Origin of the sequence: Thermosynechococcus sp. QKsg1, assembly GCF_031586415.1 — a bacterium.
Taxonomy (GTDB): Bacteria; Cyanobacteriota; Cyanobacteriia; order Thermosynechococcales; family Thermosynechococcaceae; genus Thermosynechococcus.
On sequence record NZ_CP134200.1, the window covers coordinates 882,501 to 1,340,023 of the forward strand.

Below are 457,523 nucleotides of genomic sequence, written 5' to 3' on the forward strand. Positions count from 1 at the left end.
AAGCGTTCCTGCGCCGAAAATGAACGGGACTAAGTGATGTACCGAAGCTGTGGACTTACTACGTAAGTGGTAGGGGAGCGTTCTGCATTAGTTTGAAGCACTAGCGTAAGCAGGTGTGGACGAGGCAGAAGTGAGAATGTCGGCTTGAGTAGCGAAAACATTGGTGAGAATCCAATGCCCCGAAACCCCAAGGGTTCCTTCGGAAGGCTCGTCCGCGAAGGGTTAGTCGGGACCTAAGGCGAGGCCGAAAGGCGTAGTCGATGGACAACTGGTCAATATTCCAGTACTCATCTTGGTTTGTGCAGAGGGACGGAGAAGGCTAGATCAGCCGGATGTTGGTTACCGGTTCAACTGTCCGAGGTGTTGAGGAGCGGTGAAAACGCTCTGAGCTGAGGCAGGAGTACGACCCACTACGGTGGGGAAGTGATTGATGTCATGCTTCCAAGAAAAGCTCTAAGCACGTTAAGCCAAGATACCCGTACCCGAAACCGACACAGGTGGGGGGGTAGAGTATACCAAGGGGCGCGAGATAACTCTCTCTAAGGAACTCGGCAAAATGGCCCCGTAACTTCGGGAGAAGGGGTGCCACCGAGAGGTGGTCGCAGTGAAGAGGCCCAGGCGACTGTTTACCAAAAACACAGGTCTCCGCTAAGTCGTAAGACGATGTATGGGGGCTGACGCCTGCCCAGTGCCGGAAGGTTAAGGAAGCTGGTCAGCGCAAGCGAAGCTGGCGACCGAAGCCCCGGTGAACGGCGGCCGTAACTATAACGGTCCTAAGGTAGCGAAATTCCTTGTCGGGTAAGTTCCGACCCGCACGAAAGGCGTAACGATCTGGGCGCTGTCTCGGAGAGAGGCTCGGCGAAATAGAAGTGTCTGTGAAGATGCGGACTACCTGCACCCGGACAGAAAGACCCTATGAAGCTTTACTGTAGCCTGGAATTGGGTTCGGGCTTTGCTTGCGCAGGATAGGTGGGAGACGTTGAAGTATCCCTTGTGGGGGATATGGAGTCGCCGGTGAGATACCACTCTGGCAAGGCTAGAATTCTAACCTTCTGCTGTTAGCCAGCGAAGGAACAGTTTCAGGTGGGCAGTTTGACTGGGGCGGTCGCCTCCTAAATGGTAACGGAGGCGCGCAAAGGTTCCCTCAGGCTGGTCGGAAATCAGCCGTAGAGTGCAAAGGCATAAGGGAGCTTGACTGCAAGACCTACAAGTCGAGCAGAGACGAAAGTCGGCCTTAGTGATCCGACGGTTCCGCGTGGAAGGGCCGTCGCTCAACGGATAAAAGTTACTCTAGGGATAACAGGCTGATCTCCCCCAAGAGTTCACATCGACGGGGAGGTTTGGCACCTCGATGTCGGCTCATCGCAACCTGGGGCGGTAGTACGTCCCAAGGGTTGGGCTGTTCGCCCATTAAAGCGGTACGTGAGCTGGGTTCAGAACGTAAATCATTGCGTCACTTCACAGTAATGTGGAGCAGCAAACCGACTAAAATCGGTAGAATCTTAATCAGTGACGAACGGCTGATTAAGACAATACCGAGGGTAAGCAAGAGTCTCGTGACAGATGATTTAACGCTGAGTTACATTGCTGGTTTTTTAGATGGTGATGGTTGCATTAATCTACAACTGGTGCGACGTAAGGATTACGTCCTTGGTTATCAAATTCGCGCTAGCATCACTTTCTTTCAGTCTTCTTCGCATCGTTCCTTCTTGGAGTGGTTAAAGTCTACTTTCCAAGCAGGGTTTGTGAGAGACCGAAAAGATGGCTTAAGCGAGTATGCAATTGTTGATGCGCCATCTGTCTTAGAAGTGCTGCTAACTCTTCGCAGCTACCTTAAACTCAAGAAGCCACAATGTGATTTAGCAATTACTGTTCTACAGGAAGTTGTTCAATCAAGGCGATTAACGCCAGAACAATTCCTAAAACTTGCTCAGCAGGTGGATCAATTTGGTGAACTGAATGCTTCCAAAAAGCGTTCGATTCGCTCTGATCAAGTGGAGCAGTTTCTGAGATCACGACAACTCTTGATCCCGTAGAGACTGAAGCCTAGGCTTGAGTTAGCCATCAAGCGTAAGCTGAGATGTTCTGAGGTTGTCAGAGACATCAAATGTCGGCTCCTGATTCGTTAGTGGCGAGAGTCAGGATGAAGATATAGTCCATGCTCGTAGTGATACGAGAACAACATGCGTGAGACAGTTCGGTCCATATCCGGTGCAGGCGTAGGAGCATTGAGAGGAGTCCTCCTTAGTACGAGAGGACCAGGAGGAACGCACCTCTGGTGTACCTGTTATCGTGCCAACGGTAAACGCAGGGTAGCCATGTGCGGAGTGGATAACCGCTGAAAGCATCTAAGTGGGAAGCCCACCTCAAGATGAGTGCTCCCATGGCATAAGCCAGTAAGGTCACGGGTAGAACACCCGTTAATAGGCTCTCGATGGAAGTCCAGTAATGGATGAAGTCTAGGAGTACTAATAGACCGAGGGCTTGACCTCATCAATCAACAGGTGTCTGATTCAATTAACTATACTGACAATCGCTATTTAGTTGAAAGGTTATTGATCCTGAATTTATCTAGCAATTCTTTAGTCTAGGTTTTCAATTCAAAATCAAGGCTTTGCCTAGTGCCTATGGCGCGACGGAACCACGCTGATCCATCCCGAACTCAGAGGTGAAACGTCGCAGCGGTGAAGATAGTTGGAGGGTCGCCTCCTGCAAAAATAGCTCGGTGCTAGGCAAAATATTCAAACCACCCCATCTAGGTTTTCTAGGTGGGGTCTTGATTTTTAAGAAATGCTTAAGGGATGATCGGTTTTGGATAGAGGAGTGACATTGATGGGTAGTTCGGTCTATATTGCATCAAATATCGCTCTCCTCAAAAGGTTTTTAGGGTCATGCCTCAATTCATGCGTTTGATGGGTCTTCGGCACTGGATGCGGGTGGGTTCCTCGGTGGTGGCAGCGGTGCTGGCGGCGGCGTTACCAGGCTATGGACGAATGCAGGATAGCCCCAAGATGTTGGTGGATGAGGTGTGGCAAATTGTGCAGCAGGAATATGTGGATGAGTCGTTTAATCAGGTGGATTGGCTGGCGGTACGGCGGCAACTTTTGGCGCAGCGCTACACGTCGCGGCAGCAGGCCTATGCAGCTATTCGGGGAATGTTGCAGCAGTTGAATGACCCCTATACGCGCTTCATGACTCCAGAGGAGTTTACGGCTTTGCGCACGCAAACGTCGGGGGAAGTTTCGGGGATTGGTATTCGCTTGACGGTGGATGAAAAGACACAACAGTTGACGATTTTGGAGCCGCTGGAAAATTCACCTGCAACTAAGGCGGGAATTCGGGCGGGCGATCGCCTGCTGGCCATTGATGGTCACTCTACTCGGCGGATGTCGATTGAGGAGGCATCGCGGCGGATTCGGGGGCGGGTGGGGACTCCCATTGAACTTCAGTTGTTTCGCCCTAATCGCGGTACCTTTCGCCTGACGCTGACACGGGCATTGATTGAACTCCCTGCGGTGCGATCGCTGGTGAAGGAGGAAGGCGGTGCCCGCATTGGCTATATCTATCTGAGTGAATTTACTGCCCATGCAGCGGATCAGTTGCGCGCGGCGATTCGCAAGCTAGAGGCGGAGAAGGTGGAGGGGTTTGTTTTGGATTTGCGAGGGAATCCAGGAGGACTATTGCAGGCAGGAATTGATATTGCCCGCATGTGGTTGAATCAAGGTTTGATTGTGCGTACGGTCGATCGCAGTGGCCACAGTGAGCAGGCACGGGCGAATCAATCGGCATTGACGAATTTGCCCCTCGTGGTTTTGGTGGATCACCGCTCTGCTAGCAGTAGTGAAATTCTCACAGGGGCATTGCAGGATAACGGTCGTGCGATTGTGGTGGGCACGCCAACCTACGGTAAGGCCTTGGTACAATCCATTCATCAATTGAGTGATGGTTCAGGATTGTCGGTGACGGTTGCTCATTACTACACGCCCAATGGCACGGATATTAACCGCACAGGGATTACGCCGAATGTAATGGTGACGCTGCCGCAGGAGGTGAGTACCAATCCCCGTTTGTGGACGACAGCAGCCGATCGCCTGTACCAAGCAGGAGTGGCTCAATTGCGCCAAGCCATTTATCGCAGTCAAGCGCCTAAGCCCATGAATACGGCTCAAACAGGGGAGCAGGAGCAGTTTCGCCAACCCCTTGGTGTCCCTTGTCCGGTGCAGTGATGGTTGTTTCAGAGATTGATCAGGAATACCCCGCTGAGATTCAATTGGCCTTCCATGCCCTTGGGGAGCCGTTGCGGTTGAAGGTGATTGAGATTCTGCATCGGGAGGAGCTGTGTGTCTGTGATCTGTGCGATCGCCTGCACCTGACCCCCTCAAAACTCTCGTTTCATCTGCAGGCACTGCGGCGAGCCAATCTCGTGCTGTCGCGTCAAGAAGGGCGGTGGGTCTATTACCGCCTCAATCGTCCCCAATTTGAAGTCCTAATGGCCTATTTGCAGCAGTTTACGGTGGGGGAAACGGTGCTGGCTCGCATCTGTTCTTAAAAATCAACGCCGCGCTTGAGATCAACGCCTTTTTCAGCATAGTGCTTGTGGCAGATCATCTCCGAGTGGACGCTGGCCAGTTCAAAGTAGGCGGGGGGATATTTGCAGCGACCGGTAATAATGATTTCAGTGGTGCGGGGCTTGCGCAGGAGCGTTTGCACAATCGGTTCGATGGGGAGAAGCTCGAGGTCAACGGTGGGGTTGAGTTCATCGAGAATAATCGTTTTGTAAAGACCAGAGGCAATGGCAGCTCGAGCAATTTCCCAGCCGCGTTCGGCTTCAATGTAGTCAATTTCCTGCTGCTGACCGCGCCAAACAATGGCATCCCGACCACAGCGGTGGTGATCGACTAAATGGGGATAGCTTTCCTTGAGGGCAGCGATCGCCGCATCTTCGGTATAGCCCTGCCCCCCCTTGAGCCACTGCAGAATCAGGACACGGTGGGATTGATCGCGGCTAATTCCTTTGCCGATTGCCTGAAGGGCTTTACCGAGGGCACTGGTGGACTTGCCTTTGCCGTCACCCGTATAGATTTCAATGCCTTCAATGCCCTGTTCTTGAGCCGTAGGATGCACAAGGGGACGCATCTCGGAGTGGAGGTCAGCAATTTGCAGGAGTTGGGCAGGAGCACCCCGGCCAGTAGCAATAATTTCTAGGTGTTCGGGCTTGCGGCGGAGGGTGTTGACAACTTCATCAACGGGCAAAAGGCCTAAATCTAGGACGGGGTTGAGTTCATCTAAAACAATGACGGAATAGAGACCAGAGGCGATCGCCCCCTTGGCAATATCCCAGCCCCGCTGTGCCTCTTGGCGATCGAACTTGGTAATTTGCTCGGCAGTAAAGTATTCAGCGCGGCCAGTGCGCACTTGGTCAATGAGGTGGGGAAACCCGCGCTGCAGCGCTTCAATGGCGGCATCTTCGGCATAGGCACGGCCAGGTCCTTTGAGAAAGCGCAACAGGAGTACCCGAGTGGGCCAAGCAGAGGCAATACCCAGACCAATGGAGCGCAGAACAACCCCGAGGGCAGCTTGGGATTTGCCCTTACCAGCACCGTCATAGACGTGGAGTTGACCGCTCACCCGTCCGGGGCGAATCTGAGCGGTTTGAATGCCAATACCTGCACGGGTCATAGGGGTGTGAATCAAAGAACCTAGAGGGATTGTATCAAGGGCGGGGTGGGGTTTTGAGAACAACGGCTTCAACCGTTAGATCTGTGGTAGTGGTGGCGGTAATCGCCCAACGCAGGGGCTGACCATGGGCTTGCAGCGCCTGTTCGATAGCCTCATGGAAAGGCGAGGAAAGGCTGTGTCGGGGTAGGGTCAGACGGATAAATTCCGTTTGCATAGGTTTTGCTTGATGGGTTAAACACCAATGACAACGACGGTGACATTGTCGCGGCCGCCGTGGGTTTTAGCTGCATTGACAAGGGCGGTTGCTGCTTTTTCGACATTGGGTTCACTGAGGTAGATACTGATCACCTCGTCGGTGAGTTCTTCAGTTAAGCCGTCACTGCACAGCAGCAGGCGATCGCCCGGCTCTAGATCAATGGGTTGAATATCAATTTGGGTGAGGTCTTCACGGCCTAGGCACTGGGAGAGGACATGGCGCCATGGATGCTGCCGCGCCTGCTCAATGGTCAAGCTTCCCAGTTGTACGGCTTGGGCAATCCAAGTGTGATCGCTGGTAATTTGCTGGAGTTGGTCTTTGCGCCAGCGGTAGATGCGGGAGTCGCCCACATGGGCACACCAAGCGCGATCGCCCTTTTCATCAACGAGAACCACCACAGCCGTTGTCCCCATATCAGCACGGGCAGTATTTTGGCGTTGCTGCTCAACAATGGCATGATTGGCAGCGAGAAAGGCTTGGCGGAGTAGGGTCACAGGGTCATGCTGAAGGTCCTCAAGGTGGGTTTCCAAGAATGCCTGAATATGTTCGACAGCTAAACGACTGGCTTCCTCGCCCCCAGCGTGCCCACCCATGCCATCGGCCACAATAAAAAAACGCTGATGCTTTTCGTCAATATAAAAAGCATCCTGATTGCTTTTGCGAATCAGACCACAATCAGTTAAGCCGGCAACGTCCATGACCCCCCTATGTTGGGTTGCTTGTTAAAACATTTTTTCATACTTATCGAGTTTAAGCATGAGTCGCCAATAGAGGATACCAAACCATACCGCTAATGCGGCTGCCACACCCGCCAAGAGGAGATACTGGTTCACGAGTAAAATTGTCGCCACTAAGGAAAAACTGCCAATAAGGACGACATAATTTAGTCCTAAGTTAATGTTACTCAGGCGCCGCAGAATGCGATCGCTCTCACTGGAACGGACACGCAAGCGCAGATCACCATTTTCCAGTTTATCGAGCACCTCTTCAAGGCGACGGGGCAAGCCAATGGCACTGCTGCCCACTTGAGCCGCTTGACGACTCAGTTCAGAGAAAAGACTGCCATTACTGGGATCGGGGAAGTTTCCGTTGGTCATAAGTTCAGTCGCAAATGGTTGGGCAACTTGCATGAAGTTAAAGTCTTTGTCGAGTCCCTTACCTACCCCCTCTAGGGTGGAAAATGCCCGCATCACAAAGGTAAATGTGGCGGGAAAGCGGAAGGGTTGGTCATAGGCAATTTCGTAGAGGTCATCGCTAATTTGAGCCACCGATTGGGCTTCAAAGGACTGGTTCATGAAATTGTCGAGGAGATACTGAATCGAGCGACGTACCGGCCCTAGATCGCCTGTGGGAACCAACGCTCCTAGCTCTACAAGGCACTGTACCACCTGTTCGGCATCCCGTTGGGCAATGCTTAAAAATGTTTTCAGCAATTTATCGCGGGTCACAGGTTGAATGCGCCCCATCATGCCAAAATCGTAGAAAATCAGTTGGCCGTTGGGGCTGACGGCAATGTTGCCTGGATGGGGGTCAGCGTGGAAGAAGCCATCGTTGAGGACTTGATAGAGGTAGGCTTTCGCCCCCAGTTCCGCAAGGCGTTTGCGGTCTAGACCCGCCGCTTCAAGAGCTTCGTAGTGGCTAATTTTAATCCCCGGTAGGTACTCAAGGGTGAGCACACGCCGTGAGGTATACCGCCAATAGACGCGAGGAACACAGGCCCAGTCGCGATCGCGAAAGTTGCGGCGGAAGGTGTCGGCATTGCGTCCCTCATTGAGGTAGTCAATTTCTTCGTAGAGAATGCGACAACACTCATCGTAGATACCCATCCAGTCGCGCCCTTGCCCCCATTTGGGGTGGTTTTGAAAGTATTGGGCAATGCCTTTGAGAATCGCCAGATCAATGTCAAACAACTGCCGCAGGCCGGGGCGTTGAACCTTGACCACCACTTCTTCGCCTGAGAGGAGTTGTGCTTTGTGGACTTGACCCAGACTGGCGGCGGCCATGGGGATCGGGTCAAAACTGCGAAACAGTTCAGGGATATGGCGGCCAAAGTCTTCGTAGATGATTTTTTCGACTAGCTCGTAACTAAAGGCGGGGACGCGGTCTTGAAGTTTACTCAGTTCTTCGACGTATTCGCTGGGGAAGAGATCGGCACGGGTAGAAAAGAGTTGCCCCAGTTTAATGAAGGTGGGGCCCAGCTCAAGGAAGGTTTCACGAATCCAGATCGCTTGGGCACGGCGTCGCGCCGCACGCTTAGCATCGGTCATACCGCCCCAGTAGCTCCAAGATTTGGTGAGGAGCCAACGGCCAAAGAGAAATCGCCAGACAAAAAACCAAATATCAAAGAAGCGCCGCGTTTTTGAGTAGCGCTCGCGATTCCAACGATAGGATTTGCCGGTGGGCGTCAAACTGGCCGAAACTGGTGTGGACACACGCTCTTCCCTAGTGGGTGATCTCAACAAATTGTAACGAATCCCTAACGATACCAAAGAATAATAGGCTACAGGGCATAGCGATCGCGCCCCATGCCGAGGGCAAAACGCAGGGAATCGGGCAGGCTTTTGCTACTAGCGGTTAAAAAGAAGGTTAGCCCCAAGAGGCTAAAGACCGCCGCCATGCGAAAGATCAGGCGATAACCCAAAGGATCAATCAGCCCCCCCAGCAGTGGCCCTGACAAGGCCATCCCCAGATCAAATCCCCCTAAACTGAGGCTGAGAACCCGTCCCCGCTCATCGGTGGTGGAGCGATCGGCCATCAGGGCAGCGACCATGGGAATCAGGACACCGCCGGCAAGACCTTCAAGAATCGCCGCCCAGAGGATATCCAAGGGGGTTTGGGCTTGGGCGAGGAGCACCATTGAGACCCCATAGCAGGCAAGGCTGGCGGAGATGAAAATGCCCCTTCCCCAGCGATCGGAGGCAGAACCCGTGGCCACACGACCGATAAAGCTGGCGATCGCCGCCACGGAGTAAAACAGCCCTGCCGAAATGTTGAGCCGCTCAGCCGCAATAAACAGGGGAATAAAGGTGGCGATCGTGCCAAAGGTCAGCCCTACACTCAGCATCACCAAGCTGGGAATCCGCAGCCGTTCTGAAAGCAAGAGCCGCCAAAAGAGGGCTTTCTCTGGGCGAGACCCTCCAGAGTCCTGTGGGATATTCACCGCCCGCACGCCTGCGGCAGCCATGAACCCAAGGGCAGCTAAGCTACTGGCAACCATGAAGACCGAGCTATGACTGTAGTTCATTTGCAGCCAACTACCGAGACTCGGTCCGAGGGCAACCCCAATGGGATGGACAAGGCTGGTGTAGCCAATGATTTCACCGCGATGCTCAGGTGGGGCAATATCTGTCACCAGTGCCATGTAGCCGGTGGTGAAGCCAGCGATGCTCACGCCATGGAGAAGGCGCACCGCAACAAGGAGGGGTAGGTCGTGGCTGACGATATAAAACAGGGGAGCGATCGCGGCCACCGCAAGGCCAATCAGCAGTGTAATTTTGCGTCCCCGGCGATCGGCCAGAGGCCCTAACCACGAGCGGGAACCAATCAGCCCCACAGCAAAGGCACCCATCACCCACCCCACCTGATGGGGCGTGCCCCCCTTCTCAGCAATGTAGAGGGGCAAGGTGGGCAACATTGCGGCAATGCTCGACCAAAACAACAGACCAGCCAGTACGAGCCTGAGTAGCGTTTGGCGCACGGATGGGGGTAACTTCAACAGGACAACCACAAATCCCCCTTCTTAACAAAACGTTACATTCCTTATCTATAATAGCTTTTTGCTGGCCGCTGGCTATGCACCCAAATTCTGTCCACTGCTGCTGGCTCAAGAATGCCTGCGATCCTGCTCCGACAGATTCCCCAAAGTCTCCCTAAGGTTGATTCTCTCGCAGAATCCCTCGGAGTCGCTCTGGGAGAGGATTTGAGTATTTTCGATGACCTTGTAGAAAATAATTTGCCCCCCTTCAAAAGGGATCCCTCGGAACAGGGGGTTGCAATCCGCTCCGGGAGAGGCTATACTGAAGATGCTCTTGCTTCTCTTCGGGGAAGTAGAATGAATGGAAACCAGCAGTCGAGACAACCTCAATATCCCTCATGTTTTCTGCTTGCTTCTCTTCGGGGAAGTAGAATGAATGGAAACAAGTATTTTAGAGCAACCTTTACCAGAAGTTCGTTTAGCTTGCTTCTCTTCGGGGAAGTAGAATGAATGGAAAAAATGAATGGAAAATAAATTAAAGTGGCAATTCTCCCTGATCAACTTCGGGAGTTTTGGTTTTCGGGGTACTATTCATTTGACTTTTACGTAGCCCCACGGCAATTTTGCTGTGCTTTTCAATTTGGCGCATCACTTCACGGGCTCGCTGAATCACTACAGGAGGAAGGCCCGCAAGGCGTCCCGCTTCAATGCCGTAGGAGCGATCGGCACCACCGGGCTTGACTTGGTGGAGAAAAATAATCTCGTCGGGGAGTTCTTTGACCACCACTTGGTAGTTGGCCACATTGGGCAGCAGCGTTGCCAGTTGATTGAGTTCGTGGTAATGGGTGGCAAAAATGGTGCGGGATTTGAGGGTGGTGGCAAGATATTCTGCCACTGACCAAGCGATCGCCAGCCCATCAAAGGTGGCCGTGCCGCGCCCAATTTCATCAAGGAGGACAAGGGAGCGATCGCCCGCATGGTTGAGGATATTGGCCGTTTCATTCATCTCCACCATAAAGGTAGATTGACCCGTGGCGAGATCGTCAACGGCACCCACCCGCGTAAAAATGCGATCGCACACTCCCAAGGTGGCACTGGTGGCGGGCACATAACTGCCCATTTGCGCCAGCAGTTGAATCAAACCCACCTGCCGTAGATAACAACTTTTGCCACTGGCATTGGGGCCTGTCAGCACCATCAGATCAGCGCTTGTACCGAGTTCCGTATCGTTGGGAACGAAAAACCCCGCTGGTAGCATCTGCTCGACCACCGGATGGCGCCCGCCGCGAATCTGAAGCTGGCGATCGCGGGTCATGTGCGGTCGGCAATAGTCCTGATACAGCGCCACCTCTGCTAACCCCAAAAGCACATCTACCGCTGCCACCGCTGCCGCAATCTCACGAATCGTTGAGGCCTGAGCGGCCACCTGCTCCCGCAACTGCACAAAATACTGGTACTCCAGTTCAAAAAGATGGCTTTGAGCCGCCAATAGCCGTGCTTCCCGTTCCTTGAGTTCCGCCGTGATAAAGCGTTCCTCATTTGTTAGGGTTTGTTTGCGGATGTAGTCATCGGGGACTTGGTTCAGCTTGGCGCGGGAGACACTCAGATAGTAGCCAAAGACTTTTGTATAGCCCACTTTGAGGGTGGTAATGCCCGTGCGCTCCCGTTCTTGGGCTTCTAAATTAAGAATCCACTGCTGATCTTGCTCAATTTGCTGGCGTTGCTGATCTAGTTCGGGGTAGGCACCCGACCGCAGGAGACCCCCTTCGGTGAGACTAATGGGGGGCTGATCCACAAGGGCTGCGCTGAGGGTATCCGCCAACTGCTCAATCACCGGTGGCAGGTGGGCAAGGGCTTGGAGATAGGGGGATTGGGTTGCCGTCACAACCGCCGCAAGGGAAACTAACGTCCGAAAGGAGTCCCGCAGTGCCGCTAAATCACGGGCATTGGCCGTCCCAGAACCCGCCCGACCCGCTAGGCGTTCGAGGTCATAAATTTCCTGAAGGTGGCGGTGCAGACTCTGACGTAGGCTACTATTGGCCATTAATTCAGCAATGGCCTCTTGGCGCGCCGTGATCTGCTCAATATCAAGGAGGGGTTGCAGGAGCCAGCGGCGCAATAGACGCCCCCCCATTGCCGTCGTTGTGCGATCGATCGCCCACAGTAACGAACCTTGGAAGCTACCATCGCGGACGGTTTGCGTCAGTTCCAGATTGCGGCGGGTTTGCGGGTCGAGAAAGAGATACTGGGCGAGGGAGTAGGTGCTGAGGTTTTGCAGGGGCACTGGTTGTTGGCGATGGGTTTCATCCAAATAGGCCAAGAGGCCACCGGCCGCCCGCATGGCAAGGGGCAGATGTTCACAGCCAAAGCCTTCGAGGGATTTGACCTGAAAGCGTTGACACAGGCGTTGGCGAGCTTCCGCTGCCTGAAAATCTTGGGGCGATCGCAGGGTGTAGCACCACTGGGGAGGCAATTCAGGGGGCAATTGATCCTTGGCTTCACCCGGGCGCAAAACGCGATTAATGTCCGGAGCCTGACTAGGCAGGAGAATCTCTGCGGGTTGCAAGCGGTTGAGTTCAGCAATTAACTCGGCGCGATCGCTCCCTTGGGTGGTACAAAACTCGCCCGTCGAAACATCGGCGTAGGCCAATCCCCAATGGTTTCCAGAAAGGAGAACAGCAGCAAGGAAATTGTTGCGGCGTGGTTGGAGCAGCTCTGTATCCAACACCGTTCCTGGCGTAAACACTCGGGTGACTTCCCGCTTCACCAGTCCTTGAGCTTGGGCGGGGTCTTCCACTTGATCGCAGATGGCAATGGCGTAGCCCTTTTCAATAAGGGTGCGGCAGTAGCGTTCAAGGGCGTGGTGGGGAATGCCAGCCATGGCCACTCGTCCCACTTCTTTGCCCCCCTCTTTGCCGGTGAGCACCAGTTCCAGCTCGCGAGCAACTATACAGGCATCCTGAAAAAAGGTTTCGTAGAAGTCCCCCACCCGATAGAGGAGGAGGGCCTGGGGGTAGGCATCCTTAATTTCAGCATAGTGCTGCAGCATCGGCGTCAACAGCGATCGCTCCACCTCATCGTGGCGCACCTGTAGGCCAGGGTTGCGTCCTAAGCGCAGGGCAGGGGACTCAGTCTCAGAATGGGGCAGCGGGCGATCGTCGGACATGGCAACGTCACAGCTTCCTGTGGTGTGCTCCAAGGGGACCTTATATTATAGTTTTCTCTATTGTGGAGTAGAGCACCTAATACTCATCCCCCGTGGTCTCCATAAAGAGCCACTCCGCCAGTCCCGGACTATGTTCCCCAAGGATGGAAATGGCCTCTTGAAAGCGGCTGCGTTGAACATTGGCCTTGCTGATGCGCTCTGGATACGTGGTCATCAGGAGGTAGGGTTGGCTTTCCCTTGATTGCACAAAGGTTTCCACACCAGTAACAAGGGGATGCATCTCAAAAAAATGATGGAGTGCCATGGCTTGCTCAAGGGTTTTGGCTTCAACAAAGCCGAGATGACGGGTTAGGATGTCCCAAATGGCATCATCATCGCATCGGAAACTCACCTCAACGAAATAGCGCATCCCCACCTCACAGGCACCTGCGGCTATCTTAACCGCTTTTATTGATTTCATTGTCATGCCGTTGGGAGGGTTCCCTCGAATGGGAGAGGAGGCAGCAACTTTCAATCCTTGTGCGTTATGGCAAGGGTTTTGCTGGTGCCTTTGTTAGCTCGATGGGGTCAAACAAGGGTCAAGCAGGATTGCCTACTGGTCAATGACCTGCAGAATCACTAGCGTCATATCATCGCTGCGCCGGCCACTGGCATTGGTAAAGGCATCAACGGCATCAAAAATATAATCCAATAGTGCCTGAGCACCCAAACCCTTGGCACAGCCCTCTTTGAAGACTGCTGCGAGGCGCTCTTCCTCAAAGCGTTTACCTTTCGGATTATCGGCTTCTGTGATGCCATCCGTGTAGTAAACCACCGTGTCGCCGGGTTGCAGTCGCACTTCTGCCTCTTGATATTGGCTGCGGGTATCCAGACCAATGAGCATACCGTAGGTGTCCAGCCGATGGATAATCCCGGTTTCAGCTCGCCATAATAGGGGAGGAAGATGAGCCGCATTACTGTAGGCCAAGAGCCGCGTTTGCGGGTTGTACTCAGAGTAAAAGAGGGTGACAAAGCGGTGGGAGCTTTCTAAATCCGGCTGCATCGCCCGGTTGAGGTGCTGCAAAATGCGGCTAGGACGGTGACCATTGAGTGCTTCTGCCCGCAGCATGCCTCGGGTCATGGTCATGATCAATCCGGCCGGTACCCCCTTACCCATCACATCGCCAATGGCAATGCCCCAACGACCCTGTTCAATGTCTTGTTGATCGCCGAGGCCATAGGTAATGGGAATAAAGTCATAGTAGTCCCCCCCCACCCAACTGGCGGTGCGACACTCGGCGGCTAGCTCGAGGCCGTGGATTTTGGGACAGTGGTGGGGCAAGAGTCGCCGTTGAATTTCTGCCCCAATTTCCAGTTCCCGATCCAAACGCTGGCGATCGCGCAACTTTAAGGCCAATTCATCATTGGCAATGGCCACTGCCGTTTGATCCGCAATTACCTGCAACAGTTGCTGCCGCGTTTCATTCCACTCGTACTCAGGTTGCTGACTAAAAACGTAGAGCCGCCCCCGCTCCGTGAGTCCCGAATCCTTGACGAGAATCGCCGTGCCGTAGAACTGAATGCTTTGGGGGAGGCGTTCTCGCAGTTGCTGATCCAGAAGTTGCTCAAGCCGAGGACGGCTGATCTCGCGATTATTCTCCGCATCGATTGCCACCATACCAACGCTATTGGCAAGGGTGCGGGTGGCCGTTTCTAGGGCGGCGCGAATATTGGGACACTGATCGCTGGCGTGACAATGGAGTTGTTCAAGACGAGCCTGACCATCGGCGCGAAATAAGACTAGAGCTGCTGCCTCTGCCTCTGTGACCCGACAGGTAATGAGGGGGATCAGTTCAAAAAATTGATTCAGGTTGTTGAAACTCCGCAGCGCAAAGCTTAGGGAGGCCAATAGCTCCTGAATTTTACTGTTTTCCCGCTGTAACCGCGACACCATTTCCTTAAGGGCGATCACAGGGCTAGAGGAGGTCATAGAGGAGGAGGGGAAGGCAGGTGACATGGTAAGTTACGCCAGCAAAAGCGTCAATTGACTCTACAGCGTAGCGCAAAAAACGTCAAGATGAAAGGATTTAAGATTTTTTATGGAACTTTTAGAGCAGGCCGCCGGTCACCATGCCGTTGCGATGGCTGAGGGTCATCAGCGTCCCACCAAGGGCGATCGCCCCCGCCAAACCGATGAGTACCGGCTGTAGCCCCCACCAAGTCTCCGCTAAACCAACCACCGCCAAGGGCACACTGAGGGCAATATTCACGAGATTATTTTGTAGCCCAAAAATCGTCCCCCGCTGTTCGGCTGGGGTCATTAGTTGAATTAAGGTTTGCATCGGAATCGCCACAAAGGCGGCAAAGAAGCCCAAACCAATGATGTAGCCCATGCTCCAAGCCAAAGAATCCAAACTCAGGGACAGACCAAGAAACATGCCCCCCATGCCCCAACAGCCCACTAAACCCGACCAGCCGTAGGCAAAGTGCTTGCCCACCGTATTCAAGAGCAGTGCCCCTAGCCCGAGTCCGCCGGCCGCAGCCGCCAAAAGAAACCCAAATTGATCCGTATCGAGGCTGGGTAAGACCTCCGCAAGGCGCACTACCAAAACCGACATCGCCGCGACAATGGCAAACAGCAGGATGAGTTGCAGCAGGGCAAAACGCAGGGCTGTATATTCCTGCAAAAGCTGAAGGCCTTGGCGGAGTTCTTGCCACACTTGACGATAGCGGGTTGGCGGCAGATGACACTGATCCGGTGGCCGCAGCAGCATGAGTAGGAGTGCTGCCCCCCCATAGCAGGCACTGACAAAGACAGCCCCACCCCACTGGGAGTGCCAGTGGCTCGCAAGATTCAAAAGCGGTTCACCCGCAGCGAACCCCACCACGAGAGCAGCCATCATCGTCAGGGTATAGAGGGAGTTGGCGGACATCAGATGGGACTTATCCACCAGCAGCGGAATGGCCGCCTGTTCTGCGGGGGCAAAAAACTGGGTTAAACAGGAAATCGTAAACGTGATCAGCAACAGCGCCATAAACCCAAACCATTGCCCGGCGCCAAGGAGAATCGTGATCGGAATCCCTAAGACAAGGAGGGCACGGTAGAGATTGGTGACAATGAGCACCTGTTTTTTTGACCAGCGATCCACCAGCACCCCCGCCACCGATCCGAGGAGAATGGCCGGAATCGTAAAGGCCACCATGATGGCCGACACCCAGCCACTAATACTCTGGTGTGCCGCTTGGAAAAACTCTGTAGTGAGGGCAATTACAAATACAAGGTAAATTTTGTCAGCCAACTGTGAGCAGACCTGCGCCAACCAAAGAGCAATAAAATTGCGGTTTTGCCAGAGGGGAGGCACCGGTGGTAGGGGGAGATCCAAGCGAATGTCTTGCTGCTCAATGGTCATGGCTGGGACACCGCAACAGGTGAAAAACAACTATCAAGGAGGGGGGGCACCCGCAACGTTTGCTCCAGATGAAATTGCAGGTACTGGCGCAACACCCGCTCAAGGGACAGCCAAACACTAAGGGGATAGGTCTCGGCTTGGGCAAGGAATTCATCCCGTGCCAAGGATGGGGTGGTGGGCAGTGCTAGCCATTGCCCGAGGTGCACTTCACTTGCTGTCAGTTGGCGATCGCCCTCTGAAGACACCGCCGCAAGAGAGTTGTTGGGACGCGCCTCAGTAAGGGTAAAAACGCCTCCCCTAGCAAAACTAAAGCCCACCCGCCAGTCGGTATCCGCCGCAGGAACAGCAATCTGGCAGCCACTTTCATGGCACTGGTACCATTCCGGGGCAATGCCCCCCAATCGCAAGATGCCCCACAGGCCGCGCACCAATAGCGCTAGGGCAGCGCGACTCGAAACCCCCTGAAGCTGGTCTAAGGTGGTACAGAGCCAATCAAAGAGATCCGGTTGAGGCTGCTGCGGATGGACTTGGTAGAGCACCACCTCACCGAGATATTGGGCAGCGGTCAGAGTGGTCAAGTGGCTGTTGAGGCCTTGGTAGGTGGCGACTGTTTCTGCTTGGAGAATGCGATCTAAATTGCGGCCAGGACTAATAAAGAGGTCATTGACGACAAACAAATCCACCCGTCCGCCCAGTTTCGAGCGGGAGCCACGGCTATGGGGGGCGACTAACTTCAACAGCCCGCGATCGCGACTAAAGACACTGAGCAGGCGATCGCTTTCCCCCAGGGGCATGGCCTTGAGATTAATGCCAATTGTGCGGTAGGTGCGACCCATCCGAAATATCCAGACAATAGCAGCACATTTTTAGCCTATCTTTTAGGCTATCGCGGCCAGTCCCCTATCCACTAATCAACTTGTCGCGGGCAAACCATTCCACCCCATGCTGGTTAATCTCTTCCCGCAGAGTTGCATTCTCAATGCTGTGATAGACGAGGAGATCCACCCGTTGGGCAATGGGCAGTTCAGCGATCGCCTCGGCAAGGGCAGCTTGATCACTAAGGGTGAGGTTCTCGCCAAAGAGGACAATATCAATATCCGAAGTTGTTCTGAAGGTACCGATCGCCCGTGAGCCAAAGAGGACGATTCGTTCTACCTTGGGATTGGCCGTTAGAGTGTCAACGATGGCTTTGCGTTTTTCTGGGGTGAGTCCGTCCGTCATTGTTGATATTTTTCCTGCAAGCAGTTGTACAGTTTCCGAAAAACAGGAGTCAACCTGTGTTTGATCAGTCGTTCCGCCTCTTTTGTCGTTTGCTCTTCGTAGGTATGGCTCAAGAGATTTCGCTTTGCCAAGGCATCTAGCAGTGTCTCCGTGTCTTCCTCCGTGAGATAGCCCGTCTCAAAGGCCTTGCGAATAGCTTCTCTGGGAGTTTTCACATCCAGCCCCTCATAAAAAAGAAGGTCTTTCAATGTTTTCCACGCTAGTTCAAGGGTGAACTCAAACATTTGCACCAGACCGGCTCGCTCTAGTTCCGAATACTCCTCCTGAGCACAGGCGGTTTCTAGGCGGATTAGGGCGCGACCAAAGTTCTGCAACCGCTGTTGCCAACGCATCGCATCTCTATTCGTCATGTTTTATGAACCGTTGTTTCTCCGATTATCGCCAACGAAAGGCGGGGTCTAGCTCATAGCCGAACCGCGTCGCATCTACGGCTGTTAAGTCAATATCCCCAAGGCCATATTCCTGCCAGCGTTCTGTGACTCGCCGTGCCACCTCAGGATCCGATGTGAGGGGATCGCCCCAAGGATGGTCTGTTTCTGGGGGAATTTTCGTGGTGGCATCAATGCCCATGCGTCCCCCAAGGCCGATTTTTTCGCTGGCAAAGTCAAGGGAGTCAAAGGGGGTATCTCCCAAAATAAAGACATCGCGGCTGGGATCCACCTTGGAGCTGATCGCCCACACCACCTGACGCGGATCACGAATATTGATCTCTTTGTCCACAACAATCACAAACTTGGTGTAGGTAAATTGGGGTAGGGCACTCCAAAAGGCGAGGGCAGCGCGGCGTGCTTGGCCAGGATAGGCTTTGTCAATGGAAATAATCGCCGCCTTATAACTGAGGGCTTCCATGGGCAAAAAGAAGTCCACAATCTCCGGTACCTGCTGCCGCAAAATGGGTGTGTAAATGCGGTTGAGGGCAAGGGCAATCATGGCCTCTTCCTTGGGGGGGCGACCGCTAAATGTTGTCAGGTAAATGGGATTGCGGCGATGGGTCAGGCAGTGGAAATGAATGACGGGGGAGTCTTCAACGCCACCGTAGTAGCCCATGTGATCGCCACAGGGGCCATCGGGCAAAACTTCACCGGGGGTAATGGTGCCCTCAAGGACAAATTCCGCGTGGGCAGGCACCTCGAGATCAAGGGTTTTGCACTTGGCCAAATGAATGCCGCCCCCACCATAGAGACCCGCAAAGAGCCATTCGGATAAATCCACGGGAATTGGCGTTGCCGCCGCCATGATGATTAGAGGATGCACCCCCAATGCCACAGCCACTTCTAGCTTCTTGCCACGGGCGGCAGCTTTGCGGAGATGGCGTGCTCCTCCCCGCACTGAAAGCCAATGCACGGTCATGGTGGTTGGGGATTGCAGTTGCAAGCGGTAAACCCCGACATTGGGAATGCCCGTCTCACAGTCTTTGGTAATGACGAGGCCAAGGGTGATAATTTTGCCTGCATCCTTGGGGTAGGGGCGAATCAGGGGCAGTTGCCGTAGATCCAAATCGGGGTCTTTGATCACCACCTGCTGACAGAGGGGTAACAAATCGCGACTCGGCTTGGCACGGACGACATCAAAGAGAATTTTGCCGAAATCAAGGGCTTGACTCAGGGTTTTGGGCGGCTTCGGCTGTTGTAGCTTAGCCAACTTTTCCCCGAGGGTCTCTAGCTCTAAGGGGTGGTTCATGTTCATGGCCCAGCACACGCGCTCGACGGTGCCCAAGAGGTTAATTGCCACGGGATAGGGAGAGCCAATGACCTTTTCAAACAGTAACGCTGGCCCGCCGGCAGCCAACAGGCGGTTACAGATTTCCGCCATCTCCAGATCGGGATCAACGGGTACGGTGATGCGTCGCAGTTGTTGCCGCTGTTCTAAAAGCTGGAGATATTGCCGCAGGTCGTTCGTCATCGGGGATCAAAATCGCTTAATCTCTTTTATGTTAAGAATCTTTAGCCAATCGTGCAGGAATGTCATGGCGGTTCATCCCACGGCAGTGATTGAGGCGGGTGCCCACATTGGGGAAGAGGTGGAGATTGGTCCTTTTTGCTATGTGGCGGCCACGGTGGAGATTGGACGCGGTACGCAGTTGGCTCCCCATGTCACCCTGTTGGGATATACCCGTCTTGGCGAGAACTGTAGAGTTCACAGTGGGGCAGTCATTGGCGATCTCCCCCAAGATGTGGCTTATCAGGGGGGGATTAGCTATGTCCACATTGGCGATCGCTGTACGTTGCGCGAGGGCGTGACCATTCATCGGGGAACCCAACCAGAAACCGTCACCCATGTCGGGCATGATTGTCTGCTGATGGCCCACAGTCATCTAGGTCACAATGTCTATGTGGGAAACCATGTGACGATCGCCAATAATACTTTGATTGCCGGGTATGCCCATGTGGGCGATCGCGCCTTTATCAGCGGGAACTGCCTTGTGCATCAATTTACCCGTATTGGTCGCTTGGCCATGCTCTCCGGCGGCACTGCCATTCAAAAAGATGTGCCCCCCTTTTGTATGACCCGTAGTCTGAGTACCAATACGATCATGGGCTTAAATGTGGTGGGTTTGCGACGTGCTGGCTTTTCAGCGCAAGAGCGCCAACTGCTTAAAAAAGCGCTGGATATCCTCTACCGCTCCCAATTCACCACCTCCCAAGCGGTACAGCACCTGCGGGAACAGTTTATCCATCCCCTCATTCAAGAGTTTTGCGATTTTATTAGTGCCTCAGAACGAGGGATTTGCCACTTTGTCCGCCGGGGGGAAGGGGGTGATCTCTCCTGAGGAGGATCAACTTTTCGAGTACGATCGCCCAACAGACGCTTGCTCCTATTCCCCATGCCTGAAGTGCTGTTATTATCCCTGATGAGCGGTAGCCTCGGTGTCTCAGCACTGCTTTACCATCAGTGGTGGAGCTGGCAGCAGCAAGTCAATCAAGAACGCGATGAAGAAGAGGAACAGTTGACCACCTACCCCTCCAAAGAAGAACAGCGTCAAGTATCCCCCAAGCTGGGCGGCTGGGAATTCAAAATCCTGCGATCGCGCCGCAATCAATTTCATGATCCCGATGTCCTGCGCAAAGTCTGTCAAGAGGAAGCCCAAGGGGGTTGGATTTTATTTGAGAAGCTCGACGATCGCCGATTGCGCTTTAAGCGACCCATGGCCCTGCGGGAAAAAATCAAGCCTAGTGCCAACTACGATCCCTACCGCAGCTACTATGGGTCTCGGTTTGAATGGGAATCTTTGTTGTCCGTGATACTCTTGATGATGATGGCAACCTTACCTGCATATTTGGGCTATCGCTTGGTTATTCTCAGTCAACGCTTAGCCCCACTGCCAACCACTACTCCATCTGCTCCATTGCGTCCCTAAGGTGCCTATGTCCTCCCTGAGTTTGCTGAGTGTGGGCACAACCCTCCAAGGGGGAAAATATCGCCTCGATGCCCTTTTGAGTCAGGGGGGCTTTGGTGTCACCTATCGCGCAACCCACACCCTGCTCCATCAGCCAGTGGTGCTCAAAACATTGAACCTGCAGCAGGAACCCCCGAAGCGGATTCATGATCTGGGGGAGCGGTTTATCCAAGAAGCGCAGCGCCTTGCCCAGTTTAATCATCCCCACATTGTGCGCGTCAGTGATTGCTTTATTGAGGGGGGGCGTCCCTTCATTGTCATGGACTATATCCCCGGACGAACATTGGCCCAAGTGATTCAGGAGGAAGGCCCCCTACCGGAAAAAACGGCTCTCCACTATATTCGCCAGGTGGCTAGCGCCCTTGAATTAGTGCATGAGCATGGGCTGCTGCACCGCGATGTCAAGCCCGATAACATCATGCTGCGGGACGGCACAGATCAAGTGGTGCTGATTGACTTTGGCATTGCCCGTGAATACACTGCTGGGGTGACGGAAACAAATACGGGATTGCTCTCAGCAGGTTATGCGCCGGTGGAGCAGTATTTACCCCGCCACCAATGGACGCCGGCAACGGATGTCTATGCCCTAGCAGCAACGCTCTATGCCCTTTTGGCAGGACGCCCTCCTGTGGCCTCGGTCTTGCGCGATCGCGTGCCTCTCGAGGATTTACGCCAGTTTCAGCCCAATCTTAGTCAGCGCACCATTGATGCCATTGAAGCAGGAATGGCTTTGGATGTCCGCGAACGTCCCCAAACGGTGCGGGCATGGCTGCAACTGCTCATGGGACAGCCCGTGGCGCGTCAAACCACAGCAACGGTAGCGGTGATGCCGCAGTACCGATCCACTATCTTGGCAAATACTCAACCGGAGGGGACAGCCGTCGTTGCTCCCCTCAAACAACGCAATTTTTCGCCGTGGCTATGGCTGTTGGGAACGGCAATCTTTGGCAGCTTAGCAGGCATTGGCCTAGGGCTATTTTTGCGCAACCAACCCGTGGACACAGTCACCCCTCGCCCCCCGCGTCCTCAGGAACAGGAATTTCCACCCACCCTGCCGACCATTGTGCCACCTGTAGAGGTGACGCCCACTCCCACCCCGACACCGACGCCAGAGCCGGAACCCACCCCTACGGAACCGACGCCCACCCCAGAGCCAACGGAAACGCCTACCCCTAGCCCGAGTCCTGAGGAAGCATCCCCAGAACCAACGCCGACTCCTCCTCCATCCCTCTCTCCAAAACCCCCAAAGTCCCCAAAGCCCCCAAAGAACGCAGAGCCTCCCGTCGCCCCCCCCACCACCGTTGAACCATCTCCACCAACACCTACGCCCTCACCGCCACCGACAGACACAATGCCCGAGGTGTCACCCCCGCCAACCAGTAACACTGAACCGGCCACCCCTTAGAGATTGGCTAGTTCTGAAGTGCTCGCAAAAAGGCACCCAAGCGACTAAAGATTCCCTGACCACGGGGTTTGCCTTGGGGCGTCAGGGCACGCTCAACGTCTTCACTACTGGGGCGTTGCTCAAATTCTGCTAGGCAGGTGGGGGCGGTTTTGCCGTATTGCCAAATTTGCCACGGTTGCGGATAACAGCGCCAGAGAATGATGGTTTCTGCGAGGGGACGAAGGTAGTAGCAGGGTTCAAGGGTGTTGAGAAATCGCTCCCGCAGCCGCCGACCGGCGTAGCCAATACCAACGACGGCCACATCCTGAAGCCTTGGGTTCAAAAGGATAAAGGGGCGATCGCCAGCCGTTTCACACATCTGCTCAATGGCATTGACTTCTACAGGGGTTGGGGCAACGATGACAATGGCGCGATCGCTCGCTGCAATGGGTGTCAGTAGTTCATTCACGCCCCGCACACTATAGGCGGTTTCTCCCCATTCGCGACGGGCTAGGGCGGCAGATCCGGCATCGGCAAAAAAGACCTTGAGATCACGACCTAGTTCCTCAAACAAAGGGAGGTAGCCAGCGGCAAAGGCCATCGCATTGAGATCGGGCAACAGGATCTCGATTTGCAGCCGATTTTTCCCCTCTTGAAGCGCAGCTTGGGTGGCCTGTTGGGCTTGGCTAAGGGCAGTCTCCAGACTATCGGGGGGCAGGATCGACATGAGTCTTAAGCGGAGACCTCACTAGCAACGGTGGCAAACAGGCGCTGTAGCTCTTCCACTAGGGCTTTGGCTTGGGCGAGCGTTTGCGGGGTTGTGGATTGTTCCAGTTGGGCGGCGATGGTTTGCATGGCAGTAATGCCGACATTACCACTGGCGCCCTTGAGATGGTGGGCATCCCGCTTAATTTGTTCAATGTTGCCTTGGTTGACAGCGTTAGCCAATGTTTGGAGGCGCTCTTGGGCATCCTCGACAAAGGTTTGCAGCAATTCCATTTCAAACTCGCGATCGCCCCCCGAAAGGGCAGCCAAGTAGTCCCAATCAATTGGCGATGTCATCAACTCATTATTCCCGACAGGTTCTTCGTCGCTATTGTAGCCTGTCCCCCGTAGGGCTGTTCAAGGATCAGAGAGGAAAAGCAAGGCTAGATTTGTAATAATTCTTAACTTCTTCAGCGTGGTCTGCCCCCTTGGCGAAACAGGGGATTGGATGGCACTATCGCAGTGGTGAGGCCAACAGTAGCGGCAGGATTGAGGAACGATGGGCGATCGCGTGACGGTGGGGATTGTGGGGGCCTCTGGCTATGGGGGCGTCCAACTGGTGCGTTTACTCCTTGACCATCCCCAAGTGGAGATTGCATACCTTGGCGGTGAGGGGAGTGCGGGTCGCCCCTACACGGAGCTATATCCCCATTTGCAGGGTCGGGTGAATCTCACGGTGGAACCCGTATCTGTGGAGGTGATTCGCGATCGCGCCCAAGTGGTGTTTCTCTCGCTGCCCAATGGCATTGCCTGTAAGCTTGCCCCGCAACTCCTTGAGCAGGGCTGCAAAGTGCTGGATTTGTCGGCAGACTATCGCTTTCAGGATTTGAAAACCTACACCCAGTGGTACGGTGAACCAAGGGAAGATGAGGCTACGGTCCGACAGGCGGTCTATGGGTTGCCAGAACTCTATCGCGATCGCATTCGCCAAAGTGCCCTCATTGGTTGTCCGGGGTGTTATCCCACCGCTAGCTTGCTGGCTCTAGCACCCCTGATGAAGCAGGGTCTGATTGAACCGAATACGGCAATTATTGATGCTAAGTCCGGTACCTCCGGCGGTGGTCGTCAGGGCAAAATCAATCTCCTGCTTGCGGAAGCTGACAACTCCCTTGCTCCCTACAGTGTTGCTCGACATCGCCACACCCCAGAAATTGAAGCTATTTGTAGCGAATTAGCCGGCCAAAGCGTCCTTGTGCAGTTTACGCCCCACCTCGTGCCCATGCCACGGGGGATTTTGGCCACTGTCTATGCCACGCTGCGGGATCCCGGTCTAGTGCGTGAAGATTTAATCACCATCTACCAAGCTTTTTATCGCCATTCCCCTTGGGTGAATATCCTGCCCCCCGGCCTCTATCCCCAGACGAAATGGGCATGGGGCACCAATGCCTGTTTTATTGGCATTGAGGTGGATGAGCGCACCGGCCGGGTGATTGTCATGTCCGCCATTGATAACCTAATGAAGGGACAGGCTTCCCAAGCGGTGCAATGCTTGAATCTAATGATGGGCTGGCCAGAAACGCTGGGCTTACCGCAGGTCGCCTTTTATCCCTAGGACTCAAGTTTCATCCTGTTCGACCAAGGGCAGGCGATCGCCCCGTAATAGCTCAGTGCTGCTTGCACTCAAGGACAATCCCATCTGCCATAATCCCTGCCCTAGGCACAAAGCCGCTAGAAAGGGAGCGGTACTCAAGCTTAACAGTAGTGTTGTCGGTGCTAAGCGAGCCATCAGAACGCATCAAGAACTAATCAACATCTGAACTATCCGTATCCTCCTCAGGAGGAACATTGGCAAAGAGCAAGTCTCGTGATTTCTTCAGTTGCTTCCAAAGTGCCTTAATTTGACTGTAGGCCTCCTCGGTGCTAATTTTGCCGCCGGTTTCCAGACCACAAATATAGCTCACCCGTTGAGCAAATTCCTGCAAATTGGCATTAAAGGCCAAGTTTTGCGGCGTAAATACACCATGGTAGCGGCTGGTGGGGAAGAGGAACTTTTCTTTGTCAAATTCCGGTTTGGGCGATTCAGACACAGGCGTAGCCCTTTGCCAGTGAGGTTACCCCCTATTCTATCGAAAATTTTCAGGTTCCTATGGGCAACAGGCGGCAATTTTTCACAGCAGCCCCAGCATGTGTAATGGCCCTTGACCACTAATCAACTCAATGATCAAGGCTAAAAATCCCAACATTGCTAAGCGACCATTCCAGCGTTCAGCAGCGGAGGTCATCCCCCATTCCCAGCGCTCCTGAGGATAGAGCTTGACGCGCTTGCGAGACTTATTCACTTCGGCAAAGGTGCGGGGTGGAGCAGCAAGGGCGTCCTTCACTAGCTGGGCAAGAGCAGCAATAAACCCCTTGTGATCGTTGAGGGCAGGCACCCGCCGAAAGACTTCAATACCCGCTTCTTCAGCAATCTCGCGGTACTCAATGTCAATTTCTTGAAGCGTTTCAATATGTTCTGAAATAAAGCTAATGGGAACAACAACAAGGGTTTTCACCCCTTGAGCGGCCAACTCAGGAATCACATCTTCGGTGTAGGGTTGCAGCCACTCCACAGGCCCCACCCGACTTTGATAAGCCAACACATGGACATTGGGGCGATTCAGGGCAGCCATGATGAGCTTTACACAGGCTTCGATTTCCTCTTGGTAGGGATCCCCTGCTTCGGTGACATAGCTTTTGGGAACGCCGTGGGCACTAAAGAAAATCACGGCTTCGTCGGGGTTGGGGCATTGGTCGAGTTCTTGGCGAATCAAGTCCGCCATAGCCGCCACATAGCCGGGGTGGTTGTACCAAGAAGGGATCAGCGTATAGCGAATCTTTTGCAATTCAGGGTCTTGGTTCCACAGGCTCTCTAGGAGGCGAAAACTAGAGCCACTGGTGCTAATGGAAAACTGCGGGTAAAGAGGTAAAATCACTAGATCGCGAATTTGATCTGCTTTGATTTGGGCGATCGCCTCCTCGGTAAAGGGGTGCCAGTAGCGCATACCAATGTACAAATTGGCCTCAATGCCAATGCCTCCTAGGGCATCCTTGAGGGCACGGGCTTGCTGTTCAGTCATCCGCCGCAGGGGAGAGCCGCCACCAATTTGGGCATAGTTGGCCTGAGAGCGCCGGGCACGACTGGCGGAGATAAACCAAGCAAGCGGCTTTTGCAGCCAACGGAAGGGTAGGCGAATAATTTCGGGATCAGAGAACAGGTTGTACAAAAAGGGGCGCACATCCTCGGGGCGATCGGGCCCCCCTAAATTGAGAAGTAGTACACCTGTTTGGCTCGCCATTCCCAAAATCACCTAAATCTTTTCGCGATCGCTTTCTTATTGTGACATACTCTCAGGATCTCAAGGGGAAAAAATCTCGGTAAGGTAGGGATGAGAGAATGCGGTTGATGTGTGCAAACGGTGACCTACGCAATTGATTTTGGAACCAGTAATACGTTGGTGGCGCGGTGGAATTATGCCACCCAAGCGGCGGAAGCGGTAACGCTCTCTGGACTCTCGGTGGGGTTTGGTGAGGTACCGGCGCTCATTCCTAGCTTGGCCTATGTGGAGGATGCCAGTGTCCCCCTTGTGGTGGTGGGGCAGCAGGTGCGCGATCGCGGGTTTGATGTCGTGGGCGATCGTCGCTTTTTCTCGCGGTTTAAGCGGGGGATTGGCGCCACCGTACAGGGCTATTTACCCGAGCTGGATGGCTGTTCTTTGAGCTTTGAAACCATTGGCACGTGGTTTTTGCAAGCCCTGTTGAAGGAACTGAAACACACTAGCGGCGGCGATGTCGAACAGGGGTTGATCTTCACCGTGCCGGTGGATAGCTTTGAAACCTATCGCAGTTGGCTGTTGCAGGTGTGTGAGGGGTTTGCCATTGAGCAAATTCGCCTCTTGGATGAACCCACGGCCGCGGCCTTAGGTTATGGCGTGGCCGATCGCCCGCTGATTTTAGTGATTGATTTTGGTGGGGGCACCCTCGATCTCTCCCTTGTGGAACTCAAGACCGATCAACGCCAAAGCCGTCCTTTGGGATTTATTCTCAAGTGGGGCGATCGCCAGTGGGCCTCAAGCGACAACCAACGGCCTCGCACAGCGCGGGTGATTGCCAAAGCGGGCTTAAATTTAGGGGGCACCGATATTGACCACTGGATTGTGGATGAGTGGGTGAAGCGGGGAATGACCGCCAATAGCCTACTCCTGCGCCTTGCCGAGCGCTTAAAAATTCAACTCTCACAGCAGCCCTATGCCCAAGAGGTGTACTTTGACAGCGAAACCTTTACCACCCTTGAACTGCGCCTCGAACGGTCTGAACTGGAGGAGATGCTTCGCCAACAGCAATTTTTCCAACGCCTCGATGATGCCCTCACTCAAGTACTCCAACAGGCTCGCCGCCAAGGGATCACCCCCGACACGATTGATGCGGTGCTCCTAGTGGGGGGGACAACGCAAATTCCAGCGGTGCAAAAATGGGTTGCTGAGTATTTTGAGGCCACAAAGATCAACGCCCAACAGCCTTTTACAGCGGTGGCCATGGGTGCTCTAGCAGTGACCCAAGGGCTGGATCTCAAGGATTTTCTCTACCACAGCTACGGCATTCGCTTCTGGGATGCTAAGCTCAACCGTCATGGCTGGCACCCCATTATCCAGCGGGGACAACCCTACCCCATGGGCGAACCCGTGGAATTGATTTTAGGGGCCTCGACGGAGGGACAGCCCAGTATTGAACTGGTGATTGGTGAATTGGGGGACGAGCAAGGGGGTGTGGAGATCTTTTTTGATGGCGATCGCCTGATTACCCGTAGTGCCGGTGAACGCACGGTGCAGCCCCTCAATGACACCCCCCAAGGCAAAACCCTCGCCAAGCTGGATCCCCCTGGCTATCCGGGGAGCGATCGCATTCGGGTTCTCTTTCAAGTGGATGGCGATCGCCAACTGCGAGTTACCGTTGATGACTTGCTCACCCAAGAGCGTCTCATCAATAATCAAATCGTCACCCAATTGCGTTGACCGAATTGCATTGTGGCTCCCCATTCCCTACCCCAAACTACTGCCTATGTCCGCATCATTGCCCACAGTTGGCAAGAGGGTCACATTCGTGGCCATGTCTGCGCCAGCGAGTACCAGTGGGAATTTTGCTGGCAATTTAAGGCGAAAAAACTGCAAATCTCCCCAGCCCTTGGGCGTGCTCTGATCAAAGAACCCTTGGGGCGGTTTCTGGAAGCCCAAGACTATCAATTGGAGCCGGGGGGCGATTATGAATTTGTTGTCCGTGCCAAGTTTTAGGTGCGTTCCGCTGTGCCTAAGCTACAATCAGTGAGGAAACCTGTGCTGATATTGCCAGATAGCCTATGTTCTTGAGCGAATTAGCGCCCCTTGTCAAAGAGTTGAGCCAAAAACCCGTTGCCTTTATGGGCGGCTTTGTCTCTGGATTGTTGGGGTTGAGCCTTGATCAAAAGCCAGTCAGCGATTGGCTCAAGCAGTACGGCGACTATCAGCCCCCCAGCCCGCCGCCACCCCCCCCCAGTGACTTCAAGAGCATTCGAATTGAGTAAGGACACGAGCCACTGCCTGCCGTTGATCCCGTAGGGTCAGCCAGCGGTGGTAGGTTTGGGTATGAATCGCCACACTGTGTCCCATCATCCGTGCGGCAACGGTATCGGGTAAGCCATAGTGAATTGTGCGCACCGCCCACGCATGGCGCAAGTCATAGGGACGAAAGGGCAAGCCGTAGCGACGGAACTGTTGATTTACCCGCTGGCCAATGCGTTGGAGGGTTGTTTGGGTCAAATCCGTATTGATCCTCGGCAACTGGGGCGATCGCAAGCCAAACACCTCGACCCACTGGGGAGGAAAGGGCCACACCTGATGGCAGCCAGTTTTTGTCGTTTCCTGCACCTCGATCATCCCTTCCGCGTCACCTGTGACAAGGCCACTTAAATCGCAGAAGAACACTTCATGATTGCGCAGGCCATAGGCCGCCATTAAGCCATAGACATAGCGCCACTGGGGATTGGGAATCTGCTGGTAGGCGGCTAGAATCTCCTCATCACTGGGTAACTCCCGTGGTTGGAGCGATCGCCGCGAATAGGTGCCCCAAAACCGAGCTAGGGGAATCGGTAACTCCACCCCTAGGAACCGACAAAACCCTTGAAAGGCGGTACAGGCCACCTGCCGTTGTCGCTTATCAGCGGGGATTTGCTGCAACAGGCCATAGATCAGTTCTGGTAATGAATGGTCGGGATGGGTAGCGGCGGCTTTGAGCAACTGCCGCAAATAGGGGGCATAGGCCGTTTCCCAAGTGGTGCGGCTGAGATCCCCTTGAGCCAACAGGGCAGTTTCAAAAGCAGTAATTTGTTCCCCCAAGGATAACTCCCCAAGGCGCCCTAAGCCCTTGACCCGTTCATAGTCCTGCCAGCGAAAGGTGTTTTCCAGTAATTTGGCGGCAATAATTTTGGCTTCCTTTTCCGCTGCCTTAAGACCGCTGGGGGTGGCGGGTAACCCTAGACTTAAACGCTGTTGGTGGGGGCGGAGCCGATGACTGCCCGGTCGTGGCGGCAGGGTACCCCGCAGGCTGAGACGTTGGCCGCGTTGTTCAATTTGCAGACCCAACTGCGCCAGTTTGAGGCGTTGATTGACCTGCTGAAGTTGTTGGTCAAGTTTCTGAGGGGACGTGGCCATTGCTGAGGGACTCAGAACTCAACTCGCTGCCGAAATGACCAAAACTGCGGCGCGGACGTTTTTTCCAAGGAATATCGAGAACCCCCGCTTGGGAGCGGCTACGACTGGACTTGTGCTCAACTTTGACGGGGCGATAGTTCGTGAGGAGGCGCAGGCTATTCAGTTCGGCCAAGAGGGTTGCTCCATTGCTAATCAAGACGGCAATCACGGGGTGCAAGCTCAAAAAGACCCCCGCTAAAACCACACTGACATTGGGAATGACCACAAGGGCGATATTTTGATTGATAATGTTCATCACTTCTTGGCTGAGGGCGATCGCCTGCACCAGTCCCTCAAGGCGATTATTCATCAAGAGAAGATCTGCGGTTTGCCGCGCCGCATCACTGCCTTCAGAAAGGGTAATGGAAATATCAGCGTAGGCCATTGCTGCTGTATCATTGAAGCCTTCCCCCACATAGGCCACGACTTTTTCGCCACCATTTTTAAACTTCTCTAGAAGTTCAACTTTGTCCTCTGGCATTTTATTGGTATAGATTTGACCGAGACGAAAGCCAGTGGCATAGCCCACTGCATTGGCGACTTCGTGGTGATCTCCCGTCACCATATAGCACTCAATACCCCGCTGTTGCAGAGCGGCAATCACACTAGCGGCTTCAGAACGCACGGGGTTGCTATAGAACACCAGTGCCACCAGTTCACCATTACAGGCAACACAGACAAGGGAGCGGTTCCAAAGCACGCCTTCATGGGTGCGCAGTTCATCAAGATCAATGGGCACTTGGCGATCGCGCATCAGTTGGGGGGTGCCCACCAAAATCTCTTGCCCCTCGACGGTTGCTGCCACCCCCTTACCCGGCTCATAGACCCAGTTGCTATAGGTTCCCCCCTCAATCCCGCGTTCAGCCGCATACTCAAGGATGGCAAGGGCAAAGGGGTGATTGATTGACTGTTCCACAGTTGCCAGCCAATAGAGTAGCGTTTGCTCACTCAGGCCGGGCTTGAGGAGATTGACCCCCACAATGGTTCCCTTCACTTCCGTCAGTGTGCCGGTTTTGTCAAAAACAATGACATTAACCCGTGAGAGCAGTTCAAGGGCGCGGCCATTGCGAAAATACACCCCGACATGGGGCGCATAGGTGAGGGCTGCCAAAATCGCAGTGGGAATGGTAATGCCAATCCCTGAGCCAAAATCCAATTGCAGAGGGGCGATCGCCCGATGGGCATCCAAGGTAACCCCATAAACAATGGCAGCCACGCCCATTGCCGGCAAAATGGCTTGGTTCGAGATTTCCTCAGCGTAGTTTTCAATGCGGGTATCCAGTTGCGGCGCTTGGCGAGCCAGTTGCAGTGTTTTGCCCACCTGCGTCTCTTCACCAACGGCTTCAGCAACAACGCAAATTTGTCCCCGCACCACAAGGGAAGAGGCCAGCACCGTTTGCTCAGGTTCACAGGGCAGTAGATCCGACTCTCCCGTGAGAAACTGCCGCTGAATCACGGCGGATCCCCAGAGCACGGTACCATCCACGGGCACCGCAGATCCGGCGGCCACAATCACGCGATCGCCCACCTGTAGCTCGCGCACAGAGACATTTTGGCGAGTGCCGCCCCGCTCTACCCAATAGGTGCGCTGTTGATCGAGGGGGTCAAAGACTTGGTTTTCCCCCACTTGAGCGGTCATATCCCGCAGTGACCCCCCCACTTGACCCATAAAGGCAGCTAACACCGGCGCCATGTATTCCCCTTGCAGCGTATGCAAAATCGTCCAGAGGGATTCCAGTTGGGTGACGTTAAGATGGCGGCGTTCGAGGCTCTCTAGGGCTTCTTGGAAGGTGGGCAGTGCCACAATCACAATCACAGTGGCGACAATGGCAGGGTAGAAGGGGGTTTGTACTGGTAGTAGCGCCACGATCGCCAGCGCCAAGGTGGGTAGCGCCATTTTCTCGATAAAGTAAGCGGTGTTCCAAGGGGAGTACACCAACTTATCAATGGGCAGCATCCCCGGTAAGGGTAAACGCTCATCTGCTGCGGCCTGAATCAATTGGCCAAAGCGGTGAAGGGGATTGTCAGCTTCAGGACTGTATTGAACAATCAGGCTAGCGGCGGGCAAGTTAAGGCGAATTTGTTGCACACTGTCTTCTTGAACAAAGAGAGCTTGCAGTTGCCGCCCATAGCGATCGTCATATTGCAGGCGGGGAATCCGCAACCGCACTCGCCCCGGTAGGTGATGCACCACTTCGTAATGAACCCTTGCTGGCGGCGGGGAAACCACAGTTGCAGTCATAGTTAATTACCCCTAGGAATCAGTTAAGAAAAGGGCTGGGGGGAGCGATGGCGATGGGTCGGCGCACTAATGAGGTCATTGATATTCTGCTGCATTGTTAGGCAAATTGCATCCAAGGGCAGATCATTGAGGTCACGGCCAAAGGGATTTTCGATTTCGATGCCAATTTCTTCAACGCCAAAGAGGGTAAAAGCAATGAGTCCCACCATTGGGCCTGTCCACCACACGAGGTTATCCACCAGTTGAAAGGGTAGCAGCAAGCAATAGAGAAATAATAGCTGCTTGAGATGAATGGCATAGGCAAGGGGCATCGGTGTTTTCAAAATTCGCTCACAGGCACCCATGGCATCCACCAATTGCACCAACAGTTCATCTATGTAGGTGAGTTGATATAGGGACAGGTGCCCTCGGCGGTGTTGTTGGTGCAGATAGTCCTCAATCCACAGGGCAATGCGCAAGGGGACATTTTGCACCGTTTGTAGCTCTTTGTATTGATGGGGCTTGAGCAGGGGTTCCAGTTCGGCAAAGGATTCTCCTCGCAGGTGTTGCTTGGTGGCGATCGCAAACACCCCCACTAAATGAACGGCATCAATTTTGGCTTGGTGATCCTCCGGACTATTTTCGTCAATGGCAGTCCACATCAAGCGGGTTAGGCTGCGGGAATTATTCACAATGTTGCCCCACTGGCGGCGGCCTTCCCAAAAGCGCTCATAGGCAGTGTTGGTGCGAAAGACGAGGAGCAACCCCAGCACAATCGAGGGAATGAGACTGCCTAGCACTGGCCAGTGGACATTGATCACATAAAGGTCGATCACCGTCACCAAGACGCCAAAGCCACCGCAAAAGAGGACTTCCGAAAGAATGGCCGGAATGACTGAGCCACGCAAACGCAGGGCAAGACGTAACCATTGCGGCGGTTGCAACAAAAACTTCGCCACGCCCGACCGATCTCGGGGTAATTGGCGTCTGAAGGGGTGAAAACCGAGGAAAGAGAAGCGGCTCATGAATACCAGTGGGCGATTCTCACCCCAATCTTTAGCACACTGGCGTGCTGAAACCGTGTTTTTACCGCAAAGAACAACCGAAGAGACTGCAAATCTTAAGAAAATCCGTTAGCCCTTGCCATTCCCCCACAGAAGTGTTAAGTTATATTAAGAACATAAAACACTTTGTAACAAACGGAGGACAAAAATGAGAAGCGGCAGCATTATTGATGATCAAGGCAAAATGAACAACTTTGCCATTGAACCCAAAATGTACGTGATGAGTGAACCGCAAGCCGGCTTTACTCCCTATGCAGAACTGTTCAATGGTCGCTTGGCCATGATTGGCTTTATCTCCCTGCTGGCCTTGGAAGTGATTACGGGTCACGGTCTGATTGGCTTTTTGAATAGCCTCTAGGTCGTCGCTGCGCTCTTAGGCATATCCGTTCTTCAGCAGCCCTTGTGCGGTTAGAAAGAACAAATAACTCATGGAATGGGTCAGCCTGCCTCTCGGGGTGGGCTTTTTGCTTTTAGTCTTTAGATGAAACAGAGGTCAGTTTAGATCACTCCCAGCGAGAATCCCTAGAGCAAATTCTTGATCTATGTCGCAATTTCTACAGTAGAGCGCATTCACAGCTTCCTAGGAATTTCCAAAAGAGAGATGCCTAATTCCTTATTGCAGACAAAATGTACAGCGCAGGCTTAGCTGTGGCGGTATTGGTGCCATCGCCAAGCGTGATGAATGATTTGCTCGATGTCAGGGTACTGCGGCTGCCAACCTAAAATCTGACGGGCGCGATCGCTATTGGCAACGAGGATTGCGGCGTCTCCTGCTCGGCGATCGCCCTCAACGACTGGAATCGAACAACCTGTGACCCTCTGAGCGGCTTCAATAATTTGCCGCACCGAAAAGCCTTGGCCATTCCCCAAGTTAAAAATTTGCGACTCTCCGCCACTCAGGAGGTACTTTAATCCCAGCACATGGGCTTGGGCTAGGTCCACGACATGGATATAGTCGCGAATGCAGGTGCCATCGGGAGTAGGGTAATCTGTGCCATAAATGCAGATGTGGGGGCGTCGTCCCATCGCCGCCTGCAACACTAGGGGAATCAAGTGGGTTTCTGGATGGTGATCTTCCCCTAAGCGGGAGTCGGGATCGGCGCCTGCGGCATTGAAATAGCGGAAAATCACCGACTTGAGGCCGTAGGCTCTGCCCATATCGGCAGCAATTTGCTCCACCATCCACTTGGAGCGCCCGTAGGGGTTAATGGGAGCACAGGGACAGGTTTCGCGAATCGGCACCTCTGAGGGCAAGCCATAGACGGCGGCTGTGGAGGAAAAAACAAAGTAAGGCACCTCGGCGGCGACCATGGCCTGTAAGAGGGTCAGGGCACCATAAACATTATTTTGATAAAAGCGATCGGGGGAGCGGACAGACTCGCCCACTTCAATATAGGCAGCAAAGTGCATTACTGCCGTCACGGGATAGGTTTGAAAAATCCAATCTAAGAGGGAGCGATCGCCAATATGACCCACAATGAGTTCTGTTTTAAGAACAGACTCGACCAAATCGCGGTGCCCTCGCTCAAGGCTATCTAAAATCAGAACCTGAAAGCCGGCTTGCTGCAGTGCCAAAACGGTATGGCTGCCAATATAGCCCGCGCCCCCGGTGACCAGAATCAGCGGCGAATTATTACCATTATTAATTGTCATTAAAGTCCATCTGTTACACTAGAAAAGCTGCTACAAATTCTGCCATGACCAGTGACTTACACCATGAAATCACCCAAGAGGTGAAACGACGTCGTAATTTCGCCATTATCTCTCACCCGGATGCCGGGAAAACGACGCTGACGGAAAAGTTACTGCTCTACGGTGGGGCTATTCACGAGGCGGGAGCCGTCAAAGCACGACGGGCACAGCGGCAAGCCACCTCTGACTGGATGGAAATGGAGCAACAACGGGGGATTTCGATTACCTCGACGGTCTTGCAGTTTGAGTACCAAGGCTATCAGATTAACCTCTTGGATACCCCCGGCCACCAAGACTTCAGTGAAGATACCTATCGCACCCTTGCGGCGGCTGATAATGCCGTGATGCTGGTGGATGCGGCCAAGGGTCTAGAACCCCAAACCCGCAAGCTCTTTGAGGTATGCCAACTGCGGGGTCTGCCGATTTTTACATTCATCAACAAGCTGGATCGGCCGGGGCGGGAACCCCTTGAACTGATTGATGAAATTGAACAGGAGCTGGGGCTGATTCCCTATCCTGTGAACTGGCCGCTAGGAATGGGCGATCGCTTTCGCGGCGTCTATGATCGCCTGCGGCAGAATTTTCACTTCTTTGAGCGCACCACCCACGGTAGCCGTGCTGCGGCTGAAACGGTCATTGCCCTTGGGGATCCTGCCATTGATCCCTACATTGAGTCCTATCGCTTGGAATACAACCAACTCAAGGATGAACTAGAACTGCTCGATGGCGTGGGGGCGGAGCTAGATCTTGATCTGGTGCATCAGGGGAAAATGACTCCTGTCTTCTTTGGCAGTGCCATGACCAACTTTGGCGTGCGCCTGTTTCTAGAGCACTTTTTGACCTATGCGTTGCCACCCATGGCCTACAAGAGCGATCGCGGGGCGATTGATCCGACGCAAGAGCATTTCACTGGCTTTGTGTTTAAGCTGCAGGCCAATATGGATCCAAAACATCGCGATCGCGTCGCCTTTGTGCGGGTCTGTAGCGGCAAATTTGAAAAGGACATGACCGTCAACCATGCTCGCACCGGCAAAACCATCCGCCTTTCTCGCCCCCAAAAACTCTTTGCCCAAGGTCGCGAATCCCTTGAAACGGCCTATGCGGGCGATGTGATTGGCCTGAATAATCCAGGCATGTTTGCCATTGGCGACACCCTCTATGTCGGCCCCAAATTGGAATATGAAGGCATTCCCTGTTTTTCCCCAGAACTCTTTGCCTATCTGCGCAACCCCAACCCCTCCAAGTTCAAATCCTTCCAAAAAGGGGTGAATGAGCTACGGGAAGAGGGTGCCGTGCAAATCATGTACTCTACCGATGAATCGAAACGAGAACCGATTCTGGCGGCAGTTGGCCAATTGCAATTTGAAGTGGTGCAGTTTCGCCTATTAAACGAATACGGTGTGGAAACTCGTCTTGACCCTCTCCCCTATACCGTTGCGCGCTGGGTACTGGATGGTTGGGAAGTCCTTGCAGCCATTGGCCGCATCTTTAATGCTGTCACCGTCAAAGACAGTTGGGGACGGCCGGTGCTGCTCTTTAAGAATGAGTGGAATCTGCAACAGACAATGGCAGATCATCCCAAACTGCGCCTGAGCGCGATCGCCCCCCTTGCCGCTGCTGTGCCTGCCTAGCTGCCCCATGAGTAGTGTCTATACCCGTCCCCTTGCTCGTCTCATTGAGCAGTTGCAACGCCTGCCGGGCATTGGCCCAAAAACCGCCCAACGTCTTGCCCTCCATCTGATCAAACGTCCCGAAGCCGATATCCAAGCCTTGGCTCAAGCCCTCCTTGACGCCAAACAGCAGGTGGGACTCTGCTCCGTTTGTTTCCACCTCTCTGCGGAACCCGTGTGCGACATCTGCGCCTCCCCCCAGCGGGACGATCACACCATTTGTGTTGTGGCGGACTCCCGCGATGTCATTGCCATTGAAAAAACCCGTGAGTACCACGGCAAGTACCATGTCTTGGGGGGACTCATTTCTCCGCTAGAGGGCATTACGCCCGAACAACTGCACATTCAACCTCTGATTCAGCGGGTAAGCCAAGCACAGGTCAAAGAAGTGATTTTGGCTATCAATCCCAGTATTGAAGGGGAAACGACCACTCTCTATGTGGGGCAGCTGCTGCGGCCTTTTGTGAAGGTGACTCGCATTGCCTTTGGCCTACCGGTGGGCGGTGATCTTGACTATGCCGATGAAATGACCCTTGCCCGTGCCCTTGCCGGTCGCCGGGAAATTGAGTGGCAGTAGCTTAGTGCCCCCCTTGCAATCGCCGCAATGCCGTCACAATTTGGTGGATGGCTCGCTTCAATTGCTCGACTTCGTGGTGTAACCGCTGGTCTTCCGCTTCCAAAGCGGCGAGGCGATTGTCATCCCCACCACTAGCTGTTGCCGCTAGTTGCTGTTGCAGTTGAGTAACCGTTGCTTGGAGTTGAGCAAAGTCATTTGCTTTGACAGATTGTGCCTGCAAAGCTTGAATCGCACCTTCAAGGGCGGCCAGTTTGTCATAGATGGGGGTGAGATCCACAGCAACGGGAGCCGTTACTTCCGCAGGTGCTGCTGCTTTGACGGGTCTGGGCTTACGAGCTTTGCGAAAGGCCTCTTGAATCGCTGCTTCGAGTTGTTCTTTTTCAAAGGGTTTCTCAATGAACTCAAACCACTCAAAGGGTTCTTGGAGCTTTTCGGTGACCTCTTCCTTGCGCCCTGACATAATCACGAGGGGGATGGCGCCAAGGAGATCATTTTTCTCCAATTCTTGATAGACTTCCCAGCCGCTCACCTTCGGCAGCAGAAAATCCAGCATGATCAACGTCGGCTCAGACTGCTCAATGAGTTGCAACCCCTCACGGCCATCCTTGGCCTCAAGGATTTCGTAGTCGCCCTCTGGCAACATTTCACGGACCCGCATCCGGATTACTTTACTGTCATCAATGACAAGGACTTTGCGGCTAGTCACGGAAATACTCCATTCCTATACAAGATTCCTATAAAAGGGATTGTAAATAGAGCGCGACCCTGGGATGGACATACCCCCTTCGTAATTCCAACCCTAGCATAGCCCTGTCTCTTGCAGTTGGCCACTGGCATCCCCTTCCGGCCAGCTAAAAAATTGGCTGCCAAGCTCCCCCTCGAGGTGGCAGAATATCACATATGTGAGGTCTTACCCCAATTAAGGATTTGTTAGATAGGTCATCCCCCATGTCAGAATCGGCTGCTGCCCCCATCCATCTCCCCAAAACCAGTGAGTCGGAGCGGCTGAAGCGGATTCGCCACACCAGTGCCCACATTCTGGCCATGGCAGTCCAGAAGCTGTTCCCCAAGGCGCAGGTTACAATTGGTCCTTGGATTGAGAATGGGTTTTATTACGATTTTGACCACCCCGAACCCTTCAGCGAAAAAGACCTGAAGCTCATTGAGAAGGAGATGGTCAAGATCATTAAGCGCAAGTTGCCGGTGATCCACGAGGAAGTGACCCGTGAGGAGGCCGAGCGCCGCATCCGGGAGCTGGGGGAACCCTACAAGCTGGAAATTCTCCAAGACCTCGAGGAGCCAATTACGATTTACCACTTGGGGGATGAGTGGTGGGATCTCTGTGCGGGACCCCACGTTGAAAATACGGGCGAGATTAACCCCAAGGCGATCGCCCTTGAAAGTGTTGCCGGTGCCTACTGGCGCGGCGATGAAACCAAAGCCCAACTGCAGCGCATCTACGGTACTGCTTGGGAAACCCCAGAACAACTGGCGGAATATAAACGCCGCAAAGAAGAAGCCCTGCGCCGTGACCACCGCAAACTGGGCAAAGAGCTGGGTCTCTTTATTTTCGCTGATCCTGTAGGACCAGGGCTACCCCTGTGGACTCCTAAGGGAACGATTCTGCGCTCAACCCTCGAGGAGTTTCTCAAAAAAGAGCAAATGAAGCGGGGATATCTACCGGTGGTGAGTCCGCACATTGCCCGTGTGGATCTATTTAAGACCTCTGGCCACTGGCAAAAGTACAAAGAGGATATGTTTCCCCTGATGGCCGAAGATGCTGAGGCGGCAGCCAACGAGCAGGGCTTTGTCCTCAAGCCAATGAACTGCCCCTTCCACATTCAAATCTATAAAAGTGAGCTGCGCTCCTACCGTGACTTGCCCCTACGGTTGGCGGAGTTTGGTACGGTTTATCGCTATGAGCAGTCCGGGGAATTGGGGGGCTTGACACGGGTGCGAGGCTTTACCGTTGATGACTCCCACCTCTTTGTCACCCCAGAGCAGTTGGATGTCGAGTTTTTGAATGTGGTTGACCTCATTCTCTCGGTCTTCCGCTGTCTGCGTTTAAATAAATTCAAGGCACGGTTGAGCTTCCGCGATCCCAAATCCGACAAGTACATTGGCTCCGATGAGGCTTGGTCAAAGGCGGAGTCAGCAATTCAGCGAGCGGTAGAACAGTTGGGCATGGAGCATTTCTTGGGGATTGGGGAGGCCGCCTTCTATGGGCCGAAACTAGACTTTATCTTTGAGGATGCCCTCGGTCGCGAGTGGCAGCTGGGAACGGTTCAGGTGGACTACAATTTGCCTGAGCGCTTTGATTTGGAATACGTTGCTGAGGACAATACCCGCCGCCGACCGGTGATGATTCACCGTGCCCCCTTTGGCTCGCTGGAGCGGCTCATTGGCATTCTCATTGAGGAGTATGCAGGGGATTTCCCCTTCTGGCTGGCACCCGAGCAAGTGCGCCTGTTGCCCGTGGGAGATGAGCAACGCCCCTATGCCGAACGTGTGGCCGCTCAACTGCGAGAGCAGGGCATCCGCGTGAGTGTGGATCGCACGGGCGATCGCCTAGGTAAACAAATCCGCAATGCTGAAACCCAGAAAATTCCCGTGATGGGCATTGTGGGTGCCAAGGAAGTCGAAAGCGAGACTGTGAGTATTCGCACCCGTGCTGCAGGCGATGTCGGCGCCTTGCCGGTTAAACAACTGATCGAGAAACTGACATCGGCAATGAATGCAATGGATGCCGAGATTCAGTGGCAGTAGCTAGGGGTTTTCTCACTTTAAACTCATTATGACCTATCCTTTTATATCAATCATTACGGCAACTCTCAATGTCGAAGATACGATTACTCGAACCATTAAAAGCCTTCAAGATCAAACGGATAAAAACTTTGAATGGATTATTGGAGATGGTGCTTCAACTGATAGTACCATTAGTATTATTCAGTCTACAAAGGGCTTAAATATCAAAATTGTCTCAGAACCAGATTTTAGTTTATATCATGCGATCAATAAATCACTTAAAATTGCAAGTGGAGATTATTATCTTGTTTTAGGTGCTGGAGATGTACTAGAACAGAATGCAATAGAGTTGTTTAGAAAAGCTGCTTGCTCTACGAAAGCAGATATACTATCAGCACATGTGTGGTTAGGTAAACGATTAAGGCGCCCTAATAGAGGAAGACCGTATTTGTTTTCAGCCGGAGCCTACATATCTTCCCATGCTGTTGGTACTCTAATTAAAACCGATCTTCATAGGCAACTAGGATACTATTCCTATAGATTTCCAGTTGGCGCAGACTACTTCTTTATCAAAACTGCTATTCAAAATGGCTGTAAGTTTCACGGATGCGATTTTATTGCCGGAGAATTTATGCTTGGCGGTATTTCATCAACTGATAAATTATCAGTTTTATGTGATTTCTTCCGTTTACAGGTAGAAACTGGAGAAAACTTGCTTTTACAAATATTAATTCTTATTTGTGCTTTATTTATTCGAGTTGTTATTCCTAAGTACATACCTTCTCTAATATGGGGTACAAGCAGAAGTGTTAAATCCTTAAACGAAGCTTAATGTCCCCGTTGCGGGGATTGCTGCGTCATCCTACAACTAAGGGATTATCCTCCTTCGTAAAGGTGTTCTCTAGCAACCAGTCCAGCTTTTGCTGCTGTAGTCCCATCAGCTGAGGCTTTAAGTGTGACACGAAGTCTCGGCCAAGTGATACGCTAGGGCTTTCATCGTTCGAAAAATGTTGTAAAAGCCATTGGCTCGCGAGGGGGTTAAGCTGACATTTAGTCCGGTTTGCTGAATAAAGTCAGGTTTTAACTGCAGGATTTCTGCAGGTGTCAACCCACTCAACCCTTCAACCAATAGCCCCACCAATCCCTTCGTTACCTGAGCGTCAGAATCCCCCTGAAAAATCACCTTGCCCTGCTCTAAAGAAGCCGTCACGTACACTTGGGAGACACAGCCGGGCACGCGGTTGGCGGCGACCTTCTGCTCCTCAGGAAATGGCGGCAGGCGCTTTGCAAAGCTCAGCAAGTATTCATAGCGCCGCTTTGGATCTGAGATCTGTTGGAACCGCTGAACAATGCGATCGAGGGAAGCCGGTAAAGGCTGGCAGGCAGAGGGCATATTGACTTAGAAGAACGCTGCTGAGAAAAATGATAACCATTTCTGATTTTACCCTCAGCAGTTGCACAATAACGGCAGCAGTCAACCTAGGGGCAGCTTTTCATGCCAATAGACCGCCGTGCTCTTACCCTTAACTCGTAACTTGTGTTAGCCTTTAATGTACTTACTCGGTTCTGGTGGGGATCAGCCATCAGACGCAAGGGGGAAAGTGCAGTGCAAATCTGCCGCTGTCCCGCAGCTGTGATGAGAGGCACTACTCTCTCAGTCAGAATGCCCGCCGAGTTGTGAATGTCGTTATGCCAACATCTGCGAGGTACAGATGATGTTCTTCATGCTTCAATTTTCATTAATTTGCCTAGGTAAAGACCCCCCCTACCGCCCTTTTCTGGCAAGGTTCCTGCCGTTACTGTAGCACAAGTGATTTTGGAGATTTTCAAGTACCTACAAGCACCTAGAGAAGGGCTCCTCTTGCAGTGACCCACGCTAGGTTCTGCTGATGATGCTGGAAGTGCACTGCTTGTTGGACTGAAAACAGCCAGCTTTCATTGTCTATTGAGAGAACTGTCAACACTCAGGGTACCATAACAATGACCATTCAGACTGCAACGCTAGGCTACCCCCGTATTGGTAAAAATCGCGAGCTGAAAAAGGCATTGGAAGCCTTTTGGAATGGTAAATCCAATCAAGAAAATTTACTACAAACGGTTCAAGATATTGAATTGGCAAATTGGCAAACGCAACTGCAGGCTGGCATTGATCGCATTGGCGTTGGCGATACCAGTTTTTACGATCCCGTTCTCGACTGGAGTATCCGCCTCGGCCTCATCCCACAGCGGTATCAAGCCTTTACAGGGTTGGAGCAATACTTTGCAATGGCTCGCGGTCGAGAGGGAATTCCAGCCCTTGAGATGACCAAATGGTTTGACACCAACTATCACTACTTGGTTCCCGAAATGAGTCAGCCTCTTCAGGCAGCAGACTTTAGTGATTTTCTGGGGATCATCGGTCGCGCCCAAAAGGTCTTGGGCGATCGCGCCGTTCCCATGGTGCTAGGGCCTTTAACCCTGCTACGGCTGAGTCGGCTGCAGATGAATCTAGAGGAAGCGTTGTCTTGCCTAGTGGAGCGCTATCTTATCCTGTTGGCTGAATTGAAGAACCTAGGGGTGGTTGAGGTACAAATCCACGAACCTGCCTTGGTTTTTGGGGACACCAACAACTTCAGGGAATTGTATGAATCAACATTTGATGCGCTCTGTCAAGTTGGCTTGCCGATTTACCTAGTGACCTACTTTGATGATCTCGGCGCTGCCTATCCTTGGGTGGTGACGTTGCCCGTAGCCGGCATTAGTCTAGATTTTACCCGTGGGCAGAACTTGGCATTATTGCAGCAGTTTAGTTTCCCAAGGGATAAACAGCTGGGGGTGGGTATTGTGGATGCCCGAAACATTTGGAAAATTTGCCCAGAACTTGTTGTGTCAACCTTAGCAGCGATTCAGGGTATCACAACCAATATCCGGTTGCACCCCTCAGCCTCTTTACAATTCGTCCCCTACGATGCAGCACGAGAAGTGAAGTTACCAGAGCCATTGCGGCGGGTGTTGAGTTTTGCCGAACAAAAGTTGGATGAGGTGGTGCTATTGGCCCAGACGCTGCAGGAGAGTCCCAAAGCCCTTGCCCAGCACCCCCAATTAGCAGAGATTGAAGCCCAGTGGCAGGCCTTTAAGGAATTTAGGCCTGTGAATCCAGTGGTACAACAGCGGTTGCGCAATTTAACCGTCAACGATCTGAAACGGGCTATGCCCTATGAACAACGCCGCCAACTGCAGCCCACCTTACCGCTCTTTCCGACAACTACCATTGGTTCTTTTCCGCAAACCCCAGAAGTGCGGCAATTGCGGGTGAAGCTCAAGCGCGGAGAAATTACCCTTGCGGAGTACCAAGCAGCAATTGATGCTGAAATTGCCAAATGCATTCGATTGCAGGAAGAAATTGGCTTGGATGTATTGGTGCATGGCGAATTTGAACGCACCGACATGGTGGAATTCTTTGGCCAGAAGCTTACTGGTTTTGCCTTTACCGAACACGGCTGGGTGCAAAGCTATGGCAGTCGCTGTGTGCGTCCACCCATTATTTATGGGGATGTAGCGCGAACCGAGCCAATGACGGTGCGAGAGTTTAAGGTGGCGCAATCGTTGACACAAAAAATCGTCAAGGGTATGCTGACGGGGCCGGTAACAATGATTAACTGGTCTTTCACCCGCACTGATATTCCGCGTAGCGAACAGGCGATGCAGATTGCCCTGGCTCTACGGGATGAAGTGGCCGATTTAGAAGCTGCTGGGGCAAAGATTATCCAGATTGATGAACCCGCTTTACGGGAAGGATTACCCCTCAAGCCGGAACGTTGGCAGGAGTACTTGGCTTGGGCCGTCGATGCGTTTCGGTTGGCGGCTGGTGTGGCTAAGCCAGAAACCCAAATTCATACCCACATGTGCTATTCGGAGTTTGGGGACATTATTCAACATATCGAGCGCCTAGATGCAGATGTGTTGTCCATTGAAAATAGCCGCAGTAACAATGAAACGCTGTTTGAAATTACTGATGCCGGCTATCAACAGCAGGTGGGCAATGGTGTTTATGATGTTCATAGTCCGGCAGTTCCCACTGTTGAGCAGATGGTTCAGCAGCTGGAGACTGCGATCGCCCATCTACCCAGTGACCAGATTTGGGTTAACCCAGACTGCGGTCTGAAAACCCGTCGCTGGGAGGAGGTGATTCCCTCTCTGAAAAACATGGTGGCAGCCGCCCAGCAATTGCGAGGGGCTCGTCTTACCAACTGAGGATCTGTTGTTGCTGCCAGCGCACCGTTGCCCCCTTAAAATCGCAGGATTTTTCCACCACTCAAAACTGCGTTTCCATTCCTGCGATTAGCGGGGCAATGCTTGTAAGAAGGCTGCCCCATGCCTAAAGACCTGCTCCATGATTGGTAGGGGCACCTGACCTCGGCTGATGGGACATCCGCATGAGTGTGAATCGTACGGGCGATCGCTAGGTCAACAAATCCGCAATGCTGAAACCCAGAAAATTCCTGTGATGGGCATTATCGGTGCCAAGGAAGTCGAAAGCGAGACCGTAAGTATCCGCACCCGTGCAGCAGGAGATGTCAGCGCTTTCCCTGTTAAGGAACTGGTTGAAAAACTCACCTCTGCCATGACTGCGATGGATGCCGATATTCAGTGGCAATAGTGGGCAATTGATCTACAGGGCAGTTGACCTCACCTTTAATAGTTTGTCAAAATGAGCGGCGAGTGGTTCTCGCGATCGCGTAGCGTACCCTTTGGGTAATCGCTCTAATCAATTCTCTAGGGAACAGAATGACTGAAACACCGATTTCACCAACAACGGTTTTGCAACAACTGCAATGGCGCTACGCCACGAAGAAATTTGACCCCAATCGCAAAATTCCTGTGGATCTGTGGCAAACACTTCTACAAAGTCTGGTACTGGCTCCTTCTTCCTTTGGCCTGCAACCGTGGAAGTTTTACGTCATTGAGACGCCTGCGCTACGCCAAGCCCTGCTCCCCCACACTTGGAATCAACGGCAGGTGGTGGATGCCTCCCACTTAGTGGTATTTGCCATTAAAACCAATCTCAATGCTACGGACGTCGATCGCTACCTTGCACGGCAAGCGGAAGTCCACCAAACCGCAGTGGAAAATCTGCAAAAGTATGGGGACTTGGTCAAGGGCTTTTTGCAGTCACCCCCCTACCCCCTCAATGTTGATGAATGGTCAACCCGCCAAGTCTATATTGCTTTGGGTCAGTTTATGGTGACGGCGGCGCTGCTGGGCATTGACACCTGCCCGATGGAGGGTTTCTTGCCCCAAGAATATGATCGCCTTCTCGGTCTACCTACCCAAGGTTATCATGCCGTCGTTCTATGTGCAGCGGGCTATCGAGCGGCCGATGACAACTATGCGACTTTGCCCAAGGTACGCTATCCCCTAGAGGCAGTCGTGGAAGTGCGCTAAGGTTCACGAATTGACCCCGCTGGACATAGGCTAAGCTAGAAATAGCTCGGTACTCGCCTTTGTATGTCTTTGCACACCGATGATCCCATTGACCACAATTTAGTTGATTTAGAAATCGTTCCCGCCAAAGAAGAAGAGCGCTCTGAACCCACTAACATCATTATTCGCGAGATGGGCATTGATGACATTGCCCCCGTGTTTCACCTTGGCGAGGAACTCTTCACCAGTGATCTGTATCCCTCGCTCTATCGCATCTGGGATGAGTGGGAGGTCATTGGTTTCTATAACACCGATCCCGAATACTGTCTGGTGGCCGAGGCGGATTCTCAGGTGGTCGGGTTCATCTTGGGCACCATTATTAGCAAAGCCCCATGGGTGTATGGCTACATTAACTGGCTGGGGGTGCATCCCCACTATCAGCGGCGGGGCATTGCCGATAAGCTGGTGGATAAGCTCATCGAGCGGATGATTGAGGAGGGGGCGCGATTTATGCTGGTGGATACCGATCCGGCCAACACGCCCGCAGTAAAGTTTTTTACCCGTAAGGGTTTTGGCAATCCGCGGCGGCATGTCTTTTTTTCGTTAAACTTAACCAAGCACGAAATCTATGGCCGGCTGATTGCCTACGAGCGCGATCGCTCCGAGCGGTTGACCTATCGCCGTCCCCGCCGCCGCTAGAAAGCTGAAATCTAGATAGTCGTTCCTTGGAGGTGTCTGCCTTGGTGACTCTTTCTTCTGCCCCCTCAGATGAGATTCCTGTTCCTGCCCACATCCATTACGAGCTAGTGCTGCAAATTTTGGAACAGGTCTCGTTGCCCGCCCTCCCTCCCCACTCCAGTGGTTACCAGCAACTCCATAGCGCTGCTATTCATCTACGCAAAGCCCTGCGGCTACAAAAGCAGTTTGAGGAGGAATGGCAATTGAGGGGTGGCAGTGTGGAGTACCAATGGTCGCTGAATCGCGATCGCCCCCCAGCTCAGAGCAAGTAACCCAATCCCAAGAGCAAGCTACTCCAAAAGTGCAGTTGCACCGCAATAAATTTCGAGTTCTTGATCTGCTCAGGGACACTGTGAAATTGCGCCATCCGCTGACACAAATAAATCGCCCAAGGCAGTGAACTCAAAGCCAGCAGTGTTGGCCACGGCAGCATTCCCCAGAGGACAGCGGCCACTAAGAGAGCATAAAAGACGCCACAGGCGCCATAGACCAGTTGAGCACTGCGAGCCGTCCCTAGGCGCACGACCGGCGAACGTTTGCCAGCGGCTAGATCATCGGCCACTTGGTGAAAGTGGGAGCAAAAGAGAATCAGCGTTGTCGTCAGACCATTGAGGATAGCCACTGGCCAAATACTAGGGCTAAAGGTTTGCACTTGGCTATAGTAGGCAGCAGCGATCGCCAGCGGCCCAAAGCAGATAAAACAAATTGGCTCTCCCAAACCCAAATAGCCCAAACGAAAGGGTGGACCTTGGTAACTATAGCCTAGGGCGCAGCAGAGTAATACCAACCCTAAAACCGTTGCATCCTGTTGCAGCCAACTAATGGCCACAATCCCCAGTAGCCCCAAAAGTAAGCAGAGGTTGCTCAGCCAGAAGATGAGTTGCTTTTTGCCCGTGAGATTGACGACCGAATGGTACTTGTGGCGATCGATCCCCGTTTCGGCATCAAAGACATCATTACTGAGATTCAGCCAGACCAAAATGAGTACGGCTGCTGTTAGAAACAAACCAAACGGCCACCAATGCACCCTTCCCGTTTCGGCGATCGCCACCGCTGTGCCCAGCCAAATCGGCATCACAGCCACACTGTACATGGGAAGCTTAATCGCCGCCCACCACAAACGGGAGCGATCCATCGATTCTGACGGACTAGCCATCTCACCTACACTTGAGTCACCTTCGTCAGCATATCATTGCCGCTTGTGCCCATCGATCGCTTGTTTCGCTGCCCAAATGGCTTGCCGCAACGCTGGATTATTCAGCTTATAGCTATAGATGCCCAAGTCCCGCGCTAAGGCCACCAGTTGTGGGCGAGTCAGTCGCTCTAGCTCCGCGATCGTCAGCGTTTCGATAGTGGGTTGAGGCGGGCACAGTTGGCGTTCAAGGGCGGCCACTTGCTGTTCTAGGGTACTCAGGCGCTGCAAAACCGTGGGACAGGCCATCTCCGTCGGCTGAAGAGATTGTTGCAAAATTTTACGAATTGCCTCACTAAGGGAACCGCATCCCTGCTGCACTTGCCAGCGTTGGAGTTGGCCATAGAGTTCAGCATCTAAACGAAGCGTGATCTTTTTGTGGGGCATGACTGAAATTCCAAAAAAAAACCGACAAACTTACTTACAGTCTGTCGGCTCGTTGTGTGTTCCCTGTTGATGACTCGGATAGTACTGAGTCACTATTTAGTATGACTCATCCCCCGATAGAATGACTGTGACGATGATCACAATTTAGCCGCCTTTTATTGAGTTTCACCAAATTCTCTCATTAGACTTTCCAAATTCCCTATGACCTCTCCCCTAGACGGTACGATTATTTTGCCCGACAACCCCCTGAGCGTCCCCCTACGGCGGCGTTTACTCCATGTGAATGGGATAGGGAGCGATCGCGCCAAGCAACGGCGGGATTTGAACCGCCTTGCCGAACTCACAGCGACTTATCCTTTAGAAGTTCGCGGCATTCACAATCAGACCCATGGTTTCCAAGCAGATCTTTTGGAAAGTTTCCTCGGTAAGGCAGAACTCTATCGTTTTTGGCCCCAGACCCCAGCCCCAGACCCCAGCAAGGATCGCCGCTATGAGTATGCTAAACTTCTTGGCCAACTGGTGACTCAAGATCTGACCGATGATGCGGATATTCTGGCGATCGCCCAACCGAGCCAACTGCAACAGCGCCCCCTCGATATCAACAGCACCGCTGACTTAACGAAACTCCTTGACCTATCGTTCCTACAAAAATTAGGTTGGGGGGATTTTGCCCAGTATCTCTACGGTGCCTTTCCAGCCGGTGCGCCGCGTCCCACCCTGCGGTTGGCCTATGAAATCGTCAAGGGGTTACAGGCGGGAGCCGAATTGTACCTTGTCGCCCATAGTCAAGGGTTAATTATTACTGCCCTTGCCTGTCACATTGTGCGGCAATTGCTGCTGCCGCAAACGAAATGGATGGAGATGGTGCATCTCATTGGCTATGGCCCGGCCATTTTCTTTGCGGATTTGCCGCCAGAGCTACAGCCGCGAACCATCCTAATTCAACACCGTCAAGATGTGGTGGCCGAAACCCTGAGCAACCTCCGCAATGTGGATTTATGGACTAACTTGCAAACCCAGATGGAAAAAGCCATTCACTACGCCGATGATCTGCTGAAAGTGCTCGGTCAAGATAGCCACCACTCTGCCAGTTTCTATTTGGGGTTACAGGACAGCCCCAGCAGCCGGCGATCGGCAGAACTGATACAAATTTTATTAACCCAAAGCTGGACAGCCACCCCCAGTCTTGCCGTCCTTGGGGGCACACGGCTAATCCTTGAACTTTAGCGGATGAGTGGCAGAAGCGGCTATCCTAGTAGAGAGAAAGGAATAGGAAGAAGGACAAAATAGAACGCCAATGAAGGGTCTAGAAAAGATTATCCCCCTAGATGGACGGGATATTAAGGTAGTATTGCAAAAATTTGCCCCCCAAGCGGCCGGTTCCATTCTCATTAGTTCGGGGGAAACAGCTGTCCTAGTGACGGCAAATCGTGCCGCTGCTCGCGAAGGCATTGATTTTTTACCCCTTGTGGTGGATTACGAAGAGCGCCTCTATGCCGCTGGGCGGATTCCCGGCGGTTTTTTACGGCGTGAGGGTCGTCCCCCCGAAAAAGCGATTCTTATTGGTCGCCTGATTGACCGGCCGCTGCGCCCCCTCTTTCCCCAATGGTTGCGCGATGATCTGCAAGTAGTAGCCACGACGGTTTCCTTGGATGAAAATGTTCCCCCCGATGTATTGGCGGTAACGGGAGCCTCGATCGCTGTCCTCTTAGCGCAAATTCCCTTTAATGGTCCAATGGCAGCAGTGCGGGTGGGCCTTGTGGGGGATGAGTTTATTATCAACCCCACCTACAAAGAAATTGAGCGCGGTGGCTTAGATCTGGTCGTGGCCGGGTCTCCCGATGGCGTGGTGATGGTGGAAGCCGGTGCCAATGAGCTGCCCGAAGCCGACATGATTGAAGCCATTGACTTTGGCTATGAGGTCATCCAAGACCTGATTCAAGCGCAGCGGCATCTCCTCAAGGAACTGGGTCTTGATATCGTCAAAGTGGAACCGCCGGCGATCGACCCCACCTTGGAAAACTTCATCTACGATCGCGCCGTTGAACCGGTCAAAGCCATTCTCAAACGCTTTGAAAAGGACAAAAATGTTCGCGATGCTGCCCTCGATGAGGTGCAAGGGGCGATCGCCCAAGACATTGCGGCTCTGCCCGAAGATCACCCAGTGGCTGTGGCGGCAGCGGAAAACCCCAAAGCCCTGCCTACCCTCTTTAAGGCCGTGACGAAAAAACTCATGCGGCAGCAGATTATTGAAGAAGGGGTGCGAGTGGATGGCCGCCGTCTCGATGAAGTGCGCCCCATTTGGTGTGAGGTGGGGGTTCTGCCAGAGCGGGTTCATGGTAGTGCCCTCTTTAATCGCGGCTTGACGCAGGTGATGTCTGTAACCACCCTCGGTTCTCCTGCTGATGCCCAAGCCCTTGATGATCTGCATCCCGAGGACAGCAAACGTTATCTGCACCACTACAACTTTCCCCCCTACTCTGTGGGTGAAGTCAAACCCCTGCGATCGCCCGGGCGGCGGGAAATTGGCCATGGTGCCCTCGCCGAGCGTGCCCTCGAACCGGTCATTCCTCCCAAAGAGGAGTTTCCCTATGTGATTCGCGTCGTGTCGGAGGTGCTCTCTTCCGATGGTTCTACCTCCATGGGATCCGTTTGTGGTTCCACCCTCTCCTTGATGGATGCCGGGGTACCGATCCGTAAACCCGTCAGTGGGGCGGCCATGGGGCTGATCAAGGAGGGCAATGAGGTGCGCATCCTCACCGACATTCAGGGGATTGAAGACTTCCTTGGCGACATGGATTTCAAGGTGGCCGGCACCGATAGCGGCATTACCGCCCTGCAAATGGACATGAAAATTACTGGCTTGCCGATGTCGGTGATCAAACAGGCAATCGAACAGGCACGTCCGGCACGGCTCCATATCCTTGAGAAAATGCTGGCGGTGCTGGACAAACCCCGTCCCCAACTGCCCCCCAGTGCGCCACGACTGCTGACGTTGCAAATTCCCCCCGATATGATTGGCCTTGTCATTGGTCCCGGGGGTAAAACCGTGCGCGGTATCTCTGAGCAATACAACGTCAAGGTGGACATTAGTGAAGAAGGGCTGGTCACCATTACTGCCCCCAATGAAACCAACGCCAAGCAAGCCCGGGCGGCCATTGAGGGTCTGACGCGAAAGCTCAACGCCGGTGACGTTTATCTCGGCAGGGTAACGCGGATTATTCCCATCGGTGCTTTTGTCGAGTTTCTCCCCGGCAAGGAGGGGATGATCCACATTTCCCAGTTGGCGGAATATCGCGTCGGCAAAGTTGAGGACGAAGTGAAAATTGGCGATGAAATTGTGGTCAAAATTCGTGAGGTGGACAGCAAAGGCCGCATTAACCTGACCCGCCTTGGTATTCATCCCGACGAGGCCGAAGCCGCCCGCAGTAGCTCCGTTGTCTAGCCCATGGTCACCATGCCCAAGTCATCACCGCATACGTTCCTCTTGGAGGTGGGAACCGAGGATCTCCCCGCCCGCTTTGTCAGTAGTGCCCTGCGCCAGTGGCACACCCTGATTCCCCAAACCCTCAAGGAACAGGGACTGGAGGGGGAAGTCAAAGTCTGGGCAACCCCGCGCCGCTTAGCCGTACTGATTGAGGGGTTACCGCCCCAGCAACCCGATCAAGCAATTGAAATCAAAGGGCCAGCGGCCAGCGTGGCCTTTCGGGAGGGGGAACCTACCCCTGCCCTATTGGGGTTCCTGCGATCGCGCCAAGGTCGTCTTGAGGAAATTGAAATCCGTCCCACGGAAAAAGGGGAGGTGGTCTATCTCAAGCAAGTTCGCCCCGGCCAACCGACGCCCCAACGATTGACCGAGTTGGCACCACAGTGGATTGCCGCCCTTGAGGGTGCCCGCTTCATGCGCTGGGGGGATGGGGATTTGCGGTTTTCGCGTCCCATTCGCTGGCTAGTGCTGCTGTGGGAGGATCAGGTGCTGCCCTTGGTCTTGGAGAGCCATTCCGTGCGCATTGCCAGCGATCGCACCACCTATGGCCATCGTGTCCTTTCTCAAGGGGCTATTGTCCTCAAGCATGCCCAAGACTATGAAGCTGCCCTTGAAACGGCGGGAGTCTTGGTGGATCCAGAGGTTCGCCAGCAACGGATTCGCGAGCAAATTGCTGCCCTTGCTGCGGAAGCGGGGGGATGGGTGGATTTAGAGGTGCCCCTTTTGGAGGAAGTCACCCATCTGGTGGAATTGCCCACGGCGGTTCTCGGCAGTTTTGAAGCGCGGTTTCTGGCTCTGCCCCTTGAGGTGATTACCACCGTATTGGTGTCCCATCAGCGGTATTTTCCCGTGTACACCGATGCCACTCGCCAAGCGCTGCTCCCTGTATTCATCACGATTAGCAATGGCGACCCTGCGGCCACCCCCTTGATTCGTGCTGGGAATGAGCGGGTGATTCGTGCTCGCCTAGCGGATGCCGAGTTCTTCTACAAGGTGGATACGGCACAGCCCCTAGAGCACTATCGTGACAAACTAGCCACGGTTACCTTCCAAGATGAATTGGGATCCATGGCCGACAAAGTGGAACGGCTAACCGCACTAGCTCGCCAAATTGCCACCGCCTTAAATTGTGCGGCTGCGGACGTTGCTGCCATTGAACGCACGGCCTGCCTGTGTAAAGCGGATCTAGTAACGCAGATGGTGGGGGAATTTCCGGAACTGCAGGGCTACATGGGGCAAGTGTATGCCACGGTCTCCGGGGAAGCGCCAGCGGTGGCCACGGGGATTTTTGAACATTATCTGCCGCGTTTTGCGGGCGATCGCCCGCCCCAAAGTCTCACGGGTCAGGTGGTGGGACTCGCCGATCGCTTGGATACTCTAGTCTGCCTCTTTGGCATCGGCCTGTGTCCCACGGGGTCATCAGATCCCTTTGCCCTACGGCGGGCTGCCAATGCCGTGATCACCATTCTCTGGCAGGGGGAACATCACTTGGATCTCCTCGCTCTGCTACAGGAGTCTGCCCAAGCCTTTTGTCGCCAATTTGCCGCCAAGCTCAGTGCCGCTGACTTAGAGCAGGAACTGCGGCAGTTTTTTAGCCAACGGCTGCGAACCTTACTGCAAGAAGAACTCGGCATTGAGTATGACTTGGTGAATGCCGTCATTCCAGAGGATCAGGCGGAGTTGCAGACTCGTGCCCTTAGGGATGTGGTTGATGCCCGCGATCGCGCCCAATTTCTCCAAAAACTGCGCCAATCCGGTGAACTCATGGCCATTTACCCCACCGTCAATCGTGCCGCGCGTTTGGCACGTCAGGGCACCCTAGGAACAGACTGCCTGAATATCCGCGCTGTCAAGGCCAAGCACCTCGCAGCCCCCATTGAAAAGGAATTCTATGCCGCTCTCAAGGACCTCTTGCCAAGGGTGCAACAGGCGCAGGGGCAGCGTGCCTATGGGGAAATTGTGGCTGCTTTAGTCTCCCTTGCCCCCATTGTCAGTCGCTTCTTCGATGGCGAGGAAAGTGTCCTAGTGATGGCAGAGGATGCAGCCGTGCGTGCCAATCGCTTAGCGCTCCTTGGTCTGTTGCGCAATTGTGCAGCCATTATTGGCGATTTTGGGGCGATCGTCCAAATCGAGAGCGTTGCATCCAGCTCATAGTTCTCACAACTTTTGGCAGGAACAAAAGTGTTGCTTAGCTCACAGCGGCAACGCATAATTGAGAGTACCCCAATTGAGAATTGCCGTGGCCTGTTCATCTGAACAGGCGCTCAATTGGTGTTTAGACTGTTTGCGAGAATTACCATGACTGCTGAACCCCCGGCCAAGCGCCCCCGCGCCAAGAAGACCCCAGCGACTCCGCCAACGCCTTCCCCTGAGTTAGAAACCAAATCTCGCCCAGAAATTCTCGGTGTTGCGGCAGCGGGTAGCTCACCGCCCAAGTTCAACGCGGCTCTTGAAGAACCCATTCCTGAGCCAGAAGATCTTCCTTCCCGTCCCCAGCCGATCCCACCCCCCAGTGAACGGATGCAATATCGGGCGATCGGAGTTGTACGCGGTCGCTATGTACCCGCTTCGGAGGCGGAGTTCAACCGCGGGGTGATGATAACCGAGGATGGCGTGGAAATTGAAACCGTCCTCTTGGGGCAGGTGATAAACCTGATTAAAAAATATCTCGACCTGAATGAACCCCACCTCTGGGTGGTCTATCCCCGCACCCGCGACGTTGACAAAGAAGCGGTGAAACTGCACCTGCAAATTGTGGGCGTATGGGAACCGGAGCGCCTGCAACAGGCCAATGCCACAGCAGCGGATCCCGGCGTCAATGACGGCTACTTTTCTGTACGCGGAGAAGTGATCTTCAACTCCCAAGAAAAGAACTTTGTCGTCGTTAAAATTCAACAGTTGCCGCGTCGGCGAGGGGAAAAACCCAAAGCCTTCAAATTGAAACTAGTGGGAACGGTACCCATGAAGTCGCCGGGCTACTTTTGGGACTTTCAAGTGCAGCGACAGGGAACCAGTCTAGTAGTTCAGGAGGCAACCACCGTCGGTATCCTGCCCCCCCGCAAAATCAAGAAGCCCAAGAAAGCCAAGGCACGGCCAGCCCGTCCCCAGCGCCCTCAGCGTCCTAGTTCGCCGCGTCCGACCTCCTTTCGCCCGGTTCGGCGATCGCCCAACCCACCATTGAACTAGCGCCAAGGCATGGCTTGTCGAGGTGTTGTAAATTTTTGTAAATTTGTTGCACTGCCAACAACAACTTAGACACCGTACTTGATCATTTAGCCCACCTACTGCGAGGAACACCATGACGATTCAACTAGGGGGACATCGCACCGCCCGTCGCGCCTACGGTATTGATGAAATTGCCCTTGTCCCCGGCAACCGCACCCTTGATCCCCAACTGGCCGATACCCGCTGGCGCATTGGTACCATTGAACGGGAAATTCCGATTATTGCCAGTGCCATGGATGGGGTCGTGGATGTCACGATGGCCGTCAAACTCAGCCAAATGGGGGCACTGGGTGTCCTCAACCTTGAGGGAATTCAAACCCGCTACGAAGATCCAGCACCGATTCTCGAACGCATTGCCAGCGTCAGTGTTGATGAATTTGTGCCCCTGATGCAGCAGTTGTATGCCCAGCCGATTCAGCCCCACCTCATTGAAAAACGCATTCAAGAAATCAAATCCCAAGGGGGGATTGCTGCCGTCAGTTTAACCCCAGCGGGAGCCAGTCGTTTTGGCGATGTTGTGGCAGCGGCAGGGGCCGATTTGCTCTTTGTCCAAGCCACGGTTGTCTCACCGGCTCACCTTGCCCCTGAGGGGACAGACCCCTTAGACCTTGCTGCTTTTTGTGAGCGGATGCCAATGCCCGTCATTTTGGGGAATTGCGTCACCTATGAGGTGGCCCTCAGTCTTATGCACTGTGGTGCGGCAGCAATTCTAGTGGGGATTGGGCCGGGGGCAGCCTGTACTTCTCGGGGTGTGCTTGGGGTGGGGGTGCCTCAAGTCACGGCGATCGCCGACTGTGCCGCCGCGCGGGAAGCCTACTTTGAAGAAACGCAGCGCTATGTGCCTGTGATTGCCGATGGCGGCTTAGTTACCGGTGGCGATGTCTGCAAGTGTATTGCCTGTGGGGCTGATGCGGTGATGATGGGATCCCCCTTTGCCCGTGCCAAAGAAGCCCCCGGTCGCGGTTATCACTGGGGTATGGCCACGCCTAGTCCGGTGCTGCCTCGGGGGACGCGCATTCATGTCGGCACCACTGGCACCCTTGAGCAGATTCTGCGGGGACCCGCTCAGTTGGACGATGGTACCCATAACTTCCTTGGGGCATTGCAAACCAGCATGGGCACCCTTGGCGCCAAGGATCTGCGGGAAATGCAACAGGTGGAGATCGTCATTGCTCCTTCCCTCCTCACGGAAGGCAAGGTCTATCAAAAAGCGCAAAAACTGGGGATGGGTCGCTAGCCGAGGGGCAGATAGCTATAGTCAATGCGGCCACCGCCGCGAAACTGCTGCCGATAGGCGATGCTGACGGGATCCTCACTGGCGTAGAGGGTATCAATGCCAATACCATTGCGGCCATATTCTTTGCCAGAGCTATGGATATACTCTCCCTGCCCCAGATAGAGACCCACATGGGTCGCCTTTTCACGGGTACCAAAAAAGACGAGATCACCCCGCTGAAGCTGGGGTAAGGTTTCCTCAATGGAGTTGCTTCCTAGGGGCGTGGCAAAAGCCTCCTGCTGATAGGCATCCCGCGGCAGCCAAATGCCTTGATGGGCAAAACTAGCCTGTATCAAGCCAGAGCAATCGTAGTTGGGGGCAACGGTTCCGCCCCAGAGGTATGCATGGGGAACCCGCTGTGCCGCTAAGCAAAAGGCAATCACCTCCTCAAGGACAGCCTCAATATAGGCGCGATCGCGGGTAATGGGTTGATAGGGCTGAGTGGCGGGTGTGAGATGGCGGTAATCCTGTGGATCCAGCCAGCCCCAGTATTCATCCTCAGCAAGTTGCACGTAGGTACGTTCAGCCCCCAAAGCAGGTGCCCAGAGCAAGCGTCCTGCTGCCCCTTGGGTCGCCAAGCGATCGCCCGTGGGGGCGTCGTAGAGGTTCACCATGGCCGTGAGTTGATAAAGCTGCATTACCGTCTGATGGTTTAGAGAATAATGACTTTGCATTTGAGTTGCCCCTCTTTTTGCTTATAGCGGGTCAGTAGCATGGTTTGAAGGCTTCAAAACTCTACGTATGTAATTTCTTTTTCTTAAGGTGACCGAAGAGGGGTATCAGTGAAGTTGGGCTGTACTGCTACATGACATCGACTGAGTAGGCACGGATTGCTGTATCCACTGTCGCAATGGTCAAACCGTTTTGTAATGCTTGACAGATGAGCATTCTGTCAAACGGATCGCGATGCAAGGGTGGCAGTTTAGCTTAGCCAGTTGAATTACACTATTTTCATCAAGACCAAGGCTGTCAATACTCAGATAAACCTCATTGTCTGGATCACGAAATTATATCCCGAAGATCCGTTGATAACTGGATATCACCACTAATGAACCATAAGAAAATATGCGTATCTAACAAAATTCTCATTTACAGCTCTTTTCAAAAGAATTGAACTTACCTAGGAAAGTTAAAGCTCCTCTATGACAGGGTTACAGCCTCTCGATGACCCCCATATTTTAGAAAAGGGCTGTACCCTCGAATGCGTTGAGCAGCTCTTCCGGCAAAGGAGCGTCGAAATCATCTGGAACGGTAAACTCGCCCGCACATAAACCAAATGGTCGCAATTGCTTACTCTTGCCAATAGGTTTAAGAGGTTTAAGTTCAGCAATCAGCTGGTTAGATCTAAAAATAATAAGGGTCTCACCTGCCTCTACTTGATCCAGATACTTGAGAGGATCACGCTGAATCTCATCAACCGTTACATTCAACATCGGCTTGCCTCAACACAACTTGATATATGCATCAAAATCCAAAGCAGTGAAACATTTCAAGGCTTCTCTTCCCCTCTTTAGTGATTCCAAGTACAGGTCGCAATGCTCATCAACGAACTAAAGGCTGGGTAGAGCGGCTCTTGGGGTATTCATAGCTTTCTCAATACTCTGCTACTTTATTTTAATTTCTTTCTCTTGAGGCGACTAAAAAGAGGTCAGCTACAGTTCAATAGGGGGCAGCTACAACGGGAGCAAACTGTGCCGCCACATCCCCCACCAACTCAGGATGGTTCGGATCTAGCATCATCACCGGTGCCTCAGGGTGTAACTCAAACTTCTCTAAGGGAAACCAGAGGATGTTGGGCGCTGTGGTTAGCTCAAAAACGTAATAGCGGTGGGTTAAATCCATAACGGTGCGGTATTCAGTGTTGTAGAGACTTCCCGGCACTTTATTGGGGGCACCAAAGGGCACAGAGACATTGCGGGCGATCGCTAACACACTGGCGATCGCTTCCCGTTGATTGCGGGGTTCGGGCAGCACCTGCAAGAAATAATCAGCCCGCACAAAGCGATGGCTGGGATCCACATTCCCCGGCAGCGGTGTTTGGCGTGTGGCATTGGTGAAATCAAACTGGGCACGGTAGGCCAACTGCTCATCATAGGGGGGATCGTTGGTCATGATTTGATACTGGCGTCCATGGTGGATAACCAGTTCACCGTTGAGATATTCCAAAATGGCCGAGTCGCCACTGGCATCCGCGATCGCTACATGAACCGTGCTGGCAAAGCCCTGTACCGTGATCATCACTGGTTGAATCTGAGCCATGAGGTCAAGGGCTTCCTGCACTGTTGCCGCATTATCCAGCAGGTATTGCCCCCAGAGTCCGGCGTGTACCCCCTGCTTTTGTGGATGCCGTGTGCCAAAGTCCGTTGCTGTCAAATAGAGCAGATGCACTGCCAAGCCCTGTTCATTGAAGCCATCGACGGTTCCCAAGCCGTACATACTGACAACGGCACTGCCATAGCGGGACTGCCAACGGGCGGGGTTTGCCATTTCAAGAGCAGCGGTGCCCAGATGATTGCCCTGACGCTGAAGCCCACGCGGAAAAATGATTAGCTTTGGTTCAGTGGTGGTGGGCCAGTCCATGGTTCGCGCCACAAAGACCCCTAGGGCATTGGTATGCCAGAGAATGCGAGTACACATGGAACCCTCAACAGCAAACGGCGGCATTCAAGAGGGACTTAAATAACTGCAAGCCGTCTAAAGTATGGTCACTGGGGGAGTGGCTCAAGGCGGGGTCAGCGGCGCGCTCAGGGTGGGGCATCATGCCTAACACATTGCCAGCAGCATTGCAAATACCGGCGATATTGTTGAGCGAACCATTGGGATTACTCTCAGGGGTGACATTCCCTTGGGCATCGGCATAGCGAAAGAGGACTTGGCGGTTGGCTTCCAGTTCAGCGAGGGTGGCGGCATCGGCGTAGTAGCAGCCCTCACCGTGGGCAATGGGCAAGCGAATCACCGTTTTATCGCCATAGGCCTGTAGCCACGGGCGTTCCTTGGCTTCTAGGCGCAAATACACGCGATCGCAAATAAAATGCAAGTCCCGATTGCGCACTAGAGCACCGGGGAGCAGTTTGGCCTCGGTCAGGATTTGAAACCCATTACAAATGCCCAGCACCCATTTGCCAGCGGCGGCATGGTCTTTGACGGCGGCCATAATTGGTGAGAAGCGGGCGATCGCCCCACAGCGCAAATAATCACCAAAACTGAAGCCCCCTGGTAGCACAATCAAATCATAGTCACTCAGATGGGTCTCTTCGTGCCACAGCAGTTGCGTTCGCCATTGGAGAATTTCACTCGTGACGTAGGCCACATCGCGATCGCAATTGGATCCGGGAAAAACAACAATCCCCACGTTTAGGGCATGACTCACAGCAATCCATCCATCACGTCAGTAATCGGCTTTAACTTGGCAGGGGCATGGAGTAGCTCAATATCCCGTAGCCAGACCACACCGTGTCCCATGAATTCCACCCCAATTTTAATCAAGCCGGGGGTCTGGGGTTCTGGTTTGAGGTGAAAAGGCACTTCGCACAGGTGCCAGTCGCGATCGCCCACGAGGGAAACCGTGCGCGAAAATGTCCAACCAAAGGGTTGACTGCGGCTGAGGAAGAGTTGTCCCCCCTCAGGCAGCATCCCGGTTTTCACTAAGGCACGGCACAGGAGCAATTGATCGCCCCCTTGGGCAGAGGGCACTTCCAACCAGAGGTGGGCTTCCGGGAGTTCAAAGAGGGGAATCGTCTGCGGCCAGTGGGACTCCAGATACGAAGCGGCACCTTCGACCCTGAGACCAGAGCCAGCAATAGGCTGATCCACACCCGCCCGAAAAAGGGCAACCCGTTGGAAGGGGGCTGCGGGTTCCGGTACCTGCAGCAAGGGGGCAAGGGTCTCCGCCAAGGACTGTAATCCCGATTCAATCCCAGCCTTGATGCCCGCCTCGATACTGGCTAATAGATCATCCCACCAGTTGAACATCGTGCCTATCCTGCGGCAGTCGCCAGCTCCTGCAATTCAATGCGAAAGGTTTCAATCACGGGGTTGGCCAACAGTTGATCGGCAATGTGGGTGAGTTGTGCCTCGGCAGTGGCGCGATCGCTGGCCTCTAGAGTGAGTTCCACCAGTTTGCCAATGCGCACCGCTTGCACATTGGTATAGCCCAGATGATGAATCCCCGCCTGTACCGCGACGCCTGCGGGATCTAACACCGATGGTCGCAGCGTAACAAAAACCTGTGCCTGAAATTGTGCCATGGACTATACCTCGCGGGGGGACTGCTCGATCAGGGACTTCACACCCTCAATCGTTGCCGGGATACTGCTGGGATCCATAAATAGTACTTTACTGCTATCACTATGGCCAATGGTGCGTCCCATATCTAAATAGCCCTGAGCAAGGAGAAACTGGAGCGCTTCCTTGGCCTTGGGATCTTCGCGCAGTGCTGCGGCAATAATTTTCATTGCTTCTGCAGTTCCTTGGGCACGCAAAATCTGATCTTGGCGCTCAGCTTGGGCACGCAACACCACCACTTTTTGTTCTGCTTCCGCTGCCAGAATAGTGGCTTTTTGTTCGGCCTCGGCGGCTAACACTTGAGCTTCCGCTTTACCTCGAGCCGAGTTGATCGCTGCTTCCCGCTCCCCTTCAGAGGTGAGAATCGCAGCCCGTTTTTTGCGCTCCGCAGACATTTGCAGTTCCATTGAGTCTTGAACCGCCTTCGAGGGGGCAATATCCCGCAGTTCCACACGGGTCACCTTCACCCCCCACGGATCTGTAGCAATATCGAGATCCCGCAGGAGATTCTCATTCACCTGAGTACGAGCGGTAAAGGTTTCATCCAGCTCTAGCTTCCCCATTTCTGCTCGAATCTGCGTTTGCACCAGATTCACCATTGCCATCTTCAGGTTTTCCACCTTGTAGTAGGCGCGCTCCATATCAATAATCCGCCAGTAAACAACGGCATCCACCGTAATCGTCACATTGTCACGGGTGATACACTGCTGCGGCGGAATATCTAAGACCTTTTCCCGAGTCGTTTGCTCAAAGACCACGCGATCAAGGAGCGGCACTGTAAAATTTAGCCCCGGTTCCAAGCGACGGCTATAGCTGCCTAACCGCTCCACCAAGGCCATATTGCCCTGATTGACAATGCGCACAGAGCTACCAATAGCCCAGCCCCCAAACCCCAGTAGAAACAGCAGGCCAAAGAGTTCACCCATAGTTTCCGTTCCCGAATCAGTTCACTACTACTCTAGGAGCTGGCGGTCTAGGTTGGGCTACAGCAGCGGCTAATTCATAATTTGTTACTCGCCTTTAGCTGACCTAGGAGTGCTGATTCTGGCACCATGGAGCAAGGATTTTGGTTAATACCCAGAAGTGTTGAATCCTGCAACAAAACTTAACATTTTAAGTGACCAGTAGCTCTGGCTGCCAATCAAAGCTCCAATGCACTATTGAGCAGCGACGACTGAGTTCCAGTTGCAAATATCGCAATTTGTCTAATAGCTTCTTCCCAAAGTATTCAGGTATCTCCACCAGCTCTAAAATTAAATAGGCAATTAAAACCATATAAATCTGATTTATCACCCCGTTCAAACTCTTCGTAATCAACTTGTCTAATGATAAATGCATCTTCAGAAATTTCCATAGGTTCTCAATCGCCCACCGATGCCGATATAACTCACTCACTTCCTCATCACTCAGCTCCTTTAGATTTGTCGCTATACGAAACTCCGTTTGATTCTCGTCAAAAAATTGAACCACGCGATATCTCTCATGATTGAGCTTCATTCTCATGTTATTCTTGATACGTACAACAAATGAGCACTTCCTCTCACTCAGTCGCTCTAAAAATTGCCAGCTCGCAAACCCTCTATCCATGATTACAACAGCATTCTCAGAGATCATTTCTAGAATCTCCTCTTGAAAGCTCAAGTCATGTCTCTCCCCAAAAGAAATCACCGCTTTACCTATGATGTTCTCTGTTAAATCAAATCCCGTAAGTAACTTCACTTGATGATATTTATAGAACCAAAAGAGTTTACTGGTCAGGGTAATGATGGTTGAATCGATAGGAAACAGCGTCATGCTTGAAGTACGATGTCTCTTTTGAGCTTGAGACATCAGTTGAGTGTAAATCCCCTCAAATAAGCTGGTTGTCCGAGTTTTGTTGGCTTTGGAAAACGTGGACATATCCACTGTAATCCCTGCATGATTCAAGCGATAAAATAAGGCTCTCATACTGGTTAACCCTTGGTCGAGAACGTAGGTCAACCAGATTTTGAAGAACAATTGAGAGTTCAGCACGGGGTAGTCACAGGGGCTGAGCCGATTGAGAATGGACTTGACAAGAGTTGCAAAAGATGCCATAGTAAAGCCAATTGATTGTTTTTTCTTCTTTTAAGGGAAGAATATGACATTTCTTCCCTTTTTTCTAGCCTCTCAAACTATCTTTCAACACTTCTGAACCAAATGCTATTATTCTTTTTCTGCTTCGCTTGACGACAGGGGAAGGTGTGCCGTTTCTCTTCATTACACGATTAGTGCCTTTTGCGATACTTCTCGGTATTGTCCTCTACGATGTCGATACGATAAATTGATGCCACTGCCAGCACCGCCTAGCGCTCATATTCAAGTTAAACCTTGGCATAACAGGCTTCCGTGCGAGGATTTCTACCGAGAAGTTGCCAGTACCGCAGGTGGGTTCCAAGAAAGGCGAGTTAATGCGTTCGGTTTCTGGCTGGACTAAATCTAGCATAGCCTGCACGATGTGCTGGGGGGTGAGTACTTCACCATGGTCAGCAACGCGGCGTTTGGATTTGACAGTTTTTTCCACGGGGACTTGCTGTCAAGGACTAAATGAGGAGGACTTCCTGCTCTCTATTATTTGGGCGCCGCTGCTGTCAGTACTTCGTGCCCCTCGGTGGTGACTAAGACATCGTCTTCGATGCGCACGCCAATGCCGCGCCAGCGATCGCCAATCTCAGGTTGACCCTCGGCAGGAGTCGCTTCGGGGTGAATATAGATTCCCGGCTCCACTGTCAGCACTTGACCCGGTTGCAGGGTAACCCATGTCTCTTTGTTGTGCTTGTAAAGGCCGACATCATGGACATCGAGACCCAGCCAGTGACCGGTGCCATGCATAAAGAAGGTGCGATATTTCTGGGTATTGTTCTCTTTGCCTTCGTTGATCAGATCGTCAATTGCTCCCCGCAGCAGGCCAAGGTCAACCAGACCCTCAACGATCACCCGCACCGCCGCATCGTGGATTTGGTTGTAGGTATTCCCCGGTTGCACCTGCTCAATGGCGGCCTTTTGGGCAGCAAGCACAATCTCATAAATGGCTCTTTGCTCGCCACTGAACTGGCCACTCACAGGAAAGGTGCGGGTAATATCAGCGTTGTAGTAGCGATAGGCACAGCCAGCATCAATTAAAAGTAAGTCTCCTGCTGCCATTTGCCGTTGGTTCTCAGTGTAGTGGAGCACACAGCTATTGGGCCCTGAAGCCACAATGGAAGGGTAGGCAGGACCATCGCCCCCCCGTCGGCGAAAGAGATGCTCCATCTCCGCCTGAATTTCATATTCCCAGCGTCCGGGGGCAGCCACTTCGCGGGCACGCTGATGGGCTTCGACAGTGATGGCGATCGCTTGGCGCATCAAGGCCAATTCTGCTGCTGATTTAATTTGCCGCATCGGTGCCAAGAGAATACTGGGATCGGCGATCGCCCGCGGCCCTGTGCCCCGCTTGGGTAGGGTTGCTAAAAGCTGTTGATAGTGCTTGAGAATCAGTTGATTAAAGCGCTCATGGTGACCAAAGTGGTAGTAGAGGGGGTCGCCGGTTTCCAGATAGCGCGGCAGGTGCTGCTCTAGCTCACCAATGGGATACACCGCATCGGCGCCTAATTGCTCCTTGGCTGCTTCTACCCCAAGGCGTGCCCCTGTCCAGATCTCTTGGCTGAGATCCTTGGGCTGCACAAAGAGAACATAGCGATGCTCACTGTGGTTGGGCGCAAAAACAGCAACGGCCTCTGGCTCATTAAAGCCCGTGAGGTAATAAAAGTTACTTTCTTGGCGAAAGTTGTAGTCCACATCATTGTGCATGATGGCGCGCGGGGCACTACAGAAAACAGCGACACCCGTGCCCAATTTCTCTAAAAACTGCTGCTGTCGTTGCTGGTACTCTGTTTTCATCGCGCCTTGAAAAGTGGGTCAACCCTTGGGAATGATGACCCTGAAGTGGTTTGGTGGGGGCGGAGGGACTTGAACCCTCACGACTTGTTTAAGGTCAACGGATTTTCATCCTCCTGCCGCTTTCGCGACCACCCCTTGGGTGTTGAGGATTGGACTCTCCCTTTACCCGCGTAGAGGATCTACGGTAGGGTAGCTCCCGTCGAGTCTCTGCACCTTCCGTTTCTGGAGGAATGATCCATGGGAAACGGCTTGGCTCAGGATTGCCCTATTTGCCCTATGGACAAACGTAGGTTTCCCTGAATTTGAGAGCATTCACTTAATAGATTTCTCTACTAAGGCTCAATTGCTTAAGTCCGCAGCGTCTACCATTCCGCCACGCCCCCTTCAGTACCGCTACTATACCACCTTGGCTTTGGGGGATGCAATTCCTACCGGCGTTGGTAATAAGCCCGCAAACCCTCGAGGAGCCGCTGATTTTCGCTGTCACGGCGCACCGCCACTCGGAAGTAGGAAGCGCCCAATTCGGGAAAGCTGCAACAATCGCGAATCAAAATGTGATGCTGCTGGAGGAGGTAGGTTTGCAGGGGCAAAATGGTGTCCGTTGCTTGCAGGAGTAGAAAGTTTGCCTTGCTCTCGGTCACCACCTTCAGTTCGGGCATATTATTTAAGGCCGCCGCAAAGGCATGACGCGCTGGCGGTAACCATGCCCAAGTCTGTTCCTGAAAGGGGCGATCGCCCAAAGCTGTGACACCGGCAATGATTGCCAAGCAATTCACACTCCAGGGATCGCGCCACGATCGCCAGCGTTGCCAACGTTCTGGAGAGGACACCCCATAGCCGAGACGCAGACCCGCCAGACCATAGAACTTCGTCAGCGATCGCAGGACCATCAAGTTCGAGTACTCAGAAACAACCTCCACAAGGGACTCGCTGGCTGCAGGGGGCAAAAAGTCCATAAAGGCCTCATCTACCACCACCAGGGCACCCGTCTCTAGCAAGGGCTGGAGCTGATTCCGCGACCAAAGATGCCCACTGGGGTTATGGGGATTGTTAATGAGGATGGCATCTTCAGGGGTTAGGGCAGGCGCGATCGCCCCAAAGCCGCTTTGCACCTGGGCTAGGGGAATCGGCACAATTGGGCAAGCAAAAGCCGCCAGTGCCCGCCGGTAGTCAGCAAAAGCAGGAGTAATAAGATAAATCTGCTGGCGATCGCCACACTCGCGACCTACCCAAGTCAATAACTCCGCCGCGCCGTTGCCCACCAAAAAATAATCCTTCGGTAGTTGATGCAGGGCGGCAAGGGCATCCACCAAGGGACGGCAATCGGGATCGGGATAGTCACGAATCGTGGGCAGCGCCGCCTGAAGGGCGGCTATCACTGAGTCAGGAGGTCCCCAGGGGTTGAGACTGGCGGAGAAATCCAAAATTGCATCGGGAGCACAGCCAGCGATCGCTGCCGCCCAAGCTAAATTGCCACCGTGGCGGGGGGGCATTCAGACTATTTTTTCTTGCCCTTGGCCGCCGGTTCAGGAGCCGCCGGCGGTGCAACTTTTTCTTTGAAAAGTTTCCCTGCTGAAAAGGCGGGAACGGTAGTTGCTGGGATTTGCATTTTTTCTTTGGTTTTCGGGTTGCGTCCTTCACGGGCTTTGCGCTCCCGCGGTTCAAAGGCACCAAAGCCCACTAGTGTCACTTTTTCTCCCTTGGCCACGGCCTCCATGATTTCCTCAACGGTGGCTGAGATAATGGCCTCAACTTGCTTTTTGGTGACGTTGTTGGTGCTATGGGCACGACTAAACACAGCATCCACGAGTTCAGCTTTATTCATGGGGATCACTCCACAGAAACATTAAAGGTTGTTAATTGAGGAACAAATGGGTGAAAGGCACGAAACCCTTGCCTCTGCTTGCTTTCAAGCCTCATTCTAGAATAGCCAGACCCCAACTGGAACCCTGAAACCTTTAAGATATGTGGTTTTCAGCCACTTTTATCCATTAGAAATTTCTCAAACCCTTGATTCATCAGTCTTTTAGCCTATTCCATCCTCTTTGCAGGGATAGTTTGGGGCAGTGACAGTTGTTAGAAAAATTAACAAATCACGGTGTCCCAAGGTCTGAATATCGCCCCAGAGAACAAAAAAGCCCCATGGCTGAGACGATGGGGCATTCACAAATTTCATGAATTTAATGCTTGGATTCGGAGGATTTGATCACAGCGTATTGGCGATGATCTATCCCCTAGGCATCATCCAAGGCGGCAATACCAGGAAGTTCTTTGCCTTCGAGGAGTTCAAGGCTGGCGCCACCACCGGTGGAGATGTGGCTCATGCGATCGGCAACGCCCACTTTTTCCACAGCAGCTACGGAATCGCCACCGCCAATAATCGTGGAGACGCCCTCACTGGTGAGGTCAGCCAAACAGCGGGCGATCGCCTCCGTGCCCTTGGCAAATTGATCAAACTCAAACACCCCCATTGGGCCATTCCAGATCACTGTTTTGCAATCCTTGAGCGCCTCTTGGAAGCGTTTGACCGAAGCAGGCCCAATATCCAGACCCATCCAGCCATCGGGAATCGCTTCGATACTGACCACTTGACTATTGGCATCGGCGGCAAAGTTATCCGCCACCACGACATCTGTGGGCAAGAGCAACTCCACCCCTTTTTCTTGGGCTTTGGCTGCGAGGTGTTTGGCTAGCTCCAACTTGTCTTCTTCCACCAAGGATTTGCCCACATTGAGACCCCGTGCTTTGTAGAAGGTGAAGATCATGCCGCCGCCGATCAGCAATTTATCCACTTTTTCTAAAAGGGCTTCAATCACACCAATCTTAGAAGAGACTTTCGATCCCCCCACAATCGCAGCCAAGGGACGGCGGGGATGCTCAATGGCGTTTTGGAGATATTCCAGTTCTTTCTCAATCAAAAAGCCCGCCACGCAGGGACTGAGGTATTGCGTCACCCCAGCAGTTGAGGCATGGGCGCGGTGCGCAGTGCCAAAGGCATCGTTGACATAGACTTCTGCACAGGCCGCCAGTTGCTTGGCAAATTCAGGATCATTTTTTTCTTCCCCCGGATGGAAGCGCACATTCTCGAGGAGACAGACATCCCCATTGGCCATTGCTTGGGTATGGGCCACCACGGCATCACCAATGCAGTCATCGAGCTTGGCCACGGGTTTGTGGAGCAGTTCCGAGAGCCGCTGAGCCACAGGAGTGAGGCGCAGTTTATCATCCACACCCTTGGGACGGCCAAAGTGGCTGACAAGAATCACCTTGGCACCTTTGCTGATCAGGTCTTGAATGGTGGGCAGTGCGGCGCGGATGCGAGTATCGTCAGTGATGACGCCATTCTCATCGACGGGAACGTTAAAATCCACCCGCACGAGGACACGCTTTCCTTCTAAGTCGGCAGCCGATAACTGCGCTACAGATTTTTTAGACACGCTAGAGCCTCCTAAATGCGTTAAAACATGGATGATAGTACTAGGGGCATAACAATCCCAGCCAGCGATGGAGTGACCCGTTACAGAACCCTCACCTGACCCTCATTCTACCCAAGGGCGTGCCCTTCCACTTGACTCCAATGAGGTGAACTCTATGTTCAAAACCATTCTTTTTCCCATTGACCGTAGCCGTGACACCCAAGAAGCCATACCTACCGTGGTGGAGATGGTGAAGTTGTTTCAGAGTCAGTTGTTTTTGCTATCAGTGGAGGAAAGCGCTGAACCGGATGCGGAATTAGAGGCAGCGATTACAGAATTTTTGAATCGTGCTAAGGAGGCCTTTGCCCAACACGCGATTGCGGCGGAAACTTTGCTACGGCGCGGCAAACCGGCCTTTGTGATCTGTGATGTGGCCGATGAGATCAATGCCAGTTTGATTATTATGGGTTGCCGAGGAACGGGCCTGACCCCAGAGGGGTTTCAAGAAAGTGTCAGCAACCGCGTGATTAATTTGGCGCCCTGTCCGGTCTTGGTGGTGCCCTAGGCGCTGCGTAACTGAATCTTGCGGAGGTTAAAGTTTCCTCACAGGCGGCCTAGCCCTTGGGGCGATCGCCGATGATCTAAGGAAAGTGAATGTGTTGTCTCGTGGTTGATCTGCATGCTGAATCCAACAGATGTGACGCCGACCGTGTTTTCCCCTGCTGCTGATCAACTGCAAGCCCTTGGGGTGTACGTAACCATCCATGGCCATTTCTATCAGCCCCCCCGCGAAAATCCCTACCTCAATGCCATTGAACACCAACCCAGTGCCCAGCCGTTCCACGATTGGAATGAGCGTATTTACTACGAGTGCTATCGCCCCAATGCCTTTGCGCGGATTCTCAACGATCGCGGTGAGGTCATTGATATTGTCAATAACTTTGAATACCTCAGCTTTAATATTGGCCCGACGCTCTTTAGTTGGCTCGAACGCTACGATCTTGAGGTCTATCAGCGCATTATTGAGGCTGATCGCCACAGTTGTCAGCGCTTCAATGGCCCCGGCAACGCGATCGCCCAAGTCTATAACCACATGATTTTGCCCTTGGCCAACTACCGCGACAAACTCACGCAAATTCGGTGGGGCAAGGCGGACTTTCGGCGGCGGTTTGGCCGCGAGCCGGAGGGGATGTGGCTGGCGGAAACGGCCATTGACTATGACACCGTAGCCGCCCTGATTCAGGAGGGGATTCGCTTTACGATTTTGGCACCTTCCCAAGCCCAACGCTGTCGTCCCATTCTTGCCGACGGTGAAAGCGAGTGGATTGAAGTCAGTGGCAGCCAAATTGATCCGACCCGTCCCTATCGCTGCTATTTGCCGGAGGGCGATCGCCAGCGGGATTACCTCGACATTTTCTTCTACGATGGCCCCATTTCACGGGACATGGGCTTTAGTGACCTGCTCAGTAGCTCGCAGTTTCTAGTAGGACGCCTAGGGCAGGCCGTACGCGGCGATCATCGCCCCAGTCAAATCATTGCCGTTGCCACTGATGGGGAAACCTTTGGCCATCACAAGTATGGCGGTGAAAAAGCCCTCGCCTATGCCTTTAAGGTAGAAATTCCCCGTCGAGGCTGGCAGATCACTAACTTTGCCTACTACCTCAGCCTGTTCCCGCCCACATGGGAGGTGGAACTCAAACCCGTCACGGCGTGGAGTTGTGCCCATGGCGTGGATCGCTGGCAGGACAATTGTGGTTGCGGTGGCGGAGGCGAGTGGCAGCAACTGTGGCGACGCCCCTTGCGGGAGGCGCTGAACTGGCTGCGGGATGAGCTAATTGACATTTATGAAACGCTTGGGGGCGAGCTATTTCAGGATGTTTGGGCTGCCCGCGATGCCTATATTCAGGTGCTGGGCGATCGCGCCCCGGAGACCCTGCATCGTTTTTTGGCACATCACCAACGCCGCCCCCTGAGTCAAAGCGAGCAAATTGATGCCCTGCGTCTGCTGGAGATGCAGCACCATGCCCTGCTGATGTTTACCAGTTGTGGCTGGTTCTTTGATGAACTCTCGCGGCCTGAGGGGGTACAAATTCTCCGCTATGCGGCACGGGCGATCGAACTGGCGGGAGATGTGGCAGGGGTGCAGTTGGAACCGGAGTTTATTGAGCGTCTGGCCGCTGCCCCCAGCAATGTGCCCCAGTTTGGCAATGGGGCAGCAGTCTATCACCAGTTGGTGAAAACGGCTCAAATTAGCTTGCAGCAGGTGGCCGCCCACTATGCTATGAGTTCCCTCTTTAACAGCTACCCCCGCCAACACCAGCTCTACTGCTATGAGATCGAGCAGGGGGATTATCATCTCCAACGCATGGGCAGCCTGACCTTGGCGATCGGCCAGATTCAACTCACCTCGACGATGACAACCGAGTCCCAACTGCTGATCTTTGCTGTCTTGCACTTGGGGGGCTGGGATTTCCACTGTGGGATTCAACCCTTCCAAGGGCGGCGGGAATATAGCCAGATCAAGACCCATCTCCTGCAAGCCTTCCAACAGGGGAGTGCAGCACGGGTGGTGGTGGCAATTACGGAACGCTTTGGGGGGGTAGCCTACAGCTTGGATGATCTCTTTGCTGAGGAACGACACCGTCTCATGGGGGTGCTGGCGCGGGAAACCCTTACGCGCTTGGATCAGCTTTATACCCAAGTCTATCGCGATAACTACGGTATCCTGATGGGGTTTCAGCGGGATGGCCTGAGTGTGCCCCAAGAATTGCAAGTCGCGGCAGCGGTGGCGTTGACCCATCGTGCCATTAGCCATTTGCGGGGTTTAGAGCAAGACCTGAGCGATCTCAGTGATTTGCCCTTGGCGGATCTACAAAACCATTTAGCAGAATTGGCGGCGATCGCCCGTGAAGCACGGTTGTTGGGTTGTCACCTTAGCCTTCAAGAGCAACAGCGACTCCTTGAGCAGCAAATTAGCACTGGATTGCGTTATCTTGCCCACCACCTCGACAGTGACACCCTTGGCCAGTTGAGTCCCCTGCTGCAGGACTTGATCACCATTGGCGATGCCTTAGGTTTGAACCTGAATCTGGATCGGGCACAGGAACAGCTTTATACCCTGATGGGTGAACTGCGGCAGAAGGGCAGGCACCTCAGCGAGGGCGATCGGCGGCACCTACAAACCTTAGCTATCCGCCTCAAGGTTGATCCCCAACTATTGGTTGCCCTCTCTTCCTAGGGAAGAATCTCCGTTAAATCCAGCACGAATCCAGGGAGCAGGTCTTCCCCAGAGAGGTGCCGAGGGGCGATCGCGACTTCAGGGGGTATTTGAGAACGGTAGATTTCTACCCGTTGATTTTGCGGGTCAATCAGCCAGCCTAGGTGCAAACCATTGTCCAGATATTCGCGCATTTTGGCTGCGAGTGGCCGCAGATCATCACTGCGCAGCTCAATCACAAAATCGGGACAAAGCGGTACAAATCCTTGCCGTTGTTCGGCGGTCAAGGCGTGCCAGCGATCGCTTGGAATCCAAGCAACATCGGGACTGCGAATGGCGCCATTGGGCAGCTTAAATCCCGTCGAGGAGTCAAAGGCAACGCCCAATCGGGATTGCTGATTCCAGAGGTACAGTTGAACAGCTATTTGAAGATTGCGCCTGCCGGTTTCTCCACCTGTGGGGGGCATAATGATTAATTCTCCACGGGGCGATCGCTCCAGCCGCAGATCAGGGTTTTGGCGGCAAATTGCGGCAAACTGCTCATCGGTTAGTTCCAGCACCGGTTGTAGGGCGATCGTCAGCATGGCTGAGCAGCCTCTCATCGCGTTTCCACTACCCCAGTTCTAGCAAATTAGGAAAGTTGCCTCTGGCCAGACCAAACCTACGTCCAGTTTCGTTAAAATCAGCGAACTAGCCCCATAGGCTGGCCTAGGTATCACCCAAAAAGTGTGTGAGGAGTACGTATGTCGTTAACGTCGCCAGAAATGGCTGAGGCGTTTGGTGCCGCTTCTGAACGCGGACTAATTCCCCGAGTCTTGCAACCGGCGTTGCACTGGTGGTTATCTGCGCAGTTGGAGCAGGCAACAGGCTTGGAAATTCAAATTCAGGGGGGCGATCGCCAGATTTTGCGGGGATACTTACCCCACGTGCGCGTTGCCGCAGCAAGAGCCAGTTATCGCGGTATTCAATTGCGCCAAGCAGCCGTCCAAGCGGAACAGATTCAGATTAATCTAGGACAAGTGTTGCGAGGCAAACCCCTAAAACTCTTGGCACCAGTGCCGGTACGCGGGGAACTAATTCTCAACCAAGCCGATCTCGACGCCTCTTTGGGGGCGCCGCTCCTGCAATCCAGCCTACGGGAACTGCTGAAATTGCTCGATCAGCGCGGCTTGGGCAAAGCAGGGGTCAATCTGCAAGAGTGGCAATTGCGGCGTACGCAGGCAGAATTGGGTGCTGGGTGCCTCAAACTGGTGTTCTCGATGGTGAATGCCCAAGGGGAGCAGGCGGATTGGCATTTGATGACCCAGGTGCGCTTGCAGGATGAGCGAACCCTCTGCTTAGAAAAGGTGCATTGGCAAGGGGAAGGTGACCCTCATCCCACGGTGGCCATTGATTTGGGTGAGGGGGTGGCCATTCAGGAGTTGCGGCTAGAAACGGGTGCCCTCAGGGTGCAGGGAATGATTTGCATTTATCCCTAGGTTGCTCAGCAACGCTGCTACGCGTCCTAAATCCTTGATTCCCGGTTGGCTTTCCACACCACTGGCTAGGTCAATCCCTTGGGGTTGGGTTTGGGCGATCGCCTGCCGACAATTTTCGGGCGTAATACCCCCCGCCAGCCACCAAGGGCAAGGAACGTGTAACGCTTTGAGGAGCGTCCAGTCAAAGGGCTGTCCCGTGCCTCCCAACTGCTGCGGATGGTAAGCATCCAAAAGAATACGATCCACAATCGGGGCGTAGGCGGGAATCTCAGCGAGGCTGGCTGCCGATCGCACCCGCAGGGCTTTGATCAACACAATATTAGGGAAAGTATGGCGCACCTGTTGGCAAAACTCGGGCGATTCGCTGCCATGAAGCTGTAGTGCCTGTACCCCTGTGGTTGTGACTAAGTGGGCTAATACTGCTAAATCGAGATTGGCAACCACGGCAACAGTCAGCACTGAGGGGGGCAACTGCCGACAAATCTCGGCAATGGTTGCTGCGGGGACATAGCGGGGGGAATGGGGCACGGTAATAAACCCCAGGGCACTGACGCCCATTTGGGCGATCGCGATCGCCTGTTCGGGTAGAGTCAAGCCACAAATTTTGACAGTAATTTTGGCAGGGACAGTTGAGTTAAGCATTTGTAACGAGATGCACCATTTTGTAAAGAACTAGCGGTGGGCGATCAGGCCGTTCCGTATAATTCATGGGCAATTGTACCCATTTAGGAGGAACCATGGTGTTAGCCACGCTCCCCGATACCACTTGGACGCCGTCTGTGGGTTTGGTGGTGATCCTCTGCAACCTGTTTGCGATCGCCATTGGCCGCTATGCCATTCAATCACGGGGAAAAGGCCCCGGTTTACCCGTTTCCTTGCCCGCCCTCTTTGAAGGCTTTGGTCTGCCGGAATTGCTGGCTACTACCAGCTTTGGCCACATTTTGGCAGCAGGTGTCGTCAGCGGCCTACAGTACTCCGGTGCCCTCTAGGGTCGGAATACCCTTAGCAATCTGACGGGAAAGGAAGGGCAGTACCTCCGTATTCTTGCTGGCGGTGCAATTTTCCGTAAAAACCACCAAGGTATAGGGGCAATGATTGGGGAGTTCAATATAGGCCGCATCGTGGCGCACCCAACTGGTGAGTCCCGCCTTTGACCACAACTTTGCCCCCGGCGGTAGCCCTTCCCCCAAAAAGCCCTGTACTTGGTTTTCTGGATCCTCGGCCAAAAGCTCTGGATCGAGGGAACGCTCCATCAGTTCCATCATTGCTTGACTGGCACTGGCAGAGACGGCTACGCCCCCCACAATGCTATGGATCAGCTTGGCGGTTGCATTGGTTGTCAGACGATTGGCATTCTGGCGATCGCGCCCGACAAATTCCTGCTCTCGTCCATAGGGGCCATCACACCACGTTTTTTGATTCACGTTGATATTAGTTAGCTCTGGCCACCCTAAGGATTGAAAATAGCGATTGACGATATTGCGCTGGTATTGCCATGTGCGAAAAGGTTCCGGTGGCAGCACTGGGCCACTGGTCGTCCCTGTGAGCATATCCACCACCAACCCTGTGGCATCATTGCTAGAATCCACAATCATATCCCGCAGGGCGCGTTCCAATTCCGCATCCGGCTGGAGCATGCCACTATGGAGCCATTCATGACAGGCCACCAGATAAAACAGCTTCACCACACTGGCCGGGTACATCAGCACATCACCCCGATAGTGGGCGCCGGGAATCGAATACTGCCAAAATTCTGCGGCGGTCAGCGCTCCGCCCGTATTCACGGGAATGGGGGGTGGATACACCAATAAGGTCAGGGCAATGTCCTCTTGTCCCAGCCAAGGAAAGTGTTGCCATGTCGCTTGGAGTGTCCGCGTCACCAAATCCGTGAGATAGGTGTTGGCCTGAAAAAAAATCATTATTTCACTCCTACTCTGGCGATCGCTCGACCCCATTGCGGGCACCGGAATAGACCAAGCCCCGTTCCACATCCATAGTGAGAATCGTGCCCTCGCGGATCAGGCGGGTGGCATTTTTGACCCCAACAATCACTGGAATCCCCAAGCGCAACCCCAAGACCGCCGCGTGGCTCGTCAGGCTATCCTCTTCGGTAATAATGCCTGCCGCTTTGCGAATGGCTTCCACCAATTCAGCACTGGTGCGCTCGGCTACCAAAATTTCGCCACTATTAAACGTGCGAACTGGCATTCCTGCGTGTACCACCCGCGCCGGGCCACTCACCGACCCATGACCAATGCCACAGCCGCGTCCCATCACCGAGGTGACGAGTTCCACCTTGATCATATCCGTGGAGCCAGAGACCCCTTGCAGCGTGCCAGCGGTCATCACCACTAGATCCCCTTCCTCTAGGAAGCCCCGCTCCTGTGCCGCATTAATGGCTGCCTGAAACGATTGGCGCATCGAGGGATGATCCAGAGTCAGCAGTGGTTCTACCCCCCAGACTAACTGCAAGCGCCGTGCCACCTCGATATGGGGCGTTGCCGCCAAAATCGGAATTTGGGGACGAAACTTGGAGACATTGCGGGCTGTAGCGCCGCTCTTGGTTTGGGTAATGATGGCTTTGGCATGAAGTTGTGCTGCCACCTGTCCCACCGCTTGACTAATGGCATTGGGAATGGAACGCACCGCTATGGACTCAGCCACGGGCGGTTGCCGCAGTTGGGGTTGGTTGTCGATGCGGGCGGCAATCGTGGCCATCATCTTCACTGCCTCGACGGGGTATTCCCCCATGGCCGTTTCATTGGAGAGCATCACGGCATCGGTGCCATCGAGAATAGCATTGGCGACATCGGAAATCTCGGCACGGGTAGGGCGGGGGCTTTTCACCATGCTGTCCAGCATTTGGGTGGCGGTAATCACGGGAATGCCCAAGCGGTTGGCGGCAGCAATCAGCCGTTTTTGCAGAATCGGCACCTCTTCAGCAGGCAATTCCACCCCCAAATCACCCCGTGCCACCATCACCCCATCACAGAGGGAAAGGATGGCATCCATTTGCTCAATGGCCTCGTGCTTTTCGATTTTGGCAATCACCGGCACCTGCTTCCCAGCGTTGGCAATCAGTTCTTTGATCTCCAGTACATCTTGGGGATTGCGAACAAAGCTGAGGGCCACCCAATCCACCCCTTGATTGAGGCCAAACATCAGATCTTCACGATCTTTTTCTGTCAGGGCTTTAATCGAGAGGTAAACCCCCGGAAAGTTCACACCCTTGGCATTGGAGAGCGTGCCGCCAACAACCACTCGGCAATGGAGTTCACCCGCGTCTTTATCCACTTCTTCCACGAACATTTCCACGCGGCCATCGTCGAGCAAAATTGTGGCGCCGGCGGGAACCTCCTGAGCCAAGGGGGGATAGGTAATGGAGCTAATGTGCTGATTGCCCATGATAGAGCGACTCGTGAGGGTAAAGCGATCGCCCCGTTTGAGGGAAATGGAGCCCTGTTCAAACCGCCCGAGGCGAATTTTGGGGCCTTGCAAGTCCTGCAAAATGCCCACAGGTTGCCCCAACTCATAGGAAATTTGGCGAATCAGGCGAATGCTGCGCTGGTGATCGTCGTGGGTACCATGGGAAAAATTCAGGCGCAGGGTAGTCGCTCCCGCTTGGATAATGGCGCGCAGTTTATCGGGATGGCTAACCGCTGGACCAATGGTGGCGACAATTTTAGTGCGGCGTTGCAACGGCTGGTTCGACATATTTAACTTAATCGTTAGGCCTCAACAGGTTACCCTATTTTGCTTGACATGGGGAGATACGCAGGAGCGTTTTGGACATTGTCCTACCCACGGTAACGGCTGTTGGTGGCAATTGAGTCCTGTTTCTAGCCTACAGCGATCGCTCCCCCCTTGAGGGAGGTGCAGCGGCTATAATTTGAGAATAATTCTCGCCCGTAACAGCCTGCCTATGACGACTTCTTCCCTGCCTACAACCGCCAAAATGGAGGCAATGAAGCACGGCCTACCGGTAACTATCATTACCGGGTTTCTCGGTAGTGGTAAAACCACACTCCTCAATCATATTCTGACTAATCAACAGGGACTGAAGACCGCCGTCCTTGTCAATGAATTTGGGGAGATTGGTATTGATAATGAGCTATTGGTGACCCAAGATGAGGGCATGGTGGAGCTCACCAATGGCTGTATCTGCTGCACGATTAACAATGACTTGGTGAATGCGGTTTATCGAGTGCTTGAGCGCCCCGACAAGGTGGACTACTTGGTGGTGGAGACAACGGGCTTGGCGGATCCGCTGCCGGTGGCTCTGACCTTTTTAGGAACAGATCTGCGGGATCTCACCCGTTTGGATTCAATTATTACGGTGGTGGATGCGGAGAACTTTAGTCTTGATCTTTTCAATAGCAGCGCTGCCCAAAGCCAAATTGCCTACGGTGACATTATTCTCCTCAACAAAGCAGATCTCGTCACTGAGGAACGCTTGCAGGAGTTAGAACGGCGAATTCACGAGATGCGGGAGGGGGCGCGGATCATTCGCACGGTGAAGGCGCAAGTGCCTCTGCCCTTGATTTTGAGTGTGGGGCTGTTTGAGAGCGATCGCTACTTCCAGCCTGAGGCAGCGCCCCAGCATTCAGAACACGACCATGAGCACCACCATCACGACCACGGTCACCACCATCATCATGAGTGTGACGAACACTGTGATCATGACCATCATCACCCTCATCATCACTCCAATCACCTTGAGGAGGATGGCTTTACTTCCGTGTCTTTCCAGAGCGATCGCCCCTTTGAACTGCGCAAATTCCAGTATTTTCTGGATCACCAGCTACCGGAATCCGTCTTTCGTGCCAAGGGCATCCTTTGGTTTAAGGAAAGTCCCCGCCGCCACGTCTTTCACCTCAGTGGTAAGCGCTTTAGCCTCGATGATGAGGAATGGAAAGGCGATCGCAAAAATCAACTGGTGCTCATTGGCCAAAATTTGGATCATCCAACCCTGCTGACCCAGTTGGCTGCCTGTGTCACTGACGCATAACCCCCAATCATGGCCAAGCAACGGCGCAAGGGAGACCTTCCTAGCAAAATTTGTCTGGTCTGTGGGCGGCCTTTCCAATGGCGCAAAAAATGGGCAAATTGCTGGCCGGAGGTCAAGTACTGTTCTGAGCGCTGTCGGCGGCGGCGCTCCCAAGCCCAAAGTTAATGTGCTTTTGCTGAATCAAAAGGAATGGTTCTATGAAAGTTGCCTATATTTTTGCCACTGACATGGCCAGCACCTTTAAGTTGGCAACCATGGTTTTACCGCAGCTGGAGCGGGGCGATCATGGCGCTGAAGTGGTGGGTATGATGTTTTTTGATGATAATCTCTTTTGTTTGCGTTTAGGGGATCCCGTTGGTGAGCGCTTAGCCCGCATTGCCAAGGAACAGGGGATTTTACTCATGGCCTGTGATCAGTGTGCGGTGCGCCGTGGTTTGGCCGAAGGAACATTTGACGAATGTGGCACCGGTTCTGTCAAAGCCAAGGGGATGGTTGAAGGGGTAGTGTGTGGCTGCTTTCCGCAGTTTTATGCTAGCCTTGCAGGAAGCGGACTCGATCAAGTCATTACCCTTTGAGTCTCTGCTGAGGAAGATGAGTCAACCGTCAGTTGTGTTTTCCAGCACCTTGGTCTGTCCCCATTGTCACACGAAGCAAGCGGAATGGATGCCCAGCGATGCCTGTGTCGTGCTCTGGGAGTGTCCCCAATGTCATGCCCACCTCAAACCCAAGGCGGGGGACTGTTGTGTCTTCTGTAGCTATGGCACGGTTCCTTGTCCATCGCGGCAGCTGGAACACACTGGCGATCGCTAGAATTGGGGGTTGCTATCCCCTGAGGAAACCGCTATCGTGGGGGCGCTTTTGCCTCCCGTCAGTAACCGTATGCAGGCAATCTACGACTGTATTGTGGTGGGTGGGGGTGCTGCCGGCGGGTCAGCCGCCTATCATCTCGCTTGCCGCGGACGTCAGGTTTTGGTTCTAGAAAAATTGGCCTTGTCCCGCTCAAAGCCCTGCACTGGAGGGGTTTCACCCGCCATTGCCCAGTGGTTTGATTTTGATTTTCAGCCCGCCATTGCCGATACCACCCGCACTGTGCGCTACAGTTGGCAGCTCAGGGATGCCATTGAAGCCGAGTTAAGCATTCCCGAACCCATCTGGATTGTTGATCGCACGGTGTTTGATCAGTACCTGTTGCAGCAGGCACAACAACAGGGTGCGGTTGTTACAGATCAGACCGAGGTTACCGGAATTACGTTCCAAGAAGATCGCTGGCAGATCCACACGGCAACCACGACCTATGGTGGGCGGTATCTCATTGCTGCCGATGGTGCCAATAGTCAAATGGCTCAGTGGCTGGGGTTTAAGCCCAAAGTGGTGCGCACGGCGGCGGTGATGACCGTCCCCAACCCCACAGGCGATCGCGCGGCGCATTTTGAATTTGGCCTCGTGAAAAATGGCTACCTCTGGAGTTTTCCCAAGGGAGATCAGCGAACGGTGGGGGTTGCTGTTGTACGGGGGAGCGATCGCCCCAATTGGGAACCGATTTTGCAACAGTATTGCGCTGCCCATGGGCTGCAGTTGGCCGATTATGCCATTCAATACCATCCCCTGCGGGTATGGGAGGGTCAGCAACCACTCCATACCCACCATGCCCTCCTTGCGGGTGAAGCCGCTGGTCTTGTGGATCCCTTTTCCGCCGAAGGCATTCGTCCGGCTCTCTACAGTGGCATGCGGGCTGCTGAAGCCATTGATGCGGCTCTTGCTGGTGAAGCGGAGGCCTTGGCCACCTACAGCAAAACCTTGCAGGAGGAATGGGGAGCGGATTTAGTGTGGGCGCAACGCCTCGCAGCACTCTTCCATCGCATGCCGAAGGTCGGCTACCACCTTGCCATGAAACGCCCCTCCGCTACCCAGCGGCTCGGTCAAGTCCTCTGTGGTGAGTTGCGCTATCGCGATATTGCCGGCCGTGCCATCCAACGGCTCAGTAGTTCCCTGATTCCCGGACGTTAGATCTCCACTTCAATGGCGGTGGGCTGATTGGGGGCGATCGCCAGTCCCTTGCGTAGGCCAAGAATCCGAAAGACCTGAATTTTGCGCTCTTTGCCCTTGAGTTCCAAAGGTCCCCATGCCTCGACCTCGTAGCGATCGCCGAGATACTCTAGGGTTTCCTGTGCCACTAAAATCCGACAGGGGCTAGGCTGGCGGTGCTTGTCCACACTCTCAAGGCGCGAGGCGGTATTCACACTGTCGCCAATCACACCGTACTCGAGGCGATTTTTACTACCGAGACTGCCGACCACAATCGGACCTGTGTAGATCCCCGCCCGCATCATCACCTGCGGTAGCCCTTGAGCCGCCCATTCACGATTCAGTTCCTCTAGCAGTTGTCCCAAGGCCAAGGCACAATCCACAGCATTGCGGGCATCAATGGCAATTCCTTCGCGGCTGGTTCGTTTAATGGGCACGCCAAACACGGCCATAATGCCATCGCCGGTGAACTTATTAATCACGCCGTGGTAGCTTTGTACCACATCCGCCACTTTTTCTAGATAGGCATTGAGCCAGTTAAAGAGTTCCTCCGGTTCCATACCTTCAGAAATGGTGCTAAACCCCTTCAAATCAGTAAAAAGCAGTGTGGCAATCAGGCGTTGGCCGGGCAACTTACCATCCTTGAGGAGTTCATCGCGCCGTTCCCACATGGCGGCGGCAATTTCTGGGGAGATACTTTGACCCAAGAGGCGCATCACCATTTGCCGTTGCTGTTGGGCTTGCTGTGCGGTATAGCTGACTACCCCGCCACTGCCAAGGAGGAGGGTCAATGCTGGCGGTACAAGGGGCACCCAGCCCAACTTGAGAAATAGGCCGTAACAGGTGAGCAAAAGAAGTAGTAGAGCCGTTGCCACTGCCGTTGCTAAGGCTAGAGGATGGCGCACTCGCCAAGCAAGGATGGCACCAATCAATGCCCAAAGAACAATCCAAACATTCTCGACACTGTTGGGCCAAAACCAAATGACGGCGCGATCGCCCAAACCCGCATCAATGAATTGCCCCACCATTTGGGCGTGGATAAACACCCCTGCCATGCGCTGATTGTCCCGCAGGCCGGAACTAAAGGGGGTATAGAAAAAGTCTTTGCCACTTTCGGCAATGTTGCCAATGAGAACCACGCGATCGCGAATCAATGCAGGAGCAACCCGCCCATTAAGCACATCCTCCAAAGGTACCCACGTCACTGCCCGCTGATCACCGCGATAGTTGAGCATAACCTGATAGCCCGCTGTATCTGCCCCCACATAGCCACCATCATTGGGTTGCAGGGGTGTGAAAATGCTTTGTCCTAACTGCATTACATTGGGATCGGCATCACTGCTGCGAGGCTCAATTCCCTCATCCGCCAGATACCGCAGCGCTAGCCGCAATGAGAAGGAGTACAGTGTATTCCCCTGATCGTCCGGCAAAAAGAGTAAACTGCGACGGACAATGCCACCGGCATCAACCGTGACATCATTAAATCCCACCTGATCGGCACTGAGGGCAGCCGGCGGACGAATGGTTGGGTGAGTAGCATCCCCTAGTTTCGTGACCGCAAAGAGGCGATCAGAATTCAGCCAAAGGCGGTTTAGCGCTTCATGCCCCGGCGGTACGGGAAAATCGCGGTAAATATCCAAGCCAATGGCACGGGGTTCATGTTTGAGGAGTTGTTTTAGAGCTTGGGCGTAGATCTGATCCGGCAGCGATAGGGAGCGGTAACGTTGAATATCGGCTTCGGTAACTGCCACCACCAATAGTCGCGGATCGGGGCCGGGCATGGGGCGCAATTGCATCAGGCGGTCGTAGGCACCCAATTCCAGTGGTTGTAGCCAACCCATTTGACGAATCCCAATCACCACCGTGCTGGCGATGGCACTGGCCGCCAGAATCAGGCCGAGATCGGCAAAGGTGCGGCGAAAATGGGACAATAGGGGCAACATAGGTTCGCTAACAAGCGAGAGATTTCTTTTATCCTAATTCCTATGAAAAATTACTTGGTTGCCACCTTGGGCGATCGCCTCCAGGCCGAGGCCGTTTATACCCAGCTGGAAAAGGACGGCTTCCCGATGGAAAAAGTAGCTCTGCTGGGTCGAGGTTACAAACAGTGGTCAGAGTTGGGACTCACCGATCCCTTTCAAGTGGCACGGCAGCAAATGCAACGGATGTTGATCTGGCTTGTTCCTTTTGGCTTCTTTGCCGGTTTTACCTTTAACCAAGCGACTCAAATTGACATTTTGCCGATGCTGGATCGCCTCAACAATAGTCTTTTGGGGGGCATCTTTGGGGCGATCGCTGGCGCTCTCGGTAGTCTCACCGTAGGTGGTGGTCTCCAAGTGGTGATTACGGGTAAGTCGGGCATCCCCTTTGAAAAGCGATTGCAGCGGGGCAAATACCTGATCCTAATTCAAGGTAGCGACAGCGAGATTCGCCGCGCCGAACGTCTCCTCAAAGTGCAACCCCTAGAAAACCTGCAAAGCTACACCCTCGACGAGTAGGGAATTGTTTTCTCAAAACGGGAAGCTCAAGTCTCCCCCCTGATGTGGTATATTAAAAAATCGCGATGAAAGGGTCGGTGCCCGAGTGGTTAATGGGGGCGGACTGTAAATCCGTTGGCTACGCCTACGCTGGTTCGAATCCAGCCCGGCCCATACAGATAAAAAAGCCTGAAGCCAAAGAATATCAGGGGTTTCAGGTTTGCTATGTTTTTCGTAAGTGAACTATTTGTTGCTGTTGCTTGCTTAATAAAGGGGCAGAACTGGTCATATTTTGGTCCAAAGTTTTCAAAGGCGGGCGATGGTCGCTTAGGACGTTCAGGAAAGGAATTGATGCAAAGGGGCAATCATGAGTGAACCTGTAACGCGATCGGAATTGAGTCAAGTGTTGGATGCCATCCAAGGGATGCAGGCTAGTCTTCAGGCCATAGAGAAAAAGCTAGATATTCACATTGCCACCAGTGGCGAGAGGTTCCAACGACTTGAGAACAAAATTGATGCCGTCGAGGCGAAGCTAGAGCAGCGTATCAATGCTGTTGAGGCGAAGCTAGAGCAGCGTATCAATGCTGTTGAGGCCAAGCTGGAACAGCGCATCAGTGCCGTCGAGGCGCAATTGTCGCAGCGTATTAGTGCCGTAGAGACACAATTGGGGCAGCGCATTGACACAGTAGAGACCACATTGCAGCAAATTGTCAAACGGCAGGATGGAACCGATGCTCGTTTGTGGGGATTCTTGGTGACGCTGCTAGTGCTGGCTGCTGGCTTAATCACTAAGCTGCTGTTTTTTGACACGCCACGCCTTTGATGCAGTTTTGCGAATCCAGCCCAGCCCATCAAAGTAAATAGGCAATTCCCCAAGCGAGAGCGAGAATGCCTAGCCAAGGGTGCCACATCTGTCGTAGGGGCGATCGCGCAATCTTTTGACTGAGGAGCAAACTGGCAAGGGTACTGACGACAAGTGTGGTCGTTTGCAGGAACCCGATCACCGCTGGATGGGCTTGCCAACTGGGCAAACTCGTGCCATCGAGGCCAAAGGTTGCAAAGGTTACGGGCAACAACTGCCCTGCCTCCCCTAGACCAAGGGGCAAATAATAGGCCAAATTGGCACCCAGCACCAAAGGTAGATACCCATAGGCCAAGCGCACAAAGGGAACCAAGCCTTGTCGGTGTATCTGATGCCAACCCCATGCCAAGAGTCCCGGCAGAGCTAGCGCCACCACTGCAATCATCCCCTGTAACCAAAAATGAGCTTCCGTCAGTCCTAGCCGTTTCAAAAGCAGCGGTAAACGGTGCAATACCACCGCCCCCAAGAGCAAAAACAGCAGGCAAACTTCAGCCGCCGTGGCCTCATGACTAGTCCAGAGATCAATAGCCGGCGGACGCAGATTCACTTCCACCGAGCGATGCGGGCAAGCCTTGAGACAGGTCATACACAAAACGCAATTGCGGTTATCCGTCAATTGAGCGGGATGGGAATAGACGGGACAGCCCCCCGTTTCTTGACCTTCCCCAAGGGCGGGACCGCCTTTGTAGCATTGGTAGGTCTGGCAACTGGCAGCGCACACCCCCTGCTGTGCCCGCAATTCAAGAATGGAGAGTTTGCCAAAGAGGCCATTCATGCCACCAATGGGGCAGAGATAGCGACACCAAAAGCGACGTTCATAGAGCTGAGAAAAAATCACGGCTCCCGCTGTAATCAAGATCAGTAGCCAACTGGAGAGATAGGCCGTATTGGGTAAATCCCACAATTCTTCCCACAGGAGAATCACGGCAAAGAGGCCAAAGAGCACCCAGCCCCCCCAGCGTTCCGCCAGTTGACGCGGCCAAGGGCGCAGCTTGCGCGGCCAAATCTTGAGGGATAGCCTTTGCAGGACTTCGCCGTAGATCATAAAGGGGCAGACCGCACACCAAATGCGCCCCAAAAAGGGAAAGATCAGCAATGAGACCGGCCACCACCACGCCCAGAAGAGGTTCAGGGTAAAGTTGTGTGGGCGATCTTGGGGTCCCCAGAGGCCAATGGCGACAATCAGCGGAAAAAGCCAAAGGGTCAGGCCATAGTTGAGGCGATCGGGCCACCACGGACTGCGTAGAAAAGCACGCAATTGGGGATAGGCATTGAGTAGGTTCCAACGAAATCGCCGTTGGCGCGATCGCTCCGGCCAAAAGACTTCTTCAGTGAGTAACTCCGCCCCGTCTGCTTGCACAAGGGCACGCTCCACCAGACTCGCTAACTCCCGCAAATTGCCGGGAAAATCATAACTTTGCAGCCGGCGTAGGGCTTCGGGGGTAATCTGAGGCTTAGGAATGCCCCGTTGCCGGCAGTAGAGGGCAATATAGTAATTCACCAAGGCTTCAATATCTGCTTTTGTCACCCGCAGTGGGGGTACCTTAATTTGGTGGTGCACCAGATTTTGGCAATCGCAGCCTTTCTTTTCGGCAATCAAGATCAATCGCCCCGGAAAGCGGCGGGAGGATATGGGGGGGTCGGCGACGGGTTCATAGGTCTGTTCGGCCACAAGGCGGCGCAGTTGCGGATAGAGGTGGGCAGGCCATTCATGGACATTGTTGAGGATCAGGGTGCCCTCTGCGACCCAGTCAAGGAGACCCGGTTTCGTGGCTTTGCCAAAGAGTTCTGCCCCATTGGCGGATAGGGTGCCACAGTTAAAACGAATCAAAGGTTGACGGCGATCGCGCGAGCCATAATGAATTAGCGCAGCAATATTGTCCTTTTCCAGACCCGGTTCACCAAAAATCAATACCGGCTGGCGATCGCTCGCGGCCTCTTTAATCCCTTGGCGTAAGCGCACGGCATAGCGGCTACTCCCTACAATTCCCTGTTTTACGCGCGGCACAAGATAGGGGCGCAAGACTGCCTGCCGCTCCTGCTCGTGGGCAAGATCACTGAGGGTACTTTGCAGCTGCTGCGACACCTGTTGGCGGAGTTCGGGAAATTGATCAGCCAATGTGGCAAACACCTCGCGGGGCAATGTCCACAATTCACAGTCCGTGAGGGTAATCACTGTTTGCGGTGCCTGTTGCTCCAGTACTAATTCTGGCCAGTGTAAAACCGTTCCCGGTGGCAGGGTCGTTATAGTGGCGGGGCGATCGCGGGTGGTGTGGTAGGCTTCCAGTTCTCCCGATTTCAGGATCATCAGATGAGTAACGGCTGTGTCTTCAAGGACAAGGCGACGATTGGCTGCAATGGATTCTGTGCGCAGGGCGGCAGCGATCGCCTCTAATGCTGCCAAAGAAAGCGATCCTAGGGGAGTATAGGTTTGCAGCCAACTCAGGCGATCGGTCATCGAGGGCACCCCCCAACAAAATTAGTGATGAGGAAACACCTCACTACCTATGGCTCAGTTCCTTTACCAAACTACGCTAGGATTGTAAAGGTTTCTTACGCTCCTCAACGCTCTATTACAAAACCCGCAGGAAGTCGCTATGAGTCTGCCGATTCGTAATGTTGCCATTATCGCCCACGTTGACCACGGCAAAACCACTCTGGTGGATGCCCTACTGCGTCAGTCGGGTACCTTTCGTGAAGGGGAAGACATTCCTGAGTGCGTCATGGACTCCCATGATCTGGAGCGCGAGCGTGGCATTACGATTCTGGCCAAGAATACAGCGGTTCGCTACAAAGACTTGACGATTAACATTGTGGATACCCCCGGCCACGCCGATTTTGGCGGTGAAGTGGAGCGCGTCCTTGGCATGGTGGAGGGTTGTCTGCTGATTGTCGATGCCAACGAAGGGCCAATGCCCCAAACCCGCTTTGTCCTGAAAAAAGCCCTGGAAAAAGGTCTGCGCCCCATTGTGGTTGTGAATAAAATTGACCGGCCGCAGGCAGAACCCTACAAAGCCATTGATAAGGTGTTGGACTTATTTATTGAGCTGGGGGCGGATGATGATCAGTGCGAGTTTCCCTATCTCTTTGCTTCGGGCTTGGCGGGCTACGCAAAAACAGATCTAGACGAAGAGGGCAAGGATATGCAGCCCCTCTTTGAGGCCATTGTCCGCCATATTCCACCGCCCGTGGGCAATCCCGATGCGCCGCTGCAACTGCAGGTGACCACCTTGGATTACTCGGAGTACCTAGGGCGAATTGTCATTGGCAAAATTCACAACGGCACCGTGCAGCTGGGACAGCAGGCGGCCTTGGTCAAGGATAACGGCCAAATTGTCAAGGCAAAGATTACCAAACTCTTGGGCTTTGAGGGACTGAAGCGGATTGAATTGGACATGGCCAGTGCCGGCAATATTGTGGCGATCGCGGGCTTTAGTGATGCCAACATTGGCGAAACCATCACCGACCCCAACAACCCCCAAGCCCTACCCCTGATCAAGGTGGATGAACCGACCCTGCAAATGACCTTTGCGGTCAATGACTCCCCCTTTGCCGGTCAGGAGGGAACCTTTGTGACCTCGCGGCAATTGCGCGATCGCCTGTTTCGGGAACTGGAAACCAACGTGGCACTGCGGGTCGAAGAAACTGACTCCCCCGATCGCTTTGCCGTTTCTGGTCGGGGTGAATTGCACCTTGGCATTCTCATTGAAACGATGCGCCGCGAAGGCTATGAATTCCAAGTGTCCCAGCCACAGGTGATCTATCGTGAAGTCAATGGTCAGCCCTGCGAACCCTACGAATGCTTAGTGCTCGACGTTCCCGATGAAGCCGTTGGCGGCTGTATTGAGCGCCTCGGCCAGCGACGCGGTGAAATGCAGGATATGCAGGTGGGGGGCAATGGTCGGACGCAACTGGAGTTTGTGATTCCGGCGCGGGGTCTCATTGGTTTCCGGGGCGAATTTATGCGCCTAACGCGCGGCGAAGGGATTATGAACCACAGCTTTTTGGACTATCGTCCCTTGGCAGGCGAGATCAGCACCCGTCGCAATGGCGTCTTAATTGCCTTTGAGGAGGGCACGGCCACCTTCTATGCCCTGAAAAACGCCGAAGATCGTGGTGTCTTTTTCATTACCCCCGGCACCAAAGTCTATAAGGGTATGATTGTCGGTGAGCATAACCGTCCCCAAGACCTCGAAATCAACGTCTGCAAAGCCAAACAACTCACCAACTTCCGCTCCTCAACGGGGGATGAACTAGTGCAACTGCAAGCACCTGTGGAAATGAGCCTAGAGCGGGCACTGGAGTACATTGGCCCCGATGAACTGGTGGAGGTAACGCCCCAATCCATCCGACTGCGCAAAATGAGCAAGAAGCTGGCACGCCGCTAATGCTGACGAATGCCTTTTTTGCCCTCTCGCTGTTTCCCTATTTGGGGTTCTTGTACTTCATGACCCGCAACCCCAACACCCCCCGTTTAGCCCTCATTGGCTTCTATGGGACACTGGTGTTTGTTGCTGTCACCATTCCAGCGGGACTCTATGCCCAGCAGGTCTATGGCACAACCTTGGCCAATGTGGATGGGTTGCACGGGGGGGCAGAATTTTTTCTAACCTTGGCCAATATCCTGATTGCCTTGGGCTTTCGCCGCGCCCTCAGGGAATCCTCCTAACCGCCTATTGCCAGCGGCATAACCAAAGAAAGCGCAGCCAACTACGCAGGAGTGCCAAACCCGCTAGTGCTGCTACTGTAAAAAGAGCGATCGCCCCCCCCAAAGCTTTGGCTGACCACAACATCGCCCCCGCCAAAAGGGTAAAACCAGCCAATCCCAAATAGACTAAACAAATTAACAAACTCTCAATCCGCCGCAGTTGCCGCTCCATGGTGGGATTGCGCACCGACAGTTGCAGTTCGCCACAAGCCAAGCGATCCTCTAACTGTTGCAGCCGCACTTCAAGGCGACTGGGCTGCTGTAATCGCTGGTTGAGTAGGGTTTGGGTTTGGTGAATCAGTTCTCGCCAGCCCCCCCGCGAGCGACGCATTAATTCCTTGACAAAGGGTTGGGCAGCGGCAGTCAGGTTGTACTCAGGGTCTAAACTGCGGGCAATCCCATCGAGGGTTGTGAGGGACTTGAGAATATAGGTCATCTTTGCGGGTAGGCGAAAGGGTTGCTGCTCAAAAAGGGCATACACATCCTGTTGCAACTCCCGAAAGGCGGTTAAATCCACAGGCCGTTCGGTAAATCGATCTAAAATCAATTGCATAATCCGTTGTAGGGGGACTCTATCGGTAACAGGCATCAATAGCCCCAGTTCAATTAAGGCAGCAATCACGCGATCGCTATCCTTTTGCAGCACAGCAAAAAATGTTTGCACCATCTGCTGCTGATTCAGGGCTGGCACTTCTGTCATCATGCCGTAGTCATAGAAGATGAGATTGCCTTCCTTGGTCACGGCCAAGTTCCCCGGATGCGGATCAGCGTGGAAGAAGCCATCAATCAATAATTGCTTGAGATAGCAACAAATTCCCCGCTGGTTAATCATCTGGGGATTCAAGCCAAAGGCTTCGATGGCGGCGCGATTGTCAATGCGAATGCCGGGGAGATACTCCATCGTCAGGACATAGCGGCAAGTATGCGTCCAATAGACCTTGGGGACGCGAATATGGGGGTCTTGGGCAAAGTTGGCCCGAAAGCGATCGGCATTTTGCCCCTCTTGAACGTAATCAATTTCCCGCAGCAGAATACTAAAAAACTCTTCATAGATTTCGTGGAGGGCATAGGGACGCAGAAAGGGCAGCCAGCGATCGCCCCAGCGAATGAGTTCACCAATGGCCAGATAGTCCAGATACAATTTCGCCTCTAGATGGGGGCGTTGCACCTTGACAACAACCTGTTCACCACTGTGGAGTGTGGCGCGATGGACTTGACCGAGACTGGCGGCTGCAAGGGGTTTGGGATCAAAGGTGGCGTAGAGATCGGCAAGGGGTTGCCCCAAGTGCTGCTCAATCAGGGCGATCGCCTGTCGCGAGTCAAAGGCAGGCACCTGGTCCTGTAGCTTTCTTAGCGCTTCAATGTATGCCGGGGGCAAAAGATCAAAACGAGTGGAGAGAAACTGACCCATTTTAATAAAGGTCGGTCCCAAGACCAATAATTGCTGTACGAGCCAACGCGCACGTTGGGATTGGGCGCGATCGCTCCGCCGCCGCCAAGCATAATCCCACAGCAGTTGACTCCCAAAGCGCCCCAACACCCCCACAATTTGGCTGATACGGCGCAACAGTAGCCAGCGACTGGGACGATAGCTAGAGGCAGTAACCAGCATTCAGCAGCAATCACCAAAAGTGCCCAACCTCAACAATACTCCCTTTTTCACGGGCATTCAGACTTGCTCGCCCCGATTCTCTTCTGCCGTGTCTATGATGAGAACTAGAGTCCTGATCGGAATTTGCTATGGCGACCACACGTCAATTTAGTAGCTTCAGCGATCTCCTAGCCACCACAGATAGACCCCTCCTAGTTGACTTTTATGCCGACTGGTGTGGTCCTTGCCGCATGATGGCGCCGATTTTAGAGCAGGTCAAGAAACATTTGAAATCCAGCGTTGAGGTGGTCAAAATTGACTCCGAGCGCTATCCCCAACTGTCAAGTCAATACCACGTTCAAGCCCTGCCAACCTTGATTCTTTTCCACCGAGGCCGTGAGGTTCAGCGCTGGGAAGGGGTTCAACCGCCAGAAGTTCTGATTGATGCGATTCGCCGCCTCTAAAATTCTTCGAAAGAAGGGTGTTTGAGGAATTAATCAGGATTGGCCAATATCAGCTATTGGACATTGCTTGTACCACCGTTGGCGGGGGGCGTCATCGGCTACTTTACAAATGATTTAGCCATTACCATGCTCTTTCGCCCCTACAGACCCATTTATGTAGGTGGCAAGCCACTCCCCTTTACCCCCGGTCTGATTCCCCGCAATCAGGAGCGGCTGGCTCGTCGCATTGCTGATGCCATTCTGGGTTCTCTCCTGACGCCAGAGGAGCTGCAAAACTTAGCGCGGCGGCTGTTGCAAGTGGAGCGGGTGAAGGCGGTTATCCATTGGCTCCTACAGACAAGTCTGAGCCAAATTCAGGCTCAAAGTGAACAGCGATCGGCTCAAGTCCTAGGCAATATTTTGCGGGACTTTTTTAGCGGTGCCTTGCCCCGTTTAATCAAGGTGTGGTCACGGCGGGAAGACTTTCTAGCGCCACAACTGAGTCAACTCTTTGACCAAGTCTTGGTGGAACTGCAACTGAGCGATGAACAGGCAGAGAAATTGGCAGATTGGCTCCTGTCGGTGATCCTGCCCCCCGATCGCCTGCGACTGGCCATCATTGACTTCCTGACCGATCGCACGATTGATGTTCTTGATCAAGAACTGCGGCAGAACACCAGTGGCACCTACTGGCTGGTGGCCAATCTTGTGGGTGTGCGCAACCCACTGATTCGTCTGCGAGAGTATTGCCTGAACGAAAAGGAAGCTTGCAACCGCCGTTTGGGGGAGTTAATTACCGCATTGGCACTGCGACAGCGCTTGGTGGAGGCCCTGCAGCATCTGAGCCTGCAAAGTTTACCCTTGAGCACCGTGCGCGAGTTACGGCAACTGTTTCAGCAGACAGTGCGCGGCTATATCCAGGAGCAGGGCTTTAGTGTGATTGAAGCCCTCAGTTCAACGGTGGCGTGGGAAACTCTTTCCCTGAGTATTCTGCGGCGACTGCGGGATTCCACCAGTCTGGGTGCCTCTTTGGAAGTGGTCAGCGATGAATTGGCTCTAGTGCTCGATCGCTATCTGGAACGGGATATGGAGGTGATGATTGAGCGGGCGATTCCGATTTTGGATTTGGATCGGGTAATTGTGGATCGGGTCAAGGCCACCTCGCCAGAAAATCTGGAACTAGCCATTCAGGGCATTGTTCGCAGTGAGTTGCAAGCCATTGTCCGCTTGGGGGGAATCCTTGGCTTTTTGATTGGGGTGGTGCAGGCCGGCTTTTTGTACTGGCAAAGTCTGCAAGCCCCCTAAACAGGAACTTTGATCTCAGATTCACCCGCTAACTGGCGCAGGTTTTGGCAGCGAATGAGTTCTGTTACATTGAGAACAGGACGCCGCTCTAGCTCTGCCACCTGAGAAATCCCCGCAAGGAGAGCCTTGGCAGCCTCCTGCTCACTGTAGCCACGCCGTTGAGCCAGTTTCAGTGCTTCGCGATCGGCCGCCACTTCCACGGGAATTCCCCGCGTATTTTGCCACACTTGCAGGCCAGCAAAGGTGGTTAGCGCCCCTGCCACCAAAATACCGACGGCGTCTGCTTGCATCAATTCCAAGGCTGTGCCCACCAACCCTGCCGCCGTTAGCCCCTGGCAGAGACCGGGCTTCAGCAGGCCAGTGGTGTCAAACCAAGCCACGGCTCGCAGCAGTAAAAGGTCACGTTCAGGGGTATCCAGATGTTGCCACAAGCGAAAGTTAATTTCAATTCGGCGATCGCCCCAAGGGAGAGCGGGCTGATAGCGCAGGACTTGACTTTGTTGGGGTCGAGAAACCAACTTACAATACATCCGTGCCGACGCTGGCATTAGATCAAGCAAGCGCGGAATCTCAGCCTCTGGGGTCATAGGGAAAGTCATACACTCATTGCTCTGCCTTTAGTCTGCCATTACCATCCCTTTTCTGCAATCTTTTGGATTCCTTAGAATAAAGGGGCATGTGTTTTTTGTGCCCAAATCAAAATGGTGATGACATCGGCCTTTGCCCCCTCAGAACAATCGCTGGTTGCTTCTGGCCAAGAATTGCCCGCCGTGGATGTGGCGATTGTCGGTGCGGGGATTGTGGGTCTGAGTTTGGCCTGTGCCCTACGCCATAGTGGCCTAGCGATCGCCCTCATTGAGGCAACCCCCTACGCGCGGGAAAACACCAAAGGCCAAGCCTATGCTCTGCACCAAGTGTCCCGCTACTTCTTTGAGGGGATAGGGGTGTGGGATCAGCTGATGCCCCATGTGCAGCCCTTTGAGGTGGTGCAACTCTCCGATGGCCATTGCCCCATAAGGGTTTACTTTGATTCTGGGGATTTGGACACCGCAGCCGTTGGCTATGTTGCTGAACATACAGTGCTCGCCGAGACCCTACAGAGGATTTTAGCATCGGCAAATAATGTCACATTTTACTGTCCGTGGCGGGTGGTTACCAATGAAGTGAAGGGCGATCGCGCCCACCTCACCCTCATCTCTGACCACTCCTCAGAACCCCAAGTGGCGCATTTGGCGGCGCGTTTAGTGGTGGCAGCAGATGGTGGCAAGTCTCCTTTGCGGCAGCAGATGGGCATTGAACCCAAGGGATGGCAGTATGGTCACTCCTGTGTGGTTGCTACCCTCGATGTTGCCCATCCCCAACCCGTGATCGCCTATGAACGTTTTTGGCCAACAGGCCCCATGGGAGTGCTGCCCCTGCCGGGGAATCGCTATCGAGTGGTTTGGACACTGCCCCACCTAGAGGCACAAGCCGTTGCTGCCCTCGACGATCGCGCCTTTCTAGCGAAACTTCAGCCCTATCTTGACCCGCAGATGGCGGAGATTACCGCTGTGAGCGATCGCTTTGTCTTTCCAACCCAATTAATGCAAGTGAATTCCTATGTGGCCGATCGCTTTGTGGTTATTGGCGATGCCGCCCATCGCTGTCATCCAGTGGGAGGGCAAGGGCTAAATTTAGGCCTGCGGGATGTGTGGGCACTAGCACAACAAATTCTTGCTACACCTTGTGAGAGACTGGGCGATCGCCCGTCCTTGATCCAATTTCACCGTCAACGCTGGTGGCAAAATGCCCTAACCCTTGGATTTACCGACCTACTCAATCGGCTTTTTTCCAATGCGTGGTGGCCTTTGGTGGGGGTGCGCCGCTGGGGCTTGTGGCTGTTGCGAACTGTTGCCCCCTTCAAACGTCTGGTGCTGCGGTTTATGGCTGGTCTCCTGCTACCCCTACCGAGCGATCGTCAATTCCCCAGAAGGCGTTAAAACTTTCTACGCAATTATCGCTAGCGCCGTCATTCTGTAGGATTAATTTGACAGAGAAACGAACCACTTGGGAGAAATCGATGGCTGCTACGGATGATCTAGAGAAAATTCGCCGCCAGTTTGACTATGGCCCCTATCCCCGTGTTGCCATTGACAAAACTCCCAAAGATGACCCGAACGTTCTCTTTGTCCACGATTTAGTGACCCCCTTTTATGTGCGGGATCATCGGGTGCCAGAGACCAAGGGCAAGCGGATTCTCGATGCCGGTTGTGGCACTGGCTATAAGTCCTTAGTGCTGGCGATCGCCAACCCCGGCGCGGAAATTGTCGGTATTGATCTATCCCCTGAGTCTGTGAAGTTAGCGGCAGAGCGGCTTAAGTTTCATCAGTTTGACAACGTTTACTTTGAGGCGCGCTCCATTTTGGATTTGCCCAGTTGGGGCGAGCAGTTTGACTACATCAATTGCGATGAGGTGTTGTATCTGCTGCCTGACCCCGTCGCAGGCCTCAATGCCCTCAAAAGTGTCCTTAAGCCCGATGGTATCTTGCGCGCCAATCTCCACAGTGCGCTGCAACGCTTCCCCTACTTTCGTGCCCAAAACCTCTTTAAGCTGATGGGCTTGATGGACGACAATCCCGAAGAAATGGAAATGGACATTGTCCGCGAGATCATGAAAGAACTCAAGGATGGTGTCGATCTGAAGGTTCGCGCTTGGAACCCGCACTATGAGAAGGAGGAGAGTAATGAGACCCTCTTGGCGAATCATTTACTGGTGGGCGATAAGGGCAGCACGATTCCCCAACTCTTTCAATACCTAGAAGCAGCAGGTCTGGAATTCATTTCCATGGTTAACTGGCGCCACTGGAATCTGGTGGATCTCTTCAAAGACCCAGAGAACCTGCCCACCTTTTTAGCGCTGAGCTTGCCCGATGTGCCCCAGGCAGTGCAGTTGGAGATCTATGAGCTACTGCATCCCGTGCATCGCCTCTTGGATTTTTGGTGTAGTCCGCAACCCCGTGCCGCGGTACCCGACTTAGGGGAATGGTCTGAGGAGCAGTGGGATCAAAGTACGATTTATCTGCATCCGCAACTGCGCACTGAGGCAATCAAGGAAAAATGGCTGGGGTATCTCAATGACCGCATGATTGTAGACTTGGGCACATTTATGTCCTTTTCTAGTCCCACGTCGGTCTATGTGGATCCGCTGGGATTGGCAACACTACTGCCCTTGTTTGATCAGCCCTTGGCCTTTCCAGAGCTGTGCGATCGCTATCAACGCTTGGCTCCCCTCGACCCCCTCACCCTAGAGCCCATTGAACCAAGGGTGGCACGGCAACAACTGCAAGCCCTTTTGACCCGCTTGGAATTGAGTTTATTTGTTCTGGTTAGTTTACCCTAAACCCATCCAGCCAAGAACTTGGGCAAGCGCCAGTCCCAAATAGTTGGCGATCGCATAGCCAAGCAGTCCCAAGGTAATCCCGACCCCCATTAACTGGGGTTGATGCCGACCCGTGGCTTGGGCAACGGCTGTGGTTGGTCCGCCAACAGCTGCCTGGGAGGCAAGGGCAAGCAGTTCCACATCCAACTTCAGGAGTGCCCCAAGGCCGAAGGTGACAAGACCATGGGTAAACACAATCATGGTGGTAAAGAGAATCATTTCCAGTCCCACCGGAATGAGCGAGGGCACATGGGTACCGGCACCAATCACCGTAAAAAAAAGATTCAGGCCAAACATTCCCAAAGCGCCCGTGCCCCGCAGGTAGCGCATCCATTTGAATTGCGCCAGCGCCAAGCTGAGGGTGGTGAGCCAGACAACAGTGGGAATTAGCGGCCAAAACTGATGCAGCGCCGTTGACAGGACCAAGATAGCCACAGCCAAGCTGAGGAGAATGGCTAGATCTAGGGGGGCGATCGCTGAGGTGGTGGGCAGGGGAGTCACCGTAGCCGCTTCCCCCTGATCCCGTGGTGGATAAAAATGTGCCAACAGCGAAGGCAGACTCAGCGTGGTGGCCAGCCAAATGGCCGTGAGCAGGTTATCCGCCGTCGTTGCCGCACTAAAGAGCAAATCCGAAAGGTTGAGGGCACGCCCAACCCCCACAAAGTTAATGCTGCCGCCAATATAACTGGCCGCCAAACTGCCCGCCAAGCGGGGGGTATCCCCGAGAAACCGACTGTGGAACAGCACACTGGCAAGGAGCGCACCCACCAAGGTTCCAAAACTAGCAAGGCCAAAGGCTAACAGGGCCGATCGCCCCAAGCGCCGCACATCCTGTAAATTCACCAGCAGTAGTAGCCAGACGATCGCCAACGAGGTGATGGTGCCGTAGATCGTGTCATAGACCGGCGATTGTTGGGGAATAAGACCCAAATTTGCACAGATGGCCGCCAAGATCAAAATGATCAGCGAAGACCCCAAGCGTGCCGCCCAGCGAAAGCGATGCTCTAGCCATAGCCCCAGAGCCGTCAGGGTTAATAGGATGCCCCAAAGGATCAAGTCATCCATGGGGGGGCAACTCCGCTAGCCGCTGTCCCAACCGTGTCGGCTGCTCATAGACCCGCCGCAGGGTATTCACATCCCGCTGTGAAATGGGGGGCGGATCCGCCACTTGGGCAAAATAGAGGGCATCAGTGGGTAGGGGACTATGTCCCCAAATGCCGAGGGCATGACCCAGTTCATGGCGCAGCGCTGCAAGGACAAACTTGGCAGCTTGAGTCGGACGCACCACGACACGGCAGCGATGGCGCAGCACCCCTTGGCTATCCACAAAGAGTTCGTAGCTGGTTTCAGCAAAGCGGGCGCGGCGGTTATTTTGATCCGTGGGTCGCTGCGAGAGCAAGCGAATATTGGCCGCTAGGCTGGCATCCACAATTTTTAGGGGCAAATAGGCGGACCACTCCTTTACGGCCTGTTCTGCCGCTGCTTGCCACACATGGTTCGGATCCCACGGCGGCGGTTCAATGGCAACGGTGACCGGGAACTCTGTCCACAGTAGATAGCCTACTTCCACCGCTTGGACTTCATCAAAATAGTCCTCACCTTTCCTAGGAATCTCAGCTAGGGAGGGGGGCAACGGATAATGCACTGCCGCTGGCAGTTGGATATTCTGGCGCGTCAGGTTTGCGGTGCCTGCCAAAGACTCCCAATTCCCTTGGGTACCGCCCAGCATCAATCCTAGGGCAACCATGCACACCAAGAACCACCAGCGACGCTTCATCTTTGCTCCTCAACAGGTCTGTACAAAGGGCCAGCCCGGAAATCGCCAGAGAATGATGGGAATTGCCACTGTCCAGAAAAAGGCATTGAGCAAGGCAATTTGACCCGCCAGATTCATCGGCAGATGCAACCATCCCTGCAGCACCCAGCGATCCAAGGGCAAGACCAAGAGCCACATAAAACAAATGACGGCCATTCCGCCCCAAAAGATTGGCCAGCGGGCGTTGCTATTGAAGCCCTCAAAAAAGGTTTGACCCACCAGTTCTTCGAGAATGGCGACGGGGGCAGAGCGGTATTGCCCACCCGTAACTTGGGTAGCGGCGGCGAGTTGCGGAGCATGATCACCGACAACAATGGCGTTGATTTTGACTCGTTGTTGGCGGGCATTGGCCACCACGCCTGCATCCACTGGGGCTTCCCCATCGGTAATGAGGAGCAGTTGGCGGCAGCGATTCGAGATCTGTTGCAGTTGTTGGGTGGCCATGGCGATCGCCCCCGAAAGATTGGTGGCACTGGGATCCACTTGGGCAAGCAAGTCACTGCGATTGAGGGCTTGATCCAGTTGGGTGAGGAGCAGATCACTATTGGTTTCAAACCGCGGCGTCAGAAACACCACATTGCGACCAAAGCCGTGGATCATGACTTCGTTGGGGTTGGTGAGTTCCCGTTGGTTACGTTGTAAGTAGAGCTTGGCAGCGAGCACCTGCTGCGCCATTACAGTTTGCGGTTGATTAAATTGCAACGGATTATTGCCAAACGTACTGCTGCTGAGATCAAGGGAGAGAACAACGGCGACACTAGGGCGTCCCCAATTCAACAGTGAGAAGAGCAACGCCAGCAGGACACAGCCTATGAAAAGAATGAGGGGAATCTGAAAAAGAGGGTAATACCACAGTTGTCGCCGACGAGTCATAACTCACCTAAGGCAAGGTACCGCTAAAGACTGCGAGGGCAGGCCCGGTCATATACAAATGTTGGCTAGGCAAATCCCAGCGAATATGGAGATCTCCCCCCGGCAGTTCAACCGTGGCTTGGGCTTGATCGCCCACAGGACTGAGGCGATGGGTCAAGACGGCAGCGACGAGGGTGGCACAGGCTCCCGTTCCACAGGCAAGGGTGATACCAGCTCCCCGTTCCCAGACGCGCATCCGCAAGCGATCGCTCCCTAGGACTTGCACAAACTCAGTATTGGTACGCTGGGGAAAAACGGGGTGATGTTCAAACTGTGGGCCAAGGGTTGCCAGATCAACCGCAGCGACATCCTCGACAAACGTGACACAGTGGGGATTGCCCATACTCACACACGTCACCAACCACGGGCGATCGCCCACCATTAGGGGCACATCAATCACCTTTTGATCTGCGGCTGCCAAGGTGGTGGGAATCTGCTGCGCCAAGAGTTGGGGTTTACCCATATCCACCGTTACCTGACCATCCGCTTGTACCTCTGGCACAATGAGACCGGCAAGGGTGTCAATGCGGTAGCGCACGATTTCGCCGGCGGAGCGACCCTCAAGGGCAAAAATAAACTTGGCCAAACAGCGAATGCCATTGCCGCACATTTCGGCCACTGAGCCATCGGCATTGTACATCCGCATGCGGTAGTCGGTATCCCCCGTGCCTGTCAGCAAAAAAATCACGCCATCGGCGCCGACCCCAAAGTGGCGATCGCACCAGTGTTGCGCTTGTTCTGGGGTTAAGAGCAGCTCTTCCTGATGGCGGTTGTCAATGAGTAGGAAATCGTTACCTAACCCTTGGTACTTCTGAAAAGATAGGCTCATAAAATTGAAAAGGTACGAGAGGGAAATCCATGACCGACGAATTCAATACGGCACTGCCCAGCATTCGCCAGTTGCAGACCTTCATTAAAGATAGCACCGAGGTTGAAGTCAAGCTCAGCACCAGTGATCTCGTGGTTGGTAAGGTGCGCTGGCAGGATATGAATTGCCTCTGCGTTGTCGATCACTATGATCAACCCACCATTATTTGGAAGCAGGCCATTGTCTTTATTAAACCCAAGCTAGCCTAAGGACCACAGTTGCAGCGCCACTGCCAAGGCCTCTTGATAGACCACCTGCCAAGGCTGCTGATGCTGACGGGCAAGGGCGGCACAGTCTTCGTATTCCGGCTGGACATTGAGCCGCTGTCCTTGGTGTTCGGCTACTTTCACCCGTACTTCACCAAAGACCGTTGCAATGGTTTTAATTTGGCGTTCAAGGATATAGCGCTCCTGTACCTGCCGCCGCAGCCCCAGCGTCGTTGTTTCCCGAAAGAGGGTCTGGACACAGGCGGCCTCAACACTGGGGGGACACAGCACCGTGAGCAACACCCCCAAGCGTGACTTTTTCATCGTAATGGGTTGGTAAAAGACCTCAATCGCACCAGCAGCATAAAGTTGTTCAAGAGTATAGCTGAGGGCTTGGGGTGTCATGTCATCCAGTTGGGTTTGCAGTTCGACAATGGTTTTTGCCGTAGTTGTTTCTGCTGAGTTCGGCAGCGTTCCCAACCAGAGACGCAAGAGATTCGGTAGGGGCAACTCTTGACTCCCAGCGCCTAAGCCCACCCGTTTCAATGTCATCGCTGGCGGCGCACCAAAGCCCTCACTGAGGGCACAGACAAGGGCAGCGCCTGTGGGTGTCACCAATTCTTTTTCAATACCGTTGCTGTAGAGGGGCACTTGGTAGGTTTGGCACAGTTGTAAGACCGCAGGCACGGGCACCGGCAATTGACCATGGGCAGCTTTGACCATTCCGCCGCCCGTTGGTAAAGCAGAGCAGTAAATGCGGCTCACATCAAGGTAATCCAGCCCTAAGCAGGTGCCGACAATATCCACAAGCGCATCCACCGCTCCCACTTCATGGAAATGTACTTTTTCTGGCTCAATGCCATGCACGGCGCCCTCAGCAATGGCCAAGGCTTCAAAAACCTTGAGACTCCAGTCACGGGCGCGATCGCTAAGGTGGGCGGCACGGATTTGCTCTGCAATGTCTGGCCAATGGCGATGGTGATGGGAGTGGCGATCGCGCAGATGCACCTGTGCTTTTAATCCCCGCTGTCCCTTGCGCTGCACTGTTTCAATGGTTAGCTCAAACTCATTGGCAATTCCCAGCTTTGCCAATTGGCTTTGGAGGTAGTCGAGGGGAACCCCCAGATCAAGGAGGGCACCCAGACACATATCCCCCGCCACCCCAGCAGGGCAGTCAAAATAGGCAACCGTCATAGCAAACTCACAGGTGCAGCGGCACTAAGGACTATGATACCGGGTTTATAGTGAGCGAAACTGCGAGGAGACTTACCCTACCGCTGAGGTTTCTGTGGCGATCAACAGCTCATCAACTATAACCGACGGTTGCCACTGGTAGCGCCTCAAGTTAATGCGATCGCCCGCCTCAAAAATAATCCCCTCTGCTTCTAGGCGCCAGCGCTGTAACTCATCCGTCCCTTGGCGTTGGGGCGCGTAGGAGATTTTGCCTTGGGCATTAACCACCCGATGCCATGGAATGTCAGAATTCGGTGCCACTTGATAAAGGGCATAGCCCACATAGCGTGCATGCCGTGGCCAACCACACAGGGCAGCAATTTGGCCATAGGTGGCCACACGTCCTACGGGGATTTGCTTCACTAACCAATAAATTTTTTGTTGAAACGTCAGTGCCTGTGTATCTGTCTTCATAAGATTTCATATTTTAAGGCACATTCAACCCCTCTAAATCCGTATTCCTACGGAGGAAAGCATCAAAATGAACCCCCTAGATTAAACATTAAGGGTGGTAACAGGATTACTAAATTCAATTAAGAACACCTGCCCCCGAAAAGATAGATCGGTCATGATTTAAGCAGCAGCAATGCTGAGGCAGGGGAGGGTGGAATTCTTTGCTTTGTGTTGAACCATGATGTGTTTCTCATCTAATTGTTTTTTGCTGAATGATTGCTTCTATGCTTTTTTGACTTGAGCTCCCAATTGTCTTTGTCGATATTCTTGACGCTATTTGATGGAGTCGCCCTATGACCATGACCAGTTCCCGACCCCAAGCCGCCGCTGGCGATCGCTACGGTGTTAACCATCTCCTGCGCAAAAAATACCCGAAACGCCACCATCACTATGCTTTTTGGGACTTCTTTCAATTCGATAGCGATCGCGGTACCTATACCGATTGGAACAATGCCCGTAACCTCCTAGTGACTGAAGACTTCATCATTGGCCTCATTGAAGGCCTTGAAGAGGAAGTTGGCCCTGCCTCCAGCGTCGTCATGTACAAAATTGGTGAAGAATGGGGACGCCGCGATGCCCGCTTCTTCCAAGAGTGGTTTCCCACGGAATATGGCTATGAGCAGGGGATCAAGCAAATGCGGCTTCCCTATGTCCTCGAAGCTTGGTGGTGGCCCTGCACAACCCAAGGCTGGGGCAACTGGGAAGTGGATCTCAGCGAGCAAAAACATGGCTTTATGTTCATCAATATCTTTGATTCCGTTGTGGCGCGTACCTTGGGGGATGTTGGCCGACCCGTGTGCCACCTCTACGCAGGCCTCTTTGCCGGTTTCTTTAGCGGCCTGATTCAAAAAGAACTCAGTTGTATTGAAATCCAGTGCTACGCTATGGGAGAAACCTACTGCAAGTTCCTGCTCGGCAAGCAGGATCGCATTGATGCCGCTGCCTTCTGGCAAAACGAAGGAGCCTCCGCCAAAGATATTGAAAAACGGCTCCGCAGTGGAGAACTGGTCTATGAAAAACCTAAACGGTAATTGGCAACAGCAAGCCGTTGCTGAATTCTTTGAGGAACTGAACTGGCTGGGCTTGGTGCGGCAGCAACCGGTGGCGGAAGCTGTGGTACTCAATTGGCAATCCCTGAAAGTTGGCGAATTTTGGCAGCGGGTCAATTGGCTGGGGCTTGAGGTCAAAGGGGCGATCGCTCCCACGAGTCCCACAGAATGGCCCAGCTATCGCGTCAAGGACTTCTTTGGTCACATCAACTGGGAAGGGATTAGGGTCATCTTGCCTGCGATCTCACCCCCCCTAGAGGAGGAAATGGCGGCTCCCCCCGTTGCTGCCCCTGCCACCCCTTGGGCTGCTTGGTCGGTAGAAACCTTCTTCCGCCAACTCAATTGGGAAGGCCGTCCGGATCAGGCCATTTCCCTCGAGCCGAGTCTGTGCCTCTGGCGCCTATCGGTCAAAGACTTCTGTGCCAGCCTGCCTTGGGCAGGCCAACCCGTAATTGCCCAAGTGAGGAAAGTGGAACCCCCGCCCCCTGCCCCCGTGGAACCCGAAGTCACCCTCTCAGACTTATCAAACCTGTTTTAGGAGATCCCTATGCACACCGAGTTAATGAATCTCTACTACAAAGCCGAAGAAAACTACCTCAGCAATGTGGACATCAAAGTCTTCCGCCACCACATCGAATCGCTCCAGCAGCGGTTGAACACCTATGAATTTCTGCGGGATCATGAAATTGATATCTTTCAGCCTGTGGCCGACACTCTGCAAAAGAAATACCCCACCGAAAATCCCCAAACCCTTGAGCAAGTGTTGCGTCAGGCGATCGCCCTACTGCGCTATGCCGCCATGGCCATGCTCCTGAATAACCCCGAGTTTTTGCAGCATCGGCTCCTCGAGTGGCTCACGGAAGTGGTCAACGCCCACCAAACCCAAACCCTATGGAGCAGTTGCCACGAGCTTCTCAGTGCCCGCCTCAAGGAAATGCTCACCGAGGCTGAACAGGACTTGATTTTGCCGCTGTTGGATCACGCCCAAGCGACCCTTGTGGGTCTGCCAGCGGTGGTCTCTGTCCACGCCTAGGTTAGGGTTGGAAGTCTGCTGAAAGTGCTTGTTATGCCTACGAATGAGGATGTCCTATGATCTCTGTTGCTGATTTGGTCAAAGACCCCATCATCCCCGGCAACTACTACGCTGCCGATGCCTATGTACAGGGGGATTTTGAAACAGGTCTGATTGAAAACCGCAAAGGTGCCCGTCTCATTGCCCTACCGGATATTTTGCTCCAAGCCATCTATGCCGGCCTCGATCAGGAAGTGGGACAGGCCAGTGGGGTGGTTCTCTTTAACTGTGGTCGCTGGTGGGGCAAGAACTTTTATCGCCGCTTTGTCGAGGAGGTCAGCGAGTACTATCGCCGTCCCCTTGCGGAAATGGAAATGGTGGAGTTTCTCCAGTGTCTCAAGGAATGCTGGAAGACCCACGGTTGGGGCACGATTGATCTCGATGTGAGCTTCTACCAGCAGGGCTTTTTGGTGGTGAAAACGTGGGACTCCCCCTTTGCGGCGGCGGCTCCCAAAAATACGGGTCAGCCCCAATGCGCTGCCGAGGCGGGGATTTTAGAGTCCTTCTTTAGCCAATTGACTGGTCGCGATCTCCACTGTGTGCAAACCGCCTGTGAAACCCTAGGGGCAACCAATAACCTCTTTGTCTTGGGCTTGCGGGAGCGGGTCGAACCGGCTAAGGCTTGGCTGCAAGAGGGACAGGATCACGACACGATTATGGAGCGGCTGTGTCGCCCTCAAGCGGCTTGAGTATGATCCTAAAGTAACTCTCGATGCGTCATTAATAAGGAGAAAAGAGCAGTGGCCAAAGTTGTCAAACTTGAACCCATCTCGCGGGAAACCACGATTAATACCAATGACAATTTGCTGTCTGCTCTATTGGACTCTGAACTCCATGTGCTCAAGGAGTGTGGCGGGCGTGGAATGTGTGCCACCTGCCATGTCTATATCAAAGAGGGGATGGAGAGCCTCTCCCCAATCAATAAGCGTGAGCAACGCACCCTTGAGGTGATTACAACGGCAAATGCCACCTCTCGCTTGGCCTGTCAGGCACGGGTACTGGGGCCGGGGGTAGTGGTGGAGCTACCCTCAGGGATGTATGTCAACGCGGTTGAAGATATTGAGTCTTTGATTGGGCGGCGGGCTGAGCAGGATATTTTGCACCCCCTCGATGGCCGCGTCTTGGTGGAAGCGGGCAAGCTCATTACCCGCACGATGATTACCCAGTTGAAAGATACCCAAGTGCAGGTGGGGCAATATCTCGCCAATACGTCGGATGCCTAACCAACCACTTCATTTTCATCCTCAGGGAGGCACCATTTATGGAAGACCGTAGTTTAAATTCCCATGACACGCCATCGCGCAGGGGGCTAGCACCTCTAGAATGGGGCGCAACAGGGCTAACGGTTGTGTTGTCGGTGGCGGCGGCTGCGACCCAACAGGCCATTTTGACAGCGATCGCCCCTTTGCCCCTTTCGCTGGCGGTGGGCTTAAACTTAGTGAGCCGTAAAAAACTGGATGACCAGTTCCAAGCCTTTGTGCAGCAACAGGAGGCGAAAATTGCTGAATTGGTGGCGTCCCAAGGGCAGCAGCAGTCAGAGGTCGGCGGCCTCACCCTTGCCCTTAGTCAGGTGCGCGATCGCCTTGAGGATGTGCAACAACAGCTGGCACAGCTGGGTCAAGGGACGCAGCATCTCCACGACTATACCCGCATTCTCGACACGGAGCAAAAACAAATTGAACAGGTTCTCGAGTGCCTGCGGGAAATTGAGAAAAATACCCAAGTGATTCAAACCAACCCCAGCCATGCCAAGGCCTACTACAATCGCGGTCTCACCCATCAGCGGCTAGGGGATGCCGAAGCGGCGATTCTCGACTACTCCGAAGCCATTCGCATTAATGAGAACTATGCCAAGGCCTACCACAATCGCGGCGTTGCTCGCTCGACCCTTGGCGATCGCAAGGGAGCAGTAGAGGATTTGCGCACAGCGGCAAAGCTGTTCTTTGAACAAGGGGACATTAGCAGTTATCAGCGGGCACGGGATCTGGCCAAGCGCATCCATGAGGTGGGGAGTATTGAACAGGAAGACAAGGAAGTCCCCTTAGAAATTCTTTTCTCCTAAGAACCGATTGGCTGTGCGGCTCAATCTGCATGGACAGGGGCGAGATTGCGAATCATTCTGAGAAATGTTTTTCGTTGATGGTTGAGGCTCGTTGTTGGCCACGGCTCGTACTGCCCAAACCTCCCGTTACCGACTGGTGGATCTAGCCGGTCAAGGCCAGTACGGAAAAGTTTATCTGGCGGTCAATCGTGAGTCCGGTGACCTCGTGGCGATTAAGGTGCTCAGCGAGCAGCAGTTGCTGACCCGTGGCTTTTTGCGGGAGTTGAACTTTTTGCTGACGCTACAGCATCCCCATGTGGTGGGTTGTCAGGCGATTGACTATATTCGCGTGCGCCATAGCCCCCAAGTAAGCCGCAGTTTGGTAATGGACTATTGTGCCGGCGGGACATTGCGATCGCTCCTAGAGCAAGAACAGGCCTTACCCCTGACCACCGCTTTGCGCCTCACGTTGGATATTCTCGCAGCTTTGGCCTATGCCCATCATCGCGGCATTCTCCACTGCGATCTCAAACCGGAAAATATCCTGCTGGAGGTGACTGCTACGGGCTGGCAGGCAAAGGTGTCCGATTTTGGTGTCGCACGCCTCATTGAGGATGTCAAGGGCAGCGGTCAAACGGGATCTCCTGCCTATATGGCGCCGGAGCGTTTCTATGGTCAGACGCTGCCCGCTTCCGATCTCTATGCAGTGGGGATTCTCATGTACGAGATGATCGTTGGCGATCGCCCCTTCCACGGCACACCTGCTGAACTCATGACTGCCCACCTTAGCCGTCCCTATACCCTTCCTGAAGGCTTGCCCTTTCTGGTGCGGAGCATTATTACTAAAGCGTTGGATAAATTACCGCAGCGCCGCTATAAAAGTGCAGCGGAAATGACGATGGCGGTGCAATTAGCCCTAGAGGTGATCGAGGCAGAGCGTCATGAGCAGCCGTTGTTGTTCTCTAGGTCACCGGCGGCGGTTTGGCTGGGGGAACCCCAAGGCTATTCTTTAGCGATACCGCCCCAACAGGTTGCTAGTACGGCCACAAGGTTCTATGGGGTGGTGGGCGATCGCCTCTGGGCTTGGCAAGCTAGGGAGACTGTGCCCGAAGAGATGGGTCAATGGCCGCTCCCACCGCTGCCCATTCAACTCTATGGCGGTGAAGTGAGTGCTTGGCTGCGAATCAATGTGCTGCCCCCCCAGTTTTTCTGCATCCATGACCAGCTTATCCCCCTAGACTGTCGTCTTCACTCTAGCCTCAACCAATTAGCCATTGACGCCACTGGTTACTGGTGTGCAGAAACCGAGATTGATAGCGCAGCAGCGGAATTACAGCTTCATGTCCAACTGATCAATGGTCAAGGGCAGCGGACTCTCCGTTGTCAATGGTATGGACGAACGTTTGTGGATACCCTGCTCCTCAATTGTCGCTATGGCGTGGTGATTAGTCGATCGCACCATCCTGAGACGGAGCATGCCACCACCCATTTTCAACTCTTTGACCGCCGCGGACACTGGCGGCTATACACCCAACTGCCTGCCCACCTGAGATTGTTTACCCCTGCCCACCACCAGCCATGGCAACTAGCAGCGTTTGAAGATCATCCGCAACAACCTCTATTGATGCTCCTGCACTTGCGGCCTTGGCGGATTCAACGCTTGGGGCTGCGGTTTCGTCCCCAATTTCTCTGTGCTACGCCTTGGGGCTATGTGGTGGCGGGTCGCCATCGTTTGAATTTAGTGACCCACAGCGGCGAAATTGTCGGCACGGCTGAAAGTGAACAGGAGATTTGTGGCCTCGGCTTTACGGGCGATCGCCACCTTTGGTTGATTCGTCACTACCAGGACAAGTATGTCTTGCAAACGTGGGACATTACCACGTGGGAGATTGACCTCATCCTCTAAGCCAGCAGCCTATGATAGAAAGAATAGCCGTGGGATATGCCCCATGAAACAGCCCCAGATTCTCAAAATTACCCGCAAAGCGGCCAGTCTGAAACAAAAGCAAAAGCAGCAGTCATCTCCCACCACCCTTGATGTTACAGCGACAACGGTAGCCTCTGAACCCGTCGTTGAGGTAGCAGCGGGCGATCGCCACAATGCCGAGGGTCACCAACACTGGTGGAGTGAACGCTGGATTGGTGTGCTAGAGTCCTTTGGCTGGCGCCGACGGCTAGAGCGGGCACGCAATTATGTCCGTGAAGGACGGGTGCTCACCTTGGAATTCCAGGGCAACCAAGTCCATGCTCAAGTTCAAGGCACGGCTCCCGAACCCTATCACGTCAAACTGCATCTCGATGCCTTTAGTGAAGAGCAGTGGCAATATGCCATTGACGGCATGGCTCAAAAGGCTTTCTATGCGGCCAAGCTCCTCGCCGGGGAGATGCCCCCCAGTATTGAGGAGGTTTTCACCCAAGCCGGACTCAGTTTATTTCCCTTTACCAAATTTGACATCCACAGCCGCTGCAATTGCCCTGACCCGGTGAATCCCTGTAAGCACATTGGCGCGGTCTATTACTTACTGGGGCAGTACTTTAATGACGATCCCTTTTTGCTCTTTCAGTTGCGGGGCAAAACCAAAGAGGAGATTCTCCAACGCCTGCGCCACTATCGGGCAACGGCGACTACCCCCTCTATGGTGCCCACCCCCCCACCCCTCTATGAGCCACTGAAAACCGATGCTCCCTTTTGCCAATATCGCCAGCCCCTACCCCCAGAGTTAGTGGTGCTTGTCCCCAGTGGTCAACCCCATGCGGTGCTTTCAGTGTTACCCCCCTTTCCCCATGAGGTTCCCAGTGAAGTGGCGCAGTTAATGGCCACCCTAGAGCAGATGTACAGCAGTGCCAGTCTTGGGGCCTGTCAGTTGGCGATGAGTGAACCGCTGAGAGGAGATGAGGGAACCGAAAGTGAGCCATGAAACCCAACCAGTATGACGGTCAGGGCGAAAATCTCAAACGTGGTCTCAAAGCAGAGGACGCCTTCTTAGAGCTTGCCCGCAAGCAGGGATTCCAAGTTCACCACGCGAGCGAAGCTGCTGATATTCATGAGCACTGGGATTGTTTGTTGATTAAGGGGCATGAGTCCCTGAAAGTGGACATCAAGGCAGTCAAGAAAATTCAACGCCAAGACCCGCAGCCCCAAGATCAATACACTTGGATAGAATTGCAGGGGGTACGTGATCGAGGCTGGTTGTTTGGCGGTCACTCAGACTATATTGCCTTTCAAACGTTGAACTCATTTATTTTGGTGCAGCGCACAGCACTGATAGCGTTTGTGCAAAAGAATGTCGATCTCGCCGTTCTAGTGACCCAACCTACAGAGGCCCTAAAAAAACATCAAGGCAAATATCCTGTGTACCGTCGCTCAGGGCGGAGCGATCGCCTCATCTTAGTCGAAACCGATATTCTAAGACAGCTTCCGGGCAGTATCGAGTGGCTGAATCCCCAGTAACTTCCCCCTTTTCCCCAAGAAAGTCGCGATCACATCCCTTTAGACCAGCGATCGCCCAACCTGTCAATAATATCCACCATGTCTGAATTGCCCCAACCCGCCAGCAGATGGGCAGCAATGGCACACCCCCCTGCACCAACCCCTTCTTTGACAAACCCCTGTTCATAGGTACGCAGGGCAGGATGACGGGATGCGCTGAAATCAAGCTGCGTGTAAATGAGTGGACACTGAACACGCTCTGCCAAGCGGTGAATCTGAGCCGTTTGATCTTCAATCAGCCAGCGGGTTGTGCCCACCACGATTTGTTCGGGACACCAAGGCAGCTGACGCCACTGGGCGATCGCCCGTGCAAAGGCATAGACCGCGATCATTTGCGACCCCCCCGCCAGCAACACACCACAGGTTTGACTTGCCCGCAGGACCATAGCCGCCACAACCACCTGCATTGGATCGCCAATCGCCGCTACACAAGTGAAAGGATCCGCATTAGCAGGTAGATGGGCAAGTCCCTGTTGCACGAGTTGCCACTTTTGGGCATGGTTACTCTGGCGGTGGCTGCTGCCCACACAATCGCGAGCGGCAATGCCCAAACTTTCACAGAGGGCAAGGGCAGTAGTGGTGCCGGCAACCACACATTCAGCGATAATCAGCCACGGGTGATGCTGACTCAGCTTGGCGCCCCAAGACCACCCCTGTTGCCAAAGATGCGCCACCATTTGTGGTGCCATCGCTTCACCCGTCGTTAGGCAGCGCGCCGGGGCGCCCCCCAAGTCAATCATCTCGGGCAGACGCGGCAAAGGTAAACCCGCATCAAAGACGTAGAGGGGCAACGCCAAAGCCTCAAGAAGGGCACGACTAATTAGAGCAGGGGAAGCACCCGCCGTCAGCGGCGGCAGGGGATAGTGGTAGTGGGGTTGAATGCCTCGCAGCAGGAACTCGCCATCCGCTAGGGCTGTGGTTTGGCGATCGCTGGGGGTTTGACCCGCCGCCGAGATTCCGGGAATCAATGCCGTTTCCGTAAAGCCAAGAACACAGACTAGGGCAGGAAAGTCGGGGTGCTGGCAGTGGCGATCGCCCCAAGCGCGGGCAATGGATTCTCCCGTGGCAACGCCAATCATACTAATCGACTAATAATTCCCGACCACTGCACCTGCTTGAGGTGTTCACGGCGATAGGAGAAAAAGCACTCAGCATCGCGAAACGTACAGTGGGGAGACAGGGCAATTTGCTCGTCCCTTAGCCCCAATTGCAGCAATTGCAAACGATTCACCCGTGCCACATCCACCCGAAGTCGCTCAGGGTCTGGATCAAGAAAGATCATCTCTGGGTCTAAGGCAGCGAGACGCTGGTAAAGATCATCGCGGTCAGTGGTTTCCGTCACCCCCTCAAGAATGGTCTGCGCCAAGGCACGGGCCACATTCAGCCCCACTTGATAGACCTCACCGCGAATCGCAGGCCCCATGGCAATCCGTAAATTGGCAAGATCACTGCCGAATGCTTGCATCTGCTGGAGCGTGGCCTTAGAGATTTGGATCGCTGTCCCCCGCCATCCCGCATGAATCGCCGCAACCCGTCCACTCGCCACATCGGCAATTAGTAAGGGGACACAGTCAGCACTACACACCCAGAGGGCTTGATCAGACCCTGTGGCCACAAGGGCATCGGCCTCTAAACGCTCATCACTGGCTAAAACTTCTGCCGCCAAAGCCACGCGATCGCCATGCACCTGTTGGGTTCGTAGCGGTGTTGCTGTCGTGCCTAGGGCTGCAGTGAGGGTGCTGAGGTCTTGTCCTTGCCAATCGCGAGTAAAGAAGCCATGGGAAAACCCCTGCAAAAGATCGCAGGTAAGAAAGCGCCCGAGGTCAGTGGTTTGCCAGTGCCACATTGTCAGATCCAATGACAGCTAAACTATGGCGTTCTCGTAGCTCCCTAGAAGGCACGAATCGCCTCCTTTAATACCTCCTCCCTAAGCCTTGAACGTAAAGATTGAGGTGTGCCCAAATCAACAGAACAGTTTAAGATTTCCTCCAGATATTCTTTTAACTCAATGAAGGTAAATAATCCAACAGGCCTTTCAAACGCTACTAACAAATCAACATCACTTTCAGCGTGAGCTTCATCCCGTGCCACTGAACCAAACAGCTGCAGGGTCTTTACTGCAAATTTTTTAAGGGATTCTCGATGGTTTTCTAAGGTATTGATCACTAACTGAGGAGTCACCATTCCAATGTTTCCTTATTCTTTTAATCTGACTGATCCACTGGCTGATGCGGTTCATCGGGGAGAGAGTCCTTAAGGGGTTCTAGGCAGCAGGGGGCAAGTCAAAGAGAACGGTGGTCATATAGCGTTCTGCCCAAGCAGCACCAAAGGCTTTTTCCAGCACACGGCGGGTTTTATCGTTCTGCTGTTGCTGGTGGCAGTAGTGCCGTTGGCCGGCAATCACGGCTTCGGGCTGATCCGTGGGCACAGCTTGCTGGCTAAGTTGACAGTGGAGCGTGAGGTACTCACCAAGGCGATCAAGAAATTGCTGTTCCTCAGTGTCTCCCTGTGGCCGAATAAAAATGCAAAAGGGGGAGAAGATCTGTCCCCAAGGGGGCAACTCACGGGGTTGACTAAAGGTGAGTTTTGGCAAAACACTTAAGGCCGATGTATAGGCAACGGGCAACTCACCCGTTACCGGGGAGAGATCTACAATTGCCGCACTAATTTGCCCTCGGCCCCCCACGAGGTCACAGCCAAACATTGGCAGATCGTAGCGCGGCTCTGGAAACATGACACAGTGCAAAATGTCGAGACTCTCCCCCACCCGTGCCAGTTCAAGGTGAAGTTTGCGAAAGGGCGGTGCTTGGTAGCAGTGGTTCTCAATCGTTAGCCGCTCCCCTTCCAGTTTGCCCTCGACATAACCGAGATCCTCAGGCAGGGTATAGGGGGCTAAGGGCAAAGTGCTCTGCCAAATCTGCTCAATGCGATCGGCGAGCCGCTGAATTAGGGGATGCTGGTGTTGACGGAGAGACATAGCCTTGATCCTAACCCAAGTCTGTGCCGCTTGCGAGGGAGCGATCGCCCCCGCTAAACTAACCAAGAGTCTAACAGCCGAGGAATCATGCAAACTCAAATTGCCGCTGCCATTGACCCAAAGCAACTCCAACAGGCGATTCGCGCCAGCCAAGACTTTCTCTTTTCACAGCAATATGCCGAGGGCTACTGGTGGGCGGAATTAGAGTCCAATGTGACCATGACCGCAGAGGTGATCCTGCTCCACAAAATCTGGGGCACCGAACAGCGGCTACCCTTGGCCAAAGCGGAACAGTATTTGCGCAACCATCAGCGGGATCACGGCGGTTGGGAGCTATTTTATGGCGATGGCGGCGATCTCAGCACCAGTGTGGAAGCCTATATGGGACTGCGGCTCTTGGGCGTCCCCGCAACGGATCCCGCCCTAGTGAAGGCACGGCAATTTATCCTTGCCCGCGGCGGCATTAGCAAAACTCGCATCTTTACCAAACTGCACCTTGCCCTCATTGGCTGCTACGACTGGCGTGGGATTCCCTCCCTCCCCCCTTGGATCATGCTCCTGCCGGAGGGTAGCCCCTTCACTATTTATGAGATGTCTAGTTGGGCACGTAGCAGCACCGTGCCGCTGTTGATTGTCATGGATCGCAAGCCCGTTTATGCCATGGATCCGCCCATTACCCTCGATGAACTCTATGCCGAAGGGCGGGCAAATGTGATCTGGGAACTGCCCCGCCAAGGCGACTGGAGTGATGTCTTTATTGGTCTCGATCGCGTTTTCAAGCTCTTTGAAATCCTAAACATTAATCCCCTTAGAGAACAGGGGCTAAAGGCCGCCGAAGAATGGGTGCTCGAGCGTCAAGAAGCCAGTGGCGACTGGGGCGGCATTATTCCGGCGATGCTCAACTCCCTATTGGCATTGCGTGCCCTTGACTATGCTGTGGATGACCCCATTGTGCAGCGGGGGATGGCAGCAGTGGATCGCTTTGCGATTGAAACCGAGACCGAGTATCGCGTCCAGCCCTGTGTCTCGCCAGTTTGGGATACTGCCTTGGTCATGCGCGCCATGGTGGATTCAGGCGTCGCCCCCGATCATCCCGCTCTGGTCAAAGCTGGCGAATGGCTGCTGTCCAAGCAAATCCTTGACTATGGGGACTGGCACGTAAAAAACAAAAAAGGTCAGCCGGGGGGATGGGCCTTTGAATTTGAGAATCGCTTCTACCCCGATGTGGATGATACAGCGGTGGTGGTGATGGCGCTTCATGCTGTGACCTTGCCTGACGAAAACCTCAAACGGCGAGCCATTGAGCGGGCAGTCGCTTGGATTGCCTCAATGCAGTGTCGGCCGGGGGGCTGGGCAGCCTTTGATGTGGACAATGACCAAGATTGGCTCAATGCCATTCCCTACGGCGATCTCAAGGCAATGATTGACCCGAATACTGCTGATGTCACGGCACGGGTGCTGGAGATGGTGGGGCGGTGTCAGTTGGCCTTTGACAGTGGTGCCCTCGATCGCGCCCTTGCTTACTTGCGCAATGAGCAAGAACCGGAAGGCTGTTGGTTTGGCCGCTGGGGGGTGAACTACCTCTATGGCACGAGTGGGGTGTTGGCAGCCCTCTCCCTTGTTGCCCCTCGCTACGATCGCTGGCGCATTCGCCGTGCCGCTGAGTGGTTGGTGCAGTGTCAAAATGCCGATGGTGGTTGGGGTGAAACCTGCTGGAGCTACAACGACCCTTCCCTCAAGGGCAAAGGGGATAGCACCGCTTCCCAAACTGCTTGGGCCATTATTGGCCTTTTGGCCGCTGGCGATGCCACAGGAGACTACGCCACAAAAGCTATTGAAAAGGGGATGGCCTACCTGCTGCAGACCCAGCGCGCCGATGGCACATGGCACGAGGATTACTTCACTGGCACGGGCTTTCCCTGCCACTTTTACCTGAAGTACCACTACTACCAGCAGCACTTTCCGCTGACGGCCTTGGGGCGCTATGCCCGCTGGCGGGGTCTTTTGGCTAATGAGAAAAAATCAGGCTAGAAGGAGCGCAGCTGTTGCTGATAGGCCAAGGGATCGGTGCCACACAGGGGTTGGGGGGCAACCACACAGTCATTGCTCAAACCAGAGCGAATTAAATTTTCAGCAAGCAACTGGCGATCGCGCGGCGCAGGGTGGGTACTCAAAATCGTTGGCGGTGCCCCTCCCTCCCGTTGCAATTTCTGGAGAAATGTCACCATCGCCCGTGGATCATAGTTGCTGCGAGCCAATAGCCCCAGTCCATAGCGATCGGCCTCTAGTTCCTGCTCACGACTGCGGGGACGCCGAAAGGCAAGTTCCATGGCTATTTGTAGCCCGCGATCGCGATCCAAGCCGGCAGCCGTCATTAAGCCTTGGGCGATCGCCATTTGTTGCAGTTGACGAATCACATGGCGCTGATCAATGTGGCCAATTTCGTGGGCAATGACGCTGGCTAGTTCCGCCTCGTTTTCCGCCCGCAGCATTAGCCCTGTAGTGACATAGACAAAGCCCCCCATTGTGGCATAGGCATTGACTTGGCGGTCTTGGATGATGTGAAACTGGTAGGGCACACCTCGACGTTCGCCGACATTAACCAAGCGGTCACCAATGCTATTCACATAGTTTTGCGCAGCGGGATTGCGAACAAGGCGCATCCCTTGCCGCAGCATCTGCTCATGGATCTGTTGCCCCAAGGCCACCTCTTGGCGGGGCGAGATATTCGATAGTTGGATGACCTGAATCCCCTGCAACAGTAACCGCTGCCAGAGATTTTGGGCCTGTGCAGCCACAGGATGGAGAGCGATCGCCACCCCACAGACCAAGCTCGCAAAGAGGAGAAACCAACGTTGTTTTTTCACGGCTAATATTTCGCGTAAAATCCACACCCACGCCTAGCGGCTACTTGCCCCCTTCTGACCCCTCTATTTTAGACATTGTTCCCAAGGCTTAACGTTTTTTAATCTCTGGCACCCGTAGCCCTTTACTGGCCAGCCACTCTGAATTAAAGAGCCGCGATTGATAGCGGGAACCCCCATCGCACAACACAGTAACAATTGTGTGACCGGGTCCGAGTTCCTTGGCGAGGCGTACCGCTGCCCCCACATTAATCCCGACGGAGCCACCCATAAAGAGGCCATCGTAGTGCAGCAGTTGATAAATGATCTCAAGGCACTCTTGATCCTCAATTTGAATCGCATCATCAATGGGAGCGCCTGCTAAGTTGGCGGTAATGCGGCTATTGCCAATGCCTTCGGTAATGGAACTGCCACTGCTACTGAGGGTGCCCGTTTTCGCATAGCTATAGATGGCACTGCCCATGGGATCAGCAATCACAGTGCGAATGGTGGGATTTTTTTCCTTGAGGTACATCGCCACACCTGCATAGGTGCCTCCCGTGCCAGTGGCTGCTACCCACGCATCAATGTGGCCATCGGTCTGCTGCCAAATTTCCGGTCCTGTGGTTTCGTAGTGGGCTTGGCGATTGGCAAGGTTATCGAACTGGTTCGCCCAGATGGCATTCTCCATCTCAGCAGCAATACGGCCAGAGAGCTTTACATAGTTATTGGGGTCTTTGTAGGGCACAGCGGGAACGGGGCGCACCTCGGCACCCAGGGTACGCAACAGATCAATTTTTTCTTGGGATTGGGTATTGGGAATCACAATCAGACACTTGTAGCCCTTGGCATTACAGATGTGGGCTAGGCCAATGCCCGTATTGCCTGCTGTGCCTTCGACCACCGTACCACCGGGTTTGAGAAGGCCCTTTTTTTCAGCATCTTCAATAATGTAGAGGGCAGCCCGATCCTTAACAGAGCCACCGGGGTTGAGGAACTCTGCCTTACCGAGAATTTCACAGCCCGTGAGGTCGCTAAAGTAGTTGAGGCGAATCAGCGGCGTCTGCCCGACGGTGCCGACAAAACCCTGTTTAATATCCATGCCGTCGTTGTTTTAAGTTAACTGAATACTTTTATCGTAAAGGGGTTTGCCGCCAGAATTGCCTTGAGGGGGAGCGTGACGGAGTCAATCGCGAAGTATGCCTTTGGCATTCACCTTTGCTATGATTGGAGATCCTTGGAGAGGTGGCAGAGTGGTTGAATGCGCTTGACTCGAAATCAAGTTTAGGGTAACACCTAACGGGGGTTCGAATCCCCCCCTCTCCGTTGATGTCGGCGATGGCTTAGAAAAATGGATACCTCGCTTTAGCTAGCGATAGATGTAGTGGCACGACTGATCTAGAAGCTTGGCTAATAGAACCTATCAAGCTCGAAAAGTCCTATAAATTGATTACATCAAAAAGTGTAATCTCATTCAGGAGTCTCTCCTTTGCCAGTTCTGCATATCGAGGATCAATTTCAACGCCGACGCCTTTTCGTTTGTTGGCAAAAGCTTCCACCAGTGTTGTGCCGCTGCCACAAAAGGGATCGAAGACGATATCGCCCGGAAAACTAAAGAGCTTGATACATCGTCTCGGCAGTTCCCTTGGAAACGGTGCAGGGTGACCAATCTTTTTTTTGCTTTCGCCGCTGAATGTCCATAGCCCGTTTGTCCATTCCATAAATTCTTCCCGAGTAATATCGGCCTTTTCATCGGACTTGCGCCGCCACTCCTCTTTGTACAACACCACAATTAACTCCACAGGCGCAATCACATAGGGTGCTGAGGGCGACATCCACGATCCCCAAGCCGTCCGCCGCGAAATATTACCCTCATTCCAGACAATGGTGGACTGATATTTCCAGCCAACCTCTTGAGCCAAAACCGTCAAATCCGCGCCAACACTGCGCTGTCCCCCTTTGTTTTTATCGAGGGGAATGTTAAGGCAAAACCGCCCGCCCGTTTTTGTCCAGTGAAAACAGTTGGACAGCCAAGCGCGACTAAATTCTAGATAATCGCTGTAGGGGGCATCATCTTTGACTGAGCGATATTCAAGACCCACATTGTAGGGCGGGGAAGTCACAATCAGGTCAATAAAAGGCTCAGTAAATAAATCAGCATCAAGGCTATTGGCATTGAATAGCCATGTATCTTTCATTTGAAAGAAGGCTTCTTTTTTTGAGATGAATGGCATTGAGTTTTCCCAAGATTAAGAGGGTTTCCATAGCTCTACCCCATCCCGCTGATCAATCCCCTGCAAGAGTACCTTGACCACTTCATCGCGAGCCGTGGGCAGTACTTTACCCGTAAAGTCGGGGTGAATCGGCAATTCGCGGTGCCCGCGATCGATGAGTACCAATAACCAAATGGCACTGGGGCGACCGTAATCATGAACGGCATTGAGGGCAGAGCGAATCGTGCGGCCACTAAAAATCACATCATCCACCAAGACCACAATCCGCCCAGAGAGATCCACGGGAATCAGGGTCTGACGCGGTGTGCGCGGGCCAATGCGATCCAAGTCATCGCGATAAAACGTGATATCCAACTCACCAATGGGGAGGCTCACTCCTTCCAGTTGTTCAACTTGTTGCCCCAACAGCTTGGCAAGGGGAACCCCACGGGTATGAATCCCCAACAACACTAATTTGTCGAGGGCATCGCGAGCCTTCTCCACCACTTGGGAAGCTAAGCGCGTGACAGTGCGCCGTAGATCATCGGCACTGAGAATTTCAACGACTTCACCAGCCATAGCCGTCACGGTAGGGAATTCACAGATTTTAGCGAAATTCCCGCAAAAAGAGACCCTACGCCAAGCGGGTAGGGCCAAAGACGCAGTTAGGAGGTATCTTGCTTCCCTACGATACTGCCGATATTTTGGGGGAGCGAAAGCTTTTACCAATTCTTTAGATTTGGCGCAATTAACTGTTACAATACACGAGAAACTGTTATTTAGAATACCAAATCTTAGGGCTGCTTTCTCAAATGGGCGAGGACGTGGTTTTGACCGTTTCAAGCGCCTTCAATCCTTCTGAACAAGATTTTGGGTGGCTCGCTCCTCTGTTGCTCGACTACCCTAAAAGCTAGGTAAGAATTCGTTAGAAATTGGGCAATGACCAGCACTCCCTTTCGTATTTACGCTCCCTTTGAACCGACGGGAGATCAACCCCAAGCCATTCAAAAGCTCGTCGCCGGCGTACGGGCGGGATATCGCTTCCAAACATTGCTGGGGGCAACGGGCACTGGCAAAACCCACACGATCGCCCGCGTGATCGAGGCTCTTGGTCGCCCAACCCTTGTGCTGGCTCACAACAAAACCCTTGCGGCGCAACTGTGCAATGAACTGCGCTCCTTCTTTCCAGAAAATGCCGTCGAGTACTTTATCTCCTACTACGACTACTATCAGCCTGAGGCCTACATTCCCGTTACCGATACCTACATCGAAAAAAGTGCCTCGATTAATGAGGAAATTGATATGCTGCGGCACTCCGCTACCCGCTCCCTCTTTGAACGGCGGGATGTGATTGTGGTTGCCTCGATTAGTTGCATCTACGGCTTGGGTATTCCAGCAGAGTACCTCAAAGCCGCGATTCCCCTCGAAGTGGGCAGTGAAATGGATCTGCGGCAACTACTGCGGCAATTGGCGACAATTCAATACACGCGCAACGATGTGGAACTGGGGCGGGGGCGCTTCCGTGTCAAGGGAGATGTTTTAGAAATTGGCCCAGCCTATGAGGATCGCATCATTCGCGTGGAGTTTTTTGGTGACGAAATCGAAGCCATCCGCTATCTCGATCCCCTGACGGGGGAAACATTGCAGAGTGTCGAACGCCTGAATATCTATCCCGCGAAGCACTTTGTCACCCCTGCCGAACGCCTTGAAGCGGCTTGTGCTGCCATTGAAGCGGAACTGCAAGCCCAAGTGGCTTACTTGGAAGCCCAAAATAAACTCCTTGAAGCACAGCGCCTGAGTCAACGTACCCGCTATGACTTGGAAATGCTGCGACAGGTGGGCTACTGCAACGGTGTCGAAAACTACTCACGCCATCTCGCAGGCCGCGCAGCGGGGGAACCGCCGGAGTGTTTGATTGATTATTTTCCTGAGGATTGGCTGTTGGTGGTGGATGAGTCCCATGTAACGGTGCCGCAAATTCGCGGGATGTTTAATGGCGACCAAGCGCGGAAAAAAGTGCTGATTGATCACGGCTTTCGGTTGCCCAGTGCGGCGGATAATCGCCCCCTGAAGGCGGAGGAATTTTGGCAAAAGGTGAAGCAATGTATCTTTGTCTCGGCAACCCCCGGCGATTGGGAATTGGCGGTGTCTGAAGGGCAAGTTGTCGAGCAAATTATTCGGCCGACGGGGGTCGTGGATCCAGAAATTTTTGTCCGTCCCACCCAAGGACAGGTGGATGATCTCTATGGGGAGATTCGCCTGCGGTGCGATCGCCAAGAGCGGGTACTGGTGACCACTCTCACGAAACGAATGGCCGAGGATCTCACGGAATACTTCCAAGAACGGGGGGTGCGAGTGCGCTATCTGCACTCAGAAATCAATGCCATTGAGCGCATTGAAATTCTTGAAGCCCTGCGCCAAGGGGACTTTGATGTGTTGATTGGTGTCAACCTGTTGCGGGAGGGACTGGATTTACCCGAAGTGTCCTTGGTGGCCATCCTTGATGCAGATAAAGAGGGCTTCCTGCGGGCGGAGCGATCGCTGATTCAAACCATTGGCCGTGCTGCCCGGCACGTCCGTGGACAGGCGATTCTCTATGCCGACACCCTCACCGACAGTATGCAAAAAGCCATCCAAGAAACGGAGCGCCGCCGCGCCATTCAACTGGCCTACAACCAAGCCCACGGCATTACTCCCCAGCCCATTGTCAAGAAAACCAGCAATGCCATCTTGGCCTTTTTGGATGTGTCTCGCCGCCTCAATGCCGAGTCGGTGCCTGTCTTATCTTCCCAAACCTTACAGGAACTGAGCCTAGAGGACATCCCCCAACTGATCCAAGACCTTGAGGCGAAAATGAAGGCGGCTGCCCAAGAATTGGCCTTTGAGGAGGCTGCCCGCTACCGCGATCAAATTAAGCGTTTGCGCGATCGCCTCGTGGGGCACCCCTAGAATTATGAACTTTTGTAATAGTTCGCAACAGTCCGTAAACAGGAGCGAAGGGGGAGAAACCCTACCGTGATAAGCTAAGTACGATTTTAGATCCGCGCAATTTCGGCTGGCGTTCGGGTTGACGCTAGTTTTACCAGTTCTAGGAGTAAGAAAAACCTATGCGTGATGCCGTCACCACACTGATTAAAAACTATGACTCCACCGGTCGCTACCTCGATCGCGATGCTGTTGACAGTTTGCGCTCCTACTTTAATTCCGGTGCGGTACGGGTTAAAGCGGCAGCAGTGATCAATGCCGATGCCGCAGCCATTGTGAAGGAAGCGGGTTCTGCCCTCTTCACAGAGCAGCCGGAACTGATTCAACCCGGCGGCAATGCCTACACCACACGCCGCTACGCCACCTGCCTGCGGGATATGGACTACTACCTACGCTATGCCACCTACGCCATTGTGGCCGGGGATGTGGATGTCCTCAACGAGCGCGTCCTCGAAGGTCTGCGGGAAACCTACAACTCCCTTGGGGTGCCCATTGGACCAACGGTGCGCGGTATTCAAATCATGAAGGAGATTGTGCGCGATCGCGTGGCAGCGGCGGGCATCGAGGACACGAGTATTGTCGAACAACCCTTTGACTACATGTGTCGGCAACTGAGTGAAGTGAATATCTAGGTTGGCCAAGGTAGAAGACTCTGCAACAATAGAGGGCGGTGGCATTGGCGATCGCCCCTTCGTTGTCCTGTGCAGCAAGTATGAAAATTCGCATTGGTAATGGCTACGACATCCATCAATTGGTGCCCGAGCGGCCTCTGATTTTAGGCGGTATCAAACTAGAACACACCTTGGGACTCTTGGGGCACAGTGATGCCGATGTCCTCACCCACGCCATTATGGACGCCCTTTTGGGGGCCCTCAGCCTTGGCGATATTGGCCATTACTTTCCCCCCAGTGATCCGCAGTGGGCAGGGGCAGATAGCCAAGTCTTGCTGGCGAAAGTAGCGGCACTGATTGCAGAACGGGGTTGGCAAGTGGGCAACATTGATGCCGTAGTGGTGGCAGAGCGTCCGAAGCTGAAACCCTACCTCGACCAGATGCGCGATCGCCTTGCAACCACCCTAGGGATCGATCGCGACCAGATTAGTATCAAAGCCACCACCAATGAAAAACTGGGGCCAGTGGGGCGTGAAGAGGGCATTGCTGCCTATGCCGTGGCGCTGCTCCAGTCAGAAGCTTAAGATGAACTACTAGCTAACATACAGGCTGTAGTGAAAATCCGTTTGCTCGCACTGGCTTTGCTGGAGATTGGCATGGCGAAAATTGGCCCAGCGACAGATGGCATGACTGAGGTTGGCGCGCACAAAAAGGGCATGGGAGAAATAGCCCCGCGTCAGTCCTGCATAGGCTAAATTGGCCGCATAGAAGTTGCAGCGGTAAGCCTGAACCCCCTCAAGACAAGCCTGCACCAGTTGCGCAAACCGCAGCGTAGCTTCATTGAGACTGGCTGCTATCAACAGCGCAAAGGAAAAATCACTGGCAGCGGCGCGGGCATGGCTGAGATCTGCTTGACACCAATTGCTGTGGCGACAATCCGCCTGCTCAAGGGTGACCCAAGAGAAATCGGCATAGGTCAACCGAGCGTACTGCAAGTTGGCCAGTTGAAAATTTGCCCGCTGGGCAGTGGCGCGATCGCCCACCACTTTTAAGAACAACGCCCCTCGGCAATCGGCATCATCGAGGTTCGCCGCTGTCAGATCCGCCTCATAGAGGTTAGCAAAGCGCAAATCCCCGTGGGCAAGGTTCACCTCTCGCAGACAGGCACGGCTGAGATTGCAGCCCCGCAGGTCATAGCCCCGCAGATCCATGCCCGTAAGATTCATTTCACTCAAATCTACAGTAAGCTGAGGATAAGCTCGCCGCCATTCGTTCCAGAGGTGTTTTCCCCCCCGCAGGCGATCGCTCATTACCTGATTTAAGTGCCCTTTGATCATCATTCTTGCCTTGAGATTCTTCACATTTCGTTATCATGGCGCGAAATTTGATAGAATTTCGTCTATGTAGCCCTATCGCTGACGAAAGGAGAATGGGTTTGAAACAAGCAACCCTACATCAGCTTAAGGTTTTTGAGGTCACTGCTCGCCACGGAAGTTTTACCCGCGCTGCCGAGGAACTCTTTCTGACGCAGCCCACCGTTTCGATTCAAATGAAGCAGTTGACCCGTGCCGTTGGTATGCCCCTCTTTGAGCAAGTGGGCAAGCGGCTCTATCTCACAGAAGCCGGCAAGGAACTACTGGCCACCTGCCAAGACATCTTTGAGCGCCTTGAGCGGTTTGAAATGGCCGTTGCCAATCTCAAGGGTCTCAAGCAGGGACACTTGCGGCTGTGTGTCATTACCACGGCCAAATATGTGATTCCGCGGCTGCTGGGGCCATTTTGCCAGCGCTATCCGGGGATTGATGTCGCCCTGACGGTCACCAACCATGAACAGGTGGTAGAGCGCATTCGAGGCAATATGGACGATCTCTATATTCCCAGTTGCCCACCGGAGAATGTGGATGTGGAGTGCCACCGCTTTTTGGATAATCCCTTAGTGGTGGTTGCCCCCAGTCACCATCGCCTCAGTGGCCGCAGTAAAATCCCGATCCAAGAACTGGCGGGAGAACCCTTTATTATGCGGGAGCAGGGATCGGGCACCCGCCAAGCGGTGGAGAAGCTCTTTGCAGAGCACGGTGTGCCGATCAATATCCGCCTTGAGCTGGGAAGTAACGAGTCCATTAAGCAGGCGATCGCCGGCGGCCTAGGGATTTCTGTCCTGTCTCACCACTGCTTAGCCCTTGATCGCGAGTCCAGCCAGTTGACGATTCTCGATGTCGAACATTTCCCGATTCAGCGGCACTGGCATTTGGTCTATCCTGCGGGCAAACAACTGTCGGTCGTGGCTCAGGCCTTCTTTGACTATGTGTCCACTGAGGGTCGGGAGATGATTGAATCGAGCCTCACCTATCCCAGTGTGGCGGCGCCGACCAAGGAACTCAATCCTGTCTAGCATGACAACCCTCCAATTTCTCACCTTTCCCGATCCGCCGATCGCGGCCGATCACAGCCTTCTATTGCTCCACGGCTGGGGTGCCAATGCCGCAGATCTGATTTCCCTTGGATCGTTGCTGGCTCCCCAAGCCCAAACCTATGCAGCGGAAGCTCCCTTTCCCCATCCTTACGTCCCCCAAGGGCGGATGTGGTACGACCTGAATCAGCACGATGCCCGCAGTGGCTCATTACTGCTCGATGAGCGGGCAACGGATCTAGCCACCAGTGAAGCGGCACTGCGGGAGTGGATTGCCAGCTTGCCCATTGATCTCAGCCGCACAATTTTAGGGGGATTTTCCCAAGGGGGAGCATTGACATTGGTTGTGGGGTTAACGTTGCCTTTAGCGGGATTATTGGTCTTTAGTGGCTATTTAGTGCGCCCGCCAGTGGTGACAGCCACCTCGCCACCCGTGTTGATGATCCATGGCACAGCGGATCCTGTGGTGCCCTTTGCCAGTGCCCAAGCCAGTTGGCAAGCCTTGCAAGCCGCAGGAGTGAAGGGAGCGTTTCATGCCCTACCCATGGCCCATGAAATTAATGGAGACGCGATCGCGATCGCCCGCCAGTTTATTGAGAAGACCCTGCCTAACATCAACTCAAATTGAGTAACCCATAGGCAAGCAAAGCGCTACCGATCGGAACTGTGAGATTATCAACCCCTCGCCAAGCAATCAGTTCCAAAAGGGTCGCACCCAGACCTACTAAGGGGGCAATCCAGAGCAACTCTAAGGCCGCAATGGGGGTGAGGGATAGAGCCGCCACCACGGTACTCACACAGAACATGGTCAGGGTTCCTTCCCAGCTTTTACTGGTTCGCGGCAGGGGATGGCGTCCCCAGTTAATCCCCACAAGGGCAGCCAAGCCATCTCCCCAAGCCATCACTAAAATTCCCAGAACCGCCAGTTCCGGCAGCGTGTTCCAAAAGAGCGCCATTAATGTGCCAATACTCACCGCATAAAAAAAGGTGCCCCAGCTTTGGCGCCCCACGCCACTAATACTGGGAAAAATCGGTATGCGGTAAGAAAGCAGTGTGACGACGCCAGCGATCGCTGCGGCCACAATTCCCCAACTCGTGGGTACCCCCAAGGCATAGGCAATGAGAATCACTTGACCCGCACCAATGTGAACCACTTTCCGTGACCATTCCTTGGCATTGGGAAACCAAGCGTGAATCAGTTCTGCGGTTAACAGCACCAAGCCCAGCCAACTTGTGACCAAAATTCCTGCCCAGAACATTGTCATTGCTATCCTCAGATGGCCGTGGCTCCTTACTGTGTCTGCTGGGCAAAAAACTGGGTCACAATCTCAAGGATGCGATCGCTCGCATGACCATCGCCAAAGGGATTAATCGCCGTCGCCATGCGGTTGTAGGCCACTGGATCCGTGAGCAGTTCAATGGCTGCCGCTGCAATCGTATCTGCAAACGTGCCCACCAGTTTAGCAGTGCCAGCGGTGACCGCTTCCGGCCGCTCAGTGGTTTCCCGTAACACCAGTACCGGTTTACCAAGGCTAGGGGCTTCCTCTTGGAGACCACCGGAATCCGTCAGCAGGAGTGTTGATCCCTTAATCGCTGCCACAAGAGCAGGATAGTCCAGTGGCTCCGTCAGAAAAACGCGAGGATGATGCCCCAAATAGGCTTTGAGGGGTTCACGCACGGTGGGATTGCGGTGCAAGGGCAAGAGCAAAGCGGTATCGGGAATCGTGTTTAAGATTTTCAGGAAACCATTGGCAATGTCTTCTAGGGGGGCACCCCAGTTTTCCCGTCGGTGAACGGTGGCGAGGATCACGCGATACTGTTGCCAGTCAAGGCCGGGGACATGGCACACTGGCTGGCGATCGGCCACTTGCAGCAGCGCATCAATCACGGTATTGCCCGTCAAGTGAATACTACCCGTGACCCCGGCCGCCTGAAGATTCTTGACGGCTTGTTCCGTAGGGGCAAAATGCAACTGCGCTAATTGGGAAATAAGGCGGCGGTTGGCTTCTTCTGGATAGGGGTTGTAGAGATCGTCGGTGCGCAAGCCCGCTTCCACATGGCCGACAGGAATCTGCTGATAAAAGGCGGCAAGGGTAGCGGCAAAGGCGGTTGTTGTATCCCCCTGAACCAAAACAAGACGGGGCAGGAGTTCTTGATAGAGTTGCTCAAGGCCTTGGAGAGCACGACAGGTGATTTCGGTCAGGGTTTGCTTGGGCTGCATAATGGCCAAGTCCCGATCTGCCCGCAGGTCAAACAGTGCCATCACTTGATCCACCATTTCGCGGTGCTGTCCCGTGAGGACAACGTAGGGTTCAAACAGGGGCGATCGCTGGAAGGCTTGAATGACCGGTGCCAATTTGATTGCCTCCGGGCGCGTACCCAACGTAATGCAGATCGGGATCGAGGAAGCAATCATAGCCGTCTAAATACCAAAAATAATAACTTTAGTGTACCGAGAAGCGAGCGTCAAAAAAGTGTCTAGTTGCCACTGCCCATGATTCCGTCGTTCGCCAGTCTTTTTCTAAAGCATGGAGTCTTAAGGAATGCCTGCGCGTCGCCCCTCCGTTACTTCTCCCATAGGGAGTCTTACAGTGGTAGGGGTGTGCCATCTTGGTGGGAAGGACTGTATGTTAATAATAGAAGGGAATGCACCGCCATTGCGCTCGCTGAGGTGGCCATGATTGAAATGACCGTTGCTGGGATTGCCCTCGATGCCACTAACCGTCGCACTCCAATTGTCTTACTCAAAGACGGTGCTGGACGGCGAGCACTGCCCATCTGGATTGGTGATAATGAGGCGCGGGCAATTTTAATGGCCTTGGAAAATCAACGAGCACCGCGACCGATGACCCATGATCTGATGGTCAACATTCTCAACGAATGGAATATGACCCTAGAACGGGTGGTCATCCATTCCTTGGAAGACAACACCTACTATGCAGTGCTCACCCTGCGCCAAGGAGACATTCGTAAAGAGATTGATGCTCGTCCGAGCGATGCCATTGCCCTTGCCCTGCGCTGTGATTGCCCGATTTGGGTGATGGAAGCGGTTGTTGCCGATGCCTCGATTCCCGTCGATCGCGATGCTGACGAGGAAGAACGCCAAGCCTTTCGCCGCTTTTTAGATTCGATTCGCCCTGAAGATTTTATTCAGCAGGGCCGGGGAATGGAAGAGGATTCCTCCGCAGGCTAGAATGCGCTACCGCCGCTTTGGTCGCACGGGGCTGAACCTCTCGGTTTTTTCCCTTGGAACGATGCGCGCCTTGGGCAGTCCAGAGGTGATGCAGGCGGTCATTGAGGGGGCGATCGCCCACGGCATTAACCACATTGAAACCGCCGCCGCCTACGGTGCCAGTGAGGCCTATATTGGTCGTGCCCTCAAGGCACTGGGTCAGCCCACCGTTTTTATCACCACTAAACTCTTGCCCCAAGGGGATGCGGATCACGTCCAGCGGCAAATTGCTCAATCCCTTGAGCGTCTTCAAGTCTCACGGTTAGATGGTGTCGCCCTCCATGGCCTCAACACCCCTGAGCATCTCGCATGGCTGAGCACTGAGGGGATGGCAATGCTGCGGCAGTTGCAAGCAAAGGGGGTAATTGGTGCTTTAGGCTTTTCCAGTCATGGATCGTTGTCTGTGATTTCGCGGGCGATCGCCAGCAATCAATTTGATTTTGTCAATCTGCATTACACCTACTTTCAGCAACGCAATGCCCCAGCGATCGCCGCTGCCGCTGAGCGGGATATGGGGATTTTTATCATTTCGCCAGCCGATAAAGGGGGACAACTCTACCGGCCTTCCCAACGGCTCCAAGATCTCTGTGCGCCCTTTCACCCTCTCCATTGGAGCTATCGCTGGTTGCTGAGTCAGCCTGCCATCACCACCTTGAGTATTGGACCTGCCACCGTTGCCGAGTTGGCCTTTCCCTTGGCCGTGGCTGATCAGGTGGCACCCCTGAGCGCTGAAGAGCAAGCGGTGGGCGATCGCCTGCAAGCAGTGATGCAGGAAACCTTGGGCACCGATTTGTGTCAACAATGTTATGCTTGTTTGCCCTGCCCTGAGGAAATTCACATCCCCGAAGTGCTGCGGCTTCACAACTTAGCCGTCGCCTACGACATGACAGAATTTAGCAAGTATCGCTATGGGATGTTTGGTCGTGCCGGGCATTGGTTTCCCGGTCAACCCGCCAACCGCTGTACTGAATGTGGCGATTGTTTGCCCCGCTGTCCCAGTGGCTTGGAGATTCCTCGGCTATTGCGCGAAACCCATGAGCAGTTGCAGGGCACCTCGCGATCGCGCCTTTGGCAGGGGATTTGATGAATAAGGGAAAATCAAAAACAATGTCGATCAACCAGATTTTGAAGAACAATTGAGAGTTGAGGACGAGGTAGTCACAAGGGCTGAGCCGATTGAGAATGGACTTGACAAGAGTTGCAAAAATGCCGTAACTTATTTTTTCTTGTTTTGAGGGAAGAATACGACATTTCTTCCCTTTTTCCTAGCCTCTTAAACTATCTTTCAACACTTCTGGTTTTCAGGATATTGGGGTACGTTAGGGTTTGTGAGTTGGCTGAGTCAGTACTGTTTGCCCGCGTTAGAGAAACGTTCGTTGTTGATGATGGATAATGCACCGATTCATCCGAAAGGGGCGATTCAGGCAGTGGTGAAAGCGGCGGGTCACGAGGTGTTATTTTTACCGAAATACTCTCCTGATTTGAATGTGATTGAGCACGACTTTAGTGCGCTGAAACGAGCGCGGATGTATGCAGGGTCAAACAGTTCGATTGATGAGGTGATTCGCAAGTATTGTGCTGGATAATGTCTCATTCTTTATTAGAATAGCTATAAAATTGATCTAGAAGATTGCGATCGTCCTTCGGGGCGATCGAGGATTGAAACGACACTGACAGCATCAAAGCGATCGTCCCCGGGACGATATGACAGGATTTCTAAACCAATTGGCTCCCCAGTCACCCCATCCTTGAACAAAATCACCCCATCTCCAAGTTCTGTCGCAACCTGGTTTCTTCGTGGAACTTGCCAGAATACACTTAACAGCTCTGTTTCTGGCTCATAAAATACTCTTATTTGAGCCACACTGTCTCCCCTTCTTTAATGGCGTCAGTTTGATAAGCAGTGATTAAAAAACCATCTCCATTTAAGCATCGTGCCACTGCAACAACCCAACGTTTTTCTCGCTGTACCCGATAAAACAATAATACTCCTGAATCTCGGCTACTGCGACGAACCTCATCTGGTGTAGAAAGAGCTAACCGCACACAATCTTCCAACTCTTCAATATCAGGGTGCTTGATGAGCAGCCGTTGCCAATACTCCTCAATTGAAAAGGGGGCAAAAATATGGAGAGTAGGGAACTCGAATCCCTGACCTTCGCGGTGCGATCGCGACGCTCTACCAACTGAGCTAACTCCCCAGTTCTTTCTTTAATATACGGTAAACGAGGACACGATGGTCTTAAATTGGTCTTCTACCTTTGGCCAGCGCTCCTCGGGAGCTGACACACTCAAGGTATAGACCTTTCCTCGGCTCACAGCAATACTCGATAAATTGTGTCGCTGCTGAGCATTGTCCCCATCCCCCGGCAGAGTGACGGCATACTCCAGAATGTAGTAGGTCTTATCATCTGCCTTTTGGGAGCTAGCGGAAATCAGGGCAGAACTGCGCCCGCTTTCAGTTGGGGCAATGATATTGCGCAGCAGGCGATCGCCCACCTCCTCTGGTGACCCCAATTCCTCAAGAGACTTTGTGCTGGAAACCGTATTCACGACCACACTGACGTTTTCTGTCGTCTCGATAATGTCGTGAAAGACCACATCCACGGGGTCATCCACCTGTACTTGTACCCAACCGCGGGGGTAGAGAAACTCATAGCCATCGTAGCTATCCACATAGGCCTGTAGCCCACTGGTGGCCGAACACCCTCCCAGCAGCACCACAAGAATCGCCAACGCTGTGGCAAAAAACCGTTGAATCATACCGTCCTTTTGCGCTGTTCTTCCCTATTGTGACACCGAAGCTGGCGTAGCGGGGCGGCGCAATTCCTCTGGATGTGAGGGGGGAATGCCCTCAATCGTAATCAGTGACTCCGTTACCGCTCGCACAATGGGAATCGCCACCGTTGAGCCATAGGCATCATCCCCCTTGGGTTCATCCACTACCGCCAAAATCACATACTGCGGCTGATCAAGGGGAAAAATAGCCGCAAAGCTCGTGATGCGCAGATTGCTGTAGGTACCGCCAATTGCTTTTTGTGCTGTGCCGGTTTTACCCCCCAAGCGGTAGCCGGGAATATGGGCGGGTTTCCCTGTACCGAAGCGCACAACTTCTCCCAGCATTTTGACCACTGCTTGACTGGTGCGCTGCGAGAAGACCCGTCGAGGGGGGCGTTGCTCAAGGCGTTTTTGCAGTTGGCCATTTTCATCGTAGAGGCCATCAATGACATGGGGAGTGACCATCTCTCCCCCGTTGGCGATCGCCCCCAATAGTTGAGCCAAATGCAGCGGGGTCAGGGAAAAGCCTTGGCCAAAGGCCGTTGTTGCCGGTTCAATGGGGTAGTTAATAAATTGCTCCGGGGGCTTTAATTGAGCGGCGGTTTCAAAGGGGAGATCACTGCCCACCTTCTCGGTCAGCCCCAAGCGATGCAGATAGCGATAGTAGTGGCGGGCGGGAATGCGGTTCATCATGTGCACCATGGCCACATTGCTGGAGTAGGCAAGAATTTGGGCAATATTGAGGGCACCGCGGCCGCCCCGCTGACTAAAATCACTGTTTTGAATTGGCCAGCCCCCCACCGTAATCCGCCCCTCATCGGGTAGCACTGTATCGGGAGTAATGGCATTGAGTTCAAGGGCGATCGCGGTGTTGATCGGCTTAAAGGTTGATCCTGGCTCGTAGAGATCCGATACCGCCCAGTTGCGAAACAGTGCCGGATCAGCACGGTAGTAATGATTGGGATCGTAGGAAGGTTCTGAGACCAGTGCCCGCAGTGCACCAGTTTTCACTTCTAGGACAATGACCGTGCCCCGCTTAGCGTTGAATTTGCGTAACTGCTGTTGCAGGGCTTGGCGTGCTGTTTGTTGCAAACGAGTATCAATCGTGAGGCGCACATGGTACCCCTGACTCAAAGCACGCAGATCCGCAGGGGCAAGGGCAGGTAACCATTGACCCAAAGCATTGGTTGACAGGAGCTGGCGGTTATGGGGAACCAGTAAAAACTGGTTTTGGCTAAACTCAATCCCCGCTTGACCTTGGTGTTCTCGATCCACATAGCCGACAACGCCCGCCATGAGTTCCTGCTGCGGATAAATGCGCTGCCACGCTTGGTTCAGTTCCAAGCCATCGTGGTTGAGAGCACGAATTTTAGCAGCAGTTTCCTCGTCAATGTCGTAGGCAATGGGTACCCCCGTTGGGTAGGTACTGAACTTGGCCAACAGTTGCTCTGGAGATTGCTTGAGTAAAGGAGCCAGATCGCGGGCGATCGCCCGCCGCTCAACTTTGAACTGAATTGGATGGGCAAAGAGGGTAAACACAGGCCGATCTAGGGCAACAACCGTCTCTCGGCGATCGGTAATTGGGTAGCGTGCCAAGGTTGGCGGAGTATAGCGCCGTTGTTGTTGCTGTGCCCGTGCCGCTAAGGTTTCCCCCTGAACCACTTGCAAATAAACTAGGCGAGCAACCACACCCCCCATCACCATCAGCAAAAAGCCAAAGATCAAGCCAACTCGCAAGGGTGGCAGGGATTGGTTTTGGGGGCGGGCCGTTGTCATGGAGAGCGATCAGTAATTGACAGTGCGCTGCGGCGGTGGTGTCACGGGGGGGCGTTCAAAATGAGTTTTGGCAGCAATCTTGCCCTCATTGGGCACAAAAAGAACGTGTTGCGGCGTTTGGGGAACAAGCCCTTGAGGAGCGCGTTGCACTTGCTGCGTCACCCGATAGCGGAGGGTTTCATTGCTCACCAATAGCTCCCGCTCCTGCCGTTTGAGGGTTTCTAAGCGGTCATAGGCTTGACTCCACTGCCGCTCAGAGAGGGCTGACCAACCATAGAGAGGCAGTACAGCCACGAGGGCACTGGTGGCCGCCACCCCAGAAACCCATTGAATCCCCAGCAAAGTTTTTTGCCACAGGGGCATTTGCGGCTTGGGGAGGGGCCGAATTTCCGTTAGGGTTGGCGACGATTGGGGAATAAATCGGGATTTGAATTTAGGGGCAGCAACCATAGACGCCAGCACTCCTCAGCAATTTATTACCCTAAAAGATTATGACGCACTGTAAAGATACCCATAAATAAACCATCATTCGGGCAATTCATGCAAAAGTACGCGCTGCAATTCGTAGCTTTGCCGATCGCGATCGCGGGTTGAGAGCAACTTCCGCTGCATCCGCCACAATCGGTTTACGAGTCACAACTGCCAAGAGGGGATTGCCACGCCACGCCTGCTTCACCCGCCGATCTTCCAAGCTATGGAAGCTAATGACGGCAATGCGCCCTGCGGGCCTTAACCACTGGGGCGATCGCGCCAAAAATTGGTCGAGCACCGCTAGCTCTTGGTTCACATAGATACGCAAGGCCTGAAAAACCCGTGTGGCTGGATGAATGCGTTGCCGCGGAGAAGCCTTGAGGCAGTGGGCAACCAACTGCGCCAGTTCTTGGGTGGTGGCAAGGGGACGACGGGCAACAATGTGGCGGGCAATGCGGCGGGCAAAGCGTTCTTCGCCATACTCATAGAAAATATCCGCCAGTTCTCGCTCGCTGTAGTGATTAATCACCGTTGCGGCGGTCAAGGGGTTATTGGGGTTCATGCGCATATCGAGGGGGGCATCAAAGCGAAAACTAAAGCCCCGCTCTGGACGATCCAACTGGGCGGAACTCACGCCTAAATCTGCGAGAATGCCATCAAACATCGGCTCAGCCACAGGCAGATCAGCAAAGTTGCCGTGCCAAAACTGGACGCGATCGCCAAAGGGGGCGAGGAATTCCTGAGCCGCCGCTAAGGCCATGGGGTCTTGATCGATCGCCAGCACCCGACAAGTGGGTTCACTCCGTAAGAGCAGCGCCGTGTGGCCGCCACCCCCCACCGTTGCATCCAAGTATAGTCCCCCGGCCTTGGGCTGGAGTGCCGCAAGCACCGCAGTTGCCAGCACCGGTTGATGGTAGGTGGAAAATTCCAAATCTTGCATGAGCGGATCAGAACCAGCGTAAAATTTGCCACAGCACAGTCCCTTGGAGAGCAGCCGCCGTGAACGATACTTCCCTCAACTTAGCCGATGAACTGCTGATACGGGATCAACTCGTGCAGCAACTCTCAGAGGAACTCTATCAACTCATGGTGCAGCATCCTGAGTTATTTGTGCGCTTTTACCAAGCCCGCAAGACCGAGGCCGCCAATGCCGCAGCCCTGAAGTTGCTGCAAGCCCAAGTGCAACAGGTGGAAGCACAAATTGCTGCCTATCAAGAACAGATCCTTGCCTACCAGCAGCAGAGCCAAAGTCGTGAAGCGCAAATGAATGAATTGAAAGCTCAAGTCATTGAATTGAGCGATCGCAATGAGATGCTAGAGCGCGTCATCCAAGAAATGCCCGAAGTCTATCGGCAAAAATTTAGTGAGCGGCTCAGTCAAGTCAAACTGAAGATTGAAAGCCTCGAAAAAGAAAATGCCCAACTGCGTGCCGAACTGCGGAATCTGCAAACCCTCTTGGCCGCTCAAGCCCGCCAGCAACAACAGCAGGGATTCCCCTCATTGCAACCTGCGCGCGTTGGCTTGATTCCCAGCTTTAATACTTAGGTGGACAGGAATCAAAGCGTGACCCCTGCCAACGAAGATCTGCGGGAACTCAAAAAAATACTAGAAGACTTTTTTACAGGGCTTCCCGTCAAGGTCTATCTATTCGGCTCGGCTGCCCGTGGTGCTCTGCGCCAAAGCTCTGACTTAGATGTCGGGATTTTGCCCCTTGCACCACTGCCCGTGGGGCTGTTGAGTGAGTTGCGGGAGCGCCTAGAGATGTCCAATTTGATCTATCCAGTCGATGTCGTGGATTTATCAGAAGTGTCCGCCGACTTTCGATCGCGAGTGATTGCAGAGGGAATTGAGTGGATCGGCTCAGGGAACGATTAGTGGTTGCCCAAAGAGCACTAGCTACTTTGCAAGAATTGCCCTTGGGCAAGCGCACAGATACGATTATTCGTGATGCTGCAATTCAGCGATTTGAATACACCCTAGAAGCCGTCTGGAAAGCAGCACAGCTATATCTACGGGAACGCGAAGGATTAGACATCGCCTCACCGAAGGGCGTGATCCGTGCTTGCTTGGCTGTTGGCCTACTTACTCCAGAGGAAGGCCGTTTAGCGCTAAAAATGGTGGATGATCGCAACTTAACCGTCCACACCTACAATGAGACCTTGGCAGATGCAATTTTCTCGCGGTTAGCACAGCACGCCATGCTCATGGATCGCTGGTTAGCTGCCCTCGCAGCAGGAGGATTAGAGGATTGAAAATACGGATTTGGTGTGCGGCACAGCCAAGGGAAGCCGAACTGTCTGCGGATCAAGTCGTGACCCAAGTGGTACCCCTGCTGCAACAGTGTCAGGACAGTGCCGAGATTGCCATTTGTCCCCTCGATGCCCCGATCGCGATCGCTCCCCAACCGCAGGTGCTAGACTATAGCCTCACCCATTGGGCAGCATCCGAGCTTTGGCAGCAGTGTCAAGCTTTGCCTGCCTTGGTTACCCAGTGGGGGATACGAACCAGCACAGGGGGTCTCTATCAGTTGCCACTAGCGCAAACGGCAAAGGGAACCCTCTTTGGCGAAATCATTGGCTGCCTTGAAGGGACATGGCAGTTACCCATCCATGCCAGCGATCGCCAGCGACAAACCCTCTATGACCTCGGACGGCGACTCCTAGATCACTTACAGGCACCGGTGGGCTGCTATTTTCTGCAATTTGGCTGGCAGGGGGAAGTGATCTTTGAGCAGCTGTGGCCTTTTCCAACCGTGGCGGCTCTAGCCAGTATTGGTGTGCAAACCCCCGACTGGTTGACGGCTCACTACCAGTGTCTCAGGGGGATACCATTGCGGGATGTGCGGATTCCTGCTCGCGACACAGTGCGACGATTAGAATAGAGAGCGCAGCGTTTGGCAAGGTGAAGCGTGAAGATTGTCCGCCGGCGGCTAGTGGGTTGGCAAGCGGTCTATGACATTGGTTTAGCTGGGGATCACAATTTTCTCTTGGCCAATGGAGCGATCGCCGCCAATTGCTTCAACAAGTCCCACTCCACGGCCTACGGCTATGTGACCTATCAAACCGCCTTTCTCAAGGCCAACTTTCCCGTCGAGTACATGGCCGCCTTGCTCACGGCGAATAGTGGCGACCAAGACAAGGTACAGCGCTATATTGCCACTTGCCTGAGCATGGGGATTGAGGTTCTTCCCCCCGATGTGAATCGCTCGGATATTGACTTTACGCCCGTGGGGGACAAAATTCTTTTTGGTCTGTCGGCAGTGCGCAATGTCGGTCAGGGGGTGATTGAGGCCATTTTACAGGCACGGGCAGAGGGGGGCGCCTTTCAAAGTTTGGCGGATTTTTGCGAACGGGTTCCGCGTGCGGGGGGCGATAGCCGCATTCTCAACCGTCGTGCCCTTGAATCCCTCATTGCCTGTGGTGCCATGGATAGTCTCCATCCCCAGCGCAACCGTAACCAACTGATGCAGGATCTCCCCCTTGTGCTGGAGTGGGCACAGGCGCGCGCCAAGGATCGGGCGGTGGGGCAAGTCAACCTCTTTGATATGTTGCCTAGTGGCTCCGGCAATGAATTCGGCGGTAGCTATGACCCAGCCCCCAGTGCGCCCCCAGTGGATGATTTGCCGGATGCCGAAAAGCTCCGCCAAGAAAAAGACCTCCTGGGATTTTATGTGTCGAACCATCCCCTCAAAGATATTCACCGACCAGCGGCCATGATTGCCCCTATTAGCTTGGCGGATCTCGAGCAGCACACAGGTCAAGGGATGGTGAGTGTCATTGCCCTGCTGACGGGCCTCAAGCCCATTACCACCAAGCGCGGCGAGCGAATGGCCATTGTCCAGTTGGAAGACCTCACGGGCCAGGCAGAGGCCGTGGTTTTTCCCAAAGCCTACGAGCGGATTCATGGCCAATTGCAGCTTGATCATCGGCTACTGCTGTGGGGCACCCTAGAGATGCGCGACGATCGCCCCCAACTCCTTATTGAAGATGCCGAACCCCTTGAAGAAGTGAAACTGGTGCTTGTGGATTTGCCTGTTGAGCAAGCGGGGGACATTCAAGCCCAAAGTCGCCTCTCGGAAGTGCTCAAACAACAGGTGGGTGACATGCCCAAGGTGCCGGTGGTGGTCAAAGTGACCGATGGCTACCATGCCCAGTACGTGCGCCTAGGACCGCAGTTTCGCGTTGAAGATGCCGATCGCGCCCGCCATGCCCTCACCAGTGCCGGTTTTCACGCCCAAGCCAGTGAACTGCTGAGCCTCAAGCTCTAGGCAAAGACATCACTAAAGAAGGCAATGGCTTCTCCAAGGGCAGCAATAAACTGATCAATTTCAGCACGGGTGTTGTAGAAATAGAGGCTGGCTCGTGCCGTGGACTGAACCCCTAAATAGCGGTGCAAGGGCTGTGTGCAGTGGTGTCCTGCGCGGATGGCAATCCCCGACTGATCAAGGATGGTCGAGAGATCGTGGGGATGCACCTCACCAACGGTAAAGCTGGCCAAGGCAGCGCGATCGCCCGATTTGGGGCCATACACTGTGACACCGGGAAGCTCTTGGAGGCGTTCAAAGAGATAAGCCGTCAGTTCCTGTTCGTAGGCATGGATGCGCTCCATTCCCCACTGACTCAGGTAATCTACCGCTGCACCAAGGGCGATCGCCTCCGCAATCGCTGGCGTTCCCGCTTCAAACTTGTGGGGAATATCCGCATAGGTGGCATGTTCAAAAAAGACATCGGCAATCATTTCGCCACCGCCCAAGAAGGGGGGCATTTGCCGCAGGAGTTCCGCGCGTCCCCAGAGGAAACCAATGCCCGTGGGTGCACACATTTTATGACCGGAGGCCACCAGCCAATCGCAGCCCAACTGCTGCACATCAATGGGGAGGTGAGGCACACTTTGGCAGGCATCCACCAGTACCCGCGCCCCCTTGGCATGGGCAAGACGCACAATCTCGGGAATCGGGTTGAGGCACCCCAGCGTGTTGGATACATGGGCGACGGCCACTAACCGCGTGCGATCGCTCAAAAGACTTGCGTAGTGGTCAAGATCAAACGTTTGCTCTGGCGTCAGTTCGACAAACTTGAGGCGAGCACCGGTTTTCTGAGCCACAAACTGCCACGGAATCAAATTACTGTGGTGCTCCATCACCGTCAGGATTATTTCATCCCCTTCCTGCAGCGTATTCATGCCCCAGCTATAGGCCACGAGGTTAATCGCCTCACTGGCATTGCGGGTATAGATAATCTCCTCGGCATGGGGGGCATTGACAAAACGCGCCACTTTTTCCCGTGCCCCTTCGTAGGCCGTGGTCGCCTCAGCACTCAGCGTGTGTACGCCCCGATGGACATTCGAGTTGTAGCGACGATAGTAGTCCTCAAGGGTATTGAGAACTGCCAAGGGCTTTTGGGAGGTGGCCGCATTGTCAAAGTAAATCAGGGGGCGATCGTGCACCTGTCGCGCCAAAATCGGAAAGTCAGCACGGCAAAGGTCAGCGAGGGAGCGGCTCGGGGCGATCGTCATAGTGGTTGTGGTGTGGTTGTGGTGACATCAGTAACATTCAGGAATTTCCTGGCAAGTCCCCACGGCATTTGCAGGGATACATTTCTCACTATACTCCCTTCCCCCTCGCAGAAGGTGGTTTGAGGCTGAACAGGAATAGCAAACCGCTATCTTGATCCCCGTGCAGAATAAATGTTATGAAATCTTGACATTTGATCCCTGCAAAAGACTAAACTGCGTATAAATTCCTAGAAGTATGCCCGAATTCCCTTGACGCCCCAAGACTTTTTTGCCAAAGATCAAGGGCAAAGGATAGCTCTGTCTATCAACCCACGATAAGGAGGCACCCATGCCGAAAGATCGCCCCCCTCTAGAAGAAATGACCTTGCGGCAGTTGCGGCGCGTCGCCAGTGAACTGCAAGTGTCCCGTTATAGCCGTATGCGCAAAGATCAACTCCTCGCTGCCATCCGTGAAAAGCAGGCGCAAGCCAACGGATCCACCACTACCATTTCTGTCCAACCTGTCCCCTCTAATCTGGAGTCGCAAGAAAAAGTGGAAGCAGCAAAATTTGACCTCGGTCCTGCTCAAGAGGATGTTCTCTTGGCCTCTGTAGATGAAGGCCTTGGGGATTTGCCGGGGGGCTATGGTGAAAGCCGCATTGTCCTCATGCCCCGGGATCCGCAGTGGGCCTACGCCTATTGGGATGTGCCCAACGAGCACCGCGAAGAATTGCGGCGGCAAGGGGGTCAGCAACTGGCTCTACGGCTCTACGATGCCACGAATATCAACCTCGATAGCCAAATTCCCCACAGTGTTCAGGAGTACCCCTGCGATGAGTTGGCGCGGGAGTGGTATCTGCCCATCCCCGTGAGCGATCGCGACTATGTGGTGGAAATTGGTTACCGCTGTGCCGATGGCCGCTGGTTGGTTCTAGCCCGTTCTGCCCCTGTGCATATTCCCCCCACCTACCCCTCAGATTGGGTCTGGGATCAATTCATTACGGTGGATTGGGATATGGATCTGCGGGGCAAAACCCTCTTTGATCTGGGGGCACCCTTGGCGGGCACTGCCGAACCCCATCCCATTTACGAAGGCATCTTTGCCATGGCCGAAGGAGCCGAAGCGCAGCGGGTGGCAGGTTCTCTCTTTGGTTCCATGCACCAAGTCCCCGGCTCCATCTCCCAGTTGCCCGAAATGGCCATCAGTTCCTACGTCTTCCCCTCGGGGGTTGGCCTATGGGCTGTGCCGACGGTCTCGGGTCTGACGATGTCGGGCGTTGGCTTCTCAGCTTCGGCGGCTCCCATTCGTCCCCGCAAATTCTGGTTGGTGGCGGATGCTGAACTCATTGTCTATGGGGCTACGGAGCCAGATGCCACCGTCACCATTGGTGGGCGCCCGATCAAACTCAATCCCGATGGCACCTTCCGCTTCCAGATGTCCTTCCAAGATGGCCTCATCGACTTCCCGATCTTGGCAGTGGCGGCAGATGGGGAACAAAACCGCGCCATTCACATGAAGTTCACCCGCGAAACCCCCGAACGTCGCACCAATACCAAGGAAGAAGCGGTGCTGGAGTGGCTAGCCTAAGCTAAGATGGTTAGCTCAATCCATGCCTTTCCCTCTGCCGATGGGTGGGGGGATTTTTTTAGGCACGCAAAAAGGCAAGCAGTTCACGATTGACTAGCCCCGGCACTTCCTGTTGTGCCCAGTGGCCACAGTCGGGCAGATATTTCAGCCGCCACGGTGCATGGATCCACGCTTCGATGCCATTGGCAAGGCTGGGTTGGGCGAGGGGATCATCGGCGCCCCAGAGAATCAGGGTGGGGCTGGTAATGGCTTCCGTGTGCTGTTGCAGTAGGTGCCACCACTGTTGGGGTGAAAAAAGATGGCGATAACTTTTGAGCACCGCAGCGATCGCCCCCGCTTTTTCAAGGGCGGCTTGATAGAGTTGCACAGTTTCTGCCGAGAAGGCAGCCTTGCGGATGGAGTAGCGTTGAAAGAGATCCTGTAAAAAACTCTGCAGATTATGCCCTAGCCAGTATTCCGCTAAGCCGGGGATGTGGCAGGCCAACAGTGGCCAGTTGCGCCAAAAATGCTCTACCTGTTGCCAGAGTTCCAGTCCCACACGGTAGGGGTGGGGGGTATTCAAGACGGCTAAATGCTGCACCCTCTGCGGAAAACGTGCCGCCACATGCCAAGCAATCAGGCCACCGCAATCATGACCGACAATGTGGGCGCGTTCATAGCCCAGTTCTTGGATCAGCGCCGTGACATCTTGGCTGAGGGTATCGAGATCATAGCCGTGGGCAGGCTTCTCGGAGTCATTGTAGCCCCGTAGATCTGGCACTACAACCTTGAAATGACGAGCCAGCACGGGAATTTGAAATCGCCAAGAGTACCAAAACTCTGGAAAGCCATGCAACAGAATCACAAGATCACCGCTGCCTTGGGTGACATAGTGCAGGCGTACTTGGTTAACGCTGAGGTACTGGTGTTGCCAACTAAGGGACGCTTCAGTCATTGAGGGTGGGGATCAAAGTAGAAGGAAAGTCCAGCTACTTTTAAGCTAGCACCGACAAAAGAACGAAGGATAGCCCCGACAGGGTTAAACCGCAGTGGGGATACGGACTTCCTTGAGGAGATTGGCCAGTTCTTGCAGTTGATTGATGGCCTCTGCCCCTTCGAGTTTCATGAGTTCGCGGTCATCGCGCATTTCAGTCCAAGTGATCCCATAGTCAGAGACCAAAAAGCGAATCAGGTGGTTGTCGGCCAAACTGACCATGAAGGAGGCACTGTTGAGTTCACCGCCACAGGTGTAGCAGGAGGCCATGTAGCCTCGATTTTCTAGGGCGATTGCCAGAGCTTGCAGGTTCAGCACTAAATCGCGAATAAACTGGCGGTGTTGTTCGGCTAAGCGGTAAAACATAGGACGATTCACTCCAAGCAATGAACAAAGTTATAGCACAGCTGCTAGGGAAATATTAAGACAATCTTAAGAAAGGGCAATGCTGTACCAACGTTGTTAAAACCCTGCAGCCATTTGTAAAATTTGATAGAAAAATCAGAAAAGCTAAAATTTGTTATCGAGACAATCTTATGAAAGAGGAGACTTGACAGCTGCCCGTTGGGGAGAGTCCTCTAGAGCGCGACTTTTACCTCTGGCTACCCCTTGCTTAACGTTTTAGCGGCTGTTGATTTGTTTTTGCTGCTGTACTCTTCATTTTACCTTTAATCTGCTTTAGGATTGGCTTTACGTTTCTAGGGTAGAGTAGCCCTAACGACACATTTTGCAAGACAATGCCAGCAAGCCCAATTGTTCCCGTTGCCCTTGCGGTTCTTTACCAAGGCGATCGCGTTCTCATGCAACTGCGAGATGATTATCCCCATATCTTGTATGCCGGCCACTGGGGACTTTTTGGCGGTCATCTTGAACCCGAAGAAGCACCGCTCGCGGGTGTCCAGCGGGAAGTCTATGAGGAGATTGGCTACTGCCCACCTCACCTCACCTTTTTTGGAGAGTACGGCGATCCCCAAGTGCATCGCTATATTTTCACAGGCCCTTTGACGTGTGCACTGGAAAACTTGGTACTCAACGAAGGACAGGGCATGGACTTGGTACCCTACGATTCTGTGGTGGCTGGGGTTCACTATGCCCAAACCCTCGGCGAAGATCGCCCCTTAGGCGCCATCCACCAGCGCATTCTGCTGGATTTCTTTGCTAGGAGAGAATCCCCCGTTTAAGCAGCAAACTGTTGCAGCACCCGTTCGGGGGTTCCCAGTCCTTGGACAGAGCGATCGAGATACAGCACCTGATCACAGGTTGCCCTTACCCGCTCCAAGTGATGGGAAATTTGTAAAATCGCCCAGCCCTCACTCACCTTGAGGGTCTCTAGGAGGTCATAAAATTGTTGCTCACCTCGGAGATCTAAGCCAGCGGGAGCTTCATCCAAAATCAGGAGACGACGGGGTTGCACCAAGCAATAGGCCAAGAGGGCGCGTTTTGTTTCGCCCCCGGAAAGGGAACTCATGGGTTGTGTCGCAAGATGCTCGAGGTGCAGGCGTTGGAGACTTTCCAAGATGGCGCGATCGCGCTGCTGTCGGTGCTGCCAAGGCCACTGCCACGTAGGTTGCCCCCAGCCCAAACCCACAAATTCAGCCACGGTGATCGGAATGCGTGGATCGCACTGAAAATTTTGCGGCAAGTAGGCTACCTGTTGGCGGACATAGGGGAGTGTGCGGCGATAGCCCATACCATAGCCCAAGAGGGTCACCCGCCCCTGCTGGTAGGGAATAATGCCCAAAATGGCTTGAATCAGGCTACTTTTGCCCGCCCCATTGGGACCAATAATGGCCATATTCGTATTGGCGGCGAGGGTAAAGGAGACATTTTCCACCACCCAGCGATCGCCCCGCCGCACCGAGAGGTTTGCCACCTCTAGCAGGTATTCGTTCACAGTGCTGCCCCTAACGGTCTATTCACCTGCATCCACCATGTCCCTACCACCGCGATCGCATCGGGACGACGATAGGCTTGCTGTTGCGCCCCAAAAGCCTCAGCCAGATTGCGAATGTTTTGCTCCATTCTTTGCAGGAAGTAGGTCGGCGTGAGATCAGCGGCAGTGGGAGCACGCTCTAGGGGATCAAACACACTCACTTTTACGCCCAAATCCTGCGCTAAACTGTCAAAGACCTGTTCTTGCCCCGGTTCCGTCAGGAGCGTTTTCAGATCACTTTGTTGCACCGCCTGCATCACCCGCTGCACATCCGCAGGTGAGGGATTAACCGACGGAATGCCCACGAGATAGATTGCTTTCAGGTTATAACTCTCGGCAAAATAGGGCGCCACATCGTGATAAACCACAAATGTTTTGCCCGCAAAGGGAGCGAGTTTTTCCCGGGCGAGGGCATCTAGGGCGTCTAACTCCTGAATAAAGGCGGCACTATTTTGCTTGTAGATGGCAGCCCCTTCGGGATCCACAGCAATCAGACCATCGCGAATGTTTTTCACCTGCTGCATGGCGCGCTGGGGATCTAGCCAAATGTGGGGATTGAATTCACCGTGGCTGTGACCGTGGTCATCATGAACGTGGTCGTGGTGGTGATCGTGATCATCCTTTTCGCTGGCAAGGGTGGCCACCCCCGCGCTGGTATCAATGATCTTGAGATTGGGATTGGCGGCATTTTCAATCAGTTTGTCTAAAAAGGTTTCCATCTCAAGGCCATTTTTGACCAAAACCCTTGCTGTGGCCAGCAGCCGCACATCCTCAGGCCGCGCTTGAAAGTCATGGGGGTCAATATTGGCCGGCAAGAGTTGCTCAACAGTGGCGCGATCGCCTGCGACCGCTTTTGTAAAGGCAGTGATGGGTAAGAAAGTCGTCACAATTGTGAATTGGGCTTCTGCCTGTGAGGTCTCCTGCTCCTGTGGCGACTGGGCTTGGGGGGCACAACTGCCCAAAAATACCCCCAGAGTTACCAGCAGCCCCCAGCGTTTAAGGTGAGCTTGGATAGCCATAGAGAAATAGATGAATGATAACCATTCTCATATTTGCACACTTAAGCAGGGAGAGCAAGCAAAAATAAAGGGGCAAGCCTCAACCTACCCCTGCGCAAAAACCAATTAGCGATCGCGAGTTTTTAGCCTTCGAGATTCAAGAACGGCAAGAGTGCCATGATCCGTGCCCGCTTAATGGCCACTGCCAGTTGTCGCTGTTGCTTGGCCGTGAGACCAGTCACCCGCCGCGGCAAGATTTTCCCCCGTTCAGTGATAAAACGCCGTAGTAAATCAACATCCTTGTAATCAATGGGCTGTCCAGGGGGAATGGGAGAAATGCGTCGCCGATAAAATGCCATAGCTGTCCTCTAATTACTTGATTTCTTTGTGAATGGTGTGCTTGTTGCAGTGGGGGCAAAATTTCTTCAGTTCTAACCGCCCTGTGGTGGTGCGACGATTTTTGGTGGTGGTGTAGCGAGATACCCCAGGCGATCGCTTGGCCGGATTAGTGCGACACTCTGTGCATTCTAGGGTGATAATGATTCTGGCGCCTTTTGCTTTAGCCATGGTCTTGCCTATCTATCCAGTGAGCCGATCTCTAATTATGGCAGATCTTTGCGGATTTTGCTCACCAATTCAATGAGCTTGCGATCAAGGGCAAAGCCCCGCTGGCAGCGATACACCTTTGTGCCGCCAAGGCGATCGTGGAGCGTGCGGTGCTCTTCATCAATCCACGCCAAGCTACAGTCAACGGCCAAGGGTAGTGCCAAAATAATCAGCGCCATACTCGGGCCATAGGACTCCCAGCCTGCCAATGTCAACAGTGCCCCGACACCAATCACCAGTTCTCGCTTGCTGAGGGAAAGGAGATCCGGTGTCCGCTGCCGCTGATCCAACAGGCGCACATTCATCAGCCAATGGCCGGGGCTTTGACCCTTATTGCGGTTAACCATCGCCACCCGCAGCAACCACCAAACGATGGCAAAAACAAACAGTTGCCCCCACTGAATGGCGGCTCCCGGCGTGATACCGACAACACTCGTCAACCAGATGAGGATAAAGTCAATGCTGGTGGCGATCGCCCGTCGCCAAGGCTGAGCCAGTGGTAAGGGGGGTGGATATTGACGGGAAAGTGCCATAGCAAACACGCGGTGGCAAAAGGCCAGAGAGTGGCTACACTAGTATAGCTTGGGGCCGATTCCCTCAAAAAATTCTGCGGAGTTTGGACGGTGCAACCCGTTGATTTGACGACCCTGCGTGCTGTTTGTGCCGATCTCCAACATTGGCTACCGGCACGGCTCGAAACGGTTTACCAGCGCGATCGCCACACGATTGCCTTGGCGCTGCGCACGCTGAAAAAACAGGATTGGCTGACCCTCAGTTGGCATCCCCAAGCGGCACGCATTGCCTTTGAACCACCGCCCCCCCGCCAACCAGACACCTTTACCTTTAGTCAGCAACTCCATGCCCAACTCAATCGCCTTGCCCTTGTGCGGGTGGGGTTAGTCAACCCTTGGGAGCGCGTCGTGGTCTTGGAATTTGCCCCTCGTCCGCAGGAAGCAACGCAGTGGCGTCTCTATGCCGAGATCATGGGCAAGTACAGCAACGTGATTCTGGTTAACGCTGCCGGGGAAATTGTTACTGCTGCCCACCAAGTCAATGCCCAACAGTCCCGCTTGCGCCCAATTCTGACCGGTCAACCCTATGTGCCCCCACCCCCCCTAACGGCCGCGTTGCCCAGTTGTGAGATTCCCTTTGAGCAGTGGCAACAACAGGTAAGCGTGATTCCCGGACTGCTGCGGCAGCAACTTCTGAAGGCCTATCGGGGACTGAGTCCAGCCTTGGTACAGCAACTACTGGCGGATGCCGCATTGCCCCTAGAAATCCGCACCACAGAGCTAAGTGCTGAAGAGTGGCGGCGGCTGTTTGACCATTGGCAGCACTGGCTGGCGTGTTTAGAGAGCGGGCATTTTGTCCCCCAATTTACATCAACGGGCTATCGCGTCATTCCCTCCCTTGGGACGCAGACCCCCTCAACCCTCAGCATTCACGAAATTCTCGCCACCTATTACCAAAACCAACTACAGCAACAGCAAACGCAGCAACTTCAGCAACAGTTGCGCCAGAGCCTACAGGCACAACGGCAAAAACTGATCGCTAAAATTGAGGGCTTTCGAGAACGATTGGCCGCCGCTGCTGGGGGCGATCGCCAACGCTACCTAGCCGATTTACTCATGGCCCATGCCCACCTGTGGCAACCCGGCATGACTGAACTGATCGTGACGGACTTTGCCACCCAAGAACCCCTCGCCATTCCCCTCTCCCCAGAGAAAAGCGCCATCCAAACGGCGCAGGAGTTGTACAAGCAACAGCAAAAACTTAAACGCGCCCAGCAGCACATTATCCCACTCCTCACCGCTGCTGAAGGGGAACTGGCCTATCTGGATCAGGTGGCGGCCACCCTCACTACGGCCACATCCTTAGATGTCCTTGAGGAAATTCGCGCTGAATTGATTCAACAGGGATACCTGACGGCGCCCGATTACTATCGTCCCCCTACCACGCCCAGTCCCTACCTACGCTATACGACACCGAGTGGCTTCACGGTTCTCGTGGGGCGCAACAACCGTCAGAATGACGATCTCACCTTTCGCGTTGCCAGTCCCTACGATTGGTGGTTTCACACCCAAGAGATTCCCGGTAGCCATGTGATTCTCCGCCTCGCAGCGGGGGAGGTGCCCAGTGAGAAAGATATTCAATACGTGGCGAATTTGGCGGCCTACCATAGTCAAGCCCGTGCCAGTGCCCAAGTACCCGTGGTCTATACGCGCCGCAAGTATGTGCAAAAACCGAAGGGCGCCAATCCGGGGATGGTGATCTACGATCAGGCGACAGTGGTGTGGGGGTGCCCTCTGAGTGTCAGTGATGGCTCTTCCGATCTGACCCAAGGGGGTGCTGGCGGCGATCGCCACGGGATCATGGCAGAATAGAACCGTGTTTTTTACGACACCATTGACTGCTGAGGTTCTATGCTGCGCCTAAATCGAAAATCCCTAATTTCAATCCTATTAAGCGTTGTTGCCATTATTTTAGTCGGCTGTGGCGGCCCCAGTGCCACGACCACCCCTCCGCCCACCTATAGTGAGTTGCAAATTACTCGCATTCAAGACTACCTGAGTGACATTGAGAAAAATGCTGAACGCTTTGCCGACCTAGAGGTCAGTGTGGCCAAAGGGGATTGGCAGGAAGCCCGCAACATTATGCGCGGCCCTCTCGGTGAAATGCTGATGGATATGCGTGCCCTCAACCGCAATCTCTTGGCAAAGGATCAACCCACCCCCACAGCTTTGACCCGTGCCCTGACGGATGACTTCCTGAAAATTGATCAGGGGGCGGATCTCAATAGTGTCACCGTGGCTCAAGAGGGCTTCCGTGATGCTGAAGCGGACTTCAAGGCCTATCTCAATAGCTTGCCTGAGTTGTCCTAGTCCCCTGCGTTTCTCCTAGGTTGATAACCGTTGCCCATGTCCTTCGTCGGTCTGCATATTCACAGTGATTACAGTCTTCTGGATGGTGCAAGTCAGCTTCCCGACCTAGTGGCACGGGCAATGGAATTGGGGATGCCCGCGATCGCCCTCACGGATCACGGGGTGATGTACGGCGCCGTTGAGCTGTTAAAGTTGTGTCGCGGCAAACCCCTGAAGCCAATCATTGGCAATGAGATGTACGTCATCAATGGCGACATCACCAAGCAGGAGCGCAAACCCCGCTTTCACCAAGTGGTGCTGGCCAAAAATAAACAGGGCTACCACAACCTCTGCAAACTCACCACCATCTCCCACCTGCAGGGCTGCCAAGGCAAGGGAATTTTTGCTCGCCCCTGCATCAATAAAGAACTCCTAGCTCAGTATCGCGAAGGGCTGATTGTCACCAGTGCCTGTTTGGCAGGTGAAATTCCCCAAGCGATTTTGCAGGGCAAGCTGGACTTGGCACGCCGTGTTGCTGCTTGGTACCAAGAGACCTTTGGTGAGGATTTTTACCTTGAGATCCAAGATCACGGCAGTCAAGAGGATCGGGTAGTCAACGTTGAACTGGTGCGCATTGGCCGCGAGTTGGGGATCAAAATTATTGCCACCAATGACTCCCACTTTGTCTCCTGTAATGACGTCGAAGCCCACGACGCTCTGCTTTGTATCCAGACCAACAAGCTGCTCACTGATGAGAAGCGGATGCGCTATAGCGGTACGGAATACCTAAAATCCGCCGCTGAAATGGCTCGACTGTTTCGGGATCACTTGCCTGCGGAGGTCATTCAAGAGGCCTTGGCCAATACCCTCGAAGTGGCCGACAAGATTGAACCCTATAACATCTTTCGTGAACCCCAAAGTCCAGAGTTTCCCGTGCCTGCTGGCCATACAGCCGATACCTACCTAGAGCAAGTGGCGTGGCAAGGACTGTTGGAGCGATTTCAGGTGAGCGATCGCCAGCAGTTGGATCCCACCTACCGGCAGCGCTTGGAATACGAACTCAAAATACTCCAGCAGATGGGGTTCTCGAACTATTTCCTCGTGGTTTGGGACTACATCAAATATGCCCGCGACCACAATATTCCCGTCGGGCCAGGGCGGGGATCGGCGGCGGGTTCCCTTGTGGCCTATGCCCTGCGCATTACCAACATTGATCCCGTACACCACGGCTTGCTCTTTGAGCGGTTTTTGAACCCGGAGCGCAAGTCCATGCCCGATATTGATACGGACTTCTGCATTGACCGCCGCGAGGAGGTGATCCAGTACGTCACCGAAAAATACGGCAGCGATCGCGTCGCCCAGATCATCACCTTCAACCGCATGACCTCAAAGGCGGTGCTCAAGGATGTGGCACGGGTGCTGGATATTCCCTATAGCCAAGCGGATCAAATGGCAAAGCTGATTCCCGTGGTGCGGGGCAAACCGGTCAAATTGGCGGTGATGATCTCCGATGACACCCCCTCGCCAGAATTCAAGGAAAAGTACGACAGTGATCCGCTGGTGCGCCGCTGGATTGATATGGCGATGCGCATTGAAGGTACCAACAAAACCTATGGCGTCCATGCGGCCGGCGTCGTCATTGCCTCAGAACCCTTGGATCAACTGGTGCCGCTGCAACGCAATAACGATGGGGCGGTGATTACCCAGTATTTCATGGAGGATCTGGAATCCCTTGGCCTCCTGAAGATGGACTTTTTGGGTCTGAAGAACCTGACAATGATCCAAAAAACGCGGGAGTTGATCCAGAAAAACCACGGTAAAACCCTTGATTTGGATGCCCTCCCCCTCGATGATGCCAAGACTTACCAAATCCTTGCTGAAGGCAAACTGGAGGGGATCTTCCAATTGGAATCTTCGGGGATGCGCCAAATTGTTCGAGAACTGAAGCCCTCAAATTTGGAGGACATTTCCTCGGTGCTGGCACTCTATCGACCGGGACCGTTGGATGCAGGCCTGATCCCCAAATTCATTAACCGCAAGCATGGGCGGGAACCCATTCAATATCAACATGAGCTTTTGAAACCCATTTTGCAGGAAACCTACGGCGTTCTTTGTTATCAGGAGCAGATCATGCGGATGGCGCAGGACTTGGCGGGCTATTCCCTTGGTCAAGCGGATCTGCTCCGCCGCGCGATGGGCAAAAAGAAAAAAGAGGAAATGGAAAAACACGAAGCCCTCTTCATTGAGGGAGCGGCTAAAAATGGGGTGCCCAGCGCAGTCGCCCAAGAACTCTTTAAGCAGATGCTGGATTTTGCTGAATACTGTCTGAGTGGGGAGACGGCGGTGATGACGGTGGAATATGGGGCTGTCCCGATTCGCCGCTTGGTGCAGGAACAGTTGGCCTGTCAGGTCTACAGCCTTGATCCCCAAGGGCATCTTTATACCCAGCCCATTGCCCAATGGCACTTTCAGGGCTTCCGTCCCGTGTATGAGTATGAACTTGAGGATGGCTCAACGATTTGTGCGACACCTGATCACCGCTTTATGACCACCCGTGGCCAGATGCTGCCCATTGAGCAAATTTTTCAGGAAGGACGAGAGCTATTCCAATTCGCGATCGCCCCCAGTACGGCGCTGGCTCAAGGTCTCAAACCAGCGGTGCAGATGAGCCGCTAGACAATCTTGAATAGCTTCACTCACCTGATCAGTGGGTTGATCCGCCGCAATTCGCTGCCAGCGATCGCCCCCTGCCTTAGCCAAGGCCATAAATCCTTGACGAACTCGCTCATGAAAGGCCACCGCATGCTGCTCTAGGCGATCCGCTATGCCCCGCCGTTGGGTGCGGGCAAGGCCAACCTGAACCGGCAGATCCAGCCAGAGAACTAAATCCGGCATCAGTCCAGCGGTGGCAATCTGGTTGATGTGCTCGATGAGGCTCAAGTCCAGTCCTCGCCCATAGCCTTGGTAGGCAATGGTGGAAGCCGTGTAGCGATCGCACAGGACAATGCCCCCCCGTTGCAGTTGGGGGCGGATACTCGTCGCCACGTGCTGGGCGCGATCGGCGGCATAGAGCAGGAGTTCTGCCATGGGATCAATCTCTAAATCACTATGGAGCAGCAGTTGCCGCAGGCCTTGGCCAAGGGGCGTTCCCCCCGGTTCACGGGTCAGCAGCAAGGGCGGATCAATGTCAGCGGATCGTAATTTTGCCAGCCAGCCACTTTCCTCTAGCCATGTGGTGATCGCCCCCATTTGGGTCGTTTTGCCGGCACCCTCTCCCCCCTCTAGGACAATAAACAAACCAGTGTAGGGATGCATGAATTCAGCGATTTTGAAGAAAGGTTTGATATAATCGCGGCATCCTGCCATATAATGCAGGTCACCTTACAATGGGGGTAATGCTCAATTCCCTGTGATTTCCTAGGAACACCAGCAGCGAGAGCGCCCCGTCTGTTCCGTGATTACACTAGAACCATTGTTCGCGAATTATTAGTTTACCACTTGGCGGTTATGGCTCGATATGCTCGTGTTGTTACCATTGCACTCCCTCGGGCACGGCTAAAGGAAGAGCTGGTGCAAACCCTAGAAGCCTGCGATTTGACGGTAACCCATGTGGGGGATGATTACGTCGTGGCACGGGAGAGCGCGCTCGATGCCATTTCAATGTCCCAACTGGTCACGGTTGAAGTCCTGATTGATAAAACCACGCCCCAAAAGGATGTCACCAAGTTTGATCTGGTGCTCAAGAATAAGGAACTGACCCTCAAGAAAAATAATCACTGCTTTGAATGGTTTGACCGTGTCAGTCGCGCCATTGCCGAAAATGAAAATTGGGAATTAGTTAATACAGTTGCCACACTGTGACGGTGCTGCTAGCAAATGCAACAGTGACCATTGTGGGCGCCGGGGTGGTTGGCTCGGCGATCGCCTACGAACTGAGTCGTGTGCTTGATCCAGCGGAAACGCCGATTCTTGTCCTTGAAGCACAACGGGAGGAAGATTGGCAAGCGACCGGTGCGGCTCTTGGTGTTCTCATTGTCCACCTCAGTCGGCGGCGACGTGGACGCAACTTTCAACTACGGCAGGCCAGTTTGGCACGTTATGAAACCCTCATTCCGGAGTTGGAGGCAGAAACGGGGGTTCAGATTCCCTACCAGCGCCGCGGCATTATCGAAATCTGTACCACTAAGGACGAGGCGATCGCCACCCAAGCATGGTTGCAGGAACAGGCTCCCCAAGGGGTGCAGTGGCTCTCGCCAAAAGAAGTCCAAGATCAATATCCCCTTGTGGATATCCACCACATTCACGGCGCACTTTGGGCAACAGGCGATCGCCAAGTCACCCCTAAACCCTTGACTCAAGCCCTGCGCCAAGCGGCTCATCAACGGGGCGTAAAGTTCTTGTATCAAAGCCCTGTCCGACAGCTCCAGCGATCGCTCCAAGGGGGATGGATTTTACAGCTCGATCAAGCAGCCATCGAGACTGAATACCTGATCCTAGCGGCGGGTCTGGGAACAACACCCCTTACGCAAGCCCTGAATCGCTCTGTCACTGTGGAACCGGTTTTAGGACAAGCCCTAGAGTTTGCCTGTGATATTGATGCAAATACACCAGTAATGACCGCTGAAGGAATTCATTTTGTCCCCTTGCCTTGGGGGCGGGTGTGGGTGGGTGCCACCGTGGAGTTCAACACCCTCACCGCGAATCCGCAAACCCTTGATCAACTGCATGGGAGAGCCATCGAACTTTGGCCAGTTTTGAAAACGGCTCCCTTAACTCAACAGTGGCAGGGACTGCGACCCCGCCCGAGCGATCGCCCGGCACCCATCATCGAAAAAATAGACGACCACACTTGGCTGGCCACTGGCCACTACCGCAATGGTATCCTGCTAGCTCCCATCACCGCCCAAAAAATTGCCCAATCCCTGAGGCTGACCTTGGCCAAGGGCGATCGCCCCAAGGGGGACACAGCATTGATAAAATAAAAGCCAGCGTTGTGGGGTACATACCATGGAAGTCAATCCTTTTGGCTTGGTGGCAACAGCCATGTTTGTCTTGGTGCCAACAGTGTTCTTGATTATTTTGTACGTGCAAACGGAAAGTCAGAAGAAGAGCAGCTAAGATAGATCTCTACGGCTAGAGCGAAAATGACTCTATTTTTGCCGCAGATGCTCTAAATAGTCCTTATTTATACGGCCTGTGACTGCTGCTTCGTTTTCACCCCTTTGTATTGCACCTACCCACGTCTATCGTGGTTGGTTCATTCTCTCCCAAGCGGGGGAAGCCATTGCTCAATTGGGGCATCATCCCCTTTTAGTGGTTTCACCGCAGCGGTATCAGCAGCTTGAGCAGGAGTGGCAGGCGATCGCCCGCTCCCATGATCTCACCTTCAGCGTGGGGACATTCCATGGTGAGTGCAGTGAATCCACCCTTGCCCAGCTCCGCCAAGAGGCGCAAGGCAGTGATCTCATCATTGGCATTGGCGGTGGCAAAGCCCTAGATACCGCTAAACTTTTGGGGCATCAATTACACTTGCCCGTAGTGACGATCCCCACGTCCGCAGCCACCTGTGCCGCTTGGACAGCCCTCTCCAATATCTATACAGAGGCCGGTGCCTTTGCCTACGATGTGACACTCCACCGTTGCCCGGATCTGCTGCTCTTGGATTACGCCCTGATTCAAACGGCGCCGAAGCGAACCCTGCTTGCCGGCATTGGCGATGCCCTTGCCAAGTGGTATGAGGCCTCGGTGAGTAGTGGCCACCGCCAAGAAACGCTGATTGTGGCTGCGGTACAGCAAGCCCGAGTATTGCGCGATCTTCTCTTGCAGCAATCCGCTGAGGCTCTGGCCAATGTGGGCAGTACCGCTTGGGAAAATGTCGTCGATGCCAGTGTCCTCATGGCAGGGATGATTGGGGGTTTGGGGGGTGCCCAATGCCGCACGGTGGCAGCCCATGCGGTGCACAACGGTCTGACCCAACTGCCCCAAAGTAGGGGCACCCTCCATGGAGAAAAAGTGGCCTACGGTATTCTGGTGCAACTACGCTTGGAAGAGCTAGTTCAAGGCAGTCAACTAGCTGCTAGCGCTCGCCATCAGCTGTGCCAGTTCTATGAACAGGTGGGTTTGCCCCTGAGTTTAGAGGATTTGGGTTTCCAAGAGGCCAGCTTGGCGCAACTCCAGCACGCTGCAACCGTTGCCTGCGCTCCCCACTCCGATATTCACTATTTACCTTTTGCGGTGACACCTGATTTGCTGCTAGAAGCAATGGTGTCCACCGTGGTCGGCTACAGTGCCACAGTCTTAGATGGGAGTGCCCGCTAGATGGGGTTAGAGTGGATTCAGCCGGCCGATCGCTTGGGGGCATTGCCGCCCTACGTCTTTGCGCGTCTCGATGAACTGAAGCTGAAAGCCCGCCAGCAGGGACTCGACCTCATTGACTTGGGGATGGGTAATCCCGATGGCTCTGCCCCGCGTCCAGTGATTGAAGCAGCGATCGCCGCCTTTGAGGAACCTAGTTACCACGGTTATCCTCCCTTTGAAGGCACAGCGGTTTTCCGTCAAGCCATTACCCGTTGGTATCAGCGCCGCTACAATGTCTCCCTTGATCCCGATGGTGAAGCCTTACCCCTGTTGGGATCAAAAGAGGGACTGACGCACCTTGCCCTTGCCTATGTCAATCCGGGGGATGTCGTTCTTGTGCCTAGCCCGGCCTATCCTGCCCATTTTCGTGGACCCGCGATTGCCGGTGCCAACATCTATCCCCTTATTCTGAAACGGGAAAAGGGCTGGCTCATTGATCTCAGTGAGATTCCCAGTGACATTGCCCGTCAAGCGAAGGTTTTGTACTTCAACTATCCCAGCAATCCTACGGCGGCGATCGCCCCCCGCTCTTTCTTTGAAGAAGTCGTTGCCTTTGCCCGCGACTATCAAATCCTTCTAGTGCATGACCTTTGCTACGCCGAACTAGCCTTTGATGGCTATCAACCCACCAGCTTACTGGAAATTCCCGGTGCCAAGGAAATCGGCGTTGAGTTCCATACCCTCTCGAAAACCTACAATATGGCCGGTTGGCGGGTGGGGTTTGTGGTGGGCAACCGCCACATTATTCAGGGCTTGCGTACCCTGAAAACGAACTTAGATTATGGGGTTTTTTCCGTCTTACAGAAAGCGGCAGAGGTGGCCTTGAGCCTGCCCGATAGCTACATTGCCTCTGTGTGCGATCGCTATCGCCAACGGCGGGATTTTCTGATTCAAGGCTTGAATGAACTGGGCTGGCAACTCACCCCAACCCAAGCAACCATGTACCTGTGGGTGCCCGTACCCGTGGGCATGAGTTCGACCGATTTTGCCCTCAAACTGCTTCAGGAGACAGGCGTTGTTGTGACCCCCGGCAATGCTTTTGGCGAAGGGGGTGAAGGATACGTGCGCATTAGCCTCATTGCCGATCGCGATCGTTTAGGGGAAGCCCTCAAACGCATGGCTCAAGCCAATATTCGCTTCGATAGCTTAAGTCGGTAACATACTCCATCCGGCCATGACAAAAACGAATGCTGCCCACCAGCCCTCAAGGCTCCTCATTCTGGGTGCCCTCGGTGTCGTCTATGGTGACCTAGGGACCAGTCCCCTCTATGCCTTTGAAGAAACCTTCAATCCCCTTCATCCCCTAACGGTTACTCCGGACAATATCTACGGCATTCTCTCTTTGATCCTCTGGTCGCTTGTCCTCATTCCAACATTCAAGTATGCAATCTTTGCCCTGCGTGCTGACAATGGCGGTGAAGGCGGCATCTTTCCCCTGACGGCACTTGTCCTCTCCCGAATTCGCCTTAGTCCCCACTGGCGGCGCTGGGTGATCATTTTCGGTCTCGTGGGGGCGGCCATGTTCTATGGAGATAGCACCATTACCCCTGCGATTAGTGTTCTCTCTGCCGTTGAGGGGCTAGAGGTGCTCAGTTCCCAGTTTGCAACTTGGACAGTTCCGCTAACGGGGGTCATTTTAGTGGGGTTGTTTTGGTTTCAACATCGCGGTACCACCCAAGTGGGGCAGGTCTTTGGCCCGATCATGTTCCTCTGGTTTATGACCTTGGGCATTCTTGGCGCGATTCACATCTTCGAGCACCCCACAATTCTGAACGCCCTCAATCCTTGGTGGGGAGTAGAACTCTTTCGCACCCATCCCAGCCAAGTTCTTTTTCTATTGGGAGTGGTTATTCTGGCACTGACGGGTGCCGAGGCGATGTATGCCGATATGGGACACTTTGGCGTCCAGCCGATTCGCTTGGCGTGGTATCGTCTAGTCTTTCCTGCCCTTGCCTTGAATTATCTGGGGCAGGGTGCTTTCATTCTCAAGCATCCAACGGCTACCCATAATCTCTTTTTCCAACTTGTGCCTGAGTGGAGCGTTTTGCCCTTAGTCATTCTCAGTACATTGGCCACCGTTATTGCATCTCAAGCGGTAATTTCGGGGGCTTTTTCAATGACTGCTGCGGCTATTAAGTTGGGCTATCTGCCCCGGCTGCGCATTGATGTCACGGATGATCATCACCGTGGCCAGATTTATATTCCTGTAATCAACTGGTTGCTATTGGTTACGGTTCTGCTCTTGGTCATCACCTTTAGAAACTCATCAGAACTCGCGGGTGCCTATGGTTTGGCAGTTAACTTAACCATGGTAGTTACGACTCTCTGCCTGATTTTGGTGGCGCGGCACTTGTGGCGGTGGTCTATTCTGCAAATTAGCCTTGTTTGGGTCAGTATTTTAGTAATTGAAATTGCTTTCCTGATGGGAAATGCCCTCAAGATTCCCCACGGTGGCTGGTATCCCCTTGTTTTCGGCGGGATTATTTATATGCTCTTAGTGACGTGGCGACAAGGTCAGGTTCTGCTGCGCCAGCAACTGCTGCAAGCAAATACTCACTTCTCCCTCAAGGAACTGCTCAGTCAAGGGGTTGCGCGTGTGCCGGGGATTGCTGTTTTCTTCTCACCACTTCCCCACACCATTCCACCGACCTTTATTCAAAACCTTCAGCACAATCATGTGTTGCATGAGCAGATGATCTTTATCCATTTAGCAACTGCGAATTTACCCCATGTGCCCTTGTCAGAACAATTGGCCTATACAGTCACGGATGTCGGTATTTATGAAATCATCCTTACCTCGGGGTTTCGCGATCGCCCCGATGTCCTACTCGCCCTTGAAACTTGCCAACGTGTCCTCAATCTCCCCCTCAACGAACCGATGAGTTTCTTCCTAGGCCGTCGCACAATCATCCCCACCCACGCCCCCGGTATGACCTACTGGCAAAAGGTTGTCTTTGCTTGGCTATATCGCAATGCTGAGGATGCCATGATCTACTTTCGTCTGCCCCCTGAACAAGTAGTGGAGCTTGGCATACAGGTAGAGATTTGATACGTGGGAGCATTTATCCCAAACGGCTATTCCATGCGGTTTCTGCATCCTTGAGTGCCTGATCAATTGTCTTTTGTCCCAAGAGAACTGCCTGTAAATTCTCGTAGAGGAGTCGTTGTAGCTCCTTAATATCCCGCAGAGGGGGAATGAGAACCTCTGCTTGGTTCATTTGACGAGCGCTGACCGATCGGGCAATGTCCACGGGGGTGGCATTTTCGCCAATGGTACAGAAGTAGGGATCCGCTAGAGCCGCTTGTGTAGAAGGCAGGACATTGGCTTCCTTGGCAAAGGCGAGTTGGTTTGCATTATTGGTGACAAAGAGGGCAAATTCTACGGCTAGGTCAGGATGGCGGCTCTGGCGGGGCACAAGTAAATTCATCACAGCAACATTTTTCTTGCCAGTGTCTCCGGTCAACTGGGGGGCGGGGGCTGAAACGGCTGCAATACTGGGGGCATTGGTGGCGATCGCGTTCAAAAATTCCGGACTGGTCATCAATAGAGCCGTTTGTCCCGCTTGATAGAGTTCGATACCTTGGCGGTGGCCTTCAGTCAGCACCTGTGGCGGCAAGAGTCCCTGACGATAGAGATCCAGCCAATACTGGAAAACGGCTTTGCCCACTGGGGAATTAAAGGCAGCACGGCCTTGATCATCGACAAGCTTCACCCCCATCTGTACCATGGCCTGCATCAGTTCGGCAGAGTCCTCGGGCACCATCGTGATAAAGAAGGCGTATTTGCCCGTTTTCTCCTTCACGACTTTAGCAACACTGGCAAGTTCAGCAAAGGTTTGCGGGGGGCGATCGATCCCAGCGGCGGCAAGAATCGCCTTGTTATAAATCGTTACCCGCGAGGTGAGGTACCAAGGCACGGCAAAACTCTTGCCCTCTAACGTCGTTGCCTGCCAGATATTCGGTAGATAACGCTCGCGCACGGCTGGCGGCACATAGTCATTGAGATTGAGCCACGCATTGCGTCCTGCCAACAACGCCGCAAAGTCGGGGTTCAGGTTCACCACATCGGGAGCAGTGCCCGCTAATACTGCCATGAGAATTTTGGTCTGCATTGCCGTCCAAGGAATATCCACCCAGCGCACATGGACATCGGGATGTTGGGCTTCAAATTCCGCAATCAGGCGATGGAAGTAGTCAGTAAATTTCGGTTGCAGTTGCATGGTCCAGAATTCAATCTGGGTGCCTTGGGTAGGCGGCGTTGTTCCACAACTGGTGAGGATGGCCAGCCATAGCCCCACCAACAGCCCACCGATCCAGCGTTGCCACGATCGCATTGCTGAGGACTCCTACAGGGGGGGGAGTTTAGAGGTGCAGGCACGACAGCGAGTTGCTTTGAGGGGCACTGATTCCAAGCAGTAGGGACACTCCCGTTGTTCTGACGCAGGGGGTTTCTTCGGTAGCAAGGGTAAAAGCAGCTTCAGGAGAATAAACAAGCTCAGGGCAATCACCCCAAAGTCGAGCAAACTGCCCAAAAACTTGCCAATTCTAATCCCCGACCCGACCGTAAGCTCGCGCCAGTCGCCCCCTGGAATCAGGGGATTGATCAAAGGCATCATCAGGTCTTCCACCACGGAGGTGACAATGCGGCTAAAGGCACCCCCCACCACGACAGCGATCGCCAGATCAATCACATTCCCCTTTAAGGCAAATTGGCGAAACTCCTGCCAAAATTGCTTGACCTGTCGGCGGTTCAATCGCCCCATGCCCACTCCTCAGTAGTACACAAAAATTAACACTTATCTTCATCAATGACCAAAATTTTAGCGATGCCGCTAGCCAACGGGCAAACTCTAGGCTAACATTGTAGATCCAGTCAGAAAGTGTTCGAGCGATCGCTGGTATGATTGCGTATGGCACCCACTTCTGCCCGCTTGATAACTCACTATACACCCCCATTTTCGTTAAAGGAGCTAGGAAAACACTCGCATGGTCAATCAGGAAAAAACGTTAGACGTGGGCTTTACGCATGCTGATTTTGCAGCCTTACTCGACCGGTACGATTACCACTTCAACCCCGGCGACATTGTTGCTGGCACCGTCTTTAGCATCGAACCGAAGGGTGCCCTGATTGACATCGGTGCGAAAACCGCTGCCTACATCCCTATCCAAGAAATGTCTATCAACCGGATTGACAGTCCGGAAGAAGTCCTGCAACCGAACGAAACCCGTGAGTTCTTTATCTTGGCGGATGAAAATGAGGAAGGGCAGCTGACGCTGTCGATTCGCCGTATTGAGTACATGCGGGCTTGGGAGCGCGTTCGCCAACTGCAAGCGGAAGATGCCACCGTTCGTTCTCAGGTCTTTGCCACCAACCGTGGGGGTGCCCTTGTGCGCATTGAAGGGCTGCGCGGCTTTATCCCCGGTTCCCACATCAGCACCCGTGTCAACAAAGAAGAATTGGTGGGTGAAGAGCTACCCCTGAAGTTTTTAGAAGTGGATGAAGAGCGCAACCGCCTCGTCCTCAGCCACCGCCGTGCCCTTGTCGAACGCAAGATGAACAAACTGGAAGTGGGCGAAGTAGTGGTTGGAACCGTGCGTGGGATTAAGCCCTACGGTGCCTTCATTGACATTGGTGGGGTTAGCGGTCTGCTGCACATTTCCGAGATTTCCCACGATCACATTGATACGCCCCACAGTGTTTTCAATGTCAATGACCAAGTCAAGGTGATGATTATTGACCTTGATGCTGAGCGGGGTCGGATTTCCCTGTCCACCAAGCAACTGGAGCCAGAACCCGGTGACATGGTGAAAAATCCGCAGTTGGTCTATGAAAAGGCTGAAGAGATGGCAGAGCGCTATCGTCAGCAACTCCTGCAACAACAGCAGCAGGCCACCGCAGAGACCACTGAGGAAGTCATTGAAGACATTCCCGAAGCCACTGAAGACGATACGGCTGAGCCGATTCTTCAAGAAGCCTAGGATGTCCCTTGCCCTCACCCTTGGGGATCCAGCGGGCATTGGCCCAGAAATTCTCCTGAAAGCCCTAGCTCACCTGCCCTCAGAAATGTTAGGGCAGTTTTTTATTGCTGGTACAGGCCAAGTATTAGAGGAAACGTACGCTCGCCTCTGCCAGCAGGGACAGGTGGCCATTGATCCTGCCCAGCTTCGGATTTGGGAGCATCCCCTCGATGCGGTGATTGTGCCGGGGCAACCGAGTGTGGTGAGTGGGGCGGCGAGCTTTGCCTACTTAGAAACAGCCATTCAGCGGGCGATCGCTGGCGAGGTGGCAGGCATTGTGACGGCACCGATTTCTAAGGCCAGTTGGCAGGCGGCAGGCTATGCTTTTCCCGGTCAAACAGAAGTGCTGGCTCACTTTACAGGAACCGCCAACGTGGGCATGGTGTTCTTGGGGCGATCGCCCGTAACCAACTGGGTGCTGACCACTTTACTCGCGACGACCCACATCCCCTTGCAAGAGGTGCCCAAAGCACTGACCCCCGAACGCCTCAATGAAAAACTCGCGCTCCTTGTGCAGTTTCTGAGGGAGCGGCGGCATCTGGAGCGGCCTCGCATTGCCATTGCTGGCTTGAATCCCCACAGTGGTGAGCAGGGACACTTAGGCCAAGAGGAAGTGACTTGGCTGATTCCATGGCTCGCAGCAGCCCAGCAGCAGTATCCCCAAGTTGAACTGATTGGTCCTGTGCCCCCTGATACCCTCTGGATTGGAGCTGCCGATGCGTGGTGGGGACGCCCTGCCCCGGCAACTGCCTACGATGCCTACCTCGCGCTTTACCATGATCAGGGGTTGATTCCCGTGAAGATGCTCGCTTTTCGGGAAGCGGTGAATACGACGATTGGCTTGCCCTTTATTCGCACGTCCCCGGATCACGGTACGGCTTTTGATATTGCGGGTACAGGGATGGCAGACCCACAGAGTTTTCTGGCGGCGATCGCTTGGGCGCAAACCCTGAGTGAAGGATCGGTTTTCCCTCTTCCCCCCGCCTAAAGTGCCTTTGATAGAATGCAACTAGATAACAAACCAAACGGTCAAGCGTTGGCATTTGGGTTGTTGCTGTATCGGGCAGAGTCATATGGGATTCTTTGATTCAGAAATTGTTCAACAGGAAGCACAACGCCTGTTTCAGGACTACCAGCAGTTGATGCAGCTTGGCTCCGAGTACGGCAAGTTTGACCGCGAAGGCAAGAAAATTTATATCGAAAAAATGGAAGAACTCATGGAGCGCTACCGTATTTTTATGAAGCGGTTTGAGTTGTCCGATGACTTCATGGCGCAGATGACCATCAAACAATTGGAGACCCAACTCAGCCAGTTTGGTATGTCTGCCCAAGCCATGTTTGATCAAATGCATCAAACCCTTGAGCGCATGAAAGCCGAAGTGGAACGCCAACCCTAGGGGAGAGGGCGAGTGTTGCTCTGCAATTTGGATGGGGTGATTACGCCAGAGGCCTCGATTTCTGTTCTTGATCGCGGGTTTCTCTACGGCGATAGCGTTTATGAAGTGATGCGTACCTACCGCGGGATTCCCTTTGCCTTACCAGAGCACCTCGCACGGTTGCGTGCTTCAGCGGCCTATCTCTACATGAGCGTGCCGTGGTCTGATGAGTACATTACCCAAGAAGTGCAACGCACCTTAGCGGCTGCCCCAGCGGGAGAATATTACATTCGGATTGTCGTGACCCGTGGTAGGGATCGCCGCATTGGGCTATTGCCAGAACCAACGACCCAGCCCAGATTATTGATTGTGTTGATGGCGATCGCCCCCGAACCAACATTGAGCGAACAGGGAATTTGCCTGACCATTGCCAAGCGGCAACGCACGAGCACTGCTGCCCTTGATCCAGCCGCCAAAACGGGCAATTACCTCAACAATATCTTGGCGCTATTGGAAGCGCAGCAAGCTGGGTTTGACGACGCCCTGCTTCTCAATGCCCAAGGGCAGATGACCGAGGCCACGACCAGTAACCTCTGGATTGTCCGTGAGGGTGTGGTCGAGACACCCCCCACTGCTGTTGGGATGCTCCACGGAATTACGCGAGCGACGCTGTTGCAGATCGTTGCAAACTTGGGCATGCCCCATCGGGAAGTGATTCTCACCCCACAGGAGCTAGCGAGAGCCAGTGAGGGCTTTCTGAGTTCATCGGTGCGCCTGCTAATGCCGATTCGCCAAGTGGATGAGGTGATCTTTCCCGCCTGTCCAGGGCCTGTGACCCAAAAGTTATGGCAGGAATTATTAACAGTGATGGAAAAGGCGACTCTGGCCTAGATACAGTCCTTTTAGCGAAGTCCTTGAGTTGGGAACATGACGGGAATATTGGGATTCACCCATACTTGACAGTCGAGTTCGGTACTGGCTGGGAAAAAAGGAATCGGGTTGCCTGCGGCATCGGTGACTTCTGGCAGGTATTCAAGGGGTAGGGCATCAAATTGACAGGTGTAGGCACCATAAATGACCTGCCGGCGATCGCCCGAAGGGCGCGCTGCGCGATCGCGCAGGATCAACTGATAACCAAAGCTGCGACTGGCATTGCCCAACTGATTGATCAGGGCAAAACGCCGTAAATAGGGCAGGCGTCCCCAAGCAGACGGCGACACAAAGGCTTCAACTCTACCCCCCGGCGCTGTGATGGCCGGAAAAGCCTGCCAGCGCTGAATCACCCCATCCCCAAACTGCTGCACTGCCCACCAGAGGCTGGGTACCGTTAAGCCCACTGCCGAGGGTTGCTCACTCACCACGACTTGTTTTTCATTGACCGGCAGCGCGATCGCCCCCGCAACCGCTGGCGGTAAGTCTTCTGCCGAGGTATTGGCGGCTGTTTTGAGGGGCTGCAACCCTAATAGCGCGATCGCCCCCACGGCACTCAACCATCGGCCACAGGACTTGGGAGGGGATAGGGTTCTCATTTGCTTTGAGTCGGGAAGGAGATTACCTCCTATATTACGGATGCAGCCAAGCCTTCAATACATCGAGGAGACTATTCCCCCCCCACGCAAGGGCAACCAGAATGGAGGTGGTCACCGCTAAGCCAATCAGAGAAATAACCACCCCTGCCAGACTAATCAAACCATCGTCATCCAAAAGACCAAAGCCAATCGTAAAAATGCCCATCGCTGGAATGGTGTTGGTGCCGGGAATGGGCAAAATCATCGAGATTGCCATCAGTGACACGGCAACTCCCAAGCCCAAACGTCCGCCTCGGGTCGTGCAAATGGGGCGCAAGCGGGGACGGGAGATCAATTCAATCCGCCGCAGCCAAGGCAAAGCTGTGCGCACAATCTTTTGAATCTGGGATCGCGGCATCGTGCGCTTGAGCAGCTGCGGGGGTAACCAAGGGGTTGAGGCACCCACGAGCAATTGCCAGCCCAACAGTAACAGCACAATGCCAAAGGGGGTGGAGTAACCGGGGGCTGGAATAGGCAGCGCCGAGGGCAATGAAAGTACAGCCAGCAAAAAGCCGAAGGTTCGCTCTCCCGCCAACTGCAGAATATCCCCCAAGGACACCAGTTGCTGCGTTAACACCTCGCCATCGCTGGGGCTAGGCACAGGACTCAAAAAGGCACATTCGAGGTCAGTGGACAGTTTTGCCATAAAAAATTACGGGAGGTGGAAATGTTGCCACTGCTAGGATACGATAGATTGATCGTTAGTTATGCCCAACACAGTTGACAGGCGATCCTAAGGCCGCGATCAACCTGAAGCCATGGCAACCCCATCTGACTTACCGACAGAGTTGCACCTGATCAACCCGCGGCGATCGCTGGGTCATGTTTATCTCGACTGGACACCCCAACCTGGTTGCCATGTGGATCATGAAGGGGAAACCTATACCGTGTTAGAACGCCGTCATCGCTACCGGTTTCGTGGCGGACGTTATCAGCTGGAAAAAATTGCCCTCTATGTGCAGCACAGCGATACTACCAGCGATCGCCATCTCGTCAATGGACAGTGGGTGATTGGAGATCCCACCTGCCGCTGGAATGCGCTTTCACCCTTGTTGCGGTGTGCTGTGAACCCTCAAGGCTCCTGCCAAGACTGTCGAGATTACCAGCCTCGAGAACCTTAACGTTTTGCTGCGAAAAACCCCCTCGCGCAGAGGGGGAGCATCAGGGTGATTTCAGATTGAGCCAGAAACGGCCAGCCTACTGCACAGCGGGCGTCATATAGGAGGTTTCCGGTAGAACAATTTTCACCGGTTCAACGTGCCAGATGTCTTGGCAGTACTCGCGAATGGCGCGATCGCTAGAAAATTTGCCCATCCGTGCCACATTCAGAATCGACATTTTTGCCCATTGGGCTTGATCTTGATAGACCTGAAGCACCTGTTGATGGCAGTCCACGTAGCTTTGGTAGTCTGCCAAAAGGCAATAGCGATCGTTTTGCCAGAGGTGTTCCACAATTGGGCGAAAGAGTTCCGTATCCCCATGGGAAAAGTAACCAGAGCCGATGAGGTCAAGGACTCGCTTCAGTATCGGGTTATTATTGGCAAACTCCCACGGACGGTAGCCGTTACGCCACAATTCCTGCAATTGCTCCACCGTATTGCCAAAGAGGAAGAAGTTTTCTGCTCCTACTTCTTCGCGAATCTCCACATTGGCACCATCGAGGGTGCCAATCGTCAGCGCCCCATTGAGGGCAAATTTCATATTCCCTGTGCCTGAGGCCTCGTAGCCCGCTGTTGAGATTTGTTGGGAGAGATCCGCTGCGGGATAGACCCGCTGTCCCAGAGTCACATTGTAGTCGGGTAAAAAGACCACCTTCAGGCGATCGCGCACCGCTGGATCACGGTTAATCACGTCGGCTACCGAGTTGATGAGCTTGATGATTAGCTTGGCCATGTAGTAGCCCGGCGCCGCCTTACCGCCAAAAATAAACGTTTGGGGTACCATCTCCAGTTGCGGATTGTCCTTCAACATCTGATAGAGGGTGATGATATTGAGGACACACAGGTGCTGCCGCTTATATTCGTGGATGCGCTTCACCAAAATGGAGAAGAGGGAGTGGGGATCCACCGTTACTCCCACGCGATCGCGAATGTATTCCGCAAGGCGTTCCTTGTTTCCATGCTTCACCGATCGCCACTGAGCCGCAAAGTCGCGATCCTCTGCCAAGGGTTCCAATCGCCGCAGTTGATCCAAGTGCTTCACCCAATCTTCGCCAATGCGTTCGGTAATCAGGCGAGTTAATCCGGGATTACTGAGCACCATCCAGCGCCGAGGGGTGACGCCATTGGTTTTATTGGAAAATTTCTGCGGCGTCAGTTCGTAGAAATCCTTGAGCACCGTTTGTTTCAAGAGTTCTGAGTGCAGCGCCGCCACTCCGTTGATGGCATGACTCCCCACCGCTGCCAAGTGTGCCATGCGCACATAACGACAGCCACTTTCATCAATAATCGACAGCCGCCGTAGGCGATCGTTATCCCCCGGATATTGCAGGCGCACCTGATCGAGGAAGCGTTGGTTAATTTCGTAGATAATTTGCAAGTGGCGGGGTAGTAGTGAGCCAAAGAGATCTAGCGGCCATTTTTCCAGTGCCTCGGGCAAGAGGGTGTGGTTGGTGTAGGCAAATGTCTTGCAAGTAATGTCCCACGCCTGCTCCCAAGGCATGAGATGCTCATCCACTAACAGGCGCATCAGTTCTGCCACTGAAATTGCCGGGTGGGTATCATTCAACTGCACGGTGAACTTCTCGTGGAAGCGACTGAGATCCTTATTCCCCGATTGCTTGTAGAGGCGGATCATGTCCTGAAGGGCACAGGAGCAGAAGAAATATTGCTGCATCAGCCGCAGTTCTTTGCCCTGCAATTGCTCATCGTTGGGATAGAGCACCTTGGTGATGTTTTCCGAGGCAATTTTTTGGTTGACGGCACCGTAGTAATCGCCCGTGTTAAAGGCTTGAAAGTCAAAGGACTCCACCGCCTCTGCCCGCCATAGACGCAAAAGATTGGCGGTATTCACCTTGTAGCCCAAGATTGGGGTGTCATAGGCTACCCCTTGAATCACTTGGTGGGGTTCCCAAACGACCCGATAGCGACCCTGATCATCGGTGTAGCTATAGGTATAGCCGCCAAACTTCACCTGCAAAATCAACTCTGGTCGCGGAATTTCCCAAGGGTTGCCGTAGCGTAACCACTTATCCGTAATCTCAACTTGCCAGCCATCGCGAATCTCTTGGTCAAAGATGCCGTACTCATAGCGAATGCCGTAGCCAATGGCGGGGATTTCCAATGTGGCGAGGGAATCCATATAGCAGGCGGCCAAGCGACCCAAGCCACCATTGCCCAAGCCCGGCTCTTCCTCCTGATCCAGCAGTTCCTTGAGGTTCAAACCCGTTTGCCGCATGGCTTCTTCAACGGCCTCATAGAGTCCGAGGTTAATCAGGTTATTGCCGAGGTGTGGCCCTAGCAAAAATTCGGCGGAGAGATAGCAAACAGTGCGGCTTTCTTGATCTCGATAGGTTTTGGCAGAATTCAACCAGCGCAACAGTAGGCGATCGCGCACGGTGTAGGCCAAGGCCAAGTAGTAATCATTTTTCGTCGCCACTTCGGGGAATCGCCCTTGGATAAAGAAGAGATTATCCATAAAGGCGCGGCGCAGCGTTTCAATACTCGTACCGGTGCGATCGTCTTCCGTCAGCACCGTGGGACAACCGGGCGGAATGAGACTGGTCATTGTGGGAATCCTCGCAAAGAATTAACGCGATTAGTAGTCAGCCCTTCCCTTCTGTTCTACCGCGATCGCCAAGGATTCCCCGCTAAGTACAGAATCTCTTTACCAGCAGGCCAGCCCTTCCCTAGCGTTTATTGACTGTGGGGGAGCAGTTGGCAGGTGAGTTCTTCCTCGGTTTCTGAGGGATCTGGTGGGGCAACGGTGGGTGGGGTAGTGCCAAGGGTCATGTCTGGGGCGGGGCTTTGTTGATAGCGTTGATAGAGCGTAGTCAGCAGTTTGATCAGGCGATCGCCGCCACTGGCATAGAGAGGGTCATCGGGCAAGCGCGCCAAAGCAGCGGCCATCTGCGTCTGCAAGATCTCTAAATCCCCATAGCGGCGGGTCAGCCGTTGCAGTAAATCAATGAGGGTAAACCGCTCTAGGCCTTGAGCATGCACCGGTTTAGTGGTCAACAGAGCGGCCACAAGAAGCTTCATCTGCAGGGGGGTACAGTAGCGAGTGACTTCCAAGCGCAAATCGTAGAGATCGGCGGTGCTGAGGGTTGGCGCCTCGATGGTCAGTGTGGCCGTTGGGGATTGGGTGTAGAGGGGCACCAAAATTTGCAGGAGTGCTGCTGAAAGAATCTGGTAGGCTGGTGCTTTGTTGAGACTATTGACAATGGCCGTTAGGCGTTGTCCCAAAAGGGTGGGGGTTTTCAGCTGCTCAAGGATTTGGATCACGGCCTGTTGCACATCGCTGACGGTCCACGGCGGCGCTTGAGTCGGCCATTGATTTTGCTGCAGGGCATACAGTAGCTTAAAAAGACGACTGTGCTGCGGATGCTGGACGATTTGTTGGGCAGCGGTGGCAATTGGAGAAGTTGTTGTCGTCACAGGTTTGCCAAAAGTCCCTCGATCTGTATTCTAGCCAATTTTCCTAGACGATAATTTATTGATTGTCATCAAGGGGAGATTGTCAAGACCTCTGCTAGCATTGGGAGAGTTTAGCAGTAACAGAACGCGTGTGAAAGAGCTTTTTCATCGCCTGCAGCAGCGTCTCAATGAGATTGTTGTCGGTCAAGGGGCGATCGCCCAAGGGTTGGTTGTGGCGCTCCTCGCCGAAGGCCATGTCATCCTTGAGGGGGTGCCAGGAACTGCTAAAACTCTCCTTGTGAAGCTCCTCGCTCGTCTAATTGCAGCGGAATTTCGCCGTATCCAACTCACTCCCGATGTCCTCCCCGCCGATATTCTCGGTACGAGTATCTTTGACTTTAACAGTCGCACATTTCGCCTGCGCAAGGGGCCAATTTTTACCCAAGTGCTGCTGGCGGATGAAATTAACCGCACACCGCCTAAGACCCAAGCGGCTCTCCTCGAAGCCATGGAAGAACGGCAGGTAACCCTTGACGGCACCACTCTGCCCCTCTCGGGTTTATTTTGGACAGTGGCCACCCAAAACCCCTTGGAATTTGAAGGGACGTATCCCTTGCCCGAAGCCCAACTGGATCGCTTCCTATTTAAGCTAGTCGTTCCCTACCCAGAGCCAACCTCAGAACGGCAAATGCTTGAAAATGCCCTTGGGGGCTTTGAGGCGCGGGATCTCGATCAACTCAATTTGGAGCCGTTGATTACCGTTGAGCAAGTTTTGGCAGCACGGCAGCAAGTGCGGCAAGTCCATGTGGCGCCTGCGGTGCTGGATTATCTGTTGGCCTTGGTGCAGGCCAGTCGTCAACATCCTGAACTGCTGTTGGGGGCTTCCCCACGAGCGGCAGTGGGCTGGTTACGCGCCACCCAAGCCCAAGCGTGGTTAGAGGATCGCGCCTATGTTACCCCTGAGGATGTGAAGGCGATCGCCACCCCGCTACTGCAACACCGCTTAATCCTCAAGCCCGAAGCCCAGTTAGACGGCACCACGCTGCCCCAAGTGATCCAAGGTATTCTCGCGAAAGTTGCTGTTCCTCGATGAAAGCACCTGCCAGTTATCAGTTTGGTCGCCATCGCCCCCGCTGGGTGCCCACGGTTCGCTTCTATGGCCTCTTGCTGCTGGGGCTTCTCTTTCCAGTGCTGACCAGCTTTCTGCCAGCAGAGCTATGGCCGATCGCCGAGGCGGTTCCCCAAGGGAAGTTGCGGGAATGGTTGCACCACTGGCCTCTGGGGCTGGGATGGCTCCTGATGGGACTGTACGATCTGTTCATTTTCGGCCTGTCCCTGTGGGACTATATCCGCATCGGTCGCTGGCAACTGACCCTCGATCGCGCCTGTGAGTCACGGCTCTCCATTGGTCGGCAAAACCCGATTCGCCTCAGGCTGCACACCCGTGGTGAGGTTTCCTTGAATGAGCAGATCTGGGTTGAACTCTACGACTATGTGCCTGCTGAGTTTACGGGTGAAATCCCCTACTTTGCCTTGGCGGCCTCAGCCCAGAGGACGTTGGAATTGCTCTACCATGTGTTTCCACCGCGACGGGGTGCCTTTCAATGGTCAGGCTGCGATGTGCGGCTGCGCAGTTCTTGGGGCTTGGCGTGGCGACGCTGGTTTGCACCCGTTGTGACTGAAGTGGAAGTCTATCCCGATTTGATGGGCTTGCGATCGCTCTCGATTCGCCTCAGTTTAGAATCCAGTGGCAGCTTGCAGCGGCGACGCTATGCCTTGGGGGGCACCGAGTTTGCCGAATTGCGGGAGTACCATCTGGGGGATGATCTGCGCCTCATGGACTGGAAAGCGAGTGCCCGCCGCGGACGGCCTCTTGTGCGCGCCATGGAGCCCGAACGGGATCAACCCCTGATTATTCTCTTGGATCGAGGCCGCTTGATGACCGCTACTGTCGCTGGTTTGAAACGCTTTGACTGGGGCTTAAACGCGGCATTGGCACTGGCGCTGACGGGCTTGCGACGGGGGGATAAGGTGGGCTTGGGGATTTTTGATCAGCAACTGCACACGTGGATTGCGCCTCAAAGTGGCGATTCCCATCTGGGGCAGATTCTAAGTCAGGTGTATCGCTGTGAACCCATTCTCGAAGAATCCGACTATGTGGGCACCGTCAGCGCGATCTTGGGACACTATACCCGCCGTGCCCTTGTGGTGGTTCTCACAGAGGTCATTGATGAAGTGGCTTCCCAAGAACTCCTCGCAGCCATGGCTCGCCTCACGCCGCGTTTTCTACCCTTCTGCGTTGCTTTGCGCGATCGCTACATTGAAACCCTTGCCCACCGCCCGTTGATGCCACAGCCCTTAGCTGCCGTGGATCAAGTGAACAGCCTCTATGAACAGGCCGTCGCTCTCGATCTCCTGCACCAGCGCCAGCGCGCCTTTGCCCATCTGGAGCAACAGGGGGTTCTGGTTCTTGACGCGCCTGCGGATCAAATGAGTGAGCAACTGGTGGATCGCTATTTGCTGCTGAAAGCCCGTGGTCGCCTCTAGGGTTGGCTAGCCTCGATCACACTGGTATTCCTTGGCTCCTGTAATGGCCGTAGGGGCGGGCGATCGCCCGTTGATGTCGCTAGGGGAAGGGGTGTCGAGGTCTGCGTCAGCCCACAAGTTGCCCGCAAACGCGCTTGCAGGAGTTGACTCACCACCTGACGTCGAATAAATTCTTGCTCAATTGCTGGGGGGACTGAACGTTGCAGTTCCATAGGTTGCCTCGAATTCACCGTTGTTCACGGCGACACAGGCTTCCGTGCGCTTCCCACACCCACATTCAACCGGTCATAGGCCTCACCTCGATCTTAACGGCGATTGCCCACGATTGTAAAAATGACTACCAAAATGCAGTGGGATTTGTGGGGATTTCCTAACACTATTGCAACGGGGATACATTCGGGGATTGAGGTGATTCCCATTTCTGCTGGCAAAACTCGTGGATCACCTTACCGCCATGAATAATCACATAGAGCGTCACTCCACTGAGGACAAAAGGCATGATCTTCTCGAGCCAAGGAAGATGGCAACCGAGGCGGGTCAGGACAAGGGCAAAGGCATCATCTAAAAGGCTAATCAACAAAGGTAGCAATTGTCTTAGAAGGGTAAGAATCTCTGGTAAATAACCATCACTATCCATAAAAATACTCTCGGCTGAGTTGACGCAGAAAATCACCTAAAGAAACATTGATCAGTTGGGATGATTGGTGAGTGGAAATACTTCATAGGCACTTCATTCTCATCAATACAAATAAAGAATTGAAAAATGAATCACACTTCTTTACAAATTGATGACCTTTAGATAAGCTTACCCTAACTGCGATTGTTGTTTTTGCTAGTGTTCCCAAGAATAGCCGAAAACCCTGTCCGTCAAGCATTAAGGCTGCTATTGCTATTGCTAAGTTCGGTTGAAAATGAGAGATTGTCGTGAGTTGTTAACAACCGTAACACTTCTATTATAGGCAACGCCTAGGGGTTAGGGGATAACTGTAATTTGTCGTTACATTGGAAACACATTCTGACGCTTGGCTGTCTAGGATAAAGAAGCAGCAGCGGCAGGTGCTTTATGAGACAGATGTCGGGTCATCGGTGTTGTTTTGCGCTTCTGTTGGCGATCGCCACAACCACAGGATTTTACCAGCGGGGACTCGCACAAAATGAAGCCCAACAGTTGCGCGATATTATGCAGCGGTTGGATGCCCTACAACAGCGCTATAGTGCCGCTGTCAGTGAACTAGACGTGATTCGCAAAACCTCTTTTGGCGGCGATAGTAATCATGTCATTGCCCTCACAAATCAGATTGAGCAGTTGCAAAAACAGGGGAATTATGGCGCAGCAGTGGCACCCTCGCGGGAATTGGTGGCGATCGCTGAGCGGGTTTTAGGTGCCCATCACCCCACTGTGGCTGCAACTTTGAATAACCTTGCTGTCACCTACAAGGAACTGGGCAACTTTAGTGAGGCGATTCCCCTCTATCAGCGCAGCTTAGCCATCCGTGAACAAGCCCTTGGCGCCAATCATCCCGATGTTGCCACCAGCCTCAATAACCTCGCCAACCTCTACACCGATCAAGGCAACTACGGTGAGGCCCTGCCTCTCTATCAACGCGCCCTTGCCATCCGTGAACAAGCCCTTGGCAAGACCCATCCCGATGTGGGCTTGAGTGTGCACAACTTGGCAGTGATGTACCATTTGCAGGGCAGCCTAACCACAGCCTTGCCCCTCTACCAGCGCAGTCTGGGTCTCCTCGAACCCGCCTTAGGGGCAGAACATCCCTTGGTGGCAACGGTGTTGAATAACCTTGCCGAACTCTATCGTGCTCAGAGCAATTATGGCGCGGCGCTTCCCCTTTACCAACGCAGTTTGGCGATCCGTGAAAAGGTGCTGGGGACAGATCACCCCGATGTTGCCACTAGCCTCAACAACTTGGCTGAACTCTATCGGGTACAGGGGAATTATGGGGCGGCGCTTCCCCTCTATCAACGCAGTATTGCCCTGCGGCAGCGTACCCTCAGTGGCGAGCATCCCTATTTGGCGCTAAGTCTTGCCAATTTAGCCAAAGCCTACTGGGCGCAGGGAATGATCAACGAGGCCTTAACGGCTCTCAACCGTGCCCTTGACATTGAAGAGGCCAACCTCAGCCGCAACCTCGTGGTTGGCTCCGAGGAATACAAGCGCAACTATCTGGCCACGTTTCAAGACTCCACCAACACCGCCATTTCCTTCCATTTACAGGGGAATCCCCAGAATCCAGCAGTAGCCAACCTCGCCTTGACTACCATTTTGCGCCGTAAAGGTCGGTTGTTGGATGTTTTAGCGGCAACAGCCAGTCGCCTGCGCAATCAACTGGATGCCTCGGGGCAGCAGCAACTGGATGAATTAATTCGTGTGCGAACACAGATTGCTAGCCTCAACTTTGTACGCGATCGCCCACCGCCGGCCAGCCAAATTAGCCAACTCGAACAGCGTGCCAACCAACTGGAAGCGCAACTGGTGAGTCAAAATGTCAGCTTCCGTTTAGACGTTACCCCCGTCACCCTCAGTGCGGTGCAGCAAGCGATTCCCGCCAATGCTGTGCTGTTGGAGTTTATCCAGTATGTGCCCTACAACCCGAAAGCCAACCGCTGGGAAGCGCCCCGTTACGCCCTCTATGCCCTGAAAAATAGGGGTGCTCCCCAATGGCGTGACTTGGGTACCGTCGCTGATCTCGATACGGTTATTAAGGCAGCACGCCAGCGGATGGCGGATCCAAGATTGCCCGCTACCGTAACGAAGCCCTCTTTGAAGGCGGCCTATGAGCGCCTCTTGGCTCCTCTGGAACCCTTCCTAGCGGGCAGTACCCATCTGCTGGTGGCTCCCGACGGTCAGCTCAATACTCTCCCCTTTGAGGCCTTGGTGGATCGGCAGGATCGCTATCTGGTGCAGTCCTATACGATCACGCTGCTCACCTCAGGACGCGACTTGCTGCGGCTGCAACAGCGGGTTAAACCCGCCAATCCCCCCTTGGTGGTGGGTAATCCCACGTTTAGTCAAGGGAGTGGTCGTGCTGTGGCAAGTAGTCAGCGGGGAGTGAACCCGCGATCGCTGGATTTGCGCAGCCTGACATTTACGGAGTTACCCGGAACCGCCACGGAGGTGAAAACCGTAAGCACGCTCTTGCCCCAAGCGCAGATCCTCACGGGCAGCAGTGCCACCGAAACTGCCATCAAACAAACGCAGCGGCCGCGGGTACTTCACCTCGCCACCCATGGATTTTTCCTAGAGAGTCCGCCGCTATCTCCCCAAGTCCTGCAACATACCCGTGGTCTCAATGCCAATACTCCCTTTAGGGGGGAAAATCCACTGTTGCGCTCCGGCTTGGCCTTGGCGGGTTTCAATCAACGGCAGAGTGGGGTGGATGATGGCGTGTTAACGGCTTTTGAAGTCACCGGCATTAACCTTGATGGTACCGAGTTAGTGGTGATGTCCGCCTGTGATACGGGGCGCGGCGATATTCTCAATGGCGATGGTGTCTATGGCTTGCGGCGAGCCTTTACCTTGGCGGGGGCGCGTACCCAAGTGAGTTCCCTCTGGAAGGTGGATGACACCACGACCCAACAACTGATGGTTGCCTTTTATCAAAATCTAGCGGCTGGCAAGGGACGCAGTGAGGCTCTACGGCAAGCGCAGTTGCAGTTAATGAATGACCCCAGTAAGCAAATTCCCTATTTTTGGGCTGCCTTTGTTAGCAGTGGTGAGTGGCGCCCGCTGCCCTAAGACAGGGGGTAGCTGACAGGGGTTTGTAATTGGCTGCCGAGGGGGCGATCGCGATCAATCCACAGAATTGCCCCTTGCCGTCGTGAGGGTGGCTCTCCCCAGAGCACAGTGATACTGCCGGGGGGCAAAGGTTCAGGACTAGGCCATTGACTGGTGAGCCAGACAAGGGAATCGATGGGATACTCAGCATCGGTGTCGCTGGGGGCGATCGCTGCTAGGGCCCGCAGTACCGTTGGCTGACCGTGGAGCATCCCCGTGGCGGGACTCCAAAACTGGACAGGAATTTGCTGTTGCAAACTGTAAAGGTAGAGGCTAGCCGCCGCAATCACCGCCTGCTCAAAGTCCTCCCCAATCCAATGGGGACGGGTATCCAAGGCAATGGTCACCGCATTCCCACCGCTAAAGGTGTCAAACTCGCGTACCCGCAGTTCGCCATAGCGAGCACTGGTGCGCCAATGGACTAAACGCAAAGGATCACCCCAGCGGTAGGGACGTAAGGCACGGGTGATGCCCTCTTGGGCAACGTGAAGATGATGCTGGCGATCGCGCCACTCTTGGGAAATCTCTTGCCCCAGTTGATCCAGCAAAGGACACTGTTGTAATTGCAGAACTTGCGGATAAACCACCACCTGCTGCGGTACGGGAAATGAGCGCTGACACCAAAAGAGGCCCAAGGGGGCAGCGGTGCGGAGGATTAGCTGCGACCACTCATAAATGCCCCGACGGGGTGGGATCAGATCGTAGTGCCAAGGAATGGTTTGCTGCGGTGGCAGTTCCGCGATTGCCTGTTGGGGACATTTTCTCTGGGTGGCTGACCATAGATCACGGGGAACGGGGTCAATCACTTGCAAATTGTGGCGAGGCGTTTGGGTGGCATTGGTCAGAAAGACGGTCAGGCGTAGGCGATCGCCCGCATGAACTGGCGCCACCTTGGCTCGCTCCAGCACCAATCCCCGCAAATAGCGCGGCGGTAGAATCGCCGCCACCAAGAGCAGACCAAAAATGATCCCCGTAATCACGTACAGCCAACCCGCCATCGAATTAATGGCTGCCGCAAAAAGAAAGAGATTCATGCCCAATAGCAGCAGTCCCGCGTAGGCGGGGGTCACCCAGCGTTCCTCTAAAAACTGACTGAGGCGACGCAGCTTGGCCATCGCAAATTCTCGCCTTAGGAGCGGTGGGACTCAGCGGGCAAGAGGCTAGGAAAGGAGTAGGCAAGCAGTTGCTGCAAGGCTTGACGAAAGTCCCCCTTGACAAGGGCGGGATCAAACCGCTGCACCAATTCGCCGCGATCGAAAAAAAGAAGGGTTGGCAGACTCGTCAGTTGGAAGTGACGACTGAGGGCAAAGTTTTCATCAGCATTGATCCTGAGAATTTGCAGCCGGTGCGGCAGTGACTGCTCCAGTTGATCCAGCAGGGGATCAATGAGGCGGCACAGGCCACACCAAGGGGCCCAAAAATGCACGATCACAGGCACGGGGGCACTGCGAATTTGCCGCTGGAATCCTTCAATATTAAATTGCTGAATGCCCTTCACGTTGTTATCTCGTTTTGTCTTGGGATCATGGTAGCAGTCAGCGGCGGTTTTGCAGCAGCCATTTGCGGCGATCTGATGCCGTAGGATCAAAAATAGTTTATCCAATCGATTGGCGTGCCCAAATGACCCCCAAGCCCACCCTTTGGCAAAAACTGTTCCCCCTGCTGTTACGGGAAACGATCGCCACACTTCAGGGGATCAGTGAACTGCTGAGCAAGGCCACAGCGCAACTCAAGAAGGTAGCCACACAACGGGCGATCGCCCCAGAGCAGCTGAATCCCGAACGTTCATGGGTCGGTCGAGGGGCAGCCCTATGGTGGCAGGGAATGGGCTGGGTGCAGCAACGGCTGCCGAACCATCTCCAAGAGCGGTATAACCGCGCTACTCTAACTGGGATCGCGATCGCCCTACTCCTCATTTTGCTCTGGTTGAATCCCCTCAGTTGGCTGCAATCTCCTCGCCAGCCAACGGTGAAAGCAACCCAGCGTCCCCAACCCAGTGTCCTTGTGCAACCCCGCCCGGCACCCACACCCATGGCAGCAACACCCGCCCCAATACCTCAGCCGACACCAACACCCACTCCGTCACCAAGGGCGATCGCTCCTTCCACCTTCGTCAGTGACAGCCTCACCGTCCGCCAGCAATTGCTGGCCCTTTGCGATCGCTACAGCAACGCCCTTGATCCCACCCTGACCCTCACCCCCAGCGAACAGCGCTTGGAATTGATGCTGGCCAACAGTTGGTATGATCTCAGTCCTACAAAGCAGGATCAACTAGCCCAGAACCTTTGGCAAACTGCCCATGACTTGGGGTATCAGACCGTCATTGTGGTGGATACCGAAGGTCACCTGCTTGTCCGCGATCCGGTGGTGGGTGATAATGCCATCGTTGTGCGTCGCAAGCTGATCTAACTCACCCCCGCAGCTTAAGCCATCAATTTCGCCAATCCGCTAACCTAGAAAAGTGCCAACTTCTTCAGCTTGCTATGAGTGACACCACCCTTGCCTCCGAAAAACGCAAAGCCCTTGAGCTTGCCGTCTCCCAAATCGAACGCAACTTTGGTAAGGGCAGCATCATGCGCCTTGGGGATGCCACCCGCATGAAGGTGGAAACCATCTCTAGCGGTGCCCTCACCCTTGACCTTGCTTTGGGGGGTGGACTGCCGAAGGGGCGGATCATTGAAATTTATGGCCCTGAAAGTTCGGGGAAAACCACCTTGGCACTTCATGCGGTGGCCGCAGTCCAGAAAGCCGGTGGTGTAGCTGCCTTTGTCGATGCTGAACATGCCCTTGATCCCACCTATGCGGCTGCCCTCGGCGTGGACATTGAAAACCTACTGGTGGCTCAGCCAGACACTGGGGAAACGGGTCTAGAAATTGTTGATCAACTGGTGCGCTCGACAGCCGTAGATATTGTGGTGGTGGACTCCGTTGCGGCCTTGGTGCCCCGCGCTGAACTGGAAGGGGAAATGGGCGACAGCCATGTGGGGCTGCAAGCGCGCCTCATGAGCCAAGGCTTGCGCAAAATTACCGGTAATATTGGTAAAACAGGCTGCACCGTGATTTTCCTGAACCAATTGCGGCAAAAAATTGGTGTCACCTACGGTAACCCAGAAACGACGACGGGGGGAACCGCCCTCAAGTTCTATGCTTCAGTGCGCCTAGATATTCGGCGGGTGCAAACTCTGAAGAAGGGAACGGAGGAATTTGGGATTCGCGCCAAAGTCAAGGTGGCCAAAAACAAAGTGGCGCCACCCTTTCGCATTGCTGAGTTTGACATCATTTTTGGTAAGGGCATTTCCAATCTCGGCTGCATTCTTGATATGGCCGAGGAAACCGGTGTGATTAGCCGCAAAGGAGCTTGGTATTCCTACAACGGCGAAAATCTTGCCCAAGGCCGCGACAACACAATTAAATATATGGAGGAGAACCCTGCCTTTGCCCAAGAGGTCGAACAGCAGGTGCGGCAAAAGCTAGACCAAGGGGTAGCCGTCTCTGCCAATACGGTGACTCATACCCACGAGGAAATGGCTGACGAGGAATAGGGGCGATCGCCCGCGAGGGACTTCCGTAGGAGCAATTTCCGCTCTCCCCAAAAGGTGAAGCCTTCCTCAACGACTGCAAAGCCACAGCGGGCGTATAACTGCTGCGCCGCTTGATTGTGAGCAAGGACGTGCAGATAGAGATCGCAATAGGCGGAGCAAAGGCTGCCCTCAACAGTGTGTAATAGCCGCCGACCAATGCCACGCCGCCGGTAGTCCGGATGCACCGCCAAATTGGAGAGATAAGGTTTGGATTCACCCTTGATCTCACGGAGCTGCATTTCCACACTCCCCACACATAGAGCAGATTGACCTGTGGATAGGAGGGCTAGCCAACAGTGGTAGTGGGGACGCTCGCGCTGCCAGCGATCGCGCAAATCCTGCTCCATCCCCAACTGCACAAAACGGCGCCAAAGGGCTTGCCACCCTCCCCCTGGGTGAAAACTCAGTGCCACGAGTTGAGCCACACTGGGCAGGTCGGTGATCTCTGCCGCACGAATCTCAATCATTCTAGGGCTGAGGAAGGACAGATTGCTCAGGTTGGAGTTGGCTCAGCAGTGCCCGCAGAGGGGGCTTGGCCAATAGGGTTTGCGTATCGGCCACTAGGCGATCGCCCCAGAGGTTTTCCCGTTGAAACTCCACCGTGCCATAGCGGCTATCGAGGCGCAGGGCTTCTTCCGCCAGTTGTAGTGCTCTTGCTTCATTTCCCAGTTGCAACAGGGCTGTGGCCAAAGCAAGTTTCGGCTCACTGGCTTTGGGGTCAATGTCTGCTGCCTGTTCCCAGTTCTTGGCTGCTTGGCGGATATTGCCTTGTTCATAGAGCACGAGACCAATGTTGGTATAGGCTGGCCAAAACTGACGATCCAAGCGCAATGAGCGGCGGTATTGCTCGATTGCCCGATCCTTTTGTCCCAATTTGAGATAGGCATTGCCAAGGTTGAACCATTCCTCTGTGGCATCGGGTTTCAGTGCCAATCCCTGCTCGATCGCCCGCACTGAGGCTCCATAGTGCCCTAGGCGAAAATGGGCAGAGCCTAAGTTGAAATAAGCCCCCGGATTTTTATCATTGAGTTTCAAAGACTGCTCTAGGGCTGGCACTGCATCCTTGGGTTGATTGACCGTGAGGTAGAGTCCCCCCAGTAATGCCCAAATTTCGTGGGCTTGGGGTGCCAACTGCACTGCTAGCTTGGCTCGCACCAACGCCTCTTGAAATTGCCGAAACTGTGCCAGTTGTAGGGCTTCTTGGGCCACAATAAAGCCATTTTGCTCCATCTCCTTGGCATTGAGTTCAAGGGTGCGCGGTAACACCACCTGTGCCGTTGCCAGACTGCCACTCAGGAGAACAAGACCCAGACTCAGGGTTAAACGGGCAAGCATTTTAGGCACGATCAATTTCCGTGTTGCAAGCTAAGTGAATTCCTCTTTAGTTTGCCATACCCTACCGACGTTTGCGGTGACTGAGGGCGACTCTTGACAAAAGTGGAAGGGAGATGATTGCCTTTAGAGAAAAAATAGGCTAGCCTGTGCTTATTCAAAGATCGCTAATCAATTGCTGTCAATTTTTTAAACCCTATTCAAACCTGATTTTTAAGGAAATTTAACAATGAACCCTTCAAATGAAAACATTCCTAACTACATGGTTCCAGCGATTCTGTCCACGATTTGCTGCTGTTTGCCTTTCGGTATTGTCGCTATTATTTTTGCTGCCCAAGTCAATTCAAGGTTAGCAGTCGGCGATCGCGCCGGGGCGTTGGAGGCCTCAAACAAGGCCAAGCTATTTACTTGGATTTCGGTGATTGCGGGATTGCTCGGTGGTGCCCTTTATGCGGTACTCATGGTGCTCTCAATCATGGCTGAGCAAGGGGGGATGTAGCTCGCTGGGCAGTCGTTCATAGTGGTGGGGCGATCGCCAGCGCAGAAGATGGGTCACCGGCTGCTGTAGGAGTTCTGTCGTCAAACCGATGGCGCGGCGAGGATTCACCGTTGCTAGGGTCAACGCTGCTTCAAAATCGCAAACTCCCCAATCCACTAGGCGTCCCACCATTGCCAACAGCGGCACAGTGGTGCCACAGAGGGTGCCATCAGCCAGTCGTGCCGTACCATTTTTCACTGCAATCTGCCGCTGATCCCAAGGATAGACCCCATCGCCTAACCCCAGCGGAGCAAGGGCATCACTCACCAAAAACAGGCGATCGCCCGCGCACTGCCACAACACCTTCAGCATTTGCGGATGAACATGCACCCCATCGCCAATCACGCCACACCAAACGCGCTGATCTGTCAAGGCTGCTGCTAACAGTCCCGGCTCGCGATGATGCAGAGGGGGCATGGCATTAAAGGCATGGGTGATCATTGTGGCACCGGCATCAAAAGCCGCCTGCGCTTCCTCCACTGTGGCTAAAGAGTGACCTAAACTCACGGTAATTCCCAAGCCACGTAAGTAGGCCAGAACCTGATTAGTGGCATCCAGTTCCGGTGCTAGGGTAAGAATACAGACCGAGCGGCTAAACTCTGCTAGAACCTGTTTAACCGCTTCAAAAGTCAAGGGTTGCAGATACTGCTGGGGGTGTGCACCCCGCTTCTGGGGATTGAGGAAAGGCCCCTCTAAATGCACACCTAAGATTTTGGCTTCAGACTCTTGCGCATTGGGCGCGTATTCGTGGAGCACCCTCAAGGCAGTGTGAATTTCCGCGAGGGGAGCAGTCACAATCGTCGGGGCGTAGGCATCAATCCCCTCTTGCCAAAGATAGCGGCCAATTTTTGGCAGTGGTTCGGTGGTCTTTAACCAAGGAAAGGGAATGCCCAAGGCACCGTTAATTTGCAGATCGACGCCCCCAAGGGAGAGATAATCGCCGCCGAAGTCCAGCACCTCAGAGCAATCGGGGGGAATCAGGTCAGTGCCGATCGCCGTCACTTTGCCATTCGTGAGTTGTACCTGTTGCAGGCGATCGCTCCCCAAAAGCCGCACGCGATCGAGCCAATAAACACTCATGGGGTGGTGGGGGTTAATTGCAGATCAGGGCGTTCTTCAGGCACAATTGCCCCCTCCACAGGACACACTTGCAAACAAATGCCACAGTCAATACAGGTGGCAAAATCAATCCAGAACCAATCGGTGCCCTTGGCATTTTTCCCCGGTCCCGGATGAATACAGGCCACCGGACACGCCTCAACGCAATCGGCAACCCCTTCGCAGGTATTGGTGACAATGGTGTGCGCCACAGTGTTCTCCTCACTGAGAGTTGATTCAGGATCAATTCTAAAGCTCTAGGCTAGATCCCCAGATCTGACTTCGCCGCTTGAGCCGCCTCCAATAACATGGGTGTAGGGAGTTCCTCCCAATCGCGATCGCCGATCTCGGCATAGAAGGTTTCGTCATAGCTGCGGGTTTGGATCACCACAGGCATCGGCACCGCATGACCCAGCACAAGCGCCTGTTGTTTAGAATCCAGCTTGGCCAACACCGATCGCAACTGCTGCGAACCCGCCACCCCCGTGAAAATGGCCTCAATGTCCTTTTCATCGTTAAGGAGTGCGGTGATGCGGGTGCCAATTTGCGACATGATCTCGCTATCAATGCCCGAAGGCCGTTGATCAACAACGAGGAGCGTGACAAAGTACTTGCGCATTTCGCGGGCGATCGTCCCAAAAATCGTTTGCTTCACCGTGGCCGGATCCAAGAAGCGGTGAGCCTCCTCAATCGTGATTACCAGTTGACGCGGGCGATCGCTGGGATTTTTGGTTTGCAAAAAAATCTCCGACTGCTGCACATAGGCTTGGTGGATGCGGCGGGCAATAATATTCGTCGCCAGCATATAGGAGAGCATATTGGCTTGGGAGCCAAACTCAATCACCACATGTTGACCCGCCGCAAGAGTGTCCAAAATCTGACCAATGTAGTTCTTGGTACAGGTGTTGCGCAGGTACTTCAGTTGCTCTAGCCGTGTCAGTTTGCGTTGCAGCGCCATGATCGAGGCTTTGCTGCCCATTTTCGTTTCGCAAAACTCCTGAATCTCCTGATTGGTCATCACCAAGAGGCGACTAATCCAACCCTTGCCAAACTCATTGCGCAGAATAATTGCATTTTCAAGGCTGGCCTCCGAGAGGTTCAGTTCCGCTTGCACCAAGGCCAAGTCCTCCACCTCAATTTGATCAAAGCCAATGTAGAGTTCTTGGGCATCGCGCACCCCTCGCCGTTGGGTGGATTCAGGGTCAAGGGTATAGATCTTGACTTGGCGGGGAAACAGTTGCCGCAATCCCTTAACGGTACTCAGTTGCTTGCCTTCACGGGTGGCTTCCCAACCATACTCCGAGTGCATATCAAAAATCAAGTTCACCGCCGCCTGTTTGCGGATAATTCCCGACAGCAACAGCCGCGTTAAAAAGGACTTGCCAGTACCCGACTTGCCAAATACGCCATTGCTGCGCTCGACAAAGCGATCCAAGTCCAAACAGATGGGGACTGCCATATCCAAGGGAGTGCCAATGGCAAAGTTACGCCGCTGCGGATCGTCCTCCCAGCCAAACACGGCGCGAAAGTCCCGCTCACTGGCTTCATAGACGGGACTAAAATGGGCAGGGATGGTTTTTACGGGCAGTAAATCCTGCTCATCGTTGAGGATCATCAACATCGGTGCCACACTCAGCGTCGCAAAGGTGCCGCTGCCGGCTAAGACCTCCTGCAAAAAGGTATCCTCAAGGGCGGGGGGGTTGAGCAGAATGCGGGGATTGGCCGTACCAAGCACGACATCCGTCAGCAGACAAAAGAAGCGCGATCGCTGGCCTTGGATCACTAAAAATTGGCCGACCCGCAGTTCTTCTACAGAGACGTTGCCACACAGTCGTACCTCTAAGCCCTGACTGAGGGAGCCTTGGACAACAATTCCCAGTTGTTGTGCTGTCATCGTTTATTGCGCCTTCAGGAGCTGAATGCGTTGGGGGTCGCCAAACCGCGGAGCAGGGGCTTGGCTGTGGAATTCAGCACCCGGTCTTGGCGTCGCTTGTAGCGTTTGACTCAAGTGCTGCACATAGCGATCCTGTGCCCGCCGAAACCCTTCTAGGTTGTCTCCGCCATTGAGAAGCGCAAAGCAGACGGTGCCGTATTTTGCTGTGGGTAAGACGCCAACCAACGCACTCACATTCCAAAGAGACCCCGTTTTTACTAGGGTTGCCGCCGGTAGTTGACGATACTCTAACGTACCGCGATCGCGCCCCGCCATGGGTAGCACATCCGCCAAACTGTGGTTTTTCTGAGCGAGCATCTCCTGAAGCGCCAAAAGCATCCCACACGCCGCCCGGGGAGAAATGCGATTCTTCTCCCCCAGACCTGAGCCGTTGATCAGTTGAATTTCACTGGGGGGTACATTGGCTTTACGGGCGGCCACTTGAGCTACGGTTGCAGCACCCCCTGCCATTTCTGCTAGCGTTTCCGCAATCTCATTATTACTGTAGATATTCATTTGCCGCACAATTTCCCCCAAGGGGAGTGAGCGATGCTCGAGGCGCAGGGTAACACTCGCAGGGATCGTGCCTTGGAAGCGTGTTTCACCCGTCATACTTACTTGGGGGCGGGGTTGCCCCTTGAGGTGCTGTTCATAGGCGGCTTGAATTTCGGGTGTCCAGCGGCGGTGATCTAGGGCGAGTTTGAATAGCGCTGCGGCGGTCTGGGGTTCAGGGTAAAAGTTCATCATAAAAGGGGGAACGATGACTAGATTCCCCTGCACTTGACGAATTCCAAGGCGGTTAAGGGCATTACCGATGGCGATCGCCTCCTCCCAGATAAAGAGGGGATCATTGCCGCCAATCAAGACCAAGTCCCCCCTGAGAACACCATTTTGCAGCGTGCCTGTGGTGCCGATGCGAGTCAGAAACTGATAGTCAAAGGGGTATTTATCTAGAGCCGCCAGACTGGTTGCCACTTTGGTAACAGAGGCAGCGGCAAGGGGGCGATCGCCCTGGTGGTTGACCAATAACTGGTGGGCACTTTGAACCCAGATGCCCTGTTGATTGGGAGAAAAACCCTCCTGTGCCAATGTTTGCAGGTAGCGATCGCGATACTGATGCAGCGCAGCCTCATAGGGAAATATCACTGCTTTTAACGCCTCAAAGCGCGGTTGTCCCCAGTACCATGCCAATGCTGCCAACAGATCCAACATGCCAGTTCTAATTCACTGTCAATTCCCACCATCCCAAACTGGGGCCAATAAAGCGAACCGTGAGCCAAATGACTACCAGCAGGCCAATCCCTACCCAGGTACCCCGCGTTACCCACTTCTGGATTAGCAGCAGTTGCTCCTTCCGGAGCCAGCCCCCCTTTTCTTGACCGTAGCCCTCACCAAGGGTTTCCTTGCGCCGTTTTGCCTCACCCATAGTTGCCGCTCAAATGGTTACAGTCCTTATCCTAGACGCTTTTAGGAAGCGATCGACCCCCTTAGACTCGATCCTAGACACACTACGCCAAACTCCGCTAGCTTCTGCAAAATCCTATGGGAAAAATGGGGCGTCCTCAGCAGACCAAGTGGACCACAGCAAAGTGCTAGTGTTTAAGGAGTTAGGACAAAGTTCACCAACTTGCCCGGCACGACAATGACTTTTTTAATGGTTTTACCGGCAAGGTAGCGTTGGCCAATCTCCGACTGCTTGGCGGCTTCCTCCAGTTCCACTTGACTAGCCGTGGCAGGGACTTGAATCGCACCACGGGTTTTGCCCATCACCTGAATGACAAGGGTGATTTCATCGGCAACAAGGGCAGTGGGGTCTGCTTTCGGCCAAGGCTGGCGGTGGATGGAGTCGGTGCCACCCAGTTGGTGCCAGAGTTCTTCGCTGATGTGGGGGGCAAAGGGAGCAAGCAGGGTTAGCAATGTTTGGATGCCCTCGCTATACACGCCAGAGGTATAGTAATCGGCGCTACTGAGGACATTGGTGAGTTTCATCAGTTCGGCAACCGCGGTATTGAATTGATAGTCGCCCTCAATGTCCTCGCTAATTTCTTTAATTGCGGTATGAATGGCACGGCGCAGCTCTTTTTCAGTTTTAGTGAGGCTTGCAGGCAGGGGTTGACCCAGCTGACCCCCCTTGACTTTGAAGGTTTGCACCAAGCGCCAGACGCGGTTGAGGAAGCGAAACTGACCTTCGACATCGGCATCGTCCCACTCGAGGTCTTTTTCGGGGGGCGCCTTGAAAAGGATGAACATGCGGGCAGTATCCGCCCCGTACTTCTGAATCACATCGCCGGGGGCAACGCCGTTGTACTTGGATTTGGACATTTTTTCATAGACGACCTCTAGGGCTTCCCCTGTGTCGGGGTCAGTGGGTTGGTTGAGATCGGCGATGCGGCTAGGAATGATGTACTTGCCCGTGCGCGGATTTTTGTAGGTGCGTCCTTGAACCATGCCTTGGGTGAGCAGACGTTGGAAGGGTTCACTGACATGGACAAGCTGGCGATCGCGCAAAACTTTGGTGAAAAAGCGCGAGTAGAGCAAATGGAGAATGGCGTGCTCAATCCCCCCCACGTACTGATCCACCGGCAACCAGTCCTTAATGGCTGCTGGGTCAAAGGGGGCTTCACTGTTGCGAGCATCGGCGTAGCGGAAGTAGTACCAAGAGGAGTCAATAAAGGTATCCATTGTGTCCGTTTCCCGCTGGGCAGGGGTACCACATTTCGGGCAGGGAACATCCCGCCATGCAGTAAGTTTCGCCAAGGGAGAAGGGCCACGACCGGTAAACTCCACTTCCTCGGGGAGCAGCACGGGTAATTCTGAGCGCGGCACAGGCACCGCTCCACACTGCGGACAGTGAATGATGGGAATGGGGACACCCCAATAGCGTTGGCGGGAAATGAGCCAATCCCGCAGCCGATACTGCACTTGCTCCCGTCCCCAGCCTTGGGTGGTTGCGTATTCGGTAATGGCTGCTTTAGCTGCGGTGGAGTCCATGCCATCAAATGGACCACTGTTGATCAATCTCCCCGGCTCCGTATAGGCAGCCTTGAGGCGGGCACTGGCTTTGCCGTCTGGGGGAATGATCACTTGGCGAATGGGGAGCTTGTGGGCCTTGGCAAACTGAAAATCGCGCTCATCGTGGGCAGGCACGCCCATTACAGCACCGGTACCGTATTCGTAGAGGACATAATCGGCAATCCAGATCGGGATTTCTTCACCGGTAAAGGGGTTCAGAGCTTTGCCACCGGTGGCCACACCCCGCTTGGGGCGATCGCCCGCTGTGCGTTCGAGTTCACTTTGCTGTTGGACACTGGCAATAAAGGCTTCGACGGTTTTGCGGCGGCGGCTAGTGGTCACTTTCGGTGTCAGGGGATGTTCGGGCGCCAGCACCACGTAGGTCACCCCATAGACCGTATCGGGACGGGTGGTAAAAACAGCAATTTTCTCATCGCTGCCAACAATTGGAAATTCCAGATAGGCACCCGTGGACTTGCCGATCCAGTTGGCCTGCATCAATTTCACCCGCTCTGGCCAGCCGGTCAGTTGTTCCAAGTCATTCAGCAGTTCCTCGGCATAGGCAGTAATTTTCAGAAACCATTGCTTAAGCAGTCGCCGTTCCACTAAGGCGCCCGATCGCCACGATCGCCCTTCGCTATCCACCTGTTCATTGGCCAACACCGTTTGATCCACGGGATCCCAGTTCACCGCCGCTTCCTTCTGATAGGCCAAGCCCGCCTCAAAGAATTCCAAGAAGAGCCATTGCGTCCAGCGGTAGTAGTCGGGGTGACAGGTGGCCACTTCCCGTTCCCAGTCGTAGGACAGACCCAAGCGCTGGAGTTCTTGGCGCATTTGGGCAATGTTTTGCTGTGTCCAGACGCGAGGATGAATCCCCCGTTCAATGGCGGCATTTTCTGCCGGCAGGCCAAAGGCATCCCACCCCATGGGGTGAAGCACGCGATAGCCCTGCATCCGCCGACAGCGGGCAATGACATCAGTAATGGTGTAGTTGCGAACGTGCCCCATGTGCAGATTCCCAGAGGGGTAGGGAAACATTGAGAGGGCATAGAATTTCGGCTTTTGCGGATCGGTATCGGTGCGATCGATCTGGCGGGCAGCCCATTCCTGTTGCCACTTGGCCTCAATCACTTGGGGGTCGTAGCGATCGTCCACAACAGTTTTCCCGAAAGAACAGCTTATCTATTGTATCTAGCACGTTCCTTTCCAAGATACGGCAACAGTGGTCTTAGCTTGCCGGTGCCGCAACGGGGCGTAGCCGATAGCCTTGACCATAGACCGTTTGAATTAGAGAGGGTTCGTCGGCATGCTCAATTTTGCGGCGTAGCAGCCGAATCTGGGCAGCCAATAGGTTGCGATTGACGCAGGGCTGATCCGGCCACAGTTGACTGGCAATCAATTCATGGCTGAGGAGTTCCGTCGGGTGCTTGAGGAAGAGCGCCAAAAGTGCCGTTTCCTTTTCCGAGAGACAGATGCACTGTTGCCCCCGGTAGAGCAGACGACCTTCGACATCTAAACGCAAATCTTGCCAGCAAAGAATCGGGGCTGCACACCCCATGGTATGTCGCCGCCGCAGCAGTGCTCGTACCCGTGCCAGCAATTCCCGCAGTTCAAAAGGTTTAACCAAGTAATCATCAGCACCGGCATCCAGACCCCGCACCCTGTCATCCACCGTGTCTCGAGCAGTGAGAAAGAGAACGGGAGTCTCATCACCAGCTTGACGCAATCGTTGACAAAGTTCTAGCCCCGTAGGCGGTGGCACCATCCAATCCAAAATTAAGAGGTGGTAGGGGCGCTGCGTTTGCCAGTAGGCTTGAGCCGTTTCACCATCGTAGGCCACGTCAACGTGGTAGCCCTCTTGGCGCAGGATGTGACCCAAGGGATCGGCTAGCTCCGTTTCATCCTCTAGCAGCAGAATGTGCTCCACAACATCAATTGATGGCCGATGGACACCAAAATTTTAGCGAAATCCTCTTGAGTTAGGCGGCTGCTTGTAGCAACTGAGGCGGCACCGGAATTCCCGCTGCGATCGCCTCCGCTGGCAGTGTGGGTACAAGGCGATAACAGTAGAGAAGAAATTGCTCTAACCATGTTTGTAGCAGGTCTTGCTGCTCCTCGTTGAGGTAGCGATCGAGAGCAGGTACTTGCTCAGTGTAAAAGGTCTCAACCCGAATCGTGCGCAGCCAAGGATGAGTCGGGCGGGTAATCAACCAGTAGTTACGCACAAGGGCACGACCGAGGTGATTCTGGACGATCTGGCTTGCCTTCCTAAACCATGGCAGATAGTTTTGCAGCGTCTGTACCACTGGTGGCGTAAACAAGGGGCGTACTGCGGATGTCACGCCAAGCAGGTTCAGGATTTCACCCTCTAGTGCCAAGAGGTAGGCCAAATTGATAGGGAGAGACGCCTTAGCCCGACAGTAGGACATCAGCAATGTTTCTAGGGTGGCACGGGTTGCTTCTGGGAGTCCTTCAAGCAACAGGAGAAGCTGATTTTCAGTTCGCAGGGGACTGGCAGAGAGGGCTGAGCCTTGGCGCTGATAAATTTCCCTCAGAGTATCGAGGAGAAGAGGCGGTAGCAGCATTGCTCAAGGAGTTAGTCTAAAAAGACCTAGGTAATCTTAATACTTTCTTTATATGTGTTTGTCGGGATGATGGAAGTAAGGGTTGCTACAGTTGACCCAGAAAAAACTTAGGATATTGATAGGATTTTATAAATCTTCTAGCGATCGCTTGCCAATCCTCTAGGGAATACGCTATCTTGGATAAGCTAGAGCAACGCGGGGTAGAGCAGTCTGGTAGCTCGTCGGGCTCATAACCCGAAGGTCCATGGTTCAAATCCATGCCCCGCCATTGATAATGAAAAAACAATTCTGGAAGCTATTGACAGGTTTCTTGATGCCAATGCGCTTGCCCCAAGACCAGTGGGCAGCAGTGCGAATTCTACAAATTGTGTTGGGCATTGCCGCTAATCCCCCCACCACCCAAATGGAGCGACCCACGGGGCTTTGCCGTTAGAGCCTTTGGTTAAGAGCAGCAAAAAGCCGCTGGCGATCGCCCTCTAGGGCTTGATCTAGTTCTGGCAAAAAGGTGTTGTCTGGCCACAGCGATGCAAACAACGTTACCATCGGCAAATTGTCAATGGCAATGAAAAAGTCGGTGGGTTGAGGGCCATCAATGTGGCGACTATTCACCCCAAAACCGCTACGGCTATAGGTAATAGCAACAGCAGGCACCGCAGAACGCAACCACTCAAGGGGTGTTGGCTGACCAGCTATGGAGCGCACCATCTGTTCCAGTTGCTCCGGGCTACCCGACCAAATGGAGGCCAAGAGGTCACGGCGGTTGTTAGGGTCATCCCATGCCTTGAGAAAGGTTTGCAGCGTTGCAGGAGCCTTCAATGTTGCCTCTTGGGGGTTGGCCAAGGGTTGTAGCCATGCAGCTAGGGGGTCGGTGTCCCGAGGGAGTTCCCCTTGCCACCAGCGGAGGAGGGTTGACACTTGACGCACATAGGCGCCTGAGGGGCGATCGCTGGCAATGTCCTGCTCAAGCTGACGATAACGCTCCGTGACCGCCGTCAGAACTGGTTGATAAAAGGGTGCGAGGGGAGCAACCCGCCAAGCCGGACTGGTGATGAAGATGGGATGGCGCAGCACCTCAAGGATCAGGGCTTGGGTGGCGAGTTGCGGTTGATTCTTACGAATGAGGGCTAAGCCGAGACCCAGAAAATTGCCCCGTTTAGCCGGTACAAGTTGAGCCGCTTTGGCAAATGTCTGTGCTGCTGCGCCAAAATTAGCATCTCGCCAGTAGAGCCACGCCAAGTTGCTGTAGCCAAACTCTAGGTAGGGAGACAGCTCAATTCCCTTCTCAAAGTTAACCATTGCTGTGCGCAAGAGGTTGGTTCGTGCTTCAGGATTGTCTGCCATCATGCCCCGCTGGCCATAGTTCCACCCCAGTTGCAGCGGATAGTAGGGTTCCCAAGGGGCGAGTTCCTGAGCATGGAAGAGCTTCTCAGTAAAGCGATTCCAGTCGGGAGGGGTTTCCAAGAGGGCTAGAAAACCTTCGCTGCTACTTGCCCAAGCACGGTGAATCGGTGTCAGCCAACCCACCATCACTAGGATGATTCCTAAACCCACGCCCACCAGCGAGAGTGCCCAGCGTACCTGCAACCGTTGAGGAGGAGCTTGCCCTTGGCCTGTGCGAATCAGGGTTGTTAAGAGGGTGAGTTCAATTAGGAAGAGGCCACCAATGCCGACATTGTCCAGTTGAAAATCCGTAAGACTGAGCACGCCGTAGCCCCAAAGCGCAAGGTAGAGGGCGATCGCCAGCCGTTGTTCCCGCTGTGCTAAGTTCGGCCACCAGCGCCGGTAGCGCATTGCCCAATAGACCAGTAGCCCCACCCCCAAGAGCAATACGGCAATGCCCCAAAGCCCAAGTTCGGCCCAGAGTTGTACGGGGGTACTGTGGAGTTGATAGATCCACTCCGCTTCACGGCCAGCCCAGCCCGGACGATAGTGCTGATACCACAGGGGCACACTACCTAAGCCATTGCCCCTCAGAGGATGTGCGGCCCCCATCCGCCAGCCAACAATACTGGTAATCCAGCGGTAGGCCAGTTCGCTCCCTTGTCCTCCCTGCCAGAGAGCCACTAAGCTGCGGCGCAGGCGATCGTTGGCCAAAGCGACCACCGCTAAGCCCACCAAAGCCAAAAATCCCCACCAAGAGCGACGCTGGCGGCGATAGTGCCAAACCCAACCCACGCCAAGGGGAATGACCATTGCCAGTAAGCCGAGGCCGCCCCCCCGTGAAAATGTTGTATAGAGGGTAACTAGACCCAAAAGCAGCACCGCCATCCAAAACCGGCGCGATCCACTGGTTTCTGCTTCTATGGCCAACAGTCCTACCAAGGGTAATGCCAGCAGCAGGTAGCCCGCCACGTAGTTTTGGTGACCAAAGGGTGCCCAGTTGCGTAGTTCTAGGGTATCTGGATTCAAATGGGGGGTGAATCCTTGAGGGCTATTCAAAATTGCGGGGGCGATCGTCGTGCCCAGCCAAAGGCCTAAACTGACAAGAATCACGAGGGCAGTGAGATAGCCTTGAAAGCGCACAATTTGCCAGCGGCGTTCTGGGGTGCGCAACCAAGCCCCGAGGGGATAAAGGACAGCGATGCTTCCCAAGAGTGCCCAGCCATACCAGCGAGCCTGATGGGGAAAAGCACTCCACGTCCCTGAAATCGCCAATGCCAACAGGAGTAATAGCACTACGCCATCAAAGCCATTTCCCAAGGGCTGCACCCGCCGTTGATAGGCCAACACCTGCAAAAACCAAAGCAGAGGCACCCCCAGCGTGGCTTGCCAGAGTAAGACCCAAGGCCACGCCACCATCAGACTGTGACTATCGGGTAAGAGGGTAAAAAAGGCATAGCCAGCTGCCGTTAGCAGCCCCAGCAGAATGCCCTCCTGTTTAGCCGCCTGTTCGCCCCAATGTTTTGCCGTCATCGGTGATGCTAAAAGGGTTTAAAGCCGCTCCAACCGCTTTGATGAGCCTTGTCCTGATTCTAGGTGAATTCTTAGGCAAAGGCTGCCACCACCCGATCCATGGCTTCAACCACATTTTCCCGACTATTAAAGGCCGAAAGGCGCAGATAGCCCTCACCCGCTGCCCCAAAACCAGCACCGGGGGTACCCACTACATAGCAAGTGTGCAGCAATTTATCGAAAAAGTCCCAACTGCCAATCCCTTGGGGCGTCTTCAGCCAGACATAGGGAGCATTGACCCCACCATAGACTGCAAAGCCCGCTTGGGTGAGTTTTTCGCGAATGAGACGGGCATTGTCCATATAGAAGGCCACCAGTTCCCGTACTTGGGCTTGACCGGCTTCAGAGTAAACCGCCTCGGCGCCCCGCTGCACAATGTAGGACACACCATTAAACTTCGTGGATTGCCGCCGTTGCCACAGCGCCCAGAGTTCGACGGCCTCGCCACTGGGGGTTTGCCCCTTAAGACCCTTGGGCACCACCGTAAAGGCGCAGCGGGTTCCCGTAAAACCGGCATTTTTCGAGAAGGAGCGGAATTCAATGGCGCACTCGCGGGCACCGGGAATTTCATAGATCGAGTGGGGAATAGCGGGATCGGTAATAAAGGCTTCGTAGGCGGCATCAAAGAAAATAATTGCTTTATGGGCACGGGCATAGTCCACCCACGCCTGTAAATGCTCCCGTGTGGCCACCGCACCGGTGGGATTGTTGGGGAAGCAGAGGTAGATTAAGTCCACAGGTTCACTGGGCAGCGTGGCGGTGAAGTAGTTTTCAGCGGTAATCGGCAAATAGACCAGTCCAGCGTACTCCCCGCGTTCATTGGCTTCCCCCGTGTGCCCTGCCATGACATTGGTATCCACATAGACGGGATAAACGGGGTCGGTAACGGCAATGCGGTTGCCGTCGCCAAAAATATCGAGGATATTCCCTGTGTCGCACTTGGAGCCGTCGGAAATAAAAATTTCACTGGCATCGATGTCGCAGCCGCGGGCTTGGAAGTCGTGGGCGGCAATTTTTTCCCGTAGCCAAGGATACCCCTGCTCAGGCCCATAGCCTTTGAAGGTGGCGCGATCGCCCATTTCTTCCACCGCTTGAATCATCGCTTGACGACAGGCCGCTGGCAGCGGTTCGGTGACATCCCCAATGCCGAGACGAATCAGGGGGGCATCGGGATGGGCTTGCAAGAATTGATTGACACGGCGGGCAATTTCCGGAAAGAGATACCCTGCCTTGAGTTTGAGGTAGTTTGCGTTAACAAAGGCCATAGTGCTGCTGAGTGAGAAACAGAAGCTCAATATATCAGGATTCGAGAATCCCTTTGAGGCGAGAGTGCGCCAATTGCAGCGCCTCGGATAACTTTTCAGGTTCAGATCCCCCCGCTTGGGCAAAGTTGGGACGCCCACCACCGCGGCCACCACAGACTTGGGCAAGTTCCGCCACCAGTTGACCGGCATGAACCCCCCGCTCTACAACGTCCGGACTGGCGGCGACTAAAAGGTTCACTTTGTCGGCAGCCGGTTGAGTGGCCAACACCACAGCTCCACTGCCCAGTTTATTCAGGAGCCATTCAGCGGCGGTTTTTAGCCCTTGGGGATCCACCCCTGCTAAGGAGGCAATGAGAATGTGGGTATTGCCGACGGCTTCAGTCTGCTCCAAGAGGGCTTGAGTTTTAGCGAGGGCTAGTTCAGCTTTGAGGTGTTCCAGTTCCTTTTGCTGGGCTTTGAGATCCGCTTGGAGTTGGCTAATGCGATCTAGAATCTCTTCCGGTTTGGCTTTGAAGCGATCGCACAACTCGCGGACAATGCTATCGCGCTGTTGCAAATAGTCACGCACCGCTGGTCCTGCAATGGCTTCAATGCGACGAATCCCGGCAGCCACGCCACTTTCACTAATGATCTTAAAGAGGCCAATTTCAGCAGTGTTGTGGACATGGGTGCCACCACAGAGTTCCATAGAAACGCCCGGAATATCGAGAACCCGCACCTGCTCGCCGTATTTTTCACCAAACATGGCGATCGCCCCCTTGGCCTTGGCTTCATTGAGCGCCATGATACTGGTGTGGGTGGCATGGCTTTCACTAATCCAAGTATTGATTTGATCTTCAATCTGTTGCAGTTCTTCGCGAGTGAGGGCACGGGGGCAGTTAAAGTCAAACCGCAACCGATCAAAGGCCACCAGTGACCCCGCCTGGGAAATGTTCTCGTCAATCCGCTTTTTCAAGGCCGCCTGCAAGAGGTGCGTTGCGGTGTGGTGCGCCTGTACCCGCCGCCGACAACTGAGATCAATTTGGGCGCTCACGCGATCGCCAACGCTGAGGCTGCCCCGCTCCACTTTGCCGTAGTGAACAAACACTTCCTTTTGCTTTTGCACATCGTGGATTTGCACTAGGGCATCACTGCTGGCGAGATACCCGCGATCGCCAATTTGGCCACCGGATTCAGCATAGAAAGGAGTTTCCTCAAGGATCACCTGCACTTCAGTCCCTGCTGTTGCCATTGTTACCGGATGACCCGCTACCAAAATCGCTGTTACGGTCGTGGTCAAACTAAACTCGTCATAACCACGAAACTGCGTCGGATGCAGTTGACCCGCTAGGGAGTCAATCCCCTCTTGAACGGTAATATCAATGGTTTCGTGAGCGGCTTGGGAACGTTGCCGCTGCTCGGCCATACAGGCTTCAAACTCAGCCACATCCACACCAATGCCTTGCTCGGCGGCAATCTCTTGGGTCAACTCCAAGGGGAAGCCATAGGTATCAAAGAGAACGAAGGCATCGCGCCCTGCCAATTGTGGTTTACTGCGTTTTTTGCCCTTAGTTGTCTTCAATGGAGCGAGCATCTCCGCTAAGAGCTTCTCACCCCGATCCAAGGTCTTAAGAAACTGTTCCTCCTCCCGCTGGAGTTCGCTGAGAATCACTGCCTGCCGCTCACGCACATTGGGATAGACATTGGCAGCCAGATCAATCGCCACTTGAGCCAAGGCAGGGGTCACCAGTTCATTGATCCCCAACAGCCGACTATGGCGGACAATGCGCCGAATCAATCGCCGCAGGACATAGCCACGCCCCACATTACTGGCGGTAACGCCATCGGCAATGAGATGAACCACGGCACGGGTGTGATCGCCAATCACCTTGAGGGACGTTTTGGTGCTGGCATTGGCTTTGCGGTACTGAATCCCGGCTCGCTGCGCTGCCGCCTCAATAATCGGGAAAATTAAGTCTGTCTCGTAGTTGTTGGGCACCCCTTGCAGAACCTGCGCCATCCGCTCCAAGCCCATACCGGTATCAATGTTTTTCGCCTTGAGGGGGGTGCGGCGCCCTTGATCGTCTTGGTTCAACTCCATGAACACTAGGTTGTAGAGTTCGATGAAGCGGCGATCGTCATCGAGATCAACGTCAGCTAGTCCCTTTTCCGGATAGAAGTCGTAGTAAATCTCAGAACAAGGGCCACAGGGACCCGTTGGCCCCGCCGTCCAGAAGTTGCTCTCCTCTCCCATGCGCTGGATGCGCTCCTTGGGCAAGCCCACTTGGCGATGCCAAATGTCATAGGCCTCATCGTCATTTTCAAAGACGCTCACCAAGAGCCGTTCCGGGGGCAAACCATAAACTGTGGTCATCAATTCCCATGCCCAAGCAATGGCCTCCGCCTTGAAGTAGTCGCCAAAGCTGAAGTTGCCCAACATTTCAAAGAACGTGTGGTGGCGAGCAGTGCGACCCACATTTTCAATGTCATTGGTGCGCAGACATTTCTGGGCAGTGGTGGCGCGAGGCACTTTCGGGGCTTCTTGGCCGAGGAAAATTGGTTTGAAGGGGAGCATGCCGGCGATCGTCAGCAGCACCGTCGGATCCTCTGGAATCAGCGAGGCACTGGGCAAAATCGTGTGTCCCTTAGCGGCATAGAACTCAAGGAATTTTTGGCGAATTTGATCACCTGTGAGGGCAGTTGTCGCCGACGCAGAGGGGGACGAGGTCATTGGAGCAAAGTCTCAACGGAGCGCAACAAACGGCAAGAATACTATTTCATCATACTGGATTGTACTCTGGGAATAAGGCACCCCATTGGCAGGATTTACGAGAATAGCCATGGCTGAGCCAGCCACCCGCTCTGAAATGGGTCAACTCCTTGAGGAAGTGAGAGGAATGCGCGCTAATATGAGAAAGTTGCCGATCTGAGCGATCGCCAGCGGGTGGTGGATGCCCGCCTATGGGGTTTTATTGTCGCCCTTGTCAGGGAATTTCGGCTTATCTTGTCAAGTTGTCTTTACTTTGATAAGAGTTAGCGCACAAACACGCCGGGCAAAAAGGTTTCGAGATAAAGATGAATCAATTGGCGGCCAAAGAGACCACTGACAATAGCCGCTACTGCCAAAAAAGGGCCAAAGGGAATCGGTTGCCGCCGCTGAATCCAACCGAGGGCAATCCCCAGTCCACCCATCAGGCCACCGAGGGCACAGGCCAAGAAAAAGGTAACGAGCAATCCCTGCCAACCTAGCCAAGCCCCGATCATCGCTGCCAGTTTGCTATCCCCTCCCCCCATGACCTCCTGACCAAGGGCGATCGCCCCCCCCCAGCGGATCAGATCAAAGAGCCAAATGCCAATCACTGCGGCAATGATGCTTTCCGTGAGTCCGCCTAGACCCGTCGTTAACCCTCTCACGAGCAGGCCGACAATCAACCCCCATTTTGTCAGGGGATGGGGCAGCGTCATCGTGTCTAGATCAATCAAGGCCAAGGCCAAGAGCCACGCACTCAACAGCCAGAGCACAAGGGTTTGCACTTGCCAGCCACTCACAGCCACAATCAGGACGTACAGCAGTGCCGTCAACAGCTCAATCGCAGGATACCGCCAAGAAATCGGTGCATGGCAGTAACGACATTGCCCCCGCAGGAATAGCCAGCCCAAAATTGGGATATTGTCCCAGGGCTTGAGTGTGGTCAAACAGATCGGGCAGCGAGACGGCGGATAAAGGAGCGATCGCCCGCTCGGCACACGGTAGATCACAACATTGAGAAAGCTCCCCACCGCTGCCCCAAGGCCAAAGACAAGGCAGTAGCTAGCAAAGGTCAAAAAAGTTAGTGCAGTTATAGGCGTGTTACTTCCGGCAGATGATCGTAGGGAATAAAGCATTCTTGGGGCAGCAGCACTGGTTGACTAGTAAACAGCACATAGCCCCGCAGGGTTTGCCGATTAACAGCGACACCCGCAGGCACCGTTTTTGCCCCATGAACCTGCTGGTAGAGATTATAGATGGATTGAGCAGCGGCTAGTAGGGGGGTATCAACGGTTTCCATGGTCTGCAAAACTGGCATGTGCCCCACTCCTCGGCAATCGAACAATTAGAAACGGTTATGTTTGGTTTTGAGCCAATCATCAGTTCTCGCCAAGCGCTCCGCCTATGCAAAAGCAGATCTGAAATCCTCTACCTGACTATCAATCATCTTGTCTTAGCAAAGCGATAGCATAGGGGTAGGACGGCGCTAAGACATCTTCCTCGTGAAATCACCTATTCATTAAAGAATTGATTGTTTCACCATGCCCAGCCCCTTGGCGATCGCTAACGTCGCCCTGTAGCTATTGACTGTGTTCCTTGTTTCCTCACACTCCTTTGACCGAACCATGAACTCACAGCAGTTCTCCCTTGCCAATCATCTGCACCATTTACCTCATCCTGTCTTGGCGGGCGATCGCAAGGGCACCATTCTTTATGCCAACGCTGCGGCGCAACGGTTATTGAACCACGCTAGTACCGATTTAGCGGGCCTCTCCGTCATCGAGCTACTGTCCGCCAACTTTGACCTCTCCCTAGAGCGGTTCCAGCAGGTGCTCAACACCCAAACCCCGGCACAATGGGACTGCTATGATCCGCGCAAACAGCAGTGGTGGCAACTGGATTTAACCGCTGATGCTCACGGCTGGACCCTGACCCTAACGGAAATTACGGAACGCTATCGCCATTGGCTGCTCCAAGAAGCGCGGGTTAATGAACTGGAAAAATGGTGGCAGCGATTTCACACCCTGACGGAGATAGGTCAACAGCTCTTCTGGGAAATCCAAGGGGAGTGGTGTTATTGGTACGGTGACAGTCAGGGGGTGCTGGGGTACCCCCTAGAGCAATTGCCCAAAACCCTGCGAGCGTGGCAGCAACTCATCTACCCAGAGGATCAAGAGCGCTTTTGGCAAGCCATCCCTCAGCAAGGGGGAGCAACACCCTGCGATTTGGAATATCGCCTGCGCCATGCCAATGGTGCGTATGTGTGGGTGCGCGATCGCTGGGAATATCGGCAGGAACCACCAAACACCACAACCGTCATCGGCGTCATGGTCAATATCCATGACCAAAAGATACAGGAAATGCGCCTGCGGGAAAGCGAACAACGCTATCGCAACCTCGTAGATCACCTACCCGCCGTGGTGTATCGCTGTGCCATTGATGCTTCGTGGACGATGGAATACCTAAGTCCCAAGTTCACCGAGCTGACGGGGTATCTCCCGAGCGAACTGGTGCACAATCAGGTTCGTAGCTACGCTAGTATTACGCATCCAGAAGATAGCGATCGCGTTGATTGCACAATCCATGAGGCTCTTGCCAAGGGCTTCCCCTTTAGTGTCGGCTACCGCATTTTCTGTGCTGATGGGTCGGAGCGTTGGGTACATGAGTACGGTCAGGGAGTCTATGACGTAACCGGCAAAGCCTATGCAATTGAGGGCATCATTGTGGATGAAACAGAACGGATTCAGTCAGAACAAGCCCTCAGAGAAAGTGAGTATCGCTGGCGTGCGGTCTTTGAAAATGCCCAAGTCGGGATTATTGTCACTAGCCCTGCTAACCACTACCGCCTTGTGTATTGCAATCCCTTTTTTTGCCAATTTGTCGGCTACACCGCTCCTGAACTGGCAAATCTCACCGCCCATGATCTGACCTTTGCTGAAGATTGGCCTGAGGAGGCGGCTCTCATCCAAGAGTGTCAACTGGGACTGCGCAACACCTATCAAATTGTCAAGCGTTACCGCCACAAAAAGGGGCACACCGTCTGGGGAAATTTAACCCTCTCCTGTGTGCGCAATGCCAATGGTGAGCCTCACCTGCTGATTGCCCTGATTGATGACATTACTAGCCAACGCCAACTGCAACTCGCCCTCGATCGCGAGCGCAACCGCTATGAGCAGTTAGTGAACAATTGTCCCGTCATCATTTTGACTCTCAATCGCGACAAAACTCTCTTAACCAGTAATTGGGTTGGCTTGAAGACACTGGCAGCGGCTCAAGTGGTGCCCGGTATGCCATTTTCGGCACTGCTCCATCCCCAAGAATCAGTGACTCGGGTGGAAGCCCTGATTGACCGCGTTCTGGACGGAGAAACCATTAACGACGAAGAAATTCTGCTGCGTTGCCGCACCGATGCTCCCTGTGATATGCTCAGCCACCTTTTTCCCCTGCTGGATGAGGAGGAAGAAATTGTCGGCTGTGTGGTGGTCTGTACTGATATTAGCGATCGCAAACGTGCCCTTGCTGAACTGGATGAGCGCGAGGCTCAATATCGCAGTGTTTTCGAGTCTGTGGCCGATGGCCTAGTGATCTATGACACCGAAAACCTACAGATCGTTGAGGTCAATGATGCCATCTGCGACATCTATGGTTTCAGTCGTAGTGAATGCCTTGAACTCCAACCTGAGGATTTTCTGCACCCCGACTACCGCGATCAGTTTCAGGAATTCCTAGAGACGATTCGGCATCAGCCCACTTGGCACGGTGTCAGCAAGCATCGCTGTAGCGATGGCCAGGTTATTGATGTGGATATCTTTGCCACAAGGTTGCGCTACAAAGGCAAAAATCAAGTCCTCTGCGTCATCCGCGATATTACACAAATCAAGCGTTTTGAAGAAACTCAAGTGGCGATCGCCAAAGAACTCAGCCGACGGGAAGCACTCTTTCGCAATCTCATTAACGATTTAGATGTGGGAGTGATGCTGCTGTCTGCCGATCTCTACGCAAAAGTGATTAATCCTCGGGGCTGTGAGCTGCTGGGGGTCAAGGAAGCGGACATCATTGGTCAAAAACCAACAGAAATGGCTTGGGATGCCCTCAACGATGCCGGAGAACCAATGCCGCCAGCGGCTTTTCCGCTGATGATTGCCATTGCTCAAAAGCAACGGGTACAAGGGGTGATGGGCATTCTCAATCAACAAACCCAACAGCGGCTCTGGCTGCAAGTGACCGCTGATCCAGAAGTCACGGCAACAGGGAGTATTGAGCAGGTGATTCTCACCTTTAGCGATATTAGCGATCGCAAGCACTACGAGGCCTACCTTCAAGATCAAGCCGTTCGCCAGCGGGAACTCAACCAGCTCATTCAGGAGATTCGCGAAGCCCCTGATCTCAATCAGGCCTTTGCCAAGGCGGTACAGGAGGTGTGTCATATCCTGCGGGTCGATCGCGCCATTGTCGTCAAGTACGAGCCAGAACAGCACCACTGGATTCCCCTAGTGGAGTTTCTCAACAAACCGTATATAACCCCTAGCGTGGGGCTGACGATTCCAGACGAGCATAATCCCATTGCCGCAATCCTCCACCAAGGAAAAATTGCCGAGCTGCCTGCCCTAGAGAATCTGGATCCCACCGATGCAGTGAACCGTGCAATTGCTCAAGTGCTCGGTGGTGGCTGGCTCATTGCCCCAATTCGGATCAATCAGCAGATTTGGGGGGCTTTTTCCTTTCAGCGTTTTAATCATTCCAGCGGCTGGACAGATGAGGAACGCCAACTCATTCTCTCCCTCACCGATCAACTGGCAATTACCATTCAGCAAACAAACTTGTATGACTCACTGCAATTGGCCAATGCCGAACTTTCTCGCCTTGCGACCATTGATGGTCTCACCCAGATTGCCAATCGGCGCTATTTTGACCAGTATTTGCAGCAGCAGTGGCAGTTAGCCCAGCGAGAACAGACGAACATTTCCCTGATTCTTTGTGATGTCGATTGCTTCAAGAACTTCAACGACCACTACGGCCACCAAGCAGGGGATGACTGCCTGATCGCGATCGCGAAAATATTAACCCAAGCGGTGCGCCGTCCCACCGATTTAGCCGCACGCTACGGTGGTGAGGAATTTGCCTTGATTTTGCCCAATACCGATCTCACTGGCAGTCTGCGCGTCGCCGAACGCATCCAACAACTTCTCTATGCCTTGGAGATTCCCCATATGGCCTCCTCAGTGAGCGATCGCGTCACCCTGAGTATGGGCATTGTCAGCTTGCTGCCCCAAGTTGGCCAACCGGTGAATGAATTCATCACCCTTGCTGATCAGCAGCTCTATCTCGCCAAGCGGGGCGGGCGCGATCGCTATTGCTATGCTTAGGTTCTTGCTTAGTGAGAACTCTTTCGTAGGCCTTCAGCAGATAGTGGGGCTTGAGGGCAGGAACAGTATATGCTTTGGATCATGGCGAACCATCCGCCGCAACCGCTGGCCAAAAATTTTCAACTTGCCCCGCCAGCCCTGATGATCTTGCACCCGTGGCCTTTGGGAGGGCTTTCCTAACAAGCGCTGCTGCCAGTAGTCATCGTGGCCAATGAGCAAAAATCGCCAGTAGAAGTGCCAGAGGCCATTGGGGGGAGCATGACTCGCACGGGCTTGGGGTTGACGCCAAATACACTCCCGAATCGCAGTTTCCCCAGCCAGCACTTGAATCTGTTCATTGGCTGTAAAGCTCATCACCATCCTTTGCAACCAACTGCGCTCATAGCAACAGTCCGAATCACAATACACAATCACCTCACCCGTTGCTTTCTCCGCTGCCCACATTTTCACCTCGTAGTAGCCAAGCGCCTTGGGCACGGCACAAAACGTCAGCCAAGGGTAGGCCTCGGCCAGTTGCGCAAGATACGCTTGGGGAGCATCCCCTGTTTCCAAGAGCAGGACTTCATTGGCGGCAGTGGGGGGTAAATCTTGGCTAGCAAGGGACTGGAGGGCACAGTGGAGTCCAGCCATATCCGCATTTGCCAAGTTCTCAGTTTCCAAGATGATGGAGAAGGTGGGCAGAAGTGGCGTGGAGGACATAGACATCTTGCAGAGGTAGCCGTTCTGTGGGTACAACTCCAGTGTTATTCTCCCAAGCGCCATAAATGAGCCGCCCAAACCGTAAAGAATTGCAACATGCGCCTTTGTCGGGTTAAGGGGCAGAAGAATTGCCTATAATACTGTGAGCACGCCAATGCTTGAGGGAGTTGACGTTGACCACGACCGTTTTTCAAACCACAAAATCCCAAGAAATTTTTGCCGCTGCCCAAAAACTCATGCCCGGTGGCGTCAGTTCACCCGTGCGTGCCTTCAAGTCCGTCGGCGGCCAGCCCATTGTCTTTGATCACGTCAAGGGTGCCCACATTTGGGATGTGGACGGCAACCAATACATTGACTATGTGGGGTCTTGGGGGCCCGCGATCGTCGGCCATGCCCATCCCGAAGTCATTGATGCTCTCCATGCCGCCCTTGAAAAGGGAACCAGCTTTGGCGCCCCCTGCGTGCTTGAGAATATCTTGGCGGAAATGGTGATTGCCGCTGTCCCTAGTGTCGAGATGGTGCGCTTTGTGAATTCTGGCACCGAAGCCTGTATGGCAGTGCTGCGGCTCATGCGTGCCTATACCCAGCGGGAAAAGGTGATCAAGTTTGAAGGCTGCTACCACGGTCATGCCGATATGTTCTTGGTCAAAGCAGGGTCAGGAGTCGCTACATTGGGCTTACCCGATTCTCCCGGCGTGCCGAAAGCAACCACCGCCGCCACATTAACCGCACCCTACAACGATCTCGAAGCGGTTAGTCGCCTCTTTGAACAGTATCCCAATGACATTGCGGGGGTGATCCTTGAACCTGTGGTCGGCAATGCTGGCTTTATTCCGCCAGATGCTGGCTTTCTCGAAGGGCTGCGGGAGCTGACGAAACAGTACGGTGCCCTCTTGGTCTTTGATGAAGTGATGACTGGCTTTCGCATTGCCTATGGCGGTGCTCAGGAAAAATTTGGTGTGACACCAGACCTCACCACCCTCGGAAAAGTGATTGGCGGTGGCCTACCAGTGGGTGCCTATGGCGGTCGCGCTGACATTATGAAGATGGTGGCGCCGGCAGGACCGGTGTATCAAGCGGGTACCCTCTCTGGCAATCCCTTGGCAATGACAGCGGGCATTAAAACCTTGGAAATTCTCAGCCGCCCCGGTAGCTATGAGCAACTGGATCGGATCACAGGCAAGCTGATCCAAGGACTGTTAGAGGCCGCACGGGAATTTGGCCATGAGGTGTGTGGTGGGTACATCAGTGGCATGTTTGGTCTCTTTTTCACCGCTGGTCCGGTGACGAACTATGAGCAAGCCAAGCAGTCCGATTTGAAAAAGTTTGCGGCCTTCCACCGGGGTATGTTGGAGCAGGGGATTTACCTTGCGCCATCCCAGTTTGAAGCGGGCTTTACTTCCCTTGCCCATACAGAGGCGGATATTGAGCGCACCATTGCGGCAGCGCGGACAGTGCTGAGTCAGCTTTGAGCTTTCACCGTCGCGGCAAGGAGCACCACATCCATTAAGTCCGCAAGGTTGAGGCAAGGAAAGACCATGACATCCCCCAATTGATGAATGGCTCGGCTGCTATCTTCGGCCAAGGTAATCATGGGGAGTTTTCGCAGTTTGGGATGATTCTCCAGATGGGCGACCGCGTCAGCGGGCAAATCCCAAATCAGAACATCGGGTTGCCAAATCTCCACCAAGAGATCGGCCTGTTCAAGGTCTTCTGCTTCGAGGAGCCGCAGGTGGGGCAGGCTAATGTCATGGAGGAGGCCGAGGCGGAGTACCGTTTGATTGAGGAGGGGACGCTCAAAAGTCGATTCTTCCACTGGAGCAACCAATCGCGGGAAACACCAGCGATCGAGGACATCAATCAGCAGGCTGGGATGACTACTCAAGGGCAGCCGTTGTACAAAACCGGTCAAGCCCAAGGGAGTGGCTTCATCGGAGAGGATGATCAACGGAACAGTGGCCGTGAAGGAGCTGGTGGCCAGACTTTCAACCACATCAGCCAGAATGAGACTACTGGCGGGGCGGACGACAATGGCCGTGGGTTGCAGTTGCTCCAGCTTATCCAGCGCTTCAAGGGGATGGCGAGCGACCACATAGCCGTAGTGATTGCGCCGCAATGCGGAAGTCGTGTCCATGATCCACGTGGCATCATTACTCACCAAAAGGATCAATTGAGCCGTAGTGGGTAACTCAGGGGGAAGTTCCTCAGCAAAGGGCAGTAGCACTGTCCACTCACTGGAGTCGTCAGCTTGGGCAATAAAGGAAAGCTCACCATTGTGGAGACGACAGAGTTGGCGGGCGAGCATCAGCCCCATGGTGACTTCGGCATAGTCCTCGAGGCATTCGTGCAGCAGGCGATCGTGATCCTTGAGGGGAATGCCATGTCCCTCTTCCCACAGTTGCAGCGCCAGCCAATTTTGCCAGCGACTCAAGCGCAGTCCATAGCGATCGCTGGGAAAGAGCATCAGCCACCCCAAGAGATGGGCAAGAATCTGCCGTAGCCGCAGAGCATCGCCGTAGAGGTACACATGGCTCAAGGGCTGATCAATGTGCCACTGCCACTGCCAACCTAGCGGGGTTAGATTGTAGAGATGCTCCGCCAACTCCTGCGATCGCAACCACAAACCCGCCAATTCTACGGTTTCCCATTGCAATTCCAACTCTCGCCAAAGGGCACGGGTGTAGTCCTGCCACGCCTGAATGAGGCGATTCATTTGCCAACCGCTACGCTGGATCAGGGCAAGGTAGTCCTGTTGCTCTGGTAGAGGGTGCTGCCACAAAAGTTGGGTGAGGCTGAGAATCGCCGTTAGGGGATTTTTGAGTTCATGCCCCAAGCTCAGGAGGAGGCGCTTTTGCTGATGGAGGCGCAGTTGGTGCAAGCGGGTGGGGGTCGTCGGATCTGACTCCTGCCGCCGTTGGGCAAAAAATAACCAATAGCGATCGCTCGCCACCGCGACACCGCTTTCTGCCTTCTCCCAGTCCAACGACGTTAAATTCAAGGGAAACGAACACACCTGCCAGAGCGATCGCCCGAAGGGCCCGCTACGCGATCGCGCCTCTAGTGCCTGACAATTCATGCCTTCAAATTTAGGCTGCACCAGTGGCAAGAAATCAGTTAAGTGTTCTGACCAAGCGCGATTTTGCCAAACGACTCTCCCTTGGGCGTTTTGAATTTGTACCGGCAAAGGCAATTCTTCAATCACCTCCAGCCAAGGCAAAGGGGGCTGGCACGCCCAGCGATAGAGCAAGCGTTGCTGATCCAGCAGTCCCAAAAAACAACCCTGTGCATCCACAACCGCAATATAGGCTGGCATCTGGACTTGGCTGCGCAACCACCCCTGAAACTGCAATAGTGTCCACGTTGCGGGTACCACCATCACGGGCGATCGCCAAGAAGCCGTCACACTCCCCACCGCCAAGTCGGCTAACGTCCCTTCCCGCTCCAAACTCAACGCCAACCGCCAGCCCTGCACCACTCCCAAGGGTTTTTGCCCCTCATCCACAATGACGATCGTCTCTGGGAGGGTTTCTTGCCAACGCTGGCACACCTCGCTGAGAGACAAACCTGCCCCCACCGTCATTGCAGGTTCAGTAAAGCTGGCTAGGGAGAGGGAATTCATGGATACAGCCCTTTTTTGCAATGGGGGATACATCAAATAATGAAGTAGGATGCCGCTTTACACAGGCTTTGCCATTCTTGAGTGTGTTCTGTCCTTGTGAGCAGGGCTGTTGGTCCTAAGCTTGTAATGAAATGGCAACACTCCTCCAGAAAACACTGCCACCACCAGCGAGAAAGTGATAGGATGCTATCAGATGCAAACTCAAGTTCTGAAAGCACGTGGCGCAGTCAACCGCACTAACAATCTGTGGCTTAGTTTACTCGCCCGCTATTGGCCAAGAATTAGTCCGTTTGCACAACTCCGACATCGATGAACTGGTTTACTTTTCCAACGAGAGAGAGTTTTGCAGCTATTTAGAGCAGCGGCGCAATAATGTCGCTTGTTTAATTTTAGAATGGGGAGAGGGTACGCCGCAAATCATTACCTATCTTCACCACAGCGCCACACTCCTGCCCGCGATCATTGTCTTTCCTGCCGGCACCTCACCCGTTCCGCCGGGGCCGCACTACCACATTGCTGAAATCATTCTTACCGCTGACAACCTCCACCAGCTCAACCACCAAATTGAGGAAGCCATTACGGGATTTGTCAAACTCTGTCCGGGCTGTGCGGTGCCGCCCCATGTCATGTTTCGCATGCCAGCTCTGAAAGAAAGTAGTAATGTCGATCCGCAGCATCGTCTTTCCCAAAAATTGAAGGAGCGGCTCGGCTACCTAGGGGTCTATTACAAGCGAGACACGGAATTTTTCTTCCGCCGTATGTCCACTGCTGATAAACGCAAGCTGCTGGACGAATTGCGCTCAATTTATCGTACCATTATCCTTGAATACTTTAACACCGATGCCAAAGTTAATGAGCATATTGACGAGTTTGTTAGTAAAGCGTTCTTCGCGGATATTTCTGTTTCCCAAGTGCTAGAGATTCACGTCGAACTCATGGATAACTTTTCCAAGCAACTCAAACTCGAAGGTCGTAGTGAGGACATTTTGCTCGATTATCGCCTGACCCTCATTGATGTCATTGCCCATCTGTGCGAAATGTACCGTCGCTCAATTCCGCGTGAGGTGTAGTTTCTATGGCCCCACTGCGGAAAACCTACGTTCTCAAGCTCTATGTGGCTGGCAACACCGCCAACTCCGTGCGTGCCCTCAAGACCCTCAATAATATTCTTGAAAAGGAATTTAAGGGGGTTTATGCCCTCAAAGTCATTGATGTCCTAAAAAATCCGCAACTAGCGGAGGAGGATAAAATTCTAGCAACTCCAACCCTTGCCAAAGTTTTGCCCCCACCGGTGCGCCGCATCATTGGTGATCTGTCCAACCGAGAGAAGGTGCTCATTGGCTTGGACTTGCTGTATGAAGAAATTGGCGAGCCAGCGGATGATGATCTCAGCTTGGAATAGGCGCAGTGGTTAGAGTATCTCAGTTTAGAATAACCTTTTGGAATTTTTGGCAGCATACTGATCTAAAAAATCTTCTATGACGAACCTACCTGAAAGTCAGTTCAGTACAACTGGGCAATCCCCTGCGGAAGTCAAGAAAATCCCAACAATGATTGAGGGATTTGACGACATCAGCCATGGGGGACTTCCCCAGGGACGCACCACCTTAGTCAGTGGCACCTCTGGCACAGGGAAGACCCTTTTTGCAGTTCAGTTTCTCTACAATGGCATTACGATTTTTAATGAGCCGGGTATATTTGTTACATTTGAAGAGTCTCCCCAAGACATTATTAAAAATGCCCTGAGCTTTGGCTGGAATCTGCAAAGCCTCATTGATCAAGGTAAGCTCTTTATCCTCGATGCTTCCCCAGATCCCGATGGTCAGGAGGTGGCTGGGGATTTTGACTTATCTGCTCTGATTGAGCGCATTCAATACGCAATTCGCAAATACAAAGCGACACGCGTCTCAATTGATTCCGTAACAGCCGTTTTTCAGCAGTACGATGCCGCCTCGGTGGTACGGCGAGAAATTTTTCGCTTGGCGTTTCGTCTGAAGCAACTGGGCGTGACCACCATTATGACCACGGAGCGGGTAGATGAATATGGACCAGTGGCGCGTTTTGGGGTGGAGGAATTTGTCTCCGACAACGTGGTGATTTTACGTAATGTGCTGGAGGGGGAACGGCGGCGGCGCACTGTAGAAATTCTCAAGCTGCGGGGCACCACCCACATGAAGGGGGAATATCCCTTTACGATCAACAACGGCATCAATATCTTCCCCTTGGGAGCCATGCGTCTTACCCAGCGCTCCTCCAATGTGCGGGTGTCTTCGGGGGTCAAGACCCTCGACGAGATGTGTGGCGGCGGCTTCTTCAAGGATTCCATTATTTTGGCCACGGGGGCAACGGGTACGGGCAAGACCCTGTTGGTGAGCAAGTTCTTGGAGACAGGCTGCCAGCAGGGGGAACGAGCCTTGCTGTTTGCCTATGAAGAGTCAAGAGCGCAGTTGTCTCGCAATGCCTCCTCTTGGGGAATTGATTTTGAGGAGCTAGAACGGCGAGATCTGTTGCGGATTATTTGTGCCTACCCTGAGTCTGCGGGACTAGAGGATCACCTACAGATTATTAAATCCGAGATTGCTGACTTTAAGCCCTCACGGGTGGCCATTGACTCCCTTTCTGCTTTGGCGCGGGGGGTAAGCAACAATGCCTTCCGTCAGTTTGTGATTGGGGTTACTGGATTTGCTAAGCAGGAGGAGATCACCGGCTTTTTCACCAATACGACCGATCAGTTTATGGGCTCTAACTCCATTACCGAGTCCCATATTTCCACGATCACAGATACGATTTTGCTGCTGCAGTATGTGGAAATTCGCGGTGAAATGTCCCGGGCAATTAACGTCTTTAAGATGCGGGGTTCGTGGCACGACAAGGGCATTCGCGAGTATGTCATCACAGAAAAGGGCGCCGAGATCCGCGATTCGTTCCGTAACTTTGAGGGGATTATCAGCGGTACCCCAACCCGTATTGCGGTGGATGAAAAAACAGAGTTGGCACGGATTGCCAAGGGAATGCAGGATCTAGAGAACCAGTAGCCCCATGCAGCTCAACCAAGTCATTGTGGTGCACAAGGCCGGCGATCGCCAGAGCAAGGAATGGGCGGATCGCGCCTCCCGTCAATTGCAACAGCGTGGCGCCAATGTGCTTGTGGGGCCGAGTGGACCTAAGGACAACCCCTACCCCGTCTTTATGGCCTCGGTAACAGAGCCCATAGATCTGGCCATTGTTCTGGGGGGAGATGGCACTTCCTTGGCGGCGGCACGGCATCTGGCTGCGGCGGAGGTTCCGATTCTGGCGGTCAATGTGGGGGGGCATTTGGGGTTTTTGACGGAACCATTAGAGCTGTTTCGCGATATGGAGGCGGTTTGGGATCGCCTTGAGCGGGATGAGTACGCCATGCAACAGCGAATGATGCTGCAAGCCCAAGTGTTTGAGGGATCAAAATTGCATCCTGAAGTGGTGGGCGATCGCTACTATGCTCTGAATGAAATGTGCATTAAGCCGGCATCTGCCGATCGCATGATCACCGCCATCCTCGAAATGGAAATTGATGGCGATGTGGTGGATCAGTACCAAGGGGATGGGTTGCTGGTGGCCACCCCCACCGGCTCCACCTGCTATACGGTCGCCGCCAATGGCCCCATTTTGCATCCGGGGATGGAAGCGCTTGTGGTGACGCCGATTTGCCCCTTGAGTCTTTCGAGTCGCCCCATTGTCTTGCCTGCACGCTCGTCAGTGAGCATTTGGCCGTTGGATGATCACAGCCTCAATACTAAACTGTGGATGGATGGCGTACTGGCCACCTCCATCTGGCCGGGACAGCGGGTACAGGTGACGATGGCCGATTGTCAGGCACGCTTTATCATCCTGCGGGATCACTACTCTTTCTATCAAACGCTACGGGAGAAGTTGGCTTGGGCAGGGGCACGCATTCCTTACCACAACAACCACCGCAATTAGATCACAACCCCATGCTTGCAACGCATCTATAATGGGCGCATTCCTCACGGGTCTTTTGCGATGATTGTCAGTCCCCTTGAACGAGCGGTGCTTGGATCGAGTGCCGAAACGCTGGTCGATCAGCTTCTGGAAATTGGCATTGCCCTTTCCGCGAGCCAATCCCTAGAGGAACTACTGCATCTCATTCTCACGAAAAGTCGCCAAATTACTGCTAGCGATGCCGGCACAATTTTTCTAGTTCAGGGCGAACGGGCAGTTCTGGAATTTAAGGCGGCTCAAAATGATAGTGTTGCTCTCCCTGAGCAGGTACAGGACACTACAGTGCCCCTCACCCCTGATAGCTTGGTGGGCTATACCGCCCTCACGGGGGAATCCCTGAATATTCCCGATGTGTATGCCCTAGCGGGAAACGAGCTGTACCAATTCAATCGTTCTTTTGATGAAGCCCTGTGCTATCGAACCTGCTCGGTGCTGGTGGTACCAATGCAAAATGTCAGTGGTGAGGTGATTGGGGTGCTGCAGCTGATTAATCGCAAGCGATCGCCCGACACCCTGCTGACGCCAGAAACCACTGTGGCTCTCACCCAACCCTATAGCCCTTGGGAAGAACACATTGTGCGATCGCTGGCCAGTCAGGCCGCCGTGATTATTGAGCGCAACCATCTGCTGGAAAGTATTGAACAGCTCTTTGAGGGCTTTGTCACCGCCTCAGTACAAGCAATTGAGGTGCGGGATCCCACCACGGCGGGACATTCGGAACGGGTGGCAGCACTGACAGTACGCTTAGCGGAGATCACCCATGCAACCTCAAGGGGGGTCTTTCGGGAAGTCTCCTTTAGCGATCGCCAACTGCAAGAGATTCGCTATGCAGCGCTGCTCCATGATTTTGGCAAGGTGGGTGTGCCGGAGGCTATTCTCAACAAGCAAAAGAAACTCTACCCTGAACAATTGGAGGTGATTCGCCAACGGTTTGCCCTCGTGCGCCGCACCCTAGAAATGGAAACGGCTCAAGCCAAGGTGAACTATCTCCTGTGTCATCCCCACACGGTTCATAGCCCAGAACAGGCCTGTCACCACTGCGCCTTTTTGCGTCACTTCGATGAGGAACTCCGCCAACAACTGGTCACCCTCGAAGCCTATTGGCAGTTGCTCGAGCAGGCCAATGAGCCGCAAATTCTCGATCAAGAACCCCTTGCCCGCCTTCAGGAATTAACCCAGTTTTATTATCGCGGGACTGATGGCGAACTCCATCCCCTGATTACGGCCAGCGAACTGGAACAACTCTTGGTGCGGCGAGGGAATCTTACCCAACAGGAGCGGCGGCTCATTGAGGCCCACGTCACCCATACCTACCAGTTTCTCTGCCGCATTCCTTGGACACCCCACCTAAAAAATGTGCCGATCATTGCCTATGGTCACCATGAGCGATTGAATGGCAGTGGCTACCCGCGAGGTATTGGGGCGGCGGAGATTCCTTTGCAAACCCAGATGCTGGCGATCGCCGATATTTACGATGCCCTGACGGCCAAGGATCGCCCCTACAAAAAGAGCCTACCCGTGGATGCGGCCCTAGAGATTCTGTGGCAGGAGGCCAAGGAATTTAAGATTAATCCCGATCTCGTTGAACTCTTTGAGCAACAGGAGGTCTTTCGGGTGCTGGGGCACCAGCGCTAGGGTTGATGGGGAGACGATCGCAAAAAGGAGACTTTCCAAAGCGTAGCCGCCAGCCAATTAGTACAGGTATGGGCGACGATCGCTAGGAGTAAATTATTCATTGCGACGGCACTATAGGCAAACAGCCCGCCCACAATGGTTGCCCACAGGGCATAGGGCCACTGCTGCCGCGATCCAGCGTGCAAAATACCAAAGCACACCGAGCTACCGATGATCCCTGCCCAGTTGAGACCCAAGCTTGGTAGGAGCACCCCGCGAAAGAGCAGCTCTTCACTGAGGCCGGGCAGAATGCCAATCCAAAATAAATCAGGCCACAGCAGCGGTGAAAGTACCAGTTTCAGGTAGGTATCCGACGCATGGCGGTAGGCGGGCCAGAGGCGATACAAAATAGCCCCCATCCCCGTAATTCCTAAGCAGAGGACAATCCCTAAAACCACTGCCCAACCATCCCAGCGCAGCGGCAGAAGTCCCCCGGAAAAGGGGGTCAATAACCACACCCGCGCCAAAATCAGCCACAGAATGGCTGTCAACGCCATGGCCACTAAGACCTGCGTACGACTCAGAGGCTCATCGGGCAGGGGGGACTCCTCCATAGGCCTACGCTTTCTGGAATTGACCAAATTGGAAGTTATAGACCTCTTCCTCTTTTTCAGAGATGAGTTTGAGATCTGAACAGGGGCGAGCCACACAGAGGAGCACATAACCTTTTTCCCGCAGTTCGGGACTCAGCCCCATGGCATCGCCGTGATCAACGGTGCCCTCTTGAATTTGGGCGGCACAGGTAGTGCACACCCCGGCATTACAGGAACTGGGGAGATCAATGCCGGCAGCGGTGGCCGATCGCAGGATGGGTTTATCGGCACTGGCTTCAAACGTGTAGGTTTGTCCTTGGTGCAGGATTTCAACACGAAAGGTTTGGGTCATTCTTGCAGTGAGCTATGACGCAACATCTTTCCTATTATCCCCCTAATCCTCGCGATCGCTGGTTTCCTCTGGTGCGGACTTTAGCCAGCGGCTCAAAGGTTCAGGGATGGCGACCCGTTGGCGTTCTTGCAGGCAAATGTGTTGCGTCTGGGCAATGGCCACCCGATCGCCCCCCGCATTGTAGAGGGTATAGGTGAGTTGAAAACGGCTGTGATCCAGTCTTTGGGGGTCAATGGTCACCCGCAGGCGATCGCCACAGTAGAGGGGCTTCAAAAAGCGCACCTGCGCCTCCGTAATCGGCACAATCAAGCCATTGTTGCTAAAAAATTGCCGCAGATCCACCCCCAACTGGGCAAGGACATCCTCATAGGCCTCATGGCAAAACCGCAGTAGATTAGCAAAGTAAACTACCCCAGCGGCATCCGTGTCAGCAAAATGAACCGTGCGCTCATAGTCGCGAAGGGGTGTTGTATTCATTGATGACCATCCCATAGGGTTGCCCAACACAAGTCATACGCAAAAACGTGCCACAGCCTTTATTGTTAATGTAGGGTACAGCCCTTTCGCAAGCTATTGGGGTACGGGACGGATGAGTAACAAAGGCAGTTCTGATCTTCGGCTTCTTTTGAGCACACTTGTCATCAGCGGCTTGGTCGCAGGACTAGCCTATTGGCAACTCAGTCAACGCTGGACGCCCTCCCCCGATCAGAATGGTGGCTCCCCCACAGAAACCACCTCCAAGTGGCAAAAAATTGCCCTCGCTACGACGCTGCGCGGCCATCAAGATGAAGTGAACGCGATCGCCCTCAGTCCCGATGGCAATTTACTCGTCAGTGGTGGCGACGATCGCAAGCTGTATTTTTGGAATTTGGCTACGGGAACTGCCCTCGGACAAGCCACCGGTCACACCGATTGGATCTACGCCCTTGTGATCACTCCCGATGGTCAAACCGTGATTAGCGGCAGCAAAGACAAAACCATCAAACTCTGGGGTGTGAGCGATCGCCAGCTCCAAGCCACCCTCAGTGGCCACCAAGATTTTGTGAATGGCTTAGCTCTTAGTCCCGATGGCCGCACCCTTGCCAGTGCCAGCTATGATCACACCGTCAAACTGTGGGATCTCCCTAGCCGTCAGGAAATCACTACCCTAAAGGGCAATGAGGGCATCATGCTCAGCGTTGCCATTAGTCGCGATGGGCGTTTTTTAGCCACTGGCGGAGTGGATAAGCTGATCCGCATTTGGGATTTGCCCTCCCGCCGCCTCCTGCGCACCCTCGAAGGACACACCAGCGATGTCAATAGCCTCGCCTTCACCCCCGACAACAGCCAACTAGTGAGCGGCAGTGACAAAGACGGTATCAAAGTCTGGAACCTGACCACAGGGGAACTCCAGCATCAGTTTGGCAGCGAAGGTGGGCAAGTCTTTAGCGTGGCGGTGAGTCCCGATGGCAGCACCATTGCCAGTGGCCACGGCGATCAAACCGTCAAACTTTGGTCTCTCTCCGGCCAGTCATTGCGCACCCTCAAAGGCCACTCTGGTGCCGTGTACAGTGTCATTTTTGGTCAAGATCAACTGATTTCCGCCAGTGAAGACCGAACCATTAAGGTGTGGCGCCTCTTTCCCGGAAGCTCATAGAGAACTTATATGTCTCAACTGCGAAGCAAAAAAAACGGCTAAGATGCCCAAGAATCTTAGCCACGGAGAACAACGGCTTGAATCTTCTTTAGCCAACACTCCCCTCGAGCTTCAGGCTCAGCAGGCGATCGGCCTCGACCGCGAATTCCATCGGCAACTGGTTAAAGACATCGCGACAGAAGCCACTAATCATCATTGAGACCGCATCTTCGGCAGAAATGCCCCGCTGAGCAAAGTAGAAGAGTTGATCCTCACCAATTTTTGAGGTTGAGGCCTCATGCTCCACCTGTGCCGTGGGGTTTTGCACCTGAATATAGGGGAAGGTATTGGCGGCTGCCGTATCACCAATGAGCATCGAATCGCATTGGGAATAGTTGCGTGCCCCTGTGGCCTTCGGCCCAATTTTCACCAAGCCGCGATAGCTATTTTGGGAGTGCCCTGCCGAGATCCCCTTGGAGACAATCGTGCTGCGGGTATTCTTACCAATGTGGATCATCTTGGTGCCCGTGTCCGCCTGCTGGTAATGATTGGTGAGGGCAACGGAGTAGAATTCACCCACGGAATTATCCCCCACCAAGACACAACTGGGGTACTTCCAAGTAATGGCTGAACCCGTTTCCACCTGTGTCCAAGAAATTTTGGAGTTGCGGCCAAGGCAGAGTCCACGCTTGGTCACAAAGTTATAGATGCCCCCCTTGCCGTTTTCATCGCCAGCGTACCAGTTTTGCACCGTGGAGTATTTGATTTCGGCATTGTCAAGGGCAACCAGTTCTACGACTGCTGCGTGGAGTTGATTGGTATCGAACATGGGAGCAGTACAGCCTTCAAGGTAGCTCACATAGCTGCCCTCATCAGCAATAATCAGCGTGCGCTCAAACTGCCCCGACTCCCCATTGTTAATGCGGAAATAGGTGGATAGCTCCATCGGACAGCGGGTGTTCTTGGGAATATAGACAAAAGAGCCATCGGAAAAGACGGCGGAGTTCAAAGCAGCATAGAAGTTATCGCCAATGGGGACAACGCTGCCCAAGTATTTCTGCACCAACTCGGGATATTCGTGGAGCGCTTCAGAAATGGAGCAGAAAATGATCCCCTGCTTGGCCAACTCTTCACGGAATGTGGTAGCCACTGACACGCTATCGAAAATGGCATCGACGGCCACATTGCTCAGCCGCTTTTGCTCGGAAAGGGGAATCCCCAGTTTCTCAAAGGTTTCCAGCAGGACGGGATCCACTTCATCCAAGCTCTTCAGCTTTTCCTTTTGTTTTGGAGCTGAATAATAGACAATGTCTTGGTAGTTGATGGGGGGATAGCTCACCCGTGGCCATGTGGGTTCGCTCATCTTCAGCCATTGGCGATAGGCCCGCAGGCGAAACTCCAGCATGAACTCTGGCTCGTTCTTTTTGGCAGAGATGAGGCGGATAATGTCTTCATTGAGACCGCGGGGAATGGTTTCCGTCTCAATTGGGGTGACAAAGCCGTATTTATAGGGCTGATTGACGAGGGATTGTACCGTTGCCGACATCGAGTGTTCTCTTGGGTGAAGGAATGGCCAAAATTTAGAGTATATTAAGCAACAAGATGGTTGCTTTATCCCTAGGACTAATTTAGCAACAAAACGGTTGTTTTAGTCAAGGGGGCGTTGCGTGACGCTCACATCAGATACTAAACAGGACATCTTACACTGCCTTCTCCGCGACGGTCACCTCAGTGCCCAGGAGTTGGCGGCACAACTGGCGATTAGTCCGCAAGCGGTGCGGCGGCACCTCAAAGATCTAGAGGCGGAGCAACTAGTGACCTATGAAGTCCTGTCGGGTACGGTGGGGCGTCCCCAATACCGTTACACGATTAGCGAGGCGGGACGAGAGGAACTACGGCAACTGCAACTGCGGCAACAGTCGAGTCAGACAAAGGGCTTTGCCGTTGAACTCTTGGAATCCGTAGCAGCAACCCTGGGCCCCGAGCAGATGCAGGACGTATTGCAGGCAGCTTGGCAGCGCAAGGCATTGGCCTATCGCGAGCAAATGGGAAGCGGTACTTTGGCGGAACGCTTGGCACGACTGGTGGCCCTGCGGCGACAGGAAGGGTATATGGCAGAGTTTTACCCCGTAAGTGAACCCCAAGGTGCCTATCTCTTTACGGAATACAATTGTGCAATTTCCGCGGTTGCCCAGTCTTTTCCCACCGTCTGTAATCATGAGTTAGAGATGTTTGCGATCGCCCTTGGGGATTGTGCTGTGGAGCGCACCCATTGGCTTGTGGATGGTGAACATCGCTGTGGTTACCTGATTCGTCCTCTGAAGTAGCATGGCCTTTTGTCCGCCCACCTTTGTCCAGCAGAGCTTCAGCACCAGCAGTGGCCGTATGGTCTATTACACCCCCAGCGATCGCTACTGGGGTCAGGTGCAATCTCGCCCTCCCCTTGTCTTTCTCCACAGTTTGGGGGGTGGTTCTAGCCACTACGAGTGGTCGCAGGTGTATCCTGCCTTTGCGGCTCGCTACCGCGTTATTGCTCCGGATCTGATTGGTTGGGGGGAGTCGGATCACCCCGCCCGTGACTACACCAGCAGCGACTACTGGCTGATGATTGCTGAACTGCTGCGCATGCTGGGTTCCCCTGCGCCGGTGGTTGCCTCCTCCCTAACGGCGGGCATTGTGGTGCGCTTGGCGATTCAACAACCCCATCTTTTTGAGCGTTTGTGTCTAGTCTGCCCCAGTGGATTCAATGACTTTGGTGAAGATCAAGGACAGGCGATCGCCAATGCCCTGCTGAGGGTGCCGATTCTTGATCGCCTCATTTACACCGTTGCTGCTGCTAACCCCTTGGCGGTGCGCAACTTCCTCACCCAATTTATTTTTGCCGATCCGCAGCGGCTACGCTCGGAAACTGTTGAAGCCTACTTGGATGCCGCCTGTCGTCCCAATGCCGAATGGGCAGCTCTGGCGACCCTGAAGGGAAATCTCTCCTTTGATCTCAGTCAGTATTTACCCCAGTTAACGATCTCCACCGTGATCCTCTGGGGAGAAAAGGCCAAGCTCACGCCCCTTTCTCTAGGTGAGCGACTCTATGCCACTGCCCGCGATCGCCTGCAACAGTTTCACGTGATCCCCAACGCAGGGGTCTTACCCCATCTGGAGCAACCCGAATGGGTGATCTACAGCCTGCGGCGCGATTTCTTGCTTTAAGTTGTTCCCGATACAGGTATCCTAGAAGTATTGCTTGAAGTGTTGGTGCAATGGCAGAAATTCAATTTATCCGTGGCGTTGATGAAGAAGTGGTTCCCGATGTGCGTTTGACGCGGGCACGGGATGGCAGCAGTGGTCAAGCCATGTTTTACTTTGATAACCCGAAAATCGTCCAAGAGGGCAATTTGGAGATCACGGGGATGTACATGGTGGACGAAGAAGGCGAAATTGTTACCCGTGATGTCAATGCCAAGTTCATTAACGGTCAGCCCGTTGCCATTGAGGCCACCTACACGATGCGCAGCCCCCAAGAGTGGGATCGCTTTATTCGCTTTATGGATCGCTACGCTGCCAGCCATGGCCTTGGCTTCCAGAAGTCCTAACCAGTCTTAAATTGATCGGGTGCCGATTCAAAAAGATTGTGCTAGCTTAAAGTTACGATGCCTTTTTTGTCTTTATTCAGGACACAGGGCATCTGCAAGTTCTATAGCGATACAGTAGGGACATCAATGGATTATCTAGAGAGCCTGCTTGACACCCTCAAATCGTGGTTAAAAAAACTGTTGGAACTTCTGGGTGGCGCCGAGCCCACCCCTGAGCTGGAACCAATTCCGATTCCCGTGCGCGATCGCCGATAGAGCGACAGCATTCAACAAAATTGAGTCAGTTTTGAACGGTTAGGTTAAGCTTGGCCTTTCATATTTTGGTGCTTCATGGCCCCAATCTAAACCTGTTAGGGCAACGGGAGCCGGGGATTTATGGGGTTGTGACACTAGCGAGCATCAACCAATCTTTGGCAGCCTTGGCGCAGGAGTTAGGGGTAACCATTGAGTGCCTCCAATCCAATCATGAAGGGGTCTTGGTAGATGCGATTCAAGAGGCAATGGGGCGTGCCCAAGGCATTTTAATTAACCCCGCCGCCTATACCCACACCAGCGTAGCTCTACGAGATGCGATTGCTGCGGTTGCCCTGCCCACTGTGGAAGTTCACCTGAGTAACATTCATCAACGGGAAACTTTTCGCCATCATTCCTACATTGCGCCGGTGGCGATCGGTCAAATTGCTGGCTTTGGTGCTGATAGTTATTTGTTGGGGTTACGGGCACTGGTCAATTATTTACAAGCAAAAGGCTAATTCTCAGCGGGGCGCGCGATCGCCAGCGGTGTTCCCAACTGTCGTGCCAGCCAAAATTCCAGATTGCGTACCCAAGATTTACCATCAAGGCGCTGGACAAGAACAGGTTGCACCAAGATCGTGAACATCCCCAAGCGATTGCCCACGAGAATATCCGTAAACAGGCGATCGCCCACCATGGCCACCTGATCATAGGGCAAATTCATGGCTTGCACGGCCTGACGAATCTTACGCCGCGAGGGCTTGCCCGCCCCCATCAAAAAGGGTAACTCCACCTGCTGGGCAATACGTTCAATGCGGCGATGGTTCAAGTTATTGCTCACTAGCCAGATCGGCATCTGATGCTTGATCTCCAGTAGCCACGCCAAAATTTTCGGCGGCAGATCTTCATCCCACGTGGGGAGGAGCGTATCATCCACATCCAACACCATGCCCCGCAGATGATATTTTTCCAACAGACTGGGGTGCAACTGTTCAATGGTGCTTTCAAGAATTAAATCCGGTTGCAGCAGTGCTGCTAGAGACCCAGTGGCCATTGAAAACGCAAATAACGAAGAAGAAGCTTCTGCCAGACTATCACGATCCCAGGGGAGAGTGGGAACTGCAAAAATCTTTCCTAGTGTTACTCCAATCACAAAGGATATGCTACCATCTGAGAGAATGCCGCGTGTCAACGGATATGGCGAAGGTTCTGGTACTCAATGCCTCCTATGAACCACTCAATATTACGAGTTGGCAACGGGCAGTTGTCCTTTTAATCAAGGGCAAGGCGGAGCAAGTCGAGCACAACGGCAAGATGGTTTACAACAATTTTCCCTTGCCGACCGTCATTCGTCTGCGGCATTATGTCGTCACTCCCTACAAAGAAATTCCCCTTACTCGCCGCAATATCCTGCATCGAGATGGCCATTCTTGCCAATACTGTGGCTATACCGGGGATGAGCTCACCCTTGATCACGTCATCCCCAAATCGCGCGGTGGCGGTGAAACTTGGGAAAATATTGTGACCGCCTGTGTTCGCTGTAACGTCAAGAAAGGGAATCGCACCCCTAAAGAAGCAAATATGCCCCTACGGCAAACACCGCGTCGTCCCATTAGTAGTTTGTACTTCGAAGTCACGAAACACGTGCGCACCGGCACTCATCAAGAGTGGCGGAAATATGTCATCGGTGTCTAAAGGTTGTTATGTCAAGTATTGAGACCGAAAACTTTAGTCAACTCTTTCCGCTTTTTGGTGCCAGTTCCCAAGAGGCGCTTTCCTCGATGCTCTCAGTGGCTTGGCATAACACCTACCCGGCGGGGCGTGCCATTCTAATTGAAGATGCGTGGGGCAATGCAGTTTACTTTATCCTCGCAGGCTGGGTGAAGGTGCGACGACTGCTCGCCAATGGGGATTTCATGACCCTAGCGATCCTTGGGCCGGGGGATTTTTTTGGTGAAATGGCCATTCTTGACCAATCACCCCGCTCAACAGATGTGGTGGCGCTGTGTCCAGCGGAAGTTTTGTCTGTGCCGGCGCAAAAATTTGTCCATGTCCTGCGCCATGAGCCGGATCTGCACTATCGGATGCTGCAATTGATGGCACAACGGCTACGCTTGACCAATACGCGCATTGAACTGTTGCACAAACCTCCTGCCGTCAAACTAGCCCATGTCTTGGTGAATTTGGCACGGCGCTATGGTCAGCATCCAGGGGGCAATGCCAACACAGCCGTGATTTTCAATGTGCCCATCAAGGATTTAGCGGATGTGGCTAACATTAGCCCTGATGAAGCCCATCAACTGCTGGATAAACTGGTGGCGAAAAACTGGATCAAGATTGATGCGGCCAAGCAACAACTCCAAATTCTCAATTTGCCGCAACTAGAGCAATTGGCACAGCAAGCGGTGAATTAAAGTTCTGTTGGCTTGTTGAGGAGCAGTGACCTCGCCTAGGATAGCAATAGTTGCAAGCTCTTTCTGCTATGGCGATCGCCCCCAACCTCTACGAACACACCTTGGTTCGCTACACGGATCCGCTGCATGCGACAGAACTCCTGCGGCAATATCGCCCATACCTAGAAATGATTCCCAGTATGCGGCGACCTCAAGAGAGTTTAATTCCGATTCCGCTGCCGATCGCCCATATTCAGGTTCCTGCCGCCACAACCTCGAACCAACGTCCCCAGGTGAAGTCGGTGATGGTGCCCTGTGATCTGGTCTTTGTCCTGTGCGATCCCGAGTGGAAAGTCAAAACCGACATTGAACTGCTGGTCTTTATCCATCGGCCGGGGGAAAGCTTTACGGAACTGCTGACCCGCTGGCGCCAATCCCAAGTGCTCCTTAGTCGCAGTTATAGCTGGGATATGCCCTTGCAGCATCGGGATGTCTTTAGTGAGGGCGCCAATCGTCAGTTTCCCCTCTTTGTCCTCTTTCAAGAAACCCTTGCCGTGATCAAGCGCGGTCTCAAGGCTGCCCGGTTGCCCTGCGTGATTGATACCACGATTCTCAAGGAACAGCCGTCTTCAGCCACAAAGCTTATGACGGGTGCCTCAGAAAGCACAGAAGGTTGATCAATATCACAACTTAAGCACCAGCTCCATCACTGCCGTCCCCCTCGCCAAGGGCAGAGAATACCACTATCGAGCTGAATTCTCGATATTGTGAGTTGAGTTGTCCTATGGTGGCTACCCCCATTCAACCCGTGTCCGACCGTCCATTGACAACGGATTTGGTGCGGCAGTATTTGCAGGAAATTGGCCGTGTGCCCTTGCTCACCCCTAGCCAAGAACTGCGCCTTGCCCAACAGGTTCAGCAGTACCAAGCCCTGCTCGCAGTGCGAGATCAGTCCGATGACCCCCAGATCAAGCGCTATGTGGCGGCTGTTACGGAGCGCGATCGCCAGCAGCGGCAGTTGGGGCGTCCCCTTACCCGTACCCAATGGGCTGCGCGACTTAAGATGAGTGTGGCTGAATTGCAAACCTGTGTGCAGGCGGGTCGTCAAGCTTGGGCAAAGGCAGCGAATATGACCCTAAGTGAACTTCAGCACATTGAGCGGCAAGGACAGCGGGCAAAAACCCAATTGCTGCAAGCCAACCTGCGCTTGGTGGTGAATATTGCCAAAAAATATCAACATCGCGGCGTGGAATTTTTAGATCTGATCCAAGAGGGGAGTTTGGGTCTAGAACGTGCCGTTGAAAAATTCGATCCGACCAAGGGATTTCGCTTTAGCACCTATGCCTACTGGTGGATTCGCCAAAGTGTCACCCGTGCTGTTGCTAGTCAAAGCCGCACAATCCGCTTGCCCATTCACATGGTGGAAAAACTCAATAAAATTAAGCGTGCCCAACGGCGTCTTGCGGCTCAACAAGGCGCGATGCCCAGTCTAGCGGACATTGCCCAAGAACTGAATCTGGAGGTGTCACAGGTGCGGGAAGTGCTCATGGCTGTTCCCAAATCCGTGGCCTTGGAACAGCGGGTTGGCTCCGACCAAGAAACGGAATTGCAGGAGCTAATTGAATCCACTGCCCCCACCCCCAATGAAGTGATCATGCGTGAGTCCCTGCGTACTACTTTGAAGCAACTCCTCAGTGATCTATCGCCCCGTGAGCGGCAAGTGATGGAACTGCGCTATGGCCTCGGGGAGCAGCCCGCCCTTGAGATGGCGGAAATTGCGGCACTGCTGGGACTGAGTCGGGAGCGGATTCGCCAAATTGAGCACCGTGCCCTGCAAAAGTTGCGGCAGCCCCAACGGCGCCGAGAAATTCAAGACTATCTTGAGGAGTTTGCCTAGGGCGTCTCCAACTGAATGCCGTGGGGACAGCACTCACAGATCCATAGATCAAGGTCGGGGTCTGGTAGGGCGCGCCGTACCCGTTGCATGATGCTGTAACCTTCATCGGCAGAGGGCGCTAGGGCAAACACTGTTGGCCCGGATCCTGACATCATGCTGGCGATCGCCCCAGCGGCGAGGAATTGCTCCTTTAACTCTGCCACCAAGGGATAGCGGGGCAACACTACCTTCTCTAAATCATTACGGAGGCTGGCGGCCAATTTGGCGATGTCACGCTGCTGAATGGCCTGTAACAGGGTTGCGGATCCCCCCTCTTGGCGGGCTTTTTCCTGCTCGTTGGGGGTTTGGGCATAGGTAGCGGCGAATTCCTGCCGATAGGTTTGATAGGCCCAAGGGGTAGCCACACTAAGGGAGCGATACTTCCCTAGGATCACAGTTAATCCCTGTAAATCCGCTAGGGGCGTCAACTGTTCACCGCGCCCTAGGGCTAAGGCGGTCCCCCCTTGCAGACAGAAGGGCACATCAGCCCCCAATTGCGCTGCAAAGGTTTGCAATTCCGCTTGCGTCAGACCCAACTGCCACAGGAGATCTAAGCCCACCAGTACCGCTGCTCCATTGGTGGAACCCCCGGCCAAGCCTGCCCCCATAGGAATTCGTTTTTCAATGAAAATTTCAACGCCATCGCGATCGGGAAAATGCTGCTGGAGTAAGGCCGCTGCTTTGTAAGCGAGATTTCGTTGATCGCAGGGGACAGCTGGGTTGGTGCAATGGACTTTAATTTGGCGATCGCGCCGCGGGATGAGTTCAATGCGATCCATGAGGGAAACCGCCTGCATGACCATTACCAGCTCGTGGTAGCCACTGCCATCTAAACAATTGCCAACAATTTGTAAAAAGAGATTAATTTTGGCAGGTGCCAGCAGACGATACACGCAGCCCCATCCTCACAACCACCTCGTTCAATAGCATATTATTCTTCTATTCCTCTTTGGCAGGCGCTAAACAGAAGTCCCCATGATTTTGGAACGAATGATTGAGCTGTTGCAGTTGCCCTTTATGCAGCGGGCACTGTGGGCAGGGATCTTTACGGGAGGGATGGCGGGTGCCCTCGGTAGCTTTACAATCCTGCGGCAACTTTCTTTTTTTAGTGATGCTTTGGGACACTCAGCCCTACTGGGAATTAGCCTAGGAATTATTCTAGGATTGCATCCCTCCGTGATGTTGTTGCCCTTTGCCGTGGTGTTTGCCCTCGGGGTGACGTATTTGCTCGAGCATACGCGACTGTGGACGGATGCCCTCTTGAATATCATCTACTCAGCCTCCTTAGCGCTTGCGGTGATTTTGCTGAGTATGAGCGATCGCTATCAGGGGGGGCTAAATAATTTACTGTTTGGCGATATTTTGGCGGTGCGCCCAGCCGATCTCGTCATGAGTGGCACGCTCTGCGCCCTTGTCGGCACTTTCATCCTGCTCACGTTACGGGTGCAATTGTTAATCACAGTGAATGAGGCCTTGGCGGTGGCGCGGGGGGCGGCGGTGGGGATTCAGCGGCTGCTGTTTATCACCCTATTGGCCTTGGTGGTTGCCGTCTCGATTAAGACAGTGGGGGTATTGCTCATTAGTGCCTTTGTGGTGATTCCCGCCTGTGGCGCTCGCCTGTGGAGTCGGCAATTTTCGCAGTACGTGGTTTTGGCGGCCCTAGTAGGGGTAGGCAGTGCCATTGTGGGTATGCTCTTGTCAGCAGGGATGAATTGGCCATCGGGGCCGAGTATTGTGGTCTGTCAACTGGTGTTCTTTTTAGGCTCGATCGCCATTAACTCACTGCGAGGGGCGTGGCTGCATAGAGGGCAGAAATCTCCAGCAAGCTGAGGCGTGAACGGGCTGTCAGCTCCAAGGGGGAGCGATCGCCCCGCTGGAAATGATCCACTGCCGCATAGCCAATCATCGCCGCATTATCGGTACATAGCCGCAGAGGCGGAAAAATCAACTGTAGCCCCAAGGGTTCAGCAGCCGCAGTCAGGTGTTGTCGCAGTCCAGAATTTGCCGCTACGCCTCCCCCAATGGCGAGGGTTTTGAATCCATGATCCACTGCTGCCGCGATCGCCCGCTTGGTCAAGGCCTGTGCTACCGCCTTCTGAAAACTGGCCGCAAGGTCAGCCACCGGCAATTCATCATGGGTTTGACGCAGCTCCTCCACGAGTCGTGCCACTGCGGTTTTCAGCCCACTAAAACTGGAATCGTAGGGATGCACCTTGCCATCGGGGAGGCGGATATTTCCCTCTGGTAGATCAAAGGCCTCTGGATTGCCCTGCTGCGCCAAGCGATCGAGCACTGGCCCCCCTGGATAGCCCAAGCCCAGTAGGCGTGCTACCTTATCGTAGGCTTCCCCCGCCGCATCATCCCGCGTTTGGCCAAAGAGTTGGTACTCGCCACAGCCATAAACGCCAATGAGACTGGTATGCCCGCCAGATACCAAGAGGCAGAGAAACGGTGGTTCAAGGGTCGGTTCCGCTAAGTAGGAGGCATAGAGGTGGCCTTCAAGGTGGTGAATTCCCAAGAGCGGTTTTTGCTGCACAAGGGCAAGGGTTTTTGCCGCCGTAACCCCAATGAGCAGCGACCCCACCAATCCGGGAGCACAGGTGACAGCAACGGCATCAATGGCAGACCAATCACAACCGGCCTCACTCATCGCTGCTGTGATCACGCCGTTAATATTTTCCAAGTGGGCACGGGAGGCAACTTCCGGTACGACACCGCCAAAGGGTTGATGGGCACGCACTTGGGAGGCAATCACATTACTTTCAATGGCGCGATCGCGCACTACGGCAGCAGCCGTTTCATCACAACTGGTTTCAATGGCTAGAATTCTGACCATCGGGCAGACGTGGGCATGAAGCTAGAGCCTCTTTTCAGTCTAGCCGGTTTTTCGAGTGAAGTTGCTGAAGGGCGTTTGCGCAATGCCGTGAATTCTCGAGGTTGCAACCAGCGCCACGGTGAAGATTCTTAAGAATCTCCTAAATCCCGATCAAGAAGTAGGATATACTATGGGTTGGGCAATCTGCTCAATGTCGTGCGTGTGCCAAACGTCTTGTGGAACTGTCTGCCAAAAGTGAGTACGCCCTCTTGGCGCTCTTGGAAATGTCAGCGGCCTATGAACAGGCGGAGCCGCTACAAATTCGCCAAATTGCTGCCCTGCATAACATTCCCGATCGCTATTTGGAGCAACTGATGGCGACCCTACGCCGCAAGGGGCTGATTCGCAGTCAGCGGGGCGCCCGGGGTGGCTACTTGCTGGCAAAAGCACCTTGGCAAATCTCAATTTTGGACGTGCTCAACTGTATCGAGGGGATTGAGTCCAAGCTCGCCCAAAAGCCGCCTGAAAAGGGCGATCTGGAGCGTAGTCTGATCCGTTCAGTGTGGCTAGAAGCCTGCGCAGCAGCCAATGATGTTTTGAAAAAGCATACCCTTCAAGATTTGTGCGATCGGCGGCAGGCTTACCAGCAAGTGGATGTCATGTACTACATCTAGGCTGGGGTTGACATTCATCTAATTTCTCTAAGGTTTTTGTCTTGAATTGGAGATTGATATCCCATGAACATTGCCCCCGATATTACTGCCCTCATTGGTCGGACGCCCCTTGTACGCCTGAACCGCATTCCCCAAGCGGAAGGCTGCGTTGCGCAAATTGTTGTCAAGCTAGAGAGCATGAATCCTGCGGCCTCGGTTAAGGATCGCATTGGCCTGAGTATGATTCAGGAGGCAGAAGCAGCGGGTCTTATTACCCCCGGTAAGACGGTTTTGGTGGAACCCACATCGGGCAATACCGGGATTGCCTTAGCAATGGTGGCGGCGGCAAAGGGCTATCGCCTGATTCTCACTATGCCAGAGACCATGAGTGCAGAGCGGCGAGCTATGCTGCGTGCCTATGGAGCAGAGCTGGATTTGACCCCCGGCACAGAGGGGATGAGTGGTGCCATTCGTCGCGCCGAAGAAATTGCTGCCTCCCTTGAAGATGCTTTCATGCTGCAACAATTCAAAAATCCCGCCAATCCCAAGATTCATCGTGAAACCACTGCCCTCGAAATTTGGCAAGATACGGCCGGTCAAGTGGATATTTTGGTGGCTGGAGTGGGTACTGGAGGTACGATTACGGGAGTGGCAGAAGTGATCAAAGCCAAGAAGCCCAGCTTTCAGGCGATCGCTGTCGAACCTAGCAATAGTCCTGTCCTTTCAGGAGGCAAACCAGGCCCCCACAAAATTCAAGGTATTGGCGCCGGCTTTGTACCCCCCGTTCTTAAACGAGAACTCATTGATGAAGTGATCCCCGTCTCTGACGACCAAGCGATTTATTTTGGTCGCCGCCTAGCCCGTGAAGAAGGCCTTCTTTCAGGCATTTCCAGTGGGGCTGCCCTTTGCGCTGCCATTCAGGTGGCTCAACGACCCGAAAATGCGGGCAAGTTAATTGTCATGGTGCAGCCGAGTTTTGGTGAACGCTACTTAACCACACCCCTGTTTCAGGATGCACTGCCCTTGGTACCCAGTTACTTGCAACATTAGGCCTGCTTTGAGTTCAGCGTCAGAGGTTGTTTTGTGCCAACTAAAACTTGGTTTGTGGGGTGGGGCCTAGGGTGTGTCATCAGTTAAGCCAGATAACAGCGGCAGCGAGATATATCGCACCTAAAAAGTTTCGCGCTGTCTTATCGTAACGTGTAGCAATCCCTCGATACGGCTTGAGCCTAGCAAAAAAATTCTCAATCAAGTGCCGAGCTTTGTACAGTTCTTTGTCATAACCACGACGCTGTTTACGACAAGACTTGGGCGGAATGACAGCCTCGCACCCTTTCTCCGCTAGCCGTCTTAGCACCCGCTCATCTGCAGCATAGGCTTTGTCCGCCAGTAATGCCTCAGCAAAACACTGCCTCGATGGTCAATTTATCTGATGACACGCCCTAGAACTTCGGCCAATTGGGACTGAGTCACAGCAATTTTCCTCTAAACTCTGTCAAACAGTGTAATTTTGGCCAAGAGTCCTGCCACCATCAAAAACAGTGCCACCAGTAATGCCCACAGGCGATTGTCCGTTGAACTTTGGCGTTTCCCTAGCTCCACTAACTGCTCGCGATTGTTCTGTACTTCTAGGCGAACGGCCTCGATTTTGGCCTCCATGGTGTTGAACTTTTCACGGATTTCTGCTTGCCCCACCTTCACTTCAAGGGTGAGTTCTGTCAACTGCGACTGGATTGCCTTGACGGTTTCCAGAACTTCGGCTAGTTGGGATTGGGTGACAGGCTCGGTCATGACGGCTGCTCAGGGAGGGGTAATTTCATTTTAGGGGAGCAAGCAATTTCTGTTTTCAGATTTTTTTATAAATCTTGTTAGGAAGGTTGTTGGTTAGGGGAGGTCATTGACAGCAGCTAAGGGGCGAAGATAGGTCTGCACCAATGTTTGATAAAAGCCTAAGACGCGCTTATCTTTGAAGACAGCAGGAACACGGGCAAAGGCGGCACGGGAAATAATGGCATATTCAGGAATGGCAAATACACTTGTGTCGTTGGCTTGATACTGTGGCCAAAAGTAGGGAGTGAGGTGGGGGAGTTTCTGGAGAATCCGTTCAATTTCTGTTTGGGCAACGGCCATTGCCTTGTCGGTTGTGGGAGCACCATTAAAGAAAATAGGCAAAGGAAGGGGGCCGCCTTCACGGCGCAATGTGTGAATTTCATTAAAGAGAAATTGGTGAATCACCTGAGCGGCATTGTTGAGGGAGGAGAGATCGGTGTGGCGGGTGGGAATCAAAACGGCGTCACTGGCATACACGGCGCTCTTACTTAAAAAGAGCCAAGCACTGGGGCAGTCAATGAGGATGTAGTCGTAGCGATCGCGCAAGGGGGTAAGGAGTTCCCGCAGGCGGGTAATGGGTGGATATTGGGTTTGCATCGCCTGAATGAGGATGCTTTGCAGTTGTGGCGCAGCAGGAATGACATCAAAAATATGGGCAGATTTGATACTGCTGCTGGTGCGGATGCGCAGGTCAAAAGGGCGAATCGTAGCCGTAATCGGCTCATCAGGGTTTTGCAGACAAGCCGCAAGGGTCGTACTGGTGGGGGTTAGCTCAAGGGCGCGGCTGAGATCCCCTTGGGGGTCACAATCAACGAGCAAGACAGCGGCATCTGCCACAGCAAGGGTGGCGCCCAAGTTAATCGTGGTGGTGGTTTTGCCCACTCCCCCCTTATGGTTATAGAGACAGAGGGTGGTGGCACGGGGGCGCGATCGCAAGCAGGTTTTGAGGTCTTCGATAATGCCCTCAAGGCGATCGCCCGTCAGTTCATAGTTGGGCGTCACTGGATAGACCAAGTGACCATGGCGTTGAAAAAGCTGTAGATGGCGGGCATTCGTGATCAACCCCCAAGCGGTTCCTTGGCAATGGCAACCCCTGAAAAGTTGGCGGAGTTGTTGCAGAGCGCGGCTATGATGGGTAGACCCATTCTCAAGGTTCAAGACCACGGTTTGACTGGGGGTATTGCGGGAGCGACGGGCAGGGGGTTTAATCTCCACAATTAAATCGGGGTCAACTTGAGTCTGACAAAAAGGAGGCTGATGCTCGCGGGGGAAACGGGCTGCCACATCGGCAATGCCTGCACCTGTGTCAAAGGAAGAGAGGCGATCGCGATCGCCAAAGCCCAACACACTCAGGAGCGGTTGCACAAAGTGCTGCTCAATAACGGCTTCAGAGGTTTCGTCACCGTGAATTTGTTGCCATTGCGATCGCAAGCGGGAAATATCCAACGTTCAGCACCATCCAGCCGTCTTGAATCTTTCAGAATAGTTTGGCCACCCCTGAGCGTCAAGATCACGACGCTACCAAATCACTGTGGATTGGGCTTTCCAACAGCCTTGATCATTGGCTATGATAATAAATCTGCAAATCTTTCACATTCGTCCCCTTGGGTGTCCTCACCGGATGATGGACGGATGGTTGTTTAACCCATAGGAGTACAACTCAATGGCAGTTCTTAGCCTTGCCCAAATGCTGGAGGCAGGGGTTCACTTTGGCCACCAAGCCCGCCGCTGGAACCCCCGGATGGCACCCTACATCTTCACGGTTCGCAATGGGGTGCACATCATTGACCTCGTGCAAACCGCCCAACTGGTGGATGAAGCCTACAACTACATCCGCAACGCCGCTGAAAAAGGCAAACGCTTTTTGTTTATTGGTACTAAGCGCCAAGCCGCCGGCATTGTCGAACAGGAAGCGCTCCGCTGCGGCAGTTACTACGTCAACCAGCGCTGGCTGGGGGGGATGCTCACCAACTGGAATACCATCAAAACCCGTGTTGATCGCCTCAAAGAATTAGAAAGCATGGAGGAAAATGGCCTCATTGATCTGCGGCCAAAACAGGAGGCCTCAGCCCTGCGGCGAGAACTGGCACGTTTGCAAAAATACCTTGGTGGGATTAAACAAATGCGGCGGCTGCCCGATGTCGCGATTATTGTTGATGTCAAGCGCGAGTACAACGCCGTTGCCGAGTGTCACAAATTGGGGATTCCGATCGTGGCGCTGCTGGATACCAACTGCGACCCCAATCAAGTGGATATTCCCATTCCCGCTAACGATGATGCCATCCGTTCGATTAAGCTGATTGTGGGTAAACTAGCCGATGCCATTTACGAAGGCCGCCATGGTCAGTTGGACGAACCAGAAGCGGATCTCGGTGATGAGGACGACGATGGGATGACCGCCAGCGACGATGGTGATGCTGACGCCCTAGATATTCCAGATGATTCTGACGCTTAATCCTTGAGGAACAGATCATGGCAGAGATTTCAGCCAAACTAGTCAAAGAACTGCGGGACAAAACCGGTGCCGGCATGATGGACTGCAAGAAAGCCTTGCAGGAGTCCAACGGCGATATGGAAGCCGCCATTGCTTGGTTGCGGCAAAAGGGTCTAGCCTCTGCGGGTAAAAAAGCCGGGCGCGTCACCAGTGAAGGTCTGGTGGATAGCTACATTCACACTGGCGGGCGCATTGGCGTGCTGGTGGAGGTGAACTGTGAGACCGACTTTGTGGCTCGCAACGAGAAATTCAAAGCCCTTGTCCAAGACATTGCCAAGCAAATTGCCGCTTGCCCGAATGTAGAATTTGTCTCAATCGACGATATTCCTGAGGAGTACAAAGAAAAAGAACGCCAGATTGCCCTTGGCTCCGATGCCCTGAAGGGCAAGCCCCCCGAGGTCAAGGAGAAAATTGTTGCTGGCAAACTGGAGAAAACCCTCAAAGAGTTGTGCCTGCTCAACCAGCCCTTCATCCGCGATCAGTCCAAGACCGTTGAAGAGTTGGTCAAAGAGCACATTGCTGAACTGGGGGAAAATATCCAGATTCGCCGCTTCCAACGCTTTGTCCTCGGTGAGGGGATTGAGAAGCAAGAAACCAACCTTGCTGAAGAGGTGGCCGCCCAAACCCAAGCCATGAGTGCTGCCGCAAAAACTGCCGAAGCACCCGCAGAAGTGGCCGAAACCGCAACGCCTGAAGTGAGTGCCCCTGAACCAGCAGCGGAAACAACACCTGACGAGCCAGCTCCAGAACCTGTCGCAGTTTCTGAGCAGACAGTGGAACCAGTGGCTGAGCCTGCTGCCGAAAGTCCTGACCCAGTCGCTGAACCTACGGCTGAAAGTAAGGGATTTGGTGCTGCTGCCAAAAAATCTGGTGGCAAGTCTCGGACTGCCAAGAAGAAAAAATAATGACCCTAGGCGTAGCCATGGGCTTGGAGAAAGGCGAGGTCAATTTCGACTGCGGTTGAGGCGTCTTGAGGCTGGAGAAACTTGCGGGTATATTTGCCCAATAGATCCGCCTCTAGGTTCACGCCATCGCCAACCCTAAGAAATTGCAGCGTGGTTTCTGCATAGGTATGGGGGATGACAGCAATGCTGAATTCATCCCCTTTTTCATTGCAATGGGCAACGGTAAGGCTAATGCCATTGATGGCAATACTGCCCTTGGGGATGATGTAGGTTGCTACCGCTTCAGGGGCAGAGAAGGTGAATTCCCAACTCGTGCCTGTGGGCGCGATCGCCAGTACGGTGCCGACACCATCCACATGACCGGTCACAAAATGCCCTCCTACCCTATCCCCAACGCGTAGGGCAGGTTCTAGGTTCACCATTGCGCCTGCTGCCGCTTTGGCCGCCAATGTGGTGCGTTGCAGCGTTTCCGGGGAGACACTGACCGTAAACCCCGTGGCATCAAAGGTTTCCACTGTGAGGCAGACGCCATCCACAGCAATACTATCGCCAATGGTCACCTCAGCAAGGAAAGGGGCATCGGTAGCGTTAATTGCCAACTGGGACTCGGAGCGTTGCTGGAGGATACCGATCGCCTGAATAATGCCAGTAAACATTGTTCTTCTAGCCTTTGAGTAAATGCCTTTGATAAAACTTCAATTCTGCCTCAAGGGCGGTGGCGATCGTGCTGCTTTGGCGGAAGCCGTGTCCCTCTTCGGCAAAGGTGTAATATTCTACGGGAATGCTCTTGGCCTGCAGGGCGGCTACCATCTGTTCCGCTTGGCTGGGGGGAACAACGACATCCTTTAGCCCCTGAAAGAAAATCACCGGACAGGTGAGGCGATCCGCATGGTAGAGGGGCGATCGCTGGCGGTAGAGGTCTGCCCCTTCGGGATAGGGGGCAATCAGTTGATCAAAATAATGGGCTTCAAAAGCATGGGTTTCCTTGAGCAGGCTAAGGAGATCGCCAATGCCGTAGTAACTTGCTCCCACATGGAAGGTTGTGGTAAAGGTCAGGGCACACAGAGTGGTATAGCCCCCAGCACTGCTGCCGCGAATCGCCAAGCGATCGCTCGCCACTCGTCCTTGAGCCACCAAATACTGCGCCCCTGCTCTACAATCTGCCACATCTACCACCCCCCACTGTCCCCGCAGGGCATTGCGATAGGCACGACCATAGCCGGTACTACCACGATAGTTGACATCCAACACCGCAAAGCCGCGACTTGTCCAAAACTGGATGCGCAAATCGAGACCTGTGCCACTGGCTGCCGTCGGTCCGCCATGACTTCTCACGATTAAGGGGGGGTGTGAGTCTGCCGGGGGTTGTACTTGGGGATTTTGGGGCGGGTAGAAAAAGCCGTAGGCGGTTGCACCCTCAGTTGTGGGAAATTCCATCACCTCAGGCTGCGAAATCCACGCTGGCGGCAGAGGAGAAGCAATGGGTTGCAGCGGTGTGGTGGTGCCGTCATCCAGATTGAACTCAACAAGATGGGGGGGCAACAGGGGCGAACTGCCAATCAAGGCAACGACGCGATCGCTCAGGCGAACGAGAGAATGAATCTCAGTGTAGTCCGTCGGGACAGTTTGCCACTCACCCGTGGCTAGGGAGACGACTGCCAGCCGCCATAGCCCGCGATCGCTATAGGTTAAAACTGCCGTTTCAGCGTTCACAAGAGCATAGGTGGATTGACCAAAGACCCAGAGGGGCACCCCGGCATCATAACTGGCCTGCCAAACGGGTTCATGGCGGCCATCACGGTAACGATAGAGATTCCACCAGCCAGAGCGATCGCTGATGTAGTAGAGGGTCTCTCCTTGCCATTGGGGTTGCTGCACAGATTCCTCACTACTGCCAACAATGCGGTAGGGCGTACCAAGGAAACCGTCACTACTGACCATGGCTCCCCACAGTTCACAGCCATCCCAAGGCATCTGCGGTGCTGACCATTGCAACCAGACAAGGGTATGACCCTCTGGACTCAAGCGTGGCGCAGCATAAAAGCCAGCCCCAGTGATCAAGGACGTCCGCTCCCCCGATAGGGAAATGGCAACAAGGGATTGCCGTGAGCTACCCTCTGGCAGATGTGCCTCTTCGACACATAGCAGGCGATCGCGCCAGGGATCGACGCAACCATCGGCAAAGCGCGTATTCGCCGCTTGATAGATTAACTGAGGGCTGGGTTCCCCAAGGGCGTAGATCCCCTGATCGGCATCATTAACAAAGTAAATTTGATCACCGTGGTACCAGTAGGCACCGCCGCCATACTCATTCACGCGCGATCGCGCACTCCAAGGGGCAGCCAAAAGTTCTTGCCCTTGACGCACCAGCACTACTCGCCCCTTTTCTTGGGGACGCCGCTCTAACCACACCAAACCTAGGGGAGTGGCGCGCAATTCACTGAGACTGGTGGCCGCAGCACTGACTGCGGTGGCAGAGAGGATGGAAGGCCAGTGACCGTAGTCCAGACTCATTGGGGAATTTGCTCAAGCACCAACTTTTGCCGTTTCACTGGCTCCGGGATGCTAATCGGGTACTTGCCTGTAAAACAGGCGGAACAAAAGCGATCGCCCGTATCGTAGGTGGCGGCAATCATCCCCTGCCAACTGAGGTAACTCAGGGAATCCACGCCAATCTGAGCCGCAATCTCAGCCACGGACTTGGTGGCTGCAATCAGTTGATCTTGGGTATCGGTGTCAATACCATAGAAACACGGGTGAGTGACCGGCGGCGAGGAAATCCGCATATGTACTTCCACTGCACCGGCATCCCGCAGCGCTTTGACAATTTTGCGGCTAGTGGTGCCCCGCACAATCGAGTCATCCACAATCACCACCCGCTGTCCCATCAACACATCCCGCAGCGGATTCAGCTTCATCCGAATTCCCGACTCCCGCATCGACTGGGTGGGCTGAATAAACGTGCGCCCCACATAGCGATTTTTAATCAAGCCTTCGGCGTAGGGCACCCCCGTCGCTTGGGAAAAGCCAATGGCCGCTGGCACACCCGAATCGGGCACAGCAATCACCACATCGGCATCGGCGGGGGCTTCACGCCCCAACTGGTACCCCAGGCGCTGGCGGTAACTATAGAGGCTCTCCCGCTGCATGACACTATCGGGGCGGGCAAAGTAAATCATCTCAAAGATACACAGCTTGCGTTGGGATTCTGCCCATTGCACACTGCCAATGCCTTCAGCAGTAATGTGGACGAGTTCCCCCGGCTCCACATCCCGCACATAGTCCGCACCAATAATATCGAGGGCACAGGTTTCAGAAGCAAGGACATAGTGGAGTGTCCCTTCTATCATTAGGCGGCCAATCACTAGGGGACGAATGCCGTGGGCATCCCGCAGCCCAAACAATCCCGCTGGGGTACCCATGACTAGACTAAAAGCCCCTTGGCACTGTTGAGCCGCAGTAATCATCCCCTCTGACCAGGATTGACCAGTAGCCACCGCTTGGGCGATCGCCCAGGCAATGAGTTCCGAATCCGTTGTGCTTGCTAACACCGCCGTAGGTGCATCACAGGCTAGGACTTGTTCGCGCAGAGCGTAGGTATTCACCAAGTTGCCGTTGTGGGCTAAGGCCAAAGGCCCTAGGCGAGTGTCCACCACAACGGGTTGCGCATTGACAATGCGACTAGAACCCGTGGTCGAGTAGCGGTTGTGGCCGACAGCCAAATCTCCCACCAGCCCTCCAAGAATCTCTTCATCAAAGACTTGAGAGACCAAGCCCATGTCCTTGTAACAGTGGACGGTGTTACCCGCAAATGTGGCAATTCCCGCCGATTCCTGACCTCGATGTTGCAGGGCATAGAGACCAAAGTAGGCGAGGCGAGCCACATCCGCCCCCGGGGCATAGACCCCAAACACACCACAGGCTTCTTCCGGCTTATCAGCAAATTGTTGTTCTGTCATTTAGTCCAAATACTTCGGCAGGGGCGATCGCCAAGCAATACCTAACTCTTTTATCGTAACCTTGATGAGCGGAGAATTGTCACAGGTGTCAATGCACAGTTCTGTATGTTCACCATTAACAACCCCTAGGCGCATCCAAGCATTGGGCAGTTGCGCCTGCGCATAGGTTTCCCACACCGTCTGTGCCGTTGGCGGCACCGAAACCAGAATGCGCGCCCCCCCTTCAGCAAACAGCAGCACATCCCACCGCGGATAGGTGCCCGCTGGCAATTGAATCGTTGCCCCCCGTTGGCCACTGAGACAGCTTTCCGCCAAGGCCACGGCCAAGCCCCCCTCGCTGAGATCGTGGGCACTGGCAACCCACCCCTGCTGAATGCCATAGCGACACACCGCCTGCACTCGCTGCTCTAGGTCTAAATCAATCTGAGGTGGACGCCCCGCCACAAGGCCATGGATCTGGGCAAGGTATTCCGACCCACCGAGGCTCAGGCGCGGATCACTCAAGGGCGTGGTCAGAGGCAACCCCAATAGGTAAATGGCATCTCCGGGCGATCTCCAGCCCTGACCGACAACCCGCTGCAAATCGGGAATCAACCCCACCATCCCCACCACGGGGGTCGGATAAATCGGCTGTGGTTGGCCGTTGCTATCAATCGTTTCGTTGTAGAGGGAGACATTGCCCCCGGTGACCGGCGTTTGTAGGGCACGACAAGCCTCGGCCAGACCCCGACAGGCATGGGTCAACTGCCAGTAACCCACGGGCGTTTCGGGACTGCCAAAGTTAAGGTTATCGGTAACGGCCAGAGGTTCTGCTCCAACACAACTCAGATTACGAGCCGCTTCGGCCACGGCTGCTTTGCCGCCTTCGTAGGGATCCAGATACACATAGCGGCTGGGACAATCCACGGTTGCTGCAATCCCTTTTGGGGTACCCCGCAGGCGAATCACCGCTGCATCAGCATCACCGGGGAAGACGAGGGTGTTGTTTTGCACCTCGTGATCGTACTGACGATAGACCCATGCTTTAGAGGCAATACTGGGGGTGGCGAGAAGAGTGAGCAAAATCTCCGCGGGCGATCGCGCCGGTAACGCCAATTGATCCACCGACCATTGCCGCGCCTGTTGGACATAGACAGGTAGCTCACTGGGACACTGCCGCTCATAGACAGGGGTATCTTCCGCTAGGGCACGGGCAGGCACCTCTGCGGCCACCTCGCCCCGGTAAAGCACCCGCACCAGCGGTTCAGCAATGACGCGACCCACAACCACCGCCTGCAAGCCCCAGCGATGGAAAATCTCAATGAGTTCCGCTTCCCGCCCTTGCGCCGCCACAAAGAGCATCCGTTCTTGGGATTCCGAAAGGAGAAACTCGTAGGGCACCATCCCCTGTTCCCGTACGGGCACTTTGTCCAAGTCCAGTTCAATACCAACACCGCCTTTGGCAGCCATTTCCGCAGTCGAGCAGGTCAAGCCCGCTGCCCCCATATCTTGGGCGGCCACCACTGCCCCGGTTTGAAAGGCTTCCAGACAGGCTTCAATGAGGCATTTTTCCATGAAGGGATCCCCCACTTGGACGGCGGGGCGATCGCTCATTGATTCATCAGTGAGTTCGGCACTGGCAAAACTAGCCCCTCCCATGCCATCACGACCCGTTGTAGAGCCCACATACAGCACCGGATTGCCAATGCCACTGGCTGCCGATTTAACAATTTCTGGGGTTTCCATGAGGCCCAAGGCCATGGCATTCACCAAGGGGTTACCGGCATAGCAAGGGTCAAAATAGACCTCGCCCCCCACTGTGGGCACACCGACACAGTTGCCATAGTGGGCAATACCCGCCACGACTCCTTTCACCAATTGTTGGGTTTTGGCTTCCTTGAGATCGCCAAAGCGCAGGGCGTTCAGCAGGGCAATGGGACGCGCCCCCATCGTGAAAATATCCCGCAGAATCCCCCCCACGCCGGTCGCTGCCCCCTGAAAGGGTTCAATGGCCGAGGGATGATTGTGGGACTCAATCTTAAAGGCAAGGCGCAAGCCATCCCCTAAGTCCACGACGCCGGCATTCTCACCGGGACCGACCAGTACCCGTGCCCCTTGGGTGGGAAACTGCTTGAGCAGGGGACGGGAGTTTTTGTAGCAGCAATGCTCTGACCACATCACCCCAAACATGCCCAATTCCGCGCGGTTGGGATGGCGGCCAAGGCGGCGGACAATTTCGGTGTACTCTTGGGGCTTGAGGCCTGCAGCAGCAATCTCAGCCTCAGTGACGAGGGGGGGTTGGCTCATGGGCAACAGAGAATCGTGATCAGGCTACCTTACTGATTATCGAGCCTAGCGGGAATTGGGGTACCAAAACATCCCCTTAATCCCCTCGGGATCCGGGCGAAAACCCAACTGACGGTAGAAGTCCACCACATGGGGATCGGCAAAGAGGGTAATGTTGCTGATGTCCTCGCTGCGCAGTTCTTTGATTATCTGCCGCATTAATTCTTTGCCCAGACCCCGCCCTTGAAATTCTGGATGCACGACCACATCCCAAATCGTGGCATTAAAGGCATGGTCAGAGGTAGCACGGGAAAAGCCAATCAGACGACGATAGGCACCCCGCTGCTCCCACATCGAGATCACCAAAAAGCTATGCTGAATTGCTTTTTTCACCTTGCGAATGGGACGGCGCGACCAGCCCACGGCATCACAAAGTTCTTCGAGTTCATAGACATCAATATCTTTTTCTTTGCTGAAAATAATTTGGCTTTCGCTGCCATTGTCCCGCTCTACCTGAGAACCTAAACTAGGGGACGTCGTGGTGGTGCTGGCAGTCGGTTGCGAATTGAACAGCGATTTCCAGAAGCTCATGCAAGTATGCTGGAGATGGGAGAATGACCAAGTGTAACCCGGCCTAGGCTATAGTATAGCGACTCTCACCCATGGTTTCCGATTTTCAACTGCGTAACCTTGATGTCCTGAAGCGATTCAACCGCTCCTTTCCGGACTTTTATGAGCAATTTGTTGGTCGGGATGTCCAACTGCAAAACCTGAAACTGGGGTTTCAAATTCATAAGACCAATCAGGCGGTGATTCAGATTGTCCCCGAGGGCGATCGCTCCGTTCTCCACTTTGCCCACCGCAATCACTCTTACCTGCTCAGTGATCTCTTTGGGGTGATGGCCGCCTACAAGCTGACAATTCACAATGTCTCGCTCTATGGCCATGTGCGACCACCGATGCTGGTGTTTGTCAAACTGGTGCTCTCAGAGCAGGGCAAACCCCTGACGAAAAAGCGCAGTGAAAGCGTGCGCCGTGCCCTCCAACAGACCCTCAGTGGTGAATTTGCCGTTGAGGAAATGCTGGCCATGGAGTTTAACCTCAACGAAGGCCTGCCGCAAATTACCACCAGCTTTTATCAGGATCAGGTCTTTCATCTGCCGGCACTGTTGGTGGAGTCCACCAATCATCCGGCGTTGCTCTACAAGGTGATGCATGCCATTTGGCAAGAGGAACTGCTGGTGGTGAATATCAACTTTATGCTTTGGCAGGGCCGGGTGCGGCTATTGCTCTATCTGCTAGGGCCGAATGGCAGTGTGATTCCTGATTATTTAGGCTCGCGTATTGCTGCCAAGATTAAGGATCATCTAACGGGAAACACTTAGGGTAGGATAGGGGGTGTTTGTCCCCTTCGATACAAGTCCAATGGCTGCTGAACAACATCTCCACCTGTGGCGAGCAGTGAATCTCAGCGATCGCATTCTGGCGGCCATTGATGTCGGGACAAACTCAATTCACATGGTGGTGGTGCAAATTCAGCCCAGTTTACCCAGCTTCAAAATCATTGCTGCCGAAAAAGATATGGTGCGGCTGGGGGAACGCTGCCAAATTACCGGCCAACTGACGGAAGAGGCCATGAATCGGGCGATCGCCACCCTGCGCCGCTGTCGCGAATTGGCCACGGGTCTCAAGGCGGAAGAAATTATTGGCGTGGCCACCAGTGCGGTGCGCGAAGCCCCCAATGGTCGCGAGTTTTTAGAGCGGGTCAAGGAAGAGACCGGCCTGACCATTGATCTAATTTCCGGCGAAGAGGAAGCGCGGCGCATCTACTTGGGGGTGCTCTCGGGGCTAGAATTCAACGGCAAGCCCCACATCATCATTGACATTGGCGGTGGCTCCACAGAGTTAATCTTGGGGGATGGTCATGAACCCCGCTACCTCAACAGCACCAAAGTGGGGGCAGTACGCCTGACGGACCTATTTGTCAAAAGCGATCCCATTAGCGATCAGGACTACGCGGCCCTGCGCGCCTATGTACGGGGAATGTTGGATCGTGCCGTTGAAGACCTGCGGCAGCAGCTCAGCCCCCATGAAAAACCGCAATTGGTGGGTACCTCAGGCACGATTGAAAGCCTGATGATGATTCACACCTGCGATCGCCTTGGTGCTTGTCCCCCCTCCCTACGCGGCTATGAACTGACGCTAGGGGACTTAAAGGCACTTGTGGCCAAATTGCGGCGACTAAACTTTAACCAGCGCTGTCAACTCTTGGGGATGTCGGAGCGGCGCGCTGAAATTATTGTTGCAGGGGCAGTGATTCTCGCTGAGGCCATGGAGATGCTGGACCAAACCAGCCTGATCACCTGCGATCGCGCCCTGCGGGAAGGCATCATTGTGGACTGGATGCTCACCCACGGCCTGATTGAAGACCGCCTCCGCTATCAAAGCTCGGTGCGTCAGCGCAGTACCTACAGTTTGGCGCAAAAGTTCCATGTCAATCTTGCCAGCAGTGAACGGGTGGCCAATTTTGCCCTAACGCTCTTTGATCGCACCCAAGGGGTGCTCCACAACTGGACAGAAGCGGAACGGGAACTCCTCTGGGCAGCGGCAATCCTCCACAATGCTGGCCACTACGTTAGCCATTCTGCCCACCACAAACATTCCTACTACCTTGTGCGCCATGGGGGTCTGCTCGGCTACACCGATACGGAAATTGAGATCATTGCCAACCTCTGTCGCTATCACCGCAAAAGCCCCCCCAAGAAAAAGCATGAGAACTTCCGCCAATTGGTGGGACGGCGAGAACGGCAAATTGTCGAGCAACTGAGTGCCATTCTACGGTTGGCCTCAGCGTTGGATCGGCGGCAAATCGGGGCCGTGGATCACATTACCTGTGAGTGGCACGCTTCCCAGCGGGAGTTTTGTGTGCAGGTGCACCCGGCAGATCCTAGCGATCGCTGTGAGTTGGAAATTTGGAGTGTCAACTACAAAAAAGAACCCTTTGAAAGCCAATTTGGCGTCAGTTTGAAGGTGGAATTAGTGCCCACCAGCAGTACGGCTCTAGCCACAGCAGTCAACTACTAATTCAACAGCCTTAAACTTTTTCCACTGGGGGCTGCCCCAACAGCCCTTGGGGACGCACAAGCAGCACCAGAAAGAGAATCGCAAAGGCCGCAGCATCCCGAAACCCCGAAGCAGCGGCAGGCACCATTGCCTCCACTAGTCCCAGCAAAAAGCCCGCCAACATTGTCCCCGGTAAGCTCCCTAGACCCCCCAGAACAATCACCGCTAACCCCTTAAGACCAAAGATCACGCCAAACTGCGGCCCCGTAATCCCGACACTCAGGGCGACGAGGGTACCAGCAACGGCAGCCAAAGCACTGCTGACAAAAAACGTCACTTGAATAATGCGATCGCTATCAATGCCCAGTAATGTCGCGGCAGTCGGATTTTCGGCCACCGCTTGCAATCCTTTCCCCATGCGCGTCCCTTTGACCCAATAGGTCAGGGCAATCATCAAAACCACGGCCACGGCAAAGATGACAAATTGACTAGTGCGCAGGGCAATGTCCCCCAATCGCAGGGTGAGGGGCAATCCCCCCCAGAGTTGATCGGGATAGGTATAGACTTCGGCACCCACCAAATACTGGATCAGGTTGGTGAGGAGAACAGCCGCCCCAAGGCTGGCCACCACGGTCAAGAGGGTATCGGCGCGCTGTTGCCGCAGGGGTCGAAAGACGACCCAATCAATGCCAACCCCCAACAGGCCACAGCCAAGGGCACTGAGAACTAAGGCCAGCGCAAAGGGTAAGGCAACGGGAAGCTGTCCATTGGCCAACAGACCATTAAAGCCAAAGCGTCCCCCTAAGAGGGCATAGGTGAGATAAGCGCCAATAGCAAAAACAGCACCGTGGGCAAAGTTGATGATGCCCAAAATCGAGAAGACAAGGGTATAGCCGAGGGCAAAGATGGCATAAACACTCCCTGTGGCCAATCCATCCACAAGGACTTGCAGGCCGCTTGTTACCACCTACGCTCCTTCCACAAGGGCACGATAATCCGCTGCTGAGAGGAGTCCCGTAGGGGGGGTACTGACTTGCACCTTCACCAACCACCCCTCCCCATAGGGATCCGCAGCAATTTGCTCGGGGTTGTCAAGGACTGCTTGATTGACCTCAATCACGGTTCCTGCGAGGGGTGCATAGAGATCCTCAACGGCCTTGACCGACTCAATGGTGCCAAAGCGTTCGCCGGGTTTTAGGACATCGCCAACGGCAGGCAACTCAACAAAGACAATATCCCCCAGTTGATCGACGGCAAAGGCACTAATGCCGAGGGTGGCTGTATCGCCCTCAAGGCGCAGGTACTCATGGCTGTCGAGATATTGCAGGTCGTCAGGGTAGGTGAGCGTCATAGCAGATTCCAATCCATCAGGGGCGATCGCTGGCACGGGCAAGGCGCACCGCCGTTACAAAGGCTACTAAACTAAGGGGCAGACTGAGGAGCAAAATCACGGTAGTTGGAATGGTTCCCAACTGGGCTTCTCCCGAACTCAGTTCAAAAACACAACCCACCGTGGCGATCGCTGCCACACAGGCACCCAATAGGTATAGATAACTCTTGGCCACAGACGATGATCCTCAGGGTTAGGCAGCAATGGGACGCACGGCACTGGCGGTAAATCCATGCTCTTTGAGTTCGTGGCGCAGTAGGGCTTGGTTCTCGACGCGATCCACAAACATCACCCCCGTCAGGTGATCAATTTCATGCTGGATCGCCCGCGCCAGTAGCCCACCCGCCATGATCACTTGGGGACGCCCCCACTCATCTTTGTAGGCCACCTCCACCATGGCCGGACGACGCACCTCTAGGTACACCCCCGGAATACTCAGGCAGCCCTCTTGGCAGACTTCAAGGTCTTCACTGAAGTCCTTAATGACCGGGTTAATCATCACCAACGGTTCTGCCTCGGGGTCATCGGGATGAATATCAATGACAAGAATTTGCTTATTGATGCCCACCTGGGGTGCCGCCAAGCCAATGCCATCGGCACTGTACATGGTTTGCAGCATTTTCCGCACAATATCGCGGATACTGTCATCCACTTTGCTGACCCGTTTGGCGGGTTGACGCAGCACGCGATCGCCCAAATAGTGCAATTGCAGGGGCGGATTTTTTAACTTTTTCTTTTCAACAGCTAGAGAGGTAGCCATAGGACACGCCGAGTTAACACAAAATAACAAAAGTTAATCATTTCCTAGCCTAACGAATTTTCAAGACTCTCGGCTACTTTTCCGTCGAGGCACTGCTGACACTGGGCAGGAGGCGTTGTTGCTCCTCAAGGGCAGCTTTGTAGCGTTCCACATCCTCCTCAAGGTGGGCAATTTGCTCATCGCGGGCTTCCATTTCCACGCGAATCGTAAAGATGCGCTGCACCTGTACCCAGACGTTAAAGACCCAAGCAAAGACGGCACCAATGCCCATGGCCACGATGAGTTCAATGCACAATGGGGCTTGAATTACTTTCCCTTCAAAGAACTTAATACTAACGGGTTCGGTATTTTGAATACTAAAGAGAACTAAGCCCAAGCCAATGACAAATATCATCAAGAAGTTCAGTTGTCGCATAGGGCATCCTGTAGCAAATCTAGTCAACAAATTTAATCATAGACAGGGATTGTCGCATCGGGCCTCTTGCCAGCGACCAACAATCTTGGGCTAATCATACCACTGTGGCTAGTCTTCAATCACTGAATGACTGACTTCCACTGCTTGGACATCAATGGTGCCGGGGGGAGTCAAGCGTTGAAACTGGCGATCGCGCACCATCAGGATTTCGCCACAGGCGGGGCATTGGGTTTGGGTATTATTCAAACTGCTAAATTCAAAGCCACACACTGGGCAAGCCGCCGTCACCAACTTCCAGCGAAACCAAAGTTGTAACCCTGCAAAAAGGAGTACAGGGGTCAACATCAAGATGAAAAACAGCACCAGAAAGGATTGCACTAACCAGCCTAGCCCCAGTAGCCCCAGTAACCAAGTTACCAGCAACACACTGAACCAAAAACGTAAGGTGGGGTTTAGGGTAAATCTTAGGGACATTGGCCTCCCTCCAAGGGCATTGCCGCTATTCTAGCGTAGTCGCGAGTGTATCCTAAAAAGCAGGCGTACTGTCCAGCTATGGTAATGCCCTATACTCTCCACGCCGAACGTACTCGCGTTGAAGTGATTCCAGAGCGCGGTGGCCTGATTAGCCGCTGGCAGTGGCAAGGTCATGAGCTGCTGTACTTGGATCGGGAGCGCTTTGCCAACCCGCAGTTAAGCGTGCGTGGCGGTATTCCCATTCTCTTTCCCATTTGTGGCAATTTGCCCGAGGATACGTTTCACCACAATGGCCAAACCTATCACCTCAAGCAGCATGGCTTTGCACGGGATTTGCCATGGCAGGTGTTAGATCAGCAGGAACATCTCTTGAAGCTGGGATTGCAGGATACGCCAGCCACGCGCCAAGTCTATCCCTTTGCCTTTCATCTGACCTTAACCTACACCCTTGCTGCTGATGCCTTGGCGATCGCCCTTGAGGTGGCTAACCCCGGTGACACCCCCTTGCCCTTTAGCTTTGGCTTACATCCCTACTTTGCCGTTGCTGACAAGCAGCAATTGCAGTTTGACCTGCCAATCCATGCCATGGTGGATCAGAAAACGCAACAACCCCTCACCTTTAGCGGCACGTTTGACTGGCATGCGGCAGAACTGGATTTGGCCTGTCGTCCCCTCACGGGTCAAGTGGCTCGCGTCTGTGATCTGCAACAACAGTACTGCCTGACGCTGCGCTACGATACAGCGTTTACAACCCTCGTTTTTTGGACGGTTCAGGGCAAACCCTACTACTGTCTAGAACCTTGGACTGCCCCCCGCAATGCCTTGAATACGGGGGTAGATCTCCTGCACGTGCCACCACAGAAGCACCTTACCCTTGGCGTCGAGATTGCTGTTGCCCCCCTTTAGGGAGAAAATAGAAAGGTTTTCACAGACGCGACCATGCACCCCGATTTTCAGACCTTTTGTCAGCTTGCCGAGCAGGGTAACTTCATCCCCATCTATCAGGAGTGGGTGGCGGATATGGACACGCCCGTGTCCGCTTGGTATCGGGTCTGTCGCGATCGCCCCTACAACTTTTTGCTCGAGTCCGTCGAGGGGGGTGAACAATTGGCTCGCTACAGCCTCCTCAGTTGTGATCCGCTGTGGGTACTAGAAACGCGGGGCAACCAAACCACCCAAACCCATCGCGATGGCTCAGTCACCACATTTACGGGCAATCCCTTCACAATTTTGGCCAATTGCCTTGCCCCCTATCAACCCGTGAAGCTACCACAACTGCCGGGGGGCATTGGCGGTCTTTTTGGTTTTTGGGGCTATGAACTGATTCAGTGGATTGAGCCGCGGGTTCCGATTCATCCTGCCACTGAAAAGGATTTGCCGGATGGCGTGTGGATGCAGGTGGATCAAATCCTGATTTTTGATCAGGTGAAGCGGAAAATTTGGGCGGTGGTCTATGCTGATACCCGTGAGATGGACTTGAAAACGGCCTATACCTATGCCAGCGATCGCCTAGAGCGGCTTTTGAACGCACTGCAAACCCGTATTCCTGCTGAGGCCACCCAGCTGCCCTGGCAACCCAGTCGCCACACCCCCAGTTACACCAGCAATACCACCCCAGAAACCTTCCGTGCCAATGTGGAGCGCGCCAAGGACTACATCCGCGCCGGTGATATTTTCCAAGTCGTTCTCTCCCAACGCCTCAGTGCCCCCTACAGTGGTGATCCTTTTGCCCTCTATCGCTCCTTGCGCCTGATTAACCCTTCCCCCTACATGGCCTACTTTCAATTTGGCACGTGGCAGATCATTGGCTCTAGTCCAGAAGTCATGGTTAAAGCAGAGCACCACCCTGAAAAACGTGGGTCTCTCCTTGCCACAGTGCGTCCCATTGCTGGCACTCGCAAGCGGGGGCACACCTACGCCGAAGATCAGCAGCTCGCCACAGAACTCCTCGCCGATACCAAAGAAGTGGCCGAACACGTCATGCTGGTTGATTTGGGGCGCAATGATTTGGGGCGCGTGTGTCGTCAGGGGAGTGTCACCGTTGAAGAGTTTATGGTGATTGAGCGCTACTCCCACGTCATGCACATTGTCAGTAATGTGGTGGGCGAACTATTGCCCGATAAAACGGCATGGGACTTATTGCAAGCCTGTTTCCCCGCTGGCACAGTCAGTGGTGCCCCCAAAATTCGGGCCATGGAAATCATCTATGAATTGGAGGGCTGCCGCCGTGGCCCCTACTCTGGTGCCTATGGTTACTATGACTTTGAAGGTCAACTCAATACCGCGATCGCTATTCGCACGATGGTGGTGCAACTGCTAAGCGACCACCAACACCTCATTCACGTCCAAGCCGGTGCTGGTATTGTTGCGGATTCCGATCCGCAGCGGGAATACGAAGAAACCTTGAACAAAGCTCGCGGTTTATTGGAGGCCATCTCTGCGCTGGGCGGCAAGCCTTAACCAAATGATCAAGGAGCCATCATCTGGTTTTTACATTTACCCCTTAGTCTAATAGGCGGTTGTTGCTAACGTTACCCAGAACACAGGCACTGGGAATGTTGGAAGAACTACCAATTTCTTGGGGATGTGCCTAAGTATTGGTTTCTTTTGCTTGAGGTTCTGCTGCCATGGCAAACGTCTCCCTTGCTGCCATCACTCCCCCCGTGGAGGAACGCTGGCGTTCCTCCTCTCGACTACACACGTTTGGCATGGGGGACAGCATCTGGATGGAGCCAGAGCGCATTTGGCTAGTGAGCCGGGGCGTCGTGCTGTTAAACCTTTTGCACCCCGATGGTGAAGAAGTGGTGGTGGGACTGGCCACCCCCGGTACTGCTTTTGGTTTACCCTTGACCAGTTTAACGGCCTACCAAGCCAAGGCACTTTCCAAGGCAGAGTTGATGCTCTTTACACTGGTGGAGGTAGAATCCTCACCCAACTTGACCCAAAGCCTTGTGCGGGGTCTGGCTCGTCGCCTACGGCAAGCGGAAGGTCTTTTAGGAATTACCAGCCATCGCCGGATTGAGGAGCGATTACGCCATTTACTCCTGCTCTTAAAGCAAGAAATTGGTCAGCCCCATCCCTTGGGCACACGCTACACTGTTCGCCTTACCCATCAACAACTGGCAACGGCGATTGGCACAAGTCGAGTGACCATCACACGTCTGTTGGGCAAACTCAAAGAGGAGCAGTGGCTCACCTACGATCGCGATCGCCACATCATTCTCACCAACGCCGCTCAGGTTTAGGTGATTTAGGTTAGTTCTCCCCTGATCAGGGCACCTCTGGCACAAAAGAGAAGGTTTCTAGTGTAAATTTTTGTAACCACTTGCACTCATGGTGGCAAAACTGTTAAATTAGATACAGAAATAAATCGTTCATCTTTGCTAGGAACCACCAAAAAGTTTGGGTGAATAGCGAAGACGGAAGTAGGGCAATGGTCCCGAAGGAACGCGCCTCAGCTGACAACAACTAGCCAGTACATCATTTGGGGCGATGATGATGACAACGACACTCACCTATCGCGGCGTTCAATACGACTACGTTCCTCCGGCAGTCCGTAGTGAAGCAACCGATGTTGTAGCCAAATATCGGGGTTGGAATTACCACTGCACCCACGCAGTGAATCCCCCAGCTCAACCTGTGCGGGATTTAATCTATCGCGGTGTTGCCTACCGTACGGGTCAAACGGAAGCTGTGAATACGACAGCAACCACTGCTGCCAACACAGCCAAGGAAGTGAATATGCCAGCGCTTGATCTCAATCAACTTTCGCGGGTCATTCTCACCCATCACCACCAAGTGATCAAAAACCGCGAACAATCCCTCCTCACGCGAATGATTGCCCAAATGGGATTGCCTGCGGCCGCAGGTCACTATTGGAACCAAATTCAGGGCAAAATTAAGCCCCATGTCTGGACAAGCTACGATCGCAGTCATGCCACGATGAGCTAGCACAGGGGTGTGATTGTCCTCTCTCAAGACTGATTCGTAACGGCACTCGCATGGGAGTTATCTCTGGTGCGAGTTTTTTATTTCAGCCTAGGGCGTCAAGCAATGGCTGCACTTGGCCTAAGTTAGCCATTCAATCTCATTAAGATCAAAATCAAGATCGAGATCGATCTCCGCCAAGTCCTCTGGATCGGCCACCTTCTTCAGGGAAGCAAGGGATTGTTTTGAAGGCTTGCGACTTTGGGGAGTTGGGCGCTTGATATCCGACAGTGTGGCCTTCTCGATGCGCGTCCTTTCTTTGAGGGCATTGGGGTTAATGGATTGCAGAAAAAAGTTCACTGTTTCCTGTTTCACCCAGCCATTGAGGACAGCCAAGGCACCGAAGCGATAGCTGGTCTGCCATTGTTCTTTGAGAATTTGCTGAATTTGTTCCTCAGTCAGTAAACTGGCCTTTTTGAGATAAAAACCGATGGGATGTTTTTCTTTACCTTGGCTGAGTTTTGGCCACTCTTCTACAAAAAAGTCAATGGTTTCTTGGGGCAACCAACCATGGAGGGCAACAATTTCACCAAAGCGCAAGTTGGTATAAATGCTTTTTTCCATTAAGGCGACTTGGAGTTGGCCTCGTGTAATTAAACCCGCCTTGAGTAGTAATTCACCAATTCTCATGATTGCCCCTACGAGTAGAAAATCATCAACTTTCAACAACAATGGGACATCAATTGGGTAAAGCCCCTTTCACAGGGATCGAACATCCTTGCAGCAGCCAACGCCGCTGTAGGACGGGTCACACATTTTTGTGCTTATTGTGTTTAGGCACAATATGTTATGACATATTTCAGAAAAGGGCTGCCGTTTTTTCAAGGACATACATCCGTTACTCTTGACAGTACCTCTCACAATAGCTGAAGTTACGCGAAACTCCTAATTGTAACAAATCTTAATACAGCTCTTTTCAGAGGGATCTCTTCACACGAATTCAGCGTGGCCAGTAGAGCTCTTTTAAGAGAAGCTAGATGTTCGGATGTCAGTTTAGCCAAGGCTGAAAAAGCGGCAAAAATGCTCACCTCATCCTGTGTGAGCGGTTAATTAGTGATTGAGCATCCACCGGCGACCGCAGGATTGCTGCTGAAAGCGGGGAGGCTTGGGTTCTTGGGGCGATCGCTGCACCAGTTCTGGGTCACTCCCCCGCGAGGGTCGGGGCAAGGCGGAAGAGAGATTTACCGCTGGCACTGAAAAAATGCGTCGGCCAAGCTGCTGACACTCTGGACAAAAGGCGGGTTCACTAGATTAGTCCCAAACTGCCTTTGCGGCCTTCGGGAAGTGATCCGTCAGGAAACTGCCCCCATTTTCTTTGCTGTCATTATTTGGCCGTCCGTCCAATCCTTGCACTCAATGCGAAACACATCACCGGGATTGACTGAAACCACTGCGGGGATCTCTGGATGCCAGCGATTATGCCCCGGCAGTTCTTGCTGATCCATGGGCTTAGTCAGATCCACTTTGAACAGAGTCTTCGGTATAGGGACGGACTCCAACGATTGGCAGTGTGCTCACCTGTAACTCAGTACCCATGAGCAATTATTGAGATGTTGTTTAGATTTAGTATTGGAGCAGGTCTTCAGGACAGCTGTATCTCCAGATACGAAAACAGTGTTGGACTTCGTCAAAGTAGCTGCTCAAATGGGAACGGTGGGTCAAGTGATCCGCCAAGGGGCGATCGCCAGCCAACAAAAACAAGCCCGTGCCCTCGAAGTGTTGACAGTAATGGCAGAAAATTTAGAGCACTATCGCCAAGCCATCCAAGCGTGGGGCGAGTCCTTTCCCTTTAATGCTGCTGAACCCATTGAATCCCTGACGGTGAAGCACGCTGTCCCCCCTGCCCCAAGGTCACACATAATTTTTGCCACCGATGGCTCGCAAATTGCCCCCAGTCACCACGAAATTGCCTATTGCTATTTGATTAATGTGGGACGGGTGGCGATCGCCTACGGTCAAGGGCAACGCCCCCATTTAGATAGTGTGCCGCAGTTGGTTTATGACCCCGATGAATTGGGGCGATCGCGGGGCTGGGGACTCACCATAGAGGATTGGTTACGCTACCGCCGCACTCAAGCGGAAATTCTTGCCCTTGTTGAACTCATTCAAGCGCAAAACAAGAAAGCCCCCAGCCTAGCACTCGTGGATGGTTCACTGATTTTCTGGGCGTGGGAATCACTGCCGCCAATGGTGCGTGAGGAATTGTTGACGCCCATCTTAGCTGCTTGGGATGAATTGCGTGCGAAGCGAATTCCCTTGGTGGGCTATGTCAGTGCCTCCCGCAGTCATGAAACGGTGAATTTTCTGCGCTTGGGGGTTTGCCCCTACCCTGAACCCAACTGTGCCCTCCACTGTGGTCAGACGAGTCAGACTGGCCTCGAGGCGACTCGCGATCGCCCCCCTTGTCAAGTCTTTGATCCCCTGCGGGATGTGCTCCTCTGGCAAGCACACTTGGCACCGCAACAGTATAGTCCCCTCTGGCGGAGCCGCAGTCGCATTCTGGAACATTACGGCGACCATCACATCTACGTTGCCTACCTCCACGGTGGCTCGGAAGTAGTGCGTTTGGAAGTTCCTCAATGGGTGGCGCGGGATGCAGACCTGTGGCAACAGGCAGTTGCGTTGACGGCAGCACAAATTGAAAAAGGGCGGGGTTACCCCGTGGCATTAGCAGAAGCCCACAATTTAGCCGTTGTGCGCGGCAGCGATCGCCAACGCTTTTTTGCTTTACTGGAACGGGAACTGATTAAAGCAGGACACTGGCATGTGGCTCCTTCCCCCAAAGAGCAACGCAAACGCCAAAGTATTGCCTAGGTGGCTGCTGTGTGTTGGTTTAGGCATCGCGGGCTGGGGAACGCAGTTGGCGCTACCGCCAGTAAGCGGGTGGTTCTTGGCCTTCATAGGAATTGTGCCCCTGTGGTGGCAGTGTCAGGTTTTATCGCCACTGTGGGCAGCGATCGCCGGCCTGTGTTGGGGACTAGGGTTCTATGGCAGTAGCTTAGGCTGGGTGTGGGATTTGCATCCCTTGATGTGGATTGGCATTGCGCCAGTGCCCAGTTGGCTAATCTCGCGGGGGATTTGGCTTTTCCTGAGTGGTTGGGGGGCAGTCCTGAGTGGGAGTTGGGCTTTTTTGATGGCACGCTATGGGGTGCGGCAATCTGCCCCTTGGCAACTTCTATGGGGTGTCACCCTTTGGTGTGCCCTTGAAGCCCTCTGGAGCTATTCGCCCCTGTGGTGGATTAGTTTATCCCTGACCCAAAGTCCAACGGGACTCCTTCAACTGGGTCGTCTGGCGGGACCCACCACGATTACGGCAGTCGTGATGACAGTGAATGGCTTAGTCACCCTCAGTCTGCGGCGGCACACATGGGCAAAGCAATGGCTTGTTGTTACTCTTTTGGGGGCGATCGCCCTCAATGCTGTTTTAGGCGTCAGTTTCACTGCGGATCAAGGGGAACCCCTACGGGTGGGTTTGATCCAAGGCAATATCCCGACACGGGAAAAGCTCACGCCAGAGGGTATCCGCCGCGCTTGGCAGGACTATCCCCGTGGCTATCGCCAACTGGTGGCTCTAGGGGTTGATGCCGTCTTGACTCCGGAAGGGGCACTGCCGATTTTGTGGCAACCACACCAAGTCAATCCCATCACCAGCGCTGTTCGCGAGGCAGGGGTTCCCCTGTGGTTAGGGACATTCATGGAGACGCTAGGGGGGCATCATCAGGTGCTCCTGACCCTCGATGGGCAGGGGGAGATTTACAGTCGCTACAACAAAGTCAACCTTGTTCTTTTGGGGGAATATATTCCCGATTGGCTGGCGGGGGTAGTACAGCGGTTATCCACGTTGCGATCGCGCCTCCTGCCGGGGAACCCTGATCAGGTCTTTACCACCCCTTGGGGCAAGGCCGTTGTCCTGATTTGCTTTGAATCTGCCTTTTCCCACCGCAGCCGCTGGCAACTGGTTCATGGGGGCCAGTTTATCCTCAGTGTTGCCAACAATGATCCCTACCGTCGCCAACTGATGACCCAGCACCATGGGCATGATGTGTTGCGTGCCGTCGAGGGCGATCGCTGGCTCGTGCGCTCCACGAATACGGGCCTTTCTGCGGTGATTGCGCCTACGGGGGAAACTGTTTGGCTCTCCAATGCTGATGAGTTTGTGATTCATGCGGCAACGATTTTGCGGCGGCAAACCCAGACCCTCTACACTCGCTATGGGGATTGGTTGCTACCCCTCTTGCTGGGGATGCTTAGCTTATCCGTTCTTCGACAACGAGTGTCGCACTGACCCATTCGCCGCGATCGCCATAGGTGCGAATGAGGCGTTGCCGCTGCCCCTCTGCCCACAACCAGCCCACCTCAACAAAGAAGGGTTGACGAAAGGACACCTGTAGGGGCGTCAGGCTAGAGGTGCCATCGGGGAGCAGGACAAGCTGCTTGGGTTGATCCGTATCGCTAAAGAGAAGCCGTGAACCAGCAATTGTGGCCGTTGTTTTCACCTCGTGGTCGGGGGTTTGCAGCAGTTGGTAGAGCCGATCGCCCTCGCGCCAAAGACTTAGATGGGTCGGGGTTTCCGTGGGCGATCGCCAGTCGGCATAGACGGTGTAGGCGGTACCGCGCCATTCCCCTAGGAGTTGATCCACGGTTAAGGGAGGACGTTCAACGGCGTTACTGTGGGCACGAAACTCGCGAATCAGAGTCATGGATTGGAGGTGCTGATTTTTGTCAAAGAGTTGGACAAACCGCAGTCGGCGATCGCCCATGACAAAGCCATACTCCGCACCAAACTCGGCAAAGGGCGCCACCTGCAACGATCCCTTAGAAAAAGCCCCCGTCGGAAAAAAGACATTTTGGCGGCCAATGGTGGCATACTCCTGCACCGTTTCACTGGTGGGGGGCTGATCGAGACCATTGCCAAAGCGTCGCAGTTCAAAGCGCACCCGTTGACCGTCAGCAGTATCGGCAAGGATCAAAATCGAGGGCACTGACGCTCCCACGTCTCCCGTAGGGCTGACCGCCGTAAAGGAGCCATGCCATTCCCCAAGGTTTTTGCGAAAATTTTCCCAATTTGTTGTCATTGATTATCCTTGATTATCTTTACCGCTGTGTGCCACCATCATCATTACTATAGAAAAATAAAGTATTGGAGATCTTGCCAATTGGGAAGTGGCCGGCGATCGCCGGCGCTCAGAAAAAACTTTGATAGGATGGGGAGTGTCAGGGCGCTGACAAACGATCGCCATTGGGAGACCCGTGCATGACCACCGACCTCTTTGATTCAGGGGCTGGTCGCATTCTGATAGTCGATGATACCCCCGAAAATGTTGAAGTTTTAACCACACTGCTGCAACTGGAAGGCTACGATGTGCGCGGTGCCATTAGTGGCCAAATGGCGCTCATGGGGATTGAGGCCGAACCCCCGGATGTCATTCTCTTGGACATCATGATGCCTGATATGAATGGCTACGAGGTCTGTCAAACCCTGAAGGAGAATCCCAAGACCAAGCATATCCCCATTATTTTCATTAGTGCCCTCGATGATGTCTTTGACAAGGTCAAGGCCTTTGAGATTGGCGGCGCCGACTACATCACCAAACCCTTTCAGCAGGCGGAGGTGCTGGCACGGGTAAAAAATCAGTTGACGATCGCTCTCCTACAGCGGAAGCTGCGGCAAAAAAATGCCCTCTTGCAAAAGCAAAACCAGCAGTTGCAGGAAATCGTCGAGGAGCGGCGTGACTTGGTCTCCTCACTGCAAGCAGCGCAAGAACAGTATCGGCAGATGTTTGAGGAAGCCGTGGTCGGGATTTACCAAAGTTCGCCCGAGGGGGTTTACTTCAAAGTCAACAATGCCTTGGCACGCATCTATGGCTATGCCGATGCTGAAGACTGGCTAGCGGATATAGAACACCATAATCATCGTCCCTACGTGGATGACAGCGCTTGGGAAAAATTCCAACAGCAAATTGAAACTCGTGGCTTTGTGCGCAACTTGGTTTCCAAGGTGTATCGCGCTGACCACAGCATCACAACCATCTGTGAATGCGCCCGCCCCGTCAAGAGTGAGGATGGCCAACTCCTGTACTACGAAGGGTTTGTCTTTGAACTGCCCACCCGTAATCCATGAAACAAACCCTGAGCGCCCTGTTGGGGGATGCAGCGGTTCACTCCCTTGCTGAATTGGGCGATCGCGCTCCCCACCTGCGTCCCTACCTTCCTGAGTATGCCCTGCTGGTGACTCCCCCCACCCCAGAAGCGGGGGCAGAAGTGATTGCCTATGCCCGGCGCCAAGGCTGGCGAGTGTTGCCCATTGGCGCAGGCACCAAACTCAATTGGCTCGGGAACACCCCCAAGGCAGATATTTTTCTGCGGACAACGGCGTGGCAGAAGCTCATTGATCATGCGGCTGCCGATATGACCGTCACCACCCAAGTGGGTATTCCCTTTCAGCAGCTCCAGCACCACCTAGCACCCGCAGGACAGTGGATTGCCGCAGATCCCCTCTTTCGAGAAACGGCCACCCTTGGCGGCTGCTTGGCCACCCAAAGTAATGGCAGCCTACGGCAGCGGTATGGGTCATGGCGCGATCAATTGTTGGGGGTCAAGTTCATTCGCAGTGATGGCCAAATCGTCAAAGCGGGAGGGCGGGTGGTCAAAAATGTTGCCGGCTACGACCTGATGAAACTCCTGATCGGCAGCTATGGCACGCTGGGCATCCTAACGGAGGTGACGTTGCGGGTCTATCCCCTGCCGGATGCGGTACAAATCTGGCAGTTGCGGGGGGAAGTCTCTGCTTTGGCCAAGGGACTTGAGGTGATTTTGACGAGTTCCCTTGCGCCCGCGCGGTGTGTGTTGCGCCTTGAACCACGGGGGACGCTGCTGTTGGAATTGGAATTCCATACCCTGCGGGAAGTGATTGCTGCGGGTACGTTGGGCGATCGCCTGAGTCAGATTGCCCAGACCCATAATCTGCAACTGGAACCCCAAGCCCCCCTAGGCATTACCCTCAACCCCACCCCCGATCAAGTGATTCTCAAAATCGGTGTGCCTCTAAGCGAAATGTTGCCCGCCCTCACCCAGCTTCAGCAGTTGGCAAGGGAATTGGCCTGCGAGTGCCGAGGCGAAATGAGTGCAGGGGTCGGTTACGCCTATCTCCACGGACAGGAGGAGCATCTCGGTCAACTCATTCTCAGGCTGCGCCAAGGGCTACCACGGGGCTATGTCACCGTCTTAGCCGCCCCCCTGAACCTCAAGCAGCAACTCGATCCTTGGGACTATCGCGGCAACGCCCTTGAATTGATGCGGAAGCTTAAGCAACAATTGGATGCAACGGGTGTCTTTGGCACTGGCGTTTTTGTCGGCAATCTCTAGACAAGTTTCAATACTTACGAATGACTGCAACTGATCCTGTGGCTGGCTTTGATGCCCAGTCACCCCCTGATCCACACCTGATTGATGCCTGTGTCCACTGCGGGTTTTGCCTCTCCACCTGTCCTAGCTATCGGGTGTTGGGTACTGAAATGGACTCTCCCCGTGGTCGTATCTATCTCATGGATGCCATTCATGAGGAACAGGTGCAACTGGCGGATGTCGTACAGCACTTTGACTCCTGTTTGGGTTGCTTGGCCTGTGTCACCACCTGTCCATCGGGGGTTGAGTACGATAAGTTGATTGCGGCCACGCGGGTTCAAGTGCAGCGCCATTATCAGCGGCCTGTGGGCGATCGCTGGTTGCGGCAGTTGATTTTCCAAACGCTGCCCTATCCCCAACGGCTGCGTGCCCTCCTGTGGCCGCTCTGGCTCTACCAAAAACTCGGCTTGGCACATCTCGAAAAGCGGCTGGGACTCCTGAAACGGCTCTTGCCCAAGTCCCTTGCGGCCATGTATCAAATGCTACCGCCCCTTTCAGCCAAAACATTTCGCGATCGCTGGCCTGAAGTCGTGCCTGCCCAAGGGAAACAGCGTGGCCGCGTGGGGGTGATTCTTGGCTGTGTCCAACGGCTCTTTTTGCCGGAAGTTAATGAAGCCACGATCTCCGTCTTAAGTGCCAATGGCTTTGAGGTGGTGCTACCGCCACAACAGGGGTGCTGTGGTGCCCTGCCCCATCACCAAGGGGAGGAGGATCAGGCGCAAACCCTTGCACGCCAAATGATTGACTGTTTTGCAGCGGCCAAGGTGGATGCGGTTTTAATCAACGCCTCGGGTTGTGGCCACACCCTCAAGGAATATCATCGCCTTTTGGCTGCCGATCCAGAGTACCGCGATCGCGCCCGTGACTTTGTGCAAAAGGTGGAGGATGTGCAGGTCTTTTTGGTCAAACAGGGCTTGGTGACACCGCTCCACCCCTTGGGCGATCGCCCCTTGACCTTGGTCTATCAAGATGCCTGCCACATGATCCACGGCCAAAAAATTCGCCTTGAACCGCGGCAACTGCTGCGACAAATTCCCCAAGTGCAACTGCGCGAACCCCTCGATGCAGCCCTGTGCTGTGGCAGTGCCGGGGTTTACAACATTCTTCAACCCGATGTGGCGGCGGAATTGGGACGCCAAAAGGTACGCAACCTGCTGAATACTCGCCCTGATGTCATTGTCTCAGCCAATGTGGGCTGCAGCGTGCAATTGCGGCAGTATCTCCAAGAGCAGAGTAGCTCCGTGCCCATTTACCACCCGATGCAACTGCTAGACTTGGCGATTCGTGGTGAGCAGCTTCCGTCCTAGGCTATATCCGGGGGGGCACTGAGGATTGCGCGCACTTGAGCTAGTAACCATTCTCGCCCCACTTCCCAGCCTCGTTCGCCATCCGCCTCAAGGATCATCAGGCTATCCACTGGCTCTGCCGCCAACAGTTGAAACAAAAGGGGAATAATTGGCATGGGAACTGGGATCACTTGTTCATCACAGGCCTCTTGAGCCATGGCTTCACTACCATAGGCGTGGATGACGTTTTTTTGCTGGTGGGGGGGGTGCTGTTCCTCAAGGGTAATCACCTGCCACTGGCCATCGGGGGTTTGTAGGACGTAGTAAACCGTTTGCCCGTAGCGCTGGGCTTCCTCGTAGAGAATGGGGGCGATCGCCTGTACCGCCGCCACAGTCGCAGGGTCATCGGGGGCGTTGGCAATCAGTTCATCCACTTGGGTCAGTAAATCCACAACGCCTCCTTTAGGAGTTATAAAAAACTATTCCTTGGCCTCAAGGGCATCGAGATCAAGGGCACGAGAGCCACCCGTACTTAAAATCGTCAGCACTTTCCCCAGTTGATACCACACCAAAAGGGCGGTGGCGATCGTCAGCACAAAGGCAATGACCATACTCAGCCCTGCACCAAAGCCATAGGTCCACAATCCCGCCATCAGGAAGAGCCAGATACCAATGGAAATCCCCAAGTAGGGCAACTGAAGTTGGGGGCCGCGCAATTGACTCAGAACGCGGGTGGAGCGACTGCGGTTCCATTCTTGGACGCTCTGCTTGAGGGTGGCTTCAAAGGCTTTACCACTGGTCAACCCCATAAAAATACCCGCCAGTAGCAAGACAATGGGTGGATCAAACACGGGATACCTAATCCTTCTTGGACACTCAGGAACGTTGATAACCGCTGCCAACCCTTAGCTGGCCACCACCAAGGAATTGCTGTCTTCTTCTTTACCGAGCGTGTGGGAGACAGAGGCCTTGAGGGCTTCCCATGCCACATCAATCAAGAAGAGCGGACGCAGATCAGACTTGACCAAATTCCAAAGGCGTTGCACCTCTTCGGTGTGGAGACGGTCATCTTCGGTTAACGCTAGCACAATTTGCCGCCGCAGGTACTGCCCCTCCTCAGAAAAGAGATACTGCAAGCCCAAGGTGGCGGTTGGCGCGAGGTTAAAGTGCTGATCCTGCCGGGCGATCGCAATTAGGTTTTCCAGGCGTTGCCACTGAAGACGACCATCCTTGAAGAGGACATCCAATAACCGTCGCCGCAGTTGGGGCGATTCTCCTTGCAGCAGACGCCGTGCCACATAGGGATAGCTGACATCAACAATGCGGAAGTTAGGGTTGAGACACAGGGCAATGCCCTCTTGGGTGACTAGAGAGCGAATGATTAGGGCAAACTTAGCGGGAACCCGGAAGGGATAGGCATACATCAACTCGGAGAAGCGATCGGTGATCACTTTGAAGTTGAATTCCCGCACACTGGAGCCAATCACCTCCTCAAAGACCGACTCAAGGGCAGGGATAATCGGCGTAATATCCGTTTCCGGGGTCAAAAAGCCCAGTTTGACAAAGTCCGTCGCCAAGGCTTGATAGTCCTTGTTCACCAAATGAACGACGGCATCCACCAAGGATTCTTTAGTGCTCTCCTCCAGTTGATCCATCATGCCGAAGTCAATGTAGGCCATCCGGCCATCCGGCATGGCAAAGAGATTGCCGGGATGGGGGTCGGCATGGAAGAAGCCAAATTCCAAGAGTTGCCGCAGTCCTGAAATCACCCCCACCCGGATCAGCTCATCGGGATCAACGCCCGCCGCCACCATGCAATCGGTACGGGTGAGCTTAATGCCATGGATCCACTCCAAGGTCAGCACATGCTCACTGGTGTACTGCCAGTAGATTTTCGGTACCTTGACCGTGGGATCATCGCGGAAGTTGGCAGCGAATTTCTCGGCATTGCGCCCTTCATTGAGGTAGTCAATTTCCTCGTAGAGCTTGCGGCCAAATTCATCGACAATGTCCCGCAAATCATGGCAGAGGTTAATCGGTAGCCAAGGCTTGACCCACTGCACCAAAAGACGGATCAAGAAGAGATCGCGGGTAATCACGGGCAAGAGGTTGGGACGCTGCACCTTGACGGCCACTTCTTCACCACTGTGGAGTTTGGCTCGATAGACTTGGCCGAGACTGGCGGCGGCCACCGGTTGGGGTGAGAATTCGGCAAAAATATCCCCTAGGTTTAAGCGCAGATCCCGCTCAATAATGGCAATAGCAATCTCATTGGCAAAGGGGGGCAACTTGTCCTGAAGGAGCGTCAGTTCTTCGAGGTAGTCGGGACAAATCAAATCGGGGCGAGTGGAGAGGGCTTGACCGACTTTAATGAAGGTTGGGCCTAAACGGATCAGGAGTTTGCGCAGTTGCATTGCTCGCAGGGGACGCTGACTTTCCTGTTGCCCTAGCCACTTGTCCCACTGCAACAGCAGCCAAAATGTCAAGAAAGATACCGAAATGTTAACGAACCGCCAGATAACTCGCCAAGGATGTCGCCAGTAGTAGCGGGCGATCGCCTCAGGATCATACCGACGATGACCAGCACTAGGGACAGCAGAAATACGGGCAGTCACAGCTTTTTCACCTTATTCTCTGAAACCCAACTTACTACACCCCTCTTGCCTTGCCATGGGTGTTTCCACGGAGCGCTTTTGGGAACACTGTAAGCAACCATTGCAATGATGAGGATTTTGTTGATCCCCGGTGCTAGAGGAGCTGATCTTTTTGGGTTTGCTTAAATATAGTATAGAAAACTACACATAAGCCCTGCCAATCAATAAAATTCTTAACAAAAGTTTAAGATTGGAGGTTCCAGCAATTCAGCCGTTGGTTGACTTAGGTACAGCCGCTCGAACTGAATTTCAGTAGGTTCGCTGGTGCGGATTTGCCGATAATGGTACCGTAGGGCATCTTCTTATTCACACCCTTCCATGGCCAACAGGATCATTGCCACATCTGTTCTTGAGGAGTTGTTGGCGCGGTTGCCTCGCTTGCGATCGCAACTGTACTTCAAGACATCGCTGACGGCGCTTTCCCATGCAATGGAGGATCAGGTTTTGGCCAACGAGGATGCGCCGATTATTATTGCCTGCTTTCAGCGGGAACGCTTTTATCGTCAAGAAGCCCATCGCTACCGCCGTATTGCCACCAAGTCCCACCACGTTTACGTTTTGGCTGCCCCGGAAACCGAGTTTAAGAACTGCTCGGGAGACTATGAAACGGTTGCCTTTGATCCCGCCGATGCCCTCAGTCAAGAATGGCATTTGACCGTCTTGGGCAAAAATTACAGCACTTGCTTGGTCTGCCGCGAAGTCCAGCGATCGCCCGCCAATCGCTTAGATGTGTTGCCGCCGATGGATGCGGCGCGTCGTTTTGAGGGCATTTGGACCTTTGATCGGCAGGTGGCAGCGACAACCGCTGAAATCCTCCTCAACCGTATTCGGGAGTACCGCCCTGAACTGAAGGAGAAACTCAAGGAAGGTCGGGCATGGGTTGAGACCTATCGCCAAGTGGCGGGGTGCAATAGTGATCCTGCCCCTTTTGCCGATCGCCTAGTGACCTATCTCCAAGCCGGCCAGTACAAGCAAATCAAGGCCTACCGCCAAATTGCCATTCAAGAGCGCAAGGAACGCCTCACCAATGCAATTACCACGGCGATTCGCAACTCCCTTAATCCCACAGAAATTCTCACTCGTGCGGTGGCAGAACTAGGGGAAGCCCTCAAAGGCGATCGCTGTCTCATTTACCGTTGCCGCAGTACCGATACGCGGGTGCGCATTGAGCACGAGTACACCAGCGGTGCTCTACCGCCATTGCAGTACCAGTATTGGCCCGTGAGTGAGCACCCCTACACCCAGCAGGCACTGGCACATCAGCAGGTCATTCAGGTGGATGATGTGGCCGCTGATCCCCACTACGAGGCGACCCGTTTCAAACCCCTCGAGGCCGCCGGCGTCAAAGCCCTCCTACTGGCACCTGTTCTCTATCAAGGGCGACTGTTGGGCATTGTTGAACTGCACCGCGGCGAACCGCTGCCGTGGCACGATATGGACGCAGAATTAGTGGAGGCGATCGCCACCCAAGTGGGGGTTGCCCTGATTCAGGCGGAGGCCTACGCAGATCTGGAGGAACTCAACGCGCAACTGGAGGCCTTAGATCGCACCCGCAGTAATCTCATTGCAATTACGGGTCACGAACTGCGCACGCCCCTCTCGACAATCCAAGTCTGCCTTGAAAGCCTAGCCAGTGAACCCGATATGGATCCAGAACTGCGGCAGGTGATGCTGAGTACCGCCTTGGCCGATGCTGAGCGCATGCGGAAACTGATTCAGGACTTCCTCACCCTCTCGCAGTTGGAAAGTGGCCGGGTGCAGTGGCGACCGGAACCCCTCCCCCTCCAAGAACTGGTGGACCTAGCCCTCAGTAGTCTGCGCACCCCCAAGGATCAACTACCGACCATTCGCACAGTCTTGCCCAAGGAATTGCCCTTGATCCGAGCAGATGGCGAATGGCTAGTGGAGGTGCTCTCGAAGCTACTCGATAATGCCTGCAAGTTTACGGAACAGTCGGGTCAGGTTTCCATTGCTGCCAAGCCTCGTCCCGATGGTCTATTGGAAGTGACGGTTGCCGATACGGGGCGCGGTATTGAGCCGGATCGCTTGGAAACGATTTTTGATCGCTTTTATCAGGAGGAGGGAGCACTGCGGCGCTCTGCGGGTGGGACGGGCTTGGGTCTCGCGATCTGTCGCCAGATCATTACCAATTTGGGGGGACAAATTTGGGCGGAGTCGGCGGGGCGCGATCGCGGCAGTGAGTTTCACTTTACGATTCCCATTGCTGAGCCTTTTTCTGGATAGGGGCTGCCAAGCCTCCTAAGATAGACAACAACGAGTGGGCAGCCAACCATGAGCCAATCCTTTGCCGATACCGCCATTGACATTTTGATTGACTTGGCCGAGCGGGGGGAAATTGACCCTTGGGATATTCAAGTGATTGAGGTCTTCGATCGCTGTTTGGCGGAGTTGGCACGGCGAGGGGAACCCAATCTCAGTGAATCAGGGCAGGCCTTTTTGTATGCAGCGATGCTGGTGCTCCTGAAGAGCGATCGCCTAGTTGCAGTTGCTGAACCGATGCCCGAGGAAACAGAATTCGCAGAGCCGCCAGAGATCAGTGAAAACCAGTCCTTTGTGGTCTTGCCCCATGCCCTAGAGCAGCATTTGCATCGTCGCCCCGTGGCTCCCCCCCAACAACGGCGCCGCGTCACCCTTGAGGAATTGATTGCCCACCTGAAAACCATGGCCGTTCAGAACGACCGTGCAAAGGTGCTGCGGCCGCATCAACCGCGGCGGCGTCGCCGTCCCACAACCCTCAAGGCAATTACCCAACTGGCGCACCAAGAAAACCTCACGGAGATGGCTAACGAAGTAGAAAGTCTCCTCGGAGAAATGGCTCCCGAAGGGACATGGCTAGACTTCCAAGTGCTACTGCAGCGCAAACCCGATCCTGTGGGGGTCTTTTGGGCGCTGCTATTCCTCGCTGCCCAGTCTAAGGTGGATCTCCAACAAACGAATTTCTATCAACCCCTACAGGTACGGACGTGTTTAGCTGAAGCGATACGCCTAGAGGCCTAACCTCCCTCTGGCAGAAACGAAAAGCCCAAGGGCTTTACCCGCAGGAGTGCCTCACTCAGGGCAGTGTGGAGATACCCATTCGTCGCTAAAATCCGCCCTGATGTCAGTTGAAAAGGGGATTGATCGTAGGCAGTGACGACGCCCCCAGCTTCACGAACCAGAACCACACCAGCCGCTAAGTCCCAAGGGGAGAGACCCCGTTCCCAATAACCATCAAGGCGACCACAGGCAATGTAGGCCAAGTCAATGGCTGCCGCCCCACCCCGCCGTACCCCTTGGCTGAGATGGGTGAGGTAGCAAAATTCTGCATAGTTGTTGTCTTCGGTTTCACGGCGATCGTAGGCAAAACCCGTGACCAAAAGACTATGACTCAGTTCTGCAGTGGTGGAAACCCGAATGGGCTGGCGATCGCGGGTGGCACCGAGGCCTGTAGCAGCCCGAAACAGTTCGCGATGAAAGGGATCATAGACGACACCAACGTGGGGTTCCCCCGCCACCAGAAGGGCAACAGACACCGCACTAAAGGGGTATTGATGGGCATAGTTGGTGGTGCCATCCAGAGGATCAATCGCCCACAGAAATGGATTATCCTTCAGTCCCGAAAGACCCGATTCCTCCGCGAGCACCGCATGGTCTGGACAATGGCGATGAATTACATCCAGTACCGCCGCTTCCGACTGGCGATCGGCCACCGTGACGAGGTCACCAGAGCGCCCCTTTTCCTCAATCTCACTCAGTTTGCCCCAATAGTGCTGAAGAACCGCGCCGCCAGCCAGGGCCGCCTCTGTGGCAATTTCCAGATAGCGCTGCCGCTCATTCTCCGGCAGTGGGCACTCCACTCCTGTCATGGCTGATTAATCCTCATCGAGGGGCAGACCCAACTGGACTCGCCCTTTACCAAAGTAGCGGCCAAACTGCAGCTCATAGACCTCATCCTCATCTTGGGTTTCCACCTCAAGGTCAGAGCGGGCATAGCTGACACACAATAGGGCATAGCCTTGGGCTTGCAGGGCGGGGGAGAGTCCCATGGCTTCGGGTTGATAGACATGTCCAGAGAGAATGCGCACGGCACAGGTGGTACAGGCACCGTTACGACAGGAAAAGGGCAACTCAAGGCCTTGGCTCTCAGCGTATTGCAGGATATAGCGATCGCTCGGAACAGTAATTGTGTACGTCCGCGTGGGTAGATCCCCCGGCTTGAGGGGACGCACGTGAATGGTCACTGTGTAGGTTTGTGGCGTGCTCATGGTCTCGCTATCTTACCGTGAAAAGGGCTGTCAAAGACCTTGCTTCGTCCCTTAGCTACAATACCGCAATCCCAACCTGCTAATGACAATGCTAGGGTAGGAGCGGTTCTATGACCCACATTCGTAGGGAGACCTAAAGTTATGAGTACCTTAGTGGTCATTGCGTTTGATGATGAGTACAAGGCGAACGAAGTATTAATCCAGCTATTGAAACTCCAGCGTGAGCATCTCATTGACCTTGAGGACGCGGCTGTTGTCGTGCGCACCAAAGATGGCAAGGTTAAAATCAACCAGACTCAGGATTTGACCCTCCAAGGGGCCCTTGGCGGTGGCTTTTGGGGGCTGCTCATTGGTCTATTGTTCTTCAATCCCCTCTTGGGCTGGGCTGCGGGTCTTGTGGCGGGGGCGATTTCCGGCAAATTTACCGATATTGGCATTGACGATAATTTCATCAAGGAATTGGGACAAACCATTGCCCCCGGTAGCTCGGCCATCTTTACGTTGGTGCGTCAAGCCACACCCGACAAAGTCCTTGAGGAAATTGCTCCCTTTGGCGGTAAAGTCCTGCGCACCTCCCTATCAAAAGAGGATGAAGCCAAGTTGCAAGAAGCCCTTAACCGAGGCAATCCGGCGTCCCAATCGCCTGCCCCGAGCGAAGCGACAACCCCCAGTGAAACGGCGAACAGTTAGTTTGTTGAGTTTGTCTTGGGTCTAGCTCTCGCTCTAAATTGATTAGGATAATTTTGAGAGGCTCGGCCATTCCCTAGGTACAGCCCTTTTCCCAAGGATGGAACCCACGCAACACTGCGCAAGTGAGTGTCGGGCAACATTTCAGTTCCTTAACGCCTAAGAAAAGGGCTGTCACTGGGCATTGTGCTCACAGTTAGGGAGGCCAATAGGGAGTGTTGGGGAGTGGGAGACGGTGCAGGATCAAACTAAATCAACCGCAGTGATCGCGATCTTAAAACGCTTTGGTGGGCGATCGCGCCAACTTAACCATCTAATTCCCTTGGTTCAAAAGCAGTGGCGTGCCTGCCTACCTTGGTTGCAACACTGGCAAGTGGTGGCCAGCCTCTCCCTCCTCACCTCCGTCGGGATTTCCGGGCTATCCCTGTGGCTGCTGCTGCGGCAACCGACGACTCCCGGCAATTGTGATTTTGTCCTTTGGCCTTTGGCATCGGCCTCCTTTCGCCTCTACTGCGCCCAACAAGCGGCGGAGCGACACACCCTTGAAGATTTGCTCCATGCCATTGATCTCATTGATGACTTGCCCCGCGATCATCCCCTTGCCCCTGAGATGAATCGCCGCCTAGAAGCGTGGTCAGATCAGGTTTTGGCCTTGGCAGAGGTAGCCTTTCATGAGGGGCAATTAAATCGGGCGATTGCCTTTGCGCGGCGCATTTCCCGTGATGTCCAAGCCTATGCCAAGGTGGAAGAACGCATTCAGCGCTGGCAGGAAATTTGGCAAGAGGGAGAGGCCATCTACCGACGCGCCGAAGCCGCCTTAAAAAACCTCGAATGGCGAGAAGCTTTTCAAATCTCGCTCCAGTTGCAATTTGTTGCCTGTCGTTATTGGGCACAAGAGCAGTTTGGCGCCTTTAATGAGCGGATTATCCGTGCCCAACGGGAAGATCGGCAGTTGGATGAAGCCCGTGCCCTCATGGCACAGGGGGGAGCTGATAACTTGGCCGCTGCCATTGAAATTGTGCGGCGAATTCCCACCACCAGTGATATTTATCCCGGTGCGCGGCGATTGCTCAATGAGTTGGGTGAACAGTTACTTGCATCAGCAGTGGCGGCTCTGAATCGCTATGACCCCCAAGAGGCAAGGCGCATTGCTGTTTTAATTCCCCGTGATGTCAGGAGTGCCCGCAGCGCTGAGGATGTGGTGACGTTGGCAACCGCAGAAGAATTTGCCCAAGCGGGGATGGGTCAGGATATTGATCGGGCGATCGCCCAAGCACGAACGATTACGGCAGAACGCCCCCTCTACTTTGAAGCCCAGCAGGCCATTCGGCGCTGGCAAACAGATTTGCAGGTACTGCGAACCCTTGCAGAAGCGCAGGCCATTGCCCGTGGCGGCACGCTGGATCGCCTCTACCTTGCCCTCAACAGGCTCAACATTCCTTTGGCGGACGCGAGTCCCTATCGCCAAAACCAAATCCGCGATCAGCGACGGCTGTGGCAACGTCAAATCCAGATTACTGAGGATCAACCCCTGATCGATCAAGCCAATGCCCTTGCCCGCCAAGGCACCCCTGAAGCCCTGCTGCAAGCCCGCCAACTCCTTGAGCAAATTCGTCCCCAGCGCGCCCTCTACGAAACGGCTCAAAATCGCCTCAAAGAACTCTTCCCCCCCGTTGCAACGGAAGCGGTGAGCTGGCAGCCTGACCCAGATATGACTCGCCTGAAGGAAGCCCAGCGCCGTGCTCGAGGGGGGCGCGATCGCGACTTTGCTGCTGCCATTGCCATTGCCCAAGAAATCTCCCCCAACTCCAGTGTCTATGCCACCGCCAACCAGTTGATTGTGCAGTGGGGCAATAATATCTTGGAGCAGGCGCGCTATTGGGTGGGGCGGGACAACCAGCAGGCGATCGCCACCGCCGAACTCATCCCCCCCACGCATCCCCTCTACCCAGAGGCGAGGGAATTGATCCACATTTGGCAAGAGGCGGAACCCCAGTACCCCTTTTAAGGGCTTTTATTGATTTGTGGGGCTTCCACGAGCCGCACCTTTTGGGCCAGACCAATCGCTTGCAGTGCCCGAATCGTGAGCCACGTAATATCAAATTCCCACCATTGCAGACCGTGACGTGCCGAATGGGGGTAGGTGTGGTGATTGTTGTGCCAGCCTTCGCCAAAGGTGAGCAGGGCAACCCACCAGCAATTCGTGGAGCGATCGCCCGATTCAAAGGTGCGGTAGCCAAATTTATGGGTGGCACTATTGACAAACCACGTGAGGTGATACACCAGCACAAGGCGGACAAAGATGCCCCAGACCACAAAGGGCAGTCCCCCCCACAGATACAGCAAGACCCCTAAACCCACTTGAATGGGCACAAAGTACTGATTCAAAAAGCGATAGACGGGGTCAGTGTTAATGTCCTTGGTGAGGCGTTCCACCTCTGCCTTGGCGGGCACTTCTTGGAGCATCCAGCCCATGTGCGACCACCAAAACCCCTTTTGGGAATTGTGCTGATCCAGTTCTTGATCGGAGTGGAGGTGATGGTTGCGGTGGAGGCCAACCCATTCAATAATTCCACCCTCACAGGCCAAGCTGCCGCAAAAGCCAAAAAAGTATTCCAGCCATTTCGGGCACTGCAAACTGCGATGGGTGATCAGGCGATGCCAGCCTAGGGTGATGCCAAGGCCTCCAGACACCCAATAGAGAACAACACACAACAGCACAGCCGGCCAGGAAAACAGCCCCGGTACCAATGCCAGCAACGCTCCCAAATGCACAATGCCCATAAAAAAAATCACCCCCCAATTGGGACGCAGGGGGTGCGCAGGCAACGAAGAAACAGATGTCATAAAACTCTCGAACAAATTGACAAACTCAAAGTGGAGTTGAGCCCTGTCGGCTGTTCCCCTAGAGCAAAGATGGTTACGACTGCTTTTTACCTAGATGCCTAGAGAAATGGCTTCCTAAACAACCTACGTTTAACGAGCAAACAACCAGCCTTTACATTCATTATAGCGGAGATTGGAGAAGACTTGTCCTCCCCCCGGCCTGAAAGCCGCAGATTCCTACAACACCACGCAGGGATGACTGCGCAATCGTTTCGGCGGGTTCTAACCGCTGCTTGTATCTTGCCGGCATGCCCTGCCGTAGGCCACCTTGGGTTTCAGTGGCAATACCATGATTAGGATGCCTCCGCCATCCGCACTATCCTTCGCCGCCGGCATGAGTGCCGGGGCTTGCCGCGCATCAGGTCAAGCAAAATCTGGGTCGGGTATTGCCTCTTTCACGAAGACGCTCAACACTGCGACAACTCCTACTGTAGCGGATTGGATTCCCAGATGTCCCCCTAGTTCAGGAAAGGGCTATATCTGCCCTAGAAGGTTTCCAAACCTTAATGTTTTCTTTCTTGAGGAGTTAGGATACTTTGCTTATCCTCAAATCGCCAAGCTCTTTTTATAAGAGTTTCCGTTTGAGTTTGTAGGCATTTATAGAACTTTTGAGATAACAAGCGAGGTTAAAGATGGTTTTTTCTGTCAATCCTGAACTGGAACGACTCAATCAAGTTCATGGCCAAGCCAACCCTTGGAAATTTTGGGGACCTTACTTGAGCGAGCGGCAGTGGGGCACTGTACGGGAAGACTATTCCGCCGACGGCAATGCTTGGGAGTATTTTTCCCATGATCAAGCGCGATCGCGTGCCTACCGTTGGGGTGAAGATGGCCTCGGTGGCATTTGTGATGCGCAGCAACGGCTTTGTTTTGCCTTGGCTCTTTGGAATGGCAACGATCCGATTCTCAAGGAACGGCTTTTTGGCTTAACCAACAATGAAGGCAATCATGGGGAGGACGTTAAAGAGTATTACTTTTACCTCGACAGTACGCCCACCCATTCCTACATGAAATACCTCTACAAGTATCCCCAAGCTGCCTATCCCTACATTGATCTGGTGATGACCAACCGCCACCGCAGCCGCTTTGAAATGGAGTATGAACTCTTGGATACAGGGGTCTTTGAGGGCGATCGCTACTTCGATGTCTTCATTGAATATGCCAAAGCGGCTCCCAATGACACTTTGATTCAAATCAGCATTCACAATCGCGGCAACGAAGCTGCCCATTTGCACGTTCTGCCCACCCTCTGGTACCGCAATACGTGGAGTTGGACACCGGACAAGGTTCTCGCCAAACCAGAACTGAAGCAAATGGATGCAACATTAGTGCGCGCACGCCATGAGGAGCTAGGAGAGTATGAATTTGTGAGCGATCGCGCAGTGCCCTTCCTCTTCACTGAGAACGAAACCAACTTTGAGCGGCTCTTTGGCCAGCCCAATGCCTCGCCCTACGTTAAGGATGCCTTTCACCGCTACCTGATCAATGGCGAGCAAAATGCCGTCAACCCCGGCAAAGTCGGCACCAAGGTGGCTGCCCACTATCAAGTCACAGTTCCCGCCCAAGGGGTTGAGATCATTCAACTACGCCTAGCATCTGCCCAAAGTAGCCCCCTCAGCTTTGGCAATGCCTTTAGCGATTGCCTCAACCAAGCCCGCACCGAAGCGGATCTCTTCTTTGATCACCTCATCCCCAGTGACTGCACTGCTGATCAGCGCAATGTGGTTCGTCAAGCCTTTGCCAGCATGATGTGGACAAAGCAGTACTACTACTACCCTGTTAAGCAGTGGTTGGAAGATAAAGCGCTGCCCCCCGATGTGGAAGAGCGCATCGTTACCCGCAACAAATCGTGGTTCCACCTTGAAAGCGCCGACATTATCTCCATGCCCGACAAGTGGGAATATCCTTGGTTTGCCGCTTGGGACTTAGCCTTCCACTGCTCGCCCTTAGCTCTGATGGATATCGACTTCGCCAAAGAGCAGCTTAAGCTGATGGTGAATGAACTGTATCTGCACCCCAACGGTCAAATTCCCGCCTACGAATGGAACTTTAGTGATGTGAATCCGCCTGTGCATGGAATTGCCACGTGGCAAATCTATCTCTTGGACAAAGCCATGAAAAAAGGCGAAGGTGACTTGGCCTTCCTTGAGAGTGTCTTCCACAAGCTCATGCTCAACTTTACGTGGTGGGTCAACCGCAAGGACTCCCTCGGCAACAACGTCATGGAAGGTGGCTTCCTTGGTTTAGACAACATTGGCGTCTTTGACCGCAGTGCGCCCCTACCCACCGGTGGTGTTCTTGAGCAGGCGGATGGTACGGCTTGGGTGGCAATGTTTGCCCTCGATATGCTCTCTATGGCGCTGGAGCTAGCACAGCACAATCCCGTTTATGAGGATATTGCCTGCAAATTCTATGAGCACTTCATTTACATTGCCGGGGCGATGGATCGCATTGGCGTCCAGAAAGATGAACTCTGGGATGAAAAGGATGGCTTTTACTATGACCTGCTGCGGCTGCCCGATGGTCGTGCCCAGCGCCTGAAGGTACGCTCGATGGTGGGATTGCTGCCCCTGTGTGCCACTGCCATTTTCTCGGAAGAGTTGCTGGACTCCCTACCCACCTTTAGGGAACGCATTGCTGCCTTTAATGCCCGCCACCCTGAGCTTTTAGCCAACATTAACCCCATCGATCGCCCGGGTGTAAAAAAACGGCGGTTGCTCTCCCCCGTCAACGAGGCCAAACTACGGCGGATTCTCACCCGCATGTTGGATGAGAGTGAATTCCTCAGTGACTATGGCATCCGTGCCCTCTCTCGTCACCACTACGATCACCCCTATATTTTCCAACTCGGCCGCGAGGCCTATCGCGTCAGCTATGAACCCGGTGAATCCACCACCGGCCTCTTTGGCGGTAACTCCAACTGGCGTGGTCCCATTTGGATGCCCGTGAACGCGCTCTTGGTGCAAGCTCTCCGCAAAATGTATGGCTATTACGGCAACGAGTTTACGGTGGAATGCCCCACCGGTTCAGGGCGCTGGCTCAACCTCTGGGAGGTCTCGGCAGAAATTGCCCGCCGCTTGGCCAGTATCTTCCTCAAGGATGAATCGGGGCGGCGACCACTCTATGGTGCCACCGCAAAATTCCAAAGTGATCCCCACTGGCGTGATCTAATTCTGTTTTATGAATACTTCCATGGGGATAATGGCGCAGGACTAGGTGCGAGTCACCAAACCGGCTGGACGGGTCTGATTGCACGGATCATCATGGGACTCAATGTTCTCGACGCCGATGAGGTACTGGAGAAAGGACACTTGGCTGTGGTCTCGAAACGCTTAGCGGAGTTGGTCAGCGCCAGCTAGCACCTGATTAAGGCTGAAGCGTATTGTGATAGGGGGGGCGATCGCCCCCTTTTTTAGGTCAAGACTTGGACACCCCCACAAAAGTCTAAAACTCAGTAATCCTAGCTGATTTTAGTTCTATTGAATTTGCCAACGTACAAGTAAATTTCCGTGAAATTACTGGCCAAACAGCACCCCCCATTTTTTACACTGATAAACAGGAGGAATGAACTCAGATAAACAGGAGGAATGAACTCACTTTTGCCTAAAGTTAGTTTCTACTGCTGCTGGAATCTGCTGCAGTAAGTGTAACGTTTACATTTTGCAATACAGCCAGAGAGATGTTAAGCTAATTTACAAAAGTTTACATTCCGCCTATGTTCCACATTGGCTGTCTTTGAGGTTTAGGATTATGTCACTCACACCCATGACCCGCTATTACATTCGCCGTCTCCTTGCAAAGCGTGCTGAATCCCTTGGGTTGACCGTAAGTGGTGCCGAAAGTGACAGTCAAGCTTTTGCCGATCAATTGGCACGCCTAGAATCCTTGGCGGCAACTAAGTTGGCAGAAATTGATCTCATTGTGCGGATGCACCAAACCCTCAGCCGCAACGGCCAAACCTACAATAGCTACCTCGCCAATCTGGAACAAAAACTCTTTGCCCTCATGGGTCTGGGGGGACAGCCTCGCGAAGAACTGACAGACATTACCCTGCCGCAGCTTGAAGAAACAAAAGGCGCCGCAGCAAAAGCCCTCACCTTGGCGGAAGTGCTAGAACACTTTAACAAAATTGGCGACATCGCCCAGAAATACCTTGGCAAGATGATTGTGGCCAACTATTGGCGGGGGACTCGTCCCTACAGCAGTTGGTTCGCTGACTTTACAGTGACCAATGATGGTCGTGTGGTTTGTCAATCCTACCAGTCCACCCGCGATGTGTTTCTCAGTGAGGAGCAGCTAGAGCACTTGCAAGGTTGGCTAGAGGCCTTTATCCGCCAGTGCCAGCGAGTGCTGCCGCAATTTACGAAGCAACTGCAAAAAGCGGGGGTACCCGAAACGGTTTTAGCTTAGGGTGGTATGCGGATTTTCTTTGCGGTTCTGTGGCTGGGATTGATTGTCTATAGCTTTGGTTTTGCACCCCCCGATCAACCGCAAACACTGACACTCATTCAACGGCTAGCAACGGGAGACTGGCAAGGCATTAACCCCCTCATTGTCAGTCTTTTTAATTTGATGGGCGTCTGGCCACTGATTTACACCGCATTACTGGTGGTGGATGGTCAAGAACAGCGATTTCCCGCGTGGCCATTTGCGGCTTTTAGTTTTGCCGTGGGTGCGTTTGCCCTGTTACCTTACTTCATCCTGCGCCAGCCAGCACCGATCTTCAGCGGAGAACTCAATCGGGGGGTACGCCTTTGGGAATCACGGCTCACTGCCGTTGTCATTGATTTATTGGCTATGGGCTTTCTTGGCTATGGCTTGGTCGGCGGCGATTGGCCAGACTTTTGGCAGCAGTGGCAAACCAGCCGCTTTATTCATGTGATGGGCCTAGACTTTTGCCTCCTGTCGTTGCTCTTGCCGGTGCTACTAGTGGATGACTGGCAACGGCGAGGGCTGGAAAAGTCACCGTGGCGCTGGTGGAGCCTTGTCCCCCTCTTGGGAGCATTAGGGTACTTGCTTTTGCGCCCACCCTTAATTCTCTCGAAAAAAAGTGTGGCATGATACAAAAAAATGCCCCTGAATTGGTTTTACTAATCTGTCAATGCTGAACTCTTCACCCAGAGCAAGATTCGCTGGCGTTGAAAGAGTTGCATTGTTGGGGGGATATCAATGCCGACAGCACCCTATGCGATCGCCACACCACCCGTTAAACCACCTTGGATTGACACACGACTCATGAACAAAGATCAACCCTTAGCACCCGTCTTTCGCCACATGGCCAGTGGCCTGTTTCCATCCACCACTGAAACTTACGAACGCGGCAAAACCATTTTCTTTCCGGGGGATCCAGCGGAAAAGGTCTATTTTCTCCTCAAGGGGGCAGTGAAGCTCTCACGGGTGTATGAAGCAGGCGAGGAAATTACGGTGGCACTGCTGCGGGAAAATACCGTATTTGGGGTGCTGTCCCTGATTACCGGCACCCGCTCCGATCGCTTTTACCATGCGGTGGCGTTTACGAATGTGGAGCTATTGGCCGTTCCCATCGAACAGGTGGAAAAGGCGATGCACGAGGATCCCGATTTGCCGATGTTTATGATTCAGGGGCTGTCATCGCGGATCCTGCAAACGGAGATGATGATCGAGACCCTTGCCCACCGCGATATGGGATCCCGCTTGGTGAGCTTTTTGCTGATTCTTTGCCGTGATTTTGGGATTCCCACGAGTGCGGGAGTCACTGTGGATTTGAAGCTTTCCCATCAGGCGATCGCCGAGGCCATTGGTTCGACACGGGTCACTGTGACTCGCCTATTGGGGGAACTTCGGGATCAAAAAATGATCTCAATTCATAAAAAGAAAATCACGGTGCATAATCCGCTGATGCTGAGCCAGCAGTTTACCTAGGTCACGAGTTGGCCATAGTCGAGTTTGATCAGGCGATCGGCCACGTCAAAGTAGCGATCGTCATGGCTAATCACAAATACCGTTTTGCCCTGAGCCTTTAGCTCAGGGAGGAGTTGGCGGTAGAAAATATCCCGAAAGAGGGGATCTTGATCCGCTGCCCATTCATCAAAGAGGTAGGCGGGGCGATCATCAAGGTAGGCCATCAACAACCCCAAACGCTTGCGCTCCCCTTGGGAAAGAGATGTCGTGGAAAAGCGGTTGCCTTCTAGGCGAACTTTGTGGCTGAGGCGCAATTTTTCAAGATATGCTGGGACGGCTGCTAGGCGTTCGGGGGATTCAATTCCCAGCAGTGACTCAAAAAGATAAAAGTCACTAAAAACGGTGGCAAAGTGTTGGCGATACCATTCGTAGTCCTCAGGCTGCAAACAGTGATCATCCACCCAAATTTCCCCCTGATCGGGAATGTAGAGTCCTGTAATAATTTTCGCTAGCGTTGACTTGCCGCTGCCGTTGCCACCGACAATAAAAAGAAGTTCCCCAGCCTCCACGGTCAAACTCAAAGGGCCTAGGGTAAAGGTCGCAGGTTCATCCCCATGGCCACTGCGGTACTGATGACGGATCTGCCGCAGAGAGAGGGTTTTCCAGCCAAGGGGAGGGAGTTCGCCTGTATCGTTGAGGTTTTGGCGCGGATCTCCAAGGCTCAGTTGTAGGGATTCCACCTTCTTGAGGGCAACGCTGGCACGACTAAATACCGGAATGGCATCAATCACCTGTTGCATCGGCAGCATGAGGTAAATGATCGTCAGAACATACCCTGAGAGAACTGTGGGTGTGGCTCCCAGCAAATGGGGCAGCGTAAAGAGAAAGAAGCCAATGGTAACAAAGAGCAGCAACTGCCCCCAACTGGCAGCAATGGCAAAGACCATGTACCCTAGCTCGTTTTGCTGCCGTGTTTTCTGAGCAGTGGGTTCCAATTCCCGATAAAAGAAGGCCAACTGCCGTTGCCGATTGAGCTTGAGTTCTTTGTTGCCCTCAGTGAGTGTCCGAAAGTGTTGAAAGAGGTGATCCTGTTGCTGCCGTGCCCGCTCTAGGAATTTGCGTGCTCTGCCCGCTAGAAACAAGTAGCTGCCAGTACCAATGACAATCAAGCCCACAAGGGCAAAAAAGAGGGGCGGCGACAACCAACCCATGTAAATCAGGCAGCCAATAACAATGGCAATGGCATTAAAAAGATTGGGCAGGACAGAAAAGGAACGGGAGACGGCATCCACGTCCTCTGTCAGCGTCGCAAGGAGTTGCGGATTGCCAATGGCTTCTAACTGGCGTAGGGGTGAAGCGAGAATCTGGCGGCTGAGGAGGAGGCGCATTTCATAAACCGCCTGTTGGGCAGCCCGCACCAGGAGCACTTGGGCGCTAAAGTGGGTCAGCAGTAGGAGCGTGCCGAGGAGAATAAATCCCCAAGGTAAGAGGCGCTGGAGGGCAGGGGTTTTTTGGAGGGCAGCATTGATCAGGGCAATGAGCGCAGCCGTACTGCCACCGTTGAGAAGGCCAGCGATCGCTGCCGCAACAATCGTCGGCCAAGCCGCCCGTAAAAGAATCCGAAAGAGCTTCACGAATCTGTTGTCTCATCAGGGGTGGGATTGGACTCAGACTCTTCGAGATTCAACTTGGGAATAAAACTGGGGCGATCGGCATTTTCCCAACCGGGGGGACGCTTCGAGTTGTACCATGCAATGAGGCCAATACTCACGGCCGCCACAAGACCCAGCAACAACACCCCATAAAAGGGGACAAAGTTACCTGCACCAACGGTAAAGCTAATCCCCGATGACCCCATTATCGTCCTCGTTAACATTTTTTAGAAATATGTAGAACACCACTATATCAACCCTATGGTTGCTTTGAGAATCCTGAGAGTTGGAAGCGGCTGTGCTGCCTAAGGTACAGTACAAGATAAAGAAGTTTTGCTGACTGTCCCCCCTCTTTGTCAACAATCAACCATGAGCGATCGCGCCCTTCGCCCGGCTGTTGTAGCTGCTGTGGAACCCGGCTCTATTGCCGCTGAGTTGGGATTTGAACCCGGTGATGCGTTGGTGGCCATTAATGGCGATCGCCCCCGCGATTTGATTGATTATCGGTTTCTCTGTGCCGAGGAATACCTCACCCTCGAAATACTGGGCAAAGACGGCCAAACCTACGTTCTCGAAATTGAAAAAGACATTGATGAAGATTTAGGACTGGAGTTTACCACTGCCCTCTTTGATGGGTTGATGCAGTGCAACAATCGCTGCCCTTTTTGTTTTATTGATCAGCAGCCCCCCGGCAAACGGGAAAGCCTCTACGCCAAGGATGACGACTACCGCCTCAGCTTCCTCTACGGCAGCTACATTACCCTGACGAACCTGCTTCCCTCAGAATGGCAACGCATTGCCCGCTTGCGCCTTTCCCCCCTCTATGTCTCTGTCCATGCCACAGTAGCCAGTGTTCGCCAACGCCTACTGAAAAATCCACGGGCGGGGGAAATTCTGCAACAGATTCGCTGGTTTCAAGAGCAACGGCTGCAACTCCATGCCCAAGTGGTTGTCTGTCCGGGGATTAATGACGGCGAGTGCCTCGAGCAAACACTGCGGGATTTAGCCCAGTTCTATGATCCTGAAGAGCCAACCGTGCTCTCGGTGGCGGTGGTGCCCGTGGGACTGACCCGCTTTCGCCCTGCTGAGGATGAACTGATTCCCGTCACCCCTGATCATGCCCAAGCGGTGATTCAATGGGTACAGGCGCTCCAACGGCGGTTTGAACAGCAGTGGCAAACCCCCTTTGCTTGGCTAGCAGATGAATGGTTCTTGATTGCCGGATCGCCCTTACCCCCCGCCGCCCACTATCAGGACTATCCGCAACTCAGTAATGGCGTGGGAACGATTCGCCTGTTTTTAGAAGAGTTTGAGCTTCACGCCCAACAGCTTCCCCAACGCTTACCGCAGCCGCGTCATCTGAGTTGGGTGGTGGGTAATACCGTGGAACAGGCCTTTGCACCCTTGGTGGCTCGCCTTAACCAAATTGAGAACCTGCGCCTTGATCTCTATGCCCTTGCTAGCGACTATTGGGGACAGCAGATGTCCGTGACAGGGCTATTAACCGGCCATGATTTGATCTATCACCTGAAGGGCAAACCCTTGGGCGATCGCCTGCTTCTGCCCAGTCTGATGCTCAAGCACGATGAACCCGTTTTTCTCGATGATGTGCCTTTAGCCACTGTGGAGGAAGCACTAGGGGTCCCCATTCAAGTGGTCTCTGGTGGCGCGGCAGGGATTATTGCTGCTTGTACTCACCCCTAAAATGCCTGATCTTGCCCCTTGGGATCCCCGCAACCTATAATGGCTGGATGCTGTCCGCTGCACACTCAACGCTATGATTGCCACCTCATCCCGTCCGGTTCGCATTGGTTCCCGCAAAAGTCAACTGGCTCTCGTGCAAACGGAATGGGTACAGGCGCAACTGCAAGCCCACTATCGCGATCGCGCCTTTGAGGTGGTGACCATGACCACCCAAGGAGACAATATCCTTGATGTCGCCCTTGCCAAAATTGGCGATAAAGGCCTCTTTACCAAAGAGCTAGAACTCTCAATGCTGCGGGGTGAGACCGATTTGGCCGTTCACTCCCTCAAGGACTTACCCACCAAGTTGCCCGATGGTTTAGTTTTAGGCGCGATTACTGAGCGGGAAGACCCAGCAGATGCCCTTATTTTAGGTGCAAAATGGACAGGACACACCATTGATACCCTACCTGAAGGCACGGTCATTGGTACTTCGTCACTGCGTCGCTTGGCACAGTTGCGCCACCACTACCCCCATCTCACGTTTAAGGATGTGCGGGGCAATCTAAATACTCGCTTGGCCAAATTAGATGCTGGGGAATACGATGCCTTGATTTTGGCGGTGGCTGGCCTGCGGCGTTTGGGCTTTGGCGATCGCATTAGCCAAGTCTTACCCGCAACAGTCTCCCTTTATGCCGTGGGTCAGGGCGCCTTGGGCATTGAATGCCGCGCCGACGATGCTGACATTTTAGCCTTGGTCAAGACCCTTGAACATCCAGAAACAGCAGCCCGTTGCCTAGCAGAGCGAGCCTTCCTACGGCAATTGGAAGGGGGCTGTCAAGTGCCCATTGGGGTGCATACGGTGATTGAGAATGGTCAACTCACCCTCACAGGATTGGTCGCCAGTCTCGATGGCCAACGCCTTGTCAAGGACAGTCTTACAGGAGATGCCGCCACAGCCGAAGAACTGGGGACGCGCCTTGCTTTGAAGCTGCGGGAACAGGGAGCCTCAGAGATTTTGGAAGAAATTTTTGCTACTGCCCGTCTCGAGCGTTAGTTTATCCCTACCATGGAACCCCTACCATTGTAAAAGCAGCCCAGTAGTAGGGATGATCGAGGGAACGACGACCAGCCCCTTGGGTAACTTCTGGGGGTAACGGGATGCGGCCACGAATTGTTTGCAGTTCATTGTCCTGGATGCGAATATTGCCGCGCAGCATCGCTAGCTGCGCTTGCCGTAGCGCCTCGGCCTTAATGGGTACCGTATTTAACAAATCGTAGAAAGTAGTCATCAGCGCCAACGTCCCCTCATCGCTGACATACCACAAACTGGCCAGCACCGACTTCGCCCCCGCCTGTACCGCCAGACCCGCAAACCCCAGTTCTGCATCCAAATCTCCAACCGCCGTGCGGCAGGCACTGAGGGTCAAAAATTCTGCTTGGGGACGGTTAAGCTGTAAGCCTTGGAACTGCAAAAGATTCAATCGCCCATCCCTAAAAGCAATGTAGGAATTTTCTGCAGCTCCTGGTTGAAACTCAGCGTGAGTGGCCAAATGGATTACAGGGTAGAGTCCTTGACGGCGCTGTTGTCTAAAATTGGCAATTGTAAAGGCCTCATTGAGAAAGGCTTGACCTCCTCCTAGGTTTTTAACAATCTGCGCCACCTCTAGGGGCGCCATCGGCAAGGGGGACTGATCCGGGAATTCCGATGCCCCCATTGCCAAGATGGGTTCCTGTTGAATACTGCGGTAGCGAATATCCATGAGCCTTATACTGGGAACCAGTGCCGTGCTAAATTGCTCTACAAGAAAGTTTTGACCATCATGGAGCGCTGCCAAGGGAATGCTACGCATACCACTGTCTAGAACAAAGACCAGTGTGTCAATGCCCTGGGCATTCAATTTAGCACGCAAAGGGTCAATCAACCATTGGTAAAGCTGTTGTGCCGCCGGTAGGTAAGTACGGGTATTGATCAGGCGTGGATCACGCACCCTGTTAATAAAAGTATCCACTGTTTTTAATAACTGTTGACGCCCCACTCCCTGCAGCGGTGTATAAAGCGGCCTCCCCTCTAGGGTAACCAAGATGAGATCAAATTGGTCAGGCCGGGCTAGGGTGTAAATGACAGCTGGCTTTTTACCTGTTTGCTTGGCAATTTCATTGAGGGCTGCCTGCAAATCCTCAAGGGAGAAATCCTGCCTATCACAGGTACGTTCTAGATAACTGCTAACTTCTAGACAGCCCCGTAGATCGAGTAACGCCAGTGCACCTTCAATGTTATTGCTAGCTAGGGCAGTCTCGATATCTCTAGTTAAGAGAATTTCAGGGGGAACGCTGGGTACTTTAAGGGGTTCTGGGATGACTGGTGTAGGGGGTTCTAATAGTGGATTGGCTTCTTCAGGAGAAATCAAGCTGCTATCGACAACATTTTGAGCTGTATTTTCAAAACGGATATTTCCGACCTCCACAAGACCTAAAAGCGTTTTGGGTACAGGAATAATCGATCCCTCGGCTTGAATTGCCCCTGCAGTTCCATTCGTTTCGGAATTGCCCACTAAAAATGGAGTGGCATTGTTGATAAAAATATTCACTGAGTCACCCCATACCGTGGTAGGTACACCATTGAAAACAAACGTACCCAAGCCACGCAGTGAATTTTGCGCATAAATATCAACACTGCCCGCCCCAGCATTAATCCAGTTGAAAACTAGATTGCCTCCCCTTAGGTTGACATCCCCACCACCGGTCATCAAATGGCCCAGCGTTAAGTTGCCGCTGGGTATTGTCTGGAGATTAGTGAATAGATCAGGCAGTGTTAAATCATCATCCGGAATTGGATCAATCGTACCTCTAGAGGTTGGAATAGGGAAATCACCAGTCCAAGCTAAGAAGTTACCACCGTTGGTGAAGATATCACCCGTCGTAATCGTAGGCGCAAACAGTGTAACATTGCCACCACTGCCAGCTGTATTGATATTACCTGTTGTTAAAGCACCCCTGTAGGCAACAGCAGCCAAATCACCCCCGCGAGTCGTGATATTACCAGTTGTTATGTCAGTTATGGAATCAAGATAAACAAAACCACCGTTGCTGTTGATATTGCCAGTTGAAATACCCCCGCTTCCTGAAAAGACTGCGATCGCTCCGCCTGCACTGATTAGGTTGCCGAGAGTGATGTCATTAAAAGCAACTACGCCGATAGTACCACTACTTTGAGTTACTTGCAAATTACCAGCAGTAATCTTAAGTACAGAGTCTAGACTAATATCTGAACTAGTGGTGACATTGTTCAACTGAATATTACCAAGAGCATTGATGCTTAGACTTGCAGTGTTGACTGTTCCTGAAACGGCGGTTTGACCTGTTGAGTCAATATTCAAAGAATGATTGCCATTGATATTGCCATTGAATGTAATATTTTTCCCTGAAAAGCTCGTTGAGTTTAGTAGAGTTGTGTTACCACTGAATTGGATACTGCCTGCAGATGCATTAACTAAACCTCCAAGGGAAATCGTACCCCCACTACTCTGTAGATTAATACTTCCACCTGATGTACTGAGAACATTGCCACTAGAAGGAAGGAAGATATTGCCACTAGCTTGGAGGGTGATATTGGCGCCATTAGTTTGTATGGGAGCATTGGCACTAATGTTTGCTGCACTGATATTAATTGGATTATTGAAGGATGATTGATTTTGAATCACTCCCTGTGCTTGTAATACCAAGCTCCCCTGAAGCGAGATGGGGTAGCCGATGATGATATCATTATCAGCCTGTAGCGTGAGTGAGTTTGTCGAGCTGCTGGAAATTGAGGTTTCTACATAGATATTCCCAGTAGAATTTGCAGTACTGTCTGTTGTTATCACAACGTTTGTGGACTTGAGTGCTGATAACAGCGTTCCTATAGTTAACACAGAAACTGAAGGAAAGTTTGATAATGCTTTAAAGGGCGAAGAGGAAGTAATGTTCGAATCATACATACTATTACTGATATATATGTCTGTTGGATCAAGTAATAATGTTCCTGTGTTGCCATTTAGGGCAGTGGTATCGACTCTGCCTTGAAAATCCAGAAACTGTTTGCTGGAAACTTCGACAAAGCCGCCATCTCCCCCAAGGGCACCGCCACGGCTACTGATCTGGCCATAAAAACGCGTGTTGTGCTCTGCCCAATTGATAATTGTGCCCCCGTTACCCTGATGGGTGGCATCAGCATTCAAAAGAGTACCGGCATTAACAAAAAGGTTTTGTGCATTGAAGCTGCTCTCTAGACGGCCGGTTCCAGTTGTTCCCCCTAGGTAGTCACCACCAATGAGAATTGTGCCGCCCCCTGTATTACCCGCAGCATTCAGTTGAGCATTAATCAGAGCAATATTACTGCCTTGGCCAGCAATGGTGATTTTACCCCCGGCGCCGGTGGTATGACTCACATCAATCGTGCCGCCAATGACTGCTGTATTTGTGGTTAGGGGAATCTTGGTACTGTCGTGAACCAAATGAATCGTGCCATCTGGATTTTGAATCACGCTATTGACGGCAGGATAGCCATTACCCCCTGTGAGTAACGTCGGGAGATCAATTGGCTGAATAATGCCTGCGGCGGGCAATCGCTCTTTGGGAATCTCTAGACTGAGGAGCATGCCCTCTTGGGAAATGCGCACCAGACCTGATTCAGGTACCGCCACAACATTGACCGTGCCCCCCGTTGCGCCAAGGGTACCTGTATTGATCACCTGATGCGCCATCAGGGTCAGGGATTGACCAGCATTCACCCTAAGATTGCCTTCATTAATTAGGATGCCTCTATTAGCAAATTCAAAGCCAATCGGGGAGCCATTGAGTTGGCTGTAGGTGTTTGAACCATTGAGATCAAAGAGGCCATTGCCAAAGTGAACGCGCTGGGCTGTCGAGGCATGGAATGCCGCTGGTAGATTCAACTGCGCATTCGGACCAAAAACAATACCTGCAGGATTCAGGAGGTAGAGATGACTGTTTCCGCCTGTAACTTGCAGCACGCCGTTGATATAACTAGCACTGCCACCATTGACGCCAGCAAGAATGTTGCGAATTTGCGGGGTAGAAAGAAAGTTGGCGATTTGCCCCTGCTGGACATTGAAATCACGAAACAGGTGAAAAAGGTTTTGGCCATCGGCAGAACGTTGTCCGCCACCAATGTTGAACTGATGGTTGACGGTTTCTACGGTGGTGCCAGTGGCATTGGGAGCGGGGGTAATTTCAGCAAGGGCGGGTGTACCAAGAAAAGAGGTCAAGCTAGTCAGGATCACCCAGCTGTAGGGCAACACTTTTGTTAAGCATTGAGAATTCATATGACGTTATGTAAAAAAACTTGCTAATGAGGATAGTTTTATCCTCAGGGACTATTTTAAGTGCAATCAAGGCAATGTGCCACTTGGCAAAGTGTCTGATGCGGGTACTGTCTAAAATAGGGCATTAAGAACAGAGCGCAATTTGAAGCGGAGGGCGATCGCCGTCAAGTTATCGTGGCCATTGACTTGATTCCCCATATCAATCAATTTATGGAGCGACTGACTGAGGGGGATACTAAAGTCGAGCATCGGGACTAAGTGGCTAATGATATGGGTTTCAAGGCAGCGATTATCGGACAGACCATCGGAGCAAAGTAAAACCAGGGTATCTTCTTCGATGTCTAGGTCGATGACTTCTGGGTAGATGGCCTCATTGTTGCGAGGGCCGAGGGCTTGGGTGAGTTGGTAGGCATCGGGGCGGCCATAGGCAATTTCCGGCTCGACCCCCTGTTGGATAAGACGTTGACCGACTTCGTGATCAATGGTGAGTTGTTGCAGTCCTTGACGTTTGGTAAAGCGGTAAATGCGACTATCACCGACATGGCCAAGGCGTAGGTGGTAGTTATGCACTAGAGCCATGACCAGCGTTGTCCCCATGCGGCCACTGCCGGTTTTCCCTTTTTGATCATTAGTGGCAAAAATGACTTCATTGGCACGGTAAATGGCCTTGCGAACCTCTTCAGCGCTAGGGAGTTCTCCCTGCCACGGCCATGTCTGTTCAAAGTATTCGTGAATAGTTTTAGTGGCAAGGGAACTGGCAATTTCACCTTCTGCATGCCCCCCCATGCCGTCACAGAGCACGTAAAGTCCCTGAACATCCAACTGCTGCCCTTGGGGGGTGAGACGCACTTGCTGCCGATGATCAATCAGGTAAAAATCCTCGTTGTGGTGGCGATCGCGCCCGGTGTCTGTCTGGGCAGCAACATCCACTTGAACCAGTTGCCGCGGTAAGAGGGCAGTGGGTGCATCCTCAATAGCGGTATGATCCTCTTCTGGTGATTCTGATGAGAGGGTGATGTCTGGCAGTTCATTAATCAAGTCACCCGTACTTTCACCTGTCTCCTCCTCAAAGTCTGGCAGAGGTTCATTGCGCAGGGTGGAGGCGAGAGAGTCGAGCAACATCTGAATTTCTGAGATTTTCTCCAGAGGAGCCGTGCTCAAGGAGACCAAGAGCGGCATAAAAACGGCTTGACGACGACTAGAGGCATGGCGAAATAACTCTTCCCAAACAGTAACGAGGCTGGGGGGTGGCGTGGGTCGCTCAAAGGTTTTCACTAAGGGCAGGGTAAAGTCCAGTTGACGCAGTTGCAATTGATCGTCAGGGTTGACGACTAAATTCCTAACTGTGAGCAAGGAATAATGGCAGTGCCACGGTTCTAGAGTCTTCCACAGCTCAATCATGTCCTCTAGGTACTGAAAAATTTGCCCATCGGAAATGTTGTCGTCTTGCCAGACATCTTGCAGAGGGCGCGCTGTGTGATTGTAGTCGAGAATAATGCCGTGGCAGTAGTTGGCCGGTAAGTTGCTGGTGGAAACGGTATCTAGCCACGCATCGTGAATGGCTGGAATGGTTTCGGGATAGACAAGGTGCAAGGCAAGGTAGGCGATCGCCACCGCACTGAGGTCAGGGTATTGAGCTTGCAAATGGGGAATGACCACACTGGGGTCGAGAATGTTTAACCCCTGTGCCCAATCCTGAGCCGTTTCGCGGAGGGCTTCTAAGAGCGTCGGTTCCTCAGGCTGTAGATCCTGTACCAGTTGGGGCAAATCACAGGCGTAACGGTGATCCCAGCGTTGGTAGCGGTGCTGGGGGTCAAAAAAAGCGGCGGCATTGGGAGGATTGGTGTCCTGCTCAAACACAGTTCCCTCAGAGTTACGGTTGGAGACAGCCAAAATGGGGTGATCGGTATAGGCAGGATAGAGAACGCCCCACCAAAGTTTGAGGTTTTGATCAGTTTGAGCGGTAGGCATTAGAGCAGGTGAGCCAGCAAAGACAGCACAGTGACGACCACCCCTTGCGGTGTGGGAGCGGTATCCCCTATTGTATAGCGATCGCCCTAGGACAACCCTTGATCTGGGGGTTGCTGCTGTTATTCCTCAGCCATTGCCATCACAGGAAATGATTTGGGCAGCAGGGTCGAGGAAACATGACGCGTCACCGGTTGATGTAAACGAATTAACTGTGCCAAAGTTGACTTCAGGTGAGTCCGCGGCACAATCACATCCACAAAGCCGCATTTCTGGACAAATTCGGCGGTTTGGAAGTCATCGGGGAGTTTTTCCCGCAGCGTTTGCTCAATAACCCGCCGCCCCGCAAAGGCGATCGTTGCTTTTGGCTCGGCAATAATAATATCCCCTAACATGGCAAAGCTAGCCGTCACGCCCCCAGCAGTGGGATGGGTCAAGACGGGGATATAAAGCAGACCTGCACTGCGATGCCGTTCGAGGGCAGCAGCCGTTTTCGCCATTTGCACCAAGCTGAGCATCCCTTCTTGCATGCGGGCACCGCCAGAGGCACAGACAATCACAAGGGGAATCTGCTCCCAAGTGGCCCGTTCAATCAGGCGGGTGATTTTCTCGCCGACCACGCTGCCCATGCTACCGCCCATGAAGGCAAAGTCCATCACCCCTAAGGCAACCGGCAGCCCCTCCAGTTGGCCGAGGCCGGTTTGTACGGCATCCTTGAGACCGGTTTTCTCTTGATACTCCCGCAGGCGATCGCTATAGGGCTTGCGATCCTTAAATTGCAAGGGGTCACAACTGACCAAATTTTCATCGAGGGGGCGCCATGTGTGGGGGTCAATCAGTTGTTGGATACGCTCACTACTGCTGACGCGATGGTGATGGCCGCACTCTGGGCACACCAGTTGATGGCTATGCAGATCTTTGCTGTAGATCATGATGCCACAGGCTTCGCACTTTGTCCAAAGACCATCAGCGATCTCCCGCTCTGGCTGCATGGGGGTCAAGGCGGTTTCTTTACGGCGATTTGCAAACCAATCAAATAAAGACATTGTAGAAAATTCCCTTTAACGTTGAGGTCTCAAATAGCACGTTTGTATGGGTCTCTCTCAGGAGCGTCCACTAAGAATAATTACTTATCATGCCACTTTGTTGCATTTTTGCAATATATCGCACAAGTTTGAAAAATTATGCAAGGGGCTGTGGCGAGATCACCGATCCAAGGGGAAGTTCGGTGTCACAATAAAAGGGAGTTAACAATTCGCAGCGTAGCACTGGGTTGAATCTATGTCCATGGTTGCAGTCGTGGTGGCGATCGCCATCTTGGGAATCTTGATTTTTGTCCATGAGTGGGGGCACTTTATCGCTGCCCGCAGCCAAGGCATTCATGTCAACCGCTTTTCTATTGGGTTTGGCCCGATCCTCTGGAAGTTTCAAGGCAAGGATACGGAGTACGCCCTGCGCCTGATTCCCCTAGGGGGCTATGTGGGATTCCCAGACGATGACCCCAATAGCAGCGTTCCCGCCAACGATCCCAATCTCCTGAGCAACCGGCCGATTTTGGATCGCGCCATTGTCATCAGCGCGGGGGTGATTGCCAACTTGGTCTTTGCCTATTTGCTACTGCTGGTGCAAGTGGGCGTCATGGGCATTAGTCAGGCCACCTACTATGAGGGTGTCCTCATTCCTGCCCTTGTCCCGGAAAGTAGCCTTGTGGCCACCAGAGCGGGCATTCAGCCGGGGGACTTGGTTTTAGCCGTGGATGGCCAACCCTTGGGTGCCGATGCCAATAGCTTACCAAACCTGATGCGAGCCATTCAGCAGCATCCGCAGCAACCCCTGACACTGACGATTCAACGTCAAGGGCACATCCAAGAGATTACCGTCACGCCAGAGGTGAGTGAGGATGGTCAAGCCCGGATTGGCGTTCAATTAGCCCCCCATGCCGACATTTACCGCGAACACACCTTAAACCCGATTAAATTAGTCACGGCGGCCGCGGCGGAGTTTCAGCGGGTGGTTGTGCTGACCCTAGAGGGGTTTCGCGAACTTTTCCAGCATTTTGATCAAGCGGCTCAACAGGTCTCAGGACCGGTGGCGATCGTAGCGATGGGCGCGGATATTGCCCGCTCCAATGCTGAACAGCTCTTTACCTTTACCGCCTTGATCAGTATTAACCTTGCAATTATCAATATTCTGCCCTTTCCAGCCCTTGACGGCGGTCAACTGCTCTTTTTACTGGTGGAAGCGCTGCGGGGTCGCCCCTTACCCAATCGCATTCAAGAGGGCGTCATGCAAACGGGGCTGGTGTTGCTCCTTGGACTGGGGATGTTCCTCATCGTGCGGGACACCGTGAACCTCACGGGCTTGGGCTGGGTGCAGCAACTCTTTTAAGGGCTTCTATGGCGATTACCCGTCGTCTTGCGGCCAAGCAACAACGGGCCTTGGAAATTCTCACCCGCCTCAAGCGCCTCTATCCGGATGCCACCTGTAGCCTCAACTTTGCCAATCCGCTGCAACTGCTGGTAGCCACGATTCTCTCTGCCCAATGCACGGATGAGCGGGTGAATCAAGTCACCCCGGCACTGTTTGCTCGCTATCGTGATGCCGAGGACTTTGCCATGGCTGATTTGGCTGAGCTAGAACAGTACATCAAGTCCACTGGTTTTTATCGCAATAAAGCCCGCCATATTCAAGGCGCCTGCCGCCGCATTGTCGAAGTCTATGGGGGTCAGGTGCCCAAGGTGATGGAAGATTTGCTTTCACTGCCGGGGGTAGCTCGCAAAACAGCCAATGTGGTTCTTGCCCATGGCTACGGCATTTTGGGGGGAGTGACGGTGGATACCCATGTCAAGCGGCTGAGTCGGCGGTTGGGGCTGACCCAAGAAACGGATCCCGTGAAAATTGAGCGGGACTTAATGCGCCTGATCCCCCAGCCCGATTGGGAAAACTGGTCAATTCGCTTGATTTACCATGGCCGCGCCGTTTGCCAAGCGCGCCAACCCCAGTGCGAAGGCTGTGAACTCATTGACTTGTGTGCCACAGGTAGGAAGCTGATACCAAAGTCATAGGGGATTTGCCATGAAAACCCTAACCACAACTACGGGCGAACAGCGTGTCACGCTCCACGGCCTCACTTGGCAGCAGTACCAAGAGATTCTCAATGCTCTGCCGCAAACCCGTGCTGCCCACTTGATATTTGATTGTGGAACCCTTGAAATTACGATGCCCCTCGAAGAGCATGAGTTTGCCAGTGAGCTGATCGGTCTATTTTTGCGCATTCTGGTGGTGGAAACAGGACTGCGGCTGCGATCGCTGCGCTCAACAACCCTGTGGCGACCGGATCTGAAGCGAGGAGCAGAACCAGATAATGCCTATTACATCTACCATCAACCACAGGTGGCTGGCCGCAGCATTGATCTGAGCATTGATCCACCGCCTGATTTAGTGATTGAGGTGGACATGACCCATACCGATATCGATAAAAACCAGCTGTATGCGGCCTTGGGGGTACCGGAGCTATGGCGGTACAATGGTCGGGAATGGCAAATTTTCCAGTTGTGGGACGGATGCTATCAAGGGTGCGATCGCTCCCCTTTATTTCCATGGGTGCCCAAGGAATGCCTTTATCGCTTCTTGGCAGAGGCCAAAATGGATGAGGTAGAGGCAGAGAAAAATTGGCGACGCTGGGTACAGGAACAACGGCCATGATGATTTATCGCCTCAATGCCCTTACAGATAACTACATTTTTTTGCTCCATGATCCGCAAACGGGGACAGCGGCAGTGGTAGATCCGGCAGAGCCAGAACCTGTTCTTGCCAAATTAGCGGAATTGGGAGCAACACTGACGGCAATCTTCAATACCCACCACCACTGGGATCATGTGGGTGCCAATCGTGCCCTGCGATCGCGCTTCCCCAATATCGAAGTCTATGGCAGCCGCGAAGATCAAGGCCGCATTCCAGAGCAAACGGTTTTTCTTAGTGCCGGCGATCGCGTGCCCTTTGGCGAACATGCTTTTGAGGTGTTGTTTGTTCCCGGCCATACCCGCGGTCACATTGCCTACTATGGGCCAGCAACGGGCGATCTGTTTTGCGGTGATACCCTCTTTGGCGGTGGCTGTGGTCGTCTTTTTGAGGGGACACCGGCACAGATGTTGGAGTCTTTGAATCGACTGCGGCAATTGCCGGAGCAAACGCGGGTCTGGTGCGCCCACGAATATACCCAAAAGAACCTCAGCTTTGCCCTGACAGTGGATGCCAATAATCCTGCCCTGCAAGAGCGCTATGCTCAAGTCTGTCGCGATCGCGCCCAAGGAAAAAGCACGATTCCCAGTACGATTGGCGTTGAAAAGGCAACGAATCCTTTTTTACGCTGTGAAGTCAGCACCATTCAAGCAGCAGTGGGGGCAACCACCCCCCTCCAGACCTTTACACGGTTGCGGGGTAAACGGGATCAATACTAGGTGCCTATTGAGCACATCAGAACGGTAATCTAGTTTTATATTCCTCTACCCCCAAAGCTGCGATGGCAGTTTCCTATCAGAGTCGCTTCTTGAGCTTTTGGCAACAGCAATGGCACCGTTGGCGGCAACACTGGCAACGCCAACTATGGCAAATTGAAAGCAGCCTCAGTGGCACGCTGCAGGTGATTGGCGCCATTCTGGCACAGGTTTGGCAGCGGGGACTCCCCCAACTCATGGGCAGCGTCTCTCGAATGCGTCAACGCCTCCTAGCGCAACCCACAGCGGCACCCCCTGCCGATGAAGCGTTGTTAAGTGTGATGTCTGCCCTCTCCCTGACGAAAGGGGAGGATGACTCTTGGGTGGTGGCGATCGCCCCCATTGCCCGTCCACTGACTTGGTGGCAGCGCTGGTTTCAACCCCAGTCCAAGACGTTACCGCCACAGGACGCGCCTTTGGCACAGCGGCAACCCTTTTACCTTGCCTGCGATCGCGCCGCAAAATCCCTATTGCTTGTGGATGAGGCTGCCCGTCCCTTGAAAATCTTCACCGCCACAGAACAGCAGCAAATTGAGCAACACATTGCCTATGCCTTGGCAGCGTACTATCAGCACGTTCGGCAGTGGTATCGGCGACGGCATCACTGGCTCTGGGGTTGGCAGCAGCGATCGCTCAAAGCAGGCTCTAACCCACCGTCCTGTTTGGTGGGCAATTTTCTAGGGCAACTTCAGTTAACAGGTGCTAGTGAAGGGGATTTAGTCCTACCCCCAGTGTCTCCCCTAGCCGCTGCCCTCCGCTGGTTGCGATCGCGCCTTCCCTTCGGCCGCAAAAATACGCTGTCCCAAGGGCGGGTACAGGGGATTGCGACTCTCCTAGAAACCCAGCAGATGGTGCTCATTGGCACGGATAACACCATTCTTTACACCCTCAGCCCCACCCAACAGGCGCAAGTTCTGGCTTGGATTGAACGCCATCTCAATCCCTTCAAGCTGCCCTTCCCAAACTGGCTGAGTCAACTCTCCTATTGGCTAGGGGGATTCCAACCCCCAGTGGTGGCAGCCGTAAATTCACCGCTATTGGCGGCTACGGATCCTCTGCCCGTCTTTTCTCCCGTGGAGACCCTGCTTAGCCTAGGCAGTCGCTCTGATTCCCTAGCCCATTCGCCACCCTCAGAAACTGCGGCCACCAGTGTCCCTCCAAATCCAGAGCAGTTAATTCTTGATGTGGATGCTGCCCTGATTGGCTATGAACTCCACTGGTTTGAACGGCTGCTGCTGTGGTGCGATCGCCTGTTTCTCTGGATTGAAGAACACCTGATTCGTTTGGGTCGTTGGCTCTTGCAGCAGTGGCAACGCTAGCGGTTCTCAATCTGACGAATTGCGTCCATCATTTCGTTGTAGGACTGCATATTCCCCTGTTGGCGATAGAGTTCAGCGGCTTGGCGCAGATCCGGTAGGCTCGCTTTGGAGTTCTGTTCAAGGAGATACGTTACACCCCGCACCGCAAAGGGGATGGGATCTTTGGGGGTGAGTTGCGTCAAGGCCGTCCAACTGGGGCGACTGAGGGCATAATCTCCCATGAGAAAAGCCGCAATTCCCCGCAGCAAATGATAGTCGGTGCTCTTGGGATTGGCGGCAATGAGACGATCAAACACGGGGATACTGCGGCGAAAATCGCCACTGAGAAACAACGCCAAGGATTGAATCATCTGTAGATCGCTGTTGTTGGGACTGAGGGCAAGGGCGCGATCGCTATCCGCAACGGCAGTACCAAAGTTGCCGAGGAGCAAATTCAAAAAGCTACGGATGCCATAGGCTTCGGTGTACTGGGGATTGAGGGCGATCGCCTTGGCAATGTCCTGCTGAATCGTGCTGGGGCGTTCAGCCATATTGCGGACAAACGTATCCAGCATCGGGGTGGGCGGGTTGGGGGGAAAGGCATCCTTGAGAATAGGGTTACCTTGGGTCAGACGACTCAGGTACTTGGTTCCCAGTTCTTCACCGAGCTGATTAAAGTCTTGGTGAGGCACAAGGGCAAACATTTGCGCTACGGCGCGTCCCAGATAGGCTTCACTGTAGTTGGGATTGAGGGCGATCGCCTGGGTATAGTTGTCAATGGCGGCGGCAAAATTCTTGCGTTGGAAGTGCTCCTCAGCGGCGAGGAAATAGTCCGCTGCTTTCAGGGGGGTCGGGGCAGGCAGAGCCGTGGTTTCCCGCGACGGTGTGGCCAAACTCAAGTAGGTATTGATGGGAATGCCGAGATTAAAGCCGCGTTTCACAAAGACAGTACTGGAGCCACTGCCCTCCTGCACAAGGGTAGAAGCAATATCGGCACTGCCATGAACCCCAATTAAACGGCCATTTTCATCGAGGACAGGGCCGCCACTCATCCCCGGCAAGGTGGGATTGCTATAGACCAAGGCATAGCCATCTTGAATCGGACGCGAGGCATTGGCCGTCAACCGCCCCTCGGTAAATTGATAAATGCCCCCCAGAACCGAGGCCTCCTGAGCAGGAAAACCAGCCACAAAAACGGGCATGCCCTCCACTGCCTCTACGGAGTTTCCCAGTGTGGCAAGGGTGTAATCGCGGTTGCTTTCAATTTCCAGCGTGGCCAGATCAACGCCGGGCAAGCGACGAATGGAATTGGGTCGCATGGCATAGCGCTGACCATCAACCGTTTTCACCGTGTACTGGCCGGCCTTTTCAACCACATGGTAGGCGGTGAGGATAACGTAGGTACTGCCCTTGCGCTGCAGTAGGATACCTGAGCCGTGGCTGTTGGCACCTTCAATCAGCACGGTGATATTTTTGGCAATGCGGGCAACTTCTGTAACGCTCACCCCTTGAGCCGGAAAAGGCTGAGCAATATGGACGGTGGCGATCGCCATTCCTACCAATGACCAACTGTGCCAGCGCCCCATCGGGATGCCTCCAAGCAGACTCTAGCCCCACGATAGCCTATTTCTCAGGGATTCTAGGTAGAGCCAAGGGACAGTTGAACGGCGGTAATCGCCTCCACCAAGGGCGATCGCAAGGCAGCGATATACTCTGGCCAGCCAATGAGAATTGGTTGCTGATGGGCAAGGGTCTGTCCCTGTAACCCCGTAGCATCAAAGCGCAAGGGATTTCCCTGCAAGTCGGTGCACACCAAACCTGCTGCCGTTGCTAAAGCCAAGGGGGCGGTGGTGTCCCAGAGCTTCACCCGCTGATTTAAGTAGAGGTAGAGTCCCGCCCGTCCCAAAATCACTTCAATCACCTTGAGACCAAAACTGCCCAGAAAGCGAAATTCCACTTGGGGCAACACCCGATGAATTGCATCGCCGTAGGTGCGGTAGTCGCGATAGCCAATCATGATCGGGCAATGGTCTTCATTAGGAGAGGGCGGGCAAACGGGTAAGAGGGGGACAGGGGGGCCACCACTGCTCATCTGAAAGAGTCCCCAATCTTTACCGCCATAGTAGAGGTGATCCAGATTGGGAGCATAGATCCAACCCGCCACTGGACTGTAGTGCGCCAGCAGGCCCACCATGAGGGCGTAACCTTGGCGATGGTGAATCAGATCATCCGTGCCATCGAGGGGATCAATCAGCCAGTAGCGATTTTTCGGTTCTTGAAAGATCGCTTGGGAGTCAGCATTTTCTTCGCTGATGATGCCATCCTCAGGAAACCAAGCGCGAAATTTCTGACTTAGCAGCCGATCCAAGAAGCGATCAATACTGGTGGCAAAGTCTTGGCGTCCCTTTTCAATGACCTCAAAGGGTTGCTGTGCCAGTTGCCGTGCCCGCTGCCCCGCTTGGCGCAGAAGTTGATTGATTTGCCAGATTTGGCTAGAGGTCAGGGGGGGAGAAGTCATCATTTGAGGTCCAGCCGTCCACTTTCCTTCAGTTTGGCGTTAAAGACCAGCGGCTCCTGTAGCGATCGCTGCTTTAGCTGTTCTAGAATTGCTGCTTCAACCCGCCGCGCCACCTGTTTTAGCAGTTTCGGTTGCGTCAATGGATCGGCACTTGCCCATGCAGTGCGTTCGGCCTCGGTCATTTGCTCCCTGACATCAATGGCATTTTCCCACTGGGGGCGATCGCGATCGTTGCCGAGGGGGACGGTTCCCAATTCCGCTAGCCACTGTTGTTTTACAGCTTCTAGCCACGGGCGATCGGGACGTTCGATGGCGATCGCCTTATAGCCACGACACTGCTGCGGACAACGCACAAGGTGTTGCAGCAAACTCAGTCGCATATCCCGCGAATAGCCAATATACTGTACGCTGCCAGTGGCATCAAAAATGGCATAGAGACCGATCGCCCCCTTAAGATCCGGTGCTACCCGGCCTGAATCATCAATGTAGGGATGGAAGGGCAATTCAGCCAAAGTCGGCGCAGGAAAGCTCATGTTGGCAGGGGTGGCTCATCTTTGCGTGCTTCACCCTCAGTATGCCCTATCTGTGGATGTGTGGCAGGAGTGGGAGATTTGGTATGGGCCCGTTGGCGCAATTGTTGTGCCCGTTGGCGCAGTTCTTGAAAGTAGTCGGTGCTGGTAATTTCGGTAACGGATTTCTTTCGCTTTTCTTGGTCAATTTCGATTTTTAGTTCACTCAGTTCCTCCTCCAGTTGATCTTGGCGCTGCTCTACCGCCTGTGCCATGTCCAAAAAGACTTGGGCAAGTTCTGCCATATCATCACTCCCTTGAGCATAGTGCCTGAGAACTCTGGGATCAAACTGGTTAAACTGGTCATGCTTGAGGGCGTGGGCAGCACTGACAAGGGTACGAATCGGCTTAGTAATCGAACGAGCCACAATCAGGGAAATGAGAATGACCCCAATACCAACAAAGAAAAGACTGAGGAAACCTTGGGTCGCCAACCGCTCTAAGGGCGCTAGAAACTCGCTCAACCGTACACTGACCACAACAACGCCTTGATGACGGGCTAGGGGCGCATAGGCATAGATATAATCGGCATCGCCTTCGGAAGAACGACTGGCAAGGAGAGCACCGACCTCTTTTGATTTGGCCTTGAGAAAGACATTGCGCAAGGTGTAGCTGCGATCTGCCACTGTGGGAATGGGTTGAGGCGATGCCAAGAGAAAATATTGGTCGCGAATCTCGGGGGGGAGTGGTTCAATGCTATGCAAATTCAGGTGGGGATTTGTGGTGCTCAGAATCAGACCGTGATCATCAATGAGAAAAGATTCACCGTGAATATCGGGCACGAGGTAGGTCACGATGTCTTTGACTGCGGTCGCTTGTAGAGGTAGTAGAACTGCTCCCAGTCGTTCATTATTGCTATCAATAATCGTTTGGAAGACAACAAACAGGGGTCGCTCAGCGATCGCGCTATTGATTTTGACCCGAGAAATGAAGTAGTTTGCTGTTGCCGACTGCTGCCAGAGGGGGGTGTTCTTGTAGTCTAGCCCCAGACGGGTACCCCGTGTCCCTGCGATCGCTTGGCCCTCACGGTTGAGGAGAATCACATGATAATAGGCTGGGTTCAGGTTCTTGACATCTTCGAGGAAGTTATTCATCGTCGCTTGCTCGATGGCACTATGGCTCCCACTCCTCAGGAAATACCGTACGTCACTGTCATTGGCTACCAAGAGAGCATCATTGAGGGCATCCTGAAACAGCTGATCAAGGGAACGGGCTTTGCTGATCGCCAGCAGTTGCAGGGCATCAATTTCCCAACGCTTCATCATTTCAGCGCTTTCAGTTTGGTTGTAGAGCACCACCATCCCCATCGGTAATAGGGAAATCAGCAGCATCACCAGCAGCAGCCGCCCCGAAATTGACCACAAAAGCCTTGACCAACCCTGTCGCCACCGAAGCATAGATCCACTCAGGGTAGAATGGGAATCTTGATCAAACCACCACTGTTCCAGCCTAGTGCGAACGAAGGATATTGGGCGATGTTTTGGACAACTCGGCTATGGCAACGCTGCTGGTCTGCTTGGCTCCACCCTTGGCGGGGGATGGATTGGCTCCTTTTAATTGCCGTATGGCTGATTACGCTGTTGGGGGCAGTGGCCATTCACAGTGCCGAGCTGCACATTGGCGAAAAGGATGGCTTCCAACATCTGGCGATCGCGAGCGTGGGGACGATTTTGCTTTTCCTACTGGCACGGGTGCCGACATCGGTCTTTATCTCAGTCCATTGGTGGGTCTATGGTATCAGTTGTGCCCTTCTACTGGCTGTGAGCTTATTTGGTGTGGAAGCTAACGGTGCCCAAAGTTGGCTGCCCATTGCGGGCTTTAACCTCCAGCCTTCAGAATTTGCCAAAATCTCGATCATCCTCACCCAAGCTGCCCTTCTCCAGCGGGTGCCTGCCAATGGCCTCAGGGGTATTCTACGGGTGTTTGCGGCAACGGTCTTGCCCCTAGGGTTGATTTTATCCGAACCTGATTTGGGGACCTCCCTTGTCTTTGGCGCCATCACCTTGGGCATGCTCTATTGGGCCAATGCCCGTTTGGGCTGGATTGTGCTGATGCTCTCTCCTTTGGTGGCGGCCATTCTCTTTGCCCTACCGCTGCCCTATGCACTCAATCTGGTGCTGTGGTTCCTGTGGACATTAGGGATGGGGGTTGTGGCATGGCAAAACCTGCCCTTGGGGTGGATTGGGGCGATCGGCGGCATTGTTCTGAACCTTTCAGGGGCAGGACTGGGTCAATTGCTGTGGAGTATTCTCAAGGACTACCAAAAAGACCGCCTCTTAATGTTTTTAGATCCCGATAAGGACCCCTTGGGGGCGGGCTATCACCTGATTCAGTCCCGCATTGCCATTGGTGCGGGTGGACTGTGGGGGCGAGGGCTGTTTCACGGCACGCAGACACAATTGGGGTTTATCCCTGAGCAGCACACGGACTTTATTTTCTCCGCCATCGGTGAGGAATTAGGCTTTTGGGGTGGGTTGCTGGTTTTAGGACTGTTTTGGTTGATTGGCCTGCGGCTATTGCAAATTGCCAATAGCGCCCGCAATGATTTTGGCTCGCTCCTAGCCATTGGCCTCTTTGCAATGCTGATGTTCCAAGCGGTGGTCAATATCGGCATGACCATGAACCTATTTCCTGTGACGGGTATTCCCTTGCCCTTCCTCAGCTATGGCCGTTCTGCCCTTTTGGCAACCTATATTGGTTTGGGCTTGGTGCAATCGGTGGCCAATCATCGCCCGCGATCGCGCTACTGAAGTCAAGCACCCTTTGTTAAAATTCATGAAGATTGCCCATAGCAGTGAAATCCCATGAGCGAGTCCCCAGAACCCACGCCCTCCCCTGTCGAGCAGCCCAGTTATGTCAAATTGGCCATGCGGAACATGGTACGCAAGGGGGGCAAATCTCTGACCCATTTTGCCCTCACCAGTATCGGTCTGTTGGCGTTGTTGGTGGGCTTGTCCTACCTCACCCGCTAGTGAGAACACAGCAAAAACAAATGACGGTTACCGTCTATCTAGAACTTCACGATCCTTCCCTGAGCAATGAGGTGGCAGAACTTCCTTGGCAAGTGTGGTTTCGCACGTGGATTGCCATGGTTGAACCAAACCAAGGTAAGGCCTATGAGGTAACACTGCGTTTAACGACGGATGCTGAAATTCAGGTGCTTAATTATCAGTATCGCGATCGCGACACCCCTACGGATGTACTCGCCTTTGCCACCCGTGACTACGGGCTTCCTCTGCCCCCTGCAGAACCAGAGTACCTAGGGGACATTATTATTTCTGGCGACACCGCCCGAAAGCAAGCCAGAGAAGGGGGGTATTCTCTATCCATAGAAGTGACTTGGCTGGCTTGCCATGGCCTCCTCCATCTTTTGGGCTGGGATCATCCCGATGAGACGCAATTGGCGCGCATGCTTGCCCAGCAGGCTGAGTGTCTTAGGGCAGTGGGTCTTGCCCCTCCCTATTCTCCCGATGATCCATAGGAACGAAATCCCAAAGGATGTGCTTAAATGGAAGGCGTTAACAGCCAAATTTTTTGAAAAACTTTTTAAGGTGTATGGAATCCAGCGTCAACACTTAAAGACCAATGTTTGGTGTGATGGGTAACGTTATGACACAAAAAGTTCTTGCCACCTATGCTGAGAAAACATCAGGGATAACCATACTGCGACAGCGCTCCTACCGTGTGGCGCCCTCTTTACTGAATAGTTTCCGTTATGCATGGGCGGGAGTGGTCTATGCCTTTCAAACTCAGCGCAATTTTCGGATTCACACCGCAGTTGGTCTTAGCGCGATCGCCCTCAGTGGTCTGTTAAAACTTCCCCCCGTTGAGGTGGCAGTGATTTTGCTCACGATTGGTGTTGTCATGGGGCTAGAGCTGCTGAATACGGCTCTTGAAGCGGTGGTGGATCTCACCGTTGGTAAGCAATATCATGATCTCGCTCGCATTGCCAAGGATTGTGCCGCTGGTGCGGTTCTGCTCAGCGCGATCGCAGCGGTGGGGGTGGCGATGGCCTTAATTGTGCCGCCCTTGGTTTATCCGATTGTGGGAACGTTGCTATAAACTTGTCATCCAATCAGGAGGGGCTAAACATTAAAGCGGAAGAGCATCACATCCCCCTCCTGCACAACATAATCTTTACCTTCACTGCGGACTAGGCCTTTTTCCTTAGCTACCGTCATGGACTGACAGGCCAGTAGGTCTGTGTAGCTCACCGTCTCAGCGCGAATAAAACCCCGCTCAAAGTCACTGTGAATAACGCCGGCGGCTTGGGGGGCTTTGGCACCCGCTGGAATCGTCCAGGCTCGAGTTTCCTTTGGCCCTGTAGTAAAAAAGGTTTGCAGACCGAGCAACTTGTAGGTTGAGCGAATCAGCGATCGCAAGCCCCCTTCAGTGACCCCCAAGCTAGCAAGATATTCAGCGCGATCGCCCTCGGGCAAATCCACAAGTTCAGCCTCCACCTGAGCAGAGACAATCACCACCTCCGCCCCCTCCTGCTGGGCAATCTCCTGAACCGCCGCTGTCCATTCATTGCCAGTGGCCAAATCCTGCTCAGCCACATTAGCGGCATAGATCACGGGCTTACGGGTGAGCAATCCCAGAAAGCGAATGGCGGCTTCTTCGTCCTCCGTCAGTTGACACAGACGAGCAGGCTGTCCCTCATTGAGCACGCCAAGGAGCTTTTCAAGAGCCGTGAGTTCAATCTGTGCCTCTTTTTGCGATCGCGCTGCCTTACGGGTACGTTCAATCCGTTTTTCAATTTGCGCTAAATCCGCAAGGGCAAGTTCTAAGTTAATGACCGCAATATCCTCGACAGGATTGACGCGACCTGCCACGTGGACAATATCCTCATCTTCAAAGCAGCGCACCACGTGCACAATGGCATCCACCTCGCGAATATTGGCCAAGAACTGGTTGCCCAATCCTTCCCCTTTGCTGGCTCCCTTCACCAAACCCGCAATATCCACAAACTCTACCCGTGTCGGCACGATCTGCGCTGATTGGGAAATTTTTGCCAATACCTCCAGCCGTTCATCGGGGACGGCCACCACACCGACATTGGGTTCAATCGTACAAAACGGAAAATTGGCCGCCTCGGCCTTGGCATTGGCCACAAGGGCATTAAACAGCGTTGATTTGCCCACATTCGGTAGGCCGACAATTCCCGCGCGTAACATCAGACCCTACAACCTCATTCTTAAGGAAAGACTTTTCCCAAACATGACACCCAAAAATGGGAATGTTAATTTTTAATAACACTCCAACTTATCAGAAATTCCAGCCCTAGGCAACTACGGGCACACTCAAAACCGCTGTCAGAGAAGAATCGGCAACAAAAATAAAAGAGGCAACCCTTGATGAGTGCCTCTAAGTGCTCTGTGCCTAAATGGGAGGCTCTAGGGATTCACTGCCCTAGGCATCAAAGTAGAGGGTGAATTCATAGGGGTGAGGACGCAGGGACATGGGAATCACTTCTGTGTCCAGCTTGTACTGAATCCAGTTGAGGATAAAGTCTTCGCTAAAGACACCGCCCGCTGTGAGGAAGCTATGATCCTTTTGCAGGTTTTCCAGAGCCGCCATGAGTGAACCGGGGGTGGAGGGAATTTTGGCCAGTTCTTCGGGGCTGAGGTCATAGATATCAACATCCAAGGGGCTACCCGGATCAATTTGATTCTTGATGCCATCAATCCCTGCACACAGCATCGCCGCAAAGGCAAGGTAGGGGTTACTTGTGGCATCGGGGCAACGAAACTCTAGGCGCTTCGCTTTGGGATTGGGACCAGTGAGAGGAATCCGCACAGAGGCAGAGCGGTTGCCTTGGGAATAGGCAAGGTTCACGGGGGCTTCAAAGCCGGGAACCAGTCGTTTGTAGGAGTTCGTTGTCGGGTTGGTAAAGGCCAACAGCGCTGGGGCGTGTTTGAGAAGACCCCCAATATACCAAAGTGCAATTTGGCTCAAATTGGCGTAGCCCTCACCCCAAAACAGCGGTTGACCATCTTTCCAAATCGACTGGTGAGTGTGCATCCCCGAACCGTTGTCGTTGAAGACGGGCTTGGGCATAAAGGTTGCCACTTTACCGTGCTTGCGGGCAACGTTCTTGACGCAGTACTTATAGGTCATCAGCCAGTCGGCGGCTTGAATGAGGGTGCCAAAGCGAAAGCCCAATTCGCACTGACCTGCTGTGGCCACTTCGTGGTGATGTTTTTCAATGGGCACACCGCACTTGGCCATCGTTAAGAGCATTTCTGTCCGCAGGTCTTGCAGTGTATCCGTCGGCGCAACAGGGAAGTAGCCCTCTTTGCCACGGATTTTGTAGCCAAGGTTGCCCCCTTCTTCTTCGCGGCCAGTGTTCCAAACACCTTCAATACTATCAACGTAGTAGTAGCCAGACTTTTGGTTTTGGTCGTAGCGAACGTCATCGAAAACAAAGAACTCGGCTTCGGGGCCAAAGTAGGCCGTATCACCAATGCCGGTGGCTTTTAGGTACTCAATGGCACGGGTGGCAATGGAGCGCGGGCAGCGATCGTAGAGTTCTCCGGTGCGTGGATCTTTGATGGTGCAAATCATGCTCAGGGTGGGTTCTTTCATGAAGGGGTCTTCCCACGCCGTATCCGGATCCGGCACCATCACCATGTCGGATTCGTTGATCGCTTTCCAACCGCGAATACTGGAGCCGTCGAAGGGCACACCCTCGGTAAATGAACTTTCGTCAATTTGGCTCTTGTGAACCGTCAGGTGTTGCCACGTGCCGGGCATGTCAATAAATTTCAAGTCGATTAGCTCGTACTTGCTGTTGATCAAATTCAAGATTTCTTGGGGCGTTGCCATGTATAGGTTACTCCTTCTGTATTGGGCGCACCGCAGCGACAATCTATGGTAGAAAGTTGCCCCAGTTAATTTTTGTATCGGAGGCTACCAAAATTTCGGTGTTTGCTCCCTAGCGGGAGGTAGCAAGGCGCTGTTTGGGATATAACAGGGGCATGATCAGTAATCCCAAGCCCAGTCCCGCGATCGCCCCAAAGGGAAAGACAATCCAATTGGAATAGCCCCAGACGCCATAGTGTTGCAGTGCCCACTCAAGGGGATAAAACAGCATTAACAACACCGCCACTAAAAAGCCCCCCAGACCATACTGCGGCAGCCAGTACCACTCGCGAGCAGTGGTGGAACGCTCAATCCACCAACGGGTCAAAAGAACCCCCAGAAGGGTGCCATAGCAGCGCATACACACCGCCATTTTCCAAGGGGGAGCGAGCATCAAGCCCATTTCTGGCTGCGGACATACATGATTGCCCATCGTGTAGATAATGTGGGCAATTTTAGGCAAGAAAAGAAAATGACTAGCGGCCAAGAAAGGCGCAAACAAAGGACCTAGAATCAGTGCCGCCAGAATGACATCAGGCCATAGGGGAAAAAGCGATCGCCACCGCACCATTGGATGTTAGAAATGATACAAAATGATAAACAACCCCCTAGAATTTAACAAATTGTTCACAGCAAGGGCAATCAGTGATTGGGCAGAGCGGCGAGATAGAGATGATCCCTCCACACAGGAATGCTGCTTAATCTTGTCCTCAACCACTCTGCTACGTCATTAAGAAGTTTAGGAGGCTAAGGCCGCCTTGGTCACAGTTGTCAGTGAGGCTGTGTTCTTAACCGTCTCTAAGCGCGGTGAATTCCCCATGAGGGAGGCAGCAAAGAGTTGCCGGTACAGTTGCCCCATCTGGAGGGCGATCGCTTCCCAGTTGAAGAGGGCTTGCACCCGCTCGCGGCCATTTTCCCCAAGGGTACGCGCCCAAGCTGGATTAGCCAAGATACGCTGAATGGCCTTGGCCAAGGCGGTGGCATCCTGAGGCGGCACCAGTAGCCCTGTTTCCTCGGGAATCACCGTGAATTGCAGGCCCCCAACCGCAGAGGCAATCACCGGCGTGCCACAGGCCATCGCTTCAATGGCCACCAAGCCAAAGGGTTCATAGTAGCTGGGCACAACGCAGACATTGGCAGCACTGTAGTAAACCGCCAAGCGCTCATGGTCAATTTGCCCGACAAAGGTCACGCGATCGCCCAAGTTGTACTCCTGCACTAATCCTTCAATGCGCCGCCGTTCGGCACCATCACTGCGCTGCGGATCACTCCCCCCCACAAGCAGTAACCGCCCTTGGGGCACTTGAGCCATCGCTGCCACCAGCGTTTCAATCCCTTTGCGGCGATCAAAGCGACCCACATAGAGCACAATCGGCTCATCGGCAGGCAAATTCAGTTGGGCACGGGCATCGGCCACGGGGTAAAAGAGATGCAAATTCGTGCCACAGGGAATCAGACGTGTTTGCCCTGCCTTGGAGACCCAACGCCGTAGGTAGGCTTCCTCTTGGGGGCTAGTCACAATCACACAGTCGGCATTTTCAAGGATGGCTTTTTCCACCATGAGGCGGGTTTCATCCCGTTGGGCTTGCTCTGAGGCCACTTGATATTTCACAACCCCCAAGGAATGGTAGGTGTGCAGCCATTGGAAATTCAACTCCTGACGCAACTGCCAACCCACCCAGCCAGAGAGCCAGTAATTGGTGTGGATCAGGGGATAGCCATATTTGGCATGGTAAGCCTTGAAGGCTTCGACAAACTTCGGCAAGGTCTCAAAGAGTTTCTCACGCGGAATATAGGTCAGAGGGCCTGCCTCGAGGCGAATGGTGCGACAGTGGGGGCTATGTTCAATGACATCGGGGTCATCGGGATGGATTTTGCGGGTAAACATATCCACGTGCCACCCGGCTGCCGCGAGGGCTTCCCCCAATTGCCGTACATAGATATTTTGGCCGCCAGCGGATTCATGGCCGACATCAGCGGCGGGATCCCCATGCACAGAAATCAAGGCAATGGGTTGACGGGCAGGCACCTGCGGTTGGGGCATGGCAAACGCCCGAGGAAGTGTATTTTTTGCTGTACGGGTTGATAATGCTTGCATAAATACACCTTTTGAATAACGGTCAAAGAAACACTTTTGCACAGGGTTCAGGGATACACCTAACTGGCCAGCAGTTCAATCGTCCCCCTACGATGTCCATTATGGACAAAGGTGTCGGCGAGAACGGTATCATAGACTGCTTCATACTCGCTCACCATCCGTTCAACACTGAACCGCTGCCAAACATAGTCTCGACAGGCCATGCGATCCAGTTGCGGCACTTGGGCAACAGCCGCCACACATTCGTCAACGGAGTGACACAGAAAACCGGTTTTGCCGTGCTCAATCACTTCAGGCGCTGCCCCCTTGGCGATCGCTACCACTGGCGTACCGGCTGCCATGGACTCAATCATCACTAGGCCAAAGGGTTCCTGCCACGTAATCGGAAAGAGCATGGCGATCGCTCCACCTAGGAGAGCATTCTTGGTTGGATGATCTGCTTCGCCGATAAATTGGATCAATTCACCATCAATGTGGGGTTCAATCAATTCCTTGAAGTAGTCGCGATCCACCCGATCCACTTTGCCGGCCATCCGCAGGGGGATGCCCACTCGCTTAGCAATTTCAATGGCATGGTGAGGGCCTTTTTCCGGGGAGAGCCGTCCCAAGAAGGCCAAATAGGGTGGATCGCTGGGCTGGGAATAGAAGTGATGGGTTTCCACGGCAATGGCGTTATAGACCGTGGCAATGTAGTTCAAATCCCGTAGTTGCCGCTGGGAATGGGAAATACTGACATAGTTTTGGTTGCGATATTGGCTGAAAATGCGCTCATTATCCGTCGTAAAGCGACCATGGAGCGTGTGAACAACGGGTGTTTTCACCAGACTGGCGTAGGGTAAAGCCGTATAGCCCACATGGGAATGGATGACATCAAATTCATTGGCACGACTAAAGACTTCTCCCAGTTGCAGAGCTTCATAGACGGCATATTCCTGCACATTGGGATCGAGGCGAATGGCGTGGGGATAGGTAGAAACCAATTTGGCTTGGGTAATGGAATCGCCACTGGCAAACAGCGTGACCTCGTGCCCTCGCTTGACTAACTCTTCTGTGAGCAGACTCACCACCAACTCCACACCCCCGTAGGCTGGCGGCGGTACCCGTTCCCACAGGGGAGCGATTTGAGCAATGCGCATACAAGCCTCCTCGAACAATACGGTTGGTCACCGCTGCCTTGATGCTAATCGCGCGATTGACTCAGCAGCATGGCTGCCTCAACGGTACGCAATCTCACTGAAAAAGACCAAGGGGGTAAATCCCTACCTGAAACTTCGGGAATCCGTACTATTATTTGTTATTGTCGCTACATTTTGGCAGTATAAATCAAGATATAATCTTGGGTTTGGCTTGAAGCTTTCGAGATAGAACTCACTTTTTCCAGTGAGAGAAAATGCTCTCGTCTAAACCCCCCACTGATCGCTATTCTATGAGCAGGTGCTGCCCCTTTCACGTTTTCTCAAATTTTAGTCGCAATCGTTCATGGATATTCAACTGATTCAACTCTTTGTTAACGGATTGGCGGTGGGCAGTATTATTGCCCTCGCAGCAGTGGGTTTGACGCTCACATTTGGGATTTTGCGCCTGCCCAATTTTGCCCACGGCGACTTTATGACGGCGGGAGCCTACCTAACGCTGGTGGCTAATGCAACAGGACTGGATATTTGGCTCTCAATGGCGATCGGTGGCTTGGGAACGGCAGGGTTGATGCTCCTGAGTGAGAAGCTCCTGTGGCAGCCGATGCGCGATCGCCGGGCAACTTCCACCACACTGATTATTATTTCCATTGGTCTGTCGTTTCTGCTGCGCAATGCTGTGATTCTCATCTGGGGCAGTGAAAACCAAACCTATCGGCTGCCAGTGATGCCTGCCCTTGATTTTTGGGGCGTGAAAATTATTTACTCGAAGGTGATTGTCATGATTTTGGCGGTGGTGGCGATCGCCACTGTGCATTTGATCCTGCAACGCACCAAGGTGGGCAAAGCCATGCGAGCCGTAGCCGATGATCTCGACTTGGCGCGGGTTTCGGGGATTGATGTCGAGTGGGTGGTGCTGTGTACTTGGCTCTTGGCGGGGGTGCTCACGGGAGTGGCCGGCGGTCTCTATGGCCTGATTACCGCCGTGCGGCCAACGATGGGCTGGTTTTTGATCTTGCCCCTGTTTGCCAGTGTAATTCTCGGTGGCATTGGCAATCCCTATGGGGCGATCGCTGGCGCCCTGATTATTGGCGTGGCTCAGGAGATGAGTACCCTGATGATTCCTTCTGAATACAAGCTGGCCGTTGCCCTAGTGATCATGATGGCGGTGCTTTTAGTACGTCCCCAAGGGCTATTTCGTGGCACGCTCAGTTAGTGTTCTTAGGAGAAGTCCCCTGAACCTTTACACCCTTGAAGCCCTTGTGGCTACCATCAATGCTGCGCCCCAAGACTGGCGCCCTTTGGTGTTTACCAATGGCTGTTTTGACCTGATCCATGCGGGTCATGTCCGCTATCTGGCAGCAGCCCGTGCCCTAGGCAAACGCTTGGTGGTGGGCTTGAATAGCGATCGCTCCGTGGCAACTCTAAAGCCAAAACGGCCAATTATTCCCGAACAGCAGCGGGCAGAGGTGCTTGCTAGTTTACGATCAGTAGATGCGGTGGTGCTATTTAGCGATCGCACTGCCACGAGCCTGATCGAGGTTCTCCAACCGGAGATCTACGTCAAGGGGGGCGATTACCAACTGGAGACCCTACCGGAAGCGGCGGCTGTGCAGCGCTATGGTGGTCGCATTGAACTCATTCAAGTAGAGGTTCCCAGTTCGACAACGGCGATCGTCCAACGCATTTTAGAGTTGCATGGGGAGGAGTCACCGGGCGCATGGTCACCACAGAACCAGCCTTAGCCGATTTACGGGAGCAGTTGTACAACGGCAACGAAAAATCCCAACTGGCCGCCATGAGCACCCTGAGTACGGCAGGCAGTGAAGGCTATCACCTCTTGCAGGAATTCCTCAAAGACAGTGCCACCTTTTCCCCCCCACCCGCCCCTTGGATCCGCGGTCAGGCCTATCGTCTCCTATTCCACAGCCCAGAAGCCTCTGTGCAAGCCTTTTTGCAACAACACTATCCCCAAGGGGTGATCCCGCTGCGCTCCGATCGCGGGGTGGACTATCAGGAACTGGCTGAACTCCTGGTGGCCGAAAAATTTGAAGCCGCTGATCGCCTGACGACGCAAAAGCTCTGTGAACTGGCGGGTCCTTTGGCACAAAAACGCCGCTGGCTCTACTTTACGGAGGTGGAGCAATTCCCGATTGTGGATTTACAAACCATTGATCAATTGTGGCTCGCCTTTTCCTTGGGTCGCTTTGGCTATTCGGTGCAACGGCAACTGTGGCTAGGCTGCGGTCAAAACTGGGATCGGCTGTGGGAGAAAATTGGCTGGCGGCAGGGCAAGCGGTGGCCGCGCTATCCGAATGAATTTATCTGGGACTTGAGTGCCCCGCGCGGACATTTACCCCTGACCAATCAACTGCGGGGCGTACAGGTGATCAACGCCCTGCTCAATCATCCCGCTTGGACAGCCTAGAATGGGGGTAGCAACAAGCGTAGCAGCAGTGGTGAGGTGGCAGCGATGAAAAAGAATATTCAGCGATTCATGGTGGCGATCGCCTTGATTATTGGCATCAGTGGCACAGTCATTCCACCCCAAGTCGTGGCTCAAACCAGTGGCGGCCTATTGACTGCTGAGCAAATGAAAAAACTCAATCTCAGTGTTGAGCAAAAACAGGCCGTACTGCGGCTAACCCTGCGCACCAACGATCGCATCCTCAAGATCCTTGATCGCGACCAGCAGCGCATCTTTCGCAATGCCATCAAACAGGGGAAATCTACCGGTGAAGCCATGGACGCCGTTTCGTTGCGCCCTGATCAAAAGACACAACTCTCGAAGGTGATGCAGGATACCCGCGTCGAAATGCTGACAATTCTCACCCCTGAGCAAGTGAAGCAACTGCAAGGATCTCGCTAGCGTTATGAACGTTTTTGTCCTCTGTACCGGTCGCTGCGGTTCGGTCACGTTTGCCAAAGCTTGCACCTTCATCACCAATTTCAGCAGTGCCCATGAGTCGCGGACATTCCTGCTCGGTGAGGCACGTTTGGCCTACCCCGATCGCCACATTGAATTTGGATAATCCCCTTTCTTAGTTTTTGGGACGACTCGATCAAACCTATGGCGATCGCGCCTACTACGTTCACCTGCGGCGGGATGACCTCAGTGTTGCCCGCAGCTACCGCCAGCGCTATGGCCTCTGGATGATGAAAGCATACCGCGAGGGCATCTTGCTCCACTTGCCAGCCAATGCTGACCCCTTAGAGGTGTGTTTGGACGATTGCCATACGGTGAATAGCAACATTGAACTCTTTCTGCGGGACAAAACCCACAAAATGACGATTGATTTAGCGGACATTCAAACCGCTTTTCCTCAGTTTTGGGAATGGATTGGTGCTGAAGGGGATCTAGAGGCTGCCCCAGGTTGTTTTCAAACAAAGCATAATGCGGCTCACTTTATTCCAGCTACCGCCATTGATAGCCTAGTACGGTCAGTGCGACGGCTCCTACCTCAGCCGCCCATTCAAAACACCTTAAAGTAGAAAATCCTCGGCTGGCTGCTGCGGGACTACAATCGGTAAAACCTGTTCGAGATTGCCATCGGGACGGGCAATAATCTGATGGGAAATGACCTCGTGGCCACTGAGCGATCGCGCTGCTCGAACTGCTGCATTCACGTCCGCCACCTCTCCCCGAATCACCACTGTCCAATAGCCCGCACCAATCCCCTCACAACTGACAAGGGTAACCTGAGCCGCTTTGACCAAGGTATCGGCCACAGCAAGGGCTGCCGGGTACCCCAAGACCTGCACCATGCCCACCGCTTCTGCTGCCATTGCCATTCCCCCTTCCACGTCTCCCATATTTTAGAAAAGGGCTGTGCTTAAGCTAAAGAAAGAGTGACCTAGTTTCCTAAAGGTGGAGTAGATTCGATGCAGACCATAGGGGCGATCGCTGAGCTAGAGGCGGCTCTTGCCAACAATGGCATTTCTGCCCAACAAGCCCTCACCCTTTTGACAGCCGCTCTTCCCTTAGCCGCAAGCAGTGATCCTCAAGAACCATTGCCCCCCCTCCTCAGGGCACTACAAACCGCGAGCGATCGCCTGCGCCAACAACAGGTAGGCGACACCGTGACTTATGTGATCAACCGCAACATCAACTTCACGAATATCTGCGAGCAACACTGTGCTTTCTGTGCCTTTCGTCGCGATGCCACCGCTGCCGATGCCTACTGGCTCGACATTGACACGATCCTGAGCAAAGTGGCTGATGCAGTTGCCCAAGGGGCGACGGAAATCTGTATGCAGGGCGGACTCAATCCAGCCGCTAAAGAATGCGGCTCTAGTTTGCGCTATTACCAATGCCTCGTGCGGGACATTAAAACGGCCTTTCCTGAAATCCATCTCCACGCCTTTTCGCCCCAAGAAATTCAATTCATTGCCCGTGAGGATGGCCTCTCCTATGCCCAAGTGATTGATGTTCTGCATCAGAGTGGGGTGGACTCCATGCCGGGTACTGCCGCTGAGGTGTTAGTAGATCGAGTGCGCTCAAAAATCTGTCCTGAGAAAATGAACACCGCGACATGGCTAGAGATTGTGGAAACCGCCCATCGTTTGGGGGTATGGACGACCAGCACCATGCTCTGCGGCCACATTGAAACCCCAGCCGATCAGGTGGCTCACCTACAACACCTACAGCAACTTCAGCAAAAGGCCTTAGAACACGACTATCCCGCGCAAATTACCGAGTTTATTCTGCTGCCCTACGTGGGGGAACTTGCCCCCAAGGCAATGCGACAATGGGTAGGACACCCGCAACCGCAGTTATTACCCACACTTGTCCTCACGGCAGTGGCGCGGTTGTTTTTAGGGCGATGGATTCCGAACCACCAGCCTAGTTGGGTCAAACTGGGTCTTGAGGGGGCAACCATGGCTCTGAATTGGGGCTGTAATGATTTGGGGGGAACGCTGATGGAAGAACACATTACCTCAGTGGCTGGAGCGCAGGGGGGCACGGGCGTTAGTCCAGCAGATCTGGTGGCCGCAATTTGCTCCTTAGGGCGAACCCCATGTCAGCGCACCACACTTTACCATCCCGTTGGAGAGTTGTGATGACCACGGAATCTCAGCCTTCAGTTCAGTCTCCCCGTCGGTTCCGCCCTTGGCTAGTGGGTGGTGTTGCCGTGGTTATTGTCGGGGCAGCCGCCGCTGCGGGGGTCTTCCTGTGGCAACGGTTTAGTCAACGTCCGATCGCGCCCGGAATGGCGATCGCCCCCAATAGTGCCCTATTGACCCTCACCTTACCCACGGATCCCAAGCCTTGGGAAGCCCTTGCCAAAAGTGGCCTGTTACAAGCCCAACCCTGGTTGAACCCCAGCTATGATCCGCTCTCGCCAGAGGGGGTGAATCTGGCGCAACTGGATTACCTCAAGGATGTGCGCCCCTTTATTGGTGACCAAGCCACAGTGGTCTTGTTGCCCATTACCCCAGAGTCCGTCAGAGAATCGCCGGTGCCGCCCCACGTTTGGATTGTGCCGACCCTAAATGTACCGATGGGGGAGCAACTGCTGCAAAGCGTCATTGGCGAGCCGATCACAGAAATCAACGGCGTGAAAATCTTCAAGGCCAAGGGGATTCTCCCTGACCCCGATAGCGGTGCGATCGCCCTTGTTGCGCATGAGAATCAGGCCTACATCATTTGGAGTCAGCACCAGAGCGCCCTGCAACAAGTCATTGCCACCGCCCAAGCCAACAACGGCATTGGCAGCCAGCCCACCTATCAACAGGCAGTGAAAGGGTTATCGGATCATCGCCCTTTGGTGGAACTCTATTTGAACCTACCCGCCTTTTTAGCCAGTCAGATGGCCGCCCCTGAAGGAAGTCTGCCTGAACCCCCGCGGGAACTGCAAGGGATGGTGCTCACCGCAGACATGACCCCTGAGCAAATCGAATTGGAGGTGGTGACTTGGCGCCCTGAGCAGAATCAAGCCTTGGTCAGTGAAGGTCAAAGCCGTGAACTTAGTCGTCTTGTGCCTGAAACGACCCTTGCTTTTTACGGTACAGGCTCCTTTAAGAATTTATGGCAGAATACCCCCGCCTCAGTGAAAGAGACGATCGCCAGCACGGTTAAAGATCTCACTGGCCTCGATTGGCAACAGGCCTTTGTGCCTTGGATGGATGGCGAATTTGCTGCTGCCTTTGTGCCCGTTCCCGCCCTAGGCAATGCCCCTAGTTTGCTCTTTCTCAGTCAGACCAGTGATCGCCCCCAAGCGAGTCAAACCTTGAGCCAGCTCGATAGCCAAATTCGCGATCGCCTGCGGTGGCAAGTACAACAAACGGCAACAGAACCGCAACCGATCACCACTTGGCGTATTCCCCCAGGTTTGCCGGTGGGGCAGCATGGTTGGCTGAATGACCAGACCCTCTTTTTGGGACTCGGCCCTTTGACGGATATGAGTACCCGCCCTGAGCGCTCCCTTGCCGACTCTCCCCTCTATCGTGCGGTGCTGCCCCAGCCCAAGGACACGCAGTTCTACCTGAATTTGAGTCACCTTGGGTCACTGCAAAATAACTTGCTCTTGCCTGAACTAGCACCTGAAGTGGCGCGATCGCTCCAACCCTTTGCTGCTCTAGGCATCACCAGTCAGGTGCGGGATAATCGGTTTACCCACTACATCGCTCGAATCCGCCTAAAACCCCTCTCACCACCGTAGGTTCAGCCAAAACTGGGGGAACCCTAAAACTAGACGCAGATTTGCTACTGAAGGACGTGACTGAATTACTGTGGAACCAGATGCTCTACTGAAACAATATGGCGTGGGCGATCGCGACTTTGCGGGGGTACGGTTGCGCCGCGCTAACCTGAGTCGGTATATTTTGACGGGCATTGACCTTTCCCGTGCCGATCTCACCGATGCTGCCCTACAAAGTACCAACCTGCAAGGGGCTGATTTGCGGGGAGCCATTCTTACGGGCGTCAATCTCAGTCAGGCGGATTTGCGGGGGGCGGATCTGCGGGGTGTGATTTTAATTAGCGCCGATCTGCGCTGGGTGTCGTTGCGCAAGGCCAACCTAACGGGGGCGGATCTCAGCCGTGCCAACCTTGCCAATGCCGACCTCAGTGAAGCCAACCTCACCGGTGCCCAACTGAGTGAAGCCATTTTGCGGGATGCCAACCTGACGCTCACGGATCTCACCCTTGCTGAGCTAGAACGTGCCAACCTCACCCGTGCCAACTTAACGGAAGCCTACCTGCGGGGCGCTGATTTGGCAGATGCCGTCTTGCGAGAAAGTCAACTGGTGCAGGCCAATTTACGCGGTGCCAATCTCAGTGCCACCAATTTGTACCAAGCCAATTTAGAGCGAGCCGTCCTGATTGGAGCCAATCTGCGCCGTGCTCACCTTGAGGAAGCTTATCTGCGGGAAGTGGCCTTCAAAGAAGCCAACTTGCGCCATGCCTGTTTGGACAAAGCCAACCTTGTGGGTGCCGATTTACGGGGAGTGAGCCTTGCCCAAGCACTGTTGCGGGGCGCCAATCTCAGCTCTGCCATTCTCATTGGGGCGAATTTAATGGGAGCCAATCTCAGTGGTGCCGATCTGCGGGGAGCCAATCTCATTGAAGCGATTCTTACCGGTGCCAGCCTCAATGGCGTTGATCTCAGTGCTGTGGATATGAGCGAGGCGATTTTGCCGGATGGCTATCTCTCGGAATAGCCTCAAGGGAAGACCGCTGCTGGTGTAGATTAGAAGATCGGTGATTTTGAGACAGGCATGGCAACCACGTATCGCATTGCTGTTTTGGCCGGGGATGGTATTGGTCCAGAAATTACGGCTGTTGCCCTCGATGTGTTACAGGCGATCGCCCCTCGCTTTGAATTGGCCTTTGACTTTATTCCTGCCCTTGTGGGCGGCTCTGCCATTGATGCTGTGGGGGAACCCTTGCCAGCAGCAACGCTGGAAACCTGTCGGCAAAGTGATGCCGTGCTTTTAGCCGCCATTGGCGGAACGCAGTGGGATAGCTTACCCCGTCATCTGCGCCCGGAGACGGGATTACTTGCCCTTCGCGCTGGTCTGGGTTTATTTGCTAACTTACGCCCCGCCAAGATTTTTCCGCAACTGCTCCATGCCTCGTCCCTCAAGCCGGAAGTGATTGCCGGCGTGGATCTCATGGTGGTGCGCGAACTGACTGGCGGCATTTACTTTGGTCAACCGCGCGGTATTTTCACCACGGAAACGGGTGAGCAGCGGGGGGTGAATACGATGGCCTACACCGCCACGGAAATTGACCGCATTGGCCGCGTGGCCTTTGAAACGGCTCGCAAACGGCAGGGCAAACTCTGCTCCGTGGATAAAGCCAATGTCCTTGAAGTCTCCCAACTGTGGCGCGATCGCCTGACTGCGCTTAGCGCTGAATATCCCGATGTGGAACTCACCCACCTCTATGTGGACAATGCCGCAATGCAACTGGTGCGCGCCCCGAAACAGTTTGACACGATTGTCACCAGTAACTTATTTGGTGATATTCTCTCCGATATTGCTGCCATGCTCACCGGCAGTATTGGTATGCTTCCCTCCGCCAGCCTAGGGGAATCCGGGCCGGGTCTGTTTGAACCGGTTCATGGCTCGGCGCCCGACATTGCCGGCCAAGACAAAGCGAATCCCTTGGCAATGGTGCTCAGTGCGGCCATGATGCTGCGTTATGGCCTCAACCAACCAGCAGCAGCGCAAGCGATCGAAGAAGCGATTACTGCTGTTTTAGATCAAGGCTACCGCACTGGCGATTTAATGGCTGAGGGCTGTACGCGGGTGGGCTGTCGCGAAATGGGCAACCTCTTGATTAAAGAATTATCCCAATAGGCTCCTACTCCTCTGCTAGTAATCTTCAACTACTAACCCCTAGCTATTGCTCCCCTCACATTTCCCACCTTCTTTGATTGGCGAGTGCCTCTGCTAGGATGTTAAGAGCTTTTGGTGCTCTTGGTAATGCGAAGATTATCCCAACTGGAGAGGCTTGTTGAGCCTTTTCTCTGGTATTTCCGTCTTTTTGTCATTATTCCCGTCATTTTTAGCCTACTCAGTACCTTTGCTCTATTTATTCTCGGCAGTCATGAAATTCTTTTAGGGCTAGGCATCCAATTTCGCAATTATGGCGATTCCACAATTTATATCAAAACCCTTGGCTACATCATCACGGGTATTGATTTGTATTTAATTGGCATTATTTTGTTGCTGTTTGCCCTCGGTATCTATGAACTGTTTATTTCTAAAATTGATGCGGGTCTGGCTCGCGATCGCGCCACTGATGTTTCCCTGATGCAGGCTCAAAGTTTAGATCAGCTTAAGGATAAACTGCTAAAAACAATCGTCATGGCTCTGGTGGTGACTTTCTTTAAGCAACTGATTGCCTTCAATGTCAAAACGCCCCTTGACTTACTATATCTGGCCACCGCAATTCTGATTATTGCCATCAGCACCTACTTGATGTACCGCGTCAGTTCAGAAGCCCATCACTAGATGCTTAGGGTCTCCAAGAAATGGTGTTTCTAAGTAGCATGAATCTGCGCCAACAGGGCATCCACCTGCTCAATACTCAGGGGTTGCGAGAAATAATAGCCCTGGGCATAGTCACAGCCCAGTTCCCGCAGTCGCGTCACTTGATAGGGATGCTCCACCCCTTCAGCAATCACTTCGAGTTCCAATCCCTTGGCAAGGCTGACAATGGCATCAATCACAAGGGGTTTTTGCTCGGTTTCAGTGATCAGCTTCACAAAGCTGCGATCTATTTTGAGGATGTCAATGGGAAGATTGGTCAAGTAGCACAGGGAAGAATAACCCGTGCCAAAGTCATCGAGGCTGAGCTTGATGTCTTGAGCCTTGAGTTTAAGTAAGATGTCGCGCACCTGATCGGGCTGATCAATGCCTACACTTTCGGTCATTTCGAGGTGCAGGCAATGGGGGGGAATCTGGGTCTGTTCCAAGGCCGCCAACACCTGTTCGGCTAGGGCAGGGTGCATCAGTTGCCGATTCGATAAATTCACATTCACAGACAACTGACACTGGGGAAATTGCTCGTGCCAGTGCTGAAGATCGCGGCAAGCCCGCCAGATCACCCAATCGCCAATAGGCAAAATGAGTCCCGTTTCCTCAGCAAGGGGAATGAAGCGATCGGGCAGTAATAAACCTTGGGTGGGATGTTGCCAGCGAATCAGGGCTTCAAAACCGTAGAGACGATTATCACTAAGACGATAGATGGGCTGATAAAAGAGGGTAAATTCATCCCGCTCAATAGCTTGGCGCAAGCCGACTTCAAGAGAAAGGCGATCGCGCGCCATCAAATGCATTTCTTCACTAAAGACTTGATAGCGATTGCCCCCCGCCAACTTGGCACGATACATGGCAATATCGGCATTGCGCAAGTAGTTTTCTGCTTTTTCAATGTGGGACGATCGCGTGGCCACGCCGATACTCACCCGCAGCGTAATTGGTTGATCTTTGACCATAAAGGGTTTATCGAGTTCACAGCGAATGCGATCGCACACCCCCAAAGCATCGTTGTTGTCACGAATATCATCCAGCAAAATCACAAACTCATCGCTGCCAATGCGAGCAACCGTGTCATCGGGGCGGACAATGCGGCTGAGGCGATTGGCCAATTCAATCAAAATCAAGTCACCACAAGTGTGGCCAAGGCTGTCGTTAATGACCTTGAACCGATCAATGTCAATGAACAAAATGGCAAATTTATAGTCGGGACGACGACGACCATGGCGAGCCGCCTGTTCAATGCGATCAAAAAGCAGCGTGCGATTGGCTAGCCCCGTCAGCGGGTCATGGAGGGGATCGTGGAGCAACTGCCTCTCTGCAAAGTAATGCTCAGTCAAGTCGGTTAAAGAACCGGCAAAGCGTATGGCATTGCCATGGGTATCCCGCAGCACCAGCCCCCGTGCCAAAGCCCAACGATAGGAACCATTGCGATGCTGAATGCGGAACTCCTGATGGAAATGGGGCGTTTGACCGCGCACATGGAGCATTAAATTCAATTTGACCCGCTCGACATCTTGGGGGTGTATCCGCTTGAGCCAATCGTCAATGTGGTTGCCAATTTCGTGATCCTGATAGCCCAGAATGGCTTTCCAGCGGGAGGAAAAAAAGGCCTCATTGGTGGTCAAGTCCCAGTCCCAGATGCCATCGTTGATGGCACGGGTGAGCAGGGCGTAGCGATCGCTGGTTTCCAGCAACGCTGCTTGGGTCAACTTTATATCGGTGATGTTGTAGCCGCAGATCAACCCTGCCCCATTGGGAAAGCGCACAAAGGCCCAGATCATCTCTCGGACTTGGCCATCCGCCCCATGGATAGGCACTTCTTGCCAACCGCTAGGAGTATGAACCATCCAATAACGAACTTGCCGCTGGGTCTCTGGATCGGGAAAACACTGGCTCAAAAAATCCCGCGAGAGCAAGTCCCCCGTATCCCAGCCCAACTGGGTCGTCACCTCTTGGTTAATGGAGTAAATCTGCCCTTCATTGTCATAGAACAGGATCAGCAGAGGTAAACGGGCACAAACACTCCGCAGCAGCTCATAGGGATCCGCGCTTGCTGGAAAATCAAAACCATAGCCCGCCTGCCCACCCATGATTGGATGACCAAATTGAGGAAATAAAAAGGAGGAATTGTGCTCCATAATCCTATCCTAGCTTTGGCGTTTGGAAAATAACAGGTGAAGCCAGCCAATGGCACTAGAAAGACCCCTTCCCCTTGGGGCCTCCTTCGACATCATTCGTTGCAAACCTCGCAGATTTTTGTATGTTGTAACCTGACTGGTTAAGCAATATCTAATTGTTGCCCCACCTCTGGTGAGGTATATTTTAATCCCAAGATCCAGAAAATTTGCTGCACAATTGCCTCACATTGCTCAGCAGACAGCAGCTCTTTTTTCTGATGTAAAAGAAGTAGCCGACTCAACTGTTCGGTAGCGGTTGCCAACTCTTCAGCCTCGGGATAAAGACTTTCCAATACAGCGCCCAGATCCGCTTCTGCCGTAGCCACCTGTGCTGCCCCTTCAGCAATCACAGGCTTGAGCATTGGTTCATATTGGCGCAGTAGACGCCGTAGGTAATAAACCTGGGAAATGGATAGGTGCAGCATAATTACTTAGCGCTTGCTTTGCTAAGGGAACAATAGAAAAATTAGAAAAATTTTGGCTTCATTCAAAAGCTACCACGCGCTTCGGGGAAAAGGGGTTGCTTGGGCTACACTATCCTAGGGAATGTTCTAAATTTTTCTTTAATTTCTTGCTGCTTTTTATTGATTAATCTTTATATTTTAACATTTTTTATAGTCAATCCCTAGGGTCTCCTAGGCTTTTTTGCGGCCATTGAGGGGTCGTTGCAACGAAACTCTTTTCAGAACGATAACGGCAAGGCGGTTGGTTTTTTCAGCCTAGTGCCCAAAAAAGCCCACAATCACCAGCGGAATAAAGAGGCTTAGGGCAGCAATGAGGAGTAAATTTTCTGGCTCGACGTTAATGATCGTGGGTTGATTACGTTTCTTTTGGGGGTTTGGATCGGTCATGGCAGGATACCCGATGGATACCCCTAGCCTAACAAACGCTGTCGCAGCCCTTGCGAATGTTAATCGCTCGAAAGAATCGGCTATGATACTCTCAGGTGCCTAAATAAGCGGGGATCCCTATGCAGTGTCCCTATTGCCACCATACGGATAGTCGGGTTCTAGAGTCTCGATCGGCAGAGGGGGGGCAAAGTATTCGGCGGCGTCGAGAGTGCCTCCAATGTAGCCGTCGCTTCACCACCTATGAGCGGATTGAGTACGTTCCCATTACGGTCATTAAACGCAATGGCGATCGCGAGTCCTTTGATCGCTCCAAATTGCTACGGGGGATCATGACCGCCTGTGGCAAAACCAACATTCCCCAACAAAAAATTGAAGCCCTCGTAGATGATATTGAGGCGGATTTGCAGTTGCGATCGCGCCGCGAAGTCACTAGCGCCGAATTGGGGGAAGCGGCACTCCAGCGGCTGCGTCATCTTAGCGAAGTGGCCTATGTCCGTTTTGCCTCGGTCTATCGTCAGTTCCAAGGGATTAGTGATTTTGTTGCGGAATTAGCCCATCTCCAAGAGACCCCTGCCTCTCCAGAGTTGGTGACGCTCTCCCAGTCCTAGAGGGATTTCATGGGTAGATCGGCATTCATCGTGTCAATGAGCCGTTGCTCCTCATCATTGATCTGGGCAATGTAGTGGTCAAAAATTTGCGCTAAACGGGGTTCATAGAAGCGGTGCAGGCTGTAGTTGGGAGTGGCCGGAAAGCCTCGCCGTTTTTTATGGCGTCCGCCAGCACCGGGATCAAAGCGCTGAATGCCGTTGGCGATCGCCCATTCAATGGGTTCGTAGTAACAGGCATTGAAGTGCAGGCAATCAATCTCCTGGGCACTGCCCCAATAGCGACCGTAGAGATTGGCTCCCTTGGTAATACAAAAGGACATGGCAATGGGACGCTGCGCGCCACTCCTAGGATAGGCAGCAAAAAGAACGACTCGATGGCGATAGCGATCGCTGAGGGCTTCAAAAAACTGCCGTGTTAGATACTTGCTGCCCCACCAGCCAAATTTGTCGCAGGTATCGGCATAGAAATCGTACATTTGGCGCAATAGGCTGCGGCTGACCTCATCCCCCCGATGAACCCGAAACGTGAGATCCGCTTGAGCCACGGCCTTGCGTTCGCGCTTGATGTTGCGGCGTTGATTGGCATTGAAGTCCGCGAGATAGTCGTCGAAGGTCTGATAGTTGCGATTTTGCCAGATGTAACTGTGGTGGAGCCACGCACGATAACCGTAGGCTTCGACAGCGGGCTGCCATTGGGGATCGACGTAGAGAAAGTGACAACTGGAAAAGCGGTGGCGCTGGCAGAGGCGATCAATTTCATGGAGCATCACTTTGGTCATTCTGACCTCATCCACCCCCTCGGCCATGAGAAAGCGATAGCCCACCGCCGGCGTAAAGGGCGCCATCCCCAGCAGCTTCGGATAATAGCGAATGCCCAACCGCGCCGCCAGCTCTGCCCATTGGTGATCAAAGACAAATTCCCCTTGACTGTGGCCTTTGACATAGAGGGGAGCGGCAGCGACCAGTTCCCGCTGACCTTGGCGATCGCGCCAAACCAAGAGATGATGGGGGAGCCAACCGGTTTGCAGCGTTGCACTGCCAGAGGCTTCAATTTGGTGCAGCCATTCCCATTCAAAGAAGGGGGTTTCTAGGGGCAACGCAAGAGCATCCCACTGGTCTTGGGGAACGCTGGCGATCGCATTCACCCACTGAATCGTTAGCTCCGGTGCCAGTGCCGCTGCAAACTCTGCCATACCCCTCAGGGAAACTGCGTCTCTGTTGTACTATAGCAAGTGCTTTAGATAAAGACACTGCCATCGGGCATTAATGCCTGCTCCAAGCAAGCCTCCAGCAACAGGGCACTACTGAGATCAGCACGCATTAGGTTGGCTTGACGTAAATTGGCACCCTTGAGATTCGTGCGGGCTAGGTAGGCATCAATGAGGCGAGCTTCTTGCAAATCCGCCCCGGTGAGATCCGTACGCCGCAAATCCGCCTTATTCAAAACCGCTTCCCGCAAGTTCACCCCTTGAGCTTGGGCATCATCAAGCCGCGCCTCGGAGAGAATCGCTTGACTTAAATCCGCTTGCGTGAGAATCGCTCCCCGCAGGTCTGCTTGAGCCAGCCGCGACTGCCGTAAGTTGCTTCCCACCAGATTCGCCTCATAGAGAATGGCACGGGTGAGAATTGCCCCCTGAAGATTGGTATTTTCTAAATTCGCTTGGGTCAGGTTGGCGCCATTGAGGTTGGCCTCTTTAAGATGCGCCCCCTTGAGGTTCACCCGCGATAGATCTGCCCCTGCCAAATTCGTTCCTTGGAGATCTACCTGATGCAGATCTGCACCCACCAGACTTGCCCCCTCCTGATAGTTCTCTTTGCGAAAGTTAGCACTGCGCAGACAGGAGCCAGCCAAAACCGTATGGCTTAAATTCACCTGTCGCAAGTCACTACTCAGGAAGTTGCAGTCGCGAAAAACGGCCAATGTGAGATCTGCTCCCTGCAAATTGGCGCGATCAAAAACGCAACCATGACATTGGGCATCACGAAAATGGCTATCGTTAAAAACTGCTTGGGTAAAGTTGCATCCCTCCAAGCGGGCGCCCGTCAAGAGGGCATAGCTAAAGTCAGCACGACCAAAATGACAAAACTGGAAATGCACCCCCTGTAAACTGGTACCGCGCAAGTCAATACCAATCAAATCGGCACCCACGAGACGAACGCCGGCCAGATTCACAGTTTGAAAATTGGTTTCGCCCTTGGCATAGCGAGCGAGCAACTCTTCAGCGTCCATGGCAATCTAACGTAGGGAGCAGTGCGCTAGGGATGTCTGTCCTTAACATTGCCAGCCACCGTGCTGAAGGCCGTAGTGTTCCAGAATCTCCTCACATCGTGCTTGGGCATCTCGGTCAAGCGTAGGGGGCACAGCCACGGCAATGCCTTCAATTTGACTGAGTTCGTAGTCAAAGTGGGAACAGGTTTGGGGCAACAGCCGCACAGAAACCCCATCGAGTAACTGCAAGTGGGCAGCCAGCTCACGATAGACCGCCAGTGACAGGCGGGGATTGTAGTACACCCGTTCACTCATGGGGCTGGGTCGGGGGAGTGGGTAAGGCACAACAATTGACATCATTCAAGCAAACTTTACCCCAGGCTAAAGCCCAGCGCACAAGTGCCACACGATTTTCTGATTTTGTTTTCATTAGAATATTACTGATATGGTTATCTACCGTACGCTTGCTGATGTCTAGTTTGGCGGCAATGTCTTGGTTGGTTAGCCCCGCCGCCACAAGCTCCAACACCTGTAGCTCACGCTCCGACAGCAGTGAATACTCCAACCGATCGTCTTGCGGTATAGACATCCCTAAATCCGTATAATTACTTAGACCCTTATATTCATTGTAGTTGACGATTTCTCTCCTTGCTGCTCTTTTAGCCCAAAACCACACGATTCCCTTACACACGCCCGGCCATCAACGGGGTCGAGGCATGGAGCCGCTGTTGCGTGCCCTTTGGGGAATGGCCTTAGCCCAAGATTTAAGTGAGTTGCCCGGCCTTGATAATTTGGCGCAGCCAACAGGAGTGCTGGCAGAGGCACAGGCGGCGGTAGCGGCGACGGCGGGGAGCGATCGCGCTTGGTTTTTGGTGAATGGTGCCACCAGTGGTCTTTTAGCCGCACTTCTAGCCACGGTAGGGCCGGGCGATCGCGTTCTCGTGGGGCGCAATGTCCACCGCTCAGTGATTGCGGGACTGGTGTTAACGGGGGCGAAGCCCGTCTATTTGGGAGTCGCCGTTGATCCCCAGTGGGGGCTGCCGTTGCCCGTTACCCGTGATGTGGTTGCCGCCGGCTTGGCTGCCTATCCCGATACCAAGGCGGTTGTGCTTGTCAGTCCCACCTATGAAGGCCTTTGCTCACCCTTGGTCGAGATTGCTCAGTGCGTCCATGACCACGGTTTGCCCCTCATTGTCGATGAAGCCCACGGCAGTCATTTTGCCTATCATCCCGCCTTGCCGGTAGCCGCTTTGGCCGCAGGCGCAGATGTGGTGGTGCAGTCGTGGCACAAAACCCTCGGCACGTTAACCCAAACGGCAGTGCTGCATCTGAAGGGGGAGCGGGTGTCCCCTGAGCGCTTGAGTCAAGCCCTGAACCTCGTGCAAACCACCAGTCCCAGCTATTGGTTTTTGGCAGCCCTTGAGCGGGCGGGGGTGCAGATGGCTGAGCAGGGAGAGCAAATCTACGCGCGACTTCTCCAGTGGGTTAAGACCTCTGAATGGCCTTTACCGCGCTGGCAGCCCACAGGTATCCCTCAGGATCCGCTGCGATTGACCCTAGGGACTTGGCCGATCGGTCTGACGGGGTTTGCCCTGGATGAGCTGTTGCAACCGCAGATCATTGCTGAATTTCCCAGCGGGCGATCGCTCACCTTTTGCCTTGGCCTCGGTACCAGCCAAATAATGCTCGAAATCTTGGCCGATCGCCTAAAAAGTGTTTGCGCCGAATACTGTTACCATGCCCCTCTGCCACCACTGGCCATCCCACCAATCCCTAACCGCCAAGAACCCGCACTCTCACCACGGGATGCCTACTTTTGCCCACAGGCATCGGTTCCCCTCAAGGCGGCCTTAAATGAGATTAGCGCTGAGACCCTCTCCCCCTACCCACCGGGAATTCCCGCTGTTATCGCCGGCGAACGGATCACTGCATCAGTGATTGAAACCTTGCAAACCCTCCAAGAGCTGGGGGCAGAGATCGTGGGGGCTACCGATCCTACGCTACAAACCCTAAGAATCTGTAGGGTCTAGTCTTCCCAGTCCTCCTCTTCAATGAGATGGCTCACCAAATGCTGTTCCAAGAGGGGTTGCAGGTGTTGAAAGTCTTGGGGAGAGAGGAGTTCAGGTTCTTGACCGGGGACAAGGCGAGCCACATAAAGGGTGGGACTCAGGGGCGTATAAACGCTGTATTCCCGTGTACCGCAAAAGAAGCTACTGCCCAGAGGTTGATACTCCTCAATGTCATCATCGGCTTCCACCTCAACCGTGAGAATCTCATCTTCATCCAGATCCGGCAGTTCACCCGCTACGGTGAGGGTTAGTGCAGTGCGCTTGAGGGTGAGGTTTTGTTCTTCAAGGATGGCACGGGCTGTATCAAAGACCGCATCAATTTCCTGCTCCTCTAGGGGCACCAAGATTTCTTCCTCGTCGTTTTCGGCCACGACCGCAAAAATTTCTACGGGGTAGTCCACTGGCCGCAGCAGCGCATAGGTTTCCCCTTGCACCTTCAGACGAAACTCGATGTAGCAGTCGAGGAAGCGACCATCATCATCGTAAAGGCGGAGTTGCTCCATCTCCTCCTCGAAGTCTTCCTCCTCCCAAGGCTGCTCATTACTATTTTGCTGGTTTTGATAGTTTGAACCCATGCTGCTTCGGTAAAAAGATTCCCTATGGCATTGGAGCATACCATGCAGCGGGTCGCCGTGGGGCAGCCTTGGTTAATTTTTCTACAAAAACTTAAAATTAAGGGGGATCTAAGCCGGCAAATAGGGCGGCAACCACCTGTGCTGCCTTCTGATCGAGCTTGTGCCAGTCCACCTCCCCAGCAGGGTCAAAGAGGCTGAGGTCAGCTTGCACCTCCCCCACCTGAAAGTCATGGATGCCGCTGTAGTCCAGTTCTGGGGTGTACTGCTGAAAACAAATTTGGTAGCACAGCTCCCACAGGTTCACCCGCTCTTGGCGATCGCCCTGACGTAAGTGCAGCCAGTAGAGAATTTGTGGTTCGGCTTCACCACAGGGAATCTCAACGGTTTCATAGGTGCCCTGCCAAGGGGAAGTTTCTAGCGATCGCCGCAGATGATCAAGCAGGCGAATCAGTGCCGGTTGAATCAGTTGTGCCGCTGCATACCAAGGATGATCCGTGTTGGCCGTCATGAGACTAAGCGAGAGGTTTTTTGACATTGTAGGCTTCGTGGGAGAGCACACTGCGGGGTTCAATGCGATCGCCCGTGTCATAGCAGATGAGGCGATAGTTATAGCTCAGGGGAATACTAATAATTCGGCGATCGTGATTCAGGCGCTTGCCCTTGAACTGGCGATAGTCGGCTCCTGCAAGGAGTTCTGCAATCACTTGGCGGGCTTTGAGGACAATCCACTTCGGCAACCCTTGGAGATCCACCACATCGTTGGCAAAGGAAGCCTCCCATTCCTGCCGTGCCAAGCGTGCTTGTTCCTGTGCCAGTCGTGCTTGTTCCTGTTCTGCTACCTCTAGAGCTTTTGCTTGGATCAACTGAGCGCAGTAGTGGCAAACCTGACCATAGCCTTGGTGGCCGCAGGGAAATTTTTTCCGACGACGTGGCATAGGGCGTTCTCAAAAAAAGCAAAACAGGGCAGAGAGTTATACCCCCCACCCTGAGCATCTATTGATATTTTCCGTCTAAAGGCGTACCATTGGCAACTTAGCCAAGCAGGGCATTGGCCTTGGCCACCACATTGTCCACCGTGAAGCCAAATTTCTCCATGAGGACGTTCCCCGGAGCCGAGGCACCAAAGCGCTCGATCGACACCGTTGCATCGGCATAGCGGCACCAACCAAAACTGGACGCCGCCTCCACCGCAAGGCGTTTTACCCCCGCCGGCAGCACACTGGCTTTGTACTCAGGGGATTGCTCCTCAAAGAGTTCCCAGGAGGGCATGGACACCACCCGCACTTTCTTGCCACTAGTTGTCAGGACTTCAGCGGCCTTGACACAGAGGGAGACTTCTGAACCGGTGCCAATCAGGATCAAATCGGGAGTACCTTGGCAATCCACAAGGGTATAGGCACCTTTGGCAACATTGGCCGCAGAGCTACCGGCCAAGTTGGGCACATTTTGCCGCGTCAGTGCCAAGAGGGTTGGCTGTTTGCGGCGTTGGACGGCCACTTGGTAGGCACCCGAGGTTTCATTGCCATCGGCAGGACGGATCACCAGTAGGTTGGGAATAGCACGCAATGAGGCCAAGGTCTCCACGGGTTGGTGGGTAGGGCCATCTTCACCAAGGGCAATGGAGTCGTGGGTCATCACATAGATCACCCCCGCTTGGGAGAGGGCTGAGAGGCGCAGGGCAGGCCGCAGGTAATCAGCAAAGACCAAGAAAGTGGCACAGTAGGGAATCAAGCCGGAATTGTGGAGAGCAATGCCGTTGCAGATGGCAGCCATGCCGTGTTCGCGCACGCCAAAGCGAATATTGCGATTTTGGTACTGGCCTTTTTGGAAGTCACCGGAGCACTTGAGTTCGGTGAGGTTGGAGTGGGTCAAGTCCGCAGAACCGCCAATGAGTTCGGGCAGATTGGGGGCGATCGCGTTCAGGCAAATTTCCGAATGCTTGCGGGTGGCCACAGCCTTATCTTCAGGAGTGTAGCTCGGCAGATTAGCATCCCAGTTGGCGGGCAACTCACCCCGCAGCAGCCGTTCAAATTCGGCAGCCTCCTCAGGATACTTTTGGCGATAGGTGGCGAGGGTTTGGTTCCACTCCGCTTCATAGCTAGCACCGCGCTCCACAGCTTTGCGGAAGTGGTTGAGGACATCCTCGGGGACAACAAAGGGCTCATAGTTCCAGCCAAGGTTTTCGCGGGTGAGCTTGACTTCCTCAGGCCCAAGAGCAGCGCCGTGCACCCCAGCGGTGTTGGCTTTGTTGGGGGAACCATAGCCAATGGTAGTGGTGACTTTAATGAGTGAAGGTTTATCGGTTACGGCTTTGGCCGCTTCAATGGCTTTGGCAATGCCCGCAAGATCCGTATTGCCATCGGCGACGTGCTGCACGTGCCAACCATAGGCCTCAAAGCGCTTGCAGACATCCTCTGTAAAGGCAATGTCGGTGGAACCGTCAATGGAAATGTGGTTATCGTCGTAGAGGGCAATGAGCTTACCCAAGCCCCAGTGACCCGCAAGGGAGCAGGCTTCGCCGGAGATGCCCTCCATGTTGCAGCCATCGCCAAGGATAACGTAGGTGTAGTGATCCACTAGTGTGACATCGGGCTTGTTGAAGCGAGCCGCTAAATGGGCTTCCGCCACTGCTAAGCCAACGGCGTTACAAATCCCTTGACCGAGAGGGCCTGTAGTCACCTCCACACCGGGGGTCTCAAAGTTTTCCGGGTGACCGGGTGTGCGCGATCCCCATTGGCGAAACTGTTTAATGTCCTCGATGGTGACGCTGTCGTAGCCCGTGAGGTAGAGCAGGGCATACTGCAACATACAGCCATGACCCGCCGAAAGGACAAAGCGATCGCGATTGAACCACTGCGGATTTTTGGGGTTAAACCGCATGAACTGGTTCCACAGCACATAGGCCATGGGTGCTGCCCCCATTGGTAGGCCGGGGTGCCCGGAGTTGGCCTTTTGCACCGCATCGATCGCTAGGAAACGAATCGCATTAATACAGAGTTCATCAAGGGATTGAGTCACCGCAGGCATTGCTTTCTCTCTCTAATTGGGTTTGCAGCAGACAGTTAACGATCGGGAGTAAATTTGCGGAAGGCCAACGTCACGTTGTGCCCACCAAAGCCAAAGGAGTTGGACAAAGCCACCGTCACCGAGCATGCCCGGCTCTGATGGGGAACATAGTCCAGATCGCAGGCAGGATCCGGTTGCTCCAAGTTAATTGTAGGGGGGATGCGATCGTGGGCAACCGCCATCACCGTTGCGATCGCCTCAATACCCCCTGACCCCCCTAGGAGGTGCCCCGTCATGGATTTTGTCGAACTTACGGGAACGCGACGGGCATTTTCCTCACCAAGGGCACGTTTAATAGCGGCAGTTTCCGTACTGTCGTTGGCGGGGGTACTTGTACCGTGGGCATTGATATAGCTCACCTGATCCGGGGCAATCTCCCCATCCTTGAGGCAGGCTTCAATGGCACGGGCCGCCCCTTCTCCCCCCGGTGAGGGAGCAGTCATGTGGTAGGCATCACAGGTCAAGCCATAGCCCACCATTTCTGCATAGATGCGTGCCCCCCGAGCAAGGGCAAATTCCAATTCTTCAAGGATCAAGATGCCTGCCCCTTCCCCAAGGACAAAGCCATCGCGGTTGAGGTCAAAGGGACGGCTGGCATGGTGGGGGTCATCATTGCGGGTGGACAGGGCACGGGCTGCCGCAAAACCCGCCACCGATAGGGGAGTAATTGCTGCCTCAGTACCGCCACAGATCATGGCCTTGGCATAACCGTGCTGCACCATACGGAAGGCATCGCCAATGGCATTGGAACCCGCTGCACAGGCGGTCACGGAACAGGAATTCGGGCCTTTGGCACCGGTGTGAATGGCGGTGAGTCCGGCGGCCATATTGGCAATCATCATCGGGATCATAAAGGGACTACAGCGATCGGGCCCCTTGGTGAGATAGACCTCCTGCTGATCCTCCATCACCTTTAGGCCGCCCACACCCGTACCAATAATGATGCCAATGTCAGTGGCATTGCCCTCGTCAATCGTCAATTGGGCATCTGCAAGGGCTTGCTTACTGGCAGCCACGGCAAATTGAGCAAAGCGATCCATGCGTTTGGCATCTTTGCGATCCATGTAGAGGGTGGGATCAAAGCCACGCACCTCACCCGCAATGCGGCAGTCATGACGACTGGCATCAAAAGCCGTGATGTAATCAATGCCGTTGCGACCGGCCATTAACCCTTCCCAATACTCCGCAAGGGTGTTGCCGAGGGGGGTAATTGCCCCCATCCCCGTGACAACGACCCGTTTTTGGTGCGCCTTTGCCATGGATCTATGCAGCTACCTTATTGTTGATAAAGTCAAGGACATCTTGGACGGTTTTCAGTTTTTCCGCCTCTTCGTCGGGAATTTCCACACCAAACGCTTCCTCAAGTGCCATGATCAACTCCACGGAGTCAAGGGAGTCAGCATTGAGATCCTCGGCAAAACTTGCTTCGGGCACAACCTTTTCTGCATCAACACTGAGTTGATCGGCAACAATGGCTTTTACTTTTTCGAGAATTTCAGATTGATTCATAGATGCCTTAACTGGATGGACAACGATTGAGAACAGTAATTGATGCGGGCGATCGCCATTCCTCAAATCTAGGATGTTTCGTGCCCAGAATCAACGCGCCATAATTATAGGACAGATTGGGGATCCCCTAAGATACTCCTGCAACTGTGATAAGCTACAGTTTGGATACTTGACACCAACAACGCTACATCCACTGTTGCCCTCCCTTCACCGAGTTGCCGATGCATTTTACGATTGCCAGTCTGCTTGCCAACTTTAGCGAAGATAAATTTGTTGCCCCGAAAGTTCTCGAAAAAAAACTCGGCTGTGACGATCCTGAGAGCCAGCGAGAACTGGAAATTGCCCTTGATGCCCTAGAACGCATTGGCCTGCTCATCAAAGAACGGGGCAAGTATCGCCGCGCCAGTGATGATGGCTTGATTGAAGGGCGGCTGCGCTGCTCCAGCAAGGGTTTTTGCTTTGCGATTCAAGATACCGAGGGTGCTGAAGATATTTTTGTGCGTGAGCATCAACTCAGTACCGCTTGGAATGGCGATCGCGTGCTGGTGCGGGTCACCCGTGAAGGCCGCCGCAAGAAATCTCCAGAGGGGGAAGTGAAACTGATCCTTGAGCGGGGAAATCCCTCGGTGATTGCCCGGGTGAAACAGACCGAAGACGGCTTTCGGGCCATTCCCCTCGACGATCGCCTGCTCTTTGAAATTGCCCTTGAACCCAATGACCTCGTGTCCGATCTATCCACGGTGGTGGATCAACTGGTGCATGTGAACATTCGCCGCTATCCCTTGGGGGGGTACCTGCCGACGGGGGAAATTGGCCAGATCCTAGGGAGTGATGCCCAATCGGCGCCAGCCTTAGATTTGATTTGCTGCAAACATAATCTTGTCCGCCAATTTAGCCCCGCCCTGCGGACAGCAGCCGCCACCTTAAATGCCCAGTTGGAAACCTTGGACTTGAGCGATCGCCAAGACTTGCGGGAACTGGTCACCATTACCTTAGTGGCTCCCGGCCAAGAACCCCAAGTGGCCTTTTCCCTCGATGCCCTCGAGCAAAATCTCTGGCAGTTGGGGATTCACATTAGCGATGTGGGGGGATTGCTCCCCCGCGATGAACTGCTGGATCGCACTGCTCGCCGTCAGGGGATGACCCTCGCCACCCCTGAACTGAGTTTGCCCCTCTTGCCGCAGGAATTGGAGAGGTTGCGCTTGCTGCCGGGGGGCGATCGCGCTGCCATTTCGCTGCTGATGGTGATCAACAATGCCGGTGAAGTTCAGTCCTACAGAATTTACCGCAGTTGTATCCGCGTTGATGCCTGTGTCACCAGTGAGCAGGTGGCGGCCACCCTTGCCCTAGGGGATACTTCCGGTGATTGGTTGCGTGCCCTGATTCACCTTGCCAATGCCGTGAGTCAGCAACGACAGGCACGGGGGAGTATTGAAGTTACGCCAGCGGATGCCCTGAGCCTTGCCTATGCCGATGAGGGTCTCGCCCCCGCCATTCCCCTACCGAGGGTCACCCCTTGGACAAGCTTAGTGATCCTTGCCAATGAACTCCTGGCTCGGCATTTGGCGAAGTTGGGGGTACCGGCTCTCTACCGCACGCAGCCTGTGCCCGAACTCTATGCCGTGCAGGATTTTCTCAAGCTCTGCCAAAATCTCAACTTGCCCTTGAGCCTAGACAATCCCACGCAGGTCACGCCCCGCGACTGTCAGCGCTTTATGGCACAATTGGCCACCTCGGATCTAGCAGCCGTGTTGCAGGAACTGTTGCTCGATAAACTCAAACCCGCCAGCGATACTGCCGTGGCGCTGCCCCACTTTAGTTTGGCCACTGGCGAGGGCTATGGCCATTTCTGCTCACCCCTCCAACGCTACACTGACATTGTGAATCAGCGCATTTTGCACATTCTCCTGACGGAAGGGCGCGATCGCCGCGGGCCACGGGCAAAAGAGCGCGTCAATCTTGGCGAGTCCAGTTGCTTGGAGCAGGTGAATTGGACTGTTTTCACCACCGATATCCAGCGGGAAGTGGACACCCTCGTTAACGAATTAGCCCCCCACCTCCAAGAGCGGGAGCGGCAAACCTACACGGCTTGGAAGGATTTGGTGGGGCTACAACGGGTGCGCCAAGTCCAAGCCTGCATCGGCGAAGTGCGTTCGGGCATTATTACCGGCGTGCAGTCCTATGGCTTCTTTGTGGAACTGATTGACTTTAATGTTGAGGGCTTAGTCCACGTCAGCTCCCTCAAGGATGACTGGTATGAATACCGTGCCCATGCCCAAACCTTGACGGGTCGGCGTAACCGCTTGCGCTACCGCTTGGGCGATCGCGTTGAAGTCCTGATTAAAAATGTGGATTCCTACCGCCAGCAGGTGGATTTGGCGGTCATTAGTGGTGGCTCCCAAGTGACGGAAGAAGATCTCAACGGTAGTAGTGACGGCGGCGAAGCCCTCACCCCTTCTGAGGATGACGCTCCTGAGACTCTCTAAACCAGCAGTTGACGTTTTGCAGGGAGTGGGCAGCGGTTGAAAATCATTTATTTTGGCACACCGGAGTTTGCCCTTGCGCCGCTACAACGGCTGCTGGAAACAGAGACCTATCAAGTGTTGGGGGTGGTCACCCAGCCCGATTGCCGACGGGGACGGGGCAACCAGTTATCGCCTTCTCCGGTCAAGGCCTTAGCCCTTGGCCACAGATTACCGGTTTGGCAGCCGGAACGTCTGCGTCGGGATCCAGAGCTGCCTGAGGTCTTGCGATCGCTAGGCGCTGATGTCTTTGTGGTGGTGGCCTACGGTCAAATCCTGCCCCCGTCGATCCTTGAGATTCCCCGTTACGGCTGCATCAACATCCACGGCTCGCTGCTGCCGAAGTATCGCGGTGCCGCGCCCATTCAGTGGGCGCTCTACCATGGCGAAGGGGAAACCGGCGTGACGACGATGCGCATGGATGCGGGTATGGACACAGGCCCGATGCTCCTGAAGCGCAAAGTAACGATTCATCTAGGAGATAACGCTGCTACCCTCAGTGCCAAGCTCAGTGACATGGGTGCCGACCTCCTACTAGAAACCTTGCAGCAACTGCTACAGCTTCAACCCGAACCCCAAAACGACGCTGAGGCTACCTACGCACCGCTCATTCAAAAAAGTGACTATGCCATTGATTGGGGGCGATCGGCCTTAGCCCTTCACAACCAAGTGCGCGCCTTTTACCCCTATGCCTATACCCAGTGGCAAGACACCCCCTTGAAACTGCTGCAAACGTGGCCATTGGTGCCCGAAGTGAGGGCCGAATTACCGGAACCTTTACACTCTTTTGTTTGTGAGCCTGAGGCATCTTCCGCCCCGGGTACGGTGGTAGAGCTAATTAAGGGATGGGGCCCCGTGGTACAGACGGGCAAGGGTCGCCTGCTGCTGAGTCAAGTGCACTTGAGTGGTCGCAAAGCCCAATCGGGGTGGGATTTTGTCAATGGGGTACGGCTGGCGATCGCCACTCAATTCGATATGATGCCCTCAGCCCTGTAACTGAGTTTTAAGCACGCGGGGCTTAATGTAACTAAATGTTACGATTTTGCCGTTTTGACAGCATTTCACCTTGACACCCCTCGGATCGGCTCACTACACTGGCACACATACCTAGGTACGTCTCTAACCCCTATGGAAGATAAGCAAAAGGTTACGTTGTATCTATCCCCCGATGTGCACCGCCAGCTAAAGATTGCCGCTGTGGTCGAGCAGGAAACGATGTCCACCCTTGCTGAACGTGCCATTGAATTTCTGCTGGCTCACCCAGAAGTACTGGCGGAATATGCCGAGCAAAAGCATGGCAATGTGCATCGGGTTTACCACTGCCCAGAGTGTGCTAGTGCCCTTGTCCTACGGGGGGATGAGCTAACGGCCTTGGTCAATCAGCCCACAGTGATTGATGACGACAGCCTCAGTGTTCCTTCGCTCTCCGTCGAGTTGGTGTCTGCCCGCTAGGGGCGGGGGTGTTGGGTCAGCCTTGAAAGAAGGAGGTGATTGCTGTGCAAGAAGAATTGAGTATCCTCATCCAAGCGCAATATCCGTTGATCTACCTCCTGACCTCTGAAGAAGAGCGGGCTGAGCAGGCGATCGCTACCATTGCCCAAAGTCAAGTCGGGTCTCAAGGGCGGTCTCCCCGCAAGCTCTACATCTGGACAGTGACCCACGGCATGGTCGAGTATGGCCATCCCCGCAACAACAGTCACCACAACACTGTCTCGCCGGAAGCCGCCATTCAATGGGTTGTTCACCAACGGGAACCGGGCATCTACGTCTTCAAGGATTTGCACCCCTTCATTGATTCGCCCCCTGTAACTCGTTCTTTACGGGACGCGATCGCCAGCTTCAAAAGCAGCCACAAAACCATTATTCTCATGTCCCCGGAAGCGGCGCAGCGGATTCCTGTCGAACTGGAAAAAGAAATCGTTGTCGTTGACTACCCTCTACCCAGTATCAACGAACTAGATGAGGTGCTCGAGGAGCAACTAGATCCCCGCAATCGCCGCCTCACCCCTGAGGTACGGGAAAAACTCGTCAAAGCCACCCTTGGCCTGACGCGGGATGAAGCTGAAAAAGTCTTTCGCAAAGCCAAAGTGACCGCAGGTCGCCTCACGGAAGCAGAGGTAGATATTATTCTCTCCGAGAAAAAGCAAATTATTCGTCGCAATGGCATCCTCGAGTATATGGAAGTGGATGAAACCATTGATTCGGTCGGCGGTCTAGAGGAACTGAAAGTCTGGTTACGCCAACGCGCCAACGCCTTCAGTGAAAAGGCGCGTGAATACGGCTTACCGCAACCGAAGGGGATGTTAATTTTGGGGGTTCCCGGCTGTGGGAAGTCCCTGATTGCCAAAACCACCTCCCGCCTTTGGGGCTTGCCGTTGCTGCGCCTTGATATGGGGCGCGTCTATGACGGTTCAATGGTGGGGCGATCGGAGGCCAATTTGCGCAATGCCCTAAAAACCGCTGAATCCATTTCCCCTGCCATTCTCTTTATTGATGAAATGGACAAGGCCTTTGCGGGCGGAGCAGGCTCCTCGGACTCCGATGGCGGTACCTCAAGCCGGATCTTTGGCTCCTTCCTGACTTGGATGCAGGAGAAAAAGTCTCCCGTCTTTGTCTTGGCGACAGCCAACCGCGTCGAACGGCTCCCCGGTGAATTTTTGCGCAAAGGTCGCTTTGATGAAATTTTCTTTGTGGATTTGCCCAATGCCGAGGAGCGCAAGGAAATCTTTCGCATTCACCTCACCAAGCGCCGTCGCGAGATTGATCGCTTTGACCTAGAGCAACTGGCCAATATCTGTGATGGCTTTTCAGGTGCCGAGATTGAGCAGGCCATCATTGCTGCCATGTACGAAGCCTTTGCTCAAGGGCGTGAGTTTACCCAGTTAGACATTATTGCCGCTAGCCGTGCCACTCAACCCCTTTCCAAGACGATGCAAGAGCAGGTCACGGCACTGCGTGATTGGGCACGCCAACGGGCGCGTCCGGCGGCTGCTTCAGTGGCTGAATACCAGCGACTGGAGTTCTGACAAGCTTCCTTCTGTCTGCCCTGCGCAGATGGGAGAAAGACCCGACCACAGGGGTTTGGTTCGCCATAAATTGTGGTTCATTCAGTCCAATGTTTCTGTCTCAATCTGGAGGAAATCCACATGTCTCACTTCAGCACCCTGCGTACGAAAATTACCGATGCTGAAATCTTGAAAGCGTCCCTGCGGGATCTGGGCATTACGGTGAAAACCAATGCCGATGTGCGTGGCTACAATGGCCAACGTGTTCGCTCTGACATCGTCGCTGTCCTCGATGGCGAGTATGATCTGGGCTGGTCTCGCAATGCTGATGGCACCTTTGATCTGATTGCTGACCTCTGGGGTGTGGCCAAAAAACACAACCAAACTGAGCTGATCAACTCGATCAACCAAAAATATGCCATCAACAAAACCTTGGCTGAGGTGAAGCGTCCTGGCCTTCAGAACGCCAACGTCAAGCTTGTGGTGCATAGCTAATCCTGTTGCCAATTGCTTTGTACTGTCTAGCGCGCGTTCCCAAGTAATCCGCTGGCTGACTCCCTAGGGGTCGGCCTCTTTTTTTATCTCAGGATTACGAATATGGTATTTTGGCGGTACAGGGAAGGATGGCTTATAGTTATTGAGTTCTGGCCAGCACATTCAAGAGCGTTTTTCTCCAGAGGCTAAGCTAGTCGTTGCCAGTGGAGATGTCTGTGAGGTGATTCGTCAGGTGCCGGATGAGGCTATGACGCTCATCTTTACGTCGCCGCCCTACAACCTCGGCAAGGCCTATGAAACGACGGTGGCGATCGAGGACTATCTCCAAAGCCAAAGTGAGGTAATTACCGAGCTATATCGAGTACTACGGCCAGAGGGAAGTTTGTGCTGGCAAGTGGGGAATTTTGTTCAAGGGGGAGAGGTGTATCCCTTGGATATTTTGTTTTATCCCCTGTTCAAGCGGTTGGGTTTGAAGCTGCGCAATCGCATCATCTGGAAATTTGGCCATGGTCTCCATGCCACAAAGCGCTTTTCTGGCCGCTATGAAACGATTCTCTGGTTCACGAAGTCCGATCACTACATCTTTAATTTGGATGCCGTGCGTATTCCAGCCAAATATCCGGGGAAACGCCATTTCAAAGGCCCCAATAAGGGCAAACCCTCGGGCAATCCCTTGGGCAAAAATCCATCCGATGTCTGGGAAATCCTTCTTCAGGATTGGCAAGAACTGGTGTGGGATATTCCCAATGTCAAGTTCAATCATCCTGAAAAAACATTGCATCCCTGCCAGTTTCCCATTGAGTTGGTGGAGCGGTGCGTTCTCGCCCTCAGTCATGAAGGGGATTGGGTCTTTGACCCCTATATGGGGGTGGGATCATCGCTTTTGGCTGCCCTAATGCACAATCGGCGGGCGATGGGCTGTGAAAAGGAACCCGCTTATGTCAACATTGCTCGCCAACGGATTCAGGCCTATGAAAATGGCACCCTGCCCTACCGTCCCCTCGGCAGACCGGTGTACGCCCCCACAGGACATGAGAAAATAGCCCAAGTTCCTGAAGAGTGGCAACAGTGAATTGGCGATCGCTCGATGAACTGGTACGCATTCAATCCAAGTGGGTGACCTTGATTGCCGAAAAGTGGCTGACGGACACAGGTGAAACCTTAGAATACTGGCGGGTAGAAAAGGCGGACTCGGTGATTGTCCTGCCGCTGCAAGGGAAGGATTTAATCTGCTTGCCGCCAACCTTTCGGGTGGGGGTTCAGCGAGCTACGGTGGATTTTCCCGGTGGCAGAGTAGGGTCGGATCAAGATCCGATCGCGATCGTGCCGCAAATTTTGACACGGGAATTGGGAATTACCGCTGATGTCATTCAAGGAATCACCCCGATCAGTGAGCAGCCTTGGCTGGTCAATAGTGCTTTCTCCAATCAAAGAGTGTGGGGCTTTGTTGCTGAACTCGCACCAAGGGCAACGGTACCTCAAGCCGGGGGCAGGTTTCGGCTCGGGAGTCCGGACATCTCACAGCTTCTTGCACAGTTGGAGTGCTTGCAATGTCGTGCTGTTTTGTTGCAATGGCTGTATCTCTCTTTATAGCTATTCCAATAGAGAATGAGGCATCATCCAGCATAATACTTGCGAATCACCTCATCAATCGAACTGTTTGACCCTGCATACATTCGCGCTCGCTTCAGCGCACTGAAGTCGTGCTCAATCACATTCAAATCAAGAGAGTATTTCGGTAAAAATAACACCTCGTGACCCGCCGCTTTCACCACTGCCTGAATCACCCCTTTCGGGTGAATCGGTGCATTATCCATGATATACACCACTGTTTCCTCGCCGTGACTCTCTACCCATGTGTCGAGCTGCTGTTGATACGCTTGCCGCTCTTCCTCACACCGTTCTTGGTAACGCATCTGTTTTTTTTCGGGTCATGCCCATCTGGTCGAGGGCGTAACTAATGGTGGAAACTTGGACGCCAAATCGCTGGGCACGGTCGATTAAACGGTCGTCGGGATGGGCAGCAACATCCGCTGCTAAGGCCGCCCAATCCAGCTTCCAAGGACAACGGGGGACAACCGTGGGCGCTAAGTCCTCTCGCTTCAGCCAGCGATGGATGGCGGCGCGGCTCACCTGAAAGATCTGAGTCGTTTCACTGATTTTGCCGCCTTGCTGGATATAGGAGACAACCCGCTCTCGTCAGTCCAAGCTATAGCTCATATTCTTGAGTAACATTCATGACGCTTTGAGTATAGCCTATCCCTCTTGAAAATATCTCACTCCCTTTCGAAATGGCTATACGTTGACATCTCCCCTATTGCCACACTTTTATTGTCCCCTAGGGCAAATTTTTGAGCTGTGAGCCTATCGGTCAATTATTGCTATAGAGGCTAAAGAGCGATCGAAAGTCGAAGAGACGAATCAACATTGGCCAAAAGGCATCTAGGCCATTGGGGGCTTTGGGTTTGTGCCACCATGTGAGGCCACCATAGAGCAGTTGTACGAGGTGCCGCTGTGCCTCATCACTGACCTCTAAAAATCGCAGGTAAATGCAGCACCGCTCCTCTTCAGTGCGGGTACGAACCACGGCTGCGGTGACGCTAAAGTCCTGTTCCAAAAAGGTCAGCGTGCCGACGGTATCTCTTTGGGCTTCGATAAAACGCCCTGCAGTCAGCAACAGGGCAGCACCAGTCTCCGACACATCGCGGGTATAGCCCCAGTAGGTTTGATCCTCCAGTTGGAAACGACATACGGTGCAAACGGGAAAGCGATCGCTCTGACGGCGGGTGGGCTGATCAATGGAGGACAGAACCGCAATCAAGGCAATAAAGGCGTTGTAGAGCGTCCAAGCCAGCATCACCTCTAAACCCGCCCGTTCATACTCCATTGGTGGCCAGATATGGAGCCAGTAACCCCCATAGCGGATAAAGACCCCCACCCCGACTGCAATCACAAACGCCGCCAGCGGCCATGTATAGCGCAAATTCAACCGCTTCCGATTGGAGAGGGTGCCCTTGTTAGTGACAATGCTGCCAATTTTACCGAAGGGATTGCGGAGGATTTTAATCAGTTGCACCATCCCCGGAAAGGCAAAGGTCACCTCATAGACTTCACCCCAGACGGAAAAATACCGCCCTTCTGTCGCCCAGCTAAAGGTGGCGATCGTCAGCAGTGTATAGGGCAGCGCATAAAAGAGATACTCACCAAACGTGGCCACCGTCAGGGAAATACCGGTCATCAGGCTCAAAAAAGGACCGACGAGAAAGCACGTGCGGATAAAGGGATTAATGTTGTGCAAGAGCAGCGAGAGGTGGCAACTGCGCTGAAACCACGACAGTTTTGACCAAATGGGGAGATCATCACCACAGAAATAGATTTGCATATTCCCCTGTAGCCAGCGCAGCCGTTGCTCCAGATGATCTTGGAAGTTGCGAGGAGACTCCCCCATGCTGAGGATTTCATTGAGGTAAACGAGGCGATAACCAGCGATCTGCATTTTGGTTCCCGTTTGGAAATCCTCGACTACACAGCGGGTATAGTATCCACCCACGGCTTCTAGGTCACGGCGGCGCACCACATAGGAGGTACCGCAGCAGATAATGGCGTTGCCAAAGTCCCGCCCCGGCTGAATAAAGCCAAAAAAGTACTCCATATCGCCGGGCATCATGAACTCAATGCCAAGGTTTTGGGAGTGGTAGTCAGGGTTAAAGAAGTGCTGGGGGGTCTGCACCATGGACACGTGATCATCTTGAAAGAAGCCCACGGTGCGGCTCAGGAAGTTCTGAAAGGGAATAAAGTCGGCATCAAAAACGGCAATCAGTTCACCAGTGGTGTATTTCAGGGCATGGTTGAGGTTACCTGCTTTGCGGTGCTCATTGGTGGGACGGGTGAGATAGTTGACCCCCAGATGCTCACAGAGATCCGCAATTTCCGATCGCCGACCATCGTCGAGGACATAGATGCTTTTATTTCTGTAGTTGATCGCCTGACAGGCCACAATCGTCCGCCGCAAAATATAGGGAGGCTCATTATAGGTGGGAATAAAAATATCCACACTGGGGCAGTATTCGCCGCTGAGAACTGCCTGCTGATAGTGATCGGCCTGGCGCGATCGCCAAGCAGTCGTCAGCCATGCCGTCTGATAGAAGTAAAGCAAATAGGTGAAAAAGTAGAGCACCTCAAGACCATAGAAGCCAATACTGGCAGTAAAGCTCAACCAGTGGGCATCATTGAGCGTCACCCAGCCCCGCCACACCAGATAGCGGCAGCCAAAGAGAATAACAATGAAGCGAATAATCAAGCGTGTGACATTGTTGCTGGGAATAAAATTGAGGGCAACTGCCACCACTGCCGCAAGGACAATGGGCCACCACACGCTTAAATCATCGGTGGGCATCTGCAGGAGGTCGGGCAGAGGCCGCAACTGATCGGGATTCACTAAATCAATGGGAAAGAGCGTCGGTCGCCACACCGTCGCCAACAGCACACCAAAGAGGAATAGGATGCTGAAAACAAAAAGACCCCAGACCCACGGTGAAACCAGTTGCGGGGGGGAAGTGGGCTTGGGTGGCTCATGGGTCATAGGGAGACCCCCTAAAAAGAGGAAATTTAGGCCATCGTTGGCATTTGCAGACGGGCAAAAATCATGCGGCCTGCCGAGGTTTGCAGGGCACTGGTCACAACCACCGACAACTGATCGCCAATGTGATCCACCCCCTCTTCGACAACCACCATCGTGCCATCCTCAAGGTAGCCCACCCCTTGCGCTGGTTCTTTCCCTTCCTTGAGAATCTTCAACTCCAGCGTATCGCCGGGGAGGTAGATGGGGCGCAGGGCTTGCGCTAACTCGTTGACGTTAAAGACATCCACTTTTTGGAAGCGGGCAACTTTGTTGAGATTCAAATCATTGGTGACAAGAGTGCCGTTGATTTCTTGGCAGAGGCGCACCAGCTTGGCATCCACCGTTGTTAATTCTGGATAGTCTGCGGAGTGAATGACAATGCGATCGCCCAAACTGGCTTGGAGGCGATTGAGAACGTCGAGACCTCGCCGACCACGAATCCGTTTTTGTTCATTCCCCGCATCGGCAATCAGTTGCAACTCTTGCAGTACAAACTGGGGCACAATGATTTGCCCTTCGAGTACCCCAAGATTCAACAGCGCCTCAATGCGGCCATCAATAATGCAACTGGTGTCCAGTACCTTTGCTCGGGCAGGTTTGAGCATCCCCTCAGCCAAGAGACTGCTAGCAACGGCATTGGGGTTAATTAACCGCAGCAGGGCAGGCCCGTGACTATCGGCCAAAGTGGTTCCCGAATAGGCAAAGACAATGCTAGTGAGAACAGCAATCAGGGGTTTAATAAAGGAAAAATCCTTGGGAATGGGCAACAGGAAAATCGGTGCCAGCATCAAGTTGGCCAAGAGCAACCCCACCACTAGACCCACGGCTCGCGACAAGAGCGTTTCTGGGGGCAATTGACGGATACTGCGCTCAAGACGATGGTAAAGGGACTGCAACAATAAACCAAGGGCAATGCCAACAATGGCGCCAAAGCCAGCCATGACCCACTGCAATCCCCGCACATTGGCCACTTGAGCAAGAACCGTTTCTGGGAGGAGGTCAATGCTGTTGAAGCCAACGGCAATTCCCATCACGACGATAATGAGGAGTAAGATGGTATCGAGCATTGGTTCGCTCCTGTCGCGCTGGACATCTCCATAGGCCATTACTTTAGGATTATACTTTTTTCTCTTTTGCTGCGGTGTTGGGCTGTTGCATATCGAGATGACGACTAATGCGGGTACCGGCTCGGATGCCCTCAGCTTCGGCTTGAGGCCCCAGAATGGCCCGTGCCACCATGCCACCGAGGGTCGCCCATAGCGTTTCCTTAGTAAAGGCTTGACTGGTTTTCACCCACCACTCTAGGAAAAGATGCAGGGATGGGGGAGGAGGTTCCTCAGGGGATGGCGCCGCCAACTGTCGCCCGAGATCTTCCCCTAGTTGCGCACCAACCATATTGCCCACTACGCGCCCGACGGTTTCGCCCACAGGCCCCAAGACCACTTGCCCCGCCAAGCCGCCAGCAATTTCACCGGCGGTACCCCCAATTTTGTCACCCGTGCGAATCTCCAAGACTTTCGCGACCCGTTCCGGCGTTTCCTCAAGGGCAGTAAATTGCAGTTGGGTGATTTGCTCCGTGGCTTCCATCCCTAATCGCGCACCAATCACACCGCCAACAAAGGTGCCCACTTGCACCCCCATGACCGCACCCGCAGGCCCCATAAACAGGCCACCCGCCGTTCCCCCCACCATGCCACCGAGAATATCACCTACATAGCCGCCCATGAGAAATCCGCCCATGGAGGTGAGTTTGTTGCCCACCTCTTCGGGTTCGAGATCAAAGGCGCGGGTGAGGTTTTGCAAGCCCTTATTGCCTTGGCCAATGATCTGGACATCCCCCCAAAATTGAATGGCCGCCAACAGTTGTAGGGGCGTGATTTGCTCGAGGTGATACTCAATGGTAATTGAGGCGGCAAGGGGGTTAACGTGAACAGATTTGATCCCTTGGCGGGTTTTCAGATAGGCACTCAGGGAATCGCGAAAGGCAGCATCCGTTTTCAGTTCTTGAATCCGCAATCGCAGGCGATCGCCCGTGAGGTGCATGACTTCGGCAATCGGCGCAGTTTCGGCAGTGGCCATGGGAAACCCACCCAATAGGCTCTAGTTGCCGTTGTAGCACGCGCACCAAAGCAAGGAGGAAGATCTGTCAAAATGTTAAGGGAATCACACACAGAGTGAATGACCATGACAGCCACGGTAAAGGTCGAACATCTCAAGAAGTCCTACGGTGCCATTACAGCGGTGGCCGATGTCTCCTTTAGCGCCCATCAAGGGGAAATTTTTGGGGTGCTGGGGCCAAATGGCTCAGGGAAAACGACAACACTGCGCTGTCTGTGTACCCTCTCGCGACCGGATGCTGGGGTATTGGAAGTCTGTGGTCTTTCGGTTCTCCACCAACCTCATTTAGTGCGCCAAAAATTAGGCTATGTGGCTCAGGAGGTGGCGCTTGATAAAATCCTCACGGGTCAGGAATTTCTAGAATTACAGGCGGCGCTGTACCACATTCCCCGTGCCCTGATTCCAGAGCGCATTGAAGCAGTGCTGGCACGGTTGGATTTATTGGAATGGCGCGATCGCCAGTGTGGTACCTACTCGGGTGGCATTCGCAAACGCTTTGATCTCGCGGCAGGACTACTGCATCAACCCCAAGTGCTTGTCTTAGATGAACCCACCGTAGGCCTCGACATTGAAAGTCGCCAAGTGATTTGGGATGTGCTGCGGGATCTCAAGGCTCAGGGACTGACCATTATCTTGACCAGCCACTACCTTGAGGAAGTGGATCTCCTTAGCGATCGCTTGGCGATTCTCGATCAGGGGCGGGTGATTGCCAGTGGCTCTCCCGAGGAACTCAAGGCCAATATTGGGGGCGATCGCGTCACGTTGCGGGTACGAGAATTTACACCGCGTCAAGAGGCACAAATGGCCCAGGCCCTTCTCAGTCAATTGGACTGCGTGAAATCGGCGCTGATTAATGCCAACCAAGGCAACTCCTTGAATCTGGTGGTCACAGATGCGGCTGTGGCGATCGCAGCCATTAGAAGGGCGCTAGAGGAAGCAGGACTTCCCCTCTTTAGCTTGGCGCAGTCACGACCCAGTTTAGATGATGTCTATTTGGCCGCCACGGGTCAAACCCTCTTGGATGCCGACTTGGCAGCAGCGGCGCAGCGGGACAGCAAACAGTTGAAAAAAGAGGCCATGCAACGCTAATGGGGCAGCCAATTCTTTGGGTTCATGGAGACTGCCTCGACCCCACGGCGCCCATCTTTGACCGCTATCCCAAGGCGCCGGCCATTTTTGTTTGGGATGTAGCGCTCCTCAAGGAGTGGCAAATTCGCCTAAAGCGGCTGGTCTTTCTCTATGAGTGCCTGCTGGATCTCCCCGTGGAAATGTACCGGGGTGAGGTCGCTCCCTTGGTGAATGCCTTTGTTGAGGTGCACGGCGGCGATCGCGTGGTGACAATGGCCAGTCCTAGCCCTCGCTTTCGCGCCATTTGTCAGCAATTGGCCTATCCAGTGGAGATCCTAGAGCCAGAACCCTTTGTCACGTTACCTGCCAATGCTGATTTGAAGCGATTCTTTCGTTATTGGAAGTTGGCGAAACCCCGCTTGGGACTATAAAAGATGCTGGCGATCGCCCGATCCCTTGAGAAGATGCCTTGGCAGCCGCGATTCTCCCTGTTGGATCGCTATATTCTGCGGGAGATGATTCGCCCCTTTGTCTTTGGTTTTGGCATTTTTACGGCGATCGCTGCCGTTATTGGTACGGTGTTCTACCTCATTCGCAATATGGTGGAGCACAACCTTGGCATCCTCAGTGCCCTTCAAGTCTTTTTTCTGCGTTTGCCCACCTTTGCGGTGCTGGGCATTCCCATGGCGATGCTCTTTGGTTCGCTCCTTGCCTATAGTCAACTGTCCCGCCGCAGTGAACTGATTGCTTGCAAAAGCTGTGGGGTGAGTCCGCTGCGTTTAGTGCGACCGGCGCTCCTAGCGGGGTTCTGTGCCTTGCTCTTCACCTTTGCCCTCAATGAACTGGTGGCTCCCCCCATGGCCTACCGCGCCATCAAGACCTTGGAAGTGGCGATTCAACGCCCCCAACCTACCTTTCAAACCCGCAATATCTTCTACCGTCGTTTTGCTGGGGGGCAGCTTCAGCAACTCTTTTTTGCCCATCGTTTTGATGGCGAGGTCATGGGTCAAGTGACGGTGTTGAACTTTGAGCAGGGGCAATTGCGAGAAATTATTACGGCGCAGGAAGCCCAGTGGCAGGGTTCGGCGTGGCTGTTTCGGCAGGGCACCTACCACCACCTGACCCGCGATCGCGACTATGATGTGGCCGAGACCTTCTCAGAACGAACATTTGCCTACCCCCGCACCCCCCTTGATTTAGCGATGGAAACGCGAGCACCAGAGTTTATGACCAGCCGCGAAATCTATCAGTACTTGCAAGTTTTGGCGGAAAGTGGCGATGCCAAACGTCTGCGGCAGTGGCGGGTGCAGTTGCAGGAAAAGCTCTCTCTCCCCTTTTTGTGTCTCAGTTTTGCTGTTGTCGGCGCTGTTTTGGGGATCAGTTCTCCCCGCCAAGGACAGGGGCGGGCCTTTGGGCTCAGTGTGGCAATTATTTTTGGCTATTATGTCAGTGCCTTTATCTTCACGGCCTTTGGTGAGGGGGGAGCCATTTCACCCCTTGTGGCCAGTTGGCTGCCAAAGGGGATAGTCAGCGCGATCGCCCTCGGCATGCTCTACCATGCCAATCGTCATTAGTAGGGAATCTGCCAATAGCGACAGGCCGCATGGGCAAGGGTCATCACACCCACGGGGATAGCCTGTTCATCGACATCAAACTCCGGGTGATGCAGGGGATAGTTGGGGCGATCGCGAAACCCTACCCCAAGGCGAAACATCGCACCGGGGGCATGCTCTAGGTAAAGGGCAAAATCCTCTGCCCCCAGGGACGGTTCCGGCAAAATATGCACATGGGGGGCACCCACCACATCAGTCGCCGCCTCCGCCAGCAGTTGCGATAGGTAGGGCGTATTTTCCACCCCCGGTACGCCCCGCCGATAGTGGAGTTTGTAACGGGCACCGTAGGCATGGCAGACATTGGCCACAATTTGCTCAATCCAGGTCGGGAGGGTGGCACGGGTTTCCGGATGGAGCGATCGCACCGTTCCCTGAAGGGTGACCTGATCGGCAATGACATTGGCAGCCCGTCCCCCTTGAATTTTGCCAAAGGTAACCACCACGGGTCGCAGGGGATTCTGCGTGCGGCTAATGGCCTGTTGCAAAGCACTGATCACTTGAGCGGCAATCCAAATCGCATCTACCGCTTCATGGGGGCGGGCACCGTGGCCCGATTCTCCCAAAATCGTTAACTCAATGTCATCGGCAGCCGCCGTCAACGCACCGTAGCGCACCGCCACTTCCCCCGCTGGAATGGTGGGAAACACATGGAGCGACAAAATGGCACTCACCTCTTTCATAGCGCCATCGGCAATCATCCAACTCGCCCCTTGGGCAATTTCTTCCGCAGGCTGAAAAATAAACCGCACCCGGCCGGGGAACTCCTCCTTGAGGGCTGCTAACACCATTGCCGTGCCCAGACCCACCGTGGTGTGGACATCGTGACCGCAGGCGTGCATCACCCCGCTATGTTTTGAGCTAAACTCGAGTCCAGTGCGCTCTTGAATCGGCAGGGCATCCATATCGGTGCGAATGGCCAAGAGCCGCTGTTCTTTGGGATTCCCCGCCAGTTCCGCAATCACCCCCACTTTCCCCACATCCTGCTGTACCGTTAAGCCGGCGGAGGAAAGTACCCCCGCCACATAGGCAGCGGTTTGATGTTCTTGGCCACTCAATTCGGGGTAGCGGTGCAGATGGCGACGAATTTCAATGAGACGGGGGGTGAGGGTTTGGGTAATCTGGCGAATCCGAGCAAGCATAGCGCAGCCGTGGCGATATTTTTGTATCCTATCGAATCTCAGGAATTCAGGTGAACCACTCCTGATAGGGGTGCTCCGCTAAGTAGGCATTGGTATAGCGGGGGTCGTCGGTCACTTCTAGGCCAATCCACGGGGGTAGAGTCAGGGGATAGTCAGGCTGGGGCAATTCAATTTCTGCCAAAATCAGGCCAGTACAGGCGCCAGCAAATTCATCCACTTCCCAACACAGATCACCCGCTGGAATACGATAGCGGTTTTTCTGGATGATGGGTTGTAGGCACAATTCCGCGAGGAGTTCCCTTGCATCAGCAACGGGGATAGCATACTCATACTCACGGCGTTGGCCACCGCTGGCTTTGCCCTTGATTGTGATCCATGCTTGCTCACCCGCAAGACGCACCCGCACCGTGCGCTCAGGAACTGTGGACAGGTAGCCTTGGGCAAATTGGGACACACTTGTGACCAGCGATCGCCATTCTTCGCCTGTGACAAGGAACTTGCGCTCAATTTCGATGCCCATTGCCTAGACCGCTGTGGTAAATGAACCGTGGAGACCATAGGGAATGTGGTGTTTCAAGCGCAATCGTGCCACTGGCCCGGCGCTAATGGCTGCCGCATCAAAGATGAGTAACTGCGATTTGTGGCAACTGGCATCATACACCACCTGCAAGAGCCAGCCATCCTCTTCCCCTTGGGCACCCTGCCAGAGAAAGTCACCCTTTTGCAGACCCCGCGGGACAAAAATGGGTTCACTGGCAAAGCCACGCGGTGCCGCCGACCAAAATTGTTCCTCCCCCGTCTGGCGATTGCACCGCCACAGTGCCTGGAGAGGCGCATTGGTTTTCGGATCATGCCCTGCCGCCAAATACGTGTAGCGATAGGGTTGCCCCACCTTGGCCGGATGCACTACGGGAAATTCACAGGGGCGATCGCTCACCACTTGCCAATCCACAGCCTTGGTTTTGGGGTTCAATTGAATCCGCCACAGCAGGCTTGAGGGCAGCGCTGCAAAATTCACCTCCCGAAAATCCATGCCCGGTTCGAGATTGGGAAAGTGGCTGTAGGCAATGGACTCCACATGAATTTCATCCCCAGCTTCGTAGGCATTGGCATGGTGAAAGACAAAACAGGCGGGCATCGTCAACATCTGGGGAGTCCCACCCCGACGAGGCAGCAGCCAAACCCGTGTCGGTTCCTGCGCATTGAATTGAATGCACTGGGCAGCGCCCCGCAGTCCCAGCAGATAGGGCAGTGGATTTAACTGCACTGGATTTTGAAAGACAATGGCGTAGTTGGGGGTCAGGGCAAAGTCATGGATAAAGGCAAAGCCCGGAATTTCAAAGACAGGTTGGGAGACACATTGACCACTGGCATCAAACTCATAGAGGGTAATACGAGTCCGCAGGCCGGGCTTGACACCAAAATTCACGAGCCGCTGCGTCTGAGGATCAAAGCGGGGATGCGCTGCAAAGGCATCCCTCTCCTTGAGGAGACCCCCTAGGTTGTCGAGGCCAATGGTTTCTAGGGTCACAGGGTCAAGGCAGTAGGGCAGACCGGCTTCCCAGAGCGCCAGTAATTTGCCCCCCCAATAGATCACATGGGTATTGGCAATGTTTTTGACCCGAATATCGAGGAAATTGGCCAGCCAGCCCCCCGGTTTTTGGGTGCCAAAGACACCGCGATAGAGAAGGCGATTGGCCTTTTCCTCCTCTAAGAACCCAGCGGTACGCACGTAGCGATTGCGAAAATGCACCCGTCCCTTCTCAAAGCGAAAAGCACAGATCATGCCGTCGCCATCAAAGGGATGGGCTAAGGGCACTCCCCCGCGCTCCAACCGTCCAGGGCCATTGCGGTAGAGCGTTCCCACCAAATCCGTGGGCACCGTACCTTCGACATCCTCAATCCAATAGTCATATTCTTGGGTGAGAGATTCGGTCCCCCCCCGCCAATCCGCCATCGTGTAGGGGCGATCTAAAACTCCAGTCATGGGACACTTGGCTCCAACTCAACAGTGACAGAGGATTGAGAGGCGGGCGCCGGCACCTGCTGCGGCAACCAGTTCAACAGGGGTAGGGGCAATAGCGTACTCAGGTTGGTAATGAGCACCAGCAACCAGAGGCGATCGAAGTTATGCTCGGTAATCCCCAGCCAGTGGGTCAGCAGTGCCCCCAACTCATGGGAGACCAGATTGGCAAGGTTGCTAATGGACATCAGCAGCGCAAAGAGGGTGGCCTCAATCCCCGGCGGACACAGCCGTGCCGCCAACACGAGTACCGGCATAAAGGCAATCTGCCCCATAACTGCCAAAATGAGGCTATCCCCCAAGCTAAACCACTGGTCACTAATGCCCCATTGGCGATTGAGGTGGGTGACCAAAATCAAGCTAGAGAGTCCCAAAAGGGCTGAGAGAATCGTGCTCCAGAAAAAAATGGTACGAATGGGCAGCGTTTTCAAGTAGCGCTGGAAAATCCACACCCCCAAGAGGGAGGCGATGCTAGTGACAAGGCGCACCCGTCCCAAAAACTCCGCCTCAAAGCCCAATTCATTCGTTGTGAAGAAAAAGAAGGCTGATTCCGAGCCGGGGGTGGCTTGCCAGAGGAAGAGAAACGCCACCGGCAACCAAATCCGTTTTTGCATCATGGCTTGGCGCACACGGTTGATGTGCTCCCAAGTCTGACGCAGTTGAGGCCGAGCCGTAACCCGTGCTTCGGCGATCGCCCACGCAACCCCCGACATCAAGAGCGGAAACGCCGCTGTAATTTGAAACACTGTACGCGGACTAAACCACTGCAACAGTTGGCCACTAAAGTAAGCGGTGAGGATACCCCCCACGGCAGTCGCTGCCCAGCTTAGGGATTGCAGCGTTCCCATTTCAGTCGCCGATTCTTGGCGTGCCCGTTCAACCACCAGTGAATCGACAATCACATCACTGAGGGCGATGGCGATCGAGGTTGCGAGAATCGCTGCCGTTGCCTGCCAAGGGGTAGCCACCCACGTCCCCAAGCTCAACCACGCCCCACAGCCCAGCAAGCCCGACAGGACAAGATAGGAACGGCGACGAAATCCCAAAAGCGGCACACTATCAGAAATGAGGCCAAATACCGGCTTAATGACCCAAGGCAGCGCAGCCACACCCATCAATGCCGCCACTTCCGCCGGCGACAGACCCAACTCATCCTTAAAGAAAAAGCTAATGGCCAGCCGTGCTAAGCCCAACACCCCTTGGACAAAATACACCAGCAAAATGGCTAAGAGTTCGCCACTGGGTTCTTGCCCAAAAAGGAGCGTCTCCTTGAGCCACTGAAACCAGCGTTGAGGTTGCGAAGGTTGAACTAACATTACTAAATGTTAAGCAATAGCATTGCCTCCATCATATCCAGACACGCTGAAAATTGCTAACACGGGTACTCTTCACTGGCTCCTAGGCTAGCAGGAGACCCTAATTGGGGTTATTTGGCGATCTCCAGTTGATCGAGGCGCAGCCAAACTGTAGGGGTGGGCACTGGAAATTTAATCTGCGCATAGTCACCGCGAATCTCCACCACCTCGCCTCGTCCCTCAAAGAGATAGGGGGGATAGCGATGATCACTGGCCAAGGCCTCAACACTGTTGGCCAATTTTTCAGCAACGACCTTTACCAAATCTCCCTTTTTAATCGCCATAGGAAACCCTAACGCTGATCAGCCCACATTCTATCCCAAGGAGAATCGCCAAGGGCTTTAAGTCTGTTGATGAATCCAATTGCCAAACCTTAACCAAGGGGAAACGCCACCTCAGTCCTTCACTGCCATTCATCGGGCACTGCCAAAACAGTAGCCCCTAGAAAATGAGCAACAAAAAGAACAGGGGTCTGAACCAAGACGAAGTTCTTTGGCGATAGACTACGCTTAAGCGTCGCATTACGTGAGGGGAACCTTGCATGGACTGTATTCCAGTGATTCTATCGGGGGGAGCCGGAAGTCGCCTTTGGCCATTATCGCGCCAAGCCCATCCCAAGCAGTTTATGCGCTTAACTGCCGAAGGGCAGAGTCTGCTACAACAAACGTGGCAACGCTTGCAGGGTTTACCCCAAGTGCAACCGCCAGTGGTGGTGGCCAATGACGCCCATCGCTTCCTTGTAGCGGAACAATTTCAAGAGCTAGGGGTGACACCAACGCGGATTTTGCTCGAACCCTTGGGGCGCAATACGGCTCCTGCGATTACCCTTGCTGCGCTCTACGTCACAGAAGTCCTCGCCACCGATGCCATTCTTTTGGTGCTACCAGCGGATCATTTAATTCAGGATGTTGCCGCCTTTCAGCAGGGGCTACAACGGGCACTTGCACCCGCCACCAAGGACTGGTTGGTAACGTTTGGCATTACGCCCACCTCTCCCCATACAGGCTACGGCTACATTCGGCGGGGGGAAGCTCTCAGTGAGGCCCACACCTATCGGGTGGCAGAGTTTGTCGAAAAACCCGATTTGGCAACGGCAGAGGCTTATCTAGCGGATGGCCATTACCTTTGGAATAGCGGTATGTTTCTCTTCCGCGCCCAGAGCTTCTTAGCAGAATTGGCACAGCAGCAGCCAGACATTTTGCACCATTGCCGTTTGGCACTGCGGGAGGGACAGGAGGATTTGGACTTTATCCGCTTGGCCACAGCACCCTTGAGTCAGTGTCCCAGTTTATCGGTGGACTATGGGGTGATGGAAAAGACGCAAAAAGCAGCGGTAGTGCCCCTAGAGTGTGGCTGGAGTGATGTGGGGTCTTGGTCAAGTCTCTGGGAGGTGACACCCAAGGATGAATTTGGCAACAGTTGCCGTGGCGATGTTCTCACCTATGGCAGCAAAGATTGCTTTGTCCATAGTCAAAACCGCTTGGTTGCCCTACTGGGGGTGGAAAACCTCATTGTTGTAGAAACCGCTGATGCTGTTCTCATTGCCCATCAGGAGGCGGCACAGCAGGTGAAACAAGTGGTGGAGCAACTGCAAGCCCAAAAGCGCAGTGAGGCTTACAATCATCGCGTAGTCTATCGCCCTTGGGGACATTACGATTCCATTGACACGGGTCATCGCTTTCAAGTGAAGCGGATTACGGTCAAGCCGGGGGCGAGTCTTTCGCTGCAACAGCACCATCACCGCGCAGAACATTGGATTGTTGTCAGTGGTACAGCGGAAGTTACCTGCAATGGCAAAACGTTTCTGCTGACGGAGAATGAGTCCACCTATATCCCTGTGGGCGCTGTGCACCGCTTGGCCAATCCGGGGAAAATTCCCCTTGAAATGATCGAGGTGCAGTCGGGAGCCTACCTTGGCGAAGATGATATTGTCCGCTTTGAGGATCGCTATGGTCGCGAGACAGGGCAATAACCGCTGGGCAAACCCTTAGACCGCCAGCCAAGCGATCGCCACCCCAAGGGCGGAACCAACGATGACTTGAATGGGGGTGTGCCCCAATAACTCCTTGAGGCGGGCTTCTGCCAATTCGTGCCCATCTTGGAAAAATTCATCGACAATTTGATTGAGAATGCGGGCTTGTTTACCGGCTGCTTGGCGTACCCCGGCCGCATCGTACATGACAATGCAGGCAAAGACAACGGCGATCGCAAACTCAATGCTATCCCAGCCCCGCTGCAGCCCTACCCCAGTCGCCAGAGCAGTAACTAGGGCGGAATGGGAACTGGGCATGCCCCCCGTTTCCACCAGAACGCGGAAATTGAGCTTGCGGTGTTTGGCAATGTCAATCAGTAACTTGAGCATTTGGGCGATCGCGCTGGCGGCGAAAGCGACCCAGAGGACATGGTTAGCCAGTAGCTCACGAAGACCGTCCATCATGGTTACGGACAAGGACAAACTCTGCGCCCATCCTAACCCACTTCGGGATCGTTAATGACTGCGGCTGGTAATGTAGTCGGCGATCGCCTGCAAAGGAACGGCGGCTGCCCCATACACAGCCAACTCTGCCTTCGCCTCTGCCACCAAGCGTTCAGCCTCTTGGCGAGATTTTTCCAGACCCCACAGGCGCGGGTACGTCATTTTTTGGGCGGCCACATCTTTACCAACGGTTTTACCGAGGACATCGCGGGTCGAAGTAATATCCAAAATGTCATCCACAATCTGGAACGCCAAGCCAATATTTGCCGCATAGCGCGACAGGCGAGCCACATCAGATTCATTCGCCCCCGTCAGTAATGCCCCAGAAACCACAGAGGCCTCCAGTAATGCCCCCGTTTTGTGGGAGTGGATAAAGTGCAGCGTTTCTAGACCAATGTTCGGCTGCCCTTCACACTCCAAGTCCACCACTTGACCGCCCACCAATCCCGTTGCTGCCACCGCATGCCCCAACCGCGCCACAATTTTCAGCAGATATTCTGCGGGCACGTTTTTCGTTTGTTCCACCACATATTCAAAGGCATAGGCCAGTAAGCCATCCCCCGCCAGAATGGCAATATCTTCGCCATAGACTTTGTGATTTGTAGGCTTGCCACGACGGTAGTCATCATTGTCCATAGCCGGCAGATCATCGTGGATCAGCGACATCGTGTGGATCATCTCTAGGGCACAGGCGGTGGGCATGGCCATTTCCACGGTACCCCCCATCAGTTCACAGGTGGCCAAGCAAAGAATCGGGCGCAGCCGTTTGCCCCCTGCCATCAGTGAATAGCGCATCGCATCGTAAATTTTCTCTGGGTAGGCAACGGGGATCGAGGCTTCGAGGGCCGCTTCCACAAGGGCTTGGCGTTCTTTGAGGTAGGCCTTGAGATCAAATGTGCCGGCGGGATGGACTTGGGGGGGATCAGCGGAAATCATGAACAACTCCTCAGCGTGCGGGCAGCATAGAGGTCAACGAGAGCAGGGGCTTGTGCCAGTTGTGACGGCGACAATAGCTCCATACAGTATTGTGCAACAACATGGCAACGGTCATCGGACCGACGCCCCCCGGAACAGGGGTAATATAACTGGCCACAGCACAGGCAGCCTCATAGTCCACATCGCCCCAGAGACTCGATTTGCCGTCGGGGCGTTGAATGCGATTAATCCCGACATCAATGACCACTGCCCCCGGCCGAATCATGTCGGCAGTAATCCGCCGCGGCTGTCCCATCGCTGTGACTAAAATCTCAGCACTACGGGTGACACTGGCAAGATCACGGGTGCGCGAGTGGGCGATCGTCACCGTTGCATTGGCAGTGAGTAACATCAAGGCCAAGGGCTTGCCGACCAAAATACTGCGACCCACGACCACTGCCGAGCGACCTGCAACATCAATGCCATAGGCGGCCAAAAGCTGCATCACTCCAGCAGGCGTACAACTGCGCAGTCCCGGTTCATCGCGCACGAGCCGACCGAGATTTTCGGGATGCAGGCCATCCACATCTTTATCCGGATGAATCGCGTATAGCAGGGGACGGGGATCAAGGTGGGGCGGTAGGGGCAATTGCAGCAGAATGCCATCCACCCATTCGTCCTGATTTAGCTCAGTAATTCTGGCCAATAAATCCGCTTCTGTAATGGTGGCCGGTAAATGGGCACCAAAGGATTGAATCCCGACGCGGCCACAGGCTTGTTCTTTGGCACGGACATACACGGCACTGGCGGGATCATCGCCAACCCGCAACACCGCCAAGCCGGGCGATCGCCCCCACTGGGCTTGAAACGTCCGCACATGATCAGCCAACTGGCGTTCAATGGACTGGGCTAAGGATTTGCCATCAAGGCAGGCAGCGGAGTTTGCAACCAAAGGACACCTTAAAATTGATCAATCACAAAAGTCTAGGGTTGAGTTGCCGAATGCGTTTCCATCGGTTGGCAACAACATCGAACTAGTTTACCTCAAACAGGGAGCACCAAGGCTAGCATTGATCAAGTTCTCTCTGCTAGGCCACCGCAGATAGGGAATTACGCCAGAAGAGTTAACAAATTGTGCCAAAGGCTTAAGAATCGCTAGGGGCGATCGCCCGAAGGGGAGGTTCGCTCCACTTGAATTTTGGCAATGGCAGGGGTGGTACACAGGTAGGTCAGCACATCCTCCGCACTCATCAGGCGCTTAAGCACCACTTGGCCAATGGTTGAGGCAGGGTCAGGATGGCTGGGCTTCACTTCTACCATGAGAACCATCTCCTCCACTTGGTACAGCCAAAGCTTTTCCTCCCCCTCTAGGATGTAGAGGCAGGTACGGGTGATCACGGGCGATCGCCGCCACGCTTGCTCATTCCAGAGGCCTTGGGGTTCCCACACGCGGCCAATCTGCCACCCCTCAGTGAGGAAAAAGTATTTCATGCCACGGGTGGCGATTCATTCCCTTGGGCACTGGCGGTCTCCTCAGGTTCCATAGAATTAAAACAAGCTGCCGCTATCAGCAAAAAAGGCGTTCCTGGCACTAGGGGTAAAATGAAGCCGACAACCCCAATAATTCCAAAAATCACACCAAGAACCATACGTGCTGTATTACGGATGCTTTTAGTCACAGGCATTCCTTTCGAGTTGCAATAGGCGAGGATGATTCACCTCTAACGTAGCCTGAACCTTGCCTTTTCACAAGTTGCTGGTGCTAAGCTTTATCGAGAATCGCATCCCGCAGATCCATGCCGTCCATTTCTGCTTTGTAGAGGTTTGCCCCCTTAAAGTTAGCACGGCGGGCATTGGCCTTCGACATCTTGGCCGCAATGAGAACCGCATATTCAAAGTTGGCCTCAATGAGACTGGCACTTTCGAGAATCGCTTCTTGCAAAATTGCGCTCTTGAGATCGGCCAAGTGCAGGTTGGCTTGAAAGAGATTGGCACGGGTGAGGTTGGCATAGGCAAGGGTCGCTTCCACTAGGCTCACTCGCCGCAGTAGCGTGCCCACCAAGTTGGCTTGGCGCAGATCGGCCATGGCAATATTTGACTTGTAGAGATCAGCACCCGCTAAGGTAGCCCGCTGTAAACAGGCCCCCTGCAAATCCGCCTCAATCAGGTCACTCATGTAGAGGTTTGCTCCAGCCATGTAGGCATCCTTGAGCAAAGCGTTGCGCAGATCAGCCCCCGCTAAATTTGCCTGATCGAGATTGGCATTGGTGAGGTTGTACAGCTCCAAATTGGCGCCAGTGAGATCGGCTTGTCCCAGATCAGGGCGAATATCACTGTTTTGCTCCCGCCATTGATTCCAAGCGGTAACCCCCTGCTTGAGAAGCTGAAGATGTTGGGGATTGGCCACGATAGTTATCCTTGGGTGCTCGCCTCAGCGTTTTGATAACCATAAAAGTCAATGCGATAGTCAACGATTTTCACGCCAGTTTTTGCTTCAATCTCAGCAATGAGAGAGGGGGGTAGCTCAACGTGAACGTCAATAATTTTCTGGCTATCGAGACAATTGACATGGCTGTGGCTATCACTGATATTGCCGTAAAGGCGTCCATCGGCACGCTCAACGCACTCAATAATGCCATGCTCGGAAAGGGCTTCGAGATTCTGATATACAGAGGTATGGCCGATGTCTTTGCCGGCTTGATTCAGGCGATCGTAGATCTGCCGCGCTGAGAGGTGATCCTTGGCATCCCAGAGCAGTTCGAGAATGGCACGCCGCTGCCGACTGAGGCGCAATCCTAGGCGTTGACAGCGATCGATCGCATCCTCAAGGGAACGAATGGGGGGTAGGGGACTGGGAGCAGGAGACGTGAACACGGCGCTATCCTAAAAAATAAAATTCAAACAGCAGATTTTGCTTAGCTAGGTAGCCTATCGCAGTTAAATCGCAGTTTTAGGGTTATCCATTTGCTAACCTGTAGTCACTATGATAATCAATCCTTTGGTTATAATCAAATTTGCTCCTTGTCAAGGCTGTCAGCCGCTGTTTGAGACAGCAAATAAAACCCCAGAAAGGCAAACATCATGGCAGCGATCGCCTTGACCACCTTCACGGGGATCAATGTGGCAATCCCACTGCCCAAAAGCACACCGAAAAACGTTGTACACACTAAGCCAGAGGCCACGCCTAGAAAGACAGCGGTAGCGGAGCGGGCATTACTCCCTAAAGTAATTGCCACCAGTTGACTCTTGTCCCCCAGTTCTGACAAGAAAACAATCGCAAAACTCACGGCAAAGGATTGCCAGTCCATCCAATTTCTCCAAAGATGTTGCTGCTATAGGGCAGATTAACGGTATGAGCAGTTGCGGTCAACGATCGCTAGTGGCGCAGGGTGGCAGGATCAGCTTAAAACAAGTTACAATTCTTAACATCAATTCTGCTTATAGCCCTGTTCTAAATGGCGGAGGTGCTCATGTTGAATACCACTACTGACGGATCGAGCGCGATCGCACCGGACACCACCTCCTTGAGCAGTCTGGCACAGGCTTGGGCAAAGCGCTATATTACCAACCTCAACACCACCGCCCTTGCGGAGGATGATCCAGCGGTGGTTGCCCCTCGGCTCTTGGCCGAATTGCGGAATGCCAGTGTCAAGGCTTGGCAGCGCACCGAAGGCTTCTTGGCCGCAGAGATGATTCGCCATGGCATCCCAGCGGAACTGGTGGATCCTTGGAGCATCTCCAAAGACATCCATGACATTTATCAGCGCACCCTCAAACTCTACGAAGCCGGCAAGGGCACCCAGCAAATGACCGCCAAGCTGGCTAGTGCCATCAGTGAGATTCGCCGCCGCTATACTGCCGTCGATCCGCGGGTGATTGGCTTTGTCAGTATGCAGTTTCACCACACGGGGGTATTACTGCTAGAAGTGGCACCAACGAGCCAACGTCCGATCCTCAGTAGCTTCTTCAAAGTCATTGATGATCACCTCTACATGCCCTTGCACCGTGCCTATAACGCAGCAGCCAACTACGACTACACTGATCCGGCCTTGGCTTTAGTGCGCCATCTGTTGCCTCAGAGCACGGCGATCGCCACCGCTATTTGTGATCGTGTTGCCGAACTCAACCCCCAGCACCGCTGTTTTAGTGGCCCTTTGACCCAAGCCAGTGTGCGTGTTTCCAGTATTCGCGATGTCGAGATGTTCCAAATCTACCTCTGGGTATGTCTTTTGGAGCAAAGCCTTGGGGCGCTGCAACGGGAACTCTTTCCCCTGTGTTTGATGCTTTATCCTTCGCTGAATGTGACATGGGAGCTAGTGTTTCAAATGGTGCACCTTTTGGGTAAGGAAATACAAACCCGTGCCGCTGGCTATGATACAAGTGTTTTTACCCCCTACTATCTATCTCTCCGAGAAATGTTTGATCCCAAGATTTTTCAAGGACTCCTATGATTCCCAATTTGCAGCAGGTTTCTCTCTCCCCCATTGCCATTGCGGGGTCTGGTCTGTGGGCGATCGCCCTGTACTGGGGCTTTTATCCCACGGGGCAAGCCTTAATACAGCGTTTAGTGACGTGGCTAGGGGGTGAAGCAAACCAAAGTGCCGAATTCTGGGCAGGGATGGTGGGGCTAGTTCCCTTTATTTTGGTGGGGACGGGTTGCTTTATCCTCTGTAGTTTGGGCTTGGGGCAAAGTTGGGCCTTGAGTTTAGGCCTGATGGCAACCATCGGTGGGGCAATCTACGAACTTGGCCGGCGGGATGGCCAGCAATCTTAAGTTGGGTTGCGAGGGAGAATCCGCTAACATTTAGTTAATCTTTTGATTGCTCTCTAGTGTTTCCTGTCCAGGAAGCGCCATTCATTGCCCTTGAGAATACTCACCGGTGATTCAATGAAAGCGTCTGCGGATGCCAGTTCTACCCAAGAAACGACACCGCCGCTCAGTTTGCTCCTGTTTGTTGCCAATCGTCCGGGCGATGAAGAGGAAACCGCTGCTATTCAAGCCCACATTCAGCAACTGCCCTCGAACTTTGGCTTTGAGTTAAAAGTGGTGCCCATAGGTGAGCAGCCCTATCTCCTAGAGGAGTACAAGCTGGTTGCCACGCCTGCCTTGATTAAAGTCCGCCCTGAACCGCGTCAAACCCTTGCTGGTCGCAAGCTACTGCAAAAGGTGGACTATTGGTGGCCGCGCTGGCAGCGGGAAGTGGCTCTTGGCCTACAGGCAGATATGCAAAAGTCGGCAGCGGAGCAGTCCGATTGCTCCATGGAACTCAGCCGCCTCAAGGATGAGCTGTTTCAACTGCGTCAAGAGCGCGATCGCCTTGCCGAACAACTGCAATTCAAAGATCGGATTATTGGCTTGCTGGCCCATGAGTTGCGTAACCCCCTCACTGCTGTTGGCATTGCCCTTGAAACCCTCGAGGCCAACCTTCAGGAAGAGAGCACTCAGCAACTCCATATTGAGGACATCCAACGCCTGTTTCACCATGCCCGCAGTCAAACCCAGATGATGGGACAACTGATTACGGATTTACTCTTAGCGGCGCGCGGGCCCCAAGACAAACTGCAAATTATGGCACGGCAACTGGATCTGCGACAACTGTGCCAAGAAACGGTTGAGGATGTGCGCCTCAATTTTGAACGTAAAAAGCAGCACTTTACCACCGACATTCCCTTGGATTTACCCTTGGTCTATGGCGATGGCGATCGCATTCGTCAGGTCCTTGTCAACCTGCTGGACAATGCCTGTAAATACACTCCTGCAGGGGGCAAAATTCACCTCAGTGCCTTTCACCGCATGACTCAAAAAGTACAAGTTACCGTCTGTGACACTGGCCCCGGTATTCCCATTGAGCAGCAGGAAAAAATTTTTGGCGAGACGGTTCGCCTCGATCGCGATCGCACCATTGAAGGCTATGGCATTGGCCTTGCCCTTTGCCGCCAAATTATTCGTATGCACTACGGCCAGATTTGGGTGGACTCCCAACCGGGAAAAGGCAGTTGCTTTCACTTCACACTGCCCGTTTATAGCTAGCGCTGCCCTTCCTTGACCATGCGGGCGATCGTTTCAGCACGCAGATAGGGATCAGGCCCGAAGGGCAAAATTTCGTAGAACTCGTTATCTGGCAAGCGCATCAGTTGTAGGGATTCCTGCTCGCGATAGATCACATAGACTCCCGGTGGCCATGTTTTGGCACTGCGCACTGGCACAGGAATGTCACGGCGCTCTTCGCCAACGCAGGCAAGGCGTACCACCTGTGTATTGGGACGATAGACCACCTTATCTTCACGGGTGCGCCGAAATAAAAAGCGATCCAAAACCTTGGGTAGAATCTCTGTTTCTGTGCCCCCCAATTGCAAATTCAAATCCAGTAATTTGTCTTCAAGGGTGAGTTCAATGATGTGGGGTTCAGGGACGAGGGGTTGGGAGTGAATCTCAGTGGTCTCTTGGGGTGGTTCGGCGGTAGGTTTCACCTTCTGGACAATTTGGCTGATGTATTCCAGATCCACTGTCGTGATTTTCTTAAAGGTGACAAACCAAGAGAGCAAACTAATGGCTATCCCCGGTTCCAATGTCGTAATCAAGGTTGCTAGATCCAAGTCATCAAGGCGAATGGCCTTAAGAGCAGCATCGGTTTGACCCAAGACAATGGCTTGATCCCCTGCACTTAAGTGCTTGAGACTGCCGTAGAGCAATCCCAAATCAATGGTTTCTTGACAGCCCTGGGTGGAAATGCGATAGGTGATGTCGTAGAGCCAATCCAGTGTCACCAAGTCATGGTTGAGCATCCAGAGGGCAAAGTTAAAGGCCGTTTGGGGAAAGGCAGCTTGGGCAATGCTTTTGACAATGACTTGGGCGCGATCGCGCTGGAGCAAGGTAAGTAAGGCTGCTTGCTTGTCTGCCTTGATTGTCAGTTCATGGTAGCCAAGGAGCGCTTGGAACAATTCCTGATCACTGGGCAGTAATCGAATGGCTGCTGGAGGAGTCATAAGCTTTAGTGTCGCAGATTCGTGTGACCCATTGCCCCTCACCCCATGATGAACGATCCAAAAGGCAACCCTAGCCCTTAATTCCACTATAGAGGGTGGTTAGAATATCTATGCTATCCCCTTACCTTTGCTTCCAATTGGCGCACTCGCTTGAGGAGATCCGGCAGTTGCTTCACTGCGGCTGAAACCTTGAGGTAGAGGGTTTGATCCATGGCTGGAATCCCCCCCATGCGGCTATCTGGGGGGACAGAGCTACTGATGCCGGATTTGGCGGAGACAATGGTGCGATCGCCAATGGTCAAATGACCCGCTGCCCCCACCTGCCCAGCAAGGACGACGTGATTACCAATGTGGGTCGACCCGGCCAAGCCCACTTGGGCACAGAGAATCGAATTTTCACCAATGGTGCAGTTGTGAGCCACCATCGTCAGGTTGTCAATTTTCGTGCCATCCGCCACGCTGGTTTCCCCTAAGGTGGCGCGATCAATCGTTGTGCCGGCACCGATTTCCACATCATTGCCAATGACCACGGTGCCCACTTGGGGAATTTTATAGTGGCGACCATCGGGCAGAGGCACATAGCCAAAACCATCACTACCCAGAACGACACTGTTTTGCAGAATGACGCGATCGCCCAATTGCACCCGCTCCCGCAAGGCACAGTGGCTATAGATACGGCAATCGGCGCCAACCACCACATCATCGTAGAGCGTGCAATGACTATCAATTATCGTGCGATCGCCAATGCGCACGCGATCGCCAATCACGGTATAGGCACCAATGGTCACCTCAGCTCCCAAGACGACATTGGCTCCCAGAATTGCCGTCGGGTGAATTTTGGCGGAGGGTTTGGGTTGCGGATAAAACCATTCAATGCATTGGGCAAAGGCAAGGTAGGGATGGGGCACCCGCAGCAGGGGACAGGCTGCTTCCCCTTGAAAATCGGGACGGACAAACACAGCAGCCGCTGCCGTAGTCTGCAATAGAGCGGTGTACTTCGGATTGGCTAGAAAGGAGATGTCTGTTGCTGTTGCTGTTTCGAGGGGGGCTACCCCCAAAACGGGGCGATCGCCCTGCTCTGGACAGTCGAGGGTTGCCCCAAACCGTTCAGCCACCTCTGCCAACCGCATCTTGCCGTCCTCATCATCGAACTTAAGTTTTAGCTCAGTCTATCAGGTCTCGTTTGTGAAACCAATCAAGAATTTAGTGAAATCGTTCATGCTGAACATTTTATCCTTTGCACGGGTGATATTCATTGAGTGGCAACTTTGTCAATGTGTTTGTTATATTTTTTAACACGTATGCCCGATAACATGGAGTAAGGAGTACGTTCTATGGAGCAACGCTTCCCCGAACTGAATGTTGACCTCAGCTTTGAACAGGAGTTTCAAATGCGGGTGATGGAGGAGCAAGTGAGTGCCATGAGCCTTCAGGAAGCTCGTGAGCTACTGTTGCAAGCCTCTCGCCTATTGATGATGAAAGACAACGTCATTCGCTCCTTGGTCAAACGCGCTGCCTAGGTCACACATGTGTGGGACGGACCTCTTTCTCCACCTTGCTTCCTCCGTCGAATCAAGTAGGGGATAGTGGCCTACCACGCACGGGGCTGAAACTGCGGGTCGTTGAGAATCGTCACCCCATCCCCCGACTGCGCCAACACAAACAAACCTTGCCGATAAGCGTAGCGAGCCACCTCGGGCGGCACAATCATCCCTGCCACGGCACCCAAGAGTTTCGTGCCACGATACTGGTGAGCTAGACGGCGAAATTTCGCAATCCGCTCTAAATGCTCATCAACATCCCCTTGGCTAAGTTTTGTTTTCACTTCGACGAGAACGGCTTCATCGGTGTTAACGACCAACAGATCAATTTCTAAACTCTCGTTGCCGTCTTGAAGAATCACATCACTGTAGAGTTGAGAAACAGCAATTCCCCGACTCTGAAATAAGCGCAACACGGCTGGGCGGACTTGCCACTCCACAAACTCCCCAAGGCGATTGCCCAGTTTGCCAATTTGTTGGTTGAGCTGCCGTGCTTCTTCTCGGAGCAACCGTTCCGTTTCTTGAAAACGCCGGTCAGTCTCTTGGAACCGCCGATCTGTTTCTTGAAATTGCCGTTCAGTCTGCTGAAAAAGCCGATCTGTTTCTTGAAAACGTTGAGCCGTTTCCTGAAATCGCTGTTCAAGATCCTGAAAACGCCGGTCAGTCTCTTGAAATCGCCGATCTGTTTCTTGAAATTGTCGCTCGGTTTCCTGAAATCGGCGTTCTGTTTCCTTTTGAGCCTCCAGTAGCTCTGCCAATAATCGCCAAACATCTTCAGGGGTGTATGCCTGTGTCATTCTGGATTGATAATTGCCAACAAACTGGTGCGTACGTCTTACCATCATAACTTAGGAAACAATACAGAAGCTTGGTAGCCTCAACGCTTCAGTACGAGGGAAAAAACCCAAAAAGGACTTTAGTTCCAGAGGATATAATAAGAATGAGGGCTGACCTTGGTGAAAAAAATAAGCGGTTAGAAGAAGCCTACTGTAAAAATTATTTGCGATCGCTCCCAAGAGGTATTGACTTATGACTTGTCCACTGCTGCTGAGCGTGGTGTTGCTGGGGATATGTTATCCCTTGGCCACGTTGGCGACTCCCCTGCCCCCGATCTTTAATCCCATTTCCCCGACCACTGGCTTTGAATCCTCGGAAATGAACCGCCTTTGGCAAAATCAGTGGCGTTCTAAAGACCGCCGTGAGGCCAGTACGACGCTGCAACCATCCGCTGACAAGGTGCTGCAAATTGAAGTGGATGGCCAACTCCTGACACCCAGCCAAGCTCAACAACTCCTACTGCGCCAAGAATAATCCTGCGGAACTTAAAGACTTAAACTATTAGCGGGAACATTTCACGTACTCGCTATGCCCCTAACCCGTCGTCAAACCCTTGGCCTTCTCGTCGGCAGTGCCGCTACACTCTGGTTGCGATCGCGCCCAGCCGTGGCTGAAGGTGAGCCGTCAGAAATTTATACGCTGCCGCCTTTGCCCTACGGCTACGATGCCCTAGAGCCAGTGATTGATGCGCAGACGATGCAGCTACACCACGACAAACACCATGCGGCCTATGTGAAGACGCTGAACAAGGCACTAACACCCTACCGTCAATGGCACGGCCTAGCCATCGAAGACCTCCTGCGTCACATTGGCCAACTACCCACCGCCATCCAACAAACCGTGCGCAACCACGGCGGCGGCCATGCCAACCATTCCCTCTTTTGGCAAAGTATGGCACCGAATGGGGGCGGTGAACCCACGGGGGAGTTGGCCACAGCAATTGCAGCCACCTTTGGCTCGTTCTCAGCGTTTCAAACCCAGTTTCAGCAGGCAGGTCTAAAGCACTTTGGCAGTGGCTGGGTCTGGCTTGTGCTGACGCCCCAAGGAAATCTGGCCATTACCACCACACTGAACCAAGATTCGCCGCTGATGCAAGGGCAAGTGCCGATCTTGGGCAATGATTTGTGGGAGCATGCCTACTACCTGACCTATCGCAACCGTCGCGATCAGTACCTAGAGGCTTGGTGGCAGGTGGTTAATTGGCCTTGGCTGAGCGATCGCTACGCCCAGATGCGCGCTCTTTTGACTTAGTAAGCAAGGCCTGCTCATGGCGATCGTAGGCATCAATAATTCGCTCGACAAGGGGATGGCGAATCACATCCCCCTTGGTTAGATAACAAAACGCGATCCCTTCGACATCTTTGAGAATTTTCGTGGCCACACTGAGGCCGGAGGTTTGATGTTCTGGTAGATCGGTTTGTGTCAAGTCCCCCGTTACCACCAAGCAGGAGTTAAAACCAATGCGGGTCAAGACCATTTTCATCTGGGCAGGGGTGGTGTTCTGGGCCTCATCGAGGATGACAAAGGCATTATTGAGGGTACGCCCTCGCATATAGGCCAAGGGAGCCACTTCAATCACCCCCCGCTCCATCAGGTTACTAATTTTCTCTGGCTCCACTAGTTCGTAGAGAGCATCGTAGAGGGGACGCAAATAGGGATCAATTTTTTGCTGTAAATCTCCCGGCAAAAAGCCGAGCCGCTCCCCTGCTTCCACCGCAGGCCGTGTCAAAATCAACCGCTCATAAGTACCCGACAGTAGCGCTTGGACGGCTAGAACGGTGGCCAAGAAGGTTTTGCCGGTGCCCGCTGGCCCAATGCCAAAGGTGAGTGTGTGGCTGCGAATGGCTTGAATGTACTGGCGCTGGCGAAAGGTTTTGGCACGAATAATGTCGCCGCGACGGGTGCGAGCCAGAATATCCTGTTGCAGCTCTTGGAGGGCTTCCCGCTGCTGGGTGTCGTAGGCATGGCGGACGGTGAGAATATCTACCCCAGACACAGGACGCCCCTCGCGCCAGAGGGTACCGAGGTCTTGAATCAGTTGTTGGCAGAGTTGGATTTGAGCAGGGGTACCAGTGATGTAGAGATCCCGCCCCCTTAAAACAAGGGTCGCCCCTGTTTGGGCGGCAAAGATGCGCAGGTTGGCTTCTTGCTCACCGACAAGGGCGATCGCACTCTCAGTGCTGTGGAGATCAATCGTGAGGCTTTCCCTCGTGGTCATACCCAAGGCTTAGCGATTGCGCTTGCGGGCGGCCTCCTGTTTGCGTTTGCGGCGCAGGCTGGGTTTCTCGTAACGTTCACGCCGTTTGACTTCCGAAAGAATGCCCGCTTTTTGGATTTTTTTCTTGAATCGCCGTAGAGCGGACTCAATGGATTCGTTTTCACCTAAACGCACTTCAGACACGCGCTAACTTTGCCTCCTTGATGATGGATAAGAACGACGGAATCGCCGGGGGCGATCGCTCCCTTGATGATCTATTTTAGGCGTACTTTTGGCATCGTCATAGACATCTAAGTAAACCTGCTGACCGGCGGCTTGGGCAGCAGCCTGTAGAACTGCTCGAATGGCATGGAGATTGCGACCGCCACGGCCATAGACCCGTCCCTTATCCTCGCCAGCAAAGGCAAGGCGTACCCAGATGCGAGAATTGGCAGGGGAAAATTCCGCATGCAGCCGTAGCGTTTCCGGTGCTTCCATAAAGGGTTCCAGCAGGAAGCGAATCAGGGCAGCGTAGTTGGGGGCAGCCGACTCAGTCATTGCCTATTTTTTGGCAGTTTCGGGGAGAAGATTTGCTTTGACAAACAGCCGCCGCACGGTATCTGTGGGTTGTGCGCCCTGCGCCAAACGCCGCTTGATAGCCTCTTCCTTGAGGCGCACTTCATCACGGATCGGATCATAGAAGCCCAATTCTTCGAGGGCACGCCCATCGCGGCGATCGGTATTGTTCATCGCCACAATCCGATAGGTGGCGTTCCGTTTTTTGCCGTAGCGTTTGAGACGCAGTTTAATCATGTCAGCCTATGGAGATAAAAGGGGCAGATTTTTATCGACAATTTTCTAGTATAACGGACATCCCAAATCGGGTAAAGTAGATTGCGGTTCGAGTTGAGCACTGCCGATGACAAAGACAGCATGGTTATTTCCCGGCCAAGGGTCGCAACATCCAGAAATGATGGCGGATTTGCTGACGGCCTATCCCCCAGCCGAGGAGCGGTGCGCACAGGCAGCGGCGATTTTGGGGTGGTCGGTCATTGAGTGCTGTGCAGGTCGTATCGGTAACTTAGATCAAACCCTCTATACCCAGCCGAGTTTGTTTCTGGTGGAGAGCTTGCTTGTGGATGCCCTCAAGGAACAGGGGGCAAAAGCGGACTTTGTTGCGGGGCATAGTCTCGGCGAATATGTTGCCCTCTATGCGGCGGAGGTTTTTGACTTTACAACAGGACTGAAGTTAGTGCAGCGGCGAGCCGAACTGATGAATGCCGCTGGGGGGGGCAAGATGGTGGCCTTGATTGGCTTTGACCGCGAGCAGTTGCAAGAGGCGATCGCCAGCACAGCCAATGTGGTTCTGGCCAATGATAACCATCCGGGGCAGGTGGTGATTTCGGGGCTGCCGGCAGCGGTGGACGCGGTGCTAGGCAAAATTAAGGTGAAGCGAGCGGTTCCCTTGAATGTGAGTGGGGCTTTTCATTCCCCCTTTATGGCGGAGGCCGCAGCCACATTTGCCACGCTGCTGGAGGAGTGCACCTTCCACGAGGCGATCTTTCCCGTTTTGAACAATGTCGAACCTGAACCGACAACAGATGCAGCGGTGATCAAGGCACGGTTGCAATCGCAGATGACCGGCTCTGTGCGGTGGGTGGACACCTGTCATGCCCTTGCGGCAGCGGGGGTGACCCAAGCCTTTGAAATTGGTCCCGGCAACGTATTGGCAGGCTTGGTTAAACGCACTACCCCAGAGATCACCGTTACCAGCATTGCCACGATCGCTAGTTTGGAGAGCCTTGGGTGAGTCGCGATCGCGAGCCGCTGATCAGCCTGCTCCTCTACCATCTTTTCAAATGGTCAGTGGTGAGTCCACTCCTGCACACCTACTTTCGCGGGCGCATCTATGGTGCCCATCAGGTACCGCTGCGAGGGCCACTGGTGGTGGTAGCCAATCATGCCAGCTACTTTGATCCACCCCTGATTTCTAACTGTGTGCGCCGACCGGTGGCTTGGATGGCCAAGGAGGAATTATTCCAGATTCCCATTTTTCGGACATTGATTCGGTGGTATGGTGCCTATCCTGTGAAGCGGGGAGCCGGCGATCGCCGCGCATTGCAGGCCGCCCTCAAAGCTCTAGAACAGGGTTGGGCAGTGGGGGTCTTTTTGGAGGGCACGCGCACGAAAGATGGGCGCATCTATGATCCGAAATTGGGGGCAGCACTCATTGCCGCCAAAGCTCAGGCGCCTTTATTGCCCGTATGCCTTTGGGGAACCCAAGAGATTCTCAAAAAAGGTGGATTTCCCCGACCCGTTCCCATTACAGTGCGCATTGGTGCTCCCATTCCGCCCCCAGCTTCGGGCGATCGCGCTGCCCTAGAAGCAGTCACACAGCACTGCTGCGAAGTGATCCACCGTCTCCATGACTTGGGTCGCTAGAGCAGACCATCCTTAGCGGCCATCAATTTGAGGAGATCTACCACACGGCAGGAATAGCCCCACTCATTGTCGTACCAAGCCACCACCTTAAAGAAATTGGCATTGAGTTGGATCCCCGCTGTGGTATCAAAGATACTGGAGCGGCCATCACCGATAAAATCACTGGAGACAACCGCCTCTTCGGTATAGCCGAGAATCCCCTTGAGATCCCCCTCAGCCGCTGCCTTCATTGCCGCACAAATCTCGTCATAGCTCGTGGCCTTCTCAGTTTTGAAGGTTAAATCCACCACCGACACATCGGGTGTGGGTACGCGAAAGGCCATCCCCGTCAACCTGCCCCTGAGTTCGGGCAACACCAGTGTCACCGCTTTAGCAGCGCCGGTAGAGGCGGGAATAATATTTTGGCCAGCCCCGCGGCCGCCGCGCCAATCCTTCTTACTAGGACCATCCACCGTCGGTTGGGTTGCGGTAACAGAGTGCACCGTGGTCATTAAGCCCTCAGCTAGCCCAAAGGTTTGATGTAGTACCTTCGCCACCGGTGCCAAGCAATTCGTGGTGCAACTGGCATTGGAGACAATCACATCCACCGCTGGATCAAAGGCCGCATCATTAACACCGACGACAATTGTTTTCACCTTATCGGCATCCTTGGTGGGGGCTGAAATCACCACCCGCTTGGCACCCGCTTGTAAATGCTGAGCCGCCCCCTCATAGCCAGTAAATAGGCCAGTGGATTCAACAATGTAGTCGGCGCCAACCGATCCCCAAGGCAGTTCTGCGGGATTGCGAATGGCCGTACAGGGAATGAACTTACCATCAATTTCGATGCCCTCTGCCGTGGCCTTGACGGTTCCCGGATAGATGCCGTGGGTGGAATCGTACTTAAAGAGGTAGGCAAGGTTATCCGCAGGCACGAGATCGTTAATGCCGACAAACTGAATATTGTCGTAGGCGAGACCCGCCCGTAGCACCAAGCGGCCAATGCGGCCAAAGCCATTAATACCGACTTTCAAGGTCATGAAAACTCTCCCAAGGCAATCAACTAATAACGGGGTAGGGTTGGATCCACTGCCGCAGCATAGGCATCAATACCACCGACAATGTTTTTCACATTACGGAATCCCTGCTGAATCAACCAGTGACCCATTTGCGCTGATCGCACACCGTGGTGGCAGAGTACCAAGGTTTCCCGATCTGGATCAAAGAGCTGGCAAATTTGGGGCGACCATTGGGGAAACGCACTCAAGGGCAAAGGCGTAAAGTGAGGAAGATGGGCGATCGCCCACTCCTCTGGTTCCCGCACATCAATGAGTTGCAAGGTATCCGCCTCTGTGGCTAGGCGTTGCGCTAATTCCACCACTGTGATTTGTCCTAGCATAGCTTCCCCTTGATTCTAGGGGGATAGATCGGGGATGGTACTAAAGTCATCCTTAAGATTTACCTGCCGGCGGTAGGCTTTGGTAGGCCACCTCGATCGCCGTCGGTTGATGAGCCACTTGGGGCACATCTAGTACTGCCGTATTCACCAAGTTAAAGAGGGGATTGGCCAAGATACCCGCCAAGGAGGTGGCAATCACCGTCATCACTAGACCCACCTGCAAAGGACGCATGCCAAAGGTTGACCAAGAAACCTCGGGATAATTTTGCACAGCTAGGGACATTTCTTGGGGTTCCTTGACTACCATCATCTTGACAACACGAATGTAGTAGTAAATCGAGATCACACTCGTTAATAGACCCAGCAGCACCAGACCATAGGCACCGGCTTGCCAACCCGCCCAGAAGAGGTAAATTTTGCCAAAAAAGCCGGCCAAGGGAGGAATCCCCCCCAGAGAAAGCAGACAGAGGCTCAGGCCGAGGGTGAGCAGGGGGTCTTTTTGATAGAGGCCGGCATACTCACTAATTTGATCGGTACCCGTGCGCAGGGAGAAGAGAATCACACAGGTAAAGGCGCCAAGGTTCATGAAGAGGTACACCAGCAGGTAAAAGAGCATACTGGCATAACCTGCCTCAGTGCCAACGACAAAACCAATCATCACAAACCCCGCCTGCCCAATGGAGGAGTAGGCGAGCATCCGCTTCATGCTGGTTTGGGCAAGGGCAACCACATTGCCGAGAATCATGCTGAGGATCGCCAGCACCGTAAAGATGAGTTGCCACTGATCGGTGACACTGGGGAAGGCCAAGGTCAAAAAGCGAATGGCAAGGGCAAACCCAGCCGCTTTGGAGCCAACGGAGAGAAAGGCAACCACAGGCGTAGGGGCACCCTCATAAACATCGGGCGTCCATTGGTGAAAGGGCACTGCTGAAATTTTGAAACTAATGCCAGCAATAACAAACACTAAGGCCACCACCAGACCCAAGGATTCCCCAGAGAGAGCTTGGGCAATTTCTGGTAATTGGGTGTACCCACCGGAGAGGCCATACAACAGTGACGATCCATAGAGGAAAATGGCAGAACTGGCCGCACCAATCAGGAGATATTTCAAGGCGGCTTCGTTGGAGCGGCTATCGCGCTTGGTGTAGCCGGTGAGCAGATAGGAGGCAATACTCAGGGTCTCTAGCGCCACAAAGATAAACGCCAGTTCTTGGGCACCGGCAATGAACATGCCACCCACCGTGGCGGTCAACAGAATCGTCATAAATTCGCCGAGGGAACTGCCGGTTTGCTCCACATAGCGAATGGACATGAGAATCGTGCCGAAGGCTGAAAGGGCAACCAGTCCCCGGAAGAAGAGGCTGAGGTGATCAGAAATAAAGCTGCCAAAGAAACTGACGGTGTCGGGCTGAGTCCACAGGGGAATCATCGTGGCGATCGCTCCCCCTAAACCGACAATGGCAAAGTAGGGGGTCCAGCGATCGGCTTGGCGTCCCTGAATCAAATCTGCTAGGAGGACGACGAGCAGCGTCACAATCACGATGGTTTCCGGCAAAATGGTGCCTGCATTCAGCTGTCCGGCCAGTGTCACCAAATCCATAACTCTTTACGCGCCTTGATGGAATCCCCCATATCTTATCACTCGAATTTTCATTTCATTGTTTGCCAGCGATCGCCTTCTGCTTATGAGTGGGATTAGTTTTTACCAATCTCGGCACTGGCAGAGGTGGTATTTTGATTTTGGGTCAGAGCAATAGCCGCAAAGAGCCGCGATCGCCATCCAACTCTGCTGCGACTCCCACAGGTAAGGCAGCGTTCACCCCCTCATGACCAAAGGGCAAGTCACTGACAATGGGAAGCCCCAAATCCCCTAAGCGATCCTGCAACACCTCAATCAGCCGAAAATTGGGTTGGGTGGTGGGATCCTCACAGCGACTAAAACGACCGAGGGCAATCCCCTGAATCTGATGCAACACACCACTGCAGCGCCACTGCGTCAACATGCGGTCAATGCGATAGGGGGCTTCACCCACATCCTCTAGAGCCAAGATCACATTCTCAAAAGAAGGACAATCAGGCGTCCCCAGTAAATGAGTCGCGACTGTTAAATTCCCCACCAAAAGACGACCCTGCACCACACCGCCCCCCCAACCCGTTCCCAAGAGCGGCTCTAGGGGTTTGCCGCGCACCAGATCAAAAAGCCGCTGCTGACTCCAAAGGGGTTCTGCCGCCAGCGTGGTGAGTACTGGGCCATGGACACCGGCCACCCCTTGGTTAGCATAGCTCCACAGCAAAGCCGTAATATCCGAAAAACCAATCAGCCATTTCGGCAATACCGCTGGCCACTGCCACTGCTCCAACAGACGAGTTGCCCCAAATCCACCCCGCCCGCAGAGAATGCCCTTAATAGAATCATCTTGCAATAAGTGCCGCAGGCGATCGCGCCGCTGTTGATCGGCACCCGCAAGGTAGCCCCAGCCGGCAAAGGCCGCCTCATCGACAATCACCTCATAGCCCTGAGCTTGCCAACAGGCCACTCCCTGCCAAAAAGGTTCCCTTTGGCGGAGGACACCACTGGGAAAGGCGACGGCAAGGCGATCGCCCGGCTGAAGCGGCGGCGGTAATGTTGCAAAGACGGTCACGTTAGAAAAAATTAGAATTGCGGTAAAACTGCAAGCGCCCCGTGCCGATATTTTGACCCATGGCGCGATCGCCCCCCCGAGGAAAGGCTGTCACAGCAAAAAGATACGTCCCATCCCATTGGGGATTGCGCACAGGAGCAACCTCAACCCGCAGGTACCACCCCGGTGGCACAGGGGGATCAAAGGTCACTGTGAGCAGCGCTGAATGGCCATCAAAGGTCACCTCGGCCAAGGGAATCGGCTGGCGGGAGCGATCGCCGATAAAAGCACGGGTACGTTGGGGCAAAAAGTAAATCGTCTCAATGCCGGGCAGTTGTTGAATGTCAAGCCGGGCAAGGGGTTCGCCTGCGGTGGTCGGTATCTGCACAATGAAGTTGTAGGTGGTATTCGTTAGCCACACTTGAGGATAGCGGGTATTGGCTTCAACAAAAATGGGCGGCTGATCAAAGGCCACCCGACCATCGGGAAACTCAACCCCTAGGCTCTGAGGGGTCAAAGCAGCTATGCCCACAAGGGCGATCGCGAAGGGTCGTCGCATCCCTTATTTACCCCGCGAGGGGGGTTCTGTGCCGTGGGCGATCGCGCTACTACAGACCCAGTTTTCCGGCAGTCCGGGGTAACCGCGCCGCAGCGCCTCTGGGCAAATGGTGTAAATCGTCAGTTGGCAATCAATCAATTGCAGACCATACTTCTCCGTCTGCTTCAGAGCCTGCTTGAGAATCGTATCATTGTCGAACTCCATTGTGCGGTTGCATTGCACGCACACCATGTGGTGATGGTGGTGCGGGGACATGGTATTTAATTCATAGTGCTTGTGTCCCTCTGCCAGTTCCAACTCCCGCAGAATACCCATCCGCGACATCAGCTTTACGGTGCGGTAAACGGTGGATAAACTAATGGAGTGTCCCTGTTTGCGCAACTCATGGTGCAGGTCTTCAGCACTCAGGTGATTGCCCTTGGGCAGATTCTGGAAAATATTGAGAATGGTTTCTCGCTGTGGCGTCAACCGCCAGCCCTTCTCATTCAATTCTGCCTTTAAGGCTGCTGCTGTATAAAGTGGCATAGAAGATTCGCTTGATCTGCCGATATTGGTTTGCATGATAGCCGACAACAAGTGTCATTTGCAACAACCCCAGCTTATTGAGAATAATTACAATAGTTTTACTGAAGTTTCTGCAAATGAGTTGCAACGCCCAAGCACCATCTGATCAAATCGATCAAATCAAGTGTTAATGGGTTCAGTGGCGCAGAACCCAGTTCAAAAACCAATCCCTAATTTGTTTGCTAATTTGTTTGCCGTTGCGGCTTGGGTCGCTGGAACTTCGACATTGGAGTAAAGTCTTCGATGGGCACATCCTTGAGTGCCTGACTCATGAAATCCCGCCAAATGGGTGCCATAAAGCCACCCCCCGTTGCCCCCTGCCCGAGGGGTGCATAGTTGTCATTCCCTGCCCAAACAGCCGCTGAGAGTTGTGGCACATAACCAACAAACCAAATATCCCGCTCAGAAGAGGTGGTGCCTGTTTTCCCCGCCGCGGGTCGGCCAATGTTGGCGGCTGTCCCTGTGCCACTGGTGATCACACTCTGCATTGTGTTGTTTAGGGCGGCGGCGGCCCAAGGATCAAGCACGAGTTTGGGGCGCGGTGTGTGATCCAAGAGCAAATTGCCATTGTTATCGGTGACTTGAATGATGGTTGTGGTGGGGGATTGCCAGCCATTGTTGGCGAATGTGGCATAGGCCGCGGCCATTTCCAAGGGCGTTAGATCCACAGCCCCCAGAGGTAGAGAAACCACAGGAAGCATGGGACTGGTAATGCCAAGGGTACGGCAAATTTCAATGACGCGCTCAATGCCCACCTCTTGGCCAAGAACAATCGCAGGAATATTGCGGGACGTGGCCAAAGCCATACGCATAGACATCCCACCCATAAAGGAGCCATCGTAATTTCGCGGCACATACCACCCACTGCCATCGCGATACCTAACGGGTGAGTCGTTAATTCCAGAATCGGGCGTATATTTGCCACTGGCATAGGCAGCATAAAAGACAAAGGGCTTAAAGGCAGACCCCGGTTGACGCATGGCTTGGGTGGCGCGATTAAACTGACTGCGGTTGTAGTCCACACCGCCGACAAGGGCTTTGACATAGTGCGTTCGTGGATCTACTGCCGCCAAGGCCAACTGATCGGCGCGCACACCACTTCCCCGTAGGGTTTGATAGCCGCGTTGGATTGCCTCTTCGGCCATTTTTTGCACCTTGACATCAAGGCTACTTTGTACCCGCATTCCCCCACGGATAACCGCTTCACGACCAAATTGGCGGGTCAACTCCTGCAACACAGCATCCGTAATCCAAGGGCTACGACTGCGCTGGAAGGAGGTAATTTCCCCTAGCTTGATGGGTTCTTGGGCAGCGGCAGCGGCCTCTTGGGGGGTGATCCAATCCAATTCCACCATCCGATCCAGCACCAACTGCTGCCGTTCCTTGGCGAGGTCAAAATCCACAAAGGGGCTATAGGCCTCGGGCGCTTGAATAATGCCAGCCATCATGGCGGCTTCGGCAAGCGTGAGATCAGCGGCATTTTTTTTGAAGTAGCTTTGGGCTGCGGTTTGTACGCCGTAGGTATTGTGTCCCCAATAGACTTGATTGAGGTACATCTCCAAAATTTCATCTTTGCTGAAGATCTGCTCGAGGCGCATGGCCAGAACAGCCTCAGCCACTTTACGGCTAATGGAGCGATCTTGAGACAAAAAGAGATTTTTCACCAATTGCATCGTCAGGGTAGAGCCACCCTGTACGGTACGCCCCGAGGTGAGGTTGACCATCAAGGCACGGGAAATACCAATGGGATTAATACCGCGATGCTGGTAGAAACTACTGTCTTCAATGGCCATCACAGCCAGCTTCAAATTGGGGGAAATTTCGCTGAGGGGAACGACTTCGCGGTTTTCTTCATCGTGAAGGCTGACAAGGAGGGTGCCCTTGACATCGTAAATGTGCGTCGTTTCACTGGGAATGTAGCCCCGCAGCGATCGCACATCCGGCAAATTCCGAAAGCTAATCGCCAAGCCCAGCAGTCCCCCGCCGATCGCCGCACAACCAAAGGTCATCCCCACAAGGAAGGTACGGTTAGCAATGCGCAGGACCCCATGCCAGAAGTTTTCATCCTGGGGGCGAGTTTGGGAGGGGTGTTTGCCAAGGGTAGTGGTGGACACGACAGTCGCTTCCTTACGCCAATTATTTTTTACTTCGTATATGATTTTTTTATTGGAATAAAAGTAAGGGATGGCAAAATTGCCCCGCGATCGCAATTGATTGCTATCATAGCCATCCTAGACCAGAAAATGTCCCAGCCCAATTCCATGATGTCTTCAGATCTTGAGGCCACAATTGCCCGGCTCCAGCGCGGCGTTGTCGAAACGTTTCCCCATGTCCCTGATTCCACCAAACCCGAAGAAAATCTCTGGGCCTATTTGCGGCAAACGGAGCGCCCGCTGCGGGTTAAGCTTGGCATTGATCCCACCGGCAGCGAAATTCACCTTGGCCACAGTATTGTGCTGCGCAAGCTGCGGCAGTTTCAGGATGCGGGTCACTGTGCCGTACTGATTATTGGTGACTTTACGGCTCAAATTGGCGATCCCACAGGAAAGTCCGAGGTGCGCAAACAACTCAGCCCCGAAGAAGTGGCTGCCAATGTGCAAACCTACCTTGAGCAGGTGAAACCCATTTTGGATTTTGAGACCCCCGGCCGCTTAGAAATTCGCTACAACTCGGAGTGGCTCGCTAAACTGGACTTGCGGAAAATTCTTGAGCTACTGGGAACTATGACTGTTGGCCAAATGCTGGCCAAGGAGGGGTTTGCCGAACGCTACGCCAAGGAAACGCCCATTTTTCTCCATGAGTTTCTCTATCCCCTCATGCAGGGCTATGATTCGGTGGCGGTGGCCGCAGATGTCGAGTTGGGGGGGACGGATCAAAAGTTCAATATTGCTGTCGGTCGCGATTTACAGCGCCATTTTCGCTTGCCCACCGTGCAATTTGGTCTGCTGATGCCGATCCTAGTGGGCACGGACGGAGTACAGAAAATGTCGAAGTCCCTTGGCAACTATGTGGCGCTTACGGAATCGGCAGCCAGTATGTACTCCAAGCTGGAAAAAATTCCCGATGCCTTGGTGAACCAATACATTGAGTTGCTCACGGATTTGCCCTTGGACAGTTTACCCCCCAATCCCCGCGATCGCCAGAAGGCCTTGGCCCTAGAAGTCGTGAGTCAATATCATGGGCGCGATCTCGCCCTGCAAACCCAAGCGGAACTAGCCGCGATCGTCACCCAAGGGCAAACGGCACAGGCGGGATCGATTCCAGAGTATTCCCTTGGGGAGTTTCAGTTTCCTGTGAAGCTGACTTATGTGCTCAGTCACACCAAGCTCTGCCCCAGTAGCAGCGAAGCGCGGCGGCAAATCCAAGGGGGTGGGGTGCGTCTCAACGGCGAAAAAGTTACGGATGTGGACTTTACCCTCACGGCACCGGAACCCTATGTGAACCAAGTGCTGCAAGTGGGTAAGAAAAAATTCCTGCGCTTTCTACCTTAGGTGGCGGTTGGCATTCTCTGCCAGAATGAAGATGAGGTGGTGCAGAGAATGTGTAGGATGAGCGTGAGCGAGCAGGAATTTCAGGCCAAGGTACTCAGCGAGTTGCAGGCGCTGCGTGTAGATGTGGAGAAGCTCGGCACCGATGTCGAAAAACTACAAACGGATGTCGAAAAGCTCCAAACTGATGTGCACAAACTGCAAGGGGATGTGAGTGAGTTGGCCACTCAGGTGAAAAATCAAGAGTATAAGTTTGAGGTCTATCAGCGGGGCACCGATGCCATGGTGCGGATGGCAACAACGATTATTATTGCGGCGGCATCCGTTGTTGTTCTGGCGAGTCTTTCCCCGGCGATTACAGCACTTGTGAGCGCGATCGCCCACCAAGGGAATTAACTACAACGATGACCCTAGGGCTAGTTCCACGATTCGTTAAAATCTTATTATTTATTGGCTTGATGCTCTTGAGTACCAGTTTGGCGGTGATTTTTCCCCTGCACACGGTAGAAGGACTCGGTAGTGGTGTAACCAAAACCGTTTTAGACAATGGCCTCACGGTGCTGATCAAAGAGATTTCCACAGCACCCGTCGTGAGTTTACAGGTGTGGTATCGCGTTGGTTCTCGCCATGAACCCAAGGGAGAAAATGGGATTGCCCACCAACTGGAGCATTTGATGTTTAAGGGCACCAAGAGCCGTCCCGTCCAGTTTGGTCAGTTGTTTTATGCCCTTGGCAGTGCTTCCAATGCCTTTACCAGCTACGACATGACTGCCTACCACCATACGGTGCGCGCTGACCAACTAGAACCACTGCTGATCCTCGAAACCGATCGCCTGCGCAATATCCTGATGACCCCCGAGGCCCTTGAGAGTGAAAAACGGGTGGTGATCTCGGAGCTGCAAGGCTATGAAAATAGTCCTGAATATCGCCTCAGTCGAGCCGTGATGGCCGCCCTCTATCCCCATCATCCCTACGGCTTGCCAGTGGGGGGAACGGCCAGTGATGTGGAGCAGTTTACGCTGCCAGCGGTGAAGAGTTTTTATCACCAGTACTATCGCCCCGATAATGCCGTTGTGGTGATTGCTGGCGATGTTCGTCCCCCAAGGGCACTGGAACTGGTCAAGAAAACCTTTGGGCAGATTCCTCGGCCAACCGACCCTCTAAAGTCTCCTTCATTACCGCCGCCAACGGCAGGTCAAGCCCAGCGAATTCGCCTCACAGAACCGGGGAGTGCGCCGCTATTACAGATTTTGGTACCCATTCCAGCGATGACCCATCCAGATCAGGCGGCCTTGGATGTGCTGGATATGCTCCTCAGTGGCGGACGCAGTTCGTACTTGTATCAGGAATTGATGGAAACGGGTCAAGCCAGTTCGGCCTACTCCTATGTGGCCGCGTTACAGGCGGGGGGCTGGTTTGAAATTGGCGCGATCGCGGCTCCGGAGCAATCCCTTGAGACGATTGAGCAGACCATTGGCCAGATTCTCCACCAGCTGGCAGAGCATCCCTTGAGTGCCGCTGAACTGCAACGGGCTAAGCAACAGCTCAAGGCCAATTTTATCCTGCGCAATCGTGACATTGATGCCCAAGCCAGTCAATTGGCTAATGATGAAACCCTGACGGGAGATTATCGCTTTAGCGATCGCCACCTTGCGGCCATTGAAAAAGTCACGGCTGCGGATGTTCAACGAGTGGTGCAGACCTACTTTGGGCGCGATCGCTGGATTGTGGGGGAATTTATTCCCAGTGAATTTGCCGATGTTGAGCTTTCAGGTCGGCCGGGTGCCCAAACCACCGCCCATAATCTTGTCGGTGAGCCAGTGGATCCGCAAACCATTGCCGCCTATTTACCCCAAGGGAGTGGGCAGGCTGCCCCTGAGGTCAAAAATAATGGGGTGGAAACCTTTACCCTGAAAAATGGCCTGCGGGTGCTCTTACTCGTGGATCGCAGTACACCAACCATTACGCTGGCGGGGCGCATTGACGCAGGAACAGCCTACGATCTATTGACACAACCGGGGGTGGCCCACCTCACTGCTGCCAATCTCCTCAATGGCACGCGGCGCAAAAATGCCCTGACGCTGGCACAAACCCTTGAGGATCGTGGCATTAGCCTAGAATTCAGTGCCTTCCGCGATGGAGTGGATATTGAGGGCTATGCCTTGGCCAGTGAACTGCCCACGCTGTTGCAAACCCTTGGTGAAGTCCTTCAAGAAGCCACCTTCCCAGAACCGGAGTTTAAGCTCAGCCAACAACGCTATCTCACGGCTCTGAGCCTTGAGGCGGATGATCCTGTGCGCTGGGGGCGCCGCGTCCTGCAAGAAACCCTCTATCCCGCCAATCATCCCCTGCATCCCTTTGCCACTCCTGAATCTGTACAGGCGATTCAACGCCCAGACCTGTTGAACTTTTATCGGGCGGCCTATACCCCCGATCACACGATTTTGACCCTCGTGGGAGATTTTGACCCAGTGGAGGTGCGATCGCGCCTCAATGAAATTTTTGGCTCGTGGCAACCCCAAACGGATCCCCTGTCCCTAACCTTTCCTGCGGTTTCACCGCCCGAGCAAACCCTCTTTAAGAATGCGGTGATTGCCGGTAAGAGCCAAGCGATTACCTATCTGGGGGCGCCGGGGATCGATCGCCGCGATTCTCGCTTCTACGCAGCGATACTGATGAATCACATCCTAGGGGGAGACACGCTGGCCAGTCGCTTGGGCACAGAGATTCGCGATCGCCAAGGCTTGACCTACGGCATCTATAGCTTCTTTAGTGCCAGTCGTCAGGCAGGGCCTTTTATCATCCAACTGCAAACGGCTCCCGAAGATACCGCCAAGGCCATTCAGGCCACGCTGCAACTCCTGCGGGAGGCGCGCCGCCAAGGATTCACTGCTGCCGAACTCGATGCGGCCAAGCGCAGCCTCAGCAATACCTACATTGTGGAATTAGCCAATGTCGATGTGGTGGCACAGACGCTGTTGGGAAATGCCAGTGTGGGCTTACCGCCGGCGGAATTACAACAGTTTAGCGATCGCTTGCAAGCGGTGACTCTAGAGCAAGTGAATCAAGCTCTACGCGATCTCCTTGATCCAGAGCGATTGGTGATTGTGACGGCGGGTCCCCCTGTTGCCTTTAACCTTTGATGCCATGGCCAGCTTAACGCTCCAACTCTATCAACTAGAACAGTGGGCAAACCAATGGGTGAGTGGTCAACTGAGCAGTCTCAGCGTCATGAGTGTGGGGATTATCTTTTTGGCGGGACTGCTCACAAGTCTGACTCCCTGCACCCTTTCGATGCTGCCAATTACTGTCGGGTACATCGCCGGCTACGCCACAAAGCAAAATAGCTCCGTCTTGCGCCAGTCTCTTTGGTTTGCCCTTGGCCTCGCAACCACCTTAACCCTGTTGGGGATGATTGCTGCGGTTGCTGGTCGCATCTACGGTCAGGTGGGCTGGGGGTTAACGATCGTGGTGAGCTTGGTGGCGATCGCCATGGGCTTAAACTTGCTCAATGCCTTGCCCCTGAGCTTTCCCCGCAGTCGCTTCCTAGAGGAACTGCCGGATCGGGTTCCTGCGGGATTGCAAGCCTATACCCTAGGGGCAACATTTGGCCTTGTGGCAGCACCCTGTAGTACGCCGGTCTTGGCAACGCTGCTGGCATGGGTGGCCACAACCCAAAAGCTAGTGGTGGGGGCTGGCCTGCTGTTGGCGTATACAACAGGGTATGTCGCGCCGCTGATTTTAGTCGGAGTATTTAGCGGTGCCTTGCAAAAGCTCTTGGCACTGCGGCAGTGGTCGAGTTGGATTACCCCTGTGAGCGGTGTGCTCCTCATTGCTTTTGGCGTCATTGCTTTAGCCATTCGTCTTTAGTGCTCAAGTCAAAGGGGCAGTGGTTAGCCGATGGCGGCAGCCATGCAAGCACCTCTGGACAAAAATATCCTCTCAGCTTGGCAATTTTCTCAAACCCAGTCTCCACAACGCTTTGAGCAATTTCTAACAGATTTGGAGGTGCTTGAATTTTCCCGAAATTCAGTTCCAGAGTGACTTTCACATCCTGTGACCCTGCGGATCTAAAAATTTTACAAAAACAAAAAAATGATCCTCTCTAGGTGCTTGAAAATGACCTGTGCTATAGTAGTCGTAGAGCACCTTCTAGGAAGGCGCAGTGCTGGGATTCTTTCCCAGCCGAACAAATGGAAACTTTAATTTAGATTTATTAAAAAATAATGCGCGTATGTGCTGGGATTCTTTCCCAGCCGAACAAATGGAAACGGTAAAAGAAATAGCGGCAGATAAATCACAGTTAATGTGCTGGGATTATTTCCCAGCCGAACAAATGGAAACTACTGTTATTATACAAATCATTAATTTGTTGAATTGTGCTGGGATTCTTTCCCAGCCGAACAAATGGAAACTAGAGGAGTTTTTAGAGAATAGGCCTGTGACAAGGTGCTGGGATTCTTTCCCAGCCGAACAAATGGAAACTAATTTTTTGGAAGTTGCCTTGGGCAGCAATAGGCGGGTGCTGGGATTCTTTCCCAGCCGAACAAATGGAAACTCTTTTGACGATTCAATCCTTAAAACTGTTTCCTGTGTGCTGGGATTCTTTCCCAGCCGAACAAATGGAAACAATCTTTATTTGCACGGGATTTTGGGTTCACTGCGTGCTGGGATTCTTTCCCAGCCGAACAAATGGAAACATTTCTTTAAGAATTAAAGGATCATCAATTGATCCGTGCTGGGATTCTTTCCCAGCCGAACAAATGGAAACCCTTTAACAGGGTTTGCAAGTAATTCAGCTAACCGTGCTGGGATTCTTTCCCAGCCGAACAAATGGAAACATGTAATAACGTGTATCTAAGTTAGAGTTAGCTAGAAGTGCTGGGATTCTTTCCCAGCCGAACAAATGGAAACATTCACTGTTTGGTTTTTGGGCGCCAAATAATAGAAGTGCTGGGATTCTTTCCCAGCCGAACAAATGGAAACATTTTGGGGAATTTTAGCTCCCCGAAAACTAAGAAGTGCTGGGATTCTTTCCCAGCCGAACAAATGGAAACTCTGAGATTGAGCGGGATTTGAAGGCGGCACGGGGTGCTGGGATTCTTTCCCAGCCGAACAAATGGAAACTCCTATTTCAAACAAATGACTAGTGAGCTTCAAATGTGCTGGGATTCTTTCCCAGCCGAACAAATGGAAACTTTTCGCTCAAGTAAATCAGTTCATGCCATGTCGGGTGCTGGGATTCTTTCCCAGCCGAACAAATGGAAACCTCTCGAGAAAAACATCAATCAATGGAAACTAATGTGCTGGGATTCTTTCCCAGCCGAACAAATGGAAACGTTAAATCCTTGGGTACTGTCCAACAGGTTTTATGGTGCTGGGATTCTTTCCCAGCCGAACAAATGGAAACTCTCATGGCTGTAGTAATGCTCTGCTACAGGTTAGTGCTGGGATTCTTTCCCAGCCGAACAAATGGAAACAAGAAGAACTGGAAAGGCTTCAATCAAAGTTTGATGTGCTGGGATTCTTTCCCAGCCGAACAAATGGAAACGGTCATTAACGATAAGGCACGCCTAGCGCGCGCTAAGGTGCTGGGATTCTTTCCCAGCCGAACAAATGGAAACGAGCCGCATACAATTAGTAAAAGCACTTATTTGGCGTGCTGGGATTCTTTCCCAGCCGAACAAATGGAAACGGGTAAAGTAGAACAAGGGTATGATGATCCTGAGTTGTGCTGGGATTCTTTCCCAGCCGAACAAATGGAAACGGAGCGTATTTAACAAAGTTTCACGCTCTAGGCAAAGTGCTGGGATTCTTTCCCAGCCGAACAAATGGAAACATATCCTTCAGTAACGACAATTATCGGTTCTGTTGTGCTGGGATTCTTTCCCAGCCGAACAAATGGAAACGCTAGTCGAGCATGCTGCTTAATGATTTCTTTGAGTGCTGGGATTCTTTCCCAGCCGAACAAATGGAAACCTGCTGGGCTGTCAGGCTGATCCTGCTGATGATGTGCTGGGATTCTTTCCCAGCCGAACAAATGGAAACACAGTTAAGGGTAAAAATAGATAGAACATGGCTTAGATGTGCTGGGATTCTTTCCCAGCCGAACAAATGGAAACAAGACGTTTTTTGTAGCCCTTTCTATGCTGAAAGTGCTGGGATTCTTTCCCAGCCGAACTAGTGGAAATGGAAACAGGAAAATGACAAATTGTTGGTTTGAAACACGCAAAGAGTGTCCAGCATGTGGTTCTGCGGCATTCCAAATAATTTATGAGGCTGAATATGATAGACCACCGATTAAGGATTACCTCAACGATTTTTATTCAGGAAGAGTTGAGTTTGATTATTTAGAAGGAGCAGTTTATATTCTATGTGAATGTGACGTCTGCGGAATGATTTTTCAAAGAGATATCCCCAACAAAACTCTAATGGAAAGGCTGTATGACCATTGGATAAATTCAAAGGAATCTTTTAAAGAGCATCAAGAGAGCACTGGTCTTGATTACTATTCTTGCTATGTAAAAGAAATCATGCAGATTATTTCGTATTTTAATGAAAAGCCTTTTCGATTGAACTTTCTTGATTTTGGTATGGGCTGGGGTAACTGGGCGCTGATGGCTAAAGCTTTTGGATGTGAGGTATACGGAGTAGAATTGTCAAAAGAGTGTATAGCACATGCTCAGTCAAATGGCATAAAGGTAATTAGCTGGGATGAAATTCATCAGTATCGGTTTGACTTTATTAATACTGAGCAGGTATTTGAACACATATCAGAGCCTCTGAATACCTTAAAGTATTTGAGGATGGCTTTAAAACCAAATGGCATGATCAAGGTAAGTGTGCCCACTGCCAACGACATAGATCGCCGATTGAAGATCATGGACTGGACATCACCAAAGGGTTCTCCTAATTCCCTCAACCCTGTAGCCCCGTTAGAACATATCAACTTCTTTCGGAGATCATCTCTTATTAAGATGGCAGAAGTAGCACAAATGGAAGAAGTTTATATTCCAATACTTAAGCAATATCAATATACAACTGGCTGGTCAGGGATAAGAAATATTGCAAAGAATATTATTTTGCCAATATACCGCAATGTTTTAAAGAAACAGAATTATATTTTTCTTCGCAATGTTGGTCATAAGAGCTAATGCATCTTGTCTAGGAAACCCTCAATCTAGCTCGGAGAAACACCGAAAGGCCGGATTAAGACAATGGGTGTTTGCTCATCGGCATTACCGGCGGGGTTTTTCTTCAGAGCAGTCGTGAGGAAGTGAGGGGAGACTCCCTGACTCGCTGCAAGCACCTTGACTGCCCCTAGGTCGTTAACATCCACAATGGCGATGCCCAAACCCGTTTTTGCTGCCAGATCCTCCACGACGGCTTGGGGGTTAACAGGTCCCATGACAATAAATTGATCGTAGGGGGGCAGGGTACCTGTCACATCGTCAATGAGGCGAGCTTGTTCGCCGGCCAATTGATAAAATCCGCCCTTGTGACCAAAGACTTTGGCGATCGCCCCCCCCACAAAGGCCAACAGCACCCGTAGCGCTCCCACTTCCTCGACCAAGGCTTGCATGCCACAGGCCGTTGCCAAACTGGAAGTCGGCAAGAAGAACTGGCACACCCGCGTTGCTACCCAGCCGGGGCGCAGTTGGGCAGGATCTTTGAGGCGGCCTTGAATAATGGCAATGGGGGTTTCACCAATTGCGACAATATCACCTGCTTGGGCATGGGGCATGACGTAGCGATTGAGTACCTCTAGGGGAATATCCAACGGCGTCAGTAAATGGGTGCGAATGGGGAGTACCTGACATCCCTCCGCCTGTCGCCACACACCTGTATTTCCCGTGGCCGGAAACTTGAGGGGGATAAATTCATGATGGGTTTTCAGGAAGCGACCATGGGGGCCATAGGCAATGTAGTGAATCTTGACCCAAGCAGCCTTGACCTCGCTCACGCCAATTCCCTGCAAATCCACACAAATCTCGACATTCGTTTGCTTGGTGGACTTGACGATATAGGCAAACCAATAGCCATCGGCACGGGGGGGAAACTCTGGCTCCGGGTGGCGGGGGATGACCTGCACATCCGTCTGAATCATATCGACACGGCCATCGGACAATAGCACCACCTCTGCCCGTAAGTCTGGCACCATCACCTCAAGGCCACGGTGGGGGTTGCTCAGTCCCAATAGCCCGACAAAACGGTAGTGGGTTGGCTCATAGATTTCCAGATTCCAAGTGGCACGGATCACTTCAAGGGGATGGGCTGGCCGCTGGCGATACCGCCCTTCCAAACCGATCGCCACCAAAAGGGCTAGGAATCCTAGGGCGGCTGCCCCTATGCCGATAACTGTTGCAATCATCACGTGTCCTGTACCACTGCATTTCCCGTATTCGCTAGATTACAGTCAGTTAGGCATTTTTGGAGTGACTGGATTTTGGAGTGGCAAGAGGTTCGCGGCAGTTGGCTGTGTCTTCCCCAGCGTCCCTTGGGGTGGATTCACTTTCTGGGGGGAGCTTTTGTGGCAGCGGCACCGCAATTGACCTATCGGCGCTTGTTGGAGCACCTAGCGGAGGCGGGCTATGGCATTATTGCCACGCCCTTTGTGAACACCTTTGATCATGGGGCGATCGCCCTCGATGTGCTGAATAAACTCGACTATGCCCTTGATTGGTTGATCTATCGCCGCGGCTACCCAGCGGCATTGCCCATCTATGGTTTGGGACACAGTATGGGCTGCAAGCTCCACCTGCTGATCAATAGCCTCTACGATGGCGATCGCGCTGGGAATATATTCATGGCCTTCAACAACTACCCCGCCAGTCAATCCATTCCTTGGATGGAAAACCTTGCCCCCGTGGGTGTCGAATTCAGTCCCAGCCCGACAGAAACCGAAAAACTGATTCAAGAGCGCTATCCTGTGCGCCGTAATCTCTTGATCCGTTTCCAAGAGGACGATATTGACCAAACAGCCCGCCTGCGCAGTCTCCTCAGAGCCAAATTTGGCGATATGGTCACTGCCTTGAAGCTACCGGGGAATCACCTCACCCCCCTCAGCCAAGGACTCAAGTGGCAAGTCGGCGCAGAATTTTCTCCCCTAGATGCCGTCGGCCAGTGGATCAAGCAAAGTCTCTTTCCCGAAATGCAGATTCTGGAGGAGTGTCTGTTGGAGTGGCTCAATCCCCTAGGCACTGCCCGCCGTTCCCGCCCGTAGCGTGGCACAATCACATAAGGAACCCTTGATGAAAAAAGGACTTTGCCCGTGACTGTTGCCCCCTCTGCTGCCCTCAGTGCCGCTGCTCGCCCCGATCCCCGTGGTCGCTTTGGTCGCTTTGGTGGCAAGTATGTTCCCGAAACGCTGATGCCCGCCCTCAGTGAACTCGAGGCGGCCTTTGCCCACTATCGCCAAGACCCTGAATTCCAAGCAGAATTTCAGCAACTGCTGCGGGACTACGTTGGTCGTCCCAGTCCCCTCTACTTTGCCGAACGCCTCAGTGCCCACTATGCCCATGATCAAGCCCAACCCCAGATCTATCTAAAACGGGAAGACCTCAACCATACGGGTGCCCACAAAATCAACAACGCCCTCGGGCAAGTCCTCCTTGCCAAACGCATGGGCAAACAGCGCATTATTGCCGAAACAGGTGCCGGTCAGCATGGGGTAGCTACAGCAACAGTGTGTGCCCGCTTTGGCCTCCAATGTGTGATTTACATGGGGGTACAGGATATGGAGCGGCAGCGGTTAAATGTGCTGCGGATGCGCCTATTGGGAGCAGAAGTGACCCCCGTCAGTGCAGGCACAGGCACCCTAAAAGATGCCACCTCCGAAGCGATTCGCGATTGGGTAACCAATGTTGAAACCACCCATTACATCTTGGGTTCAGTGGCGGGGCCCCATCCCTACCCAATGCTAGTGCGGGAATTCCATGCCGTCATTGGGGCAGAAACGCGGCGGCAGTGCCTTGAGAAATGGGGCGGGCTGCCCGATATTCTGCTCGCCTGTGTTGGCGGCGGCTCCAATGCCATGGGACTCTTCCATGAATTTGTCGAGGAACCTCAAGTGCGCTTAATTGGTGTTGAAGCTGCGGGTCAAGGGGTGGACACGGGTCACCATGCTGCCACCCTGACCAAAGGGGAAGTGGGGGTACTCCACGGTGCCATGAGCTATCTCTTGCAGGATGCCGATGGTCAGGTGGTTGAGGCCCACTCCATCAGTGCCGGTTTAGACTATCCGGGCGTCGGGCCAGAGCACAGCTACCTCAAGGACATTGGCCGTGCCGAATACTACAGTGTCACCGATGCTGAGGCCGTGGCTGCCTGTGTGCGTCTTACCCAGTTGGAAGGCATTCTCCCTGCCCTCGAAACCGCCCATGCCTTGGCCTATCTGGAAACGCTATGCCCGCAATTAACGGGGCAGCCGCGCATTGTCATTAACTGTTCAGGACGCGGCGACAAGGACGTGGAAACGATTGGCCGCTATTTTGAGGCACAGCAAGCCCCCTGAGTTAGAACTCCGCATTCCCCGGTGTACGAGGAAAGGGAATGACATCACGGATATTATCCATCCCCGTCATAAACTGCACCAGCCGCTCAAATCCTAAACCAAAGCCGGCATGGGGGACGCTGCCATAACGGCGCAAATCCAAGTACCACCAGTAGGGGGCAGGGTCTAGCCCACGGCGGACAATCTGCTCCTGTAACACCTCAAAGCGCTCTTCCCGCTGGGAGCCACCAATGATCTCGCCAATTTTCGGGGCAAGGACATCCATGGCAGCCACCGTTTTGCCATCGTCATTGAGGCGCATATAGAAGGCTTTAATATTGGCGGGATAATCATAAACAATCACGGGGCGCTGGCAGTATTCCTCAGCAAGGTAGCGCTCATGCTCCGATTGCAGGTCTAGTCCCCAAGCCACGGGAAATTCAAAGGCGCGACCACTTTTTTCCAGCACTTGGATGGCTTCTGTGTAGCTGAGGCGGGCAAAGGGTTGAGTTGCCATCTGTTCGGCGGTGGCCATGACGCTATTATCAATCCGCTCCTGAAAGAAGGCCATATCCTCTGGGCAGTGGTCAAGGACATAGCGAAAGACAAACTGCAAAAAGGCCTCCGCCAGTTCCATATCTCCCATCAGGTCACAGAAGGCCATCTCTGGCTCCACCATCCAAAACTCGGCTAGATGCCGCGAGGTGTTAGAGTTTTCAGCGCGGAAGGTGGGGCCAAAGGTATAGACATTGGTAAATGCCGTGGCCATAATTTCTGCCTCCAGTTGGCCACTCACCGTCAGGTAGGCACGGCGGCCAAAAAAGTCCTGACTGAAGTCAATATTCCCCTCTGGGGTTTTGGGTGGCTGCGCTAAATCCAGGGTGGTGACGGTAAAGAGTTCCCCAGCCCCTTCACAGTCGCTGGCGGTAATGATCGGGGTGTGTACCCACAGGAATCCCCGCTCTTGGAAAAATTGGTGAATGGCAGTGGCACAGGCATTGCGCACTCGCATCACTGCGCCTAGGGTATTGGTTCGCGGCCGGAGATGACTAATGGTGCGTAGAAATTCAAAGCTGTGGCGTTTTTTTTGCAGGGGATAGGTTTCTGGATCGGCACTGCCCCAAAGGTGAATCTGCTGGGCATGGAGTTCAATGGCTTGGTTTTTGCCGGGAGAACGCACCAGTTCGCCACTGAATTCTGCGGCAGCTCCTGTGGTCAGGTCTTTAATGGCTGGCGTTGCTGCTGCCACGGTGTTGGGAATGACCACCTGCAATCCGGCTAGGATTGAGCCATCGTTGACGTTGACAAACGTACATTCCTTGAGTTCGCGTTTGGTGCGCACCCAGCCCTTGACGGTGACGCGATCGCCCACTTGACCTTGATGAAGAATATCCTTAATCCGCTGCTGCATGGGTCTTGTTCCTATAACTGCACAATGGTTACTCCCCGTCCTCCCTCTTCAGGAGGCGCAAGGTGATAGCTTTGAACGCTGGGGTGCTGCTCTAAAAATTGATGCACAAACTGGCGGAGGGCACCACTGCCGTGGCCGTGGATAATCCAAACCGTTCCCTGCTGGCGGTTGAGAAATTCCTCTAGGAGAGGTTCCGCCTCATGGGTGCGCTTGCCCCGCAGATCGAGGGTACGGCTCTCTGTGCGAATGGCGGGTGCTGGGGTTGGGGTGCGAGAAGGGGGTGGGAGGGGAGCTTGAGCTGGGTCGGCCTTGGGTTTAGATGGTGTGCGTACCGGTTCGCCCTTGAGGGACTCTACGGCGTGGGGCGGCACAGTAAATTTCACGGAACCCACTTGGACGACAATATCCCCCTGCTGGCTGACACTGAGGACTTCGCCCACCTGTTGCCATTGGGGCAAACGCACGCGATCGCCGGGCTGCGGTATAAATTCGGCAGGCGGCGGCGGGGGGAGATAGGTTTTTTCAATCTGAGCTAGGGCCGTTTGGGCAGCTTGTACCTGTTCGGGACTGTTGGCGCGTTGCAGTTGAGCAATTACTTTGGCAATTTCCTGCTGAGCCTGATGGAGGGCGCTGCGTACCTGCTCCTCCTGTTGTTGGCGCAGTTGCTGCTGTCGTTGTCGCAGTTCTTGAGCCTTGGTGGCAATTTCTTGGTAGAGGGCTTCTGTATCCCGCAGCAGCGCCGCTGCCGCTGTGGTTTTGGCCTCTTGGGCTTGGCGTTGTGCCACCAGCCCCATAATCATTTCATTGATGCGGTTGCTGTCGCTACTGAGAAAGGCTTTGGCATCCTCAATAATGCTGGGATATAGCCCCAACCGCTGGGCGATCGCTAGGGCGTTAGACTGTCCCGGTATGCCCCACAGCAGCCGATAGGTCGGGGCAAGGGTGGTCTCATCAAACTCAACGGCGGCATTTTCAAAGCGGCTGTCCTGATACTTGAGGGCTTTGAGTTCGCCATAGTGGGTGGTGGCAAAGGTGAGACTGGCGTGCTCTGCCAGATAGCGCAACAGGGCGATCGCTAGGGCTGTGCCCTCACTGGGATCGGTGCCGGCCCCCACTTCATCGAGGAGCACCAACGTATTGCCCCCTGTCATCTCGAGCTCTGTGAGAATATCGCGGATATTGCAGATATGACTGGAAAAGGTGGACAGGTTTTGGGTCAGGGACTGCTCATCCCCAATGTCTGCCCAAATCCCTGTAAACCAGGGCAACTCTACGGGCGCTGCCGCTGGCACATACAACCCTGCTTTTGCCATCAGTGCTGCCAAGCCCAAGGCCTTCAAGGTTGCTGTTTTGCCGCCAGTGTTGGGGCCAGTGATTGTCACCACCTTGGTGGGGGGGTGCAATTCAATGTCAATGGGAACCACGGTCTGTCCTTGCTCATGGTGCTCCTGCCACACCAACAGGGGATGGCGCAAGGCCTTCAGGTGCAGTCGCGTGTCACTGACAAACTGGGGTGGGTTGCCCTGCAACCAGAGACTATAGTGGGCACGGGCCACCGCCATATCGAGGGTGGTCAGCACATCGAGCAGATACCACAAATCATCACTAATCGTGGCCAACTGATCCGAGAGGGCTTGGCAAATGGCGCGTTCGGCCTCAGCCTCCTGATGGGTAAGTTGTTGCAGGCGGTTTTGCAGGTCAATGGTTTCCCGTGGCTCAATGTAGAGCGTGGCACCACTGGCGGAGAGATCGTGGACAATCCCCGGCATCTGGTCTTTGTGGGTGGCTTTGACTGCCAACACATAGCGATCGCGCCGTTGGGTGACCACTGCCTCTTGAATAGCACTGGCTCGCTGCTGCAGAATCTGCTGCAGTTGCTGCTGGATCTGGGTACGGCACTGCCGTTGCTGCTGGCGAATCTCAGCCAATTCTGGACTGGCGCGATCGCTCACTTGCCCCTGATCGGTAATACAGCGGTAAATCTCCTGAGTCACCTCAGGATAGGTACGGACACCGGCCACTAGTTGTTGGAGTTCATTGAGTTGCGCGTGTTCCTCAATTTGACGCCGCTGTTGCCGCGCCGCACTCAACAGGTGGGCGATCGCCAGTAGCTCCATTCCCTGCAAACAGCCCCCATGATCCAACCGGCGAAGGGCAGGTTCAATATCCGTGACTTGGCTAAAATCTAAGCGCACTTGGTGCACCGTTTCTAGGGTAATCACCTCAGTGGTTTGAGCCAACAGCACTTGACTGGCTGCTTGGGTGCCCCCTAGAATCTCTCCCCCCTGCAGCTGGCGCATCCCCCGTTTGGTAGCAGCAAACGTTGCCAACTGATAACAGAGACGCGGCCACTCCAGCCGCCCTAGGGATTTGTCTAGTGCACTAACTTGTGATGTGAGAACAACCAATGTTCGCTATCTGCTGAAAACACTACTTTCACTGACTGTAGCACTGCTCACCAATCCGTGCAGCGGTTCTAGAGGACCATCCCCGACGACATCTCCGCATCCACGGCATCCTGCAGTTTCAGCAGGGTACTGGTGAGGGCTTCAGGATTGAAGTAGGTCCATTCGATGGCTTGGGCGATCGTTTGCAATCGCTCGGTAATACTCGTGAGATCTCCAAACAGATTTTCGCGCGGCAAGCCCGCAAAGAGTGCCATCGCGCCTTGGTTGACCGCCCACTTGCACTCCGATTCATGGACACGGGTGCGCAGGCCACTGAGGAGAATGACATTCATTTCTGGATAGCGCTGGCGATACTGGCGACAAAAATCGTAGGGATTGGTTTTTGGCATTCCCAAATCGAGGAGCAAGAGGCTGACTTTGCAGTTGAGGGACTCCACATGGGCAATGATTTTTTCTAACTCAAAGTGGGATGTTGCCCAAATCGTCGAAATCCCTTGGGAGTTCAATAATTCCCGCCACATTTCCCCTTGGGTACGCGAAGAGTGGGTCATCAAGACCGTGACTTGGCTATTACTCCCATGGGAATGATTGGTGTAGGGGTGAGGACTCGGCGCATCCCGTAGGTCAATGTACTCTAGTTCTGACTCACCAATGGAAATGCGATCGCCGTGTCTGAGGAGATGGGGCGCGTGGATACGGTTATTACCGATAAATGTCCCGTTCATGCTCTTGAGGTCAGTCAGCCGATAGCGATGATCCGCCTGCCGCTCAATACAAAGATGGTGCCGCGAACACCAGCGATCGGGTAGGACAATATCACAATCTTTACTTCGACCAATTTGCCAAACGGGTAACTGATCCAACACAATTGAACGTTGCATGTAAATGGAGTGCAATAACAACCGGGGTGTGGGTGCCGCTAGAATCAGCTCACTGGGACGCATGAACCCCCACTGCTGTTCACCAGAACGGCTGGGTGCTTGTAGGTGTGGAACGTAGGTATCGGGGCGATTGGCTGAGGCGTCCATAGCAGCAGCTAAAAAACACTCAAATCATCAAACTTATTTTTATGCTGCCTATCCTAGCGTTGATGAGCAGCAAGGGACTACCTCCATCTTAGATGTCAATAGAATGGCAGTAGCACCCTCTAGGTTGCTAAAACGTACTCGTTATGAGTATGATAAATAGACAGGACAGTTCGATAACTGTCAAAGGAGACCACTATGAGTGCAACAACAACGCTGAAAGAGCAAGTGCTGACCACGCTGAAACGGGAACAGGCCAATGCGGTTGTCCTGTATCTGAACTATAAAAAGTACCACTGGCTAACCTATGGCCCCTTGTTTCGGGAGTTGCACCTGCTGTTTGAAGAACAGGGAACAGAAGTCTTTGCCATGATTGATGAACTGGCTGAGCGTAGCTTGATGCTTGATGGCCAGCCAGTGGCAGACCCCGCAGACTATCTCAAAGTGGCAACGGTAACCCCCTCAAGCGGCCAACTCACGGTCAAGCAAATGATTGAGGAGGCGATCGCTAACCATGAGCTGATCATTACCGAGATGCACCAAGATGCAGAAGTGGCCACTGAGGCGGGCGACATTGGTACGGCTGACCTCTACACCCGTTTGGTGCAAACCCACCAAAAACATCGCTGGTTCCTCAAGGAGTTTTTAGCCAAAGGCGATGGCTTGGTCAGTTAGTTGCGAATCGGGCCGTTGTAGTCAATGGTGGTGCGTCCATCGGCAGCCACAGTAACGACAGTTTCGATACTGGGCAGGGATGCGGGCACGCCATTGCTGACTCGATGGCCCAAAATCCGAAACGTGTAGGAGCCGTCGGCATTGCGCACATAGGGAGCTTCACGGACAGGCCCATGCATGGACTGCTCGGCTCGATAGCGACTTAATCCGCCATTGGTTCGTTCTGCAGCTTGGCGGGCATAGTTGCGAGCGCGAACTAACTCGACAATGTTGACAGGCTCAGGATTAGTTGCTTGGGCAATGGCCAAGGGGGCGATCGCTCCCCCAAGGGAAAGACTCAGCATGAGGCTAGCAATCAGCGGCTGGGTCATCAGGCTTCTCCACTCAGCGGTCTTTATCTAAGATAGCCAAGGGGCTTTGCTGACCCCTAGATAACGGTCTTGATGCAACAATTATTTGCTTTCCGTTTGACAAGGCGTGATCCTCGCTTGTAGTAACTGGTGCGCTTGCTCCTCAGAGAGGGGTTCACCAAAGAGAAACCCCTGACCCCGCTGACAGCCCAACGCCTGCAAGCACTGCTTTTGGGAGAGATGTTCAATGCCTTCGGCAACCACTTCTAGTTGCAGGGTTCGGGCGAGGCTAATAATGGCACGAACAATTTCTAAATTTTGGAAATTGGTTTCGATGTCTCGGACAAAGGACTGGTCAATCTTTAGGGTATACAACGGCAGTTGGCTCAGGCGGCTGAGGGAGGAATAGCCAGTGCCAAAGTCATCAATGCCACAGCGAATATCAAGGGCTTGGAGCGCCTCCAATTGCTCTTGGGCAAACCTTGAATCGGGCATGATCACTTCCTCAGTAATCTCCAGAATCACTTGCTGGCCGCGAATCCCATAGAGCGGCAACAGATGCTTGAGCAAAGGAACCATTTGGCCAGAATTAAAGAAAGCACTGGAAATATTGACACTGAGGGTGAAGTCGGCAGCCCGAGAACCCAGTGTCTGTTGCCATTGGTAGAGGTTGAAAATTGCCTTTTGCAGAACCCATTGATCCAGTTTTGTGGCTAGACCCAACCCCAGAGCCAAGGGCAAAAATTCTGCCGGACTGATCCAACCGTTTTCGGGATGCTGCCAGCGAACTAATACTTCAAAACCAACAAGGCTGTCCTGACTGAGGCTGACAATGGGCTGGTAGAAGAGCGCTAGTTGCTCCTGCTCTAGGGCACGGCGAAATTCCTGTTCCCGTTGTAAGCGGGTGTAAACCGCTTGGTGGTGCTCCGATTCAAAGAGTTGCATACCGTTGCACCCTTGCGCCTTGGCAGCATACATGGCAATATCAGCATCCCGCAGCAGTTCACCGGCAGTGCGGTAACGAGAATTAACAATGGCGATGCCAATGCTGACGCTGACACTTACCTCAGTGCCCTTGAGCACATAGGGTTCACTAATGCAACGGCGCAGGCGATCGCCATACTCATAAATCTGCTGGAGACCCTCAATGTGTTCGAGGATGGCAATAAACTCGTCTCCCCCCAATCGGCCAACGATCTCCTGCTGGCGCATACTCGACCGAAGGCGATGGGCAATTTCTAGAAGTAACTCGTCGCCGGCATCATGACCCAAGCTATCATTGATGACCTTAAACCGATCCAAATCCAAAAACAAAACGGCAAAGGGCGGAATGTCACCGCGGTGGTAGGCAGCCAGCAGTTGATCGATTTTTTCTGTGAGGAAGGCGCGATTGGGGAGATTCGTTAAACTATCCTGGCAAGCCAGTTGCCGCAATTTCTCCTCCGCTAGCTTGATGTTGGTGATGTCCAAGCAGGAACCAAGGTAGCCAATGCAAGTGCCGTCTTCGGCATAGCGGGGTGCCGCTTGCTTGAGTACCCAGCGATAGACACCTTGGCCATTGCGCAGGCGGTGCTCAATTTCATAGCTTTGCTGCTGCTCAACGGCAAGACGGATGGCCTGCTCTGTGCGCTCCCGATCCTCAGGATGGACAAGGTCTAACCAGTTCCAGCCAAGGATTTGGTCTAAGGAGGCGCCCAAGACGCGGCAAATGGTTTGGTTGGCAAACTCAATGGTGCCTTTGCTATCTGCCAGCCAGATCATCAAAGGTGAGGCATCGGCCATCTGGCGAAAACGGGTTTCACTTTCCACTAGGGCTAGCATCGCTTTTTTGCGTTGGGTGACATCCACCCCCACCGTGGTGATCAGGTAACTGCCATCCCCTTGAGGTTCAGCGGTGGCATTGAGGGAAATCCACACCTCATGGCCGTCGCGATGTTGAAAGCGATATTCGGTGTGGGCACAGCCTTCTTGGAGTAATTTCTCGCGAAAGGGACGATGATAGGCTTCCCAGTCCTCGGAGGGAACCCGCGATCGCCAAAGATTCGGGTCTTCTTGAAAGTCAAGGGGGCTGTAGCCGAGAATGCGCAGGTGCCCTTGGGAGAGATACTCATAGCACCAAGAGCCATCAGGAAAGAGCCGTATTTCACTGACAAAGGCATCGGCGCGATCCAACAGTTGATTGAGCTTTTCTTGGGCGGCCTGGAGTTCCCCATTGACGTTGTGCAAATCGAGGGTGCGGGCAATCACCTGCGCCTCAAGTTCCGTTTGCTGGGCTGCAAGTTGCTGGGTCAGCTGCCGTTGTCGCGTGACATCCACTGCCGTCAGTAAAATGAACTGTTGGTTGCCGTTGGGCAGTTGCAGGGGCAGGGAAACCATCTGCCAAATACGCTCTTGGTTGGCGCGAGTGCGGATGCACACATCCCCATGCTCAACCCGTGCCTGCGTTATAAGGCAGCGTTGGAATTCTGTGGCCGCCCACTGGCGTTGCGCTGCTTCAGGAAAGGCAATGGCTAACCACCCCTCCCATGTGGGGATTTCCTCTGGGCTGCTGCCGGTTTGCTCTTGCCATGCCCGATTCATCAACCACAGTTGACCATCCGCCGCCACCAACGCCATCGGCAGCGGTGATAAAAGCAGGCTGTTGCGGAACACCTCGTCCATCTCAGTGTAGGCGCGCCAAAATGACTGCCGCTCCTGCTCTACTTGGTTCAGATGCTGAGCCTCCGTAACCAAAAGAGTGACCCAAAAAGCGATGATACTGATGATCTGCACCTCTTGGGCTAAGCGCTCCGAAAGCCATAGGCGATCGTGGTGTACCCATTGAATTACCCAACCAATGAGGAGGGGGCCAAGGATGCTCCAAGGCAACAATCGCCGCAAGAGTAGGCCACCTATCCTTTGTGAACTGAAGTAACGCATCACCCCTAGGGAGGGATGCCATTGCATAAGGCAGAGGTTCAACAGCCCAAGAAGAACGCAGGCGAGGATTTGGCCAAGGGCAGAGGCACTAAGAGACAGCGGCAATTGGTACAGACCGGCCAATACCTCAAGGAACAGCAGACAGGCACTTGTGATTGCCCCTCCTTGACCGAAAATCACTTGCCAACTTCGCTCCCCCCTGACCCCCCACAGGGCCACCCCTAGCCCTATAAAGGCCACAGGCCGTAGCAAACTGGTGTAGGCCGGCAAAGACAGCGCTTGCCATGAAGCAGTGATTTCCTGAGCATTGAAAACTGCTACGGCAATTGCCACCCCCATGAGAACAAGCACTAGGCCACAGAGCTGGGGGAGGCATGCTAATTCTCGATCTCTGCCCCTAGATCCCATGAGGGTGATGGCCAATGCGGTTAACCCAAGGGCGATGGCAGCAAAAACATCAATACCGACCAAGAGAGGCGAGTGGGAAGTGATGGCAGCGAGAACCCACTCTATAAAAACAGCTGTTGCTACCCCTAGACTCAACAGAGCAACCACTCGTAAGAATTGGGGATTGGTCATAGGCAGGGGTAAAACTGGCTAGGGACATCGTACCCCGCAGGGCAGTAGCTTTTTTAGTCTAGCTCCTCAATCTTGGGGTTGAGGCCAAGGGGTATGTAAACTAGTGTTGTAGGACAACTCTTTAGGCGTCCTGCAGGAGGGGGTATGCAAACAACTCACCACTACACTCAGGAGTATATCAATCACCTCACCCCCCAGGAGGTGGCTGCCTTGGCACGACGGCTTGAGGAGGATGATTACGATACACCCTTTGCTGCCCTTGAAGACTGGCATCTGCTGCGGGCCATTGCCTTTCAGCGGCCGGAGTTAGTCGAGCCTTACTTGTACCTTCTGGATTTAGAAGCCTTTGACGAGTCCTAGGGCAGTTCCCCATTTATTAGTGGGGGTGGGGGGTGGCATTGCTGCCTATAAAATCTGTGATGTGATCTCCACGCAAGTAAAGGCGGGGTGGCAAGTGTCTGCCATCCTTTCAGAGACCGCCTCGCAGTTCGTTACGCCGTTGACCCTTTCGACCCTGTGCCGGCAATCGGTACTCACAGATGCGGATTTTTGGCATCCCCAAGCGCCGCGACCGCTACACATTGAACTGGCAGAAAAGGCAACGCTGATGTTGATTGCTCCCCTCACGGCCAATACGTTGGCAAAGCTGGTGCTGGGTTTGGCGGATAACCTACTGACCAGTACGGTGCTGGCCTCCCAAATACCCATCTTGGTGGCACCGGCCATGAACACGACCATGTGGGAGCAACCGACGGTACAGAGCCATTGGCAACAACTGCAACAACAGCCCCGTTATCATTGCTTACCCCCGGCCTATGGCCGCTTGGCCTGTGACAGCGTCGGTGTGGGGCGGATGGCGGAGACGCAGGAAATCATTGCCTATTTGGACTCCTTGGCCTATACCCACGGCCAGCGAGACTTAGCTGGCAAGCATCTGCTGATTACGGCGGGGGGCACCCGTGAATATTGGGATACAGTGCGCTTCATTGGTAATCCGGCAACGGGGAAAATGGGGATCGCTCTGGCAAGGGCAGCCCTGCATCGCGGTGCAAAGGTGACGTTGATTCATGGGGCGATCGCCGAGCCGATCCCAGCCCAGGTACGCGCTATTGAAGCAATCAGTAGCGAAGCAATGTGCAAAGCTGTCCTTGAGGTGTGGCCAGAGGCAGATTGGCTGGTGATGGCTGCCGCCGTTGGCGATGTCCGCCCGGCCCAACAGTGGTCGGGAAAGCTGCCGAAATCGGAGTTGCCTACCGCCTTACCCCTGAGTCCGGTGCCCGATATTTTGCAAGCGGTGGCTCAGATGCGCCAACCCCACCAACGTCTGATTGGTTTTGCTGCCCAAACGGGGGATATTGTAACGCCCGCCCGCGAAAAGCTAGAACGCAAGGGCTTGGATTTGATAGTTGCCAATGCGGTGGATCAAGCCGATGGTGGCTTTGGCAGCAACGAAAACGCAGCGGTGGTGCTGGATCGGCAGGGGCGATCGCGCAACCTTGCCAAGGTACCAAAGTTAATTCTGGCCCACCAAATTTTTGACGTTGCCCAAGAATGGCTCTGATGAGCGATGTCCTGACGGTGGTGCCTCTACCAGCACCAATGCGGCAAGCGATCGCTGCCGCTGAAACCCTCGACTCCCTAGCCACGGTTGTCCAAGAACTGGTGGAAAATGCCCTCGATGCCGGGGCGAGTCGCATTCACCTCCACTGGCGCCCTTCAGCATGGCATCTTGAGGTCACAGACAATGGCGAAGGGATTCGCTGGGCAGATCTCACCCAAGTGGCTCTCCCCTACACCAGCAGCAAGTTGCCCCCCAGCGGGGAATTGGCGGACATCACAACCTTGGGATTTCGCGGTCAAGCCCTCCACAGTTTGGCGCAAATGGCACAGTTAACGATTTGCACTCGCCACCGTGAGGCGGAGACCGGTTGGCAAGTGAGTTATGATGCCCAGGGTCAAGTGCGCAGCCAGCGTCCTCTAGGAATGGCCGTGGGGACTCGCGTCATTGCTGAGCAACTTTTTCAGGACTGGCCGCAACGACAGCAGGGGGTCAATCCCAAACAGGTTCAGCGGCGCCTTCAGGAAATTGCCCTGTGTTTCCCGCAGGTGGCTTGGCATCTCCTTAAGGATGGAAAGCGCTGGCACCACTGGCCGGCGGTGGCGTCTTTGGGCGATCGCCTGCTCCAGCTGCTCCCCAAAATCCACCCTCAGGATCTGCGCCAAATGAGCGATGCCCAAATTGAACTGGTCTTGGCTCTACCAGATTGTCACCATCGCCCCCATCCCGATTGGTTAGGGGTGGCTGTTAATGGTCGTTGGGTGGAACTGCACAGTGATCCCTCGTGGCAGCAGGTGATTCTTGAGGCCTTTGGTCGCGGTCTACCGCGGCAGCGCTTTCCCCTGTGTATTGCCCATCTCCATTTACCCCCGGCGGCGATTGATTGGTCTGCAGCACCCCAAAAGCGCACAATCTATCTGCGGGAGCCAGAGCAATGGCAAGCTCTGTTAGTCGAGCGCATTGGCCAACTGCTGGCCTCCCCAACCGTCCCCACAACGAGCTATCACCTGCTTAAAGCTGCTGAACCCCCTGGCCGCTATCGAACCTTGTTATCCCCCAGTCCATCGCCCCAGTCAGCCCTCAAGGTGGTTGGCCAGTTGCACAATACGTACATTATTGTTGAGCACGCCGAAGGCATCTGGTTGATTGAGCAGCACATTGCCCATGAACGGGTGCTGTACGAGCAAATTGAAACAGATTGGCAGGTGGTGGAGCTAGAGCAGCCGGTGTTGGTGGACTCCCTCACGGAGACGCAAGTGCAACGCCTGCAGGAATGGGGGTTGGCGATCGCTCCCTTTGGGGTACAGGTTTGGGCAGTGCGCAGTGTGCCTGCTCTATTGCGCGATCGCCCCGATGTAGTAGCTGCCCTGATTGAACTCAGCCAAGGGGCGGATCTAACTGCTGCTAAGGTGGCCGTTGCCTGTCGCAGCGCCATTCGTAACGGCACGCCCCTCACCCTTGCAGAAATGCAAACCCTTGTGGATCAGTGGTACCGCTGCCGTCAACCCCACACCTGCCCCCATGGTCGCCCCATCTGTCTGCAACTGCAAGAATCTAGCCTTGCCCGTTTTTTCCGTCGTCACTGGGTGGTGGGCAAAAGTCATGGCCTTTAGATTGGCAATCTTGCAGAGGGGTGAAAGTGTGAAGATCTGCCCCTTGGCGCAGACAATGCCGCAGATGCATCAGCAGCCGTCCTAGGTAGTTCGAGCCTTGGCGATCGCCCCCACAACCCCAATAGCTATCTACTGGGGAATCTTCCACCAATTCTTCATCCCCAGTTGCTAAGAGCAGTTCCCGCAGGTCGGGATGGGTGGTAAATTTGGCCACAAGGGCACGCCACATCACTGGCTGTTTCAGTTGATCCCACTGAGGATGCACGGGGTAACGACCACTGCGACCGAGTTGGGCAGCCGCTTCGGGAGTTGGGGCGATGCGAATGGCATGACCAAAGGCCTCATGGGCAGTGCCAAAGAATTTATGGGCTTGGTAGTAGTGCTCCGCTGTTGGCCAGTAGTAGCCCTCAAGGGTAAAACCGTGGGGAGAGAAATTGGAAAAACTGCCGTAGGCATCCTTGACGCGATAAAAGTAGATGGTCATTGCCAACCGCGTTCCCGCACCCCTTGATCACCTAAGCATTGATGAGGACTGAGATCATCATGCCCCAAATACAGCCCTTTTCGCAGAGACAGAAGCGGGTTAGGGGAGCCAATTCTTGCTAAGATCAGCCTCATGGGTATCTTAAGACCTAATTTTGTTTTGGGGTTTGATATGAAACGTTTTTGGGCGATGGTTTGGGCACTTTTCCTAAGTGTGTCACTACTCCTGACCAGTTGTGCTAATGTGCCCACGGGGCTAACGGGAAATTTCCGTGAAGATACCCTTGCGCTGATCAGTAGCCTGCGCGAAGCGATCGCCCTACCGGATAATGACCCCAACAAGAAGGCCGCTCAAGCAGAGGCTCGCAAAAAACTGAATGACTTCTTTGCCCTCTATCGTCGCGATGCCTCCCTGCGATCGCTCTCTTCCTTTATGACGATGCAAACTGCCCTCAACTCCCTTGCGGGTCACTACAGTTCCTATCCCAATCGTCCCCTCCCGGAGAAGCTGAAAGCCCGCCTCGAACAAGAGTTTAAGCAAGTTGAACTCGCCCTTGATCGCGAAGCCAAGTCCTAGTCCCAATGGGGGATAAGCCCTATACCAAGATTCCGATTGCAGAGTGTGGGGAACCCCTAGCGCCTATTCCACCTACCTTTCTGCGGCTGCAACCCCATCCCTATCAAAGCCGAGGTGCCCCCTATGGCAAAGCCTCTCCCTTTTGGTTGCGGGTGGGGGTCATTGCTGCCCTTGAGCGCGCCCAAGCGTTCCTAGAACCTTACGGCTGGCAACTGGCGATTTTTGATGCCTATCGCCCAATTGCGGTACAGCAGTTCATGGTGGCGCATACCTTTGCTACCCTCTGTCAAGAACGGGGGTATGATGCGCAGCAACTTGAGCCAGCGATCGCCCGCGAGATTTGGCAACAGGTTGATCAATTTTGGGCGGTGCCCAGTTCAGACCCCCAGCAACCACCCCCCCACAGTACCGGCGCTGCCGTTGACCTTACCCTCGCTGACCCCGCAGGCCATCCCTTGGAGATGGGGGGTGTCATTGATGAAATTTCTGAACGTTCTTTTCCCGATTTTTACGATCGCCATCCTGAAGAGACCCATGCCGCTTGCTTTGCCCAACGCCGCCAAATTCTCTATCAGGCAATGCGCCATGCAGGCTTTCAGCGCCATCCCAATGAGTGGTGGCACTTTTCCCTTGGGGATCAGTTGTGGGCTTGGCAAACGCAGCAACAGACTGGCCAGCGGGACATCCTCGCTCGCTATGGCCGCATCGATCTTTAAGGCTAGCTAATCCCTTAGAGCTTGTTGAGATTCAACCCCGCTTCTTTGGCAAATGCACTCAGGCCTTTGCGCTCAAGGGTTTTAATGGCTTTGGTAGAGAGGCGCAGCCGCACCCAACGGTTGCCTTCTGGCCACCACACCCGTTTCCATTGCAAATTCACTTCTTGCAGTTTTTTCGTCCGCCGGTGGGAGTGGGAAATAGCGTAGGCGTTATTGGCTTTTTTTCCAGTCAGTTGACAAACGCGGCTCATTGGTTTTCTCCCCTGCAAGGCAATGTGATGCAAAATAACCAAGACTTCTAGCGTAACATATTCCGCCGAGAAGCACACGGCCTATTTGAAGGTTTCCTTGAGGACGGTGCGGGCCGCCAAGTGATTGCGGGTGGTGGTTAAAATTTCTGCTTCCCGCAGTAGGCGATCGTAGGTGGATTGTAGCTCTAGAAGACGTTGCTGCTCCTGAGCGACACCGCGAAAATTACTGGCAATCCAATAGGACAGTTCAAGGGCAGCCGTGGGCACATCGGGGGGCAGCTCCATGGGTTGCTCGGTCAACTTCGCTGAAAGGCGCACCACATCCTCAAGAAGTTGCCGCACTTCCTTGGCCAAGGGGCGCAGATCAATGCTGGTGGGTTCATCCTCAATCCACTCCACTAGTCCAACGCGGTAGGGTTTTTCGCGCACGTAGTCCAAGATGCGAAACCGCTGCTGACCCAAGGAATCAATGAGCATGCGATCATCGGGAAGCCGTTCGTAGCGACGCACTTCCGCACAACAGCCCACCGTGGCTGGCCGTCCCGTCTGTGGATCCCACATCACGATGCCAAAGCGGCGATCGCTCTCAAGAATCGTATTCATCATGATGCGGTAGCGAAATTCAAAAATGTGGAGTGGCAGGGGTCGCCCCGGAAAGAGCACAACATCCGGCAAGGGAAAAATGGGGAGTTCGCGAACGGCAATGGACGAAAAAGCCATAATGACAGCGCACAGAAGCCAATGCTTCTATCGTACCGTACTTTGCAGGCTTCCTAGGATGCGGAACCGGGGACTTGAACCCCGAAGTCCTTGCGGACACTAGAACCTGAATCTAGCGCGTCTACCAATTCCGCCAGTTCCGCTCGTGTAGATTTTGGTCAGCGATCCTTTATTATCTTGGGTTTGGTGGAGTTCTGTCAACTCATTATTTCATCTTGCCTCGGAAGGTGAGCACAAAGGGCTGACCATCCAATTGACCATTGCCCGCCAAGTTGAGAATGGACTGCTGACCGCCATAACGAATATTGAGGGTGCCATTGGCATCGGCCATACCAGAACTGGTCAAGCGAATCCGCAGATTGTAGGCATCCTGCTGCATGACGTTACCAGAGAAGCCAATATAGTTGCCATCCGCCAGTTGCATATTAATATCCGCCACCTTTTGCGGATCAATGGCAATGCTCATAAACGTTACTTTTTGGTTCGGGCGGCCACTGATGCGAAATAGACCCTCGCCCATATCAGCATAGAAGGTGGTGCCTGCGGGTTGGGCTTGCTGAGCGACCATTGCGGGCACTTGGGGGGCGATCGCGTAGGTGTGCGCCCCAACGCTGAGGGCAAGAAGGGTTGCTGCAATAATGCTGTTGCTCACGGGAAGTTCCTAAGTTCCTATAAGTTCATGCTTATCCTGACGCTCAAAAAGTGTGAATGGCACCCAAACAGCCGCATCCTGCAATAGGACTTCATATTGTTCAGCTCGGATCGGTTCGCTCGATTTATAGCCGTTCAAGGGGTGTCAGCCGGGGATCCACCACCTTTTGCCCGCGACGTGGGAAACGAATCGCCAAGGAGAGCTTCGAGCCAGTGTTAAAGACATGGGTAATTTCCCCTTCGCCATAGACAGGATGGAGAATGCGATCGCCCACCCGCCAAGGAGAGGCAGCAGCCTTGCTCAACCGTGCGGGGGATAGCTTCGTGACAGCAGCCATTTTGGGTCGTCGTTGAACATTCCCTGTCAGCAGTTCTGGGGGTAGCTCTGTCAAAAATTGCGAAGGAATCGTATCTTCACTGCCACCGTAGCGGCGACGGCTTTGGGCAAAGGTGAGAAAGAGTTGTTCTTGGGCACGGGTGATGCCGACATAGCAAAGGCGGCGTTCTTCTTCAAGGGCCATGGGGTCGTTGAGACTGCGGAAGTTGGGAAAGAGTCCCTGCTCCATGCCCACCAAAAAGACAACGGGAAATTCTAGCCCCTTAGCGGCATGCAAGGTCATCAGGGAAACGACGCCCTCTCCCTCCTGCAAGGTATCCAAATCCGAGGCAAGGGCAGAACTGTTGAGAAAATCGCTGAGGCTTGCCCCCTCGTTTTCTTCGCTAAATTGCTGGGCAGCGTTAACCAATTCCATTAGGTTTTGCAGTCGCTCTAGGCTTTCGTCAGTGCCTTCGTTTTCGAGTTCGCGGCGGTAGCCTGTCTCTTCAATCACGGTTTTCACTAGTTCAGGCAATTCAATGTCGTCCACTAGCGATCGCAGGCGGGTCATGAGGGTCACAAACTGCTGCACGGCACGACTGGCTCGCCCGGCCAAGGGCGTCATGGATTCGGTATCGGTAATTAAATCCCACAGGGAAATGCCAAGGGTTTGCGCGGCGTCACTGAGGCGATCCAAACTGGTTTTGCCAATGCCGCGTCGTGGCACGTTGATAATTCGCCGCAGACTCACGGTGTCTTGGGGGTTTTGCAGCAGCCGCAAATAAGCGAGAACATCCTTGACTTCCTTGCGCTCATAGAATTTGAGACCACCAACCACGGTGTAGGGAATGTTGGCACGCACTAAGGCCTCCTCAAAGGGGCGCGATTGGGCGTTGGTGCGGTAGAGAATGGCAAACCGTCCCCATTGGGGTTCGAGGGATTGACTGCCCAAGGCTTTGATGGTTCGGGCAACAAAATCGGCTTCATCGGTTTCAGTGTGGCAACACTCGCAGTGAATGGGAGCGCCTTCTCCTTTGGTGGGACGCAGCACTTTATCAATGCGTTCGTTGTTGTGCTCAATGAGATGATTGGCGGCCTGCAAAATGTTGGCTGTGGAGCGATAGTTTTCTTCCAACTTAATCATTGTGCGGCTGTGGTTATCGGGCAGGCGATCGCCAAAATCCTGTTGGAAATTCATCAGGATAGTGAAATCAGCGCAGCGAAAGGAATAAATGGACTGATCCACATCGCCGACGACAAAAATCGAGCGATCGCCCCAATTCTGAAACTGTTGCGGTGGCGTACCATTGGTGGCCAGTAGCCGAATGAGATTGTATTGGGTGCGGTTGGTGTCTTGGTACTCATCCACCAGAATATGTTGGAATTGCTGATGCCAATACTCAAGGCGCTCAGGGTGCTGTTGTAGCAGCTGCACCGTTCGCAAAATCAAATCATCAAAGTCAAGGGCGTTATTCTGGGCAAGGGTTGCCTCATAGCGACGATAAACTTCTGCGGCCACCCGGCCAGCGGGCGATCGCTGTTCCTGCTCCAATTGATCGGGGCTTAGCCCTCGGTTTTTGGCATGGCTAATTTTGTAGCGGATACCGCGCGGATCATGCTTGCGCTCATCGAGATTGAGTTCCGCAGTGGCAATTTCCTTAATCAGGCTTTGCACATCTGACTCATCAAAAATGGTGAAATGCCGCGTCCAGCGATACCCTTGGGGATGTTGATAGGCCTCTATTTCCAAGCGCAGGAGTCGGGCACACAGGCTGTGGAACGTGCCAATCCAAAGGGACTTCGTGTAGGTTTGATAGACTCGCGATCGCACCCGCTGTTGTTCGAGGGGAGAGAGATCCAGCCAGTCTCGCCTGTAGAGTTGCTGAGCCACCTCTTGACCAAAGAGAGCTTCAAGCCGCTCCTTCATTTCGCGGGCGGCCTTATTGGTAAACGTCACCGCCAAGATATTTTCTGGTGCCACCTGATGCTGGCGAATCAAATGGGCAATGCGATAGGTGAGCGTGCGAGTTTTCCCGGAACCGGCGCCTGCCACCACCAACATCGGGCCACAATAGTGCTCCACCGCCCGCCGTTGTGATGGATTCAGTCCTGCCAGAAAATCCCTACTCATTTGCTGCTACGCCCATTCGCCTAAAGTTTTATGATACCTGCTATGACCAGCCAACGGGTTAGCCCCCCATCCGCCAGTACTGCGGGCATCACAGCATCAGACGGCGATGGGTTGACCCTCCTGCCAGCCTTGGGTTTGAGGCGATATCATCCCACAGGGGATCTCGGGCACTGTAGAGGAGTTCGCGCTCCAACAGCGCATTGATGAGCATTGATTGCCAGCACTAAAAGGCCCCGCAAAAACAATCTCAAATGTTGGCGAAACCACCTTGCGCAGGGAAGTTTGAACTGGCGTAATATCATAAGGAGCGCAGCTTGGGTTCCGCATTCAACAGCTCAAGGAGGCGATCGCAATCCGCTTGCAAATTGGGGCAGGTGTTGAGGAGGTCGCTCATAGCAAAGAAGCACAAACTATTGTCAGCAACAGCCTAACATAGCTCTCCTAGCCTCCCCTAGGTGGTGGATGTTAATTTTTTTTGCGATTTTGCTCCCCTCTAAACCCGAGAACCCCTCAGGTTACAATGAGAATCCATCTTACCCATCACACTCTATGGACAGCGTCCACTGGCAGCAGGTTCACCACTACACTGACATCCTGTACCACAAAACGACGGGCATTGCCAAAATTACGATTAACCGTCCCCACAAGCGCAATGCCTTTCGTCCCCAAACCATTGTCGAAATGAGTCAGGCCTTTGAGGATGCCCGCAACGATCCCACGATTGGCGTTGTCTTGCTCACCGGGGCAGGCCCCCACACCGATGGTAAGTATGCCTTTTGTGCGGGTGGTGACCAAAGTATTCGGGGTGAGGCAGGCTATCTGGATGATCAGGGGGTAGCACGGCTGAATGTGCTGGATCTGCAACGGCAAATTCGCTCCCTGCCAAAGGTGGTGATTGCCCTTGTGGCCGGCTATGCCATTGGCGGTGGCCATGTGCTGCACTTGGTCTGTGACCTCACCATTGCTGCTGAGAATGCCATTTTTGGTCAAACGGGGCCACGGGTGGGTAGTTTTGATGCGGGGTTTGGTGCCAGTTATCTTGCCCGCATTGTCGGCCAGAAAAAAGCGCGCGAAATTTGGTTTCTCTGTCGACAATATACAGCTCAGGAAGCCTTAGCGATGGGTCTAGTCAATGCTGTTGTCCCCGTTGAGGAGCTGGAGGCGGAGGGGATCCGCTGGGCGCAAGAGATTCTCACCAAAAGTCCCTTGGCCATTCGCTGCTTGAAGGCGGCCTTTAATGCCGATTGTGATGGTCAAGCCGGCCTACAGGAATTAGCTGGCAATGCAACCTTGCTGTACTACCTCACTGAAGAGAGTACCGAGGGCAAAAACGCCTTTTTGGAAAAACGTTCCCCCAACTTTCAGCAGTTCCCTTGGCGCCCCTAAGGGATGCGCTAGAGTAGGAGCATGTGGCATTGGGAGAGTTCGCCATGTGTATCTGTGTTAACTGCGCCCTTGTGGATCGCTGCACCACATACTATGCCGTTGAAGAGCAGCACCAACAGCCCCATCTGACCCTCACACCAGACTTTGACCCGATTGAGCCGACGATCAATATCAACATCCGTACCCAAGGGGAAGAGATTCTCTTGGAGTGGGATGTGGTTGGTTGTGCCAGTTTTGTCGAAGAACAGGGACGGTGGGCAAAACTGCGTCCAGGAGAATTGATTCCCACCTAAATCTGATGGTTAGCCGGCGATCGCGGCAAATCGCGGCAATTTGATGTTCTCTTCTAGCGGCACTCATGGGACAAAGCCGGCTAAGACAACAGCTTGATCTATTTCTGCACGCACCACAGGTAGAAATTAGCCTGCTGGTTTTGCTCCTACTATGGGTACTTTTAGTGGTGGTCGATCTTTTCTGGGTACAGCCCGGCCACCCTAATTTTTTTCTGATGCTGGCGGATTTGCCCCTACGGCTGTGCTTTGTTGTTGAGTTATTCCTACGCTTTGCGATCGCCCGCAAAAAGCAACGATTTTTCCGCCACTACTGGCTTGATCTAGTCGCGATTTTACCGATGCCGCCCCAGTGGCCCCTGTTTCGTCTGCTGCCCCTTTTGCGCCTACCCCGTGCCTCGATTTTGATCAATCGCAACCTACACTACATTTCTCCCCAGATTTCTGGTCTCTACGGTGCCCAAATTTCAGCACTGTTAATCATTGTGTTGATCATGCTCTTTGGGGGACTGGCTTTTTATATTATCGAAGGAACCTCAAACCCAGACATCGAGACCCTTGGGGATGCCCTGTGGTACAGCTTCTTTTCCTTAGTGTCCGCCGAACCCATTGGTGCCTATCCCAAAACCCATGCCGGGCGGATCATTACCCTAGTGGTGGTTTTGTCGGGGCTGACTTTGTTTGCAGTGTTTACAGGGGTGGTGTCTGCCTTCATGGTGCAACGGTTGCAATCAGTCATGAGCATTAAGAACTTTGACTTGGATGAGTTGCGCAACCACATTATTCTCTGTGGCTGGAATCGCAGTGCCCCCCTAGTGTTGCAGGAGTTGCAAACCGATCCCCAAACCCGCCATGCACCGATTGTCATTGTTGCTGAACTTGAACAGTTGCCCTTGAGTGAGTTGCGGAGAGTAGATCAAAATCGCCTCTACTTTTATTCGGGAGACTATACCCGCATTGACGTTTTAGAGAAGGTGCAGATTTACCACGCCTCCCGTGCCATTCTCTTGGCGGATACCAGCCAGCCCCGCAGTGATCAAGACCGCGATGCCCGAACGGTTCTCGCTGCACTGACCATGGAAAAACTCAATCCAACGATTTACACCTGTGCCCAGCTTTTGGATCGCAATAATAATGTGCAACTTCAGGCGGCAGGGGTGGAAGATGTGGTGGTGGCTGATGAAATGGCGGGTCACCTGATTGGCAATGCAGTACGCAATCAAGGGGCGATGGATGTTTTTGCGGAATTGCTAACAGTACAGGTGGGAAACCAATTTTATCGGCTGCCTTTGCCGTCAACGCTGGCAGGCAAAACCTTTTGGCATGCGCAACGACACCTCAAGGAGCAGTACGATGCCCTCTTAGTTGCTGTGGAACGTCGCATTGAGGGGCGTCGCCAGACGGAGATTAACCCACCAATGGACTATGAGCTGCAAGGGGGGGACTATGTGGTTGTGATTGCGCGGCAGTATCCACAGTGGGGATAAGCTCATGGAAATTTCCTCGCAAGTAGAATTACCTTTTCCCCGCGAGCACGTCTATCGCACCTATCGCGATCGCCTGCCTGAGTTAGTCAACTGGATGCCCAATGTGCGTAAAATTGAGGTGCAAGAGCGCAGGGAACAGCCTGAGATCTTAGAGATGGTTCTGGTCTGGCATGGGGGTGGCGAAATTCCGGCAGCGGCTCGGGCACTGCTGAGTGAGGCAATGCTCTCGTGGACGGACTACACCCATTGGGACGATCGCGACTATCTTACTCGCTGGCGCATTGCACCCCATGCCTTTACCGAGGCCATTGACTGCCAAGGGGAAAATCAATTCATTGCTGTGGGTGACTCAACCATTGTCACCAGCCGGGGGCATTTGCATATCGATCCCAAACGCATTGCCGGTGTTCCCTCCTTTTTGGCAGGCATCATTGCCCGCGCAGTTGAGGAGTACCTAGGCCAGCGCATTGAACCCAACTTTCAGCAGTTGGCGGCCAGTGTCGCAGCATTTTTGCGTGCTCAAGGATAACGATCAGCGATGAAAATTTTAGAGCAAACGGACTATCGCTTGCGCTTGCGGGAACGCCCTTTGCTGAGTTGGTTTATGGGTGGGGTGTTTGCTCTTGTACCTACGTTGATGCTCAGCTTCTTTCCTGTTGCAGAAATTTACTGCCAACGCCAAACCCTACCCTATGAATGTATTGCCACCACAACCTCTTTCGTGAGCCAAGAGCGGGTGAAAATTCCGCTTCCTCTACTGCGACAGGCAAAGTTGGAGGACTACATTGACAGCGAAGGCGATCGCATGTACCGCGTTGTTCTTGAAGTAGCGGGTAACTCAACCATATTAGGCGTTGCCTCCTCGGAGCCGGGCGATCGCGCCGCCATGGTGCAGCAAATTAATCAGTTCTTAGCCAATCCCAATCAAACCGAACTTTCAGCGCGTGTGGACGATCGCTGGCTCATTGGGATCATTGCGGGGGTGTTCTTTCTGGTAGGGATGAGTTTCATTTCTTTCGCATCCGTCTTAACACTGGATTTGGATCGGGGCAGTGGCACCTTGACGATTCTCCATGCAAATTTTTTCCGCCGCACTCAGAAGGAATTGCACTTGCGCGCGATCAGGGACATTGCGATTGAAAGCTCCGTGGATTCCGATGGCGATCGCCTCTATCGCGTTGTGGTACACCTCACTTCTGGCGAGACAGTTCCCCTGCGGCAGTACTACAGTAGCGGCTATGACAGCAAGAAAAAACTCGCTAATCTCCTGCGGCAGTTTCTCTATCTGCCACCTCTATAAGTCGTCCTGCGAGTGTGGCGCTGGCCTGTTGATTACACTGAAGATGATGGCATAATGCATTCACGGTCGGTGGGGTTTTGCCCTCAATTATCACTATGCAACCAACGGATCCAACAAAGTTTACTGATAAAGCATGGGAAGCCATTGTTAAGTCCCAAGATGTGGCACGGGAATATCGCAGCCAATATCTGGAAACAGAGCACTTGATGATTGCCCTCCTGCGGGAGGAGGGACTGGGGCAACTGATCTTTGAACGGGCCGATATTGACACTGAATGGGTGCTCAAGCGGCTGATGGAGTTTGCTAAGCAGCAGCCCCGCGTGCCAACGGGGAGCGAACTTTACTGTGGCCGTAGTTTGGATGCCCTGCTTGATGAAGCCAACCGCCTGCGCCAAGAGCACGAGGATCAGTTTATTTCGGTTGAGCATCTTGTCCTCGCATTTGTGGGCGATCGCCGCATTGGTCAACGTCTGTTCCGCGCTTTGAATTGCGATCGCGAGCAGTTGGCGGCCACCGTCAAAGCGATTCGCGGCGCCCAAAAAGTCCTAGACCAAAACCCCGAAAATAAATACGCTGCCCTTGAAAAGTACGGTCGCGATCTCACCGAAGCAGCCCGCCAAGGCAAACTGGATCCCGTCATTGGCCGCGATGAAGAAATTCGCCGCGTCATTCAAGTGCTCTCCCGCCGCACCAAAAATAATCCCGTGCTCATTGGTGAACCGGGTGTAGGTAAAACCGCCATTGCCGAAGGCCTTGCCCAGCGGATTATCAATGGCGATGTGCCAGAATCCTTGAAAAATCGGCGGTTGATCTCCCTTGATCTGGGGAGTTTAGTAGCGGGTGCCAAGTTTCGCGGTGACTTTGAAGATCGCCTCAAGGCGGTTCTCCATGAAGTGACCCATTCCGACGGTCAAATTGTTCTCTTTATTGATGAATTGCACACCGTGGTTGGTGCCGGTGCCAATCAAAACTCCTCAATGGATGCCAGCAACCTCCTGAAGCCGATGTTGGCGCGGGGCGAACTGCGCTGTATTGGTGCCACCACCCTAGACGAGTACCGCAAGCATATTGAGAAGGATGCTGCCCTCGAGCGTCGCTTCCAGCAGGTGTATATTGGCCAACCCAGCGTTGAGGATACGATCTCAATTTTGCGCGGCCTCAAGGATCGCTACGAAATTCACCACAACGTCAAAATTACTGACTCGGCACTGGTGGCAGCGGCGATGCTTTCGGATCGCTATATTAGCGATCGCTTTTTACCCGACAAGGCCATTGATTTGGTAGATGAAGCGGCGGCCAAACTGAAAATGGAAATCACCACCAAGCCTGCTGAACTGGAAGCCCTTGAGCGGCGACTGCGGCAACTGGAGATGGAAAAACTCTCCCTCAAACAGGAAGAAAGTCTGCCCCTGAGCCAAGCGCCACTCCAAGCCACCCGCGATCGCCTGCAGCGCATCGAAGAGGAAATTGCCCAACTGCAACCGCGACAACAGGCCATGCAAGCCCGCTGGCAAGCCGAAAAAGACCTCCTAGAGCGGATCAACAGCCTCAAAGAAGAGGAAGATCAGGTAAAGCTGCAAATCGAGCAAGCGGAGCGGGACTACAACCTCAACAAAGCTGCTCAACTTAAATATGGTCGCCTCGAGACGCTGCAACGGGAATTGGAAAGCACCGAAGCGCAACTCTTGGAACTTCAGGCCGAAGGTGGCACCTTTTTGCGCGATCAAGTCACCGAAGCCGACATTGCTGAAATTGTTGCCAAGTGGACGGGAATTCCGCTGCAAAAACTCATGGCCTCAGAACGGCAAAAACTCCTGCAACTGGAACAAGTCCTCCATCAGCGGGTGATTGGTCAAACTGATGCCGTGGCCGCCGTGGCCGCAGCGATTCGCCGAGCGCGAGCCGGCATGAAAGACCCTGCCCGTCCCATTGGTTCCTTTCTCTTTATGGGACCTACGGGGGTGGGCAAAACAGAACTGGCCCGTGCTCTTGCCGAAGCCCTCTTTGATGATGAAAATGCCCTTGTGCGCATTGATATGTCGGAGTACATGGAAAAACACGCCGTCTCCCGCATGATTGGCGCACCACCGGGGTATGTGGGCTTTGACAGTGGCGGGCAACTGACGGAAGCGATTCGCCGTCGTCCCTATGCCGTAGTTCTGTTTGATGAGGTGGAAAAAGCCCATCCGGAAGTCTTTAATGTGCTCTTGCAGGTGCTCGATGATGGCCGCGTCACTGATTCTCAAGGGCGAACGGTAGACTTCCGCAATACCGTGATCATTATGACCAGCAACTTGGGCAGCGAGCATATTTTAGATTTGGCCGGGGATGACAGTCGCTATGAGGAAATGCGCCAACGGGTACTCCAAAGCGCGCAACAGTATTTTCGGCCTGAGTTTCTCAACCGCATTGATGATTTGATTCTCTTCCATGGCCTAGGGCGGACTGAACTGGCACAGATTGCTCAAATTCAACTGCGACGGGTGGAGAAACTCCTTGCGGATCAAAAAATTCGCCTGCGCCTCACCCCGGCAGCGCTAGATCATTTGGTGGCGGTGGGCTTTGATCCAGTCTATGGGGCACGTCCTCTGAAACGCGCCATTCAACGGGAATTGGAGAACCCCCTCGCCGTGAAGATCCTTGAAGAGGTCTTTGCACCCGGCGATACGATTTTGGTAGATTTGGTCAATGGTGAGTTGACCTTTAGCCCTGCCAACCTTGCAGGTGCAGGCGATCGCGACACCGTCACCGCCTCCTAAGCCTTCAGTAACCGACTCGACAGGAAAGAAGCGTGAAAGTTATTACCATTTATCACAACAAGGGTGGTGTGGGGAAAACTACTGTTGCTGTCAACTTAGCGGCTGCCTTTCGTTGTCGGGAAAAGCGGGTTTTGGTCATTGACATGGACTCTCAAGCCAATACGACCTTTGCCACTGGCTTAATGAGTTTTCTGTTTGAAGAGGAGGATACACTGCGGGATGCTCATATCTTCCATGTGCTCAGATATGCCGATGAGTATCCCATTGCAAAAGTGGTTAGGAAATCCCAGTCTTTTAATCACCCAGAAATTGATGTTGTCCCTGCCCATATTGATTTAGTGAGCATTGAAACCCGTGATCTACTGAAGGAGATTGATGCCATTCATCTACAACTGCTTATGAAGTTAGAAGCACTCAAGGATGCCTACGATATTGTCATCATAGATGCACCGCCAGCTTGGGATCTCTACGCCGAAATTGCCCTGATTGCCTCAGATTATCTAATTATTCCCTCAGATTTTAAGCCCTTTGCCAATCAAGGCCTAAAGTACGTCATATCGTTTGTTAAAGATATTAATCGACGATTTGCAGACTTGCGGGTAAAGTTGGGTAAAAAACCCTTAGATATTGTGGGAATTTTGCCCTCAAAAATTCATGGCCGAACTAGGAATTCAAGTAAGTTTATTGCTGTTCAAGAAGCAATTACGAATAAGTATTCTCTGAAAATTCTAGAGACAATTATCACCGAATCTGTTGACTTATCCAATAGCCTCAATCGCGTGACTGCCAGTGGCGATAGTGAAATACCAGCCCCCCAATCTATTTTTCGCTTTAAGCCCAATTCAAATTCGGCTCGTGAATTTAATCATCTAGCAGATGAAATTAATTGGATGACGCAATCCTAGTCAACCCTAAAATGCAATGGTCAATAGCAAACGTATTCAATTGACAGCGATTGAACTGAGCCCTGACCTTGTGCCCGCAGATCAGGGAAGGATCGAGGAACTGGCTAGTTCAATTCTCAAAGCAGGTATCTGTTTTCCACCGCTAGTGGTACGGCGTTTGGGCGATCGCTTAGCCTGTCATCGCTTCAAACTCTTGTCAGGTCATCAGCAGTATTATGCTGCCCAAAAAGCCAATCTTAAAGAAATCAATGCCCTGATTCTTGAGGAAAACGACACGCTAGAAATAGAAACTGCCATCCTCAGTCAAATTCAGTCTAACTCCACAATTTCTGAAGTAACAGAAGCACAAAACCAAGAACAAACTACAGAGCCTTTAGCTTTTGACTCACCAGCGAGCAACTCCAACGGAAACCTTACCAAGACACTCCTTCAGCAGCTTCTAGAGCACAATCAAGCTATTTTTCAGTCCCTAAAAGAAATGGAGGCAGCCTTAGTAAACATCAATGCCAAACTGGATAGCTTACCACGGTCACAAGTGTCACTGTCTACACCAACAACAATGCTATCAGCCTCCTCGGCAGATCGCAACCAACCTCAGTTAAAAATACGCTTGCTTAATCAAGGTTCCGAAGCTGAAATCCAACAGTGGCTTATAAATGCAGGAGTAAGTAAAAAAAGCAGTCGAAAATATATCAAAAAGATTATTGAATCTCGTACTCAATCTCCCTTTCAGTCTCTCATTCATCTTAAAGAAATTTTGAAACTGAAGTCTCAGACCCTTGCAAAACTCGAAAAGTGCCCTGTACCAGCAAGTTTGAGTTTTCCTCTCTAGGCCGTGCCAGTTAACCATTGGCCACCGCACAATCCAACTGTTGCTCCCACAGCAAGGGCGATCGCTGGGTGCCATTTGAGGCGCGTAATCGCCACAAGGGAAAAGACCAAGAGCACGCTATTGAGAATGAGACTGACGGGCTGATCGAGGTGGAGAATGGCAGGCGCAAGATTAATTGCTGCTGACAACACCATACCCACCACCGCAGGATTGACCCCTGCCAAAAATTGCTTCACCCGTTGGAGATGCTTCACCACTTGATAGTAGTGGGCAAGAGCAAACATCAATAATAGGGAGGGCAAAAATAAGGCCACCGTTGCCAGAAGAGCACCACCAATACCAGCAACACGGAATCCCGCAAAAGTGGCAATGACAGCGATCGGCCCTGGGGTCAATTGACTAATAGCCACACCATCAATAAATTCCTGCTGCGTTAGCCAATGCAACTGATCGATCAACAGTTGTTTCAGCACCGGGATCAGGACAAAGCCACCACCAAAGAAAACAATGCCCACTTTGAGGAAGGTAAGCACTAGGGTCAGCCACTGAACGGGTTGAGAAGAGGCAGTGGCCATTTGGGCAGCTTGGTGGGGTAGGGTCTGGATCGCTAGGGGTAAGCCAACGAGGGCGGATTTTTGGGAAGTTTGGAGTTTTGTGGTTTTTGTCGGTGGGCTGAGTTGGAGAATGAGACCAATGATGCCGCCACTGCCAAGGATGAGCAAGGGATTGATGTGGGTCAAACTGCCGAGACAGGCCGCAATGGCGATCGCGATCGTTACCGTCGAGCGCACAGACTTTTGCCCCATTGACCAGACTGCTGCCAAGATAATGCCAATGACCACTGGCGTTAGCCCCGCTAGGGCACCTTGCAACGAGGGAATCGTATGAAACCCAAAATAGAGCCAAGATAGTAAAATCACCGCCACCACAGACGGCAGCAGAAAGGTCAGACTACCCAACAGACCACCCCAAAATCCATGGAGACGATAGCCAATAAAGAGCGCCGTATTGACCGGGAACGATCCTAGGATTTGGCTGAGGGCAACCCCGTGCAGAAATTCATCAATGGCCAAGAGCCGCCGTCGCTTAACAAACTCATTTTCCATGAGGGCGATCATGGCAATTCCACCGCCAAAGCCAATACTGCCCAGTTTCAGAAATACAGCGGTCATTTCCCAGAGATTCAGAGGCAGGGGGGACGACGACTCTTCCTCGGACTCCAGCATGGCTTGTTCCCTCGCGATGGCTGTAGCTAATTATATTTTCTTATATTGCCATATAGTTAAACAACAAACAAGAGGGGGTAACGGCAATTGTGGATAAGGTAAAAAATGTGAAACAAACCTTGACAGGGTTTTGGCGCTTAATTTAGGATTTTGGCTAAATTATATTAGCCACAAAACTTCTTGCAAAAATTTAGACTATGCTCGACAAGTTCTCTAAATCACCGACCTACCTAAAGACTATGACCGCTATTGGCATCGTGGGTCTAATTTTTACTCTAATTGAAGAAAAAAGTAGTGAAAAAAAAGGAGATACAACGGCTGTAGAAGAGGCTAGGAAGCTAAGGGAGTTTATTACCAAAGCTACAGCACGGAATTTAATTAAATTGCTTTGGAATAATAACAATCCTTAAGAGTTAAGGAACCCTGTCCATCAATCAAGGCGCCAAGTACTGTATCTCTACAGGATCATTGACCTTAAGTCCCAATTCAGCGGCGCGGCCACCCGCCAGCTCTAAAACGGCATCCACGGGAATCCCGGATTCGTAGGTGGGGCAAGGGAGTGTTTGACAAGGGGGAGCTTCGGGGGCGATCGCCACTACTTTACCGTCCCTGAGAAAAATCAAGTCAAGGGGAATAAGGCAGTTCTTCATCCAGAAGCTGGCCACTTGAGGCGGAGAGATGGGAAACAGCATCCCGCGATCGCCCGGCAATTCAGGACGAAACATCAAGCCCAACTGCTGCTGTGCCGGCGTGCGCGCCACTTCCAACTGAATCCATGTATCGTGAATGCGTGCCTTGGCCGTAATGGGTAGATATTGCGGAATGCCGCGAACCATTTGCGGGGGTGCGGCCGGATCCCCTTGGCTCAGACTTTGACAGCCCAGCAGTAACCCCAACGTGACCAATCCCAGAACCAACCCGCGCATCTTACGCTTCACGGAGAACATAGCCCACTCCTCGCACTGTGTGAATTAACCGTTTTTCGCCATCGGGTTCAATCTTCAACCGCAGATAGCGAATATAGACTTCAATGACGTTGGATTCTCCCAAAAAGTCATAGCCCCAGACATTTTCTAAAATTTGCTCACGGGTAAGGACTTCGCGGGGATGCTCCATGAGAAACTTCAGTAGTTCATACTCCTTCATCGTTAGATCGATCGTGCGCCCATTGCGCTCCGCCCGCCGCGTCAAGAGATCAAGGGTCAAATTATCAAATCGCAACACCTCACTTTGGGTGACTGGCGGCTTCAGATAAAGCTGAATCATTTGCAAAAAGGGCTTGGGACTATAGGGCAGCAGTAGGTAATCATCGGCACCCGACTCCAGCACCGCCACCCGATCCTCTAGGCGATCGCTCTCCAGCATCAGTAGAATTGGCAAACTAATCCCCTGCTGGCGCAACCGCTGGCACAACTCCATACTGTTGAGCCGCCCCAAATAGCGGTCCATGATGATCAGGGCAGGCTGCCATTCTGCGCAGGCCAAGTGACATTCCTTTTCCGTTGTTGCAATCACAGGGTCATAGCCTGCGGCTTGGAGGTCTTGCCCCATGCGCTGTGACAAGTGGTTGTCAGCGCAGACCAAAAGTAAACGTGAAGGGGGAGAATTTAGCTCCATCTCAATCATCCCTACTATGAAGATCTTACTTTCAGCTTATGCCTTGTGGGAAAATGTTCAAAAATGCGCCCGTAGCTCAGCGGAATAGAGCACTCGCCTTCTAAGCGATTGGTCGTTGGTTCGAGTCCAACCGGGCGCGTCTAACCTGCTATCGTTGATGGGGAGCGTATTGGAGTGCAAGAATCCTCGCAATGAGTCCTAAATATCGCCGCGTATTGCTCAAATTGAGCGGTGAAGCCCTCATGGGCAACCTGAACTACGGCATTGATCCAAAAGTGGTGCAGGCATTTGCCAACGAAATTGCTCAGGTGGTGCAAGCGGGAGTTCAAACTGCCATTGTGGTGGGGGGTGGCAATATCTTTCGCGGTGTGAAAGGAGCGGCTGCTGGCATGGATCGGGCGACCGCAGACTACATCGGTATGATTGCCACCGTTATGAATGCCCTGACCCTGCAGGACGCCCTCGAACAAATGAATGTCCCTACGCGGGTACAAACTGCCATTGCTATGCAGGAGGTAGCCGAACCCTATATTCGTCGTCGTGCCATTCGTCATCTGGAAAAGGGACGGGTGGTCATCTTTGGAGCCGGGTCAGGGAATCCCTTTTTTACCACCGACACAACAGCCGCCCTGCGAGCTGCTGAGATTGATGCCGAAGTGATTTTCAAAGCCACCAAAGTCGATGGCGTCTATGATGCCGATCCCCACAAAAATCCCGATGCGCGTCGCTACCGCACTCTCACCTATACCCATGCCCTCACCCACAACTTGGCGGTGATGGACAGCACAGCGATCGCCCTGTGTAAAGATAATGATATCCCCATTATTGTGTTTAGTTTAGAAACAGCCGGTAACATCTACCGCGCTTTGACTGGGGAACCCATTGGTACGATGGTTGGAGGCTCCTGTGAAATTAGCTGACGTCGAAGAGCGGATGCAAAAATCGGTTGAAGCAACCCAGCATGACTTTAATAGTATCCGCACGGGTCGCGCCAACGCGGCGTTATTAGACCGGGTGATGGTGGACTACTACGGCACGGAAACCCCCCTGCGCTCCTTGGCCAATATCTCTACCCCCGATGCAACCACGATTTTGATTCAACCCTACGATCGCTCCACATTGGCCAGCATTGAAAAAGCCATTCAACTCTCTGACTTAGGGTTGACGCCCAACAACGATGGCTCCAGTGTGCGCCTCAATATTCCACCCTTGACCACAGAGCGACGCAAAGAACTGGTGAAAACCGCCGCCAAAATTGCCGAAGGGGGCAAAGTTGCCATTCGCAACATTCGCCGCGATGCCATTGACCACATCAAAAAGGAGGGTAAAGCCGGAGAACTCACTGAAGACGAGGTAAAGGATTTGCAAGAGAAGGTGCAAAAGCTCACCGATAAATACATCGGTAAAATTGATGCCCTGCTCGCCGAGAAAGAAAAGGACATTATGACCGTATAGGCTAGGTGCCCGGCGAGTGCCGCAGTTCGGGACTCAGGTGCGATCGCTCCGCAAGGGCAAGGAGCAATGGCCCACGGGAGGTATATTCGACAATACTGACACTGGCTACTGGGGCAGCAATGCGATCGCGAAATCGTCCCACATCAATACCCAGAAGACCACAGAGCATAATCCGAATGGTGGCCTTGTGGGAAACCAGCAGAACATTGCCGTCGGGATACTCCCGCTCAATTTCTAGGAGAACGGCATTACTGCGGTAGTAGATGTCAATCCCCCGCTCACCCCCTGTGGGGGCATTCCAGCCCGGATCCGCCAGCCAGCGCACATAGTCATCGTGGAACTTGGCATTCACCTCTTCCGGGGAGAGGCCTTCCCACTGACCATAGTAAATTTCCCGCAGACCATCGCGAACCTGCATCTGGAGACCGACGCGATCGCACAAAAACTGTGCCGTGGTTCGCGTGCGCAACGTGGGACTGACAAAGACGGCTTGCCAAGGCAACTGAGCATAGTGTTCGGCAAAGGCCTCAGCCATCGCTAGACCGGCATCCGTTAAGGGTGGATCCAGTTCTCCACAGTAGGCATTGGCGCGACTAAAGCTAGTTTGCCCGTGGCGCAAGAAATAGAGTGTTAAGACCACAACCTTCACCCCATACCGCTAGGGGCAGCATAGTCGAGGGGCACAAAGCTCGTCAACGCTGAGTCGTGTCCAATACACTCAATGTAACGCCTTGGTAATAATGCCCCAAAATTTGGTCGTAGGTGTAGCCCTGTAATGCCATACCGTAAGCCCCCCATTGACTCATGCCCAAGCCATGACCGTGACCTCGGCCAGTCATTGTAAAGGCCACTGGCACACTGTGCCCCCCTTGACTGGCCACATTGCCATACTCTGGCGTAATTGTCAGTAGGGTACTGCGCAATCCCAACACCCGCCGTAGTTCACTGCCTGAAATGGTGCGGCTACCCGCTGTGCCCACCACTTGCACTGCCATGACTCGCCCTTGGGGGGACAATTGCAAGGGGCGAAAGCCAACGATGGTACCAATACCGGGGAGGCGTTGTTGCAGTTGTGCCGCGGTGAAACGCACCGTCCACTGAAAGTTGGGGGAGACTTGGTCAAAGTCAGGGGTACCGCGCAGGTAGGGAACGGCATTTTGCCAAATGTGCTCTGAATTTTCAGTGTGACCCCCTGAGGAGGCATGGAAGACGGCTTCAATGATTTGGCCATTGTAGGTGAGCACTTGACCGCGGGTGGCGGCAACGGCAGCTAGGGTACTGGCGGTTTCTGAACTGACCCCCGGATACACCTGATGGGTGACGGTGGCACCCACATCAAAAAGACTACCGGGACGACGGCGTTCGCGATCGCGCCGAAAGAGGACAAAGGAACGGGAGGCCACCGCTTGAGCTTTGAGGGCTTCCAGCGGCCAAGAGGGATACATTTCCTTACCAACGACACTGGGCAGATACTCCTCTAAATCCACAAGGTTGATGGCGATCATCCCCTCACTGGTACTCACCAATTGCAACCGCCCGCGATACCAGCGATCGCCCACCCGGACGAGGCCATTGTCTCGAGGTTCGAGGAAAACTTGCCGCCCCCGCACACCCCCTGCTTGTACCCCCGCCCCCGTCAGAACCGCCGTAATATTCTGCTGCGGTGCCACTGTCAGCACCCGACCCGCCTCATCCCGTAATTGCGCTGGGGTGGAGCTACTAATTGTTACTTGACGTACCCGATCTAAAACCGCGACCCGCAATTCCACTGCTGCGGCCGTCAGTTGTAGGAGCAGGCTGATCAAGCAGCCAAGACCCAGCGACTGCGACAGAAGACGCCAACGCACAATGAGGTAAGGCATATTCTACTCCTCAGGTAGGCGGCAATGGTGACGATGCCTAGCGGTGCTCGCGCAGACCACTCCAACCAATGGTAATAAAGCCCACTGCCAATAGAAAACTACGAATGCCTACCCTTAGACGATTCACAAAGGCTTCCTGTTGCGCTCGATTCACCGCTTCTTGTTGCTGGTTGCGGATGCGCTCCCGTGCCTGACCCGCTTGTTTATCAAGGGCTTGGGGGTCTTTTTGTAACTGCTCGAGAATCGCCCGTTGATCGGGGGGGAGTTGATTGCTTTTCAGGAGTTGCTCCAGTTGACCGCTACTGGCCAGTTGTTTAATTTGCTGCTGTTCCTGCTCAACCCGAATTTCTGCCTGTGCCGCCTCTTGATTGATTTGGTTGACCGCCTGTTCCATAATTTGCCCCGTAATCGATAGGTAGAGGGGAATCCCCAGCAGGCAGAGCAATCCTAGCAAACTCGAGAGGACAAAGACCCAAAATCGCCAATCCTTGAGGGCAGGTTCCCCCGGCTCCGGCTGCGTCGTACTGCCAGAAACCGCTTGAATCCAAAAGCCAGTGTAGATAAAGACAAACCCAATCAAGGGGGTGGCACCGCGCTCAATGAATTGGTTGACGACCGTGAGTTGCCACTGGCTGTTATTGAACTGGGGAGTAATAAAGAGGATACCCCACTCGACCAAGAAGGTGAGGAGCAGGATGATTCCCACCAGTTTTAGGAACTGAGCCGCCAAGGGGACAGGTCGCTTGGTTGATTTGGAAGCGGTCATGGACTGTGAGTGACTCGTCAACTACTGCATCAACCTTACTGGATTTTGGTGCCGTTGATTCATCTTGGACCCATTGACTCGCCTATGGCGCTGCTATCTTTGGCTACCGCAACCTTGGTATACTCCAATTGTGCATGGCGCTGATGCGGCTGGGCTGCTTCTCCCCAGTATTGCTCGTTCGCCATCCCTTTGCGCATTGAGGCACAACAAATCCATGGTCATTGTGGCAGTCTTAGCGGCAGGACGAGGCACACGGATGAAATCCTCGCTGCCAAAAGTTCTCCATCCCCTAGGTGGGCGATCGCTGGTGGGCTGGGTTTTGCACCAAGTTCAATCTCTGCAACCGCAACGGCAGTTTGTGATCATTGGTTATGGGGGAGACACAGTGCGGGCTGCCTTAGCGGATCAACCCCACGTGGAATTTGTCGAGCAGCGCGAACAACTGGGAACGGGTCATGCGGTACAGCAGCTTTTGCCCCACCTCAAGGACTATGAAGGCCATCTTTTGGTACTTAACGGCGATGTGCCCCTCTTGCGTGGCGAGACGCTAGCACACTTGCTCGCAGTCCACCAGCAACACAACAATGCAGCCACTATTTTAACGGCACAAATTCCCAACCCCCAGGGCTATGGCCGTGTGATTTGTGACAGTCAGAATATCTTGAAGCAAATTATTGAAGACCGTGACTGCACCACAGCCCAAAAGCAAAACCGCCGCATCAATGCTGGGGTGTATTGTTTCCACTGGCCCCAACTTGCTGCTGTGTTGCCCTATCTCCAAGCCAACAATGATCAGCAGGAATACTACCTCACGGATGCCGTCAATGCCCTCAGTCCTGTGATGGCGGTGGACGTGGAAGACTATGAGGAAATTTTGGGCGTTAACGATCGCGTGCAGTTGGCGGCAGCCTATCAAGTGCTGCAAAATCGCATCAAAACTGCTTGGATGCAGGCGGGGGTGACCCTGATTGATCCGGCCAGCATTACCATTGAGGACACCGTGGAGCTGGCTCCCGATGTGGTGATTGAACCCCAAACTCACCTGCGCGGCCAAACCCGTATTGGCAGTGGTAGCATCATTGGCCCCGGCACTTTGATTGAAAACAGTGTTATTGGCGAACGGGTGACGGCTCGCTATGCCGTGATTAGCGACAGTGAGATTGGCCATGATACCCAAGTGGGGCCTTTTGCCCACATCCGCCAGCAAAGTCTGGTTGCCGATCACTGCCGCATTGGTAACTTTGTCGAGCTAAAAAAAGCGCAGTTGGGCAGTGACACCAAGGCCTCTCATCTGTCCTACCTAGGCGATGCCACCTTGGGCGATCGCGTGAATATTGGTGCCGGCACGATTACTGCCAACTACGACGGTGTGCGCAAGCACCCCACCCATATTGGTAGCGGCACCAAGACCGGGGCTAACAGTGTTTTAGTGGCTCCGGTAACCCTTGGCGAAAATGTTACGGTGGCGGCGGGTTCAACGGTCACAGAAGATGTACCGGATCATGCCCTTGTCATTGCTCGCTGTCGTCAAGTGGTCAAGCCCAACTGGCACCCCAAAGCCTAGCCCGCCCCACAGCAGGGTTCAATGCCCAGCCGCCGCAGGAGCAGATCACTCACCGCATTAGCAACCGCAAACTCGCTATAGAAGCTTTGGGAAAAATCAAACTCTTGCAACTCCGTGACCAGAGCCAAGAGAATGCCGCCAAGATCATGCTCCCCTTCCAGTCGCTGACGGCGGTACACTTGGGCGGCTCGCTGGGCGATCGCCAGATTCACAGCTTCCGGTAAATACTCGGTGTTGAGCCAATCGAGAAGAGCTGCCTCCAACCATGCCGCATCCGCAGTGCAGTCACCACAGGGGGGAAGTTGAAGCGGCGGAATTGGGGTACTCATGGCAGAGTCCTAAACTCGTCTGATTAAGTTCATCTTATAACTTGCAGTCAGCAATGGGCGATACTGGATTCGAACCAGTGACCCCTTCCGTGTGAAGGAAGTGCGCTACCACTGTGCTAATCGCCCTAGTTCAGACAATTTTTAATCATATCTTGGTTTGCAGGCTTTTGTAAATCGCTCAGACGAGGCGGCGGCAAATTTCATCAAAGGTTGCGGCGGGATCCGCTGCTTGTAAAATCGGACGGCCAATCACAAGATAAGAGGCACCAGCAGCAAAGGCGGCATTGGGCGTCAGCGATCGCGCTTGATCCCCTGTGGCAGTACCAAGGGGGCGAATCCCCGGACAAATTCTCAAGAACTCCTCTCCGCAGCGTTGTTTTACCCGTGCCGCCTCCTGAGGAGAGCAGACAATGCCCGCCAGTCCCGCTTGATGGGCTAGATCAGCCATGCGTTCAACATAGGTGGCCGGATCAAGGGGAATCTGGAGTTCTTGCTGCAGGGTGTTTGCGTCAATGCTGGTGAGCAAGGTCACCCCAATGAGTTGGGTGGCGCTTCCCCCTAGAGCCGCCTGCGCGCTTTTCAGACCCGCTAATCCCGTTGCCGCATGGATAGTCACAAAGTCCACGCCATAGGGGGCGATCGCCCGGGCTGCGGCGGCCACCGTATTGGGAATATCGTGGAGCTTCAAATCGAGAAAGATACGCTTCCCCTGATCCTTGAGGACATCGAGAATAATCGGCCCACTGGCACAAAAGAGTTCTAGCCCCACCTTCCAAAATTGCACTTGGGGCAGCGTATGAATAGTGGCGATCGCCACCTCCAAATTGGGCACATCCAAGGCCACAATAATTTTGCTGGCAACAGCCTCTTGAGAATTAAACAAGTCTCTTGGATCTCCTCAGACGATTCACAGGGGACGGCGCACACAGCGCAACAACCACAGCGCCACAATAATACCCGTCAACTGAGCGGCAATCGTATTCACCTTCGCCTGAATCACAAAAATCTCCAACGGCTCAATCAAGACATTAGTGGCATAGACCGCCGCCCCTTGGGGAATCGACAGCACCTTGAGCAACAACATTCCCACATTCCACTCGGCGGCAGCCACCGTAAAAATCATGCCAGCAATATTTACCCAGAGACCAATATTCAAGCTGCGGATCACGTGCTCCTTGGTCGGGCGTTTTTCTGGGCGATCCAAGCGTCGTCCCAGTTGCGGATAGCGATAGCAGCAGTAAATACTCACGCCTAAAAACACTAGACCAATAATCGCCAGCACTAAGCCCAGTGTGGGACTATTCATGCCATTTTGCGGACGATTGATATTGAATTGGCGACTAAAGATAACAATGATAATAATCAACAGCGAGACAAAGCCAAGGACGACCTGTGTCCAAAAGCCAATCCAGCCAAAGCGTTGCAGTTCACGGCCAAGACGGTGGAGAGGTTGGGTCGTACTGCGATGGGATGGTGGGGGGGCATTACCGGGAAGACGTTCCATGGTCGGGTGAGGAAGAGGGCTTAGGCTTGATCATAGCGAAGGGCCATGGGGTGCCGCCAAGTAGGAACACCAATCGCTCCAACTGCCCGCATAGAGCTTGGTTTGATGCAGGCCAGCGATCGCCAGCCCCAAAATATCCACACAGGCGGTTACCCCCGACCCGCAATAGACAATGATTTGCTCAGCCGCAGCCAAGGGCTGCCAGTGGGCTTGCAGTTCGGCAACCGATTTGAGTCGCCCCTGTGCATCGGAGATGGCCTGCCACGGATAATTCACTGCTCCGGGAATATGACCTGCCACGGGGTCAATCGGTTCAATTTCACCGCGATAGCGACGGGGTTCGCGGGCATCCACAATCACTGTCTGGGGGGCAGCTTGAGCAGCCATCACGGCAGCGCGATCCACTACCCACTCCGGATGAGGATGGGGCTGGAAATTGCCCGGCCGAGGCGAGGGAACCTCAGTGGTTGTCGGATACCCAGCTTCGACATAGGCGCGATAGCCACCATCAAGCACCGCTGCGCGATCGTGCCCCAACCAGCGCAAAAGCCACCAGCAGCGAGCCGCATAGGCAAACCGTGAGTCATCGTAGGCCACCACTAGCGTCTCTGGAGTTACCCCGATCTCATTCAGCCGTGCTGCTAATTTCTCGGGATCAGGTAAGGGATGACGGCCGCCATGTTCTTGCCGAGGGCTGGAGAGATCCTGCTCTAGGTCGAGATAATAGGCACCCGGCAGGTGCCCTTGGGCATACTCCCGTTGCCCGCGCGTCGTGTCCATGAGGTCAAAGCGGCAGTCCACAATCACAACCGTTGGATCTGCCAAATGCTCAGTCAACCAAGAGGCCGTTACGGCATAGGGGGACATAGGAGCTTAGGCGCGCCATTTCACTTTCGGGAGAATGTGATTGACATCCACTCGGTCTTTGTATTTGATGGCAAAGTTCAGCAGGGAGTCAAGGAGCGAATCCGACAGGTAGTGGGGTTGCAGTCCCAGATCCAGCAATTTGGTGTTTTTGGCGTTGAAGTAGTGCTCTTCTTTTTCAACACGGGGGTTTTCGAGGTGCTGGATTTCCACCTTGAGGCCGAGGGCTTTACCCGCTTCTTGAACTTTGTGGGCAAGGTCGCCCACACTAAACTGTTCTGTAAACTGGTTGAGGACGCGGAATTCACCCGGTGCGGCGGGGTTGTTAACGGCCAATTCGATACAACGCACGGTATCGCGAATATCCAAGAAGCCGCGAGTTTGCCCCCCCTTGCCATAGACCGTCAGGGGATGACCAATGGCAGCTTGAATACAGAAGCGATTGAGGGCGGTGCCAAAGATACCGTCGTAGTCAAGGCGGTTGATCAGCAATTCATCCATGCCCGTTTCTTCGGTGAGCACGCCATAGACTACCCCTTGGTTCAAATCGGTGGCACGCAAGCCCCAAATGCGGCAAGCAAAGTGAATGTTGTGGCTATCGTGAACTTTACTGAGGTGATAGAAGCTACCGGGCTGCTTGGGATAGGGCAATGTATCTTTGCGACCATTGTGCTCAATGGTGATGTAGCCCTCTTCAATGTCAATGTTAGGAGTGCCGTATTCACCCATGGTGCCCAGTTTTACAAGGTGGCAGTCAGGGTTGTGGGTATGGATAGCGTACAGTAGGTTGAGGGTGCCGACCACGTTATTGACTTGGGTGAGGACGGCGTGTTCCCGATCAATCATGGAGTAGGGGGCGGAGCGCTGTTCGCCAAAGTGGACGATCGCCTCGGGCTGAAACTCCAGCATGGCGCGCTCAAGGAAGTGATAGTTACAAATATCGCCAATATAAAGGCCAATCTTTTTGCCAGTGAGATCCTGCCAGCGTTGCAGACGGTGCTGAATGGGGGCGATCGGCGTGAGGGTTTCGACACAGAGTTCAGCATCCCAATGACGCCGAATGAGGCTATCCAAAATCGCCACATCATGGCCACGATTTGAAAGGTACAGGGCTGTCGCCCAGCCGCAATAACCATCACCGCCAATTACGAGGACTCTCATGCTAACCGTGCTGAAATCGATAATTACTCCGCCAGCCATTGAATGGCTTCCATACCACGTTACCAGTAATGGGGACATCGGTGATCCACTGGTTTAGAATTCGGGAGGAGAATCTAGGGCATTCGTTTCTCTTTCTGAGAAGATATGCAGTTTAACAATTTGTCCCGCTAATTCAATTTGCACCATATCCCCAGAGAGAAAATCCAAGGCTTCTAATAGGGCCTGTAATTGCGGTGTGCTGGCACCCGATGCTTGGTAGAGGCGATCGCTCAAATGGCTGAGGCGCTGCCACGTGGTATAAAGCCGAGCAATGGTGCTTTCCAGTTGGGCGGCCTGCTGCAGGAGATCGGCAACGGTTTGCAGTTGCTCAAGGCGCTGGGCTTCGATCAGGACTTGTTCCAGATCCACAGGGTGGGCGTTGAGGGCTTGAATTTGGAGAGCGGCCTCCAGATAGCGGCTGAGTTGGCGAGCCGTCGCTGTGATTTCCTTAACCGTTTCCACACTGGGGTCGCTGGCCAGCTCTTGGGAGAGTTCCTGCTGCTGTTGGGGGGGGAGCTTTTCTAATTCTTTGACTAGAGGAGCGACGTAGCGGGGGGCAAGGGTGCGATCGCTGGCCTTTTGGCGCACCACTGGCGGTAGGAGATCAGAGTGCAGAGCCGTCCATTCCGCTTGCAGTTGGCGCACTTCACGGTGGGTAATGCGATCGCCCGCTGCTGCGGCTTGGGTAATCAGGGCTTGCACCTCAGGATCTGCTGCGGCGGTTTCCAAAAAGGCGCGTTTACTAAAGCGAGAAATGGCTTCGGGGGGCAGGGGACGTTCCTTGAGCAATTCATCGGCGCGATCGGCCAACTGAATCAAATCATCGGCACGGCGTTTACTGATTTCGTGTTCCTGGAGCCACTGCTGAAAGCCTATCCCCCGTTCATCCCCTTGATGGCGATAGCGATCGCGCACGGCTCGCAAAATTTGTCCCCGCCAGATCTCCGTTTGCAGGTCAAAGCGTTCACACACCTGCCACGCTTGGCGTACCTGTTGGAGAAATTCCTCTTCCGAAAGGGGCGTATCCGCCGCCGGAATGGGCAAAACAAAATCAGGCGTTGGCTCCATCGGTCGGAGAAAAGCACAGCTTCAGCAGTATAGCCTACCCCAAACAGTAGGGATAACCATCCCGTGCGGCAATATAGACCTTGCCGTCCCAAACAACAGGTGAAATTCGCTGTCATCGGGAACCCGCGTTTGGGCTTCACGCTATTGGCGGAGGGTCAAACTGGCTACCAAGCCTGCATTTCCCCAGAGGAGTAAGCGGTTGATTTGGCGACGTTTCACTGACAGACCCTGTCCCAAGAATTGACCACGCTCAAAACCCTAGTAGAAGAACATTTCACCGTGTACCCCATATGTTAGAAAGGGGCGTTGAATTGCTTAGGATTGAACTATCGCGTTGACGGGAACTCTGATGACCACAGTATTGGAGCCAGCGGTCACGTACCTCACTCCGGAAGCTTACTTAGCTCAAGAAGTGGTGGCAACGGAACGCCATGAGTATCGCCAAGGAGAACTTTACACTATGCCCGGAGGCAGCGTTAATCATAATGAACTGATTCAATCTCTAGCTATGGTTCTGCGGTTGGCACTCAAGGGACAGCCCTACCGCGTCTTTGTCACAGATCAACGCCTTTGGATTCCGGAAACGCAGTCGTACTACTATCCTGATGTCATGGTGACGCCGAAGCCGGTGCCCTTGGTGGCGGGACGCAACGATGTGGTGATGCAGCCGATTTTCATTGCTGAGGTTTTATCGCCTTCGACAGCGGATCGCGATCGCGGGACAAAATTTTTCGACTATCGCCAGATTCCAACCCTGCAAGAATATCTCCTGATTAGCCAAGATCGCCCCTGTGTTGAACAATATTTGCGGCAGGCTGAATATCAATGGCTGCTCACGATTTGGCAAGATATTACGCAGGAGCTACTACTGCCCTCGTTACAGACTTCCTTAAAACTCAGTGATCTCTATGCAGACGTTGAGTTAGGTGAGTCCTAAAAAGAATTCCTTGACTGACCTGTGCCATGCCTTACCCATCTCACCAGCGTGGGCTATGGCGATATTACTGCCACAAGTCCTTTAGCGATGGCGATCGCCAATCTTGAGGCCATTTTTGGTCAAATGTATTCAGCAATTGTCATGGCGCGGCTGGTTAGTCAATATCTGAATAGTCCCAACCCCAACTAAGTCTTGCGCAAATGTCGATGTCCCCTATCACTGCTGATGCCTCCCCCAACTTTGGTCTCATCATTGTCGAGGGAGAGGATGTGGTGCGCCTTGGCCTTTGGACAGGAATTCAGCAGCAGTTGGGGATTGAGCCGCTGGTCTTTCACGATGGCCATGGTCTGATCACCTATCTGGAAAACACGCCCCTCGATCAAGAACGCACGCCTTGGATTGTTCTCTGTGATGCCCAACTCACAGTGAATGATGCCACTACCCCTTGGCTGTGGCAGTGGTTGAAGCAGCACTATCCTACCCTGCGGATAATTCTCACTGTCCGACCCGCTGCCCTTGAGTTAGTTTCCCTTGCCCAACAGGCGGGTGTCGAAGGCATTTACCATCGCAATACGGCGCTGAGTGATCTCTTGGCGGGAATTCTGGCCATTGCCCAAGGGGAAATCGTTCACACCGTCACGCCCCCAAAACCCCCCTTGAGTGTGCTCTTTCCCAATCCGTGGGATCGTTGGCGGTATCAGGTTCTGCAGCAGGGATTGGGGGAAATGGATGCGTGGTTACAGGGTTTGGATCAGTACTTGGGGCGATCGCGCCTCTCTGCCCTCGAACGGCTGGTGTGTGAAGGTCGCCATCGGGAAATTCGTGCTGCCCGCTGGTTAGTCTCCCGTTTCTTGCCACACCCGAGTCAAGCCCCTCCTGCGCCAGTGGTGCCCCCTGTGCGTCCGCAGATTGAGATCATTTCCCAATTGGTGGATCGCTGCTTACAACGGATGCAGTCGGATCTCTTGAACCTAACGTCGCGGCCTTTGGAGTTAGAGGTGCTCACCCTACAACAGCGGCGGGAACTGCTCTATACCATCCTGCGGCAGTGGGATCTCCTCGTGCGCACTTTACAAGCAACACCACCCAGTATTGAATTTCTGCACCAGCGGGATAGCTCCCTACTGCAAGACCTGTGGGAACAGAGCCTGCGGGAGTTTTTTCGTCCCTATCGTTTTGCCCTCGGCAGTGACGCCGATCTGATTGAGCAATTGCTCACAGAAAGAGAAACTGTGGCCAGCGTTTATCTGAAGCCAATCCCCTTTGTGGCGGAGATGCTGGCTCATTTACTGGTGCAACAGCCCCTCGTGATTCATCAGCAGACCTATCGCTACGGCACCGCTGCCGCCTTGGAAATCCTCGATGCCCTCCTTGATCATTGTCTCCTCACTGTCGCCAATGGCATTGTCTATCCGCTGCTGAATCGGTGTTGCTATAGCGCAGTGATTCAACAGACATTTTTTCAGCCGCAATACACCTCAACGCGGGAAATGGAACGCTTTCGCAACGCTCTCTCTTGGCATTACCGCTGGCGGCGCTGGGTCAAGGAACCCCAAGATATCTTTGAAAGTCGGCTGGTAGTGTTGCGGCTAACGGAGCGAGGAATTCAGGAACTAGCGCTGACCGTCCCCCGTCAACAGGAACTGATGCAACTCGAGGGGATTCCCTACGCTCTGACCTTGGCGCTGGAGGCGCGCGATGCTTTAGCCCCCCCAGTACGGGCAGTGGTGGCTTGGGTCGGCAAGGGAGTGGTGTATCTGCTGACGCAGGTGATTGGTCGCGGTTTGGGACTCATTGGTCAGGGCATTTTGCAGGGCATTGGTCAGTCGGTTAGCAGTGGCTGGAGTCGCTCTGAAGCCCAAAAAACCTCATCCAAACCTTGAGCTGGCCTAATTCTTAAACGGCTCCTAACCTTGAGATAACCTTAAGCCAACGAACACGGTGTTAGAATCTGGCTGGTAAGTAACTATCTCTGCCCCTTGGGGGATAGTTTCTATGAGATGTGCTAAAGCCTCTGTAAGAAAGTCTGATAGCTCAGCTTGCTGGCAGATGAATAACTTTAGCGAGCATCTCAGTAGGATCAATAATTGAAGGAGAATTCTGTCTTAGGGACTCGTTCTTTAGGACAAGTTCATTGAGGAGTGAAGGAGTAAGACGTTATGTCCCGCATTTTTCAGGGGTTGGTTTTGACCTCGCCTGTTTTATTGTTGGGTGTGCTGGCAGGTGCAGCGACAGCCGCTGATACCGCTTTGACCAACTTCAGTACCACTCAGTTTCAAACCCCTACTGCTGGTGCTGAATCCCTAACCACACTGCCCACCAGCACGACACTTGTTGCCCAAAATCGCCGCAGCAACCTCTCTGTGCCCTCAGTGGCCGAACTAGAAGTGGGGCGTGTCCCTACGACATCGAGCATGGGTCAAGTGACCTCTGTAAGCCAACTCTCGGATGTGCGCCCTACAGACTGGGCCTATCAGGCCTTGGCCTCTCTTGTCGAGAAATACGGCTGTATTGCCGGTTATCCCGATGGCACCTTCCGTGGCAATCGTGCCGCTACTCGTTATGAAATGGCAGCCGCTTTGAATGCCTGCCTCGATGTAATTAGCGATCGCTTTGCCACCAAGGAAGACCTTGAAACCCTGCGCCGCCTGATGCAAGAATTTGCCAATGAACTCGCCGTCATCAAAGGCCGCGTCACCAACCTTGAAGGCCGCGTCGCCAACCTCGAAGCCACTCAATTTGCCACCCTCACTAAGCTCAACGCTACGGTTATCTTCAACGTCTCCGATATATTGACGAACGAGCGGGCACTACGTCCTGGTCTAGGTGGTGCGCAACCCGCAATTGATGATAACACTGTTGTTAACAACCGCGTTCGTCTCAACCTCGATACCAGCTTCTATGGCAAGGATCGCCTACGGTTGCGCTTGCAAGCAGCTAATATTACTGGTTATGCCGCATTGATGGGCACCAATATGGGGCGCCTTGGCTATGATGGCACTAATGACAACCAATTTGAACTGCAAAAAGCCTTCTACAGCTTCCCAGTGACCCGTCGCGGTCAAATGATCCTAGATTTTGTGGGGGGTGAGTTCAACGACAATGTCAACAATTTCAACCCCTTCCTCCAATCCAGTGATACGGGTGCCCTCTCTCGCTTTGGGCGTTATCATCCCATCTACCGCGCAGGAAGTGCTGCCAATGCTGCGGGTGTGACCTTTAAGTACGACCTCATCCAAAATAAGGAACGGGGCACCGGCGTCACCCTCAATGTAGGCTACCTTGCACCCTTTGCCAACGATCCTGATCGAGTTGCGAACAATGGCCTCAATGGCCTCTTTGATGGTGCCTATGCCGCCTTGGCCCAAGTGGATGTGCGCCCCATGAAAAACCTCGCCTTGGGGGTGACCTACACCCACTCCTATGGCCTTGATCCCTTTGGGGGAACAGGTAGCTCTGGTTTCCGCTCAGCGGCAAACCCTTTGGGGAATGCAGCTAACAACGTGCCTAACCAAGCAGCGGATGCGGTGGGCTTCCAGTTTACCTATCGCCCGATCAAGCAGTTGAATGTTGCGGGCTGGGCAGGCTATGCTAATGTTTATGGTGTTCGACCCCCTGCTCTAACAAGTGGCCGCCGTGAGGCTGAAATTGTCAACTGGGCCATTACCTTTGCTTCCCCTGACCTCTGGCGGAAGGGAGATCTGCTGGGTCTTGTTTTTGGCCAGCCCCCTCAGCTCATTAGCATCACAAACGTCCCTGGTGTTCCTGGCCAAAGTTACACGTCCTTCAACTCCTATCACTTAGAGGGCTTCTACCGCTTTGCGGTGAGTCGCAATATCTCGATTACCCCTGGGGTGATTGCCATCTTCAACCCCAACAGTAACTCAAACAACGATCCCATCGTTGTTGGCGCTGTGCGGACAACGTTTAGCTTCTAAATCCGCACTGACCTGTTTCCCCCTCCCTGTGAGGGGGCTTTTTTTATGGGAGACGATCTATCGGTTGATTCAGCAAACCCTTGTTCGCCTCAATGATCCCTATACCCGCTTTCTGCCGCCCCAAGCGTACCGTCAACTGCTCCTGCAAACCCAAGGCCAGCAGGTGGATGTGGGCAGGGGAACTCTTTCGCATTCAGGCGATCCAATGGTGGCCAAGGCCTTAGAATTATTGAGCACTAAAATCAGTAATGCCCGTCATGTCCAGTGAGGCTCTTGTTGTCCCTTCTGCTCCAGCGATCGCGCCCACGCCCCGTCCCCTGCGGTTAGGCGTTTTAGCTTCTGGCAATGGCTCCAACTTTGCTGCTCTCGCCGAAGCGATCGCCCAAGGGGAATTGGCTGCCCAGATTCAAGTTCTGATCTACAACAATCCCGATGCCTTTGTCGCAGAGCGGGCAAAACAGTGGCAGATTCCCAGTGTCCTCCTCAACCATCGCCACTACCCCAACCGTGAAAGTCTGGATGCGGCCATTGTCGAAACCCTCAAAGCCTATGGGGTCGAGTGGGTAGTGATGGCGGGCTGGATGCGGATTGTGACGCCTGTCCTCCTCAATGCCTACCCCCAGCGGGTAATTAACCTGCATCCCAGTTTGCTCCCCAGTTTTCGGGGATTGCATGCCGTTGAGCAGGCCTTGGCAGCAGGTGTGAAAATTACTGGGTGTACCGTCCATCTGGTGGAAGAGGAAGTGGATAGTGGCCCAATTTTAGTCCAAGCAGCAGTGCCCGTTCTCCCCGATGATACGCCCGCAACCCTCCACGCCCGCATTCAAGTCCAAGAACACCGCATTCTCAAGCAGGCGATCGCCGACATTGCCGCACGGCAATCACAAGCTTCCTGCTGATCCTTGGCCAATAGAAGGATCTCTCAGGGCGAGGGTCCGCCCTCTTTTCTGATTGGCTTGGGAATTGCGTCAGCATCCTTTTCTCAGTGGAGAGCATTGATTCGGGTTAGGATTGGGGATGTATCCGTGAGCAATTGTTAATCCAGTCATGACGCAGGCATACACCCCTGAAGATGTTTGGCGGTTATTGGGGGAGCTATTAGAGGCTCAGAAGGAAACCGAACGCCGCTTTCAAGAAACAGAGCGCCGCTTCCAAGAAACGGATCGGCGATTTCAAGAGACTGACCGACGGTTCCAAGAAACGGAACGCTTGCTGCGCGAAGAAGCGCGCCAACTCAACCAGCAACTGGGGAAACTGGGCAATCGCCTTGGGGAATTTGTGGAATGGCAGGTGCGCCCCGCCGTGCTGCGCTTATTTCAGAGTCGCGGCATTGCCGTCTCTCAGCTTTACAGCGATGTCATTCTCCAAGATGGCAATGAGAGTTTAGAAATTGATCTGCTAGTCGTCAATACTGATGAAGCCGTCCTCGTCGGGGTGAAAACGAAACTGAGCCAAGGGGATGTGGATGAGCACTTAGAGCGGATCGCGAAATTTCGTCGTTTGGCACACCAGTATCGGGACACCCAGCTCTTGGGCGCCGTAGCAGGGATGATCGTACCCCCTGAAGTAGCTCGCTATGCCTATCGGCAAGGTTTGTTTGTGCTGGCGCAATCAGGAGATGGGGGGGCGATTCTCAATGATGCGCAGTTTCAGCCCCGGATATGGTAGGTGACTCTAATCGCTCTAATTCAATTCTCAAGCGTCCTAAGGATGATTCTGGAGCCAGTGTTTGAGGGCAGCAACAAGGCGATCGCACTCCTGCGGCAGCGTAAAGTAATGCACGCAGGCTCGCACCGAGGCAGGATAGAGCAATTCCCGCACCAAGATATTCTCTGCCTCAAGGTCTTGCACCAATTGGCGATGCTGACCATTAGCTAACTGAAAGGCCACCAAGCCCGACGGCGGCGGCACGGGACTCAAGCAGGTCAAACCCATTATGCCCTGTAACTGTTGCCAAAGATAATGACTCAGCCCACAAATGCGCTCATATCGCGCTTGGGCAGTCCCCCATTGATCATGCACCCGCAGGGCAGTGGTTAACCCCGGTACCAAGGAAAAGGCGGTTGTGGCCACTTCAAAGCGACTGGCATCCTCCTTCCAGCCTGCCGGTTGGGCATCACGGGTTTGATGAATGCCGCGCCAACCAATGAAGGTGGGTTCCAACGTCGGCAGGCGATCGCGCCGAATGTACAGCCCGCCGAGACCCGCAGGGCCACAGCACCACTTGTGTCCCGTAAAGGCATAGTAGTCCACCCCCAAGGCAGGTAAATTCAGGGGCACCATACCCACACTTTGGGCACCATCCGCCAAGACTTGGATGCCGCGACGGTGGCAAAGGTCAACAATTTTCTCCAACGGCAAAAGTTTCCCGGTATTCCACAGCAAATGACTGAGGACGACCAAGCGTGTGCGGGGATGGAGTCGGGCTTCAATGGCGGCCACCTCATCCTCACACCAGGGCCAAAAGGCCACCCGATCCACCACCACTCCCAACCGCCGCGCCAATTGTTCGGTAATCGCCACTACCCCCGGATGCTCACAGTTAGAAATCAGCAGGCGATCGCCCGCTTGCCAGTTGATCCCCCAGAGAACGATATTGCAGCCAGTGGTTACAGAATCCGTGAGGGCAATGGTCTCGGCGCTCGTCCCCAAAAGCTGTGCCAGTTCTTGCCGCAGGGTTTGCAGTTGTTGGCTCAGCCAGGGAAAGACGCGATTGGCAAAGGGGCCTTCCTCTTGAATGTGGCGATCGCTCTGGATGATGGCCTGCCATGTGTCTTGGTGCAGCGGCCCTTGTCCCCCATAGTTGAGGTAGATCTTATTCAGTAGGGCGGGGTAGGCGCGCAGTGTCTCTAGGTTCATCGATAGTGATTGCAGAGCGATAGATAGATGCTACCGCAAAGGATTTAAGATAAAGATCTGTAGCAAGTCCCCTTTTCATTCCCCCACTCAAGGGGCGGCACTTGCAAGCACGGCTCGGTAAATTAATCCTGTCAATTAAGTCATGACAAAGGCATACACTCCTGATGACGTTTGGCGATTACTAGGGGAGCTGTTAGAAGCTCAAAAGGAAACCGAACGCCATTTCCAAGAAACAGAGCGCCGCTTCCAAGAAACAGAGCGCCGCTTCCAAGAAACAGAGCGCCGCTTCCAAGAAACAGAGCGCCGCTTTCAAGAAACAGAGCGCCGCTTCCAAGAAACGGATCGGCGATTTCAGGAGACGGATCGGCGATTTCAGGAGACGGATCGGCGATTTCAAGAGACGGATCGGCGATTTCAAGAAACGGAACGCTTGTTGCGGGAAGAAGCGCGCCAACTCAATCAGCAACTGGGGAAACTGGGCAATCGCCTTGGGGAATTTGTGGAATGGCAGGTGCGCCCCGCCGTGCTGCGCCTATTTCAGAGTCGCGGCATTGCCGTCTCTCAGCTTTACAGCGATGTCATTCTCCAAGATGGCAATGAGAGTTTAGAAATTGATCTGCTAGTCGTCAATACCAATCAAGCGGTTCTCGTCGAGGTGAAAACCAAACTGAGCCAAGGGGATGTGGATGAGCATTTAGAGCGGATCGCGAAATTTCGTCGTTTGGCACACCAGTATCGAGACACCCAGCTCTTGGGAGCGGTGGCAGGGATGATCGTGCCCCCTGAGGTGGCTCGCTATGCCTATCGGCAGGGCTTGTTTGTGTTGGCGCAGTCGGGAGATGGGGTGGCGATTCTCAACGATGCGCAGTTTCAGCCCCGCACATGGTAGCCCGTGCCCAAGAATTTGAGCAGACAACTTTTCAGCCTCCGTTATAGCTGCGGATCAGCGGGTGCCAGTGTTGCTTTTGCCGCTTGCGAACGGGCATCGAGCCATTGTTGCAAAATGAGGGCAGCAGCAATTTGATCCACTAAGTCCTTGTGGTGACGGGGCGATCGCCGCCGCTGTTTGAGAATCTCTTCCGCCTGAAATGAGGTGAGTCGCTCATCCATATATTCCACGGGTAAGTTCAAGGCCGCACCAATTTTTTCCGCCAGATGTTGCACCTGCCGGGCTTGGGAACCCAGTTGACCATCGAGGGTGTAGGGCAAGCCCACAATTAATTTCTCCACCCCTCGCTCTTGGCAAATCTGGCGAAGCTGCGCCACATCACTGGCAAAATTCCGCCGTTGGATAGTTGTAATGCCCGTGGCCAACTGCCCTAGGCGATCGCACCCTGCCACACCAATGCGCTTGCGCCCCAGATCCAAACCTAGAACGGAAATCATCCTTGAGTGAATAAGAACAGTTCTCCTACAATTGAATCCATTCCCGATTTTTTCTTGCCATCAAACGATCATACCCCGCTGTACCCACCCATGACTGACGCGACCCCCGACTACAAAGACACCGTCAACCTGCCCCAAACCACCTTTGAAATGCGGGCAAATGCAGCCACACGGGAACCCCAATTACAGGCCTTTTGGGCACAGCACCAAATTTATGAAACGCTGCAGCAAACCAATCCGGGTGAGGTCTTTATTCTCCACGATGGCCCCCCCTACGCCAATGGCGCTCTCCACATTGGCCATGCCCTGAATAAAATCCTCAAGGACATCATCAACAAGTATCAACTGCTGCGGGGACGCAAGGTACACTACCGCCCCGGTTGGGACTGCCACGGCCTGCCCATTGAACTCAAGGTACTGCAAAACCTGAAACCCGAACAGCGTGCCCAGCTTACCCCCCTCACCCTCCGCCAACAGGCCAAGGAATTTGCCCTCAAAACCGTTGCCGAGCAAAAGCAGAGTTTCCAACGCTATGGGGTTTGGGGCGACTGGGAGCACCCCTATTTGACCCTCACCCCCGACTATGAGGCGGCGCAAATCGGTGTCTTTGGCGAAATGGTGCTGCGGGGCTATATCTATCGCGGTCTCAAGCCCGTCCACTGGAGTCCTAGCTCCAAAACCGCCCTCGCCGAAGCCGAGCTGGAATATCCCGAAGGCCACACCTCCCGCAGTCTCTATGCCGCTTTTGAAGTCATCGAGTTGCCCGCAGGCTTAGCCAAGTCTTGGTACAAAGCCCTAGGCAAATTGGGGGTTGCTATCTGGACAACGACCCCTTGGACGATTCCCGCCAACTTGGCCGTGAGTGTCAATCCCGATCTCACCTATGCCCTTGTTGAAGTCAAACCCAGTGCCCGCTACCAGTATTTAATTGTTGCTAAGGATTTGGTGGAGCGGCTCAGTGACACCCTTGGTTGCACGCTGAAGGTGGTGGCTACGGCCAAAGGCGCGGACTTGGAAAATGCGCGCTATCGCCACCCCCTCTTTGAGCGCGAGAGCAAAATTGTCATTGGCGGTGATTATGTCACGACCGACTCCGGGACGGGTCTGGTTCACACGGCCCCTGGCCATGGCTTAGAGGACTATGCCGTGGGTCAGCGCTATGGCTTGCCGATCCTATCGCCTGTGGATGAGAATGGTTGCTTTACGGCGGAAGCGGGGTCATTTGCCGGTCTCAATGTCCTCAAGGAAGGGAATGAGGCGGTGATTGCGGCACTGCAAGCGTGTGGTGCCCTCCTCAAGGAAGAACCCTATGTCCACAAGTACCCCTACGACTGGCGCACGAAAAAACCAACGATCTTCCGCGCCACGGAGCAGTGGTTTGCCTCCGTTGAAGGCTTTCGCGATGCCGCCCTCAGGGCGATCGCCGAGGTGAAGTGGATTCCTGCCCAAGGGGAAAACCGCATTACGGCAATGGTGGCGGAGCGTTCCGATTGGTGTATTTCGCGGCAGCGCAGTTGGGGCGTGCCCATTCCCGTCTTTTATGACAAAGCCACGGGGGAACCCCTGCTGACGGCAGAAACCATTGCCCATGTGCAAGCGATTATTCGCGATCGCGGCTCCGATGCCTGGTGGGAACTCTCCGTTGCGCAATTGCTGCCCGAATCCCTGCAAGATCAGGCCGATCGCTACGAAAAGGGCACCGACACGATGGATGTCTGGTTTGATTCGGGTTCCTCTTGGGCGGCGGTTCTCGGCGATCAACAGGCGGATCTCTACCTCGAAGGCTCTGACCAACACCGCGGCTGGTTTCAATCCTCATTGCTAACACGGGTTGCCGTTAAAGGCCAAGCCCCCTACAAAGCAGTCCTCACCCACGGCTTTGTCCTCGATGAGCAGGGACGGAAAATGAGCAAGTCCCTCGGCAATGTCACGGATCCCCGCGAAGTGATTGAGGGGGGCAAAAACCAAAAGCAAGACCCTGCCTATGGTGCCGATGTATTGCGCCTGTGGGTGTCCTCTGTGGACTATGCCAATGATGTGCCCATTGGTAAAAATATCCTCAAGCAGTTGGCGGATGTCTATCGCAAGATTCGCAATACGGCTCGCTTTCTTCTGGGGAATCTTCACGACTTTGACCCCGATCAAGACGCCATTCCCTATGCCCAACTGCCCGCCTTGGATCGCTATATGCTACATCGGCTGCATGAAGTCTTCAGCGAAGTAACGGCGGCCTTTGATAGCTTTCAGTTCTATCGCTTTTTCCAAACGATTCAAAATCTTTGTGTTGTTGATCTGTCGAACTTTTATCTCGATATTGCCAAGGATCGGTTGTACATCAGTGCTGTCGCGAGCGATCGCCGGCGTAGTTGTCAAACTGTCCTTGCCATTGCGGTTCAAAACCTCGCCCGTGCTATTGCCCCAGTGCTTCCCCATTTAGCCGAAGATATTTGGCAGCATTTGCCCTTCAAAACCCCCTATCTTTCGGTTTTTCAAAGCGGCTGGGTACAGCTTCCTGCCCAGTGGCAGGATCCGGGGCTAGCCAGTGAATGGCAACGCCTGCGGCAACTACGCCTAGAGGTGAATAAGGTGCTCGAACAGGCCCGTGCCGAAAAGCTCATTGGCTCCTCTTTGGAAGCCAAAGTGTGGCTCTATGTTGCCGATCCACAGTGGCGCGATCGCCTTGCGGAGATGAATCCCAGTGATGCCCTCAGTGGCAATGGGGTGGATGAATTGCGCTATCTCTTCTTGGTGTCCCAAGTGGAGCTGATGCCGCAAGAGGCAGGGGTGGACGTACCCTATGTCCTTGAAGCCGAAGGGCTATGGATTGGTGTTGGTCATGCCAAGGGTGAAAAATGCGTCCGCTGCTGGAATTATTCTGAAAGTGTGGGACAATCGGCCTTGCATCCCCAGTTGTGCGATCGCTGTCAAGCCGCCCTAGAAGGGACGTTTTAGATCATTGAGCGAAAGCATGCTAGAGATCGATCGTATCTACCAAGCTGATGCTTTTACCCTCTTGCCCCAGATTCAAAGTGCGAGCATTGATCTCATTATTTGCGACGGCCCCTACGGTGTAACCACCAATCCATGGGATCGCATCTCTAACATCCAAGAGTTTAACCTCAAACTCATCACCATCTTTGCTGAAAAATTGAAAGAGGGAGGAGCGCTCTACCTTTTTGGTAAACCTGATTGTATTGACTTTATTGACTACCGTCCATTTCTTAACTTACAGGCAAAAATTGTCTGGTATCAGCCCAGTCGCCTAGCCCAAGGACGGATCAACTACACAAATAACTATGATCTTATTTGTTACTTTATTAAAGGCCAGCGTCCCAAAACCTTTAACTTAGATGCTATTCGGGTACCACAGCTAGTAGAGCTAGAGCACCGTCGTCGTTGTGAGCGGGTACCATCAGTGATTAATGGTAAGTATGGCAAAACTAAATTCAATGAAGAAGGTAAAAACCCAGGAGATGTCTGGGGAGATATTAAACAGCTCACGTATAAGTCAAAAGAACTAGTAGCTCGCGAAGCACTCAATACCATTCAAAAGCCAGAGCAGCTGATTGAACGCTTAGTCAAAGCAAGCTCTAATAAGGGTGACTTAGTGCTTGATCCATTTGCCGGTGTCGGTACAACCCCTGTAGTTTGTAAACGCTTGGGAAGGCATTTCATTGCTATTGAGCAAGATCAAAAGTTTGTCCAAGCAGCAAACGAGAGATTACGTGAGGCAGAGTATGAAATCGCGGGGAGGCTTTTTGATTGGTGAAACAGCAAGTTTATCGTCAAATTGTTGATCTGATCCGTCAAGCGTCTCAACTTGCTCAAACAATTGGTATTCGCAACCTACTGCAACCGGGGTTAGTTAAGGAAATGATTATTGCTGACCTGCTAGGTCACGAACTAATTGATTCTAAGCGTGATGCCGATGCTCATGCCATTAGCGACCCAAGTGAAAAGTATGAATATTTATCTTGTATAGAAGGTGGAAGCGGTCAGCTTGACCGAATGTTTAAGGAACCTCCTGAAAAGCGTGCCCAATCACTTACACGAATTACCCGCAACACAAAAATTTACTTAGCCGTTTTTGAGAAGGAAAACCAAATCAACTGCAAAGTGATTTACGAGCTAGAACCCAGTGATGTACTTACCGAAGCAAATCGTCAGCTTGATCAAAGTCGGAATGCCATCTCCCATATCAGCTTCTCGGAAACCTGGGCTAGGGAGCATGGTCGTGTTGTCTATCAAAGCAGTAGCTCCCATAATTAATCGAATTTACCTGCAAACGAGTCAATTGTACTAAGTGCAGCTCTGACTTACACCTTGGAGGTACTCCTATCAACTAGTACCCAGTAGCTGTACTGATGCCGTTCAGATTATTCTTTTTTTCTAAACGAAAGATAAAACCTCCGTGAAATCACGGTAGGCAAGGGGGGATGCTGTAGTATTGTTACTGCTATAGCTATTTCGAAAGGGAGTGAGATATTTTCAAGAGGGATAGGCTATCCTCAAAGCGTCATGAATGTTACTCAAGAATATGAGCTATAGCTTGGACTGACGAGAGCGGGTTGTCTCCTATATCAAGCAAGGCGGCAAAATCAGTGAAACGACTCAAATCTTTCAGGTGAGTCGCGCCACCATCCATCGCTGGCTGAAGCGAGAGGATTTAGCCCCCACGGTTGTCCCCCGTCGTCCTTGGAAACTCGATTGGGCAGCCTTAGCAGCGGATGTTGCTGCCCATCCCGATGACCGTTTAATCGACCGTGCCCAGCGATTTGGCGTCCAAGTTTCCACCATTAGTTACGCCCTCGACCAGATGGGCATCACCCGAAAAAAAACAGATGCGTTACCAAGAACGGTGTGAGGCAGAGCGGCAAGCGTATCAACAGCAGCTCAACACATGGGTAGAGAGCCATGGGGAGGAAACGGTGGTGTCTATCGATGAGACGGGGTTTGACTCTCGAGTGGCGTGTGAGTATGGGTGGTCAGCGCGAGGCCAACAAATTAATGGAGAGCGAGTTGGGAAGCGTCAGAAAAGAGAGAGTGTAGTCGCAGGACGGTATAGACACCAGAAAGACTTCATAGCGCCGATGCTGTTTTCAGGATATTTGAATGCGTTAGGGTTTGTGAGCTGGCTGAGTCAGTACTGTTTGTCAGCGTTAGAGAAACGTTCGTTGTTGATGATGGATAATGCACCGATTCATCCGAAAGGGGTGATTCAGGCAGTGGTGAAAGCGGCGGGTCACGAGGTGTTATTTTTACCGAAATACTCTCTTGATTTGAATGTGATTGAGCACGACTTTAGTGCGCTGAAGCGAGCGCGGATGTATGCAGGGTTAAACTGTTCTATGGATGAAGTGATTCGCAAGTATTATGCTGGATGATATCTCATTCTCTATTGGAATAGCTATAAAGCTACGAGCAGGAGCATTGTCTCTAGTCCTCCTACAATTGGTTGTACCAGCGGTTGCTAAGGCTGAAAATCCTGCCCATGTGCGACAACTCTTGGAAACGCGCCAATGTCCCAACTGTGATCTGCGGGGCGCGAACCTAATGGATGCCAATTTGTTTAAGGCGAATTTAGCAGGTGCCAATTTGGAGGGCGCTTATCTGGCGGGTGCGAATCTCTTTGGCGCCAATTTGGAAAGGGCAAACTTGAACCGTGCCAGTCTCTATCTAGCGATTTTGGTCAATGCCAATTTGGCAGGGGCACAACTGGTGGGAACACGCCTCACCCTTAGTAACCTTGTCAATGCCAATCTTAGCGGTGCCAATTTGGAGAATGCGGTCATGAAGGGGGCAAACATGATTGATGTGAATTTGACGGCTGCAAACCTGAAGGGGGCAGATCTCGATCGCGCAAATTTGAGTGGGGCTAATTTAAGCCAAACGATCTTCGATCGCCCCCCAGCCCCTAGGAAGTAACCTGTGCCTGTTTCAATGCTGCCGCAAGTCGCGGTTGATCCCAGCCCCGTTGGTGGAGAATTTGCCACGTGGCCATTAAATCAGGACCGTGGACAGCACCCGTGAGGGCAGCGCGCAGCGATCGCATCGTTGCTCCCTTTTTGACCCCTGCGGCTTTGCTGGCCTGTTGAATCAGGTGTTGTCCCATCTCCACTGTGAGCCTTGGCTCTGTCGGCAAGTGTGCTAGTAGGTACGCCAAAATCGTCGCATTCTGGGGTTGGCTCAGCTGAGCCATTGCTTCAGCATCAAGGGTAATGGTGGGTACAAAGAAAACTGCCCCTTGATCAATGGCCTCCTTGAGGGTGTTGAGACCCGGTTGAAGGAGTTGGGCAAGGTCAAGCAACCAAGGGCGATCGCCCCCCTCATCAAAGGCATAGCCTGCCCCCTGCCATAAGGGAATCAGTTCTGCCAAAAGTTCTGCTGGCTCTAGTTGCTGAATGTACTGACGATTGAGCCAATTGAGCTTATCCCAATCAAAGCGGGCACCTGCCTTGTTAATTCGTTCAAAACTAAAGTGCTTCGCCGCCAGATCAAGGGTAAAGAGTTCCCCTATCCCTTCAGGGGGCGACCAACCCAAGAGTGTCATGTAGTTGGCCAAGGCGGGGGCTAAATACCCCATGGCTCGGAAGTCAGAAATGGAGGTCACCCCATCTCGTTTTGAGAGTTTTTGTCCCGCTGAGTTGAGAATCAAGGGAGTATGGGCAAAGTTGGGGGGAGTGGCGCCAAGGGCTTCGTAGAGTAAAATTTGTTTGGGTGTGTTGCCAATGTGGTCTTCACCGCGAATGACATCGGTAATGCCCATGGCAATGTCATCGACGACCACCACCAAGTTGTAGAGGGGGTAGCCAATTTCGCCGCGGGGGGCAGCTCGCGCAATCACCATATCGCCCCCCAGATCAGCCCCCTGCCAACTCACTCGACCACGCACCAGATCCTGCCATTCAATCTGGCGATCGTCCTCAATTTTGAAGCGAATGACGGGGGTGCGTCCTGCGGCATCAAAGGCGGCTTGCTCCTCTGGGGTCAAATGACGGTGACGGTTGTCGTAGCGCGGGGCTTGTCCCTTGGCTTTTTGTTGTGAGCGTAGGGCATCGAGTTCTTCAGGGGTACAGTAGCAGTAGTAGGCGAGTCCCTTGTCCAAAAGGGTTTGAATCGCTTGGCGGTACAGATCAAGGCGATCGCTCTGGAAATAGGGGCCTTCATCCCACGTCAGCCCCAGCCATTGCAAGCCCTCAAGGATATTCTCGGTATATTCGGGTCGAGACCGCTCGCGATCAGTATCCTCAATCCGCAGAATGAATTTCCCTCCCCGATGGCGGGCGTAAAGCCAGTTGAACACAGCGGTACGGGCAGTCCCAATGTGCAGATTTCCTGTCGGACTCGGTGCTAAACGAACACGAACTGTCACTGCTGACCTCGAATACAAAAATTGCCTTTTCGATCCTACCCCATTGGCTGAAAAGCTTCTAGGCAAGGGTATAGGGACGATTCAGCCGCTCCAACTGCTGCACCATCAGGCTGAGGAAAAGTCCCACATCGGTGACCACGCCCACGGATTCCACAGAACCCCGATCCGCTAGTTTAGTGACGACCGCTGGGTTAATATCCACACAAACGAGCTTCACCCCGGCGGGGGTCATATTGCCGACACCAATGGAGTGCAGCATCGACGAGAGCATCAAAATCATGTTTGCGCCCTGAATCAGGCGGGCATACTCCCGCTGCGCCTCAATTAAATCCATGAGGGTATCGGGCAGTGGGCCATCATCACGGATTGACCCCGCTAGGACAAAGGGCACATTATTCTTCACACACTCATACATCACGCCACTGGTGAGGATGCCCTGAGCCACGGCGTTGGCAATGCTGCCACAGCGACGAATGGTATTGATCACTTTCAGGTGGTGACGGTGACCGCCCCGCACAGGAACGCCCCGCTGCATATCCACTCCCAAGGAGGTGCCCATGATCGCCTGCTCCATATCGTGCACCGCGATCGCGTTGCCGCCGAGGAGTCCTTGGACATAGCCTTCACGGATCAGCTTGGCTAAATGCTCACCACCGCCGGTGTGGATAACCACTGGGCCGGCCACCACAATCACTTTGCCCCCCTGATCGCGGATGCGCCGCAGTTCCCAAGCAATTTGTTCCACCACCAGTTCGACGCGGCGTTCACTGGAGACCCCTGATCCCATGAAGGTGAACTCTTGGGTGCTGCGCTGGCTTTCCGTTTTCCGAATCGTGCGGATGCCTTCGACGCCCACGACCACGCGATCGCCCACCTCTAAATCCCGCAGAATGCGACACTCCGCCACCGTGCCTTCCGGGGTTGAGCGCACCACAATCGCCCCATCCATGCGTTGGTTTTGAACCCGAACCCACTCGCCGGCAACTCGTACCTCTGTGGGATAAATCGTGGTTACATAGAAATCATCCGGGGCAACCCCCGCTTGGGTGACGGTTTCGAGGGTCGCATCACACACCTCTGAGGGCGGTAAAATCGCACCGAGGGTGATCAACTGCGCCATGATCGCATCCATGACCTCGGCATCGGGCGCCATGACCCGAATATCCGCTTGGGAGGGACTTTGCCGTTGTTCGCCAAGATTAAATTGCAGGACTTGGAAACTGCCGCCACTTTCCACAATTGTGTCTAGGACACGGTTCACAAGGCCAGAGTCGAGGAGGTGTCCCTCCAGATGAATGACCCGACTGGGAATTGTCGCCGTGGCATGGAGTTCTTCGCGCACGGGTTCGGTCACCCGCAAGGTCAAGCATTTAGCTGCACCCCCCGCCTTGAGAAATTCTGTCAGGGGCGTTTCCACCACCTCAAAGCCCACTTGGGCAAGGGCGGACTTCAATTCTTGGCTGGCACAGTTGAGAATCACCGTGCGATCGATATTGACGGCATTGCAAGCAAAGTTGACCGCATCAGCCTCTTTAACGGCAATTCGTTTATCCGCTGGTACCCGCAGTTCAATCAGGCGGTTGGAGTAGGCATCAAAGGCGGGAGGATAGTAAAGTAAGTAGCCATCCGTGAGCGGACAAAAACATGTGTCAAGGTGGTAGAAACGCTCATCCATGAGCCGCAGGGAGAGGACTTCAATATCCAGCCACTTCGCCAAATAGGCATGGGAATCCAATTCTGAACGGAAGCCATACCCTGCCCACAGCCAGCGACCCTCACGATCCAAGAGGGCATCTCCGGCTCCCTCAAAGGGCAGTTGCTGCGGTAGCTCAAAAACTTGATACCCCTGAGATTCAAACCACGCTTTGAAATAGGGTTCTTCCCCTTGACGTTCTGGATGATAAAAGCGACTGAGCACCACGCGATCGCCGAGCACCAAGCCCGCATTCGCCGTAAACACCATATCCGGCCAGCCCGGCTGCGGCTCAATCAGGTCAACCGTTGCCCGAGCATGGATAATTTCGTAGAGTTTTTGCCACTGCTCCTGTGCCCGATCGCGGGAGGACTTGTGGATATTTCCTTCCATCCAAGGATTGATTACATAGTCCACCTCATAATGGGTGGGAGGGCACATGAGGAATCGCAGGGTTGAACTCATAGGGGTTGTTTAGAAATCGTTGCAATTTGTGAAAACAGTCTAGGTGTGGGCTACACGGCACCCATCACAAACTTTTATTCTATAGGCAGTGGGGATCCTGACGATTAGTTTTGTCATCAAACCTTGACATTACACCCATTGCCCTGTGTCTTTAAGCGCAACTCCATTTGCAAATAGCAGGGGAAATCTGCGCTAAAATTATAATTTGTGCGATCGCGCACAGCCAACTGACACCATTTGCGAAGGGGAATGACCTTGACTGACGTGACTGACATCATTTCCATGGCGACTGAACCCCGTGCCAATAGCCAACTCCTCGCCACGATTGAGGTTTCGGGGGCACACTCTCAACAGGTGTATAACCAAGTGGTCAATGATCTCCTTCGCCATACACAGCTACGCGGATTTCGCAAGGGCAAAGCCCCCCGGCAGCTGGTATTGCAGCAAATTGGCAAAGAGCGGCTGCGCTATGTGGCCATGGAAAAACTGATTGAGGATACCGTTAAAGCCGCCGTCGAAAAGAACAATATCCCCTACTTGGGTAATCTTGAACTTCAAGGGGACATTCCAGAAATACTGAAGCAATTTCAGCCCGGCGAAAACTTTTCCTTCAGCGTCACGTTTGATGTTGAACCAGAAGTGACAGTCACAGCCTATAAAGGGCTAACCATTGAGTACAATCCCGTCACCTACAATCCCGAAACTGTTGAGAAGCTCTTGCAGCGGCACCAACGGGAGCACGCCACCCTCATTCCCGTCGAAGACCGGCCCGCTCAGTGGGGCGATGATGTCACCCTAAAACTGGTGACCAAAGATGAAAATGGGGAGGTGGTGAAGGAACTCTCAGCAGATGAACTGCCCCTGTCCCTCGATGAAGAGCAACCCTTTTTGATCAAAGAAATTCCTGCTGCTGTTGTCGGCATGAGTGTCGGTGAAGCCAAAACGGTGACGGTGTCTATTGCTGAGGAAGTCGAGGAAGGGAAAGCAGAAATCCCCAAACAATTGACCGCTGAGATTGAACTTCTAGGGATTAAAGCACCGGAACTGCCCCCCCTAGACGATGCCTTTGCCGCTGAGCACAGTGAATTCAGTACGATGGCAGAATTGCGGGCCTATCTGGAACAAAACCATCAGGAGCGAGCTGAAAATCAAGACAAGAAAGCGAAAGAAGCTGCCCTCATTGATACCCTCATTGCCCAAAATCCAGTTGAATTGCCAAAAACCCTGATCCGCAAAGAGGCAGATGTGAAGGTGCGGACGACGCTGATGCAAATTCAGTCCCAAGGCGTTGATCTCAACAAGATTATGACCGAGGAACTCTACGAAAAAATGCGTCAAGAGGCAGAGCCGGGGGCAGCGAAGGAGGTGCACTCCCGTTTATTGTTGAGGGCGATCGCTCGTCAAGAGGGCATTGAACCTAGTCCCGACGCAGTGGAGGAACGGCTGAACCGCTACAAAGAGGTGTTGGGCAACCAAACAGCCAAGGATCTAGAACGACTCCGCGAATTTGCCCACGATGAAGTGCAGCAGGAGGAAGCCCTCAACTGGCTCCTAGAGCAAAATACATTTCAGCCAGTGCAGTCCGACACAGCCACTGAGCAGCCCACAGCGACTGCTAAAGCGCCCAAAGATACCCAGACGGAGGCCGTTGCTGAAAAGCCATCTAAGCCGCAAAAACGCTCTGGGAAAAAAGCAAGTTCTGCCCCAGCCCAAGAATAGTTCGGCATAATGAAAGTGATGATCCCTACGGGGACAAACCACTAGTTACAATTAATTACAAACGAACCGTCATTCTAGGCAACTATGCTGCAATCGCGTTACGACCATCCCCTCAGTGCCATTCTGCGCTCTCCAGCGCTCAATCTGCCGCCTACCCATGCCAATATTGTGCCGATGGTGGTTGAGCAGTCGGGGCGGGGTGAACGAGCCTTTGATATCTACTCGCGGCTCCTGCGGGAGCGGATCATCTTCCTAGGGGGGGGCGCAGGCGATCGCCGAGGCATTGATGATGCGGTTGCTGACTCCATCGTGGCGCAGCTTCTGTTCCTTGATGCCGAAGATCCGGAAAAAGACATTTACCTGTACATCAACTCACCGGGTGGCTCGGTTACAGCCGGCATGGCCATCTACGACACCATGAAGCACATTCGCCCCGATGTGTGTACCCTCTGCTTTGGCTTGGCGGCGAGTATGGGTGCCTTCTTACTGTCTGGCGGTACCCCCGGCAAACGGATGGCGCTGCCCCATGCGCGGATCATGATTCACCAGCCCCTCGGAGGTGCCCAGGGTCAGGCAGTGGATATTGAAATCCAAGCGCGGGAAATTCTCTACCACAAGCGCAAGCTCAATGAACTCTTGTCACAACACACGGGGCAACCCATCGAGCGCATTGAAGCTGATACGGAGCGGGATTTCTTTATGTCCGCTGAAGAGGCCAAGGCCTACGGTCTGATTGATCAGGTGGTGACGCGGCAGACCCTCCCTAGCCACTAAGTACACCCTACGTGCAACCCTAGAGGTTCCCTATGGCCAAATATGATACCCACCTCAAGTGCTCCTTTTGTGGTAAGTCACAGGAACAGGTGCGTAAGCTCATCGCGGGCCCTGGGGTCTATATCTGTGATGAATGCGTAGAACTGTGTAATGAAATCCTCGATGAGGAATTGGCCACCGTTCCCAATGCGGCGGCTCCCCGTCGAGACTCCACACCGTCGCGATCGCCCCGCAGCACACCCCGCAGTCGGCCCCTCAGCCAAGTGCCCAAGCCTCGGCAAATCAAGGAATTTCTTGATAAGCACGTGGTCGGCCAGCATGAAGCTAAGAAAATCCTCTCAGTTGCGGTCTATAACCACTACAAGCGCCTGAGTCTTTTGGATGGTGATCAGCGGGGCGATGACAACGTCGAACTGCAGAAGTCCAATATTCTCCTGATTGGCCCGACGGGTTCTGGCAAGACCCTCTTGGCTCAGACATTGGCGAAGCTCCTCGATGTTCCCTTTGCGGTTGCCGATGCCACTACCCTCACGGAAGCCGGCTATGTGGGGGAAGATGTGGAAAATATCCTGCTGCGCTTGCTGCAAACCGCCAATATGGATGTGGAGGAAGCACAACGGGGGATTATCTATATTGACGAGATTGATAAGATTGCCCGCAAAAGTGAAAATCCTTCAATTACCCGTGATGTGTCCGGGGAAGGGGTACAGCAGGCGCTGCTGAAGATGCTAGAGGGGACGATCGCCAATGTGCCGCCGCAGGGGGGGCGCAAGCATCCCTACCAAGACTGCATTCAAATTGACACGACGAATATCCTCTTTATCTGTGGGGGCGCCTTTGTTGGTTTAGAGAAAACCATTGAGCAGCGGGTGGGCAAGAAGGCAATGGGCTTTGTCCGCGATGGCGAACCCCTCCCCAAGGAAAAACGCTCTGCGGATATTCTCAAGCAACTGGAACCCCACGATCTGGTGAAGTACGGCATGATTCCAGAGTTCATTGGCCGTATTCCCGTGGTGGCCGTGCTAGAGCCGTTGGATGTGGCCGCCTTGGCAGAAATTCTTACCCAACCTCAAAACGCGCTCCTGAAGCAGTACCAAAAACTCATGCGCATGGACAGTGTGGAGTTGCGCTTTGAACCGGCGGCGGTAGAGGCGATCGCCCAAGAGGCCTACCGTCGTAAAACCGGTGCCCGTGCCCTGCGCGCTATTGTTGAAGAGATTATGCTGGACGTGATGTACGAACTGCCTTCCCGCAAAGACCTCCGCGAATGTACCATCACGCCCGAAATGGTGGAAAAACGCTCCACGGCTGAACTACTCCTGCATCCTTCTTCGCTGCCTACACTTTCTGCTTAGAAGAAGATGTGGCTATCGGGCATCAAGCTCAACTCAAGGGGAACCGCATGGGGATCCGTTTCTAGGGTAGCGCGAATCAGACGGGCAACGGTGGCCGGTCGCAGCAGTTTCTGGCGATCGATTTTGAGGCTGACGGCATCCCAAAAGGGCGTATCCACACCGCCAAAGTAGAACAGACTAAAGCGAATACCATAGCGCTTGAGTTCTTCGGCCATACACTTGCTGAAGCCCACCACCCCAAATTTCGCAGCACAGTAGGCTGACCCCATCGCCATTGAATGTTTACCGAGGATACCGACAACGGTGCAGATGTGTCCCTGTTGTTGCTCTTTCATGAGTTCGGCAGCCTGTTGGCTGGTGTAAAAGCAACCCTTAAGGTTTAGATCCAGCATCTGATCCAGTTCAGCCGCAGTAATTTTTTGATAGGGCTTGAGGAGGCCAGCCCCCGCCGCGTTGATCAATACATCGAGGCGTCCCTGCTCACTGCGGATGGCTTGCATTAATTCGCTCACTTGCTGCGGTTGGGTGATGTCACAGGGCTGAATTTGTACGGTGACTGAGGAGGGAAGCTGCTCTACCAAAGCTTGCAGGCGATCGCTCGAGCGAGCCGCTAAGACCAACTTGGCACCCGTTTCTTGGAGTTGCTCAACAACGGCTTGACCAATGCCACCTGTGGCACCCACCACTAACACCACACGATCTGCTAAGACACTCATTTTGTTACATTTCTTTACGTTCATCCTTTTATCCTAGCGTTTCTTGAATTGCCCAGAACCTACCCATCGCTTGGGCAATCAAATTTAGAAAGACGAGCCTTTGTTCTGCGTATTAGGATTGAGCTGTTAAGCGTCTTGCCTAGGTGTGACGGAGTTGGGATGAATGACGCAGCAACCACAACCCCCCTTTACCCTTTGGTCTCGTCAGTGGGGATGGAGAATGATTGCCTTGGTGGTGCTCGGTGGAACGCGGGCGTGGTGGTTTGTGCACTATGAATTGGCTCCTGAAATTGCCCAACAACTACAACAGCGTCTCAATCGGCCAGTGGAAATTGGCGGCGTTGAGCACGTCGGGCTGAATGTTGTTCGTTTTGGCTCCTCAGCGGTTCCCAGCTACACGCCAGAAGATGGCACTCCCGAGTTGGACAACGCGCTAATCAATGGCATTGAAGTCGCCTTTAATCCATGGCAGCTTCTGACAGGTCAAAAATTAGATCTCGACGTGACTCTCCACCAACCCCAACTCACGGTGGTTCAGGATGCCCAAGGGCGGTGGTGGCGCACAGAAGTTCAGCTGCCAGAGGAGGAGCCGAGCTTGTTTCAACTGAATCAAATCAAGGTGAAGGTGCGGGATGGCTCTGTGCTGGTTCAACCCTTTCGGCGTCCTGCCTACCTGCTGCACCAAATTCATGGCGGATTGACCCTGACGCCCGATCGCCAGAATTTTGCCCTCGAAGGTCAAGCGGAAGGACAACTGGCCGGGGGTGGCCAATGGCGATTGCAGGGGGACTGGAACCAACCCCAAGAATCAGGACAACTGGATTTGCGCTTCAGTAAGATTCCCCTTGCGCGCGGGAATGAGATTCTGCCAGAGACCATTCGTGTCCAAGGCGGCCAATTGGAGGGGCAATTACGGGTTCGTCTGCCTTTACCAGAAACCCCCGAAGTCACGGGTCAAATTTGGTTGCGGGATGGTACTTTACGCACGGCCTTTGTGCCCCAAGACATCAAGGGATTACAGGCCCATGTGCAATTGCAGGGCAATCAGGCAAAGCTGCACTATTTGCGCGGGGCGATCGCCAATGTCCGCTGGCAGGCTCAAGGCACCGTCGGTCTCCGAAGCGGCTGGAACATTGAAGCGCAAGTGCCGAGGTTTGATCTCGCCCCTACCTTAACGGCCTTGGGGATTACGCCACCGGTTCCCCTGCGGGGTCAAGTGGAAGTTCCCACCCTTCGCGTGCAGGGGGATCTGGAGAATCCCCAAGTCATAGGTGAACTGCGCAGCCAAACACCGCTCCAAGTGGATCAACTGCAACTGCAACAGGTACGGCTGCCGTTTATGGCGTCCCTTGAGCAAGGGGTTAGGCTGATGGAGGTTCGCGCCCAGTTGGTGGATGGCGGTGAGGTACAGGCAACGGTTGGGGTAGAACCCACGGGCGAGTTTCGTGGCCAAGCACAAGTGCAGCAGGTGAATCTGCAGGCGATCGCCCGCCGCTACGATGTGGCTCCGCCCGTGTCCCTAGGGGAGGGGTTTGCACAACTGGACTTTGGTGGCAATCTGCGTACCCCAGAGGCTTGGCAGGCCAATGCCGCCTTTCAACTACCGACGGCTCAGTATCCACTGCGGGGCACCGCCCGTCTGACGCAAACTCAACTGCTCGTTCCTGAGTTTCAAATGCAGTTTTTAGGGGGGAGTCTGCGGGGTCAAGTGCAAGCCGCCGCCGGTCAGTGGCAGTTGCAGGCTCAGGCTGAGAATATTCCCCTACGGCAGTTGAATCAAGAGTTACAAGGTCGTCTCAGTGGGCAGGCGATCGCCCAAGGACGGGTGGATCAACTAACGCTACCAGCGATTCGAGCTAGTGCCAATCTGCAAGTGGATCAAACCCCCACGGGTGATCCGCTGATTGCAGTTGTGAACTGGGATGGTCAGCAATTGCAAGTGCAAGAAGCCACCCTCGGTGCGATCCGCGCCCAAGGCACTATTGGTGTTGATTTAGCGGCCTTACAACCCACTGACATTCAATTGGGCATCCAAGCCAGAAATCTCCCCCTGAGTACCTTAAGCACTTTCTTGGAACCGAATCCCCCCGTTCCCCTCACCCTTGCAGGTACCACGTCCTTTCAAGGCCAACTCACAGGCCGCCTCGATAGGCTCCAGTTTCAGGGGGCACTGCTCACCCAAGGATTGGCGGTGAATGATTTGCGCTTTGCCCCTCAACTCACGGGCACGGTTACCTTGAGCCAACAACAGGGGGCAGCCCTCAATTTACAGGGGGGGGGCGATCGCTTGGCGTTTCGTTTGGATGCCGATGGCTTACCCCGCTCACTGCTGGTTCAACGGCAACAGGCGCAACTGATCGGCCAGCGCCAAGGGGAGAGCTTTGATCTGCGTCTGCAGCAGTTTCCTGTGGAATCCCTGCGGTTACGGCTCTCGGAACTCCCCGAAAAAGCCATTCTCGCAGGACTGGCCTCAGGCAATCTCCAGTTGCAAAATTGGACGAGGGGGCAGGGTAGTTTTACCGTAGAGCGACCGGGGTTAGGGGCATGGCGGGGCGATCGCCTGCAAGCGCAATTCCGTCTGAGTCGCGATCGCCTGACGATTCAATCTGGCCTTTTTACAAAAGGGGAAAGTCGCTATCAATTCACTGCCGATCTCCAGCCTCAACAATTGGGGGCGCAGTTGACGATTGCCCAAGGCAATTTAGCGGATTTAACGGGACTCGCCATCGTCCTCGGGATTGGCCAACCCACCGCTCGGGGGACTGCTGCAGATTTGGGCACACCCACCGCAGGGGAAGGTCTGCAAGTCTCAGTGCTAACACAAATTCGCCGCCTTGCCGAAATTGAGATGCTGCAAGCCCAAGCGGCTTTGGTGCGGCGGCCGGAGCTGCTGCCCCCCTTGGAGCAACTTCAGGGGACTTTTAATGGCCAAATCAATCTGAGTCAAACCCCGCAGTCGGGTCTGGTGGCCAGCTTTGATCTCAAGGGCGCCAATTGGCAGTGGGGAAATTACGCAGTTGAGCAGTTTCTGAGTCGCGGTCGCTTTGCCCAAAATCAACTGGTGCTGACAACCCTCAATCTGCTTGTGAATGGTGGGCAATTAAACGTCAATGGCATTCTTGGCGGTAACCAGCAAAATGCCCAACTGCGGCTAGAGCAATTCCCTGTGAGTCTTGTGGCAAGTCTTTTGCCGCCGGGGGTGGATGTGGACGGTAAGGTGAATGCCCAAGCGGTGTTGACTGGCTCATGGCAGCAGCCCATTCTCGCCGGTGAGGCGACCCTTGCGGAGGGTCGGTTGAATCAACGTCCCTTGGAGGCAGCGAATGCCACATTCCGCTACGCCCAAAATCGTCTTGCCCTTCAGGCGATCGCCCGCTTGGATACGCCAGAACCGCTCATGGTGACAGGTTCGGTTCCCTTGATCTATCCCCTTGACCCGCGACCCGTGGTGGATCCGCAGTTAGCCCTAGATGTGAGTGTCAAGGACGAAGGATTGTCATTAATCAACCTCTTTACCGATCAGGTGCAATGGCAACAAGGAAAGGGAGTTTTCCAAGCCCAACTGCGGGGAACGTGGGCGGAGCCGATGGTGAATGGCGTCCTGAGTGTGGATGATGCGGTGATTAAAACTCCCGCCTTTGAGGAACCGGTGACTAATCTCAGTGCGCGGGTGCGCTTCGATCGCGATCGCCTGCGGGTGGATGGCATTCAAGGTCTCTTTAGCCAAGGGCAAATTACGATGGCAGGGGTGTTACCGATTCAGACTCCCTTGGTCCCCGATGATCCTGATGCTGCGACCCCCCTCACCGCGTCCTTGCGACGCTTGCAAGTGAATGCCGGCAATATCTATCGCGGCACCGTAGAGGGCACCCTCGTGATTACGGATACTCTCCTGAGTCCTGATTTGGGGGGCAGTGTCCAACTCAGCCAAGGCCGTTTGGATTTAGGCGCCATCAATGGTTTGGTCAATGGCAATGGGTTAGCCACTCCTGCTGACAGTCCCTTTGAACCCCTAGCTTTTGATAACTTGGTAATTAATATCTCAGATGCCTTGCGGGTGACGCGATCGCCCGTTCTCAACCTAACGGCCACTGGCAGTTTAACCCTCAATGGGAGTCTCGATAGTCTCCAGCCTGACGGCAAAATTCGCCTCACAGGCGGGCAACTGAATCTGTTCACTACCCTCTTTTTGCTCCAGCGGCGAGCGGATAACTATGTGCTCTTTACCCCTGCCAATGGCTTGGATCCCGAACTCAACCTCACCCTTGCTGCCACTGCCACTGAAGTTTATACCCCCGGCACCGTGACGCGACTCTCCGATGCGGGTTCCCTCACAGCCACCAGTTTAGGGACGCTGAATACCGTTCGCATTACTGCCCGCATCAATGGTCGTGCCAGTCAATTGCAAACCAATTTGCCTGCGGTGCTTGAGCTATCCAGTACCCCTTCGCGCAGCACGACCGAACTCCTTGCCTTGATGGGCGGTGGTTCAATTGCGGATCTCAACCAAGTGGGGGGAGAAGCGGCGGTGGCCAGTCTTGCCGGATCAGCTCTTTTCAACAACCTACAGGCATTGATTGATCAGGCCACGGGCAACCGCACTTCCTTTCGGATGTTTCCAGCGGTGGTGCCCCCCGATCGCCAGGCTCAAAGCCAAGCCCCAACCCTTGCCCTAGGGGCTGAACTGGGTTTTCAAGTGAACAGTTTTACCTCGGTTTCCCTCTTGCAGTTGCTCACCGCTCCCAGTGATCCGACGCGGTTTAACCTTGGGTTTCAGGTGACAGAGCAGATTCGCCTTGGCGGACAGGTGAGCACCAGTGGTGAGGGCACAGGCTTTATTGAATTCCGTTACCGTTTTTAAGGTCGTCTAAGATCAATGTACTGCCAGCAACGCTCAAGCTTGGAAGGTGACAATTGCGGCAGTTGCAGTACCCTCGGTATCAATCTTGATGAAAAATTCCGCTAGAGCCTTATCTCAACGATTCTCGACCGCATGGCAGCGGTTAAGTCTGCGTTGGAAATTTACCTTGGCCTTGGCTCTTGTGGCGCTCTTTCCAGCCGTGATTATTACCGAAGCCCTGATTCAGGTCAGTAATCATAACTTCGATCGTCAACTTGAGCAGCAACTGCGCTCTAGCTTGCAGGATTTGCAGTGGGAAATTGATAACTTGGCCTATGAGTCCCGCATTCAAGCCCTCTTGATTGCCAATGGGATGTATGTGCAGCACGTGGGTCAACCCCTCACCCGTATGATGAATCCCTCCACTATCCGCGATCTGCTTGAGGAGGTGGATACTACTGAGCGTCCCATGAATCTGATGCTGGTGAGCGATGCTAGTGGTCAGGTACTCGCCCAGCAAACAATGGTCTTGGCTAAAACGGGAGAGGCACTCCTTGACTTGACCCCCGAAACCCATTCCTACTATCGTCTCAGCTCACATCAAGCCAGCAGTATTGCTCACTTACCGATGTTTCAAGTGGCTCGCGATCGCCAGCAGATGATTAGCGGTCTGGTGCTCCTCAGTCGTGAGCAGTTACAAGAACTGGGCTTAGCCCAGCAGGCCAAGATCACATTGCGTCCTCAACCCATTGCAACTCTACCCGCCAAGCAACGGCCAGCCCCTGTGGGTACCTACCCCATTGCGGACGGCAATATTGGCTTACTGGCCTTTGCCGCAAAGCCTCTCTATGAAAACAACCAATTTCAGGGGCTAATTCTGACGGGCATTTTACTCAACAATATGCCGGATCTTGTGGATGCCACCACAGAATGGTCCACGGTAGATACGGTGGCAACAATTTTTGCCCAAGATTTGCGGATTGCCACCAATGTACCTTACACCGATGGTCAGACTCGCGCCCTTGGTACCCGCGTTGCTCGCGAAGTGGCCACTCAAGTGCTCAATCAGGGCAAAACGTTTTTCGGCACAACTGACATTTTGGGTTCTCCCTATGTAACGATCTACAGTCCATTGCAGGACTTTCGCCAGCAGCTCGATTTGCCGCATCCACCGCCCATTGGTATCGCCTTTGTGGGGAAGTCCCAAGCGTGGATTCATACCATGACCACCCAGAAACGGTTGGTGGCCTTTGCCATTACCCTTGGTGCCCTGTTGTTGGCCAGTGTTTGGGCCTATCTCACGGCCAATGCCATTGTCAAACCCATTCAATCCTTGGCGACTTCGACCCGCCGCGTGCAGGCAGGGGATTTGACGACACTGGTGCAGGTGCACTCCCTTGATGAGGTGGGAGAACTGGCCAATGCCTTTAATGCCATGATGCGCCAGTTGCGGATCTCTTTTGAGGAGTTAGCCCAGAAAAACCGCTCCCTTGAGCAGATTCGTGATGAACTGCTTGAGGCCAATGAACAGTTTGAGGCGGTACTCAATGCTGTACCGGGTACGATCTCGTGGATTAATGCCGAGGGCATCTATAAGGGGGTGAATCGCAAGTTGGCAGAAACCTTGAATTTGCCACCAGAGGCGTTTATTGGTCGTCCCTTGGGCTTTTTGCGTGAGGATAGAGAGTTGGCAGCCTTTATGCAGGAGTTTGTGGATTCTCCCGATCAATTTGCCTCACGGGTGATCTCCGTTAAGCGCAATAGTCAAACCGCATTTTACCTCGTGGCTTTGCAAAAATACATGCAGGGTACCCATACGGTTGCCGTCGGTATTGATATTAGCGATCGCATTCGCGCCGAGGAAGCACTGCGCATTGCTGAGGAAAACTACCGCAGTATTTTTGAGAATGCCCTTGAGGGGATTTTTCAGGCGTCAACAGAAAATCGGTTTATTCGGGTCAATGCCGCCATGGCCAGAATTTTTGGCTTTGACTCTCCTGAAGAAATGGTGCAGAGCGTCACCAGTATTCGCGACCAAATCTATGTGGAAGCCAGCACCCGTGATGAGATTCTGAATCATTTTGCGACTGGAGGAACAACGGGACATTTTGAATTCAAGGCCTATCGGCGCGATCGCCAGATCATCTGGGTTGAATTGGATATGCGGGCGGTCTGGGATGCCGAGGGCAAGATTCTCTACTATGAAGGATTGGTGCAGGACATTACTGAGCGCAAACAGCGTGAACAAGCGATGCAGCAGCAAATCGAAGAGCTAAGGGTGGAAATTGATCACGAAAAACGGCGGCAGCAGGTGGCCGAAATTACCGAAACGGAGTACTTTCAGCAATTACGCCGTGAGGCGAACTATTTGCGTCAGCGTCGCCAGCGCTAAGGCTAAACCATGACCGATATCCAAGCCCTGTTTGAGCGCATTGCCCCCCTCTACGATCGCCTCAATGATCAACTGAGCTTTGGTCTTCACCATGTTTGGAAGCAAATGGCCGTGGACTGGCTCGAACTGCCTGAAGGCGCAACGGCTTTAGATCTCTGCTGTGGCACGGGGGATTTGACTCGTGTGCTGGCGCGGCGGGTGGGGCGGCAGGGGCGGGTGGTGGGGTTGGATTTTGCGGCAGCACCCTTGGCGATCGCCCGTCAACGCAGTTGCCATTACCCGCAAATTGAATGGCTTCAGGGGGATGCTTTGGCTGTGCCCTTTGCAGATCAAACCTTTCAAGGAATCACCATGGGCTATGGGCTGCGCAATGTCGTGGATATTCCCCAAGCCCTCAGGGAAATGTTTCGGCTGCTTGTCCCCGCTGGGCGGGCAGCCATTCTTGACTTTAGCCATCCCCAAACCCCCGCACTCCAGAAATTTCAGCAATGGTACTTGCAACAGTGGGTCGTGCCCACCGCGCGTCAGTATGGCTTGGCCGCAGAGTATGACTATTTGTGGCCGAGTATTCAGGCTTTCCCCAGCCCAGCCACCCTCTGTGATCTAATTCAAAACGTGGGTTTTCAGCACGTGAAACACTACCCTCTGCTGGGGGGACTCATGGCGATTACTGTTGCCCAAAAGTAATCTAGGTTACAAATGTTAGGCTTCACTCCTTGGCCAATCCTCTAAGCTATAAGTACAGCCTTTTTCTATACGGTTGAGGAGGCCTGATCAGCTTTTAGGAATGGGGGCAAGTAGCTCTCAGTGATACTCAATGGCTGTGAAAAAGGCTGTAGGCGAACCACAGGGCATTTGGAGGGCAGTATGTATAAAAAAATTCTCGTTGCCGTTGACGACAGTGAACTGGGAGAACAGGTCTTTCAAACGGCGCTGGATTTGGCACAGCACTACCAAGCCCGCATGATGCTCATTCATGTCCTCTCACCTACCAATGAATCCTATCCTGACCCGATCTTTACCACCCCCTTGGCTTCCGGGGTCTATGTAGGACTCCACGAGGAAGTGATGCGTGCCTATGCGGAGCAGTGGGAAAACTTTGAGCAAAAAGGCTTGGATATGCTGCGCAACCTCACCCAAATTGCCACTGAAAAAGGGGTGCCCACAGAATTTACCCAAGCCCTAGGGGATGCGGGTCGTGCCATTTGTGATCTGGCCAAAGATTGGGAAAGTGATTTGATTGTGCTGGGGCGGCGGGGTCTCAAGGGCTTGAGTGAATTTTTCCTCGGCAGTGTCAGCAACTATGTGCTCCACAACGCCCCCTGTTCTGTCCTCACCGTCCAGCGCCGCCGTGATTGAGACGCCCGTTCGCATTAAGTTTCTTGTGCAACCTACCCGTCCTGAGTGGGTAGAGCAGGCGATCGCTCACCTAGATACGATTTTGCTCGATCACTCCCACTGTGAGCGCAAAGCCGCTAGTGTTGCCATTAACTTAATGTTTCGCTATCCTTCCCACAAGCGATTGGTGGATGCCCTCACCGATATTGCCCAAGAGGAACTCGATCACTTCCGTCAAGTCAATCAGCAACTGGAACGCCGCCACATTTCCCTTGCCCCCCTCAGTGCACCCCCCTACGCCTCTCGCTTGAATGCCGCTGTCTGCCCGCAGGAACCCCAGCGCTTCTTGGATACCCTATTGGTTTGCGCATTGATTGAAGCTCGCAGCCACGAACGATTGCAACTGCTGGCTCAGCATTGCCCAGATCGGGAGTTAGCAGAATTTTTTGCCAGCCTTGTGACCTCTGAGGCACGTCACTATGGCACCTATTGGTACTTGGCCTATGAGTCCTTTGGCCAAGAGGTGGTGGCAGAGCGATTGCAGCAGTTGGCTGCCCTTGAGAGTGAGATTCTCAGCACGCCCTACCCCTTGCCGCGGATTCACAGCTAGCCCTAGATTGCTGGTGGTGTTGCCCCTTGCGCAGTGGCGGGCTGACCGACCGTAAGGCGCACCGTTTGACCAAATTGTTCTAAAACCACTGCGGGTGTGGTGTCATAGGCATCAATGGCCCGCACAAGCACATTGCCAGCGATTGTATCCCCCACCTGCACCGTACGGGTGACATTCTCTTTGGGTGAGCGAATAATTGCCTGTAGGCGACCATTTACGGCAGCCACACCAAAAACCTTCACCGCTTGGGCGTCCACTGGTGGGGGCGGTGGCGGGGGGGGTGTCGGTCGGCTAGCGGTACCACCCGTACCTGCACCATTGCCCACTGTTCCAGCAGTGCCATTGCCACCCCCTTCAACCGTGCCACCATTTTCCATGCCACCATTCTCAACACCACCCGTGTCTGGTGGCGGAACAGGCTCAAAAGGATTCGGGCGACCAATATTCGAGAGTCCCTCAATGTAGGTTTTGGGGTTGGTGGGTGGGGTTAAGGCGGCAACCGCAGATCCAGCGGTACCGGGTTCGGTGGGTTCAGGGGTGGTGGGAGCGGCTGCGGGGGGAGCAACGGGTTGATCCGTAATTTCTGTTTCAGTGACCATGAAGCCACAGCTACTCATTGTTGAGGCCAGCAACCCGGCTGCAATGGTAATGATCTTGGTGCGCTGTTTGAACATTTGGTGTCTCACCCTTGGATGATGGTCTGGTGGTGCAGACGTGCTCTTTGTTGCCTACTATAAAATGTACCGTTGGCTGGCAGTGGCTATGCATAGGCAGTTGCCAAAGTGGTCTTTGCAGTGCAGAGTTGCTGTGGGGGCGATCGCTCGGTACACTGGGAACAACTGTAACGTTATTTACGGAATCAATCGGTCATGAGTGCTAAGCCCGTCGTGATTGCTCCCTCCATTCTCTCTGCGGACTTCAGTCGTTTGGGTGAAGAGATCCAAGCGGTGGATCGGGCGGGAGCCGACTGGATCCATGTCGACGTCATGGATGGTCGTTTTGTTCCCAATATCACGATTGGGCCATTGATTGTTGAGGCGATTCGCCCCTTGACCCAAAAGCCCCTCGATGTGCACTTAATGATCGTCGAGCCAGAAAAATATGTGGCCGATTTTGCTAAGGCCGGTGCAGATATTATCTCTGTCCATGCTGAACACAATGCCTCGCCTCACCTGCATCGCACCCTTTGTCAAATCCGCGAACTGGGCAAACAGGCAGGGGTAGTACTCAATCCCTCTAGCCCTCTTGAACTCATTGAGTACGTCCTCGATGTTTGTGACCTCGTCTTGATTATGAGTGTTAACCCCGGCTTTGGGGGTCAGAAGTTTATTCCAGCAGTGCTGCCAAAAATTCGACGACTACGGCAACTGTGCGAAGAGCGCGGTTTAGACCCATGGATCGAAGTGGATGGCGGTCTCAAGGCGGACAATACGTGGCAAGTTCTCGAGGCCGGTGCCAATGCCATTGTGGCCGGTTCAGCGGTCTTCAAGGCACCGGATTACGCAGCAGCGATCGCGGGCATCCGCCATAGCAAACGTCCTAGTCCTGAGTTGGTGACTGCTTAGGCACTGGTTGCTGACGGCGTTTGAAATCGCTGCCACGAAAAGGCTTTCAGGTGGCGATCGCCCGTCCGATGCAAAATCAAGTTGGCCATCAGCTTCGCTGTAATCGGGGCAAGCAAAATGCCATTACGGTAATGCCCCGTTGCCAAGTAAAGATTGGTCGCTGGCCCTTCCCCCAAAATCGGTAAATCATCGGGGGTGGCTGGACGATAGCCCCACCACGTATCAATCACCTCGTAACTGGCCAACTCTGGAATAACGGCGGTGGCACGATTCAGCAGTGCTTGCAGGCCAGCAACCGTCGTTCCCTCCTGGAAACCCACATCCTCACTGGTGGCACCCACCACCACTTTGCCAGAGCGACGCGGCACGAGATAGAGTTGATCGCCAAAGATCACATGGTTGAGCAGGGGTTGCCCCGGCGGTTTTAGGGCTAACATTTGCCCCTTGCGGGGGGTGACGGGTAGGGGAAGTAGGCTTTGTACCCATGCGCCTGTGGCCAGAATATAAATCCCCGCAGACCAACGCCCGCGATCGCTCTCCAAGGCTGTAATCTCCCCTTGGGGGGTTTGCTGAAACCGCTGGACACTAATGCCCTCAATCACTTCGATTCCTAGAATGCGAGCGGCACTCACCAAGACCTTGGCCAAGTTGCGGGTATTCACCTGCCCATCTTGGGGAAACCACCAAGCCCCTAGGACACTCTCCGCAAAGCCCGGTTGATAGTTCCCAAGTTCAGACGCATCGAGCCAGCGGCTGTCGGGTTCCATAGGGTGGGCGCGATCGCGCTGCCGCTCATCGGTCACGGGTGCCAAAATACCACAGGGCCAGTAGCCCGCATCCATGCCCGTCAGTTGCTCAAGCTTATCAATCCAACTGGGATAGAGATTGCGGCTTGCCGTACACAAATTCCACATGGCGCCTGCGGGCAAGCCTTCTGCTTGGGGGGCTAACATTCCCGCTGCGGCATGGAGCGCTGCTTCCCGAAACTGACGGCTGAGAACGGTGGGTCGTGCTCCCCGCAATGCCAATTCGATGGCGATCGCCAGCCCCATGGTGCCGCCACCAATAATCAAAATGTCTCGCTGCTCATCCCCAAGGATCATTCTTGACGCTTCAATCCCAATTTACGCATTTCTTTATCTTGGCACCTGCCACTCCTTAAAGGGTAGCCCAAACCACCCAATTGAGGGGGAACGGCGCCTTGTTTTCCGCTCCTGAAGTCAACTCGTTATAATAAGGGCGATCGCGGTGGATTTGCTGCCGCTATGTGGTAACTGTTCATGATCTCATCCGGCTCTCACTACCCGATCTTTGGCCCTGAAATCCGTTGTCCCCACTGTCGGCAAGTTATTCCCGCCCTGACCCTCACCGATACGTACCTGTGCCCGCGCCACGGTCCTTTTGAAGCCGATGCCAAAACGGGGGAATTAATGCACCTGCAATCTGGCCGCATTTGGCGCCTCTGGGACGGCGAATGGTATCGCCAGCACACCCACCCCGACGGGATTCGCTTTGAAATTCACGATGCCCTCGATCGCCTCTACACCCAAGGCTACCGTGCCACCAAAGTCATTATTGCCGAACGCTATCGGGATCTCTTTTGTGCCTACCTCGAACGCAGTACCCCTTGGCGAGGCCCCACAGATCCCCAAATGCTGCGCCTCTTTGGTTTGCCCGTTGAGTTTAGCCCCCCCGCTAGCCAAGAGGAGCGCTGGGATGTGATTAACTTTGATCTCGAAAAAGAACCCGGCGCCCCCATTCGTCCCCCCTATTTTCGGATGTTTGACTAGTGATGCTCACCCTCGCCGACTGTGGCGAATTGGAATTGATTGAGCGCCTGCGCCCCTATTGCCACAGGGAATTGATTGGCGATGATGCAGCGGTTTTGTCGCTACCCCCCGGTGAACAACTGATTGTGAGTACCGATGTCTTGGTTGAGGGGGTGCACTTTAGTTTAGGCATGACCGATACCCCCGTAACGATGACGCCGGTGGATGTGGGCTGGCGATCGCTGGCCGCCAATTTATCCGACCTTGCAGCCATGGGGGCATTGCCCTTGGGGTTAACGGTGGGTCTCGCGGCACCGCGCAACTGTCCTGTGGCAACGATTGAGGGCATTTACCAAGGGATGGCTGCCTGTGCCCAAGCCTACGGCACTAGTATTATCGGTGGTGATACCTGTCGCTCTAGCGTTCTCAGTCTCAGCATCACGGTCTTGGGCAGTGCGCCGCCAGAACGGATTATTTATCGCGATCGCGCTCGGGTGGGGGATGTCATTGTCGTGACGGGGGTTCATGGTGCCTCCCGCGCTGGTCTCGAGTGCCTTTTGTATCCGCAGTGGGCCAGTACTGTGTCCGCAGAACTACGGCAAGCGTGGATTCAAGCCCATCAACGCCCCCAACCGCGATTGGATATTGTCCAATGGTTGCGCCAACAGGTGCCCCCGCCGCGTCTTGCTGGCATGGATAGTAGTGATGGTCTAGCGGCTGCCGTCTTGCAACTCTGTCAAGCCAGTGGGGTGGGTGCGATTCTTTGGGCAGAGCAAATTCCGATGGTGGGCTATAGCGATCGCCCGCAGGCCTTGAACTGGGCCCTCTATGGCGGTGAAGATTTTGAGCTGGTGTTGTGTCTTGCCCCAGACTTGGCTCAAGAGCTCTGTAGGGCAGCGGGTGAGCAAGCCGCCATTGTTGGGGAAATGATTCCTGAAAAGAAAGTGCAACTCAAGCTCAATGGTGAATTATTGCCCCTGCAGCCCGATCAACTTTTTCAGCACTTTTAGGCGATCGCTTGAGGGAGCGGATTAGTTGCCTGAAGCAGGCATGGGTGTTGAGGTCGGGCACCGCCGTCAAGGAATATTACAAAAATTCATAAAGCTTGGGGGCGATCGCCGATAAATCCCCATAAATTTATACATTTCTTAAAAAAATACCGAGCTACCCCCGAATCGTTCTAATCTAAGTTAGCGCGTTAACTAAAAGTAAAGGGAGCCTCTTAGTAACCATGGTTGTCAAAGCAAGTGGTGGAAGCTCGGTTGCCCGCCCGCAACTTTATCAAACAGTCCCCGTTTCAACGATTATCCAAGCCGAACAGCAGGATCGCTTCCTGAATCGGGGTGAACTGGATGAACTCGCTGTTTATCTGCGCTCTGGGGCAAAACGCCTTGAAATTGCCACCACCCTCACCCGCAACGCCGACATCATTGTTTCCCGTGCTGCCAACCGCATCTTTGTCGGTGGTTCCCCCATGGCCTTCCTCTCCCGTCCCCAAACTGAAGAAGCCCCCCAATTCACCACTGGGGCAAGGGGCGAAGCCATTGACATGAAAGAAGCTATGAAGTTGGGAACCGCAACCTATGTGGACACCCGTGGTGGATTCCTAGAGGGCTTGCGCTCCGTCTTTAGTGCCTCTGGTGGTGGTGCACCCGTGGGCTTCAAGCCGATCAACATTGCCCGCTATGGCCCTGCCCGCATGGAAAAATCCCTGCGCGACTTGGATTGGTTCCTCCGCTATACCACCTATGCCATTGTGGCTGGCGATCCCAACATTCTGGCGGTGAATACGCGCGGCTTGCGAGAAATTATTGAGGCTGCTTGCTCCACTGATGCCACCATTGCTGCCCTACAGGAAATGCGGCGGGCGGCTCTTAGCTACTTTGAAAAAGACGCCGAAGCCAAGGGCATTGTGGAAACCTACTTTGAAGTTCTGATCAACGAATTTATTGCCCCTGCCCCCTCCGATAAAGTGCGGCAGCGCAACTCCACGGATCTTCAAGGTCTGCAACTACCCCAGATTTACTTCAATGCCGCCGAACGCCGTCCCAAATTTGTGATGAAGCCGGGGCTATCCGCTGCCGAGAAAAACGAAGTGGTCAAAGCCGCCTATCGGCAAATCTTTGAACGCGACATCTCCCGTGCCTACGGCTTGGGCATCTCTGACCTAGAATCCAAGGTGAAAAATGGCTCCATCTCCATGAAGGAGTTCATCCGCCAACTGGCCAAATCGCCCCTCTATCGCAAAAACTTCTACGAACCCTATATCAACAGCCGTGCCCTCGAACTGGCCTTCCGCCATATTTTGGGTCGTGGGCCTTCGAGCCGTGAGGAAGTGCAAACCTACTTTGCCATTATTTCCAAAGGGGGTCTTCCAGCCTTAGTGGATGCCCTTGTGGATTCCAAGGAATACAGCGACTACTTTGGTGAAGAGACGGTGCCCTATCTGCGGGGTCTGGGTCAAGAGGCTCAAGAGTGCCGCAACTGGGGTGCCCAACAGGATCTCTTCAAGTACAGTGCTCCCTTCCGTAAAGTCCCGCAATTCATCACCACCTTTGCCGCTCAGGATCAGCCGCTGCCGGATCAACACCCCTACGGTGCGGGCAACGATCCCTTGGAAATTCAGTTTGGCGCCATCTTCCCAAAAGAGAAGAAAAATCCCAATGCTCGCCCCCAACCCTTCAACAAAGACACCCGCCGCATTCTCATTACGCGCGGGCCAGGGATCAACAATCAGGTGAGCAATCCCGCAGCGCGTGGGGTCGCCCCCGGCAGCCTAGGGCCCAAAGTCTTCAAACTGGATCAGCTGCCCAGCATCAATGCCCGCATTGGCAAACGCTCGATCGCCACGGGCGGCGACAGTGTCAAATTTGCTGAAAGTTCGACCCAGCGGGTGATTCGTGCCGCTTATCTGCAAGTCTTTGGCCGCGATGTCTATGAAGGGCAGCGCCAAAAAGTGGCCGAGATCAAACTGGAAAATGGTGAAATCTCTGTGCGTGAATTTGTGCGGATTTTGGCCAAGTCAAACCTCTTCCGCAGCCTCTACTGGACACCGCTGTACGTCACGAAGGCGATTGAATATATTCACCGTCGCCTCTTGGGTCGTCCCACCTATGGTCGCCAAGAGATGAATGCCTACTTCGACATTGCCTCGAAGAAAGGTCTCTATGGCTTGGTGGATGCGATCATTGACAGCCAAGAGTACAGCGAAGCCTTTGGCGAAGATACGGTTCCCTACGAGCGCTACATTACGCCCCAAGGTTTGGCTCTGCGATCGCTCCGCGCTGGCACGATTGGTGAAACTGGCGTACCCCCTGAAAAAGAAGAAACACCTCGCTTTGTCGAACTGGGGGCGGTGACCGAACTGCGAACCGAGCCAGCAATTGAATTCCGTGCCAATCAAGGGGTGAGCAAGCGCCGCGACCAAACCAAGGTCTTTAAGCTCACGGATCTCAATGACAAGCAAAATCTGCAACTAGTGATTCAGGCGGCCTATCGTCAGGTCTTTGAGCGGGATGTGGCGCCCTACATTGTCCGCGATGAATTTACCGCCCTTGAATCGAAGCTCAGCAACGGCGAGATCACCCTCAAGGAGTTTATCGAGGGCTTGGGTTGCTCGGAACTCTATCAGAAGGAGTTCTACACCCCCTACCCCAACACCAAGGTGATCGAACTGGGCACCAAGCACTTCTTGGGTCGGGCGCCCCTTGATCAAGCGGAAATTCGCCGCTACAACCAAATTCTTGCCACCCAAGGCTTAAAGGCCTTTGTCCAAGCCCTCGTCAGTAGTGCTGAATACGCTGAAGCCTTTGGTGAGGATACGGTGCCCTATCGTCGCTTCCCCACCCTGCCGGCGGCCAACTTCCCCAACACTGAGAAGCTGCACAATCAACTCACGAAGCAAAGTGATGCGATTGTCGTGCCCAGCTTCGCACCCGTGAAACCTCGCCTCGATAACACGAAGCTGCCGCTCCTCAGTCGGGCGATCGCTGAGCAAGAGGCAAAAGCGCGTCAAGCGGATCCCAGCAAACCCCGCTTTATCGAATTGGGACGCTCCTTCCGCAATGGCGATGGTCAATCAGTGGAAGTGGGGGTCGGTACCAGCCGTCGCCGTCCTGCTCGCATTTTCCGCATGACCGTGGGTGCCCCTAGTGCTGAAGTGGAACTGCTGATCAATGCCATCTACTGCCAAGTGATGGATGTCTTCAGTGGCCAAGTGCCCAGCCAGTTCCGGCGCCCTGATCTCGAGAGCCGCCTGCGCAACGGTGAAATTACCGTCCGCGAGTTTGTGCGTACCTTGGCCAGCTCGGAGATCTATCGCAACCGCTTCTACACCCCCTATCCCAACACCAAGGTGATTGAATTCCTCTTCCGTCACCTCCTCGGTCGCGCCCCGGCCACCCAAGCGGAAATTCGCCAATACAACAAAATCTTGGCGGATCAAGGCCTCAAGGCTGCTGTCGAAACGATGGTGAATAGCCCTGAGTACAGCCGCTACTTTGGCGAAGATGTCGTGCCCTACAAACGCTTCCCCACCCTGCCAGCGGGCAACTACATTGGCAGTGTCAAGGCCGATGCCGACTTGGTGAAGCAGTCTTGGTCAAGCCTCTCGCCCTCGTTGGTGGGGATTCAGCCAAGCCACCGCGACTAGGGAACGCTGCCACTAACCACTGGTGAATCAATACACTAGCGGATGCTCTTGCAGGGGTGTCCGCTTTTTTTCTCGACAAGACCACGTTAAAATATCTTAAAGATTTTCAATTCTGAAAAATCGGCAAAATCCTGTCCTAGTGAGGGCTGGGAGTCTTTCTATAGCCAGTAAAAAAATGATAGAGTACAAAAAATTCACATTTTAATTTCTATCCATTACTGTCCTCATTGAGTAGGAGTGTCCGTTACTTTGGAGAGCCACAAAGAAAAGATACTCGTTGTTGATGATGAAGCGAGTATTCGCCGCATTTTAGAAACTCGGCTGTCAATGATTGGCTATACCGTCGTCACTGCTGCCGATGGCGAGGAAGCCCTGACCACATTTCGGCAGGAGCAGCCAGATTTAGTAGTGCTTGACGTGATGATGCCCAAACTAGATGGCTATGGCGTCTGTCAAGAACTGCGCAAAGAATCCGATGTCCCCATTATTATGCTCACTGCCCTTGGCGATGTCGCTGATCGCATTACGGGGCTGGAACTGGGCGCCGATGATTATGTGGTCAAGCCCTTTTCCCCCAAGGAGTTGGAAGCCCGCATTCGCTCGGTGCTGCGACGCATTGAGAAAACCAGCACCTCTGGTATCCCTAGCTCTGGGGTGATTCAGGTGGGCAATATTCGCATTGATACCAACAAGCGCCAAGTCTATAAAGGGGATGAGCGCATTCGCCTCACGGGTATGGAATTTATGCTCTTGGAATTGCTGGTGGGTCGCTCGGGGGAACCCTTCTCACGGGGAGAAATTCTCGAGCAGGTGTGGGGCTACACGCCAGAACGCCATGTGGATACGCGGGTGGTGGATGTCCACATTTCCCGCTTGCGGGCTAAGCTAGAGGAAGACCCCAGTAATCCAGAATTAATTTTGACAGCACGGGGAACAGGCTATCTCTTTCAGCGAATTACTGAACCGGGAGAAGCAAGCAACAAAAAT

443 protein-coding genes, 7 tRNA genes, 2 rRNA genes, 6 pseudogenes, 2 CRISPR repeat arrays and 2 riboswitches (2 of these 462 cut by a window edge) are annotated in these 457,523 nt (G+C 53.7%); of the genes and pseudogenes, 228 read left to right on the forward strand and 230 right to left on the reverse strand.

Annotated elements, in window-relative coordinates; genetic code table 11:
- The 4 genes from RHP47_RS04460 to RHP47_RS04475 form a co-directional block, all read left to right on the forward strand.
- A 23S ribosomal RNA gene (locus tag RHP47_RS04460) occupies window positions 1-2,492 on the forward strand (it extends 1,123 nt beyond the left edge of the window).
- Between the two features lie 125 nt (window positions 2,493-2,617).
- Window positions 2,618-2,734 (forward strand): 5S ribosomal RNA (gene rrf / locus RHP47_RS04465).
- Window positions 2,735-2,903: 169 nt separating this feature from the next.
- The gene (locus RHP47_RS04470; RefSeq protein WP_399363193.1) at window positions 2,904-4,226 is read left to right on the forward strand and encodes a S41 family peptidase; all 1,323 of its coding nucleotides are present in this window, start codon (window positions 2,904-2,906) and stop codon (window positions 4,224-4,226) included.
- Window positions 4,226-4,549: a helix-turn-helix transcriptional regulator gene (locus tag RHP47_RS04475; protein WP_149818561.1), complete on the forward strand. Its 324-nt coding sequence runs from the start codon at window positions 4,226-4,228 to the stop codon at window positions 4,547-4,549. Before RHP47_RS04470 ends, RHP47_RS04475 begins: the two co-directional genes overlap by 1 nt.
- Here RHP47_RS04475 and RHP47_RS04480 read toward each other — a convergent pair.
- The 13 genes from RHP47_RS04480 to RHP47_RS04540 form a co-directional block, all read right to left on the reverse strand.
- A complete protein-coding gene (locus RHP47_RS04480; protein WP_149818563.1) occupies window positions 4,546-5,679 on the reverse strand; it encodes a cob(I)yrinic acid a,c-diamide adenosyltransferase in 1,134 nt (377 codons plus the stop codon). The genes RHP47_RS04475 and RHP47_RS04480 overlap by 4 nt on opposite strands.
- A gap of 34 nt (window positions 5,680-5,713) precedes the next feature.
- A complete protein-coding gene (locus tag RHP47_RS04485) occupies window positions 5,714-5,893 on the reverse strand; it encodes a hypothetical protein (RefSeq protein ID WP_149818565.1) in 180 nt (59 codons plus the stop codon).
- A gap of 17 nt (window positions 5,894-5,910) precedes the next feature.
- Complete coding sequence (locus RHP47_RS04490) at window positions 5,911-6,633, reverse strand: Stp1/IreP family PP2C-type Ser/Thr phosphatase (RefSeq protein WP_206199828.1); 723 nt, start codon at window positions 6,631-6,633, stop codon at window positions 5,911-5,913.
- Window positions 6,634-6,657: 24 nt separating this feature from the next.
- Window positions 6,658-8,367 carry an AarF/ABC1/UbiB kinase family protein gene (locus RHP47_RS04495; RefSeq protein WP_286626792.1) on the reverse strand — a complete coding sequence of 570 codons (1,710 nt, stop codon included), beginning with the start codon at window positions 8,365-8,367 and terminating at the stop codon, window positions 6,658-6,660.
- Window positions 8,368-8,435: 68 nt separating this feature from the next.
- A complete protein-coding gene (locus tag RHP47_RS04500) occupies window positions 8,436-9,662 on the reverse strand; it encodes an MFS transporter (protein WP_310841146.1) in 1,227 nt (408 codons plus the stop codon).
- A gap of 300 nt (window positions 9,663-9,962) precedes the next feature.
- A CRISPR array of direct repeats spans window positions 9,963-10,147; the repeat unit is 35 nt; unit sequence CTTGCTTCTCTTCGGGGAAGTAGAATGAATGGAAA.
- A gap of 17 nt (window positions 10,148-10,164) precedes the next feature.
- Window positions 10,165-12,795 carry a DNA mismatch repair protein MutS gene (gene mutS, locus RHP47_RS04505; protein WP_310841147.1) on the reverse strand — a complete coding sequence of 877 codons (2,631 nt, stop codon included), beginning with the start codon at window positions 12,793-12,795 and terminating at the stop codon, window positions 10,165-10,167.
- A gap of 76 nt (window positions 12,796-12,871) precedes the next feature.
- Window positions 12,872-13,261, reverse strand: a complete 390-nt coding sequence (locus tag RHP47_RS04510; RefSeq protein ID WP_190278224.1) for a hypothetical protein — start codon at window positions 13,259-13,261, stop codon at window positions 12,872-12,874.
- 126 nt (window positions 13,262-13,387) lie between these two features.
- Window positions 13,388-14,764 (reverse strand): PP2C family protein-serine/threonine phosphatase, encoded by a 1,377-nt coding sequence (locus tag RHP47_RS04515; RefSeq protein WP_310841149.1) that lies wholly within the window; start codon window positions 14,762-14,764, stop codon window positions 13,388-13,390.
- 118 nt (window positions 14,765-14,882) lie between these two features.
- Window positions 14,883-16,184 (reverse strand): MFS transporter, encoded by a 1,302-nt coding sequence (locus RHP47_RS04520; RefSeq protein ID WP_310841150.1) that lies wholly within the window; start codon window positions 16,182-16,184, stop codon window positions 14,883-14,885.
- Window positions 16,181-17,020 carry a DNA repair protein RecO gene (recO, locus tag RHP47_RS04525; RefSeq protein ID WP_310841151.1) on the reverse strand — a complete coding sequence of 280 codons (840 nt, stop codon included), beginning with the start codon at window positions 17,018-17,020 and terminating at the stop codon, window positions 16,181-16,183. The genes RHP47_RS04520 and recO overlap by 4 nt, the downstream gene beginning before the upstream one ends.
- 64 nt (window positions 17,021-17,084) lie before the next feature.
- On the reverse strand, window positions 17,085-17,405 hold the full coding sequence (locus RHP47_RS04530; RefSeq protein WP_286626801.1) for a nucleotidyltransferase family protein: 321 nt from the start codon (window positions 17,403-17,405) through the stop codon (window positions 17,085-17,087).
- Window positions 17,402-17,815: an HI0074 family nucleotidyltransferase substrate-binding subunit gene (locus RHP47_RS04535; RefSeq protein WP_190278225.1), complete on the reverse strand. Its 414-nt coding sequence runs from the start codon at window positions 17,813-17,815 to the stop codon at window positions 17,402-17,404. Before RHP47_RS04535 ends, RHP47_RS04530 begins: the two co-directional genes overlap by 4 nt.
- Before the next feature lie 25 nt (window positions 17,816-17,840).
- Window positions 17,841-19,367: a UbiD family decarboxylase gene (locus RHP47_RS04540; RefSeq protein WP_149818584.1), complete on the reverse strand. Its 1,527-nt coding sequence runs from the start codon at window positions 19,365-19,367 to the stop codon at window positions 17,841-17,843.
- A gap of 64 nt (window positions 19,368-19,431) precedes the next feature.
- Between RHP47_RS04540 and lpxA the strand changes: the two genes are divergently transcribed.
- From lpxA to RHP47_RS04555, 3 genes are read left to right on the forward strand one after another with little or no spacing between them, the layout of a single operon-like run.
- Window positions 19,432-20,235: an acyl-ACP--UDP-N-acetylglucosamine O-acyltransferase gene (lpxA, locus tag RHP47_RS04545; protein ID WP_190278226.1), complete on the forward strand. Its 804-nt coding sequence runs from the start codon at window positions 19,432-19,434 to the stop codon at window positions 20,233-20,235.
- Window positions 20,236-20,289: 54 nt separating this feature from the next.
- Window positions 20,290-20,823 carry a hypothetical protein gene (locus RHP47_RS04550; protein ID WP_310841154.1) on the forward strand — a complete coding sequence of 178 codons (534 nt, stop codon included), beginning with the start codon at window positions 20,290-20,292 and terminating at the stop codon, window positions 20,821-20,823.
- 7 nt (window positions 20,824-20,830) lie between these two features.
- Window positions 20,831-22,267 carry a serine/threonine-protein kinase gene (locus RHP47_RS04555; protein WP_149818590.1) on the forward strand — a complete coding sequence of 479 codons (1,437 nt, stop codon included), beginning with the start codon at window positions 20,831-20,833 and terminating at the stop codon, window positions 22,265-22,267.
- 7 nt (window positions 22,268-22,274) lie between these two features.
- On the opposite strand, the gene RHP47_RS04560 is transcribed toward RHP47_RS04555, so the two are convergent.
- A complete protein-coding gene (locus RHP47_RS04560; RefSeq protein ID WP_310841156.1) occupies window positions 22,275-22,973 on the reverse strand; it encodes a DUF1995 family protein in 699 nt (232 codons plus the stop codon).
- A 5-nt stretch (window positions 22,974-22,978) separates the two neighbouring features.
- Complete coding sequence (locus RHP47_RS04565; protein WP_226972011.1) at window positions 22,979-23,308, reverse strand: Hpt domain-containing protein; 330 nt, start codon at window positions 23,306-23,308, stop codon at window positions 22,979-22,981.
- 202 nt (window positions 23,309-23,510) lie between these two features.
- Here RHP47_RS04565 and argC point away from each other — a divergent pair, with 202 nt between their 5' ends.
- Entirely contained in the window at window positions 23,511-24,563 is a 1,053-nt protein-coding gene (gene argC, locus RHP47_RS04570; RefSeq protein ID WP_149818596.1) for an N-acetyl-gamma-glutamyl-phosphate reductase, read from the forward strand.
- 3 nt (window positions 24,564-24,566) lie between these two features.
- On the opposite strand, the gene RHP47_RS04575 is transcribed toward argC, so the two are convergent.
- From RHP47_RS04575 to hemH, 3 genes are all read right to left on the reverse strand, one after another.
- Window positions 24,567-24,737 carry a hypothetical protein gene (locus RHP47_RS04575; RefSeq protein WP_149818598.1) on the reverse strand — a complete coding sequence of 57 codons (171 nt, stop codon included), beginning with the start codon at window positions 24,735-24,737 and terminating at the stop codon, window positions 24,567-24,569.
- 16 nt (window positions 24,738-24,753) lie between these two features.
- On the reverse strand, window positions 24,754-25,038 hold the full coding sequence (locus tag RHP47_RS04580) for a hypothetical protein (RefSeq protein WP_149818600.1): 285 nt from the start codon (window positions 25,036-25,038) through the stop codon (window positions 24,754-24,756).
- 81 nt (window positions 25,039-25,119) lie between these two features.
- Window positions 25,120-26,286 (reverse strand): ferrochelatase, encoded by a 1,167-nt coding sequence (hemH, locus tag RHP47_RS04585; RefSeq protein WP_190278227.1) that lies wholly within the window; start codon window positions 26,284-26,286, stop codon window positions 25,120-25,122.
- Between the two features lie 120 nt (window positions 26,287-26,406).
- On the opposite strand from hemH, the gene RHP47_RS04590 reads away from it, so the two are divergent.
- The 3 genes from RHP47_RS04590 (at window position 26,407) to RHP47_RS04600 (ending at window position 28,544) form a co-directional block, all read left to right on the forward strand.
- On the forward strand, window positions 26,407-27,999 hold the full coding sequence (locus RHP47_RS04590) for an Hsp70 family protein (RefSeq protein ID WP_149818603.1): 1,593 nt from the start codon (window positions 26,407-26,409) through the stop codon (window positions 27,997-27,999).
- 12 nt (window positions 28,000-28,011) lie between these two features.
- Window positions 28,012-28,275 carry a DUF3146 family protein gene (locus tag RHP47_RS04595; RefSeq protein ID WP_149818605.1) on the forward strand — a complete coding sequence of 88 codons (264 nt, stop codon included), beginning with the start codon at window positions 28,012-28,014 and terminating at the stop codon, window positions 28,273-28,275.
- A 65-nt stretch (window positions 28,276-28,340) separates the two neighbouring features.
- The gene (locus RHP47_RS04600; RefSeq protein ID WP_011058047.1) at window positions 28,341-28,544 is read left to right on the forward strand and encodes a hypothetical protein; all 204 of its coding nucleotides are present in this window, start codon (window positions 28,341-28,343) and stop codon (window positions 28,542-28,544) included.
- Here RHP47_RS04600 and RHP47_RS04605 read toward each other — a convergent pair.
- The 3 genes from RHP47_RS04605 to RHP47_RS04615 are packed head-to-tail and all read right to left on the reverse strand — an operon-like array spanning window position 28,522 to window position 32,955.
- Window positions 28,522-29,670 carry a tyrosine-type recombinase/integrase gene (locus RHP47_RS04605; protein ID WP_302679911.1) on the reverse strand — a complete coding sequence of 383 codons (1,149 nt, stop codon included), beginning with the start codon at window positions 29,668-29,670 and terminating at the stop codon, window positions 28,522-28,524. The genes RHP47_RS04600 and RHP47_RS04605 overlap by 23 nt on opposite strands.
- A complete protein-coding gene (locus RHP47_RS04610) occupies window positions 29,645-31,951 on the reverse strand; it encodes a heavy metal translocating P-type ATPase (RefSeq protein ID WP_310841157.1) in 2,307 nt (768 codons plus the stop codon). The genes RHP47_RS04605 and RHP47_RS04610 overlap by 26 nt, the downstream gene beginning before the upstream one ends.
- Before the next feature lie 23 nt (window positions 31,952-31,974).
- The gene (locus RHP47_RS04615; protein ID WP_149818611.1) at window positions 31,975-32,955 is read right to left on the reverse strand and encodes a bestrophin family protein; all 981 of its coding nucleotides are present in this window, start codon (window positions 32,953-32,955) and stop codon (window positions 31,975-31,977) included.
- Between the two features lie 187 nt (window positions 32,956-33,142).
- On the opposite strand from RHP47_RS04615, the gene RHP47_RS04620 reads away from it, so the two are divergent.
- The gene (locus tag RHP47_RS04620; RefSeq protein ID WP_206199803.1) at window positions 33,143-33,352 is read left to right on the forward strand and encodes a chlorophyll a/b-binding protein; all 210 of its coding nucleotides are present in this window, start codon (window positions 33,143-33,145) and stop codon (window positions 33,350-33,352) included.
- Between the two features lie 284 nt (window positions 33,353-33,636).
- Here RHP47_RS04620 and galE read toward each other — a convergent pair whose 3' ends face one another.
- Window positions 33,637-34,647 carry a UDP-glucose 4-epimerase GalE gene (gene galE, locus RHP47_RS04625; protein ID WP_310841159.1) on the reverse strand — a complete coding sequence of 337 codons (1,011 nt, stop codon included), beginning with the start codon at window positions 34,645-34,647 and terminating at the stop codon, window positions 33,637-33,639.
- A 44-nt stretch (window positions 34,648-34,691) separates the two neighbouring features.
- Here galE and prfC point away from each other — a divergent pair, with 44 nt between their 5' ends.
- On the forward strand, window positions 34,692-36,317 hold the full coding sequence (gene prfC / locus RHP47_RS04630) for a peptide chain release factor 3 (RefSeq protein ID WP_310841160.1): 1,626 nt from the start codon (window positions 34,692-34,694) through the stop codon (window positions 36,315-36,317).
- 7 nt (window positions 36,318-36,324) lie between these two features.
- Window positions 36,325-36,933, forward strand: coding sequence for a recombination mediator RecR (gene recR, locus RHP47_RS04635; protein WP_286626821.1), 609 nt, complete (start codon window positions 36,325-36,327; stop codon window positions 36,931-36,933).
- A 1-nt stretch (window position 36,934) separates the two neighbouring features.
- On the opposite strand, the gene RHP47_RS04640 is transcribed toward recR, so the two are convergent.
- On the reverse strand, window positions 36,935-37,639 hold the full coding sequence (locus tag RHP47_RS04640; protein WP_149818621.1) for a response regulator: 705 nt from the start codon (window positions 37,637-37,639) through the stop codon (window positions 36,935-36,937).
- A gap of 242 nt (window positions 37,640-37,881) precedes the next feature.
- Here RHP47_RS04640 and thrS point away from each other — a divergent pair, with 242 nt between their 5' ends.
- Together thrS and RHP47_RS04650 are read left to right on the forward strand one after the other, a co-directional pair.
- Window positions 37,882-39,699: a threonine--tRNA ligase gene (gene thrS / locus RHP47_RS04645; protein ID WP_310841164.1), complete on the forward strand. Its 1,818-nt coding sequence runs from the start codon at window positions 37,882-37,884 to the stop codon at window positions 39,697-39,699.
- Window positions 39,700-39,727: 28 nt separating this feature from the next.
- The gene (locus tag RHP47_RS04650; RefSeq protein WP_310841166.1) at window positions 39,728-40,510 is read left to right on the forward strand and encodes a glycosyltransferase; all 783 of its coding nucleotides are present in this window, start codon (window positions 39,728-39,730) and stop codon (window positions 40,508-40,510) included.
- Between the two features lie 117 nt (window positions 40,511-40,627).
- Here RHP47_RS04650 and RHP47_RS04655 read toward each other — a convergent pair whose 3' ends face one another.
- On the reverse strand, window positions 40,628-41,071 hold the full coding sequence (locus RHP47_RS04655; protein ID WP_149818627.1) for a SufE family protein: 444 nt from the start codon (window positions 41,069-41,071) through the stop codon (window positions 40,628-40,630).
- 151 nt (window positions 41,072-41,222) lie between these two features.
- A riboswitch (cobalamin riboswitch) is annotated at window positions 41,223-41,368 on the forward strand.
- A 290-nt stretch (window positions 41,369-41,658) separates the two neighbouring features.
- Between RHP47_RS04655 and metE the strand changes: the two genes are divergently transcribed.
- From metE to RHP47_RS04680, 5 genes are all read left to right on the forward strand, one after another.
- Window positions 41,659-43,911 (forward strand): 5-methyltetrahydropteroyltriglutamate--homocysteine S-methyltransferase, encoded by a 2,253-nt coding sequence (metE, locus tag RHP47_RS04660; protein ID WP_310841169.1) that lies wholly within the window; start codon window positions 41,659-41,661, stop codon window positions 43,909-43,911.
- Window positions 43,912-44,080: 169 nt separating this feature from the next.
- Window positions 44,081-44,317, forward strand: coding sequence for a His/Gly/Thr/Pro-type tRNA ligase C-terminal domain-containing protein (locus tag RHP47_RS04665; protein WP_310841170.1), 237 nt, complete (start codon window positions 44,081-44,083; stop codon window positions 44,315-44,317).
- 128 nt (window positions 44,318-44,445) lie between these two features.
- A complete protein-coding gene (locus RHP47_RS04670; RefSeq protein WP_310841171.1) occupies window positions 44,446-45,102 on the forward strand; it encodes an NAD(P)H-dependent oxidoreductase in 657 nt (218 codons plus the stop codon).
- 171 nt (window positions 45,103-45,273) lie between these two features.
- Window positions 45,274-45,780: a GNAT family N-acetyltransferase gene (locus RHP47_RS04675; protein WP_226972042.1), complete on the forward strand. Its 507-nt coding sequence runs from the start codon at window positions 45,274-45,276 to the stop codon at window positions 45,778-45,780.
- A gap of 44 nt (window positions 45,781-45,824) precedes the next feature.
- Window positions 45,825-46,091, forward strand: coding sequence for a DUF5340 domain-containing protein (locus tag RHP47_RS04680; RefSeq protein ID WP_149818636.1), 267 nt, complete (start codon window positions 45,825-45,827; stop codon window positions 46,089-46,091).
- Here RHP47_RS04680 and menA read toward each other — a convergent pair.
- Window positions 46,079-46,975, reverse strand: a complete 897-nt coding sequence (gene menA / locus RHP47_RS04685; protein ID WP_310841172.1) for a 2-carboxy-1,4-naphthoquinone phytyltransferase — start codon at window positions 46,973-46,975, stop codon at window positions 46,079-46,081. The two genes, RHP47_RS04680 and menA, sit on opposite strands and share 13 nt — an antisense overlap.
- A gap of 33 nt (window positions 46,976-47,008) precedes the next feature.
- Window positions 47,009-47,398 carry a hypothetical protein gene (locus RHP47_RS04690; protein WP_190278228.1) on the reverse strand — a complete coding sequence of 130 codons (390 nt, stop codon included), beginning with the start codon at window positions 47,396-47,398 and terminating at the stop codon, window positions 47,009-47,011.
- 201 nt (window positions 47,399-47,599) lie between these two features.
- Here RHP47_RS04690 and RHP47_RS04695 point away from each other — a divergent pair, with 201 nt between their 5' ends.
- From RHP47_RS04695 to RHP47_RS04715, 5 genes are all read left to right on the forward strand, one after another.
- Entirely contained in the window at window positions 47,600-48,625 is a 1,026-nt protein-coding gene (locus RHP47_RS04695; RefSeq protein ID WP_149818641.1) for a hypothetical protein, read from the forward strand.
- A gap of 70 nt (window positions 48,626-48,695) precedes the next feature.
- Window positions 48,696-50,843, forward strand: a complete 2,148-nt coding sequence (locus RHP47_RS04700; RefSeq protein WP_310841173.1) for a polyribonucleotide nucleotidyltransferase — start codon at window positions 48,696-48,698, stop codon at window positions 50,841-50,843.
- A 12-nt stretch (window positions 50,844-50,855) separates the two neighbouring features.
- Entirely contained in the window at window positions 50,856-53,039 is a 2,184-nt protein-coding gene (gene glyS / locus RHP47_RS04705) for a glycine--tRNA ligase subunit beta (RefSeq protein WP_310841176.1), read from the forward strand.
- 144 nt (window positions 53,040-53,183) lie between these two features.
- Window positions 53,184-54,071 carry a hypothetical protein gene (locus RHP47_RS04710; RefSeq protein ID WP_286668985.1) on the forward strand — a complete coding sequence of 296 codons (888 nt, stop codon included), beginning with the start codon at window positions 53,184-53,186 and terminating at the stop codon, window positions 54,069-54,071.
- A gap of 112 nt (window positions 54,072-54,183) precedes the next feature.
- On the forward strand, window positions 54,184-55,347 hold the full coding sequence (locus RHP47_RS04715) for a GuaB3 family IMP dehydrogenase-related protein (protein ID WP_149818647.1): 1,164 nt from the start codon (window positions 54,184-54,186) through the stop codon (window positions 55,345-55,347).
- On the opposite strand, the gene RHP47_RS04720 is transcribed toward RHP47_RS04715, so the two are convergent.
- From RHP47_RS04720 to RHP47_RS04775, 13 genes and pseudogenes are all read right to left on the reverse strand, one after another.
- Window positions 55,344-56,060 carry a C40 family peptidase gene (locus tag RHP47_RS04720; RefSeq protein ID WP_226972014.1) on the reverse strand — a complete coding sequence of 239 codons (717 nt, stop codon included), beginning with the start codon at window positions 56,058-56,060 and terminating at the stop codon, window positions 55,344-55,346. The two genes, RHP47_RS04715 and RHP47_RS04720, sit on opposite strands and share 4 nt — an antisense overlap.
- Before the next feature lie 127 nt (window positions 56,061-56,187).
- Window positions 56,188-56,475, reverse strand: a pseudogene (locus tag RHP47_RS13015) (type II toxin-antitoxin system VapC family toxin).
- A gap of 89 nt (window positions 56,476-56,564) precedes the next feature.
- Complete coding sequence (locus RHP47_RS04725; RefSeq protein ID WP_286626843.1) at window positions 56,565-56,819, reverse strand: type II toxin-antitoxin system Phd/YefM family antitoxin; 255 nt, start codon at window positions 56,817-56,819, stop codon at window positions 56,565-56,567.
- A gap of 226 nt (window positions 56,820-57,045) precedes the next feature.
- Window positions 57,046-58,023 carry a linear amide C-N hydrolase gene (locus RHP47_RS04730; RefSeq protein ID WP_149818649.1) on the reverse strand — a complete coding sequence of 326 codons (978 nt, stop codon included), beginning with the start codon at window positions 58,021-58,023 and terminating at the stop codon, window positions 57,046-57,048.
- Window positions 58,024-58,030: 7 nt separating this feature from the next.
- Window positions 58,031-58,756: a phosphoribosylformylglycinamidine synthase subunit PurQ gene (gene purQ, locus RHP47_RS04735; protein ID WP_149818651.1), complete on the reverse strand. Its 726-nt coding sequence runs from the start codon at window positions 58,754-58,756 to the stop codon at window positions 58,031-58,033.
- Window positions 58,753-59,358 (reverse strand): hypothetical protein, encoded by a 606-nt coding sequence (locus RHP47_RS04740; protein WP_310841177.1) that lies wholly within the window; start codon window positions 59,356-59,358, stop codon window positions 58,753-58,755. Before RHP47_RS04740 ends, purQ begins: the two co-directional genes overlap by 4 nt.
- A gap of 5 nt (window positions 59,359-59,363) precedes the next feature.
- Entirely contained in the window at window positions 59,364-59,633 is a 270-nt protein-coding gene (gene purS, locus RHP47_RS04745; RefSeq protein ID WP_149818656.1) for a phosphoribosylformylglycinamidine synthase subunit PurS, read from the reverse strand.
- 3 nt (window positions 59,634-59,636) lie between these two features.
- Complete coding sequence (locus tag RHP47_RS04750) at window positions 59,637-60,596, reverse strand: SPFH domain-containing protein (RefSeq protein ID WP_149818658.1); 960 nt, start codon at window positions 60,594-60,596, stop codon at window positions 59,637-59,639.
- Window positions 60,597-60,783: 187 nt separating this feature from the next.
- Window positions 60,784-61,746, reverse strand: coding sequence for an IS4 family transposase (locus RHP47_RS04755; RefSeq protein WP_310841179.1), 963 nt, complete (start codon window positions 61,744-61,746; stop codon window positions 60,784-60,786).
- Window positions 61,747-62,259: 513 nt separating this feature from the next.
- On the reverse strand, window positions 62,260-63,567 hold the full coding sequence (locus RHP47_RS04760) for an aminopeptidase P N-terminal domain-containing protein (RefSeq protein WP_310841182.1): 1,308 nt from the start codon (window positions 63,565-63,567) through the stop codon (window positions 62,260-62,262).
- 428 nt (window positions 63,568-63,995) lie between these two features.
- On the reverse strand, window positions 63,996-65,060 hold the full coding sequence (cobD, locus tag RHP47_RS04765) for a threonine-phosphate decarboxylase CobD (protein ID WP_310841183.1): 1,065 nt from the start codon (window positions 65,058-65,060) through the stop codon (window positions 63,996-63,998).
- A 5-nt stretch (window positions 65,061-65,065) separates the two neighbouring features.
- Complete coding sequence (locus RHP47_RS04770; RefSeq protein ID WP_190278230.1) at window positions 65,066-65,392, reverse strand: HU family DNA-binding protein; 327 nt, start codon at window positions 65,390-65,392, stop codon at window positions 65,066-65,068.
- A gap of 409 nt (window positions 65,393-65,801) precedes the next feature.
- Entirely contained in the window at window positions 65,802-67,004 is a 1,203-nt protein-coding gene (locus RHP47_RS04775) for a phosphoglycerate kinase (protein ID WP_206199851.1), read from the reverse strand.
- A 154-nt stretch (window positions 67,005-67,158) separates the two neighbouring features.
- Between RHP47_RS04775 and RHP47_RS04780 the strand changes: the two genes are divergently transcribed.
- A complete protein-coding gene (locus tag RHP47_RS04780; protein WP_310841185.1) occupies window positions 67,159-67,548 on the forward strand; it encodes a universal stress protein in 390 nt (129 codons plus the stop codon).
- Window positions 67,549-67,662: 114 nt separating this feature from the next.
- The gene (locus tag RHP47_RS04785) at window positions 67,663-70,221 is read left to right on the forward strand and encodes a DUF3536 domain-containing protein (protein ID WP_310841186.1); all 2,559 of its coding nucleotides are present in this window, start codon (window positions 67,663-67,665) and stop codon (window positions 70,219-70,221) included.
- Here the strand turns inward: RHP47_RS04785 and RHP47_RS04790 are convergent.
- Window positions 70,218-70,802: a Uma2 family endonuclease gene (locus tag RHP47_RS04790; RefSeq protein ID WP_226972016.1), complete on the reverse strand. Its 585-nt coding sequence runs from the start codon at window positions 70,800-70,802 to the stop codon at window positions 70,218-70,220. The two genes, RHP47_RS04785 and RHP47_RS04790, sit on opposite strands and share 4 nt — an antisense overlap.
- A gap of 141 nt (window positions 70,803-70,943) precedes the next feature.
- Here RHP47_RS04790 and RHP47_RS04795 point away from each other — a divergent pair, with 141 nt between their 5' ends.
- Window positions 70,944-71,678 (forward strand): DUF2993 domain-containing protein, encoded by a 735-nt coding sequence (locus tag RHP47_RS04795; RefSeq protein WP_310841187.1) that lies wholly within the window; start codon window positions 70,944-70,946, stop codon window positions 71,676-71,678.
- On the opposite strand, the gene RHP47_RS04800 is transcribed toward RHP47_RS04795, so the two are convergent.
- Window positions 71,628-72,320, reverse strand: coding sequence for a phosphoribosylanthranilate isomerase (locus RHP47_RS04800; RefSeq protein ID WP_302679930.1), 693 nt, complete (start codon window positions 72,318-72,320; stop codon window positions 71,628-71,630). The two genes, RHP47_RS04795 and RHP47_RS04800, sit on opposite strands and share 51 nt — an antisense overlap.
- A gap of 95 nt (window positions 72,321-72,415) precedes the next feature.
- Between RHP47_RS04800 and psaK the strand changes: the two genes are divergently transcribed.
- Window positions 72,416-72,667, forward strand: coding sequence for a photosystem I reaction center subunit PsaK (gene psaK / locus RHP47_RS04805; RefSeq protein WP_226972017.1), 252 nt, complete (start codon window positions 72,416-72,418; stop codon window positions 72,665-72,667).
- On the opposite strand, the gene RHP47_RS04810 is transcribed toward psaK, so the two are convergent.
- Window positions 72,644-73,597, reverse strand: a complete 954-nt coding sequence (locus tag RHP47_RS04810; RefSeq protein WP_310841189.1) for a serine hydrolase — start codon at window positions 73,595-73,597, stop codon at window positions 72,644-72,646. The two genes, psaK and RHP47_RS04810, sit on opposite strands and share 24 nt — an antisense overlap.
- A gap of 10 nt (window positions 73,598-73,607) precedes the next feature.
- Window positions 73,608-75,392 (reverse strand): pyruvate kinase, encoded by a 1,785-nt coding sequence (pyk, locus tag RHP47_RS04815; protein ID WP_286649925.1) that lies wholly within the window; start codon window positions 75,390-75,392, stop codon window positions 73,608-73,610.
- 208 nt (window positions 75,393-75,600) lie between these two features.
- Here pyk and RHP47_RS04820 point away from each other — a divergent pair, with 208 nt between their 5' ends.
- The 5 genes from RHP47_RS04820 to RHP47_RS04840 all read left to right on the forward strand — a co-directional run bounded on the left by RHP47_RS04820 (window position 75,601) and on the right by RHP47_RS04840 (window position 78,693).
- Window positions 75,601-76,686 (forward strand): GTP-binding protein, encoded by a 1,086-nt coding sequence (locus RHP47_RS04820; RefSeq protein WP_310841192.1) that lies wholly within the window; start codon window positions 75,601-75,603, stop codon window positions 76,684-76,686.
- A 9-nt stretch (window positions 76,687-76,695) separates the two neighbouring features.
- A complete protein-coding gene (locus RHP47_RS04825; protein ID WP_149818685.1) occupies window positions 76,696-76,851 on the forward strand; it encodes a DUF2256 domain-containing protein in 156 nt (51 codons plus the stop codon).
- Between the two features lie 32 nt (window positions 76,852-76,883).
- Window positions 76,884-77,261, forward strand: a complete 378-nt coding sequence (locus RHP47_RS04830; protein ID WP_149818687.1) for a SaoD/DsrE family protein — start codon at window positions 76,884-76,886, stop codon at window positions 77,259-77,261.
- A 16-nt stretch (window positions 77,262-77,277) separates the two neighbouring features.
- Complete coding sequence (locus RHP47_RS04835; RefSeq protein ID WP_286626857.1) at window positions 77,278-77,496, forward strand: GDCCVxC domain-containing (seleno)protein; 219 nt, start codon at window positions 77,278-77,280, stop codon at window positions 77,494-77,496.
- 69 nt (window positions 77,497-77,565) lie between these two features.
- Window positions 77,566-78,693, forward strand: coding sequence for a geranylgeranyl reductase family protein (locus tag RHP47_RS04840; RefSeq protein WP_315863456.1), 1,128 nt, complete (start codon window positions 77,566-77,568; stop codon window positions 78,691-78,693).
- Here the strand turns inward: RHP47_RS04840 and RHP47_RS04845 are convergent.
- Window positions 78,690-80,654 (reverse strand): adenylate/guanylate cyclase domain-containing protein, encoded by a 1,965-nt coding sequence (locus RHP47_RS04845; protein ID WP_302679933.1) that lies wholly within the window; start codon window positions 80,652-80,654, stop codon window positions 78,690-78,692. The two genes, RHP47_RS04840 and RHP47_RS04845, sit on opposite strands and share 4 nt — an antisense overlap.
- A gap of 42 nt (window positions 80,655-80,696) precedes the next feature.
- Between RHP47_RS04845 and RHP47_RS04850 the strand changes: the two genes are divergently transcribed.
- The 3 genes from RHP47_RS04850 to RHP47_RS04860 all read left to right on the forward strand — a co-directional run bounded on the left by RHP47_RS04850 (window position 80,697) and on the right by RHP47_RS04860 (window position 82,011).
- Window positions 80,697-81,209 carry a hypothetical protein gene (locus RHP47_RS04850; RefSeq protein ID WP_149818693.1) on the forward strand — a complete coding sequence of 171 codons (513 nt, stop codon included), beginning with the start codon at window positions 80,697-80,699 and terminating at the stop codon, window positions 81,207-81,209.
- Window positions 81,210-81,280: 71 nt separating this feature from the next.
- Window positions 81,281-81,362: transfer RNA gene (locus RHP47_RS04855), tRNA-Tyr, on the forward strand.
- 193 nt (window positions 81,363-81,555) lie between these two features.
- Window positions 81,556-82,011 carry a hypothetical protein gene (locus RHP47_RS04860; protein ID WP_190278231.1) on the forward strand — a complete coding sequence of 152 codons (456 nt, stop codon included), beginning with the start codon at window positions 81,556-81,558 and terminating at the stop codon, window positions 82,009-82,011.
- 28 nt (window positions 82,012-82,039) lie between these two features.
- Here RHP47_RS04860 and RHP47_RS04865 read toward each other — a convergent pair whose 3' ends face one another.
- The gene (locus tag RHP47_RS04865; protein WP_149818695.1) at window positions 82,040-84,508 is read right to left on the reverse strand and encodes a sigma 54-interacting transcriptional regulator; all 2,469 of its coding nucleotides are present in this window, start codon (window positions 84,506-84,508) and stop codon (window positions 82,040-82,042) included.
- Window positions 84,509-84,647: 139 nt separating this feature from the next.
- Here RHP47_RS04865 and typA point away from each other — a divergent pair, with 139 nt between their 5' ends.
- Both typA and RHP47_RS04875 read left to right on the forward strand, forming a co-directional pair.
- Window positions 84,648-86,438: a translational GTPase TypA gene (gene typA / locus RHP47_RS04870; protein WP_310841196.1), complete on the forward strand. Its 1,791-nt coding sequence runs from the start codon at window positions 84,648-84,650 to the stop codon at window positions 86,436-86,438.
- On the forward strand, window positions 86,438-86,719 hold the full coding sequence (locus tag RHP47_RS04875; RefSeq protein WP_149818699.1) for a DUF3593 domain-containing protein: 282 nt from the start codon (window positions 86,438-86,440) through the stop codon (window positions 86,717-86,719). Before typA ends, RHP47_RS04875 begins: the two co-directional genes overlap by 1 nt.
- Before the next feature lie 4 nt (window positions 86,720-86,723).
- Here the strand turns inward: RHP47_RS04875 and RHP47_RS04880 are convergent, their stop codons facing one another.
- Entirely contained in the window at window positions 86,724-88,370 is a 1,647-nt protein-coding gene (locus RHP47_RS04880; protein ID WP_310841198.1) for an AarF/ABC1/UbiB kinase family protein, read from the reverse strand.
- 128 nt (window positions 88,371-88,498) lie between these two features.
- Between RHP47_RS04880 and trxA the strand changes: the two genes are divergently transcribed.
- Both trxA and RHP47_RS04890 read left to right on the forward strand, forming a co-directional pair.
- Window positions 88,499-88,813 (forward strand): thioredoxin, encoded by a 315-nt coding sequence (trxA, locus tag RHP47_RS04885; RefSeq protein WP_310841200.1) that lies wholly within the window; start codon window positions 88,499-88,501, stop codon window positions 88,811-88,813.
- A 39-nt stretch (window positions 88,814-88,852) separates the two neighbouring features.
- The gene (locus tag RHP47_RS04890; protein WP_310841202.1) at window positions 88,853-90,097 is read left to right on the forward strand and encodes a DUF445 family protein; all 1,245 of its coding nucleotides are present in this window, start codon (window positions 88,853-88,855) and stop codon (window positions 90,095-90,097) included.
- Here RHP47_RS04890 and RHP47_RS04895 read toward each other — a convergent pair.
- Complete coding sequence (locus tag RHP47_RS04895) at window positions 90,094-90,696, reverse strand: DUF3318 domain-containing protein (protein WP_310841204.1); 603 nt, start codon at window positions 90,694-90,696, stop codon at window positions 90,094-90,096. The genes RHP47_RS04890 and RHP47_RS04895 overlap by 4 nt on opposite strands.
- A 108-nt stretch (window positions 90,697-90,804) precedes the next feature.
- On the opposite strand from RHP47_RS04895, the gene RHP47_RS04900 reads away from it, so the two are divergent.
- Both RHP47_RS04900 and RHP47_RS04905 read left to right on the forward strand, forming a co-directional pair.
- On the forward strand, window positions 90,805-92,076 hold the full coding sequence (locus RHP47_RS04900) for an FAD-dependent hydroxylase (protein WP_310841206.1): 1,272 nt from the start codon (window positions 90,805-90,807) through the stop codon (window positions 92,074-92,076).
- 80 nt (window positions 92,077-92,156) lie between these two features.
- On the forward strand, window positions 92,157-93,476 hold the full coding sequence (locus RHP47_RS04905) for a class I SAM-dependent methyltransferase (protein WP_310841208.1): 1,320 nt from the start codon (window positions 92,157-92,159) through the stop codon (window positions 93,474-93,476).
- Here the strand turns inward: RHP47_RS04905 and RHP47_RS04910 are convergent.
- From RHP47_RS04910 to dapF, 4 genes are read right to left on the reverse strand one after another with little or no spacing between them, the layout of a single operon-like run.
- Complete coding sequence (locus RHP47_RS04910; RefSeq protein ID WP_310841210.1) at window positions 93,468-94,580, reverse strand: DUF819 family protein; 1,113 nt, start codon at window positions 94,578-94,580, stop codon at window positions 93,468-93,470. The genes RHP47_RS04905 and RHP47_RS04910 overlap by 9 nt on opposite strands.
- The gene (locus RHP47_RS04915) at window positions 94,573-95,292 is read right to left on the reverse strand and encodes a peptidase (RefSeq protein ID WP_149818713.1); all 720 of its coding nucleotides are present in this window, start codon (window positions 95,290-95,292) and stop codon (window positions 94,573-94,575) included. The genes RHP47_RS04910 and RHP47_RS04915 overlap by 8 nt, the downstream gene beginning before the upstream one ends.
- Window positions 95,293-95,301: 9 nt before the next feature.
- Window positions 95,302-96,204, reverse strand: coding sequence for a VWA domain-containing protein (locus tag RHP47_RS04920; RefSeq protein ID WP_310841211.1), 903 nt, complete (start codon window positions 96,202-96,204; stop codon window positions 95,302-95,304).
- Between the two features lie 7 nt (window positions 96,205-96,211).
- A complete protein-coding gene (dapF, locus tag RHP47_RS04925; protein WP_149818717.1) occupies window positions 96,212-97,072 on the reverse strand; it encodes a diaminopimelate epimerase in 861 nt (286 codons plus the stop codon).
- A gap of 29 nt (window positions 97,073-97,101) precedes the next feature.
- Between dapF and RHP47_RS04930 the strand changes: the two genes are divergently transcribed.
- Window positions 97,102-97,320, forward strand: a complete 219-nt coding sequence (locus tag RHP47_RS04930) for an Hfq-related RNA-binding protein (protein ID WP_149818719.1) — start codon at window positions 97,102-97,104, stop codon at window positions 97,318-97,320.
- Here RHP47_RS04930 and larC read toward each other — a convergent pair.
- Window positions 97,312-98,511, reverse strand: coding sequence for a nickel pincer cofactor biosynthesis protein LarC (gene larC, locus RHP47_RS04935; protein WP_310841212.1), 1,200 nt, complete (start codon window positions 98,509-98,511; stop codon window positions 97,312-97,314). The genes RHP47_RS04930 and larC overlap by 9 nt on opposite strands.
- A 72-nt stretch (window positions 98,512-98,583) precedes the next feature.
- The gene (locus RHP47_RS04940) at window positions 98,584-98,964 is read right to left on the reverse strand and encodes an MGMT family protein (RefSeq protein ID WP_149818723.1); all 381 of its coding nucleotides are present in this window, start codon (window positions 98,962-98,964) and stop codon (window positions 98,584-98,586) included.
- Window positions 98,965-99,296: 332 nt separating this feature from the next.
- Here RHP47_RS04940 and RHP47_RS04945 point away from each other — a divergent pair, with 332 nt between their 5' ends.
- The 9 genes from RHP47_RS04945 to RHP47_RS04985 all read left to right on the forward strand — a co-directional run bounded on the left by RHP47_RS04945 (window position 99,297) and on the right by RHP47_RS04985 (window position 106,616).
- Window positions 99,297-100,034 (forward strand): V4R domain-containing protein, encoded by a 738-nt coding sequence (locus RHP47_RS04945; RefSeq protein ID WP_149818725.1) that lies wholly within the window; start codon window positions 99,297-99,299, stop codon window positions 100,032-100,034.
- Window positions 100,015-100,590, forward strand: coding sequence for a hypothetical protein (locus tag RHP47_RS04950; RefSeq protein ID WP_302679939.1), 576 nt, complete (start codon window positions 100,015-100,017; stop codon window positions 100,588-100,590). Before RHP47_RS04945 ends, RHP47_RS04950 begins: the two co-directional genes overlap by 20 nt.
- Before the next feature lie 9 nt (window positions 100,591-100,599).
- Window positions 100,600-101,085: a phycobilisome protein gene (locus RHP47_RS04955; RefSeq protein WP_149818729.1), complete on the forward strand. Its 486-nt coding sequence runs from the start codon at window positions 100,600-100,602 to the stop codon at window positions 101,083-101,085.
- Window positions 101,086-101,141: 56 nt separating this feature from the next.
- Window positions 101,142-101,813 (forward strand): V4R domain-containing protein, encoded by a 672-nt coding sequence (locus RHP47_RS04960; RefSeq protein WP_149818731.1) that lies wholly within the window; start codon window positions 101,142-101,144, stop codon window positions 101,811-101,813.
- 51 nt (window positions 101,814-101,864) lie between these two features.
- On the forward strand, window positions 101,865-102,347 hold the full coding sequence (locus RHP47_RS04965) for a 2Fe-2S iron-sulfur cluster-binding protein (RefSeq protein ID WP_149818733.1): 483 nt from the start codon (window positions 101,865-101,867) through the stop codon (window positions 102,345-102,347).
- 38 nt (window positions 102,348-102,385) lie between these two features.
- On the forward strand, window positions 102,386-103,186 hold the full coding sequence (locus RHP47_RS04970; protein WP_149818735.1) for a tetratricopeptide repeat protein: 801 nt from the start codon (window positions 102,386-102,388) through the stop codon (window positions 103,184-103,186).
- 94 nt (window positions 103,187-103,280) lie between these two features.
- Window positions 103,281-105,071, forward strand: coding sequence for a serine/threonine-protein kinase (locus RHP47_RS04975; RefSeq protein WP_310841214.1), 1,791 nt, complete (start codon window positions 103,281-103,283; stop codon window positions 105,069-105,071).
- Between the two features lie 43 nt (window positions 105,072-105,114).
- Window positions 105,115-106,083, forward strand: a complete 969-nt coding sequence (locus RHP47_RS04980) for a metal-binding protein (RefSeq protein WP_149818737.1) — start codon at window positions 105,115-105,117, stop codon at window positions 106,081-106,083.
- A complete protein-coding gene (locus RHP47_RS04985) occupies window positions 106,080-106,616 on the forward strand; it encodes a hypothetical protein (protein ID WP_286626878.1) in 537 nt (178 codons plus the stop codon). The genes RHP47_RS04980 and RHP47_RS04985 overlap by 4 nt, the downstream gene beginning before the upstream one ends.
- Window positions 106,617-106,645: 29 nt before the next feature.
- Here the strand turns inward: RHP47_RS04985 and cobT are convergent, their stop codons facing one another.
- The 4 genes from cobT to RHP47_RS05005 form a co-directional block, all read right to left on the reverse strand.
- Window positions 106,646-107,734: a nicotinate mononucleotide-dependent phosphoribosyltransferase CobT gene (cobT, locus tag RHP47_RS04990; RefSeq protein WP_310841216.1), complete on the reverse strand. Its 1,089-nt coding sequence runs from the start codon at window positions 107,732-107,734 to the stop codon at window positions 106,646-106,648.
- Window positions 107,731-108,501 (reverse strand): peptidoglycan editing factor PgeF, encoded by a 771-nt coding sequence (gene pgeF / locus RHP47_RS04995; RefSeq protein ID WP_310841217.1) that lies wholly within the window; start codon window positions 108,499-108,501, stop codon window positions 107,731-107,733. The genes cobT and pgeF overlap by 4 nt, the downstream gene beginning before the upstream one ends.
- A 44-nt stretch (window positions 108,502-108,545) precedes the next feature.
- Window positions 108,546-108,839, reverse strand: a complete 294-nt coding sequence (locus RHP47_RS05000) for a nucleotidyltransferase family protein (protein ID WP_286626880.1) — start codon at window positions 108,837-108,839, stop codon at window positions 108,546-108,548.
- Window positions 108,840-108,918: 79 nt separating this feature from the next.
- Window positions 108,919-109,632: a phycocyanobilin:ferredoxin oxidoreductase gene (locus tag RHP47_RS05005; RefSeq protein ID WP_149818747.1), complete on the reverse strand. Its 714-nt coding sequence runs from the start codon at window positions 109,630-109,632 to the stop codon at window positions 108,919-108,921.
- Between the two features lie 87 nt (window positions 109,633-109,719).
- Between RHP47_RS05005 and shc the strand changes: the two genes are divergently transcribed.
- Window positions 109,720-111,663: a squalene--hopene cyclase gene (shc, locus tag RHP47_RS05010; RefSeq protein ID WP_310841219.1), complete on the forward strand. Its 1,944-nt coding sequence runs from the start codon at window positions 109,720-109,722 to the stop codon at window positions 111,661-111,663.
- On the opposite strand, the gene RHP47_RS05015 is transcribed toward shc, so the two are convergent.
- Window positions 111,660-112,499, reverse strand: a complete 840-nt coding sequence (locus RHP47_RS05015) for a M48 family metallopeptidase (RefSeq protein WP_310841220.1) — start codon at window positions 112,497-112,499, stop codon at window positions 111,660-111,662. The two genes, shc and RHP47_RS05015, sit on opposite strands and share 4 nt — an antisense overlap.
- An 88-nt stretch (window positions 112,500-112,587) precedes the next feature.
- Window positions 112,588-113,577: a cysteine synthase A gene (locus RHP47_RS05020; protein ID WP_302679942.1), complete on the reverse strand. Its 990-nt coding sequence runs from the start codon at window positions 113,575-113,577 to the stop codon at window positions 112,588-112,590.
- A gap of 137 nt (window positions 113,578-113,714) precedes the next feature.
- Between RHP47_RS05020 and RHP47_RS05025 the strand changes: the two genes are divergently transcribed.
- Window positions 113,715-113,801, forward strand: a tRNA-Ser gene (locus tag RHP47_RS05025).
- A 113-nt stretch (window positions 113,802-113,914) separates the two neighbouring features.
- Here RHP47_RS05025 and RHP47_RS05030 read toward each other — a convergent pair.
- Together RHP47_RS05030 and pyrR are read right to left on the reverse strand one after the other, a co-directional pair.
- On the reverse strand, window positions 113,915-114,709 hold the full coding sequence (locus RHP47_RS05030) for a site-specific DNA-methyltransferase (RefSeq protein ID WP_286626884.1): 795 nt from the start codon (window positions 114,707-114,709) through the stop codon (window positions 113,915-113,917).
- Between the two features lie 15 nt (window positions 114,710-114,724).
- Window positions 114,725-115,267, reverse strand: a complete 543-nt coding sequence (gene pyrR, locus RHP47_RS05035) for a bifunctional pyr operon transcriptional regulator/uracil phosphoribosyltransferase PyrR (protein ID WP_190278235.1) — start codon at window positions 115,265-115,267, stop codon at window positions 114,725-114,727.
- 360 nt (window positions 115,268-115,627) lie between these two features.
- Between pyrR and uvrB the strand changes: the two genes are divergently transcribed.
- The 3 genes from uvrB (at window position 115,628) to ispF (ending at window position 118,868) form a co-directional block, all read left to right on the forward strand.
- Window positions 115,628-117,637: an excinuclease ABC subunit UvrB gene (gene uvrB / locus RHP47_RS05040; RefSeq protein ID WP_286626885.1), complete on the forward strand. Its 2,010-nt coding sequence runs from the start codon at window positions 115,628-115,630 to the stop codon at window positions 117,635-117,637.
- A gap of 158 nt (window positions 117,638-117,795) precedes the next feature.
- Complete coding sequence (gene apcB, locus RHP47_RS05045; protein WP_181494530.1) at window positions 117,796-118,305, forward strand: allophycocyanin subunit beta; 510 nt, start codon at window positions 117,796-117,798, stop codon at window positions 118,303-118,305.
- A gap of 80 nt (window positions 118,306-118,385) precedes the next feature.
- Window positions 118,386-118,868 (forward strand): 2-C-methyl-D-erythritol 2,4-cyclodiphosphate synthase, encoded by a 483-nt coding sequence (ispF, locus tag RHP47_RS05050; RefSeq protein ID WP_149818762.1) that lies wholly within the window; start codon window positions 118,386-118,388, stop codon window positions 118,866-118,868.
- A 9-nt stretch (window positions 118,869-118,877) separates the two neighbouring features.
- Here the strand turns inward: ispF and RHP47_RS05055 are convergent, their stop codons facing one another.
- The gene (locus RHP47_RS05055) at window positions 118,878-119,624 is read right to left on the reverse strand and encodes a pentapeptide repeat-containing protein (protein ID WP_286649932.1); all 747 of its coding nucleotides are present in this window, start codon (window positions 119,622-119,624) and stop codon (window positions 118,878-118,880) included.
- Between the two features lie 95 nt (window positions 119,625-119,719).
- Between RHP47_RS05055 and RHP47_RS05060 the strand changes: the two genes are divergently transcribed.
- Both RHP47_RS05060 and RHP47_RS05065 read left to right on the forward strand, forming a co-directional pair.
- The gene (locus tag RHP47_RS05060) at window positions 119,720-120,676 is read left to right on the forward strand and encodes a LysR family transcriptional regulator (protein ID WP_315863010.1); all 957 of its coding nucleotides are present in this window, start codon (window positions 119,720-119,722) and stop codon (window positions 120,674-120,676) included.
- 1 nt (window position 120,677) lies between these two features.
- Window positions 120,678-121,322, forward strand: coding sequence for an alpha/beta hydrolase (locus RHP47_RS05065; RefSeq protein WP_149818768.1), 645 nt, complete (start codon window positions 120,678-120,680; stop codon window positions 121,320-121,322).
- Here RHP47_RS05065 and RHP47_RS05070 read toward each other — a convergent pair.
- Window positions 121,309-121,959, reverse strand: coding sequence for a diacylglycerol/polyprenol kinase family protein (locus RHP47_RS05070; RefSeq protein WP_190278238.1), 651 nt, complete (start codon window positions 121,957-121,959; stop codon window positions 121,309-121,311). The genes RHP47_RS05065 and RHP47_RS05070 overlap by 14 nt on opposite strands.
- A 26-nt stretch (window positions 121,960-121,985) precedes the next feature.
- A complete protein-coding gene (wecB, locus tag RHP47_RS05075; protein WP_149818770.1) occupies window positions 121,986-123,110 on the reverse strand; it encodes a non-hydrolyzing UDP-N-acetylglucosamine 2-epimerase in 1,125 nt (374 codons plus the stop codon).
- 261 nt (window positions 123,111-123,371) lie between these two features.
- On the opposite strand from wecB, the gene RHP47_RS05080 reads away from it, so the two are divergent.
- From RHP47_RS05080 to RHP47_RS05090, 3 genes and pseudogenes are all read left to right on the forward strand, one after another.
- Window positions 123,372-123,887, forward strand: a complete 516-nt coding sequence (locus RHP47_RS05080; protein WP_190278239.1) for a bifunctional nuclease family protein — start codon at window positions 123,372-123,374, stop codon at window positions 123,885-123,887.
- 1 nt (window position 123,888) lies between these two features.
- Window positions 123,889-125,010: an aldo/keto reductase gene (locus RHP47_RS05085; RefSeq protein WP_149818774.1), complete on the forward strand. Its 1,122-nt coding sequence runs from the start codon at window positions 123,889-123,891 to the stop codon at window positions 125,008-125,010.
- A 214-nt stretch (window positions 125,011-125,224) separates the two neighbouring features.
- Window positions 125,225-125,512, forward strand: a pseudogene (locus RHP47_RS05090) (transposase); the annotation flags it as partial.
- A gap of 23 nt (window positions 125,513-125,535) precedes the next feature.
- Here the strand turns inward: RHP47_RS05090 and RHP47_RS13020 are convergent.
- The 7 genes from RHP47_RS13020 to rsmH form a co-directional block, all read right to left on the reverse strand.
- Window positions 125,536-125,790: a hypothetical protein gene (locus tag RHP47_RS13020; RefSeq protein WP_149818778.1), complete on the reverse strand. Its 255-nt coding sequence runs from the start codon at window positions 125,788-125,790 to the stop codon at window positions 125,536-125,538.
- The gene (locus tag RHP47_RS13025; protein ID WP_149821683.1) at window positions 125,778-126,053 is read right to left on the reverse strand and encodes a hypothetical protein; all 276 of its coding nucleotides are present in this window, start codon (window positions 126,051-126,053) and stop codon (window positions 125,778-125,780) included. The genes RHP47_RS13020 and RHP47_RS13025 overlap by 13 nt, the downstream gene beginning before the upstream one ends.
- Before the next feature lies 1 nt (window position 126,054).
- Window positions 126,055-126,127 (reverse strand) — tRNA-Ala (locus tag RHP47_RS05095).
- A 10-nt stretch (window positions 126,128-126,137) separates the two neighbouring features.
- Complete coding sequence (gene psbP / locus RHP47_RS05100) at window positions 126,138-126,689, reverse strand: photosystem II reaction center PsbP (protein WP_149818780.1); 552 nt, start codon at window positions 126,687-126,689, stop codon at window positions 126,138-126,140.
- 24 nt (window positions 126,690-126,713) lie between these two features.
- Window positions 126,714-128,480: a penicillin-binding protein 2 gene (locus tag RHP47_RS05105; protein ID WP_302679944.1), complete on the reverse strand. Its 1,767-nt coding sequence runs from the start codon at window positions 128,478-128,480 to the stop codon at window positions 126,714-126,716.
- A gap of 9 nt (window positions 128,481-128,489) precedes the next feature.
- Window positions 128,490-128,930, reverse strand: coding sequence for a hypothetical protein (locus tag RHP47_RS05110; protein WP_190278241.1), 441 nt, complete (start codon window positions 128,928-128,930; stop codon window positions 128,490-128,492).
- 88 nt (window positions 128,931-129,018) lie between these two features.
- Window positions 129,019-129,891 carry a 16S rRNA (cytosine(1402)-N(4))-methyltransferase RsmH gene (gene rsmH, locus RHP47_RS05115; RefSeq protein WP_310841221.1) on the reverse strand — a complete coding sequence of 291 codons (873 nt, stop codon included), beginning with the start codon at window positions 129,889-129,891 and terminating at the stop codon, window positions 129,019-129,021.
- Between the two features lie 59 nt (window positions 129,892-129,950).
- Between rsmH and RHP47_RS05120 the strand changes: the two genes are divergently transcribed.
- From RHP47_RS05120 to RHP47_RS05140, 5 genes are read left to right on the forward strand one after another with little or no spacing between them, the layout of a single operon-like run.
- On the forward strand, window positions 129,951-130,496 hold the full coding sequence (locus tag RHP47_RS05120) for an Npun_F5560 family protein (RefSeq protein ID WP_310841222.1): 546 nt from the start codon (window positions 129,951-129,953) through the stop codon (window positions 130,494-130,496).
- 18 nt (window positions 130,497-130,514) lie between these two features.
- Window positions 130,515-130,826, forward strand: a complete 312-nt coding sequence (locus RHP47_RS05125; protein WP_206199905.1) for a nucleotidyltransferase family protein — start codon at window positions 130,515-130,517, stop codon at window positions 130,824-130,826.
- On the forward strand, window positions 130,802-131,203 hold the full coding sequence (locus RHP47_RS05130) for an HI0074 family nucleotidyltransferase substrate-binding subunit (RefSeq protein WP_310841224.1): 402 nt from the start codon (window positions 130,802-130,804) through the stop codon (window positions 131,201-131,203). The genes RHP47_RS05125 and RHP47_RS05130 overlap by 25 nt, the downstream gene beginning before the upstream one ends.
- On the forward strand, window positions 131,200-131,832 hold the full coding sequence (locus RHP47_RS05135; protein WP_286669007.1) for a hypothetical protein: 633 nt from the start codon (window positions 131,200-131,202) through the stop codon (window positions 131,830-131,832). Before RHP47_RS05130 ends, RHP47_RS05135 begins: the two co-directional genes overlap by 4 nt.
- A gap of 27 nt (window positions 131,833-131,859) precedes the next feature.
- Window positions 131,860-133,218, forward strand: coding sequence for an OB-fold nucleic acid binding domain-containing protein (locus tag RHP47_RS05140; protein WP_302679950.1), 1,359 nt, complete (start codon window positions 131,860-131,862; stop codon window positions 133,216-133,218).
- Here RHP47_RS05140 and RHP47_RS05145 read toward each other — a convergent pair.
- Window positions 133,215-134,465: a SufS family cysteine desulfurase gene (locus RHP47_RS05145; RefSeq protein ID WP_310841227.1), complete on the reverse strand. Its 1,251-nt coding sequence runs from the start codon at window positions 134,463-134,465 to the stop codon at window positions 133,215-133,217. The two genes, RHP47_RS05140 and RHP47_RS05145, sit on opposite strands and share 4 nt — an antisense overlap.
- Before the next feature lie 328 nt (window positions 134,466-134,793).
- On the opposite strand from RHP47_RS05145, the gene RHP47_RS05150 reads away from it, so the two are divergent.
- Window positions 134,794-136,032 carry a DUF4912 domain-containing protein gene (locus RHP47_RS05150; protein ID WP_149818794.1) on the forward strand — a complete coding sequence of 413 codons (1,239 nt, stop codon included), beginning with the start codon at window positions 134,794-134,796 and terminating at the stop codon, window positions 136,030-136,032.
- A 58-nt stretch (window positions 136,033-136,090) separates the two neighbouring features.
- On the opposite strand, the gene RHP47_RS05155 is transcribed toward RHP47_RS05150, so the two are convergent.
- Both RHP47_RS05155 and RHP47_RS05160 read right to left on the reverse strand, forming a co-directional pair.
- Window positions 136,091-136,966 (reverse strand): alpha/beta fold hydrolase, encoded by an 876-nt coding sequence (locus RHP47_RS05155; RefSeq protein ID WP_149818795.1) that lies wholly within the window; start codon window positions 136,964-136,966, stop codon window positions 136,091-136,093.
- 84 nt (window positions 136,967-137,050) lie between these two features.
- The gene (locus RHP47_RS05160) at window positions 137,051-137,371 is read right to left on the reverse strand and encodes a DUF1815 family protein (protein WP_149818796.1); all 321 of its coding nucleotides are present in this window, start codon (window positions 137,369-137,371) and stop codon (window positions 137,051-137,053) included.
- 371 nt (window positions 137,372-137,742) lie between these two features.
- Between RHP47_RS05160 and RHP47_RS05165 the strand changes: the two genes are divergently transcribed.
- The gene (locus RHP47_RS05165; protein ID WP_149818797.1) at window positions 137,743-138,186 is read left to right on the forward strand and encodes an NUDIX hydrolase; all 444 of its coding nucleotides are present in this window, start codon (window positions 137,743-137,745) and stop codon (window positions 138,184-138,186) included.
- Here the strand turns inward: RHP47_RS05165 and RHP47_RS05170 are convergent.
- From RHP47_RS05170 to RHP47_RS05190, 5 genes are all read right to left on the reverse strand, one after another.
- Window positions 138,183-138,899 carry a metal ABC transporter ATP-binding protein gene (locus RHP47_RS05170; protein ID WP_149818799.1) on the reverse strand — a complete coding sequence of 239 codons (717 nt, stop codon included), beginning with the start codon at window positions 138,897-138,899 and terminating at the stop codon, window positions 138,183-138,185. The two genes, RHP47_RS05165 and RHP47_RS05170, sit on opposite strands and share 4 nt — an antisense overlap.
- Entirely contained in the window at window positions 138,896-139,957 is a 1,062-nt protein-coding gene (locus tag RHP47_RS05175) for a metal ABC transporter substrate-binding protein (RefSeq protein ID WP_286649933.1), read from the reverse strand. The genes RHP47_RS05170 and RHP47_RS05175 overlap by 4 nt, the downstream gene beginning before the upstream one ends.
- Before the next feature lie 122 nt (window positions 139,958-140,079).
- Window positions 140,080-140,295 (reverse strand): 30S ribosomal protein S18, encoded by a 216-nt coding sequence (gene rpsR, locus RHP47_RS05180; protein ID WP_011057896.1) that lies wholly within the window; start codon window positions 140,293-140,295, stop codon window positions 140,080-140,082.
- A gap of 13 nt (window positions 140,296-140,308) precedes the next feature.
- The gene (gene rpmG / locus RHP47_RS05185) at window positions 140,309-140,503 is read right to left on the reverse strand and encodes a 50S ribosomal protein L33 (RefSeq protein ID WP_149818803.1); all 195 of its coding nucleotides are present in this window, start codon (window positions 140,501-140,503) and stop codon (window positions 140,309-140,311) included.
- A 35-nt stretch (window positions 140,504-140,538) separates the two neighbouring features.
- Window positions 140,539-141,075 (reverse strand): RDD family protein, encoded by a 537-nt coding sequence (locus tag RHP47_RS05190; protein WP_226972044.1) that lies wholly within the window; start codon window positions 141,073-141,075, stop codon window positions 140,539-140,541.
- Window positions 141,076-141,165: 90 nt separating this feature from the next.
- Here RHP47_RS05190 and RHP47_RS05195 point away from each other — a divergent pair, with 90 nt between their 5' ends.
- Genes RHP47_RS05195 through RHP47_RS05205 form a run of 3 tightly spaced genes read left to right on the forward strand, consistent with a single transcriptional unit; the run spans window position 141,166 to window position 146,079 of the window.
- On the forward strand, window positions 141,166-142,926 hold the full coding sequence (locus tag RHP47_RS05195; RefSeq protein WP_310841228.1) for an NFACT RNA binding domain-containing protein: 1,761 nt from the start codon (window positions 141,166-141,168) through the stop codon (window positions 142,924-142,926).
- A gap of 39 nt (window positions 142,927-142,965) precedes the next feature.
- Window positions 142,966-143,424, forward strand: a complete 459-nt coding sequence (gene psbQ / locus RHP47_RS05200) for a photosystem II protein PsbQ (RefSeq protein WP_149818809.1) — start codon at window positions 142,966-142,968, stop codon at window positions 143,422-143,424.
- 36 nt (window positions 143,425-143,460) lie between these two features.
- On the forward strand, window positions 143,461-146,079 hold the full coding sequence (locus RHP47_RS05205) for a DNA polymerase III subunit alpha (protein ID WP_310841230.1): 2,619 nt from the start codon (window positions 143,461-143,463) through the stop codon (window positions 146,077-146,079).
- Here the strand turns inward: RHP47_RS05205 and tmk are convergent.
- Window positions 146,005-146,718: a dTMP kinase gene (gene tmk / locus RHP47_RS05210; protein ID WP_149821687.1), complete on the reverse strand. Its 714-nt coding sequence runs from the start codon at window positions 146,716-146,718 to the stop codon at window positions 146,005-146,007. The genes RHP47_RS05205 and tmk overlap by 75 nt on opposite strands.
- Window positions 146,719-146,910: 192 nt before the next feature.
- Here tmk and RHP47_RS05215 point away from each other — a divergent pair, with 192 nt between their 5' ends.
- The 6 genes from RHP47_RS05215 to RHP47_RS05240 all read left to right on the forward strand — a co-directional run bounded on the left by RHP47_RS05215 (window position 146,911) and on the right by RHP47_RS05240 (window position 152,809).
- Window positions 146,911-147,264, forward strand: a complete 354-nt coding sequence (locus tag RHP47_RS05215) for a hypothetical protein (protein WP_149818813.1) — start codon at window positions 146,911-146,913, stop codon at window positions 147,262-147,264.
- A gap of 23 nt (window positions 147,265-147,287) precedes the next feature.
- Window positions 147,288-148,385: an FAD-dependent oxidoreductase gene (locus RHP47_RS05220; RefSeq protein ID WP_310841231.1), complete on the forward strand. Its 1,098-nt coding sequence runs from the start codon at window positions 147,288-147,290 to the stop codon at window positions 148,383-148,385.
- A 25-nt stretch (window positions 148,386-148,410) separates the two neighbouring features.
- Entirely contained in the window at window positions 148,411-148,521 is a 111-nt protein-coding gene (gene psbM / locus RHP47_RS05225; protein WP_149818817.1) for a photosystem II reaction center protein PsbM, read from the forward strand.
- A 69-nt stretch (window positions 148,522-148,590) separates the two neighbouring features.
- Complete coding sequence (locus tag RHP47_RS05230; RefSeq protein WP_149818819.1) at window positions 148,591-149,721, forward strand: iron-containing alcohol dehydrogenase family protein; 1,131 nt, start codon at window positions 148,591-148,593, stop codon at window positions 149,719-149,721.
- Complete coding sequence (locus tag RHP47_RS05235) at window positions 149,722-150,918, forward strand: aspartate aminotransferase (protein WP_286669017.1); 1,197 nt, start codon at window positions 149,722-149,724, stop codon at window positions 150,916-150,918.
- Window positions 150,919-150,934: 16 nt separating this feature from the next.
- Complete coding sequence (locus RHP47_RS05240; RefSeq protein ID WP_302679954.1) at window positions 150,935-152,809, forward strand: potassium transporter Kup; 1,875 nt, start codon at window positions 150,935-150,937, stop codon at window positions 152,807-152,809.
- A 13-nt stretch (window positions 152,810-152,822) separates the two neighbouring features.
- On the opposite strand, the gene RHP47_RS05245 is transcribed toward RHP47_RS05240, so the two are convergent.
- On the reverse strand, window positions 152,823-154,094 hold the full coding sequence (locus RHP47_RS05245) for a sugar ABC transporter substrate-binding protein (RefSeq protein WP_310841233.1): 1,272 nt from the start codon (window positions 154,092-154,094) through the stop codon (window positions 152,823-152,825).
- A 12-nt stretch (window positions 154,095-154,106) separates the two neighbouring features.
- Window positions 154,107-154,523, reverse strand: coding sequence for a large conductance mechanosensitive channel protein MscL (mscL, locus tag RHP47_RS05250; protein ID WP_226972020.1), 417 nt, complete (start codon window positions 154,521-154,523; stop codon window positions 154,107-154,109).
- Between the two features lie 223 nt (window positions 154,524-154,746).
- Here mscL and RHP47_RS05255 point away from each other — a divergent pair, with 223 nt between their 5' ends.
- From RHP47_RS05255 to RHP47_RS05270, 4 genes are all read left to right on the forward strand, one after another.
- Complete coding sequence (locus RHP47_RS05255) at window positions 154,747-155,739, forward strand: 30S ribosomal protein S1 (RefSeq protein ID WP_149818829.1); 993 nt, start codon at window positions 154,747-154,749, stop codon at window positions 155,737-155,739.
- A gap of 1 nt (window position 155,740) precedes the next feature.
- Window positions 155,741-156,766, forward strand: coding sequence for a 4-hydroxythreonine-4-phosphate dehydrogenase PdxA (pdxA, locus tag RHP47_RS05260; protein ID WP_149818831.1), 1,026 nt, complete (start codon window positions 155,741-155,743; stop codon window positions 156,764-156,766).
- Window positions 156,767-156,851: 85 nt separating this feature from the next.
- The gene (locus RHP47_RS05265) at window positions 156,852-157,175 is read left to right on the forward strand and encodes a DUF1825 family protein (RefSeq protein ID WP_149818833.1); all 324 of its coding nucleotides are present in this window, start codon (window positions 156,852-156,854) and stop codon (window positions 157,173-157,175) included.
- Window positions 157,176-157,187: 12 nt separating this feature from the next.
- On the forward strand, window positions 157,188-158,045 hold the full coding sequence (locus tag RHP47_RS05270) for an aminotransferase class IV (protein ID WP_149818835.1): 858 nt from the start codon (window positions 157,188-157,190) through the stop codon (window positions 158,043-158,045).
- An 11-nt stretch (window positions 158,046-158,056) separates the two neighbouring features.
- Here RHP47_RS05270 and RHP47_RS05275 read toward each other — a convergent pair whose 3' ends face one another.
- The gene (locus tag RHP47_RS05275; RefSeq protein ID WP_149818837.1) at window positions 158,057-158,683 is read right to left on the reverse strand and encodes a hypothetical protein; all 627 of its coding nucleotides are present in this window, start codon (window positions 158,681-158,683) and stop codon (window positions 158,057-158,059) included.
- Between the two features lie 34 nt (window positions 158,684-158,717).
- The gene (locus tag RHP47_RS05280) at window positions 158,718-159,368 is read right to left on the reverse strand and encodes an exopolysaccharide biosynthesis protein (protein WP_310841237.1); all 651 of its coding nucleotides are present in this window, start codon (window positions 159,366-159,368) and stop codon (window positions 158,718-158,720) included.
- A 112-nt stretch (window positions 159,369-159,480) separates the two neighbouring features.
- On the opposite strand from RHP47_RS05280, the gene RHP47_RS05285 reads away from it, so the two are divergent.
- Entirely contained in the window at window positions 159,481-159,843 is a 363-nt protein-coding gene (locus tag RHP47_RS05285; RefSeq protein WP_149818841.1) for a DUF6464 family protein, read from the forward strand.
- A 76-nt stretch (window positions 159,844-159,919) separates the two neighbouring features.
- Here the strand turns inward: RHP47_RS05285 and RHP47_RS05290 are convergent, their stop codons facing one another.
- Together RHP47_RS05290 and RHP47_RS05295 are read right to left on the reverse strand one after the other, a co-directional pair.
- The gene (locus RHP47_RS05290; RefSeq protein WP_286669021.1) at window positions 159,920-162,448 is read right to left on the reverse strand and encodes a glycogen/starch/alpha-glucan phosphorylase; all 2,529 of its coding nucleotides are present in this window, start codon (window positions 162,446-162,448) and stop codon (window positions 159,920-159,922) included.
- A 128-nt stretch (window positions 162,449-162,576) separates the two neighbouring features.
- The gene (locus RHP47_RS05295; RefSeq protein ID WP_286626921.1) at window positions 162,577-163,317 is read right to left on the reverse strand and encodes a hypothetical protein; all 741 of its coding nucleotides are present in this window, start codon (window positions 163,315-163,317) and stop codon (window positions 162,577-162,579) included.
- Between the two features lie 130 nt (window positions 163,318-163,447).
- Here RHP47_RS05295 and RHP47_RS05300 point away from each other — a divergent pair, with 130 nt between their 5' ends.
- Together RHP47_RS05300 and RHP47_RS05305 are read left to right on the forward strand one after the other, a co-directional pair.
- Window positions 163,448-164,389 carry a MoxR family ATPase gene (locus RHP47_RS05300; RefSeq protein ID WP_286626922.1) on the forward strand — a complete coding sequence of 314 codons (942 nt, stop codon included), beginning with the start codon at window positions 163,448-163,450 and terminating at the stop codon, window positions 164,387-164,389.
- Window positions 164,386-165,843 (forward strand): DUF58 domain-containing protein, encoded by a 1,458-nt coding sequence (locus RHP47_RS05305; protein WP_310841238.1) that lies wholly within the window; start codon window positions 164,386-164,388, stop codon window positions 165,841-165,843. Before RHP47_RS05300 ends, RHP47_RS05305 begins: the two co-directional genes overlap by 4 nt.
- Here RHP47_RS05305 and RHP47_RS05310 read toward each other — a convergent pair.
- Together RHP47_RS05310 and RHP47_RS05315 are read right to left on the reverse strand one after the other, a co-directional pair.
- Window positions 165,840-166,055, reverse strand: a complete 216-nt coding sequence (locus tag RHP47_RS05310; RefSeq protein WP_310841240.1) for a hypothetical protein — start codon at window positions 166,053-166,055, stop codon at window positions 165,840-165,842. The two genes, RHP47_RS05305 and RHP47_RS05310, sit on opposite strands and share 4 nt — an antisense overlap.
- Window positions 166,056-166,219: 164 nt before the next feature.
- Complete coding sequence (locus RHP47_RS05315) at window positions 166,220-166,480, reverse strand: hypothetical protein (protein WP_206199935.1); 261 nt, start codon at window positions 166,478-166,480, stop codon at window positions 166,220-166,222.
- A 435-nt stretch (window positions 166,481-166,915) separates the two neighbouring features.
- Here RHP47_RS05315 and RHP47_RS05320 point away from each other — a divergent pair, with 435 nt between their 5' ends.
- Window positions 166,916-169,597 carry a CHAT domain-containing tetratricopeptide repeat protein gene (locus RHP47_RS05320; protein WP_310841241.1) on the forward strand — a complete coding sequence of 894 codons (2,682 nt, stop codon included), beginning with the start codon at window positions 166,916-166,918 and terminating at the stop codon, window positions 169,595-169,597.
- Here the strand turns inward: RHP47_RS05320 and RHP47_RS05325 are convergent.
- Together RHP47_RS05325 and RHP47_RS05330 are read right to left on the reverse strand one after the other, a co-directional pair.
- The gene (locus RHP47_RS05325) at window positions 169,594-170,751 is read right to left on the reverse strand and encodes a DUF58 domain-containing protein (protein WP_310841243.1); all 1,158 of its coding nucleotides are present in this window, start codon (window positions 170,749-170,751) and stop codon (window positions 169,594-169,596) included. The two genes, RHP47_RS05320 and RHP47_RS05325, sit on opposite strands and share 4 nt — an antisense overlap.
- Window positions 170,752-170,765: 14 nt before the next feature.
- Window positions 170,766-171,239: a co-chaperone YbbN gene (locus RHP47_RS05330; RefSeq protein WP_226972021.1), complete on the reverse strand. Its 474-nt coding sequence runs from the start codon at window positions 171,237-171,239 to the stop codon at window positions 170,766-170,768.
- 17 nt (window positions 171,240-171,256) lie between these two features.
- Here RHP47_RS05330 and RHP47_RS05335 point away from each other — a divergent pair, with 17 nt between their 5' ends.
- Window positions 171,257-172,045 carry a hypothetical protein gene (locus RHP47_RS05335; protein ID WP_149818855.1) on the forward strand — a complete coding sequence of 263 codons (789 nt, stop codon included), beginning with the start codon at window positions 171,257-171,259 and terminating at the stop codon, window positions 172,043-172,045.
- 74 nt (window positions 172,046-172,119) lie between these two features.
- A complete protein-coding gene (gene recA, locus RHP47_RS05340) occupies window positions 172,120-173,178 on the forward strand; it encodes a recombinase RecA (RefSeq protein WP_149818857.1) in 1,059 nt (352 codons plus the stop codon).
- Here the strand turns inward: recA and RHP47_RS05345 are convergent.
- Together RHP47_RS05345 and RHP47_RS05350 are read right to left on the reverse strand one after the other, a co-directional pair.
- Window positions 173,145-173,684, reverse strand: a complete 540-nt coding sequence (locus RHP47_RS05345) for a GNAT family N-acetyltransferase (RefSeq protein ID WP_310841245.1) — start codon at window positions 173,682-173,684, stop codon at window positions 173,145-173,147. The two genes, recA and RHP47_RS05345, sit on opposite strands and share 34 nt — an antisense overlap.
- A 1-nt stretch (window position 173,685) precedes the next feature.
- Complete coding sequence (locus RHP47_RS05350; protein WP_149821693.1) at window positions 173,686-174,552, reverse strand: tetratricopeptide repeat protein; 867 nt, start codon at window positions 174,550-174,552, stop codon at window positions 173,686-173,688.
- A gap of 226 nt (window positions 174,553-174,778) precedes the next feature.
- Between RHP47_RS05350 and RHP47_RS05355 the strand changes: the two genes are divergently transcribed.
- On the forward strand, window positions 174,779-175,048 hold the full coding sequence (locus RHP47_RS05355; RefSeq protein WP_149818861.1) for a CD225/dispanin family protein: 270 nt from the start codon (window positions 174,779-174,781) through the stop codon (window positions 175,046-175,048).
- Here RHP47_RS05355 and nagA read toward each other — a convergent pair.
- From nagA to RHP47_RS05395, 8 genes are all read right to left on the reverse strand, one after another.
- Window positions 175,019-176,167, reverse strand: coding sequence for an N-acetylglucosamine-6-phosphate deacetylase (gene nagA / locus RHP47_RS05360; RefSeq protein WP_149818863.1), 1,149 nt, complete (start codon window positions 176,165-176,167; stop codon window positions 175,019-175,021). The genes RHP47_RS05355 and nagA overlap by 30 nt on opposite strands.
- Window positions 176,164-176,397 (reverse strand): ferredoxin family protein, encoded by a 234-nt coding sequence (locus RHP47_RS05365; RefSeq protein ID WP_149818865.1) that lies wholly within the window; start codon window positions 176,395-176,397, stop codon window positions 176,164-176,166. Before RHP47_RS05365 ends, nagA begins: the two co-directional genes overlap by 4 nt.
- A gap of 50 nt (window positions 176,398-176,447) precedes the next feature.
- Entirely contained in the window at window positions 176,448-178,079 is a 1,632-nt protein-coding gene (locus RHP47_RS05370; RefSeq protein WP_310841247.1) for a helicase HerA domain-containing protein, read from the reverse strand.
- 3 nt (window positions 178,080-178,082) lie between these two features.
- Entirely contained in the window at window positions 178,083-179,330 is a 1,248-nt protein-coding gene (locus tag RHP47_RS05375; RefSeq protein WP_310841250.1) for a D-alanyl-D-alanine carboxypeptidase, read from the reverse strand.
- A gap of 7 nt (window positions 179,331-179,337) precedes the next feature.
- Entirely contained in the window at window positions 179,338-179,544 is a 207-nt protein-coding gene (locus RHP47_RS05380; protein ID WP_286626933.1) for a DUF2839 domain-containing protein, read from the reverse strand.
- Between the two features lie 173 nt (window positions 179,545-179,717).
- Complete coding sequence (leuS, locus tag RHP47_RS05385; protein WP_286649944.1) at window positions 179,718-182,285, reverse strand: leucine--tRNA ligase; 2,568 nt, start codon at window positions 182,283-182,285, stop codon at window positions 179,718-179,720.
- A 73-nt stretch (window positions 182,286-182,358) separates the two neighbouring features.
- Complete coding sequence (locus RHP47_RS05390; RefSeq protein WP_149818876.1) at window positions 182,359-183,057, reverse strand: response regulator transcription factor; 699 nt, start codon at window positions 183,055-183,057, stop codon at window positions 182,359-182,361.
- Window positions 183,058-183,109: 52 nt separating this feature from the next.
- Window positions 183,110-183,715: a hypothetical protein gene (locus tag RHP47_RS05395; RefSeq protein ID WP_149818878.1), complete on the reverse strand. Its 606-nt coding sequence runs from the start codon at window positions 183,713-183,715 to the stop codon at window positions 183,110-183,112.
- A 194-nt stretch (window positions 183,716-183,909) separates the two neighbouring features.
- On the opposite strand from RHP47_RS05395, the gene RHP47_RS05400 reads away from it, so the two are divergent.
- Window positions 183,910-183,983, forward strand: a tRNA-Met gene (locus RHP47_RS05400).
- A gap of 161 nt (window positions 183,984-184,144) precedes the next feature.
- Here RHP47_RS05400 and RHP47_RS05405 read toward each other — a convergent pair.
- The 5 genes from RHP47_RS05405 to RHP47_RS05425 all read right to left on the reverse strand — a co-directional run bounded on the left by RHP47_RS05405 (window position 184,145) and on the right by RHP47_RS05425 (window position 191,978).
- Entirely contained in the window at window positions 184,145-186,628 is a 2,484-nt protein-coding gene (locus RHP47_RS05405) for an O-antigen ligase family protein (protein ID WP_310841255.1), read from the reverse strand.
- A 71-nt stretch (window positions 186,629-186,699) separates the two neighbouring features.
- A complete protein-coding gene (locus tag RHP47_RS05410; RefSeq protein ID WP_149818884.1) occupies window positions 186,700-187,932 on the reverse strand; it encodes an LL-diaminopimelate aminotransferase in 1,233 nt (410 codons plus the stop codon).
- Between the two features lie 34 nt (window positions 187,933-187,966).
- Entirely contained in the window at window positions 187,967-190,642 is a 2,676-nt protein-coding gene (gene alaS, locus RHP47_RS05415) for an alanine--tRNA ligase (RefSeq protein ID WP_310841257.1), read from the reverse strand.
- 302 nt (window positions 190,643-190,944) lie between these two features.
- Window positions 190,945-191,796, reverse strand: a complete 852-nt coding sequence (locus tag RHP47_RS05420; protein WP_399363006.1) for a prepilin peptidase — start codon at window positions 191,794-191,796, stop codon at window positions 190,945-190,947.
- On the reverse strand, window positions 191,751-191,978 hold the full coding sequence (locus tag RHP47_RS05425) for a hypothetical protein (protein ID WP_225901554.1): 228 nt from the start codon (window positions 191,976-191,978) through the stop codon (window positions 191,751-191,753). Before RHP47_RS05425 ends, RHP47_RS05420 begins: the two co-directional genes overlap by 46 nt.
- 307 nt (window positions 191,979-192,285) lie before the next feature.
- Here RHP47_RS05425 and RHP47_RS05430 point away from each other — a divergent pair, with 307 nt between their 5' ends.
- The gene (locus RHP47_RS05430; RefSeq protein WP_310841258.1) at window positions 192,286-196,026 is read left to right on the forward strand and encodes a PAS domain S-box protein; all 3,741 of its coding nucleotides are present in this window, start codon (window positions 192,286-192,288) and stop codon (window positions 196,024-196,026) included.
- 33 nt (window positions 196,027-196,059) lie between these two features.
- Here the strand turns inward: RHP47_RS05430 and RHP47_RS05435 are convergent, their stop codons facing one another.
- Window positions 196,060-196,725: a glycosyltransferase family A protein gene (locus tag RHP47_RS05435; protein WP_310841260.1), complete on the reverse strand. Its 666-nt coding sequence runs from the start codon at window positions 196,723-196,725 to the stop codon at window positions 196,060-196,062.
- A gap of 236 nt (window positions 196,726-196,961) precedes the next feature.
- On the opposite strand from RHP47_RS05435, the gene hemL reads away from it, so the two are divergent.
- Window positions 196,962-198,197, forward strand: a complete 1,236-nt coding sequence (gene hemL / locus RHP47_RS05440) for a glutamate-1-semialdehyde 2,1-aminomutase (RefSeq protein ID WP_315863180.1) — start codon at window positions 196,962-196,964, stop codon at window positions 198,195-198,197.
- On the opposite strand, the gene RHP47_RS05445 is transcribed toward hemL, so the two are convergent.
- Window positions 198,188-200,344 carry a HAMP domain-containing sensor histidine kinase gene (locus tag RHP47_RS05445; protein ID WP_149818894.1) on the reverse strand — a complete coding sequence of 719 codons (2,157 nt, stop codon included), beginning with the start codon at window positions 200,342-200,344 and terminating at the stop codon, window positions 198,188-198,190. The genes hemL and RHP47_RS05445 overlap by 10 nt on opposite strands.
- Before the next feature lie 218 nt (window positions 200,345-200,562).
- Here RHP47_RS05445 and RHP47_RS05450 point away from each other — a divergent pair, with 218 nt between their 5' ends.
- From RHP47_RS05450 to RHP47_RS05470, 5 genes are all read left to right on the forward strand, one after another.
- A complete protein-coding gene (locus tag RHP47_RS05450) occupies window positions 200,563-201,414 on the forward strand; it encodes a circadian clock protein KaiA (protein WP_149818896.1) in 852 nt (283 codons plus the stop codon).
- Window positions 201,415-201,419: 5 nt separating this feature from the next.
- Complete coding sequence (kaiB, locus tag RHP47_RS05455) at window positions 201,420-201,746, forward strand: circadian clock protein KaiB (protein WP_149818898.1); 327 nt, start codon at window positions 201,420-201,422, stop codon at window positions 201,744-201,746.
- 76 nt (window positions 201,747-201,822) lie between these two features.
- A complete protein-coding gene (gene kaiC, locus RHP47_RS05460; protein WP_286669038.1) occupies window positions 201,823-203,379 on the forward strand; it encodes a circadian clock protein KaiC in 1,557 nt (518 codons plus the stop codon).
- 4 nt (window positions 203,380-203,383) lie between these two features.
- Window positions 203,384-204,304: an NAD(+) kinase gene (locus RHP47_RS05465; RefSeq protein WP_286626953.1), complete on the forward strand. Its 921-nt coding sequence runs from the start codon at window positions 203,384-203,386 to the stop codon at window positions 204,302-204,304.
- Window positions 204,305-204,364: 60 nt separating this feature from the next.
- A complete protein-coding gene (locus RHP47_RS05470) occupies window positions 204,365-205,978 on the forward strand; it encodes an HD domain-containing phosphohydrolase (RefSeq protein ID WP_310841262.1) in 1,614 nt (537 codons plus the stop codon).
- On the opposite strand, the gene RHP47_RS05475 is transcribed toward RHP47_RS05470, so the two are convergent.
- The 3 genes from RHP47_RS05475 to RHP47_RS05485 are packed head-to-tail and all read right to left on the reverse strand — an operon-like array spanning window position 205,975 to window position 207,379.
- Window positions 205,975-206,571 carry a CPBP family intramembrane glutamic endopeptidase gene (locus RHP47_RS05475; protein WP_149818906.1) on the reverse strand — a complete coding sequence of 199 codons (597 nt, stop codon included), beginning with the start codon at window positions 206,569-206,571 and terminating at the stop codon, window positions 205,975-205,977. The two genes, RHP47_RS05470 and RHP47_RS05475, sit on opposite strands and share 4 nt — an antisense overlap.
- Window positions 206,572-206,575: 4 nt before the next feature.
- On the reverse strand, window positions 206,576-206,902 hold the full coding sequence (locus tag RHP47_RS05480) for a 2Fe-2S iron-sulfur cluster-binding protein (protein ID WP_149818908.1): 327 nt from the start codon (window positions 206,900-206,902) through the stop codon (window positions 206,576-206,578).
- A 42-nt stretch (window positions 206,903-206,944) separates the two neighbouring features.
- Window positions 206,945-207,379, reverse strand: a complete 435-nt coding sequence (locus tag RHP47_RS05485) for a thioesterase family protein (protein WP_149818910.1) — start codon at window positions 207,377-207,379, stop codon at window positions 206,945-206,947.
- A 112-nt stretch (window positions 207,380-207,491) separates the two neighbouring features.
- On the opposite strand from RHP47_RS05485, the gene RHP47_RS05490 reads away from it, so the two are divergent.
- A complete protein-coding gene (locus RHP47_RS05490; RefSeq protein ID WP_310841263.1) occupies window positions 207,492-208,538 on the forward strand; it encodes a WD40 repeat domain-containing protein in 1,047 nt (348 codons plus the stop codon).
- Between the two features lie 88 nt (window positions 208,539-208,626).
- Here the strand turns inward: RHP47_RS05490 and sufB are convergent, their stop codons facing one another.
- Window positions 208,627-210,063 carry a Fe-S cluster assembly protein SufB gene (gene sufB, locus RHP47_RS05495; RefSeq protein WP_149818914.1) on the reverse strand — a complete coding sequence of 479 codons (1,437 nt, stop codon included), beginning with the start codon at window positions 210,061-210,063 and terminating at the stop codon, window positions 208,627-208,629.
- A gap of 121 nt (window positions 210,064-210,184) precedes the next feature.
- Here sufB and sufR point away from each other — a divergent pair, with 121 nt between their 5' ends.
- From sufR to aroQ, 5 genes are all read left to right on the forward strand, one after another.
- Window positions 210,185-210,844, forward strand: a complete 660-nt coding sequence (gene sufR / locus RHP47_RS05500; protein ID WP_149818916.1) for an iron-sulfur cluster biosynthesis transcriptional regulator SufR — start codon at window positions 210,185-210,187, stop codon at window positions 210,842-210,844.
- Between the two features lies 1 nt (window position 210,845).
- Window positions 210,846-211,724, forward strand: coding sequence for an alpha/beta hydrolase (locus RHP47_RS05505; RefSeq protein ID WP_310841265.1), 879 nt, complete (start codon window positions 210,846-210,848; stop codon window positions 211,722-211,724).
- A gap of 50 nt (window positions 211,725-211,774) precedes the next feature.
- The gene (gene psb28, locus RHP47_RS05510; protein WP_149818920.1) at window positions 211,775-212,107 is read left to right on the forward strand and encodes a photosystem II reaction center protein Psb28; all 333 of its coding nucleotides are present in this window, start codon (window positions 211,775-211,777) and stop codon (window positions 212,105-212,107) included.
- A 126-nt stretch (window positions 212,108-212,233) separates the two neighbouring features.
- Entirely contained in the window at window positions 212,234-212,362 is a 129-nt protein-coding gene (locus RHP47_RS05515; RefSeq protein WP_286626960.1) for a hypothetical protein, read from the forward strand.
- Window positions 212,363-212,412: 50 nt separating this feature from the next.
- Complete coding sequence (gene aroQ / locus RHP47_RS05520) at window positions 212,413-212,859, forward strand: type II 3-dehydroquinate dehydratase (RefSeq protein ID WP_190278250.1); 447 nt, start codon at window positions 212,413-212,415, stop codon at window positions 212,857-212,859.
- Here aroQ and RHP47_RS05525 read toward each other — a convergent pair.
- Window positions 212,856-213,395, reverse strand: a complete 540-nt coding sequence (locus RHP47_RS05525) for a YqeG family HAD IIIA-type phosphatase (protein ID WP_302679975.1) — start codon at window positions 213,393-213,395, stop codon at window positions 212,856-212,858. The genes aroQ and RHP47_RS05525 overlap by 4 nt on opposite strands.
- Before the next feature lie 143 nt (window positions 213,396-213,538).
- Here RHP47_RS05525 and RHP47_RS05530 point away from each other — a divergent pair, with 143 nt between their 5' ends.
- The 4 genes from RHP47_RS05530 to RHP47_RS05545 all read left to right on the forward strand — a co-directional run bounded on the left by RHP47_RS05530 (window position 213,539) and on the right by RHP47_RS05545 (window position 216,631).
- Complete coding sequence (locus tag RHP47_RS05530) at window positions 213,539-214,036, forward strand: HNH endonuclease (RefSeq protein ID WP_149818924.1); 498 nt, start codon at window positions 213,539-213,541, stop codon at window positions 214,034-214,036.
- An 8-nt stretch (window positions 214,037-214,044) separates the two neighbouring features.
- Window positions 214,045-214,755, forward strand: a complete 711-nt coding sequence (locus RHP47_RS05535; protein WP_149818926.1) for a Crp/Fnr family transcriptional regulator — start codon at window positions 214,045-214,047, stop codon at window positions 214,753-214,755.
- Between the two features lie 68 nt (window positions 214,756-214,823).
- Window positions 214,824-215,411, forward strand: coding sequence for a hypothetical protein (locus tag RHP47_RS05540; RefSeq protein ID WP_399374965.1), 588 nt, complete (start codon window positions 214,824-214,826; stop codon window positions 215,409-215,411).
- A gap of 107 nt (window positions 215,412-215,518) precedes the next feature.
- Window positions 215,519-216,631 carry an RNA polymerase sigma factor, RpoD/SigA family gene (locus RHP47_RS05545; protein WP_149818928.1) on the forward strand — a complete coding sequence of 371 codons (1,113 nt, stop codon included), beginning with the start codon at window positions 215,519-215,521 and terminating at the stop codon, window positions 216,629-216,631.
- Here RHP47_RS05545 and ispE read toward each other — a convergent pair.
- Entirely contained in the window at window positions 216,628-217,563 is a 936-nt protein-coding gene (ispE, locus tag RHP47_RS05550; protein WP_206199976.1) for a 4-(cytidine 5'-diphospho)-2-C-methyl-D-erythritol kinase, read from the reverse strand. The two genes, RHP47_RS05545 and ispE, sit on opposite strands and share 4 nt — an antisense overlap.
- 82 nt (window positions 217,564-217,645) lie before the next feature.
- Here ispE and RHP47_RS05555 point away from each other — a divergent pair, with 82 nt between their 5' ends.
- The gene (locus RHP47_RS05555) at window positions 217,646-218,500 is read left to right on the forward strand and encodes a metal ABC transporter permease (protein WP_310841266.1); all 855 of its coding nucleotides are present in this window, start codon (window positions 217,646-217,648) and stop codon (window positions 218,498-218,500) included.
- On the opposite strand, the gene tsaD is transcribed toward RHP47_RS05555, so the two are convergent.
- Window positions 218,445-219,506: a tRNA (adenosine(37)-N6)-threonylcarbamoyltransferase complex transferase subunit TsaD gene (gene tsaD / locus RHP47_RS05560; protein ID WP_286626969.1), complete on the reverse strand. Its 1,062-nt coding sequence runs from the start codon at window positions 219,504-219,506 to the stop codon at window positions 218,445-218,447. The two genes, RHP47_RS05555 and tsaD, sit on opposite strands and share 56 nt — an antisense overlap.
- 215 nt (window positions 219,507-219,721) lie before the next feature.
- On the opposite strand from tsaD, the gene RHP47_RS05565 reads away from it, so the two are divergent.
- Window positions 219,722-220,159 carry an Rrf2 family transcriptional regulator gene (locus tag RHP47_RS05565; RefSeq protein WP_149818936.1) on the forward strand — a complete coding sequence of 146 codons (438 nt, stop codon included), beginning with the start codon at window positions 219,722-219,724 and terminating at the stop codon, window positions 220,157-220,159.
- A 63-nt stretch (window positions 220,160-220,222) separates the two neighbouring features.
- On the forward strand, window positions 220,223-221,188 hold the full coding sequence (cysK, locus tag RHP47_RS05570; protein ID WP_149818938.1) for a cysteine synthase A: 966 nt from the start codon (window positions 220,223-220,225) through the stop codon (window positions 221,186-221,188).
- 79 nt (window positions 221,189-221,267) lie between these two features.
- On the opposite strand, the pseudogene RHP47_RS05575 reads toward cysK, so the two are convergent.
- The 3 genes and pseudogenes from RHP47_RS05575 to RHP47_RS05585 all read right to left on the reverse strand — a co-directional run.
- Window positions 221,268-221,540, reverse strand: a pseudogene (locus RHP47_RS05575) (transposase); the annotation flags it as partial.
- 83 nt (window positions 221,541-221,623) lie between these two features.
- Window positions 221,624-221,929 carry a hypothetical protein gene (locus RHP47_RS05580; protein ID WP_149818940.1) on the reverse strand — a complete coding sequence of 102 codons (306 nt, stop codon included), beginning with the start codon at window positions 221,927-221,929 and terminating at the stop codon, window positions 221,624-221,626.
- 93 nt (window positions 221,930-222,022) lie between these two features.
- The gene (locus tag RHP47_RS05585; RefSeq protein WP_310841269.1) at window positions 222,023-223,414 is read right to left on the reverse strand and encodes a ParA family protein; all 1,392 of its coding nucleotides are present in this window, start codon (window positions 223,412-223,414) and stop codon (window positions 222,023-222,025) included.
- 217 nt (window positions 223,415-223,631) lie between these two features.
- Here RHP47_RS05585 and rpsB point away from each other — a divergent pair, with 217 nt between their 5' ends.
- On the forward strand, window positions 223,632-224,423 hold the full coding sequence (gene rpsB, locus RHP47_RS05590; protein ID WP_149818942.1) for a 30S ribosomal protein S2: 792 nt from the start codon (window positions 223,632-223,634) through the stop codon (window positions 224,421-224,423).
- Window positions 224,424-224,440: 17 nt separating this feature from the next.
- Window positions 224,441-225,367, forward strand: coding sequence for a translation elongation factor Ts (tsf, locus tag RHP47_RS05595; RefSeq protein ID WP_149818944.1), 927 nt, complete (start codon window positions 224,441-224,443; stop codon window positions 225,365-225,367).
- A gap of 5 nt (window positions 225,368-225,372) precedes the next feature.
- Here tsf and RHP47_RS05600 read toward each other — a convergent pair whose 3' ends face one another.
- Genes RHP47_RS05600 through RHP47_RS05620 form a run of 5 tightly spaced genes read right to left on the reverse strand, consistent with a single transcriptional unit; the run spans window position 225,373 to window position 232,182 of the window.
- Window positions 225,373-226,023: a riboflavin synthase gene (locus tag RHP47_RS05600; protein WP_310841270.1), complete on the reverse strand. Its 651-nt coding sequence runs from the start codon at window positions 226,021-226,023 to the stop codon at window positions 225,373-225,375.
- 7 nt (window positions 226,024-226,030) lie between these two features.
- Window positions 226,031-227,881, reverse strand: coding sequence for a prolyl oligopeptidase family serine peptidase (locus tag RHP47_RS05605; protein WP_310841271.1), 1,851 nt, complete (start codon window positions 227,879-227,881; stop codon window positions 226,031-226,033).
- Entirely contained in the window at window positions 227,878-229,326 is a 1,449-nt protein-coding gene (gene purF, locus RHP47_RS05610; RefSeq protein ID WP_286626980.1) for an amidophosphoribosyltransferase, read from the reverse strand. The genes RHP47_RS05605 and purF overlap by 4 nt, the downstream gene beginning before the upstream one ends.
- The gene (gene purL, locus RHP47_RS05615) at window positions 229,327-231,612 is read right to left on the reverse strand and encodes a phosphoribosylformylglycinamidine synthase subunit PurL (protein WP_310841272.1); all 2,286 of its coding nucleotides are present in this window, start codon (window positions 231,610-231,612) and stop codon (window positions 229,327-229,329) included. It abuts the gene before it with no gap.
- Window positions 231,613-231,657: 45 nt separating this feature from the next.
- The gene (locus tag RHP47_RS05620; RefSeq protein WP_149818952.1) at window positions 231,658-232,182 is read right to left on the reverse strand and encodes a GNAT family N-acetyltransferase; all 525 of its coding nucleotides are present in this window, start codon (window positions 232,180-232,182) and stop codon (window positions 231,658-231,660) included.
- Window positions 232,183-232,253: 71 nt separating this feature from the next.
- On the opposite strand from RHP47_RS05620, the gene RHP47_RS05625 reads away from it, so the two are divergent.
- Both RHP47_RS05625 and RHP47_RS05630 read left to right on the forward strand, forming a co-directional pair.
- Window positions 232,254-232,976, forward strand: a complete 723-nt coding sequence (locus RHP47_RS05625; RefSeq protein WP_149818954.1) for a hypothetical protein — start codon at window positions 232,254-232,256, stop codon at window positions 232,974-232,976.
- A gap of 40 nt (window positions 232,977-233,016) precedes the next feature.
- The gene (locus RHP47_RS05630) at window positions 233,017-234,675 is read left to right on the forward strand and encodes a Ppx/GppA phosphatase family protein (RefSeq protein WP_302679981.1); all 1,659 of its coding nucleotides are present in this window, start codon (window positions 233,017-233,019) and stop codon (window positions 234,673-234,675) included.
- A gap of 10 nt (window positions 234,676-234,685) precedes the next feature.
- Here the strand turns inward: RHP47_RS05630 and RHP47_RS05635 are convergent, their stop codons facing one another.
- The 6 genes from RHP47_RS05635 to RHP47_RS05660 all read right to left on the reverse strand — a co-directional run bounded on the left by RHP47_RS05635 (window position 234,686) and on the right by RHP47_RS05660 (window position 237,693).
- On the reverse strand, window positions 234,686-235,621 hold the full coding sequence (locus RHP47_RS05635) for a branched-chain amino acid ABC transporter permease (protein WP_149818959.1): 936 nt from the start codon (window positions 235,619-235,621) through the stop codon (window positions 234,686-234,688).
- Entirely contained in the window at window positions 235,622-236,005 is a 384-nt protein-coding gene (gene gcvH / locus RHP47_RS05640) for a glycine cleavage system protein GcvH (RefSeq protein WP_149818961.1), read from the reverse strand. It abuts the gene before it with no gap.
- A gap of 16 nt (window positions 236,006-236,021) precedes the next feature.
- Complete coding sequence (locus RHP47_RS05645; RefSeq protein ID WP_149818963.1) at window positions 236,022-236,219, reverse strand: hypothetical protein; 198 nt, start codon at window positions 236,217-236,219, stop codon at window positions 236,022-236,024.
- A gap of 18 nt (window positions 236,220-236,237) precedes the next feature.
- Window positions 236,238-236,804 (reverse strand): peptide deformylase, encoded by a 567-nt coding sequence (gene def, locus RHP47_RS05650; protein WP_149818965.1) that lies wholly within the window; start codon window positions 236,802-236,804, stop codon window positions 236,238-236,240.
- Window positions 236,805-236,877: 73 nt separating this feature from the next.
- Complete coding sequence (locus RHP47_RS05655; RefSeq protein WP_149818967.1) at window positions 236,878-237,219, reverse strand: LapA family protein; 342 nt, start codon at window positions 237,217-237,219, stop codon at window positions 236,878-236,880.
- A gap of 108 nt (window positions 237,220-237,327) precedes the next feature.
- Window positions 237,328-237,693 (reverse strand): hypothetical protein, encoded by a 366-nt coding sequence (locus RHP47_RS05660; protein ID WP_149818969.1) that lies wholly within the window; start codon window positions 237,691-237,693, stop codon window positions 237,328-237,330.
- A 78-nt stretch (window positions 237,694-237,771) separates the two neighbouring features.
- Here RHP47_RS05660 and RHP47_RS05665 point away from each other — a divergent pair, with 78 nt between their 5' ends.
- The 4 genes from RHP47_RS05665 (at window position 237,772) to RHP47_RS05680 (ending at window position 241,644) form a co-directional block, all read left to right on the forward strand.
- Entirely contained in the window at window positions 237,772-238,599 is an 828-nt protein-coding gene (locus RHP47_RS05665; RefSeq protein WP_226972023.1) for an aldose epimerase, read from the forward strand.
- Window positions 238,600-238,632: 33 nt separating this feature from the next.
- Window positions 238,633-240,153, forward strand: a complete 1,521-nt coding sequence (gene trpE / locus RHP47_RS05670; RefSeq protein ID WP_286626988.1) for an anthranilate synthase component I — start codon at window positions 238,633-238,635, stop codon at window positions 240,151-240,153.
- A 167-nt stretch (window positions 240,154-240,320) separates the two neighbouring features.
- Window positions 240,321-240,938: a Crp/Fnr family transcriptional regulator gene (locus RHP47_RS05675; protein WP_286626990.1), complete on the forward strand. Its 618-nt coding sequence runs from the start codon at window positions 240,321-240,323 to the stop codon at window positions 240,936-240,938.
- A gap of 124 nt (window positions 240,939-241,062) precedes the next feature.
- Window positions 241,063-241,147, forward strand: a riboswitch (Glutamine riboswitch).
- A 44-nt stretch (window positions 241,148-241,191) separates the two neighbouring features.
- On the forward strand, window positions 241,192-241,644 hold the full coding sequence (locus RHP47_RS05680) for a DUF4278 domain-containing protein (protein ID WP_286626992.1): 453 nt from the start codon (window positions 241,192-241,194) through the stop codon (window positions 241,642-241,644).
- 117 nt (window positions 241,645-241,761) lie between these two features.
- Here RHP47_RS05680 and RHP47_RS05685 read toward each other — a convergent pair whose 3' ends face one another.
- The 3 genes and pseudogenes from RHP47_RS05685 to RHP47_RS05695 all read right to left on the reverse strand — a co-directional run.
- Window positions 241,762-242,310: a hypothetical protein gene (locus tag RHP47_RS05685; RefSeq protein ID WP_286649955.1), complete on the reverse strand. Its 549-nt coding sequence runs from the start codon at window positions 242,308-242,310 to the stop codon at window positions 241,762-241,764.
- A 420-nt stretch (window positions 242,311-242,730) separates the two neighbouring features.
- Window positions 242,731-242,874 (reverse strand): hypothetical protein, encoded by a 144-nt coding sequence (locus RHP47_RS05690; RefSeq protein ID WP_226972024.1) that lies wholly within the window; start codon window positions 242,872-242,874, stop codon window positions 242,731-242,733.
- A 60-nt stretch (window positions 242,875-242,934) separates the two neighbouring features.
- Window positions 242,935-243,164 (reverse strand): annotated as a pseudogene (locus tag RHP47_RS05695) (acetamidase/formamidase family protein); the annotation flags it as partial.
- Between the two features lie 130 nt (window positions 243,165-243,294).
- On the opposite strand from RHP47_RS05695, the gene RHP47_RS05700 reads away from it, so the two are divergent.
- Together RHP47_RS05700 and lnt are read left to right on the forward strand one after the other, a co-directional pair.
- A complete protein-coding gene (locus tag RHP47_RS05700; protein ID WP_149818981.1) occupies window positions 243,295-244,494 on the forward strand; it encodes a DNA double-strand break repair nuclease NurA in 1,200 nt (399 codons plus the stop codon).
- Window positions 244,445-245,965 carry an apolipoprotein N-acyltransferase gene (gene lnt, locus RHP47_RS05705; RefSeq protein ID WP_310841275.1) on the forward strand — a complete coding sequence of 507 codons (1,521 nt, stop codon included), beginning with the start codon at window positions 244,445-244,447 and terminating at the stop codon, window positions 245,963-245,965. Before RHP47_RS05700 ends, lnt begins: the two co-directional genes overlap by 50 nt.
- On the opposite strand, the gene RHP47_RS05710 is transcribed toward lnt, so the two are convergent.
- Complete coding sequence (locus RHP47_RS05710) at window positions 245,928-246,755, reverse strand: DUF3598 family protein (RefSeq protein ID WP_286649957.1); 828 nt, start codon at window positions 246,753-246,755, stop codon at window positions 245,928-245,930. The genes lnt and RHP47_RS05710 overlap by 38 nt on opposite strands.
- Window positions 246,756-246,934: 179 nt before the next feature.
- Between RHP47_RS05710 and RHP47_RS05715 the strand changes: the two genes are divergently transcribed.
- The 3 genes from RHP47_RS05715 to RHP47_RS05725 are packed head-to-tail and all read left to right on the forward strand — an operon-like array spanning window position 246,935 to window position 250,391.
- On the forward strand, window positions 246,935-247,801 hold the full coding sequence (locus RHP47_RS05715) for a response regulator (protein ID WP_149818986.1): 867 nt from the start codon (window positions 246,935-246,937) through the stop codon (window positions 247,799-247,801).
- Window positions 247,798-249,045: an FAD-binding oxidoreductase gene (locus RHP47_RS05720; RefSeq protein ID WP_286626999.1), complete on the forward strand. Its 1,248-nt coding sequence runs from the start codon at window positions 247,798-247,800 to the stop codon at window positions 249,043-249,045. Before RHP47_RS05715 ends, RHP47_RS05720 begins: the two co-directional genes overlap by 4 nt.
- A 20-nt stretch (window positions 249,046-249,065) precedes the next feature.
- Complete coding sequence (locus RHP47_RS05725; protein WP_286669046.1) at window positions 249,066-250,391, forward strand: (Fe-S)-binding protein; 1,326 nt, start codon at window positions 249,066-249,068, stop codon at window positions 250,389-250,391.
- On the opposite strand, the gene RHP47_RS05730 is transcribed toward RHP47_RS05725, so the two are convergent.
- Genes RHP47_RS05730 through RHP47_RS05740 form a run of 3 tightly spaced genes read right to left on the reverse strand, consistent with a single transcriptional unit; the run spans window position 250,388 to window position 252,985 of the window.
- A complete protein-coding gene (locus tag RHP47_RS05730; protein ID WP_149818992.1) occupies window positions 250,388-250,822 on the reverse strand; it encodes a hypothetical protein in 435 nt (144 codons plus the stop codon). The two genes, RHP47_RS05725 and RHP47_RS05730, sit on opposite strands and share 4 nt — an antisense overlap.
- A 27-nt stretch (window positions 250,823-250,849) precedes the next feature.
- Window positions 250,850-251,221 (reverse strand): hypothetical protein, encoded by a 372-nt coding sequence (locus RHP47_RS05735; RefSeq protein WP_149818994.1) that lies wholly within the window; start codon window positions 251,219-251,221, stop codon window positions 250,850-250,852.
- Window positions 251,222-251,275: 54 nt separating this feature from the next.
- On the reverse strand, window positions 251,276-252,985 hold the full coding sequence (locus RHP47_RS05740) for an AarF/ABC1/UbiB kinase family protein (RefSeq protein ID WP_149818996.1): 1,710 nt from the start codon (window positions 252,983-252,985) through the stop codon (window positions 251,276-251,278).
- Between the two features lie 357 nt (window positions 252,986-253,342).
- Between RHP47_RS05740 and RHP47_RS05745 the strand changes: the two genes are divergently transcribed.
- Window positions 253,343-255,268, forward strand: a complete 1,926-nt coding sequence (locus tag RHP47_RS05745; protein WP_149818998.1) for a DICT sensory domain-containing protein — start codon at window positions 253,343-253,345, stop codon at window positions 255,266-255,268.
- A gap of 48 nt (window positions 255,269-255,316) precedes the next feature.
- Window positions 255,317-256,042 (forward strand): ScpA family protein, encoded by a 726-nt coding sequence (locus RHP47_RS05750; protein ID WP_310841280.1) that lies wholly within the window; start codon window positions 255,317-255,319, stop codon window positions 256,040-256,042.
- On the opposite strand, the gene RHP47_RS05755 is transcribed toward RHP47_RS05750, so the two are convergent.
- Together RHP47_RS05755 and RHP47_RS05760 are read right to left on the reverse strand one after the other, a co-directional pair.
- Complete coding sequence (locus RHP47_RS05755; protein ID WP_149819002.1) at window positions 256,039-256,890, reverse strand: inositol monophosphatase family protein; 852 nt, start codon at window positions 256,888-256,890, stop codon at window positions 256,039-256,041. The genes RHP47_RS05750 and RHP47_RS05755 overlap by 4 nt on opposite strands.
- A gap of 6 nt (window positions 256,891-256,896) precedes the next feature.
- Complete coding sequence (locus tag RHP47_RS05760; protein WP_149819004.1) at window positions 256,897-257,289, reverse strand: 2Fe-2S iron-sulfur cluster binding domain-containing protein; 393 nt, start codon at window positions 257,287-257,289, stop codon at window positions 256,897-256,899.
- Window positions 257,290-257,430: 141 nt separating this feature from the next.
- Here RHP47_RS05760 and RHP47_RS05765 point away from each other — a divergent pair, with 141 nt between their 5' ends.
- Complete coding sequence (locus RHP47_RS05765) at window positions 257,431-257,979, forward strand: DUF1269 domain-containing protein (RefSeq protein ID WP_149819006.1); 549 nt, start codon at window positions 257,431-257,433, stop codon at window positions 257,977-257,979.
- A gap of 232 nt (window positions 257,980-258,211) precedes the next feature.
- Window positions 258,212-259,984 (forward strand): hypothetical protein, encoded by a 1,773-nt coding sequence (locus RHP47_RS05770; RefSeq protein ID WP_190278253.1) that lies wholly within the window; start codon window positions 258,212-258,214, stop codon window positions 259,982-259,984.
- Here RHP47_RS05770 and RHP47_RS05775 read toward each other — a convergent pair.
- Window positions 259,981-260,823, reverse strand: a complete 843-nt coding sequence (locus RHP47_RS05775; protein ID WP_286627005.1) for a fatty acid desaturase — start codon at window positions 260,821-260,823, stop codon at window positions 259,981-259,983. The two genes, RHP47_RS05770 and RHP47_RS05775, sit on opposite strands and share 4 nt — an antisense overlap.
- A 671-nt stretch (window positions 260,824-261,494) precedes the next feature.
- Here RHP47_RS05775 and RHP47_RS05780 point away from each other — a divergent pair.
- From RHP47_RS05780 to ntcA, 4 genes are all read left to right on the forward strand, one after another.
- Entirely contained in the window at window positions 261,495-264,221 is a 2,727-nt protein-coding gene (locus RHP47_RS05780; protein ID WP_310841281.1) for an MGH1-like glycoside hydrolase domain-containing protein, read from the forward strand.
- Window positions 264,222-264,612: 391 nt separating this feature from the next.
- Window positions 264,613-265,272, forward strand: a complete 660-nt coding sequence (locus RHP47_RS05785; protein WP_286627008.1) for a hypothetical protein — start codon at window positions 264,613-264,615, stop codon at window positions 265,270-265,272.
- A 6-nt stretch (window positions 265,273-265,278) separates the two neighbouring features.
- Window positions 265,279-265,923 (forward strand): DUF2834 domain-containing protein, encoded by a 645-nt coding sequence (locus RHP47_RS05790; RefSeq protein WP_286627010.1) that lies wholly within the window; start codon window positions 265,279-265,281, stop codon window positions 265,921-265,923.
- Between the two features lie 174 nt (window positions 265,924-266,097).
- Complete coding sequence (gene ntcA, locus RHP47_RS05795) at window positions 266,098-266,763, forward strand: global nitrogen regulator NtcA (RefSeq protein WP_190278317.1); 666 nt, start codon at window positions 266,098-266,100, stop codon at window positions 266,761-266,763.
- Here ntcA and RHP47_RS05800 read toward each other — a convergent pair.
- Complete coding sequence (locus RHP47_RS05800; protein WP_310841283.1) at window positions 266,760-268,376, reverse strand: cyclic peptide export ABC transporter; 1,617 nt, start codon at window positions 268,374-268,376, stop codon at window positions 266,760-266,762. The genes ntcA and RHP47_RS05800 overlap by 4 nt on opposite strands.
- The gene (psb35, locus tag RHP47_RS05805) at window positions 268,373-268,600 is read right to left on the reverse strand and encodes a photosystem II assembly protein Psb35 (protein WP_286627162.1); all 228 of its coding nucleotides are present in this window, start codon (window positions 268,598-268,600) and stop codon (window positions 268,373-268,375) included. The genes RHP47_RS05800 and psb35 overlap by 4 nt, the downstream gene beginning before the upstream one ends.
- Window positions 268,601-268,763: 163 nt before the next feature.
- On the opposite strand from psb35, the gene RHP47_RS05810 reads away from it, so the two are divergent.
- Both RHP47_RS05810 and hemC read left to right on the forward strand, forming a co-directional pair.
- A complete protein-coding gene (locus RHP47_RS05810; protein ID WP_286627012.1) occupies window positions 268,764-270,098 on the forward strand; it encodes a TIGR03279 family radical SAM protein in 1,335 nt (444 codons plus the stop codon).
- Window positions 270,099-270,171: 73 nt separating this feature from the next.
- Window positions 270,172-271,134: a hydroxymethylbilane synthase gene (gene hemC, locus RHP47_RS05815; protein WP_149819026.1), complete on the forward strand. Its 963-nt coding sequence runs from the start codon at window positions 270,172-270,174 to the stop codon at window positions 271,132-271,134.
- Window positions 271,135-271,141: 7 nt separating this feature from the next.
- On the opposite strand, the gene RHP47_RS05820 is transcribed toward hemC, so the two are convergent.
- From RHP47_RS05820 to accD, 3 genes are all read right to left on the reverse strand, one after another.
- Window positions 271,142-275,404, reverse strand: a complete 4,263-nt coding sequence (locus RHP47_RS05820) for a CHAT domain-containing protein (RefSeq protein WP_310841286.1) — start codon at window positions 275,402-275,404, stop codon at window positions 271,142-271,144.
- 111 nt (window positions 275,405-275,515) lie between these two features.
- Window positions 275,516-277,375: a serine/threonine phosphatase gene (locus tag RHP47_RS05825; protein WP_310841288.1), complete on the reverse strand. Its 1,860-nt coding sequence runs from the start codon at window positions 277,373-277,375 to the stop codon at window positions 275,516-275,518.
- Between the two features lie 119 nt (window positions 277,376-277,494).
- Complete coding sequence (accD, locus tag RHP47_RS05830) at window positions 277,495-278,418, reverse strand: acetyl-CoA carboxylase, carboxyltransferase subunit beta (protein WP_149819033.1); 924 nt, start codon at window positions 278,416-278,418, stop codon at window positions 277,495-277,497.
- A gap of 235 nt (window positions 278,419-278,653) precedes the next feature.
- On the opposite strand from accD, the gene rseP reads away from it, so the two are divergent.
- The 5 genes from rseP (at window position 278,654) to RHP47_RS05855 (ending at window position 283,187) form a co-directional block, all read left to right on the forward strand.
- A complete protein-coding gene (gene rseP / locus RHP47_RS05835; protein WP_286627016.1) occupies window positions 278,654-279,760 on the forward strand; it encodes an RIP metalloprotease RseP in 1,107 nt (368 codons plus the stop codon).
- An 8-nt stretch (window positions 279,761-279,768) separates the two neighbouring features.
- Window positions 279,769-280,437 (forward strand): endonuclease III, encoded by a 669-nt coding sequence (nth, locus tag RHP47_RS05840; protein WP_149819035.1) that lies wholly within the window; start codon window positions 279,769-279,771, stop codon window positions 280,435-280,437.
- Window positions 280,438-280,447: 10 nt separating this feature from the next.
- Complete coding sequence (locus tag RHP47_RS05845; RefSeq protein ID WP_310841289.1) at window positions 280,448-281,077, forward strand: Uma2 family endonuclease; 630 nt, start codon at window positions 280,448-280,450, stop codon at window positions 281,075-281,077.
- Window positions 281,074-281,832 (forward strand): hydroxyacylglutathione hydrolase, encoded by a 759-nt coding sequence (gene gloB / locus RHP47_RS05850; protein ID WP_310841392.1) that lies wholly within the window; start codon window positions 281,074-281,076, stop codon window positions 281,830-281,832. Before RHP47_RS05845 ends, gloB begins: the two co-directional genes overlap by 4 nt.
- 62 nt (window positions 281,833-281,894) lie before the next feature.
- On the forward strand, window positions 281,895-283,187 hold the full coding sequence (locus tag RHP47_RS05855; protein WP_310841290.1) for a hypothetical protein: 1,293 nt from the start codon (window positions 281,895-281,897) through the stop codon (window positions 283,185-283,187).
- Here the strand turns inward: RHP47_RS05855 and RHP47_RS05860 are convergent.
- From RHP47_RS05860 to RHP47_RS05875, 4 genes are read right to left on the reverse strand one after another with little or no spacing between them, the layout of a single operon-like run.
- Entirely contained in the window at window positions 283,184-284,752 is a 1,569-nt protein-coding gene (locus RHP47_RS05860; protein ID WP_286649961.1) for a serine protease, read from the reverse strand. The two genes, RHP47_RS05855 and RHP47_RS05860, sit on opposite strands and share 4 nt — an antisense overlap.
- Before the next feature lie 53 nt (window positions 284,753-284,805).
- The gene (locus RHP47_RS05865) at window positions 284,806-285,687 is read right to left on the reverse strand and encodes a 3'(2'),5'-bisphosphate nucleotidase CysQ (protein WP_286649962.1); all 882 of its coding nucleotides are present in this window, start codon (window positions 285,685-285,687) and stop codon (window positions 284,806-284,808) included.
- Window positions 285,684-286,217 (reverse strand): GIY-YIG nuclease family protein, encoded by a 534-nt coding sequence (locus RHP47_RS05870; RefSeq protein WP_149819042.1) that lies wholly within the window; start codon window positions 286,215-286,217, stop codon window positions 285,684-285,686. Before RHP47_RS05870 ends, RHP47_RS05865 begins: the two co-directional genes overlap by 4 nt.
- A complete protein-coding gene (locus tag RHP47_RS05875) occupies window positions 286,214-287,650 on the reverse strand; it encodes a cache domain-containing protein (protein ID WP_310841293.1) in 1,437 nt (478 codons plus the stop codon). The genes RHP47_RS05870 and RHP47_RS05875 overlap by 4 nt, the downstream gene beginning before the upstream one ends.
- 78 nt (window positions 287,651-287,728) lie before the next feature.
- On the opposite strand from RHP47_RS05875, the gene rodA reads away from it, so the two are divergent.
- The 4 genes from rodA to RHP47_RS05895 all read left to right on the forward strand — a co-directional run bounded on the left by rodA (window position 287,729) and on the right by RHP47_RS05895 (window position 290,315).
- Window positions 287,729-289,003, forward strand: a complete 1,275-nt coding sequence (rodA, locus tag RHP47_RS05880; protein WP_310841294.1) for a rod shape-determining protein RodA — start codon at window positions 287,729-287,731, stop codon at window positions 289,001-289,003.
- A gap of 54 nt (window positions 289,004-289,057) precedes the next feature.
- A complete protein-coding gene (locus RHP47_RS05885) occupies window positions 289,058-289,225 on the forward strand; it encodes a DUF3285 domain-containing protein (protein WP_149819048.1) in 168 nt (55 codons plus the stop codon).
- Window positions 289,226-289,245: 20 nt separating this feature from the next.
- Window positions 289,246-289,734: an rRNA maturation RNase YbeY gene (gene ybeY, locus RHP47_RS05890; protein ID WP_286627029.1), complete on the forward strand. Its 489-nt coding sequence runs from the start codon at window positions 289,246-289,248 to the stop codon at window positions 289,732-289,734.
- 128 nt (window positions 289,735-289,862) lie between these two features.
- Complete coding sequence (locus RHP47_RS05895) at window positions 289,863-290,315, forward strand: diacylglycerol kinase family protein (protein ID WP_286627031.1); 453 nt, start codon at window positions 289,863-289,865, stop codon at window positions 290,313-290,315.
- A 23-nt stretch (window positions 290,316-290,338) separates the two neighbouring features.
- Here the strand turns inward: RHP47_RS05895 and ychF are convergent, their stop codons facing one another.
- From ychF to RHP47_RS05920, 5 genes are all read right to left on the reverse strand, one after another.
- Entirely contained in the window at window positions 290,339-291,430 is a 1,092-nt protein-coding gene (gene ychF / locus RHP47_RS05900) for a redox-regulated ATPase YchF (RefSeq protein WP_310841296.1), read from the reverse strand.
- Window positions 291,431-291,665: 235 nt separating this feature from the next.
- Complete coding sequence (gene glnA / locus RHP47_RS05905) at window positions 291,666-293,081, reverse strand: type I glutamate--ammonia ligase (protein WP_310841298.1); 1,416 nt, start codon at window positions 293,079-293,081, stop codon at window positions 291,666-291,668.
- A gap of 109 nt (window positions 293,082-293,190) precedes the next feature.
- Window positions 293,191-293,688, reverse strand: a complete 498-nt coding sequence (locus RHP47_RS05910) for a DUF2085 domain-containing protein (RefSeq protein WP_149819059.1) — start codon at window positions 293,686-293,688, stop codon at window positions 293,191-293,193.
- Between the two features lie 168 nt (window positions 293,689-293,856).
- The gene (locus tag RHP47_RS05915) at window positions 293,857-295,215 is read right to left on the reverse strand and encodes a glycosyltransferase family 1 protein (protein WP_149819061.1); all 1,359 of its coding nucleotides are present in this window, start codon (window positions 295,213-295,215) and stop codon (window positions 293,857-293,859) included.
- Between the two features lie 59 nt (window positions 295,216-295,274).
- Window positions 295,275-296,351, reverse strand: a complete 1,077-nt coding sequence (locus RHP47_RS05920) for a glycosyltransferase family 4 protein (RefSeq protein WP_149819063.1) — start codon at window positions 296,349-296,351, stop codon at window positions 295,275-295,277.
- Window positions 296,352-296,694: 343 nt separating this feature from the next.
- Between RHP47_RS05920 and RHP47_RS05925 the strand changes: the two genes are divergently transcribed.
- From RHP47_RS05925 to RHP47_RS05950, 6 genes are read left to right on the forward strand one after another with little or no spacing between them, the layout of a single operon-like run.
- Window positions 296,695-297,564 carry a branched-chain amino acid ABC transporter permease gene (locus RHP47_RS05925; RefSeq protein WP_149819065.1) on the forward strand — a complete coding sequence of 290 codons (870 nt, stop codon included), beginning with the start codon at window positions 296,695-296,697 and terminating at the stop codon, window positions 297,562-297,564.
- Window positions 297,548-298,093: a D-glycero-beta-D-manno-heptose 1-phosphate adenylyltransferase gene (rfaE2, locus tag RHP47_RS05930; RefSeq protein ID WP_149819067.1), complete on the forward strand. Its 546-nt coding sequence runs from the start codon at window positions 297,548-297,550 to the stop codon at window positions 298,091-298,093. The genes RHP47_RS05925 and rfaE2 overlap by 17 nt, the downstream gene beginning before the upstream one ends.
- On the forward strand, window positions 298,069-298,776 hold the full coding sequence (locus RHP47_RS05935; RefSeq protein ID WP_286669057.1) for a GUN4 domain-containing protein: 708 nt from the start codon (window positions 298,069-298,071) through the stop codon (window positions 298,774-298,776). The genes rfaE2 and RHP47_RS05935 overlap by 25 nt, the downstream gene beginning before the upstream one ends.
- Window positions 298,777-298,821: 45 nt before the next feature.
- Complete coding sequence (locus RHP47_RS05940) at window positions 298,822-299,217, forward strand: Spy/CpxP family protein refolding chaperone (RefSeq protein ID WP_190278259.1); 396 nt, start codon at window positions 298,822-298,824, stop codon at window positions 299,215-299,217.
- A 4-nt stretch (window positions 299,218-299,221) separates the two neighbouring features.
- Window positions 299,222-299,380, forward strand: a complete 159-nt coding sequence (locus tag RHP47_RS05945; RefSeq protein ID WP_190278260.1) for a hypothetical protein — start codon at window positions 299,222-299,224, stop codon at window positions 299,378-299,380.
- Between the two features lie 16 nt (window positions 299,381-299,396).
- Complete coding sequence (locus tag RHP47_RS05950; protein WP_190278261.1) at window positions 299,397-299,840, forward strand: hypothetical protein; 444 nt, start codon at window positions 299,397-299,399, stop codon at window positions 299,838-299,840.
- On the opposite strand, the gene RHP47_RS05955 is transcribed toward RHP47_RS05950, so the two are convergent.
- Window positions 299,832-300,134, reverse strand: coding sequence for a carbon dioxide-concentrating mechanism protein CcmK (locus RHP47_RS05955; protein ID WP_286669095.1), 303 nt, complete (start codon window positions 300,132-300,134; stop codon window positions 299,832-299,834). The two genes, RHP47_RS05950 and RHP47_RS05955, sit on opposite strands and share 9 nt — an antisense overlap.
- A gap of 96 nt (window positions 300,135-300,230) precedes the next feature.
- On the opposite strand from RHP47_RS05955, the gene cofH reads away from it, so the two are divergent.
- The 5 genes from cofH to RHP47_RS05980 all read left to right on the forward strand — a co-directional run bounded on the left by cofH (window position 300,231) and on the right by RHP47_RS05980 (window position 305,810).
- Entirely contained in the window at window positions 300,231-301,409 is a 1,179-nt protein-coding gene (cofH, locus tag RHP47_RS05960; protein ID WP_310841300.1) for a 7,8-didemethyl-8-hydroxy-5-deazariboflavin synthase subunit CofH, read from the forward strand.
- Window positions 301,409-303,010, forward strand: a complete 1,602-nt coding sequence (locus tag RHP47_RS05965; protein WP_302680008.1) for a DUF3352 domain-containing protein — start codon at window positions 301,409-301,411, stop codon at window positions 303,008-303,010. Before cofH ends, RHP47_RS05965 begins: the two co-directional genes overlap by 1 nt.
- A 70-nt stretch (window positions 303,011-303,080) precedes the next feature.
- Window positions 303,081-304,010 carry a pentapeptide repeat-containing protein gene (locus RHP47_RS05970; RefSeq protein WP_310841302.1) on the forward strand — a complete coding sequence of 310 codons (930 nt, stop codon included), beginning with the start codon at window positions 303,081-303,083 and terminating at the stop codon, window positions 304,008-304,010.
- Window positions 304,011-304,067: 57 nt separating this feature from the next.
- Complete coding sequence (gene leuB, locus RHP47_RS05975) at window positions 304,068-305,153, forward strand: 3-isopropylmalate dehydrogenase (RefSeq protein ID WP_310841303.1); 1,086 nt, start codon at window positions 304,068-304,070, stop codon at window positions 305,151-305,153.
- 126 nt (window positions 305,154-305,279) lie between these two features.
- Window positions 305,280-305,810, forward strand: coding sequence for a YqhA family protein (locus tag RHP47_RS05980; protein ID WP_149819084.1), 531 nt, complete (start codon window positions 305,280-305,282; stop codon window positions 305,808-305,810).
- 29 nt (window positions 305,811-305,839) lie between these two features.
- On the opposite strand, the gene RHP47_RS05985 is transcribed toward RHP47_RS05980, so the two are convergent.
- The 3 genes from RHP47_RS05985 to RHP47_RS05995 form a co-directional block, all read right to left on the reverse strand.
- On the reverse strand, window positions 305,840-307,978 hold the full coding sequence (locus RHP47_RS05985; protein ID WP_310841304.1) for an EAL domain-containing protein: 2,139 nt from the start codon (window positions 307,976-307,978) through the stop codon (window positions 305,840-305,842).
- Between the two features lie 140 nt (window positions 307,979-308,118).
- A complete protein-coding gene (locus RHP47_RS05990) occupies window positions 308,119-308,442 on the reverse strand; it encodes a hypothetical protein (RefSeq protein WP_310841306.1) in 324 nt (107 codons plus the stop codon).
- Between the two features lie 294 nt (window positions 308,443-308,736).
- A complete protein-coding gene (locus RHP47_RS05995; RefSeq protein WP_310841308.1) occupies window positions 308,737-308,868 on the reverse strand; it encodes a hypothetical protein in 132 nt (43 codons plus the stop codon).
- Window positions 308,869-308,987: 119 nt separating this feature from the next.
- On the opposite strand from RHP47_RS05995, the gene nrdR reads away from it, so the two are divergent.
- Window positions 308,988-309,476, forward strand: a complete 489-nt coding sequence (gene nrdR / locus RHP47_RS06000) for a transcriptional regulator NrdR (RefSeq protein ID WP_149819090.1) — start codon at window positions 308,988-308,990, stop codon at window positions 309,474-309,476.
- On the opposite strand, the gene RHP47_RS06005 is transcribed toward nrdR, so the two are convergent.
- The 4 genes from RHP47_RS06005 to RHP47_RS06020 are packed head-to-tail and all read right to left on the reverse strand — an operon-like array spanning window position 309,473 to window position 312,274.
- On the reverse strand, window positions 309,473-310,669 hold the full coding sequence (locus tag RHP47_RS06005; RefSeq protein ID WP_149819092.1) for a GNAT family N-acetyltransferase: 1,197 nt from the start codon (window positions 310,667-310,669) through the stop codon (window positions 309,473-309,475). The two genes, nrdR and RHP47_RS06005, sit on opposite strands and share 4 nt — an antisense overlap.
- Window positions 310,670-310,713: 44 nt before the next feature.
- A complete protein-coding gene (locus RHP47_RS06010; protein WP_286649964.1) occupies window positions 310,714-311,706 on the reverse strand; it encodes a pentapeptide repeat-containing protein in 993 nt (330 codons plus the stop codon).
- Window positions 311,707-311,748: 42 nt separating this feature from the next.
- A complete protein-coding gene (locus RHP47_RS06015; RefSeq protein WP_286649965.1) occupies window positions 311,749-312,000 on the reverse strand; it encodes a hypothetical protein in 252 nt (83 codons plus the stop codon).
- Complete coding sequence (locus tag RHP47_RS06020; protein ID WP_011057702.1) at window positions 311,993-312,274, reverse strand: helix-turn-helix transcriptional regulator; 282 nt, start codon at window positions 312,272-312,274, stop codon at window positions 311,993-311,995. Before RHP47_RS06020 ends, RHP47_RS06015 begins: the two co-directional genes overlap by 8 nt.
- 43 nt (window positions 312,275-312,317) lie before the next feature.
- On the opposite strand from RHP47_RS06020, the gene RHP47_RS06025 reads away from it, so the two are divergent.
- Window positions 312,318-313,715 carry an aminotransferase class I/II-fold pyridoxal phosphate-dependent enzyme gene (locus RHP47_RS06025; protein ID WP_190278264.1) on the forward strand — a complete coding sequence of 466 codons (1,398 nt, stop codon included), beginning with the start codon at window positions 312,318-312,320 and terminating at the stop codon, window positions 313,713-313,715.
- Here the strand turns inward: RHP47_RS06025 and RHP47_RS06030 are convergent.
- The 6 genes from RHP47_RS06030 to acpP all read right to left on the reverse strand — a co-directional run bounded on the left by RHP47_RS06030 (window position 313,712) and on the right by acpP (window position 318,904).
- Complete coding sequence (locus tag RHP47_RS06030; RefSeq protein WP_149819098.1) at window positions 313,712-314,329, reverse strand: DUF3727 domain-containing protein; 618 nt, start codon at window positions 314,327-314,329, stop codon at window positions 313,712-313,714. The two genes, RHP47_RS06025 and RHP47_RS06030, sit on opposite strands and share 4 nt — an antisense overlap.
- Before the next feature lie 97 nt (window positions 314,330-314,426).
- Window positions 314,427-314,837: a hypothetical protein gene (locus RHP47_RS06035; RefSeq protein WP_190278265.1), complete on the reverse strand. Its 411-nt coding sequence runs from the start codon at window positions 314,835-314,837 to the stop codon at window positions 314,427-314,429.
- Window positions 314,838-314,841: 4 nt separating this feature from the next.
- Window positions 314,842-315,264: a hypothetical protein gene (locus tag RHP47_RS06040; protein WP_286627060.1), complete on the reverse strand. Its 423-nt coding sequence runs from the start codon at window positions 315,262-315,264 to the stop codon at window positions 314,842-314,844.
- A gap of 97 nt (window positions 315,265-315,361) precedes the next feature.
- Complete coding sequence (tkt, locus tag RHP47_RS06045) at window positions 315,362-317,356, reverse strand: transketolase (RefSeq protein ID WP_310841311.1); 1,995 nt, start codon at window positions 317,354-317,356, stop codon at window positions 315,362-315,364.
- A 35-nt stretch (window positions 317,357-317,391) separates the two neighbouring features.
- Window positions 317,392-318,654 carry a beta-ketoacyl-ACP synthase II gene (gene fabF, locus RHP47_RS06050; protein WP_149819106.1) on the reverse strand — a complete coding sequence of 421 codons (1,263 nt, stop codon included), beginning with the start codon at window positions 318,652-318,654 and terminating at the stop codon, window positions 317,392-317,394.
- A gap of 4 nt (window positions 318,655-318,658) precedes the next feature.
- Window positions 318,659-318,904, reverse strand: a complete 246-nt coding sequence (gene acpP / locus RHP47_RS06055; protein ID WP_149819108.1) for an acyl carrier protein — start codon at window positions 318,902-318,904, stop codon at window positions 318,659-318,661.
- Between the two features lie 221 nt (window positions 318,905-319,125).
- Here acpP and RHP47_RS06060 point away from each other — a divergent pair, with 221 nt between their 5' ends.
- The 7 genes from RHP47_RS06060 (at window position 319,126) to RHP47_RS06090 (ending at window position 326,519) form a co-directional block, all read left to right on the forward strand.
- Window positions 319,126-321,390: a ribonuclease R family protein gene (locus RHP47_RS06060; RefSeq protein WP_286627062.1), complete on the forward strand. Its 2,265-nt coding sequence runs from the start codon at window positions 319,126-319,128 to the stop codon at window positions 321,388-321,390.
- Window positions 321,391-321,426: 36 nt separating this feature from the next.
- Window positions 321,427-322,422 (forward strand): methionyl-tRNA formyltransferase, encoded by a 996-nt coding sequence (gene fmt / locus RHP47_RS06065; protein ID WP_310841313.1) that lies wholly within the window; start codon window positions 321,427-321,429, stop codon window positions 322,420-322,422.
- 132 nt (window positions 322,423-322,554) lie between these two features.
- Window positions 322,555-322,878, forward strand: a complete 324-nt coding sequence (locus tag RHP47_RS06070) for a ribbon-helix-helix domain-containing protein (RefSeq protein WP_149819114.1) — start codon at window positions 322,555-322,557, stop codon at window positions 322,876-322,878.
- A 44-nt stretch (window positions 322,879-322,922) separates the two neighbouring features.
- Entirely contained in the window at window positions 322,923-324,452 is a 1,530-nt protein-coding gene (locus RHP47_RS06075; protein ID WP_190278319.1) for an AAA family ATPase, read from the forward strand.
- Between the two features lie 120 nt (window positions 324,453-324,572).
- Window positions 324,573-324,926 (forward strand): DUF1257 domain-containing protein, encoded by a 354-nt coding sequence (locus RHP47_RS06080; RefSeq protein ID WP_149819118.1) that lies wholly within the window; start codon window positions 324,573-324,575, stop codon window positions 324,924-324,926.
- Between the two features lie 247 nt (window positions 324,927-325,173).
- A complete protein-coding gene (locus tag RHP47_RS06085; RefSeq protein ID WP_399381615.1) occupies window positions 325,174-325,998 on the forward strand; it encodes a DNA-methyltransferase in 825 nt (274 codons plus the stop codon).
- Window positions 325,986-326,519, forward strand: coding sequence for an NUDIX hydrolase (locus RHP47_RS06090; protein ID WP_149819120.1), 534 nt, complete (start codon window positions 325,986-325,988; stop codon window positions 326,517-326,519). Before RHP47_RS06085 ends, RHP47_RS06090 begins: the two co-directional genes overlap by 13 nt.
- A gap of 23 nt (window positions 326,520-326,542) precedes the next feature.
- Here RHP47_RS06090 and RHP47_RS13095 read toward each other — a convergent pair whose 3' ends face one another.
- The 5 genes from RHP47_RS13095 to RHP47_RS06110 form a co-directional block, all read right to left on the reverse strand.
- Window positions 326,543-326,842: a transposase gene (locus tag RHP47_RS13095; RefSeq protein WP_399363083.1), complete on the reverse strand. Its 300-nt coding sequence runs from the start codon at window positions 326,840-326,842 to the stop codon at window positions 326,543-326,545.
- The gene (locus RHP47_RS13100) at window positions 326,820-327,104 is read right to left on the reverse strand and encodes an IS630 transposase-related protein (RefSeq protein ID WP_399363204.1); all 285 of its coding nucleotides are present in this window, start codon (window positions 327,102-327,104) and stop codon (window positions 326,820-326,822) included. The genes RHP47_RS13095 and RHP47_RS13100 overlap by 23 nt, the downstream gene beginning before the upstream one ends.
- 193 nt (window positions 327,105-327,297) lie before the next feature.
- Window positions 327,298-329,508: a glycosyltransferase gene (locus tag RHP47_RS06100; protein ID WP_310841316.1), complete on the reverse strand. Its 2,211-nt coding sequence runs from the start codon at window positions 329,506-329,508 to the stop codon at window positions 327,298-327,300.
- A 26-nt stretch (window positions 329,509-329,534) separates the two neighbouring features.
- Entirely contained in the window at window positions 329,535-330,614 is a 1,080-nt protein-coding gene (locus tag RHP47_RS06105; protein ID WP_149819124.1) for a PIN/TRAM domain-containing protein, read from the reverse strand.
- 49 nt (window positions 330,615-330,663) lie between these two features.
- Window positions 330,664-331,626 carry an HMA2 domain-containing protein gene (locus RHP47_RS06110; RefSeq protein ID WP_149819126.1) on the reverse strand — a complete coding sequence of 321 codons (963 nt, stop codon included), beginning with the start codon at window positions 331,624-331,626 and terminating at the stop codon, window positions 330,664-330,666.
- A 105-nt stretch (window positions 331,627-331,731) separates the two neighbouring features.
- Between RHP47_RS06110 and RHP47_RS06115 the strand changes: the two genes are divergently transcribed.
- From RHP47_RS06115 to RHP47_RS06125, 3 genes are read left to right on the forward strand one after another with little or no spacing between them, the layout of a single operon-like run.
- A complete protein-coding gene (locus tag RHP47_RS06115) occupies window positions 331,732-332,754 on the forward strand; it encodes an ABC transporter ATP-binding protein (RefSeq protein ID WP_190278320.1) in 1,023 nt (340 codons plus the stop codon).
- Window positions 332,754-333,164, forward strand: a complete 411-nt coding sequence (locus tag RHP47_RS06120; RefSeq protein ID WP_286627067.1) for a hypothetical protein — start codon at window positions 332,754-332,756, stop codon at window positions 333,162-333,164. The genes RHP47_RS06115 and RHP47_RS06120 overlap by 1 nt, the downstream gene beginning before the upstream one ends.
- A 3-nt stretch (window positions 333,165-333,167) precedes the next feature.
- Complete coding sequence (locus RHP47_RS06125) at window positions 333,168-334,307, forward strand: LptF/LptG family permease (RefSeq protein ID WP_149819130.1); 1,140 nt, start codon at window positions 333,168-333,170, stop codon at window positions 334,305-334,307.
- Here the strand turns inward: RHP47_RS06125 and RHP47_RS06130 are convergent.
- The 5 genes from RHP47_RS06130 to ndhO form a co-directional block, all read right to left on the reverse strand.
- Entirely contained in the window at window positions 334,304-335,485 is a 1,182-nt protein-coding gene (locus RHP47_RS06130) for a M20 family metallopeptidase (RefSeq protein WP_286627068.1), read from the reverse strand. The genes RHP47_RS06125 and RHP47_RS06130 overlap by 4 nt on opposite strands.
- Window positions 335,486-335,531: 46 nt before the next feature.
- A complete protein-coding gene (locus RHP47_RS06135) occupies window positions 335,532-336,005 on the reverse strand; it encodes a CYTH domain-containing protein (RefSeq protein WP_310841317.1) in 474 nt (157 codons plus the stop codon).
- Between the two features lie 3 nt (window positions 336,006-336,008).
- Window positions 336,009-337,472 carry a carotenoid oxygenase family protein gene (locus tag RHP47_RS06140; protein ID WP_310841319.1) on the reverse strand — a complete coding sequence of 488 codons (1,464 nt, stop codon included), beginning with the start codon at window positions 337,470-337,472 and terminating at the stop codon, window positions 336,009-336,011.
- Entirely contained in the window at window positions 337,469-338,824 is a 1,356-nt protein-coding gene (locus RHP47_RS06145) for a folate/biopterin family MFS transporter (RefSeq protein ID WP_149819136.1), read from the reverse strand. Before RHP47_RS06145 ends, RHP47_RS06140 begins: the two co-directional genes overlap by 4 nt.
- A 110-nt stretch (window positions 338,825-338,934) precedes the next feature.
- Window positions 338,935-339,147, reverse strand: coding sequence for a photosynthetic/respiratory NAD(P)H-quinone oxidoreductase subunit O (gene ndhO / locus RHP47_RS06150; protein ID WP_149819138.1), 213 nt, complete (start codon window positions 339,145-339,147; stop codon window positions 338,935-338,937).
- A gap of 257 nt (window positions 339,148-339,404) precedes the next feature.
- Between ndhO and RHP47_RS06155 the strand changes: the two genes are divergently transcribed.
- Window positions 339,405-340,835 carry a mannose-1-phosphate guanylyltransferase/mannose-6-phosphate isomerase gene (locus tag RHP47_RS06155; protein WP_149819140.1) on the forward strand — a complete coding sequence of 477 codons (1,431 nt, stop codon included), beginning with the start codon at window positions 339,405-339,407 and terminating at the stop codon, window positions 340,833-340,835.
- A gap of 15 nt (window positions 340,836-340,850) precedes the next feature.
- On the opposite strand, the gene RHP47_RS06160 is transcribed toward RHP47_RS06155, so the two are convergent.
- The 7 genes from RHP47_RS06160 to RHP47_RS06190 all read right to left on the reverse strand — a co-directional run bounded on the left by RHP47_RS06160 (window position 340,851) and on the right by RHP47_RS06190 (window position 345,562).
- Window positions 340,851-341,300, reverse strand: coding sequence for a divergent PAP2 family protein (locus tag RHP47_RS06160; RefSeq protein ID WP_149819142.1), 450 nt, complete (start codon window positions 341,298-341,300; stop codon window positions 340,851-340,853).
- 51 nt (window positions 341,301-341,351) lie between these two features.
- The gene (crtE, locus tag RHP47_RS06165) at window positions 341,352-342,275 is read right to left on the reverse strand and encodes a geranylgeranyl diphosphate synthase CrtE (RefSeq protein ID WP_149819144.1); all 924 of its coding nucleotides are present in this window, start codon (window positions 342,273-342,275) and stop codon (window positions 341,352-341,354) included.
- A gap of 10 nt (window positions 342,276-342,285) precedes the next feature.
- Complete coding sequence (folD, locus tag RHP47_RS06170) at window positions 342,286-343,206, reverse strand: bifunctional methylenetetrahydrofolate dehydrogenase/methenyltetrahydrofolate cyclohydrolase FolD (protein WP_310841320.1); 921 nt, start codon at window positions 343,204-343,206, stop codon at window positions 342,286-342,288.
- Between the two features lie 203 nt (window positions 343,207-343,409).
- Complete coding sequence (locus RHP47_RS06175; RefSeq protein WP_149819148.1) at window positions 343,410-343,745, reverse strand: hypothetical protein; 336 nt, start codon at window positions 343,743-343,745, stop codon at window positions 343,410-343,412.
- 271 nt (window positions 343,746-344,016) lie between these two features.
- Window positions 344,017-344,661, reverse strand: coding sequence for a pentapeptide repeat-containing protein (locus tag RHP47_RS06180; RefSeq protein ID WP_149819152.1), 645 nt, complete (start codon window positions 344,659-344,661; stop codon window positions 344,017-344,019).
- A gap of 5 nt (window positions 344,662-344,666) precedes the next feature.
- Entirely contained in the window at window positions 344,667-345,128 is a 462-nt protein-coding gene (locus tag RHP47_RS06185; protein ID WP_149819154.1) for a Fur family transcriptional regulator, read from the reverse strand.
- A 134-nt stretch (window positions 345,129-345,262) separates the two neighbouring features.
- On the reverse strand, window positions 345,263-345,562 hold the full coding sequence (locus RHP47_RS06190) for a TMEM165/GDT1 family protein (RefSeq protein WP_149819156.1): 300 nt from the start codon (window positions 345,560-345,562) through the stop codon (window positions 345,263-345,265).
- A gap of 162 nt (window positions 345,563-345,724) precedes the next feature.
- Between RHP47_RS06190 and RHP47_RS06195 the strand changes: the two genes are divergently transcribed.
- The 3 genes from RHP47_RS06195 to RHP47_RS06205 all read left to right on the forward strand — a co-directional run bounded on the left by RHP47_RS06195 (window position 345,725) and on the right by RHP47_RS06205 (window position 348,285).
- Window positions 345,725-346,705, forward strand: a complete 981-nt coding sequence (locus RHP47_RS06195; protein ID WP_286649970.1) for a hypothetical protein — start codon at window positions 345,725-345,727, stop codon at window positions 346,703-346,705.
- Complete coding sequence (locus tag RHP47_RS06200; protein WP_149819160.1) at window positions 346,702-347,028, forward strand: hypothetical protein; 327 nt, start codon at window positions 346,702-346,704, stop codon at window positions 347,026-347,028. The genes RHP47_RS06195 and RHP47_RS06200 overlap by 4 nt, the downstream gene beginning before the upstream one ends.
- A gap of 114 nt (window positions 347,029-347,142) precedes the next feature.
- On the forward strand, window positions 347,143-348,285 hold the full coding sequence (locus RHP47_RS06205; protein ID WP_149819162.1) for a histidine kinase: 1,143 nt from the start codon (window positions 347,143-347,145) through the stop codon (window positions 348,283-348,285).
- Here RHP47_RS06205 and RHP47_RS06210 read toward each other — a convergent pair.
- Entirely contained in the window at window positions 348,282-349,241 is a 960-nt protein-coding gene (locus tag RHP47_RS06210) for a hypothetical protein (protein WP_149819164.1), read from the reverse strand. The two genes, RHP47_RS06205 and RHP47_RS06210, sit on opposite strands and share 4 nt — an antisense overlap.
- 113 nt (window positions 349,242-349,354) lie before the next feature.
- Window positions 349,355-350,371, reverse strand: coding sequence for a UDP-3-O-(3-hydroxymyristoyl)glucosamine N-acyltransferase (lpxD, locus tag RHP47_RS06215; protein WP_286627076.1), 1,017 nt, complete (start codon window positions 350,369-350,371; stop codon window positions 349,355-349,357).
- Between the two features lie 204 nt (window positions 350,372-350,575).
- Here lpxD and RHP47_RS06220 point away from each other — a divergent pair, with 204 nt between their 5' ends.
- Complete coding sequence (locus RHP47_RS06220; protein WP_024125509.1) at window positions 350,576-350,761, forward strand: NblA/ycf18 family protein; 186 nt, start codon at window positions 350,576-350,578, stop codon at window positions 350,759-350,761.
- Between the two features lie 71 nt (window positions 350,762-350,832).
- Here RHP47_RS06220 and RHP47_RS06225 read toward each other — a convergent pair whose 3' ends face one another.
- Window positions 350,833-351,579: a hypothetical protein gene (locus RHP47_RS06225; RefSeq protein WP_286627078.1), complete on the reverse strand. Its 747-nt coding sequence runs from the start codon at window positions 351,577-351,579 to the stop codon at window positions 350,833-350,835.
- A gap of 232 nt (window positions 351,580-351,811) precedes the next feature.
- Here RHP47_RS06225 and RHP47_RS06230 point away from each other — a divergent pair, with 232 nt between their 5' ends.
- Both RHP47_RS06230 and RHP47_RS06235 read left to right on the forward strand, forming a co-directional pair.
- Window positions 351,812-352,093, forward strand: a complete 282-nt coding sequence (locus RHP47_RS06230; RefSeq protein ID WP_149819170.1) for a hypothetical protein — start codon at window positions 351,812-351,814, stop codon at window positions 352,091-352,093.
- Between the two features lie 54 nt (window positions 352,094-352,147).
- The gene (locus RHP47_RS06235) at window positions 352,148-352,870 is read left to right on the forward strand and encodes a superoxide dismutase (protein ID WP_149819172.1); all 723 of its coding nucleotides are present in this window, start codon (window positions 352,148-352,150) and stop codon (window positions 352,868-352,870) included.
- On the opposite strand, the gene RHP47_RS06240 is transcribed toward RHP47_RS06235, so the two are convergent.
- The 4 genes from RHP47_RS06240 to rpsP are packed head-to-tail and all read right to left on the reverse strand — an operon-like array spanning window position 352,815 to window position 354,629.
- A complete protein-coding gene (locus RHP47_RS06240) occupies window positions 352,815-353,837 on the reverse strand; it encodes a PhoH family protein (protein WP_149819174.1) in 1,023 nt (340 codons plus the stop codon). The two genes, RHP47_RS06235 and RHP47_RS06240, sit on opposite strands and share 56 nt — an antisense overlap.
- 9 nt (window positions 353,838-353,846) lie before the next feature.
- Window positions 353,847-354,020 carry a 30S ribosomal protein S21 gene (rpsU, locus tag RHP47_RS06245; protein ID WP_015126245.1) on the reverse strand — a complete coding sequence of 58 codons (174 nt, stop codon included), beginning with the start codon at window positions 354,018-354,020 and terminating at the stop codon, window positions 353,847-353,849.
- A gap of 3 nt (window positions 354,021-354,023) precedes the next feature.
- On the reverse strand, window positions 354,024-354,374 hold the full coding sequence (locus RHP47_RS06250) for a KH domain-containing protein (protein WP_149819176.1): 351 nt from the start codon (window positions 354,372-354,374) through the stop codon (window positions 354,024-354,026).
- Window positions 354,375-354,377: 3 nt separating this feature from the next.
- On the reverse strand, window positions 354,378-354,629 hold the full coding sequence (rpsP, locus tag RHP47_RS06255) for a 30S ribosomal protein S16 (protein ID WP_149819178.1): 252 nt from the start codon (window positions 354,627-354,629) through the stop codon (window positions 354,378-354,380).
- Window positions 354,630-354,735: 106 nt separating this feature from the next.
- Here rpsP and fabD point away from each other — a divergent pair, with 106 nt between their 5' ends.
- Together fabD and RHP47_RS06265 are read left to right on the forward strand one after the other, a co-directional pair.
- The gene (gene fabD / locus RHP47_RS06260; protein WP_310841325.1) at window positions 354,736-355,626 is read left to right on the forward strand and encodes an ACP S-malonyltransferase; all 891 of its coding nucleotides are present in this window, start codon (window positions 354,736-354,738) and stop codon (window positions 355,624-355,626) included.
- Entirely contained in the window at window positions 355,623-356,258 is a 636-nt protein-coding gene (locus RHP47_RS06265) for a 1-acyl-sn-glycerol-3-phosphate acyltransferase (protein WP_286627084.1), read from the forward strand. The genes fabD and RHP47_RS06265 overlap by 4 nt, the downstream gene beginning before the upstream one ends.
- Here RHP47_RS06265 and gap read toward each other — a convergent pair.
- The 7 genes from gap to RHP47_RS06300 form a co-directional block, all read right to left on the reverse strand.
- Window positions 356,255-357,277: a type I glyceraldehyde-3-phosphate dehydrogenase gene (gene gap / locus RHP47_RS06270; RefSeq protein ID WP_310841328.1), complete on the reverse strand. Its 1,023-nt coding sequence runs from the start codon at window positions 357,275-357,277 to the stop codon at window positions 356,255-356,257. The two genes, RHP47_RS06265 and gap, sit on opposite strands and share 4 nt — an antisense overlap.
- A gap of 23 nt (window positions 357,278-357,300) precedes the next feature.
- Window positions 357,301-357,636 (reverse strand): rhodanese-like domain-containing protein, encoded by a 336-nt coding sequence (locus tag RHP47_RS06275; protein ID WP_149819186.1) that lies wholly within the window; start codon window positions 357,634-357,636, stop codon window positions 357,301-357,303.
- A 52-nt stretch (window positions 357,637-357,688) separates the two neighbouring features.
- Window positions 357,689-359,236 carry an NAD(P)H-quinone oxidoreductase subunit N gene (locus RHP47_RS06280; RefSeq protein ID WP_310841329.1) on the reverse strand — a complete coding sequence of 516 codons (1,548 nt, stop codon included), beginning with the start codon at window positions 359,234-359,236 and terminating at the stop codon, window positions 357,689-357,691.
- A gap of 145 nt (window positions 359,237-359,381) precedes the next feature.
- A complete protein-coding gene (locus tag RHP47_RS06285; protein WP_310841330.1) occupies window positions 359,382-360,278 on the reverse strand; it encodes an LD-carboxypeptidase in 897 nt (298 codons plus the stop codon).
- A 1-nt stretch (window position 360,279) separates the two neighbouring features.
- A complete protein-coding gene (locus RHP47_RS06290) occupies window positions 360,280-360,816 on the reverse strand; it encodes a DUF2808 domain-containing protein (protein ID WP_286669070.1) in 537 nt (178 codons plus the stop codon).
- Between the two features lie 3 nt (window positions 360,817-360,819).
- A complete protein-coding gene (locus RHP47_RS06295; RefSeq protein ID WP_190278270.1) occupies window positions 360,820-361,341 on the reverse strand; it encodes a transcriptional repressor in 522 nt (173 codons plus the stop codon).
- Window positions 361,342-361,562: 221 nt separating this feature from the next.
- A complete protein-coding gene (locus tag RHP47_RS06300; RefSeq protein ID WP_149819196.1) occupies window positions 361,563-363,494 on the reverse strand; it encodes a transglycosylase domain-containing protein in 1,932 nt (643 codons plus the stop codon).
- Between the two features lie 150 nt (window positions 363,495-363,644).
- Between RHP47_RS06300 and tyrS the strand changes: the two genes are divergently transcribed.
- From tyrS to RHP47_RS06325, 5 genes are all read left to right on the forward strand, one after another.
- Window positions 363,645-364,871 (forward strand): tyrosine--tRNA ligase, encoded by a 1,227-nt coding sequence (gene tyrS / locus RHP47_RS06305; protein ID WP_286627167.1) that lies wholly within the window; start codon window positions 363,645-363,647, stop codon window positions 364,869-364,871.
- A gap of 63 nt (window positions 364,872-364,934) precedes the next feature.
- Complete coding sequence (locus RHP47_RS06310; protein ID WP_149819198.1) at window positions 364,935-365,264, forward strand: hypothetical protein; 330 nt, start codon at window positions 364,935-364,937, stop codon at window positions 365,262-365,264.
- 62 nt (window positions 365,265-365,326) lie between these two features.
- Window positions 365,327-368,011 carry a pitrilysin family protein gene (locus tag RHP47_RS06315; RefSeq protein ID WP_310841331.1) on the forward strand — a complete coding sequence of 895 codons (2,685 nt, stop codon included), beginning with the start codon at window positions 365,327-365,329 and terminating at the stop codon, window positions 368,009-368,011.
- A gap of 4 nt (window positions 368,012-368,015) precedes the next feature.
- Window positions 368,016-368,738 carry a cytochrome c biogenesis protein CcdA gene (locus tag RHP47_RS06320; protein ID WP_149821714.1) on the forward strand — a complete coding sequence of 241 codons (723 nt, stop codon included), beginning with the start codon at window positions 368,016-368,018 and terminating at the stop codon, window positions 368,736-368,738.
- A gap of 295 nt (window positions 368,739-369,033) precedes the next feature.
- Window positions 369,034-371,059: a CRISPR direct-repeat array (repeat unit 36 nt; unit sequence GTGCTGGGATTCTTTCCCAGCCGAACAAATGGAAAC).
- Window positions 371,060-371,071: 12 nt separating this feature from the next.
- Window positions 371,072-372,022 (forward strand): class I SAM-dependent methyltransferase, encoded by a 951-nt coding sequence (locus tag RHP47_RS06325; RefSeq protein ID WP_310841332.1) that lies wholly within the window; start codon window positions 371,072-371,074, stop codon window positions 372,020-372,022.
- A 26-nt stretch (window positions 372,023-372,048) separates the two neighbouring features.
- Here the strand turns inward: RHP47_RS06325 and RHP47_RS06330 are convergent, their stop codons facing one another.
- On the reverse strand, window positions 372,049-373,239 hold the full coding sequence (locus RHP47_RS06330) for a F420-0:Gamma-glutamyl ligase (RefSeq protein ID WP_310841333.1): 1,191 nt from the start codon (window positions 373,237-373,239) through the stop codon (window positions 372,049-372,051).
- A gap of 75 nt (window positions 373,240-373,314) precedes the next feature.
- Here RHP47_RS06330 and RHP47_RS06335 point away from each other — a divergent pair, with 75 nt between their 5' ends.
- Both RHP47_RS06335 and trpB read left to right on the forward strand, forming a co-directional pair.
- Window positions 373,315-374,091, forward strand: a complete 777-nt coding sequence (locus RHP47_RS06335) for a DUF1350 family protein (RefSeq protein WP_310841335.1) — start codon at window positions 373,315-373,317, stop codon at window positions 374,089-374,091.
- 48 nt (window positions 374,092-374,139) lie between these two features.
- Window positions 374,140-375,381, forward strand: a complete 1,242-nt coding sequence (trpB, locus tag RHP47_RS06340; RefSeq protein ID WP_286649972.1) for a tryptophan synthase subunit beta — start codon at window positions 374,140-374,142, stop codon at window positions 375,379-375,381.
- A 1-nt stretch (window position 375,382) separates the two neighbouring features.
- Here trpB and asnS read toward each other — a convergent pair whose 3' ends face one another.
- From asnS to RHP47_RS06355, 3 genes are all read right to left on the reverse strand, one after another.
- On the reverse strand, window positions 375,383-376,771 hold the full coding sequence (gene asnS, locus RHP47_RS06345) for an asparagine--tRNA ligase (protein WP_310841339.1): 1,389 nt from the start codon (window positions 376,769-376,771) through the stop codon (window positions 375,383-375,385).
- Between the two features lie 11 nt (window positions 376,772-376,782).
- Window positions 376,783-379,179 carry an endonuclease MutS2 gene (locus tag RHP47_RS06350; protein ID WP_310841341.1) on the reverse strand — a complete coding sequence of 799 codons (2,397 nt, stop codon included), beginning with the start codon at window positions 379,177-379,179 and terminating at the stop codon, window positions 376,783-376,785.
- Window positions 379,180-379,247: 68 nt separating this feature from the next.
- Window positions 379,248-380,207 (reverse strand): FHA domain-containing protein, encoded by a 960-nt coding sequence (locus RHP47_RS06355; RefSeq protein ID WP_149819215.1) that lies wholly within the window; start codon window positions 380,205-380,207, stop codon window positions 379,248-379,250.
- Between the two features lie 195 nt (window positions 380,208-380,402).
- Here RHP47_RS06355 and RHP47_RS06360 point away from each other — a divergent pair, with 195 nt between their 5' ends.
- Window positions 380,403-380,879 (forward strand): Dps family protein, encoded by a 477-nt coding sequence (locus RHP47_RS06360; protein ID WP_149819216.1) that lies wholly within the window; start codon window positions 380,403-380,405, stop codon window positions 380,877-380,879.
- Here the strand turns inward: RHP47_RS06360 and RHP47_RS06365 are convergent.
- Both RHP47_RS06365 and RHP47_RS06370 read right to left on the reverse strand, forming a co-directional pair.
- Window positions 380,876-381,250 (reverse strand): hypothetical protein, encoded by a 375-nt coding sequence (locus RHP47_RS06365; protein ID WP_149819218.1) that lies wholly within the window; start codon window positions 381,248-381,250, stop codon window positions 380,876-380,878. The two genes, RHP47_RS06360 and RHP47_RS06365, sit on opposite strands and share 4 nt — an antisense overlap.
- An 81-nt stretch (window positions 381,251-381,331) precedes the next feature.
- Complete coding sequence (locus tag RHP47_RS06370) at window positions 381,332-384,487, reverse strand: EAL domain-containing protein (RefSeq protein ID WP_310841342.1); 3,156 nt, start codon at window positions 384,485-384,487, stop codon at window positions 381,332-381,334.
- A 384-nt stretch (window positions 384,488-384,871) separates the two neighbouring features.
- On the opposite strand from RHP47_RS06370, the gene RHP47_RS06375 reads away from it, so the two are divergent.
- The 3 genes from RHP47_RS06375 to mutL are packed head-to-tail and all read left to right on the forward strand — an operon-like array spanning window position 384,872 to window position 387,898.
- Window positions 384,872-385,087: a DUF2555 domain-containing protein gene (locus tag RHP47_RS06375; RefSeq protein ID WP_149819222.1), complete on the forward strand. Its 216-nt coding sequence runs from the start codon at window positions 384,872-384,874 to the stop codon at window positions 385,085-385,087.
- Window positions 385,074-386,288: a bifunctional phosphopantothenoylcysteine decarboxylase/phosphopantothenate--cysteine ligase CoaBC gene (gene coaBC / locus RHP47_RS06380; RefSeq protein WP_286649976.1), complete on the forward strand. Its 1,215-nt coding sequence runs from the start codon at window positions 385,074-385,076 to the stop codon at window positions 386,286-386,288. The genes RHP47_RS06375 and coaBC overlap by 14 nt, the downstream gene beginning before the upstream one ends.
- Window positions 386,288-387,898, forward strand: coding sequence for a DNA mismatch repair endonuclease MutL (mutL, locus tag RHP47_RS06385; RefSeq protein ID WP_310841344.1), 1,611 nt, complete (start codon window positions 386,288-386,290; stop codon window positions 387,896-387,898). The genes coaBC and mutL overlap by 1 nt, the downstream gene beginning before the upstream one ends.
- On the opposite strand, the gene RHP47_RS06390 is transcribed toward mutL, so the two are convergent.
- On the reverse strand, window positions 387,840-388,382 hold the full coding sequence (locus RHP47_RS06390) for an NADAR family protein (protein WP_226972031.1): 543 nt from the start codon (window positions 388,380-388,382) through the stop codon (window positions 387,840-387,842). The genes mutL and RHP47_RS06390 overlap by 59 nt on opposite strands.
- A gap of 171 nt (window positions 388,383-388,553) precedes the next feature.
- Here RHP47_RS06390 and psb27 point away from each other — a divergent pair, with 171 nt between their 5' ends.
- Together psb27 and RHP47_RS06400 are read left to right on the forward strand one after the other, a co-directional pair.
- Window positions 388,554-388,958, forward strand: coding sequence for a photosystem II protein Psb27 (gene psb27 / locus RHP47_RS06395; RefSeq protein WP_286669075.1), 405 nt, complete (start codon window positions 388,554-388,556; stop codon window positions 388,956-388,958).
- 5 nt (window positions 388,959-388,963) lie between these two features.
- The gene (locus tag RHP47_RS06400; RefSeq protein WP_149819229.1) at window positions 388,964-389,674 is read left to right on the forward strand and encodes a M15 family metallopeptidase; all 711 of its coding nucleotides are present in this window, start codon (window positions 388,964-388,966) and stop codon (window positions 389,672-389,674) included.
- A 14-nt stretch (window positions 389,675-389,688) separates the two neighbouring features.
- Here RHP47_RS06400 and rpmB read toward each other — a convergent pair whose 3' ends face one another.
- The 6 genes and pseudogenes from rpmB to RHP47_RS13035 all read right to left on the reverse strand — a co-directional run.
- Window positions 389,689-389,925: a 50S ribosomal protein L28 gene (gene rpmB / locus RHP47_RS06405; RefSeq protein ID WP_149819231.1), complete on the reverse strand. Its 237-nt coding sequence runs from the start codon at window positions 389,923-389,925 to the stop codon at window positions 389,689-389,691.
- 81 nt (window positions 389,926-390,006) lie between these two features.
- A complete protein-coding gene (locus tag RHP47_RS06410; protein WP_149819234.1) occupies window positions 390,007-390,645 on the reverse strand; it encodes an LON peptidase substrate-binding domain-containing protein in 639 nt (212 codons plus the stop codon).
- A 59-nt stretch (window positions 390,646-390,704) separates the two neighbouring features.
- Window positions 390,705-390,788, reverse strand: a tRNA-Leu gene (locus RHP47_RS06415).
- A gap of 62 nt (window positions 390,789-390,850) precedes the next feature.
- Window positions 390,851-391,297 carry a hypothetical protein gene (locus RHP47_RS06420; RefSeq protein WP_310841348.1) on the reverse strand — a complete coding sequence of 149 codons (447 nt, stop codon included), beginning with the start codon at window positions 391,295-391,297 and terminating at the stop codon, window positions 390,851-390,853.
- Between the two features lie 124 nt (window positions 391,298-391,421).
- Window positions 391,422-393,743, reverse strand: a complete 2,322-nt coding sequence (gene pcrA, locus RHP47_RS06425; RefSeq protein ID WP_310841350.1) for a DNA helicase PcrA — start codon at window positions 393,741-393,743, stop codon at window positions 391,422-391,424.
- A gap of 166 nt (window positions 393,744-393,909) precedes the next feature.
- Window positions 393,910-394,137 (reverse strand): annotated as a pseudogene (locus RHP47_RS13035) (hypothetical protein); the annotation flags it as partial.
- Window positions 394,138-394,292: 155 nt separating this feature from the next.
- On the opposite strand from RHP47_RS13035, the gene menB reads away from it, so the two are divergent.
- The 8 genes from menB to RHP47_RS06465 all read left to right on the forward strand — a co-directional run bounded on the left by menB (window position 394,293) and on the right by RHP47_RS06465 (window position 402,702).
- Window positions 394,293-395,129, forward strand: coding sequence for a 1,4-dihydroxy-2-naphthoyl-CoA synthase (gene menB / locus RHP47_RS06430; protein WP_310841351.1), 837 nt, complete (start codon window positions 394,293-394,295; stop codon window positions 395,127-395,129).
- A gap of 44 nt (window positions 395,130-395,173) precedes the next feature.
- Complete coding sequence (locus tag RHP47_RS06435; protein WP_149819240.1) at window positions 395,174-395,422, forward strand: Ycf34 family protein; 249 nt, start codon at window positions 395,174-395,176, stop codon at window positions 395,420-395,422.
- A 65-nt stretch (window positions 395,423-395,487) separates the two neighbouring features.
- Window positions 395,488-396,906, forward strand: a complete 1,419-nt coding sequence (locus RHP47_RS06440) for a TrkA-related ion transporter (RefSeq protein ID WP_190278273.1) — start codon at window positions 395,488-395,490, stop codon at window positions 396,904-396,906.
- Window positions 396,907-396,910: 4 nt separating this feature from the next.
- Complete coding sequence (locus RHP47_RS06445) at window positions 396,911-397,435, forward strand: SRPBCC family protein (protein ID WP_286649978.1); 525 nt, start codon at window positions 396,911-396,913, stop codon at window positions 397,433-397,435.
- A gap of 9 nt (window positions 397,436-397,444) precedes the next feature.
- The gene (locus RHP47_RS06450) at window positions 397,445-398,206 is read left to right on the forward strand and encodes a hypothetical protein (RefSeq protein WP_286649979.1); all 762 of its coding nucleotides are present in this window, start codon (window positions 397,445-397,447) and stop codon (window positions 398,204-398,206) included.
- 95 nt (window positions 398,207-398,301) lie between these two features.
- Window positions 398,302-400,965 carry an ATP-dependent chaperone ClpB gene (gene clpB / locus RHP47_RS06455; protein WP_310841356.1) on the forward strand — a complete coding sequence of 888 codons (2,664 nt, stop codon included), beginning with the start codon at window positions 398,302-398,304 and terminating at the stop codon, window positions 400,963-400,965.
- Window positions 400,966-400,997: 32 nt separating this feature from the next.
- Window positions 400,998-401,870, forward strand: coding sequence for an AAA family ATPase (locus tag RHP47_RS06460; RefSeq protein WP_310841357.1), 873 nt, complete (start codon window positions 400,998-401,000; stop codon window positions 401,868-401,870).
- A 40-nt stretch (window positions 401,871-401,910) separates the two neighbouring features.
- A complete protein-coding gene (locus RHP47_RS06465; RefSeq protein WP_310841358.1) occupies window positions 401,911-402,702 on the forward strand; it encodes a ParB N-terminal domain-containing protein in 792 nt (263 codons plus the stop codon).
- Here RHP47_RS06465 and chrA read toward each other — a convergent pair.
- The 3 genes from chrA to nblR form a co-directional block, all read right to left on the reverse strand.
- Entirely contained in the window at window positions 402,699-403,928 is a 1,230-nt protein-coding gene (chrA, locus tag RHP47_RS06470; RefSeq protein ID WP_310841359.1) for a chromate efflux transporter, read from the reverse strand. The genes RHP47_RS06465 and chrA overlap by 4 nt on opposite strands.
- A 434-nt stretch (window positions 403,929-404,362) precedes the next feature.
- The gene (locus RHP47_RS06475) at window positions 404,363-404,875 is read right to left on the reverse strand and encodes a DUF192 domain-containing protein (RefSeq protein ID WP_149819253.1); all 513 of its coding nucleotides are present in this window, start codon (window positions 404,873-404,875) and stop codon (window positions 404,363-404,365) included.
- Window positions 404,856-405,545 (reverse strand): response regulator transcription factor NblR, encoded by a 690-nt coding sequence (nblR, locus tag RHP47_RS06480; RefSeq protein ID WP_286627120.1) that lies wholly within the window; start codon window positions 405,543-405,545, stop codon window positions 404,856-404,858. Before nblR ends, RHP47_RS06475 begins: the two co-directional genes overlap by 20 nt.
- 65 nt (window positions 405,546-405,610) lie before the next feature.
- On the opposite strand from nblR, the gene RHP47_RS06485 reads away from it, so the two are divergent.
- The 3 genes from RHP47_RS06485 to frr all read left to right on the forward strand — a co-directional run bounded on the left by RHP47_RS06485 (window position 405,611) and on the right by frr (window position 407,000).
- Window positions 405,611-405,684 (forward strand) — tRNA-Arg (locus RHP47_RS06485).
- Window positions 405,685-405,736: 52 nt separating this feature from the next.
- Entirely contained in the window at window positions 405,737-406,465 is a 729-nt protein-coding gene (pyrH, locus tag RHP47_RS06490; protein WP_310841360.1) for a UMP kinase, read from the forward strand.
- Window positions 406,452-407,000 (forward strand): ribosome recycling factor, encoded by a 549-nt coding sequence (gene frr, locus RHP47_RS06495; RefSeq protein WP_149819259.1) that lies wholly within the window; start codon window positions 406,452-406,454, stop codon window positions 406,998-407,000. The genes pyrH and frr overlap by 14 nt, the downstream gene beginning before the upstream one ends.
- Window position 407,001: 1 nt before the next feature.
- Here the strand turns inward: frr and RHP47_RS06500 are convergent, their stop codons facing one another.
- Genes RHP47_RS06500 through RHP47_RS06510 form a run of 3 tightly spaced genes read right to left on the reverse strand, consistent with a single transcriptional unit; the run spans window position 407,002 to window position 409,628 of the window.
- The gene (locus tag RHP47_RS06500) at window positions 407,002-407,640 is read right to left on the reverse strand and encodes a histidine phosphatase family protein (RefSeq protein WP_149819261.1); all 639 of its coding nucleotides are present in this window, start codon (window positions 407,638-407,640) and stop codon (window positions 407,002-407,004) included.
- Between the two features lie 52 nt (window positions 407,641-407,692).
- Entirely contained in the window at window positions 407,693-408,862 is a 1,170-nt protein-coding gene (locus RHP47_RS06505) for a SpoIID/LytB domain-containing protein (RefSeq protein WP_310841361.1), read from the reverse strand.
- 37 nt (window positions 408,863-408,899) lie between these two features.
- Entirely contained in the window at window positions 408,900-409,628 is a 729-nt protein-coding gene (locus tag RHP47_RS06510) for an HpsJ family protein (RefSeq protein ID WP_149819265.1), read from the reverse strand.
- A 214-nt stretch (window positions 409,629-409,842) separates the two neighbouring features.
- Between RHP47_RS06510 and glmU the strand changes: the two genes are divergently transcribed.
- Window positions 409,843-411,192, forward strand: coding sequence for a bifunctional UDP-N-acetylglucosamine diphosphorylase/glucosamine-1-phosphate N-acetyltransferase GlmU (gene glmU / locus RHP47_RS06515; RefSeq protein WP_302680034.1), 1,350 nt, complete (start codon window positions 409,843-409,845; stop codon window positions 411,190-411,192).
- Here glmU and RHP47_RS06520 read toward each other — a convergent pair.
- The 7 genes from RHP47_RS06520 to RHP47_RS06550 form a co-directional block, all read right to left on the reverse strand.
- Window positions 411,189-411,521, reverse strand: a complete 333-nt coding sequence (locus RHP47_RS06520) for a hypothetical protein (RefSeq protein WP_149819267.1) — start codon at window positions 411,519-411,521, stop codon at window positions 411,189-411,191. The two genes, glmU and RHP47_RS06520, sit on opposite strands and share 4 nt — an antisense overlap.
- 54 nt (window positions 411,522-411,575) lie before the next feature.
- Window positions 411,576-411,647: transfer RNA gene (locus RHP47_RS06525), tRNA-Val, on the reverse strand.
- Window positions 411,648-411,699: 52 nt separating this feature from the next.
- Window positions 411,700-412,404 carry an orotidine-5'-phosphate decarboxylase gene (gene pyrF / locus RHP47_RS06530; protein WP_226972032.1) on the reverse strand — a complete coding sequence of 235 codons (705 nt, stop codon included), beginning with the start codon at window positions 412,402-412,404 and terminating at the stop codon, window positions 411,700-411,702.
- A 24-nt stretch (window positions 412,405-412,428) separates the two neighbouring features.
- Window positions 412,429-413,025 (reverse strand): DUF3611 family protein, encoded by a 597-nt coding sequence (locus RHP47_RS06535; protein ID WP_286627124.1) that lies wholly within the window; start codon window positions 413,023-413,025, stop codon window positions 412,429-412,431.
- Between the two features lie 30 nt (window positions 413,026-413,055).
- Entirely contained in the window at window positions 413,056-413,892 is an 837-nt protein-coding gene (locus RHP47_RS06540) for a sulfurtransferase (protein WP_310841362.1), read from the reverse strand.
- A gap of 6 nt (window positions 413,893-413,898) precedes the next feature.
- Window positions 413,899-415,050 carry an NAD-dependent epimerase/dehydratase family protein gene (locus RHP47_RS06545; RefSeq protein ID WP_149819273.1) on the reverse strand — a complete coding sequence of 384 codons (1,152 nt, stop codon included), beginning with the start codon at window positions 415,048-415,050 and terminating at the stop codon, window positions 413,899-413,901.
- 93 nt (window positions 415,051-415,143) lie between these two features.
- Window positions 415,144-416,157, reverse strand: a complete 1,014-nt coding sequence (locus RHP47_RS06550) for a hypothetical protein (RefSeq protein ID WP_310841363.1) — start codon at window positions 416,155-416,157, stop codon at window positions 415,144-415,146.
- A 63-nt stretch (window positions 416,158-416,220) separates the two neighbouring features.
- Here RHP47_RS06550 and RHP47_RS06555 point away from each other — a divergent pair, with 63 nt between their 5' ends.
- From RHP47_RS06555 to RHP47_RS06590, 8 genes are all read left to right on the forward strand, one after another.
- Window positions 416,221-416,352 carry a hypothetical protein gene (locus RHP47_RS06555; protein ID WP_255451726.1) on the forward strand — a complete coding sequence of 44 codons (132 nt, stop codon included), beginning with the start codon at window positions 416,221-416,223 and terminating at the stop codon, window positions 416,350-416,352.
- Between the two features lie 154 nt (window positions 416,353-416,506).
- Window positions 416,507-417,094: a Uma2 family endonuclease gene (locus RHP47_RS06560; protein ID WP_310841364.1), complete on the forward strand. Its 588-nt coding sequence runs from the start codon at window positions 416,507-416,509 to the stop codon at window positions 417,092-417,094.
- Window positions 417,095-417,115: 21 nt separating this feature from the next.
- Window positions 417,116-417,283 carry an ion channel gene (locus tag RHP47_RS06565; RefSeq protein ID WP_149819279.1) on the forward strand — a complete coding sequence of 56 codons (168 nt, stop codon included), beginning with the start codon at window positions 417,116-417,118 and terminating at the stop codon, window positions 417,281-417,283.
- An 11-nt stretch (window positions 417,284-417,294) separates the two neighbouring features.
- Window positions 417,295-418,977, forward strand: a complete 1,683-nt coding sequence (locus tag RHP47_RS06570) for a DUF3685 domain-containing protein (protein ID WP_310841365.1) — start codon at window positions 417,295-417,297, stop codon at window positions 418,975-418,977.
- Window positions 418,978-419,253: 276 nt separating this feature from the next.
- A complete protein-coding gene (locus RHP47_RS06575) occupies window positions 419,254-421,032 on the forward strand; it encodes an iron uptake porin (protein ID WP_310841366.1) in 1,779 nt (592 codons plus the stop codon).
- Window positions 421,033-421,096: 64 nt separating this feature from the next.
- Window positions 421,097-421,300: a hypothetical protein gene (locus RHP47_RS06580; RefSeq protein ID WP_310841367.1), complete on the forward strand. Its 204-nt coding sequence runs from the start codon at window positions 421,097-421,099 to the stop codon at window positions 421,298-421,300.
- On the forward strand, window positions 421,290-421,931 hold the full coding sequence (gene purN, locus RHP47_RS06585) for a phosphoribosylglycinamide formyltransferase (protein WP_310829008.1): 642 nt from the start codon (window positions 421,290-421,292) through the stop codon (window positions 421,929-421,931). Before RHP47_RS06580 ends, purN begins: the two co-directional genes overlap by 11 nt.
- Window positions 421,932-422,079: 148 nt before the next feature.
- Entirely contained in the window at window positions 422,080-422,700 is a 621-nt protein-coding gene (locus RHP47_RS06590) for a hypothetical protein (protein WP_310841368.1), read from the forward strand.
- A gap of 36 nt (window positions 422,701-422,736) precedes the next feature.
- On the opposite strand, the gene RHP47_RS06595 is transcribed toward RHP47_RS06590, so the two are convergent.
- Entirely contained in the window at window positions 422,737-423,891 is a 1,155-nt protein-coding gene (locus RHP47_RS06595; protein WP_310841370.1) for an aminotransferase class V-fold PLP-dependent enzyme, read from the reverse strand.
- Window positions 423,892-424,033: 142 nt separating this feature from the next.
- On the opposite strand from RHP47_RS06595, the gene RHP47_RS06600 reads away from it, so the two are divergent.
- Complete coding sequence (locus RHP47_RS06600) at window positions 424,034-424,780, forward strand: hypothetical protein (RefSeq protein WP_310841372.1); 747 nt, start codon at window positions 424,034-424,036, stop codon at window positions 424,778-424,780.
- 41 nt (window positions 424,781-424,821) lie between these two features.
- Here the strand turns inward: RHP47_RS06600 and ruvX are convergent, their stop codons facing one another.
- Window positions 424,822-425,277, reverse strand: coding sequence for a Holliday junction resolvase RuvX (gene ruvX / locus RHP47_RS06605; protein WP_149819291.1), 456 nt, complete (start codon window positions 425,275-425,277; stop codon window positions 424,822-424,824).
- Between the two features lie 90 nt (window positions 425,278-425,367).
- Between ruvX and ileS the strand changes: the two genes are divergently transcribed.
- The 5 genes and pseudogenes from ileS to RHP47_RS06630 all read left to right on the forward strand — a co-directional run bounded on the left by ileS (window position 425,368) and on the right by RHP47_RS06630 (window position 431,202).
- Window positions 425,368-428,229 (forward strand): isoleucine--tRNA ligase, encoded by a 2,862-nt coding sequence (gene ileS, locus RHP47_RS06610; RefSeq protein WP_310841376.1) that lies wholly within the window; start codon window positions 425,368-425,370, stop codon window positions 428,227-428,229.
- 16 nt (window positions 428,230-428,245) lie between these two features.
- Window positions 428,246-429,046: a site-specific DNA-methyltransferase gene (locus RHP47_RS06615; protein WP_286627138.1), complete on the forward strand. Its 801-nt coding sequence runs from the start codon at window positions 428,246-428,248 to the stop codon at window positions 429,044-429,046.
- Window positions 429,043-429,546: a hypothetical protein gene (locus RHP47_RS06620; protein ID WP_149819297.1), complete on the forward strand. Its 504-nt coding sequence runs from the start codon at window positions 429,043-429,045 to the stop codon at window positions 429,544-429,546. Before RHP47_RS06615 ends, RHP47_RS06620 begins: the two co-directional genes overlap by 4 nt.
- Window positions 429,547-429,856: 310 nt before the next feature.
- Window positions 429,857-430,661: pseudogene (locus RHP47_RS06625) on the forward strand (IS630 family transposase).
- A 46-nt stretch (window positions 430,662-430,707) separates the two neighbouring features.
- Window positions 430,708-431,202, forward strand: coding sequence for a pentapeptide repeat-containing protein (locus tag RHP47_RS06630; protein ID WP_286627139.1), 495 nt, complete (start codon window positions 430,708-430,710; stop codon window positions 431,200-431,202).
- Here the strand turns inward: RHP47_RS06630 and gltX are convergent.
- Complete coding sequence (gene gltX, locus RHP47_RS06635; RefSeq protein ID WP_286627140.1) at window positions 431,192-432,649, reverse strand: glutamate--tRNA ligase; 1,458 nt, start codon at window positions 432,647-432,649, stop codon at window positions 431,192-431,194. The genes RHP47_RS06630 and gltX overlap by 11 nt on opposite strands.
- Before the next feature lie 58 nt (window positions 432,650-432,707).
- Window positions 432,708-434,807 (reverse strand): TIGR00300 family protein, encoded by a 2,100-nt coding sequence (locus tag RHP47_RS06640; RefSeq protein ID WP_286627142.1) that lies wholly within the window; start codon window positions 434,805-434,807, stop codon window positions 432,708-432,710.
- Between the two features lie 264 nt (window positions 434,808-435,071).
- Here RHP47_RS06640 and tig point away from each other — a divergent pair, with 264 nt between their 5' ends.
- The 3 genes from tig to clpX all read left to right on the forward strand — a co-directional run bounded on the left by tig (window position 435,072) and on the right by clpX (window position 438,655).
- A complete protein-coding gene (gene tig / locus RHP47_RS06645) occupies window positions 435,072-436,526 on the forward strand; it encodes a trigger factor (protein ID WP_286627169.1) in 1,455 nt (484 codons plus the stop codon).
- Window positions 436,527-436,610: 84 nt separating this feature from the next.
- Window positions 436,611-437,300 carry an ATP-dependent Clp endopeptidase proteolytic subunit ClpP gene (clpP, locus tag RHP47_RS06650; RefSeq protein WP_149819305.1) on the forward strand — a complete coding sequence of 230 codons (690 nt, stop codon included), beginning with the start codon at window positions 436,611-436,613 and terminating at the stop codon, window positions 437,298-437,300.
- A 32-nt stretch (window positions 437,301-437,332) separates the two neighbouring features.
- Window positions 437,333-438,655: an ATP-dependent protease ATP-binding subunit ClpX gene (clpX, locus tag RHP47_RS06655; protein ID WP_149819308.1), complete on the forward strand. Its 1,323-nt coding sequence runs from the start codon at window positions 437,333-437,335 to the stop codon at window positions 438,653-438,655.
- Here clpX and RHP47_RS06660 read toward each other — a convergent pair.
- Entirely contained in the window at window positions 438,652-439,371 is a 720-nt protein-coding gene (locus RHP47_RS06660) for an SDR family oxidoreductase (protein ID WP_310841378.1), read from the reverse strand. The two genes, clpX and RHP47_RS06660, sit on opposite strands and share 4 nt — an antisense overlap.
- A gap of 163 nt (window positions 439,372-439,534) precedes the next feature.
- Here RHP47_RS06660 and RHP47_RS06665 point away from each other — a divergent pair, with 163 nt between their 5' ends.
- The 5 genes from RHP47_RS06665 to RHP47_RS06685 all read left to right on the forward strand — a co-directional run bounded on the left by RHP47_RS06665 (window position 439,535) and on the right by RHP47_RS06685 (window position 448,551).
- Window positions 439,535-444,232 (forward strand): translocation/assembly module TamB domain-containing protein, encoded by a 4,698-nt coding sequence (locus tag RHP47_RS06665; RefSeq protein WP_310841380.1) that lies wholly within the window; start codon window positions 439,535-439,537, stop codon window positions 444,230-444,232.
- Window positions 444,233-444,320: 88 nt separating this feature from the next.
- Window positions 444,321-446,603: a cache domain-containing protein gene (locus RHP47_RS06670; protein ID WP_149819312.1), complete on the forward strand. Its 2,283-nt coding sequence runs from the start codon at window positions 444,321-444,323 to the stop codon at window positions 446,601-446,603.
- A gap of 9 nt (window positions 446,604-446,612) precedes the next feature.
- Window positions 446,613-447,290 (forward strand): bifunctional demethylmenaquinone methyltransferase/2-methoxy-6-polyprenyl-1,4-benzoquinol methylase UbiE, encoded by a 678-nt coding sequence (ubiE, locus tag RHP47_RS06675; protein WP_149819314.1) that lies wholly within the window; start codon window positions 446,613-446,615, stop codon window positions 447,288-447,290.
- Window positions 447,291-447,470: 180 nt separating this feature from the next.
- Complete coding sequence (locus RHP47_RS06680; RefSeq protein ID WP_149819316.1) at window positions 447,471-447,962, forward strand: universal stress protein; 492 nt, start codon at window positions 447,471-447,473, stop codon at window positions 447,960-447,962.
- Entirely contained in the window at window positions 447,955-448,551 is a 597-nt protein-coding gene (locus RHP47_RS06685; RefSeq protein WP_302680045.1) for a tRNA-(ms[2]io[6]A)-hydroxylase, read from the forward strand. Before RHP47_RS06680 ends, RHP47_RS06685 begins: the two co-directional genes overlap by 8 nt.
- Window positions 448,552-448,553: 2 nt before the next feature.
- Here the strand turns inward: RHP47_RS06685 and RHP47_RS06690 are convergent, their stop codons facing one another.
- The gene (locus RHP47_RS06690) at window positions 448,554-449,225 is read right to left on the reverse strand and encodes a hypothetical protein (protein WP_149819321.1); all 672 of its coding nucleotides are present in this window, start codon (window positions 449,223-449,225) and stop codon (window positions 448,554-448,556) included.
- A gap of 195 nt (window positions 449,226-449,420) precedes the next feature.
- Here RHP47_RS06690 and rpe point away from each other — a divergent pair, with 195 nt between their 5' ends.
- On the forward strand, window positions 449,421-450,116 hold the full coding sequence (gene rpe, locus RHP47_RS06695) for a ribulose-phosphate 3-epimerase (protein WP_149819323.1): 696 nt from the start codon (window positions 449,421-449,423) through the stop codon (window positions 450,114-450,116).
- Here rpe and thiO read toward each other — a convergent pair.
- A complete protein-coding gene (gene thiO / locus RHP47_RS06700) occupies window positions 450,113-451,219 on the reverse strand; it encodes a glycine oxidase ThiO (RefSeq protein ID WP_310840030.1) in 1,107 nt (368 codons plus the stop codon). The two genes, rpe and thiO, sit on opposite strands and share 4 nt — an antisense overlap.
- A gap of 177 nt (window positions 451,220-451,396) precedes the next feature.
- On the opposite strand from thiO, the gene RHP47_RS06705 reads away from it, so the two are divergent.
- From RHP47_RS06705 to rpaB, 4 genes are all read left to right on the forward strand, one after another.
- Window positions 451,397-451,906, forward strand: coding sequence for a TIGR02652 family protein (locus tag RHP47_RS06705; RefSeq protein WP_149819327.1), 510 nt, complete (start codon window positions 451,397-451,399; stop codon window positions 451,904-451,906).
- Window positions 451,907-451,908: 2 nt separating this feature from the next.
- Window positions 451,909-452,895, forward strand: coding sequence for a thiamine-phosphate kinase (gene thiL, locus RHP47_RS06710; RefSeq protein ID WP_226972047.1), 987 nt, complete (start codon window positions 451,909-451,911; stop codon window positions 452,893-452,895).
- A gap of 221 nt (window positions 452,896-453,116) precedes the next feature.
- Entirely contained in the window at window positions 453,117-456,536 is a 3,420-nt protein-coding gene (locus tag RHP47_RS06715) for a phycobilisome rod-core linker polypeptide (protein WP_149819331.1), read from the forward strand.
- A 249-nt stretch (window positions 456,537-456,785) separates the two neighbouring features.
- Window positions 456,786-457,523, forward strand: the 5' portion of a protein-coding gene (rpaB, locus tag RHP47_RS06720) for a response regulator transcription factor RpaB (RefSeq protein ID WP_149821735.1). 6 nt of this gene lie beyond the right edge of the window; 738 of the gene's 744 nt are visible here — the first part of the coding sequence; the start codon lies at window positions 456,786-456,788; its stop codon lies beyond the right edge, outside the window.

Bases quoted from the DNA above. Each gene is read 5' to 3' on its own strand.
- RHP47_RS06275 (WP_149819186.1), bottom strand. From the start codon at position 357,636: ATGCTAGGACAAATCACAGTGGTGGAATTAGCGCAACGCCTAGCCACA.
- RHP47_RS05380 (WP_286626933.1), bottom strand. From the start codon at position 179,544: ATGGGTGAGGCAAAACGGCGCAAGGAAACCCTTGGTGAGGGCTACGGT.
- RHP47_RS06145 (WP_149819136.1), bottom strand. From the start codon at position 338,824: ATGTTAGTTCAACCTTCGCAACCTCAACGCTGGTTTCAGTGGCTCAAG.
- RHP47_RS06290 (WP_286669070.1), bottom strand. From the start codon at position 360,816: ATGCGACGACCCTTCGCGATCGCCCTTGTGGGCATAGCTGCTTTGACC.
- purF (WP_286626980.1), bottom strand. From the start codon at position 229,326: ATGACAGAACAACAATTTGCTGATAAGCCGGAAGAAGCCTGTGGTGTG.
- RHP47_RS04490 (WP_206199828.1), bottom strand. From the start codon at position 6,633: ATGGACGTTGCCGGCTTAACTGATTGTGGTCTGATTCGCAAAAGCAAT.
- RHP47_RS05265 (WP_149818833.1), top strand. From the start codon at position 156,852: ATGGGATTCTTTGATTCAGAAATTGTTCAACAGGAAGCACAACGCCTG.
- psbP (WP_149818780.1), bottom strand. From the start codon at position 126,689: ATGATTCAACGGTTTTTTGCCACAGCGTTGGCGATTCTTGTGGTGCTG.
- RHP47_RS05825 (WP_310841288.1), bottom strand. From the start codon at position 277,375: ATGCCTACCGCTCAAACTGATCAAAACCTCAAACTTTGGTGGGGCGTT.
- RHP47_RS04740 (WP_310841177.1), bottom strand. From the start codon at position 59,358: ATGTTCAACTGGTGGGATGATCTATTAGCCAGTATCGAGGCGGGCATC.
- thiL (WP_226972047.1), top strand. From the start codon at position 451,909: ATGCTCACCCTCGCCGACTGTGGCGAATTGGAATTGATTGAGCGCCTG.
- RHP47_RS06175 (WP_149819148.1), bottom strand. From the start codon at position 343,745: ATGAAATACTTTTTCCTCACTGAGGGGTGGCAGATTGGCCGCGTGTGG.
- cysK (WP_149818938.1), top strand. From the start codon at position 220,223: ATGAACATTGCCCCCGATATTACTGCCCTCATTGGTCGGACGCCCCTT.
- RHP47_RS05355 (WP_149818861.1), top strand. From the start codon at position 174,779: ATGAACCCTTCAAATGAAAACATTCCTAACTACATGGTTCCAGCGATT.
- glyS (WP_310841176.1), top strand. From the start codon at position 50,856: ATGCCCAAGTCATCACCGCATACGTTCCTCTTGGAGGTGGGAACCGAG.
- RHP47_RS06690 (WP_149819321.1), bottom strand. From the start codon at position 449,225: ATGTTCAAACAGCGCACCAAGATCATTACCATTGCAGCCGGGTTGCTG.
- RHP47_RS05280 (WP_310841237.1), bottom strand. From the start codon at position 159,368: ATGGCAAAACTGTCCACTGACCTCGAATGTGCCTTTTTGAGTCCTGTG.
- RHP47_RS13095 (WP_399363083.1), bottom strand. From the start codon at position 326,842: ATGCGTTACCAAGAACGGTGTGAGGAAGAGCGGCAAGCGTATCAACAG.
- RHP47_RS04945 (WP_149818725.1), top strand. From the start codon at position 99,297: ATGACCATGACCAGTTCCCGACCCCAAGCCGCCGCTGGCGATCGCTAC.
- RHP47_RS06570 (WP_310841365.1), top strand. From the start codon at position 417,295: ATGTCGATGTCCCCTATCACTGCTGATGCCTCCCCCAACTTTGGTCTC.
- RHP47_RS04615 (WP_149818611.1), bottom strand. From the start codon at position 32,955: ATGAGCCGCTTCTCTTTCCTCGGTTTTCACCCCTTCAGACGCCAATTA.
- lnt (WP_310841275.1), top strand. From the start codon at position 244,445: ATGTGGCTCCTTCCCCCAAAGAGCAACGCAAACGCCAAAGTATTGCCT.
- RHP47_RS04970 (WP_149818735.1), top strand. From the start codon at position 102,386: ATGGAAGACCGTAGTTTAAATTCCCATGACACGCCATCGCGCAGGGGG.
- RHP47_RS06200 (WP_149819160.1), top strand. From the start codon at position 346,702: ATGATTCCCAATTTGCAGCAGGTTTCTCTCTCCCCCATTGCCATTGCG.
- RHP47_RS06330 (WP_310841333.1), bottom strand. From the start codon at position 373,239: ATGATTGCAACAGTTATCGGCATAGGGGCAGCCGCCCTAGGATTCCTA.
- shc (WP_310841219.1), top strand. From the start codon at position 109,720: ATGCAAACTCAAATTGCCGCTGCCATTGACCCAAAGCAACTCCAACAG.
- RHP47_RS05600 (WP_310841270.1), bottom strand. From the start codon at position 226,023: ATGTTTACTGGCATTATTCAGGCGATCGGTATCCTCCAGCAACGCTCC.
- RHP47_RS06670 (WP_149819312.1), top strand. From the start codon at position 444,321: ATGAAAAATTCCGCTAGAGCCTTATCTCAACGATTCTCGACCGCATGG.
- RHP47_RS04690 (WP_190278228.1), bottom strand. From the start codon at position 47,398: ATGCCCCACAAAAAGATCACGCTTCGTTTAGATGCTGAACTCTATGGC.
- RHP47_RS05490 (WP_310841263.1), top strand. From the start codon at position 207,492: ATGAGTAACAAAGGCAGTTCTGATCTTCGGCTTCTTTTGAGCACACTT.
- RHP47_RS05350 (WP_149821693.1), bottom strand. From the start codon at position 174,552: ATGCTTGCCCGTTTAACCCTGAGTCTGGGTCTTGTTCTCCTGAGTGGC.
- RHP47_RS04955 (WP_149818729.1), top strand. From the start codon at position 100,600: ATGCACACCGAGTTAATGAATCTCTACTACAAAGCCGAAGAAAACTAC.
- RHP47_RS05145 (WP_310841227.1), bottom strand. From the start codon at position 134,465: ATGACGATCGCCCCGAGCCGCTCCCTCGCTGACCTTTGCCGTGCTGAC.
- RHP47_RS06355 (WP_149819215.1), bottom strand. From the start codon at position 380,207: ATGGACGCCTCAGCCAATCGCCCCGATACCTACGTTCCACACCTACAA.
- RHP47_RS05315 (WP_206199935.1), bottom strand. From the start codon at position 166,480: ATGGATAGTGATGGTTATTTACCAGAGATTCTTACCCTTCTAAGACAA.
- RHP47_RS05625 (WP_149818954.1), top strand. From the start codon at position 232,254: ATGGTTTCCGATTTTCAACTGCGTAACCTTGATGTCCTGAAGCGATTC.
- rpsB (WP_149818942.1), top strand. From the start codon at position 223,632: ATGGCAGTTCTTAGCCTTGCCCAAATGCTGGAGGCAGGGGTTCACTTT.
- RHP47_RS05620 (WP_149818952.1), bottom strand. From the start codon at position 232,182: ATGAGCTTCTGGAAATCGCTGTTCAATTCGCAACCGACTGCCAGCACC.
- cofH (WP_310841300.1), top strand. From the start codon at position 300,231: ATGCAGACCATAGGGGCGATCGCTGAGCTAGAGGCGGCTCTTGCCAAC.
- RHP47_RS06115 (WP_190278320.1), top strand. From the start codon at position 331,732: ATGACAGCCACGGTAAAGGTCGAACATCTCAAGAAGTCCTACGGTGCC.
- RHP47_RS06235 (WP_149819172.1), top strand. From the start codon at position 352,148: ATGCCCCTAACCCGTCGTCAAACCCTTGGCCTTCTCGTCGGCAGTGCC.
- RHP47_RS05345 (WP_310841245.1), bottom strand. From the start codon at position 173,684: ATGATTGAGATTCGTGCGGCAGAGATCACCGACCTGCCCAGTGTGGCT.
- RHP47_RS05310 (WP_310841240.1), bottom strand. From the start codon at position 166,055: ATGGAACTGCAACGTTCAGTCCCCCCAGCAATTGAGCAAGAATTTATT.
- RHP47_RS06505 (WP_310841361.1), bottom strand. From the start codon at position 408,862: ATGCCTTACCTCATTGTGCGTTGGCGTCTTCTGTCGCAGTCGCTGGGT.
- RHP47_RS05240 (WP_302679954.1), top strand. From the start codon at position 150,935: ATGACAAAAACGAATGCTGCCCACCAGCCCTCAAGGCTCCTCATTCTG.
- RHP47_RS06080 (WP_149819118.1), top strand. From the start codon at position 324,573: ATGTCTCACTTCAGCACCCTGCGTACGAAAATTACCGATGCTGAAATC.
- RHP47_RS04915 (WP_149818713.1), bottom strand. From the start codon at position 95,292: ATGAAGCGTCGCTGGTGGTTCTTGGTGTGCATGGTTGCCCTAGGATTG.
- RHP47_RS06545 (WP_149819273.1), bottom strand. From the start codon at position 415,050: ATGAGAGTCCTCGTAATTGGCGGTGATGGTTATTGCGGCTGGGCGACA.
- RHP47_RS06705 (WP_149819327.1), top strand. From the start codon at position 451,397: ATGATCTCATCCGGCTCTCACTACCCGATCTTTGGCCCTGAAATCCGT.
- lpxD (WP_286627076.1), bottom strand. From the start codon at position 350,371: ATGCGGTTGGCAGAGGTGGCTGAACGGTTTGGGGCAACCCTCGACTGT.
- RHP47_RS05375 (WP_310841250.1), bottom strand. From the start codon at position 179,330: ATGTTGGATCTGTTGGCAGCATTGGCATGGTACTGGGGACAACCGCGC.
- RHP47_RS04895 (WP_310841204.1), bottom strand. From the start codon at position 90,696: ATGACTTTCCCTATGACCCCAGAGGCTGAGATTCCGCGCTTGCTTGAT.
- RHP47_RS05870 (WP_149819042.1), bottom strand. From the start codon at position 286,217: ATGAGCTTTCCTGCGCCGACTTTGGCTGAATTGCCCTTCCATCCCTAC.
- RHP47_RS05065 (WP_149818768.1), top strand. From the start codon at position 120,678: ATGACAACCCTCCAATTTCTCACCTTTCCCGATCCGCCGATCGCGGCC.
- RHP47_RS05540 (WP_399374965.1), top strand. From the start codon at position 214,824: ATGGCGATCGCCCCCAACCTCTACGAACACACCTTGGTTCGCTACACG.
- lpxA (WP_190278226.1), top strand. From the start codon at position 19,432: ATGGCGGTTCATCCCACGGCAGTGATTGAGGCGGGTGCCCACATTGGG.
- nrdR (WP_149819090.1), top strand. From the start codon at position 308,988: ATGCAGTGTCCCTATTGCCACCATACGGATAGTCGGGTTCTAGAGTCT.
- RHP47_RS05605 (WP_310841271.1), bottom strand. From the start codon at position 227,881: ATGAGTCTGGACTACGGTCACTGGCCTTCCATCCTCTCTGCCACCGCA.
- RHP47_RS04830 (WP_149818687.1), top strand. From the start codon at position 76,884: ATGAAAGTTGCCTATATTTTTGCCACTGACATGGCCAGCACCTTTAAG.
- RHP47_RS06590 (WP_310841368.1), top strand. From the start codon at position 422,080: ATGACGCAGGCATACACCCCTGAAGATGTTTGGCGGTTATTGGGGGAG.
- nagA (WP_149818863.1), bottom strand. From the start codon at position 176,167: ATGAGTGTTTATTGGCTCGATCGCGTGCGGCTTTTGGGGAGCGATCGC.
- RHP47_RS04840 (WP_315863456.1), top strand. From the start codon at position 77,566: ATGCAGGCAATCTACGACTGTATTGTGGTGGGTGGGGGTGCTGCCGGC.
- RHP47_RS04610 (WP_310841157.1), bottom strand. From the start codon at position 31,951: ATGACTGCAACTGTGGTTTCCCCGCCGCCAGCAAGGGTTCATTACGAA.
- galE (WP_310841159.1), bottom strand. From the start codon at position 34,647: ATGACAATTAATAATGGTAATAATTCGCCGCTGATTCTGGTCACCGGG.
- RHP47_RS04800 (WP_302679930.1), bottom strand. From the start codon at position 72,320: ATGCTTAACTCAACTGTCCCTGCCAAAATTACTGTCAAAATTTGTGGC.
- gcvH (WP_149818961.1), bottom strand. From the start codon at position 236,005: ATGACGCTCACCTACCCTGACGACCTGCAATATCTCGACAGCCATGAG.
- purL (WP_310841272.1), bottom strand. From the start codon at position 231,612: ATGAGCCAACCCCCCCTCGTCACTGAGGCTGAGATTGCTGCTGCAGGC.
- RHP47_RS05055 (WP_286649932.1), bottom strand. From the start codon at position 119,624: ATGATGATCAAAGGGCACTTAAATCAGGTAATGAGCGATCGCCTGCGG.
- accD (WP_149819033.1), bottom strand. From the start codon at position 278,418: ATGTCTTTATTTGATTGGTTTGCAAATCGCCGTAAAGAAACCGCCTTG.
- RHP47_RS06295 (WP_190278270.1), bottom strand. From the start codon at position 361,341: ATGCCACTTTATACAGCAGCAGCCTTAAAGGCAGAATTGAATGAGAAG.
- cobD (WP_310841183.1), bottom strand. From the start codon at position 65,060: ATGCCCCCCCGCCACGGTGGCAATTTAGCTTGGGCGGCAGCGATCGCT.
- RHP47_RS04530 (WP_286626801.1), bottom strand. From the start codon at position 17,405: ATGACGGACGGACTCACCCCAGAAAAACGCAAAGCCATCGTTGACACT.
- uvrB (WP_286626885.1), top strand. From the start codon at position 115,628: ATGACCAGCACTCCCTTTCGTATTTACGCTCCCTTTGAACCGACGGGA.
- RHP47_RS05935 (WP_286669057.1), top strand. From the start codon at position 298,069: ATGGTCACCACAGAACCAGCCTTAGCCGATTTACGGGAGCAGTTGTAC.
- RHP47_RS04600 (WP_011058047.1), top strand. From the start codon at position 28,341: ATGTTCTTGAGCGAATTAGCGCCCCTTGTCAAAGAGTTGAGCCAAAAA.
- RHP47_RS04910 (WP_310841210.1), bottom strand. From the start codon at position 94,580: ATGGATGACTTGATCCTTTGGGGCATCCTATTAACCCTGACGGCTCTG.
- RHP47_RS04960 (WP_149818731.1), top strand. From the start codon at position 101,142: ATGATCTCTGTTGCTGATTTGGTCAAAGACCCCATCATCCCCGGCAAC.
- RHP47_RS05790 (WP_286627010.1), top strand. From the start codon at position 265,279: ATGCGGATTTTCTTTGCGGTTCTGTGGCTGGGATTGATTGTCTATAGC.
- RHP47_RS05775 (WP_286627005.1), bottom strand. From the start codon at position 260,823: ATGACATCTGTTTCTTCGTTGCCTGCGCACCCCCTGCGTCCCAATTGG.
- RHP47_RS05480 (WP_149818908.1), bottom strand. From the start codon at position 206,902: ATGACCCAAACCTTTCGTGTTGAAATCCTGCACCAAGGACAAACCTAC.
- RHP47_RS05465 (WP_286626953.1), top strand. From the start codon at position 203,384: ATGCAGCTCAACCAAGTCATTGTGGTGCACAAGGCCGGCGATCGCCAG.
- mutL (WP_310841344.1), top strand. From the start codon at position 386,288: ATGAGCGATGTCCTGACGGTGGTGCCTCTACCAGCACCAATGCGGCAA.
- RHP47_RS05215 (WP_149818813.1), top strand. From the start codon at position 146,911: ATGGCTCGATATGCTCGTGTTGTTACCATTGCACTCCCTCGGGCACGG.
- RHP47_RS04470 (WP_399363193.1), top strand. From the start codon at position 2,904: ATGCGTTTGATGGGTCTTCGGCACTGGATGCGGGTGGGTTCCTCGGTG.
- tmk (WP_149821687.1), bottom strand. From the start codon at position 146,718: ATGCATCCCTACACTGGTTTGTTTATTGTCCTAGAGGGGGGAGAGGGT.
- tsf (WP_149818944.1), top strand. From the start codon at position 224,441: ATGGCAGAGATTTCAGCCAAACTAGTCAAAGAACTGCGGGACAAAACC.
- RHP47_RS06225 (WP_286627078.1), bottom strand. From the start codon at position 351,579: ATGACACAGGCATACACCCCTGAAGATGTTTGGCGATTATTGGCAGAG.
- sufB (WP_149818914.1), bottom strand. From the start codon at position 210,063: ATGTCGGCAACGGTACAATCCCTCGTCAATCAGCCCTATAAATACGGC.
- RHP47_RS05160 (WP_149818796.1), bottom strand. From the start codon at position 137,371: ATGTTTTACCGCTTAGCCGAACAACACCGCCAGTTTATTCGCGATTTA.
- RHP47_RS06540 (WP_310841362.1), bottom strand. From the start codon at position 413,892: ATGTCCCCCTATGCCGTAACGGCCTCTTGGTTGACTGAGCATTTGGCA.
- RHP47_RS06060 (WP_286627062.1), top strand. From the start codon at position 319,126: ATGCATTTTACGATTGCCAGTCTGCTTGCCAACTTTAGCGAAGATAAA.
- RHP47_RS04485 (WP_149818565.1), bottom strand. From the start codon at position 5,893: ATGCAAACGGAATTTATCCGTCTGACCCTACCCCGACACAGCCTTTCC.
- RHP47_RS05810 (WP_286627012.1), top strand. From the start codon at position 268,764: ATGAGCGATCGCGCCCTTCGCCCGGCTGTTGTAGCTGCTGTGGAACCC.
- RHP47_RS04675 (WP_226972042.1), top strand. From the start codon at position 45,274: ATGGGCATTGATGACATTGCCCCCGTGTTTCACCTTGGCGAGGAACTC.
- rodA (WP_310841294.1), top strand. From the start codon at position 287,729: ATGTTTTGGACAACTCGGCTATGGCAACGCTGCTGGTCTGCTTGGCTC.
- RHP47_RS06410 (WP_149819234.1), bottom strand. From the start codon at position 390,645: ATGGCTTTTTCGTCCATTGCCGTTCGCGAACTCCCCATTTTTCCCTTG.
- RHP47_RS04980 (WP_149818737.1), top strand. From the start codon at position 105,115: ATGAAACAGCCCCAGATTCTCAAAATTACCCGCAAAGCGGCCAGTCTG.
- wecB (WP_149818770.1), bottom strand. From the start codon at position 123,110: ATGATTGCTTCCTCGATCCCGATCTGCATTACGTTGGGTACGCGCCCG.
- RHP47_RS04790 (WP_226972016.1), bottom strand. From the start codon at position 70,802: ATGAGAGGCTGCTCAGCCATGCTGACGATCGCCCTACAACCGGTGCTG.
- purN (WP_310829008.1), top strand. From the start codon at position 421,290: ATGTCCAGTGAGGCTCTTGTTGTCCCTTCTGCTCCAGCGATCGCGCCC.
- RHP47_RS06320 (WP_149821714.1), top strand. From the start codon at position 368,016: ATGGCCAGCTTAACGCTCCAACTCTATCAACTAGAACAGTGGGCAAAC.
- RHP47_RS04780 (WP_310841185.1), top strand. From the start codon at position 67,159: ATGTTCAAAACCATTCTTTTTCCCATTGACCGTAGCCGTGACACCCAA.
- RHP47_RS05275 (WP_149818837.1), bottom strand. From the start codon at position 158,683: ATGAGAACCCTATCCCCTCCCAAGTCCTGTGGCCGATGGTTGAGTGCC.
- RHP47_RS05515 (WP_286626960.1), top strand. From the start codon at position 212,234: ATGGATTATCTAGAGAGCCTGCTTGACACCCTCAAATCGTGGTTAAAA.
- crtE (WP_149819144.1), bottom strand. From the start codon at position 342,275: ATGATTTCCGCTGATCCCCCCCAAGTCCATCCCGCCGGCACATTTGAT.
- RHP47_RS04875 (WP_149818699.1), top strand. From the start codon at position 86,438: ATGCTGACGAATGCCTTTTTTGCCCTCTCGCTGTTTCCCTATTTGGGG.
- ileS (WP_310841376.1), top strand. From the start codon at position 425,368: ATGACTGACGCGACCCCCGACTACAAAGACACCGTCAACCTGCCCCAA.
- RHP47_RS05985 (WP_310841304.1), bottom strand. From the start codon at position 307,978: ATGGAGCACAATTCCTCCTTTTTATTTCCTCAATTTGGTCATCCAATC.
- RHP47_RS05000 (WP_286626880.1), bottom strand. From the start codon at position 108,839: ATGGTGACTCCTCAGTTAGTGATCAATACCTTAGAAAACCATCGAGAA.
- RHP47_RS06040 (WP_286627060.1), bottom strand. From the start codon at position 315,264: ATGCCACGTCGTCGGAAAAAATTTCCCTGCGGCCACCAAGGCTATGGT.
- RHP47_RS06205 (WP_149819162.1), top strand. From the start codon at position 347,143: ATGAAAGCGTCTGCGGATGCCAGTTCTACCCAAGAAACGACACCGCCG.
- prfC (WP_310841160.1), top strand. From the start codon at position 34,692: ATGACCAGTGACTTACACCATGAAATCACCCAAGAGGTGAAACGACGT.
- RHP47_RS06035 (WP_190278265.1), bottom strand. From the start codon at position 314,837: ATGACGGCCAACACGGATCATCCTTGGTATGCAGCGGCACAACTGATT.
- RHP47_RS05955 (WP_286669095.1), bottom strand. From the start codon at position 300,134: ATGGCAGCAGAAGCGGTGGGCATGGTGCAGGTCTTGGGGTACCCGGCA.
- cobT (WP_310841216.1), bottom strand. From the start codon at position 107,734: ATGATTGGCGTTGCCACGGGAGAATCCATTGCCCGCGCTTGGGGCGAT.
- RHP47_RS04770 (WP_190278230.1), bottom strand. From the start codon at position 65,392: ATGAATAAAGCTGAACTCGTGGATGCTGTGTTTAGTCGTGCCCATAGC.
- dapF (WP_149818717.1), bottom strand. From the start codon at position 97,072: ATGAGCCTATCTTTTCAGAAGTACCAAGGGTTAGGTAACGATTTCCTA.
- RHP47_RS06105 (WP_149819124.1), bottom strand. From the start codon at position 330,614: ATGCTCGATACCATCTTACTCCTCATTATCGTCGTGATGGGAATTGCC.
- RHP47_RS06100 (WP_310841316.1), bottom strand. From the start codon at position 329,508: ATGACCCATGAGCCACCCAAGCCCACTTCCCCCCCGCAACTGGTTTCA.
- rpsP (WP_149819178.1), bottom strand. From the start codon at position 354,629: ATGATTAAACTGCGTCTCAAACGCTACGGCAAAAAACGGAACGCCACC.
- RHP47_RS06160 (WP_149819142.1), bottom strand. From the start codon at position 341,300: ATGATGGACGGTCTTCGTGAGCTACTGGCTAACCATGTCCTCTGGGTC.
- RHP47_RS06510 (WP_149819265.1), bottom strand. From the start codon at position 409,628: ATGACCGCTTCCAAATCAACCAAGCGACCTGTCCCCTTGGCGGCTCAG.
- RHP47_RS04560 (WP_310841156.1), bottom strand. From the start codon at position 22,973: ATGTCGATCCTGCCCCCCGATAGTCTGGAGACTGCCCTTAGCCAAGCC.
- RHP47_RS05005 (WP_149818747.1), bottom strand. From the start codon at position 109,632: ATGTCTCTCCGTCAACACCAGCATCCCCTAATTCAGCGGCTCGCCGAT.
- psb28 (WP_149818920.1), top strand. From the start codon at position 211,775: ATGGCAGAAATTCAATTTATCCGTGGCGTTGATGAAGAAGTGGTTCCC.
- tyrS (WP_286627167.1), top strand. From the start codon at position 363,645: ATGTCTTCAGATCTTGAGGCCACAATTGCCCGGCTCCAGCGCGGCGTT.
- RHP47_RS05395 (WP_149818878.1), bottom strand. From the start codon at position 183,715: ATGCTGCTACCGCCTCTTCTCCTCGATACTCTGAGGGAAATTTATCAG.
- RHP47_RS04540 (WP_149818584.1), bottom strand. From the start codon at position 19,367: ATGACGAACGACCTGCGGCAATATCTCCAGCTTTTAGAACAGCGGCAA.
- RHP47_RS05995 (WP_310841308.1), bottom strand. From the start codon at position 308,868: ATGACCGATCCAAACCCCCAAAAGAAACGTAATCAACCCACGATCATT.
- RHP47_RS05430 (WP_310841258.1), top strand. From the start codon at position 192,286: ATGAACTCACAGCAGTTCTCCCTTGCCAATCATCTGCACCATTTACCT.
- RHP47_RS04920 (WP_310841211.1), bottom strand. From the start codon at position 96,204: ATGACTCGTCGGCGACAACTGTGGTATTACCCTCTTTTTCAGATTCCC.
- RHP47_RS04565 (WP_226972011.1), bottom strand. From the start codon at position 23,308: ATGACATCGCCAATTGATTGGGACTACTTGGCTGCCCTTTCGGGGGGC.
- RHP47_RS06190 (WP_149819156.1), bottom strand. From the start codon at position 345,562: ATGGACTGGCAATCCTTTGCCGTGAGTTTTGCGATTGTTTTCTTGTCA.
- RHP47_RS05920 (WP_149819063.1), bottom strand. From the start codon at position 296,351: ATGCGCATTGCTCAAATCGCTCCCCTGTGGGAACGGGTACCGCCGCCA.
- RHP47_RS06375 (WP_149819222.1), top strand. From the start codon at position 384,872: ATGCAAACAACTCACCACTACACTCAGGAGTATATCAATCACCTCACC.
- RHP47_RS04845 (WP_302679933.1), bottom strand. From the start codon at position 80,654: ATGTTGCCCCTATTGTCCCATTTTCGCCGCACCTTTGCCGATCTCGGC.
- RHP47_RS06595 (WP_310841370.1), bottom strand. From the start codon at position 423,891: ATGAACCTAGAGACACTGCGCGCCTACCCCGCCCTACTGAATAAGATC.
- RHP47_RS04730 (WP_149818649.1), bottom strand. From the start codon at position 58,023: ATGTGTACTCGCATTCTCTGGCATACCAATGCCCTAGGGGTCTTTGTG.
- RHP47_RS05110 (WP_190278241.1), bottom strand. From the start codon at position 128,930: ATGGTTGCTGCCCCTAAATTCAAATCCCGATTTATTCCCCAATCGTCG.
- mutS (WP_310841147.1), bottom strand. From the start codon at position 12,795: ATGTCCGACGATCGCCCGCTGCCCCATTCTGAGACTGAGTCCCCTGCC.
- RHP47_RS04480 (WP_149818563.1), bottom strand. From the start codon at position 5,679: ATGACCCGTGCAGGTATTGGCATTCAAACCGCTCAGATTCGCCCCGGA.
- RHP47_RS06020 (WP_011057702.1), bottom strand. From the start codon at position 312,274: ATGTCTATACCGCAAGACGATCGGTTGGAGTATTCACTGCTGTCGGAG.
- RHP47_RS06110 (WP_149819126.1), bottom strand. From the start codon at position 331,626: ATGGCCACTGCCGAAACTGCGCCGATTGCCGAAGTCATGCACCTCACG.
- clpB (WP_310841356.1), top strand. From the start codon at position 398,302: ATGCAACCAACGGATCCAACAAAGTTTACTGATAAAGCATGGGAAGCC.
- ybeY (WP_286627029.1), top strand. From the start codon at position 289,246: ATGACGGTTACCGTCTATCTAGAACTTCACGATCCTTCCCTGAGCAAT.
- pyrR (WP_190278235.1), bottom strand. From the start codon at position 115,267: ATGGCTGGTGAAGTCGTTGAAATTCTCAGTGCCGATGATCTACGGCGC.
- RHP47_RS06550 (WP_310841363.1), bottom strand. From the start codon at position 416,157: ATGGAGCCAACGCCTGATTTTGTTTTGCCCATTCCGGCGGCGGATACG.
- RHP47_RS04620 (WP_206199803.1), top strand. From the start codon at position 33,143: ATGAGAAGCGGCAGCATTATTGATGATCAAGGCAAAATGAACAACTTT.
- gloB (WP_310841392.1), top strand. From the start codon at position 281,074: ATGATGATTTATCGCCTCAATGCCCTTACAGATAACTACATTTTTTTG.
- RHP47_RS06250 (WP_149819176.1), bottom strand. From the start codon at position 354,374: ATGACTGAGTCGGCTGCCCCCAACTACGCTGCCCTGATTCGCTTCCTG.
- psb35 (WP_286627162.1), bottom strand. From the start codon at position 268,600: ATGGGGTCATCGGGGATTAGCTTTACCGTTGGTGCAGGTAACTTTGTC.
- RHP47_RS05680 (WP_286626992.1), top strand. From the start codon at position 241,192: ATGACAACGACACTCACCTATCGCGGCGTTCAATACGACTACGTTCCT.
- RHP47_RS05290 (WP_286669021.1), bottom strand. From the start codon at position 162,448: ATGACCAGTCTCATTCCGCCCGGTTGTCCCACGGTGCTGACGGAAGAC.
- RHP47_RS04785 (WP_310841186.1), top strand. From the start codon at position 67,663: ATGCTGAATCCAACAGATGTGACGCCGACCGTGTTTTCCCCTGCTGCT.
- RHP47_RS05555 (WP_310841266.1), top strand. From the start codon at position 217,646: ATGATTTTGGAACGAATGATTGAGCTGTTGCAGTTGCCCTTTATGCAG.
- RHP47_RS05335 (WP_149818855.1), top strand. From the start codon at position 171,257: ATGACCCCCAAGCCCACCCTTTGGCAAAAACTGTTCCCCCTGCTGTTA.
- asnS (WP_310841339.1), bottom strand. From the start codon at position 376,771: ATGCAGCAGCGGATTAAGGATATTCTTCATCAAGGTCAAGTGGGCGAT.
- RHP47_RS05410 (WP_149818884.1), bottom strand. From the start codon at position 187,932: ATGGCCTTTGTTAACGCAAACTACCTCAAACTCAAGGCAGGGTATCTC.
- kaiC (WP_286669038.1), top strand. From the start codon at position 201,823: ATGACGAACCTACCTGAAAGTCAGTTCAGTACAACTGGGCAATCCCCT.
- RHP47_RS06665 (WP_310841380.1), top strand. From the start codon at position 439,535: ATGACGCAGCAACCACAACCCCCCTTTACCCTTTGGTCTCGTCAGTGG.
- RHP47_RS04520 (WP_310841150.1), bottom strand. From the start codon at position 16,184: ATGACCATTGAGCAGCAAGACATTCGCTTGGATCTCCCCCTACCACCG.
- hemH (WP_190278227.1), bottom strand. From the start codon at position 26,286: ATGGCGAGCCAAACAGGTGTACTACTTCTCAATTTAGGGGGGCCCGAT.
- RHP47_RS05405 (WP_310841255.1), bottom strand. From the start codon at position 186,628: ATGACGGCAAAACATTGGGGCGAACAGGCGGCTAAACAGGAGGGCATT.
- nblR (WP_286627120.1), bottom strand. From the start codon at position 405,545: ATGGAGCTAAATTCTCCCCCTTCACGTTTACTTTTGGTCTGCGCTGAC.
- RHP47_RS05325 (WP_310841243.1), bottom strand. From the start codon at position 170,751: ATGGCCAAGCTGCGTCGCCTCAGTCAGTTTTTAGAGGAACGCTGGGTG.
- kaiB (WP_149818898.1), top strand. From the start codon at position 201,420: ATGGCCCCACTGCGGAAAACCTACGTTCTCAAGCTCTATGTGGCTGGC.
- RHP47_RS04985 (WP_286626878.1), top strand. From the start codon at position 106,080: ATGAAACCCAACCAGTATGACGGTCAGGGCGAAAATCTCAAACGTGGT.
- RHP47_RS05785 (WP_286627008.1), top strand. From the start codon at position 264,613: ATGTCACTCACACCCATGACCCGCTATTACATTCGCCGTCTCCTTGCA.
- RHP47_RS06315 (WP_310841331.1), top strand. From the start codon at position 365,327: ATGCTCTTGAGTACCAGTTTGGCGGTGATTTTTCCCCTGCACACGGTA.
- RHP47_RS06135 (WP_310841317.1), bottom strand. From the start codon at position 336,005: ATGGGCATCGAAATTGAGCGCAAGTTCCTTGTCACAGGCGAAGAATGG.
- RHP47_RS06560 (WP_310841364.1), top strand. From the start codon at position 416,507: ATGACCACAGTATTGGAGCCAGCGGTCACGTACCTCACTCCGGAAGCT.
- RHP47_RS05190 (WP_226972044.1), bottom strand. From the start codon at position 141,075: ATGGCACTTTCCCGTCAATATCCACCCCCCTTACCACTGGCTCAGCCT.
- RHP47_RS05475 (WP_149818906.1), bottom strand. From the start codon at position 206,571: ATGGAGGAGTCCCCCCTGCCCGATGAGCCTCTGAGTCGTACGCAGGTC.
- RHP47_RS06070 (WP_149819114.1), top strand. From the start codon at position 322,555: ATGGAAGATAAGCAAAAGGTTACGTTGTATCTATCCCCCGATGTGCAC.
- RHP47_RS04835 (WP_286626857.1), top strand. From the start codon at position 77,278: ATGAGTCAACCGTCAGTTGTGTTTTCCAGCACCTTGGTCTGTCCCCAT.
- RHP47_RS05545 (WP_149818928.1), top strand. From the start codon at position 215,519: ATGGTGGCTACCCCCATTCAACCCGTGTCCGACCGTCCATTGACAACG.
- RHP47_RS04510 (WP_190278224.1), bottom strand. From the start codon at position 13,261: ATGACAATGAAATCAATAAAAGCGGTTAAGATAGCCGCAGGTGCCTGT.
- RHP47_RS06195 (WP_286649970.1), top strand. From the start codon at position 345,725: ATGTTGAATACCACTACTGACGGATCGAGCGCGATCGCACCGGACACC.
- pgeF (WP_310841217.1), bottom strand. From the start codon at position 108,501: ATGTGGCACTGGCAAACCACTGACCTCGGGCGCTTTCTTACCTGCGAT.
- RHP47_RS05755 (WP_149819002.1), bottom strand. From the start codon at position 256,890: ATGACAGGAGTGGAGTGCCCACTGCCGGAGAATGAGCGGCAGCGCTAT.
- RHP47_RS05745 (WP_149818998.1), top strand. From the start codon at position 253,343: ATGGCCAACAGGATCATTGCCACATCTGTTCTTGAGGAGTTGTTGGCG.
- RHP47_RS04555 (WP_149818590.1), top strand. From the start codon at position 20,831: ATGTCCTCCCTGAGTTTGCTGAGTGTGGGCACAACCCTCCAAGGGGGA.
- RHP47_RS06030 (WP_149819098.1), bottom strand. From the start codon at position 314,329: ATGGGTTCAAACTATCAAAACCAGCAAAATAGTAATGAGCAGCCTTGG.
- RHP47_RS05525 (WP_302679975.1), bottom strand. From the start codon at position 213,395: ATGGCCACTGGGTCTCTAGCAGCACTGCTGCAACCGGATTTAATTCTT.
- RHP47_RS05205 (WP_310841230.1), top strand. From the start codon at position 143,461: ATGTCCTTCGTCGGTCTGCATATTCACAGTGATTACAGTCTTCTGGAT.
- clpX (WP_149819308.1), top strand. From the start codon at position 437,333: ATGGCCAAATATGATACCCACCTCAAGTGCTCCTTTTGTGGTAAGTCA.
- RHP47_RS04535 (WP_190278225.1), bottom strand. From the start codon at position 17,815: ATGACGAATAGAGATGCGATGCGTTGGCAACAGCGGTTGCAGAACTTT.
- RHP47_RS04860 (WP_190278231.1), top strand. From the start codon at position 81,556: ATGAGTGAACCTGTAACGCGATCGGAATTGAGTCAAGTGTTGGATGCC.
- RHP47_RS04930 (WP_149818719.1), top strand. From the start codon at position 97,102: ATGACCGACGAATTCAATACGGCACTGCCCAGCATTCGCCAGTTGCAG.
- RHP47_RS04515 (WP_310841149.1), bottom strand. From the start codon at position 14,764: ATGACCTCCTCTAGCCCTGTGATCGCCCTTAAGGAAATGGTGTCGCGG.
- RHP47_RS05070 (WP_190278238.1), bottom strand. From the start codon at position 121,959: ATGACAATGTTCTGGGCAGGAATTTTGGTCACAAGTTGGCTGGGCTTG.
- RHP47_RS04715 (WP_149818647.1), top strand. From the start codon at position 54,184: ATGACGATTCAACTAGGGGGACATCGCACCGCCCGTCGCGCCTACGGT.
- RHP47_RS06435 (WP_149819240.1), top strand. From the start codon at position 395,174: ATGTGTATCTGTGTTAACTGCGCCCTTGTGGATCGCTGCACCACATAC.
- RHP47_RS04760 (WP_310841182.1), bottom strand. From the start codon at position 63,567: ATGAAAACAGAGTACCAGCAACGACAGCAGCAGTTTTTAGAGAAATTG.
- RHP47_RS06220 (WP_024125509.1), top strand. From the start codon at position 350,576: ATGGAGCAACGCTTCCCCGAACTGAATGTTGACCTCAGCTTTGAACAG.
- RHP47_RS04810 (WP_310841189.1), bottom strand. From the start codon at position 73,597: ATGATTTTTTTTCAGGCCAACACCTATCTCACGGATTTGGTGACGCGG.
- RHP47_RS06520 (WP_149819267.1), bottom strand. From the start codon at position 411,521: ATGAGTACCCCAATTCCGCCGCTTCAACTTCCCCCCTGTGGTGACTGC.
- tkt (WP_310841311.1), bottom strand. From the start codon at position 317,356: ATGCCTGCGGTGACTCAATCCCTTGATGAACTCTGTATTAATGCGATT.
- rseP (WP_286627016.1), top strand. From the start codon at position 278,654: ATGTCCATGGTTGCAGTCGTGGTGGCGATCGCCATCTTGGGAATCTTG.
- RHP47_RS05990 (WP_310841306.1), bottom strand. From the start codon at position 308,442: ATGCTGCACCTATCCATTTCCCAGGTTTATTACCTACGGCGTCTACTG.
- pcrA (WP_310841350.1), bottom strand. From the start codon at position 393,743: ATGAGTAGGGATTTTCTGGCAGGACTGAATCCATCACAACGGCGGGCG.
- RHP47_RS06390 (WP_226972031.1), bottom strand. From the start codon at position 388,382: ATGACCATCTACTTTTATCGCGTCAAGGATGCCTACGGCAGTTTTTCC.
- gap (WP_310841328.1), bottom strand. From the start codon at position 357,277: ATGACCTTGAAAGTCGGTATTAATGGCTTTGGCCGCATTGGCCGCTTG.
- RHP47_RS05505 (WP_310841265.1), top strand. From the start codon at position 210,846: ATGGCCTTTTGTCCGCCCACCTTTGTCCAGCAGAGCTTCAGCACCAGC.
- RHP47_RS04950 (WP_302679939.1), top strand. From the start codon at position 100,015: ATGAAAAACCTAAACGGTAATTGGCAACAGCAAGCCGTTGCTGAATTC.
- RHP47_RS06130 (WP_286627068.1), bottom strand. From the start codon at position 335,485: ATGCTTGCTCGGATTCGCCAGATTACCCAAACCCTCACCCCCCGTCTC.
- psbM (WP_149818817.1), top strand. From the start codon at position 148,411: ATGGAAGTCAATCCTTTTGGCTTGGTGGCAACAGCCATGTTTGTCTTG.
- RHP47_RS05925 (WP_149819065.1), top strand. From the start codon at position 296,695: ATGGATATTCAACTGATTCAACTCTTTGTTAACGGATTGGCGGTGGGC.
- RHP47_RS04475 (WP_149818561.1), top strand. From the start codon at position 4,226: ATGGTTGTTTCAGAGATTGATCAGGAATACCCCGCTGAGATTCAATTG.
- ntcA (WP_190278317.1), top strand. From the start codon at position 266,098: ATGAACAAAGATCAACCCTTAGCACCCGTCTTTCGCCACATGGCCAGT.
- RHP47_RS05470 (WP_310841262.1), top strand. From the start codon at position 204,365: ATGATTGTCAGTCCCCTTGAACGAGCGGTGCTTGGATCGAGTGCCGAA.
- RHP47_RS06400 (WP_149819229.1), top strand. From the start codon at position 388,964: ATGGGGGATAAGCCCTATACCAAGATTCCGATTGCAGAGTGTGGGGAA.
- RHP47_RS06575 (WP_310841366.1), top strand. From the start codon at position 419,254: ATGTCCCGCATTTTTCAGGGGTTGGTTTTGACCTCGCCTGTTTTATTG.
- pyk (WP_286649925.1), bottom strand. From the start codon at position 75,392: ATGTCGAACCAGCCGTTGCAACGCCGCACTAAAATTGTCGCCACCATT.
- RHP47_RS06325 (WP_310841332.1), top strand. From the start codon at position 371,072: ATGACAAATTGTTGGTTTGAAACACGCAAAGAGTGTCCAGCATGTGGT.
- RHP47_RS06365 (WP_149819218.1), bottom strand. From the start codon at position 381,250: ATGACCCAGCCGCTGATTGCTAGCCTCATGCTGAGTCTTTCCCTTGGG.
- RHP47_RS05780 (WP_310841281.1), top strand. From the start codon at position 261,495: ATGGTTTTTTCTGTCAATCCTGAACTGGAACGACTCAATCAAGTTCAT.
- pyrH (WP_310841360.1), top strand. From the start codon at position 405,737: ATGAGTCCTAAATATCGCCGCGTATTGCTCAAATTGAGCGGTGAAGCC.
- alaS (WP_310841257.1), bottom strand. From the start codon at position 190,642: ATGACCTCGTCCCCCTCTGCGTCGGCGACAACTGCCCTCACAGGTGAT.
- recR (WP_286626821.1), top strand. From the start codon at position 36,325: ATGAGTAGTGTCTATACCCGTCCCCTTGCTCGTCTCATTGAGCAGTTG.
- RHP47_RS05080 (WP_190278239.1), top strand. From the start codon at position 123,372: ATGATTGAAATGACCGTTGCTGGGATTGCCCTCGATGCCACTAACCGT.
- rpsR (WP_011057896.1), bottom strand. From the start codon at position 140,295: ATGGCATTTTATCGGCGACGCATTTCTCCCATTCCCCCTGGACAGCCC.
- mscL (WP_226972020.1), bottom strand. From the start codon at position 154,523: ATGGGGCGATTGAACCGCCGACAGGTCAAGCAATTTTGGCAGGAGTTT.
- RHP47_RS06280 (WP_310841329.1), bottom strand. From the start codon at position 359,236: ATGGATTTGGTGACACTGGCCGGACAGCTGAATGCAGGCACCATTTTG.
- RHP47_RS05320 (WP_310841241.1), top strand. From the start codon at position 166,916: ATGTCGGGTCATCGGTGTTGTTTTGCGCTTCTGTTGGCGATCGCCACA.
- hemL (WP_315863180.1), top strand. From the start codon at position 196,962: ATGCCCGGTGGCGTCAGTTCACCCGTGCGTGCCTTCAAGTCCGTCGGC.
- rpmB (WP_149819231.1), bottom strand. From the start codon at position 389,925: ATGAGCCGCGTTTGTCAACTGACTGGAAAAAAAGCCAATAACGCCTAC.
- menA (WP_310841172.1), bottom strand. From the start codon at position 46,975: ATGGCTAGTCCGTCAGAATCGATGGATCGCTCCCGTTTGTGGTGGGCG.
- rpmG (WP_149818803.1), bottom strand. From the start codon at position 140,503: ATGGCTAAAGCAAAAGGCGCCAGAATCATTATCACCCTAGAATGCACA.
- glnA (WP_310841298.1), bottom strand. From the start codon at position 293,081: ATGGCAACGCCCCAAGAAATCTTGAATTTGATCAACAGCAAGTACGAG.
- RHP47_RS05675 (WP_286626990.1), top strand. From the start codon at position 240,321: ATGGCAAACGTCTCCCTTGCTGCCATCACTCCCCCCGTGGAGGAACGC.
- RHP47_RS04700 (WP_310841173.1), top strand. From the start codon at position 48,696: ATGAAGGGTCTAGAAAAGATTATCCCCCTAGATGGACGGGATATTAAG.
- RHP47_RS06010 (WP_286649964.1), bottom strand. From the start codon at position 311,706: ATGGACGCTGAAGAGTTGCTCGCTCGCTATGCCAAGGGCGAAACCAAT.
- RHP47_RS05255 (WP_149818829.1), top strand. From the start codon at position 154,747: ATGGTCAATCAGGAAAAAACGTTAGACGTGGGCTTTACGCATGCTGAT.
- RHP47_RS05980 (WP_149819084.1), top strand. From the start codon at position 305,280: ATGCGAAGATTATCCCAACTGGAGAGGCTTGTTGAGCCTTTTCTCTGG.
- chrA (WP_310841359.1), bottom strand. From the start codon at position 403,928: ATGCTGGAGTCCGAGGAAGAGTCGTCGTCCCCCCTGCCTCTGAATCTC.
- RHP47_RS06660 (WP_310841378.1), bottom strand. From the start codon at position 439,371: ATGAGTGTCTTAGCAGATCGTGTGGTGTTAGTGGTGGGTGCCACAGGT.
- RHP47_RS05685 (WP_286649955.1), bottom strand. From the start codon at position 242,310: ATGAGAATTGGTGAATTACTACTCAAGGCGGGTTTAATTACACGAGGC.
- thiO (WP_310840030.1), bottom strand. From the start codon at position 451,219: ATGATCCTTGGGGATGAGCAGCGAGACATTTTGATTATTGGTGGCGGC.
- fabF (WP_149819106.1), bottom strand. From the start codon at position 318,654: ATGGCAAAGGCGCACCAAAAACGGGTCGTTGTCACGGGGATGGGGGCA.
- RHP47_RS05580 (WP_149818940.1), bottom strand. From the start codon at position 221,929: ATGACCGAGCCTGTCACCCAATCCCAACTAGCCGAAGTTCTGGAAACC.
- RHP47_RS04865 (WP_149818695.1), bottom strand. From the start codon at position 84,508: ATGACCGATCGCCTGAGTTGGCTGCAAACCTATACTCCCCTAGGATCG.
- RHP47_RS05285 (WP_149818841.1), top strand. From the start codon at position 159,481: ATGGCAACCCCATCTGACTTACCGACAGAGTTGCACCTGATCAACCCG.
- ubiE (WP_149819314.1), top strand. From the start codon at position 446,613: ATGACCGATATCCAAGCCCTGTTTGAGCGCATTGCCCCCCTCTACGAT.
- larC (WP_310841212.1), bottom strand. From the start codon at position 98,511: ATGACGGTTGCCTATTTTGACTGCCCTGCTGGGGTGGCGGGGGATATG.
- RHP47_RS05085 (WP_149818774.1), top strand. From the start codon at position 123,889: ATGCGCTACCGCCGCTTTGGTCGCACGGGGCTGAACCTCTCGGTTTTT.
- recA (WP_149818857.1), top strand. From the start codon at position 172,120: ATGAGTGACACCACCCTTGCCTCCGAAAAACGCAAAGCCCTTGAGCTT.
- RHP47_RS04605 (WP_302679911.1), bottom strand. From the start codon at position 29,670: ATGGCCACGTCCCCTCAGAAACTTGACCAACAACTTCAGCAGGTCAAT.
- ispF (WP_149818762.1), top strand. From the start codon at position 118,386: ATGAAAATTCGCATTGGTAATGGCTACGACATCCATCAATTGGTGCCC.
- RHP47_RS05765 (WP_149819006.1), top strand. From the start codon at position 257,431: ATGAGTACCTTAGTGGTCATTGCGTTTGATGATGAGTACAAGGCGAAC.
- RHP47_RS06210 (WP_149819164.1), bottom strand. From the start codon at position 349,241: ATGACTCCTCCAGCAGCCATTCGATTACTGCCCAGTGATCAGGAATTG.
- RHP47_RS05940 (WP_190278259.1), top strand. From the start codon at position 298,822: ATGAAAAAGAATATTCAGCGATTCATGGTGGCGATCGCCTTGATTATT.
- RHP47_RS04670 (WP_310841171.1), top strand. From the start codon at position 44,446: ATGACTGAAACACCGATTTCACCAACAACGGTTTTGCAACAACTGCAA.
- rsmH (WP_310841221.1), bottom strand. From the start codon at position 129,891: ATGCAAGATTTGGAATTTTCCACCTACCATCAACCGGTGCTGGCAACT.
- clpP (WP_149819305.1), top strand. From the start codon at position 436,611: ATGCTGCAATCGCGTTACGACCATCCCCTCAGTGCCATTCTGCGCTCT.
- RHP47_RS05710 (WP_286649957.1), bottom strand. From the start codon at position 246,755: ATGACAACAAATTGGGAAAATTTTCGCAAAAACCTTGGGGAATGGCAT.
- typA (WP_310841196.1), top strand. From the start codon at position 84,648: ATGAGTCTGCCGATTCGTAATGTTGCCATTATCGCCCACGTTGACCAC.
- RHP47_RS04725 (WP_286626843.1), bottom strand. From the start codon at position 56,819: ATGTTGAATGTAACGGTTGATGAGATTCAGCGTGATCCTCTCAAGTAT.
- RHP47_RS06445 (WP_286649978.1), top strand. From the start codon at position 396,911: ATGGAAATTTCCTCGCAAGTAGAATTACCTTTTCCCCGCGAGCACGTC.
- RHP47_RS05630 (WP_302679981.1), top strand. From the start codon at position 233,017: ATGGCTGCTGAACAACATCTCCACCTGTGGCGAGCAGTGAATCTCAGC.
- RHP47_RS06440 (WP_190278273.1), top strand. From the start codon at position 395,488: ATGGGACAAAGCCGGCTAAGACAACAGCTTGATCTATTTCTGCACGCA.
- RHP47_RS05885 (WP_149819048.1), top strand. From the start codon at position 289,058: ATGAGCGAGTCCCCAGAACCCACGCCCTCCCCTGTCGAGCAGCCCAGT.
- leuB (WP_310841303.1), top strand. From the start codon at position 304,068: ATGGCAACCACGTATCGCATTGCTGTTTTGGCCGGGGATGGTATTGGT.
- hemC (WP_149819026.1), top strand. From the start codon at position 270,172: ATGATTGCCACCTCATCCCGTCCGGTTCGCATTGGTTCCCGCAAAAGT.
- RHP47_RS04720 (WP_226972014.1), bottom strand. From the start codon at position 56,060: ATGCAAAGTCATTATTCTCTAAACCATCAGACGGTAATGCAGCTTTAT.
- RHP47_RS05535 (WP_149818926.1), top strand. From the start codon at position 214,045: ATGTCAAGTATTGAGACCGAAAACTTTAGTCAACTCTTTCCGCTTTTT.
- RHP47_RS05420 (WP_399363006.1), bottom strand. From the start codon at position 191,796: ATGCTTTATTCCCTACGATCATCTGCCGGAAGTAACACGCCTATAACT.
- RHP47_RS06240 (WP_149819174.1), bottom strand. From the start codon at position 353,837: ATGACCACGAGGGAAAGCCTCACGATTGATCTCCACAGCACTGAGAGT.
- RHP47_RS05245 (WP_310841233.1), bottom strand. From the start codon at position 154,094: ATGCGATCGTGGCAACGCTGGATCGGTGGGCTGTTGGTGGGGCTATGG.
- RHP47_RS04900 (WP_310841206.1), top strand. From the start codon at position 90,805: ATGACATCGGCCTTTGCCCCCTCAGAACAATCGCTGGTTGCTTCTGGC.
- RHP47_RS05020 (WP_302679942.1), bottom strand. From the start codon at position 113,577: ATGGATATTAAACAGGGTTTTGTCGGCACCGTCGGGCAGACGCCGCTG.
- def (WP_149818965.1), bottom strand. From the start codon at position 236,804: ATGGCTACCTCTCTAGCTGTTGAAAAGAAAAAGTTAAAAAATCCGCCC.
- RHP47_RS04650 (WP_310841166.1), top strand. From the start codon at position 39,728: ATGACCTATCCTTTTATATCAATCATTACGGCAACTCTCAATGTCGAA.
- RHP47_RS05030 (WP_286626884.1), bottom strand. From the start codon at position 114,709: ATGCCATTCATCTCAAAAAAAGAAGCCTTCTTTCAAATGAAAGATACA.
- RHP47_RS06450 (WP_286649979.1), top strand. From the start codon at position 397,445: ATGAAAATTTTAGAGCAAACGGACTATCGCTTGCGCTTGCGGGAACGC.
- purS (WP_149818656.1), bottom strand. From the start codon at position 59,633: ATGGCACAATTTCAGGCACAGGTTTTTGTTACGCTGCGACCATCGGTG.
- RHP47_RS06230 (WP_149819170.1), top strand. From the start codon at position 351,812: ATGACTTGTCCACTGCTGCTGAGCGTGGTGTTGCTGGGGATATGTTAT.
- RHP47_RS05965 (WP_302680008.1), top strand. From the start codon at position 301,409: ATGACCACGGAATCTCAGCCTTCAGTTCAGTCTCCCCGTCGGTTCCGC.
- RHP47_RS05760 (WP_149819004.1), bottom strand. From the start codon at position 257,289: ATGAGCACGCCACAAACCTACACAGTGACCATTCACGTGCGTCCCCTC.
- RHP47_RS05175 (WP_286649933.1), bottom strand. From the start codon at position 139,957: ATGGCTATCCAAGCTCACCTTAAACGCTGGGGGCTGCTGGTAACTCTG.
- RHP47_RS04825 (WP_149818685.1), top strand. From the start codon at position 76,696: ATGGCCAAGCAACGGCGCAAGGGAGACCTTCCTAGCAAAATTTGTCTG.
- RHP47_RS06370 (WP_310841342.1), bottom strand. From the start codon at position 384,487: ATGGGGGTGGCAATTGCCGTAGCAGTTTTCAATGCTCAGGAAATCACT.
- RHP47_RS04850 (WP_149818693.1), top strand. From the start codon at position 80,697: ATGAAAAATTACTTGGTTGCCACCTTGGGCGATCGCCTCCAGGCCGAG.
- RHP47_RS05845 (WP_310841289.1), top strand. From the start codon at position 280,448: ATGAAAACCCTAACCACAACTACGGGCGAACAGCGTGTCACGCTCCAC.
- RHP47_RS06120 (WP_286627067.1), top strand. From the start codon at position 332,754: ATGGGGCAGCCAATTCTTTGGGTTCATGGAGACTGCCTCGACCCCACG.
- RHP47_RS06005 (WP_149819092.1), bottom strand. From the start codon at position 310,669: ATGGCAGAGTTTGCAGCGGCACTGGCACCGGAGCTAACGATTCAGTGG.
- RHP47_RS06640 (WP_286627142.1), bottom strand. From the start codon at position 434,807: ATGAGTTCAACCCTGCGATTCCTCATGTGCCCTCCCACCCATTATGAG.
- RHP47_RS05720 (WP_286626999.1), top strand. From the start codon at position 247,798: ATGAAACAAACCCTGAGCGCCCTGTTGGGGGATGCAGCGGTTCACTCC.
- fabD (WP_310841325.1), top strand. From the start codon at position 354,736: ATGACAAAGACAGCATGGTTATTTCCCGGCCAAGGGTCGCAACATCCA.
- psaK (WP_226972017.1), top strand. From the start codon at position 72,416: ATGGTGTTAGCCACGCTCCCCGATACCACTTGGACGCCGTCTGTGGGT.
- RHP47_RS05875 (WP_310841293.1), bottom strand. From the start codon at position 287,650: ATGCTTCGGTGGCGACAGGGTTGGTCAAGGCTTTTGTGGTCAATTTCG.
- RHP47_RS05305 (WP_310841238.1), top strand. From the start codon at position 164,386: ATGAAAGCACCTGCCAGTTATCAGTTTGGTCGCCATCGCCCCCGCTGG.
- RHP47_RS04710 (WP_286668985.1), top strand. From the start codon at position 53,184: ATGACTGCTGAACCCCCGGCCAAGCGCCCCCGCGCCAAGAAGACCCCA.
- RHP47_RS05910 (WP_149819059.1), bottom strand. From the start codon at position 293,688: ATGGTGCGGTGGCGATCGCTTTTTCCCCTATGGCCTGATGTCATTCTG.
- ruvX (WP_149819291.1), bottom strand. From the start codon at position 425,277: ATGATTTCCGTTCTAGGTTTGGATCTGGGGCGCAAGCGCATTGGTGTG.
- RHP47_RS05715 (WP_149818986.1), top strand. From the start codon at position 246,935: ATGACCACCGACCTCTTTGATTCAGGGGCTGGTCGCATTCTGATAGTC.
- psbQ (WP_149818809.1), top strand. From the start codon at position 142,966: ATGCTGCGCCTAAATCGAAAATCCCTAATTTCAATCCTATTAAGCGTT.
- RHP47_RS06475 (WP_149819253.1), bottom strand. From the start codon at position 404,875: ATGTTCTCCGTGAAGCGTAAGATGCGCGGGTTGGTTCTGGGATTGGTC.
- RHP47_RS06140 (WP_310841319.1), bottom strand. From the start codon at position 337,472: ATGACTGGAGTTTTAGATCGCCCCTACACGATGGCGGATTGGCGGGGG.
- RHP47_RS05235 (WP_286669017.1), top strand. From the start codon at position 149,722: ATGGGGTTAGAGTGGATTCAGCCGGCCGATCGCTTGGGGGCATTGCCG.
- RHP47_RS04575 (WP_149818598.1), bottom strand. From the start codon at position 24,737: ATGGCTCGCTTAGCACCGACAACACTACTGTTAAGCTTGAGTACCGCT.
- RHP47_RS05485 (WP_149818910.1), bottom strand. From the start codon at position 207,379: ATGAATACAACACCCCTTCGCGACTATGAGCGCACGGTTCATTTTGCT.
- RHP47_RS04665 (WP_310841170.1), top strand. From the start codon at position 44,081: ATGGGACATCCGCATGAGTGTGAATCGTACGGGCGATCGCTAGGTCAA.
- RHP47_RS05820 (WP_310841286.1), bottom strand. From the start codon at position 275,404: ATGAATTCTCAATGCTTAACAAAAGTGTTGCCCTACAGCTGGGTGATC.
- RHP47_RS04655 (WP_149818627.1), bottom strand. From the start codon at position 41,071: ATGCCCTCTGCCTGCCAGCCTTTACCGGCTTCCCTCGATCGCATTGTT.
- RHP47_RS05945 (WP_190278260.1), top strand. From the start codon at position 299,222: ATGAACGTTTTTGTCCTCTGTACCGGTCGCTGCGGTTCGGTCACGTTT.
- RHP47_RS05655 (WP_149818967.1), bottom strand. From the start codon at position 237,219: ATGCGACAACTGAACTTCTTGATGATATTTGTCATTGGCTTGGGCTTA.
- ndhO (WP_149819138.1), bottom strand. From the start codon at position 339,147: ATGGCGATTAAAAAGGGAGATTTGGTAAAGGTCGTTGCTGAAAAATTG.
- apcB (WP_181494530.1), top strand. From the start codon at position 117,796: ATGCGTGATGCCGTCACCACACTGATTAAAAACTATGACTCCACCGGT.
- tsaD (WP_286626969.1), bottom strand. From the start codon at position 219,506: ATGGTCAGAATTCTAGCCATTGAAACCAGTTGTGATGAAACGGCTGCT.
- RHP47_RS06535 (WP_286627124.1), bottom strand. From the start codon at position 413,025: ATGGAACGTCTTCCCGGTAATGCCCCCCCACCATCCCATCGCAGTACG.
- RHP47_RS04550 (WP_310841154.1), top strand. From the start codon at position 20,290: ATGCCTGAAGTGCTGTTATTATCCCTGATGAGCGGTAGCCTCGGTGTC.
- trpE (WP_286626988.1), top strand. From the start codon at position 238,633: ATGCACCCCGATTTTCAGACCTTTTGTCAGCTTGCCGAGCAGGGTAAC.
- psb27 (WP_286669075.1), top strand. From the start codon at position 388,554: ATGAAACGTTTTTGGGCGATGGTTTGGGCACTTTTCCTAAGTGTGTCA.
- RHP47_RS05865 (WP_286649962.1), bottom strand. From the start codon at position 285,687: ATGATGACTTCTCCCCCCCTGACCTCTAGCCAAATCTGGCAAATCAAT.
- argC (WP_149818596.1), top strand. From the start codon at position 23,511: ATGGGCGATCGCGTGACGGTGGGGATTGTGGGGGCCTCTGGCTATGGG.
- menB (WP_310841351.1), top strand. From the start codon at position 394,293: ATGGACAGCGTCCACTGGCAGCAGGTTCACCACTACACTGACATCCTG.
- thrS (WP_310841164.1), top strand. From the start codon at position 37,882: ATGTCAGAATCGGCTGCTGCCCCCATCCATCTCCCCAAAACCAGTGAG.
- RHP47_RS06125 (WP_149819130.1), top strand. From the start codon at position 333,168: ATGCTGGCGATCGCCCGATCCCTTGAGAAGATGCCTTGGCAGCCGCGA.
- RHP47_RS04755 (WP_310841179.1), bottom strand. From the start codon at position 61,746: ATGGCATCTTTTGCAACTCTTGTCAAGTCCATTCTCAATCGGCTCAGC.
- RHP47_RS05855 (WP_310841290.1), top strand. From the start codon at position 281,895: ATGGCAGTTTCCTATCAGAGTCGCTTCTTGAGCTTTTGGCAACAGCAA.
- RHP47_RS05725 (WP_286669046.1), top strand. From the start codon at position 249,066: ATGACTGCAACTGATCCTGTGGCTGGCTTTGATGCCCAGTCACCCCCT.
- RHP47_RS05435 (WP_310841260.1), bottom strand. From the start codon at position 196,725: ATGTCCTCCACGCCACTTCTGCCCACCTTCTCCATCATCTTGGAAACT.
- RHP47_RS05660 (WP_149818969.1), bottom strand. From the start codon at position 237,693: ATGTCCCTAAGATTTACCCTAAACCCCACCTTACGTTTTTGGTTCAGT.
- recO (WP_310841151.1), bottom strand. From the start codon at position 17,020: ATGGGTCGCACCTACCGCACAATTGGCATTAATCTCAAGGCCATGCCC.
- RHP47_RS05530 (WP_149818924.1), top strand. From the start codon at position 213,539: ATGGCGAAGGTTCTGGTACTCAATGCCTCCTATGAACCACTCAATATT.
- RHP47_RS06615 (WP_286627138.1), top strand. From the start codon at position 428,246: ATGCTAGAGATCGATCGTATCTACCAAGCTGATGCTTTTACCCTCTTG.
- RHP47_RS04750 (WP_149818658.1), bottom strand. From the start codon at position 60,596: ATGGGTGAACTCTTTGGCCTGCTGTTTCTACTGGGGTTTGGGGGCTGG.
- RHP47_RS05860 (WP_286649961.1), bottom strand. From the start codon at position 284,752: ATGGGGCGCTGGCACAGTTGGTCATTGGTAGGAATGGCGATCGCCACC.
- RHP47_RS05150 (WP_149818794.1), top strand. From the start codon at position 134,794: ATGCCGAAAGATCGCCCCCCTCTAGAAGAAATGACCTTGCGGCAGTTG.
- RHP47_RS05895 (WP_286627031.1), top strand. From the start codon at position 289,863: ATGACACAAAAAGTTCTTGCCACCTATGCTGAGAAAACATCAGGGATA.
- RHP47_RS05165 (WP_149818797.1), top strand. From the start codon at position 137,743: ATGCCAGCAAGCCCAATTGTTCCCGTTGCCCTTGCGGTTCTTTACCAA.
- RHP47_RS05915 (WP_149819061.1), bottom strand. From the start codon at position 295,215: ATGCAAGCATTATCAACCCGTACAGCAAAAAATACACTTCCTCGGGCG.
- RHP47_RS04880 (WP_310841198.1), bottom strand. From the start codon at position 88,370: ATGCTGGTTACTGCCTCTAGCTATCGTCCCAGTCGCTGGCTACTGTTG.
- glmU (WP_302680034.1), top strand. From the start codon at position 409,843: ATGGTCATTGTGGCAGTCTTAGCGGCAGGACGAGGCACACGGATGAAA.
- RHP47_RS06715 (WP_149819331.1), top strand. From the start codon at position 453,117: ATGGTTGTCAAAGCAAGTGGTGGAAGCTCGGTTGCCCGCCCGCAACTT.
- pdxA (WP_149818831.1), top strand. From the start codon at position 155,741: ATGTCCCTTGCCCTCACCCTTGGGGATCCAGCGGGCATTGGCCCAGAA.
- RHP47_RS05370 (WP_310841247.1), bottom strand. From the start codon at position 178,079: ATGACAGCACAACAACTGGGAATTGTTGTCCAAGGCTCCCTCAGTCAG.
- RHP47_RS06015 (WP_286649965.1), bottom strand. From the start codon at position 312,000: ATGAGTGAACGGGTGTACTACAATCCCCGCCTGTCACTGGCGGTCTAT.
- RHP47_RS05105 (WP_302679944.1), bottom strand. From the start codon at position 128,480: ATGACAACGGCCCGCCCCCAAAACCAATCCCTGCCACCCTTGCGAGTT.
- RHP47_RS05425 (WP_225901554.1), bottom strand. From the start codon at position 191,978: ATGCCAGTTTTGCAGACCATGGAAACCGTTGATACCCCCCTACTAGCC.
- RHP47_RS06085 (WP_399381615.1), top strand. From the start codon at position 325,174: ATGACGCTCATCTTTACGTCGCCGCCCTACAACCTCGGCAAGGCCTAT.
- RHP47_RS04695 (WP_149818641.1), top strand. From the start codon at position 47,600: ATGACCTCTCCCCTAGACGGTACGATTATTTTGCCCGACAACCCCCTG.
- RHP47_RS04905 (WP_310841208.1), top strand. From the start codon at position 92,157: ATGGCTGCTACGGATGATCTAGAGAAAATTCGCCGCCAGTTTGACTAT.
- trxA (WP_310841200.1), top strand. From the start codon at position 88,499: ATGGCGACCACACGTCAATTTAGTAGCTTCAGCGATCTCCTAGCCACC.
- RHP47_RS05445 (WP_149818894.1), bottom strand. From the start codon at position 200,344: ATGAATTCCCTCTCCCTAGCCAGCTTTACTGAACCTGCAATGACGGTG.
- RHP47_RS05665 (WP_226972023.1), top strand. From the start codon at position 237,772: ATGGTAATGCCCTATACTCTCCACGCCGAACGTACTCGCGTTGAAGTG.
- RHP47_RS05750 (WP_310841280.1), top strand. From the start codon at position 255,317: ATGAGCCAATCCTTTGCCGATACCGCCATTGACATTTTGATTGACTTG.
- rpe (WP_149819323.1), top strand. From the start codon at position 449,421: ATGAGTGCTAAGCCCGTCGTGATTGCTCCCTCCATTCTCTCTGCGGAC.
- RHP47_RS06360 (WP_149819216.1), top strand. From the start codon at position 380,403: ATGAGTGCAACAACAACGCTGAAAGAGCAAGTGCTGACCACGCTGAAA.
- RHP47_RS06600 (WP_310841372.1), top strand. From the start codon at position 424,034: ATGACAAAGGCATACACTCCTGATGACGTTTGGCGATTACTAGGGGAG.
- metE (WP_310841169.1), top strand. From the start codon at position 41,659: ATGACCATTCAGACTGCAACGCTAGGCTACCCCCGTATTGGTAAAAAT.
- RHP47_RS06155 (WP_149819140.1), top strand. From the start codon at position 339,405: ATGGACTGTATTCCAGTGATTCTATCGGGGGGAGCCGGAAGTCGCCTT.
- RHP47_RS04795 (WP_310841187.1), top strand. From the start codon at position 70,944: ATGTCGTTAACGTCGCCAGAAATGGCTGAGGCGTTTGGTGCCGCTTCT.
- RHP47_RS05155 (WP_149818795.1), bottom strand. From the start codon at position 136,966: ATGACTGAAGCGTCCCTTAGTTGGCAACACCAGTACCTCAGCGTTAAC.
- RHP47_RS06680 (WP_149819316.1), top strand. From the start codon at position 447,471: ATGTATAAAAAAATTCTCGTTGCCGTTGACGACAGTGAACTGGGAGAA.
- acpP (WP_149819108.1), bottom strand. From the start codon at position 318,904: ATGAATCAATCTGAAATTCTCGAAAAAGTAAAAGCCATTGTTGCCGAT.
- RHP47_RS04940 (WP_149818723.1), bottom strand. From the start codon at position 98,964: ATGAAGACAGATACACAGGCACTGACGTTTCAACAAAAAATTTATTGG.
- RHP47_RS04820 (WP_310841192.1), top strand. From the start codon at position 75,601: ATGACGACTTCTTCCCTGCCTACAACCGCCAAAATGGAGGCAATGAAG.
- nth (WP_149819035.1), top strand. From the start codon at position 279,769: ATGGCGATTACCCGTCGTCTTGCGGCCAAGCAACAACGGGCCTTGGAA.
- ychF (WP_310841296.1), bottom strand. From the start codon at position 291,430: ATGTTACGCGCGGGAATTGTCGGCCTACCGAATGTGGGCAAATCAACG.